The organism is Desulfosarcina sp. BuS5, assembly GCF_028752835.1.
Classification (GTDB): Bacteria; Desulfobacterota; Desulfobacteria; order Desulfobacterales; family BuS5; genus BuS5.
Genome location: NZ_CP087952.1, coordinates 346,029 through 807,401, shown reverse-complemented (window position 1 = coordinate 807,401; position 461,373 = coordinate 346,029). Strand labels below are relative to the sequence as shown.

Annotated in this window: 437 protein-coding genes, 7 tRNA genes, 3 pseudogenes and 1 riboswitch (1 of these 448 cut by a window edge); of the genes and pseudogenes, 191 read left to right on the top strand and 256 right to left on the bottom strand. The window is 42.0% G+C overall.

Annotated elements, in window-relative coordinates; translation table 11 throughout:
- The 4 genes from BuS5_RS03860 to BuS5_RS03845 form a co-directional block, all read right to left on the bottom strand.
- On the bottom strand, positions 1-358 hold the 5' portion of the coding sequence (locus BuS5_RS03860; RefSeq protein ID WP_027354814.1) for a HEPN domain-containing protein. It extends 29 nt beyond the left edge of the window; 358 of the gene's 387 nt are visible here — the first part of the coding sequence; it begins with the start codon at positions 356-358; its stop codon lies beyond the left edge, outside the window.
- 170 nt (positions 359-528) lie between these two features.
- The gene (locus BuS5_RS03855; protein WP_027354815.1) at positions 529-876 is read right to left on the bottom strand and encodes a type II toxin-antitoxin system PemK/MazF family toxin; all 348 of its coding nucleotides are present in this window, start codon (positions 874-876) and stop codon (positions 529-531) included.
- Entirely contained in the window at positions 873-1,085 is a 213-nt protein-coding gene (locus tag BuS5_RS03850) for a DUF2281 domain-containing protein (RefSeq protein ID WP_027354816.1), read from the bottom strand. The genes BuS5_RS03855 and BuS5_RS03850 overlap by 4 nt, the downstream gene beginning before the upstream one ends.
- Before the next feature lie 132 nt (positions 1,086-1,217).
- Positions 1,218-1,604: a hypothetical protein gene (locus BuS5_RS03845; protein ID WP_027354817.1), complete on the bottom strand. Its 387-nt coding sequence runs from the start codon at positions 1,602-1,604 to the stop codon at positions 1,218-1,220.
- 135 nt (positions 1,605-1,739) lie between these two features.
- On the opposite strand from BuS5_RS03845, the gene BuS5_RS03840 reads away from it, so the two are divergent.
- Complete coding sequence (locus BuS5_RS03840) at positions 1,740-2,660, top strand: tyrosine-type recombinase/integrase (protein WP_027354818.1); 921 nt, start codon at positions 1,740-1,742, stop codon at positions 2,658-2,660.
- On the top strand, positions 2,657-3,589 hold the full coding sequence (locus tag BuS5_RS03835) for a tyrosine-type recombinase/integrase (RefSeq protein ID WP_027354819.1): 933 nt from the start codon (positions 2,657-2,659) through the stop codon (positions 3,587-3,589). Before BuS5_RS03840 ends, BuS5_RS03835 begins: the two co-directional genes overlap by 4 nt.
- A gap of 297 nt (positions 3,590-3,886) precedes the next feature.
- On the opposite strand, the gene BuS5_RS03830 is transcribed toward BuS5_RS03835, so the two are convergent.
- A protein-coding gene (locus BuS5_RS03830; protein ID WP_443112702.1) for an IS3 family transposase occupies positions 3,887-5,034 on the bottom strand; the annotation gives its coding sequence in 2 pieces (ribosomal slippage) (positions 3,887-4,747 and positions 4,750-5,034; 1,146 coding nt in all).
- Positions 5,035-5,126: 92 nt separating this feature from the next.
- Between BuS5_RS03830 and BuS5_RS03825 the strand changes: the two genes are divergently transcribed.
- Positions 5,127-5,483 (top strand): site-specific integrase, encoded by a 357-nt coding sequence (locus tag BuS5_RS03825; protein WP_274428000.1) that lies wholly within the window; start codon positions 5,127-5,129, stop codon positions 5,481-5,483.
- 46 nt (positions 5,484-5,529) lie between these two features.
- Here BuS5_RS03825 and istB read toward each other — a convergent pair whose 3' ends face one another.
- The 4 genes from istB to BuS5_RS03805 are packed head-to-tail and all read right to left on the bottom strand — an operon-like array spanning position 5,530 to position 8,617.
- Positions 5,530-6,279 carry an IS21-like element helper ATPase IstB gene (gene istB / locus BuS5_RS03820; protein ID WP_274427640.1) on the bottom strand — a complete coding sequence of 250 codons (750 nt, stop codon included), beginning with the start codon at positions 6,277-6,279 and terminating at the stop codon, positions 5,530-5,532.
- Positions 6,260-7,753, bottom strand: a complete 1,494-nt coding sequence (istA, locus tag BuS5_RS03815; protein WP_274427639.1) for an IS21 family transposase — start codon at positions 7,751-7,753, stop codon at positions 6,260-6,262. The genes istB and istA overlap by 20 nt, the downstream gene beginning before the upstream one ends.
- Positions 7,750-8,010 carry a hypothetical protein gene (locus tag BuS5_RS03810; RefSeq protein ID WP_274427638.1) on the bottom strand — a complete coding sequence of 87 codons (261 nt, stop codon included), beginning with the start codon at positions 8,008-8,010 and terminating at the stop codon, positions 7,750-7,752. Before BuS5_RS03810 ends, istA begins: the two co-directional genes overlap by 4 nt.
- Positions 8,011-8,047: 37 nt before the next feature.
- Complete coding sequence (locus BuS5_RS03805) at positions 8,048-8,617, bottom strand: hypothetical protein (protein ID WP_274427637.1); 570 nt, start codon at positions 8,615-8,617, stop codon at positions 8,048-8,050.
- 109 nt (positions 8,618-8,726) lie between these two features.
- Here BuS5_RS03805 and BuS5_RS03800 point away from each other — a divergent pair, with 109 nt between their 5' ends.
- Complete coding sequence (locus tag BuS5_RS03800) at positions 8,727-9,419, top strand: tyrosine-type recombinase/integrase (RefSeq protein WP_027355104.1); 693 nt, start codon at positions 8,727-8,729, stop codon at positions 9,417-9,419.
- A gap of 99 nt (positions 9,420-9,518) precedes the next feature.
- The gene (locus BuS5_RS03795) at positions 9,519-10,328 is read left to right on the top strand and encodes a DNA-primase RepB domain-containing protein (protein WP_027355105.1); all 810 of its coding nucleotides are present in this window, start codon (positions 9,519-9,521) and stop codon (positions 10,326-10,328) included.
- A gap of 188 nt (positions 10,329-10,516) precedes the next feature.
- Here BuS5_RS03795 and BuS5_RS03790 read toward each other — a convergent pair whose 3' ends face one another.
- The 10 genes from BuS5_RS03790 to BuS5_RS03750 all read right to left on the bottom strand — a co-directional run bounded on the left by BuS5_RS03790 (position 10,517) and on the right by BuS5_RS03750 (position 21,371).
- Positions 10,517-10,834: an SH3 domain-containing protein gene (locus tag BuS5_RS03790; RefSeq protein WP_027355106.1), complete on the bottom strand. Its 318-nt coding sequence runs from the start codon at positions 10,832-10,834 to the stop codon at positions 10,517-10,519.
- 43 nt (positions 10,835-10,877) lie between these two features.
- On the bottom strand, positions 10,878-11,114 hold the full coding sequence (locus tag BuS5_RS20340; RefSeq protein WP_027355107.1) for an LITAF-like zinc ribbon domain-containing protein: 237 nt from the start codon (positions 11,112-11,114) through the stop codon (positions 10,878-10,880).
- Between the two features lie 861 nt (positions 11,115-11,975).
- Positions 11,976-12,320, bottom strand: coding sequence for a hypothetical protein (locus tag BuS5_RS03785; RefSeq protein ID WP_274427903.1), 345 nt, complete (start codon positions 12,318-12,320; stop codon positions 11,976-11,978).
- 81 nt (positions 12,321-12,401) lie between these two features.
- A complete protein-coding gene (locus BuS5_RS03780; RefSeq protein ID WP_051375231.1) occupies positions 12,402-13,463 on the bottom strand; it encodes an MmcB family DNA repair protein in 1,062 nt (353 codons plus the stop codon).
- Positions 13,464-13,576: 113 nt separating this feature from the next.
- Positions 13,577-14,389, bottom strand: coding sequence for an AbiJ-NTD4 domain-containing protein (locus BuS5_RS03775; protein WP_027355132.1), 813 nt, complete (start codon positions 14,387-14,389; stop codon positions 13,577-13,579).
- 426 nt (positions 14,390-14,815) lie between these two features.
- Positions 14,816-16,189, bottom strand: coding sequence for a group II intron reverse transcriptase/maturase (gene ltrA, locus BuS5_RS03770; protein ID WP_036019348.1), 1,374 nt, complete (start codon positions 16,187-16,189; stop codon positions 14,816-14,818).
- Positions 16,190-16,941: 752 nt separating this feature from the next.
- Positions 16,942-17,358, bottom strand: coding sequence for a type II toxin-antitoxin system VapC family toxin (locus tag BuS5_RS03765; RefSeq protein WP_027353415.1), 417 nt, complete (start codon positions 17,356-17,358; stop codon positions 16,942-16,944).
- A 2-nt stretch (positions 17,359-17,360) separates the two neighbouring features.
- Entirely contained in the window at positions 17,361-17,687 is a 327-nt protein-coding gene (locus tag BuS5_RS03760; protein WP_027353414.1) for a hypothetical protein, read from the bottom strand.
- 875 nt (positions 17,688-18,562) lie between these two features.
- A complete protein-coding gene (locus BuS5_RS03755) occupies positions 18,563-19,249 on the bottom strand; it encodes a Crp/Fnr family transcriptional regulator (protein ID WP_027353413.1) in 687 nt (228 codons plus the stop codon).
- Positions 19,250-19,352: 103 nt separating this feature from the next.
- Positions 19,353-21,371, bottom strand: a complete 2,019-nt coding sequence (locus BuS5_RS03750; protein WP_027353412.1) for an AsmA family protein — start codon at positions 21,369-21,371, stop codon at positions 19,353-19,355.
- Positions 21,372-21,703: 332 nt separating this feature from the next.
- Between BuS5_RS03750 and BuS5_RS03745 the strand changes: the two genes are divergently transcribed.
- The 8 genes from BuS5_RS03745 (at position 21,704) to BuS5_RS03710 (ending at position 32,221) form a co-directional block, all read left to right on the top strand.
- A complete protein-coding gene (locus BuS5_RS03745; RefSeq protein ID WP_027353411.1) occupies positions 21,704-22,573 on the top strand; it encodes a radical SAM protein in 870 nt (289 codons plus the stop codon).
- Between the two features lie 283 nt (positions 22,574-22,856).
- Positions 22,857-24,869 carry a transketolase gene (gene tkt, locus BuS5_RS03740; RefSeq protein ID WP_035264748.1) on the top strand — a complete coding sequence of 671 codons (2,013 nt, stop codon included), beginning with the start codon at positions 22,857-22,859 and terminating at the stop codon, positions 24,867-24,869.
- Between the two features lie 282 nt (positions 24,870-25,151).
- A complete protein-coding gene (locus BuS5_RS03735; protein WP_027353409.1) occupies positions 25,152-25,895 on the top strand; it encodes a GntR family transcriptional regulator in 744 nt (247 codons plus the stop codon).
- Between the two features lie 315 nt (positions 25,896-26,210).
- Entirely contained in the window at positions 26,211-28,265 is a 2,055-nt protein-coding gene (locus tag BuS5_RS03730) for a (Fe-S)-binding protein (protein WP_027353408.1), read from the top strand.
- 93 nt (positions 28,266-28,358) lie between these two features.
- A complete protein-coding gene (locus BuS5_RS03725) occupies positions 28,359-29,150 on the top strand; it encodes an electron transfer flavoprotein subunit beta/FixA family protein (RefSeq protein WP_027353407.1) in 792 nt (263 codons plus the stop codon).
- On the top strand, positions 29,150-30,118 hold the full coding sequence (locus BuS5_RS03720) for an electron transfer flavoprotein subunit alpha/FixB family protein (protein ID WP_027353406.1): 969 nt from the start codon (positions 29,150-29,152) through the stop codon (positions 30,116-30,118). The genes BuS5_RS03725 and BuS5_RS03720 overlap by 1 nt, the downstream gene beginning before the upstream one ends.
- A 192-nt stretch (positions 30,119-30,310) precedes the next feature.
- On the top strand, positions 30,311-31,447 hold the full coding sequence (locus tag BuS5_RS03715; RefSeq protein ID WP_051374651.1) for a DUF362 domain-containing protein: 1,137 nt from the start codon (positions 30,311-30,313) through the stop codon (positions 31,445-31,447).
- A 108-nt stretch (positions 31,448-31,555) separates the two neighbouring features.
- Positions 31,556-32,221: an MgtC/SapB family protein gene (locus tag BuS5_RS03710; protein WP_051374650.1), complete on the top strand. Its 666-nt coding sequence runs from the start codon at positions 31,556-31,558 to the stop codon at positions 32,219-32,221.
- 187 nt (positions 32,222-32,408) lie between these two features.
- On the opposite strand, the gene BuS5_RS03705 is transcribed toward BuS5_RS03710, so the two are convergent.
- A complete protein-coding gene (locus BuS5_RS03705; RefSeq protein ID WP_027353404.1) occupies positions 32,409-32,756 on the bottom strand; it encodes a PilZ domain-containing protein in 348 nt (115 codons plus the stop codon).
- 162 nt (positions 32,757-32,918) lie between these two features.
- On the opposite strand from BuS5_RS03705, the gene BuS5_RS03700 reads away from it, so the two are divergent.
- The 4 genes from BuS5_RS03700 to BuS5_RS03685 all read left to right on the top strand — a co-directional run bounded on the left by BuS5_RS03700 (position 32,919) and on the right by BuS5_RS03685 (position 36,110).
- A tRNA-Ser gene (locus BuS5_RS03700) sits at positions 32,919-33,005 on the top strand.
- Between the two features lie 34 nt (positions 33,006-33,039).
- Positions 33,040-33,132 (top strand) — tRNA-Ser (locus BuS5_RS03695).
- Between the two features lie 52 nt (positions 33,133-33,184).
- On the top strand, positions 33,185-33,424 hold the full coding sequence (locus BuS5_RS03690; RefSeq protein WP_027353403.1) for a hypothetical protein: 240 nt from the start codon (positions 33,185-33,187) through the stop codon (positions 33,422-33,424).
- Between the two features lie 256 nt (positions 33,425-33,680).
- Positions 33,681-36,110, top strand: a complete 2,430-nt coding sequence (locus tag BuS5_RS03685) for a GspE/PulE family protein (RefSeq protein WP_084445739.1) — start codon at positions 33,681-33,683, stop codon at positions 36,108-36,110.
- Here the strand turns inward: BuS5_RS03685 and BuS5_RS03680 are convergent.
- From BuS5_RS03680 to BuS5_RS03655, 6 genes are all read right to left on the bottom strand, one after another.
- Positions 36,033-37,931, bottom strand: coding sequence for a M48 family metallopeptidase (locus BuS5_RS03680; protein WP_051374648.1), 1,899 nt, complete (start codon positions 37,929-37,931; stop codon positions 36,033-36,035). The genes BuS5_RS03685 and BuS5_RS03680 overlap by 78 nt on opposite strands.
- Complete coding sequence (gene queC, locus BuS5_RS03675; protein WP_198012205.1) at positions 37,921-38,718, bottom strand: 7-cyano-7-deazaguanine synthase QueC; 798 nt, start codon at positions 38,716-38,718, stop codon at positions 37,921-37,923. Before queC ends, BuS5_RS03680 begins: the two co-directional genes overlap by 11 nt.
- A 121-nt stretch (positions 38,719-38,839) precedes the next feature.
- Positions 38,840-39,559, bottom strand: coding sequence for a retropepsin-like aspartic protease (locus BuS5_RS03670; RefSeq protein WP_051374647.1), 720 nt, complete (start codon positions 39,557-39,559; stop codon positions 38,840-38,842).
- Between the two features lie 16 nt (positions 39,560-39,575).
- On the bottom strand, positions 39,576-40,778 hold the full coding sequence (locus BuS5_RS03665) for an MFS transporter (protein ID WP_027353400.1): 1,203 nt from the start codon (positions 40,776-40,778) through the stop codon (positions 39,576-39,578).
- 279 nt (positions 40,779-41,057) lie between these two features.
- Complete coding sequence (nadB, locus tag BuS5_RS03660; protein WP_027353399.1) at positions 41,058-42,698, bottom strand: L-aspartate oxidase; 1,641 nt, start codon at positions 42,696-42,698, stop codon at positions 41,058-41,060.
- An 18-nt stretch (positions 42,699-42,716) separates the two neighbouring features.
- Positions 42,717-45,428 carry a UPF0182 family protein gene (locus BuS5_RS03655; RefSeq protein WP_051374646.1) on the bottom strand — a complete coding sequence of 904 codons (2,712 nt, stop codon included), beginning with the start codon at positions 45,426-45,428 and terminating at the stop codon, positions 42,717-42,719.
- Positions 45,429-45,626: 198 nt separating this feature from the next.
- Here BuS5_RS03655 and BuS5_RS03650 point away from each other — a divergent pair, with 198 nt between their 5' ends.
- Positions 45,627-46,034 (top strand): VOC family protein, encoded by a 408-nt coding sequence (locus BuS5_RS03650; protein WP_051374645.1) that lies wholly within the window; start codon positions 45,627-45,629, stop codon positions 46,032-46,034.
- A gap of 4 nt (positions 46,035-46,038) precedes the next feature.
- Here the strand turns inward: BuS5_RS03650 and BuS5_RS03645 are convergent, their stop codons facing one another.
- The gene (locus tag BuS5_RS03645) at positions 46,039-46,539 is read right to left on the bottom strand and encodes a cupin domain-containing protein (RefSeq protein WP_035264744.1); all 501 of its coding nucleotides are present in this window, start codon (positions 46,537-46,539) and stop codon (positions 46,039-46,041) included.
- 30 nt (positions 46,540-46,569) lie between these two features.
- Between BuS5_RS03645 and BuS5_RS03640 the strand changes: the two genes are divergently transcribed.
- The gene (locus tag BuS5_RS03640; RefSeq protein ID WP_084445733.1) at positions 46,570-47,028 is read left to right on the top strand and encodes a DnaJ domain-containing protein; all 459 of its coding nucleotides are present in this window, start codon (positions 46,570-46,572) and stop codon (positions 47,026-47,028) included.
- Between the two features lie 11 nt (positions 47,029-47,039).
- Here the strand turns inward: BuS5_RS03640 and BuS5_RS03635 are convergent, their stop codons facing one another.
- The 31 genes and pseudogenes from BuS5_RS03635 to BuS5_RS03495 form a co-directional block, all read right to left on the bottom strand.
- Positions 47,040-47,303, bottom strand: a complete 264-nt coding sequence (locus BuS5_RS03635) for a DUF2442 domain-containing protein (protein WP_198012204.1) — start codon at positions 47,301-47,303, stop codon at positions 47,040-47,042.
- Positions 47,251-47,433: a DUF4160 domain-containing protein gene (locus BuS5_RS20335; RefSeq protein ID WP_369707406.1), complete on the bottom strand. Its 183-nt coding sequence runs from the start codon at positions 47,431-47,433 to the stop codon at positions 47,251-47,253. The genes BuS5_RS03635 and BuS5_RS20335 overlap by 53 nt, the downstream gene beginning before the upstream one ends.
- An 89-nt stretch (positions 47,434-47,522) precedes the next feature.
- Positions 47,523-48,980 (bottom strand): cysteine--tRNA ligase, encoded by a 1,458-nt coding sequence (cysS, locus tag BuS5_RS03630; protein WP_027353394.1) that lies wholly within the window; start codon positions 48,978-48,980, stop codon positions 47,523-47,525.
- Positions 48,981-48,992: 12 nt separating this feature from the next.
- Positions 48,993-49,460 (bottom strand): 2-C-methyl-D-erythritol 2,4-cyclodiphosphate synthase, encoded by a 468-nt coding sequence (ispF, locus tag BuS5_RS03625; protein ID WP_027353393.1) that lies wholly within the window; start codon positions 49,458-49,460, stop codon positions 48,993-48,995.
- Positions 49,461-49,622: 162 nt separating this feature from the next.
- Positions 49,623-49,724 (bottom strand): DUF433 domain-containing protein, encoded by a 102-nt coding sequence (locus tag BuS5_RS20330; protein WP_084445730.1) that lies wholly within the window; start codon positions 49,722-49,724, stop codon positions 49,623-49,625.
- Between the two features lie 233 nt (positions 49,725-49,957).
- A complete protein-coding gene (locus BuS5_RS03620) occupies positions 49,958-50,212 on the bottom strand; it encodes a hypothetical protein (protein ID WP_035264740.1) in 255 nt (84 codons plus the stop codon).
- 342 nt (positions 50,213-50,554) lie between these two features.
- Positions 50,555-50,716: pseudogene (locus tag BuS5_RS03615) on the bottom strand (2-C-methyl-D-erythritol 2,4-cyclodiphosphate synthase); the annotation flags it as partial.
- An 18-nt stretch (positions 50,717-50,734) separates the two neighbouring features.
- Entirely contained in the window at positions 50,735-50,956 is a 222-nt protein-coding gene (locus BuS5_RS03610; protein WP_027353392.1) for a pilus assembly protein HicB, read from the bottom strand.
- Positions 50,953-51,156: a type II toxin-antitoxin system HicA family toxin gene (locus tag BuS5_RS03605; protein ID WP_027353391.1), complete on the bottom strand. Its 204-nt coding sequence runs from the start codon at positions 51,154-51,156 to the stop codon at positions 50,953-50,955. Before BuS5_RS03605 ends, BuS5_RS03610 begins: the two co-directional genes overlap by 4 nt.
- 14 nt (positions 51,157-51,170) lie before the next feature.
- Positions 51,171-51,923, bottom strand: coding sequence for a hypothetical protein (locus tag BuS5_RS03600; protein ID WP_027353390.1), 753 nt, complete (start codon positions 51,921-51,923; stop codon positions 51,171-51,173).
- Complete coding sequence (locus tag BuS5_RS03595; RefSeq protein WP_157487340.1) at positions 51,868-53,232, bottom strand: hypothetical protein; 1,365 nt, start codon at positions 53,230-53,232, stop codon at positions 51,868-51,870. The genes BuS5_RS03600 and BuS5_RS03595 overlap by 56 nt, the downstream gene beginning before the upstream one ends.
- Before the next feature lie 17 nt (positions 53,233-53,249).
- Positions 53,250-53,765: a PulJ/GspJ family protein gene (locus BuS5_RS03590; protein WP_198012203.1), complete on the bottom strand. Its 516-nt coding sequence runs from the start codon at positions 53,763-53,765 to the stop codon at positions 53,250-53,252.
- 433 nt (positions 53,766-54,198) lie between these two features.
- Positions 54,199-54,399 (bottom strand): addiction module protein, encoded by a 201-nt coding sequence (locus BuS5_RS03585; RefSeq protein WP_027353387.1) that lies wholly within the window; start codon positions 54,397-54,399, stop codon positions 54,199-54,201.
- Positions 54,400-54,483: 84 nt separating this feature from the next.
- Positions 54,484-54,747 carry a DUF2442 domain-containing protein gene (locus BuS5_RS03580; RefSeq protein WP_027353386.1) on the bottom strand — a complete coding sequence of 88 codons (264 nt, stop codon included), beginning with the start codon at positions 54,745-54,747 and terminating at the stop codon, positions 54,484-54,486.
- Positions 54,744-55,049 carry a DUF4160 domain-containing protein gene (locus BuS5_RS03575; RefSeq protein ID WP_027353385.1) on the bottom strand — a complete coding sequence of 102 codons (306 nt, stop codon included), beginning with the start codon at positions 55,047-55,049 and terminating at the stop codon, positions 54,744-54,746. Before BuS5_RS03575 ends, BuS5_RS03580 begins: the two co-directional genes overlap by 4 nt.
- A gap of 18 nt (positions 55,050-55,067) precedes the next feature.
- Entirely contained in the window at positions 55,068-55,514 is a 447-nt protein-coding gene (locus BuS5_RS03570) for a hypothetical protein (RefSeq protein WP_027353384.1), read from the bottom strand.
- Positions 55,511-56,029, bottom strand: a complete 519-nt coding sequence (locus BuS5_RS03565) for a pilus assembly FimT family protein (protein WP_027353383.1) — start codon at positions 56,027-56,029, stop codon at positions 55,511-55,513. Before BuS5_RS03565 ends, BuS5_RS03570 begins: the two co-directional genes overlap by 4 nt.
- Before the next feature lie 5 nt (positions 56,030-56,034).
- Entirely contained in the window at positions 56,035-56,370 is a 336-nt protein-coding gene (locus BuS5_RS03560) for a HepT-like ribonuclease domain-containing protein (protein WP_027353382.1), read from the bottom strand.
- Complete coding sequence (locus BuS5_RS03555) at positions 56,367-56,645, bottom strand: nucleotidyltransferase family protein (RefSeq protein WP_035264737.1); 279 nt, start codon at positions 56,643-56,645, stop codon at positions 56,367-56,369. The genes BuS5_RS03560 and BuS5_RS03555 overlap by 4 nt, the downstream gene beginning before the upstream one ends.
- 222 nt (positions 56,646-56,867) lie before the next feature.
- The gene (locus tag BuS5_RS03550) at positions 56,868-57,317 is read right to left on the bottom strand and encodes a prepilin-type N-terminal cleavage/methylation domain-containing protein (RefSeq protein ID WP_084445744.1); all 450 of its coding nucleotides are present in this window, start codon (positions 57,315-57,317) and stop codon (positions 56,868-56,870) included.
- Positions 57,318-57,668: 351 nt separating this feature from the next.
- Positions 57,669-57,968: a HigA family addiction module antitoxin gene (locus BuS5_RS03545; RefSeq protein ID WP_027353380.1), complete on the bottom strand. Its 300-nt coding sequence runs from the start codon at positions 57,966-57,968 to the stop codon at positions 57,669-57,671.
- An 8-nt stretch (positions 57,969-57,976) separates the two neighbouring features.
- Positions 57,977-58,195 (bottom strand): type II toxin-antitoxin system RelE/ParE family toxin, encoded by a 219-nt coding sequence (locus BuS5_RS03540; protein ID WP_232223022.1) that lies wholly within the window; start codon positions 58,193-58,195, stop codon positions 57,977-57,979.
- A 256-nt stretch (positions 58,196-58,451) separates the two neighbouring features.
- On the bottom strand, positions 58,452-59,786 hold the full coding sequence (locus BuS5_RS03535; RefSeq protein WP_027353379.1) for a sigma-54 interaction domain-containing protein: 1,335 nt from the start codon (positions 59,784-59,786) through the stop codon (positions 58,452-58,454).
- A gap of 19 nt (positions 59,787-59,805) precedes the next feature.
- Positions 59,806-61,026, bottom strand: a complete 1,221-nt coding sequence (locus BuS5_RS03530; protein WP_027353378.1) for a type II secretion system F family protein — start codon at positions 61,024-61,026, stop codon at positions 59,806-59,808.
- Between the two features lie 145 nt (positions 61,027-61,171).
- Positions 61,172-62,881, bottom strand: a complete 1,710-nt coding sequence (locus BuS5_RS03525; protein WP_027353377.1) for a GspE/PulE family protein — start codon at positions 62,879-62,881, stop codon at positions 61,172-61,174.
- Positions 62,878-64,626, bottom strand: coding sequence for an AAA family ATPase (locus tag BuS5_RS03520; RefSeq protein ID WP_051374642.1), 1,749 nt, complete (start codon positions 64,624-64,626; stop codon positions 62,878-62,880). Before BuS5_RS03520 ends, BuS5_RS03525 begins: the two co-directional genes overlap by 4 nt.
- A 1-nt stretch (position 64,627) precedes the next feature.
- Positions 64,628-66,280, bottom strand: coding sequence for a type IV pilus secretin PilQ (gene pilQ, locus BuS5_RS03515; protein ID WP_027353376.1), 1,653 nt, complete (start codon positions 66,278-66,280; stop codon positions 64,628-64,630).
- A gap of 7 nt (positions 66,281-66,287) precedes the next feature.
- A complete protein-coding gene (locus tag BuS5_RS03510) occupies positions 66,288-66,791 on the bottom strand; it encodes a hypothetical protein (protein WP_027353375.1) in 504 nt (167 codons plus the stop codon).
- The gene (locus BuS5_RS03505; protein WP_027353374.1) at positions 66,788-67,336 is read right to left on the bottom strand and encodes a hypothetical protein; all 549 of its coding nucleotides are present in this window, start codon (positions 67,334-67,336) and stop codon (positions 66,788-66,790) included. The genes BuS5_RS03510 and BuS5_RS03505 overlap by 4 nt, the downstream gene beginning before the upstream one ends.
- 1 nt (position 67,337) lies before the next feature.
- Positions 67,338-67,637: a hypothetical protein gene (locus BuS5_RS03500; RefSeq protein WP_027353373.1), complete on the bottom strand. Its 300-nt coding sequence runs from the start codon at positions 67,635-67,637 to the stop codon at positions 67,338-67,340.
- Positions 67,638-67,692: 55 nt separating this feature from the next.
- The gene (locus BuS5_RS03495; protein ID WP_027353372.1) at positions 67,693-69,264 is read right to left on the bottom strand and encodes a hypothetical protein; all 1,572 of its coding nucleotides are present in this window, start codon (positions 69,262-69,264) and stop codon (positions 67,693-67,695) included.
- Between the two features lie 231 nt (positions 69,265-69,495).
- Here BuS5_RS03495 and hisH point away from each other — a divergent pair, with 231 nt between their 5' ends.
- Both hisH and hisF read left to right on the top strand, forming a co-directional pair.
- The gene (gene hisH / locus BuS5_RS03490) at positions 69,496-70,125 is read left to right on the top strand and encodes an imidazole glycerol phosphate synthase subunit HisH (protein ID WP_027353371.1); all 630 of its coding nucleotides are present in this window, start codon (positions 69,496-69,498) and stop codon (positions 70,123-70,125) included.
- A gap of 9 nt (positions 70,126-70,134) precedes the next feature.
- Positions 70,135-70,911 carry an imidazole glycerol phosphate synthase subunit HisF gene (gene hisF, locus BuS5_RS03485; protein ID WP_027353370.1) on the top strand — a complete coding sequence of 259 codons (777 nt, stop codon included), beginning with the start codon at positions 70,135-70,137 and terminating at the stop codon, positions 70,909-70,911.
- Positions 70,912-71,107: 196 nt separating this feature from the next.
- Here hisF and BuS5_RS20325 read toward each other — a convergent pair whose 3' ends face one another.
- Together BuS5_RS20325 and BuS5_RS03480 are read right to left on the bottom strand one after the other, a co-directional pair.
- Positions 71,108-71,266, bottom strand: coding sequence for a ParE family toxin-like protein (locus BuS5_RS20325; protein ID WP_443112708.1), 159 nt, complete (start codon positions 71,264-71,266; stop codon positions 71,108-71,110).
- A gap of 38 nt (positions 71,267-71,304) precedes the next feature.
- Positions 71,305-71,442, bottom strand: a complete 138-nt coding sequence (locus BuS5_RS03480; RefSeq protein WP_157487339.1) for a hypothetical protein — start codon at positions 71,440-71,442, stop codon at positions 71,305-71,307.
- 155 nt (positions 71,443-71,597) lie between these two features.
- On the opposite strand from BuS5_RS03480, the gene BuS5_RS03475 reads away from it, so the two are divergent.
- A complete protein-coding gene (locus tag BuS5_RS03475; RefSeq protein WP_036019371.1) occupies positions 71,598-72,752 on the top strand; it encodes an IS4 family transposase in 1,155 nt (384 codons plus the stop codon).
- A gap of 97 nt (positions 72,753-72,849) precedes the next feature.
- Here the strand turns inward: BuS5_RS03475 and BuS5_RS03470 are convergent, their stop codons facing one another.
- The 10 genes from BuS5_RS03470 to BuS5_RS03425 form a co-directional block, all read right to left on the bottom strand.
- Entirely contained in the window at positions 72,850-74,055 is a 1,206-nt protein-coding gene (locus BuS5_RS03470) for a DUF362 domain-containing protein (RefSeq protein WP_027354137.1), read from the bottom strand.
- Complete coding sequence (gene aroC / locus BuS5_RS03465; RefSeq protein WP_027354136.1) at positions 74,045-75,109, bottom strand: chorismate synthase; 1,065 nt, start codon at positions 75,107-75,109, stop codon at positions 74,045-74,047. The genes BuS5_RS03470 and aroC overlap by 11 nt, the downstream gene beginning before the upstream one ends.
- Positions 75,110-75,133: 24 nt before the next feature.
- Entirely contained in the window at positions 75,134-75,649 is a 516-nt protein-coding gene (locus BuS5_RS03460) for a shikimate kinase (RefSeq protein WP_027354135.1), read from the bottom strand.
- Complete coding sequence (gene aroA, locus BuS5_RS03455) at positions 75,646-76,908, bottom strand: 3-phosphoshikimate 1-carboxyvinyltransferase (RefSeq protein ID WP_027354134.1); 1,263 nt, start codon at positions 76,906-76,908, stop codon at positions 75,646-75,648. Before aroA ends, BuS5_RS03460 begins: the two co-directional genes overlap by 4 nt.
- 4 nt (positions 76,909-76,912) lie before the next feature.
- Positions 76,913-77,734 carry a shikimate dehydrogenase gene (locus tag BuS5_RS03450; protein WP_027354133.1) on the bottom strand — a complete coding sequence of 274 codons (822 nt, stop codon included), beginning with the start codon at positions 77,732-77,734 and terminating at the stop codon, positions 76,913-76,915.
- A gap of 5 nt (positions 77,735-77,739) precedes the next feature.
- Positions 77,740-78,846 (bottom strand): prephenate dehydratase, encoded by a 1,107-nt coding sequence (pheA, locus tag BuS5_RS03445; protein ID WP_051374829.1) that lies wholly within the window; start codon positions 78,844-78,846, stop codon positions 77,740-77,742.
- Positions 78,847-78,852: 6 nt separating this feature from the next.
- A complete protein-coding gene (locus BuS5_RS03440) occupies positions 78,853-79,845 on the bottom strand; it encodes a 3-dehydroquinate synthase II (RefSeq protein WP_027354131.1) in 993 nt (330 codons plus the stop codon).
- Between the two features lie 260 nt (positions 79,846-80,105).
- Positions 80,106-80,903, bottom strand: a complete 798-nt coding sequence (locus BuS5_RS03435; protein WP_027354130.1) for a 2-amino-3,7-dideoxy-D-threo-hept-6-ulosonate synthase — start codon at positions 80,901-80,903, stop codon at positions 80,106-80,108.
- 293 nt (positions 80,904-81,196) lie between these two features.
- On the bottom strand, positions 81,197-82,453 hold the full coding sequence (gene manA, locus BuS5_RS03430; RefSeq protein WP_051374827.1) for a mannose-6-phosphate isomerase, class I: 1,257 nt from the start codon (positions 82,451-82,453) through the stop codon (positions 81,197-81,199).
- Positions 82,454-82,474: 21 nt separating this feature from the next.
- On the bottom strand, positions 82,475-83,773 hold the full coding sequence (locus BuS5_RS03425; RefSeq protein ID WP_027354129.1) for a CBS domain-containing protein: 1,299 nt from the start codon (positions 83,771-83,773) through the stop codon (positions 82,475-82,477).
- Between the two features lie 88 nt (positions 83,774-83,861).
- Here BuS5_RS03425 and BuS5_RS03420 point away from each other — a divergent pair, with 88 nt between their 5' ends.
- From BuS5_RS03420 to BuS5_RS03405, 4 genes are all read left to right on the top strand, one after another.
- The gene (locus BuS5_RS03420) at positions 83,862-84,506 is read left to right on the top strand and encodes a 7-carboxy-7-deazaguanine synthase QueE (protein ID WP_027354128.1); all 645 of its coding nucleotides are present in this window, start codon (positions 83,862-83,864) and stop codon (positions 84,504-84,506) included.
- 142 nt (positions 84,507-84,648) lie between these two features.
- On the top strand, positions 84,649-84,786 hold the full coding sequence (locus BuS5_RS03415) for a hypothetical protein (RefSeq protein WP_232223068.1): 138 nt from the start codon (positions 84,649-84,651) through the stop codon (positions 84,784-84,786).
- Positions 84,787-84,862: 76 nt separating this feature from the next.
- Positions 84,863-86,041, top strand: coding sequence for an FprA family A-type flavoprotein (locus BuS5_RS03410; protein ID WP_027354127.1), 1,179 nt, complete (start codon positions 84,863-84,865; stop codon positions 86,039-86,041).
- A gap of 131 nt (positions 86,042-86,172) precedes the next feature.
- A complete protein-coding gene (locus BuS5_RS03405) occupies positions 86,173-87,195 on the top strand; it encodes a hypothetical protein (protein ID WP_027354126.1) in 1,023 nt (340 codons plus the stop codon).
- A 78-nt stretch (positions 87,196-87,273) separates the two neighbouring features.
- Here BuS5_RS03405 and BuS5_RS03400 read toward each other — a convergent pair whose 3' ends face one another.
- Positions 87,274-87,852, bottom strand: a complete 579-nt coding sequence (locus BuS5_RS03400) for a hypothetical protein (protein WP_027354125.1) — start codon at positions 87,850-87,852, stop codon at positions 87,274-87,276.
- Positions 87,849-88,430, bottom strand: coding sequence for a DUF2092 domain-containing protein (locus BuS5_RS03395; protein ID WP_084446021.1), 582 nt, complete (start codon positions 88,428-88,430; stop codon positions 87,849-87,851). The genes BuS5_RS03400 and BuS5_RS03395 overlap by 4 nt, the downstream gene beginning before the upstream one ends.
- 656 nt (positions 88,431-89,086) lie before the next feature.
- On the opposite strand from BuS5_RS03395, the gene BuS5_RS03390 reads away from it, so the two are divergent.
- Genes BuS5_RS03390 through BuS5_RS03380 form a run of 3 tightly spaced genes read left to right on the top strand, consistent with a single transcriptional unit; the run spans position 89,087 to position 91,541 of the window.
- Positions 89,087-89,437, top strand: a complete 351-nt coding sequence (locus BuS5_RS03390; protein WP_027354124.1) for a helix-turn-helix domain-containing protein — start codon at positions 89,087-89,089, stop codon at positions 89,435-89,437.
- Positions 89,434-90,738 (top strand): type II toxin-antitoxin system HipA family toxin, encoded by a 1,305-nt coding sequence (locus BuS5_RS03385; RefSeq protein ID WP_027354123.1) that lies wholly within the window; start codon positions 89,434-89,436, stop codon positions 90,736-90,738. Before BuS5_RS03390 ends, BuS5_RS03385 begins: the two co-directional genes overlap by 4 nt.
- Positions 90,693-91,541 (top strand): TIGR02757 family protein, encoded by an 849-nt coding sequence (locus tag BuS5_RS03380; RefSeq protein WP_157487404.1) that lies wholly within the window; start codon positions 90,693-90,695, stop codon positions 91,539-91,541. Before BuS5_RS03385 ends, BuS5_RS03380 begins: the two co-directional genes overlap by 46 nt.
- Here the strand turns inward: BuS5_RS03380 and BuS5_RS03375 are convergent.
- From BuS5_RS03375 to BuS5_RS03335, 9 genes are all read right to left on the bottom strand, one after another.
- The gene (locus BuS5_RS03375; protein WP_051374822.1) at positions 91,482-91,817 is read right to left on the bottom strand and encodes an S-adenosylmethionine decarboxylase family protein; all 336 of its coding nucleotides are present in this window, start codon (positions 91,815-91,817) and stop codon (positions 91,482-91,484) included. The genes BuS5_RS03380 and BuS5_RS03375 overlap by 60 nt on opposite strands.
- A 57-nt stretch (positions 91,818-91,874) precedes the next feature.
- Positions 91,875-92,552: a PspA/IM30 family protein gene (locus BuS5_RS03370; RefSeq protein ID WP_027354121.1), complete on the bottom strand. Its 678-nt coding sequence runs from the start codon at positions 92,550-92,552 to the stop codon at positions 91,875-91,877.
- Positions 92,553-92,567: 15 nt separating this feature from the next.
- Complete coding sequence (locus BuS5_RS03365) at positions 92,568-92,978, bottom strand: hypothetical protein (protein WP_027354120.1); 411 nt, start codon at positions 92,976-92,978, stop codon at positions 92,568-92,570.
- 65 nt (positions 92,979-93,043) lie between these two features.
- On the bottom strand, positions 93,044-93,850 hold the full coding sequence (locus BuS5_RS03360; RefSeq protein WP_027354119.1) for a hypothetical protein: 807 nt from the start codon (positions 93,848-93,850) through the stop codon (positions 93,044-93,046).
- A gap of 134 nt (positions 93,851-93,984) precedes the next feature.
- Positions 93,985-94,860, bottom strand: a complete 876-nt coding sequence (locus tag BuS5_RS03355) for a DUF350 domain-containing protein (RefSeq protein ID WP_027354118.1) — start codon at positions 94,858-94,860, stop codon at positions 93,985-93,987.
- Between the two features lie 30 nt (positions 94,861-94,890).
- Positions 94,891-95,772: a hypothetical protein gene (locus BuS5_RS03350; RefSeq protein ID WP_027354117.1), complete on the bottom strand. Its 882-nt coding sequence runs from the start codon at positions 95,770-95,772 to the stop codon at positions 94,891-94,893.
- Positions 95,773-95,972: 200 nt separating this feature from the next.
- Complete coding sequence (locus BuS5_RS03345; protein ID WP_084446018.1) at positions 95,973-97,658, bottom strand: polyamine aminopropyltransferase; 1,686 nt, start codon at positions 97,656-97,658, stop codon at positions 95,973-95,975.
- A gap of 127 nt (positions 97,659-97,785) precedes the next feature.
- Positions 97,786-98,331 carry a rhomboid family intramembrane serine protease gene (locus BuS5_RS03340; protein ID WP_027354116.1) on the bottom strand — a complete coding sequence of 182 codons (546 nt, stop codon included), beginning with the start codon at positions 98,329-98,331 and terminating at the stop codon, positions 97,786-97,788.
- Positions 98,328-99,290, bottom strand: a complete 963-nt coding sequence (locus tag BuS5_RS03335; protein ID WP_035265554.1) for a 2-hydroxyacid dehydrogenase — start codon at positions 99,288-99,290, stop codon at positions 98,328-98,330. Before BuS5_RS03335 ends, BuS5_RS03340 begins: the two co-directional genes overlap by 4 nt.
- A gap of 232 nt (positions 99,291-99,522) precedes the next feature.
- On the opposite strand from BuS5_RS03335, the gene typA reads away from it, so the two are divergent.
- Positions 99,523-101,361, top strand: a complete 1,839-nt coding sequence (typA, locus tag BuS5_RS03330; protein WP_027354115.1) for a translational GTPase TypA — start codon at positions 99,523-99,525, stop codon at positions 101,359-101,361.
- Between the two features lie 57 nt (positions 101,362-101,418).
- Here typA and BuS5_RS03325 read toward each other — a convergent pair whose 3' ends face one another.
- Both BuS5_RS03325 and BuS5_RS03320 read right to left on the bottom strand, forming a co-directional pair.
- Entirely contained in the window at positions 101,419-102,078 is a 660-nt protein-coding gene (locus BuS5_RS03325; protein ID WP_274428165.1) for an IS1 family transposase, read from the bottom strand.
- 93 nt (positions 102,079-102,171) lie between these two features.
- A complete protein-coding gene (locus BuS5_RS03320; protein WP_274427997.1) occupies positions 102,172-102,453 on the bottom strand; it encodes a hypothetical protein in 282 nt (93 codons plus the stop codon).
- A gap of 492 nt (positions 102,454-102,945) precedes the next feature.
- On the opposite strand from BuS5_RS03320, the gene BuS5_RS03315 reads away from it, so the two are divergent.
- Together BuS5_RS03315 and BuS5_RS03310 are read left to right on the top strand one after the other, a co-directional pair.
- The gene (locus BuS5_RS03315) at positions 102,946-103,164 is read left to right on the top strand and encodes an addiction module protein (RefSeq protein WP_027353918.1); all 219 of its coding nucleotides are present in this window, start codon (positions 102,946-102,948) and stop codon (positions 103,162-103,164) included.
- On the top strand, positions 103,161-103,487 hold the full coding sequence (locus BuS5_RS03310) for a hypothetical protein (protein ID WP_232223051.1): 327 nt from the start codon (positions 103,161-103,163) through the stop codon (positions 103,485-103,487). Before BuS5_RS03315 ends, BuS5_RS03310 begins: the two co-directional genes overlap by 4 nt.
- Positions 103,488-103,545: 58 nt before the next feature.
- Here the strand turns inward: BuS5_RS03310 and BuS5_RS03305 are convergent, their stop codons facing one another.
- The 5 genes from BuS5_RS03305 to BuS5_RS03285 form a co-directional block, all read right to left on the bottom strand.
- Positions 103,546-103,974, bottom strand: coding sequence for a hypothetical protein (locus tag BuS5_RS03305; RefSeq protein WP_051374771.1), 429 nt, complete (start codon positions 103,972-103,974; stop codon positions 103,546-103,548).
- Positions 103,975-104,074: 100 nt separating this feature from the next.
- Positions 104,075-104,539: a hypothetical protein gene (locus BuS5_RS03300; RefSeq protein ID WP_027353917.1), complete on the bottom strand. Its 465-nt coding sequence runs from the start codon at positions 104,537-104,539 to the stop codon at positions 104,075-104,077.
- A gap of 184 nt (positions 104,540-104,723) precedes the next feature.
- Positions 104,724-104,942: a hypothetical protein gene (locus BuS5_RS03295; protein WP_027353916.1), complete on the bottom strand. Its 219-nt coding sequence runs from the start codon at positions 104,940-104,942 to the stop codon at positions 104,724-104,726.
- Between the two features lie 56 nt (positions 104,943-104,998).
- A complete protein-coding gene (locus tag BuS5_RS03290) occupies positions 104,999-105,871 on the bottom strand; it encodes a Druantia anti-phage system protein DruA (protein WP_027353915.1) in 873 nt (290 codons plus the stop codon).
- 62 nt (positions 105,872-105,933) lie between these two features.
- On the bottom strand, positions 105,934-106,119 hold the full coding sequence (locus BuS5_RS03285) for a transposase (RefSeq protein WP_027353914.1): 186 nt from the start codon (positions 106,117-106,119) through the stop codon (positions 105,934-105,936).
- Positions 106,120-106,498: 379 nt separating this feature from the next.
- Here BuS5_RS03285 and BuS5_RS03280 point away from each other — a divergent pair, with 379 nt between their 5' ends.
- The 18 genes from BuS5_RS03280 (at position 106,499) to BuS5_RS03200 (ending at position 130,012) form a co-directional block, all read left to right on the top strand.
- Entirely contained in the window at positions 106,499-107,608 is a 1,110-nt protein-coding gene (locus BuS5_RS03280) for a cobalt-precorrin 5A hydrolase (protein ID WP_027353913.1), read from the top strand.
- 35 nt (positions 107,609-107,643) lie between these two features.
- Entirely contained in the window at positions 107,644-108,393 is a 750-nt protein-coding gene (cobJ, locus tag BuS5_RS03275; protein WP_274427996.1) for a precorrin-3B C(17)-methyltransferase, read from the top strand.
- A 1-nt stretch (position 108,394) separates the two neighbouring features.
- The gene (locus BuS5_RS03270) at positions 108,395-108,925 is read left to right on the top strand and encodes a cob(I)yrinic acid a,c-diamide adenosyltransferase (RefSeq protein WP_027353911.1); all 531 of its coding nucleotides are present in this window, start codon (positions 108,395-108,397) and stop codon (positions 108,923-108,925) included.
- Positions 108,915-110,417, top strand: coding sequence for a cobyric acid synthase (locus BuS5_RS03265; RefSeq protein WP_027353910.1), 1,503 nt, complete (start codon positions 108,915-108,917; stop codon positions 110,415-110,417). Before BuS5_RS03270 ends, BuS5_RS03265 begins: the two co-directional genes overlap by 11 nt.
- Positions 110,414-110,947 (top strand): bifunctional adenosylcobinamide kinase/adenosylcobinamide-phosphate guanylyltransferase, encoded by a 534-nt coding sequence (cobU, locus tag BuS5_RS03260; protein ID WP_035265374.1) that lies wholly within the window; start codon positions 110,414-110,416, stop codon positions 110,945-110,947. The genes BuS5_RS03265 and cobU overlap by 4 nt, the downstream gene beginning before the upstream one ends.
- A gap of 175 nt (positions 110,948-111,122) precedes the next feature.
- Entirely contained in the window at positions 111,123-112,046 is a 924-nt protein-coding gene (locus BuS5_RS03255; RefSeq protein WP_051374769.1) for a hypothetical protein, read from the top strand.
- Between the two features lie 17 nt (positions 112,047-112,063).
- Complete coding sequence (gene cobS / locus BuS5_RS03250) at positions 112,064-112,804, top strand: adenosylcobinamide-GDP ribazoletransferase (protein WP_232223048.1); 741 nt, start codon at positions 112,064-112,066, stop codon at positions 112,802-112,804.
- Positions 112,805-112,819: 15 nt separating this feature from the next.
- Complete coding sequence (locus tag BuS5_RS03245; RefSeq protein ID WP_027353907.1) at positions 112,820-113,902, top strand: pyridoxal phosphate-dependent aminotransferase; 1,083 nt, start codon at positions 112,820-112,822, stop codon at positions 113,900-113,902.
- 25 nt (positions 113,903-113,927) lie between these two features.
- Positions 113,928-114,845 (top strand): adenosylcobinamide-phosphate synthase CbiB, encoded by a 918-nt coding sequence (gene cbiB / locus BuS5_RS03240; RefSeq protein WP_035265386.1) that lies wholly within the window; start codon positions 113,928-113,930, stop codon positions 114,843-114,845.
- A 19-nt stretch (positions 114,846-114,864) separates the two neighbouring features.
- Entirely contained in the window at positions 114,865-115,656 is a 792-nt protein-coding gene (cbiR, locus tag BuS5_RS03235; protein WP_027353905.1) for a cobamide remodeling phosphodiesterase CbiR, read from the top strand.
- Positions 115,657-115,709: 53 nt separating this feature from the next.
- Positions 115,710-116,975 (top strand): TIGR03790 family protein, encoded by a 1,266-nt coding sequence (locus BuS5_RS03230; RefSeq protein WP_084445924.1) that lies wholly within the window; start codon positions 115,710-115,712, stop codon positions 116,973-116,975.
- Between the two features lie 288 nt (positions 116,976-117,263).
- A complete protein-coding gene (locus BuS5_RS03225) occupies positions 117,264-119,540 on the top strand; it encodes a tetratricopeptide repeat protein (protein WP_027353904.1) in 2,277 nt (758 codons plus the stop codon).
- A 5-nt stretch (positions 119,541-119,545) separates the two neighbouring features.
- Positions 119,546-120,679, top strand: a complete 1,134-nt coding sequence (locus BuS5_RS03220) for a hypothetical protein (protein ID WP_027353903.1) — start codon at positions 119,546-119,548, stop codon at positions 120,677-120,679.
- An 8-nt stretch (positions 120,680-120,687) separates the two neighbouring features.
- Positions 120,688-122,094, top strand: a complete 1,407-nt coding sequence (locus BuS5_RS03215) for an AAA family ATPase (RefSeq protein ID WP_027353902.1) — start codon at positions 120,688-120,690, stop codon at positions 122,092-122,094.
- Positions 122,095-122,214: 120 nt separating this feature from the next.
- The gene (gene thpR / locus BuS5_RS03210; RefSeq protein ID WP_084445922.1) at positions 122,215-122,817 is read left to right on the top strand and encodes an RNA 2',3'-cyclic phosphodiesterase; all 603 of its coding nucleotides are present in this window, start codon (positions 122,215-122,217) and stop codon (positions 122,815-122,817) included.
- 535 nt (positions 122,818-123,352) lie between these two features.
- The gene (locus tag BuS5_RS20320) at positions 123,353-123,427 is read left to right on the top strand and encodes a hypothetical protein (RefSeq protein ID WP_369707410.1); all 75 of its coding nucleotides are present in this window, start codon (positions 123,353-123,355) and stop codon (positions 123,425-123,427) included.
- 174 nt (positions 123,428-123,601) lie between these two features.
- Positions 123,602-125,317: a sensor histidine kinase gene (locus BuS5_RS03205; protein ID WP_051374767.1), complete on the top strand. Its 1,716-nt coding sequence runs from the start codon at positions 123,602-123,604 to the stop codon at positions 125,315-125,317.
- A gap of 264 nt (positions 125,318-125,581) precedes the next feature.
- On the top strand, positions 125,582-130,012 hold the full coding sequence (locus tag BuS5_RS03200; RefSeq protein WP_035265372.1) for a protein kinase domain-containing protein: 4,431 nt from the start codon (positions 125,582-125,584) through the stop codon (positions 130,010-130,012).
- A gap of 405 nt (positions 130,013-130,417) precedes the next feature.
- Here BuS5_RS03200 and BuS5_RS03195 read toward each other — a convergent pair whose 3' ends face one another.
- The 4 genes from BuS5_RS03195 to tilS all read right to left on the bottom strand — a co-directional run bounded on the left by BuS5_RS03195 (position 130,418) and on the right by tilS (position 136,781).
- On the bottom strand, positions 130,418-132,127 hold the full coding sequence (locus BuS5_RS03195) for a DUF6909 family protein (RefSeq protein WP_027353900.1): 1,710 nt from the start codon (positions 132,125-132,127) through the stop codon (positions 130,418-130,420).
- Positions 132,128-132,431: 304 nt separating this feature from the next.
- On the bottom strand, positions 132,432-133,247 hold the full coding sequence (gene folP, locus BuS5_RS03190) for a dihydropteroate synthase (RefSeq protein WP_198012243.1): 816 nt from the start codon (positions 133,245-133,247) through the stop codon (positions 132,432-132,434).
- Positions 133,248-133,312: 65 nt separating this feature from the next.
- Positions 133,313-135,154 (bottom strand): ATP-dependent zinc metalloprotease FtsH, encoded by a 1,842-nt coding sequence (gene ftsH / locus BuS5_RS03185; RefSeq protein WP_084445920.1) that lies wholly within the window; start codon positions 135,152-135,154, stop codon positions 133,313-133,315.
- 139 nt (positions 135,155-135,293) lie between these two features.
- Entirely contained in the window at positions 135,294-136,781 is a 1,488-nt protein-coding gene (gene tilS / locus BuS5_RS03180; protein ID WP_027353899.1) for a tRNA lysidine(34) synthetase TilS, read from the bottom strand.
- A 237-nt stretch (positions 136,782-137,018) separates the two neighbouring features.
- Between tilS and BuS5_RS03175 the strand changes: the two genes are divergently transcribed.
- From BuS5_RS03175 to BuS5_RS20210, 7 genes are all read left to right on the top strand, one after another.
- Positions 137,019-137,291: a hypothetical protein gene (locus BuS5_RS03175; protein WP_274427995.1), complete on the top strand. Its 273-nt coding sequence runs from the start codon at positions 137,019-137,021 to the stop codon at positions 137,289-137,291.
- A 15-nt stretch (positions 137,292-137,306) separates the two neighbouring features.
- Entirely contained in the window at positions 137,307-138,044 is a 738-nt protein-coding gene (locus BuS5_RS03170; protein ID WP_338000285.1) for an IS1 family transposase, read from the top strand.
- Positions 138,045-138,810: 766 nt separating this feature from the next.
- On the top strand, positions 138,811-139,620 hold the full coding sequence (locus BuS5_RS03165; RefSeq protein WP_027354882.1) for an MmgE/PrpD family protein: 810 nt from the start codon (positions 138,811-138,813) through the stop codon (positions 139,618-139,620).
- Between the two features lie 12 nt (positions 139,621-139,632).
- A complete protein-coding gene (locus tag BuS5_RS03160; protein ID WP_255342836.1) occupies positions 139,633-140,139 on the top strand; it encodes an MmgE/PrpD family protein in 507 nt (168 codons plus the stop codon).
- 348 nt (positions 140,140-140,487) lie between these two features.
- Positions 140,488-142,857: an SNF2-related protein gene (locus tag BuS5_RS03155; RefSeq protein WP_027354880.1), complete on the top strand. Its 2,370-nt coding sequence runs from the start codon at positions 140,488-140,490 to the stop codon at positions 142,855-142,857.
- A complete protein-coding gene (locus BuS5_RS03150) occupies positions 142,847-143,890 on the top strand; it encodes a hypothetical protein (RefSeq protein ID WP_157487467.1) in 1,044 nt (347 codons plus the stop codon). The genes BuS5_RS03155 and BuS5_RS03150 overlap by 11 nt, the downstream gene beginning before the upstream one ends.
- A gap of 224 nt (positions 143,891-144,114) precedes the next feature.
- A complete protein-coding gene (locus tag BuS5_RS20210; protein ID WP_051375134.1) occupies positions 144,115-145,659 on the top strand; it encodes a methyl-accepting chemotaxis protein in 1,545 nt (514 codons plus the stop codon).
- 51 nt (positions 145,660-145,710) lie between these two features.
- Here BuS5_RS20210 and BuS5_RS03140 read toward each other — a convergent pair whose 3' ends face one another.
- The gene (locus BuS5_RS03140; RefSeq protein ID WP_157487466.1) at positions 145,711-145,872 is read right to left on the bottom strand and encodes a hypothetical protein; all 162 of its coding nucleotides are present in this window, start codon (positions 145,870-145,872) and stop codon (positions 145,711-145,713) included.
- Positions 145,873-146,396: 524 nt separating this feature from the next.
- On the opposite strand from BuS5_RS03140, the gene BuS5_RS03135 reads away from it, so the two are divergent.
- Positions 146,397-146,618, top strand: coding sequence for a hypothetical protein (locus BuS5_RS03135; protein WP_274427994.1), 222 nt, complete (start codon positions 146,397-146,399; stop codon positions 146,616-146,618).
- A 361-nt stretch (positions 146,619-146,979) separates the two neighbouring features.
- Here BuS5_RS03135 and BuS5_RS03130 read toward each other — a convergent pair whose 3' ends face one another.
- A complete protein-coding gene (locus tag BuS5_RS03130; protein ID WP_274427993.1) occupies positions 146,980-148,014 on the bottom strand; it encodes an IS1 family transposase in 1,035 nt (344 codons plus the stop codon).
- Between the two features lie 183 nt (positions 148,015-148,197).
- Between BuS5_RS03130 and BuS5_RS03125 the strand changes: the two genes are divergently transcribed.
- A complete protein-coding gene (locus BuS5_RS03125) occupies positions 148,198-149,808 on the top strand; it encodes a DUF2868 domain-containing protein (protein WP_027354751.1) in 1,611 nt (536 codons plus the stop codon).
- Positions 149,798-151,249: a GTPase/DUF3482 domain-containing protein gene (locus BuS5_RS03120; RefSeq protein ID WP_035266137.1), complete on the top strand. Its 1,452-nt coding sequence runs from the start codon at positions 149,798-149,800 to the stop codon at positions 151,247-151,249. The genes BuS5_RS03125 and BuS5_RS03120 overlap by 11 nt, the downstream gene beginning before the upstream one ends.
- An 83-nt stretch (positions 151,250-151,332) precedes the next feature.
- Here the strand turns inward: BuS5_RS03120 and BuS5_RS20205 are convergent, their stop codons facing one another.
- Entirely contained in the window at positions 151,333-151,590 is a 258-nt protein-coding gene (locus BuS5_RS20205; protein ID WP_338000281.1) for a hypothetical protein, read from the bottom strand.
- Between the two features lie 85 nt (positions 151,591-151,675).
- Here BuS5_RS20205 and BuS5_RS03110 point away from each other — a divergent pair, with 85 nt between their 5' ends.
- From BuS5_RS03110 to BuS5_RS03090, 5 genes are all read left to right on the top strand, one after another.
- Positions 151,676-154,171, top strand: a complete 2,496-nt coding sequence (locus tag BuS5_RS03110) for a TIGR03960 family B12-binding radical SAM protein (protein ID WP_035266139.1) — start codon at positions 151,676-151,678, stop codon at positions 154,169-154,171.
- A 215-nt stretch (positions 154,172-154,386) separates the two neighbouring features.
- On the top strand, positions 154,387-154,749 hold the full coding sequence (locus tag BuS5_RS03105) for a hypothetical protein (RefSeq protein WP_027354753.1): 363 nt from the start codon (positions 154,387-154,389) through the stop codon (positions 154,747-154,749).
- Positions 154,750-154,854: 105 nt separating this feature from the next.
- Positions 154,855-155,214, top strand: coding sequence for a twin-arginine translocase TatA/TatE family subunit (locus tag BuS5_RS03100; protein WP_051375078.1), 360 nt, complete (start codon positions 154,855-154,857; stop codon positions 155,212-155,214).
- Positions 155,211-155,936: a twin-arginine translocase subunit TatC gene (tatC, locus tag BuS5_RS03095; protein ID WP_035266146.1), complete on the top strand. Its 726-nt coding sequence runs from the start codon at positions 155,211-155,213 to the stop codon at positions 155,934-155,936. The genes BuS5_RS03100 and tatC overlap by 4 nt, the downstream gene beginning before the upstream one ends.
- Before the next feature lie 294 nt (positions 155,937-156,230).
- Entirely contained in the window at positions 156,231-158,057 is a 1,827-nt protein-coding gene (locus BuS5_RS03090) for a DUF342 domain-containing protein (protein ID WP_027354754.1), read from the top strand.
- On the opposite strand, the gene BuS5_RS03085 is transcribed toward BuS5_RS03090, so the two are convergent.
- Together BuS5_RS03085 and BuS5_RS03080 are read right to left on the bottom strand one after the other, a co-directional pair.
- Positions 158,046-159,314: a response regulator gene (locus BuS5_RS03085; RefSeq protein ID WP_198012308.1), complete on the bottom strand. Its 1,269-nt coding sequence runs from the start codon at positions 159,312-159,314 to the stop codon at positions 158,046-158,048. The genes BuS5_RS03090 and BuS5_RS03085 overlap by 12 nt on opposite strands.
- Positions 159,311-159,694, bottom strand: coding sequence for a RidA family protein (locus BuS5_RS03080; protein ID WP_027354756.1), 384 nt, complete (start codon positions 159,692-159,694; stop codon positions 159,311-159,313). Before BuS5_RS03080 ends, BuS5_RS03085 begins: the two co-directional genes overlap by 4 nt.
- 223 nt (positions 159,695-159,917) lie before the next feature.
- Here BuS5_RS03080 and BuS5_RS03075 point away from each other — a divergent pair, with 223 nt between their 5' ends.
- Positions 159,918-161,072 (top strand): IS4 family transposase, encoded by a 1,155-nt coding sequence (locus BuS5_RS03075; protein ID WP_036019371.1) that lies wholly within the window; start codon positions 159,918-159,920, stop codon positions 161,070-161,072.
- 565 nt (positions 161,073-161,637) lie between these two features.
- Here the strand turns inward: BuS5_RS03075 and BuS5_RS03070 are convergent.
- From BuS5_RS03070 to BuS5_RS03060, 3 genes are all read right to left on the bottom strand, one after another.
- The gene (locus tag BuS5_RS03070) at positions 161,638-163,119 is read right to left on the bottom strand and encodes a B12-binding domain-containing radical SAM protein (protein WP_051374957.1); all 1,482 of its coding nucleotides are present in this window, start codon (positions 163,117-163,119) and stop codon (positions 161,638-161,640) included.
- A 159-nt stretch (positions 163,120-163,278) separates the two neighbouring features.
- Complete coding sequence (locus BuS5_RS03065; RefSeq protein ID WP_027354446.1) at positions 163,279-164,604, bottom strand: B12-binding domain-containing radical SAM protein; 1,326 nt, start codon at positions 164,602-164,604, stop codon at positions 163,279-163,281.
- Between the two features lie 3 nt (positions 164,605-164,607).
- Positions 164,608-166,164: a DUF2284 domain-containing protein gene (locus tag BuS5_RS03060; protein ID WP_027354447.1), complete on the bottom strand. Its 1,557-nt coding sequence runs from the start codon at positions 166,162-166,164 to the stop codon at positions 164,608-164,610.
- An 88-nt stretch (positions 166,165-166,252) separates the two neighbouring features.
- Between BuS5_RS03060 and BuS5_RS03055 the strand changes: the two genes are divergently transcribed.
- Positions 166,253-166,326, top strand: a tRNA-Gln gene (locus BuS5_RS03055).
- A gap of 96 nt (positions 166,327-166,422) precedes the next feature.
- On the opposite strand, the gene BuS5_RS03050 is transcribed toward BuS5_RS03055, so the two are convergent.
- The gene (locus tag BuS5_RS03050; protein ID WP_027354448.1) at positions 166,423-167,619 is read right to left on the bottom strand and encodes a THUMP domain-containing class I SAM-dependent RNA methyltransferase; all 1,197 of its coding nucleotides are present in this window, start codon (positions 167,617-167,619) and stop codon (positions 166,423-166,425) included.
- A gap of 502 nt (positions 167,620-168,121) precedes the next feature.
- On the opposite strand from BuS5_RS03050, the gene BuS5_RS03045 reads away from it, so the two are divergent.
- From BuS5_RS03045 to BuS5_RS03000, 10 genes are all read left to right on the top strand, one after another.
- Positions 168,122-168,385, top strand: a complete 264-nt coding sequence (locus BuS5_RS03045; protein ID WP_051374959.1) for a hypothetical protein — start codon at positions 168,122-168,124, stop codon at positions 168,383-168,385.
- A gap of 160 nt (positions 168,386-168,545) precedes the next feature.
- Entirely contained in the window at positions 168,546-171,239 is a 2,694-nt protein-coding gene (polA, locus tag BuS5_RS03040; protein WP_027354450.1) for a DNA polymerase I, read from the top strand.
- Position 171,240: 1 nt separating this feature from the next.
- Complete coding sequence (locus BuS5_RS03035) at positions 171,241-172,158, top strand: ChaN family lipoprotein (RefSeq protein WP_027354451.1); 918 nt, start codon at positions 171,241-171,243, stop codon at positions 172,156-172,158.
- Between the two features lie 291 nt (positions 172,159-172,449).
- Entirely contained in the window at positions 172,450-172,971 is a 522-nt protein-coding gene (locus BuS5_RS03030; RefSeq protein WP_027354452.1) for a GspH/FimT family pseudopilin, read from the top strand.
- Between the two features lie 17 nt (positions 172,972-172,988).
- The gene (locus tag BuS5_RS03025; protein ID WP_027354453.1) at positions 172,989-173,840 is read left to right on the top strand and encodes a PilW family protein; all 852 of its coding nucleotides are present in this window, start codon (positions 172,989-172,991) and stop codon (positions 173,838-173,840) included.
- Positions 173,837-174,313 carry a type IV pilus modification PilV family protein gene (locus tag BuS5_RS03020; protein WP_051374962.1) on the top strand — a complete coding sequence of 159 codons (477 nt, stop codon included), beginning with the start codon at positions 173,837-173,839 and terminating at the stop codon, positions 174,311-174,313. The genes BuS5_RS03025 and BuS5_RS03020 overlap by 4 nt, the downstream gene beginning before the upstream one ends.
- 42 nt (positions 174,314-174,355) lie before the next feature.
- A complete protein-coding gene (locus BuS5_RS03015) occupies positions 174,356-174,928 on the top strand; it encodes a pilus assembly PilX family protein (RefSeq protein WP_027354454.1) in 573 nt (190 codons plus the stop codon).
- A gap of 19 nt (positions 174,929-174,947) precedes the next feature.
- Positions 174,948-175,271 carry a hypothetical protein gene (locus tag BuS5_RS03010; protein ID WP_027354455.1) on the top strand — a complete coding sequence of 108 codons (324 nt, stop codon included), beginning with the start codon at positions 174,948-174,950 and terminating at the stop codon, positions 175,269-175,271.
- A gap of 168 nt (positions 175,272-175,439) precedes the next feature.
- Positions 175,440-180,917, top strand: a complete 5,478-nt coding sequence (locus tag BuS5_RS03005; RefSeq protein WP_051374965.1) for a PilC/PilY family type IV pilus protein — start codon at positions 175,440-175,442, stop codon at positions 180,915-180,917.
- A gap of 865 nt (positions 180,918-181,782) precedes the next feature.
- Entirely contained in the window at positions 181,783-181,989 is a 207-nt protein-coding gene (locus BuS5_RS03000; protein WP_274427992.1) for a DUF6722 family protein, read from the top strand.
- A 363-nt stretch (positions 181,990-182,352) separates the two neighbouring features.
- On the opposite strand, the gene BuS5_RS02995 is transcribed toward BuS5_RS03000, so the two are convergent.
- Together BuS5_RS02995 and BuS5_RS02990 are read right to left on the bottom strand one after the other, a co-directional pair.
- On the bottom strand, positions 182,353-182,646 hold the full coding sequence (locus BuS5_RS02995) for a type II toxin-antitoxin system RelE/ParE family toxin (RefSeq protein ID WP_027355004.1): 294 nt from the start codon (positions 182,644-182,646) through the stop codon (positions 182,353-182,355).
- Complete coding sequence (locus tag BuS5_RS02990; RefSeq protein ID WP_027355005.1) at positions 182,627-182,839, bottom strand: addiction module protein; 213 nt, start codon at positions 182,837-182,839, stop codon at positions 182,627-182,629. The genes BuS5_RS02995 and BuS5_RS02990 overlap by 20 nt, the downstream gene beginning before the upstream one ends.
- A gap of 784 nt (positions 182,840-183,623) precedes the next feature.
- On the opposite strand from BuS5_RS02990, the gene BuS5_RS02985 reads away from it, so the two are divergent.
- The 3 genes from BuS5_RS02985 (at position 183,624) to BuS5_RS02975 (ending at position 184,954) form a co-directional block, all read left to right on the top strand.
- The gene (locus tag BuS5_RS02985) at positions 183,624-183,860 is read left to right on the top strand and encodes a DUF4258 domain-containing protein (RefSeq protein WP_198012330.1); all 237 of its coding nucleotides are present in this window, start codon (positions 183,624-183,626) and stop codon (positions 183,858-183,860) included.
- Positions 183,861-183,961: 101 nt separating this feature from the next.
- Positions 183,962-184,183: a type II toxin-antitoxin system MqsA family antitoxin gene (locus BuS5_RS02980; protein WP_027355006.1), complete on the top strand. Its 222-nt coding sequence runs from the start codon at positions 183,962-183,964 to the stop codon at positions 184,181-184,183.
- A gap of 501 nt (positions 184,184-184,684) precedes the next feature.
- Positions 184,685-184,954 (top strand): type II toxin-antitoxin system HicB family antitoxin, encoded by a 270-nt coding sequence (locus tag BuS5_RS02975; protein ID WP_198012331.1) that lies wholly within the window; start codon positions 184,685-184,687, stop codon positions 184,952-184,954.
- A 400-nt stretch (positions 184,955-185,354) separates the two neighbouring features.
- Here BuS5_RS02975 and BuS5_RS02970 read toward each other — a convergent pair whose 3' ends face one another.
- The 3 genes from BuS5_RS02970 to BuS5_RS02960 form a co-directional block, all read right to left on the bottom strand.
- Positions 185,355-186,710: an ATP-binding protein gene (locus tag BuS5_RS02970; RefSeq protein ID WP_027355008.1), complete on the bottom strand. Its 1,356-nt coding sequence runs from the start codon at positions 186,708-186,710 to the stop codon at positions 185,355-185,357.
- Positions 186,711-186,961: 251 nt separating this feature from the next.
- Complete coding sequence (locus BuS5_RS02965; protein WP_274427764.1) at positions 186,962-187,270, bottom strand: group II intron maturase-specific domain-containing protein; 309 nt, start codon at positions 187,268-187,270, stop codon at positions 186,962-186,964.
- 38 nt (positions 187,271-187,308) lie between these two features.
- Positions 187,309-188,334: a reverse transcriptase domain-containing protein gene (locus BuS5_RS02960; RefSeq protein ID WP_274427991.1), complete on the bottom strand. Its 1,026-nt coding sequence runs from the start codon at positions 188,332-188,334 to the stop codon at positions 187,309-187,311.
- Positions 188,335-189,529: 1,195 nt separating this feature from the next.
- Between BuS5_RS02960 and BuS5_RS02955 the strand changes: the two genes are divergently transcribed.
- Positions 189,530-189,739 carry a type II toxin-antitoxin system HicB family antitoxin gene (locus BuS5_RS02955; protein ID WP_027355340.1) on the top strand — a complete coding sequence of 70 codons (210 nt, stop codon included), beginning with the start codon at positions 189,530-189,532 and terminating at the stop codon, positions 189,737-189,739.
- A 687-nt stretch (positions 189,740-190,426) separates the two neighbouring features.
- Here the strand turns inward: BuS5_RS02955 and BuS5_RS02950 are convergent.
- A complete protein-coding gene (locus tag BuS5_RS02950) occupies positions 190,427-190,702 on the bottom strand; it encodes a type II toxin-antitoxin system Phd/YefM family antitoxin (RefSeq protein ID WP_198012366.1) in 276 nt (91 codons plus the stop codon).
- Between the two features lie 41 nt (positions 190,703-190,743).
- Here BuS5_RS02950 and BuS5_RS02945 point away from each other — a divergent pair, with 41 nt between their 5' ends.
- Together BuS5_RS02945 and BuS5_RS02940 are read left to right on the top strand one after the other, a co-directional pair.
- Positions 190,744-191,550, top strand: coding sequence for a fumarylacetoacetate hydrolase family protein (locus tag BuS5_RS02945; protein ID WP_027355338.1), 807 nt, complete (start codon positions 190,744-190,746; stop codon positions 191,548-191,550).
- 371 nt (positions 191,551-191,921) lie between these two features.
- Positions 191,922-193,238 (top strand): ATP-binding protein, encoded by a 1,317-nt coding sequence (locus BuS5_RS02940; protein ID WP_027355337.1) that lies wholly within the window; start codon positions 191,922-191,924, stop codon positions 193,236-193,238.
- A gap of 48 nt (positions 193,239-193,286) precedes the next feature.
- On the opposite strand, the gene BuS5_RS02935 is transcribed toward BuS5_RS02940, so the two are convergent.
- From BuS5_RS02935 to BuS5_RS02880, 12 genes are all read right to left on the bottom strand, one after another.
- Positions 193,287-194,804, bottom strand: coding sequence for a sensor histidine kinase (locus tag BuS5_RS02935; RefSeq protein WP_051375339.1), 1,518 nt, complete (start codon positions 194,802-194,804; stop codon positions 193,287-193,289).
- Between the two features lie 138 nt (positions 194,805-194,942).
- Positions 194,943-197,432 (bottom strand): PEP/pyruvate-binding domain-containing protein, encoded by a 2,490-nt coding sequence (locus BuS5_RS02930; protein WP_035267007.1) that lies wholly within the window; start codon positions 197,430-197,432, stop codon positions 194,943-194,945.
- 33 nt (positions 197,433-197,465) lie between these two features.
- The gene (locus BuS5_RS02925) at positions 197,466-197,846 is read right to left on the bottom strand and encodes a response regulator (protein WP_027355334.1); all 381 of its coding nucleotides are present in this window, start codon (positions 197,844-197,846) and stop codon (positions 197,466-197,468) included.
- Positions 197,847-197,876: 30 nt separating this feature from the next.
- Complete coding sequence (locus BuS5_RS02920) at positions 197,877-198,890, bottom strand: hypothetical protein (RefSeq protein ID WP_027355333.1); 1,014 nt, start codon at positions 198,888-198,890, stop codon at positions 197,877-197,879.
- Between the two features lie 155 nt (positions 198,891-199,045).
- Positions 199,046-200,134 (bottom strand): sulfite exporter TauE/SafE family protein, encoded by a 1,089-nt coding sequence (locus BuS5_RS02915; protein ID WP_027355332.1) that lies wholly within the window; start codon positions 200,132-200,134, stop codon positions 199,046-199,048.
- Between the two features lie 96 nt (positions 200,135-200,230).
- Positions 200,231-201,751, bottom strand: a complete 1,521-nt coding sequence (locus BuS5_RS02910) for a cytidylate kinase-like family protein (RefSeq protein ID WP_027355331.1) — start codon at positions 201,749-201,751, stop codon at positions 200,231-200,233.
- Between the two features lie 4 nt (positions 201,752-201,755).
- Positions 201,756-202,211, bottom strand: a complete 456-nt coding sequence (locus tag BuS5_RS02905; RefSeq protein ID WP_274427990.1) for a hypothetical protein — start codon at positions 202,209-202,211, stop codon at positions 201,756-201,758.
- Between the two features lie 246 nt (positions 202,212-202,457).
- Positions 202,458-203,825, bottom strand: coding sequence for a sigma-54-dependent transcriptional regulator (locus BuS5_RS02900; protein WP_035267004.1), 1,368 nt, complete (start codon positions 203,823-203,825; stop codon positions 202,458-202,460).
- A gap of 77 nt (positions 203,826-203,902) precedes the next feature.
- Entirely contained in the window at positions 203,903-204,988 is a 1,086-nt protein-coding gene (gene ahbD / locus BuS5_RS02895) for a heme b synthase (protein WP_027355328.1), read from the bottom strand.
- Positions 204,978-205,958, bottom strand: a complete 981-nt coding sequence (hemB, locus tag BuS5_RS02890) for a porphobilinogen synthase (protein ID WP_027355327.1) — start codon at positions 205,956-205,958, stop codon at positions 204,978-204,980. The genes ahbD and hemB overlap by 11 nt, the downstream gene beginning before the upstream one ends.
- A gap of 134 nt (positions 205,959-206,092) precedes the next feature.
- Positions 206,093-207,271: a 12,18-didecarboxysiroheme deacetylase gene (gene ahbC / locus BuS5_RS02885; protein WP_027355326.1), complete on the bottom strand. Its 1,179-nt coding sequence runs from the start codon at positions 207,269-207,271 to the stop codon at positions 206,093-206,095.
- A 31-nt stretch (positions 207,272-207,302) separates the two neighbouring features.
- Entirely contained in the window at positions 207,303-209,114 is a 1,812-nt protein-coding gene (locus BuS5_RS02880) for an AAA family ATPase (RefSeq protein WP_051375336.1), read from the bottom strand.
- A gap of 109 nt (positions 209,115-209,223) precedes the next feature.
- Here BuS5_RS02880 and BuS5_RS02875 point away from each other — a divergent pair, with 109 nt between their 5' ends.
- The 12 genes and pseudogenes from BuS5_RS02875 (at position 209,224) to BuS5_RS02820 (ending at position 222,228) form a co-directional block, all read left to right on the top strand.
- Positions 209,224-210,447, top strand: coding sequence for a peptidase U32 family protein (locus tag BuS5_RS02875; RefSeq protein ID WP_035267001.1), 1,224 nt, complete (start codon positions 209,224-209,226; stop codon positions 210,445-210,447).
- Positions 210,444-212,693 carry a Tex family protein gene (locus tag BuS5_RS02870; protein WP_027355324.1) on the top strand — a complete coding sequence of 750 codons (2,250 nt, stop codon included), beginning with the start codon at positions 210,444-210,446 and terminating at the stop codon, positions 212,691-212,693. The genes BuS5_RS02875 and BuS5_RS02870 overlap by 4 nt, the downstream gene beginning before the upstream one ends.
- A gap of 92 nt (positions 212,694-212,785) precedes the next feature.
- Positions 212,786-214,339, top strand: coding sequence for a type I restriction-modification system subunit M (locus BuS5_RS02865; RefSeq protein ID WP_027355323.1), 1,554 nt, complete (start codon positions 212,786-212,788; stop codon positions 214,337-214,339).
- 24 nt (positions 214,340-214,363) lie between these two features.
- A pseudogene (locus tag BuS5_RS02860) lies at positions 214,364-215,035 on the top strand (KilA-N domain-containing protein); the annotation flags it as partial.
- Positions 215,036-215,140: 105 nt separating this feature from the next.
- Positions 215,141-216,085 carry an ORF6N domain-containing protein gene (locus tag BuS5_RS02855; RefSeq protein ID WP_027355322.1) on the top strand — a complete coding sequence of 315 codons (945 nt, stop codon included), beginning with the start codon at positions 215,141-215,143 and terminating at the stop codon, positions 216,083-216,085.
- A complete protein-coding gene (locus tag BuS5_RS02850) occupies positions 216,078-216,686 on the top strand; it encodes a restriction endonuclease subunit S (RefSeq protein ID WP_198012365.1) in 609 nt (202 codons plus the stop codon). The genes BuS5_RS02855 and BuS5_RS02850 overlap by 8 nt, the downstream gene beginning before the upstream one ends.
- Positions 216,647-217,186 (top strand): restriction endonuclease subunit S, encoded by a 540-nt coding sequence (locus BuS5_RS02845; RefSeq protein WP_198012364.1) that lies wholly within the window; start codon positions 216,647-216,649, stop codon positions 217,184-217,186. The genes BuS5_RS02850 and BuS5_RS02845 overlap by 40 nt, the downstream gene beginning before the upstream one ends.
- Before the next feature lie 135 nt (positions 217,187-217,321).
- Positions 217,322-218,329 (top strand): virulence RhuM family protein, encoded by a 1,008-nt coding sequence (locus BuS5_RS02840; protein WP_027355321.1) that lies wholly within the window; start codon positions 217,322-217,324, stop codon positions 218,327-218,329.
- Between the two features lie 68 nt (positions 218,330-218,397).
- On the top strand, positions 218,398-221,016 hold the full coding sequence (locus tag BuS5_RS02835) for a type I restriction endonuclease subunit R (protein ID WP_198012363.1): 2,619 nt from the start codon (positions 218,398-218,400) through the stop codon (positions 221,014-221,016).
- A gap of 61 nt (positions 221,017-221,077) precedes the next feature.
- Complete coding sequence (locus BuS5_RS02830) at positions 221,078-221,548, top strand: DUF4395 domain-containing protein (RefSeq protein ID WP_084446352.1); 471 nt, start codon at positions 221,078-221,080, stop codon at positions 221,546-221,548.
- A 93-nt stretch (positions 221,549-221,641) separates the two neighbouring features.
- Positions 221,642-221,995, top strand: a complete 354-nt coding sequence (locus tag BuS5_RS02825) for a hypothetical protein (RefSeq protein ID WP_027355318.1) — start codon at positions 221,642-221,644, stop codon at positions 221,993-221,995.
- A 62-nt stretch (positions 221,996-222,057) separates the two neighbouring features.
- Positions 222,058-222,228: a hypothetical protein gene (locus BuS5_RS02820; protein ID WP_027355317.1), complete on the top strand. Its 171-nt coding sequence runs from the start codon at positions 222,058-222,060 to the stop codon at positions 222,226-222,228.
- A 62-nt stretch (positions 222,229-222,290) separates the two neighbouring features.
- Here BuS5_RS02820 and BuS5_RS02815 read toward each other — a convergent pair whose 3' ends face one another.
- From BuS5_RS02815 to BuS5_RS02795, 5 genes are all read right to left on the bottom strand, one after another.
- Positions 222,291-223,532: a hypothetical protein gene (locus BuS5_RS02815; protein ID WP_035266997.1), complete on the bottom strand. Its 1,242-nt coding sequence runs from the start codon at positions 223,530-223,532 to the stop codon at positions 222,291-222,293.
- A complete protein-coding gene (locus tag BuS5_RS02810) occupies positions 223,510-224,652 on the bottom strand; it encodes an SPFH domain-containing protein (RefSeq protein ID WP_027355315.1) in 1,143 nt (380 codons plus the stop codon). Before BuS5_RS02810 ends, BuS5_RS02815 begins: the two co-directional genes overlap by 23 nt.
- Position 224,653: 1 nt before the next feature.
- Complete coding sequence (locus tag BuS5_RS02805; RefSeq protein WP_027355314.1) at positions 224,654-224,965, bottom strand: HD-GYP domain-containing protein; 312 nt, start codon at positions 224,963-224,965, stop codon at positions 224,654-224,656.
- A gap of 4 nt (positions 224,966-224,969) precedes the next feature.
- Entirely contained in the window at positions 224,970-225,437 is a 468-nt protein-coding gene (locus BuS5_RS02800) for a GAF domain-containing protein (protein WP_027355313.1), read from the bottom strand.
- A gap of 297 nt (positions 225,438-225,734) precedes the next feature.
- Positions 225,735-226,409 carry a nitroreductase gene (locus BuS5_RS02795; RefSeq protein ID WP_027355312.1) on the bottom strand — a complete coding sequence of 225 codons (675 nt, stop codon included), beginning with the start codon at positions 226,407-226,409 and terminating at the stop codon, positions 225,735-225,737.
- Positions 226,410-226,841: 432 nt separating this feature from the next.
- Between BuS5_RS02795 and BuS5_RS02790 the strand changes: the two genes are divergently transcribed.
- The 10 genes from BuS5_RS02790 to mnmA all read left to right on the top strand — a co-directional run bounded on the left by BuS5_RS02790 (position 226,842) and on the right by mnmA (position 236,529).
- Complete coding sequence (locus BuS5_RS02790) at positions 226,842-228,086, top strand: OmpA family protein (RefSeq protein WP_274427989.1); 1,245 nt, start codon at positions 226,842-226,844, stop codon at positions 228,084-228,086.
- Between the two features lie 429 nt (positions 228,087-228,515).
- Positions 228,516-229,391, top strand: a complete 876-nt coding sequence (locus BuS5_RS02785; protein ID WP_198012360.1) for an aldo/keto reductase — start codon at positions 228,516-228,518, stop codon at positions 229,389-229,391.
- A 148-nt stretch (positions 229,392-229,539) separates the two neighbouring features.
- Positions 229,540-230,697 (top strand): MFS transporter, encoded by a 1,158-nt coding sequence (locus BuS5_RS02780; protein ID WP_027355309.1) that lies wholly within the window; start codon positions 229,540-229,542, stop codon positions 230,695-230,697.
- Between the two features lie 29 nt (positions 230,698-230,726).
- Positions 230,727-231,884 (top strand): DNA-methyltransferase, encoded by a 1,158-nt coding sequence (locus BuS5_RS02775; RefSeq protein ID WP_035266993.1) that lies wholly within the window; start codon positions 230,727-230,729, stop codon positions 231,882-231,884.
- Positions 231,885-231,946: 62 nt separating this feature from the next.
- Complete coding sequence (locus BuS5_RS02770; RefSeq protein WP_027355307.1) at positions 231,947-232,582, top strand: OmpA family protein; 636 nt, start codon at positions 231,947-231,949, stop codon at positions 232,580-232,582.
- 100 nt (positions 232,583-232,682) lie between these two features.
- Entirely contained in the window at positions 232,683-233,054 is a 372-nt protein-coding gene (locus tag BuS5_RS02765) for an MORN repeat-containing protein (protein ID WP_051375333.1), read from the top strand.
- Between the two features lie 213 nt (positions 233,055-233,267).
- The gene (locus tag BuS5_RS02760) at positions 233,268-233,687 is read left to right on the top strand and encodes a hypothetical protein (protein WP_027355306.1); all 420 of its coding nucleotides are present in this window, start codon (positions 233,268-233,270) and stop codon (positions 233,685-233,687) included.
- Between the two features lie 225 nt (positions 233,688-233,912).
- Positions 233,913-234,749 (top strand): ABC transporter ATP-binding protein, encoded by an 837-nt coding sequence (locus BuS5_RS02750; protein WP_027355305.1) that lies wholly within the window; start codon positions 233,913-233,915, stop codon positions 234,747-234,749.
- Positions 234,746-235,483 (top strand): ABC transporter permease, encoded by a 738-nt coding sequence (locus BuS5_RS02745; protein ID WP_027355304.1) that lies wholly within the window; start codon positions 234,746-234,748, stop codon positions 235,481-235,483. The genes BuS5_RS02750 and BuS5_RS02745 overlap by 4 nt, the downstream gene beginning before the upstream one ends.
- A gap of 5 nt (positions 235,484-235,488) precedes the next feature.
- On the top strand, positions 235,489-236,529 hold the full coding sequence (gene mnmA / locus BuS5_RS02740) for a tRNA 2-thiouridine(34) synthase MnmA (RefSeq protein WP_027355303.1): 1,041 nt from the start codon (positions 235,489-235,491) through the stop codon (positions 236,527-236,529).
- 2 nt (positions 236,530-236,531) lie between these two features.
- Here mnmA and BuS5_RS02735 read toward each other — a convergent pair whose 3' ends face one another.
- The gene (locus BuS5_RS02735; RefSeq protein WP_027355302.1) at positions 236,532-237,701 is read right to left on the bottom strand and encodes a 6-phosphofructokinase; all 1,170 of its coding nucleotides are present in this window, start codon (positions 237,699-237,701) and stop codon (positions 236,532-236,534) included.
- Positions 237,702-237,962: 261 nt separating this feature from the next.
- Between BuS5_RS02735 and BuS5_RS02730 the strand changes: the two genes are divergently transcribed.
- From BuS5_RS02730 to BuS5_RS02715, 4 genes are all read left to right on the top strand, one after another.
- Complete coding sequence (locus BuS5_RS02730; protein ID WP_027355301.1) at positions 237,963-239,006, top strand: ABC transporter permease subunit; 1,044 nt, start codon at positions 237,963-237,965, stop codon at positions 239,004-239,006.
- Positions 239,007-239,053: 47 nt separating this feature from the next.
- A complete protein-coding gene (locus tag BuS5_RS02725) occupies positions 239,054-240,667 on the top strand; it encodes an ABC transporter permease subunit (protein ID WP_051375331.1) in 1,614 nt (537 codons plus the stop codon).
- A gap of 3 nt (positions 240,668-240,670) precedes the next feature.
- Complete coding sequence (locus tag BuS5_RS02720; protein ID WP_027355300.1) at positions 240,671-241,633, top strand: ABC transporter ATP-binding protein; 963 nt, start codon at positions 240,671-240,673, stop codon at positions 241,631-241,633.
- A 140-nt stretch (positions 241,634-241,773) separates the two neighbouring features.
- Positions 241,774-242,745, top strand: a complete 972-nt coding sequence (locus BuS5_RS02715) for an ABC transporter ATP-binding protein (protein ID WP_035266989.1) — start codon at positions 241,774-241,776, stop codon at positions 242,743-242,745.
- A 39-nt stretch (positions 242,746-242,784) separates the two neighbouring features.
- Here BuS5_RS02715 and BuS5_RS02710 read toward each other — a convergent pair whose 3' ends face one another.
- The 3 genes from BuS5_RS02710 to BuS5_RS02700 all read right to left on the bottom strand — a co-directional run bounded on the left by BuS5_RS02710 (position 242,785) and on the right by BuS5_RS02700 (position 248,209).
- Positions 242,785-244,359: a hypothetical protein gene (locus tag BuS5_RS02710; RefSeq protein WP_198012359.1), complete on the bottom strand. Its 1,575-nt coding sequence runs from the start codon at positions 244,357-244,359 to the stop codon at positions 242,785-242,787.
- Between the two features lie 144 nt (positions 244,360-244,503).
- Positions 244,504-245,526 carry an HD domain-containing phosphohydrolase gene (locus BuS5_RS02705; protein WP_051375329.1) on the bottom strand — a complete coding sequence of 341 codons (1,023 nt, stop codon included), beginning with the start codon at positions 245,524-245,526 and terminating at the stop codon, positions 244,504-244,506.
- The gene (locus BuS5_RS02700; RefSeq protein ID WP_051375327.1) at positions 245,516-248,209 is read right to left on the bottom strand and encodes a response regulator; all 2,694 of its coding nucleotides are present in this window, start codon (positions 248,207-248,209) and stop codon (positions 245,516-245,518) included. The genes BuS5_RS02705 and BuS5_RS02700 overlap by 11 nt, the downstream gene beginning before the upstream one ends.
- 306 nt (positions 248,210-248,515) lie before the next feature.
- On the opposite strand from BuS5_RS02700, the gene BuS5_RS02695 reads away from it, so the two are divergent.
- Positions 248,516-250,504 carry a ribonuclease catalytic domain-containing protein gene (locus BuS5_RS02695; RefSeq protein WP_027355297.1) on the top strand — a complete coding sequence of 663 codons (1,989 nt, stop codon included), beginning with the start codon at positions 248,516-248,518 and terminating at the stop codon, positions 250,502-250,504.
- Positions 250,505-250,752: 248 nt separating this feature from the next.
- Positions 250,753-251,076, top strand: a complete 324-nt coding sequence (locus BuS5_RS02690) for a transposase (RefSeq protein ID WP_274427988.1) — start codon at positions 250,753-250,755, stop codon at positions 251,074-251,076.
- 195 nt (positions 251,077-251,271) lie between these two features.
- On the opposite strand, the gene BuS5_RS02685 is transcribed toward BuS5_RS02690, so the two are convergent.
- The 3 genes from BuS5_RS02685 to BuS5_RS02675 form a co-directional block, all read right to left on the bottom strand.
- Positions 251,272-252,555, bottom strand: a complete 1,284-nt coding sequence (locus BuS5_RS02685; RefSeq protein ID WP_027355296.1) for a nitrogenase component 1 — start codon at positions 252,553-252,555, stop codon at positions 251,272-251,274.
- Positions 252,533-254,749 (bottom strand): nitrogenase component 1, encoded by a 2,217-nt coding sequence (locus tag BuS5_RS02680; protein WP_027355295.1) that lies wholly within the window; start codon positions 254,747-254,749, stop codon positions 252,533-252,535. The genes BuS5_RS02685 and BuS5_RS02680 overlap by 23 nt, the downstream gene beginning before the upstream one ends.
- Positions 254,750-254,912: 163 nt before the next feature.
- A complete protein-coding gene (locus BuS5_RS02675; RefSeq protein WP_051375325.1) occupies positions 254,913-255,497 on the bottom strand; it encodes a rhodanese-like domain-containing protein in 585 nt (194 codons plus the stop codon).
- 347 nt (positions 255,498-255,844) lie between these two features.
- Between BuS5_RS02675 and BuS5_RS02670 the strand changes: the two genes are divergently transcribed.
- From BuS5_RS02670 to BuS5_RS02660, 3 genes are all read left to right on the top strand, one after another.
- Positions 255,845-256,825, top strand: a complete 981-nt coding sequence (locus BuS5_RS02670; RefSeq protein ID WP_198012358.1) for an NfeD family protein — start codon at positions 255,845-255,847, stop codon at positions 256,823-256,825.
- A gap of 45 nt (positions 256,826-256,870) precedes the next feature.
- A complete protein-coding gene (locus BuS5_RS02665; RefSeq protein WP_274427987.1) occupies positions 256,871-257,122 on the top strand; it encodes an NfeD family protein in 252 nt (83 codons plus the stop codon).
- A gap of 61 nt (positions 257,123-257,183) precedes the next feature.
- Positions 257,184-257,945, top strand: a complete 762-nt coding sequence (locus BuS5_RS02660) for a slipin family protein (RefSeq protein WP_027355294.1) — start codon at positions 257,184-257,186, stop codon at positions 257,943-257,945.
- Between the two features lie 47 nt (positions 257,946-257,992).
- Here the strand turns inward: BuS5_RS02660 and BuS5_RS02655 are convergent, their stop codons facing one another.
- From BuS5_RS02655 to BuS5_RS02635, 5 genes are all read right to left on the bottom strand, one after another.
- On the bottom strand, positions 257,993-258,259 hold the full coding sequence (locus BuS5_RS02655) for a hypothetical protein (protein ID WP_027355293.1): 267 nt from the start codon (positions 258,257-258,259) through the stop codon (positions 257,993-257,995).
- The gene (locus BuS5_RS02650; RefSeq protein ID WP_027355292.1) at positions 258,228-258,509 is read right to left on the bottom strand and encodes a BrnT family toxin; all 282 of its coding nucleotides are present in this window, start codon (positions 258,507-258,509) and stop codon (positions 258,228-258,230) included. Before BuS5_RS02650 ends, BuS5_RS02655 begins: the two co-directional genes overlap by 32 nt.
- A 152-nt stretch (positions 258,510-258,661) precedes the next feature.
- Complete coding sequence (locus tag BuS5_RS02645) at positions 258,662-258,919, bottom strand: type II toxin-antitoxin system RelE family toxin (RefSeq protein WP_027355291.1); 258 nt, start codon at positions 258,917-258,919, stop codon at positions 258,662-258,664.
- Positions 258,906-259,139 carry a hypothetical protein gene (locus BuS5_RS02640; protein ID WP_027355290.1) on the bottom strand — a complete coding sequence of 78 codons (234 nt, stop codon included), beginning with the start codon at positions 259,137-259,139 and terminating at the stop codon, positions 258,906-258,908. The genes BuS5_RS02645 and BuS5_RS02640 overlap by 14 nt, the downstream gene beginning before the upstream one ends.
- Positions 259,140-259,569: 430 nt before the next feature.
- On the bottom strand, positions 259,570-259,959 hold the full coding sequence (locus tag BuS5_RS02635; RefSeq protein ID WP_274427986.1) for a hypothetical protein: 390 nt from the start codon (positions 259,957-259,959) through the stop codon (positions 259,570-259,572).
- 468 nt (positions 259,960-260,427) lie between these two features.
- Here BuS5_RS02635 and BuS5_RS02630 point away from each other — a divergent pair, with 468 nt between their 5' ends.
- The gene (locus tag BuS5_RS02630; RefSeq protein ID WP_027355288.1) at positions 260,428-261,021 is read left to right on the top strand and encodes a cob(I)yrinic acid a,c-diamide adenosyltransferase; all 594 of its coding nucleotides are present in this window, start codon (positions 260,428-260,430) and stop codon (positions 261,019-261,021) included.
- Between the two features lie 76 nt (positions 261,022-261,097).
- On the opposite strand, the gene BuS5_RS02625 is transcribed toward BuS5_RS02630, so the two are convergent.
- The 13 genes from BuS5_RS02625 to BuS5_RS02565 form a co-directional block, all read right to left on the bottom strand.
- Positions 261,098-261,184, bottom strand: a tRNA-Leu gene (locus BuS5_RS02625).
- Positions 261,185-261,218: 34 nt separating this feature from the next.
- Positions 261,219-261,881 (bottom strand): L-threonylcarbamoyladenylate synthase, encoded by a 663-nt coding sequence (locus tag BuS5_RS02620; protein WP_051375322.1) that lies wholly within the window; start codon positions 261,879-261,881, stop codon positions 261,219-261,221.
- Positions 261,882-261,932: 51 nt separating this feature from the next.
- Positions 261,933-263,702: a phosphoribosylamine--glycine ligase gene (purD, locus tag BuS5_RS02615; protein WP_027355287.1), complete on the bottom strand. Its 1,770-nt coding sequence runs from the start codon at positions 263,700-263,702 to the stop codon at positions 261,933-261,935.
- Entirely contained in the window at positions 263,699-264,664 is a 966-nt protein-coding gene (locus BuS5_RS02610; protein ID WP_027355286.1) for a D-alanine--D-alanine ligase family protein, read from the bottom strand. Before BuS5_RS02610 ends, purD begins: the two co-directional genes overlap by 4 nt.
- 84 nt (positions 264,665-264,748) lie before the next feature.
- Positions 264,749-265,228, bottom strand: coding sequence for a hypothetical protein (locus BuS5_RS02605; protein ID WP_027355285.1), 480 nt, complete (start codon positions 265,226-265,228; stop codon positions 264,749-264,751).
- 31 nt (positions 265,229-265,259) lie between these two features.
- A complete protein-coding gene (locus BuS5_RS02600) occupies positions 265,260-265,634 on the bottom strand; it encodes a J-domain-containing protein (protein WP_027355284.1) in 375 nt (124 codons plus the stop codon).
- Between the two features lie 72 nt (positions 265,635-265,706).
- Positions 265,707-265,780, bottom strand: a tRNA-Met gene (locus tag BuS5_RS02595).
- Positions 265,781-265,867: 87 nt separating this feature from the next.
- On the bottom strand, positions 265,868-268,306 hold the full coding sequence (locus BuS5_RS02590; RefSeq protein WP_027355283.1) for a zinc-ribbon domain-containing protein: 2,439 nt from the start codon (positions 268,304-268,306) through the stop codon (positions 265,868-265,870).
- Positions 268,303-268,839: a hypoxanthine phosphoribosyltransferase gene (gene hpt, locus BuS5_RS02585; RefSeq protein WP_035266984.1), complete on the bottom strand. Its 537-nt coding sequence runs from the start codon at positions 268,837-268,839 to the stop codon at positions 268,303-268,305. The genes BuS5_RS02590 and hpt overlap by 4 nt, the downstream gene beginning before the upstream one ends.
- 13 nt (positions 268,840-268,852) lie before the next feature.
- Positions 268,853-269,755 (bottom strand): DnaJ C-terminal domain-containing protein, encoded by a 903-nt coding sequence (locus BuS5_RS02580; RefSeq protein ID WP_027355281.1) that lies wholly within the window; start codon positions 269,753-269,755, stop codon positions 268,853-268,855.
- A gap of 234 nt (positions 269,756-269,989) precedes the next feature.
- Positions 269,990-270,781, bottom strand: a complete 792-nt coding sequence (locus BuS5_RS02575; protein ID WP_027355280.1) for an ABC transporter permease — start codon at positions 270,779-270,781, stop codon at positions 269,990-269,992.
- A 269-nt stretch (positions 270,782-271,050) separates the two neighbouring features.
- Positions 271,051-272,103 (bottom strand): hypothetical protein, encoded by a 1,053-nt coding sequence (locus tag BuS5_RS02570; protein WP_027355279.1) that lies wholly within the window; start codon positions 272,101-272,103, stop codon positions 271,051-271,053.
- A gap of 14 nt (positions 272,104-272,117) precedes the next feature.
- A complete protein-coding gene (locus BuS5_RS02565; RefSeq protein WP_198012356.1) occupies positions 272,118-273,770 on the bottom strand; it encodes an adenylate/guanylate cyclase domain-containing protein in 1,653 nt (550 codons plus the stop codon).
- A 207-nt stretch (positions 273,771-273,977) separates the two neighbouring features.
- Here BuS5_RS02565 and BuS5_RS02560 point away from each other — a divergent pair, with 207 nt between their 5' ends.
- Positions 273,978-275,390, top strand: coding sequence for a transposase (locus tag BuS5_RS02560; protein WP_274427660.1), 1,413 nt, complete (start codon positions 273,978-273,980; stop codon positions 275,388-275,390).
- A 716-nt stretch (positions 275,391-276,106) separates the two neighbouring features.
- Here the strand turns inward: BuS5_RS02560 and coaE are convergent.
- The 6 genes from coaE to BuS5_RS02530 all read right to left on the bottom strand — a co-directional run bounded on the left by coaE (position 276,107) and on the right by BuS5_RS02530 (position 281,780).
- Complete coding sequence (gene coaE / locus BuS5_RS02555; RefSeq protein ID WP_027353233.1) at positions 276,107-277,528, bottom strand: dephospho-CoA kinase; 1,422 nt, start codon at positions 277,526-277,528, stop codon at positions 276,107-276,109.
- Between the two features lie 5 nt (positions 277,529-277,533).
- On the bottom strand, positions 277,534-278,049 hold the full coding sequence (locus BuS5_RS02550; protein WP_035264565.1) for a 3D domain-containing protein: 516 nt from the start codon (positions 278,047-278,049) through the stop codon (positions 277,534-277,536).
- Between the two features lie 200 nt (positions 278,050-278,249).
- Positions 278,250-279,236, bottom strand: coding sequence for a (Fe-S)-binding protein (locus BuS5_RS02545; protein WP_051374617.1), 987 nt, complete (start codon positions 279,234-279,236; stop codon positions 278,250-278,252).
- A 1-nt stretch (position 279,237) separates the two neighbouring features.
- Positions 279,238-279,591, bottom strand: coding sequence for a (Fe-S)-binding protein (locus tag BuS5_RS02540; RefSeq protein ID WP_051374616.1), 354 nt, complete (start codon positions 279,589-279,591; stop codon positions 279,238-279,240).
- Positions 279,582-280,997: an FAD-binding oxidoreductase gene (locus BuS5_RS02535; RefSeq protein ID WP_027353231.1), complete on the bottom strand. Its 1,416-nt coding sequence runs from the start codon at positions 280,995-280,997 to the stop codon at positions 279,582-279,584. The genes BuS5_RS02540 and BuS5_RS02535 overlap by 10 nt, the downstream gene beginning before the upstream one ends.
- A gap of 627 nt (positions 280,998-281,624) precedes the next feature.
- Positions 281,625-281,780 carry a hypothetical protein gene (locus tag BuS5_RS02530; RefSeq protein WP_157487331.1) on the bottom strand — a complete coding sequence of 52 codons (156 nt, stop codon included), beginning with the start codon at positions 281,778-281,780 and terminating at the stop codon, positions 281,625-281,627.
- Positions 281,781-282,355: 575 nt separating this feature from the next.
- On the opposite strand from BuS5_RS02530, the gene BuS5_RS02525 reads away from it, so the two are divergent.
- From BuS5_RS02525 to BuS5_RS02515, 3 genes are all read left to right on the top strand, one after another.
- Positions 282,356-283,579, top strand: coding sequence for an HDOD domain-containing protein (locus BuS5_RS02525; protein ID WP_027353230.1), 1,224 nt, complete (start codon positions 282,356-282,358; stop codon positions 283,577-283,579).
- A 7-nt stretch (positions 283,580-283,586) separates the two neighbouring features.
- Entirely contained in the window at positions 283,587-285,833 is a 2,247-nt protein-coding gene (locus tag BuS5_RS02520; RefSeq protein ID WP_051374615.1) for a response regulator, read from the top strand.
- A 249-nt stretch (positions 285,834-286,082) separates the two neighbouring features.
- Complete coding sequence (locus BuS5_RS02515) at positions 286,083-286,286, top strand: hypothetical protein (RefSeq protein ID WP_027353229.1); 204 nt, start codon at positions 286,083-286,085, stop codon at positions 286,284-286,286.
- A gap of 95 nt (positions 286,287-286,381) precedes the next feature.
- Here BuS5_RS02515 and BuS5_RS02510 read toward each other — a convergent pair whose 3' ends face one another.
- Entirely contained in the window at positions 286,382-287,182 is an 801-nt protein-coding gene (locus BuS5_RS02510) for a hypothetical protein (protein WP_027353228.1), read from the bottom strand.
- Between the two features lie 21 nt (positions 287,183-287,203).
- A complete protein-coding gene (gene guaA / locus BuS5_RS02505) occupies positions 287,204-288,733 on the bottom strand; it encodes a glutamine-hydrolyzing GMP synthase (protein ID WP_027353227.1) in 1,530 nt (509 codons plus the stop codon).
- Between the two features lie 390 nt (positions 288,734-289,123).
- On the opposite strand from guaA, the gene BuS5_RS02500 reads away from it, so the two are divergent.
- From BuS5_RS02500 to BuS5_RS02465, 9 genes are all read left to right on the top strand, one after another.
- Positions 289,124-289,510, top strand: coding sequence for a hypothetical protein (locus BuS5_RS02500; protein WP_027353226.1), 387 nt, complete (start codon positions 289,124-289,126; stop codon positions 289,508-289,510).
- Positions 289,503-290,066, top strand: a complete 564-nt coding sequence (gene efp, locus BuS5_RS02495) for an elongation factor P (RefSeq protein WP_027353225.1) — start codon at positions 289,503-289,505, stop codon at positions 290,064-290,066. The genes BuS5_RS02500 and efp overlap by 8 nt, the downstream gene beginning before the upstream one ends.
- A 31-nt stretch (positions 290,067-290,097) precedes the next feature.
- The gene (locus tag BuS5_RS02490) at positions 290,098-290,397 is read left to right on the top strand and encodes a phasin family protein (protein ID WP_027353224.1); all 300 of its coding nucleotides are present in this window, start codon (positions 290,098-290,100) and stop codon (positions 290,395-290,397) included.
- Positions 290,394-291,581 carry a bifunctional glutamate N-acetyltransferase/amino-acid acetyltransferase ArgJ gene (gene argJ / locus BuS5_RS02485; RefSeq protein ID WP_035264562.1) on the top strand — a complete coding sequence of 396 codons (1,188 nt, stop codon included), beginning with the start codon at positions 290,394-290,396 and terminating at the stop codon, positions 291,579-291,581. Before BuS5_RS02490 ends, argJ begins: the two co-directional genes overlap by 4 nt.
- Positions 291,550-292,269: a pseudouridine synthase gene (locus BuS5_RS02480; RefSeq protein ID WP_232223020.1), complete on the top strand. Its 720-nt coding sequence runs from the start codon at positions 291,550-291,552 to the stop codon at positions 292,267-292,269. The genes argJ and BuS5_RS02480 overlap by 32 nt, the downstream gene beginning before the upstream one ends.
- Positions 292,270-292,305: 36 nt before the next feature.
- Positions 292,306-292,446 (top strand): DUF4160 domain-containing protein, encoded by a 141-nt coding sequence (locus BuS5_RS20315; protein WP_084445662.1) that lies wholly within the window; start codon positions 292,306-292,308, stop codon positions 292,444-292,446.
- A gap of 84 nt (positions 292,447-292,530) precedes the next feature.
- Entirely contained in the window at positions 292,531-293,418 is an 888-nt protein-coding gene (locus BuS5_RS02475; protein WP_198012192.1) for a B12-binding domain-containing radical SAM protein, read from the top strand.
- A 157-nt stretch (positions 293,419-293,575) separates the two neighbouring features.
- The gene (locus BuS5_RS02470) at positions 293,576-294,886 is read left to right on the top strand and encodes a nucleotide sugar dehydrogenase (protein WP_027353220.1); all 1,311 of its coding nucleotides are present in this window, start codon (positions 293,576-293,578) and stop codon (positions 294,884-294,886) included.
- Positions 294,887-295,270: 384 nt separating this feature from the next.
- Positions 295,271-295,555, top strand: a riboswitch (cobalamin riboswitch).
- Positions 295,556-295,793: 238 nt separating this feature from the next.
- The gene (locus BuS5_RS02465; RefSeq protein WP_051374614.1) at positions 295,794-297,113 is read left to right on the top strand and encodes an LbtU family siderophore porin; all 1,320 of its coding nucleotides are present in this window, start codon (positions 295,794-295,796) and stop codon (positions 297,111-297,113) included.
- Positions 297,114-297,187: 74 nt separating this feature from the next.
- On the opposite strand, the gene BuS5_RS02460 is transcribed toward BuS5_RS02465, so the two are convergent.
- Positions 297,188-297,739, bottom strand: coding sequence for an NUDIX domain-containing protein (locus tag BuS5_RS02460; RefSeq protein WP_035264558.1), 552 nt, complete (start codon positions 297,737-297,739; stop codon positions 297,188-297,190).
- A gap of 180 nt (positions 297,740-297,919) precedes the next feature.
- Between BuS5_RS02460 and BuS5_RS02455 the strand changes: the two genes are divergently transcribed.
- The 3 genes from BuS5_RS02455 (at position 297,920) to BuS5_RS02445 (ending at position 301,006) form a co-directional block, all read left to right on the top strand.
- Positions 297,920-298,177, top strand: coding sequence for a hypothetical protein (locus BuS5_RS02455; protein WP_051374613.1), 258 nt, complete (start codon positions 297,920-297,922; stop codon positions 298,175-298,177).
- A 280-nt stretch (positions 298,178-298,457) separates the two neighbouring features.
- The gene (locus BuS5_RS02450; RefSeq protein ID WP_157487329.1) at positions 298,458-299,654 is read left to right on the top strand and encodes a hypothetical protein; all 1,197 of its coding nucleotides are present in this window, start codon (positions 298,458-298,460) and stop codon (positions 299,652-299,654) included.
- The gene (locus BuS5_RS02445; RefSeq protein WP_027353218.1) at positions 299,651-301,006 is read left to right on the top strand and encodes a cation:proton antiporter; all 1,356 of its coding nucleotides are present in this window, start codon (positions 299,651-299,653) and stop codon (positions 301,004-301,006) included. Before BuS5_RS02450 ends, BuS5_RS02445 begins: the two co-directional genes overlap by 4 nt.
- A gap of 9 nt (positions 301,007-301,015) precedes the next feature.
- Here BuS5_RS02445 and BuS5_RS02440 read toward each other — a convergent pair whose 3' ends face one another.
- The 10 genes from BuS5_RS02440 to BuS5_RS02395 form a co-directional block, all read right to left on the bottom strand.
- Positions 301,016-301,444 (bottom strand): hypothetical protein, encoded by a 429-nt coding sequence (locus BuS5_RS02440; protein WP_157487328.1) that lies wholly within the window; start codon positions 301,442-301,444, stop codon positions 301,016-301,018.
- 36 nt (positions 301,445-301,480) lie between these two features.
- The gene (locus BuS5_RS02435; protein ID WP_027353216.1) at positions 301,481-302,302 is read right to left on the bottom strand and encodes a DnaJ domain-containing protein; all 822 of its coding nucleotides are present in this window, start codon (positions 302,300-302,302) and stop codon (positions 301,481-301,483) included.
- Positions 302,303-302,397: 95 nt separating this feature from the next.
- Positions 302,398-303,426, bottom strand: a complete 1,029-nt coding sequence (locus BuS5_RS02430) for a lipid A deacylase LpxR family protein (RefSeq protein WP_035264553.1) — start codon at positions 303,424-303,426, stop codon at positions 302,398-302,400.
- A gap of 172 nt (positions 303,427-303,598) precedes the next feature.
- A complete protein-coding gene (locus tag BuS5_RS02425) occupies positions 303,599-304,744 on the bottom strand; it encodes a DUF6781 family protein (RefSeq protein ID WP_027353214.1) in 1,146 nt (381 codons plus the stop codon).
- 68 nt (positions 304,745-304,812) lie between these two features.
- Positions 304,813-309,261 (bottom strand): acyl-CoA dehydratase activase, encoded by a 4,449-nt coding sequence (locus BuS5_RS02420; protein WP_027353213.1) that lies wholly within the window; start codon positions 309,259-309,261, stop codon positions 304,813-304,815.
- Positions 309,262-309,762: a hypothetical protein gene (locus BuS5_RS02415; protein ID WP_035264580.1), complete on the bottom strand. Its 501-nt coding sequence runs from the start codon at positions 309,760-309,762 to the stop codon at positions 309,262-309,264. It abuts the gene before it with no gap.
- 17 nt (positions 309,763-309,779) lie between these two features.
- Positions 309,780-310,400, bottom strand: a complete 621-nt coding sequence (locus BuS5_RS02410) for a nucleotidyl transferase AbiEii/AbiGii toxin family protein (protein ID WP_274427983.1) — start codon at positions 310,398-310,400, stop codon at positions 309,780-309,782.
- Positions 310,401-310,437: 37 nt separating this feature from the next.
- Complete coding sequence (locus tag BuS5_RS02405) at positions 310,438-310,764, bottom strand: hypothetical protein (RefSeq protein ID WP_027353211.1); 327 nt, start codon at positions 310,762-310,764, stop codon at positions 310,438-310,440.
- Positions 310,764-311,309 (bottom strand): putative ABC transporter permease, encoded by a 546-nt coding sequence (locus BuS5_RS02400; protein WP_051374611.1) that lies wholly within the window; start codon positions 311,307-311,309, stop codon positions 310,764-310,766. Before BuS5_RS02400 ends, BuS5_RS02405 begins: the two co-directional genes overlap by 1 nt.
- A gap of 147 nt (positions 311,310-311,456) precedes the next feature.
- Positions 311,457-312,053: a TetR/AcrR family transcriptional regulator gene (locus tag BuS5_RS02395; protein WP_027353210.1), complete on the bottom strand. Its 597-nt coding sequence runs from the start codon at positions 312,051-312,053 to the stop codon at positions 311,457-311,459.
- A 652-nt stretch (positions 312,054-312,705) separates the two neighbouring features.
- Here BuS5_RS02395 and BuS5_RS02390 point away from each other — a divergent pair.
- A complete protein-coding gene (locus tag BuS5_RS02390) occupies positions 312,706-314,130 on the top strand; it encodes an OmpP1/FadL family transporter (RefSeq protein ID WP_027353209.1) in 1,425 nt (474 codons plus the stop codon).
- Positions 314,131-314,465: 335 nt separating this feature from the next.
- On the opposite strand, the gene BuS5_RS02385 is transcribed toward BuS5_RS02390, so the two are convergent.
- From BuS5_RS02385 to BuS5_RS02375, 3 genes are all read right to left on the bottom strand, one after another.
- A complete protein-coding gene (locus tag BuS5_RS02385; RefSeq protein WP_027353208.1) occupies positions 314,466-314,780 on the bottom strand; it encodes a hypothetical protein in 315 nt (104 codons plus the stop codon).
- Positions 314,780-315,031, bottom strand: a complete 252-nt coding sequence (locus BuS5_RS02380) for a hypothetical protein (protein ID WP_027353207.1) — start codon at positions 315,029-315,031, stop codon at positions 314,780-314,782. The genes BuS5_RS02385 and BuS5_RS02380 overlap by 1 nt, the downstream gene beginning before the upstream one ends.
- A 162-nt stretch (positions 315,032-315,193) precedes the next feature.
- On the bottom strand, positions 315,194-315,937 hold the full coding sequence (locus tag BuS5_RS02375) for a HesA/MoeB/ThiF family protein (protein ID WP_084445665.1): 744 nt from the start codon (positions 315,935-315,937) through the stop codon (positions 315,194-315,196).
- Between the two features lie 335 nt (positions 315,938-316,272).
- Between BuS5_RS02375 and BuS5_RS02370 the strand changes: the two genes are divergently transcribed.
- Both BuS5_RS02370 and BuS5_RS02365 read left to right on the top strand, forming a co-directional pair.
- Positions 316,273-316,665: a type II toxin-antitoxin system VapC family toxin gene (locus tag BuS5_RS02370; protein WP_027353206.1), complete on the top strand. Its 393-nt coding sequence runs from the start codon at positions 316,273-316,275 to the stop codon at positions 316,663-316,665.
- Position 316,666: 1 nt separating this feature from the next.
- A complete protein-coding gene (locus BuS5_RS02365) occupies positions 316,667-316,885 on the top strand; it encodes a type II toxin-antitoxin system Phd/YefM family antitoxin (RefSeq protein ID WP_027353205.1) in 219 nt (72 codons plus the stop codon).
- Positions 316,886-316,993: 108 nt separating this feature from the next.
- Here BuS5_RS02365 and BuS5_RS02360 read toward each other — a convergent pair whose 3' ends face one another.
- The 9 genes from BuS5_RS02360 to BuS5_RS02320 form a co-directional block, all read right to left on the bottom strand.
- Positions 316,994-318,208 (bottom strand): MFS transporter, encoded by a 1,215-nt coding sequence (locus BuS5_RS02360; RefSeq protein WP_027353204.1) that lies wholly within the window; start codon positions 318,206-318,208, stop codon positions 316,994-316,996.
- 11 nt (positions 318,209-318,219) lie between these two features.
- Complete coding sequence (locus BuS5_RS02355) at positions 318,220-319,122, bottom strand: PLP-dependent cysteine synthase family protein (protein ID WP_198012191.1); 903 nt, start codon at positions 319,120-319,122, stop codon at positions 318,220-318,222.
- Positions 319,123-319,411: 289 nt separating this feature from the next.
- Positions 319,412-320,179 (bottom strand): hypothetical protein, encoded by a 768-nt coding sequence (locus BuS5_RS02350; protein WP_157487327.1) that lies wholly within the window; start codon positions 320,177-320,179, stop codon positions 319,412-319,414.
- Positions 320,180-320,190: 11 nt separating this feature from the next.
- Positions 320,191-322,014, bottom strand: a complete 1,824-nt coding sequence (locus tag BuS5_RS02345; RefSeq protein WP_027353201.1) for a BatD family protein — start codon at positions 322,012-322,014, stop codon at positions 320,191-320,193.
- Positions 322,015-323,901 (bottom strand): VWA domain-containing protein, encoded by a 1,887-nt coding sequence (locus BuS5_RS02340; protein WP_051374610.1) that lies wholly within the window; start codon positions 323,899-323,901, stop codon positions 322,015-322,017.
- Positions 323,898-324,890 carry a vWA domain-containing protein gene (locus BuS5_RS02335; protein ID WP_027353200.1) on the bottom strand — a complete coding sequence of 331 codons (993 nt, stop codon included), beginning with the start codon at positions 324,888-324,890 and terminating at the stop codon, positions 323,898-323,900. Before BuS5_RS02335 ends, BuS5_RS02340 begins: the two co-directional genes overlap by 4 nt.
- Positions 324,891-325,796: a hypothetical protein gene (locus BuS5_RS02330; RefSeq protein ID WP_027353199.1), complete on the bottom strand. Its 906-nt coding sequence runs from the start codon at positions 325,794-325,796 to the stop codon at positions 324,891-324,893. It lies immediately after the preceding gene.
- 1 nt (position 325,797) lies between these two features.
- Entirely contained in the window at positions 325,798-326,673 is an 876-nt protein-coding gene (locus BuS5_RS02325; RefSeq protein ID WP_027353198.1) for a DUF58 domain-containing protein, read from the bottom strand.
- A gap of 6 nt (positions 326,674-326,679) precedes the next feature.
- Positions 326,680-327,660: an AAA family ATPase gene (locus tag BuS5_RS02320; RefSeq protein WP_035264545.1), complete on the bottom strand. Its 981-nt coding sequence runs from the start codon at positions 327,658-327,660 to the stop codon at positions 326,680-326,682.
- A gap of 227 nt (positions 327,661-327,887) precedes the next feature.
- On the opposite strand from BuS5_RS02320, the gene BuS5_RS02315 reads away from it, so the two are divergent.
- The 5 genes from BuS5_RS02315 to BuS5_RS02295 all read left to right on the top strand — a co-directional run bounded on the left by BuS5_RS02315 (position 327,888) and on the right by BuS5_RS02295 (position 331,971).
- Positions 327,888-328,964, top strand: coding sequence for a cytochrome c3 family protein (locus BuS5_RS02315; protein WP_027353196.1), 1,077 nt, complete (start codon positions 327,888-327,890; stop codon positions 328,962-328,964).
- A 32-nt stretch (positions 328,965-328,996) separates the two neighbouring features.
- Entirely contained in the window at positions 328,997-330,190 is a 1,194-nt protein-coding gene (locus BuS5_RS02310; protein WP_027353195.1) for an ArsA family ATPase, read from the top strand.
- Positions 330,183-330,413: a hypothetical protein gene (locus BuS5_RS02305; protein WP_027353194.1), complete on the top strand. Its 231-nt coding sequence runs from the start codon at positions 330,183-330,185 to the stop codon at positions 330,411-330,413. The genes BuS5_RS02310 and BuS5_RS02305 overlap by 8 nt, the downstream gene beginning before the upstream one ends.
- An 80-nt stretch (positions 330,414-330,493) precedes the next feature.
- Entirely contained in the window at positions 330,494-331,261 is a 768-nt protein-coding gene (locus BuS5_RS02300) for an amidohydrolase family protein (protein WP_035264542.1), read from the top strand.
- A 416-nt stretch (positions 331,262-331,677) separates the two neighbouring features.
- Complete coding sequence (locus BuS5_RS02295) at positions 331,678-331,971, top strand: MTH1187 family thiamine-binding protein (protein ID WP_027353193.1); 294 nt, start codon at positions 331,678-331,680, stop codon at positions 331,969-331,971.
- A 126-nt stretch (positions 331,972-332,097) separates the two neighbouring features.
- On the opposite strand, the gene BuS5_RS02290 is transcribed toward BuS5_RS02295, so the two are convergent.
- Positions 332,098-333,414, bottom strand: coding sequence for an ATP-binding protein (locus tag BuS5_RS02290; RefSeq protein ID WP_051374608.1), 1,317 nt, complete (start codon positions 333,412-333,414; stop codon positions 332,098-332,100).
- Positions 333,415-333,972: 558 nt separating this feature from the next.
- Between BuS5_RS02290 and BuS5_RS02285 the strand changes: the two genes are divergently transcribed.
- The 12 genes from BuS5_RS02285 (at position 333,973) to pyrF (ending at position 345,186) form a co-directional block, all read left to right on the top strand.
- Positions 333,973-334,551: a restriction endonuclease subunit S gene (locus BuS5_RS02285; RefSeq protein ID WP_027353192.1), complete on the top strand. Its 579-nt coding sequence runs from the start codon at positions 333,973-333,975 to the stop codon at positions 334,549-334,551.
- A gap of 3 nt (positions 334,552-334,554) precedes the next feature.
- Complete coding sequence (locus BuS5_RS02280; protein ID WP_027353191.1) at positions 334,555-336,120, top strand: type I restriction-modification system subunit M; 1,566 nt, start codon at positions 334,555-334,557, stop codon at positions 336,118-336,120.
- Positions 336,117-336,260, top strand: a complete 144-nt coding sequence (locus BuS5_RS02275; protein ID WP_157487326.1) for a hypothetical protein — start codon at positions 336,117-336,119, stop codon at positions 336,258-336,260. The genes BuS5_RS02280 and BuS5_RS02275 overlap by 4 nt, the downstream gene beginning before the upstream one ends.
- Before the next feature lie 113 nt (positions 336,261-336,373).
- On the top strand, positions 336,374-337,123 hold the full coding sequence (locus BuS5_RS02270; protein ID WP_035264540.1) for a Fic family protein: 750 nt from the start codon (positions 336,374-336,376) through the stop codon (positions 337,121-337,123).
- Positions 337,124-337,729: 606 nt separating this feature from the next.
- A complete protein-coding gene (locus BuS5_RS02265) occupies positions 337,730-339,142 on the top strand; it encodes a transposase (protein WP_274427660.1) in 1,413 nt (470 codons plus the stop codon).
- Between the two features lie 72 nt (positions 339,143-339,214).
- On the top strand, positions 339,215-339,883 hold the full coding sequence (locus BuS5_RS02260) for a hypothetical protein (protein WP_274427979.1): 669 nt from the start codon (positions 339,215-339,217) through the stop codon (positions 339,881-339,883).
- Positions 339,840-340,265, top strand: a complete 426-nt coding sequence (locus tag BuS5_RS02255) for a hypothetical protein (protein ID WP_274427978.1) — start codon at positions 339,840-339,842, stop codon at positions 340,263-340,265. Before BuS5_RS02260 ends, BuS5_RS02255 begins: the two co-directional genes overlap by 44 nt.
- A gap of 349 nt (positions 340,266-340,614) precedes the next feature.
- Positions 340,615-341,349, top strand: coding sequence for a 3-oxoacyl-ACP reductase FabG (gene fabG / locus BuS5_RS02250; protein ID WP_027352584.1), 735 nt, complete (start codon positions 340,615-340,617; stop codon positions 341,347-341,349).
- A gap of 2 nt (positions 341,350-341,351) precedes the next feature.
- The gene (locus BuS5_RS02245) at positions 341,352-342,875 is read left to right on the top strand and encodes a phytoene desaturase family protein (RefSeq protein WP_035263982.1); all 1,524 of its coding nucleotides are present in this window, start codon (positions 341,352-341,354) and stop codon (positions 342,873-342,875) included.
- Positions 342,872-344,113 (top strand): beta-ketoacyl-[acyl-carrier-protein] synthase family protein, encoded by a 1,242-nt coding sequence (locus BuS5_RS02240; protein ID WP_232222989.1) that lies wholly within the window; start codon positions 342,872-342,874, stop codon positions 344,111-344,113. Before BuS5_RS02245 ends, BuS5_RS02240 begins: the two co-directional genes overlap by 4 nt.
- Positions 344,103-344,351, top strand: coding sequence for an acyl carrier protein (locus BuS5_RS02235; RefSeq protein WP_027352587.1), 249 nt, complete (start codon positions 344,103-344,105; stop codon positions 344,349-344,351). Before BuS5_RS02240 ends, BuS5_RS02235 begins: the two co-directional genes overlap by 11 nt.
- 127 nt (positions 344,352-344,478) lie before the next feature.
- On the top strand, positions 344,479-345,186 hold the full coding sequence (gene pyrF / locus BuS5_RS02230; protein ID WP_027352588.1) for an orotidine-5'-phosphate decarboxylase: 708 nt from the start codon (positions 344,479-344,481) through the stop codon (positions 345,184-345,186).
- Positions 345,187-345,274: 88 nt separating this feature from the next.
- Here pyrF and BuS5_RS02225 read toward each other — a convergent pair whose 3' ends face one another.
- The 21 genes from BuS5_RS02225 to BuS5_RS02125 form a co-directional block, all read right to left on the bottom strand.
- The gene (locus BuS5_RS02225) at positions 345,275-346,720 is read right to left on the bottom strand and encodes a B12-binding domain-containing radical SAM protein (RefSeq protein WP_027352589.1); all 1,446 of its coding nucleotides are present in this window, start codon (positions 346,718-346,720) and stop codon (positions 345,275-345,277) included.
- A complete protein-coding gene (locus tag BuS5_RS02220) occupies positions 346,701-347,159 on the bottom strand; it encodes a hypothetical protein (protein WP_027352590.1) in 459 nt (152 codons plus the stop codon). The genes BuS5_RS02225 and BuS5_RS02220 overlap by 20 nt, the downstream gene beginning before the upstream one ends.
- Complete coding sequence (locus BuS5_RS02215; RefSeq protein WP_027352591.1) at positions 347,159-349,924, bottom strand: site-specific DNA-methyltransferase; 2,766 nt, start codon at positions 349,922-349,924, stop codon at positions 347,159-347,161. Before BuS5_RS02215 ends, BuS5_RS02220 begins: the two co-directional genes overlap by 1 nt.
- A 210-nt stretch (positions 349,925-350,134) precedes the next feature.
- On the bottom strand, positions 350,135-351,607 hold the full coding sequence (locus tag BuS5_RS02210; RefSeq protein WP_051374499.1) for an ATP-binding protein: 1,473 nt from the start codon (positions 351,605-351,607) through the stop codon (positions 350,135-350,137).
- A 5-nt stretch (positions 351,608-351,612) separates the two neighbouring features.
- Positions 351,613-354,672 (bottom strand): BPTD_3080 family restriction endonuclease, encoded by a 3,060-nt coding sequence (locus BuS5_RS02205; protein WP_027352592.1) that lies wholly within the window; start codon positions 354,670-354,672, stop codon positions 351,613-351,615.
- 119 nt (positions 354,673-354,791) lie between these two features.
- On the bottom strand, positions 354,792-356,234 hold the full coding sequence (locus BuS5_RS02200; RefSeq protein WP_027352593.1) for a class I adenylate-forming enzyme family protein: 1,443 nt from the start codon (positions 356,232-356,234) through the stop codon (positions 354,792-354,794).
- Positions 356,235-356,479: 245 nt separating this feature from the next.
- Positions 356,480-357,676, bottom strand: coding sequence for an FAD-dependent oxidoreductase (locus tag BuS5_RS02195; RefSeq protein ID WP_027352594.1), 1,197 nt, complete (start codon positions 357,674-357,676; stop codon positions 356,480-356,482).
- Entirely contained in the window at positions 357,677-358,960 is a 1,284-nt protein-coding gene (locus BuS5_RS02190; RefSeq protein ID WP_157487281.1) for a hypothetical protein, read from the bottom strand.
- A 60-nt stretch (positions 358,961-359,020) separates the two neighbouring features.
- A complete protein-coding gene (locus tag BuS5_RS02185; protein ID WP_027352596.1) occupies positions 359,021-359,269 on the bottom strand; it encodes an acyl carrier protein in 249 nt (82 codons plus the stop codon).
- A 20-nt stretch (positions 359,270-359,289) separates the two neighbouring features.
- Positions 359,290-360,369, bottom strand: a complete 1,080-nt coding sequence (locus BuS5_RS02180) for a beta-ketoacyl synthase N-terminal-like domain-containing protein (RefSeq protein ID WP_027352597.1) — start codon at positions 360,367-360,369, stop codon at positions 359,290-359,292.
- Positions 360,370-360,372: 3 nt separating this feature from the next.
- Positions 360,373-361,536 carry a beta-ketoacyl-[acyl-carrier-protein] synthase family protein gene (locus BuS5_RS02175; RefSeq protein WP_027352598.1) on the bottom strand — a complete coding sequence of 388 codons (1,164 nt, stop codon included), beginning with the start codon at positions 361,534-361,536 and terminating at the stop codon, positions 360,373-360,375.
- Entirely contained in the window at positions 361,533-361,814 is a 282-nt protein-coding gene (locus tag BuS5_RS02170; RefSeq protein WP_198012154.1) for a phosphopantetheine-binding protein, read from the bottom strand. Before BuS5_RS02170 ends, BuS5_RS02175 begins: the two co-directional genes overlap by 4 nt.
- A complete protein-coding gene (locus tag BuS5_RS02165; RefSeq protein WP_274427976.1) occupies positions 361,792-362,517 on the bottom strand; it encodes a lysophospholipid acyltransferase family protein in 726 nt (241 codons plus the stop codon). Before BuS5_RS02165 ends, BuS5_RS02170 begins: the two co-directional genes overlap by 23 nt.
- 181 nt (positions 362,518-362,698) lie before the next feature.
- A complete protein-coding gene (locus BuS5_RS02160; protein ID WP_027352601.1) occupies positions 362,699-363,880 on the bottom strand; it encodes a DUF2062 domain-containing protein in 1,182 nt (393 codons plus the stop codon).
- Between the two features lie 5 nt (positions 363,881-363,885).
- The gene (locus BuS5_RS02155) at positions 363,886-365,241 is read right to left on the bottom strand and encodes a lipid biosynthesis B12-binding/radical SAM protein (protein WP_027352602.1); all 1,356 of its coding nucleotides are present in this window, start codon (positions 365,239-365,241) and stop codon (positions 363,886-363,888) included.
- The gene (locus BuS5_RS02150) at positions 365,238-366,494 is read right to left on the bottom strand and encodes a B12-binding domain-containing radical SAM protein (RefSeq protein ID WP_027352603.1); all 1,257 of its coding nucleotides are present in this window, start codon (positions 366,492-366,494) and stop codon (positions 365,238-365,240) included. The genes BuS5_RS02155 and BuS5_RS02150 overlap by 4 nt, the downstream gene beginning before the upstream one ends.
- Positions 366,491-367,132 carry a hypothetical protein gene (locus BuS5_RS02145; protein ID WP_027352604.1) on the bottom strand — a complete coding sequence of 214 codons (642 nt, stop codon included), beginning with the start codon at positions 367,130-367,132 and terminating at the stop codon, positions 366,491-366,493. Before BuS5_RS02145 ends, BuS5_RS02150 begins: the two co-directional genes overlap by 4 nt.
- Positions 367,129-368,271 carry a beta-ketoacyl-[acyl-carrier-protein] synthase family protein gene (locus BuS5_RS02140; RefSeq protein WP_051374500.1) on the bottom strand — a complete coding sequence of 381 codons (1,143 nt, stop codon included), beginning with the start codon at positions 368,269-368,271 and terminating at the stop codon, positions 367,129-367,131. The genes BuS5_RS02145 and BuS5_RS02140 overlap by 4 nt, the downstream gene beginning before the upstream one ends.
- Positions 368,259-368,744: an acyl-CoA thioesterase gene (locus BuS5_RS02135; RefSeq protein WP_198012155.1), complete on the bottom strand. Its 486-nt coding sequence runs from the start codon at positions 368,742-368,744 to the stop codon at positions 368,259-368,261. Before BuS5_RS02135 ends, BuS5_RS02140 begins: the two co-directional genes overlap by 13 nt.
- Entirely contained in the window at positions 368,731-369,120 is a 390-nt protein-coding gene (locus BuS5_RS02130; protein ID WP_027352606.1) for a hypothetical protein, read from the bottom strand. The genes BuS5_RS02135 and BuS5_RS02130 overlap by 14 nt, the downstream gene beginning before the upstream one ends.
- 516 nt (positions 369,121-369,636) lie before the next feature.
- Positions 369,637-369,822, bottom strand: coding sequence for a hypothetical protein (locus BuS5_RS02125; RefSeq protein WP_157487282.1), 186 nt, complete (start codon positions 369,820-369,822; stop codon positions 369,637-369,639).
- Between the two features lie 832 nt (positions 369,823-370,654).
- Here BuS5_RS02125 and BuS5_RS02120 point away from each other — a divergent pair.
- Both BuS5_RS02120 and BuS5_RS02115 read left to right on the top strand, forming a co-directional pair.
- Positions 370,655-371,758 carry a helix-turn-helix domain-containing protein gene (locus BuS5_RS02120; protein ID WP_027352609.1) on the top strand — a complete coding sequence of 368 codons (1,104 nt, stop codon included), beginning with the start codon at positions 370,655-370,657 and terminating at the stop codon, positions 371,756-371,758.
- A 558-nt stretch (positions 371,759-372,316) separates the two neighbouring features.
- Positions 372,317-373,519 carry an ATP-binding protein gene (locus BuS5_RS02115; protein WP_027352612.1) on the top strand — a complete coding sequence of 401 codons (1,203 nt, stop codon included), beginning with the start codon at positions 372,317-372,319 and terminating at the stop codon, positions 373,517-373,519.
- Here BuS5_RS02115 and BuS5_RS02110 read toward each other — a convergent pair.
- The 8 genes from BuS5_RS02110 to BuS5_RS02075 form a co-directional block, all read right to left on the bottom strand.
- Positions 373,494-374,189 (bottom strand): DUF3261 domain-containing protein, encoded by a 696-nt coding sequence (locus BuS5_RS02110; RefSeq protein ID WP_157487284.1) that lies wholly within the window; start codon positions 374,187-374,189, stop codon positions 373,494-373,496. The two genes, BuS5_RS02115 and BuS5_RS02110, sit on opposite strands and share 26 nt — an antisense overlap.
- A 145-nt stretch (positions 374,190-374,334) precedes the next feature.
- The gene (locus BuS5_RS02105) at positions 374,335-376,737 is read right to left on the bottom strand and encodes an MMPL family transporter (protein WP_027352614.1); all 2,403 of its coding nucleotides are present in this window, start codon (positions 376,735-376,737) and stop codon (positions 374,335-374,337) included.
- The gene (locus BuS5_RS02100; protein ID WP_027352615.1) at positions 376,727-377,395 is read right to left on the bottom strand and encodes a LolA family protein; all 669 of its coding nucleotides are present in this window, start codon (positions 377,393-377,395) and stop codon (positions 376,727-376,729) included. Before BuS5_RS02100 ends, BuS5_RS02105 begins: the two co-directional genes overlap by 11 nt.
- A 19-nt stretch (positions 377,396-377,414) precedes the next feature.
- Complete coding sequence (locus BuS5_RS02095) at positions 377,415-378,884, bottom strand: radical SAM/SPASM domain-containing protein (RefSeq protein ID WP_084445491.1); 1,470 nt, start codon at positions 378,882-378,884, stop codon at positions 377,415-377,417.
- A 9-nt stretch (positions 378,885-378,893) separates the two neighbouring features.
- Positions 378,894-380,186, bottom strand: coding sequence for a phenylacetate--CoA ligase family protein (locus BuS5_RS02090; RefSeq protein ID WP_051374501.1), 1,293 nt, complete (start codon positions 380,184-380,186; stop codon positions 378,894-378,896).
- Entirely contained in the window at positions 380,186-380,800 is a 615-nt protein-coding gene (locus BuS5_RS02085; RefSeq protein WP_027352617.1) for a lysophospholipid acyltransferase family protein, read from the bottom strand. The genes BuS5_RS02090 and BuS5_RS02085 overlap by 1 nt, the downstream gene beginning before the upstream one ends.
- A 307-nt stretch (positions 380,801-381,107) precedes the next feature.
- Positions 381,108-381,184: transfer RNA gene (locus tag BuS5_RS02080), tRNA-Pro, on the bottom strand.
- Positions 381,185-381,291: 107 nt separating this feature from the next.
- Positions 381,292-381,552 carry a hypothetical protein gene (locus tag BuS5_RS02075; protein WP_027352618.1) on the bottom strand — a complete coding sequence of 87 codons (261 nt, stop codon included), beginning with the start codon at positions 381,550-381,552 and terminating at the stop codon, positions 381,292-381,294.
- Between the two features lie 28 nt (positions 381,553-381,580).
- On the opposite strand from BuS5_RS02075, the gene BuS5_RS02070 reads away from it, so the two are divergent.
- The 6 genes from BuS5_RS02070 to nifS all read left to right on the top strand — a co-directional run bounded on the left by BuS5_RS02070 (position 381,581) and on the right by nifS (position 387,203).
- Positions 381,581-381,862 carry a BrnT family toxin gene (locus tag BuS5_RS02070; RefSeq protein ID WP_027352619.1) on the top strand — a complete coding sequence of 94 codons (282 nt, stop codon included), beginning with the start codon at positions 381,581-381,583 and terminating at the stop codon, positions 381,860-381,862.
- Positions 381,855-382,163 carry a CopG family antitoxin gene (locus BuS5_RS02065; RefSeq protein ID WP_027352620.1) on the top strand — a complete coding sequence of 103 codons (309 nt, stop codon included), beginning with the start codon at positions 381,855-381,857 and terminating at the stop codon, positions 382,161-382,163. The genes BuS5_RS02070 and BuS5_RS02065 overlap by 8 nt, the downstream gene beginning before the upstream one ends.
- Before the next feature lie 284 nt (positions 382,164-382,447).
- The gene (locus BuS5_RS02060; protein ID WP_027352621.1) at positions 382,448-383,092 is read left to right on the top strand and encodes a hypothetical protein; all 645 of its coding nucleotides are present in this window, start codon (positions 382,448-382,450) and stop codon (positions 383,090-383,092) included.
- Between the two features lie 78 nt (positions 383,093-383,170).
- Positions 383,171-384,610: a B12-binding domain-containing radical SAM protein gene (locus BuS5_RS02055; RefSeq protein ID WP_027352622.1), complete on the top strand. Its 1,440-nt coding sequence runs from the start codon at positions 383,171-383,173 to the stop codon at positions 384,608-384,610.
- Positions 384,611-385,207: 597 nt separating this feature from the next.
- Positions 385,208-386,056, top strand: coding sequence for a Fe-S cluster assembly protein NifU (gene nifU, locus BuS5_RS02050; protein WP_027352623.1), 849 nt, complete (start codon positions 385,208-385,210; stop codon positions 386,054-386,056).
- The gene (gene nifS, locus BuS5_RS02045; RefSeq protein ID WP_304412898.1) at positions 386,034-387,203 is read left to right on the top strand and encodes a cysteine desulfurase NifS; all 1,170 of its coding nucleotides are present in this window, start codon (positions 386,034-386,036) and stop codon (positions 387,201-387,203) included. The genes nifU and nifS overlap by 23 nt, the downstream gene beginning before the upstream one ends.
- 4 nt (positions 387,204-387,207) lie before the next feature.
- Here nifS and BuS5_RS02040 read toward each other — a convergent pair whose 3' ends face one another.
- From BuS5_RS02040 to BuS5_RS02005, 8 genes are all read right to left on the bottom strand, one after another.
- Positions 387,208-388,107 (bottom strand): metal ABC transporter permease, encoded by a 900-nt coding sequence (locus tag BuS5_RS02040; RefSeq protein WP_304412899.1) that lies wholly within the window; start codon positions 388,105-388,107, stop codon positions 387,208-387,210.
- Entirely contained in the window at positions 388,067-388,825 is a 759-nt protein-coding gene (locus tag BuS5_RS02035; protein ID WP_027352626.1) for a metal ABC transporter ATP-binding protein, read from the bottom strand. Before BuS5_RS02035 ends, BuS5_RS02040 begins: the two co-directional genes overlap by 41 nt.
- Before the next feature lie 63 nt (positions 388,826-388,888).
- Positions 388,889-389,044: a hypothetical protein gene (locus BuS5_RS02030; RefSeq protein WP_198012156.1), complete on the bottom strand. Its 156-nt coding sequence runs from the start codon at positions 389,042-389,044 to the stop codon at positions 388,889-388,891.
- A gap of 142 nt (positions 389,045-389,186) precedes the next feature.
- Entirely contained in the window at positions 389,187-389,849 is a 663-nt protein-coding gene (locus BuS5_RS02025) for a zinc-ribbon domain-containing protein (protein WP_027352627.1), read from the bottom strand.
- Between the two features lie 27 nt (positions 389,850-389,876).
- Positions 389,877-391,046, bottom strand: a complete 1,170-nt coding sequence (locus tag BuS5_RS02020) for a type IV pilus twitching motility protein PilT (RefSeq protein WP_027352628.1) — start codon at positions 391,044-391,046, stop codon at positions 389,877-389,879.
- 180 nt (positions 391,047-391,226) lie between these two features.
- Positions 391,227-392,309, bottom strand: a complete 1,083-nt coding sequence (locus BuS5_RS02015) for a type IV pilus twitching motility protein PilT (RefSeq protein WP_027352629.1) — start codon at positions 392,307-392,309, stop codon at positions 391,227-391,229.
- A 152-nt stretch (positions 392,310-392,461) separates the two neighbouring features.
- A complete protein-coding gene (locus tag BuS5_RS02010; RefSeq protein ID WP_027352630.1) occupies positions 392,462-392,971 on the bottom strand; it encodes a DivIVA domain-containing protein in 510 nt (169 codons plus the stop codon).
- Between the two features lie 17 nt (positions 392,972-392,988).
- Positions 392,989-393,294 (bottom strand): YggT family protein, encoded by a 306-nt coding sequence (locus BuS5_RS02005; RefSeq protein WP_027352631.1) that lies wholly within the window; start codon positions 393,292-393,294, stop codon positions 392,989-392,991.
- Between the two features lie 794 nt (positions 393,295-394,088).
- On the opposite strand from BuS5_RS02005, the gene BuS5_RS02000 reads away from it, so the two are divergent.
- On the top strand, positions 394,089-395,051 hold the full coding sequence (locus BuS5_RS02000) for a sulfite exporter TauE/SafE family protein (protein WP_027352632.1): 963 nt from the start codon (positions 394,089-394,091) through the stop codon (positions 395,049-395,051).
- Positions 395,052-395,110: 59 nt separating this feature from the next.
- On the opposite strand, the gene BuS5_RS01995 is transcribed toward BuS5_RS02000, so the two are convergent.
- The 12 genes and pseudogenes from BuS5_RS01995 to BuS5_RS01940 all read right to left on the bottom strand — a co-directional run bounded on the left by BuS5_RS01995 (position 395,111) and on the right by BuS5_RS01940 (position 406,441).
- Positions 395,111-395,461, bottom strand: coding sequence for a hypothetical protein (locus tag BuS5_RS01995; protein WP_051374502.1), 351 nt, complete (start codon positions 395,459-395,461; stop codon positions 395,111-395,113).
- Positions 395,462-395,601: 140 nt separating this feature from the next.
- Complete coding sequence (locus tag BuS5_RS01990; RefSeq protein ID WP_027352635.1) at positions 395,602-395,799, bottom strand: hypothetical protein; 198 nt, start codon at positions 395,797-395,799, stop codon at positions 395,602-395,604.
- Between the two features lie 33 nt (positions 395,800-395,832).
- On the bottom strand, positions 395,833-396,228 hold the full coding sequence (locus BuS5_RS01985; RefSeq protein ID WP_198012157.1) for a hypothetical protein: 396 nt from the start codon (positions 396,226-396,228) through the stop codon (positions 395,833-395,835).
- 94 nt (positions 396,229-396,322) lie between these two features.
- Positions 396,323-397,528: pseudogene (locus BuS5_RS01980) on the bottom strand (alginate export family protein).
- Positions 397,529-397,696: 168 nt separating this feature from the next.
- Positions 397,697-397,999 (bottom strand): DUF1805 domain-containing protein, encoded by a 303-nt coding sequence (locus BuS5_RS01975; protein ID WP_198012158.1) that lies wholly within the window; start codon positions 397,997-397,999, stop codon positions 397,697-397,699.
- Between the two features lie 96 nt (positions 398,000-398,095).
- Positions 398,096-401,233, bottom strand: a complete 3,138-nt coding sequence (locus BuS5_RS01970; RefSeq protein WP_027352640.1) for an efflux RND transporter permease subunit — start codon at positions 401,231-401,233, stop codon at positions 398,096-398,098.
- Positions 401,230-402,417 carry an efflux RND transporter periplasmic adaptor subunit gene (locus BuS5_RS01965; protein ID WP_027352641.1) on the bottom strand — a complete coding sequence of 396 codons (1,188 nt, stop codon included), beginning with the start codon at positions 402,415-402,417 and terminating at the stop codon, positions 401,230-401,232. The genes BuS5_RS01970 and BuS5_RS01965 overlap by 4 nt, the downstream gene beginning before the upstream one ends.
- Positions 402,414-403,826: a TolC family protein gene (locus tag BuS5_RS01960; protein ID WP_027352642.1), complete on the bottom strand. Its 1,413-nt coding sequence runs from the start codon at positions 403,824-403,826 to the stop codon at positions 402,414-402,416. The genes BuS5_RS01965 and BuS5_RS01960 overlap by 4 nt, the downstream gene beginning before the upstream one ends.
- A gap of 119 nt (positions 403,827-403,945) precedes the next feature.
- Positions 403,946-404,755, bottom strand: a complete 810-nt coding sequence (locus tag BuS5_RS01955) for a sulfite exporter TauE/SafE family protein (protein WP_027352643.1) — start codon at positions 404,753-404,755, stop codon at positions 403,946-403,948.
- 12 nt (positions 404,756-404,767) lie between these two features.
- A complete protein-coding gene (locus BuS5_RS01950; protein ID WP_027352644.1) occupies positions 404,768-405,370 on the bottom strand; it encodes an FmdE family protein in 603 nt (200 codons plus the stop codon).
- A gap of 233 nt (positions 405,371-405,603) precedes the next feature.
- Positions 405,604-405,777 carry a hypothetical protein gene (locus BuS5_RS01945; RefSeq protein WP_157487286.1) on the bottom strand — a complete coding sequence of 58 codons (174 nt, stop codon included), beginning with the start codon at positions 405,775-405,777 and terminating at the stop codon, positions 405,604-405,606.
- Positions 405,778-405,835: 58 nt separating this feature from the next.
- Entirely contained in the window at positions 405,836-406,441 is a 606-nt protein-coding gene (locus tag BuS5_RS01940) for an FmdE family protein (protein WP_035263986.1), read from the bottom strand.
- A gap of 72 nt (positions 406,442-406,513) precedes the next feature.
- On the opposite strand from BuS5_RS01940, the gene BuS5_RS01935 reads away from it, so the two are divergent.
- On the top strand, positions 406,514-406,762 hold the full coding sequence (locus BuS5_RS01935; RefSeq protein WP_274427969.1) for a hypothetical protein: 249 nt from the start codon (positions 406,514-406,516) through the stop codon (positions 406,760-406,762).
- Positions 406,763-406,775: 13 nt separating this feature from the next.
- Here BuS5_RS01935 and BuS5_RS01930 read toward each other — a convergent pair whose 3' ends face one another.
- The 3 genes from BuS5_RS01930 to BuS5_RS01920 form a co-directional block, all read right to left on the bottom strand.
- Positions 406,776-407,129 (bottom strand): arsenic resistance protein, encoded by a 354-nt coding sequence (locus tag BuS5_RS01930; RefSeq protein ID WP_027352647.1) that lies wholly within the window; start codon positions 407,127-407,129, stop codon positions 406,776-406,778.
- A 29-nt stretch (positions 407,130-407,158) separates the two neighbouring features.
- The gene (locus BuS5_RS01925; RefSeq protein WP_027352648.1) at positions 407,159-407,686 is read right to left on the bottom strand and encodes a transposase; all 528 of its coding nucleotides are present in this window, start codon (positions 407,684-407,686) and stop codon (positions 407,159-407,161) included.
- Positions 407,687-407,946: 260 nt separating this feature from the next.
- Positions 407,947-408,291, bottom strand: a complete 345-nt coding sequence (locus tag BuS5_RS01920; protein ID WP_027352650.1) for an ArsR/SmtB family transcription factor — start codon at positions 408,289-408,291, stop codon at positions 407,947-407,949.
- 219 nt (positions 408,292-408,510) lie between these two features.
- Between BuS5_RS01920 and BuS5_RS01915 the strand changes: the two genes are divergently transcribed.
- A complete protein-coding gene (locus BuS5_RS01915) occupies positions 408,511-408,789 on the top strand; it encodes a TMEM165/GDT1 family protein (RefSeq protein ID WP_027352651.1) in 279 nt (92 codons plus the stop codon).
- 87 nt (positions 408,790-408,876) lie between these two features.
- Here the strand turns inward: BuS5_RS01915 and BuS5_RS01910 are convergent, their stop codons facing one another.
- Together BuS5_RS01910 and BuS5_RS01905 are read right to left on the bottom strand one after the other, a co-directional pair.
- A complete protein-coding gene (locus BuS5_RS01910) occupies positions 408,877-409,116 on the bottom strand; it encodes a type II toxin-antitoxin system prevent-host-death family antitoxin (protein ID WP_027352652.1) in 240 nt (79 codons plus the stop codon).
- 5 nt (positions 409,117-409,121) lie between these two features.
- Positions 409,122-409,511 (bottom strand): type II toxin-antitoxin system VapC family toxin, encoded by a 390-nt coding sequence (locus BuS5_RS01905; RefSeq protein WP_027352653.1) that lies wholly within the window; start codon positions 409,509-409,511, stop codon positions 409,122-409,124.
- 255 nt (positions 409,512-409,766) lie between these two features.
- Here BuS5_RS01905 and glnE point away from each other — a divergent pair, with 255 nt between their 5' ends.
- Positions 409,767-412,637 carry a bifunctional [glutamate--ammonia ligase]-adenylyl-L-tyrosine phosphorylase/[glutamate--ammonia-ligase] adenylyltransferase gene (gene glnE, locus BuS5_RS01900; RefSeq protein WP_027352654.1) on the top strand — a complete coding sequence of 957 codons (2,871 nt, stop codon included), beginning with the start codon at positions 409,767-409,769 and terminating at the stop codon, positions 412,635-412,637.
- Positions 412,638-412,681: 44 nt separating this feature from the next.
- On the opposite strand, the gene BuS5_RS01895 is transcribed toward glnE, so the two are convergent.
- Both BuS5_RS01895 and BuS5_RS01890 read right to left on the bottom strand, forming a co-directional pair.
- Positions 412,682-412,933, bottom strand: coding sequence for a transposase (locus BuS5_RS01895; RefSeq protein ID WP_084445515.1), 252 nt, complete (start codon positions 412,931-412,933; stop codon positions 412,682-412,684).
- Between the two features lie 19 nt (positions 412,934-412,952).
- Positions 412,953-413,987, bottom strand: coding sequence for an IS1 family transposase (locus tag BuS5_RS01890; RefSeq protein ID WP_274427967.1), 1,035 nt, complete (start codon positions 413,985-413,987; stop codon positions 412,953-412,955).
- Between the two features lie 214 nt (positions 413,988-414,201).
- Here BuS5_RS01890 and BuS5_RS01885 point away from each other — a divergent pair, with 214 nt between their 5' ends.
- Positions 414,202-414,447, top strand: coding sequence for a DUF2442 domain-containing protein (locus BuS5_RS01885; protein ID WP_027354878.1), 246 nt, complete (start codon positions 414,202-414,204; stop codon positions 414,445-414,447).
- A 941-nt stretch (positions 414,448-415,388) separates the two neighbouring features.
- Here the strand turns inward: BuS5_RS01885 and BuS5_RS01880 are convergent.
- The 3 genes from BuS5_RS01880 to BuS5_RS01870 form a co-directional block, all read right to left on the bottom strand.
- A complete protein-coding gene (locus tag BuS5_RS01880) occupies positions 415,389-416,459 on the bottom strand; it encodes a hypothetical protein (RefSeq protein WP_027354877.1) in 1,071 nt (356 codons plus the stop codon).
- A 579-nt stretch (positions 416,460-417,038) separates the two neighbouring features.
- Positions 417,039-418,766 (bottom strand): TIGR03960 family B12-binding radical SAM protein, encoded by a 1,728-nt coding sequence (locus BuS5_RS01875; protein ID WP_035266347.1) that lies wholly within the window; start codon positions 418,764-418,766, stop codon positions 417,039-417,041.
- A gap of 123 nt (positions 418,767-418,889) precedes the next feature.
- Positions 418,890-419,129, bottom strand: coding sequence for a hypothetical protein (locus tag BuS5_RS01870; protein WP_051375131.1), 240 nt, complete (start codon positions 419,127-419,129; stop codon positions 418,890-418,892).
- A 272-nt stretch (positions 419,130-419,401) separates the two neighbouring features.
- Between BuS5_RS01870 and BuS5_RS01865 the strand changes: the two genes are divergently transcribed.
- Both BuS5_RS01865 and BuS5_RS01860 read left to right on the top strand, forming a co-directional pair.
- Positions 419,402-422,203 (top strand): hybrid sensor histidine kinase/response regulator, encoded by a 2,802-nt coding sequence (locus tag BuS5_RS01865; RefSeq protein ID WP_051375129.1) that lies wholly within the window; start codon positions 419,402-419,404, stop codon positions 422,201-422,203.
- A gap of 89 nt (positions 422,204-422,292) precedes the next feature.
- Positions 422,293-422,460 carry a hypothetical protein gene (locus BuS5_RS01860; RefSeq protein ID WP_157487465.1) on the top strand — a complete coding sequence of 56 codons (168 nt, stop codon included), beginning with the start codon at positions 422,293-422,295 and terminating at the stop codon, positions 422,458-422,460.
- A gap of 29 nt (positions 422,461-422,489) precedes the next feature.
- Here the strand turns inward: BuS5_RS01860 and BuS5_RS01855 are convergent, their stop codons facing one another.
- The gene (locus BuS5_RS01855; protein ID WP_274427965.1) at positions 422,490-424,841 is read right to left on the bottom strand and encodes a transposase; all 2,352 of its coding nucleotides are present in this window, start codon (positions 424,839-424,841) and stop codon (positions 422,490-422,492) included.
- A 574-nt stretch (positions 424,842-425,415) separates the two neighbouring features.
- Here BuS5_RS01855 and BuS5_RS01850 point away from each other — a divergent pair.
- The 10 genes from BuS5_RS01850 (at position 425,416) to pabB (ending at position 435,992) form a co-directional block, all read left to right on the top strand.
- Positions 425,416-425,847 (top strand): PIN domain-containing protein, encoded by a 432-nt coding sequence (locus BuS5_RS01850; protein WP_027353800.1) that lies wholly within the window; start codon positions 425,416-425,418, stop codon positions 425,845-425,847.
- Between the two features lie 27 nt (positions 425,848-425,874).
- Positions 425,875-427,092, top strand: a complete 1,218-nt coding sequence (locus BuS5_RS01845) for a response regulator (protein ID WP_035265289.1) — start codon at positions 425,875-425,877, stop codon at positions 427,090-427,092.
- A gap of 36 nt (positions 427,093-427,128) precedes the next feature.
- Positions 427,129-428,514, top strand: coding sequence for an HD domain-containing phosphohydrolase (locus BuS5_RS01840; protein ID WP_027353799.1), 1,386 nt, complete (start codon positions 427,129-427,131; stop codon positions 428,512-428,514).
- A gap of 24 nt (positions 428,515-428,538) precedes the next feature.
- Positions 428,539-429,399, top strand: coding sequence for an HDOD domain-containing protein (locus BuS5_RS01835; RefSeq protein ID WP_027353798.1), 861 nt, complete (start codon positions 428,539-428,541; stop codon positions 429,397-429,399).
- A 2-nt stretch (positions 429,400-429,401) separates the two neighbouring features.
- Complete coding sequence (locus BuS5_RS01830; RefSeq protein ID WP_051374751.1) at positions 429,402-430,229, top strand: response regulator; 828 nt, start codon at positions 429,402-429,404, stop codon at positions 430,227-430,229.
- Positions 430,230-430,415: 186 nt separating this feature from the next.
- Positions 430,416-431,576: a hybrid sensor histidine kinase/response regulator gene (locus BuS5_RS01825; RefSeq protein ID WP_027353797.1), complete on the top strand. Its 1,161-nt coding sequence runs from the start codon at positions 430,416-430,418 to the stop codon at positions 431,574-431,576.
- A gap of 23 nt (positions 431,577-431,599) precedes the next feature.
- Positions 431,600-432,346, top strand: coding sequence for a response regulator (locus tag BuS5_RS01820; RefSeq protein WP_198012239.1), 747 nt, complete (start codon positions 431,600-431,602; stop codon positions 432,344-432,346).
- A 59-nt stretch (positions 432,347-432,405) separates the two neighbouring features.
- Positions 432,406-432,642, top strand: a complete 237-nt coding sequence (locus BuS5_RS01815) for a hypothetical protein (RefSeq protein WP_027353795.1) — start codon at positions 432,406-432,408, stop codon at positions 432,640-432,642.
- Between the two features lie 207 nt (positions 432,643-432,849).
- Positions 432,850-433,440 (top strand): anthranilate synthase component II, encoded by a 591-nt coding sequence (locus BuS5_RS01810; RefSeq protein ID WP_035265286.1) that lies wholly within the window; start codon positions 432,850-432,852, stop codon positions 433,438-433,440.
- Positions 433,441-433,712: 272 nt separating this feature from the next.
- Positions 433,713-435,992 carry an aminodeoxychorismate synthase component I gene (gene pabB, locus BuS5_RS01805; RefSeq protein ID WP_051374749.1) on the top strand — a complete coding sequence of 760 codons (2,280 nt, stop codon included), beginning with the start codon at positions 433,713-433,715 and terminating at the stop codon, positions 435,990-435,992.
- A 19-nt stretch (positions 435,993-436,011) separates the two neighbouring features.
- On the opposite strand, the gene BuS5_RS01800 is transcribed toward pabB, so the two are convergent.
- Positions 436,012-436,461, bottom strand: a complete 450-nt coding sequence (locus tag BuS5_RS01800) for an Hsp20/alpha crystallin family protein (RefSeq protein ID WP_051374748.1) — start codon at positions 436,459-436,461, stop codon at positions 436,012-436,014.
- A gap of 247 nt (positions 436,462-436,708) precedes the next feature.
- Here BuS5_RS01800 and BuS5_RS01795 point away from each other — a divergent pair, with 247 nt between their 5' ends.
- The 3 genes from BuS5_RS01795 to larE all read left to right on the top strand — a co-directional run bounded on the left by BuS5_RS01795 (position 436,709) and on the right by larE (position 439,032).
- Complete coding sequence (locus tag BuS5_RS01795; RefSeq protein WP_232223039.1) at positions 436,709-437,236, top strand: hypothetical protein; 528 nt, start codon at positions 436,709-436,711, stop codon at positions 437,234-437,236.
- Positions 437,237-437,313: 77 nt separating this feature from the next.
- Positions 437,314-438,180 carry a DMT family transporter gene (locus tag BuS5_RS01790; RefSeq protein ID WP_027353791.1) on the top strand — a complete coding sequence of 289 codons (867 nt, stop codon included), beginning with the start codon at positions 437,314-437,316 and terminating at the stop codon, positions 438,178-438,180.
- Positions 438,181-439,032: an ATP-dependent sacrificial sulfur transferase LarE gene (gene larE, locus BuS5_RS01785; RefSeq protein WP_051374747.1), complete on the top strand. Its 852-nt coding sequence runs from the start codon at positions 438,181-438,183 to the stop codon at positions 439,030-439,032.
- Positions 439,033-439,046: 14 nt separating this feature from the next.
- Here the strand turns inward: larE and BuS5_RS01780 are convergent.
- A tRNA-Pro gene (locus tag BuS5_RS01780) sits at positions 439,047-439,123 on the bottom strand.
- A gap of 117 nt (positions 439,124-439,240) precedes the next feature.
- On the opposite strand from BuS5_RS01780, the gene BuS5_RS01775 reads away from it, so the two are divergent.
- From BuS5_RS01775 to BuS5_RS01755, 5 genes are all read left to right on the top strand, one after another.
- Complete coding sequence (locus tag BuS5_RS01775) at positions 439,241-439,525, top strand: ATP-binding protein (RefSeq protein ID WP_027353789.1); 285 nt, start codon at positions 439,241-439,243, stop codon at positions 439,523-439,525.
- A gap of 60 nt (positions 439,526-439,585) precedes the next feature.
- Complete coding sequence (locus tag BuS5_RS01770) at positions 439,586-439,762, top strand: hypothetical protein (protein WP_157487374.1); 177 nt, start codon at positions 439,586-439,588, stop codon at positions 439,760-439,762.
- A gap of 80 nt (positions 439,763-439,842) precedes the next feature.
- Positions 439,843-440,271 carry a secondary thiamine-phosphate synthase enzyme YjbQ gene (locus BuS5_RS01765; RefSeq protein WP_051374746.1) on the top strand — a complete coding sequence of 143 codons (429 nt, stop codon included), beginning with the start codon at positions 439,843-439,845 and terminating at the stop codon, positions 440,269-440,271.
- Position 440,272: 1 nt separating this feature from the next.
- Positions 440,273-440,731 (top strand): cereblon family protein, encoded by a 459-nt coding sequence (locus tag BuS5_RS01760; protein ID WP_051374745.1) that lies wholly within the window; start codon positions 440,273-440,275, stop codon positions 440,729-440,731.
- A 186-nt stretch (positions 440,732-440,917) separates the two neighbouring features.
- Positions 440,918-441,259 (top strand): Mth938-like domain-containing protein, encoded by a 342-nt coding sequence (locus BuS5_RS01755; protein ID WP_027353786.1) that lies wholly within the window; start codon positions 440,918-440,920, stop codon positions 441,257-441,259.
- Between the two features lie 12 nt (positions 441,260-441,271).
- On the opposite strand, the gene mltG is transcribed toward BuS5_RS01755, so the two are convergent.
- The gene (gene mltG, locus BuS5_RS01750; protein ID WP_051374744.1) at positions 441,272-442,309 is read right to left on the bottom strand and encodes an endolytic transglycosylase MltG; all 1,038 of its coding nucleotides are present in this window, start codon (positions 442,307-442,309) and stop codon (positions 441,272-441,274) included.
- 502 nt (positions 442,310-442,811) lie between these two features.
- Here mltG and BuS5_RS01745 point away from each other — a divergent pair.
- The gene (locus BuS5_RS01745; protein WP_027353784.1) at positions 442,812-443,969 is read left to right on the top strand and encodes a radical SAM protein; all 1,158 of its coding nucleotides are present in this window, start codon (positions 442,812-442,814) and stop codon (positions 443,967-443,969) included.
- Here BuS5_RS01745 and BuS5_RS01740 read toward each other — a convergent pair.
- Together BuS5_RS01740 and BuS5_RS01735 are read right to left on the bottom strand one after the other, a co-directional pair.
- The gene (locus BuS5_RS01740; protein WP_051374743.1) at positions 443,962-444,669 is read right to left on the bottom strand and encodes a lytic transglycosylase domain-containing protein; all 708 of its coding nucleotides are present in this window, start codon (positions 444,667-444,669) and stop codon (positions 443,962-443,964) included. The two genes, BuS5_RS01745 and BuS5_RS01740, sit on opposite strands and share 8 nt — an antisense overlap.
- A 20-nt stretch (positions 444,670-444,689) precedes the next feature.
- Positions 444,690-444,866, bottom strand: a complete 177-nt coding sequence (locus tag BuS5_RS01735) for a hypothetical protein (RefSeq protein WP_157487373.1) — start codon at positions 444,864-444,866, stop codon at positions 444,690-444,692.
- Between the two features lie 269 nt (positions 444,867-445,135).
- Here BuS5_RS01735 and BuS5_RS01730 point away from each other — a divergent pair, with 269 nt between their 5' ends.
- Positions 445,136-445,993 (top strand): amidohydrolase family protein, encoded by an 858-nt coding sequence (locus tag BuS5_RS01730; RefSeq protein ID WP_027353783.1) that lies wholly within the window; start codon positions 445,136-445,138, stop codon positions 445,991-445,993.
- Here the strand turns inward: BuS5_RS01730 and BuS5_RS01725 are convergent.
- Both BuS5_RS01725 and uxx1 read right to left on the bottom strand, forming a co-directional pair.
- Positions 445,983-446,633 (bottom strand): TIGR00730 family Rossman fold protein, encoded by a 651-nt coding sequence (locus BuS5_RS01725; RefSeq protein ID WP_027353782.1) that lies wholly within the window; start codon positions 446,631-446,633, stop codon positions 445,983-445,985. The two genes, BuS5_RS01730 and BuS5_RS01725, sit on opposite strands and share 11 nt — an antisense overlap.
- 53 nt (positions 446,634-446,686) lie before the next feature.
- Positions 446,687-446,905: a UXX-star selenoprotein family 1 gene (gene uxx1 / locus BuS5_RS01720; RefSeq protein ID WP_274427960.1), complete on the bottom strand. Its 219-nt coding sequence runs from the start codon at positions 446,903-446,905 to the stop codon at positions 446,687-446,689.
- A 304-nt stretch (positions 446,906-447,209) separates the two neighbouring features.
- Here uxx1 and BuS5_RS01715 point away from each other — a divergent pair, with 304 nt between their 5' ends.
- From BuS5_RS01715 to BuS5_RS01705, 3 genes are all read left to right on the top strand, one after another.
- Positions 447,210-448,379, top strand: coding sequence for an MFS transporter (locus BuS5_RS01715; RefSeq protein ID WP_027353781.1), 1,170 nt, complete (start codon positions 447,210-447,212; stop codon positions 448,377-448,379).
- A 130-nt stretch (positions 448,380-448,509) separates the two neighbouring features.
- Positions 448,510-450,162 (top strand): pyridoxal-dependent aspartate 1-decarboxylase PanP, encoded by a 1,653-nt coding sequence (gene panP / locus BuS5_RS01710; protein WP_035265280.1) that lies wholly within the window; start codon positions 448,510-448,512, stop codon positions 450,160-450,162.
- A 44-nt stretch (positions 450,163-450,206) separates the two neighbouring features.
- Positions 450,207-451,082, top strand: coding sequence for an MBL fold metallo-hydrolase (locus BuS5_RS01705; protein WP_051374742.1), 876 nt, complete (start codon positions 450,207-450,209; stop codon positions 451,080-451,082).
- Positions 451,083-451,141: 59 nt separating this feature from the next.
- Here the strand turns inward: BuS5_RS01705 and BuS5_RS01700 are convergent, their stop codons facing one another.
- The 8 genes from BuS5_RS01700 to BuS5_RS01665 form a co-directional block, all read right to left on the bottom strand.
- Complete coding sequence (locus BuS5_RS01700) at positions 451,142-452,911, bottom strand: extracellular solute-binding protein (RefSeq protein ID WP_051374741.1); 1,770 nt, start codon at positions 452,909-452,911, stop codon at positions 451,142-451,144.
- 1 nt (position 452,912) lies between these two features.
- Positions 452,913-453,740 (bottom strand): dihydrodipicolinate reductase, encoded by an 828-nt coding sequence (gene dapB / locus BuS5_RS01695; protein WP_027353779.1) that lies wholly within the window; start codon positions 453,738-453,740, stop codon positions 452,913-452,915.
- 34 nt (positions 453,741-453,774) lie between these two features.
- Positions 453,775-454,257 (bottom strand): hypothetical protein, encoded by a 483-nt coding sequence (locus BuS5_RS01690; protein WP_027353778.1) that lies wholly within the window; start codon positions 454,255-454,257, stop codon positions 453,775-453,777.
- Complete coding sequence (locus tag BuS5_RS01685; RefSeq protein WP_035265276.1) at positions 454,247-454,612, bottom strand: nucleotidyltransferase family protein; 366 nt, start codon at positions 454,610-454,612, stop codon at positions 454,247-454,249. Before BuS5_RS01685 ends, BuS5_RS01690 begins: the two co-directional genes overlap by 11 nt.
- Positions 454,613-454,673: 61 nt before the next feature.
- Positions 454,674-456,380, bottom strand: coding sequence for a sugar phosphate nucleotidyltransferase (locus BuS5_RS01680; RefSeq protein WP_027353776.1), 1,707 nt, complete (start codon positions 456,378-456,380; stop codon positions 454,674-454,676).
- A gap of 622 nt (positions 456,381-457,002) precedes the next feature.
- A complete protein-coding gene (locus BuS5_RS01675; RefSeq protein ID WP_027353775.1) occupies positions 457,003-458,097 on the bottom strand; it encodes an MBL fold metallo-hydrolase in 1,095 nt (364 codons plus the stop codon).
- A 5-nt stretch (positions 458,098-458,102) separates the two neighbouring features.
- The gene (locus tag BuS5_RS01670) at positions 458,103-458,756 is read right to left on the bottom strand and encodes a hypothetical protein (RefSeq protein ID WP_027353774.1); all 654 of its coding nucleotides are present in this window, start codon (positions 458,754-458,756) and stop codon (positions 458,103-458,105) included.
- Between the two features lie 11 nt (positions 458,757-458,767).
- Positions 458,768-459,412 carry a hypothetical protein gene (locus BuS5_RS01665; protein ID WP_027353773.1) on the bottom strand — a complete coding sequence of 215 codons (645 nt, stop codon included), beginning with the start codon at positions 459,410-459,412 and terminating at the stop codon, positions 458,768-458,770.
- A 194-nt stretch (positions 459,413-459,606) separates the two neighbouring features.
- Between BuS5_RS01665 and BuS5_RS01660 the strand changes: the two genes are divergently transcribed.
- Both BuS5_RS01660 and BuS5_RS01655 read left to right on the top strand, forming a co-directional pair.
- Positions 459,607-460,726 (top strand): IS3 family transposase gene (locus BuS5_RS01660; protein ID WP_245266731.1). Its coding sequence is split into 2 segments (ribosomal slippage): positions 459,607-459,879 and positions 459,881-460,726, totalling 1,119 coding nucleotides; the frame shifts between segments, so codons are not numbered across the junction.
- A 234-nt stretch (positions 460,727-460,960) separates the two neighbouring features.
- A complete protein-coding gene (locus BuS5_RS01655) occupies positions 460,961-461,158 on the top strand; it encodes a hypothetical protein (RefSeq protein WP_274427654.1) in 198 nt (65 codons plus the stop codon).
- The last annotated feature ends 215 nt before the right edge of the window (positions 461,159-461,373 follow it).

Sequence of the window (461,373 nt, the reverse complement as noted above, 5' to 3'; positions counted from 1 at the left end):
CCTCTTTAATTTTTTGCAGTTCCTTTGCAGTGAACTGCAAAGTACATTTTTTCCTGAATTCTTTTTTGTAGTCAGGATATCTGGATTCAAGGTTAAATGCTGTAATCCTTATTAGAGTACGCTTCTGCTCTTCAGTTATTTTTATATGAGCTTCTTTGGCTAATCTCAATAAATTGTGAGAGCGAGGCACCTGTTGATTGGTATTTTTGACAAGTACCGCTTTTATGATTTTCTCAACAGCAAGATGTCCAAAGAAAAGCGCATAAGAATAATCTTTTTTTTCAAAAAGATGTTTTGCAACATGGAGAGATTCTTCTGCTTCGGATGCCCAATAATCAATAATTTTTTTTTGATTCATTGAATACTTCCTTATGTTGATTGTTGGTGAGCATCGTAATCATTCTCGCTGCCGAACGTACGCATCACCTGCGCCCAAAGCCAATGAGGATTTGGCAAGAGCAATTTTTTACACAGACTGCGCAAAAGTAAAAAACGGCTTGGCTTTGGGTGTCAGAGTGAATGCGATTGTTATACGCCCGATATCCATCTTGCAAGATTTCGTCTCACTCTACTGAGCCGATCATGAGATATCTGCCCTAATTTCCCCAAAAGTATATCTTTCTCAACAACGGCAAGTCTGCTGACACGGATTACACTTGGCACTTTTAAGCCGGACAGTATAAAATCTGAATCCTTTGTAGTGATAATCTCATCTAATTCCTGTATCTTTTGATGAAGTTTGGAGGATATCATACAAATGAGCCAATCATTATATCGGCCAGGCATTTTACGCAATACAAGCGCAGGACGAAGCTTTCCTGCTTGCTGATCAGTTTGGGGAAATTTAAAAAGAGTAATTTGTCCTTCAGAAATCATGAGAAAAATTCCTTGAGATCATTCAGCGAGTAATGTGATTGCTCATTTTCCATGCCACGCATTGCTGATGAAAGCGATAAGGTTGACCACTCAATATTTTCTTGCCTTTCTGTTTTTAATTTTAAATATTCGATAAAATCTAAAACTTCTATTTGTTTTAATTCCGGCAATTCTTTGACATTGTTAATAATTTTATTTGCCAAACTCATAGCATGCCCTCCTTGTCAAAATATGGGATAGAGCTAATCTGTTTCTAACCTATAACGGCGCAAATAACCGGACTGCCAAAAGCTGCGCCGTTTCGCTCTGCACCTTTTGGCGGTCCGAGTTAATTTGCCTTGTTATGCATTTTCTCTTGCTTGCCTAAATTCATCCACTGTAGGAGGAATGATTTTATACCAAAAGAAATTGAAAACATCTTCTCTTCTTTGATGATAATCCTCCCATTTTTCGGCTGAAAAACCTTCACCTGGCACACCGGATTGATTGACTACAATTAAAGTTAAAGGCGGTAATTCATTTTGCTTGCAATAGAACATAATACAGCCAAGTATTACGCCCATTGGTCTGTTATCTGAGTACCCCATTAGTAACCGCAATTCATCATATTGTACGATTTGTCGATTTTCGGCTTTTCCAATTAAATATTGCCATGCCTGTAATGCCCGTACAGCAGATTTTTCGCCTGACTTCGCATCTTCAACTACATCATCGAACAACTGATACATACTTCATTCTCCTTTATTGTATAATGTATGTTTCGCGCAGTTAGGTTATAATCCTCTTAAATAGCTTGATTTTTCATCTTTGATTTTACATATCAATTCATGATGAAAAATACAATAAAAGAGGAGGATTAAATTATGTGTGAACAGCTCTGTCCTGAAGACCTGCTTAAGAATGATATCGATTCCCTTGTTAAGCATTGTCTCAAGGTGGAACAAGATCGAAAGTTATCTGTAAATTCCATCAAAGAACTTAAACGATATCTGATGGAGTTCGGCAAGTACTGTAAAGTTAACGGTATTAGCTCTCCAACTCAGTTACATCTTGACTTTCTTAGAAAATATTCTGAATATCGTTGTATAAATGCCGGCCCAAATCTTAAAAAGGCTGTGGTCTGGTCCCTGCGCAAATTCGGCAAGTTTCTAAATCTTATCCAGGTTGTCAGTGATGACCCTGCTAAAAATTTACGCCATCCCAAATTTCATCCCCGTTCCAGGCTGCCGGAATATCTTAGTGAAACCGAGCTTCGGAAGCTGCTTGAATACGCTGCAAAGAACATAAAAAAGCGTGACTTTACCATCATCAGCCTTATGGCCACTACAGGACTTCGCCCCAAAGAAATAACCAGTATCAAACGATGTGATATACATTCGAATAATCATTACATTAATGTTCAGGTTAAAGGTGGATGGCTAAAAAAGACACACATCAGTTTTTCCATGTCTGCTCTGCTGTCCAATTATCTTGCTGCGCGGAAAGATGAGTCAGAGTTTTTATTTGTGAATACAAGGGGAAAACCCATTTCCGTGGCCTGGCTGCAGCATTTTGTGAAGAATATTGGTCAAGATGCCGATCTTTCAATACCCATTACCAGTAACTGTTTGCGCCATACATTTGCCACTCATGCGGCAGACAGGCACGGTAAGGTCACCACAAAAGCCTTAATGGGACATCAGCGATTGTCCACCACGGAGATATATACCCACCTGAGCCCGCGTCATTTCAAAACCGTTACCAGCTGCCATCCCCTGGGACAAATTGAAAGGAGCAACCCATGAACAATATCATTAACGAATATATTGGATATCTTGAAAATCTGTGTGGCTTTGCAAAAGGAACTCTCAAGCAACATCTGCGCATATGTAAACTATGGACAGAATTTTTAACCTCAACCAGGGATAAAAAGCTATTTACAGCACAACCGATTGATTTACTTTGTTATATTGAATTACGCCAAAAAAGCGCCAAGGTAAAAAATACCACAATATCCAAAGAACTCTGCGTACTCAGGACTTTATATGCCTATTTGCAAGACTTTAAAAAAATTGAGTTAAACCCGGCAGCTTCACTTCCTGAGCTTATCTGTGAACCTCCGGCAGAAAAGAAGTATTTGACGGTAAATGAGTGTTTTAAATTATTAGAATCGATTAAAACCGACACTCTTATTGGATTACGAGATCATACGATCATAGCATTGTTATGGTCAACCGGTCTTCGCAGCAGCGAGTTGTGCGCCCTTGACCGGAACGATATCGATCTCAGGGAAGGTTCACTGATTGTAAGAAAAGGCAAAGGCGGCAAGCAGCGCCAGGTGTTTTTCAATAACAAAATGTTAGAAATGCTCACACACTATTGGGTAATGTTCCCAGGCGATACAGATACCCCGCTTTTCCATGCCTTTTCCAAAAATGGAAGCAATAAAAAAAAGCATGCCAGGTTAAGCCAGGCTCGTATGGCCGATATTGTTAGAGAAAGAAGCAAGACAGCAGGAATAACCAAAAAAGTCAGCCCTTTGACGTTCCGGCATACATTTGCAACCCATATGTATGAAGCAGGTGTTAACATGAAAGATATCAAAGAGATGCTGGGCCATGATGATGAGACAGAAACGACGGTTTATGTACATATCAGCATTGATATTGCCAGACAATTCTTGAAAAATCATATTGCAAATCCGGCAAGATACAAAGATGGAGGCCGTAAATGAGCGCATATATCGCGGTATCCGACTTTGATCATTACATGGAAGAATAAAGTGGACCCCAAGTCAAGGACAGATTTTATGTTTTGTTAAGGTGTGCCATTATTGATATCAACAAAAAAATAAACAAAAAAATGAAATATGTTTATATGCGCCATAAAAATGTTCATAAGTAATTTAACTTGTTGATTTAATAGATAATAATATCAGCTTAAAATGTTCATAACTTGTTGATAAAATGTTGATAACTTTTCCATATATCGTTAACGTACTGTTAAAATTCAATATTAATATGTTCATAACTTATGCCGCACGCTGAATGGCTAATTCACCAAAATATATCTCTGCGGGAGTGTTTCTATTCAGCGATTGATGAGGCCGTTCAAAATTATAAAATTCAAAATATTGCTTCAATGCATTTATTAGATCTTTGACATTCGAATATTCCTTGATGTATATTTCTTCATATTTTACAGAACGCCATAAACGCTCTATGAAGATATTATCCATACAACGCCCCTTGCCATCCATGCTAATCCGGATTTGATGCTGTTTTAACACGCCGGTAAAGTCATTGCCGGTGTATTGGGAACCCTGATCGGTATTGAAAATATCCGGTTTGCCAAAACGTCGGATGGCGCTCTGCAATGCGTTTACGCAGAAAACGTCATCCATCGTTGTTGACACTTCCCAGGAAAGTACATAGCGGCTGTGCCAGTCCATAACAGCCGTCAGATAAACAAAACCGCCAGGCATACGAATATAGGTAATATCCGAACACCAGACCTGATCCGGTTTCGTTATTTTCATTCCCTTCAGCAGGTAGGGGTATATTTTGTGCTCTTTGCGAGGAGCACTCGTATCAGGTTTAGGCGCTATGGACTGGATTCCCATTATGCGCATCAGGCGCTGTATCCGTTTACGATTGATTTTGTAACCGCAGCGCCCTAAATAATCACGTATCTTTCGGCTTCCGTAAAAGGGGTGGCGCGTATATTCTTCATCAATCAGACGCATCAATTCCAGATTTTCATTACTTTCTTTAACAGGATAATTATTTTGCCGATAATAACCGGAACGGTGCAGCCCCAATAATTTACATTGACGAGCAATGCTTAAGCGGGAATGACCAGGCTCTATACAGCTTCGCTTTTCAGACAGGCTCATCTTCTGTATCCAATTGTTTTTTTTAGCCAGTCCACTTCAACTTGAAGCTTTCCGATCTGTTGGTATAGACGATCTTTTTCAGCCTCATAGGCCTTTGCATCACGACCCCTGTTTTGCGAAAAAATTTCTGTTGATTCAGTAATCAATTTTTTCTTCCACTGGCCGATTTGATTGCTATGGACTCCATATTCAGTTGCCAGTTCATTTATTGTCTTCTGGCCTTTTATGGCATCCAGCGCAACCCGAGCCTTAAAGTCTTTGGTATAATTCTTTCTCTTTTTCATTTGCTTCCTCCTGTTTGTTTAGAATTACACCTTAACATATTGTCGCATTTTTGGGGTCCACTATAGAATATCACGTACTGCGTGTTGATGTTTTGAACCATCAACCTTCGGGTGTTGAAGCTAATAAACGTGATCTCAATTTATTTTCAAATTATCTCCATTCTCAAAACATTGAAATGATTACAGGGGAGGAGACGTTAAAATTTATAGGATGGTTACGGGTTGAACGGGATAATAATGCCGGTTCCATCAATCGTAAAGAATCCTCCATCAGAAGCTATGTTAAATATCTGCGTTTTACCCAGGTAAAAGGCGCTGATATTTTTCCCATTGAAAGCCTGCCACGGGCAAGGGAACCCTACACCGGACCCGTGGAAGCCCTGACACCGGATGAAGTTGTTAGCGGCGGTGTAAAAATGTACCCAAAGCGCCGTTTTAAAAATGTATAGAAAAAAATGCGGTTCACCGGCTTTTTCCCCGGTGAACCGCAAGCGTTTATTCTTTTACCACATCCTTCATCCTGTAACTTTTTCCTTCCACCACCACTGCTGCTTCGATGTGGTGCAGCAGCCGGTCCAGCAGGGCAGAAGTAAGCATGTTGTCGTTGTTAAATATTTGCGGCCAATCTTTAAAAACGCGATTGGTGGTTATAATAATGGCACCTTGTTCATAGCGCTGGCTTATAACCTGGAAGAGCAGGTCAGCGCCGATTTTGTCAATGGGCAGGTAGCCTAATTCATCCAGTATCAAGAGAGCCGGTTTGAGATATTTTTTTAACTCCTGTTTTAAGCGGTCGGCCTGCTGGGCGGAATAAAGGTTATTGATGGTTTCGATTGCGGAGATAAAAAGTACGGTATGCCCTTTCAGGCAGGCCTGATAGCCCAGAGCCGTGGCTAAATGGGTTTTCCCCAGGCCGACACCGCCGATGAACACCACATTGCTTTTATCCTCGATAAATTTCAGATGAAAGAGGTTCTGCACCTGTGCCCGGTTGATTGTTTTTGGCCAGGACCAGTTAAACTGATCCAGGGTTTTAATAACCGAAAACCGGGCTGATCGGATACGGCGCTGGATGGTGCGATCTCTTCGCATATCCGCTTCTCCCCGGACCAATTCGGCCAGGTAATGCAGATGTGTCCATTGCTTTTGTGCAGCGGTTTGAGCACAGGTGGCATGGTTTTCTCGGATATATGGCAGTTTCAGGTAAGAAAGCTGTTTTGTGATATCAGTTTCCCTTGTTGTCATCTTCATCCTCCATAATTGAATAATCGTAAATACCCAGGTTAGGCTGGGCTATTGTAAGATCCAAAAGATCGCTGCGGCGGGTCACATGCAGCGCCCCTGATTCCCGGGCAGGGCGGGTACGGTGTTCAAGCAGGTTGGCGATATATTCACAAGAAAAGGCCTGGAAGATAAAAGCGTCGTCAATGGCACGTTGAACTTGTTCGAGCGGATATATCTCGCTTAAGGCCACGATCTGACGGATATGGTGGAGCGTATTGAGCCGCCGCTCGTTAAGTTGTTGGTAATAGGCCTCGGCCTTGTCGGACAAAACTAAAAACCGCATTAAGAGTTTTTGATCCCGCGCTTTTCTACGCTGAGCCAGCAGTTCTTTGGGGTGGTCCGGGAGCTCAAAGTCCTGACGACGGTCATAACTCCTGACATGACGGGCAACAAGATTACCCTCATGATAAATACATATCCGGTCGGGATACTGCCTTACAGTAACACCTACACCTGATAGTTGAGCCGGGACGCTGTAACGGTTGGTATCCACAGTCACCCTGAACTGCCGGGACGCCCTAACCTGATTGATGACAGCCACATCATAGGCTTCCACCGGCAACGGCTGCAGACTGGCTTTTTCTTGTTCAAACAGATCAACCGGCTTTTTCCCTGTCTCGCGATGAACACGGACATTGGCCACGGTCTCCAGCCAATGTTCGGCGATTGGTTTCATTACCTTGAAATCCGGGATATCCAGGCCGGATAAAAGGTTCTTTTTGACATACCCAACCCCGCTTTCCACCCGGCCTTTTTCATTGCCTTTGCGTATACCGCAGGGAACAATCGTAAAACCGTAATGGTTGGCAAAATCAAGATACCGGGGATTAAATATCGGTGCCTGGCCGATGGCGCGTTTCAATACTGCCGATTTTAAATTATCCACCATGACTTTTTGGGGTACTCCTCCGAAAAAACAAAAGGCATGCTGCTGGCAGGCTAAAAAATGCTCCATGGTTTGCGAGACGGTAAATTCCACATAAATCATCCTGCTGTTGCACAATACCATCACAAAAAAGCTCAATCGCCGGGTAGTGGAACCGACTGGGACGGAACCATAAGAACCCCAATCCACCTGTGCGCATTCACCGGGCGCAAAGTATAGTTTCAGGTAGGCTTTTGTTTTTTTGGGCCGCACCCGGCTGACATAATCCTTTACGATGGTATAGCCGCCGTCAAAGCCCTCTTCTCTGAGGTGTTGATAAATCTGGACGGCGGTATAAGGATGCTTGTTCAGCATACGCACAATCTCTTTTTTAAAAGGATCCAGCTTGCTGGCCCGTTTTCCGAGCTTACGCTGCTGATAGCATTTCTGGTTGGCCCATCTGGCTACCGTCCTATGATCCAGGGACAAGCATTCGGCAATCTGACTGTAGTTGAGACCGTCTTTTTCCAGATGGTTGCGGATACGCACATAAGTTTCATAGTCAATCATGGGCTGCCCTCCCTTGCTTGTTTGAAAATATCGCTCAAACGCATTACACCCTGTGAAGATCGTTTCTTAACGGTTGCCGACTCCATAGAGAGCACCTGATATATAGGACTCCGCCAGGCCAGCAGATCGCTGCGAATCAGTTCTGAACGGGCTTTTTCCAAAAGTCCGGCGTCCATTTTCAACTTTTCGGCAATCGATTTATCGCTGTAATAGCTGAGTCCCCGGCGATCGCCGACGCAAACCAAAAACAGATACAAGGCCGCGGCCGCGTGGCTGCATTTATTTATATAACAATCACTGACCAGGCGGTGATCTATCCAACTGAAGCTTTTGGGTACCTGACGTACCCGTTGTGATAAAATCGGTGTTTTGACAATCATGATTTCCTCCTTTGGTTTGGGGTGAATTCTTTAAAATATCCGCCCCCAATTGTTGCAAACCACGGAGGGTATTTACAATGTCATCTTGTAACGCATTTCCGGTAATATTGGCTATTAAGCCAAGCAAAACAGCAGGTTGCATTATTAAGGCATCTTGTAACGCAAAGCCTGTGTTTTGAGGATTATCGTCTTTGTTTTCAGATGGTTGAGCCGTTAAGGAATCTTGTAACGCATCCCGTTTTTTTGCTGATCGCCGCCAGTACCCCGGATTTCTTTTTCGCCACTCCTGAACCCGCTGGACATTCTCCGGCCCGCTAAAATAATTTTGATTCTCAGGTTTACTCAGCCATTTCTTCTGACTTGCAACCTTACTGGCTTTTCGACACGCAGGATTAAAACAGTGCTTCTGCCGACTTCTATTGCGAGCATCGGGTATGAACAACTTGCCGCAATGACAACATTTAGTTTGTTTTATGGATTTCATTCACAAAGCACCCCCTTACGGTGACAATATGAATAATTTTGAAATTCAGAAATGGGAAATATGAAAAAAATACAAGGAAGAAGATGGAAGAATAGTTTGAAAATAATGAATGGATTGGAAGAAAATCACACGAAAGAAAAATACATTTTTAAACCGCCAGTTTTATGGCATTTTTAAGTTACCGCTGACAGAAGTTATTAAGCTATTGAATACCATTGATCATAACAGTGTTTTGGGTTTTAGGGATTTAACTCTCTACACAATGCTTTACAGCCTGGGGCTTCGCATTGGTGAAGCTTTGAGCATAGATATTGAGGATATCGATTTTGACAATGACGTAGTCTGTATCCATGGAAAAGGCCGCAAGGAAAGGAAACTGCCGCTTACCGGAAATCTTCTTGATATAATAAACAAATGGTTGGTTTGCCGCACCCAGCTTAACAATGCTGATACACTCCAGGCTCTGTTCGTTTCCAAAAAAGGAAACAGGCTTTCCTCCAGAACTGCTCAGGATAATTTGAAAAAAATTGTTGCGAAAGCCGGCCCTTTCTCAATTGACAAGGTGACACCCCATAGTTTGAGACATGCATTTGCGACTCATGCCATTGAAGGAAAACAAGATATTTTTGTGCTAAAAGCAATCATGGGACATGCTTCTACAAAAAGCACTGAAATTTACCTTCATCCATCCATGAAACTTTTAAAAAAAGCGGTGAACGAACATATTGCCTCTGAAATCCTGAATGACCTTATTAATAGTAATATCTTTGCATTAAGGATTCATCAAGCCCGGGATTCCTGAAGTTTAAAAGATGCATATGGTCAATTTTATTGAATTATCTCTGTTGTCTTGACGAGAGACCTGGATACGAATGTCGTAAGCCAAACCATAGGAGTACGCATGCAATCAATTTTTCAAAAATTGAATCGCTATTTTTGTGTAAAATGGCAATTAGCAGTCCTGGATTTGAATTCAGGACGATGGATTATATCTTCCTCCAACAAAAATATTCCATATCTGAAAGCTGAAAACGCCAATGGCAGGCATATTTTGTTACAGCCGGCTTTATCAATTTCTCCTTATTATATGATGGTTGATGATCTTTCAATCACAACAATACATCTTCATCATAAATATAGTGACGGCGCCTGGAAACCAGGAAGGATGGCAGTTGAAACCTCACCGGAAAATTATCAGGTATGGATACATTCAAATAGATCTTTGCCACTTGATGAAAAGAGGCACTGGCTTAAAAAACTTTGCAATGATCCTGGTGCAGATCCCAATAATCGATGGGGAAGGTGTCCCGGGTTCCGGAATAGAAAAGAAAAACACAGGGATTCTAAAAACGGCTATCCAATGGCTAAGCTTATCTGGATTGATTGGAAATATCAGGCAGATATTCCTCAATACAAATCATGCCACACTGCCAGGACAAATAGAATAGTTCCCCTTTCCCCTCAACTCCTGAAGGGGGAAGTGTGTCTTAATAAATTTATTTCTCGCTCCGATTATGAAAAAGGTGATGAATCCAAAACTGATTTTTCGTATGCCCTTGCGCTTGCAAGGAGAAACTATCCACAAAGTAATATCCGAAACCGTTTATTGACAGAAAGAACAAATTGGAAAAGCCACAATGGCATTCATAAAAAAGATGCTTACATTACACGAACAATTGAGAAAGCAATAGCTATTGTCCAAAATTCTTAGATAAAGTCCAATTTTTTTTAAAAAATTGCCTGTAACCCAATGTTACCTAACCTATTCTTTAACTGCGGGGTTCGTCCCGCATAACCGGCTGGCAATGGAGCGCAGCGGAATTGCCAGTCCGAGTTGATGCGGTTGTTATGTGATAAAGATCATATCAAGAAGTTGCCAAGGTTTTCATCGGTAAAATTTTACCATCTCCCTGGAACAACGGTTGTCACGTTACTCCTCTGAATGTAGCATTCCGTGCAGTCAATATATTTTCCAGTTTGGGGGTCTCTGACTGGCGCAAAAATGATCTTCGCCCAACCGTTACCAACATCTTCAACTGTTACCGCAGCTTTCTTCAAAATAATGCCAATAATTTTTGCGTCTTTACTTGGTTCTTTGACAACCCAGCACGTTTCGCTCTTTACCCACCCACTAATTTCTGAGCAAAATACAGAATTTGCAAAAAGACTGATGAACATTAAGAACGCAATTGGAAACAGGGCCTTATTATATTTCATGATCAACCTCCTTGGTAGTTTTACACATAAGATTTGGAGTCTATTATTTTGGTATTGGATTTACGTATTTGCACTTTGGACAAATCTGATCGGCTGGCTTTAGCAACAACCATAGAAACATGATACCGGCCACGATAAACAGCGGCCAGAACAAGAAAGAAATAGAGAATAGGACCAAAAAGACGAGCCAAAGACCACATCCTGAGCCCTTAATTTGAGCCTTTCCTTCGTATTGACAATTTGGGCACTTAATCTGTTTCCGCCACAGTGCAAACGCCATTTATTCCTCCCTTGCACATAACGCCGGCTGTTGAGCCGCGAGAATCGCAGGCACTGAATGAAAAAGGCGGTTTTTTTTCATTCAGTGTCGAGAATCGCAGTCGGCTCGAACGCCCTTGATAGGTGGAGCGTGAGCGGAACCTGTCAAGGACGTTCGAGGAACTCGACAGCCGGCGATAAGTTGACCGTGTGCGTAGCGTAGCGGAGCTCACGGTCAACTTATCGGTTGCGTTCAGCCGCTTGGCGGGTTCGGCGCGAGCACATCCGCCTGCAAACCGACCCCAATGCGGGTGAGGAAACTCGAAAAGCGCGCCGATTAGCCAAGTCGGCTGCAACGCGTTGTTAGCGCGGCCCTTTACTTTTGCCCAACGAACCCGCTCCCAAGGCGCATTCCCCTCCACGTTCTCTCGACCTGTCGACAAATCCGCTTCCCGCTTCAACTGATTGCTTCACCAACATACTTTCGCTCACGAAACAAGCAAAAGTTATCCGCTCCTCGCTCGCGTTTCACCTTCGCCCCGCCGACGGTCTGATTCGCGTGTGTTCCTTCGACTGCCCCGAAGGATAGCTTTTGCGCTTTCACCATGCGAGCACGCTAACTCCCCATTCCAACTCACCACTTCTACCATCAGTAGCTTTCGCCGAGCGTCGATTACCACCTCTCCCCGCCTGAGACTAGCAAAAGGCATCCGTAGTCCGCGAAGGATGTCTTTTGCGGCTCTCACGAAACCCCTCCCGAACCACTGCAAGTTTCCCTCTCTCCCAGGCAGGGACGAAGCATACCTCCTAAACTGTCAAACGGCTTCGTTTGTCGCACTCACTGATCGCTACAGACTCCGCCACGTCCAATTGATTGACGCTCCTACATCTGCTGGATCTGCCCAAGGTCCTGCTCTAACCAATCCAGAGCTTCCTGATCCATTGTGCCTTCGTCCACGAACGACTTGGCTCTGGCAATCGCTTCCTCCATAAAAAACACGGATTCATCCTTGCGTCCCATCTTCTGATAGGTGAGCGCCAGACCGTGATACCCATTATGGTGTTTAGGCTGCGACATCACCAACTCTTTGAACTTCAGCTCGGCTGCTTCTAGCTTTGCGTTCCTCAGCAACGTCATTCCTTTGTTGTACCACTCAAAATCCTGGTTCTCGTATGGCTTGATGTACGCTATCTCTTTTCTAATTTGTTCCAGGTAGTCTGCGCCCATTTGCTCTCCTCGATTGTCTACTCCTCACAGGTATACTCCCGATTACTTTGGCCGCGCTAACGCCATGGTCAGCCGCCGAGTTTACGAGGTCGGCTGGACCAAATTGTTGGCCTGCGGCTCTTTTGATACTTCTCTTGATGTCTCTTCCAAAGCCTGTTGAATTAGATCATGATATTCAGAAACAATATGGTAATTGTCCTTTGTCTCACCGTGTGTGCCCCCACTTTCAAATTCGACTACCTGTCGGAGATGAGGATTTGATTTCTTGGTCAGGAACTGAGAAATATTGCTTAGGTAGCGACCACTTTGACCGATGTCGTTTCCGACTCCAGCTTCATACAGGCCTTGCTTTACTTCATCTCGATTGTAGATTCTATCCTCCTGGCTGATTATTTCCAGGAAGGCTCGAAAACGGGGGGTAAGTTCGCTATCCCTAGTAAGTGATTCAACGATCCGATTCTTTAATTCGTCTGGCTCCAAATTTGATTTTTCTAAAGAAAACGAACTCTTTCCAGATTGCTTCAGCTCTTTTTGTTTGCTTTCCTTCTTTTGAATGTAATCCTTTGCTTCAGGGAGTGGAATAATTATTTCGGGATTAATGAAAAGTTCTCCCTTCTGATCAAAATAGGGCGTCAACCGTATACATTCGATATCTATTTCTGATTCACGAAGCCACAATACGGCAGAAATAACCTCGGAATGAAATTCCTTGGCAACCAAAATTATCCTTTGGCGTTGGTTTAGATCTTCAGGCTCACAGTTGATAAATCCTTCGATTTTGACCTGAGCGTCATCACCATCTGTACCGAGATATTCAGCAAAATGCTTATAGATTTCGTCATGAGAAAAACTTGAGCAGTAAGAGGCATATTTGATCGCCTGCCACTCTACATCCGAACCGGAATTATCCCGTTTTAATTCAATTATGACCAATGCCCCTTCTTTATCCACCGCAAGTAAGTCAAGACGACGGCCAGATGGCAAAATTAACTCCTTTGATATTATCATGAGGGGCTCGCCAAGTATTTCCGGTGTTCCTGCAATCCACTCTTGGATATCAAAACGTTCTCTAAGATTGAGTTCACTGTATGTTGTAGCTGGAATCTCAATAAGTTTTTTATTCTTAATATCTACTCTATACATTTTAACACTCCCTTAGCAGAATTATGGCTATCTTTGCAGGCTAACGACTGAACTCACTGGTTTTTACGGAGCGTAGCGGAGTAAAAATCCAGTGCAGTGACTTGTTATGCATTTTATACGATAGTTGTTTTTAAATAATTTATAAATGTTGAGCATGATACTAGGAAAAACTTTGCATCAGAAACCGAAATATCTGGTTCGTCTAACATGGCATGTCTTATTCCATCTTCATCCCTAGTATATCCATAAATTGAAGAGAATCCTTTTTTAAGAGCAGGATGCAGATGTCCTTTTTTTTCGAGAATAGTTAACGCTTCCCCCAAAGTCGCTTTTGAATTTCCAGTTATCACACGAGACATACTTTCGACGGCAGATATTGACTCTTTGATTGAATTTCTATAGTCAGGATTTTCTCTTCTAGCCAAGTGTTCCATTGCTTTCTTAAGATGTGCATGAACACCGTTAAAGGGGCCTTCTGTTAAAGCCTTTTGTACCGCTTCAATTTCCACTTCATCAGTGACAGGAACAAATGCAGATTCAATAAAACGATAACCTGATAATTCTCGCTCAAGTATATTGTTTATTGCTTTGATTAATCTGGCGTTGCGCTCAGCTAATAATACATACTCTAAAAAATCATAAACTTCATACCAAGGGCATTCAAAATAGTAACTCCTAATAGCTTCTAATATTCTATGTGCTCTTTCAGGTCGTGAATCCATTGGTTTCTTGAAATAGTGAAACCATAGCCGACGGCTAAATTCTTCAATATCACCTGATCCATACTGTCTATACAAGAAATTGTTCTTACTCCATATAAAAACATCTAGGACATTCCACAAAGAATTACGTAATTCATCGTTCATTCCCTGCACTTGAAGAGCTGTTTCAACTGGCTTGATTTCTATTCTCTCACTGAACTTCATAAGTTACCTTTTTATGCATAACGCCGGCTGTTGAGCCGCGAGAATCGCAGGCACTGAATGAAAAAGGCGGTTTTTTTTCATTCAGTGTCGAGAATCGCAGTCGGCTCGAACGCCCTTGATAGGTGGAGCGTGAGCGGAACCTGTCAAGGACGTTCGAGGAACTCGACAGCCGGCGATAAGTTGACCGTGTGCGTAGCGTAGCGGAGCTCACGGTCAACTTATCGACAAAGCTCACTTGCCGCTGTGGAGCGCTAGCGGAACAGCGGTCAAGTTCCAGGTAGGAGCATCGGTTACCCGACGCCCCCCCTACAGACCCGTACGTGAAGATTTCCCTCATACGGTTCCTCGGTTCAAATCCTTTTTACCGGATTATCAACCAAACAGGCGACACCCCGTTTGGCGTATAACTTTGCAGCCCTTACGGCATCAAATATTATGGACTATTCTGGGTAATGGCAGTGGGTATGTTGTGCGCAAGTCCTCGAACATTACTTCGCCCTTGTGACTTCTTCGGCTTAACCATCGACGCCATGCTTTCTCAGTATATTCAAACACAACTTCCAGCACTTTGTAGTTACTTATTACTCCAAAGTACTGGTAAAAACCTCGCAGTTTACTGCAAAGAATCTCATACTGCTCGGCCATTGGCTTATGACGGTTATCCTTGCACCATATCCATATTCTCTTCATAAAACGGCTTGAACGCTTTCTTGCCGTCTTTTTCTTTATTACCATGTACCCTTTTAATGATTTTGACCAGTAAAATGTAAACCCTAAAAAATCAAACGTCCCGTTTCCCTTTCCGCTAATGCGTTTGGAAAATCGAATCAGTTTTGTCTTTTCCGGGTGAAGTGACAGCTCGAACTGTTCGAACCGCCTGGGTAATACATCCATGACACGCAATGCGTCTTTTTCATACTCGAACCCGAGGATGAAATCATCCGCCCAGCGTATGATGGAGCATCTCCCTTTCATCCGGGGGATCACTTCTTTCACGTACCAGTCATCTAAAACATAATGAAGAAAGATATTACTGAGCACAGGGGAAATTACTCCTCCCTGTGGAGTGCCCGTTTCAGAGTACGTCAGGTTGCCTTCCTCCATTACGCCTGCATTCAACCACTTCCCTATCAGGCGAATCATTCCGCCGTCACTTACTCTCCGACGTATCATGTCTTTAAGTAACTCGTGATTAATATTGTCAAATAGTCCTGTAATATCTGCGCTTACTATCCAGCTGATATTCTGCTTCAAGCATTGCTCACGTAAATCTTTGATTGCCATGTGTTGGCTCCGACCTTTTCTGAATGCATGGGAAAAATTGTAAAAATTCCTGTCAAATATGACATTCAATATGGCTGCTGCTGCTTTCTGGACAATTTTATCCTCAAGTACAGGTATGCCAATTGGACGCTTTTTCCCTCCTTCCTTGTCTATCCAGATACGCTTTACAGGAGACGCAACGTACTGTCCTCTCCGCAGTCGTTCATACAGATTATAGAGGTTTTGATCAAGATTTTCGGCATACTCCTTTGCCGTAACCTTGTCCACTCCTGCAGATTTGCTTTTCCGAATTTTACGAAAGGATTGTTTCAGTAAATCAAAGTCTATCCGATGGACTACTGATGTAAATACCAGTTCAGGATTACTTTGAGCAAGCAGCTCGATTTTGATAAGGGATGACCCACCTGTTAACACCGGTGGTTGTCCCCATTCTATCGGTCTGGAATTGCAAGCGACCGTTCTTGCAATTTCTCGGCTTTTTGTTGATATGGTTTGTGACATCTGTGTATCTCCCATAATTCCTGCCAAAAAAACGTTATACCCTGCTTCACCTTCCCTGCAGTGGGTCGCTTGGGCATCACTTCCCCACCTTTCCGATCAAGATAGTTCAATTCTTAATCATCGGTACTATGATCTGCTAAGACTTCCGAATGTTTATCTCAGGTTCGTTCGCTCTTCGCTATCCTCCCCTGATACCTTGTATCGCCCATCTTTTAATGTTTGTGTTTCTGCCAATGGCAGACTCGTTGCAAGGCGGGACATTCCTATGCAACGCCGGGATTTCGCTTGCGCTGGATTTCCTGTTACCGTTCTTTTTACCCAAGGAAACATCCGGGTCTCCCAAGTTCCCGAGCTACCCCTTTGAGTACATGCCCTGGTCTAAGACCCCGGTGGTGTCCTGAATACTTGCCTTAGCATATTCAGGACTGCTGCCTTCCGCTGTCTCCAAAGCGTCGGCTTTTTCCTGCAAGCAGGATTATCACAATGACCACAACCATACATTTTTCGGGGCTCAATACAGAGCCTGCAATCTTGCTCCGTCCAGCTCCAGACTCCCGTTACCGGGTTTACCTGTGGACTTCGCTACTGACCTGCTGGTTAGTCTTTAGTCAGGTGGGACTATCTTAACATCAATGCCAGAGCAAGCCCTGCAGAGATGAAGGAAACAAACCGTTTCCCGAGCACCCACTTGGTAACAATATCGAGTTTCAAAGACCTTGTGTCTTATCCCAACGATTCGGATTTATCTTGGCACGAGGAGCGCCTTGTTAGCCATTAAATAATTCAATTCCCTTTTTATAACATATATCAATGAAATCAGACTCATTAAAGGTAAGAATTGCATCTATTTTGACGGAATCATCTTCCAAGATATTTCTTATTATTATATCTACCAAACTAAATCTCTGCCCATGACTAAAAAAATAATTCAGAGAGACTTCTTTATAATCTTTATCTGATATATAATAAGTGGAATGAGATTTTATAATTCTATGGAACTTTTCAGTCCATGACTGACGTCGAGAGAATCTAGTATTTAAAGTCTCATATAGTGTTGGCCAAGGAATTAGTAATGTATGTGGAGCGATATATTCAAAATATAACAAAGCGTCTTCATGGTAACGGTCTCTATCATCAAATAGAGCAAACCAAAATCCTGTGTCTATTACTATTGATTTTGCCATATTTAATAGTCTTCATCACTTTCTGTTGATTTAGTTCCATAACCTGTCCATGGTGCAGATTTACGTTTCCCAAAAATAAATTTTCCTTTTAATTTTTTTTCAGAACTTTTGAATATTATATAAACTCTATCTCTTTTTGTGAGAGATATGTTATTTTTTATATCTTCTTTTATCTTTTCAATTAAATTTTCATCGTTATCAATTTCATAATTAAAAAAAGCTAAACTATCACCGCATTCTTTTGCCTCAAGATCATCTAGCCATGCATATAGTCCTTCATAATCTCCTTTTACTCCCAAATCATATGACAACCATATAGCTTTTTTCATAGTTTTCTCCCCGTATAGTTATTGTTTTTTTGGCTAACGCCGGCTGTTGAGCCGCGAGAATCGCAGGCACTGAATGAAAAAGGCGGTTTTTTTTCATTCAGTGTCGAGAATCGCAGTCGGCTCGAACGCCCTTGATAGGTGGAGCGTGAGCGGAACCTGTCAAGGACGTTCGAGGAACTCGACAGCCGGCGATAAGTTGACCGTGTGCGTAGCGTAGCGGAGCTCACGGTCAACTTATCAGAGCAATAAATGTAAAAAAATACATGCTATTTCCGCATATAGGTTGCACTTTTTTACGCATATTGCTATATTAAACAATAAAATCTGTATAAAATATATATTTAGTACTCATATTACATTTATTGACAAATTTTTACACTTATTGCGATATTAAAGTAAATATGATGCAGGATAAAACGCAGATTCCGTCCTGATCCAAAAGCAAAATCAATGGATCAGGTCAAAGAAGTTTTACGTTACCATCATTATGCCTATTGCACAGAGGTTACGTATTGTCAATGGATTGTGCGCTATATCATAGAGCGATTGCATCAAAATTTGGGCACCCTTCATATCACTTCAAAAGTACTTTACACTTTTTTTGAAAAAATAAACCTATCTGTGTCCCATTGTTCTTTCAAAAGTGTCAACGATAAATGAAGGGCGCCAAAATTTAGCATGATTTTTGATTCTAGATAAATCAATAAGTTACAAATGCTGCTTGCTGTCTTACGCAACTATTTGATTTTTAATGGTCTAAAATTTTGATGCAATAGCCCTGGTCGGGGCGTAGGGCTATTGCCTAAAAATATCAATTAAATCTACAGCGGATTTGGACACAAATTCTGTGAAGTTATCTTTGAGCGAACCCTCATTCATAATAACTTTCCGTATTCAGCCAGCTCTTCAAGCCCGGGATTGTTTAATATTTTTATTTCCCTTCCATTAACCTCAATCAGGCCATCCTTGCTCATCCTGGACAGAATGCGCGACATGGTTTCCGGTATTGTTCCCAGCAGGCTGGAGAGTTGACCCTTGGAAACAGGCAGAGTCAAGATGTCAGGTATGTCCTGTTCTTCGGATAAAGAAATAAAATATGCGGCCAAACGTCCTGGAACTTCTTTAAGGGACAGGTTTTCTATCAAAAGTGTGAACTGACGGAGTCTTCTTGAAAGAAGGGCAAGTATCTTTAGGGCCAGGGACGGATTTTTTGATAACAGACTTATAAAAGAATCCTTGGGAAAAAAGAGTATGTGACTTTTAATAAGAGCTTCAGCGACGGCAGGAAATTTCAGGCCGGAAAAAACCGAAACCTCGCCAAAGGGGTTGCCTGGTCCGTATATGTGAAGTATTTGCTCCTTACCGTCCATGGAGACTTTGTAGATTTTAACCTTGCCGGCAGCAACAATATAGAAACCGTTCCCCTCATCTCCTTCCATAAAAATAATCTTGCCTTTATCATAAAACTGATCTTCGGCGATACTTCTCATGGCTTTAAGCTGATCCTCGGATAGTCCGTTGAAAATAGGGGTCTTTGATATAATTTCCAGAATTTTTTCCATGATTAAAAAAATACCATTGAGTACCGCATAAGCCAAGGTGAGAGGATGCTTTTCGGGTGTGCTGTGAGGTATAAAAAAAGCAAAAAAAACGTGCCGCCAATTATTATTTAAATATTCCTTTTAAAATTTCTTTTGTAGTTTCCTCCATAGGTTTCAGTTCTTCATTTTTAAAAAATTTTTTAAATTCGGATGATTCAAAAAGTCGTTCTTCAAGCTCTTTATCAATAACCTTTTTAATATCAGGCCGAAATTTGGGAGATGAAAAATTTCCTGTAATGAGCACCGGTATGAGATATTTCGAACCCTTCCGATCTTTATTCGTGTCACCCTCTTTTTCAACTAAAAATGGTTCCAGCCGGAAATCCAACGACTCTGTCACAAGGTCGGCTCTGCCCATGGCTGTCAATCTAATGTCATGGGAAATAAATCCGGCGTCGGATATGTTAAGTACACCGTCAACTATTTTGAATGAAGAAAAAATTTGTCCGAATTTTGTGGTGGATTCCTCTTTGCCCTCCATGATTTTAGTAAATGCGGATTTGGTGTTTTTTACCATGCCAGTAATATCTATACCCTTAATGGCGACATTGGTAAGGTTTAGTTCGCCGGAACCGTTAAGACTCTTTTTGATTTCACTGGGGGCGTCGCCTCTTGTTTTCAGATTTAAGGTTGTATTCAGAGTACCTTCCAGGAAGTCCTGCCCCGAAGTATCCGCAAGCAGCCCTCCGGTGTTGAGATTTTTTACATCCAAAGCCAAACTGCTTTTTATGATATCATTCTTCACATCAACAAGCCCCACCGTAGTTACATCGCCCTGATATAGATTCAACGTGAGCGGGTTGATTTTAAAAATTCCGCTTTTCCCTGAAATTGACAGGTCAATATCCTTAATTTTTGCATTGCCGATCTTGATTTTACCAATTTTGATCCTACCTTTTATAATGAGTTTGCGCAGTGGAGTGTAATCAAGTTTTGAAGCAGGAAATGCAGCAGCCTTGATTTCCACCTGCCCGGCTTCTTTTTGCGTGGCTGTTTTTTTCTGTTCAGGCGGCAGATATCTATCCAGGTCTATTTGATCCATCTCCAAATTAAAATTCAGGTTGGGCTTGGAAAATTCTTTAGCATCGGCTGAAATTTTTAGTTTTGAATCATCTATTTCCAAAAGACACTTTGAAACTGAAACGCTATTCAGATCACCTTTCAGGTTTAGAGTTAAGGATGCAAGATTTAAAACTTCAGGATCGGAGGTCTCCACCGGAAAGTCAAACCCGAGATGCTTGCAAAGTTTGCGTGGTGAAAATGGTGCAACACTTAGTTTGATTTCGGCTTCTGGCGCTGCTGCAGGGTCGACTACGGAACCGGCAATTTTTATATCCATCTGGTTTGCTGCCATAACCGATATATCAAAAGGTATCTTTCCTTTAAAGATTTTTTTACCAAGAGGGCCCATGCTTCCTTTTAAAGATACAGTATGCCCGTCCAGATTTGCTGAACAATTGATGTTGATTTGATGGTCAAGGGAAAAATCATCTATGCGCAGGGTCAGATCGGATATTTCCCTTTTTGTAGTCGTGGTTTCGTCAATAAATATTATCGATCCTGCTGATATAGAAAACTCGTCCACATTTAAAGAATCTACGGATATTTTGAATTCTGATTTTTTCGCATTCAGTTCGGGAACGAGATCGGGATCTGAAGGAGCGCCTTTTCGGCTCTCCCCTATTCCTTCCCAGTTTGAAAGTTCTTTTTTTTGAATCAGTATAACCTGGGGGCCATTTACTATGAATCGGGTAACCCTGATATCCTTAAATAGAGACAGTATTAATTTCAAAATATCCACTCGGGCTTCAAAGGATTCAATAACAACAAAATCTTTTTTTTCGAATCCCTGGGGATTGCCAAGGTGTAGATCGGAAAATGATATGCCTGCCACAGGAAACAGGGAAAAACCAAGATCCCCATTAATTGTGAAAGATCTTCCCGTTGTTTCGGCAACTTTTTTTTCAATAACCGGTTTGTAATGCTGGATATCAATAAAATGCGGAACAACAAGAAGAACGGCAATGATCAAAACTATAGTAGAGAGGCAGACAATGAAACACCATTTAATAAATCTTTTCATGATTCGTCTCCTGACCCGGATAAACCGTAAAAGTTACACGCGTCTGAAGTTTACAGTATTGCCGGGCGTTATTTTTAAAATATCTATAGATTGTCAGATAATAAATTTCACAAGGCCAGAGGGAGGAAGGCGTATTGTAATACTCCGACGACCGATAACGCAGTGAAATTATTTATGTGACAATCTATAAAGAGGATAAATCACCTTTATCCGTATATTAAATCCTTGTAAATCTTTTTTTTTGTAACCGCCAGGGAAGCGGCTTCTGTAAAAATTGTTGCAAAAAATATTCTTTCTATAATAAATAAGGCAAACAATAAAGGAGAAAAAAAATGCACTATGAAGGTAATATGATAAGGCCGCCGAGTGAGGCCAACAGCATCCTGTTGCAGGTTACGGTCGGGTGCTCCCATAATAAATGTAGATTCTGCGGAGCTTATAAAGGAGAAAGATTTCGCATAAAACCGGATGCAATTATCATGGAGGATATTGCATTTGCGGCCGAGTACTGCCAACGTCAGCGCAGGGTTTTTTTATGCGACGGAGACGCCTTGATCATACCTCAAAAGAGGTTGCTGCCTATTTTAAAAGCGATAGAGAATCAATTGCCCTGGGTGACCCGCGTTGGGGTATATGCCAATACCAAGAGCATAAAAATGAAAACCCCGGATGAGCTGAAGGAGCTTAAAGAGCATGGCCTCGCCATAGCTTATATGGGCCTTGAAACCGGCGATGATGTAACATTAAAAAAAATTCGTAAGGGCGCAAACTCGGATACCATGATCAAGATGGGTAAAAAGGTACGGGAAGCAGGTATTAAACTATCCATAACCGTGCTTCTGGGGATTGCCGGCCCTGAAAGATCCACTATTCATGCAAAAGAGACCGGCCGGGTTTTATCTGAAATCGATCCCGAATATGTGGGCGCTCTCTCTCTTATGCTTTATCCGGATGCAGATCTTTACAATGAATATAAGTCCGGTGAATTTGTTCTTTTAGAACCGGACAAAATGCTTGAAGAACTGAAAATAATGATAAAGAATACCAATATGACCAGGGGGCTTTTTCATGCCAATCATGCCTCCAATTACCTGCCTATCAGGGCAATAATGCCCAAAGACAAGGAACCTACCCTGCAATTAATTGATGAAGCCCTTGGCGGCCGGGTAGCGCTCAGGCCGGAATGGATGCGAGCGCTTTAACAGCCTTTCAATTAATTTGTAATTAGTGCTTGAACGAAAACAATATTAATCAAAATAAAACAAAGTGTTATTGTTTGTTTATTTAAATGAAGTTTTAGGTGTTAGATGTTAGCTTTTAGGTGTTAAAGGGAAAATAGAACATGTTAGAGCCAATACCTAACGCCTAAAAGCTAATCGCTTTAAATCTTCGTTTAAAAAACAAGCTGGCAATAGTTATTTTATCAACAGGATAACAGTTTTCGTTCAGGCACTGCTAATTATTTTTTATAAGGAGATTTTAACCATGAACAACGGCTTGAGCAATAGCCAGAAAGAAACAGATCAATTATGTATTAATACAATCCGCACATTATCCATGGATGCCGTCCAGAAAGCCAATTCCGGACATCCCGGAGCGCCACTGGGGCTTGCGGCGGCTGCATATGTTTTATGGACGCGTGTATTGAAACATAATCCAAAAAATTCGGCCTGGCTGGATCGGGACCGTTTTGTCCTTTCAGGCGGGCATGCCTCCATGCTTCTTTACAGCCTGCTTCATCTTAGCGGATACGGCCTGAGTATTGATGATATAAAAAATTTCAGGCAATGGGGGAGCAAAACACCAGGGCATCCTGAATACGGGCATACACCGGGTGTCGAGACCACCACCGGCCCGCTCGGACAGGGCTTTGCCAACGGCGTGGGCATGGCTATGGCGGAACGTCACCTGGCCGCCCGCTTTAACGTTTCGGAACACGCGATAGTGGATCACTTTACCTATATAATGTGTGGAGACGGCGATATGATGGAGGGGGTTACAAGTGAAGCAGCCTCCATGGCCGGACATCTCGGCCTCTCCAGACTGATCTGTCTTTACGATGACAACGGAATTTCCATTGAAGGTAAGACCTCCATAACATTTACCGAAAACGTCGCTTTGAGATTTCAAGCCTATGGGTGGCAGGTTTTGCAAGTCGATGACGGAAATGATACGGAAAAAATTTATGAAGCAATTATGGCGGCCCGGGCGGAAACTGAAAGACCGTCTATTGTTATCCTTAAAACACATATAGCATACGGCAGCCCTAATAAACAGGATACTGCTGATGCTCATGGCGCTCCCCTGGGAGTAGATGAGATCAAACTCACCAAAAAAAATCTTGGCTGGCCGGAAGATGCCTTTTTCCTGGTACCCGATGAAGTCTCCGGGAGATTTATGGAATGTTCAAAAAAAGGTGAAAAGGCCGAGTCTGAATGGCTGGGGATGTTTGAATCATATTCAAGTCAAAATCCTGATCTTGCAAAACAATGGGTTGATGCCGTCACCGGATTTCTAAAACCAGGATGGGATGCCGATCTGCCTGAATTTACTACCTCAGACGATCCGATTGCCACTCGCGCGGCATCTGGAAAAATTTTGAACGCGATATCGGAAAAGCTTCCAACCCTCATTGGTGGATCATCGGATCTGGCGCCTTCCAACAAAACCTTTATAGATTCCTCACCGGAATTCCAGAAAGGGAGTTATGCCGGCAGGAATATCCGTTTCGGCGTAAGGGAACACGCCATGGGAGCCATAATGTCAGGCATGTTTTTGCATCACGGCGTTCGTCCCTATGGCGGGACTTTCCTCGTTTTTGCTGATTATATGCGCGCGGCAATACGGGTTGCGGCACTGATGAAGCTGCCCTTAATTTACGTCTTCACCCATGACAGCATCGCCGTGGGTGAAGACGGGCCGACTCATCAACCGGTGGAACAGCTTGCCTCCCTGCGGGCTATCCCCGGCCTGACGGTTATAAGACCAGCCGATGCGGAAGAGACCAAAAATGCCTGGCGGCAGGCTTTAACGACCTCGGGAGGCCCTGTCGCTCTTATTCTAAGCCGCCAGAAATTGCCTGTTCTGGATAAATCGGAATCAAAAGGCGCGCTTTCAAACGGAGCGTATATTCTTTCAGATTCAAAAAAGACGCCTGATGTTATTTTGATTGCATCCGGATCAGAGGTACACCTGGCAATTGAGGCAAAAAGCATTTTACAGCAAAAAGGGATCGCGACCAGGGTTGTAAGCATGCCGAGCTGGGAGCTTTTTGAAAAAACCTCCCTTAGCTATAAAAACAATGTTATTTTACCCGGAGTTCCCTTACGCATTGCCATAGAGGCCGGACTCCCCATGGGATGGGAGCGTTATACAGGCGACAAGGGCGCTATAATTGGTATAAATAAATTCGGTGCGTCCGCTCCGGGCGGCACTGTTATGGAAGAATACGGTTTTACAACCGGAAATATCATAAGCAAGGTAACTGAATTGATATAGATTGTCACAGTAGGGGCACGATGCATCGTGCCCCTACCCTATAGGTAAGCCTTCCTAATATTTTTTCATCTATCTCTGTAAAATCAATTATCTGATTTATTTTTGATACAAAGAATCATTTGCATAGAAAAAATATAAAATATCCTTGACACTATATAGGTATATAGTTTAAAAAATTAGTTTATTAAGATTCTATAATAATTATGATATAATATTATTATAAATACATCTTATTTTATCACACACACACGAAGGTCTTGATTACACAATCAATATTATATTATGAAGCTAAGCAGAGACCATATCCCACTCTATTTTCAACTGCAGCAAATTTTAAGGAAAAGTATTTTATCAGGGAAAATTTCTCCTGAAGATCCATTGCCGACGGAGAATGAACTCTGCAATCAATACGGTGTAAGTAGAACAACGGTCAGACAGGCTTTCACCGCGCTGTTAAATGAAGGTCTTATATCCAGGATACCCGGCAAGGGTACTTTTATAATTGAACGTGATCCCAATCGGAAAGTCGTCCATTATTTTCATACCACAGGCGGGTTGGTTGAATCATCAAATTTTGCCAAACTTAAAAAAACGATTCATTACAGGGGGCTGGTAACACCCTCTATAAAAATCTCCAAACTTCTGAATCTGGAACAGGACAAAAAGATTTTCTGTTTGCGCGGCACCAGATATCAAGGCGATCAGCCCATATGTTTTTTTATTACCAGCATTTCATCCGAGCATGCCCATTATTTCAGAGGCAGGCGGCTTACTAACGAGATCATGCTGACGGTACTGGAAAGGGAGCTCGGCCAGAGCATCCAGAAAGTTCGCCAGACTTTCAGAGCCGTAAAGGCGGATGAACGGGTTGCCCGGCATCTTGCAATCAAGAAGGATGAACCGGTTCTTGAACTGGAACAGATATATTTCGTATCCCCTGAAATACCCATTGAAGTGGGTATAAACTATTTCCATGCAGACCAATACCAATATGCAATGGAATTGAAACATAAACTGGATATTTGATATATAGTGCCTCATTATTATCAAATTTTTTATCCGGAGCTTCAGCTTTCATAAATTTCGATCTCTTCCGTGCTTTTTCTTATTCCTGAAATATTATTTCCCTGTGGTAAATAATTTAATAAATTTTACCAAATTGTTGAGAATTAAACCAAAAATCTTGACACTTTGATAAAAAATTTGTTAGGTAAATCATATTAAAATTAATATATGAGTATGATCTTTTGCACCAAATCAACATTGATTCAGGTTTAAACACAAAACTTTTATAACTGATCCTTTACTTTTAACATCATTAATGGAGAGAGAATTTAAAAAATGACAGAATTAATAGGGCCCTCACAATTTTGGCTTTTTGGCTTTTTTCCTACTTTTATCTTATCCTTTCTGATTCCGGTCACAGGTGTCGCGGCCTTTGCATATATAATTGCAAAAAGGCTTGCCCCTCTCATTCTGGCTGCCCCGGACAAACGCAGTGATAACCTGCCCATGCGGGCATATAATATTTTGAAGATCTGGCTGGCCCAGTATAGGCATCCGAGATATATGCTGGCCGGTGTACTGCATATGATTATATTTTTCGGCTTCCTGATCTTGTCGGTCCGCTCGACATCCCTGGTTATTATCGGAATGTACAAGGATTTTGTTCTTCCTGGCTTTTCCGGAGTCGTCGGTGATATTTATAATATATTAAAGGATATAGCCGCCACGGCAGTCTTTCTTGCGTGTGCGGTCGCCGCTGTGCGAAGGGGTTATTTCAAACCTGCAAGGTATGCTGTTCCTGAAAAATACGGCCACGATCATACATCTGAAGCGGTTTTTGTTTTAGGACTGATCATGACCCTGATGATTTCCGAAAGCCTGTTTGAGGCTACCGAGGTTGCCCACGGCCACGTAGCCTTCCTGCTTCCTTTTACGCTTGTATGGTGTTTTAGCCTTGTGCTTAACAATGCTTCAAACGGCATTCTCCAAGCATTGCATATCATAGCCTATTATATTCACGACCTTACGTTTTTCTTTTTTCTTTGCTTTTTACCGATGGGCAAGCATTTTCATGTTATTACATCTTTCTTTAATGTCTTGTTCATGCGGATTAAAAAAGGCAACATTAAACCGGTAAAATATGGTGTGCCGGATGATAAACTTGATGACCTTGAGTCCTTTGGAGTAAAGAAACTGGAGGATTTTACCTGGAAGCACCTGCTTGATTTTTATACATGTGCGGATTGCGGCAGATGTTCCGACCAATGCCCGGCGAATGCGGTTAAACGTCCCTTGTCACCCAGATTTATTTCTATTAAAGGGCGTGATAAAATTTTTAAAAATTATCCCCTGCGTGGAAAATTTTTACCAAGCGAGTCCCTGATCGGTGATATTTATGAAGAAGATGAAATCTGGTCATGCACCACATGCGGGGCATGTGAGCAGGAGTGCCCGCTGGGGATAGAGTATATAGACAAGATCGTTGATTTGAGACGCGGCATGGTGGACGAAGGCATGGTGCCCCAATCTTTGCAAAAACCGCTCAGCGCTATTGAGAAACGCGGAAACCCATGGGGCAAAATGGAAAAGAAACGCGCTGACTGGAGCAAGGATAAAGAGTTCGCAGAGGTCTGCCCAGTCAAGGTTCTCGAAAAGGGAGCTACGGCCGAGACACTATATTTTGTAGATAGTATTACTTCCTACGACGACAGGATGCAGGATATTGCGAGGTCTACTTCAAAGATTCTTAATTATGCCGGGATCGATTTCGGAATTCTTGGAAAGGCTGAAAAGGACAGCGGTAATGAGATCAGAAGGTTCGGTGAAGAGATGTTGTTTCAGGATATGAAAGGCAAAAATACCGATGCGATTTTAAATTCCGGGGCCAACCTGATTGTAACTGCCGATCCCCATGCTCTTAATGTATTAAAAAATGATTATACGGGACTTCCCCCGGTGGAGCATATCAGTCAGACAATAGTCAGAAAAATAAAATCCGGCGAAATTCGCTTAAACAGCGCCCAGGATAATGAAAAAATTTACACCTATCACGACCCTTGTTATCTGGGCAGGCACAACGATATTTATGAAGATCCCAGGGATGCCATAGATGCCATACCCGGAATAAAAAGGATCGATATGCTAAAAAGCCGTGACCGTTCCTTCTGCTGCGGCGGCGGGGGTCTTATGCTCTTTTACGAGCCTGAGGAAGAGCAGAGAATGGGAGTTTTAAGGGTGGAGATGGCTAAAGAAGCTGGTGCGAATGTTATCGTCACGGCCTGTCCTTTTTGCCTGGTAAATATAGAAGATGCCATAAAAGTAGCCGGACTGGAAGGGGCTATGGAAGTCCTGGATCTGGCTGAACTAATAGAGCAGCATCTTGTTGGTTAGGGCGCGGGCGGCTTTGCCTGAGGGGGCGGCCTGCGGTCTTGAGGAGCGCTTCGCTTGAGATTTTGTGAAAAATATTTTAAATTGGAGGTAACAATGGAAATTTTGGTATGCGTCAAGAGAGTCCCTGATACCGCTGAAAACGAGATAGAGGTTAACAGCGACGGAACTGATATTGATCGGGATGATCTTGTTTACTCAGTAAACGAATGGGATAATTATGCGGTTGAAGAGGCGATTCAGATCCGTGATAATGTGGGCGGCAATGTTACTGTTGTTTCGGTCGGTGATGAAGAATCAGAAGAAGTTATCAGACGAGAAATGGCAATGGGTGCCGACCAGGGCGTTCTCCTGTCTGATGATGCTTTTAATGATTCGGATGGAAAAGGTATAGCTTCCATTTTAAAGGCCGAAATCGAAAAGGGTAAATTTGATTTGATCATGACAGGAGCCCAGGCCGATGACGGGGCCGGCCAGGTTGGTGGAATGCTGGCTGCAATGCTGGATCTTCCCTATGCTTCCCTGGTAAATACTATAGAGATTACAGATGATAAAAAGATTAAAGTCGGCAGGGAAGTAGAAGGCGGCAATATAGAGATGAACGAAATTGAACTTCCTTGTGTGCTCTCTATTCAAACCGGTATCAATGAACCGCGCTATGTGGGAATCAGGGGCATCAGAAAGGTTGCTTCGGTAGAGATCCCGGTTCATGGCACCTCGGATTTAGGCCTTGCATCCGATGCTGTGGGTGAAGCAGGCGCCAATGTAAAAAAGGTCGATTATTTTATACCTGATACTGGAGAAGGCGCTGAAATTCTCGAAGGCAGCACCGAAGAAATCATTGACAAACTGGTTGAATACTTAAAAGCCAAAGGAGGTATTAAATAATGGCTCAGATTTACGCATATATAGTACACAAAGGCGGAGTTGCCGATGATACTGCTCTTGAGCTTATTACGGCAGCCAAAAAGATTGATCCCGATGCATCTGTATCGGCAATTGTGACTGGATCCGGCGCTGATCTTGAGGCAGTATGTAAAGATGTTGCCACTACATATAATGAGGTCATTAAAATAGATAATGCCGCCATTACATATCCCAATGCGGAAATAATCAGGGGTATCTTGGTTAATATCCTACCCGGTGATGCAGTTCTTTTGTTGCCCCATGATACTTTTGGAATGGATCTGGGGCCTGGACTTTCAATTAAACTTGAGTCGGCATTTGTTGCCGATGTAGTCGATTTTGAAGGACTTGACGGATCTAATCTGAAAATTGTTCGCCAGGAATTCAGCGGCCAGGTCAGCACGCATATGCTTTGTGATATAGGCTCCGGCGCTGTTGTAAATATTCGTCCCGGCGCATTTGCTCCCGATGAAAGCAAGTCTGCATCCGGAGAAATTGTAGATAAATCATCCGAAGCGGGTGATCTTGCGGCCCGCCGAACCTTTCTCGAGACTGTTGTGGCTGAGGTAGGGGATGTTGATATTACCAAGTCTGAAGTTCTTGTTTCGATAGGAAGGGGCATTGAGGATGAAGATAATATTGAGATCGCCAACGATCTGGCGGAAGCGCTAGGCGCTGATGTTTCATGCTCACGGCCGATCGTAGATTCCAAATGGCTTGAAAAATCACGTCAGGTGGGAACGTCAGGCCAGACGGTTAAACCCAAGGTATATCTTGCCTGCGGTATAAGCGGTTCTTTTCAGCATCTGGGCGGCATCAAAGGATCGCCATTTATGGTTGCCGTCAACAAAAATATCAAAGCCCCTATTTTTCAGGTTGCAGATGTAGGCATTGTTGAAGATATGCTGGAATTTCTGCCGGAATTAACTGAAAAAATAAATGATATGTAGGCACTCTGCTAATTGAATTTTATTAAAAAAGACCGGTTCCTTTCCCAAGGCCGGTTTTTTTTAATAAAACGTTGTTTTTAAGCGAGCCCCACACCAAAGTTTCCAAACTTCCCTCCATATAAACCTGACCATTTCTTGATCGGTTTTTCCCCATAAATTTGATATTTGTTAAACTATGCTAAAAGGCTGAACATGATAAATGTAATTTTCAGAAACGCCTCCTATGATTATGGGGCATTAAAGACTCTTGTATCTGATATTATAGATGGGTTGGGGGGAGATTTTATACAAAAAGGAGCACGGGTATTGATAAAACCAAACCTCCTTTTACCGGCCGGGCCGGACAAAGCTATTTTAACCCACCCCATGGTTGTAAAAGCCGTAGCTGAATATGTGCTTGACAAAGGAGGGCATGTCCAGATTTCAGACAGTCCGGCGGTGGGATCATTCAGCAAAGTTCTTAAAGAGGGAACATATGAAAAAATCTTTGAAGGTATTGATGTTGTTTTTAAGGAGTTCAAAGAATCTGTCAAGGTGGATATCGGAGACCCTTTTGGCAGAATCGATATTGCCAAAGATGCCGTGGAGGCCGACCTGGTCATTAATATTGCAAAGCTCAAAACACATGCCCAAATGCTTTTGACTCTTGGGGTAAAAAATCTTTTTGGATGTATTATAGGTTTTAATAAGCCTGGATGGCATTTCAGGGCAGGTGTTGACCGGGAGGTCTTTGCGAAACTACTGGTACAGATTCACGAAGCCGTTAAACCTTCGCTTACTATTCTTGACGGGATTCTCGCCATGGAAGGAGATGGCCCCGGCAAGAGTGGAACTCCACGGCATACAGGTGTGATCGCCGGGAGCAGAAGTGCTTTGGCTGTGGATCTGGCGGTATGCAGTATGCTGGGGCTAAAAAGTGATATGCTTCCAACCAATAGGGCCGCCCAAAGACTCGGACTTATCGACCAAGAAATCTATATTAGCGGCGATTTTCAGATTGTTAATGATTTCAGGTTTCCGGAACTTGGTGATCTTACATTCGGGCCTCGATTCCTGCATGGATTTACAAGAAAATATCTGTCCCAAAGGCCTATTGTAAATAAAAGCATCTGCCGGTTATGCGGGGAATGCCGGGATTATTGTCCGGCCAGGGCAATTACTCTCAACAAGAAAAAGATTATTTTTGACTATAACAGCTGCATAAGGTGTTATTGCTGTATCGAAGTCTGTCCACATGGCGCGCTGCGCGCAAAAGAGGCACGGTTGGGCAAGATATTTCGCTGGATTATGGAGCGGCCTTCGGCCTTTGGGAACGGCCTTCGGCCTTGAGGAGCGCTTTGCTTTAGGGACGGCCTGCGGCCTTTAAGGGCGCTGCGCTTGAGGAGTGAATATGGGATCTTTTAATTTGCACGCGAGATTATACGGTTTTCCCTGGAGTTGCTTTTAGCTGCTTTTTTGGGCGGTGTTATAGGTTTTGAGCGTGAAATGCACAGGCAGGGCGCCGGTTTCAGAACAAATATTCTGATTTGCATGAGCGCATGTCTTATGATGCAGCTATCCATGAACATGGAGGTTCTTTTCAGGCATCTTGACCAGCAATCCGTTGCCCGGCTGGACCCCGCACGTATCGCTTCATATGCCATAGCAAGCATGGGTTTTCTGGGCGCTGGAGCAATTATGAAATCGGGAGTCTCTGTTAGAGGTTTGACAACGGCAGCTGGTTTGTGGCTTCTGACTGGAGTGGGGCTTGCTGTCGGCTCCGGTTTTTATGCGCCTGCGGTAATAACAATATTTATTGCCATTATTGTTCTTTATGGACTTAGGAGATTTAAATCGAGTATTTTAAAGGAGGTTTATACGCACATCACCCTGCAGGTCAATACGCGGATTTGCGATTTCAGTCACATTGAAAAACTTCTCGATGAATATGAAAACCTGTCTGTCGAATTTGTAAATTTTCGCAGAGATATTTTAAATAACATCACTTTGTACGATATAAAACTGGTCTCCAAAGGGGTTGATCGGCGGCGGGAGATAGCCAGGGAGTTGAGACAGATAGATGGTGTGAACGAAATATCCTGGACAGATGTCTCTTTATTATAGATTTTCAGATATACCGGGAGTTTGTGGTTCATCACGGGTTAGTGTGGTAATCCATGATGAACAGCTATTAGCACTTAGCTTTTAGCTGTTATTAACGCTAAAAGCTAATACCTGATGGCATAAGTTTAATTAGTATATGCTCAAGAAATAGAATCTCCACAATAATCCGCTATGATCCGAGTTTGTTTTATTCTTTTTTGAGTATTTCAAGCCCCACCAGACTGTGACCCTGAAATCGGCCTTGAGCATGTTTTGTTATATGTTTGACCTTTGTAATAATTTTATCGGTTTTATCCGGTGTTTCGACCGAGTAATACTTCATATCCAACAAATTACCAACTTTGATATTCTGCAGGACCGGTGAACCTTCCTTTACCATTATACAGAGACCATTTTGCGATATATCTCTCAATTTAAATTGGTAAAAATATGCCAGCCCCTTAATAGAAAATTCAACGCTATAATATAAATCGGTTATTTTTCTCTGTTCCCCCCTTCTTTCGTCTTTTTTATTCCCCATTTTTTGGTTATTCATATCAATATCTTAAAATATTTATAAATTTCTTTTTTTCAAACTTTTTTACTCCATTGTCAAGAAGATATTTTTATATAATCTGTAATCTATAAAAAAATACGATCAGCCGGCAGGTTTAATATTGACCACAGGTTTATCCGGTGGTAAAAGAAAAATTCTAACGGAGGGATGGCCGAGTGGTTTAAGGCGGCGGTCTTGAAAACCGTTGAGCTAATGGCTCCGTGGGTTCAAATCCTACTCCCTCCGCCACTCACAATTAAACCCTTAAAGGTCACATAATTGCGGAGAGATGGCCGAGCTGGCTGAAGGCGCTCGCCTGCTAAGCGAGTGTGGGGGTTATACCTCACCGAGGGTTCGAATCCCTCTCTCTCCGCCAATTCAATCCATTGGGGCCTTAATGGTCTCGGCATTCTTTTAAGTATATGCTTATGTCTGATAATAAAACGATTATTCAAATAGTATGGGGTATTCTCCTGTTTGCAGCGGGATTGGGCGTCTTTTTTGCAATACCTCAAAAAATGGCTGATATAGAAAAATCGGGTTTTTTTTCATCAAACCTGTTTTTTATCAGGTTTTCTTTTTACCTTATCGGTATCCTGCTGCTGGGCGGGGGTATTAAAAAAATTTTCACAAATTGCCGCGATCTGCATAAAAAAAATTCTGAATAATTATATTAACATTATTCATATTACTTCAAAAGTACTTCACACTTTTTTAAAAACCAAACTCATCTGCTATAGCCCATCTGTGTTTATCTGTGTACATCGCTGTTCCATTGTTGTTTCAAAAGTGTCAACGACAAATGAAGGATGCCCAAAATTCACTATTTTTATATAAATTATATTCCATATTTTTTGTTTTAGGCACGAAGTTTGCTTTATTTGTGGGTTGTTAATTAATCGATACTTTTTTTGAAAATAGCCTATGAAAACAGACGCACTATACACCAGCACTTCAAAGCAATCTGCGAAAACCGATGCTCTTTATACAACTGCTTCGGGTAATACCAACAAAACCGATACTCCCCATACTTCAGCCTCAGATCAGGCAGAGAAGACCGATGCTCTTTATACGGACAGGGCAGGCGGAGAACAGATAAATTCGGAGGCTGAATTCGGCAAGAAATTTCAAAATGTATGCACCAGAATCTATTCTGCGACAAATGTTGATCATGTGTTTGCCGAATTGACAAACGAGATTACTGCGCTCTTTAACTCCGAGCGGTTAACTCTATTTGTGGTTGACGGGATAAAGCGTGAACTAGTCTCCAAATTTAAATCAGGTAATGAAGTTAATGAAATAAGAATACCCCTATCTGCCGGCACAATTGCGGGATATTCGGCACATAAACAGAAACTTATTAATATTAAAAATGCATACGATAAAAAAGAGCTGTCCGCCATTGACCTCGAATTAAAGTTTGACCCTATATGGGATATCAAGACCGGTTTTACGACCCGCCAGGTAATGGTGGCTCCTATTATATATAGAACATTCATGCTTGGGGCACTTCAACTTATAAATAAAAAAACAGGTGGTGACTATGACAGGTCTGATGAGGAGCATATTAAGGAACTTGCAAAGACTATCGGAATTGCTCTGTATAATCGGAAAAGGGTTATAAAAGGGAATATTAATAAATTCAATCATCTCCTTGAAAATTATATTATTACCCAGAAAGAGCTGAAAAAGGCTATGGTGGATGCAAAAAAGGAGAATGCATCTATTGAATTTTTCCTGATTAAAAAATTAAAGGTTTCCAAAAATGATATCGGCAAATCCCTCAGCCGGTATTATAATATTCCATTCGTTGAATATAACAATAATACAGCTATTCCCGGAGAGCTGCTGAAGGGATTAAAAATACCCTTTATACGAACCAATGCATGGGTTCCCTTACGTTCTGAAAATGACAAGCTTATTATCCTGGTTGATAATCCCCATGATCTGCAAAAAATCGATGTTATAAAATCTCTTTTTCCCGGCAAAAAGATAGAATTCAAAGTGGCCATTAAAGAGGATATCCTGGATTTTATCAAACTCTTTACCCAGGATGAAAAGGAATTGGCCGGAATTGAATCTATTATTTCGCAGCTCCGGGATGAAGACGATGATATAGATGAAGAAACTGCCCTGGTTACAGAAGATGACAATGCTGTTGTCCAGCTTGTTAACAAAATAATTCTTGATGCTTATGCCCGAGGCGCATCTGATATTCATATTGAACCATATCCCGGCAAAAAAAATACGGAAGTGCGCATCAGGGTCGACGGCAGTTGCACACTTTATCAGACTATACCGTACAGTTATAAAAACGCAGTGATCTCCCGCATTAAAATTATGTCGAATCTTGATATTGCGGAACGTCGCAAACCCCAGGACGGAAAAATCAAGTTTAAAAAATACGGCGGTCTTGATGTTGAGCTCAGGGTGGCGACTGTTCCCACCCAGGGCGGAGTTGAGGACATCGTAATGCGTATTCTTGCTGCAGGTGACCCCATTCCTCTGTCCGAAATGGGGTTTTCCAAGAAAAATTATGAAAATTTTCTTAGTGTTATTGTACAGCCATATGGCATCATATTTGTTTGCGGTCCAACCGGTTCAGGAAAGACAACGACCCTCCATTCGGCGCTGGGATATATCAACAAGACCGAGACAAAAATCTGGACTGCTGAGGATCCGGTTGAAATAACACAGACCGGATTAAGGCAGGTCCAGGTCCAGCCTAAGATAGGGTTTGATTTTGCTTCGGCCATGAGGTCATTTTTACGGGCCGACCCTGATGTTATAATGGTTGGCGAAATGCGTGACAAGGAGACCACTCAAATAGGGATAGAAGCCTCTTTGACAGGCCACCTGGTATTGTCAACCCTCCATACCAACAGCGCACCGGAGAGTGTAACAAGGCTCCTGGACATGGGGATGGATCCTTTTAATTTTGCCGATGCTATTTTGTGTATACTGGCACAGCGTCTTGTGCGGACACTATGCAAAGACTGCAAGGAGGAATATCACCCTTCCAGAAAAGAATATGATGAACTGCTAAGGGAATACGGTGGTGAAGAAATTTTCATGGAAAAAGTAAATATCCCCTATACAGAGGATCTGACTCTTTACAAACCTAAAGGATGTGATGCCTGTCATGAAACAGGATACCGGGGCCGGATGGGAATCCATGAGCTCCTGATGGGCACGGATGAACAGAAAAAGTTGATACAGGAAAGCTCAAGAATGGAAATACTCCGAGAACAGGCAATCAAAGACGGTATGACAACTCTAAAACAGGATGGGATCGAAAAAATTTTTAGCGGCAAATGCGATCTGATGCAGGTCAGAAAGGTCTGCATTAAGTAGTGCCTGTTTAAATTTTTCCAACTGTTTTTTGTAATAGGCTTTGTCTTTGTCTGTTTTTACAAGTTTCAAGGCCTCCCGACCTGTTTTTACGGCCTCGGCATACATACCTGACATATAGTAGCTCTCTGCAAGGGTATCGAGGATATGGGGTGATTTTTTTAAGAGCGCCGCCCTTTGCGCCAGCCTTATACTCCTTGCAGGATCAGATAGCATCCTGTCATCGCATGTTGCCAGTATCCAGGCAAGGTTGTTCAGGATCTCAGGATTATCCGGATCGAGCGACAGCGATTTTTCATAAAAAGCAACAGCCTTCGAATATTCCATATGCTCATAAAACAAATCTCCCATAATTTTGTAAAAATTCGGGTTGTCCGGATTGTTCTTTATTTCCCGCTTTATTATTTTTTCAATAAAATGTTTCTCAAAAACCTGGCCTACCCAACCGAAGTTTAACTGGTAGCCGATTCCCCCGATGAAAAGCATTGCAACAACATAGGCGGTAATGCTTTTTTTTATGTTTCTGTCATGCCTTTGAATCCAGCTCCGGTCGGTTTCGCATTTTTCAAGAAAATTTATTCTTTTTGTAATGCTGAAGTGGTGCCAGCATGGTTTATCCGGGGATTGCCCGCTGGATAAGGCTATTTTTTTAAATGTGGAAATAAGAGGGGCGGCATTGTTAAAAAGAGTATATACATATGTGTCGGCCTGACGTTCAAAGTTGCGCATGAAATAGCCGAAAAGGTATCTGAAGTATATTACAAAAATAAAAACCATAATAAAACTGAAGATTATTGAAGATCTGGTTCCCTGGTCGGAACCATAGCTGCCGATAAGATTGAAGATAAACTCCGAATAGAGTGCTGACATGATTATCAAATCCATGACTACGTATGCAATCAGCATGTATCCGGCAAAAAATAGAAGATAAAATATAAGATGCTTTTTTTTTACATGACCGATCTCATGGCTAATTACCATGTCCAGTTCGTCAGGTTCAAGCATTCTTAAAAGCGCATCTGTAACTAAAATATAACGAAATCTTTTAGTAATACCCATAACACCGGCCGTAATCATTCTTCCGCCGAATATGGGCCAGTAGAGAATATCAGTAAATTCAATACCCGCTTTTTTGCACAGCCTTTCAATTCTGGTTCTGAAATAACCCGGTTCCAAAGGTCGGCATCCCCATATTTTAGGGATTAATGCAGGCCCCGTGTAAGCAACTGCAAATAGAAACATGAGAAAAAAGATAGACTCCCCGGCTGTTGTGGAGAGTATTCGTCCTGGAGCGTCAAAGGGAAGCAGGTTTATAATATCCAGAATTGCAGATAACAACAGCCACGGCAAAATTACCGGGGCTGCGAACGAAATATTGGAAAATATATACGAACGCCGTGTTATTCCGGCCAGGTACTTTTTTTGATAAAATTCGTACGAAGCCGACCATACAATTATAAGATACAGCATAAAGAGCATGATAAAGATCAGCGCCGTAATTGTAGGAAGACTTGTAAATATCTGTATATCAAAAAAAAAGGCGGGGAGTTGCAAGCCGTATATTTCAAATGTAAATAGCAGGATTGCCATGACGGAATGCCTGGTTACAAGAGCGTTAAATCTGTAATCGCTGTCGGCAAACCTTATTACTGATATTTTTTTTTTGAGCCTAACAAATTCGTACCATGTAAAACATGCAAATATGATCGAAAGAAATAGAAACAGGAAGAGTCTTTCAAAATATGAGAATAAAGGCGTTTCCGTAGGCTGGTAGGTAGTGTAGATGAGTAATGCTATGATGAAATATATGAAATTACTGAACATTTTTTTCACCACCCCGGGTTGGGGGCGCTGCGCTTGAGGGGCGGCCTTCGGCCTTGAGGAGCGCTTCGCTTGAGGAAGAGCAGGATTCGTATATGGTCGGGTCTTCGATTCCTGCTTCCCGGAAGCCCCTTTCCCTCAGCTTGCAACTCTCACAGAGGCCGCATGCTTTTCCATAAATTGAGGGATCATAACATGAGTGGGTGAGAGAATAATCGATTCCGAGTGCAATCCCTTTTTTAATAATTTCCGCTTTAGTCAAATTTATAAGAGGAGTTACTATTTTAATTTTTGTGGTACCTTCCACACCTGTTCTTGTAGCCAGGTTGGCCATTTTTTCATAAGCTTTTATATATTCGGGTCTGCAATCCGGATAACCGCTGTAATCAAGCGCATTAACGCCGATAAATATATTTGACGCGCCTAGGACTTCGGCCCAGGCCAGAGCGTAAGAAAGAAATATTGTATTTCTGGCAGGAACGTATGTTACGGGGATTTCATTGTCATATCCAGGCTTTTTATCTATTTTGGGCACATCAATATTATCTGTCAGGGCCGAACCGCCTATTTTATCAAGTTCGATATTCAACACCAGATGTTTTGACGCGCCTATTATATTCGCCAATCTTTTTGCGGCATTAAGTTCATGTTTATGGCGCTGTCCATAGTTGAAGCTTAAACTGTAGATGGCATACCCTTGATTTTTTACAAGATACATCACGGTTGTGGAATCAAGCCCTCCGCTTGAAAGTATAACCGCTTTTCGCTTTTCCTGCAGATTTATTTTCATGAACATATCCTTTTACAACTATAGATTTTCAGATAAGGGGACGAACAAGGGGCAGCCTCTTTGATGTTCAGGGCCATTGAAAAAGCGCATGGCCTTTCGAGGTATATATAAGAAGTAATTCTTACTGCTTTGGTCTCCATTTAATAGTCTTTTTATTAAAATCTATGGTGTAATCGAGGCCGCGCAAAAAATTCATACCGAGCAGGCCGCCGTGATTCACACTGGGCCCATTGCGATCAATTATTCCTGCATAAACATCCGACTTTTTTACAGGACCAACTTTTATATAATTCAATTTAACCAGGGCAGCATTCAAAAGATTTCCTCCCGCCCCCTGCAGGACAATTTTCCGGGAATTCCCGAAAGAAAGCTTCTCGGCAAGCTCACTATGCAGGGCGGTTATCGAGGCACCTGTATCAAGCAGTAGGCGGGCTTTAATTTCCCTGCCGCCGTATCCTAATACAACAGGCACAATGACCTGATTGCCGATTATCGTAACCCCGGTTTCCAGGCTCTTTAAATATTTTTCCCTGGCGGCCAGCTCTTCCTCTTTTTTTAATGCCTCTTCTTCTCTTACAAGAAATTCTTCCTTTTCCCGGGTCAGTCTGGCATCCCTTTCCAATATTTTCAACCGCTCCTCCTCGGACAAGTTTTCAAATCTATCCTGATAAACAGTTGAATTTTCAAAATATTCATGAGGTATTTTACTCTCGTCATCAACAAAACAGGTGCGTCCGTTTTTATCCAAATATTTAAAAATCTTCCCGTATAATTGTTGCGGAATAAAAAGAGTTGCAAATGCAAATATTAAAACAATCTGAACTATATTAGTCTTATACATAAATTTTTCTGTATTATTAATCCCTGGTTCTTATAGGTATAAACAGGCACAAAATAAAAGCTAATAAACAAAAAACAGCGATGGAGAACCAGGCCGTTAAATAGCCAAAATAATCCGTCAGACTTCCGAAAGCTATCGGGCTTATAAACATGCCCGACCATCCAATTGTGGATGCCAGACCCACAGCCGAAGCAGTCTTTTCTCTGTCGCTGATCTCGGAAACCGTCACAAGTCCGATACTGGTCCAACCGACACTTGATATCCCTGTCAATATTACAACAATCATCAGCAGCCAGTCCGGCCATTCCCTGGTCCAGCAAGTCAATACCGTAATACTGGCAAAGGAAAACGCGGGAATCATAAGCAAAACCGGCTTTCTCCTTCCATTAAACATGCGGTCACTGAGCATGCCCCACAATATTCGTCCGGAGGCCGCTCCTATCATCAGTATTGCCAAAAAAGAACCTGACATAATCAATGAATAACCAAGTTTTTCATTAAGATAAAGTATCAGGAAGGTAATAACGACTCCCTGGGCCAAGGCGAGCATGGCCATGTAAACAGATAAGAGGAGTAAGGGGATATTATTAAAAAGAACTCCGAATTCGAGTTTTTTGGAGACTCTGCCTGATTCGGTACCATCTCCGGCAGGATCCCGGTAAAAAAATATGGCAAAACCCATAACGACTATAATCATAAGACTTATAATACGTATAGCAGAAAACGGTCCCATTCTCTCGGAAAGATAAACAAGAAATATTCCCGCCGCGGCTCCGCCTGCTGTTACGGCCGCCTGCCTGATTCCGAAGGCAGTCCCCCTGGTCCTTTGGTCAAACCATATAAAGAGCCCTTTTGAGGCAACAGGGTTGCCTATTCCGTATCCGAGTCCCGATAGAGCCGCAACAACCAGAAATAAATAATAATAATGAATAAAACTTAAGAAAAACAAAGGTATCCCGGTAAGGCCGAGCCAAAGAATGACCCCTACTCTTACCCCATAGCGATCTATCGCAACTCCTGCCGGGAAAGCGATCATGGCAGATGTAAAATAGAAACTGGAACTTATTAAACCGATTTGAGTCGCATTGAGGGCCATCACCTTCTTTAGAAAGGGCGCCAGGGACCCCCACCCGAAGCCGGCAATGGAAAGTATAAATTGTGATATGACAAAGATCGATAAAATTACCCAGCGATAACCTGCTTCTTTTTCGGAAGTCATTGTATAATCATTATAATTATCTGCATAATTGATGCCAAACTATTCACAAGCTACAAATCGTCACCTACCCGCATTCGTTTTCCAAAAGGCGGCACAATATTCCGTTTTACCTTTTCTATGTATTAAATTGCTGCATGCCGTTTAAATGATTGCACAATTTCGAACCCTCTTTCTGCCCCTATATCATTTTTTAGCGGATATGGATGGGGCGGATATGGAATCCGCCCCTACGGTGATAATTTCAATGATTCCATAAGCATGGCTTGGGCACCTAAATTGTTACCCCACCAGGGGTCTTCTAAGCACCGTATCTTTGAGCCACCTTTGATCGTCTTTTTCAGGATATTGCAAAGTATAATGAAGTCCCCGGCTCTCTTTCCGGTGCATGGCGCATTTGATTATAAGTTCCGCCACTGTGGCTATATTTCTCAGCTCAATAAGATCGGGCGCCACCTTAAAATCCCAGTAATAAGCAAGGATCTCTTTCTGAATATTTTCAATGCGTCGCCGCGCCCTGTCAAGTCTTTTATTTGACCTTACTATACCGACATAGTTCCACATAAATCTGCGTATCTCATCCCAGTTGTGCGAGACCATAATACATTCATCACTATGGATTGTTCCGGTTTCATCCCACTGGGGCGGTTCGGGCGTGGAAGTAAAATCTTTTGTTTTAATTTCATGCAGAGCCTGTTTAGCTGCTTTATCCGCATAAACCAGGGCTTCGCTCAAAGAGTTGCTGGCCAGCCTGTTTGCGCCGTGCAGTCCTGTGCAGGCGGTTTCGCCGACAGCATAAAGCCTTTTTATATCGGTTCGGCCGAACATATCGGTCACAACACCACCGCACATATAATGTGCCGCAGGCACAACCGGTATCGGTTCACTGCTCATATCTATGCCGAAGGTCAAGCATTTCCTATATAAATTCGGAAAGCGCTCTTTCACAAACCCGGAGTCCTTATGTGAAATATCTAGAAAAACCGAATCGCTGCCGCTCTGCTTCAATTCCGTGTCGATCGCGCGTGCCACAACATCCCGGCAGGCCAGATCCTTAAGAGGGTCATACTTCTCCATAAACGGCCTTCCGGCGGAATCTATCAGAACGGCGCCTTCACCGCGCACCGCTTCTGAAATCAGAAAATTTTTTGCATCCGGATGAAAAAGACAGGTGGGATGAAATTGCACAAATTCAAGATTCGCCACTGTGGCCCCTGCCCTGTATCCCATTGCAATGCCGTCGCCGGTTGCGACATCCGGATTGCTGGTATAAAGATAGACCTTGCCGGCTCCCCCGGTGGCCAACAGGGTTATGGACGCGCTGAATGTTATGACCTGGCCGGACTCCCGGTCGAGCACATAAGCGCCGCAACAAAAGTCTTCATGGGTTGTGGTTATAAGTCCTCTTTTCATCCTGGTCGAACAGGTTATAAGATCTATTGCAATATGGTTCTCATAAAGTGTTATATTTTTATGATTCCGGGCATGATCAACAAGTACGTTTTCAACTTCCCGGCCGGTCATATCCTGGGCATGCACGATCCGTTTTTCCGAATGCCCCCCTTCCCGTCCAAGATCGAGGTCACAGGAGGCGTTATCATCAGAATTATTTCCGCTGATGTTAAATCTGACCCCAAGGTCTATCAGTTCACGAATTCTCGAAGGACCGTTTTTTACTACCATCTCAACCACTTCCACAGAGCATAGTCCGTCTCCGGATGCAAGGGTATCCTGGATATGCAGATCGAAAGAATCCATATCCCCAAAAACCGAAGCTATTCCACCCTGGGCGCGCTGGGTGTTGCTGTCCTCCACATCTTTTTTTGTTACCAGTGCCACACTCCCGAATTCCGCCACTTTCAATGCAAATGAGAGGCCGGCTACACCACTTCCGATTATCAAAAAATCCGTCTTTATTTTCATAACAATTTAATCACTTTTTTATATTGAATGTTGTTCTACATCAGAATCGCCGCTATTGCCGTCCCTATCTTCCGGCGTGGATTCAGGCTTTTTTTTTTCAGGCTCTTTCTCAGGTTTTACAGGGAGTATCTTATAACGGTTCCTCATTCTCTCAAGCATGGCCTTCATCCTGATATCAATATCTTTAATACCCGCCTCCAATGTGCTCTCCATTGCGACGATATTCTCCCGGGATACAATAAGCCGCTTAAGCTCGGGAATTTTTGTTCCGGCAGTTGATATAAGGTAAAGGGGCTGAATATATAAAATTGAGTTTCCCGCAGGTAGTATAATCATACGGCCGAGTTTAACTTCAGATCCTCCCTGTCCCCATAATGTCAGTTTTTGAGATATCAACGCGTTTTGGGCTATAAGCGCTTCTACTTGAGAAGGTCCGCTGATCTGCTTTCCTTTCGGGAAGTTATACATATAGATTTTTCCGTAATTATCTCCGTCACAGCCGGCAACGGCCAGCGCCCGAAGGTTAGCCCTTCCCGCCGGACTCATAGGGCTGACAAGCATAAACTCCTGCTTCTCCGAACCAGGGAAAAAAGTTGTGAGATAATAAGGTTTCATTGGAGAAGAATTAATCTTTGAAAACTCCCACGTATCTTCCTGCATATAAAATATATCCGGCTCCTGTTGATGATACCGGGCATATACATTCATCTGCATTTCAAAAAGGTATTTTGGATATCGCAGATGTCCCCTGATTTCCGGTGGCATCTCATCCAGTTTTTTGAATAAACCGGGATATGCCCGGTCATACGCTTTAACAACAGGGTCGTGGTCGTCCGCGATATAGTATTTAACGCTGCCGTTATAGGCATCCACAACGATCTTGACGGAATTCCTGATATAATTAAACCGGCTGTCAGAACCTTCCGCGTCCCTGAATGGTGAGTCCAGGCAGCCGACAACAGGATATTTATCTGAAGTCGTATAAGCATCCTGCACCCAAAAAAGCCCGCTTTCGGCAACAACTATATAGGGATCATCGTCAAGCAGCAAATAAGGGGTTATGGTTCTGATACGGTCTTTGATATTCCGCCTAAAAAGGATTCTGCTCTTTTTGTTTATACTGGTCGTAAAAAATATTTTTGAGTCCTTGTAATATATGGAAAAAAATATTTTATGCATAAGGGATGAAAGAGAAACACCCCCTGTGCCCTCATAATTTTGAAAGGCAGCATCTTCTTCTGATTTTATCCCCTCCCTGATATCATTGGGAGCAATACAATAGCCGTAAGGTTCCCGGCCGTAATATATATCCGCCCGGCCTGTTTTGAGACCGTAGTCGGATTCATTGTTCAAACCATGCAGGAACCAGGTCATCGGCTCATCTCCGCCCTGGGCCGCAGGCGTCATAACTGCTCCCAGCCCATGGGTATATAAAAGATGGCTGTTTTCCCAGTTCCGGGCGGCCATGGGAAGCCCGGAAGTATTCAATTCCCTTGCAGCCAGGTAAACCTGCTGATAGCGTCCGGCAACCTTATATCGGTCCACAGCCACGCCGGAAAATGAATAATACGGCCTTAAGCCTTGAAGCTGGGCATAAACATCGCCAAGCACGCTTCGATCCCATACCGGTATATTCCTGATACTCTCTTCTATTTTATTGTCGTTCAAAATATCGGGAGCCGCCGGCAGATCATATTGCAATTTTTTTATATCATTAAGATTAAAAGCAGCCAGCGTGGCCCGGATATTATTATCAATAAAGGCTCTCTCACACTTTAAGGGATTCGATTTAACAATATATTTGCTGATCATATTTGGTAAAAAAGATGTTTTGCTTATCCATAATACCGCAGCAAAGCATAATCCGGAGATCAAAAGTGGTTTTAAGCCCTTCCGCCTGTGGACATATATTATCAGCAATACGGCGGACAGGACGAAGAGAGCGATCCAGGCCCAGATAAGAGGCAGATAATACCGCATCTCAATAAATCCGGGCCCGAAAAAAACAGGCATGTGGCTGCTGTTGTATAAAAGGGAATAACGTTCGAGAAAAAATCCCCAGGTAACAATCAAAACAACCAGCCCGGCCAGGATTGTAAGATGTATTCTGGAACCCCGCGGCAGCCGATTATTATCTTTGGAAAGGATCTGCTTTTCGAGCCAGTATAAAATGAAGATACCTGCAAAAAGGAGAATAAATGCCAACAGCAGCCTGTTCTGAATAAGCATATAAACAGGATATCCAAAAAAATAATAGCTTATATCTTTCCCGTAAACCGGATCATTGACCCCGGAGCCTGAACCAAAAATAAACAGAAGCGCCGACTCCCATTTTTCATACAAAGGTATGGCTATGAAAATAGCCAGTATAAAAGAAATAAGAGCATATATTTTAAGCGAACCGCTCTGAAACAACCTGATGAGATTAAGCTTTTTCTGTCTGCCGGCAAGCTCGGTCTCCTCTGCGGAAGAGATTGTAGTCCCAAGATAGCGCGAGGCTGTCCAGAAATTCAGGAAAAAAATCAGGAAAAAGGCCAAGGTCGCGCCGGAAAATACAAGATAACGGTAATATAAACGAAGCAAATAGTATCCTTTAAGCTTCAAGGATCCAAACCATAACAAATCTACCATAAAATCCAGGAAGATAAGATTGAAGAGAACATATAAAATTCCACAGACTGCAATCCCTCCGCATAGAAACAAAAGCAGGCGCTTCCGGTTTTTTTTCATAATTTTTCGCCCTTGGGTTGATTAAGTGTTTTAGATCTCACCCCAAATTAATATGATGCCGCACTCCATTTGTCAATGATTGAACTTAAACGACATTGAGCATTTTTCAAAGTCTTTTAAACTTTCTTGCAAAAAAACTTATACAATATTATCATATTTTTTAAATTATCGTAGTATCGTAAAAAAGGGTTTTAAATTATGTTCAATTTTCATCATATTTCATTAAGCGTGACAGACCTTGATAAATCCATGGAATTTTATTCAGGATTCGGTTTCAAAAAAATTTTGCAATGGGAAGCGGATGACAATGCATTAAGCATAGCGCACCTGAAACTGAAGGAAAGTATCCTGGAGCTTTTTTGTTTTGCGGACCCACGTCCGGCCCCTGAATCGATGAAAAAACTTGAAACCGACCTGCCTGTGATCGGCATTCGGCATTTCGGAATTCAAGTCGATTCTTTAAGAGAGGCCAAAAATTTTATTATAAAAAATGGGTATGCAGAAGAAATAGAGATAAATAAGGGAAAAACAGGGATAGACTATTTTTTTATAAAAGACCCGGACGGAATTTTTGTGGAGCTTGTCCAGGATGAGCGAGGGCTGTAGATTTTCACCGGGTAAGCTGAACAATAAGCTGCTCATATTCCGGATACTCTTCGACAAGCTCTGCACGCCGGCCGAGTTCGAAATCTCTGAAATTAAAGCCCGGCGCTACAGTGCAGCCTGAAAGCGTAAAAGAATTTTTATCATTCACATGCGCGGCAAACCATACTCCGGCAGAAATGAGAACCTGCGGCTGCTCACCATTTTCATAATCCAGACCCAATACAACTTTACGGTATCCTCCGTCTTGAGCAAGCATCTCTATTGTAAGTGAGACGCCGGCGTAATGATGCCAGATCTCGTCGGATCGGAGTCTGTGGAATGCCGAAAATTCATTGCCCGGCAGCAAAAAATATATGGCTGTAGAAACAGGACGCGGCCCGTCATAGCCGCTCTTGAGACAGCAAACACCTATCTCATCTTTTGCAGCATAGGTCTCCCTGAAGTAACCACCTTCAGGATGTTTGCGTAAACAAAGATTTTTTATCCAGTATCCGGCGTTTTTCACAACCCTGAAACAAAGCCCTGTTCAACGAATATGAAAATAATATTAACTATCCTGGCGCTATTATACATAATCTGCCCATACGATTTAATGCCCGATTTTATTGCCGGATGGGGATGGCTCGATGATCTGGTAATATTCTGGCTTATGTGGCGCAAGTTTTATTCGAGCAAAAAAAAACCCTCACGCTTCGGCTATTCCGGGCAGCAAAACCGCCAAGCCTATAACCAGGCATATAACCAGAACGATAATAAGTCATATAATAAAGAACAAAAACAGGAATCCTCATCCTCCACAGAAATAAAAAATCCGTATAATGTGCTGGATGTCAGCAGAAATGCGTCCCAGGAAGAGATAAAAAAAGCTTACAGAAAACTGGCCAACCAGTATCATCCGGATAAAGTCGCGCACCTGGGCGACGAATTCAAAAAACTTGCCGAAGAACGTTTTAAGGAAATCCAGGAAGCCTATCAGAGCTTGAAAATTAAATAATGCCTTATACTCTATACTGATTTTAAGGGAAACCGTTCCGGATGTTCTATTGATTCTATGCCCAAATCCACATCTAAATCCGGCCAATGGAAATGATCCGGAGATAGCTCTTTTACATTGAATATTTTTCCAACAGGGGCATCCTTGAACCATGGAAAGTCATCATAAGACATAAAAAGCTCTTTGTCTCCGGCAAGCAGCCATATCCCATGATTCGAAATATTAGTTACTTCCACTTCCGAAGTGTTTGCTCCAGGCGATTGTAAGCTCATCATAGTGTGCCTCTATAATTTTTTCTATTTTTTTGATTTTTAAACGTGACAATTGAAAATTCTTCGCCAATTCAATTTCCGGCTTCAACCAAAACTTTGCCTCTCCATCTCCACAATAAACATGGACGTGCATGCGAGGTTCTTCACGGGAAAAGAAAAAAAACCGGAAACTTTTTTCATAAAATATGGTTGGACTCATTGCCTCCCCTTATTATAAAATATTCACCCAATTTTCCACACAGTTCCTTCAGTACTGTCCTCAATAATAATATTCATATCCAGCAGCTCCTGCCTGATCTGATCAGCCCGGGCCCAGTCCTTGTTTGTGCGGGCCGCGCTCCTTTCCAGAACCATTTTATCGATTAAATCAGGATCAATGGCGCCTTTCTCAATCCCGGTGGATTTTTTTCCTGCAAAATAAACGTCCGGCGGCTCAGTCAAAATTCCAAGGATGCCGCCTGTCCTTAAAATATCTCCATATCCTGTTTTTATTATCTGCATGGTTTTTGAAGAAATATCATTATTGTTGAGCATCCGGTTTATTTTTTTGACGGAATCAAATATAATGCCGATAGCTTGCGCTGAATTAAAATCATCGTCCATGGCTTCGATAAAGCGGGCCCAGATATCTCCTTTCCCCGATTCTCCTGCAACAGCCTCTTTTTCACGCTCTTTTTCACGGCCTGGTCCCGTTTGCTTCTCTATACGTTCCAGCAGGGCATAAATTTTGTCCAGACCCGATTCAGCATCTTTAAGAGACTGATCCGTGAAATCGACCGGGCTGCGATAATGGTTGGAGAGTAAAAAAAGCCTGACAGCTTCAGGATGATACTCTTTGATAACATCCTTGATCATCAAAAAATTTCCAAGGGACTTTGACATCTTTTCCTGATTTATATTTACAAACCCGTTATGAACCCAGAACCTGACAAAAGGCTTACCGGAAGCAGATTCCGACTGCGCGATCTCATTTTCGTGATGGGGAAAAATAAGATCCTTGCCACCGCCGTGAATATCCAGGGTCTCGCCAAGATACTCGCTGCTCATGGCCGAGCATTCAATGTGCCAGCCCGGCCTTCCCTTCCCCCAGGGGCTTTCCCAGCACGGTTCACCGGGTTTGGCGGATTTCCATAGCGCGAAATCGAAGGGATTCTTTTTTCTTTGATCAACTTCAATTCTGGCACCGGCCATCATATCCTCCAATTTTCGTCCTGAAAGCCGGCCATACGCGTCAAAGGACTTCACGGAAAAATAGACATCGCCGTCAACCTGGTAGGCAATCCCTTTAGATATAAGCTTTTCTATCAAAGTGACTATCTGATCAATATTTTCCGTGGCTTTAGGCTCTATTGTCGCCCGCTCGACATTAAGGGCGTCCATATCATCGTAAAATTCCTGAATATATTTCCCTGCCAATTCCGACGAGCTAATCCCGAGTTCATTAGCCCGGTTGATTATTTTGTCGTCAACATCGGTAAAATTCCTGACATAGGTCACCTCAAAACCGAGTGCTTTTAAATAGCGAAAAATTACGTCAAAGACGACCACAGACCTGGCATGGCCGATATGACATGAGTCATAAACAGTCGGACCGCATACATACATGCCTACCCGGCCTTCAGTCAGGGGCTTGAAAATTTCCTTTTTTCCGCTTAGAGTATTGTAAATCTTGAGAGTCATATTTTTTTCCTGTTATTCAATCAGGGCCACACACATAGCTCCAATACCTTCGCCTCTGCCTGTGAAACCAAGGCCTTCGCCGGTGGTAGCCTTTATGTTTATATTTTCAGGTTTAATTCCGGCTGCTTTGGCAATATTCTTTCTCATTTCCTCCCTGTAAGGGGAAATTTTGGGAGCCTCAGCTAATATAACAGTATCCAGATTAACCACTGCAAAGCCCTTATCGGCTATCATGGAACAGGTTTTGCGCAGCAGCTTCAGGCTGGAAATATTCTTATATTGTATGTCCGTATCCGGAAAATGCAAGCCGATATCTCCCAGGCCCGCGGCTCCCAGCAAGGCGTCACAAACCGCGTGCAGGAGAACATCCGCGTCCGAGTGTCCGAGCAGCCCCTTTTCAAACGGGATTGTCACCCCCCCCAAAATGAGCTTGCGGCCTTTGACGAGCCTGTGAATATCATATCCGTTTCCTATGCGCATGGTTAATTTATTTTTCCCTTTGGCAGCTCCCTCACAACCTGTTTGTCTCAATCAATTTCAGAAGCTGTAATTACATCATGACCTGATTCCATTAAAAAACGGACTGTTATGGCGTAAACATCTTAATCTGCAAGGAATTTCATGCTGCTTCAGTCTCAATTTTTATATCTTCCGATCAAGAATATTTTGGACAGTAATTCGAGTACTAGTAATACAAGGTTTGCCAAAATGGATTTTTGGATTTACTGAAATTCTTTTTTTCATATTTTTTCCCTTTTCATAGGCATAACGTACTGCTCACTTGTCGCAAACGCTATCCGAAAAACTATCAAAAAAGTGATAAGCTGCCGCAAACCTACAAATATTCTGAATCGGCACGGCTTCTGCGATCAAGGTAGCAGATTGTTGGGCGCTTATAATTCAAATTCACTCCTTGAAATGCCGGATTGCCGGATAATGGATTGTAGTATTACAATATGAAATTCGGCATGGTACGGTTATGCCTGTTGAGCATTTTTTGAATTCTGCATTATGAATATTTTTGCAATAGACGGTTCTAAAGAAACTGGTGAAAAAAAACCGGACGGGTAAAGATAATCTTCACCTTCTTCGTCAATAACACGGATTTCGTTGTGCCTCTCAGCGTTCTCATCCGGTAAACATTGGTACACCTTCCATTGCTCCAAAGATGCTTCGTTTCCTTTATTGTTAATGCAGATGACGAGTCTCTTTCCTTTAAATTGATTTATCATGATTATTCTTCCATGTAATATTTTACCTTGATATTTTTTTTACCAATACCATGAGCTTCAAACCAATGGATTTCAGTTAGTTTCACAGAACCATCCGAAAGTCGTACGTTAGCAATTCCTTTCATTTTTTCCAGTTACCAGATCCATAAAATTTCTCAAGCCTCTTCCGTATTTTTACCGATGTACCTTTTGCTATTACTTCTTTATTTCGAATTTTGCTTAATATTTCTCTGACCTGAAAAGACATTGCTCAAAATCATTCCCAATCTTTATTCGATTTTAAATTTCTAAATGATTTTAAATTTCTAAATATAGGGGCATAATTGGACAGCCGATATCTCACAGCCCCGCGGCTCCCAGCAAGGCGTCACAGACCGCGTGCAGCAGAACATCCGCATCCGAGTATCCGAGCAGTCCCTTTTCAAACGGGATTGTCACCCCGCCTAGAATGAGCTTGCGGCCCTTTACGAGCCTGTGAACATCGTATCCGTTTCCTATGCGCATGGTCCCCGGCCATTTACCTTATGCTACGTCTCGCATCGGTCTGACTTGCGGGAAGGGAAGGGAACTTTTTTTAGACTCCAGATGGCGAATAACATCCTCAACTACTTCACATAAGTCACTATATACCTGTTGTGGGTCATCACCGTGAATCCCTGTTATAAGATCGGGACACTTGCCTATGTAAACCTGATCTTCTTCACTCCACTCCACCCATTTATGGTATTTGTCGCTCGTCTTCATTTTTTTACCTCTTCAATTGCTTGCCGTACTTGTTTTTCCTGATACTGCTTGGAATCTCCACCTGATTTTCCGCTGATGGTTACAGCGCCCGGGTAAAGGGCGTGCGCATATTTTCGATGAGATCCCTTACCTGTGCCTTTGATTTCATAGAACCCTGCCTCAACAAGCTCTTGTATCAATTCTCTTATTTTCTTTGGCATAGTTTTGCTATACTCTACTCCTGCACCGGCGGCGGAATTATCGGATCGGCTTGAATTACCGCCTGCATGGCAAAATCATCAAAATAAATCGAGGTTGAATTGATGCCGAAGGTATGCAGGCCTATTTCCGGTTTGGCAAACTTTGTGGCTGAGGTGGTGAGGCTGCCAGATCTGATCATGGTGTTTGAATCCAGTTGTTCTTCTCCTGGTAGATTCAGATTGTCATTAGCATCCCAAGCCACCAAGGTAAAATAATCAACTGCAGCTGACCATTCCTCCGTATTATCCGGAGGCCAGAAAATTGTGCCGCGGGAGGTTGCCATCTGCTGATCATCCAAAGGATCAGAACTTGGACTCCCTACGTTCTCCGCCGTTCCGTAATATGCCCGGATGTAATTATCTCTTTTGCTGTATGCATCGATCTCCTTGGTCTTCACGGTTGCGGTTATTACTGGCCTATTAACATCAATGATTTCATCAGAAGTGAATGTCCCGATTACATTATTCAGCAGAATTATCCCGGCAGCATTATTGCTTGCCCAGCTACCAGCATCATCATCATTAAGTATCGGAGAACCAACAACCCTGCCCTTTGCGCCGCTTGTCTGGCCTTTTACAATATCGCCATCTATCACAGGGACCCCCCCACCGTCAGTAAACTTTATTGACGCAGCTTCAATAATTCGCACAAGAATAGTGGCATTATCAGGGTCAAAAAGAAACCGCGTCGAAGCTTTTATATGCCAGCCATTTTCGTTCTTCGCCAATCTTTTGCCATAAAACAATGGCTGGTTGATTATTTGTTACTGGAGTTCCATCTGCCTCGTGAGGAACAAACCCATCTGGAATTGCATCAGAATCTCCGCTCTTTAAAAACGAAATACCAAAGCTCTCGGATTCTCCAATCAATTCCTCCAGCCGAAACGAAATTCCTGCCATATATGTACCCGGCACCCCGGTATCGAATCCGATCTTGACCTGGGCGTCATAACTCAAATAAGTTCCGGCATGCTTACTGGAAGATTCAAGGTCTATTTTAGTTTCTGTTTTCGTATCGAACCATTCAAAAACAGCCAGGCTGCCCGAATCGGATCCTCCCACCATGCCTGTGCCGGTTACCTTTAATGCGCTATAACCCTCTGGAACGTCATGACTGCCCAATACTGAAGTCCACCGCGATAAGCCGTCATCAAATTTTTCAGGAAATTCGACTTTTTCACCCTGCCATTTAATGGGAAGCGGGACAGAGTAAACAACCTTTCTGGCAGACTGGTAGTCCCCTGCTCCGAATATGCCTGTTGATTCTATTTTGGTAAATTTTTGTAAAACTATTTTTTCATGTGCACCAAAAGTCAAAGGTTCCATTTCATTGCTTCTGGGATCCCTGATACCTGTTAACCTGTAGCCTGTAAGATCAAACTCCTTGTATGAATATATATGACCGTTAATTTCAATTAAACCATTACGAAGGGGAAATTCCCCGGCGGTATCATCCCTGAGATCGATCGATCCATCCAAAGCCACGGTCTGAGTCTGAGCGTTATTCGTCTCTGCAACATAAAAAACATCAGTACCAACAGGAAAATGGGGTAGTAATGAAGTTATAGTAAAATTAATATTGGGATCTGATATTCCGAATGCAGAACTATAAAAATAATATCCTGAACCTATTTTAAGGTAACCCCGGGTCGGGGAGAATCCCGGGGGAAGCCCTCCGGGCGCCTTTGTATTAAGAATGTTTGTGCCAGAGGGGTCTTCGGTAACTTTTAAATAATAAGGATAAACATCAAGGTCAAAACTTCCTTCATTATCATTCAAGGTAAAAGTCCGGCCGTGAAGGGATTCCAGCATACTGTCCCTGGCGTTTTCACTTTCCGTGCCGGAAGAAAGACCTTGTATGTATCTAAAGCCGGATTCCGCCAGGTAATATGCCCTGGCTGTGCTGTTGGCCATTACCTGGTTCATGGTCGCGGTGCTGGTGAGGGAGAGGATGGCGGTGCCGAGAGCCGCAAAAAGAACCATGGCGGCAATAATGCCGATCAGGATACTCCCTTTTTGATTAGTTTTTGAAATCACGAATTTCAAAGCTCCCATCACCAATAACCCACATTTCTGGGGTGAACGAACGTGGAAAAAGTCAGGCTCCCGCCAATGACATCATTCCGTATCATATCGATCTGTATACTAATATCAGTTAAAGAGTCAATATCGTCAGTACCCTGATTCCAGATTTCATCACCCTTGTAAAAAGTCAGGGTAAATCCGTTTGCTTCAATTCCGTCAATGAGTATATCACCGTTTGCAAGCGTACTGCCGCCTGCCGCGATGCGTATCCTGCTGCCGTCGAGCCCTATTATGTATTCTCCGTCGCCGCTCTCAAAGGAAACAGAGCTGCCGGAGCAGGCCGTTATATTATAAAGTTCCTGAAACTCCCTGGTAATGCGGGCCAGCGCCATCTGCGCTTTCTGGGCGGAATGCGCGTTCTGCCGGGCAAAGACATAGCCTTTTGTGCCGGTGACAATCCCCAGGCCTGCAACCGCAACGATGATGCTGAAAATCACAAGTACAAGAATTATTTCAAGAAGTGTAAAGCCGGATTCTTTTTTCATTACATTTAACATAAATCATGTTCAGCAAAAATGTTGTTTTTTTGTCTGGTGTGTGATGTTTTGGCGGGCGATGCCCCCCTGCCTGCCCGCTTTATCGTCAACTATCCAAAGGTGAAGACCTATCAGCTTCTCCCTTTTAATATTCTTTTAATCCAGGCAGGATCACGGCGTATGGGCAAAACGGCGACAACCTGGGCAATCTTGTTCTCTATCTAGTAGTAGATAGCATAAGGAAATCGTTTAGAAAGCATCCTGTGGAGCCCAAACTTTTTGCGGTGAATGCCGGCATGTATGTAAAGTGATTCGATATCGCTGATTAAACTATCCCAAAAATAATCTCCAACCCCCGTTTCTCTTCGTTCATAAAATACCTTTCCGCCTTGCAGGTCGTCAGCAACTTCTCTTAAGGTAATGACACTTTTTACATTCATATTCAGCGATTCTTTTTCAGTTCTTCCAGGGATATGAATTCAGCTTCACCACTTTCCATTTTTCTTTTTCTTTCCTCAAGGATATTCCCATGCCATTCGGGGGATACGATTTTGGATTCCTCTTCCAACAGGGAGTTCCAAAGCGCCTCCATAACCTGAAGCCGTTCAACTGTGCTCATTTTTTTGATTTCCATTCTATTCATTTTAGGGCTCCTTATTTTTCAAACCTCTTCGGCAGGCTGATTTTTTTCTCATTCCCAGGCTCCAGCGGGGGAATGCATACCATATTATGGCCTAATTGTATTCTCATATAAATCAGCTATTGGAAAACAAAGATCATAGTCATTCCATTCTAAATCGCCATCATCCAGTTCATACTCCTTGAATTTTTTTTCGTCTAAATATTTTCTTATCAACGGATTTAAGGAGTTTGAAAGGAATGGGTAAAAATCTATAGATTGTTCCGATTTATCATTAAAAGCTAATTTTATCTTATAACCGCCAAGGTAGCTTGCTTTTTCAATTTTAATTATTTGATTCTCCTTAATCATTTGATTCTCCTCTCGATATTTTCGCAAATCACCTCTTTATGCAAGACGAAATAATCAATCCATTTTTGAACAATTTTTTCAGAATAAATATCAACAAATATCTTGAAATTTTTCAAAATATTTGCATGCAAAAGTTTACGTCCTCTTACGGGTTTTATTATAATGTCGATTACTTTTCCGTTTTCAATAATAAGTTCAGCCTTTGATTCCCTTCCTTGATGCTTTCCATGAATGTGAACGGGTTCATGTTCGTTACTATAAAATAAAATCACAATACCGAGATACACATAAATCTTTGGCATATCCGCTGTTCCTCCATTTTATGTATCGGTTTTTTTGGAAAAAAGGGCGGTTAAGGACTGGCTGCCTTTTGTTATTGTAACTTTCAGGAGGTTGCTGTCATCTACAACTACTTCATTCCCATCTGTAAATATAATATAACAATTGGTGTTAACAGTGTAATCGCCGTAATATGGAACATTCTCCTTTGTATTGCCGGCTGCAATATTACTTTGAAAAGTATCTAATGAAAATCCCTCGGGATCCGTTTTAATCAGTTCATCATAATCGGCGGTCATTTGTTCCATAATTCCGGTCAGTTCACAGCCTTGCTGAACCAGGACGACTTCCTCTCCGCTGCGGGTAACGCTTGTGCCGGTAAACTGAAAGAGCAGGGTTCCGAACAGGGCCGAGAGTATGATCAGCAAAATTATTTCGATCATGGTAAAACCGGCGCTGGTTTTTAAAATATTATCCGGACGGATCATGGAATAAAGCCTGTGTTTTTGGTGATGATTATATTTCTGCTGTCTGAACCTGAAACTGAATTAACTGTCAAGGGTGGGTAGGTATCCCACTCTGTTTGACCTGCCTCATCGGTGCAGGGCTTGCCCCAGGAATTGAAAGAGACCGTAAAAGCCCCCATAGAGATCCCTTTTTCGGCCAAGTTTACATCAACACCATCTTCGCCTGCCGGAAGAACCTTATTATTAATATTTCCATCGCGGTAAAGCCATAAATCAGTCCCGTCGCAACTGATACCCCAGACGGTTTCCGTATTCATCGATCTGACCTGGGCATAGCGCAGATAGACTTTTATCGCTTCGGTCTGGGCTTCCAGGTTTGAATCACTGAAATAAAAACGGCTTACAGCAACAGCGCTGATTGTGCTGAGGACAACTATAACCGCCAGTAATTCAACCAGGGTAAAGCCGGAATTATCGAACCGGCAAAAATGGTATAAGCGGTTCTGACTGCACGTGTATCTTTTACAAAAACGCATATATTTTATTTATCAGATTCCAGGAGCGTCCTGACCGCTTCCTTCAAAATCGGCAGGTCATCTACAACCGTCAGCCATACTTCTGAAAGATCTATACCGTCATACTGATGAATCAGAACATCTCGTAATCCTGCAAACTGCCTCCAGGGTATTTCCGAAACAGTTTGCCGTGTATCTTCGGAAAGACGTTTTACGGCTTCGCCGATAATTTCAAAATTACGAATCACCGCATCCTGTATTTTCGGATCATTTGAAAACGATAATTCGCCGTCTTCAGTATATTGTTCTATTTTCTCAATGCATTCTTTTATATGAATGAGATAAAGTCGTTGATCTTTCATAAGGGAACAGCTTCTTTCATAATTCTTTCACGAACATACCAGTGAACACTTTTTTCTGTAACAACATCCACTTTCCTGCCGAGCAAATCTTCCAAATCCTGCATCAACGCAATGCGTCTCAGCAGGCTTCCCTCCATATTTACCAGAAAATCCGCATCGCTTTCGGAATTGTTTTCGCCTCGTGCGAATGAGCCGAAAATACGTATGTTTTTTGCTCCGTATTTATCTGCCAACTGTACGATTTTATCCCGTTTCTGCCTTATCAAATCTGCCATGGCACTGATTTCCCCGCTGCTTTGGTGTATTAAGTTTTAAGTTATTAAGTTATTAAGTTTTAAGTGGCATATTTCTTAAAACTTAAAACTTAAAATATTATCCCCTTCCGTGTTTGTCAAATGAAACATCACGGCGGCCGGCGTAGAAACTAAAAAGGCGGCCTGTAATTTATACAGCGCCGCCTCATGTCAAATCCCAATTCAGCTAAAATATTATTAAAATCAAGATCCAGATGATCCCCACTCAATACCGGTAATTGTTTTTACTACAATTAGATCTGTCAAGTCGCCAACAGTCGGGGCATTAGTAACTGTAATAACAAGATCATCCGTACTCTTCTCCCATTTTATATCAAAATCACCAATGTTTTCCCCTGTCCCGGGGGTTGCACCCAAATAATCTTCTGTTTCGGTATCAGTTAAGTCGGCTATAGTGGCAGGTGCTTTTTTTTCTTTCAATATGTATTTACCAAAGGCATGGTTAAATCTGGCCGCTCCTTCGGCCAGCGCGCCGTTAATTACAGCCTGTTTTGCATCTTCCTGCATGTCAAAGAACTTGGGCACAGCCACAGCGGCCATAATGCCCAGGATGATAATAACAGCGATGATTTCAATCAGGGTGAAACCTTCCTCGTTATTAACACAGCTTCTCTTGTTCGTAAAAATTTTCATATTCACCTTCCCTGAAATAAATTCAGAATTCACTATTATTTGTTCAATGTTTCCGGCAGCCAAATCAGCACACAATCAATGCCGATAACCTGACAATGTGCAGTTTTAATGCCAATAGCCGTTCGCTTAGCATACCGCATGGAAGGAATCCGGTCTAAGGCCTTTATCAGACAGCAAAAAACTTAATAAATTATTTTTTCCCTTAAATCTTAATGCGTTATAATCGTTATTCAGATCCTGCAAAATTTGCAGGTTTTACTGCAAATTTTGCAGGTTTATTGATGGGGCGGACTGCGTTTTCAGGTTTGCCGGTCAGACCTTGCAATGTCCATGCTCTACCTGTGCCGGCTGTCAAACGGCTTGCGCAAAAATTTTTACTTCCTTCTCAAGCCGGCCTGCGAGTACCATTTTAGCCATTTCAGTCTCATAATGAGTCTGGATTCCTGTCCAGAATTCAACCGACATTCCAAAATAGCGGGCAAGGCGAAGCGCCGTATCCGCGCTGATTCCCCTTTTGCCGCGAACAATTTTGTTGATACGCATAGCCGCGACACCTATATCTTTTGCAAGGCGATATTGACTAATTCCCATAGGTTTTAAAAATTCCTCAAGCAGGATTTCACCAGGATGAACCGGTGGAAAATCTCTCATACTATACCTCAATGATAATCTGTTATTTCAACATGATATACGCCATCAGCACGCCATTTAAAACAAATACGCCACTGATCATTAATTCGAATACTGTGCCGCCCCTTCCTTGTTCCCCTTAATGCTTCCAGCCGGTTGGCAGGAGGAACCCGAAGGTCGTTAATGCCTCCGGCATTATGAAGCATAACCAGCTTACACTCAGCAAGCCTCTGAATATCATTAGGCAATTTGCTGGAAAACGACCGTTAAATATTTTTTTAGTTTCTTTGCACTTGAATGCCTTTATCATCAATATTAATAATATACCAAAGGGATAATATCGTCAAGGGTTGCTATTGTTTTAATAACACCTTGCATTATTATTGTTGCGGCATAATTTGTTTTCGCAAGTTGAATAATTATAATATTGCAGACTTTATAACTTCCCCGGTTTTTCAAATCATAGCCCATCATTTAATCATACAAATCACAGTTCAGACATTCTCACCCGGCATCGGACTTGAATGAATTAACATCAATGCCGTACTTTTTAATCCGGTGCCACAAACTTCGCTCTTTAATGCCAAGCATTTTGGCGGCCCTGATCTGCACACCTCCGGTCCGGTTAAGGGCCGCGATAATAATCCCTTTTTCATATTCCTGAATACGCTGATCAATATTACAGCTTGAATTATCTGATTCATCTCCGGCAAAAATTGAACCAGCCTCTTGCGGGTATTTTGCAATAAGTGACAAGAGCTGCACCGGTTCAATCGTATCCTTTGCAGTAATTGATGCGGATTCAATTATATTTTGAAGTTCCCTGACATTCCCGGGCCAGTGATAAGCGGAAAGGATGTTCATGCTTTCAGGGGCTATATCGACCCCCTTTCCCAGCTTTTTAATAAAATGATCGGCTATGGCCGGGATATCCTCTTTTCTTTCACGCAAGGGAGGAATAATGATTGAAAAAACATTGAGCCGGTAGAAAAGATCCCGGCGGAATCTGTTTTGTTTTACCATCTCTTCCAGGTTCCGGTTTGTGGCGGCGATGATCCGCACATCCACCCTGATCTGCTGTGAGCCTCCCACCCGTTCTATATACCGGTTCTCCAGAACTCGCAGCAGCTTGGCCTGGGTATCGAGGGGCATGTCCCCGATTTCATCCAGGAATATTGTCCCCTTGTCGGCAAGTTCAAAGCGGCCGGTTTTCCTGGCTCCTGCATCTGTAAAGGAGCCCTTTTCATGTCCGAAAAGTTCACTCTCAAGCAGGCCGGCAGGTATGGCCGCGCAATTAATCGTAACAAAGGGTTTATCTTTGCGGCGGCTGTGCTTGTAAATACTAGTGGCGACCAGTTCCTTGCCGGTGCCGGTTTCTCCCAGGATAAGAACCGTTGAATCGGTCGGGGCTACTTTTATAATCCGGTTCAATACACCCCTTATCCCCCGGCTGCTGCCCGTTATCAGGGGGAAAAGCTTCCGCGCCTCCACCCTTGAAAGGAGTTCCGTGACCTGATCAAAAACAGAGGTGAAGCGTCCCATATCATCCTTGAGGGATTCTTTTATGCCCGTATTTTTTTGCACTACCCCAAGGTTTTCGGCTTTTTGAACAAAACGTTCCAGTGGACCTATTATAATTTTTGCTATCAAAAAACTGATGCAGCCGGTAAAAACAAGCATAACCATGCCCCAGAAAGCCGCCGGCCAGAAAGGGTTCAAGCCTTTTCGCAGATAATAGGCCGTGATTTCATAGGTGATAATCACGGCAAAAGTCACAGCGCCCATTGAGATAAGCGGTATTATAACATACAGGCTGATGTTAAATCTAAAATTTTTCATTGCCTACGCATACCTGCTCCTACCTCACCATTTTGGCCATATCCCACATCGGCAGGAATACTGACAAGGCAAAAAAACCTACGACAATAGCCAGTCCGATGGTCAGGATCGGACCGATTGCTTCAGACAATCTTTTAATATTATACTCAAGCTCTGCATCATAATGATCCGAAATTTCTCCCAGCATTTCATCAAGATTGCCGGTTTCCTCCCCTATGGAGACCATATTTGTAACCATGGGCGTAAAATATTTGGCCGCCCTTAGCGGCTCTGCGATACCTCTTCCTTCTTCAAGACGATCCGATATCAGGTCAAATTCTCTTGCAATTGCCCTGTTGTTTACGGTGCCTGCAAGAATCTTGAGGGAGTTCAAAGCACTCACCCCGCTTGACTGAAGTATGGCAAATATGCTGGCAAAGCGTGACATGACGGACTTGACGAACATAGGACCCAGCAGGGGTATCTTCATCATTAAGGCATCCAGCGCATACCGGCCGCGTTTCGTTCTTAGATAACAGAACATGGATATCACCACTGCGACTATAAGCCCGGCGACTATATACCAGTATCCGGTAATAAACTGGTACATAAGTATGCAGATCCTGGTGGGAGCAGGTATATCAACACCTGATTTAACAAAAACATTAACAAACTTCGGAATAACCAGGGTCAACAGAATAAAAAAAGCCGAAAATAGAAAAAAGAGAACAATCACCGGATACGTAAGCGCTGCCTTGATATCTGTTTTAAGCTTGTTTTCATGTTCTATAATATAAATCAGCCGTTCAAGGACTTCCGGCAGCTTGCCGCTGGCTTCACCGGCACGCACCATGCTGCAGTATAAATTGGAAAATGTTTCCGGATGCTTTTTAAAAGCATTAAAAAGGCTTTCACCCCTGGTAATATCCTGGGGCATTAACCCTGCTATTTTTTTCAGCTTTTTATTCTCGGTCTGGTTTTCGAGAACATGAAGCAGCTTTAAGGTGGGCACTCCGGCTTTGGTCATGGTTTTGAACTGTTTTGTAAAAACAATCAGATCCTGAGCCCTGGCGGAGACCATTTTATTCTTAAGTAATGCCAGGGCCGGTGGTAACAGACTGTCCTCCTGTTCAGAGATCTTCAAAGGTATAAATCCCCGCCCGGCAAGAATATTGCCAACCGCGTCCGGGGAATCGGCTTCAATTACACCGGCTGCCCGACCACCTGTTTCGTTTATGGCTTTGTATGAATATTTCGGCATTAGGAAACCTTTATAAATTTATAGATTTTCAGATAATTACCAGATTTCAATTTTGGCACAAGGCCAAGGGTGGTAGAGACGCAAAATTTTGCGTCTCTACTTCAACGACCGATAACGCAGTGAAATGAATTATCTGGAAATCTATCTATATCATCACGGCGGATGCCGCTTCTTCAAGTGTTGTGATACCCTGGGCGACCTTCCTTACCGCATCTTCCCGAAGGGTTGAGAGACTTCCGGACTGACTGGCAGCGCGGGTTATCTCCAGGGCTGACTTGTGTTTCAGTATCATATCCTGAATCATATCGTCGATAATAAGAACCTCGAATATTCCCGTCCGGCCGCTGTAACCTTTATCCATACAATTCATGCAGCCGCTTCCGCGCACAAAATCAGCGCCTTCTACTTTATCAAGCCCCCAGTACTTTAAAGCCTCTTCCGGAGGCCGGAAGGGCTTTTTGCAGTAAGGACATACTTTCCTTATCAAGCGCTGGGCAACAGATACAAGGATTACCGAAGATACCAGGAAAGGCTCTATGCCCATATCTATAAATCTTGTGATGGCGCCGGCGGCATCATTGGTATGAACCGTGCTCAAGACCCGGTGACCGGTCAGAGCCGACTGAACTGCGAGTGTCGCGGTCTCTCCGTCGCGAATCTCGCCGACCATTATAACATCCGGATCCTGGCGCAGTATAGACCGCAACCCGCCGGCAAAGGTCATCCCGGCTTTTCGATTAAGCTGGATCTGCCTTATTTTTTTAAGCCTGTATTCAACAGGATCTTCCAGGGTAATTATATTAATATCCGGTGTATTTATCTTCTTGAGAATGGAATAGAGCGTGGTGCTCTTGCCGCTGCCGGTGGGACCGGTGCTCAGAATCATTCCATGAGGCTTTACGATCATACTCTCTATCTTTTTACGGTCACCTTTCGACATTCCCAGGCTGTCCAGGGTATGTATGGCAGCGCTGGTATCAAGCAGCCGAAGGACAATGTTTTCACCATAAATAGTCGGCACGGTCGAAGCCCTGAAATTTATCTCCTTGTTGTCCATCTTGACCGTAAATCGTCCGTCTTGGGGAATCCTGGATAATGCAATATCCATATTGGCAAGAATTTTAAGCCTGGATATTACGGGCAAAATCATGGATTTGGGCGGAGCCGGCACTTCATGCAGCTTTCCGTCCACCCGGAACCGGACCTGCACATAATCCTTTTCAGGACTTATATGAATATCACTGGCGCTTTCCCGGACAGCCTGGGACAAAACCGAATTTACAAGCCGAACTACCGGAGCCTCTTCAGCCATATCCTGCAGAGATCCGACTTCAACATCATCGCCGTAAACAGCCTCATCCTGTCTTTTGCCGGCATCAACCTCAATACCATTCATGCTGTCCAGCACACCGCCGATACCGGAATATGTGCCGTAGAGCACATTGATCAGATGAACAAGCTCCTGATTGGTGCAGATAATGGCTTCTATCTCTGTATTGGTATGCACCTCGATTGCATCCAGGGCCGCAATATCCATAGGATCAGTCATGGCCACGGTAAGCAGAAAACTGCTGCTGCAAAGCGGAACAGCCTGGTATTTATGAGCTATTTCCACGGGGATTATCCTTGCCAGAGCCATATCTACAGGATAATCATCAGGATGATATTTTTTGATATTAAGCTGGGTTGAAATAAGCTCCACGATCTGGGTGCTGCTTACTATCCCTTCCCTTACAAGGAACTGACCCAGCTTTATATTGTTCCTTTTATGATCCGGCATTGCCTGCCGGAGCTGCTCCTCGCTTAAAAGGCCGCCCTCTACAAGCATTTCTCCAAGTTTTTTATTAGCTATCAATTTACCGGGCCTCCAGTCCTGACTTGCAAACCTGACTCCCAAACAGGATCGGCAAAAAAAACCGTGTCATCATTCTGCAGTAAAATGACTTCCCCGTCCGGATATGCAGTCGGATCCAGGGACCTGAAACGTTTTAAAGCGGATGCTTCCGTGATAAAAATATCTTTCAGAAATATTGTATATTTAAGACCGGCATGTTTATTCCAATATGGAATTAAATGTGCCGGAGGAGCGTCTTCAGGGTATAACCTGAGGTATTCAAGTGCGTCTGCAAGAAATTTTTTTTCTTCAAGCTTGACAAACCATGCCCTGGGGGGAAATGTTTTGTTTTCAACGGGTGTTGCCGGAAGAGTAATCTTTTGTCCCACCTCAACATGATCCTGATTTTTAATTTCAGGATTTATTAAAAGCACTGCTTTTAAATATTGAGGAGTGCATAAACCGTAAACCTTTTCCAGCAACCGCCACAGGGTCTCATTCTCCTTTAAGCGTACCGAACCCAGAATAATCGGTTTGGGCATAATCGGTTTGGGCACAAGCGGCATAGGCGTATAATTTTCCACCGGACTATGATTATTGACAACTGCCTGGTCTTGTTTTTTCGGCTCTTCCTGCTTTTTGGGTCCCGGCGGGTTGTTTAAAGGTGTTACAGCCTGCTCTGTATCAATAACAGCTTCCGGCCCGCGCTCGGCATCATTTATATTAACCGGATCAATATTCTCAGGCACTTTCGTGCTCTCCATTGTTTCCGCCGCATCAAAGCTGAAATCCGGCTCCTGCAGAGAAGCCTCTATGCTTTGATCATTCAGAGAAATAAAGGGATTCAAGATTTCCGGCCGGAATTCATATATAAAAAGAGCGCTCACAAGACAGACAAGCAGCAGCGCCGCAAGCGCCGGAAATCTTTTTCTATAGAGCGAAGGGAGCGAACGCTTTACGCAGGAACGTACCAGGCGCAGCCCGGCCGTGGTTTTATTCTGGATAATCATGGCCAAAAGGCTGGTATGACATAATGTTACAATTTTGCGCGGGTACCCTCCGGTAAACCTGTATATCGCCCATAAAGCGGAGTGACTGAACGGGTTAAAAACGCGCCCGGCAGCTTCCGCCGATTTTTCCAGACGATACTCGATCATAGCCTTTGTGCCTGAAAAATTCATCGGTTTCAGGATATGATAAAGATTTATTCTGTCCGCAAAATTCTTATAGTTTTCAAGTCGCTTTTCTATTTCTCTTTGAGCAAAAATAACTATCTGCAGCAACTTGTGCTGATTGGTTTCAAAATTGAGGAACTCACGCAGAATTTCAAGGCAGGGAAGGGGAATTTTCTGGCCCTCATCAATAATCAGAACGATAATTTTTTTCTCGTCAACGCCTCTCCGAAAAATATTCTGCTTGATAATCTCTTTTATCTGCCTTTCCCCGGCATTTTTGTCAGGCTGTTCCTCATTGAATATCTCTGCAACTGTAACAAGAAATTCCAGGGGACTGCCGAAATCGGGATCCAGGATAAGGTGCGTATCTATTTTATCATCAGATGCAAAATTTCGAATAAGCTGCCGGCAGAGGGTGGTTTTGCCGGCGCCCACGTCGCCCACAACAAAATTAAGGCCCCGGCGCAGGCGCACGGAAAGTTCAATCTTCTGCAGGCAGTCCAGATGCTGCCTGGACCGGTAGAAAAAATCGGGATCAGGTGAATTGGAAAAAGGTTCTTTTTCAAGATTAAGGATCCGAAAATAATCCATATTACGATTTTTCTTTAAGAATATACGGCGTTATGAAAATAAGCAGCTCTTCCTTTACATTCTCTTTGCTGATACCCTTGAAAAAATAACCAAGAAACGGAATATTTTTCAAAAAAGGAACCCCGGATTCACCATCGGCAACATTCTCCTTGCTCAAGCCTCCGATTACGGTTGTCTGTCCGTCAAAAAGAACCACACTGGTCTCGGCGCTCTTGGTGATTATAACAGGATTACCCATAACCGTATCTGAAAAATCGACCTCATCCTTGTTTGTAAGGATCTTCATCTTCAATGTCTTGCCGTCGATAATATAGGGCGTAACCTCAAGCCTGATAACAGCTTTTTTCCACTCTATCTGTACATCTTCATCTTCAACGGTCTGATAGGGAATATCCTTGCCGCTCTCTATAATTGCTTTCTGGTTATCAAGGGTTGTAATAGACGGGCTGGAGAGGATGTTGAGCTTGACCTCCTTTTCGAGCGCCGAAAGCTGCGCGGTAATAATATTGTTGCCGATACTTTCCGAGATAACGCCGAGTGTCAGGCCCTTGCCGTCGCTCAAAGCGGCCGGGAAATTAGCAGCCATTCCCGCAGTCGGATCTATGCCTTCGCTCAATTTTGCGCCTGTTATTCCGGTACTGTTGGCTCCTGGTGTTATCCATGTGTCGCCACCATTATAAAGGCCGCCCCACTGGATTCCCAGTTCCAGGGCGGTATTGCTGTTGGCTTCAACAATATGGGCCTGTATCAGGACCTGAAGGGTAGGTTTGTCAAGCTCAAGCACCATGGCCCGCATTCTCTCCAGATCACTCTTGCCGGCCTGGATCACAAGGGAATTGGTATGGAGATCCACCAGGATAGCGCCTCTCAGCCCGGAAGTCGACGATTTGGTCCGGGACATCCCGGTCAGCAGGGAATCAGCGCTTTTGCCTTCTTCCGCGGCCCCTGGGCCGGCATGGCTGCTTTGGAAAAATTCTTCCAGATTATCCCGCAGGTTCTCCGTATCGGCATATTTAACATGATAAACCCAGGTCTGGAGAGGTTCCGCCATTTTTGCCCTTGACCGTAATCTTTCCATCTCGATTTCATGCTCTTTGCGGCCGGCCACCAGATTCTGCTCCGCGTCCATAAGCTCCAGGGCACGATTAATATCGTCGGTTGTAACAATCCGGATTATGTCGCCTTCCCATTCATACGCCAGACCGTTTGTATCCAGAAGCCCCATAAAAACCTGGTCCCAGGGAGTATTTTTGATGCTGACATATGACCTTCCGGTAACCGCTTCACTTATTATGATATTCTGATTAACCGCCCGGGCAAGGGTTTTAAGCAGAACCGAAATTTCCACATCATGCATTTCAAGGGTTACCTTTTCTGCCGGAAGAGGCTTTTTAGGAACTAAACCGGCTAAATCACTGCTTGCAGCGAGTCCTTCCCGGTCCGGATGTTCTATCAGGATCCCCTTGTTTTCTTCCGTGTCTTCTGAAGGCATGGGTGAATAGCCTTCGGATTTGTCTGCTACAGCCTTCCATTTGTCAAAAAACAGATCGTTTTTTTCTTTGCCGGTTCCTGCGCATCCTGAAAAAAGAGCCGAACATATAAAAAAAACAGCCAAACCCGATAATATCTTTTTAAAAATATAATATTTTTTCATATCAGACTCAATTCCCTTTGTTAGTTGCCATCAGAGGAAGGATAAGGTCTTTTTGGCCTTTTACAGAAACTACCACCTTATGCTTAAAAATTTTTTTCAGGCAATATTTTCCACTGGCCAGTGTATCTCCTTCTTCATACTCCCGGCCGCCGATAATCGCCAGTTTTCCATGTCCGGTTTCTACAAAACCGTAATATGCCAGATTGTCCACCGGGGTTGAAGACTCTGTTTTATCAAATTTCGTTACTTTCTTGATCTCATCTTTAATCTTCATAAAGGGGTTGCCGGTCCAATCTTTACCGGCCTGGGCAATGGTGTAAAGCTCCCGGACATTAAGTTCATTTTTTAATACTTTTGATACCAAATCATTAACTAGTTTTTTGGAAGCGCCAAGGTCCGTTTTCGAAACATCCGTCACCGTACTTGAAGTAGATGCTGTAAAAAAATTATAGCAGCCATACAGTACAGCGATTACAGCAAAAAAAATGACTATTTTTTCCCTTTTTTTCATACTGCGCCATCCTTTTCCCCTGAAACCCTGATTTTAAATCCAAGAAAAAGATCTCCGCCGTCCCCGAATTCTTCAATGTGCAATTCTTCCAGATAATTTGCATACCGCATCTCGCCGATTCCCACCAGAAAATTGCGAAAATCCTTAAATTTCCCAGTAACGGAAACATCTATTATTTCATATCCCGTATCGTCGATTAATGATCCCACATCGTGGATAATACTTTTCACCTTAAGATTATTCCCGGCTGCAATTTCTTGAATTAACAGGGTAATATCTTCAGAATCATATTGAACCGGCTTTTCGCTCTCTTTTGCAAAAACTCCCCCGGGAACTTTCTGCTTTATGATCTTTAACAGGTCGCAATAAACCGGATATAATATTTTCTGCTCTTCAATCCGGCTTTTAACGCGATCAATTTCCTTATCCGTTCGGGATATGGAAATATGAAGCGGCCATATAAGAAAAAGTATAAATAATGCTATGCCCCCTGAGCATATCAGCAGATTTATAATAAAGCGCGGATCAAATTTCAGGTTTGCCATATTATCTCCGAGTACAGAGCAATTCCAGGCTTACCGAAAAACGGAGAACCTCTTTGCCCTGATATGTCTCAACCAGATTCTTTTTTATAACCGGCTTGTCAAAAAGAAGCGATTCTTTCAATTTTACAAGATAACTTCCCAGCAGGGTCTCAAATGTCATACGGTCACCAAAAATCAGCCCTTCCATGTCAAGGGTATTCTTATCGGCAACGCTGCTGCCACCGAGTTTGGACTCGATGCTTAATAACCGGATATTATCCGTGGTCAGGTCCGTCAGTTCGCTTATAACCGCCAGTCCCAAATGCCTTCTGCTTATATTATCCAGTTCCGACCGGGCTGTTGTGGCCCTGTCAGCATCAGCGCCTAGCGCTTCCGCCAGATCGTTGGCGATGTTCCGACCGGGCTGTTGTGGCCCTGTCAGCCATTTTCAGCAGCAGATCCCGGTCAACATTAGGGATGTAGCTTTCGATCTCCCGGTTTAACCCGGACAACAAACTCCGTTTATGCGACAAGATATGATTCTGACTTAAATATATTCCAACGCAGACTGTCATTAAAAAGATAAGAAAGGCAAATAACGAAAAATTGACCTGCTTTGCCAGCGCGGTTTTTTCCTTATCCCTGTATGTAAACAGGAAGTTAGGGGTAATTTTGTTATCGGAAAGCGCTATCCCTGCAGCAGGCACCATGGCTCCGCTCTTTAATGATGTCAAGCCTTTGTCGGCACGCAGCATTTTTTCCGGGAACGGGTTAAATATTTCAATGTTTATATCAAGCTGGGAACCTATATATTCCGCAATACGGCTGTTATCGTTAATCAGACCGGATATCAACACTTTCCTTACCTTTTTGTTTCCAAAGTTCAAATAGTAATGTTTTAGTGTCCGCTCCAACTGTTTAACCAGTCTCTCCAGCGCCGGCAGAATAGCCCGGAATATATCCCCCTTGTTTAAGCCGGTCGTTTTCGAGTCGACTCCCGGCGATCTGCTCCCTTGTATAAAATCGGATAAAATTCTACCCGCCTGATCTTTTTCTATGTACGCCGCATCTCCGGGCTTGGCATCCTTATTAGAGGTCAACGCAGACTGATGATCCGCCCTGGATTCGAGCATATCCCTGAGAGCCTCCTGCATGCTATGTATGCCGGCCTTGATAACACGGGACAATGCAAGATTACGGTTTGAATATATACTGATATGAGAGCATTCCAGGTCTATATAAATAGTGCATATACCGTCCTCTTCACCGTTCTCCAGCCATCCTGCGCGAAACATGTTCTGAATGGCAAAAGGGAGGCTTGAAATCCCCGTCAATGGATATCCGGCTTCAAAAAACAAAAACTGCAGTTCATCCACTACCTTTTTGGGTAAGGAACAAGCAGTGATCTCAATCTTTTTGACGCCATCGTCGGTTATATTCCCCATAACCTCGAAATCGAAGAGATCCTTGCTGTCGTTCAACGGAACATTTTTTTTATAAGACCAGTAAACAGCATTGAAGATCTGTTTTTTGGGCACCCTGGGTATAAGCAAACTTCGAGTTTCTAAATAGGCAGACGATACAACAGCCCAAATATGCACTTGTTTCAGGGGGCCGCAATAATTCGTCAATAGTGAATTGATAAAAGCTGAAAGCCGGCGGCGGTCACCGGTAATTCCCAGTTCAAGAGCCACCTCGGCATAATCGAGCAGTTTGGGAGTTTCTTCAGAAGCCCGGTCGACCTTCACCAGCAGCAGATTCTCACCACTGAAATAAAGACCTATGTTAATAATCTGCTTTGAGGAACGAGGTTTGGATAAAAAAGGTCTTATAGCCCTGGATGTTTTTGAGGGAACAACCCTGGGCGCCGGTTCAGGTTCCCCGGTATTTTCATTGCGAATCAGTGCAAGAAGTTTCTCTGTAGAGGAAATTTCATTATCTTTTACCAAGGCCGATCTCCATTGGTTATATGTATAAATATATCATATTTAGATAAAAAAAGTTATAGTTGTCAAGTAAAGTTTATACAAAGATATTTGAAATTTTAGTACATAAGACAGAGCCTTTGGGTATACGTTCCCACAAAGTCTTTCTTGACTTATCATACTGTTAAAAATATATAAAGCGGTAAAAACGAATCCTTATTATATAAATCAAAAACCATAGCTGATTTAAAATAAATGATTGCTATAATAGATTATAATGCCGGTAACCTGACAAGTGTTGCTCATGCCGTGACCCATTTGGGGTTTAAGTGTAAGGTCACAAACGATATCCGCTTGATTTCCGAGGCTGAAAAGATAATTTTCCCAGGAGTAGGCGCGGCCGGATCCGCAATGGAGAGCTTAAGACGGCTGGGACTTGATCAGGCCGTAAAAAAGGCTTTTTCAGACGGAAAACCTGTTTTCGGTATCTGTCTCGGTACCCAGATTATAATGCAATCCAGCCAGGAAAATAATACCGAATGTATCGGGATAATGGCGGGATCAGTCAAGCCGTTTCCGGAAAACATGACTTCTGAAGACGGACTTAAGCTTAAAATCCCCCACATGGGCTGGAACCGGATTCATCCTATAAAGGATCACCCTCTTTTAGCAGGCCTGGAAGATGATGATGAGTTCTACTTTGTACATAGTTTCTACCCGGCCCCTGCACATCAGCAACATGTTGTGGCGAAGACCGATCATGGGATCAGCTTTCCCTCGATTATCGGATTTGACAATATATTCGCTACCCAGTTTCACCCTGAAAAGAGTGGCAAACCGGGTCTAAAAATTTTAAACAACTTTTGCCGAAGCAAATTATATTAAAAGCAAATCATGTTAAGCAAACGCATAATACCCTGCCTCGATGTCCGGGAAGGAAAAACAACCAAAGGAATCAAGTTCCAGAACAATGTGGATATCGGCGATCCGGTGGATATGGCCCGGTTCTATTATGAAGAGGGGGCGGATGAAATCGTATTTTACGATATTACCGCTTCCCACGAAAAAAGGGATATCATGCTCGATGTTGTCAAAAGGGTGGCGGAAACCATATTTATACCCTTTTCGGTTGGCGGCGGTATCCGCAGCGTGGATGATATGAGAAATGTGCTGCTGGCCGGAGCCGAGAAGATAAGCGTAAACTCGGCCGCAGTTAAAAATCCAGAGATTATCTCCCAGGGAGCAAATGCCTTCGGCAGCCAGTGCGTAGTGCTGGGCATGGATGTCAAGTATGTCGGACAAAAGGAAAATATATCTTCCGGCTATGAAATAGTTATCAACGGCGGCAGGAAATATATGGGTATCGATGCGCTTGAGTGGGCTATCAGGGCGCAGGAAGCAGGCGCCGGTGAGATATGCCTTAATTCAATCGACGCGGATGGCATGCGGGAAGGTTATGAACTGAAACTTACAGCCTTAATTTCCGAAAACGTCAATATTCCGGTTATAGCCTCCGGCGGGGCCGGCATACCCGAACATCTGGCAGATGTGCTGACCAAAGGAAAAGCCGATGCCGCGCTTATTGCGTCCATGGTCCACTACAGACATTACTCCATTAATGAGATCAAATCGTATCTTGATTCAAACGGAATACGGGTGAGGAAGACTTAAAACAAAAATTGGACACAGATTTTCACAAATGAACACAAATAAATAAAGGAAGATTTAAAATAAATTTGTTTAATTTTAAATTCATAATTTCATCATTCATTATGCGTTTTTTATCTGGCTCAACAGTTTATCATAATCAGAGTGTGATCCTGTCCAGAACCAAATAACTATTTCTCCTCTTAATACACTTACTGCTCTATAATACACTTACTGCTCTATAATCCTTTGTGATACGGACAGAATATATGGGTAACCTTGAATGAACCCTTTTAAAATGAAGACTTGGATACCATGGGTCTCGTTTAAATTGTGTATATGCTTGTTTCCCCTTTTTCTTTATTTCATCCGGCAACACATGATAGTATTTCCAAAATTTGTCTGTAGTTTTTGATTTCACAGTTTATTTATATCCAAATTTTTTGTTTTGCCTTTTTCATGCTCCATCAAAGCTTCCTGTGCCAGATGCTCTAATATGTCTTCTGATTCGGCAAATAGTTTGTCCCATTCTTTATCGGCTTTGATTTCATCCAATAGCCATCTTCCAATCAGTAGTGTCCGGTTAGGTTTTTGCATGTTATATGGGATAAAAAAATTAGAAAAATGTTCATTTTTTACTTGACAAACCAAATAAAAATTTTTTATCGTTTTGTTATAAAATATAATTATAACAAGGAGTTAAGACAAAAATGGACATATTCAATATCCCAAAAAAGAATTTTAATCCCCAATCTCATGCTCGATTTCTCAAACCTTTGCAAAAGATTTTTCCTGACACGCCACAGCTTAAATCCCGAGGTCACAGGCCATTGAAAATGACTTTTGAAGATCAGCTTCACGCACTGATATTTTTCCATCTACAAGAACATGAATCAGCTCGTGATCTTATTCAACACCTTAAAGAAGACGATTTTGCCAAAGAATGTGTCGCTCCAGATGGAGGGATCAGTCGTAGCAGTTTTTCCGAAATTATCAATTCTCGAGGGCTTGAACAGCTTGAATATGTTTTTCAAGCTCTTTGCAGCCAGGCACAAAATGCTTTACCATCAAATTATTCAGATCTCGGTGAACTCGTTTCCATTGATGGATCTTTAATTGATGCAGTTCTGTCCATGTACTGGGCTGATTACAGAAAAGGCGCTAAAAAAGCAAAAGGCCATTTCGGCTTTGATGTCAATCGCAAGATTCCTATAAAAATTCATCTGACAAATGGAAATGGCGCTGAACGCCCCTTTGTCAGGTCTATCCTTACAAAAGGCCAAACAGGAATCATGGATCGGGGGTATCAATCACATAAGGATTTTGATCTTCTTCAGGATGAAAAAAAACATTTTGTTTGCCGCATCAAAGCGAAAACAACAAGAACTATTATCAAAGAGCAGCCTGTTGATCCCGACAGCTATATTTTTTATGATGCTGTGGTTCTTCTTGGCACTCCTGGGGTAAACCAGACCAGAAAGCCGGTTCGACTGGTTGGTTATAAAATTGCCGGTGTCAAATATTTTGTGGCAACTGATCGTTATGATCTTACAGCCGAGCAGGTTGCAACCGTTTATAAGCTTAGATGGGATATCGAAACTTTTTTCAAATGGTGGAAGAAACATTTAAAAGTGTACCACTTGATTGCTCACAGTAGATATGGCCTGATGGTTCAAATCCTTGCGGGGTTAATAACCTACCTGCTTATGGCCATATACTGCCATGAACAGTTTAATGAACCTGTATCAATAAAGAGGATTCGTCAGCTTAGAAATACCATCCAGAACGAATTACGTACTGACGAAAAAAACGTATGGTCTAATAATCTGATTATCAAAGAGCAAATGCTATATGCAAAAACTTAACCGGACACTACTGTCTTCCAATAACATTTTGTTCAATTTCTGGAAGTTTTGATATCTCATAAAAGGCATTTTCTAATAGCTTTGTCATTTTTACACCTCATTTTTTTGCGCATAACGGCGACGGATGATCCGTGATCCCAAATTTAAGTACATTCATAATCTCACTCCCCACCGGAGGACAGCCCTGGACAAATATGCCCTTCTCTTTATGGGCAGCGGTACAGTTTCCGATACAGAGGGTTCCTGCCGGAACCTCTTTATTCCCCTTCCCTATTGCTATGGTCAGCTCCTCAATATCAGGAAAATAATCGAAAATTTTTTCTTTCTGCTGCTTCAGAAAAAGCAGGAGTGTGGACTGGCAGGCGCTGCACGAATTTTCATCCAGAACAGTGATGTTTGGGAATTCAAATTCAAGCTTCTCGGGGGGAGGTATAAACGGGGATATATATTTGCGCCAGTCCTGCGGATAAACTGCTATTTTTTCAATATCTATGATACCATAACCACGTTCCGCTCCGATTCGCAGATGCGGCACATTCTCCGCCCTGGTTCCCATTATCCTGCATGACACCGCGTCGGCCGCAAAAGGATCAAATCCGGCCACAACAACCCCCAGGGGTTTAGGGGAGCCGGAGCCGGGCCCCATTCCCTCCATCCCGGTGGTGCCGTCGATTATTGAAAAATCGGGGCGTAGTACTCCGGACATATCGGAGATGGCAACATTGATAGATTTTTCTTCACTCCCTTTTACCTGCGGCAGCATATGAAATTTTACCTTGCTCCGTCTCCAGAGACACCCTTTCATATTCTTTACTGCCAGGGTAACTCCGGTGTGCATGTGCATCTTCATGACCGGCATGGAAACGACAATATCGTATTCCAGAACTTCGGGACATACTTTCAGGGAATCTATGACCCGGCCTCCATGAACCGCCACTTTAACAAAAGGGCGTGCGTCAAGATCTATCAGCCGGATGCTACGTTCCTGCGCAATCCTTTCAATCCCGGATACGTCAAAAGCTTCTTTTATCGCAACGCCTGTTATCGGGCTTTCACCTATAGCCACTGTTGCACCGGCTTCTGTAAATGCATCGGCTGCCCCTGCAACTACCAAGGCCTCCGTTGTTATTCCCGCGCCGCTTGCAGCGACCCGCCCTATATTCGGTTTAAGGAGAACCTGTTTTCCTTTAAGAGGCGCAAGATCAAAACGGGATAAGACCGCCAGTGTATTTTCGTAAGGCCCGTTTCCCCCGCAAACGTGAACTTCAGGATTTTGATGATCACAACTAAAGTCACCCTCCATTATTCATAATCGCCTTTTGCCGCAGATAATGATCTGCCAGAACCAGGTAAACCATAGACTCGCATACCACGTTTATTCTCGGTATAGCGGATATATCGTGCCGTCCTTTTATAGAAATAGTATTTATTTTTTTTTTAATATCAATTGTGCGCTGATCCAGGCTTATGGACGGAATCGGCTTTACGGCAATACGAATTATTATATCATCACCATTTGATATTCCGGCCAGTATTCCGCCCGCGTTATTAGTATCAAAACCATCCGGAAGGATCGGATCATTATTTTCAGAACCTAACTTACGGGCAGCTTCAAAGCCCGAACCTATCTCCACACCTTTAACGGCCCCGATGCTCATCAGCCCCTTGGCCAATTCAGCATCAAGCTTGTCAAAAACAGGTTCGCCCAGGCCCGCCGGGACTCCCCGGGCTACAATCTCAACTATTCCACCCAGGGAATCACCGTCTTTTTTAACCTGCTTTACACGATTCTCCATTTTCAGGGCAGCTTCAGGATCCGGGCATAAAAACATATTCTCGGCTACTGTATCCAAATCCCGTTTTTCCGCTTTGACACCGCCAAGTTTTACCGTATAAGCAGAAACATTGATATTCACAGTTTCCAGCAGTGCCCTGGCAACTGCTCCGGAAGCCACACGGGCGACTGTCTCACGGGCAGAAGATCTTCCCCCGCCCCTCCAGTCGCGAATCCCGTATTTAGCCTGATATGTTATATCACCATGTCCCGGTCTGAAAAGTTGTGCATAGGGCGCATAGGCGTTTGACCTGGCATCCTTATTTCTGACCATGATCAACAAAGGCGTGCCGGTTGTCAACCCCTCAAAAAGACCGGACATTATAACAGCCTGGTCAGGCTCTTTTCGGGATGTGCTGGTCGAAGAACCGCCCGGTCTTCTCCGATCAAGCATCTTTTGTATGATATGTTCACTCAAGGGTATCCCGGGAGGGCAGCCGTCAACAACTACGCCAACTCCTTTTCCGTGTGATTCGCCCCAGGTGGTTATTCTGAATATTGTTCCAAAACTGTTTCCCGGCATTTATAACCTTTATAGGCTGAGGGGCTAAGGCTTCAGCTCATTAACAATTATTTCACATATCTCTTCGATTTGTTTCCCATCCGTGTCAACGGAAAAATCCATGGCATCTTCATAAAGAGGATTTCTCTCAGAGAGGGTATCTTCTATTTCCTCCAGCAATCCCCTGTTTGTGAGCGAAGGACGTGAATCTTCAGTTTTTTCATCCTGAACGATTCTTTTTTTTATAGTTTCAGCTCCGGCCTTTAACCATACGCAAGTCCCGCTCGCTTTCATTAAGGAGACATTCTTTTTGTCAAGGATGACTCCTCCTCCTGTAGCGACAACCTGGTCGCCCATCTTGCAGATTCTGGCCAGTATGCGGCCCTCTTTTTCCCGAAACGGCTGCCAGCCTTCTTTTGCCACCATTTCACTTATGGTCACGCCATATTCTTCAACCAGCAATAGATCCGCATCTACAAAAGGCAATTTCAGCTTGTCTGCCAGGGCTTTGCCGACCGAAGTTTTACCGGTGCACCGATATCCTATCAAAAAAATAGTCATCGTTTATACATATCTCCGAAAACATTCCAGAATTCCGGGAAAGATTTTTGAACACACTTTTCGTCTTTAATAAAAACGCCTGGAATATTTAAACCCGCCACCGCAAAACTCATTGCGATTCTATGATCATTATATGTATCTATTTCAGCACCGCACGGAACTCCGCCTTGAATAATCAAGCCCGAATCAGTTGCAACGGCATCTATACCCATCTTCTTCAATTCGTTGGCAACGGATCCGAGTCTGTCACTCTCTTTTGCTTTTAAATGTGCCACATTGGTTATGCGTGTTACGCCCTTTGCAAAAGCAGCTACAACCGCCAAAGTAGGTACAATATCAGGCATATCCGACATATCCGCTTCCACAGCAGCAAGAGCTCCGCCTGTAACCGTTATGCCGTCATCTTCATAAACGACTTTGCAGCCCATCGATTCCAGCACCCTTGCAAAACGGACATCTCCCTGTCTGGAAAATTTATTAATCCCTTTCACTTTTATACTCGCTCCGGTTACAGCCGCCGCAGCCCAGAAATAACTCGCCTGCGAAGAGTCAGGTTCAACCATATAATCACCTGATATGTATTTCCGGCCACCCTCGATCTTAAACCTTTTATAACCGTCCCGCTCAACATTTATGCCAAGCAAAGACATTACATCAACGGTCATATCAAGATAAGGCCTGGATACCGGGCCTTCGCTGACAGTAATATCGAGTCCTTTTTGGGTATAAGGGGCTATCAAAAGCAGCGAAGAAAGAAACTGGCTGCTGATGCCGCAGTTTATCGAGAGTTTCCCTCCTTTTATGATGCCTCCTTCAACTTCAACCGGAGGACAGCCGTTTTTTGACATAGAGTACGCATTTACGCCGATGCTGTTTAAAGCATCGAGGAGATCCTGAATCGGTCGTTCACTCATCCGCTCTGTGCCTGTAAGCCTGTAAATTCCCTTTCCCAGAGCGGCAACCGAAGTCAACAGCCGCATGGATGTGCCGGAATTTGCGAGATATACAGATTCCCCGCATGTACCAATTGCACCACCTGTTCCATGCACCAGCAGTTGGCCGCCTTCTGAATATACCGTAACTCCCATTTGCCGCAGGGCGTTGCTGGTAAGAATGGTATCTTCACTTTGCAGGGAGTTGGTTATTTTACAGATTCCGTCTGACAGGGCCGCAGCTATCAACATCCTGTGGGTGTAACTCTTTGAACCTGGCACTGTTACGCTGCAATCCCGGATCTTCCCGGATCTTATCTCAATCATACTGTTAAGCATTCTCCCCCAGGGCTGCGACAACTATCCCCCGCATTAACTCAACCGGCGACTTCAGACCTGTCCACATCTCAAACTGCGCAACGCCCTGATAAACAAACATGGATACCCCGTCAACAGTATTGCATCCGATTGCTTCAGCCTCTTTTAAAAGTCGTGTCTTAAGCGGGTTGTAAACAATATCCATTACGGTCATACCACTTCCCAGATATTCACCCTCAACTACCATGTCATTTATATTCGGAGTCATGCCCAGGGGAGTGGCATTAATCAGTATATCACAGTCAAGATGTTTGAAATGCTCAAGCGGATAATAATTTACGCCCAGATCATTTGCCAGATTTTTACCTTCATCCTCCAGGATATTAATAATGGTCAGACTTCCACCCTCAGCCAGGATGCCGAAACCTATGGCGCGTGCTGCTCCGCCGGCTCCGGCCAGCACCACCTGTTTATCCTTTATTTCCGTTTTCTCAAGCAAAGCGCGGGTGGCTCCCAGGCAGTCCGTATTATATCCAAGAAGCTTTCCGTCTTTGTTGACTATAGTATTAACAGCGCCGATCTTTACAGCCGTCTCATCAATATGGTCGAGAAATTCCATTACAGCAATTTTATGAGGAATCGTTACGCTGGCGCCTTTAATGCCGAGTCCTTTAAAACCGGCCATTGCGGAAGCAACATCTTTTACATTAAAGGCCAGATATGCCCCGTTATATCCAGCATCCTGAAATGCGGCATTATGCATTACAGGGCTCAAGCTGTGGGCGATGGGATCTCCTATAACACAATAGGTGGAGGTTGTTGCACTAATCTTCATTTGTTTTACTCCCTGGCCTTTGGATATGAGCCTAAACATTTCAAATACTGGCAAAATTCCTGCATGCTGTTGAAAGTATCATTGACCTTTGGATCCTCCAGATGGCCTTCTATATCGACAAAGAAAAAATAGTTCCAGTTTTCATGTTTAGTAGGACGCGACTCAAGTTTAACCATATTGATACCTGCTTTTGCAATCGGCTCCAGCGCCATGTGCAGTGCCCCTGGGGCATGAATAGTAGCAAACATTATTGATGTTTTGTCTTTCCCGGTTCTATGGGTTTCATCGTTTCCTATAACAAGAAATCTCGTTACATTATGCGCAAAATCCTGAATCCCGGACTCAGCCACAAGCAGTTTATATATTTGCGCCGCCGCGCTGCTTGCAATCGCTGCGGTTCTCTCCTCTTCCGAAGCTTTCTGGGCGGCCCGGGCCGTGCTGCTGCATTCCTCAAGGGGTATACCCGGCAGATATCTTCTCAGCCATTTGCGGCATTGCCCGAAAGCCTGGGGATGGGAATATATTTTTTCAATCTTATTCAAATCACCCGTTAAAGATAATAGATCATGGGATATGGGCTGATATATCTCTGCGCATACTTTTAAATCCGATTCAAAGAAGAGATCCAGGGTATGATTAACAGCCCCCTCAATGGAATTTTCCGCCGGCACAACGCCATATGCAGATGCACCCTTTTCAACTTCCGTAAAAACATCCCGTATGCTGGTTTGGGGTAGAAAAGAAGGGGGACGGCCAAAATGACTCATGGCCGCAATATGTGTAAAAGTAGCTTCAGGGCCGAGATATGAGACCTTTTGCGGCCTCTGGATCTCGCGGGATTCCGAAATGATATCCTGAAAAATCTGTATAATCGTATCATTTCTCACAGGGCCTTTGTTCAAAGAAATCAGCCTGTCCATTATTTCTATTTCCCGTTGGTTGTCCAATACCTTGCCGCCTTTATCATGTTTAACGCGGCCGATCTCCCTTGCATGAAGCAGCCTCTGATTGATCAGATCGAGTATTTTCGAGTCTATCTCATCTATGGCCTTTCTTGCTTCCAGGATACGGGAATCCTGGAAGTTCCTGGTATTCTCTTCCGGTAATGCCATAATATACTATTTTTCCGTTATTGTTTCATCAATTTTATGGCCGAAATGCCGTCCCCCGGCCTCCACCGCCACCATAACTCTGTCTCCCGGTTTAAGACTGACAACCGACACGGGATTGCCGTCAGGAGCGGTAAGCCGAATTGTCTCCGCATTCTGAAGAATGGTTGTAATATCCGTGCCGGCCACAACCGCCTTGACAAGCATCAGCGGTCGTTTTTCAATTTTCAGGCGTCCTACAATGCCTATTGTTGTACGGCCTTGAAAATCAGTAACAAGAATCTGATCACCGGCGGCCAGCTCTGAAAGATATCTTGTTTTGCCGCCGGGCACTCTTGTGTATGCATGAACCGGCCCTGCATTTACCCTGAAAGGTCTTGGTGCAACATATGGGTTGGATATGCTCTCCGAATGCACAAGAAAAAGAGCGCTGCTACTGTTGCCGACAAGCATTCCTTCACCTATTGACATAGATGTACATGTATCCACACATACCCGGTCACCCATTCCCAAGGGAATAATATCGCTTATCTCGGCCTCTTGCAAGGAGGTTTTCTCTTCATCGGAGCAGAGCACGGACAGCGCCTTTTTTAACTCTAAAACGTCCGATGTATGAAAAAGAATCTGTTTTACCCCTTTTTCGAGTATTCCGAAAGCCGTCTCAGCATCCCTGAGATTCTCAACCTCTGCAATCACATCGGCCCCTTTCGCAATCAGATTCTCAAGTGGAATAACTGTCCAGTCGGTACATTTTAAAATAACCTTTTTGTCCTGGCTCAGTTTTACAATCTCATCCTCATCTTCACCGCTTTTAATTGTAAAAATGACTACATCTTTTCCTGTTTTCAGATCACCGTCTTCCGATATGGTCTGAATTCTTCCAAGTTGTTTTACTTTTTCGGAAAATCCTTTCGGCACCATGATACCATCGGCCCCGCCTTCAAGAGCTGTGGTAACTATCTTCTTGTCCCACGGATCAACTTTTACCCATATTGTACGCATTTTATTATCCTTTAAAGTATAGACTGTCACATAAATAATTTCACTGCGTTATCGGTCGTCGGAGTATTTCAATACGCCTTCCTCCCTCTGGCCTTGTGAAATGAATTATGTGACAGCCTATAGATTGTCACATAAATAATTTCACTGCGTTATCGGTCGTCGGAGTAGAGACGCAAAATTTTGCGTCTCTACCACCTCCGGCCTTATGCCAAATTTTAAAATCAGGTAATTATCTGAAAATTTATATATCATACCTATCTTTATCCAAGTATTCCAAGAGCTTCATCAACGGTTCCGTTCTCATTTACAATCAAGGATATGGCACGCACCATTCGTGTTGAATCCCTATGCTGAAAAACATTACGGCCTATTGATACACCCGATCCCCCGGCATCTATCGAGCCTTTAACCATCTCCAGTATTGCCTGGTCGGAATCCATCTTTTCGCCCCCGGCTATTACCACCGGCACCGAACAGCCCGAAACTACTTCACGAAATGATTCAGGACTTCCGGTGTATGAAACCTTGACAATATCAGCGCCCATCTCGTCACCGATACGTGCCGCGTGCTTTACAAATTTCACATCATATTCATCCTTGATCTTCTCTCCCCTGGGATAAATCATGGCAAGAAGCGGCATCCCCCATGTCCGAGCTTCATAACTTACCAGGCCGAAATCCTTCAACATATCCTTTTCATTATCATCACCTATGTTCACATGTATGGAGACTGCATCTGCCCCAAGTTTTACAGCCTCTTCCACAGAGCATACCAGTGACTTGGAATTCGGGAAAGGAGACAGGCTTGTTGATCCGGAAAGATGTATTATCAATCCTATATCATTACCCTCTCTGCGATGTCCTGCCTTAACGAGACCTTTATGTTCAACAATAGCGTTAGCCCCGCCTTCCGCCACTTTCCGGACTGCGTTTCTCATATCTATCACACCCGGTATGGGACCTACGGAAAGACCGTGATCCATCGGAACAATGACGGTTCTGCCGGTATTCCGATTTAAAATCCGCTCCATCCTGATTTGTTTTCCTAGAAATGTCATACATCCCCCTAACACAATCTATTAATAGAATATATCAAAACTTTCTCAAAACCTGTAAAACCGTAATTCCTATACTCTGGAAGGTTATAAACAAAAAAGGCCGTGAAGTAAACTCCACAGCCTTTCTAAAAAAGCTGCGGCATAAAAATTCTGCCCACAGCTTTGTTTCCTATAGATTTTGGTTCTTTTTCAAAGCAAGCCAGGCAGACTCGAAATAAAAAAATAAAAATAAAAAAACCTGGCAAAAAACTTACACATCAAAATAACCATCCTGAAAAATTATAAAATATTTTTTATATTGATTTTTTTTTTATGTCAATATTTTTTTTTACTTTTGCAAAAAAATCTCCCACACACGCAGCCTTGTAAAAAACAGCATCACCCGAAATAGAATATTTTTCAACAGCAGCAGGGATCAACACGGAATTCCCTTGAGAGAGTATCAGTTCTTTTTCTATGCCCGCTTCGAGTAAGGTCGCTTCACCTTTTATGCAAAGTATAATCTCCGCGCTCCGGTCTGCTGCGCTTCTATATTTTTCTCCTTCTTTCAAGGTTATCACGGAAAGTACAAACTCTTCAGCCCCTGAAACATAAGTACTCTCATTGTTCGACCTTAAGACAGGCTCAAGAATATCCGGATCCCTCTCCTGGAAGTTCAAAGTATTTAACAGCTCAGGCAGATCGATATGCTTGGAGGTAAGACCGCCCCTTAATACATTGTCCGAATTTGCCATAAGTTCTATACCCAGCCCTTCAAGATAGGCATGCAGTTCACCTGCCGGAAGAAACATAGCCTGACCGGGCTTAAGGCATACAAGATTGAGAAATACCGGGGAGAGCACACCAATATCTTCCGGATATTCATCCCGCAGTTTGATTATCCATCTATATACATCATTATTCTCTGCAAGATTACGCGCATTGGAAACAGCCTCATCTATTATTTTGGCGCAGCGGCTCTCTTCAATGCTCATAAGACTGTTAAAAAACTTTTTAAGACCGGCCGAATCGGGTTCTTTCCTGATATAACCGATTTCCATGCTTAACCCGGAACCGCAAACCCTTTCCATAAAATATATGGTATCTTTTATTCTCCTGAATCCATTCAGAGCCCAAAAGGGCGTAAGGGCGCATATTATTTCCGGCTTATGATTCTCATCCTTATAGTTTCTGTCAGGGGCATCCAGTGGAATCCCGCGCAGGTTTTCTTTTAAAAAGCCTTTTTTGGCCTGTAAAATATCCGGATGGGCCTGTATGGACAAAGGTCTTGCCGCCGCAAGCACTTTAAAAAGATAAGGAAACCGATTATTAAATTTTTTTGCGATCTCCTTACCAAGAATTCCTTCGGGATCTCTCTCGATCAATCTATCCAGGCCGATCCATTTCCCCCCGATCATTACACGGGAAGGAGCCTTGGGGTGAGCCCCCATCCAAAGCTCAGCCTGGGGTTTTTCAGAAGGTTCCGCGCTGCCCATAAGCCGTGCAATATGAGTATGGGAACCCCATCCATATTCCTGGATGGTATTTTTCAGCAATCCGGCACTTTTCATTTATGCATCCTTTTTGAGCCCTTAGTCCGGCAGGAGATCATAAAAATATAACATAACATCAGACCTTGTAATAATACCGATGATCTGCCCATTCTCCATAACAGGCAGCCGCCCTATGTCATGTTTCACCATCAACTTTGCTGCTTTCATAATACTTTTGCCGGGCTCCACTGCAATAACATTAGTACTCATAAAAGCCCTGATCGGCGCATCCAGCTGTGAATCTTTCCTGAGTTTCTTAAAATCACGGCGCGACAATATCCCAACCAGTTTATCTTCATGAACAACAGGAATCCCGGTATACTCCTTTTCTCTGAGCGCATCCTCAGCCTTTCGCATGCTTTCATCGGAAGATAAAGTAAAAACCGGAAACGACATAAGATCGCTTATATGTACAGAAGACCGCTGATCACCCTCTATCAGGTCTGTAATCATTTCCTCGACAGCATCGGGTTTTAATGTTCTGACAACGGCCGAACCGGCTCCTTTATGTCCGCCGCCGCCAATACTCTGCATAATGCGGCCGATATTAATGCCGTCAATATTGCTGCGGCCTATTACAATGCACATGCCTCTCTCCCGGTTAAGAAAGATACCGAAAGCAGCATCGACATTCAATAACTCCCTGCACATCCGGACAACAACGGCCAGCCCCTCCACATGACCGCTTACATCAACTTTGTTAAAACATATGCTATAGCCATTAACCTTGATTCTCTTTGCAGATCTTATCATCTCAAACAGAATTTCTTTCTGCCTCACGCCGTATGCCGGGCTTAAAAACGAAGAGACAACATTCAAATCCGCCCCGCTCTCAAGGAAATACGCGGCGGCATAAACATCTTCCACCCTGGTGGAATGAAAGGTAAGATTACCTGTATCTTCATACAGGCCGGCCATGAAAAGAGTTGCATGAATGGGAGAAAAAATTTTTTTTTCTTTTTTAAGACTGCGCGCCATCAACGTAATGTTGGCGCCCATCTCCTCATGGCATTTCCAGCCTGGAATAATATTACCGGCCGCCTGATGATGATCCCACAAAATAATTTCAAGACCATCCTTATCGACAAGCGCCTCCATGCCCTCCAGACGGCTCCAGTCATTAATATCCACGACAACAAGGCTGTCCACCTTCTCCAAATCAATTTCTTTGGAAGTGTATATCCTGAAAAGGTCCTTATGAATGGATATAAATCTTTTTACATTCGGGTTTACATTTTTAGGGAGCACCGGAATTGCATCAGGATAGATAATAGTTGCCGCAATCAGAGAAGCAAGTGCATCAAAATCAGTATTTTTGTGTGTAGTCACTATACGCATATTTCAGTTTACTAAAAAAAAGTCTGCTGATATAAAAAATAATTAACTTTTATATTTTATCAACCATGAATTCTTACAAAAACAGATTATGGCCCTTTTAGTCAATGAAATTTTTTTCAGCATCCAGGGGGAATCTTTATTCAGCGGCCTGGCAACTGTTTTTGTACGGCTTAGCGGCTGCAATTTAAAATGTCCATACTGTGATACAAAATACGCATGGCAGGAAGGCAAAACAATCGACACGGATGAGATAGTTAAACGTGTCTCATCTTATAAATGCGGCCTTGTGGAAATAACCGGCGGAGAGCCGCTGCTGCAGGATGAAACCCCCAGGTTAATATATATCCTCCTGGAAAAAGGTTATAAAGTATTGTTGGAGACAAACGGAAGCATCGATATCAAGATTGTGGATGACCGGTGTATAAAAATTGTCGACATAAAATGCCCTGCCAGCGGTGAATCAGACAAAAATAACATGATAAATCTGAAAAGACTTACATGCAACGACCAGGTAAAATTTGTAATAACAGATCGCCATGATTATGATTATGCAAAAAAAATTATCAAATTAATCAAAACCGATTTTCCAAAAGGAAATATTCTGTTCTCACCTGTTACCGGTTTACTCCCGCTCGAAAGACTCGCCGGCTGGATGCTGCAGGACAATCTGCAGGTCAGGCTTCACATACAACTGCACAAATTCATCTGGCCGGGCAGGGAACGGGGGGTATAGGAGTAAAAGGAGGGAAGCCGGTGAAAAGATCGGATCAACAGGATGCAAAGCCTGTCACAACAAATAAGGAGGTAAAAGGGGAAATTTTAAGCAGGCATCCCATATTGAACAGGTTCTGTTTCAAATGTACATGAAACACCGGATGAGAACCTATCAGGGTGTTTTTCATGCGAATCCTGATTATACCTACTGGTATGGATGGGCAATGATGACCAAGGATTTAACAGAGATCAAAGACCTTGCTCAAATAATGCGGGCAACTCACAAGGCTGGGAAATAAAAAGCCGGGGGCATTTACAATGTAGGGGCGATCCTTGTGGTCGCCCTGATTCAGGCGAATATAAGGAGGCACTGCCATGAAAGCAAGAAAAATAAAAGACCGTATTTACTGGATGGGTTCTGTGGATTGGGACAGGCGTCTATTTGACGCTCTTGTACCTCTTCCGGACGGAACAAGCTATAACGCGTATCTCATTGAGGGGAGTGAAAAGACCGTTCTGATAGATACAGTTGATTTGCCCATGGCTGATGAACTTATGGCACAGCTTGAGGGCGTCTCACGAATCGATTACGTCATCTCGCAGCACGCGGAGCAGGACCACTCCGGGACAATCCCGCAGGTTCTTGAACAATTTCCTGATGCAAAATTAATATCAACCCCCAAAGCAAAGGGCTTACTCATAGACCTTCTGCAAATACCCGAAGACGTTTTCATAACCGTCAAGGACGGTGAAACTTTATCTCTCGGTGACAAGACCTTGAAATTTATTTACGCCCCCTGGGTTCATTGGCCTGAGACCATGGTAACCTATCTTGAAGAAGACAAGATTCTATTTAGTTGTGATTTTTTCGGGTCGCATATCGCAACAACCGATCTTTATGTTACTGATGAAGGGCGCGTTTATGAGGCAGCAAAACGCTATTATGCCGAAATTATGATGCCTTTCCGGAGCATAATTAAAAAAAATCTGGAGAAACTCGCGCCTTACGATGTAGAAATGATAGCCCCCAGCCATGGGCAGTTATATCCCCGTCCATCATTTATTATTGATGCCTACCGTGACTGGATCACAGGTTCTCTTAGGAATACAGTGGTTCTCCCTTACATATCCATGCACGAAAGCACAAAGAAGATGGTCGATTATCTTGTTTCAGCCCTTGTGGAGAGGGGCGTCAGGGTAGAGCAGTTCAACCTGGGCGTAACCGATATAGGCAAACTCGCCATGGCCCTGGTTGACGCGGCAACAATTGTTATCGGAACTCCCACAATTTTAGCAGGGCCCCACCCTTACGCAGCGTCCGGAGCCTTTCTGGCAAATGCACTGCGGCCAAAGACAAAGTTTCTTTCCATTATAGGTTCATATGGTTGGGGAGGCAAGACCGTAGAAACACTGGCGGGAATGATTCCCAATCTCAAGGTAGAGGTCATAGACCCGGTCCTTTGCAAGGGAGTGCCTTCAGAGGATGTTTTTAAGGCGTTGGATGACCTCGCTGCCACTATTGCGGAAAAGCATAAAGAGCACAACTTTACTTAGGGTTCGATCAAATAGACCGGCTGTGAAGGACTGCCATGGCTTTAACTTTGCTTTCTTATACGATTTTGATTATCAGGCAGTCAATCGAATTTTGGGTCTGGACGAGATAAAGTTGGAGAATACGGGGAAAAATGTCAATTCCAGGTAATCTTTTAACAACCGCCATGGCGGTAATGCCGCATACGGATGCGGAACATGCGCTTAAAACGGCTTTATCCATGGATGTCCCGTTTTGGCCACAGTTGCCGAACCTTTGCTATTATGAAGATATGTACGTTCAGGCAGCCGAGCACTTTCCGGGTATCCTGCTTGATGTGAATAATCGTACCCTGAAGTTTTCGATGGACAAATTCATTATGGAACTGGAAGAAACCATGGCCCATTTTGATGATCCTTCCTGGTTTGATATCAGCGAAAGCTACTCCAGCGTATATCATCGGTTTTTAGCCATGGATTTGTCGGACAGACCTGCCATCCGGGGACAGCTTGAAGGACCGATCAGTTTTGGTTTCAATATCCTGGATCAGGATGAACGTCCTATCCTTTTTGAGGACACAGTACGTTCGTTTATGCTCGAATTTATGGCTAAAAGAATCAATGTCCAACTCAACAGACTGAAAGCCCTTAATCAAAATGCATTTATGTTTGTCGATGAACCCGGCCTTCAGTATCTTTTTTCCGCCATGTCAGGCTATAATGATATCAAAGCCAAAAAAGAACTCGACATTTTTTTTTCAATGGTTGAGCGACCGCGCGGCATCCATCTTTGCGGTAACCCGGACTGGGATTTTCTATTGGGCCTGGATCTTGATATCCTTTCTCTTGATATTTACACAAACGCGGAAGTATTCTCATCGTATGCCCCATCGATTAAGCGTTTCCTGAATAGCGGTGGTGTTATTGTATGGGGAATTATTCCCACAGGTTTTGAATCCTTTGAAAAAGAGAACATAAATTTATTGGCGGCTCAATTGGAAAATGTATGGCACATTTTGGCAAAAAAAGGGATTGATATTCACCATATGTTGAAACAAAGTATGCTTTCGCCCGCCACCTGCTGTCTTGTTAATCCGGACAAAGAAAAAACCGTGGAAAAAGCTTTTTCCAGTGTGCAACAACTTTCAGGAATGCTTCGTGAGAAATATGGCATTTAGTGCCTTACACTTTGAACCTTGTCAAAAAAACAAGAAAAGTTTGGGTGCATTACGCGTTTTCTCGTTCCCTGTCGTCCATCAATGACCTGCCGGCGCCGGTACAACAGTATACGTTACCTTGCTGCCGGAATAGCCCCTTTTATACCAGGTAGAGTTGCAATTATAATATGAAACCCCATTAACGGTTATTACCGTTGACGTACATGGCAGGGTCGTGATGTAAGTTACCGTTGTACCCCCGTAATACCCGTAACCCCCCCCGTGATAATAATATCCATCCCAGTTATCTTCAGCAAAGTCCTGCCTGTCTTCTTGACGCTCTCTTCTTGCGTTCTGAATATCTTCCCGGCGTTGATCCCGCCATTCCTGACGATCGTCCAGATTGTTTCGCAGACTATCCTTTTCCAGATAGCCCTGCCCAGTACTCGCTCCCTTTCGCTTTTGTTTCCTATCACGGGAAACCGGGCGGGTTTTCTGAATGGATCGACCTGAGAATCCTCCACCACGGGCTATACCGCCACGTGAAAAGGATTTTCCACCGCCGCGCCTTCCGCCGCCGCCTCTGCGACCACGGGCATCAACCTCACCAACAAAAAAAACAACAATAAGTAAGGCAATACCGAAAACAACGGCATTTGATTTCAGATTCAGGATCATCGTACACCTCCATGGGTTTTGTTCGTTATGTCCGATTCAGTTACCGGAAGGAAAGTGGGTATTTTTTCGGCACCTTTTGGTGGTGTGAAGATAAAAGTATCATCAGAAATCTTTGGTGCCGAATTCCAATCCGAAAAATCACCCCGGAACTGAGGCTGTTTCGGTGCTTTTTTGTATGTTATTACGATACGTTTGGGTAACATATCTTTGGCAATCCAGACCTGGTAGTCTATGTCTTTCGTTTGGCCAACAATATGATCGGTAGGCGCTGTACCCAGAATATCGTGTTCTTCATAATCAATGTTAGTGCTCAATTTCTGAATTTCTGACGGGAAGGTTGAGAGAAGCATCCGAGCCAGAGGCACACGTATACCCATTTTGGCAACAGAGTAGCGAATTGCCGCATCCACGTCGCCGGGATAATCAGTTTGTGAATAAACGTTCTCGGATGCATTAAACAGCGTAATCGTTTTGCCGTCGAATATCAGCAGACTTTTATCGCCGTCGCTTTGCAGAGCTTCAACCCGCAGATGGTTCGGTCGCTTGATCGTTATCTTACGTATCTCGCTGAACTCAATTTTTTATCCTGACTTCTGTACAGTATCATAGCTCATGTGAAGAGTTACACTGAATTGGTTTGTCTCCCCCAGTTTTTTTGCCATATCAAAAAGCTGTGATTCCGTGTCAGCCGCAAAGGCACTCCCTGCAACCAGGCAGAGTACAATCACACAGATAGATAGATAAATACCGTTTTTTATAATTCATTCAGTTTATCTCCCAAAATATGTGCAAATTAATAAGGTGGATGTATCGCTATTCAGCGTGGATTAAAAAAGTTACAATAAACATTATTTACGCTCACCATAAAAAAATATAATTTGTTGTTAATGAATTAGAATCATATGGTGGACCCAGATGTCAAAGCACAGTGTATCCTAATTTTAAGCGTCAATTTAGGATTGACAGACCTTGGCTATAGCGCTCATGTTTTTTACAACCTAAAATTGACCCACCTCATAAAAATAATATTTGTAGTTGGTCAATAGGCATCATGCACTTCTATCTTCGTGGTCGGGTATTAACCAAGTTACCTTTATCGTCATTAATTACGAATTATAGGTAATTATATCATTATATAGTCATGTGTGACGATTAAATAAAAAAAAGCTTGCATATCGTTAAGAATGGCGATATATATACTACATGTTAGCATAATTCGATATGGGTGACGACTATGTTTAACTTTAAAACAATGACGGATGATGCTGTTCTTGAAGAGCTTGGCAGGCGGCTTGAACGTCGACGGATTGATCTTAAGCTAACACAAGCGAAATTAGCCGAGCAGGCCGGTGTGTCCAAGAGAACGCTTGAACGGATGGAAGCCGGGGCTGTGACGCAAACGCGGAACCTCATTCGTATCCTTCGGATGCTCGATCTCCTGCAGGGTTTCGAGCAACTGATTCCTGTGACCGGCCCAAGCCCCATGGACCTGCTTAAATTTAAAGGAAAGGAGCGAAAGCGCGCCTCGTCAAGCAGCGCCGTGAAACAGTCCCCTAAAACCTGGTCCTGGGGTGATGACTCATGAGTCAGGTTGCCGAAGTTAAACTCTGGGAGCGTACAATAGGAGCGCTATCTCTTGAAGAAGGTAAGGAGGTGGCCGATTTTGAGTATGATCCGGCTTTTGCCGGCAGCGGGATTGAGATAGCGCCTCTGACAATGCCCCTTGCTAATAGAGTTTATTCCTTTCCTGAATTATCCAGAATGACTTTTCGCGGACTCCCGGGATTGATAGCTGATTCGTTGCCGGACAGATTCGGCCATGCTCTCATTGATGTCTGGCTGGCCACTCGCGGACAACCACCGGAATCGTTTAATGCCGTTGAACGTCTCTGCTATATTGGCAGAAGGGGAATGGGTGCCCTGGAGTTTGAGCCCGCCATAGGACCGAAAGCCCGCAAGTCCACCCGCGTTCAAGTCGATAAACTCGTTGAGCTCGCATCGGAAATTCTGACACATCGCAAAAATCTGAAGGTATCCTTTGCCGGCAAAAAAAAGGAACGGGCCCTAAGAGAAATTCTGAAAGTCGGTACCTCGGCAGGCGGCGCAAGGGCAAAGGCTGTAATTGCCTGGAATCCATTAACCAATGAAGTGCGATCCGGTCAGATCCCGGCGGGTGAAGGTTTTGAGTATTGGTTGCTTAAATTTGATGGTGTTAAGGGCAACAAGGATAAAGAAATCGAGGACCCAAAAGGGTATGGGGTAATTGAATATACCTATTACAAGATGGCAACCGATGCCGGAATAACCATGAGTGAATGCCGGCTATTCGAAGAGAACAACAGGCGGCATTTCATGACCAGGCGCTTTGATCGACTCGACAACGGGGAAAAGTTACATATGCAGTCTCTATGTGCGCTGGCGCATTACGATTTCAATATGGCCGGGGCCTATGCCTACGAGCAGGCGCTGCTCGTCATCAGGCAACTGGGTCTGCCTATGAGTGCGATTGAGGAACAGTTTCGCAGGATGGCCTTCAACATCATTTCGCGGAACCAGGACGATCATGTGAAAAATATAGCCTTCCTGATGGATAAATCAGGAAAATGGTCGCTTTCTCCGGCCTTTGACATCACTTACAGCTTTAATCCTTCCGGCAAATGGACAGTTAGCCACCAGATGACGATGAACGGCAAGCGCGATAACTTTAGAATGGAAGACTTCAAAGCATGCGCCATGGTTGCCTCGATGAAGCGGGGACGCGCCGAGACGATTGTTAACGAGGTGCTTAAAACAGTATCGCGCTGGAGAGATTATGCAGATGAAGCCGGAGTTTCCCCTTTATGGCGAGACGGGATTCAACAGACACTTCGCCTGAAAATATTATGACCCGAACCCTGTTAATAAATAAGCCACAGCTTGAGCATCTCTATGAGCTCTATAACTCCCGTAAATGGGTCCATCCCGACCCCCTTGAATTCCTTTATAATTACCCTGATTCAAGAGATGTTGAGGTTGTCGGCCTTATAGCATCGGCCCTGGCCTATGGCAGGGTGGCCCAGATTCTGAAAAGCGTTTCAGTTGTTCTTGAAAAAATGGGATCGTCCCCGTATGATTTCCTGCTGTCGCTCACGCCCTCATCCCTGATGCGTATTTATTCGGGTTTTAAGCACCGTTTTACTACAGGCGATGATCTTGTCCGGATGCTTATCGGCGCACGATCTGTGATTAAGCAGTACGGTTCTCTTTATAACTGTTTTTTTTCCGGTTTCAGCGATCAGGATGATACCATTTTCAATGGGCTTTCTTTTCTGGTAAAGGAACTTGTAAAAAAGTATGATGGACAAAAAAACAGCCTTTTGGCTTTACCCGGGAAGGGCAGCGCATGCAAGAGATGGAATCTTTACCTTCGGTGGATGGTAAGAAATGACCGGGTGGACCCCGGGGAATGGGCCGGGATAAGCCCCTCCAGGCTCATTATCCCCTTGGATACCCACATGCATCGAATATGTCTTTTAATGGGATTGACAAAACGTAAAAATGCGGACATGCGAACTGCCCTGGAGATAACCGGGGCATTCAGGAAAATCGAACCTAAAGACCCGGTCCGCTATGATTTTGCCCTTACACGTTTAGGAATTAGAGACGATGCCGACCTTGACGCCTTCCTGACACAAGCTTCTCACTATTAGAGATTTTTTAAGCATATTCATAAAAATATCGTATTTTTTTTTATTACAACTGCTTAACTGAATATAGGCTTGTTTTTTTTCAGGAAAGGTATGAATCGCAAAATGGCTGTCGCTGAGAAGCCAAATTGCTGTATAACCATGCGGAATAAAAGTATGATCAATAAAATTGAGTATAGTAAAGCCACTCTTTTTCAAAAGCACATCAAATATCTCTTGAAGCGCTTTTGAATCTGAAGAATTAAGCCATGATGAAAATTCAAAAATCTCCGGTTTCATAATTTTTTATATTGCGATCAAAACAGCAAAAGCTGTCTTGATCGTATAGTTATAATTTTATTGCAACTTTGCTTTCAATGCCGCAAGCTTATCCTGTACCGATTGCCCGGCAACACCATCTCCGAGATCTTGAAACTCTTTTTCCAGGGAGTCGCCGGTAGCTTCATCTGCAATCTCTTCCGCCGCTGCCGCTTCATAGGAAACTCGTTCTGCCTTGGCTTTCATTCGGTCAATTAAATCAGTTGTTTTGTTTGTCCCAATCTTCGCTTTTGCTTCGTATATCTCTTTCTTGGCTTGAGCTGCTTTACTCTGGGCTATGATAATATCTTTATTCCTTTTTAGATCTGCCAGCTCATCCTCCATTTGCCGGATACTGCTTTTAAGCTTCTCAATTTCAGACCGTTGCATTTCCCACTGTGGTTTCAGGGACCCGGCTTTTTGCTCATGCTCTTCACTACGGACCAGGGCTTTGGTAGCAAGATCCTCTCTTCCGGCTTGTAAAGCTGCCGATGCTTTTTGCTCCCAGATATTTTTATTTTCCTGCTCCCGATCAAGGAGAGCTTTAGTTTGTCTTTCAGTCGCTATAACCCCTTGAACGCTTTTTTTAACATCACCAATACGTTTTTGCTGATCACGAATTGCCTGCTCAAGCATAACTTCCGGTTTTTCCAGTCCGTCAATTGTTTTATTTATACTAGCCTGACCTATTTTAAATATTCTTCGAAAAATACTCATTAGTCAACTCCTTCTTTATTTTATAAATTCAGACAATAGTCCTTCTACCTTATCAACAGCTATCTCAAACGCATCAAATACGGATAAAAGTTCATTGCGGTCTATATTACTGAATTCACGGCTCTCAACCAGAACCAAACGAGGATCTAATCCTTCCGTTGTATCGATACCAATACTCACAGGTAGAATTTCAGTATTTAAATCAAGCAGTTTAAAATAACAACTTTCAGAACCCAAATCTTTTATCCCGCCAAGATCAATTGAAAAATAGATAGTATTATCTTGCCTGTTTAAATAAACAGACTGCTCATGAGACCGGTTTACCTTGAGAATATTCTCTGATACTTTTTCAACAAAAAAATCATTATCATTAAGAAAATCTTCCAGGGTGGAATAACGAAGATCACGAATAAGAATATTTTGCATTGGATTAATCTCCTTTTATAATTGATACTTGGTTTACATTGTAAGGAACGTGAATGAAATAATGTTTAAATAAAAAGAATTAATGCCCACAGTGGACTTATATACATTGGTTGGCAATAATATTCGTACACTTCAGTTTCTATATTTGCGACACCATAGCCATCATCAAAATCATCATTTTCCTGTTTTTCCTGTTTTTCCTGATGCAATTCCTGTTCCTGTTTATGCAGAGCAAGATTTATTTCAGCCCCCTGGATAATCACATCTTCTAAAACCATATTACCATCGACAAGGTCTCCATATTCATCTTCATAAGCAAGATCGGAGGCGTTCAAGGCTGTATTGCATACCTCCAGGATATCATCCCAGATTGACCCGAGCAGGAGATCAAACTGCCAGCCCTCCCCCCTGTTGCCGAACTGTCCCTCGTGCAGGAAACTCATAAAGACAATTTCAACAGGATTCAATTTTTTGTAAAGCGCAACTGCAACACGCAGATCCTCCCAACGTTCATCGTTTATATATTTATTCCATTGCTGCGCATCAGTAATATTAAAATATTCTTCAAATGCAAAAACACCCTCTTCAAGGTCAACAGCACAATAAATATCAAATATTTTTAAAAATTCGGAATATCGTTGCATAAAGCGTCTGAGAATCTCCTTACCTTTATCCGTCGGAGCATAAAACTCCTGGTTTTCAACGGAAAGGTAGCGTTTCATCATCATATATTCCAAAACAGGTTCGAGATCAATATCCTTCTCTTCAAGATAAAGCGGTATTATGACCTTTTCGTTTACCATAACGTTAAGTAAATAAGCCGCCGCAAACTGTTTTTTTTGTTCTTCCGATACTGTAAATGAATTTGCCATATACAATGTCTTCCTCACGCATAGACTCTAAAATAATGCTTTTGGGAAGGCCAGGGGGCGTAGGGGTTCAAAATCTTGAACCCTTACCCCGACGACCAATAACGCAGTGAAATTATTTATGTGACAATCTATATCTATGCAAAACTTGCATTAATCAGTAATGCAAGCATAATCGCCGAGCCGCCTTCGATCAGAGCTACTCCCCAGTTTCTGTCAAGACAGATTTCATCATCAAGCCTGTGCCTGGGAAGAATAATCTTATCGACAATAAAACGTGAGATGATAATCAAAACCATACCATTGACAAACCATACAAAGAATGCAGGAATCGAATTTGTTATCATAATTGAATGGGACATTAAAATTCCGATAGCCACCAGTGTTGCACCAAAACTGACACCGGCAGCTATGTTATCTTTTTCTATTTGATCATGAAGATCATATACAGTAATTTTTTGATAAATTATACTGAAAACAAGAAACCCCAATTGCCCAACTATAAAGAATATGACCGTTCCACATAAATCAGAAAAAAACCCTTCGGATTCTCCGGCAATAATTGCCTTTAAAATAAAAGCAGTCCCGATATAACTTCCAAACTGGACCACACCCATGCCGATATTTTTGTCGTCAATAATCTCTTTACGGTTGCTGAATTTACTTAAAATCAATTTATCATTAATATATCGGGAGAGGTTAAGCAAAAGAATTCCGATTAAACTCCATAATATTATTAAACCAAGATCAATCACAAGGCTTGATGCCTCAGGCCCCTGCAAGATCTCTAAAACAATAATCCCCTGGGCCATTAAATAGCCCACATAAGAAACAGCAAGGGCTTTATTGTCCCTGCCGGTCAGTTCATTATCAATGCTGTAACTGGTAAATAAGTCATTAATCAGTTTTCCAAACCATAATACAATAAAAACAACAAAAAAATATGCCAGCCCTTCAAAGTGGATGCAATTAAGCGCATCTGCAATGGATAGATATTCTGAAATAAAGTCCATTGTTCTTCTCCTTAACGTAAAAATATAAATTTATTTCCCGCGGCCGCCATAGCTCCTTCCGGAAGAGAAACCTCTGGCAGAGTATGAGCTACGCGTCGTACTTCCTCCAAATAAGGATGTGTTTGTGCGGCCAAATCCGCCCGAGCCGACTTTCCTGGCAACATTTCTGGCCCGGAATTGCTTTTGGGTTCTGGTTGGTTGCGACAGGCCTTTTTTGATGCCTTGATTTGCAGATTTGCCCCGGTTGGGATTCGACAAGCTGCTTTTACTTTCGGCGGAGTTTGCAGATAAAGGGGTAACCGTACTGTTGCGCGTTATATTTCTTGTTCGTGCTCTATAAGTATTTCGTTCCACCGGTCGGTGATAACCATAATACGATGGGTAGTAGCCATGGTGCCAGGGAGAAAAGTAAAAAGGATGGGGACTCATCAGATAACTCCAGAGTAGGAAGGTGGAGATCGGATGATAAGAGTGATAATAGTGATTCTGTCCGTAGACCTGTTGGTTGCCTCTGGTAACTATGTCGGCATTTTCACCGCTTTTTTTAATTTCAATTTCAGCGATTTCCTGCTCTTCGCCATTGTCGAGCTTTACGGTAAATGAAAATCCATGTGCATCTTTTTTGTTGCCATACTCCGTTACATTAATAAAATCGACTTCATCATTTTCGTCAAGATCAAGGTTATTTATACCGCCGGGTTGATTCAATTTATTTTCAATATCTTCAGCGCTTTCCCCATTTTTAACTAATTCCGTCAACGCCTTGAGATCAAGCCCCTCTTTTGCCTGGGAATCAACTGTTAGATTGATATTATCATTGGCCGCATCCCTTTGGGAAGAGCCGGAATCGATTCCTTTCATAGCCCAGATAAAGACAAAAACAACAAGGATTGGAATAAAATATTTTTTCATTTTTCGGCATCCTTTATTTTTAGTTTACATTTACTTTGCATAAAAAATTGGATTTCACCGCGGAGAACGCAGAGTTCGCTGAGATATTACATTAAAAAATAAGCAGTTTCTCTGCGGTGAAAAGACCGGTTCTAACATGGGAAAAAGTGTTAACTACTTTTACATCTCAGTGAAAGACGCCCATTTTTCTATCCTTTCCGTTACTCATTTTCTTTTAATTCTTGAATGTAGTATTTGTAAATAACATTATTTAACATGGTATTTATTTTTATATCTGCATTATTAAAATGAATATTTTTTCCAAAAGACAAACTTGCTTTGATTAATTGCGGTGTAAGGTATTGCGTTTCAACAAAAAGCGAGTCAATCGACTGAAGCGCATGCTTAAGCCGGTTTTCCGACATAAAATCTTTTTTACAACCAAGCCACCATCCCCATTCCCCAAAAGAAGGAACATTTTCATGGATAGGAACTGTTGAAAATTTTGCGCTTTTGATGGTTTTACCAATACAGATGAATGCCTTTTGAGTAAAAAAGGGTGATGAAGATTGCTGTACAAAAATACCATTTCGGGACAATTTATTATATATTTTTTCGTAAAAACCTTTTGAGTATAATTTTGAAAGTTCTAAAGAGTTCGGATCAGGGAAATCTATAATTATAACATCAAAAAGCCCAGGCGCCTGTTCAATAAATTTGGCCGCATCCATATTGATAATAGATATTTCAGGCCCTGGAGTAAACTCCTGCAACAAGGGGCGGGCACGATTTTGTATGGGAACCTCTTTTTTTTTACCTGATTTAATCGCCCTGTTTTTTATAACACTGACTTTAGCATGCTGCAAACTTCCTTGATTTAAAGAAGCAAGATAGGGATTGTTTATTGCAATATCCGTCATTTCAGGATCAATATCAACCAAGGTAATAGATCTAACCTCTTTATATTTTAAAATTTCCCGTACCGCAAGCCCGTCACCACCGCCAAGGACAAGAATCCGTTTTCGTTTTTGTGCTGCGTGCATGGCCGGATGAACAAGAAATTCATGATAGATATATTCATCATTGCTATGGAATTGCAAATGTCCGTTAATATAGCAGGCAATATCTCCTGAGAAATGCTGTGTTAAAACAATATGTTGATAGACTGTCGTTTTGCTATACACTATCGGGTCAAGAAAAAGCCTCTGCTCTGCGCAGGCTGTCCAGGCCGGTGCATTACAAAAACCATACCCTAATGCCACGACACTTACTATTGCAGAGCCGGCCAGGATAAATTTTTTTGAAGCATTTTTTACAAAATAGAGCAGCGCAATACCTGCAACTATATTGTTAATAATGCCTATAATGAATCCTGTTTGAATTATAGTAAAAAATCGGGTCAGAACAAAAATCCAGGATAGGGCGCCGAGGAATGCTCCAATATAATCCATCCTCAGAATACCACCGATATTCAACCTTAGCTGTGGGGTATAACGCTCATTAATGCGCGCCAGAACAGGTATTTCCAGGCCGATCAGTATTCCCGTAACAGTTGACAGTCCATATTGGGCCAGCGCAAAATAATCCCGGCCGGCCCCAAAAACAAATAAAAGAAATATTGGTCCGAATCCTCCGATTAAACTGAGAATAATCTCAAAAAAAATAAAGCTGTCAAAAATATGTTTATCCTTGATGTACTTTTGGATATCGGAACCGATCCCCATGCAGAACATCATTAATCCAATAATAACGGCCCACTGTTGAACCGAGTTTCCCAGGAGATCGGAAGCAATTTTACTAAACGTATATTCATAGGCAATTCCACAACCGCCCATGAGGAAGGTAATGATATAAATTGCTGCCCGTCCGAATGACAGATCTGATTTCACCATCGAATTTATGTTCATTTCTTCTTTCTATCAGTCGTTTTTACTCGTCTTTTTTAATATCGGCTTTAAGATAATGATTTTGGGAAGGCCAGAGGGAGGAAGGCGTATTGTAATACTCCGACGACCGATAACGCACCCAAAATTTTTATCTTAAAGTCGATAGACGCGCGCAGGCTACACCGGCAAGAAGTCCGCAAAGGTGCCCTTCCCATGATACAAAAGGTCTGCCCGGAAAGACGCCCTGGAGAAGCCCTCCATACAAAAATAAAACAACAAGTGATATAAAAATGGAGCTGAATTGTCTCTCATACCAGCCGGCAGTTGCCAGAAATCCGAAATACCCGAAAATCAGCCCGCTGGCTCCAATATGATACGCCGGCCGGCCAACCAACCAGACCCCTGCTCCACCGACAAGCATGACAAAGAGCGAAAGTTCCAGGAAGCCATCTAATCCACGTAAACTTACCAGGCTGCCAAGAATTACAAAAGGTATGGTGTTAAGCAGAAGGTGATAGATATTCTGGTGAATAAAGGGAGAAAAAATAATTCCGCGCAAACCGATTACTGTTCTGGGAAGAATTCCATATATGCCGAATTTATTTCCTGTTGCAATATCAATAAGTTCTATAATCCAAAGCAATGCAACGAGGCTCGCTATCATTGAAACACGTTTTTTAATGTTGATGTTCATATTTTGCCATGGTTATTCTTGTTATTCAAAGGTTCAAGTCCTTTTGCGATTCTTCTTATGTTTTCAGCAACCCCTTTAACAATCCCCTGCATGGATACATCTGTTGAACCTGATATATGAGGAGTTGCAAGCACGTTAAAGTTAAATATGGGATCATCAGGATCAGGAGGTTCTTCCCAGAAAACATCCAGACCTGCTCCCCCAATCTTACCGCTTGCAAGTGCTTCCTCAAGCGCGCCGCGATCGACCAGGCCGCCCCGGGATAAATTAATCAGGAAAGAACCAGGTTTCATATTATGAAATGTTGTTTGGTTAATAATATTTTTATTCTCTTGGGTCAGAGGCAAACAAAGGATCAAAAAGTCAGATCGGCGAGCCAGTCGGTTAAGATCATCGGGCCCGCCGGCCCACTCAAGCCCAAAATCCTTTTGAGCCTGGAGTGGGTTATTTCGTTTGATTCCAATCAAATGAACGTCAAAGGCTTTCAGCCTTTTAATCAAGGCTTGCCCTATTCCGCCAAGTCCTACCAGACCCGCGGTTTTGCCGCACAGTGATTTTCCCCGGGGTTCTCCCATCTTGCCCGCCAACATGCTTTGGGCCATATTTTTGAAATTCCTTGAAAGGCCGATCATCATATATATTCCGATTTCAGCTACGGAGTCAGCGTTCCCGGAATTGGCGGTGGGAACATTGGCAACCCAGATATTATTTTTGATGGCTGCCTCCACGTCAACACCTTCAAGCCCTGATCCGCATTGTTGTATCAGGCGTAGTCGGTCACTTGCAGTTATCATTTGTTCGGTGACAGAACACATAGTTGGTATCAAAACATCATAACCCTTTAAATTATCAGCCCTGAATCGACCGGTTGCCTCAAAAGTGTGCCCGGGAAGTTCAGACCGTATCAGCCCCAAAAAGCCTCCCCACGCATTTTCAGGAGCAGCAAACAGAATTTTCATTTTTTTATAATCTCCTTTAAGTTTTTACGACCAGCCCAAACAGCGAATCTTCCAGGACATTCATGAAAGCCTTGCTTCTGGTGGACGCTTCACTGATGTGATCCATAGTTTTACACCAAAAACATGAAAAACCATTCAAAGCTTGAAATTAGAAATTACATGATTATTTTAACTGGTTAATCATTAATACAATAAATCTTTAAAAGAATACAGTGAAATGGAAAAGCATACATTGAAAAAAGAAACAAGTAACCAAAAAATTAGAAACATTGCGATCATAGCTCATGTTGATCATGGCAAGACAACCCTGGTGGATCACATGTTCAGGCAGAGCGGAATCTTCAGGCCTGGGCTGGAAGTCGATGAAAGGATCATGGACACCATGGATCTGGAGAAGGAAAGAGGGATCACGATCGCAGCAAAAAACTGTTCCGTGCAATGGAAAGGTGTCAAAATTAACATAATCGACACCCCCGGACATGCTGATTTCAGCGGTGAGGTAGAACGAGCGCTTACTATGGCTGACGGCGCCATTCTTCTTGTCGATGCATCCGAAGGGCCGCTGCCCCAGACACGTTTCGTGTTAAAAAAAACCCTTGAAAAAAGGCTCAAAGTCATAGTTGTGATAAACAAAATCGACAGAAAGGATGCGCGTCCGGATGAGATTCTTGATGAAATATATGACCTTTTCATAGATCTTGATGCAGACGATGAACAACTCAATTTTCCCTATCTTTATGCTGTCGGGCGTGAAGGCATTGCAAAAAAAAACCTGACCGAAGAAACCGATAACCTTAATTTTCTCTTTAATACCATCATTGATGAAATACCTCCTCCCCGATTTAATATAGAAGAACCATTCCAGATGCTCGTCTCTGATCTCGGGTATTCGGACTATCTCGGCAAGCTTGCCATCGGACGCATTTTGAACGGAAATGCCGAATTCAAGGAGACAATGGTCTGCATAAACGATAAAAATGAACAGATTCCATTCAAAATATCGGAGCTTCAGATATATGAAGGTATGAAGCTCAAGGAAGCCGAGACCGTAGAATCCGGTGATATTGTCGTTCTTTCGGGGATGGCGGATGTCAAGATAGGTGACACCATCTGCACGCAAGAGTTTCCAAAACCGATTAATAGAATAACCGTGGACGAGCCGACCATCTCCATGGAATTTACGATAAACACATCTCCATTGAACGGAAAAGATGGTAAAATCATACAATCCGGGAAAATACGTGAAAGGCTTATCAAGGAGACCCTGCAAAACGTTGCCGTAAGATTCGAACCGACAGAGGACAGGGATCGTTTTATCGTTAAAGGCAGGGGAGAGTTCCAGATGGCCATCCTGATCGAAACTATGAGACGGGAAGGCTTCGAGTTGAGCGTGGGAAGGCCCAAGGTGATTTACAAACATGAAAACGGGAATACCATGGAACCAATCGAGAAATTATACGTGGATTGCGCTGAAGATTTCTTGGGCGTTGTCACCGAAAAGCTTTCCCTGCGAAAGGGACGGATGACAAACCTCGTGAATAACGGGAAAGGTAGAGTGAGGGGTGAATTTTCTATTCCTTCCCGTTCATTGATCGGTTACAGGGATGAATTTCTTACGGATACCAGGGGAACCGGGATCATGAACACCATTTTGTCAGGATACGAGCAGTTTCGAGGCGAATTCCCCATAAGATCCACAGGATCGATTGTTTCTGACAGGCAGGGTAAATCAGTTGCATATGCTCTTTTTCACCTCGAACCAAGAGGACGTCTTTTTATCGTCCCCGGTGAACCTGTTTATGAAGGAATGATAATAGGAGAGCATAATAAAAGCGGTGACATAAACGTGAATCCGTGCAAGGAAAAAAAGCTTACGAATATGCGCGCTTCAGGAAAAGATGAGAGCATTGCATGCTCGCCAGTGCAGCCCATTACACTCGAAAGGGCCATAAATTTTATAAAAGATGATGAAATGGTGGAAGTTGTTCCGAATTCCATAAGGCTGCATAAGAAAACATTTTCATCGCAAAAAAGACATCTGCAGAGATCATTGCAAAACAAGAACAAATAACAGAATAAATTGAATTACCGGTAGTCCCTACAAAACAATGCAGGTTCGAAAAATCAGCTACTTACAAGGTATTGGGACTGTAATAAGATATCTCCAGTTTAGTGGAGAATTCGTAAGTCCCATCTGCATCGCCGGTGTATTATGGTTATACTTTTTTATAAATTTCTCGTTTTCATTGTTAATTCGTATTCGTAAGCTCTTATGAAATTGTATGTAATTATAGTTGAATAAGTTAATCCACATTACATTACTAAAATTCAGCTTGTTCTTGCAATACCCCAGGGTTTTTCTCTGAAGATAGGAGATATGTTGCCTTAGGGTAAGGTTCAGTCTCTCAATAAATGAGGTGTTTTGGCTTTTTCCGGGGAAATCTTTTACAGTACCTTTCACAAAATATTTTTTAACTGTTACAAGCCTACGCTTTATGCGGCGCTTAACAATTTGCAGGTAAGCATAAGGAATCTCAGACATAATGTTTTCGAGCGCATTTTTGTAAGCCGCTAATTTATCTGTAGCGACCTTTAATATATTATCTTTTCCCCATTTGCCCAACTTTTTAGCGCCCTTTACTAAACGGTTTGCAGTGTAAGTTGTTCTTGAACCCAACTCGAAACCGATCCAGAATTTTGTTGTTGATTCAAGAGCGATAAAAACCCATAATTGTTGACTTTTATTTTTAAGGTAAGACCATAGTTCATCCATCTGGAGAAATACAATGGTAAGTCCGATAGTAAAACAAAAAAATAGGTGAAATTGCTGGCTTTTTTGTCCAATAGCTTTTTGCCGTTGTTCAATTGTCCTTCGATCTTTTTAAAGTACATCGGCAATTGCATCAGTGCCAAGGCCGTAAGAGTTTAGCTTTGCCGTTTGCTCATATTCTTTAAAACTGCCATGCTTTCCAAAAAGATCGGAATATCCTGTTTCTGAGAATCTATGTTTGCCACCATTGCAGTAAAACATTTGTCTTGGCTCAAAATCGGATTTTGTTATGTAAACTCCATCCTTGGTGATTTTGTTCTCGGTTGATTGATAACATTTGCAGCTTTTCCTGGGACAAAAAAGTGTTAGGGCTGTATTTGCTGTATTTTGCATGGTTGCGATCCTTTGAATAGAGTTTTAACCGTGCTCTACAAAATATATTGCTTTTAGTCTATAGCAATCTTAATTTTTAGTAAAAATCTTTTTTATTCATGTTTTCAGAGACACTTTTTAATCACCTGCATTGTTTTGTAGGGACTACCTAAATTTGAGACTGTTAAAAAGGTGGTTGAGGCCATTGGTTGCAAGCTGGCTATTATCTAAGTATAAGAGATAATTAAAGTTTATAGTATCTAAAAATAATACGGCTTTTCCAACCAAGGCATGGAGCGGGACTGGGAAAAGCGGGCGACTTTTTCGCTTTTGCAAAGGTTTCCTAAAAGTCATCTTTTTGATTGTTTCCAAGGCTATAGCAAGCTTTTCCCAGCCCCTCATGCCAGTCGTTGGCGGTATCGAAAAATCCTTTACAACTTATGGGATAAGACACCATAATTTACGATGATTGTATCAAATCGTATATAGCCAAAACATAATTGGAGAATTATCATGCCCTTTAGCATTCCATTGAAACAAATGAGCGTCGAGGACAAGCTACAGGCGATCGAAGAAATTTGGGCCGACCTTGCCAGTACACCGGAGAATATCCCCTCCCCATCCTGGCACGCCGATGTATTACTCGCCCGAGAAAAACGCATCTCCGAAGGGGCATCACACTTTCTGGATATAGCCGAAGCTAAGAAAGCTGTGAGGGAACAACTCAAATGAGGGTTCAAGTCCTTGATGAGGCAACTGCTGACTTGGCAGACGGGTTTCGTTTCTATGAACGACAGGCTGACGGTCTTGGCGACTATTTCCTTGATTCACTGTGGTCTGATATTCAATCATTGCAACTTTCTGGGGGGGCATTCATACGTTCCAGAACGGATATCATCGCCTCATTTCTAAACGGTTTCCTTATGCAGTGTACTACCGAATTGAGGATGGTGTTGTGCGCGTCCGAGCCGTACTCGACTGCCGCCGGGATCCAAAGTGGATATCGGAACGGCTTGATTAATAAAGAACAATATTCAGCGCCTTTTCATCAATGAACTTTTATAACACCGCCAACAAATCGCTGCACTGGATTTTCACTGGGTGCATTCCCGATTAGTTGCATAAACAAAGTGTTCGTATATTTTTAAAAATGTTCTTTATCATAATATTCCATCTTCCAGAAAGAAGTTGGCTTCTTAGAAACAACATTGACTCGGCATTCTCCAATTTCCAGAAGGATCCCGGAGACTTCAATCTGAGATTTATAACTCGTCTAATTGCACTTTCAACACAGCCACTGCCAGCAGGGAGCTTCAAGCGATTAAAATTGGCATACTGCATTCTACTACTGTTTTTCATAAAATAGTTGTTGAACTTTTTAAGGGCCTCTTTGCGGTTTTTTGGATAGCTTATATATTTCCCGATATCTTTTTTCAGTTCTTTAAGCTTTCCTTCCCACAAGAGAGTCTTCCATAATTCGGTGATTCGGAATTTTGCTTTGGCAGAAATTTTTTTTGGTAATTTGTCGATAATTTTATTCAAATTCTGTTTTGCATGGGTATAGTCGACGACTTCATGGTGAATGGAAACACCGAGCTTTTTAGCCAGTTGACCTGTGCGTTTCCAATAACTGCGTGCTCCGTCACAACAAAAAAACGACTCGATCGACTTTTGAGATATTCAACTCACACAAATATGTTTCAAGCAGTTCAAAGGCTGCATCGACATCTTCCATTGTTGCATCATAAAAAGGTAAACATTCTTTAGCAATGGTACCGTCTGGATTAACGGTCTGGATTACAATTTGTATAGGTTCTTTCCATTCGGTGTGGTATCCCTGCCGTTTCTGATGATCTGGCCGACGTCCGCGTTTGGTTCTTCGTTCTCGGATACGACCGCCATCAATGCAGACCAAAACAGTTTTTCCATCGATACAATCGCTGTCGGAGATGGATACCCATCCCCGCATGGGCATAGTATCTTTCGCCAAGTTCATGGTGATGCTGTGGATGGTCTTTACGTTGAGATTGATTCCATGAAATTGCAGCATCTTTTGTACAACATCAAAAGATGGGCAAAGCAGTGTTGCCTGGGACACAGATGACATAAGCAGCGTTGAACACCTGCTGATAAAACCAAGATAATCAAGTCAGAAGTGCTGTCCGGTCCCGTTTTTTCGCTTTTTGGATTTAGGTCCCGGCCGACGCTTTGATTTGGCTTTAGCAAAATAAGGGGATTGAATCTTAATAGGTTTCCCCGTCAATAGCCGTATGCTGGTGGGACGATACCCATTAAAACGAAGTCCCATGCGGCCATATCTTTAGTTCGGGTAAAAGTTCAGGATCACAAAGGACATTTTCGATGATCGAGGCCAAATACGCTTCCATATGCGCAAAAAGACCATCCCGTAGCTGCTTGCAAAGCGTATTGATATTTAAATGTTTTTGAAAATCCGCCGTAGTTTCGGATAATAAAATTTGAATTGCGTTCAGAGTAGATGTAAGTTCCATGGTCAGCCCCCGAATACAGGTTAAAAATTTACCTGTCGTCTTGATGGCTGGCACTCTCAAGCTTGTCCACATAGCTGTTGTCTGTAATCGGCGGTTAATGGATACACATAGATGTCTTTGATCGATACCTGAAGTTTATGATTTCTGTCTTGCCGGCTTCTCCCTTTGGTCTGACCGATTCTCTTCCAGTTCGCGGCACGGTAACAGGTTCCGGCAAAACGGGAACGGTCAATAAAAGTCTCCACCAGGCAAAGGTCATGACCGTATTTTGTGATCCAGTCCTGGCGCAGTCGCCGGAGGCTAGCTCCGAGAATATGACTGGCTAAATGCGGAATCCGTACCCAGGGAAAAATTAAAAATCGGGTGTTATTTGTCATCAAGCGCAGATTCTGGCGACGGGTAGTGCTGTCCCACCCGATAAATCGATCACGTGGGGCAATTTTCCATGCTGCGGAACCAAATAGCAAGCAGGCAACCGGACGCTTTTTATGGTCAAAAGCAATATACTTCATGTGCTCTCCGACATGCCCTTTGCATCCGAGATAGTGGTATTTATCCATAAGGCAATAAAAAAGAGCATTGACAGATCCACGACCTTGTATTGTCACCAATTGAATAGGTCGGACTGTGTGCAGATCGGTTTCAATAGGATCACAACTGTGGGAGACATCGGGAATCCGTCGTTGACGATTACCGCTGTGGTGAGCAACGGGCAACGTAACAAATTCCTTTAGCTCAAGTTTGCGCAGCATGCTGCGACATGCCATATCTTTGAGCAGACCTGTTTCCGTTCGCCATTCCCAAAGTTTACACAATTCTTTGGATAGTCGTGTTCTGTGCCAGTTGGGATGATCGGCAATCAATAGACGTATAGCTTCAATATCAGATGGCAAAAGCTGACGTCCCTGAATAGTTAAGATTCTGCTCATGTAAATCACATATACACGCTCATGAATCAGGAGTCCAGCTATTTTTTCATCAGTGCAATATTTCATTTTACCATTTTTATGTATTCAATTGTTGTGTGCCGTTTAAATGATTGCATAATTTCGGGTATGGATGATGGGGCGGATATGGAATCCGCCCCTACGGTGGTGATTGCAATGATTCCGTGAATATGGTTTGGCATAATGACAAATTCATGCATTGTGGCATGCCTGACTTGGGTTGCGGGCATAGCCCGCCTTGGTATTTTTTACTATTAAAGGAGACGCTCATGCAAATAGGCATCCAATCTGGTGTAACCATTCAGTCTAAAAGTATCATTGAAAGGATACTAAACAGTCATATCAGTCTTCCTTAATGCTTACCACCATTTGGCTGTTATCCGGTTTCCAGATACTTCTAAAAATCCAGATCAATACACCTTAATAAACAAAACGTTTATAGTCAGTGAGCGGGTTGATGATATGCCATTTCGTCCTCGTTCTTAAGGTTACTCCTGAATTTCCTTGAAAATACTCATAACCTCGGGTACGCTGATTTCAACAGCCTCCCCGTATTGGAATTAATAAAGAAATATTTTTTGAATAATAACATCCCTCTTGTCTAAGAATATGAGATCTGCTGTTTGCGGTATATACAAAAAAAAATTTGCGGTATGGAGCCTAACAATTCAAAGTGCACGCTTAGCCTCCAGGATTACGGCAGAAATAGCCGATACGGACTTGTATATCTCTTCAAAACTTAAACCCCAAATAAATACAAGCAATTGTTCCGTTTTATCTTTCACTGTTTTATCCAGAACCCTGGCCGAGGTTTTTCATCAATACAAGGGGCATATCTTTATTATGTCCACAGGTATTGTGATAAGGATTATAGCGCCTTTAATCCGGCATAAAACAAAAGATCCGGCTGTTGTGGTTGTTGATGAAAAAGGACTGCATGCAATAAGCTTACTTTCCGGACATATCGGCGGTGCCAATGAACTTACTTTAAAAATTGCAGGGATCACAGGCGCAGATCCGGTTATTACAACTGCAACGGATATAAATAAGATACCGGCCATTGACCTGCTTGCCTGTAAAAAAGGGTTGGTCATAGAAAATCCTGAAGCAATCAAAAATGTAAGTATGGCGTTGCTGAGTGGAAAAAAAATTATACTCCATGATCCGTATCAATATTTAACAGGGACTCTTTCTGCATCAAACATGATTATGAATAGTGTTGATTATAACCTTGATGATGATACAATAGGCAAAAATCGAATTCCGGTTAAGACTGCGGGTGTTTTTATAGATGATATCAAGGCTGATATTCCAGCTCATTTTTTAATTTTAAGGCCGGTTACCTTGTCAATCGGGATGGGATGTAATAGAAATACAAGCAGGCAGGAGCTTAAGACTTTTTTAACGGAGGTTCTTGATCTGTTCGATCTGTCCCCACGGAGCGTTTTGAATTTGGCGTCGATTGATATCAAATCGGATGAAAAGGGTCTGCTTGAGCTTGCCGCAGATCTTAATCTGCCAATAAAATTTTATAGCAAAAAAAAGCTTGAGCAGGTAAAAGAGATAAAAAATCCGTCATTAATGGTAAAAAAACATATCGGAGTTACCAGCGTATGCGAAGCAGCAGCGATTCTATCGGCAGAGAACGGGAAATTGATAGTTCCCAAACAGATAAAAGGAAATGTAACAATTGCCATAGCGCGAATGCCCTCTACATAGTTGGAATAGGTCCCGGCAATTCGGATTACCTTTCAGTGCGTGCACATGAAGTGCTGGAAATAGTCGATACGGTGGCAGGGTATTCAACATATATTGATCTTGTACGGCCGCTGATAAAGGGTAAAAAAATTATCAGCACTGCCATGACAAAAGAGGTAGAACGGGTCGAAGCCGCCATCAATACGGCTTTAAACGGGCAATCATGCGCAATAGTTTCAAGCGGAGACTCAGGGATTTATGCCATGGCAGGCCTGGCCCTTGAAATGTGCCAAAAAAAACAAATCAGAATCAGGAAAACTTCTTTTGAAAGCGTATCAGAACCGGACGGGAACGAGCTCTATATAGAGGTTATCCCGGGAATACCGGCCTTATGTTCAGGGGCCGCCCTTCTTGGAGCGCCTTTAACCCATGATTTTGCAGCTATCAGTCTTAGTGATCTTTTGACGCCCTGGGATATTATTGAAAATCGCCTTGAAGCGGCAGCAAAAGCAGACTTTGTTGTGGTATTGTATAATCCTAAAAGTAAAAAAAGAGACTGGCAGATTAAAAAAGCCAGGGAAATACTGCTTAAATACAGGGATAAATCAACACCTGTGGGGGTTGCAACAAGCGCAATGCGAAAAGATCAACGTATTGGGATTACAACCCTTGAGCATCTTGATACAGTACCGATAAACATGCTGACGACCGTATTTATCGGAAACAGTACTTCAACTGTTTATATGGATTTCATGATTACCCCAAGAGGGTATTCAAAAAAATATAAAATAAAGGCAGAGGGGTAATATGGCTCCAAAAGGATTTAAAGGCTACTTGCAGATTTATACCGGCAACGGCAAGGGAAAAACCACTGCATCCCTGGGGCTTTCCATCAGGGCGGCAGGCGCTGGAATGAAAGTATTTATCGGGCAGTTTATGAAGATGGGGGATTACAGTGAAATCAAGGCCCTGGAGAGATTTTCAGATCTAATTACAATTGAACAGTATGGCATAAAAGGTTTTGTTAAAGGAAAACCTTCCCCTGAAGATATTGCAGCATCAAAAAAAGGGCTTGAAAAAATAAAGAGCATTGTCGCCTCCGGTGCCTATGATCTTGTCATTCTTGAGGAAGGTAATGTGGCCGTAATGTGCGGTCTCTTTGATGTGCAGGAGCTGATTGATATTATTGATGCAAAACCGGATAACATGGAACTTGTCATAACGGGTCGGGGCGCAGACCCCGGGGTAATTGAAAGAGCGGATCTGGTTACGGAAATGAAAGAGATTAAACATTATTATCAAAAAGGGGTAAATGCCAGGGTTGGAATTGAAAAATAAAGCCTTAAAAAGCGGGAAATGTTTAGCTGTTTTCGGCACCGGCTCGGATGTGGGAAAAAGTATTGTCACAACTGCTCTTTGCAGGTTTTTTGTAAAACAGGAAATCAGCACCGCACCTTTCAAGGCCCAAAATATGTCGAATAATTCCGGCGTAACGCCTGATGGACTGGAAATGGGACGAGCCCAGATTGTACAAGCCGAGGCCGCCGGAATAGCTCCCCATGTCTACATGAACCCTATCCTCTTAAAGCCTACAAGTGATACCGGTGCCCAGGTTGTGGTGCTCGGCAATGTCCTTGAAGACAGTTCAGCCATGGAATATCATTCAAAAAAAAATGAGTTTTTTTCACAAGCCTGTTCTGCCCTTGACAGCTTGCGTGAAAAATATGAACTTGTTGTGATCGAAGGCGCCGGCTCATGTGCTGAAGTTAATTTGATGCCGAATGACATTGTTAATCTGCGAATGGCTGAATATGCAGGAGCTCCTGTTATTTTAGTGGCCGATATTCACAAGGGCGGCGTGTTTGCCCAGATAGTAGGCACCCTGGAATGCCTCGCAGAAACACAGCGTGAAATGATAGCAGGTTTTATAATCAACAGGTTCAGGGGGGATAAATCTCTATTTTCAGATGGCATAAGCTGGATAGAAAAAAAAACAGGGAAAAAAGTATTCGGGGTGCTGCCCTGGTATGATCATATCCGCATTGAAGCTGAAGATTCGGTAGTCATAGAGAACGTAAAAAAGGTTGCAATTAAAGGCCGCAGCCAAAAAGGGATAGCGGTTATACGCTTGCCGCATATTTCCAATTTTACTGATTTTGATCCACTTTTATCTCTAAACGGAGTTGAACTTTTTTTTATAGAAGCATTGCAGGAATTATCCTCATTTAAGGCCGTCATACTGCCAGGCTCAAAGAATACACAATTTGATCTTAAGTGGCTGCATTCAACCGGATGGGCAAAAGAGATTAAAAATTACGCGGATCAAGGCGGCCATATCCTGGGGATTTGCGGCGGATATCAGATGATGGGCAGACATGTTCACGACCCGGACGGTATTGAAGGAAAACCGGGGACAACAGGCGGACTGTCGCTATTACCTGTGGAGACTTTTCTCAAAGCGCCCAAGACTACAACATTATCCTGTTTTTCATGGAAAGGAATTCCTGGAACCGGATATGAAATACATATGGGAAAAACAAATAGGCTTGAAGGTGACCCTCTATTCAGCGTTTCAAAACAGAACGGCATAACATGCAGCAGGGAAGACGGCTGTTCTTTAGATGCTTCAAGAATACTTGGGACTTATATGCACGGGCTCTTTGACAGTCCCGGCATAACTGAATTATGGCTTGAAAGTATCGGCCTTGATAATGTAAAAACAGCTCAGGCACACGGGCTGACGGTGAGAGACAAAGAATACGACCTGTTGGCTGCCTATTTTGAAAAACATATTGATATTAAAGCTATTAAAGAGTTATTAAAATTATGACCCTTCCCGAGAAAAAAAATATTTTGGTAATAGGTGGATGCAGAAGCGGCAAAAGCAGCCAGGCGCTAAAACTTGCAGATCAATTTTCTGACAACATTAGGATTTTTATTGCAACATGTGTTCCTTATGATGATGAGATGGAGGAGAGGGTGGCTCGTCACCAGGAAGAAAGGGACAATACCTGGACAACAGTCGAAGAACCGCTGAACCTGCACAAAGCTATAACAGAACATGGAGAAACTTCGGATATTATCCTTGTGGACTGCATTACGCTTTGGATAACCAACCTTCTTTTAAAGACCAGCCGGATCGATTACATTCTGGAAAATGTACAAAAGCTTATGGATGCTGTTAAAAAAGCGAAATGTTCCGTTATAATGGTCTCTAATGAAGTAGGAACAGGAATCGTGCCGGAGAACGGACTCGCGCGGATGTTCAGAGATGCCGCCGGATTCGCCAATCAGCATATCGCCGCTGCTGCGGATCAGGTTATATGGATGGTAGCGGGTATTCCTGTTAAAATTAAATAGTGTCCATCCATAAATGGTCTTTTTGCCCAATATCTGCGTTATGCGCAAAAAATAATCCTCGGAATATCAAATATATGCCTGCGGTTATTTTTTGCGCAGGCCTTGATCTTGAACAAAAATCCTCATTTATGGGCGGACACTAAATGAGAAAAAAATTAAGGTTTTGGTGAAGAATATGAAAAAAATAATATTGCAACAAATTATCATATTTTTATTTATAACAGTTTTGCAAACCGGACTATCTGATAACGCTATGGCCGGGAACACAAAAGGAAGTTCCGTAATATCCGATAGATCGATAACAGGTTTTATGCACCCCGAATCGGTGGCTTTTGATCCAAAAGATAAGGTTTTATATGTCAGTCAGTTCGGTTCGGTTCTTAATCCGACTTTAAGGGACGGAAAAGGAAAAATCAGCAAAGTCTCTCTGAAAGGTAAAATAATAGAAGATAATATATTCTCTGTTTCCGGTTATACTCTTAATAAACCAAAGGGAATATGGATTAAAAACGGCAAACTTTGGGTTGCTGATATTGATCTGGTCTGGATTTTTGATTTAAAAACCCTCCTGGGCCGGAAAATTGATCTGCCGGGAGCTATTTTTGCCAACGACCCCACGGTTATTGACAATAACTTATTCATCAGTGACAGCTCCGGGAAAAAGATTTATCTGATCCAACCTGCAGACTTCCTAAATCATAAGATTGAACCAAAGGTTTCACTTTTTGCAAGGGATCTTTTTTTCGAACCCAACGGCCTCTGTCCCGGTCAGGATGGTTCCCTGTTTGCAGTCGGTTTTGACATGAACGGTTCAGATCAGGGTTTATATTCATTTGATCATGAGGGAAAACCCGATATACATATTAAAGATCTTGGAATGCTCGATGGCCTTGTGCAGCTTAAGACCGGCTGTTTTCTGATAACTGACTGGAAATCGAAAACTCTTTTAAAATATTCCCAGGTTTCAGGAATTAAAAACATAGCAGGCGGTTTTGAAGGACCTGCCGATTTTTGTATAGTAGATAAAGGCGATAAACTGCTTATTGCAGTGCCAGATCTGGTTAAAAGTGAAATCCGTCTTATACGAATTGCAAAATAAGGAATGTGGACGAAAAATTGAAACTGAAAATTTTAAATGTCATGAATCGCTTATTAGCAGCTATTCAATTTATAACAATTCTGCCATTGGGAAAACCCGGGATATATGACCCAAGGGGGATGGTTGCTTTTTTCCCCATTGTCGGCATTATTATAGGGACAATAGTTTCTATCTCTGACCAAATCTTTTTGCTCATCTGGCCCGCCCCTGTTGTAGCGGTTTTAGATGTTGTCTTGCTCGTGATTTTGACCGGCGCTTTTCATATTGATGGCCTTGGCGATGCTGCAGATGGATTGCTTGGGCACAGGTCAAACGAAAAAGTACTTTCAATTATGAAAGACAGCAGGATCGGCGTGATGGGACTTATTGCAATCCTATGTGCTTTATCGATTAAATATTGCGGTATCATGTGCCTCGATTATAAAAGGTCTCTTTTGCTTATATTGATTCCGGCCTATTCAAGGGGAAGCACGTTATTTGGGATAAAGTTTTTAAACTATGGCAGGAAATCAGACGGCACAGGTTATGATCTTTTTGATGAGCCATTAAGCCTTACCGATTTCAGCGGGCTGCTTGTACCGATAGCGCTTTCTTTTTTTCTTGGATGGAGGGGATTGTGGCTTAATGCTCTTTTTATAGGTTTAACCATTTTTATTTTGATCTATTACAAAAAACGATTGGGCTGCATTACAGGTGATATGCTTGGGGCTATGACAGAGACCATAGAAGCTATGCTTTTCCTGCTGGTCTCAATATAATCAAGAGGGGATAGAATGCTTACAGGGCACGGCGGAAACATATTGAAAACAGCGAATATGCTGGGATGCAAACCATCCGATATAATAGACATGAGCAGCAATGTAAATCCTATTGGCCCCATGCCGGGTCTGCTGGCATTTATCAAAGAAAAGGTCGATTCCATATGCTGCCTGCCTGAAGTGGATGCAGCTAAAGCCAGGATTGCTTTTGCGGAAAGAAATGAAATTTTAGATAAACTGGTAATAGCGGGTAATGGTACTACAGAGTTTATTTATTCAATTCCAAGAGTTTTGAAAATAAAAAAAGCGCTTATATTCGGCCCTACATATGCAGATTATGCTGATGCCTGTATAATGAATAATATACCGCATCAATATTTAACGGCAGGGGAAACGGATGATTTTAAGCATGATATAAACTCAATAAATGATTCTGTTAATGATTTTGATGCGGTTTTTATCTGCAACCCGAATAATCCGACAGGTAATCTTGTACCGGCTGTGGAACTTGAAAAAATATGCCGGTACAACCATGATAAATTATTTATTATTGATGAATCATATTTGCAGTTTGTAAACTCTGCAAGCAATGAGAGCATGGTAAATAGAGGCATCGATAATATAATTGTTTTGAATTCCATGTCCAAAATTTTCAGAATACCCGGTTTGAGAATAGGATTTATGATTTCAAGCGCCGGTATTATTGAAAAATTTCGATTGGCCGCCATGCCCTGGACAATGAATGTACTTGCCCAGGCGGCAGTTATCTATCTTATGGAGCAAAAAGATGAGGTTGATCTTTTTATTGATCAAACCAGGGCTTTTATTCATATAGAAAAAGAAAAATTTTTAAAAAGATTTAAAGCGCTTGATAAAATTAAACTCTTTCCCGGCCAGGCTACCTTTATCCTTGCAAAATTATACGGCGGACTCAGTGCGGATTTCATATGTAAACATCTGCTGCAGGAGAGGGTACTTATAAGAAATTGCGCCAACTTTGTCGGTTTATCAGATCAATTTATCCGGTTTTCTCTGCAAGCAGGTGATGTAAATGATAATTTCGCGGAAAAACTTACAGCAATAATCAAAAAATTATAACAACATGGAGCAATTCTTTTCTTTTTTGATACTTCCGACGGCCTTTGCGCTCGATCTTGTAATAGGTGATCCGCACAACTTTCCACATCCTGTACGGTTAATGGGCAAAGCAATAACATTTGCAGAACCCCGCTTCAGATCGCTCAATTTAAAATTATCCTGGTCCGGTGCGCTGTTTGCTGTAGCACTGATTATTTTGACATGGGCCATCATCTTTCTCCTGGTTGCAACAGCAGGGTTAATAGATTCCGGCTTAAAAGTCGTTGTTGAGATTATTATTATATATTACTCAATTTCCTCCAAATCACTTAACGATGCAGCTATGGACGTCTATGCATCTTTAAAGCAGAATCGATTGAATGAAGCGAAACGCAAAGTCTCTTATATCGTTGGCAGAGATGTTGCGCCGTTAACGGAGCAAGGCGTGGCAAGGGCCACCGTGGAAACTGTTGCTGAAAATTTTGCAGATGGCGTGGTTTCACCGCTTTTTTTTGCTGCCCTTGGAGGCGCTCCCCTTGCCATGGCATATAAAATGGTCAACACATTGGATTCCATGGTAGGTTATAAGAATGAAAGATATCTTGAATTCGGAAAGCCTGCCGCACGGATTGATGATGTCGCCAATTTTTTGCCGGCGCGTATTTCTGTTCTATTTATATCATTATCTGCTCAAATACTTGCAGGCAGAGGATCACAGGCATTTAAATCGGCGCTCAAGGACGGCAGGAAACATTCAAGCCCTAATGCAGGGTTTTCCGAGGCCGCCTTTGCAGGTACATTATGCGTCAGGCTTGGCGGTCCAAATGAATATTTTGGAAAAATTGTCAACAAACCGTATATCGGCCAAAAGTTTAATGGCGTTGGCATTGATCATATACCAAAAGCTTCTGATCTTATGCTGGTCGCCTCCCTGATTGGTCTGCTTCTAATTAGTATCATATGAAAATATTTCCGGATAAAAAATGTACAAACCGATAGAAAAGTCTTACAAAAAAAGATATCCATTTAAACTCTGTACAACCTCCTATATATATCCTGATAATATTATCTCCAATGTGAAAATGCTGGCTCCATATCTGGATGAAATCGAGCTGATCTTGTTTGAAAGTTCGCCGGAGAGCCTTCCTGGCCTACGGGAGATTAAAACTTTACGTTCATTGGCGGATGGTTTTGATATTACTTTTAATGTTCATCTGCCCCTTGATATCTTCCTCGGCAGTTATAATAAAGCAAAACGGATAAAAGCAGTGGAAACCATCGAAATGGTCATGGGCCTCACATCTATATTACACCCTTCCACACATACACTTCACTTTGAATACGATAATACTTGTCAGGATGATAAGAGTTTACCAACATGGCAGGATTTTATCAGGACCGGCATGGAGATGTTAATAACAAGGGGAATAAAGTGCGAAAGCCTGTCCATAGAAACCCTTATCTATCCGTTTGAATGGGTTGAAAATATAATAAGAGATTTTAATCTTAAGGTCTGTCTCGATCTGGGACACCTTATATTGCAGAAAAAAAATATTGAAGAGGTTTTTAACAAATATTTCCAACTGGTACCGATCCTGCATGTTCACGGAGTTGAAAACAATAGAGATCATATCTCACTTGACAGATTATCTCAAAAGGAATCCGATAAGGTTATAAATATTCTAAAACGCTTTTCAGGAGTAGTCTCTCTGGAAGTCTTTTCATTTAAACATTTAATAGATTCTTTGCAATTCATAGAAAGAACATTAGAATAATTTAAAAATGGGGGTTGGTCATAACATCGGCCATCAGATGTCAAAGCTGAGCTATGGTGAAATTTGAAAATTTCTGGCATTATCGTTACGTCATTTTTGTGTTTTTGGCAGTCTGCTTTACATCATCTCCGTCTTTTGCTCTTTCACCTGGGGAGATTCTTCTCCTTGCTGATAAGAATAACCCTAAGAGCATTGAACTTGCCAAATATTATATGGAAAAAAGAAAAATTCCCGGGGCTAATTTGTTAAAATTAGATATCACCGAAAAAGAGACCTGCAGCCGGATGGCCTATGAAATGAAAGTAGCTGCGCCGGTTAGAACTTTTTTAAAAAATAATAATGTAACAGGGCGGATTCGTTGTATTCTGCTAATGTATGGTCTCCCTTTAAGGGTTGCAGCTCCACCGTTGAGTAAAAAAGAAAAAATTGAAATAGACGAATTCGACGATAAAAAGTTGAATATTGAGAAAGAACTAAAAATACTGAAAGCAGAGGACAAGAAAAAAACAAAAAAGCTGCAAAAGGCGCTGAAGAGATCAAAGGGAAAAAAGAAGCAGCGTGGTGTAATGGACAAAACGGCTTCTCTTGATTCTGAAATTACGCTTGTGCTGAACAAAGAGTATAAGCTCTCCGGGTGGCTTCCCAATCCTTATTATATCGGCTTTAAAGACAAGGCGTTGGCATTTAAAAAAAAAGATATATTGATGGTAAGCAGGCTGGATGGTCCGTCTTATAATATTGTTAAAAGGATAATTGATGACAGCATAAAAGCTGAGCAAACCGGATTACAAGGGACGGCATATTTTGACGCAAGGTGGGAAGAAAAAAAAAATAAAATACTCTCAGCGTATGAAATATACGACAAATCCATACATCAAGCCGCGAAACTCGTAAAAAAGAGAGGCATCCTGCCCGTTGTCATTGATAGCACGAAAGAACTTTTCAAGAAGGATGATTGTCCTGATGCTGCTCTGTATTGCGGCTGGTACAGCCTTGCTTCTTATATTGACTCTTTTTCATGGGCGCCGGGTTCTGTGGGATATCACATTGCAAGCAGCGAGTGCGTAACATTGAAAAAAAAAGAGAGCCGGGTCTGGTGTAAAATGATGCTTGAAAAAGGGATCGCCGCAACCATAGGCCCTGTTGGCGAGCCGTATGTGCAGGCATTTCCGGTGCCGGAAATATTCTTCGGATTTCTTGTAGACGGATATTTGAACCTGGCCGAAGTCTATATTATCAGCGTTCCTTGTTTGTCCTGGAAAATGGTGCTGATTGGTGATCCATTGTACCGACCTTTTAAGGGAACTTACAGAAAATAATCTACGCATTCTGTTTGCCCTTTTGTCCGTCTTCTATAGATTGTCACATAAATAATTTCACTGCGTTATCGGTCGTTGGAGTATTACAATACGCCTTCCTCCCTCTGGCCTTGTAAAATTTATTATCTGACAATCTATACGTTGCGGTAACAGTTGTATAGTTCACTATGCAACTGTTACCACGCCTTGAAGACGAACAAAAAATTTGCACGATATGCGTAGATTATTTCCTTCCAGTTCCCTTATGAAAATCAGACGATAATAAAATAAAGAACCTGGAGATTTCAAATGACTATTATAAAATCTTTTCTGCTCGTTATTCTTGCCTTTGTCGCAATATGCGGCTGCTCATCCGACGAAGAAAAAAAAACCTCATATCTTGAAAGCGGGAAAACGTATTTTGAAAAAGGCGAATATAAGAGCGCGGAAATTCAATTTAAAAATGCATTACAGATTGACCCGGAATATGTTGAAGTTTATCAACATCTTGGGAAAACGTGTCTGAAACTGGGGAACCCGGGAGGCGCGTTCAAGGCTTATTCCATGGCGGTCAAGCTCGATCCTGATGACACGGAAGCACAGTTGAAACTCGCTACTTTACTGATGCTGGGGAAACGATTAAAGGAATCAAGAAAAAAAGTTGATGCTGTGCTTGCAAAGGAACCAAATAATATTGACGCCTTGTTTCTGCTGGCCGGCCTGTTTGAACTTGAGCAAAATATAGAAAAATCCGAATCTGTTTTAAAGAATATAATAAAAATCGACGGCAAACAGATACGGGCATATATGGGCCTGAGCAATCTGCTGCTGCGTAAAGGAAAATTAGCAGAAGCCGAGGATGCCCTGAAGCAGGTGGTGAAAATTGATAAAAAAGCCGTTAAGCCGCACCTTGCCTTATTCAGTTTTTATTTAAGAAAAAAAGAATTTGATCTTGCGGAGACTGAACTCAAAAATTCAATAAAAATGAACCCTGAAAATTCAGATCTTCATATCATACTGGGAAATTTTTATTTCAGTCAAAAAAAGAATAAAAAGGCTGAGGCAGAAATGCTTGAAGCAATTAAAGTCGATCCTGGGAATATTAAACCACTTATGGCTTCAGCATCATTTTATTATACTTCGGGCAATAAAGATAAAGCCTTGGCAATGTACAAGAAAGCACATGAGCTCCAGCCTGAGAATGTCGGAATAATGGATAATATCGCCAGATTCTATTTTAAAAACAGGGAGATTGCCGCTGCTGAAGAACAGATTAAAGAGATTTTGAAAAAAAGGCCGAAATATTTTCCCACCAGAATGCTTAATAGCGAAGTTATGTTATTTAAAAAGGATTTTACCGGGGCCACAGTTCTGCTGGACCAGATCATAGACGAAGAACCTCAAGCTGCCATGGCGTATTACTTTAAAGGTGTCGCTCATCTTGGTAAAAAAGAGCCTAATATGGCTAAATCTGCCCTGGTCAAAGCCGTTGAGCTTCAACCAGGTAATATAAAGGCCCGGATACTCCTTTCTGAAATATATCTGCGCGAACGATCCCTGGAGCTTGCCCAAAAGGAGGCTGAAGAAATACTCGCGGTTTTGCCCAATAACTACAGGGCCAGATTGATTCTAGGTAATGTCTTTATGGCAGGGAAACAATTTAAGAAAGCGAAATCAAATTATGAATGGTTGATAAAAGCAGCTCCCGAAAACCCGGCCGGATATTTCAGGCTTGGTCTTATTTATCGGATGAGTAATGATTATGATGCTGCCATGGTAAATTTTAACAAAGCTTTGGAAATAAATCCCAGGCTCATGGATGTTTTTTCCAATGTGGTCATGCTTTATGCTGCCAAAAATGATTATGGAAACGGTATTAAAAAATGTGACGAGCAGATTAAAAAGGTGGGGGATATACCACCTGTCAATTCTATGATACATCATTTGCAGGGAGGACTATTTCTTGCAAAAAAAGATTATAATAGCGCTGAGGCGGCTTTTAAAACAGCCATACAAGAGGATCCTGATTTTATCCGCCCGTATTATTCACTGGCAAAATTATATCTTGCTGAAAAAAATGAAGATAAAGCTATTGAACAGATAGAGACCATTTTAAGCAAAAATCCTGATCAGACAGCGCCGCACATGCTTCTGGGAATTATTTACGATACACAGAAAAAGTTCGATATTTCAGAAAAACATTACAGGGCGGCATTAAAGGTCGACCCTGATTTTGCCCCGGCAGCCAACAACCTTGCATATCTGCTTGTTGAACATAATAAAGATCTCAATGAGGCCCTTAAATTCGCACAAAAGGCTAAGGAAAAGCTCCCCCTTGATCCTGGTGTAATGGATACACTTGGCTGGATTTATTACAATAAAGGATTATATGACAGCGCTATAAGCGAATTTAGCGACAGCTTGGAAAAACTTTCAGGAAATGCAATCATACATTATCATCTGGGGCTGGCGTATAATAAACAAGGTAAAAAAGATTTAGCCAAAAAAGAACTCGAAACGGCCCTCCGACTTAGTAATAGTTTCCCGGAGGCAGATCAGGCGCGAACAATATTGTCCGGGTTATAAATATAATGAAACATCCTTCATTTAAAATTTTAATGCTCTGCATAATTCTGCCGCCGGTGTTGTATATTTTCACTCTGCAGTTAATGGAGAATCAACTTCAAAAACGGTATACAGATGAAATAGAAGATATTTATATAGGCGACACCAAGCCTTTGTTTAATGGACGAATCAGTCTTAAAGGGGCTATTAAAAAAAATATCGATCAATATCTACTTAACCAGATCCTGCCGAGGTGGGGCGCCGATCTAAGGGTGGTTGTTACCACGAACCATGAAACAATGTTATACCCTGATTTTTCCGGGGAAGATGATGATTCAATGCTGGTGCAGGATCCGATGCGGCTTGCCACGGAAAACTACAACCTGTTAAATGAGGGCCTGAAGATAATTGTTGAACTGGAGATTCAACATAATACCTTGATTTCCAATACAATTATTATATTTTACATTTTAATATCCGTCATGGTGTTTTATTATTATTATAATGCCGGGATAAAAAGAATAAAGGAGAAGGATAGGGAAAAAAATCGTAAAATAGGGCGACTTATAAAGAATCAAGAAAAATATACATCCCGGATAGAGAGAATAAACGTAGAGAGACAAAAATTATCAAAGGAATTAAACATAATAAAAAAGGAACTTGATAATGAAAAGATAAAAGCGGACAAAATAGAGACTAATATGATAGAGGAAATAGTGGCCCTTGAAAAAGAAATAGAAGGAAGTCTCTTTTTCCAGCATGAACAGCAGAATGAGATAGAATTGCTAAAAGAAAATCTTGAACGACTGGAAAAAAGTAAATACAGGCTTAAGGCTGCAAAAAACATACGCAAGCGCTTCAATGCATTATATAAAAATATCAAAATTAACAACAAAGCCATTGATGGATTTCTTGGTTTGCCTGAAGATATGAAAATAAAAAGCGAAGAGATTATTCATCAGTTAAACGAAAACTCCTCGGTTATATCTATAAAAAGAAAGGTCTTTACCAAAAAAAGCAAAAAAACAGTCTTTGAGGTGATTTTTGCATACAGCGGCCGCCTATATTTTTCCAAAACAAAGGATAATAAAATTGATCTGCTTACAATAGGCACCAAGAATACACAAAATAAGGACTTGGAATTTCTTGATAATTTTTAGGAAAAAATATGTATCTTGAGCATTATAATTTAAAAGAGAAACCTTTTCAGATAAGCACAGATCCAAAATTCCTATGGCTTGGTGATAAGCATAAGGAAGCCATGGCTATATTAAAATATGGAATAATAGACAACCGGGGGTTTTTGCTACTTACAGGTGACGTAGGTACAGGCAAAACTACCCTGATCAATAGCCTGGTCAATGGTTTGGGAAAAAATACAATAGTAGCGGTGCTTCCCGATCCCGGGTTGGAACATCTTGATTTTTATAATTTTGTTGCACATGCTTTTAAGATAACAGCAAAATTCAAGACAAAAGGTGAATTCCTTATAAAATTTGGTGATTTTCTAAATCAGGCTTATGATAATGACAAAAGGGTATTGTTGATTGTTGATGAAGCCCAGCGTGTTACCAATAAAATGCTCGAAGAGATTCGACTCCTTTCCAATATAGAAAAGCAGCATACTAAACTGATCAATATTTTTTTTGTAGGTCAGAATGAATTTAATGAACTTCTAATAGAGCCGGGCAACAGAGCTTTAAGGCAAAGGATTACGATAAATTATAATATTGAGCCATTAAGTGAAGAAGAAACCGGAAAATATATTAATTTTCGCCTAAAAGTAGCGGGAAATCCAAACAGCATTTTTAATCCTGGCGCCATACGCGAAATCATTGCTTTTTCATCCGGGTATCCGCGCCTTATAAACATCATCTGTGATCATGCCCTATTGTCCGGATATGTCAAAGGTACGAAACAAATCAATGCCAAAATAATACAGGAATGTATTAAAGAATTGCAAATAACATCGTCTGAACCGAAAACCGCAACCAAAAAGATTCAACATATAAAAGAGACCCGGGCATCGACTGCCGAGCATACCGACCGGAAACCTGCAACAAGGAAATCCGATTATATTATTATTACCCTGTTAATTCTTTTATTCATATTTCTTTATGTAATGATAAATAAAGATCAGGATATTGTTATATCCGGAAAGCGACATGTAATCCTTAAGGAGGTTGTGGAGAATGACGAGGTTCCTCTTGTTGTAGAGGACTTGAGGGAAAAAAAACCTGAGGAAAAATTTATAATACATTTTGGCACCAATTCAAATGAGTTTTCGGAAGAGGCAATAAAACGTATTTATTCAATATCTGAAATCGTTAATAAGCATCCTGAAGCTGAAGTCATTATTACAGGACATACAGATTCCCTTGGTGACAAAAGTTACAACAAAACCCTATCATTGTTTAGAGCTAATATGGTGAAGAGTTTTATGCTTGGTAAAGGTGTAAATCCATTGCAGCTTAGAACGATAGGAAAAGGTTCAGAGGAACCGATGGCCACTAATGAGACTTCTGCCGGAAGAAGCGCCAACCGCCGGGTAGAGGTAGAGATTTTAAAAAAATAATTATAGATTGTCACATAAATAATTTCACTGCGTTATCGGTCGTCGGAATATTAGAATATGCCTTCCTCCCTCTGGCCTTGTGAAATTTATTATCTGACAATCTATGTTTTACTGTGAATTATGAGTAAACTCAACAAGATCCGTGCCTTTATATGTTTTAAGCTTCCTAAGCGGCTAATTTCATCCATTTGCAGGATACAAGAATCTGTTAAACAATATGAGTTGAAAATAAGGTGGGTGAGGCCTGAGAATATTCATCTTACAATAAAATTTCTAGGGGATATCAGTTGGTCAGACATAGATGATATCGGAATGGCTATAAAAGAGACGGCTGCAGACTTTGCGCCATTGCTTTTATCCGCCCAGGGATTAGGCGTCTTCCCAAATCTTAAACGGCCGCGTGTTATATGGATCGGACTCTCCGGCCAGGTTGAAGAATTCATCGGTTTGCAAAGAATGCTCGATAAAAAGCTGCGGCTTATCGGCTTTCCAAAGGAAAAGAGGCCGTTTAAAGGGCATCTTACAATAGGCCGCGTAAAATGGCGATTAGATGCCCGTCAACTTTCTGATATTATTAATCGATTTAACAAATTTGAAACAAAACAATTTTTTGGTGACAGGATTTTTCTGATGCAGAGCGAATTAAAACCGTCAGGCCCGATTTATACAAAGTTGATGAGCGAATCCTTAGTGGGGGACAGTTCTTCATGCGGAAATCTTTAGAATCATCTCCCTTAATGCGTGTACCCTATTTAAGCAATTTATGTCTACAGCTTTTTTAATCGCCCTTAGCGATCCTTCCCCTTTTTTCCCTACTTTTCCCAAATGCGTACGTTGCAAAACTAAACTTTGCGTCTCTTAACAGCGACAAGCCCTACCTATTTTCGCTTCCTGATTTTGGGGCAAACGCATATGAGTCCAAGATAACCGATAATAGTTAATTATTCTTACCCATTATTTGTTACCACAAGCATATGCGTTTGTTTATAGATTTTATTTTTAATTAAAACAGTGCGTTATTGGTTGTGATAGTTAGGGGGGGGGATAAATATCCTAAATATCTTGCTCCAACTAAAGCCATAATTAGAATTGCTGGGAATGCGGTTACCCTGGTTGACAGTTATAAAAAAGTTGTATAAAATTAAAAACGAGTGCTTGAACTGAGCCCGGAAGAACTTTACGTCGAGCGGCAGGAAAAAGCGTTGCCGATCCTTGAATCGTTTAGGGTGATACTGAAAATGCCATCAGGCCATTTGTCGTGGGTCGCAAAAACTGGCTGTTTTCCGGTCAAGTTAAATGCTTAGTGCGGTTTATTGAGCGCTTACGCTCCTAAAAGCTAAATTGAGCGATTAACCAAATTATTTAAACTCGCCATTGACCATTTTTGAAACCATGTAAATACAGTTGCTTATAAATAGTGGGTTCCGCATATCTTTCACTCCCACCGATATTCCTTGCCTGTCATGGGATAAATTATATTCAAAGTATTAGCTAAAAGAGCATCTATATGGTTAAATTAAAATCATACTCTATTCTTAATGGCAGGCTGATAAAAAATTTATCAATAACTAAGAAACTTGCGATAATTGTTTTTACTTTTTTTCTGGCTGTATTGGCAATTGCAAGCATTATTGCAACCTGGCTTCTGTCTGGAGCCAGGGTTTATGTCAGCGGAGAAGGGATCTACTCCAAAGCTCAGAAAGATGCTGTTTGTAATTTATATATGTACGCCTGTTCTCATAACGAAGATAAATTTGAAAAATTTATGGAATGCATGAAGGTGCCTTTAGCCCATCAGAAGGCGCGTTTGGAATTGGAAGAAGATAATGCTGATTTAACAGTTGCCTCCCAGGCATTCGTCGAAGGTGGAAACCATCCGGAAGATGCAAGAACCATGTCGTATATCTTCAAATACCTAAGACATGTCAGCTACGTTGACAGAGCAATCAGCTTATGGGCTGATGCCGATCGTTATAACATTGAATTGAAAAGTTTGGGCGAACAATTACATAAAAGCATTTCCAATAATCAAACAAATAAAAATCTTCAGTCGATACTTGATGAGATATATATCCTGAACTCTGAATTGAAAACCACCTTAAATGAATTTTCAGCGGCATGTGGAGAAGCAGCCAGATTATCCAGAAAACTTTTAGTGTACCTCATTATTCTGACAGCTGTCATTTCAATTACAGCCGTCGTTCTGATATCATTATTAATTTCAAATGATATCAAAAGAAAGATATTTTTACTAAAAGAAGGCGCAGATAGAATCTTAAAAAGTGATTATCAGACGAAGATTGATGTATCATCGACTGATGAATTAGGTACGCTTGCTGTAAGCTTTAATGAAATGTCGGACATGCTGCTTCAAACAACATCAAGCCTTGAAGAAAACAATAAGCGATTTATAACTATGCAAAAAGAGATGAAAAAAGCTCGAGACAAGGCGCTTGAATCATCCCGTCTCAAAACCGAGTTTCTTTCCAATATGAGCCATGAAATCCGCACTCCAATGAATGCGATAACAGGTTTTACTGATATCCTCCTTTATACCAATCTGGATGAAGAGCAGATCAATTATGCAAAAAAGATAAAAGTAAGCGGACAAGCCTTGCTTTCCCTGATCAACGATATTCTTGATTTCTCCAAGATAGAAGCCGGAGAGCTGGACATTGAAATGATTACATTTGATATCAAACTTTTAGTTCATGAGGTTTGTAATCTGATTCGGTCAAAGTACAAATCAAAACCGATAAAAATTATGACTCAAATTTCTGAAAGAATTTCGTTTTTAGTAACAGGAGATCCGCAAAGGTATCGTCAAGTACTTAACAATTTGATGGATAATGCCTTTAAATTTACAGAGTCAGGAGAAATTGAACTTGCCATTGATATTGAAGATGAAAAGGATGATTTGATAAAAATTCATGCCACGATTAGAGATACAGGTATAGGTATTCCAAGAGATAAACTGGAGACGATTTTTACGCCTTTTCAACAGGCTGATGGCTCAACTACAAGAAAGTACGGAGGTATCGGTCTTGGTCTTTCGATCGGCAAGCGGATATCAAACCATATGGATGGTGATGTTTGGGCCGAAAGCCCCGCCTTTTATGAATCGAACTCCTCTGCTTCATTAATTCAGGAGGCGGCATCTATAGCAGGAGGTCCTGGAAGTATCTTTCACTTTACTGCATGGCTTGAAAAGCAGAGATCGTGATTTAATTTATGACTTAATTTATGACTCATCAGTTTTCGTCGATACTACAACTATACATAATTTCTGAAACTTTATGAATGAACCGGCTGATAGACCAGCTTATATAGATTGTCAGATAATAACCCGATTTTAAAATTTGGCACAAGGCCAGAGGGAGGAAGGCGTATTATAATACTCCGACAACCGATAACGCAGTGAAATTATTTATGTGACGGTCTATAGAAAGGTCTTCTGTCAACTTTCATACACTTGGAGAAAAAACTAATGAACGGCATCCATACTATTTTAAATTATAATATTTTAAGAAAAATGGGTCAAAGTTTGCACTCCGAAGTCTTTTTGGCCAACAAGAGCATCCAATCCGAACATCTTTTAGTATTAAAACGTATCAAACAAAACCTGATAAGATCCAAAAAGGATCTTCACGATCATCTAAAACAGCAGATCGAACACCTTCAGCAGCTTCGGCTCCCCAAAACAATAAATCCTGATCTGTATGTACCTGATGAAAGCAGACTTTTTCTGGTTTGTGAATACTTTGACGGCCAAAATCTTTTTGACTGGAGAAAAGAGAGAGATAAAGTCGAGTTAAACGATTTTTTCAGCATTTCATGTTCCATCGTAAAAATTTTAGAGGGTATTCACAAGGCAGGTCACTTTCATTGCGGAATAAAGCCTAATAACATCCTTATCAATCCAGGCACCCTCGATATCCGGCTGATCGACCTTGTCAGGGTGATTCATTTTAAGGATATCAGTCATTTTATTTATGATGACAGCTTCAGAAATAATACGCTGTGCTATGTTTCTCCGGAACAGACAGGACGAATCAAACAGAGTGTAGATCATTTAACGGACTTTTATTCACTTGGAATTGTCTTTTACGAGCTTTTAAGTGGAGAGTCCCCCTTTGCATCAGATGATCCCCTGGAAATCATTCATTCCCACCTGGCTGAAGATCCGCCTCTTTTGCATCAAGTTAATCCAAAGATTCCCGAAATCATCAGCAATATAGTCGCAAAGCTCATACGAAAGGAACCTGAAAAACGTTATCAGACCGCCCATGGGCTGCTTCTCGATCTCTTGCGCTGCCAGGATGAATACCTGAAAACAGGAAAAATCAGACCCTTTACCATGGGTCTTAAAGATTATATCAACCGCATAAATATTCCATGCATCATGATTGGAAGGGATGAGGAAAAATCAATGCTGCTGAAAGAACATGCCAGGTCAATTTCCGGTTCTTTCCGCTGTGTTATGATTTCAGGACTTCCGGGCATCGGCAAGACCCGGCTGATTCAGGAACTCCAACTGCCGATCGTTGCCTCCAAGAGCTATTTTACCCTGGGAAAATTCGATCAGTTCCAGAAAGATGTTCCATACAGTACATTGATCCAGGCATTTTCATATCTTATAGTAACCTTTCTTACCGAAGATTCGAGCAGGATAATGCACAGGTGTAAAGACATAACCAAGGCTCTGGGACCGAACGGTAAACTGATTGCAGATCTGATTCCGGAACTTGAGCTGATTACAGGCTCTTTTCCCAAGGTCTCCCCCCTGCCGCCTGCCGAAGCCCGCAGCCGGTTTAACCGTACAATAGAAAGATTCATATCCTGTCTTGCCGACTATGATCATCCCCTTACGCTTTTTATAGATGACCTCCAGTGGTGTGATACCGCTTCCTTTGATATTATTAAAAATATTTTTAATAATTACAAAGATTACCCCTATCTTTTTCTCTTGGGGGCTTATCGACATAATGAAGTTAGCGAGACTCATCCATTGAGCCGAATACTTAAAAAAGTCAGAAAAACAGGTACATCCCTGCTTGAACTTCGCTTGCATGAATTGAATTTAAATTATTCAAATGAAATGGTTGCCCATATCATCAATACTTCTTCTCTGCGGACAGATGCATTGACAAAGATTGTATTTTCAATTTCAGAGGGAAACCCCCTTTATTTGAATGAAAGCCTTTCCTGGCTGCACAGGAAAAGACTGATCAATCTCGGAGAAGACGGCGTATGGCAATGGGATATTGAACAGATCAAGAAGCATGAGATTCCGGATACAATTGTGGCGTTATTTACAGACAAGATAAGAAGGCTGCCGATAAAAACCGTCAAACTGCTTCAGATTGCAGCCTGTCTCGGAGCAAGCTTCAAGGCCCTTGACTTGAGCCTGATAACCGGCAAAGATCTGGATATTCTTTATCAGGATTTATCTGCCGCATTTGAGCAGCGTGTATTGATAAAAGGGACTTCACACCTTAGTTTCTTCCATGATAGAATTCAGGAAGCCGTTGATAAAACCCTTGATGCTGAAAAGCTGCGCGATCTTCATTCACATATCGCCGAATCTTACATAAAAGCTGTTCCAAAAGGAACCGAACTGAAAAAAGTTGATAATCTTTTTTCCATTGTTGAACATCTGAATAAGGGAAGGAAACAGAAACCTGAAAGGGCAATTCGTTATCGAGACGCAAAGCTTAATTATCATGCAGGGGAAAAGGCTGTCGACGCTCTTGCCCTTGAAGCGGCCAATCGTTTCTTTAAAGAGTGCCAAATGCTTTTACCCGAAAATTCCTGGGACACGAATTATGAATTTACCTTTAAAGTATATAAGAGCCTTGCAAGAAGTGAATTGACCCGGGGAAATCAGGAAAAATCAGAAGTTTTGCTTAATCTGCTCCTCGAAAAATCGATTACAGATCTCGACAGGGTAGAGTGTTTATATGAGCAGACAGCCGGCTTTTCTTCACTGGGCTATTTTGAAAATGCTATTGAGACTGCAAACCGAGGCCTTGCCTTTTTTGACAAAGCGATTCCCAAAGATGATGTCCTGATTTTATCAAAGTGTGAAGAACTAATCAAAAAGATCCATAAGGAAAATCCGGATGTATGGAAGACAATTCTTGAAATGGAGCCCACAGATGATAGAGCAATTCGGATTGAACTCGCCATATATAGTGAACTTATTCCCGATTATTACCTTTCCGGAATGGTTTCTCAGCTTTTTCTTTCAGGTATTCAATCCACTCAAAACTGCCTTGCCGGAGGAATGGATGAATCGGTGATATATTCGTTCTGTATTATGGGGCTTTATCTTCAACAGCGAGACAAGTTTGAAATGTCGTTCAGGTATGAAGACCTGGCCGTTGCATTATCTGAAAGATATCCAAATACATTCGGCGCTACTAGGGGAATAAACGGAATCCTTTGGTGCAATGTTCACAATCGAAGCCGTCCGGAAGATATTGTCGAACTATGCCTGGAGAATATACAAAGAGGAAAGACCTGCGGAGATCTTTACAACGGAGGCCTTTCTTACGCCCCGCTGATATGGAATTTGATTACCAAGGGAGAGAATTTAAGCAAAACAAAAGAATATGTTTATGAATGTATAGAGTTCACCAATAAATATAACCTTTCTTTGTCGTCAGGACTTGCGGAAGCGGTTCTGGCTGGATGGTGTGATGAGATAAACCCAGGCAGAACAGTGACCTCTATCAAGGATATGGATGGTAAAATAAAGCAATGGATTCAGGATAAGCACGTTGTTTCAATCGGTTGTTACTATACTTTAAAAGGCATTAGCCTCTATTATCTGGGTAAGTATGACGGTGCCGTTCTCGTTTTTGAAAAGGCCGGATCATATCTAAGAGGTCTAACCGACAACATACTTAACAGGCTTTGGTTTGTTTTTTATTTTTTAACGATACTAAGATGTGAGAAGAGAAAAGTTTCAACCACTGAAGTGGAAAAGCTGAAGAAAGAATTGGATCTGTGTATGGGAAAAGTTGAAACGTGGTCAAAACAGGGACCGATTCTCAGACCTTATCTTGCGTTAATGAGCGCTGAGAATGTCCGTTTTACCGAGAGTACTGTCAATAACTTTAAAGAAGCGAGAAATCTTTACTTCGATGCCGCAGATACCGCCCACGAGCATGGTTACATACTCCTCGAAGGTCACATTCATGAATGTTTAGGCGAATTGCTGGCGGCTAGAGGCCAAAGGCAGGCACGGTTTCATATTCAAGAGGCGGCCTTGCTTTACGGCAGGTGCAATGCAGAGCAGAAACTGATCCTCATCAATAACAACTACCCCCAATATCTTATTTCAGAGCAGTGGACGCAAGCTTTGCCGATTCAAGAACTTGATACTTCATATCTTATGAAGGCATCTCTTGCTATCTCGCAAGAACTCGATTTGAGCAAGCTCTTAATAATAATAATGAAATCGGTTATGGAAAGGCAGGGGGCTTCAAGCGGTTATCTTTTCATGGAAACTAAAGGAAAACTCTTTTTGAGAGCTGAAGGGATTAAGGGAAATATCCTCGATGTTGCATTAAAAAATGAACCTTTCCCCCATACCAGGGGATTGAGCCATGCCATCGTCCGTTATGTTCATCGCACAAAAAAAACCGTGATCCTTGAAAATGCTATGGCTGGAGGATCTTTTGCCTTTGACGAAGATGTTCAGAAATTGAAAATCCGTTCAGTCTTGTGCTTGCCGATAATGAAACAGCGAGAGATGAAGGGAATTCTTTACTTGCAAAACAATATGATCAGCTCAATGTTTACAAAAGACCAGGTTGAGTTCACCAGTCTTTTAACTTCCCAAGCAGCAGTTTCTATGGAAAATGCCATACTGGTTGAGGAGTTGAAGAAGGTTGAAAGGCCGTCGCTGTAAAAAAATATTTCGTCCCCGTTCCTTATCTATTACGAGTTTGCCTAAACCCGATTCTTACTCCTCTGCCACGACATCAAATCGCAGTCCACTGACACCTTCGCCTGAAGATATAATTTCAAAGATTTGTGAATATTATAATGTATCGTTCAAAGAATTGCTGGTGACCCGGCGTGTTTTTTTCACTAAACCTCGCAATATTGCTATAAACAAGGCATCTGCATTTAAATGTTTTCGTTTTTTGATTTTAGATGGAATTTTAAATTTTTTAGATAAACGCGCTTTCTTTACTTCGCTATTTTAGGGCATTCTGGCCCCAATCGGGAATTGTTGTAACTGGATTACATTTTTGGACAAGAGGTTGTTGCGTTAGCACGGTAGGATTGGATGAAGAAACAATAAAAAAAATTATTTATCTGGAGATTTATCTTTAACATTTAATATTTTTTCCAGTATAACCTTTGTTATCATGTATGTGGGCCGAATTCCTTCGTCTCCCATGCTGCCCGAAGCAAGTGTTTCTCCGCTGGAGAGAGGATTATCCGATGCATAATATGCATATCGTGTCTTTATTTTTTTTGATACATGCCCTCTGATGATGGCCGCATTTATTGCTCGCTGATAATGGCCGCCCTCCATCTCCAGGCCCACCGCTTTCCAGCTTGCTGTTTGAAACTTTTCCAGAACATCCCTGTTTTGAAGAGACGTCCCGAGAACAGTGACAACAGGGCCGGTATAAACATTTACTGAATCATCAAAATCTTTTTTTTCTAAATCATTGTTGATGAGATAATTATGCGGAATTCCTTCAAGGACATGGGCAGTTGCAAGAATTATGTCCCCCTTTTTTCCCGGCAGAATACCTGCTTTGCCCATAATTGAAATAGATTGTACATCCTCAATTTGTGTTGACCTGCTTTCAAAACCGGAATTGAGAAGTTCATCCATAACTTCAAATGCCTGGGTCCCGAACGCATAATCCATTACCAGGATAACAGGCTTGTTCTTTTTCAAAACGGCTTTATTAACGCTTAATTCAGGATGTAACTTTAAAGATTCCAACCTGGAAGCATCTATTATCTGGCAATCTATATGCGCCCCGGAAGAATCGGGCAGCTCCAACAGACCATGCTTTACGGCATAGCTTATGATTTTTTCTTCTTTCCCCCTGATCTGATTAATAAAGCTGTAAAGATCCCCAATGTTTTTCCCAGCGATATTTTTTTCCATTGCGGAGTATGCATATAACAAATTAACAATACTATGCATGTTTGCGCTTATAATATGTAATGGCCGATTCTCAAACCCCAGTTCTGATAATTTATCTTTTATCTCTTGAGCCCAGGCCCGGCTATGTTTATGATGCCCCATCATATCCCGGAAAGATGGAGTAAAATATATTAATAGTTCATTATCCCTGGACAACTTCCCGCTTTCCACACGTTTTCCCAACTGGTAGATTATTTGGAACAGACCCGCATTACTCTTTTTCTCTTCCTTGCTTTTTTCAAGATACTCGTATGTTTTTCTTGTCTCATGATATGTTCGTCCCAGGATTATACTTAAATTCCAGATTGCCTTGTCCAGCCGTTTTCCCTTTAATACTGAGCCGCTTGTTACATTTTTCTCAAGTTCCCGCCATTCAACGGTTATATCACCTGATAGATCTTTGGTCTGATTATATATCTTATTTGCCTCAATGTTGAGAAACGTCAAATGTGTAAGGAGATCATACATCTCACTGCTCAATCCTCTTGTAATAACAAAGCAGATCTCATTGCTGCTTATGCGATACGCGATTCTTCTCCTTTTGGGAGGCTCTATTTTTTCAAATGAAGTCTGCTCGAAATCATCCTGGGCGGTTAATATAATCCGTGAACATTCTTCAATGCCCCTGGGCAATCTTTCCAGTACATATTGCAGACCTCTAATCTCTATGCTTCTCGGGTCATTAATTGTGCCGTATATCTCAGGACTGATCCATTTTAATGCATCTTCGAGTGTTTGCCCCGACTTCCCCGAAGGCTTATAATATCCTCTCAATGCAAGAGCATCCGCAATAGTTTTAAAAGATCTTATTGCAAGCCGCCCCTTTTGTGCTTTTGTTAATTCTTCCAAAACGGATTCCCCCTAATTGGTTGGCCCTGAAAATCTATCGGCATGGGCACGATGCATCGTACCCCTACAACTCTTACGGTAAACATTTCAGGCTTTACTCCGGTTAAAGTTGTTTGAACAGGTATTTTTATAGATGCATGTTTAACATATTCACCCGGTTTCAAATCTTTCAAATCAACGAAGATTTTAATATCTTTATCAGGATCGATTTAATCAAGAATAGAGGATATATAAAATAGATACAACCGCAGGTATGAAATAAATATACCTTGAATAGCGACGTCCAAAGGTAGATAGATATCTCTTAACTATCATGACGGTTTTGATTAATTGCGTCTATAATTTTCAATGTGTTACGCGTGCCGGCCACATCATGAACCCTGACAATATGCGCTCCGTTTAAAGCCGCTGCCGCAACAGCAGCCTGGGTGCCTGATTCAATTAGCGACAAATCGTGTTCTGAATCTTCCTTTAACTCATCTTTAAGTAAATTTTTTAAAAAAGATTTCCGCGAAGGCCCGATTAAAATCGGCACATCAAGAGTATCAAAGTCGGATAGATTTTTTATAATAAGCAGATTATGTTTCAGGGTTTTCCCAAAGCCGATTCCAGGATCGATTATTATTCTTGACCGCAAGATTCCTCTTTTGACGGCTGAATCTATTGAATGTTGAAAAAAATCTTTTATCTCCCCTGTCAGATCATCATAAAACGGAGAAATCTGCATGGTTTGGGGCGATCCCTGCATATGCATCATGATAACCGGCACAGAATATTCAGCGGCAACACCTGCCATATTATGATCTAGACGCATCCCACTGATATCGTTTATAATCGAAGCGCCGGCTTCTATCGCCTGTTTTGCAACACTCGCTTTGGTTGTATCTATGGAAACAGGAACCTTGATGCTTCCTGCAAGTTTTTCTATTACAGGAATAACACGCCCAATCTCATCTTCCATGGATACCGGATCGGAAAACGGCCGAGTCGATTCACCACCTATATCTATTATATCCGCTCCATCTTCGACCAATCGCGCAGCATGGGCCACGGCATCATCGCAAGCTAAAAAAGTTCCTCCATCTGAAAAAGAATCGGGGGTAACATTTAAAATACCCATTATACGGGTTTTATCCCCGAGTTTCAGAGTATGCTTGCCCCAGGAAATGATATATTTTTGCCTGCTCAATTCGTGCTGTCTGCTCCCTGATCGTTGTCCTTAACGGTCTGCTCAAATTCAGGTTTCATGGAAATTATCAGACTGTCAAGCTCTGCGCCCATAACAGTCTCCTTTTCAAGAAGAAGTTCCGCCAGCTTGTGAAGGATATCCAGATTTTCATTCAACACCTTCTGCGCTGTTTTGTAAGCCTTTTTTATCAGACTGTTGATCTCTTCGTCGATTTTTTTGGCGGTCTCCTCGGAATAATCCCTGTGCTGGGATATTTCCCGCCCCAAAAAAATCTGTTCCTCATCCTTTGCGTATGACAAAGGGCCGAGGGTTTCACTCATGCCCCAGGAACGTATCATTCTCTGAGCAATATCTGTTGCCTGTTTGATATCATTCGAAGCGCCTGTGCTTAAACGATTAAATACTATCTCCTCGGCCACCCGGCCTCCGAATGCTACGGAAAGTTCATTCTCGAGCTGATCTTTAAACTTGAAATCACGCTCCTCAGGCAAAAACCATGTTACACCGGCAGCGCGTCCCCTGGGAATAATGGTTATCTTATTAACCTTATCAGTATCAGGCAGGAATCTGGCGACAAGGGCATGCCCGCCTTCATGGTATGCTGTAATCTTTCGGTCTTCCTCCTTAACTACCTTCGATTTACGCTCAAGCCCCATGTAGACTTTGTCTTTGGCATCCTCCAGATCAGACATGCCGATCTTCTCTTTATCTCTTTTAGCCGCAAGAAGAGCAGCTTCATTAACCAGATTTTCAAGATCAGCGCCTGAAAAACCGGGGGTTCCCTTTGCAAGAACAACCTTATCCACATCAGAGTCGATCGGTGTCTTTTTCATATGCACTTTAAGTATCTCTTCCCGGCCTTTTATGTCCGGAAGGGGAACGACTACCTGGCGGTCGAATCGTCCGGGCCGTAAAAGAGCAGGATCGAGCACATCCGGCCGGTTTGTTGCGGAAATAAGGATGACGCCTTCATTAGATTCAAATCCGTCCATCTCCACCAGGAGCTGGTTTAAGGTTTGCTCCCTTTCATCATGACCCCCGCCGAGGCCGGCGCCGCGATGTCTTCCCACAGCATCAATCTCATCAATAAAAATTATGCATGGCGCATTTTTTTTCCCCTGTATAAAAAGATCTCTGACCCTGGACGCTCCGACTCCCACAAACATCTCAACAAAATCCGAACCACTGATGCTGAAAAATGGGACATCAGCCTCTCCCGCAATAGCCCTTGCCAGAAGTGTCTTCCCCGTGCCCGGCGATCCCATCAAAAGCACACCCTTTGGTATTCGTCCTCCCAGACGCGTAAATTTTTTCGGCTCTTTTAAAAAATTAATTATCTCTTGAAGCTCTTCCTTGGCCTCATCAATACCTGCTACATTTTCAAAAGTAACTTTATCAAGCTGATCCGACAGGAGTCGCGCTCTGCTCTTTCCGAAGGACATGGCTTTTCCCCCGCCTCCCTGCATCTGGCGCATAAAAAAAATCCATACGCCTATAAGAACAAGCATAGGAAACCAGGAAATAAAAATTGACATGTACCAGGGCGACTCGACCGGAGGTTTTACGTTAATCGCCACCCCCTTTGTCCTCAATATTTTTATCAGATCTCCGTCCTGTGGAGCAAAAACCTTAAAGCGCGCTCCGTTAGTATCTGTAATATACAGCTCCTGCCCCTGGATAGTGACCCCCCTTACCCGCTCGGAATCAACCATTGAAAGAAAGTCGGTATAATTTATATTTGTCTCTGACACCCGCTGCTGGTTAAAAAGGTTATACAGCATGATCATCATTAATGTTATGACGATCCACAAGGCCAGGTTTTTATAAAAAGCATTCAACTAAAAGTACCTCCCGGAAAGAGTGTTAATAAAAATAGTTATTTTAATCATTATTGATGATTTAGCAAGCAAAAGGTGACCTATCGAGCCCTTAGCAGCAATTTAATGGCACATGAAAGGGATTGAGCCTCCCGGCAACCTATCGGAGAAGTTCAACACTGAGCACTTTCTCTGTTGAATCTTTAATTTTTACAGATTCATCAATCTGATGTCCAACAAGCCAGATTATTTTGTTAAAACTGAGCAGGACAGGTGTGCTTACACGATTTTTTCTGGTTACCTTTTTATTTATAAAATATTTTTTTACCTTCTGGGCGCCTTTCATACCCAAAGGATGAAAACGATCACCCGGTTTTAAATTTCTCACCGTCAATGGAAAGCTTAAACCGTCCATATCAAAAAAAGCTGTTTTATCTCCATGGTTGCATAAAACTGTAAAGCTAATATTATCTATAACAGAAAATTTCATATAAATATTTAATCTATCCAAAAACAGTAAAACAGGGGATTCATGTTCAGGTTGCGGGATAATATATTCAAAGGCCGGCAGTTCATTAACATAAAATTCAGGCCTTGATTCCCGCAGCGGTTTTTTTTCTTTTGAAATAAATAGAATATCATAATCTCTCCGGATTCTTATTCTTTCCGGCAAATCTATATTCCATGAGGAAGACCCGTCTTTAAGAAGATTTATTATAGAATCAATATGCGATAAGGTTATACGTTTAAGATCTCCTTTTATTATTTTAATGATCTTTCTTACAATCCTCCTGAGCGCCGCAACATCTATGTCTTCTATTTCAGGTATTGAAATTTCCAGCTCATTATCCTTTATGGGGATGCTGTTTTTTTCAAGTATGGAATCAATTAAATTATCTATCCATATCTCTTCAGTTCTGACGATTGTTGAAAGCCTGTTAAGCGCTTCAATTATCCTGGGATTATACGAATCTTTTAATTCCGGAATTAAATTACAACGTATCCGGTTCCTGATCATGCTGGTGTCATAATTAGATTGATCCGTAACATATTCCAAATCCTCTTCTTTTAAAAAAAATAAGATTTCCTCCCTTGTTAACCTTATAAGGGGGCGTATGATAATTTTTCCACTTGCCAAACTTTCTCTTACGGGCGGTATTCCTGATATACCTTGATGACCCGCTCCGCGTAAAATATTCATAAGAACAAGTTCGGCATTGTCATCGGCGTGATGACCAAGCGCTATTTTGGTGAAGCCGTGATTTTCAGCTGTTTTGTAGAAAAAAGAATACCTCACACGCCTGGCTGCATCTTCCAGGGAGAGACGGTTATCGGCCTGATATTCTCGGACATCTTTTTTGCTAATATAAAAAGGAAGATCAAGTCTACGTGCCATAGACTCAACAAAGATAGCATCCTTGTCGGATTCTTTGCCCCTTAAAGAGTGGTTGAGGTGTGCTATTCCCAATCTTAATGAAAAGATACAGGACAATTCAAGCATAACGTGGAGAAGAGCCACAGAATCAGGGCCGCCTGAAACAGTTACCAGCACAGAATCCCCAAGTTGCAGCATATTATAATCTGATACAGTTTTTTCAATAGAATTTAAAAAGTTAATTCCATTGTATTTATTTTTTTTTGATGACATATCAGCGGCTATCTATGCAAGCACACCTCTTGCAAGTTTTGTCCTCTATCCTTATAATATAATATTAATTACCTGACAATCTATATCCGGTAGTCCCTACAAAACAATGCAGGTGATTAAAAAGTGTCTCTGAAAACATGAATAAAAAAGATTTTTACTAAAAATTAAGATTGCTATAGACTAAAAGCAATATATTTTGTAGAGCACGGTTAAAACTCTATTCAAAGGATCGCAACCATGCAAAATACAGCCCTAACACTTTTTTGTCCCGGGAAAAGCTGCAAATGTTATCAATCAACCGAGAACAAAATCACCAAGGATGGAGTTTACATAACAAAATCCGATTTTGAGCCAAGACAAATGTTTTACTGCAATGGTGGCAAACATAGATTCTCAGAAACAGGATATTCCGATCTTTTTGGAAAGCATGGCAGTTTTAAAGAATATGAGCAAACGGCAAAGCTAAACTCTTACGGCCTTGGCACTAATGCAATTGCCGATGTACTTTAAAAAGATCGAAGGACAATTGAACAACGGCAAAAAGTTATTGGACAAAAAAGCCAGCAATTTCACCTATTTTTTTGTTTTACTATCGGACTTACCATTGTATTTCTCCAGATGGATGAACTATGGTCTTACCTTAAAAATAAAAGTCAACAATTATGGGTTTTTATCGCTCTTGAATCCACAACAAAATTCTGGATCGGTTTCGAGTTGGGTTCAAGAACAACTTACACTGCAAACCGTTTAGTAAAGGGCATTAAAAAGTTGGGCAAATGGGGAAAAGATAATATATTAAAGGTCGCTACAGATAAATTAGCGGCTTACAAAAATGCGCTCGAAAACATTATGTCTGAAATTCCTTATGCTTACCTGCAAATTGTTAAGCGCCGAATAAAGCGTCGGCTTGTAACAGTTAAAAAATATTTTGTAAAAGGTACTGTAAAAGATTTCCCCGGAAAAAGCCAAAACACCTCATTTATTGAGAGACTGAACCTTACCCTAAGGCAACATATCTCCTATCTTCAGAGAAAAACCCTGGGGTATTGCAAGAACAAGCTGAATTTTAGTAATGTAATGTGGATTAACTTATTCAACTATAATTACATACAATTTCATAAGAGCTTACGAATACGAATTAACAATGAAAACGAGAAATTTATAAAAAAGTATAACCATAATACACCGGCAATGCAGATGGGACTTACGAATTCTCCACTAAACTGGAGATATCTCATTACAGTCCCAATACCTTGTAAGTAGCTGATTTTTCGAACCTGCATTGTTTTGTAGGGACTACCTAAAGCTATTATCAATGCCAATCGTATCAAAAAATGGATGCTGTTTACCATTATTTATCCATAATTAAAGCAGGGTGTTTTATCAACCTTTTGTTTCTGCTTTTTTTTAAGGCTTTGAGAAGTTATTTCGTCCTCGTTTCTAAATATGTATCAGGAATATGTTTTTGGCAACAGGCAAAATTATGCAATCTCTAAAACTCCGATATAAGGATTTAAGCAAAGATAATAGTATAAAATACTAATTATATCAATATGTTAATTAAGTAAACTTGATAGCCACGCAGTCATACAAACACCTCTATTTATGCAATTACGCGCCTGTACGCGCTTTAAAACCCCTCGTAACGTAGGCGTTGAAAGCTACCTCTTTATTTAAAAATCCTTATATCGGAGTTTTAGTGCAATCTTGACAGCGTTGTTTTTTTGACATAATAAATGAAAGGTTCGTTTTGTATAGATATTTATTTAAATGAATTTTATAGGTTTATCTATAGAAATTAGGTAACCGTTAACGGTTGAAAAATACAGCAGGTTTCGGTGGATTCGCTTCGCTTAATCCACCCTACAAACTTACGTTGCTCTTGAACCGTAGGGTGGATTAAGGAGCGTAAGCGACGAATCCACCAAAGTAGCTGTCCCGCCTTACGTTGATGGCCTGAGATTCAATTTATAAACAGGAAATTATGCCGCTTGTAACCGTGAACGGTTACGAAATTAGGAGAAAAGAGATGAATATTGGTAAGAAGATTGCAGAATATGTAGCTGGAACAGAATTTGACCAGTTGCCTGACGATGTGTTGGAAATGGGGAAACTCTGTTTTCTTGACTGGTTAGGAGTTGCTATTGCAGGGTCAAAGAGTGAATTCGGAGACGTTTCAAAAAAATATTTATCCAATTTTGACACAAAAGATCAGTCTACCGTAATTGGAGTCGGTGAAAAGGCTAATCTTCAAAATGCTTCCCTTATGAATGGCATGCTGTCCCATGCCTTGGATTTTGATGATTATCACATGGCTACCTTAATACATACAACATCCCCAAGTTTGCCCGCGATTATGGCTATTGCTGAATACCGGCAATCAAATGGAAAAGATCTTTTAAAGGCAATTATTCTTGCTATTGATATAAGCTTACGACTTGCCAAAGGAGTGGGGCGTGTTCATTATGACAAAGGCTGGCATATCACCTCTACCATAGGACGATTCGGGGCAGTTGCCGGGGTTGCAAGTCTTTTGAATCTTGACCCGGCTACAATCGTTAATGCTCTTGGAATAGCCGGCACTTCCGGTGGAGGTCTGCGAAATGTGTTTGGAACTATGTCAAAAGCTTTCCATGTTGGTAAAGCAGCCTCCGATGGGCTGACAGCCTGTTTATTTGCCCAGGAAGGCGTTGACAGTTCTTCTGATATTTTTGATGGTCAGCATGGTTTTTTTGATCTGTTTGCTGAGAAGCCTGATCATGAAGTTATTGTAAAGGATTTGGGAGAAAAATTTTATCTTTCGGAAGTCTGTTTTAAAACATATCCTGCTCCGTTATGAGTCCATTCAACTATAGATCTCATGGTTGAGATCCAGAAAAAAGATAATCCTTTCATTTCTGATGTGGATAAAGTTGAAATTCAAATTGATAATTTACCCCTTGATGCGGCAGGTCGAGTAAAACCGGAAACTCTGCATGAGGCTAGATTCAGTATTTATTTCCTGGCAGCATTATCCCTTGCCGAGGGAAAAGTGACAACAGAAAATCTTACGGAAGAAAAGCTCTCCAGTCCTGAAATAGAAGCTTTAAGAAAAAAAATAACGACCCATGGATTTTTTAATATATGTTTAAGTTCCCATGTCAAAGTACACATGAAAGATGGTACAATATATGAAGGGCAGACTTCAGCTCCCAAAGGCTCTTCTGATAATCCTTTAACAGCCGGGGAACTTAAAGATAAATTCATGATTACATCCGGTCTTTCCCCTGGCAGAGCCAAAAAGGTAATTGAAAGAGTTATGGAATTGGAAAATGTAGAATCTGCTGCCGAAATTTTATCTTTAATACGCCAGGAATAGGGGGGGGTAACCCTGCTCTTGATGATCATTGCTCACCGAAAAAAACGCAATTTATAGACCGTCACATCAAACCCCCTCCGGCCTTGTGCCAAATTTTAAAATCGGGTAATTATCTGACGGTCTATATAACCTTCCGAGGTATATATTTCATCCAGTCGATAAAACTTTCAAAGCCTATCCCAAACTGCAACAAACCTGCGTTATATTTTTATCCGATCTTTTCTTCATGCTATTCAAAAATAAACAGCATACCTGACCCCGTTTTTTAATCTTTTATTTCATCCTGATTTATTATATTAATCGAAGAAAAGATCACATTACCATTAATTAAAATACTTATTTGCTGATATGGCTACAAAAAAAGCGGAAAAAAGAAAAGCAAAACGGAAGGCGAAACAGAAAAACCGCCGGCTAACCAAAGAAAAAGTCAGAGTTTCATCCAGCAGGAGCATGAAATCTGAATTTTATGCCGAGGAAGCAAGGTTTTACTGGAACTCGGGTGATTATGAAAGGGCGTTTGCTAACATACAAAAGGCTTTGAAAACTGATCCTCAAAACAAAACATATCTTCAAAGACTTGTTGATGTCGGGCGAAAACTTGACAGGAATGATGTAGTCCTGAGCGGGTACACCCGGTTGTACAACATTGGGCAGCTTGATGACGAGGATGCTTCTTTTTTTGTGCGCACTCTTATAGACACCCGCGATTATCACAATGCCCTGCAAATTTCAGAAATCTATCTTGCAAAACTTCCTGAAATTAAAATTGCAAATAAACGTAAGATAAAATCTTATCTGATCGATTGCCAACGCTTCTGCCAGGCATGCCTGGAAAATGAAAAACATATGGCAGAGAAGCAAGAGATCTCTAAATCGCCTGTATCAAAAAAAGATCAAAAACAGGCCGACGCTGAAAAGAGAATCCCTGCCTCTGACCCTGATCCTGATCCTGTCTCTGACAAGGTACCGAAAAAACAGGTTCTGCCGAAGATACCTGTATCAATAAATCTTGATACCCAATCTTTTCAGGCTGCTTTTTCTTCGGCCTCAGCGGCGGCGCCTGAGGTGCTGGAACTGGCCATGGAAGGTTACAGGATCCGTTTCCGGGATTCCTTTGAGAATCTAATCTGCCTGTCACAGCTAAGCAATGTCAGATCTTTCTGGTACCAGGAGGAGACTGCCCGCAAGGTGTTAAAAAGTTTCCGGGGCCGCGCCATGCTTTCCGATGAGGTGGGGCTTGGTAAAACCATAGAAGCCTCAATTATTCTAAAAGAATATATTGAAAGAGGAATGGTGAAAAATGCGTTGATTCTTACTCCGACACCCCTTGTCAGCCAGTGGAAGGAAGAGCTTGCCGCCAAATTCAATCTTGATTTTGTTTCCACAGATGACCAGGATTTGAAAAATAAAAACGGATTCTGGCAGTCTGATTTTGTTCTGGCATCCATTAACCAGGCCAAGTCAAAAAAGAACTTCAGCCAGGTGACGGAACAGGAATATGACATGGTAATTGTGGATGAGGCCCACCATCTTAAAAATAAAAACACCCTGAACTGGAAGCTTGTAAATTCGCTTAAAAAACGGTTTCTCCTGCTGCTTACGGCCACACCGGTGGAGAATAATCTCATGGAGCTGTACAATCTCATAACCCTGCTCAAACCGGGCCTTCTTAAAACAGCATCGGATTTTAGAAAGGAATTCGTAACAAAGGGAAATCCCACCAGTCCCCAGAACAGAAACAGGCTTAAAGGCCTCCTCGACCGGGTTATGATAAGGAATACAAGATCCCTGGCCAGGATAGATATTCCCCCCAGGTTTGCTTATACGGTCCGGGTGGAACCCGGGGCAAGTGAGAAAAAGCTCTATACAATGGTGACTGACCTGGTCAGTCATATCAACCAGACCGGAAGAAGCGGGAGCAGACTTCTGCTGAAAAACCTCCTGGCAGAAGCGGGTTCATCTCCCAAGGCTCTTGATTTAACGCTTTATCGCATTATCCGGGACGGCAAATATTCATTAGAAGATTTTCATGATAAAATTGAGCCGATCCACAACCTTTGCCGATCCATAACAGGGGAAACAGGCAAGAACAAAGCGCTTCTTAAACTGATAAAAAAAGCAAAAGGCAAAAAAATTATCTTTGTCAAATATGTAGGCTCAATGGAGCAGATTTCGGAATTTTTAGCTTGGCATAATATTCCCCACGCGCTCTTCCACGGCAGCATGGACAACAAAAAAAAGGATGAAGCCATCAGGCTTTTTAAAGAGGAAAAGGATATTCTGGTTTCAACAGAAATCGGCGGAGAAGGAAGAAACCTGCAGTTCTGCCACCAGATGGTCAATTATGATCTCCCCTGGAACCCCATGAAAATTGAACAGAGGATCGGCAGGATTCACAGGATAGGGCAGGAGAAGGAAGTCATGATATATAATTTTTGTGCCCTTGGAAGCGTTGAAGATTATATCCTGGAAATTCTGGACCGGAAAATCAATATGTTTGAGATGGTCATCGGTGAAATAGATATGATCCTGGGCCGGGTGCGCGGAGAAAAGGATTTTGAAGATATGGTCTATGACATATGGGTCAATTCAGGTTCTGAAAAGGAACGGGACAAAGAATTCGGCAACTTTGGCGCCAGGATTAAACGTTCAAAAATCCAGTATACTAAAACCAGGGAACTTGATGACCAGCTTTTTGGTGAAAATTATGAGCTTTGATACTGACAACCAGTTAAAATTATTTGTCGAACAATTTATTAAATCCCATGGCGGGGAGGCCGTAAATAATCAGGACGGCCTGGAGGCGCTCCTGCCTGAGAAGCTTGCGGCAGAGCTTTCCGAGCCTGAATACCTGAATCTGCAATTTGGAGCGGATTCAAAAGGAGATCACAAGATCAGTTACGGTTCTCCCTTACTTGACAAAATTGTCAATTCAGCCTGCCGGGAACTTCCAATCTCTGTTTGTCGTCTGAACTTCCAGTATCTGAAAACCCAGGGATTTAACAGGCTGATAAAAGAACTGTTTGCCTTCAGCAATGCCGTTGGGCATGTCGATTGTACTGCCCGGGTAATGACAGAATATATCTTGCTACAATGCAAGTATCTTGCCCAGAGCGATGAGCAGAAAGAGGGCCTGCTCGCATTTGTCTTCAACCTGGAAACAGGATCAGAAGTTCCGGCAATGGCTTGGGTTCTGGATGATGTCGAAAAAAAATTTAAGCTGAATAAGAACAAAATTAATTTTTCAGAAGAAAAAATTAAAACATTGCTCAACTCCGTACAAAGAAATGCCGGCCCGGCCCTGGCCCCGGAACTGGAACCTTTCCAGGCCAGCATGAACCGAAGATACAGGCGTGATGTTACAAACCTGGATGAGTATTATGCCGCCCTGCAGCAGGAAATGGAAGAGAGCCTGAAGCGGCCCGGGCTTTCAGAGCAGTTAATTACAGATCGAAAAGAGAAGATAGCCCTGATTCCGGATGAGCTTGCCAAAAAAAAAGATGACCTTTTTAAGAAGTACAGCATCAGGGTCTCCCTGGAACTTTGCGGCGCCATGTTGATAAGAACACCCGCCGTAAAAGTTCTTTACCAGGCTTCAATCGGCAGAAGCATAACCAACATCTCCATGTTTTATAATCCAGCCACCAAATCCATGGATCCCCTTGTATGCCGGAAATGCAAAAAGAGCACATTCAATCCTTACTTTTCAGATGATTTGCAGATATTCTGCCCGGACTGTATCGGTAGCTGAATAATTTTTGTGAGCGAAGGAAGTGATATGAAGGATGTCAACAACTCCCCGTATGAAAAAGTTAATTTATTTTTGGGCAAATCCTAAAGTTACAGTTTGGAAGCGCCGATACTATCTGTAAATGTTCTGCTGTATCGGATCAGTAAAAATAATTTGTATTCATTTACTGTCAACCGTAAATGAATACATATAACAAATCATCACTCAATTAATGGGGAGGAAAAATGGGCAACATAGTCAAAAATTTAACACTGAAGGCAAAATTTATGTGCGCCGGATTAATGCTTCTGTTGACAGCAATTATTTCCATCTGGGGAATGATGGAGATCGACAAGGCAAATCACCTTCAAAAAATTGAAAGAGATCACATTGAGTATTCCACGCTTCTTTATTTCAGAGCACAGGAATATGTATCCCTCATGGAAGAGGGTTCAAAGGGTGCCTTGGTCAGGGCGGAAGATCTGCTCAACCGGGAAGCTGATGCGCCACAAAGTATGGGAGTACGGCAATTATTGGAAAATACGCTGAAACAGCCGGTTGCCGTCTTTGATGATACAAATTTTTTAGAGGAGGCTCTGTTTACCTGGTTCGGATTTGGCGGGGCCTTCGATGCATCGGCAAAGGATATCAAGGACTGCGGAGTAGTTAAAAATGTAATAGACAGTTTCAGGAACAATTCTATAGGGCTTGAGCAGTTTAAACGGGAATTTACTGAAGCTGTGCGCCAGATTACCGTTAATAGCTGTAAATTTGCCCCTATTGTATACGGTGCAGGAATCTTCACCAAGAAATTGATGATTACCCTTGCAATAGTGTTCCTTGCACTTACAGGACTGTGTATGTTTTATATCGCCCGGATGATAATAATCCCGGCAACAGAAGCCAAGGCTTTTGCAGAACATATTGCAAATGGAGATCTGAGCGGAAGAATTCAAGTTGATCAGGCTGATGAAATCGGGCAACTAATGGACTCCATGAATGCTATATGCGAAAAAATGGGAGAGAACATCGGCCAGGTGATAGAAGTCTCTCAACAGGTTGCCGAAGGCGCATCAGAACAGGCGGCTGCTGTGGAAGAGACATCCGCAGCGCTTGAGGAGATATCCTCTATGAGCAAGCAGAATGCCGACAACGCAGGCCAGGCCGACAAATTGACGAATAACGTTGTCCTGGTGGTTACAGAGGCCGCCGGCTCCATGGACCAGCTTACCAAATCCATGGATGCTATTTCAAGGGCAAGCGATGAGACCCAGAATATCGTCAAGACAATTGATGAGATTGCTTTTCAGACCAACCTGCTGGCATTAAACGCTGCGGTCGAAGCAGCAAGGGCAGGAGAAGCAGGGGCCGGGTTTGCCGTGGTGGCGGAGGAGGTGAGAAACCTTGCCCTGAGGTCTGCTGAGGCAGCCAAAGGGACGAGTGCGCTTATTGATGAAACCGCCAAAAAGGTCAGCAATGGAGCTTCTCTGGCTTTGAGTACCAATGAGCAGTTTTCCAAGGTGAAGGAACATGCCCAAAAAGTTGGGGCATTAGTGAATGAGATAACAGTAGCATCAAACGAACAGGCCGAGGGTATTTCCCAAACAAGTAAGGGTATGTCTGAAATGGACCAGGTAGTTCAACAGAATGCCGCGCGAGCCGAAGAGCTGGCCGCAACCGCTGGGATATTCAAGGTCGCTGATAGTACAGCAGCTAATGCAGGCGGCTATAAAGAAAATATGGCGACAAATTTATCCAATAATTCCTATATGTCTGCAAACCCGGTGTGACGGGGGGATAGATTGTAACATAAATAATTTCAATGGGTTATCTGTTTATCCTTACCCATTTGCATACATTCCCAGGCTCTGCCTGGGAATGTATGCATCAAGCCATTGAGGAACCGGAATATAGTTTTGATTACAACAAAGATCACTCCAAAACTCTTCCATGACCTGTAGCTTCTCCTTGATCGTCATTTGTTCAAGTGGAAGCGTTGGCATATTATCTATTAAAGACTGCCTTTCAAAAGCGGCGCGACCCTGCCCAGTCCCTCTCAAGCGTCTGGTTCGTCGATCTGATTCGCTTGTAAATACAGTTGATTGGAATATTCAAGAAGAACTTCTTGTCCGGCGACATCTGGCAATTGATGTTTAACTCGACAGCAGCAATTCTAATTTTGGAAGGTTGTGGCACATCATATTGTAGCAACGCTATGCTTCATAATCTATATATAGATAAAAATATACCATAATTAGAATTGCTGAGAAGTAACTAAAACTCCGATATAAGGATCGAAAAAAATTGCATTTTTTTAAAAAAAATTCAACATATTGATTTTGCACCGCGTTTTTTAATTTGCCATACAATGCTGTTCTCAGGCGCTCAGGAGGGCGTGAGTGCACAATCATATACAAACCAGGGAGGGGTATGCGTCAAATAAAAAATCGTCCATAACTACTTGGAATTATTGAGGGTTTGACGACCCCCATTTGACATGCCCTCCGATTTGTGTTTAATATTTTGCATGGCTTCGAGGGAACAATTACAAGACACACTCTGTAAACGACTTTTTTGGCACACCGCAGAGCGGAATGACGGCAAGGTTGCAGACTACCTTTTTCATCGCCACGAAATGGACGTGGTCTATGCCATGGATGAGGCTACCTTGTTTGATTCCTTCTTCAATTATCTGCAGGGCATTGAAGTATTTCCTTTTCTGAAACACCTTGATCCAAAAAATCAATAAAAAAAAATGTCCCTTTTGCGCAGATACTTCTTGTTTACTTAATGAAAGTCGTCGGATCCATTAAAAAAATGGATCAAATAACCGATTTATTGCTCACTGATGAACTCCTTATGAGCATGTGCGGCTTCAATGCATATCAGGTAAAAAATGGCAGCTGTAAGCGGGGCGAAAAACTTCGCAAGACTTATGTGCCTGCATTCAGAGGTGCTTTATGTGTCGATACGGTTGCCAAACACATTGTCAGGATTTCCCCCAGAAAAATTGAAAATTTTTTCAATCGCTGCATTCAACAATTGGCCAAACAGGGACTTTTCCCGAAAATCGGTAGTCCCTACAAAACAATGCAGGTTCGAAAAATCAGCTACTTACAAGGTATTGGGACTGTAATGAGATATCTCCAGTTTAGTGGAGAATTCGTAAGTCCCATCTGCATTGCTGGTGTATTATGGTTATACTTTTTTATAAATTTCTCGTTTTCATTGTTAATTCGTATTCGTAAGCTCTTATGAAATTGTATGTAATTATAGTTGAATAAGTTAATCCACATTACATTACTAAAATTCAGCTTGTTCTTGCAATACCCCAGGGTTTTTCTCTGAAGATAGGAGATATGTTGCCTCAGGGTAAGGTTCAGTCTCTCAATAAATGAGGTGTTTTGGCTTTTTCCGGGGAAATCTTTTACAGTACCTTTCACAAAATATTTTTTAACTGTTACAAGCCTACGCTTTATGCGGCGCTTAACAATTTGCAGGTAAGCATAAGGAATCTCAGACATAATGTTTTCGAGCGCATTTTTGTAAGCCGCTAATTTATCTGTAGCGACCTTTAATATATTATCTTTTCCCCATTTGCCCAACTTTTTAACGCCCTTTACTAAACGGTTTGCAGTGTAAGTTGTTCTTGAACCCAACTCGAAACCGATCCAGAATTTTGTTGTTGATTCAAGAGCGATAAAAACCCATAATTGTTGACTTTTATTTTTAAGGTAAGACCATAGTTCATCCATTTGGAGAAATACAATGGTAAGTCCGATAGTAAAACAAAGAAATAGGTGAAATTGCTGGCCTTTTTGTCCAATAGCTTTTTGCCGTTGTTCAATTGTCCTTCGATCTTTTTGAAGTACATCGGCAATTGCATCAGTGCCAAGGCCGTAAGAGTTTAGCTTTGCCGTTTGCTCATATTCTTTAAAACTGCCATGCTTTCCAAAAAGATCGGAATATCCTGTTTCTGAGAATCTATGTTTGCCACCATTGCAGTAAAACATTTGTCTTGGCTCAAAATCGGATTTTGTTATGTAAACTCCATCCTTGGTGATTTTGTTCTCGGTTGATTGATAACATTTGCAGCTTTTCCTGGGACAAAAAAATGTTAGGGCTGTATTTGCTGTATTTTGCATGGTTGCGATCCTTAAGGCAAATACAGCCGACGCCCAAAACCGACGCGATAATTTACGGCATTGTTCGTAAAAGTCAATTATTTCTTTGACATATTCGCACCTCCAGGGTAAAAATTTACCAGGAAAACCTGTTTGGGAACCCTGAGAGAGAAGGACCTTAACCGCTGAGACAGGCAAGGTGAGATGACGAAAGCAGCAGACGATACCGGCCGGGGAAAAGGAAGCGCCCGATGGCGTATCCAGGATCTTATGGATCTGGAGTATTTTTTTTTCAGCGACTCCAACACTGAAGCGGATGACGACGGCTCCTCCTCTGCCCCGACGGCGCGCGACATTTACCTAACCCGGCTCGAGCATCTAAACGACGGCCGCCCGGAGTCCCGGCGTCTCCTGATTAAAAACTGGCTCGCTGTTCGGCGCGAGAGCGAAGGCGGACCTACGCCCGGAGCAATCTATAAGGAAATTAATCGCATTTGCCTGGTTGTTGCGGCGCTGCTGGGGATCCTATCCGGCATCGGTCTGGCCATGTCGCTGCTAGATTATTCGGGCACGCAACCCCTGAACGTATCGGTGTATCTGGGTGTTGGGGTCTTTACCCAAATCCTGCTTATCTTCCTGCTGGCGGCGGTTTTCAGTTTCAGGGCGGCAAGCCGCTCCCTGGTCCGAAACTCCATTCTGGCACGGCTTCTGAGCCGGATGCTGGCCGGAGCCTTCGTAAAGGCCCGGCAACGGGCACTTAAAAAAAATGACGGGCGAAAGCGCGAGGCCCTTGCTGCGGCAACAGGACTTCTTCGAGGGTGGAAGCAGATCTACGGAAGCCTTTTTTTCTGGCCTGTTTTTATTGTCGTGCAGGTGTTTGCCCTTTGCTTCAACACGGGGCTATTGAGCGCGACCCTGATAAAACTGACCGGTACCGACGTGGCCTTTGGCTGGCAGTCCACCTTCCAGGTAGGTTCCCATGCGGTTTTCCAGGTAGCCCGAACCATTGCCCTACCCTGGCGCGAACTTCTGCCCTCGGCATTGGCCTATCCCAGTCTGGAGCAGATCGAGGGAAGCCGGATGATTCTCAAAGAAGGGATTTATCACCTGGCTACCCGGGATCTGGTCTCCTGGTGGCCATTTCTTTGCCTTTCGGTGTTCTGCTATGGGCTGCTTCCCCGGCTGATATTGCTGACATCGGGCGCCTTCGTCCAGAGGCGGCTTCTGGCCAAGCTACGTTTCGACCACGGGGACTGCGACGGCCTTGTGCGCAGAATGACCACCCCGGTGGTGAGTACCGCCGGAACGTCTCAACCGGCTTCGGACCCCAAGGGGCCGCTTTTGGACGAAGCGGAAGCGACTCCCTGTACGACGGTCCCGGGCGATGCCGGCGGCAATTACGCAGCCCTGGTGCCCGAAGACATCTTCGATGTCTGCGAGGGGCTGGAAGATGTTGCGGCCCGGGAACTGGGGATGCAGGTAACGGACCTGAAAAAAATCGGCGCGGGCTTTGAGCAGGATCAGGCGGTTCTCGATTCGCTGAAAGCAAAGCGGGAAGATGCAGTACCCGGCGGCGTACTGGTGCTTCAGGAGGCCTGGCAGCCGCCCATTCGGGAGACGCTTCAGTTTCTGATTCAACTCCGACAACGACTGGGGAATACGGGCAGGGTCGTGGTGGGGCTTATTGGAAAGCCCGATTCCGAAACTATTTTTACCACGGTCCGGGATAGTGACTGGCGAATCTGGAAACGCAAGATCAAAGCCCTTGGCGATCCCTACCTACGCGTGGAAAGGCTGCTGCCCCATGATCAATGAATCGACTCCGGAATTTGCTGTTGCCGGGCATCCCAACGAAGGCAAATCCTCGGTGGTTTCCACCCTGGCCGAGGACGACTCCGTGCGCATCAGCCCCATACCGGGCGAGACCCTTTTCTGCCGGCGCTTTCCGGTGGTTATCGATGGCAAGGAAATCATCGGCTTTGTGGATACCCCGGGGTTTCAGAACCCGCTTTCGACCCTGGAGTGGATGCGACACTATTCGGGCCCGGACGAGGCCATTGCGGCCGCCTTCCGCCGGACCCATCTGGAAGATCCCAATTTCAGGGACGACTGCGAACTCTTTGCCCCCATTGCCGAAGGTGCCGGGATTATTTACGTGGTGGACGGCGCCCGGCCGGTTAGAAATGTGGACCGGGCCGAGATGGAAGTCCTTCGCCTCACGGGCCGGCCCCGCATGGCGGTCATCAACTGCAAGGAAAAAGAAATCCGTTACCTGGACCAGTGGAAAAACGAATTTCGCAAACACTTTAACGCCGTTCGGGTTTTTAACGCCCACAAAGCCACCTATGCCGAGCGCATCGATCTTCTCGAGACCCTGAAGCGCATTGACCAGGACTGGCAGCCGACCCTGGAGACCGTCATCGAGGCGTTCAAACAGGACTGGTATCGGCGAAATGTTCAGAGCGCCGACATCCTCTGCCGCATGCTCGCAGACGCCCTGACCCACCGTCTCAGCCGTAATATCAACGAAAAGACCGACGAGGAAACAATAAAAAGCCAGCTCCAGGAAACCTACAATCAGGCCATTGCCCGCATTGAAAAAACTTCGCACCAGGAAATCCGGCGTCTTTTCAAGCACAACATCTTCAACATCGACCTGCCGGACTATTCGATCCTGCGCACGGATCTTTTCAGCGATAGAACCTGGCAGGTTCTGGGGCTGACCCCGAAACAGCTAATCACGGCCGCGGGTCTGAGCGGCGTTGCCATGGGTGCAGCGCTGGATCTGACGGCCCACGGCCTTACCTTTGGTATCTTTTCGGCCATCGGCGGGCTGGCCGGCGCAGGCTGGGCGGCTCTGGGCGGGGGCCGGAAACTGGCCCGGACCCAGGTGGTGGGCATCCACCTCGGCGGCCGGCAGATTCAGGTGGGACCCGTTGAAAACATTCAGCTGCTCTACATTCTGCTGGACCGCGCCTTCATCTTCTATTCCCACATCATCAACTGGGCCCATGGTCGGCGGGACTATACCGTTGATTCCGGCACATCCGGAAAAACCAAGGCCGGGGTTACTGCGGAATGGAGCGAGGCAACCCGGCAGGTCTGCGGGCGGTTTTTCAAGGACGTGCGCAACAACGATGATATCAAGGCCGAAAAGGCCCGGCACCAGATGACGTCCGTGCTACTGGGCGCGTTTGAAACGATTTCCCGCAGCGACCGGCGTGACGATCCGGGGATGCGCTGGAGGAAAACCTAAAACAGGAAATTTCCTAATTGAGCGTCGAATGACCTATGACAAGTGTCAGTTTGCGAAACACAATTTTTTTCAGTAGTGTCCGGTTAGGTTTTTGCAAAACTTGTTAAAAAAGGTAAAACATGAGAGACTCTTATATTAAAACCGATTATAGAGAAAAACGAGGCCGCACCAGGAACAAGGTTTGCCATTGCTGCCGGCAACAAGCTCCCTTCTGCTGGACCTGCCGATGCGGTTTCGCCATTTGCCAGGTATGTATGTATGAAAATGAGTGGGGTATGACCTGTAATGGAATAACCTGGCAGTGCCCCGATTGCGGCGCCCAAAACGGATACGGCAATCAATAAAGGAATTAATAACACTTCAAACAGAATAAATTCTGTTTTTTTTATCTTGCCATTTGAATTAGTTATAAAAAAATAAAATAAAATGAAAAATCTTGACGATATACTCCCACTTGTGGAGCAGCCCAGCAGGTACCTGGGTACGGAAACAAATATAATTAAAAAAAATCATCATGGTCTCAAACTCAGGATAGCGCTGGCCTTTCCTGATCTGTATGAAATCGGAACATCACACTTCGGCCTGCAGATTTTGTATAATATATTAAACAGCCATGAATCTATTGTTGCTGAAAGGGTATTTGCTCCGGCGATAGATTTAGGCGGATATCTCAGATCGTTCAACATACCACTGATGACCCTCGAATCGCGCCGGCCGCTCAAGAGTTTTGACATAATAGGTTTCAGCCTTTTGTACGAACTTAACTATACCAACATTCTCTATATGCTGGATCTGGCAGGGATACCATTTTTCGCCAAAGAAAGGGACCTATCCTTTCCCCTGCTCATTGCCGGCGGTCCATGCTCCTGCAACCCCGAACCGGTTGCGGACCTATTCGATGCTATAGTGGTGGGTGACGGAGAAGAGGTCATAATGCAGATGTCCCAGGCATGGATGGAATGGAAAGAAGGCGGACTGGATGATAAGGATTCCATCCTGCAAGCCTGGTCTGAAATCAATGGTGTTTATATTCCGTCTATAAAAAATAAAGCAGTTCAAAGAGCTATAATAAGCAGCCTGGATGATGCTCCTTTTCCGGATACTCCGATTGTGCCTTATGGCCGGCCCGTGCATGACCGCTTACGCCTTGAAGTTGCCAGGGGATGCACCAGGGGATGCAGATTCTGCCAGGCCGGCATGATTTACAGGCCTGTGCGGGAACGATCTCCTGAAAACCTTATTGCTCTGTCGGATGCATCCCTGAAAGCAACCGGATATGAGGATATATCCCTTTTATCTTTAAGCACAGGCGACTACGGCTGCATTATTCCCCTGATGGAATCCCTGATGACCAGATATAAAAATCAAAAGATCGCCGTATCCTTGCCGTCTCTCCGCGCCGACACACTTACGCCTGAATTAATGCAGCTTGTCAAAACCGTGAGAAAAACCGGCTTTACCATCGCACCTGAAGCAGGGAGCCAAAGACTAAGGGATGTCATCAATAAAAACATTACCCAGGATGATGTTATTAAAACAGTCCTGGACGCATTCGGGTTGGGATGGAGCAGTATAAAACTTTATTTTATGACAGGCCTCCCTACGGAAACCGATGATGACCTCAAGGCGATCGTAGCTTTGGCTAATGAAATCAGCTTATTAACCAAAAGCTCCGGTAAAAGAAAAAAAAGAGTCAGAATAAATGTTTCCGTATCGACTTTTATCCCGAAATCTCATACCCCTTTTCAATGGGAGCCCCAGATATCCCTGGAAAAATCCAGATATAACATAAGCTGGTTAAAGGATAATCTAAAAGCCGGGGGAATAAATTTTAAATGGCAAAACCCTGAAGTCAGCCTGCTTGAAGGTCTATGGTCAAGGGGAGACCGGAGCCTGTCGGAGCTGCTGGTCGCGGCATATAAAAATGGCTGTATCTTCGATGGGTGGAGCGATAAATTCAATTTCAATTTATGGGAAAAAGCATTATCCGATACAGGCAAGGATATCGAGTATTATACATCCCGCAAAAGAGATATGGACGAACCCCTGCCCTGGGATCATATTAACACAGGGATATCAACTGAATTTTTAAAAGATGAACTACAAAAAGCCATGTCCTGCAGGAGTACGGATGACTGCCGCTTAAAAGAATGCAACAATTGCGGGGTATGCGATTTTATCAATATAAAACCGAAAGTTTATACTTCACAGCCGCATGCTCTCACCGACAATCCTGCGGATAAGGGATTGCTCGGTACAAATAGCGACAAAACATTTCATAAAAAGATAATGTTATCTTATTCAAAACTTGGGCCAGCAAAATATTTTGGACATCTTGAGCTTGCCAACATATTTATGCGGGCCATACAGCGCGCCGGTATTATTGTAAAATTTTCCGAAGGTTTTCATCCAAAGCCCAAAATTTCATTTGCTGATCCGCTCCCTATAGGTATGGAGAGCGAGGGCGAATCAGTCTATCTGATGGTGCCTGGTAATATCAAGCCGATGGATGTTATGAATAATTTAAACCGCCAACTGCCCGAAGGTCTTCTTGTTCATAACTGTGTTCTGGCTTCTTCCAGGCCTGACCGGGAAGAAAATAACCATACAACATATATGATCTCTCTACAATCCGGCTCTTTTGATAAAAAAAAATCGGATTATTTTTTTAATCTACCCGAATTAATTATTACTAAAAAAAACCGCAAGGGAAGAGAAAAAAAAATAGACCTGAAAGAATCGGTTTCTGCAATCGAAATACTGGAGTCATCAAGATTAAAAATGGCGCTGAAAACCGGGGCAGGGAAAACCGTTAGACCACTTGAAGTTATAAAGAATATATTCAGCATACCGGATCAGGAAATCAAGCTTGCCTCGGTAACCAAACTCAGAAAAAGGCCAATGCAGGATGATCCTCAATAAATATAGATTTTCATATAAATAATTTCACTCTATTATCGGTCAAAACATTCGGCCGAGTAGGGGCGGATTCCATATCCGCCGAAATGATACGGGGGCAGAAATGGATTCTGCCCCTACTATGCCAAGTTTTTTTGTTGATAGATTGAACAAATTATGAAAAATTTATCCTTTAAAAAAGAAAAATTTTACAATCAACGAATGTCGGAGCAGAGCAGATGAATCGTTTTTTACATGATAATTTATACGCAAGTTTCAGGCAGGCGGCTGATGTGTGGCTTGAAAAATGGAATATGCTGCAAGGTGGATGTCTGCATTTAAGCGAGGGGTTAAGTGAGCTTCCAGCAGAGACACGTGAAGAATGGGAGAAGATGGCTTTATCGTGTATCACTACTTGTCATTGCGGCAAGTGCAATGCCGATGCGATCGGCCGGATACATAAGCTTATTGTCAAGAGAGTTCTGGAAGATATTCAAGAAGTAAGGGAAGGATCTGAAATCCGCTGGCAGATCATACCGGCAAAACGGCGTAAAATCAGGAAAAAAAGGCCTGAAATATACCAAAACTGGTTAGGTCTATAGTAGGGGTTTAAAATCTTAAACCCTATGTTCAAAATCTTGAACCCCTACCCGACGACCGATAACGCAGTGGAATTATTTATGTGACGATCTATAGGAGAAAAAAATATGTTTGGCATAAGTATGCCGGAATTGATCCTGATTCTGGCTATCGCGCTTATTGTTGTCGGGCCTGAAAAGCTTCCTGAAATTGCAACAAAAATAGGACGTATAATCAATGAGTTTAAAAAGACGGCGTCTGACTTTAAGGATTCATTTGATGTGGATGATGAAGTCAGCGTTGTAAAAAAAACTTTTGATGATGTTAGCAATGATATCAAGGAAATAGTTGATGTTAAATCTTCCGGCACAAAAGGCTCTGGCGATGATCATACTCAAAAAATGGATGACCCGTCCAAAGGAATGATAACTGGAAAAGGGAATGAAGCAGAATCGCCGTACAAAAAAGAAGGATCTACAGAGCAGTGAATGAAGAATATAAAATCCCTTTTACCGCCCACCTGGAGGAGCTAAGAACGCGCCTTATAACCTGTTCCATTGCTATTGGCGCGGGGTTTGCGGTTGCTTATTTTTTTAAGGAAAAAATTTTTCAGATTTTGACGCGGCCTTTAATGAGGATCATGCAGTCTGGTGATAAGCTAATATTTACAGGCCTGCCCGAGGCGTTTTTCACATATTTGAAGGTGGCATTGCTGGCCGGTATAATTCTGGCTGCTCCTGTGCTCCTCTATCAGTTCTGGTTATTTGTTGCTCCGGGCCTTTATCAAAAGGAACGTAAGCTCCTTATTCCCATTGTTTTTCTCTCGACACTTTTTTTTGTGGGCGGCGCTTTTTTCGGATACTTTATTGTTTTCCCTTTTGGTTTTAAATTTTTTTTGGGGTTTGCGTCCGAGTCTATCCGTCCCCTGCCGTCAATGAAAGAGTATCTAACCTTTGCCTCAAAACTGCTGCTTGCCTTTGGGGTCGTTTTTGAGCTTCCTATTGTTATTACTTTTCTGGCCCGGCTTGGTATTGTTTCTGTGGAATTTTTAAAGAAAAACAGGAAATATGCTATGCTGATATTCTTTGCAGGCGCGGCAATCTTAACACCTCCTGATGTTATCACTCAACTCATGATGGCCTTTCCGTTAATGGTATTATATGAAGTCAGTATAATCGGTGCTAAAATATTCGGCAAAAAAAAAGAGTAACGGTTAAGGGACTATCGCTTTTGCAAAAATCTATAGATTGTCACATAAATAATTTCACTGCGTTATCGGTCGTCGGAGTATTACAATACGCCCTCCTCCCTCTGGCCTTATGAAATCAATTATCTAACAATCTATATACCAAATAATATAAAAAGATGAACTGACCCAAAACCGAATACAATGCCGGTACCGTACCAAATTCAAATCGGTAAAAAGCGGTGCGACATATGAATTTTAATACCGGATTTGTATTTGGAATTAAAGTTTTTCATGTAATTACCAATATTATTAGGTATGGATATAGCAGAACTTCTTGATCACAGATTGGGCATGATAGCGGTTAAAAAGGGACTGGTCGGCAATGAAGAATTTTATCGTGCCATAAAAGAACAAAAAAGAATATTTTCCGAAACAAAAATCTTTACCCCTGTCGTTGATATACTGGTTAATCAAGGGGTTATACCAAAATGCCGGAAGGATGATTTTTTATTGCTCTCAAGCTCCCAATCCCAGGATTCACAAACAGGCGCTGACCTATATGATGAGGGCAAGTTGGCCAATGCTTCCATGCCTGAATCTGAGGAAAAAAATTCTGTTCTGGAATTAACAATTTCGGATGATAAGCTGGCAGCAGTTGTTTCCTTTAATGGAGAGGCTGAAACAAGTATTACGGCAGATGATATAAAAACTCTTTTGGAAAAGAAAGGTGTCATTTACGGGATATTGGATGATGATTCTATAAACAGGCATATTGAAAACGCGCAGGAACAAAATTTTACATTAAAAGTTGCATCCGGCACTATGCCTGGATCCGGAACGTCTGAGCAAATAAAATATTTTTTTGACAGGGATCCTTTGCGGGTCGGCACACTGACAGATGAGGGCACCATGGATTGGAAGAATCGGGGCAAAATTGCCCAAGTTGATTCGGGTGCGCTTTTGGCTGAAATTATACCCGGGAAAGAGGGTGCCCCCGGCATCAATATATATAAAAAGGCCATACCCCCTTTGAAATATAATAAGGCAATTATTTCATGCGGAAAGGGGGTCGAAAAAACGGAAGACGGCCGAAAGTTCTATTCCACTGAAAAGGGACAGCCCGTGATTTCCGGCGACGGGATGCTGGAAGTATCCCCTGTTCTGAAGATAGCAGGGGATGTCGGGATTAAAACCGGGCATATCGATTTTGATGGTCATGTCGAAGTAGACGGCGTGGTGCTTAAAGGTTATCAGGTAAAAGCAAAAAGCCTGCGCGCAGAGGGAATTTTTGATGCTGACATCTCGGTCTTAAACGATATTGTTGTTTATGAAGGAATCTTTGGTGCCAGGATCAGAAATGATGGGAGCATAAAGGCCGGACATATTCGTAAGTCGAATATAGTGGCGCTTGGAAATATGAATGTGGAAACAGAGATAGCGGAATCCATAATTGAAACAAGCGGCCGGTGTATAGTCGAGGAAAGTGTCTTTGCATCTGAAATTTCAGCTAAAAAAGGCATTAAAGCTGGTAATATTGGTTCAGAATCAGCCGCCCCGAGCCAACTTACCGTGGGGATCGATTTTAGAGCCAAAAGGGATGTAGTTGCTCTAAAAAAAAAAATCACGGATGAAAAACAGAAGATTGATGAGATTACCCCAGGGCTTTTGACATTTAAGGAAAAATCAGATCTGTTAAATACCAAACTGGGAGATATTGCCCAGATTCAGGATAGATATATTATTGAGCGTAGAGGCCTGCTCGACTCGCCTGAAGGCGATGCCGGCAGGATAGCTGTATTGGAAAAAAAAATTCGCGAAATTGATAAAATCGTGGCCGGATTGATGGATGAGGATGAACATGAGCTGCAGAAAATTAATGAAACAGAACTCGTAATAAAGAGCTGCAAAGATAAAATTGATGAATTTCAGGACAAGATTCACGAAATAAACAAAAAATCAGAATTGGACAAAGGCATAGCGATTTTAAAAGCATCCGGCAAAATATATCCAGGCACAGCAGTCAATGGCAGGCACTCTTCCATCAAGGTTGAAGAGATGCTTCAAGGCGCTACAATCAGCGAAAGAAAAGGAACGAACTCAAAGGAACGGAATCTATGGCATATGAAAATATCAAACAGATAATTTTCCATATGTTACAAAAATCCGGTCATCTAAAACATTAAAATCTTTTAACTTTTGTATTGAACCTATTGATGCTGCATTTAATACCACACCATTGGAAAGTAAGTGCCTTCCGTCTTTTAAACATAACTCTTTTGCAAGCTTCATCCCTTCTTTTAAATCTTTAATAGCTACCCATTCCCGGCCTTCTCCGGTTCCTGTTTTTCCTGTAATTTTTATCAGCTTTTCAACAACATCGGCGTCATATTTACTGTTGCTTCCAATTTCCAGGGCTTTTTTTGCAATCTGTTTATTTAAAGTGTCAGGATCATTGGAATCACAACTTTCCGTGATTTCCCGGCCAAAATTATCCGCTGCCCTTTTTTTGATTTCTTCGATACCAGCAGGCCAGGTGTGAATGATTTTGCAGTAATCTGAAACCGCCGCAACAATTCGTGCTCCTATCGGTATTTGAAATTCTTTTAAGCCGTTCGGGAAACCGCTGCCATCAAAATTTTCATGATGGCTCAGGATTATCCCACTTACCCCGGAAAGCCTTTTTACGGCCTCAAAACTTAATGATGCTATGAGGGGGTGCTGTGTGTATAAGCCCAGTTCCGTCTTATCCATCTCTATTTCATCTTTTAACAGCATAAGTTCAGGAAGACCGAGCAGGCCGATATCATGAAACAGGCCGGCGATTTCAATCTGATCAGCCAGCTCTTTTTCAAGGCCTAAAGCTTCGGCTGTCTCCCTGGACAGCCTGCCCGCATGCTTCATATATTCCCCCAGCACAGGGTTTAGCATCTCAATAAGAGATGATAAAAGCCGAATAATATCCATATAGCTTTCTTCAAGCTCTTTATGTTTTTTCAGTATTTCATTTTTTTCTTCAAGAACTTTCTGTTCCAGTTTGATTATACGCAAACCGGAACGTACTCTTGCTCTTATTTCTTCCGGATGATATGGTTTGGAGATGTAGTCATCGACGCCGGCCTTAAACCCCTTGAGCGTATCCGGCAACTGATCCCTGGTAGTCTGAAGAATAATATACACATAATGGGATAATTTTTCAGCCCTGATTTTATTGCATAAAGTTATCCCATCCATTTCAGGCATCATCCAGTCCGAGATAACCATTTTGAATCTTTGTTCCTTAAAAAGCTCCCAGGCTTTTTGTCCGTTTTCTGCAAGTACGACCCTGTGGCCATCCTTTGTCAGGGTTTTATTAAGAAGTTCAGCAATTACAGGATTGTCTTCCGCTACTAATATTTTCATGCTTTTTTTATCTCTGCCATACATTCTATCTCTACCAAAGCGCCCAGTGGTAAACCGGCTGCCTGCACGGTAGCTCTGGCCGGTTTATGATCGCCGAATTCCATGCCGTAAATTTCATTCACGGTTGAGAAATCATCCATGTTAACAAGAAAGATGGTAGTCTTGACAACATCCGCCGGCGAAAGTCCTGATGCCAGCAGGACCGCCTTCAAGTTATTCAAGACCTGTTTTGTTTGCGAGTTTATGTCATTCCCGGAAAGTCGCCCCGTAGATGGGTCTATTCCGATTTGGCCGGAACAAAAAAGTAAACCGCCTGTTTTCACGGCTTGAGAATAGGGTCCGATAGCCGCCGGAGCCTTGTCTGTTGATATCAAATCCATAGTATCTCTCCTTAGGGTTCGCGCAAAAATAAATTCAGAGTGACAAAAAACGTCATAATAATGACACAAAATGTCATATTTTTCAGTAGTGTCCGGTTAGGTTTTTGCATGTTATATGGGATAAAAAAATTAGAAAAATGTTCATTTTTTACTTGACAAACCAAATAAAAATTTTTTATCGTTTTGTTATAAAATATAATTATAACAAGGAGTTAAGACAAAAATGGACATATTCAATATCCCAAAAAAGAATTTTAATCCCCAATCTCATGCTCGATTTCTCAAACCTTTGCAAAAGATTTTTCCTGACACGCCACAGCTTAAATCCCGAGGTCACAGGCCATTGAAAATGACTTTTGAAGATCAGCTTCACGCACTGATATTTTTCCATCTACAAGAACATGAATCAGCTCGTGATCTTATTCAACACCTTAAAGAAGACGATTTTGCCAAAGAATGTGTCGCTCCAGATGGAGGGATCAGTCGTAGCAGTTTTTCCGAAATTATCAATTCTCGAGGGCTTGAACAGCTTGAATATGTTTTTCAAGCTCTTTGCAGCCAGGCACAAAATGCTTTACCATCAAATTATTCAGATCTCGGTGAACTCGTTTCCATTGATGGATCTTTAATTGATGCAGTTCTGTCCATGTACTGGGCTGATTACAGAAAAGGCGCTAAAAAAGCAAAAGGCCATTTCGGCTTTGATGTCAATCGCAAGATTCCTATAAAAATTCATCTGACAAATGGAAATGGCGCTGAACGCCCCTTTGTCAGGTCTATCCTTACAAAAGGCCAAACAGGAATCATGGATCGGGGGTATCAATCACATAAGGATTTTGATCTTCTTCAGGATGAAAAAAAACATTTTGTTTGCCGCATCAAAGCGAAAACAACAAGAACTATTATCAAAGAGCAGCCTGTTGATCCCGACAGCTATATTTTTTATGATGCTGTGGTTCTTCTTGGCACTCCTGGGGTAAACCAGACCAGAAAGCCGGTTCGACTGGTTGGTTATAAAATTGCCGGTGTCAAATATTTTGTGGCAACTGATCGTTATGATCTTACAGCCGAGCAGGTTGCAACCGTTTATAAGCTTAGATGGGATATCGAAACTTTTTTCAAATGGTGGAAGAAACATTTAAAAGTGTACCACTTGATTGCTCACAGTAGATATGGCCTGATGGTTCAAATCCTTGCGGGGTTAATAACCTACCTGCTTATGGCCATATACTGCCATGAACAGTTTAATGAACCTGTATCAATAAAGAGGATTCGTCAGCTTAGAAATACCATCCAGAACGAATTACGTACTGACGAAAAAAACGTATGGTCTAATAATCTGATTATCAAAGAGCAAATGCTATATGCAAAAACTTAACCGGACACTACTGCATATTTTTGGATATTATAAAAAATATTTTTTTTGGACAACAGTTAATCGGTCACAACTATTTGAAATTTTATATTTTTAAATATTTTTATTTTTTTTAAAAATCTTTGCATGCTTTTTGCTTATTTAAAAAATAAAGCACGGTAAATGCTTCAATGATGCGCGTGCATCTTGTTCACCGGTCATCTTCAAACTTTAAAAAAAAAGTATAATTAACACAAGATGTGTATCGGAGAGCAATAACGGTATTATTTGAAATCGGGCTTTTTAATTTTCACTTCCCTTAAATTCCTTGTACCCTTCAAGGTGAGAGCAGCGCTTAAGCAATTAAGCGCTGCTTTTTTTTTGAAGCGGTCCTTTATTTATTTATTCGTAACCGTTCACGATTGCCGGTTCACGGCTGACATTTTTGTCAGAGTTTACGTTCCCATGGTTGAGTTGTTGTTGAAATTGTGGTGTTACCATTGATTCCCACATAACCAGTGTTGCCGGCGTTACCGTTCTATTTTCAACCGTAAACCGTGAACGGTTACAATTATTTTATACAGGTATTCTATACAAGCATAACTTTAATCTCTTTTTTCAGATCGGATGTCACGTTTGGAATAGGAGGCAGACTTTTTAAATTTTTAGCATCCTTAAGCATTTCTCCAAATAGATCCACAATAAAATCATTAAGTTCACGTTTTTTCGTTTCATTATGCCTGCCCCAGTAAACAGGTGATGTTTTTTTCGATATTCCTTTAAGGGTATATCGGCATATATCTATAATAACATCTCTCAACCATTCAACCCTTTTGCTGCGGTAAATTATATTACCCTCAAAACCGATAGCCCCTTGTTTTACAAGCCGCCCTTTATTTTCAAAAAATTGATACCCCGGGGTCCCCATTAATACAATCTGATAATGGGATAAAAGGTTTAAGGTTCTGTCAAGTCTATCCAGAAGAATGTTGCTCTTCAAAAATACAAAATTCCTTTCAATATCTTCAATCGTGCTATCCGGTACAAACATAAGAAATCCCACTTCAGGTTCCAGTCCTGAAGCACGACAAAGTTCTATAGCATTTTCGGAAATTTCCCTTGAACTATGCTTGCCCAGGCCATCTAAAATATCGGCGGAACCGCTTTCTATACCCATTAGGAGGCTGTTTAATCCTGATGACACCATGCAAATCATAATCGAGCTATCAAAATCATTCGGCCGGGTCTCAATTCCATAAGTGATACCCAATTTCCCGATATGTTCCGCAAGTTCAAAAACCCGCTGCCTGCCCTTTGTTCCCGGACCTATAAAATTGGGATCGATAAAATAAAAATCCCTGCTCCCCTTATCATACAAAGAATAGATTTCATTAATGATGTTTTCAGGGGTCCGCCCCCTCCACAAAGGGCCGTTGTTATAAAATGAGGGCACCGGGCAGAAACTGCAATAATTATAACATCCCCTGCTGGCCAGAATGCTGATAGTCTCACCGGGCTCAACATTTCTTGCAGGAAAGGGAAATGAATCCGGATTTTTTTCAGGCCTCCTGGGGCCGTTAAATATAATCCCCTTGCCTGTTCTATATGCCAGACCGGAAATATCCTTCCATGATTTTCCGTACCGCAGCCGGTCAGCCAGCTCTATCAGGATATTTTCAGGTTCTCCGGCAGCTATGGAATCAACAGCTTGTGAATGCATCAGGATTACATTCCATGCCAATGTAGGGAAAAAACCGAACAGATTTATATGCCCCACATAACCTTCAGCGCGCAGATCCGCGAGAAAATTAAAAAATTGATCCGTATGTTCCCAGGAATAGACGGCATTAATAAAAAGCAGGTCCGGTGAAAGCCTGATAATTTCCTCTTTTGTCTTCAGGAAACACCATCCACTTTTCTGAGCATCAGTAATTTGGACACCATGGCCTGCTTTTATCAAACCTGATGCAACATAACCTGCCAGCAGACATGACCAGAGAGGGGCGTTGGCGATATCATTAAATCTGGTTTCCGATAATGTTCTGGGATGTTCAAGAATAAGTATTGTCATAGTTTATTACTTTATTTGGTTTATCACGGATTAGTCTGGTAATCCATGATGAACAGCTATTAGCATTTAGCCTTTAGCTGTTAGCTGCTAAACGCTAATACCTGATGACATAAGTTTAATTAGTATGTCCTCAATAAATAGAATCACCACAATAATCCGCTATGATCCCTTTATTTCAAGTCTGGAAAAAATACCGGCCGAGTGGCACAATGCTTCCAGTTCATGAAGCAGATACGACCTTTCCGGAGGATTAAAATAAACAGGATATAGCAGGTCAATATCAGCAGCAAGCATTCCGCTTCTGATAATCTTTTCGGTTAAAGGGGCTCCGGGATATAATCTTACATTATTAAAAATCACCGCTCCCAGGTTCGCCATATGCCCGTGGATATCGAGGAGCCTGTCAAGCATTTCGACCGACTCATCGGCATGCTCATCAGTTTCTCCAGGAAGATTTATTAAAAAATGGCACATGGTCAGGATACCATTTTTTGCCGTTATTTTTGCAGCCCTGATAATATCATCCTTGGTCATCTTCTTGTTTAATATTTTCAGGCCATGATCCGTCAAAGCATCACCCGAAAAATATATGGCCGTCAGTCCGGCTTCAACTGCAAGATCAACTATCCTTTCTGTGATATTCTCTTCCCGAAAAAAGCCTGTCCATCCGACTTGCAGTTTCCTGTTAATTATCTCCATACAGATCGCTTCAAAATGGTCGGAAGGCCGGTTTACAACGGGATCGGTAAAATGGAATAGATTTGCTGAATATTCTTTGTTTAAATACTCCATTTCATCTACGATTTTTTTTGGAGATCTCAGCCGGGTCTTTTTTCCCCCGAGAGATGGATAAACACAATAGCCGCATTGTAAATCACAACCTCTTTTACCCTCGATGCCTATGGCCGCCACATATTGATTCGCTTTTAGATAATAATTAATATCAAAAGCTTTGGTATCCATATCCGGCAGGCAATCCATGGATATAAGCGGACCGGCAGGATTATATCCAATAAGGTTCCGGTCCCTCCAAATCACTCCCGGAATTTTTTTAAAATTAGACGGATCTGATATTAATTTCGGAAATGAAGATTCACCTTCACCTACTATTCCCAGATCTATTTCAGGGATAGCATCCATTAATCTCTTCCCGAATAATGAAAAAGCCGGCCCGCCGGCCAACAACCAGGCTTTAGACACAAGCCTATGTACCATTTTTGCAGAGGTTTTTAAAGAAGAGAGATAAGATGCCTGATGACCGGCCAAGGGATCTATGTTTCTGAATGAAAGAGAGACAATATCCGGCTGGACATTTAAAAGAACCTCTTTTAATTCCGGCCATGGATCAGGATAGATATTCATATCAAGAGCCCATTTTGCATGCTCTTTCGGAATTAAGGACGAAAGTCTGGAAAGACCAAGGGGATATACTTTTTCCCCGGCACCCATATGAGAACTCGGGACTTGAACAAGTAAAATACGCATTTTTTACTCCAAAAGCAAGAGGCCGATATATTTTACATACTGGTTTTTGTTTGCAACAGGCTTAAGACTTATACCGGCATTTTTTGCTGTTGAATAAACATCTATCCCTGATCCTTCCATGGAAGGACGAGCTTTTTCAGGATATTTGCAGATACCGTCTTCAGGGCATTTGCTGCAAACCGGGCAATGTCCTGCTCCGAATACAAGCGCCTTATGGTATCCGGCCAGAAAAGCTTTTTTTTCCATCAGGAGCAGCCTTTTATGAAACTCCCTGCCAGGGGGAGAGCCTTCAAGAAGAAGCGAGCATTTGTATGATTTCAGTAAATCCTGTGTTTCTTTACTCTTCATGCCATATGGCGGGCACTGAAGGTTTTTTCCGTAAAGAGCGCAGCCGAACCGGCATTTTTTTCTAACCCAGTCCCCTGTTACTATTTTTTCAACAGGAAGAAGAACAGCTTTAGTAAAACCGGCTCTTACAGCTTTATATATCCACTCTTCATAGCCGGTCTCCAAATTAAAGCCGATATCCTTTCGGCTTGCAATAACAACCGAAGAATCCGTGCCAAGATCCTGAATAGCTACACGGCTTATCCCGGATTTTTTCAGCCATTCCGATATCATGGAAGCATCATGGCAAGCTCCGTTATATGTATTCAGCATCATGCTAAGGTCATACAGCACGCCTTTATGAGGAGAACGCCCCGCCCTGTCCGGAAAATAATCGTGTATAACAAGCAGGCCATCCGGCAGCAGCAGATCAACCGCCTTTAACAGCAGATCATGAGCGTCATCACTGTCATAAGCATGTAAAAAATTATTCATAAGTATCATTCCGAATTTTTGTCCGGAATCAAACCTGTAATTACGGAAGTCCCCCTCAATTGTTTTGATTCGCTCCCACGAAGATTCATCAGGATATATCCTTTTTGCGGCCTGGATGACTTCAGGGATCTCAAAGAGCAAAGCTTCTCCGCGTTGCCTGGTTTTTATAACAGCCCGGCTCACAGCGCCTGCTCCCCCGCCTATGTCGAGAATAGGCGTCTCCCACCCGATTTCTTCCAGCAGTTCAATGATTTCCAAGGCTTTCTGCTTTGCAAGGATATCCATTGCCCGGACATATTTGAAGGTCTTTTTTTCATAATTATCATCCTGCGCGGCAACATGGGGCGCCTGCCTGCTTTTTAATGCAACCTGATCAACAATAGCCTCCCACCTGGGCTTCATATAAGAGCGATATAAAAAAAAATCACCCATATATCCGCTCTTCCCCGGCACCAGGTAGATTCCCGCAGACTGGCTGTTGCAAAATTTGCCGTCCCGATAATAAACAAGGTTGAGACTTTCCAAGACGTTAAGAAGACGCTTCAGCCTTTTTTTTCTGCACCCGGCAGCTTCAGCAAGAGATTCTATGGTTGCGGCCCCTTGATCCAGAAACATGAAAAGCTTCAGTTCTATAGATGCAAACAAAACTTCAGAATACCAGTATGCTGTGGAAAGATCCTCTAAATACTGGAAATCCAAATGTGCCGGATCGGCTTTTTGAAAAAACAGATTACTCATAATGCGTAATTTTTAGTTTATAATTGCATACGTCGAAGTTTTTTATCTTGACTCTAAACCTTTTTTATATAATAAACAGAAAAAATTTTGGGAGATCGTCCAGCGGCAGGACTACGGACTCTGACTCCGTCAACCCAGGTTCGAATCCTGGTCTCCCAGCCAATAAAATTGCCGATAAAAATATGAAAGGGCTGCTTTTTGTAGAAAAAGCAGCCCTTTTTTTGTGGCCGCTCTCAATTATCATTTTCTCCGGATTCCTTAACTCACCTTTCCGGTAAGTAAAATCATATCGAGACCACCGTGGCAAAATTGATGAGATGAACTGTTGGATAAAACATTATCAGTAACGGAATTCCTTGGAACAACAAGCGCATATTTCCATCCCGCATAACTTGTTAAAAGTTTATTGATAATATTTCCAAGCAATTTTATACTTTCATTTTTATTGCCCAGACGCAGACCATAGGGAGGATTTATCGCGACAGTACCGGCATGCTTAAAGATGTGGGAAGGTGAAAACCTGAAAAAATCTTTATTCTCAACTCTCACTATGGAGGATAATTTATGTAATTTTAAAGTATCATCCAACCTGCGGCAATGGCGGTCATCTATATCTGAAGCAAAAACGCAGAATTCGTTTAAAAGCAAAATTTTTTTTTCTGCTTCACGTTTTATATAAGCCCACTGTTCAGTTTTAAAACATGGCCACCCCATAAAAGCGAACTCCCTGAACCAGCCGGCCGGGATATTTGACGACAACATCGCCCCTTCAATCGAAAAAGTTCCGGAACCACACAAAGGATCAATCAAAGGTTTTCCGGCCTCATATCCTGCAAGCATCAAAGCCGCGGATGCTATTGTTTCACGAATCGGCGCCCTGGTTTTATATTTCTTAACTCCCCTTTTATGGAGAAGTTCTCCGCTGCTGTCCAGGGATATAATAACATTATCATCTTGAATTCTGACAAAAAGATGCTGTTGTAAATAATCAATGTTCCCGGCTTGACAGCCAGGCACATTATTAAACCTGTTTGTTATGCCTTTTCTGAAGCATTCCGCAACCGCTGTTTTATGATACAGCCTGGAGTGTATCGAAGTGACACTTATTTCAGGCTGACTATTATTTCCGTTTGTGTATGGGATAAAAAGTTCCCAGGGAAAGTTTGTAAGTTTTTTTTCCAGTATCCTGAAATTGGTTGCTTTCAGCTTCCCTATGCGCATGATGATCCTGTTGGCGGTGCGGAGAAACAGGTTTGCCTTGTAACAATCCTGCAAACGACCTTTAAACTCAACCCCACCATTCACCATGTTTATCTCTTTAATAGAGCCATGAATATTAAATAACTCCTTAAAGCAGACACTTTTAAACCCGGGAGTTGTTGCGGCAAAAAAAAGATGTTCTCTTGCAGCAACGTGTCTTTTTATCCTTTTTTCAAGAGGTGATTGTCGGTCCATTTTTTTATTAACAGGAAATCATCCAATTTTTAAATTCCAGTTCCAAAAAGTATAATCGATAAATATAATACAAATCGGGATACAAACGCAAGCGCCGATTCTGAGAAGTAGAGACGCAAAATTTTGCGTCTCTACCACTTCCTGTTTAGCCTGGTCTTTTCGGCTTGAGAAATGACGAATAGAATGATAAGTTTATATCCAGGGATGAAAAAATTGCGAACTGTAAGGGTAGCAGTTAGCATTAAAAATGCATTTATTAGCCACAGACGCACACAAACATTTTGAGCTGTCGATATGCGATAGTCCGATCAAAAGGTCGTTCCTAATATATTCATTGATTAGTCCACCAAAAAATATGGTGTTTTGTCCGTGTCTGTTTGTGCGGGTCGAGCGAGCATGGTGAGCGGGTGGCTAATTATTTTTATGCATAGGGTCCTGAAATCATTATAACCGCACAGGTTGAAATATTGCCGATGGGAATTTTTTATATGAAAAATAGCGAATGGAATCCGTCATAACCATAATTAATAACGAGCTTAAACAAATAGCCCGCCGTGTAAACTGGTTTGAGCCTCCGGGAAAAAAGATTCATGATGTCGATCGCTTTCTTGTGTACTTTATGCAATATTGTCTGGATATTGATATTCCGGTTATGCGCCGATATTTTACCGACCTGCAGTTCCGGCATGCTTTTAATAATCGACCGCCTGGCATTCTTGACAAGCGCTCTGCCGCTTATTGGAATTTAATTCTGCCTGATATATAGATGTTTACATAAATAATTTCACTGCGTTATCGGTCGTCGTGGTGGGGGTTCAAGATTTTGAACCCCTACCACCTCTGGCCTTGTGAAATTGTTTATCTGAAAATCTATAGAATAAGCGATAAAAAACATACATTATGAATATTAAACGGATATATATTTTATGAATAGCGACAAAACCATTTACCTGATAGACGGAAGTGCGTATATCTATCGCGCATATCATGCGGTAAGGGGGCTTTCCAATTCCAGGGGTTTGCCTACTAATGCAACTTTTGGTTTTACCAGGATGCTGATAAAACTGATAAAAGAGCGTACGCCGGAATATATTGTTATTTTTTTTGATGTCAAGGGGCCTACCTTCAGGCATAAAATCTATGAGGATTACAAGGCCAATCGGCCTCCAATGCCGGAAGACCTGGTTTTGCAGATTCCCTATATCAAAGATATCACAAGGGGCTTTAATATTCCGGTTATGGAACTGGAAGGGTTCGAGGCGGATGATCTTATCGGAACCGCCGCCCAAAAAGCCGAGAATAAGGGCTTTAAGGTAGTAATGGTGACAGGGGACAAAGACTTTGTCCAGCTTGTTACAGACAGGTCGATCATCTGGGATCCGATGAAGGAGAAAACAACGGATGCGGATACGGTGCGAAAAGAGTCCGGTCTTGAACCGTTGCAGATGATAGATGTAATGGGCCTTTCCGGGGATAAGGCGGACAATATCCCGGGTGTTCCGGGCATTGGACCCAAGACGGCTATTTCACTTATAAAAAATTTCGACAGTATGGAGGGATTATACGAACAGGTCGATACAATCACCAAAAAAAAACAGCATGAAAAACTTGTTAAATTTAAGGATCAAGCTTTTTTAAGCAAAGATCTTGTGACTATCGACCGAAACGTGCCTTTAAAATTTGTGCCCGAAGATTATAAATACAGATCTCCCTATAATGAAATCCTGGCTGAACTCTTTAAGGAACTCGAGTTCAGGAGATTGCAGCAGGACTTTCCCAAAAAAACCGATCTTTCCAATAAGAATTACCATGCAGTCTATACTGAAGATGAGCTCTTCCGTTTGAGAGAGCAACTGGAAGCGTCGGATATTTTCGCCCTGGATACGGAGACAACCTCAAAGGATGCCATGCATGCCGATCTTGTGGGGTTGTCATTTTCGATAAAACCGGATGAGGCTTATTATATACCATGCGGTCATAAGTACCCGGGCGCTCCGGAACAGCTCGACAAGGCATATGTTTTGGGGCAGTTGAAACAACTCCTGGAGAATCCCGAAATAAAAAAAATCGGTCAGAACATAAAATATGACTGGATTGTTCTTGCCCGTCATGGGGTCAATCTGGCAGGTGTGGTTTTCGATACCATGCTGGCATCCTATCTTCTTAATCCCTCAAAAAGAGCGCACAGTCTTGATCAGATAGCTCTCGATTTTCTTGATCACAAAACTATCTCCTATACGGATGTTATAAAAAACGTAAAAGATGCCAAAGATGGGGGTAAAAACGGATTTGCATCTGTTCCCCTGGAACAGGGAGTTCCATACGCCTGTGAAGACGCAGATATCACTCTTATGGCCTGTGAGGTGCTAGAAAAAGAGATTGAGCAGGCCGGCCTTAATAAACTTATGGACGAAGTGGAGATGCCCCTTGTTTCTGTTTTAAAAGATATGGAGATGCAGGGAATATGTATTGACACAGAGAGGCTGAAAAGCCTTTCAACCTTATTTACGGAACGGCTTACATTCCTGGAGCAGGATATCTTTTCGGCGGCCGGGGAAGAATTCAATATCAACTCCTCACAGCAGCTCGGCAGCATATTATTTGAAAAACTGAATCTGCCTGTTCAAAAAAAGACCAAAAAAAAAACCGCATATTCCACCGATGTGGATGTGCTGACAAAGCTGGCGCCAATGCATGAACTGCCTGAGCTTGTTTTAAAGTACAGAACCCTGGCAAAGCTCAAATCTACATATACGGATTCCCTGCTCGCCCTGATCAACCCTGAAACCGGCCGAGTACATACATCTTTCAACCAGACCGTCACCGCCACAGGCCGCCTTAGCAGTTCCAGACCGAATCTTCAGAATATCCCTGTTCGCGGAGATGAAGGCGTGGAAATACGGAAAGCATTTATTCCCAGGCCGGGGTGGATGCTTGTTGCTGCCGATTATTCCCAGATAGAATTAAGAATACTGGCGCATTACTCTGATGATAATATCCTGATAAAGGCTTTCCTGGATGAGGAAGATATTCACACCCGCACTGCTGCCGAGATATTCCAGGTTTTTCCTTCTTTTATTACGCCGGATTTGCGTCGGCAGGCCAAAACAATCAATTTTGGTATTGTTTACGGTATGAGCCCTTATGGTCTTTCCAAAGAACTGAATATAAGCCGCAAGATGGCAAAACAGTATATTGATAGTTATTTTGCAAGGTATAAAGGCGTTAAACGCTTTATAAACGAAACCATTGAAGCGGCGGGCAGAACAAAAACAACATCCACCCTCCTGGGCCGGGTCCGCCTGCTGCCGGATATTGACAGCCCGAAAAAGACACTGCGGGAGTATGCTGAACGTACCGCCATCAATACACCCATCCAGGGAACCGCCGCCGACTTGATCAAGATTGCCATGATAAATGTAAATCAGGCATTTAAAGATAAAGGCCTGAAAGCGGCCATGCTTTTGTCGGTGCATGATGAAATCCTTTTTGAAACCCCTCCGGAGGAATTGGACGCGTCCGAAGAACTTGTCAAGGAAATTATGGAGCATGTTATGGACCTTAAGGTGCCCTTGAAAGTAAATCTGGACGCAGGCAAAAACTGGGCCGAGGCGCATTAATATGAAAAACATTGAAAATCATCATGCGGCGCTCTGTTCTATGCTGCTATCTCTTTTTTTGTTGATCTGCCTGCCGGGCTGCGGAGCAAGAATGAAAAGACTGACAATCACGGATTTACCGGGAACTTTTAAAGCCGGTGAAATAATTTCAGCAAAAACAGGTGAAACTCTATCTTTTGAAGAGCTTATGTCGGATTTAAACAGGGTGCGGATAATCTATATAGGTGAAAGGCATAACGACCCTGTGCATCACACTGTTCAACTTAAGCTGATCAAGGCTCTGTATAAAAAGCATCATAATATAGCCGTAGGCATGGAGGCTTTTGATCGTTCGTACCGGAAGATACTTGATCAATGGACTGCGGGTGGCATGGACGAACAATCTTTTATCGAAAAAACCCACTGGTATGCAAACTGGAGGTTCGATTTTAAACTCTATTCCGGTATTCTTCAGTTTTTAAAGGAAAAACATATAAAACTTGTTGGTATTAATATCCCCTTTCATATTCCTCCAAAGATAGCTGTCGGCGGAATAGAGAATCTATCTGATTTTGAAAAAAAATATCTTCCAAAAAAAATTGATACTTCAAACACAGCCCACAGGGAATATGTGAAAAAAATTTTCAGTCATCACCACATAAAGGGGATAGAAAATTTTGAGAATTTTTATGCGGCACAGTGCGTATGGGAAGATGCTATGGCCGAAACTGTGGCCGGCAGCCTGGAGGATGATATAATGGTTGTAATAGTGGGGAATGGACATATAAAGGAGAAATTCGGAGTGCCGAACAGGGCTTTTGAGCGTACCCGATTGAAGCATATCCAGGCGCCCTTCAGGACTATTTTTTTGGCGCCTGCGGGCAGCAAGGTAAAATTGACATTCGCTGATTATATCTGGGTAACAGGTAAGAAGAAATAAAAAGGGAGTATAGTTTAGAAAAAAAAGCCGGAAAACATTTAAATTATTTTATACCGCTATTAAATCTTTTAATAGTAAACTCTGAAAAATCTTTTATATTCTCCAATATTACCTTCAGATTTCATTGCCTTCCTGAAATATTTTCTATCATCTCTCCATAGCTTAAATCTTGTCGTTTCAACAAGTTAAATCATATCATATATTCATTCCCCTTTTCTACAATCTTGTGTTGCGCATCACCCGCCAAACCTGGCACATATCTTGTATGGATAGTGCCAGGAGGATAACAAAATGCGCAAAATTTTACAAAAAAATTCAGGTTTTACACTCATAGAGCTGATGATTGCTATCGGCATAATCAGCATACTTACTGCAATTGCCGTTCCGGCTGTTATAAACTGGCTGCCTAATTACAGGTTAAAGGCTGCTGCAAGGGATTTGTATTCGAATATGCAGAAGGCGAAGCTGGAAGCGGTTAAACGGAATTCCAACGCAACCATTACCTTTAACCTTCCTATAGGAGGGACTAATTATGACTGCGTGAACTATATCGACAGTGATAATGATTTAGAATATGACGCTGGGGAACAGATCCTGCTCAGATTAAATTTTGCCGATTATAAAAGTGTAAATCTAACAGGCAACACCTTTGCTAACAATGATAATGGCAGACCAAGCGTTGCCTTTAATTCCAGGGGTTTGCCAATTAATAATGCTGGCGGATTTGGAGCCGGAACTTTAACTTTAACAAATACAAACGGCAGAATATATACAGTAACCGTAAGTTCAGCAGGCAGCATAAAGATTAATTAAAATCTAAGGTACGGAAAATGAAAAAAAATAACTTGTTTAGTTGCAACGGCTTTACATTAATCGAACTATTGATTGCCATGGCCATAACCGGAATTGTTTCAGCGGCAATTTTTACAGCATTTCAGTCTCAGCAGAAAAGTTATATTATTCAGGATGATGTGACTGTTATGCAGCAAAATCTGAGGGCCGGAATGGATATGATGGTGCGGGAAATCAGGATGGCCGGGTATAACCCGCAAAACATCGGGGGGCTGGGGATATTAAATGTATGTCCCAGGGATATAAACAATAATATTGATATAACCATGACCGGTAATGGCGCTATACAGATTTCGACTGATTTTGATGATAATGGAGTCTTGGGTGGTAATGAGACTATTTCTTTTTCTATTTGCGATTCTCCTATTTTAACGCCCGATGGTAATCCGGATCTGGCCAGAAATAGTGGAGGAGGGCGACAAATGTTAGCTGAAAATATTGAAGCCCTCGGCTTTGCTTATGCTTATGACACTGATAGTGATGGTAACTTGGATACATCTCCTAATGGTAATGTTATCTGGGCGGTAGATTCAGATGGCGATAATGATCTTGATATTAATCTGGATACAGATGACGACGGCGATATCGATGCCGCTGATGGTCCCGGTGCTGGTAATAACGGAATTGTTAACGGCACTGCCATTGCTGATGTGGCGGTTAATGATATCCGGGCAGTTCGTATCTGGATGCTGGCCAGAGCTGATCGTAGAGATAATAAATACTTCAATACTCGTACTTATGTTGTTGGACATAAGGTGATAACTCCAAATGATAATTTCCGGCGTAGGCTTTTAACCACAACCGTAAAATGCAGGAACCTGGGACTATGAATAAAAAAATCAAAAAAAATCAAAGCGGTTTTACTCTGATAGAAGTATTAATAGGCATGACAGTATTCGCAATAGGGATACTTGGTGTTGCCGCCATGCAGCTTTCAGCTATTAAAGGAAATTCGTATTCCAGTCATTTGAGCGAAGCAAGCACGATTTCACAAGATAAAATAGAAGAGTTAATTTTGCTTAATTATGATGATCATGTTTTATTTGATGATGATGGTGATGATGATGATTATAATGATGGTAACGGAACAGGCGGCTTAGATCATACAAATGAACATGGTGGAACTCCCGATGAAACGAATCAATCCAAAGGTGTAACCGGTGTTCAATATACTACTTCTTGCAATATTGCCGTTAATCAGCCCATTCAAAACACCAAAACAATTAGGATAATTACCACCTGGACTGAAAAAGGGGCAACAAGAACAGTAACAATGGATTATATCAAATTTGATGAAATTTAATAAATCTACAAGAGATATTCATACAAAAACTGGAGATGGATTATGAAACAACTTAAACTATCTGTTTGTAATCAAAATGGATCGGTTTTATTAATTTCGGTTGTAATATTAATGCTGCTGACTCTACTTGGTATTTTTGCAACTACAACTTCCACCATTGAAATACAGATCGCAGGCAATGATAAATGGCACAAGATGGCTTTTTATAATGCTGACGGCGGAGTTGAAGCATCAAAAGAATTAATTGAGCAAAATATTGAACTAAGGGGGTTTCCATCTGTTACTCCACTACCATATGTCTTGGGAGGTGTTGGAATTTATTCGGTAGATTTTTTTATGAATCCAGATATTGATGCTAATATGCCATCAGATACTAACCGAAATGTGTCAATTCCTGCTAAGCCATCTTCGAGTGTTCCCCATACAAATATCCTGATTGGCGGTAATACTTCTTTATCTACCGGCAGTGCTTTGCAAATGATCGCCGGATATGAAGGTAAGGGCAAGGGAGCAGCAGGGGGAGGCGGACAGGTTGTGTATGATATTCGTTCCCGGCGCGAGGGTATAAACAATGCCAGAGCAACAATCATGGGGCGCTGGCGGCATGTTATGTAACTTTTTTTGGAGATTTAAAATGAAAAATAAATTACAAAATTTGTTAACCGGGGTATTATTTTTTCTCTGCCTTCTAAGTATTGCAAATTTTGCTCATGCGCGGACTGTATGGGTAAAGGGTGAAGTAACCCAAGGAGTCTGGCAGTCAACATATCGATATGTCATGGTGGATAATAAAAAATATACCTTTATGCCGGAAGCTGTATTGCACAAACGTTGCTATGATCATTCTGCAGAATCCTGGTATGAGGAAGAATGTTCTTTTAACAATGTGCTGACGGGACAAAAAACCATGATCCGGGTGCAGGGCCGCAGAATATACGAAATGATAATATTTGATTAGGATTCGCTCAACAATAAGTTGGCAATTTCAAGTGTTGAGGCGCCCGTCTGACAAGGCGCGAAAACGCAAGAATATCAGGATATTCCGAGCTTTCGCAACGCAGTCAGGCGGGATGCATCGGCGCTTAAAATGCCAAGTTATTTTTGTGCGAGTCCTTAGGAGGTCGGGATGATCAAAAACATAATAAATAAAAGTATAATAGCGGGAATAAGTTTAGCTATTCTTGGCTCAATCGCCATAACGAAGACATGCTATGCAACAAACAAAGATGATTACACTCTTTTGCCCCCCTTTGTTTCCGCAGGAGCTCCTCCCCTGGTAATGCTTGTTATGGGCCGTAATCACAAACTTTACTATGAAGCCTATAATGATGCATCCGATTTAAACGGCGATGGGGTGCTTGATGTGGGATACAAACCTGATATCGATTATTATGGATATTTTGACAGCTTTAAATACTATGAATATAATTCAACAAATGGCCGCTTCAATCCTGTCGGCACAACCGATGATAAAAAGTGCCCTTCTTCAGGAAATTATTGGAGCGGTGATTTTCTCAATTACCTTACCATGTCCAGAATGGATTGCCTTCGCAAGGTACTGTATGGAGGATATCGCTCTACGGATACTACATCCGAAACAGTCCTGCAGCGGGTATATGTCCCGCAGGATGCCCATTCCTGGGGCAAGGAATATGAAAGCATTGAACATGACAGCTATGATATCAGGGATTATACTCCTTTTGAGTTGCCTGATCCAGGGACAAGACACCTTTTCGCATCAACAACTCTATCAGACAACGGCGGTCCTCTGCTCAGGGTTGCACTAAACAACCCACACAGAATATGGGAATGGGTAGCCAAGGAAAGACCTGTTTGTGATGATTCAATTGTTTCAAGCAGTGGTAATTATAACAGTTATCCTGCCAGTCATAATGACTATGAAAATCTGGTACTTGCTTATGCCAACCCCAGCCATCTACAAGGAAGCCAGTCCGTAGACAATATTGATGGAAGTGGAAATCCATTTGGGTCTGATGACTACTATCTTACTATTTTTTCCGGTAATATTAATATAGCCACAGGTGGCGCTTATGAATTTGCCGTGGATGGTGATGATGCCGTGGAGGTTATTATTGACGGCATAGTAGTGGCTGGATGGTATGACGGCCATGGCAGATGCAACTGTCATACCTATCATGGCACTATTGACCTTGGCGCAGGTACACATGAAATAGAATTCAGGCACCAGGAAAGAACGGGTGGTGATAATTATTATCTCCGGTGGGCTGGTCCAGACAGCACAGATAATAATTGGGAAATAGTTCCAGGCAGTGCTTTTAATGACCTTACCCAGACGGTTTACGATGTTCAGAGTGGCGGATCGGCTATTACTGATTATATAGTCCGAGTTAAAGTTTGCGACTCTTCAATGCCGGAACCTAACAGTAAAATATATCCTGACGGCTGTATAAAACCGATTGGGCTTCTCCAGAGACACGGTGAATCAGAAAGAATGTATTTTGGCTTATTGACAGGCTCTTATGCAAAAAATACGTCCGGAGGTGTATTAAGAAAAAAAATCGGCACCATTACAGATGAAATTAATTCCACCACCGGTCAATTCACAGGAACAAACGGAATAATCAACACAATTAACAAATTTCGTATTGTTGGATATTCCTATAATAGTAATGGTGGGGATTCCTATAACTGCAACTGCGGCTGGATAACCACGCATCCTCTTGAAGAGGGCCAATGCCGGATGTGGGGAAACCCGGTAGCCGAGATGATGTATGAGGGATTAAGATATTTTGCAGGAACAGGAAATCCTACATCTAATTTTACATACAGCGGGACAACAGATGATTCTAATCTTGGACTTCCTTTGCCTGACTGGGATGATCCCTATACTTCAAACGAACATTGTGCAAAACCATTTATGCTTGTAATAAGCGATATAAATCCAACCTATGATTCTGACCAGCTTCCCGGAGTTAATTCTAATTTTGGCAATGGAATTGCTACTAATGGTTTAACCGGAATGGATGTAAGCAATTTGGCAGACACCATTTCAAATGAAGAAAATATATCAGGAGATTATTATATCGGACAATCAGGAAGTAACTACGATGGCGCACCCACAGTAAAAAACGTAACAGGGTTTGGCAGCATTCGCGGCCTGGCTCCGGAAGAACCTACAAAGGAGGGAAGTTATTATTCCGCCGGCGTAGCCTATTATGGGCGAAAAACGGATATCAACACTATTGAGGAAGATCAAAAAGTTATAACTTACGCGGTCGGCCTGGCTTCACCCCTGCCAAGGATAACAATACCGGTCGGGGGGCAGACTGTAACCCTTGTTCCATTTGGTAAATCGGTGGGTGGTTATTCAATTGATGGAACTGAAGGGCAATTTCAGCCGACCAATACAATTGTTGATTTTTTTGTGGATACTATTACGCCCACTTACGGAAAATTCAGAATTAATTATGAAGATGTTGAGCAAGGGGCAGACCACGACATGGATGCTATTGTTGAATATGAATATACAGTCAATGCTGATAATACAATCACCATTACATTGACATCAACCTATGCCTCCGGTTCAATAATTCAACATTTGGGCTATGTTATTTCCGGCACAACAGCAGACGGCGCTTATCTGGAGGTAAGGGATTATGATACGGGCTCAGGAAATGATCCTGATTATTTTCTTGATACACCTCCAGGCCAGGGACCGGGAGAAACCTGGGATGATGATGAAGCTCTTCCAATAACTACATCAAGAACCTTTACTCCCGGAACCGACACTGCCGCAACACTTCTTAAGAATCCCTTATGGTATGCAGCCAAATGGGGCGGGTTTGAAGAAGGAGAAGACGGAAATAATATCCCTGATAAACAGGAAGAATGGGATAAGGATATGGATGGTGTGCCGGATACCTATTTTTATGTAACAAATCCCTTGCGGCTGGAAGAACAGCTTAACAAATCTTTTGCCGACATCCTGCGCCGGGCCGCATCAGGAACCGCTGCTTCAGTTATCTCCAGCACACGTTCAGGAGAGGGAGCGATCTATCAATCACTATTTTATCCGGAATATAAAGGCCCGCTGGGAAATACAGTAAACTGGGTGGGTGATGTGCATGCACTATTTGTGGATGCCTACGGTAATATGCGTGAAGACACAAATCAAAACGGACAACTTGACATGGCAAAAGATGCTGACAAAGACGGCACCATAGAAGTCGGCACCTGTTCAGATCCGTTGGAAGAGGGAGATCTTGTAATTAAATTTGATGGATCGAATGTTTACAAACATGCCGATATAGACGGGAATGGCAGGCTGGAGCAATTAGAAAAATACACAGATTCCAACGGCAATGACATGTATGATGAAGGTGAAGAATATATAGATACAAACGGAAATGGCATGTATGATGATGAAAAAATTCCTCTTTGCGTGGGAACAATCGGGGACATAAAATATTTATGGTCAGCAAACAACTGGCTTGGCGATATATCGGATGCTGATATTACCAAACAAAGGTCGACATATATAAGCAATACAAAACAAAGATATATATTTACCTTTGTAGACAGTAATAAAGATAAAATCCCTGATTCAGGTGAAGTTATTGATTTTATTGATACAGAAAGCTCTATATATCCCTATCTTCATCTTTATCCTTCTGTTTTTGGCGCAACCTTGCCTGACTATCTTCCTGCTGATGCTACAGCCAAAGAAGCATTTATTAATATTCAATCTAAAAGAATCATAAACTATATAAGAGGACAAGACCAGGGAGAAGAAGCCAGTATGTCTATTCCAGCCTTCAGGAGCAGGCAGATAGACTATAATGAAGACGGTACAGTAGATACATGGCGGCTGGGGGACATTATCTATTCCTCTCCGACAGTAGTGGCGGCGCCTGCTGAGGATTTTGATCTGCTTTATGGAGATACAAGCTATACGGAATTTTATCGTAAATACAAAAACCGCCGGCACGTTAATTATGTAGGCGCTAATGACGGTATGCTTCATGCCTTTAACGGAGGTTTTTTTGATTCATCCATTAATCCATCCACTAAGTTACCCATTAATAAGTTTTGGAAAGGTTATTCCGAGTCCGACGGAACATTTAATGATACCGGCCCCGATCTGGGAGCCGAACTTTGGGCATATGCTCCCTATAACCTTTTACCGCACCTGTACTGGCTTACCGAAAGCGACTACAATGCCGATTACCATGTGGCTTATGTAGATTTAAAACCAAAAATATTTGATGCCAAAATATTTACTGCTGACGATGATCATCCTGATGGCTGGGGAACAGTTCTTGTTTGCGGGATGCGTTTCGGAGGGGGGCAGATCCAGGCCGATACAGATAGAGATAATACTAACAAATATGATGATAATGGCACTCCACAAGATGAACCGGTGATGAGGTCGGCATTTATAATTATGGATATTACGAATCCTGAAAAGAAACCGGAACTTTTGGGAGAAATTTCTTTTGATGGTCTTGGTTTTACAACATGCTATCCAACAGTAATATGTATGAAGGATAAAACCGACAACGACCAGAACGACTGGTATCTTGTTTTGGGCTCAGGACCAATCGGAAGCGGAGCAAACGGGCCGGATACAGCATCTTTGCAGGAAGCAAGCAGCCAGCAAAAAGCTGCAATATATATAGTTGATTTGAATGAACTTGTTCAAAATAAAACCATATCATCAGACAATCCATTTGTAGAACTGGATGATAACTCATTTGTATCAGATCCTGTATCTGTAGATTATAACGTAGATTCTAACGTAGATTCTAACGTAGATCCTAACCTTGCTTACAAAGCAGATGTGGTATATTTTGGCACGGTATCAGGAGACTCAGCTATTGGATGGGGAGGTAAGTTAAGAAGAATCATCATAGATAATAAAATTGCAAGTGCTGACTGGATTGGAGACAGCATCTTGATTGATGCCGGCAAACCTATAACCGCAGCGCCTTCTGTCGGCAAGGATGAAGTTGGCAATCGCTGGGTCTTTTTCGGAACCGGAAGATTTTTTAATCGGTCTTCCGACGTTACAGGTGGGCACGCAAATGATCAGCAAACCTATTACGGCATTAAAGATCCACCAGATAAAGATCCACCAGACCTCTTGGATGTCAGCTCAGTAAGGGTATTCGACAATAGCACCACAATGCAAGACACCGACAATGATATATTTGTAACGAAAGATGGCTGGCTTTTAAATTTTCCGGAAACCGGAGAGAGAAACTTTGGTCAGGCTGCTTTGCTGGGCGACATTCTTTTGTTTACTACCTACAAACCGGATGATGATGCATGCAGCTACGAAGGCTCCAGTAAACTTTATGGAGTATACTTCAAGACCGGAACCGCTTATTATGAATCTGTTTTAGGCCTTGGCACGGATGTAGACAATGATGGCAACCATGAAATTATAAGAATGAAAGACCTTGGCAAGGGGCTTGTAATTACACCAAATATCCATACCGGCAGAGAAAAGGGCTCAAAAGCTTTTATTCAATCAAGTACAGGAGCTATAATTGATATTGAAGTAAATAATCCAGGAACAACAAAAAGCGGGACCGTTTCTTGGGCAGAAAAGTGTGATTAAATTAATAAATTATCATGACTGTGGGAATTGCTGAAAAATAGCGGTATGCATTCCCACGCTGGAGCGTGGGAACGAGAAAAAAATCAGGGGGAATGGGATGCTTCCTTTGTCCCGTTAGGGACATTTAAAAATAGGCCGGCAATTTATTACCGGTAAAGTCACACAAATTAATATAGCAATCCTTCCTCAGCATGCCCTGAAAGGGCTAAGGAACGGGGACGAAATAACTTTCACAAGTAGGACACAGCCTGATAATATTGAGTACGGAAGTTATAGCGATGCCGGCGGCGTGTGAATTCTTCCAAAGCAACTATATTTCAGGCATCTGCTCAGTTATTTTGTCAGCGCATTCTTGACTGCCAATACCACGGTTTTCTATGCATATGAGCGATAGCCCAAACAATAATTTTTTCCTTGTCTAATGTATACAAGATTTTATAAGGAAATTTGGGGAGATATGCTTTGTAAATATTTTCTGCTTCTATTAAAAACCAATCCGGATTTTGCTTAATCTTTTTGAGTTGATTAGCCACAGATTTCTTATTAGAAACTTTACTGAAAATATTCTACCCTTTATAAATAAAACTCATCTGTTGACATTTCGACTTGTAGAGACGATGCATGCATCGTTTCTACCCCGGTGGCAATAAACCCGATGGAACGTCCAAAAATCGCAAAGGCGTAAGGGATTCCTCTGGCAGGGTAGTTTATTTTCAGGAAAATTCCTTACAGCTCGCCCTCTTTCTCACGAGCTTTTGTTCCTTGCGATTGATGACCATGATTGCGGTTCTGAATTTATTCTCCCAGTGTGCCATTATATTTTTAACTTGACGAGAAAAAGTGAAACATGTAGTTTTTAAAAATAATGCCGCTTATTAAAACAGAAAAACAAAAGGATAATCTTGCTAAATTCTCCTACGATATAGCAAAGATTATACTTGCAGTCACAGTAGTCGGCCCCATAGCAAAACCAGAAACCTTCCATTTTGCCTTATTTACAGGCGGGTTTATGGTGACCGTAATTTTTTTTGTATGTGGGTACATGCTTGACGCCAACGAGGTGAGATTATGACATATTATGGTATTGCCCTTATCATTTTAGGTATTATTGGTTTAGCAGGGATTATCTATATTCAACTTGACAAGAAGCGCTTACATAAAAAAAAATAAGAAAATGTTAGACCCTGCTCCAATTTTCAGGAAAGTTTGGGTAAACGGAGAGGACGTTGGTGCAGAGCATGCCTGGCTAAAGTCACACAAATTAATATAGCAATCCTTCCTCAGCATGCCCTGAAAGGGCTAAGGAACGGGGACGAAATAACTTTCACAAGTAGGACACAGCCTGATAATATTGAGTACGGAAGTTATAGCGATGCCGGCGGCGTGTGAATTCTTCCAAAGCAACTATATTTCAGGCATCTGCTCAGTTATTTTGTCAGCGCATTCTTGACTGCCAATACCACGGTTTTCTATGCATATGAGCGATAGCCCAAACAATAATTTTTTCCTTGTCTAATGTATACAAGATTTTATAAGGAAATTTGGGGAGATATGCTTTGTAAATATTTTCTGCTTCTATTAAAAACCAATCCGGATTTTGCTTAATCTTTTTGAGTTGATTAGCCACAGATTTCTTAAATCGTTTCCCTAATCCTTTTGATTGGAGTTCATACCATTCGATTGCTTCGTCAAATTCTTGTGCAGCTAATTCATGGATCTTGACCTTCATTATATAATCCTTCAAAATCGAATAATTTTGCCCTGCCTTCATTAACGGCATTTATACGATTTTTAACTTCAGTAATCCATGTTTGACGAATTCCATCTTCCTCGTAATCAATGCTGGAAAGAATTAACTCTGCAAGCGCCACCCTTTCGTTAGGCGGCATCTCTAATGCCTTTTCTAAAAGTGTATTGTCCATATTACACCTCCCTTTTCGTATATTTATTTATGCTTCATTCATCAGTTGGGCCAGCCTTCCAGGGTAATTTCGCAACTCGGCCATCTCTTTTTTTTCTGTTTATAAACGTAATTTCTATTTTAAACCGGGTCATCTTAATTTTCACTATTCATAAAATTGATAATGTTACATTCCAGTTAAATAAAATCAAGAACATTGTGGATTCTGGAACGGAGGGGACGTTGGTGCAGAACATGCCTGGCTGATGCAATTTTATGAATCTAGCAATATGCCAAGGTTAGCCGGATTAGATGCCCTTGGTGAATTGGGGCACATCTTGAATAGTGAATAACTATCAATAAAGCCAAATTTATCATTTGCCTTGTTCCCATGCCGGAGCATGGGAACAAGAAAGCAAGAACCGTTAAAAGTGTAAACTACTTTTGAGCATTTATGAAGGATGCCCTCCTTTTTTGTAATTTTAAATCGAAGTTTAAACCAGACCCAAATTTATGTGCCTGCTTCAGAAACTTATTTTATCCTCTTTCCAGACATATATAAATAATATGAAAAGATTTCAACTATTTCCTATAACCGCAGAGGACGGGGGGAGAGGGAAGATTTATATCTTTGCTTGTTGGTTTGGCAACTATATGATAGCGATTAATATTATTGTCATTGCTCAATTATTTATAACATGAATAATATCAAAAACTGTACAATAACTTATTGTTGGACGATTGATAAAACGCTATTCGTTTACAGCGCATTATGCATATGTGTAAGTAGTTGAGGAGATTTAATAATGCAAAATCAGGCACTTCCTGATTACCCTTTAAAATTCATACAGAAATGTGTTAGCCAGGGGAAAATACTTTGGACGTATCATGTGAATATGCGTTTAAAACATCGCTTCATTGCCCGGCAGGCTATTGTGGATTCTTCTGATTGCTATGAAATCATTGAGCATTATCCGAAAGATAAATATTTTCCGAGCTATCTTGTCCGTTCAAAATATCAAAACAATGTAATACATATATGATTTGCTATTGATCTGGAAAGTAATAATATAAGAATAATAACGGCCTACCGTCCAAATTCTACGGAATGGGAGGCCGGGTTCAGAATAAGGAGGCGCCTATCATGAAATGCCATGTATGTGGTTCAAAATTAAAGCATTTAGTCACAGACCTTCCATTCAAAGCTAGCGATACAACCATTGCTATTCTGAAGGATCTACCTGTAATACAGTGTGAGAATTGCGGTGAGTATTTGCTGGATGATCCGGTAATGATCCGTGTTGAAGAAATTCTTAAAAAGGTAAACGCCGTTGCGGAATTAGAGATCATACGGTATGCTGCATAAAAAGGGGTGAATCAGGGTCACATCTTGAATAGTGAATAAGTATTAATAAAGCCAAAATCATCCTTTCCCTGGTTTTCATGCTCCGGCGAAGCTATATAATAGTATGCATTTACACGCTGGAGCATGTGACCTAAAAAGCGAGAACCGTTCAAAGTGTAAACTATTTTTTGTAGCTTAATAAAGGATGCCCTCCGTTTTTGTAATTTTAAATCGAAGTTCAAACCAGACCCAAATTTATATGCCTGCTTCAGAAACTTGTTTTATCCTCTTTCCAAACATATATAAATAATATGAAAAGATTTCAACTATTTCCTATAACCGCAGAGGACGGGGGGAAAGGGAAGATTTATATTTTTACTTGTTGGTTTGGCAGCTATATGATAGCGATAATAATATTATTATCATTGCTCAACTATTTATGACATGAATGATATCAAAAAACTGCGCAATAACTTGTTATGCCAAAATGAATCTTATACCATAATAGATAGGAGCAAAAAGATGTCACAGTATATTCTTACTGGATACGTTGAAAATGCGTTAGCAGGCGCAGAATATGATAAACTAGAAGATGGGACATTTTCGGGACGTATTCCATCTTGTAAAGGAGTATTAGCCTTTGGAAAAACATTGCGTGCCTGCGAAGATGAATTGCGCTCGACATTAGAAGATTGGTTGCTTGTCGGACTGAAATTAGGTCATCCTATTCCTGTTATATCCGAATATGATTTGAATAAGGAACCTACTTATGAAGCAATGGCATCCATGTAAACGTCGAATTCTCATTAAACGTTTACGTAAACTTGGATTTCATGGGCCATTATCGGGAAGCCGTCATCAATTTATGGTTTTTGGATACCATCGTCTGAGTATACCATCAAATACAGAGTATTCACTGCCACAATTACGGATGGTATTAAATGAGGTGGAATTAATCTTAGAGCGTTCTATTACTGCTAATGAATGGAATAGCTTGGCATAACAAATGAACGAAATTAGGGTCACATCTTGAATAGTGAATAAGTATTAATAAAGCCAAAATCATCATTTCCCTGGTTTTCATGCTCCGGCGAAGCTATATAATAGTATGCATTTACACGCCGGAGCATGAGAACGAGAAAGCAAGAATCGTTAAAAGTGCAAACTACTTTTAAGCATTTATGAAGGATGCCTAATTGTGAATGGGAAAAGATGTTATAAATCGGTTAATTGCTTCATCAAGTCTTGATAAAAGATAATACGGAATCGAATAAAGGTAAAATATTTTCCCGGAAGGAAGCTCTATTTGATCAATCCTGTTTATTCCGGAATATATCCGGACTGCATAAGGATGATTACTTTTTTCCATGAATAAATTTAATGACTTCAGTTTACCGACCTTTCCACTTTTAACTTCAATCGGGATAACGAATTCTTTAAAAGGATAGAGAAAGTCTATTTCAGCGTTACCCTTTTCCCGTATCCAGAAATTGAGAGATGGAGCACGACAGGTTTGTGAAATAATTTCCTGTGCTGCAACCTGTTCCGATATTTTCCCCTGATATACATTGTCGAGCAATTTTTTTTTGTTGAAAAACTCCTTAAATCCAATTCTGTAGTTAGTCAAACCGACATCAAGAAAAAATAATTTAGGAGCTTTTCGCATTTTTTCAATAATTGGAATCTGTTTTGATGTTGATGGCCTTGAGCGATAAACAATCAGCGCACGCTCAAGAACATCAAAAGCTTCTTTAATTTCTCTTGATCTATATGAAGATTCGCCGAATTTTTCATATGTAATCCGTTCACCGGCATAGAGTGGAGCTCTGTCAATCGTGTGTGTTAAATATTTTGCTTTAGCAATATTGGAATATTTTTCAACATCTTCAAGGTATCCCATAAAAATTGAATCATATATATTCCTTAACGCTGAATATGATCCTGTTTTCATGTAAACAGCAAGGACTTCCGGCATTCCTCCAACAAAAGCATACTCATTAAACTGTTCAAGCAGTAAATCGTGAAAAGGGGTTTCGGCTATTAAATCCATATTCAATAATTTTTCAGCAAGTGGTGGATTTTTAGCTTCTATATATTCCATAAAATTTACAGGATATAAAAAAAGATTCCTTACCCTGCCAACGGGAAATGAAAAACCCTCACGTTTCGAAAAAACCTCAAGAAGTGAACCGGCAGCAATAACGCCTAATTCTTTTAGATCTTCATGAAAATATCTGAGCGCTTTTACAGCTTCGGCGGAATGTTGAATTTCATCAATAAATAAAAGTGTATTTTCAATTTTTACGTTATACCCTTTATAAAGCAGGATTCGTTCAAAAAGTTCCTGGCCGGTATTAAAATTTGTAAAAAGCTCACGTTCTTTTGGTCTTTCCAGGTTGATATCAATAAAATGTTCAAAATTTGAAGCAAATTGATTAACGATAAATGTTTTTCCAACTTGTCTTGCTCCCCGTATTATGACAGGTTTTCTGTTCTCCAGCTTTTTCCAAAGTAATAATTCCGATTCGATCTTTCGCTTGATTATCATGGCAGACCCTTTATGATATTTTTTATCCCCTGCATTATTACATAAAATGTTACTATTCTATGATAAATAATTACATAAAACGATTAATTGGTCAAGCTCCAGGTAGGAGCATCGGTTACCCGACGCCCCCCCTACAGACCCGTACGTGAAGATTTCCCTCATACGGTTCCTCGGTTCAAATCCTTTTTACCGGATTATCAACCAAACAGGCGACACCCCGTTTGGCGTATAACTTTGCAGCCCTTACGGCATCAAATATTATGGACTATTCTGGGTAATGGCAGTGGGTATGTTGTGCGCAAGTCCTCGAACATTACTTCGCCCTTGTGACTTCTTCGGCTTAACCATCGACGCCATGCTTTCTCAGTATATTCAAACACAACTTCCAGCACTTTGTAGTTACTTATTACTCCAAAGTACTGGTAAAAACCTCGCAGTTTACTGCAAAGAATCTCATACTGCTCGGCCATTGGCTTATGACGGTTATCCTTGCACCATATCCATATTCTCTTCATAAAACGGCTTGAACGCTTTCTTGCCGTCTTTTTCTTTATTACCATGTACCCTTTTAATGATTTTGACCAGTAAAATGTAAACCCTAAAAATCAAACGTCCCGTTTCCCTTTCCGCTAATGCGTTTGGAAAATCGAATCAGTTTTGTCTTTTCCGGGTGAAGTGACAGCTCGAACTGTTCGAACCGCCTGGGTAATACATCCATGACACGCAATGCGTCTTTTTCATACTCGAACCCGAGGATGAAATCATCCGCCCAGCGTATGATGGAGCATCTCCCTTTCATCCGGGGGATCACTTCTTTCACGTACCAGTCATCTAAAACATAATGAAGAAAGATATTACTGAGCACAGGGGAAATTACTCCTCCCTGTGGAGTGCCCGTTTCAGAGTACGTCAGGTTGCCTTCCTCCATTACGCCTGCATTCAACCACTTCCCTATCAGGCGAATCATTCCGCCGTCACTTACTCTCCGACGTATCATGTCTTTAAGTAACTCGTGATTAATATTGTCAAATAGTCCTGTAATATCTGCGCTTACTATCCAGCTGATATTCTGCTTCAAGCATTGCTCACGTAAATCTTTGATTGCCATGTGTTGGCTCCGACCTTTTCTGAATGCATGGGAAAAATTGTAAAAATTCCTGTCAAATATGACATTCAATATGGCTGCTGCTGCTTTCTGGACAATTTTATCCTCAAGTACAGGTATGCCAATTGGACGCTTTTTCCCTCCTTCCTTGTCTATCCAGATACGCTTTACAGGAGACGCAACGTACTGTCCTCTCCGCAGTCGTTCATACAGATTATAGAGGTTTTGATCAAGATTTTCGGCATACTCCTTTGCCGTAACCTTGTCCACTCCTGCAGATTTGCTTTTCCGAATTTTACGAAAGGATTGTTTCAGTAAATCAAAGTCTATCCGATGGACTACTGATGTAAATACCAGTTCAGGATTACTTTGAGCAAGCAGCTCGATTTTGATAAGGGATGACCCACCTGTTAACACCGGTGGTTGTCCCCATTCTATCGGTCTGGAATTGCAAGCGACCGTTCTTGCAATTTCTCGGCTTTTTGTTGATATGGTTTGTGACATCTGTGTATCTCCCATAATTCCTGCCAAAAAAACGTTATACCCTGCTTCACCTTCCCTGCAGTGGGTCGCTTGGGCATCACTTCCCCACCTTTCCGATCAAGATAGTTCAATTCTTAATCATCGGTACTATGATCTGCTAAGACTTCCGAATGTTTATCTCAGGTTCGTTCGCTCTTCGCTATCCTCCCCTGATACCTTGTATCGCCCATCTTTTAATGTTTGTGTTTCTGCCAATGGCAGACTCGTTGCAAGGCGGGACATTCCTATGCAACGCCGGGATTTCGCTTGCGCTGGATTTCCTGTTACCGTTCTTTTTACCCAAGGAAACATCCGGGTCTCCCAAGTTCCCGAGCTACCCCTTTGAGTACATGCCCTGGTCTAAGACCCCGGTGGTGTCCTGAATACTTGCCTTAGCATATTCAGGACTGCTGCCTTCCGCTGTCTCCAAAGCGTCGGCTTTTTCCTGCAAGCAGGATTATCACAATGACCACAACCATACATTTTTCGGGGCTCAATACAGAGCCTGCAATCTTGCTCCGTCCAGCTCCAGACTCCCGTTACCGGGTTTACCTGTGGACTTCGCTACTGACCTGCTGGTTAGTCTTTAGTCAGGTGGGACTATCTTAACATCAATGCCAGAGCAAGCCCTGCAGAGATGAAGGAAACAAACCGTTTCCCGAGCACCCACTTGGTAACAATATCGAGTTTCAAAGACCTTGTGTCTTATCCCAACGATTCGGATTTATCTTGGCACGAGGGGGGGGGGGGAGTATGGGAGGTCTTTCAAAAACAAAATGACTTGATACCCTATTGCTTAAAAAGTTGATTTTTAATTAATTTTTGATATGCTATTTTAAAAAATGGAGCCTTTATACTCATCTGTACTATTATTAAAACACTATTGGTTATAAAATCACATAAGTAAATAAAAGTCTTTCAAATCAGAATATGATATGGGCACATATGATAAACTTTTGATAAAAACTCCTTCGGAGTACATCAGATGCCAACATTTCATTTCCCAAATTATGCATCTTGCTGAAAGCACTCGGATTTAATGAACGAATACGGGGTGACCACCATATATTTTTTATGAATGATGTTAAAGAAATATTGAATTTGCAACCTATTGGTTCAAAAGCTAAAGCGTATCAGGTAAAACAGATTCGAAACATTATAATAAAATACAAATTAAATCCGGGAGTAGAGTATGAATAAATACGAAATAATTATTTTTTGGAGTGACGAAGACAAATCTTATATTGCCGATGTTCCCGAATTGCCCGGATGCATGGCAGATGGCAAAACGTACCAGGAAGCTATTTCAAATGCTGAAATTATTATAAATGAATGGATAGAAACTGCAAAAGAGCTGGATCGTGAAATTCCACTTGCAAAAGGTCGATTAATTTTTGCATAATAAGGAACGAGGGCGAGGACGCCTATGATTTTATGCTTTTTTTTATTTATTAATTTAAAGGCTACCAAAGAAAACGAACTGGGTATTGTGTAATAAGCGTATCAGGGGTAAGGATTGTTAAAGAATGTTCAATTGCCTGACATACAAGCATACGGTCAAAAGGATCTTTGTGGGGAGTAGGTAGGTAGTTTACATAGGTGCAAAGTATCATTTTCCGATAAATCTAAACGGGTGATCAAGTGTCTTTTTCGCTCTTTGGGAATAAATTTATCAGGTGAAAGAGGAAGAGGAAGAGGAAGAGGAAGAGACAATTTGCCCAAACGATATTTAACATTGATTTCCCACGCAGAAACAGCACTTAGATAGTGACTGAACGAAAAGCTAAAATTGTTATATTTTCAGTAGGTTAAGTGTGTTTTTTAAATTGAAGTTTTTGAGCCGTTAGCTTTTAAAATCAAACAGATAGTTCCTTGAGCCAATAGCTAACGGCTAAATGCTAACAGCTTTTCGAAAATCTTCGTTTCTTGAATAATGTTTAACTACCCGAAATAGTATCTGTTTTTAATTTTAGTTCAAGCACTAGATAGACTTCATTTTTCGGGTCGGTAAAAGTGTCAATTGCCTTAGGAGACAGATCCTTACTACCTTTAGTCAACCAGAGAAAAGAGCAGGTGTCGAGTAAAAATTTCACGAGTCTTCGCCGTTAAAAACAGCAACAATATCATCCGGGAGAGGGTCAAAAAAAGCGTCGCTTATTTTAAAGTCAGGATATTCTTCGCCAGCAAGACCAATTGGCCGTTTTTTATTTGGGAGCGCCGCAATCGGTTTTATTTCAGCAATAGGCACATTCCGTTTACAGACTATTACTGTTTCTCCATTGCTGACTTTTGCAAGGAAGCTTGGGAAATGGGTTTTTATTTCATTTATATTTAAGCTTATCATGGTTCTATTGTAAGTCATCATGTTGATCATATCAATAGAATAAGGAGGGGCGGGCTTTTTTTATGCATATAACTCGTTTTATAGATCAACAAAACCGAATTCAATACGGACATAAATATTCGAAAGGTACGGCGGTTCTACTTGAAGGAAAATTGTTTGACGGCCTTAAGGATACAGGCAAAAAAGTAGCTGTCAAGAAGGTCCTGGCTCCTTTGGAACCTGTCGCAATTCTCTGCATAGGACTCAATTTTCACCAGCACGCGGCTGAAACCGGGTTGGAAATTCCCAGGTACCCGGTATTATTTATGAAAAATCCGGCATCCATTAACCACCCGGATGATCCTGTTGTAATCCCGAAGTCATGTTTGGATCCTCCGGAAGTCGATTATGAGGCTGAACTTGCCGTAGTAATCGGAAAAACGGCCAGGAATGTATCCGCCGGGCAGGCACTGGATTATGTTTTAGGCTATACCATAGCCAATGATATATCTGCCCGAAGATGGCAAAAAAAAGCCGGCAGCCGGCAGTGGACCAAGGGCAAAAGTTTCGACACATTCTGCCCTTTGGGTCCGGCAATTATAACGGCGGATGAGATTCCCGACCCGCAGAATCTGGAAATAAAATGTATTTTAAACGGCCAAGTCATGCAGGAGGCCATAACTTCGGACATGATATTTCCGGTAAACCGGATTATAGAATATCTTTCTGAAGACACAACCCTTCTGCCTGGCACTGTTATTTTAACCGGCACCCCGGGAGGAGTGGGCTTTGTAAGAAAACCCCCGGTCTACCTGAAACCCGGGGATGAAGTTGAAGTAGCCATTGCAGGGATCGGACGGCTTGTTAATCCGGTTACGGCTCCAGGTTAAGGCAATTATTTTAGGGCATTTTGCCTCCAATCGGGAATTACTTTAAAAATGAGTAACCGTTCACGGTTACAAGCGGCATAATTTCCTGTTTATAAATTGAATCTCAGGCCATCAACGTAAGGCGGGACAGCTACTTTGGTGGATTCGTCGCTTACGCTCCTTAATCCACCCTACGGTTCAAGAGCAACGTAAGTTTGTAAGGTGGATTAAGCGAAGCGAATCCACCGAAACCCGCTGTATTTTTCAACCGTTAACTGTGAACCTATAACCGTGAACGGTTACAAAAATGATTTGTGCGGCAACGAGGTATTCTTCAAAAAGGAGATAGAAAATGATTGTATTATCTTTAAAAAAGAGATAATGTAATTGTTATGAAAAATATAATTTCACAGCTTATTGATGATTTCCATGAGCGGAAATTGCCTGAACCGGTCAACAGGAATAAGGAGTTTCCTGAAATAAAGGGCAAGGCGGATGTCGTTATAGGTATGAGGCGCTCGGGTAAAACCTGGTTTTGTTATCAAAAAATAAATAAACTGATTGCCTCGGGAACAAAAAAAGAGGAAGTGCTCTATCTTAACTTTGAAGACGATCGACTGCTTGATTTTAACGTACATAATTTTCAGGAAATTCTTGATATCTATTTCGGGAAATATCCTGAACATCGCAATACCCGGTGTAATTTTTTCTTTGATGAGATACAGCGAATAGACCAATGGGAACTCTTCATAAGGCGCCTGCTTGATACGGAAAATATTCAAATTTTTATTACAGGCTCATCATCAAAACTGCTTGGTTCTGAAATAGCCACCAGTTTACGGGGTCGTTCTCTCCCGATAGAAATATTCCCGTTCAGTTTCGAAGAATTTTTAAAATTCCACGGGCTTTTTTCAACCAGGCCAAAAACGTTTGGCGCGAACACTGTATCTGTATTGCGCAAGGCTGTAAAAGAATATCTTGAAGTTGGAGGGTTCCCGGAAGTACAAAAAATAGATCGTAATCTTCGAGTTGAAGTATTACAGGGTTATATTGATTCCGTACTGTTAAAAGACATCATTGAACGCCATAAGGTCAGTAATGTCCATGTACTTAAACATCTTGTCCGTCATATTATGAATTCTTCCGGCGGGCGGTTTAGTGTAAACAAATTCTACAATACCATGAAAAGCATGTCGATCAAATGCACCAAAAACAGCTTGTATGAATACCTTGATCATTTGACGGACGCTTTTTTGTTTTACAAGGTTCCTGTTCATGGTCGCTCTGAAAAAGCAAGGCTGATTAATCCGGCTAAAATATACACAATTGATACAGGGCTTTTTAATGCCATGACCTTTCGCCATTCATATGATTATGGCCCACTACTGGAAAATATGGTTTATATGCATCTGCGCCGCGGGGGTTATGAAGTGGAATATGTCAATACAAAGAATGGGCATGAAGCCGATTTCTTTGCAAGGCATAGAATTTCAGGCGAGTCGCAGTTGATTCAGGTGTGCTGGGATATGTCGGATAAAAAAACCTTTGAACGAGAACTTAAGGGATTGAAAAGCGCAATGAATGAACTTTCATTCTCCACAGGCACGCTAATAACATGGGATGACGAAAATATCATAGAGAATAAAATAAAAGTAATTCCTATCTGGAAATGGCTTTGTGGGGATGGTTCCCAAACATGTGATGCTTAAAAGAATTATGGTTAGTCACTGATTAGTGTGGTAATCCATGATGAACAGCTACAGGCTGAACTGTTTTGACATTATTTCCGAAGGGGACTCGGTGACAGGAAGCGACACGGTAAAGGTAGTTCCTGCGTCGGAACTGCTTTCTAAATGAATATACCCGCCCAGTTTCCTGATTATTCCTTTTGACACGGATAGCCCCAGCCCGGTTCCCTTGCCCTGTCCCTTTGTTGTAAAAAAAGGCTCAAATATCCGGGATTGAGCATGTTCCGGAATTCCGGATCCGTTATCTTTTACCTCAGCTACTACAAAATTTGGAATTTTATTTTTATGGATCGAAATACGAACAATACCACCGGGGAAAAGTGCATCTACTGCATTAAGTATCAAGTTTACAAATACCTGTTTAAGCATTTGCTCATCCCCATGTATATTGGGAAGGTTTTTGTCAAAATCAAGTTCTAATTTAACCTTGGCAAGTTTAACCTGGTTGGCGACAAGCCGAACCGAATCATTTATGATTCCTTCTATTTCCAATGGTTTAATATTGGTTTCACTTTCCCTGGCAAAATCGAGTAGCCCCTTGACTATTATTCGTGATCTTTCGGCTTCATTAATTATATCTTCGATCATTTCGATTTTTTCATTATCCGGCAGTATCTCAAAATCCTCCTTAAGTACTTCAGCCGTCAGCATGGTATTATTCAGTGGATTATTGAGTTCATGCGCCACCCCGGCAACCAGGGTCCCGATGGCTCTTAGCTTATGAGATTCCAGGATAATGTTATGTCGGTTATCAAGTTCCTTTGTCATTCGGTTAAAGGCATCTGCAAGCCTGGAAAACTCATCTCTATGTTTACTATTCGACACGATGGGTGAGAAGTCGCCCTCCCCTATCTTTTTAGTGTAATCTACGACGCGCTTGAGATTTATCATCAACTGTCGAGTAAATAAAATTACAAAAACAACAACCAAAACCAGCAAAATCGATATAAATAAAAAAGGAACTCTCTTGGCCAGCAAAAACATATGAGCAACAGCACTACGTTCTTTTTTAACAAACTCCTCTGCAAATGATACCATTTGTCCGCCATACTGCCGGAGCATCGGTACAGTTAATTCCCTGCTTTTGATATCTTTGGTATTTTTAAGATTGACCAGTTGGTTCCAATAGCTCGACATCTGTTCGGATTTTATCTGAAAATTTTTTTCCCCCATAATTTTTTTAATCATTTTTTTGTTTTTGCTCAAAACTTTTTTCGCTCTATCCAAATGTTCGAAAGCGTTATCAAGATCAGTCCCGTAAAGAAGATAGTTTTTTTCAAAACGTCGGGCCTGTTGGATTTCAGCCAGATAATTATCAGTTATTACAAGAAATTCTATCTTATTCTCGATTGTTGAAAGTATCCAGAAAAACCAAAGAGTGATGGCCACACATAAAATAAAAAAAAGGGAAAAAGAAATAGCTATTTTGTTCCTGATACTGAGTGAAAAATGTTGTTTTGATTGCAAATTTTTATCATCTTTAGTATTATCCGGCTCTTTACCCAGGGCTGGCTGTTGTAGATCCATCCGGAATCCTTTCTTTCTCATGATATAGATTGTCAGATAATAAATTTCACAAGGCCAGAGGGAGGAAGGCGTATTGTAATACTCCAACGACCGATAACGCAGTGAAATTATTTATGTGACAATCTATAGGTAATGCTTTTATGCAAATATCCCGTATTCTCCTTTAAGAAAATAATTTACATAAAGCTTCACATCAGAATCTTTTTTAAATACAGCATCAAGCTGGCTGGCGCAGATCATAAGCCTGCCAAGGATTTCCAGGGCATTTTCGGAATCCTGCCGAGGATAGCTCCTCAGCCAGGCTGTGACAAGATCTCCCTGCCGATTAACTCTAAATCCTGACTGGCGCAGCACTAATTCCAAAAAATGAGCGCGTTTCACTCTGTTTTCATCACTAGCGCCACCGCCCCGGAACCTGAAATGGACATAATTATTTTCCGTGCCGGGCCCGACCATTGCGTCGACCATTGCGTAATGATACGCAAACCTTGCGTTCAAATTCATATAATCTTTTGCAATAATTACGTAATTTGTATCTGAAGCGCGTCTTGGCCCCTTGTTCCCTCCAAGCACGGACTCCTTGAATTCTGACGGTATACCTGGCAGCGATTTTTTCCAGTGCTCAGGCCAAAAAATTTTTTTATCTGATATACCTCGCCACAATGCTTTGAATGGTACACTCGCCACATCCTTGGGCTCTACAGTTTTTGTGTTTACCGGCGCTGATTTGTCAAGATCGATTAATTGAAATTTTATCGGCAAACTTGTTTTAAGCTTCCTGCTCTTTTTTTCCCGCCCCCGTTTTTGCATATCCCCAAACCCAAACATTGATCGCACAGACATTTCATGCATGAACCTTAAAGTATCGTGGACCGATTTACATGACTTTGCCTTAAAAGATGAAGCATCCGGATCCACAAGGTTAAGCCTGAGAACAAAATCGTAAAGCGGACCGGACTTTTCATGACGGTTTTCAGCCGCTATCCGGGCCATGACTCTTTCTCTTATGCCGCTCCAGCGAACTCCGCTGTAGATTTTTCTTTTGGTTGCGTTGACGCTTATAATATTTTTCCTGAACAGTATTTTTGCATTTGGTCCAAGCCTGAAAATAGCCGGCACCGCAAATTCCCTGATCAGGGTCGCAAGATGACCCACCGGATTTCCTTGCATAACAAGCAAGGCTGCAATTTTAGGCAGCACAGACGCAAATTCCGTTCCGGGTTTCTCCACGATAACAATCGCTCCTTCCGGCACAGCGGAAATGTCAAATTCAGGCCCTAAAAACTTTACAGGCCCTTCAGCCCGGCCTGGAAATATTGTAATCCCTCCCTCAAATATCGGCAGGACATTTTTTCCGTTTGCAAGTTTGGCGGCGGCTTCTTTAACCGGATGAAACAAATTCATCCTGCGCGCTTGTAACAGATATAGTTTCCCATCTTTGGTCAGCGCCCATTCTATATCCAGATCATGGTCAAATTTTTTTGCGGCCTGAAAAGCTATACCGGCAAGCTCAAGCAACTTCCCGGTTGTAATATAATTTACAGAAGTATCCGCCCCGGCGTCCCCAGATGCCGGGATTGTTTTTAAAAGTTTCGGATGAGGCGCTTTTGAAATAAAAAATGTATCAGCCGATTCTTCTCCTTTTACCATCCTGTCCGCAAGGCCCGGCACAGCATTGATAACCATGGTGTTTGAATCAGGATCTTTTATATCCGACGTGTATATAACTCCTGCGGCAACAGGATCCACCATCGGCATAAAAAGAACGGCCATAGGCGTGTCTATCTCGTGCAAACCGCTGTGAAGCCTGTATCTAACCGCCCGATCTGTAAATCTGCCGGCCAAAACGTGCAGATAAGCTTTGACAAGTTTTTCCGTCTTAACCCGGAGTTTACTGTCAAACTGACCTGCAAATGAATGTACCCCATCTTCACAAACCGCTGATGACCGTACTGCCCATAATCCATCGTGAAAGGGTTCCTTAATAAGATCAGCAAATTTTTTTATTGCTTTTTCAATTTCTTCAGGAACCTGCGCTGCTATTATCCACCGGCGGATGGTTTGAGTTCTTAATTTAAATTGATCCGTATCGGCAGTTACATCGAGATTGCTTAGAAGAATACGTATTCGCTCCTGCAAATTGTTTTTCTCGAGTATCATATTATATGCAAGTGTAGTAACGACAAATCCCCCAGGAACCGAATCTCCTAAATACTGCCTCAAAAACCATACATTGTCTGCCTTGCCGCCGACCAAATTCGGATCATGTCTTTCCCGGCTACCGATCCTGAGCGCAAGCGGCTGAATTCCTGAAGACACACCTTTTTCTTTAAAAAGTTTGTCTGTTTCATTTCGGAGCCGAAAAATTGTTTCATACAAGTCGAAATAACGGTTCCCGGTAAGCAAGTTAAGCTCTTGAGCCATAAGCAGTGTTTCGGTAAGAAGTCTTCTGACAGGACGTTTTATTCTTATATCATAGTGGCGTATATGGCTTAAATCAGCTTCAAGATCACTTAAAATCTGGATAGCACCGCCGTTTTTATTTAATAATGCACGCAGGGTTTCATAGCGAAACCTGAAGTTATAGTCCATTTCATAATTCACGATGCTTTCAGGATTAAAATTCATTATTATGCTCCATAATTAAACAGGGACAAAAAATTATGATCTCAGTTCTTTTGAGGCACGCTTTATTATTGCCCGTAAATCAGCGGGCTTGAAAGGTTTTGCAATAAAATCAAAAGCGCCTTTTGAAAGTGCTTCCCGGGCAACCTCAACAGTAGCATAGCCGGTGATTATTATTACTTTGGTGGAGCTTGATTTTGAAAGAACCCGTTCAAGGATTTCTATACCGTCGATTTTTTCCATTCTAATGTCGGTTACAACAATATCAAATGGTTTCTCATCAAAACAGGCAAGGGCGCTCTCACCATCCTCAAATGTTTCAACGATGTCACCTGACTTTTCCAAAGCAGACTTAAGGCGTTTACCAACTATACTCTCATCATCAATGACCATTATTTTAAGCTTTTGTTCTTCCATATATGTCCCCCCTTTGCTGATAAATGATAATTAAACCTGGCTTACATTTTTATGAAATAGATTGCGGCCTATTAAAATAAGGTTGTCTTCAATTGTTTCAGATGCGGCATCAAGGCTCCAGGCAAATTGGCCGTAATTTGTATTTTCCGTATGAAATCCTGATGGAAGAATATTTCCTATATTTATAGACTGATCTGCAAAAATAAAGATAAAATTTGATTTTTCATAATCGCTTGCTGTTGCTTCCAGTCGAAATCGAAAATCTGACTTTAAAGTATTCAGACTTAGCCGATATTCGCTTGCTGCGGCAATCCAGGTTACGTTTTTTTTTCCATTTTCGAAATCTGGTAATGAATCGCCATGATGTACATCCATAAGGAAATATTTAAGCGGAATACAGTTAATATCATCAAGTGAACGAGGGGAACGCAAATTTGACGGAGCAACCGCATCTTTCCATAGCTCAACCAAATAAATATTACCGCCCGGCTCTTTTGATAAAGCACCTTCAAAAATAGACTCTCTTTTCAAAATATCCCTTGCTTCAGGACATTTTAAAACACAAACATAAGTTTGTATCATGAAATCCATTACGGTTGAACCGGGATCAGATGACTCGCCGTTCAGCCACTTGAGCACTTCTGCAAGCAACTTATACTCAGGATCCATTGAAGTTAACGAGCCGGAATCCTCATTGTTTTTAAAATCTTTTTTTTCAGAATATCCATCCACGCGAAGCAACTTCCAGGCCTTGAGCTTGTGTTTATCGTATTGCGTGTATAATTTTTCACCACTTTCCGGGGCAAGCACACAGGCATCATAAATCATCATCCCCAACCTTTCCAATACATTCTCAATCAGCGATGTTACATAGTGACGATCGAGGATATATTCTCCAAGAATCTTCCCATGCCCGTCCTCAAAAAAATCCAGCAGAGCACTCGCATTCTCAAGAAGCTTTCTGAAGCGGATCGTTTCTATGCAAAAATCTATGATACCCGAATTTTTATGCTTAATGATTTTCAATTTTTCTAAAATACTCATTGCCATTTCCCCTTAAGCAAAGATATTCTGTAACCGTTCACAGTTTACATCCGGTTCCAAGGCTCTGCCTTGTAACCTGTTTTGTAACAAGAGCAAATATCTCTTTTGTTTTTATATTTTAATCAACCGTGAACGGTTACGATGTTGCAAGTCGTTCAAGCACTTGCCGGAACTTCCATGGCCAGGCTGGCCTCCAGTTTGCGCCTCTGGAAATAAGCTTTAAAAACAAACACAATGATTAAAAGCGCTCCCGTTGATCCACTGACAAACAACAGGCCCTTGCTGATCATATTAAAATAGATGTTATAGGAAGGATCCATTCCGATATAACCAAGTTTTTGAAGATAAACCGGAATAGCAACAATCCTGCTTATAACGCATAACAGAATGATAACTGATGTTACAAGCCGGATTATCACCTCCTTTACCACCTTTGTACCGTACGCGCCGATATAAATTCCCAAAAGTGATCCGCCATATAAAAGCAGTGTGCATCTGATATCAACCATACCTTCAAAAGCATAATTCAAGGCTCCCCAAGCGCCCATATACATTGCCAGGTAAAGTTCGCTGCCGGTTGCCACTGCAGCCGGTACGCCAAAAACGTAAATCATAGCCGGTACGCCTATGAAACCACCGACACCAATTGTCCCGGCCAGATAACCGGTGGCAAGACCGCAGACTAGAATAACCCACAAGGAAACCGTAACATCGGCAACAGGAAAATAAATCAGGGGATGAAGTCTTAATTTTCCTAAAAAGTCAGTTATTTTTGTCGAAGGCCCGGCCTCATCTTTTGACTTTGATTTAACAATATCCCCCAGCATGGATAGCGCCACAAACAAAAGTATAACCGCAAAAATTATACTGATATAAAGATCTGCGGCAGCGCTGCTTCCAGCGCCATGCCCTTCGACATTAAATAAACTCTTCATCACTATAACGGCAAGCCTGATACCCACAAAAGCTGTAAAAAGCATAAACAGAGAAAGCTTTTTATCTACATTTCCCATTTCACCATGCTTTTTCGAACCGACCATGGCTTTGCCGAACTTATGGGTAATATTGCTTGCAACCGCAACCGGACCCATTATACCCAGGTTCATCATACCGGGGGTCATAAAAAACGCTCCGCCTGATCCGATAAAACCGCTTAATATCCCGCCGATGAAGCCTAATAGAACAATTTGTAAAGCAATCGACCACGTCATATGAACATAAAGTTCTCCTAAAATTCCTGGCATTTATCACCTCGTTTTTTTATTTTTAATTTTAGACGTCTGTTACATTTCTTGAAAATTTTATTTTTTTGACTGATCTGAAATAATCTATAAATATTGCTATTCGATTTTTAAGAGTTTGAGCAGATTACTGTAAAAACCGCCAATAATATATGCCACAAAAGGAATAGCAACTGTAACCCCAAGGGCGGCAGCCAGTTTTACGGAAAATCCCCCTCCGAAATGCCCTTTGGACGCAAAAGTAAGCATCGGTTCCTGGAAGCTGAACATAACTATATAAAGCAATGCAGACAGCGCTCCCAGTACCATCATGTTTAAACACTGCCTGGGACCGAACAGATACTTGGCCTTAAGATCCTCAGTCCCTATAACCGGAACCCGAAATTTATCTTTAAGCTTGCTCAACAGATCACGTTTTAGACGCTGCTTGGCAGCGCCTTTGGATGAAAATATATCTCCAACTGCAACAAGGCTGTAATTTTCTGTTTGGGGAAGCCCTTTCAACAAACCGTCAATCCCTCCGTAAATAGTCCGTGAACCACCGGCATGTCCCGACTGAATCAGCTTGTCAACTGTCTCGTAAATCCCGAATCTTTCATCCCGCTGAAAATCCTGTTCGTCTGAATCTGCTAAAATCCCGCCGGATTCGCTGCCGGTGCCGATAATACTGACTTGCGGCGATGCGGAGGACTCATCCGCAGACTCTTCATCATCGCCTGCAATTCTGACAAGTTCTATTGCAGCGTTCCATTTACTGGAAATTTCTATAAGATTTGTGAAGTAAGCGTCATTGGGATCAAATTTTTCTCCCAAGCAGAGTATATTTGTAGTGGCAACTGTACAGACAAAGGATCTTATGCCTTTCATGGGTTTAAGCACATCAGGAATTGCCTTTGCCTCTTTGGACTGTCTGGGCATATATGTTACTGATACATTGCCTTTGTCGGCATGAATCCCCACATTTATATCCCGAGTCCGGTCATCGGATCCAATAGCGAGTCTACATTTCGAAGCAATCAGCAAATCCTGAAGCGTCTGTTGTGAAGCCGGGGTTGCCTGAAATTCAGGCATTTGCGCTAAATTAACAAGCGCGCAGGCAGCGCTTTCCGCTGATAAATGGGTGGCATTTATCGTAATATCGTATCGTGAGGAATCATCCCACGCAGCGTTGTACAAGGTTTGAGTCCATTTCCTTATGTCCGCATCAACTTGTTCAATATATTTTTTAGCCTTTTCACGCTCAAGACGCAATCGCTGCATCACCTGATTTATCCTGTACTCCGGCTCTGCAATAGCGCGAATACGCAGAACATTTAAAAGTCCGGGTAAAATAAGATGCCCGGTTCTGCCATGATAGATAATATTCTCGTTTAAAGCTTTTTCACAGAGATACGCAGTTGCAAATGCCTTGGACATATCTACAACATTTGACATCTCATCGGTCAGCGGACGATTTTTCAGAATCATCATTTCAAGTTTGCCAACCGGAATACCGAATTCCGTGGCTTTATCGGTTATTGTTTCCCGGCTAACAGCAGTATATCCTGTCTTCCCGGAAAGCTTTTCAACCACCTCGTTGCTGTATCCGTAGCTTCCTCTAGATATACAAATTATTTGCATTTCTTTAGAGCTCCTTTTGTTTATGTTTTGTTTTAGATTTATCCTTGGCCGTTGGTCTGACAACAGGGCATCGGATATTTACCTTGATTTTTGCGAACCAGTTTTTCCCCTTTTTTATATTACGTTCGGCAGCAAATTCCTCTCCGCCGCCCCATACTGTTACTGCAAAGGAGGGATTATCTGCAAGATGCTTCAAAAATTCAGAGGCCTTGTCACCATATCTGATTTTAGCCTGAACATTAACTTTTTCAGCTCTTATTGCGTTGAGAATTTTTTTTACAATTCCCTGTTCTCTGTTGAGGCCTTCAGGGTCACACTCAGCATTCGCTGCCAGCATCAATACTGAGATTGAGCAATCAATCCTTTTCGCCAGATTAATTGCATAATAAACGCTTTCCGAGTGAAATGCGCCATCCTCTAAAACAAGAAGAATCCACTTATCTGATATCATTTTGTTCAAAAGTACTGTAAGATAAAAATATTATCCACCCACCATTCTTTTTGAATTAAAGATGCAAATTGAATGCCGGAAGAATAAACTAATAAATATGCTTTAAATTAAGGGGGTTAGAAAAATAAATGGCAAGACAGTCTTGTTGCATAACGCAACAAAAATTTGCTGTAGAATAGATAACTATACGATATGTATTTTTAAATAGAAAGGATACACTTTGCAACACATTCCGTTACATTTTGCAACTACTCGTTAATCATCAAACTCAAACCGTTTTAGCTTTCGGTAAAGCGAAACACGATTTATCCCAAGTATTTTTGCCGCTTCGCTCTTTTTATTATCAACGCGATCAAGCACCCATCGGATATATTCCTTTTCCAGTTCCGCAAGAGTTTTAAGCACTTCATCCTGGCCATGAAATGTAAAAAAATCGTAATCCGCCAGATCCCTCGGCAAATTCTCAATATTAATTATCCGGTCATTGGCCATTGATACGGCATGTTCCACAATATTTTCAAGTTCACGAATATTGCCCGGGTACTCATAGCTGGTTAATAACCCGAGCGCTTCATCTGAAAACCCGGGTATATCCTTTCCGGTTCTGGCGGAATAAAGTCTTAAAAAATGTGAGGCTAAAAGAGGTATATCTTTTCTACGTTCGCTAAGATTCGGCATAAGTATGGAGATAACATTCAAACGAAAATATAGATCCTGGCGAAAATACCCCTTTGAACATAATTTTTTTAAATCCTTATTGGTTGCCGCAATTATTCTGATATTAATTGGTATGGGTTTTATACCGCCAACCCTTATAACCTCTCTTTCCTGTATTACCCTCAAAAGTTTAACCTGCATGCTGCTCGACATGTCGCCCACTTCATCCAAAAAAACTGTCCCTTCATCTGCACTTTCAAATAAGCCCGGCCGGCTTTTATTTGCGCCGGTAAAAGCCTCTTTTTCATGGCCAAAAAGTTCATTAGACAGGAGATCATCTGTAAAAGATGCACAGTTAAAGGCCAGGAATTTTCCCTGGCTTTTGGGACTCGATTCATGAATCGCCCGCGCCACCAGCTCCTTGCCGGTTCCGGACTCTCCGGTGATTAAGATATTTGAGTCAGAATCCTTAATTCTCCAAATCAGCCTTTTGATATCAGTAATTTTTGGACTGGTTCCAAGGATAGAAGGGAAATCATTAACATCTCCGACCTCAAGGTCTTGAATTTTTTCTGTCAGTTGAATTTTTTCTACCGCACGTTTGACAATATTACGAAGCTCGTCAGGCCTGACAGGCTTTTGAAGATAATGGAACGCACCCATCTTTGTCGCTTCAATCGCAGAGTCCACAGAACCATGGCCGGTAAGAATAATGACCTCTGTTTCAGGACAGCGCTCCTTTGCTGCCGAGAGAACGTCCAAGCCACTGATAATATCAATCAACAGATCGGTTAAGACTATATCAAACCGTCTTGTATGAATAAGTCCAATAGCTTTTTCTCCCTTGACGGTACCTACAACCTCATACCCTTCTGAACGTAATATGCGCGTAAATGCTTTCAGTGCAATATCTTCATCATCGACAATCAGAACAGATATTCTTTTACCTGATATTTTAGCTTTCATTATTTTCGCAGCCCTTCAAATTGCCTCGTGGGAAAAAAGAGGAACTGACCGAATACATTGTAAAAATAAGATTTTTATCAGCAGGCAGCCGGAATATAGTTGCAGAGAGGTTCTTCAGCCAGAAAATCACCGGTAGCTTCATAAGCCCTGGCCCGGCATCCGCCACAGACTTTTTTATATTCGCACTTCCCGCATTTACCTTTGAGATTGTCAAAATCACGCAAGGATAAAAAAATCGGGGAGCTGTTCCAGATAGAAGCAAATGATGTTCTGGTTACATCCCCGCAATCAAGATCGAGGAATCCACAGGGCTGTACAATGCCGGTATGGGAAATAAAGCAAAAACCTGTGCCGCCCAGGCATCCCCTGGTTACTGCATCGAGCCCGTCTGTTTTAAAGGTTATTTTCCTGCCTTCTTCTTTGGCTCTTTGTCGTAAAATACGATAATAGTGGGGTGCGCAGGTGGCTTTGAGTTGCAGGGAAGTTTTCTTTTTTTGATCATAAAACCAGTGCAGGGTACGTTCATATTCTTCAGATGATATCTCCTGGTCGGCAATATATTTACCGCGCCCGGTTGGAACCAGGAGAAAGATATGATGAGCCACCGCGCCTAATTCCACTGCCAGATCCTGGATAGCAGGAATTTGAGCAAGATTTTTCTGTGTTATAGTTGTATTTATCTGAAATTCCAGGCCAACCTCTTTGGCAAATTTTATACCGTTAAGAGCACCTGCAAAAGCTCCTTCGACTCCCCTGAAACTGTCATGGCTCTTTTTATCGGCTCCATCCAGGCTGATGCTGATTCTTTTAATGCCCGATTCGATCATTTTTTTTGCAAAAGCCCCGGTTATCAAGGTACCGTTGGGGGCCATCACCATACGGAGTCCTTTTTTGGTACCATACGATGCTATTTCAAAAATGTCAGACCTTAACAATGGTTCGCCGCCTGTAAGTATTACTATCGGGCTGCCCACATCGGCTATCTGATCTATAAGACGAAGCGCTGTTTCAGTATCAAGTTCGCCGCTATAAGGGCCCTGGGTGGCGGATGCGCGGCAGTGTATGCATGAAAGGTTGCAATTACGTGTAATCTCCCACGCAACAAGACGAAGATTTGCGCCGCTTTGATTTTCGGGATGACCGGTTTTATGCTTATGCTGCATTTTTTAATGCTTCCGCAGCCTCGATGGCAAAATATGTTAATATCATATCAGCTCCTGCGCGTTTAATTGAAATTAAAGTTTCCATCATTACTTTTGGGCCGTCAATCCAGCCTTTTTGATCGGCCGCTTTTATCATGGCATACTCGCCGCTTACATTATATGCCGCCACTGGAAGATCAATGGAGTCTCTTGTACGGCGGATAATATCAAGATAAGGAAGAGCCGGTTTTATCATTATGATGTCTGCGCCTTCGCTAATATCCAGTTCTACCTCACGAAGTGCCTCAAGGCCATTGCACGGGTCCATTTGATAGGTTCTTCTATCACCGAATTTCGGCGCTGAATCTGCTGCCTCCCGAAACGGCCCGTAATAAGCGGAACAATATTTGGCGGAATATGACATTATGGGTATATTGCTGAATTCGTTCTCATCCAGCCGCTCTCTTATTTCAGCAATACGACCGTCCATCATATCCGATGGCGCTACCATATCCGCGCCGGCCTGTACATGGGACAAAACGGTTGCGGCAAGCAAGTCAATTGTGGAATCATTATCAACAATATCGCCTTTTACTATGCCGCAATGCCCGTGATCCGTATACTGGCACAAGCATACATCTGTTATCACGACAAGCCCGGGAATGCTGTTTTTGAGTGTTTTGACTGCTTTTTGAACAATACCATCATCTGCATAAGCTTCCGTTCCAAGGGAATCTTTTTGATCAGGTATGCCGAATATCATCACAGCCGGTATTCCAAGGCTATATGCATATTCTGCCGTTTTGACAAGGTTTTCTATGGATAGCTGGTACTGCCCTGGCATGGACGGTATGGAATTTTTGACATTTTTGCCGGAAATAGCAAAAAGGGGCATAATCAGATCATTAACCGAAAGGAGTGTTTCACGTATCATCCTGCGGAATCCGTTATTTTGCCTCAAGCGTCGGGGTCTGTATTCAGGGAAAAGCATATTTATCCTCACATTAAAAATACATTTATTAGCCACAGACGCACACAGACATGCGGATTAGTCCACCTGCAAATATAGTGTTTTGTCCGTGTCTGTTTGTGTGGGTCGAGCGAGCATAGCGAGCGGGTGGCTAATTATTTTATTTCATCATCTGTCAGATAACATGCCGGATCAGGCGCCCATAAATCTCCCGTAACAGCCTCTGCCCGGACTCTGAAATTACCGGCACAGATATCAAGCCATTTGCAGGTTGCACATCTTCCGGTGACATATTTTTTTTTATCTTTCAGTCTCTTCATAAGGGGCTCTGAAAGATCGGTCCATATTTTGGAAAAAGGCCTGTTTCCGACATTACCGAAGCTGTAATGACGCCAGAACTGATCCGGATAAACCTCGCCGTCCCAGCTTATACATCCTATGCCCCGGCCGGAGCTGTTGCCCTCATTCATCTTGAGGAGTTCAAGCACTCCCTTTGCTCTATCCGGATCCTCTTTAAGTAATTTCATATACAAATAAGGGCCGTCAGCATGATTATCAACAGTTAAAACTTCTTTGGGTTTTCCTTTATCATGCAGTTCTTTGGTGCGTTTTATGATTAAATCGACAATCTCTCTTGTCTCTGTATGAGTTGAATCCTCTTTAACAAGTTCAGACCCCCTCCCGGCATAAACAAGATGATAGAAACAAACCCTGGGTATATCCATCTCTTCCAAAAGATCAAAGATTTGCGGAATTTCACCCGCATTAAATTTATTAATAGTAAAACGCAGGCCTACTTTGATACCGGCCGCCTTACAATTTTCAATCCCTTTAATAGCTGAATTAAAGGCTCCCTTTACGCCCCGGAAGCGATCGTTTATCTCTTCCATTCCGTCGATGCTTATGCCGACATATGATAAACCTATTTCCTTTAATGTTTGAGCGGTCTTTTTTGTTATCAATGTGCCGTTAGTCGAAATTACAGCGCGCATTCCTTTTTTAATGGCATATGCTGCAAGTTCAGGCAGATCCTTGCGGGTCAAAGGTTCTCCGCCTGAAAACAGAATAACTGGGACACCGAATTCGGCAAGGTCATCAATTATTGCAAATCCTTCCCGGGTGGAAAGTTCGTTTTCAAAATCCTTGTCTTTGGCGTGGGCATAACAGTGGACACACTTTAAATTACACTTCCTGGTGATGTTCCATACCACCACCGGCTTTTTATCATGTGAAAACTGTAACAGGTGAGAAGGGAGTTTAGAAGAATGACGCCCATAGCGAAGCGCATCAGAAGGTTCCACTGTTCCACAGTAAAGCTTTGAAATTCCAATCATAATTGTATTCTCGCAAAGGCTGGGAAGCCCTTTAATCAATCGCCGGCAAAGTGCGCCCGCTTAATTCTTTTTTTAATTCTTTTTTAATTAGATTGCTGATATAGTCATCCGGGACGACCAAGGCATCTTTTGTAATAAAAAATCTGTTTCTTCCGGTTTTTTCCCTGATCAATTTTAAGCCATGCTCAAAATTTTGAGTCAACTCCTTGCAAAAATCTTCCAGTTTAACTGAATAGACTACCCTTTGTTCAATTATATAATCAACGGCATCATCTTCAAAAATAATATTGATATCATGCATGTTAAAAAAGTATAGTTCTATCTTTTTGACTTCATCATAATATGACTTTATTTTTTTTAAAACAATGCCGATATCCATTATATTTCTCGAATAATATTCAGCGGCAATATCAATCTGCGGAGCCGTAAGGGCGACATTATACTTGTTGGAGAATGTTTTTTTTCTTGATACCAGGTATTTTTTTATAAACTCTTTCTCATTAACCACCAGTTGTTTATAGACCCTCTCCTGATCACTCGCCTGATCGCTTTCTATAGGAGATAAAATCTTTTCCATATAGGCCCCAGGAGAATCAATAACTGAAGTTGTAGCCGAAAATATTTTAATATCGGTCGATGGGAGTCTTTTTTCAAACAACAGCAATGCCCTTTCCATTGCGCTTACCAGGCCTCTTGCCCCGGTGTTTTCTTCAAAAGCTCGACGTGCCAAAACTCTAAGAAAATCATCATCAAATTTTATATCTATGCCATAAGCTGAAAAATCGAGTCTTTTACCAAGTATAATCGGGTTACTTGGATTTTTCAGGATTTCATAAAGATCATTTCCAGATAATCTTTCAAAAACAGCTATCACCGGAAGTCTGCCGATAAATTCCGATTCAAATCCGAATTCTATCAGGTCTTCGGACTTAACATGCTTCAATTTTTCAGTATCTTTTTCAGCGTTTTTAAGCTGCGCGCCAAAACCGATATTCTGTTTGGTCATGCGCCTTGTTATAATTTCCGGGATTTCAGAAAAAGCGCCGCTCATGATAAAGAGTATGTTTTTTGTGTTAACTGTCCTTTTTTCCCGTTTACCGGTTTTACGATACCTTTCAATTTCCTGGATCATGGAAATCGGATCATGCTGAACCTTCAAATCCACATCCGTCTCTTCCATCGGCTTGAGAAGGGCGCGCTGAACGCCTGTACGGGAAATATCAGCCCCTACAAGGTTACGGCTCGAGGCTATTTTATCAATCTCATCGATATATACTATACCATACTGTGCTATACCGATATCATTATCAGCGTCCCTTACAAGATCCCTGACAAGATCTTCTACATCACCTCCGACATATCCTGTTTCACTGAATTTGGTTGCATCTCCCTTTGCAAAAGGAACGCCTATTTTTTTTGCAATAAGCTTGATCATGTAAGTCTTGCCGACACCTGTGGGCCCTATCATAAGAACATTGTTCTTTATGCTCCCGACCATGTCATCCATCTCAACAGTCGCTTCACCCAAACGCTTTATCCTGTTAAAATGAGTGCATATTTTTGTAGCCAGAACCGCTTTGGCATCATCCTGTTTTACTATATACTGATCAAGATAAAAAATAAGCTCTTCAGGTGTTAAGTCAAAATCTATAATCTTTTTAGGTTTTTTTTTAGACTTTTCCGCCTGCACTTCCCTGGGCAGGACTACAGGCGATACTACCTTTACTGTGCCGCCAAACTTTTTTGCCAGAAAATCACCTATTTCTTTCTCAACCTGTTTGGGATCGGGAATCCCTTCATTCAGGATTTTATTTTTTTCTTTTTTTTTATTTTTTTCTTCCATACTTTACACTATAATCATATCCTTAGTTTTTTTCAAGCTTGATTATGTTTGGAGGGCTGAGTGATTGCGGGCCTATCGCAAAACAAGGTAATATAATAAAATATCTATTATGCATACACAAAACAAAATAGAACTTCTTGCTCCGGCAGGAAATTTTGAAAAACTGGAAATTGCAATTGCATATGGAGCAAGTGCGGTCTATCTTGCAGGAAAGGATTTCAGCCTTAGAAATTTTTCCGGTAACTTTTCCCATGATGAGCTGGATCGAGCTGTTAAGCTTGCACATGCTAATGGAGTAAAAGTCTATATTGCATGCAACATTTATTCCAGAAATTCCGAACAAAACGCAATTGCCGGACATCTTAAAAAACTTGGCGCAATCGGACCGGATGCTCTTATTATTGCCGATCCCGGCATCTTTATGGAAGCTCGTAATTTGGTTCCCGAAATACCGGTGCACCTCAGTACCCAGGCAAACACGACAAACTATAAATCGGTTCTTTTCTGGGAACAGCTTGGAATTAAAAGAATAAATGCGGCAAGGGAACTTTCCCTGGAAGAGATCAATGAAATAGCTTTGCAAAGCGCATCGGAAATTGAAGCATTTGTCCACGGCGCCATGTGCATATCATACTCGGGGCGATGCATGCTGAGCAGTTTTATGGCTCTCAGAGACAGCAACCGCGGGCTCTGTTCCCACCCCTGCAGATGGAAATACTCTGTTGTGGAAGAGCTTAGGCCAGGCAAATATATGCCTGTTGCCGAAGATGATCGCGGCACTTATATTTTTAATTCAAGCGATCTTTGCATGATCGAACATATACCTGAAATGATTAAGGCCGGGATTACATCTTTAAAAATTGAAGGCAGGATGAAAGGGATCAATTATCTTGCTTCAACTGTAAAAGTTTATAGAGAGGCAATAGATCGTTATTATGACAATCCTGATAATTATAAAATGGATGATGAATGGATTAAAGAACTCAGCCATATCAATAACAGGGGATATTGCACAGGGTTTTATTTTAATGACCCTGACCAGATCCTCCCCAATTACGAGCGTCCTCAAAAACCGGAACATAGTTTTATTGCCAAGGTAATAAACGGCGGCTTGGATAATTACGTGTCTATTGAAGTGCGGAATAAAATATTCAAAGGTGATAAAATAAGCATACTTTGTAAAAAAGGGCCGGCAATCAGCGATCAAATCGAGGATATTATTGACAAGGACGGAAAAATCCAAGAATTTGCTCAGCCCGGCAGCATTGTAAAGATTCTGCTTAATGGGCAATATTCTAAAAACAATCTTATTAGAAGAAAAGAATCCGTATGAATAAATATATATCAAAAATTGCATCTGAACTTGAATTAAAGGACAAACAGGTCGAAGCCGTTATAAAGCTGCTTGAACAGGACGCAACCATACCTTTTATTGCGCGCTATAGAAAGGAAGCTACCGACTCCCTTGATGAAATAGAAATAACTGCAATCCGTGACAGGCTTGGCAAACTGAAAGAATTGGACGCGCGCAGGGAGTCTGTTCTTAAATCCCTGGAGCAGCATGGACATTTAACTGATGAACTTGAACAAGAAGTCATGGCGGCTGAAGATATAAGCACCCTTGAAGATATATATTTACCCTATAAACCCAAACGCCGCACCAAGGCTTCCATTGCCAGAGAGAAGGGACTGGAACCGCTGGCCGGAATTATATTCGCCCAAACAGGGACAAATCCGTTCCAGGAGGCTCAAAAATTCGTTGATCCTGAAAAAGGTGTCGATGATGTGGAAGCTGCGCTGACCGGCGCGAGGAATATCATAGCCGAGATTGTCAGTGAAAATCAGGATGCCCGCTCTCTTCTTCGCAGCCTGTTTGCATCCAAAGGAATTGTTCAATCTTCGGTAGCATCCGGTAAAGAATCGGAAGGAAAAAAATACAGGGATTATTTTGAATGGGAAGAGCCTGTTTCGACGGTTCCGTCACACAGACTGCTTGCCATGCGGAGAGGCGAAAAAGAGGATATCCTTAACCTGACAATTGCTCCAAAGCAGGAAGATGCATTAAACATCCTTGAAGAGCTTTTTATACAAGGGAGCGGTGACGACTCCGAACAGGTCAAGCTGGCAATTAATGATTGTTATAAAAGGCTGCTATCCAGATCAATGGAAACGGAAATCAGGGTGGCATCAAAAGAAAAAGCAGATGCCGAGGCTATAAACATTTTTACTGATAATCTTAAGGAATTGCTGCTCGCCCCACCTTTGGCCTCCAAGCGGGTCATGGGGATAGACCCCGGGTTCAGAACCGGATGCAAGATAGTCTGCCTTGACAATCAGGGCAAACTGTTATGCCATGATACCATATTCCCGAATATGAACCAAAAAAAAGATTCTGAAGCAGCGGATCAAGTCAAAAAGCTGTGCAAGCGCTTTAGCATAGGCGCTATAGCTATAGGGAACGGTACCGCAGGAAGGGAGACCGAGGCTTTTCTTAAAAAAATAGGACTTCCTGAAAATATTCGGATTATAATGGTAAATGAAAGCGGAGCTTCCATTTATTCCGCCTCGGAGGTTGCACGGGAAGAATTTCCGGATCTTGACCTTACAGTGCGCGGAGCTGTTTCAATCGGCCGTCGACTGATGGATCCCCTGGCCGAACTTGTCAAAATTGACCCAAAATCGATCGGTGTCGGTCAATATCAACATGATGTTGACCAATCAGATTTAAAAGGATCCCTGGATGATGTTGTAATAAGCTGTGTTAACAAAGTCGGGGCAGATACAAACAGAGCCGGAGTTAAGCTTCTTTCATATATTTCCGGTCTCGGGCCAGGGCTTGCAAAAAATATAGTGGCATACAGGGATGAAAACGGTCCCTTTGAATCAAAAAAAGATTTAAAAAAAGTTTCCAGACTGGGACCAAAGGCTTTTGAACAGTCAGCCGGATTCCTAAGGGTCTATAATGGGGAAAATCCGCTGGATACAAGCGCCGTGCATCCTGAATCTTATCATGTGGTTGAAAAAATGGCCAAAGATATTGGATGCAGCGTAAAAGATCTGATGGCCAAACCGGAGCTCAGAAAAAAAATCGATCTCTTAAAATATGTTAGTGATGATGTTGGGCTGCCGACCCTGAACGACATAATGGATGAACTTGCCAAACCGGGACGTGATCCCAGGGAAGAGTTCGAAGCTTTTACATTTGAGGAGGGAATAGCAAAAATAGAGGATCTTGAAGCCGGCATGAAGATTCCCGGAATAGTGACCAATGTTACGGCATTCGGCGCTTTTGTGGATGTGGGCGTTCATCAGGACGGCCTTGTTCATATAAGCGAGCTCGCTGATGGATTTGTAAAAAATCCATCAGATATAGTCAAGGTGCAACAGAAAGTAAACGTATCCGTCCTGGAAGTAGATCGTGAGAGAAAAAGGATCTCATTGTCGCTGAAAACATTCCCTGGCAAAAAAAGAGCGCCCCAAAAAGACAACCCTGAAAAATTATTTCCGGCAAAACCAAAAAAACAGAAAAATGAAAAGAAACCATTTAACAATCCTTTTGCCGAGTTTTTTAAAAGCTAAACAAGCAGGCGTATATATTCAGCTTGCTTGTGTGCGCTTCGATTGGGCAAAGCCGTCGCGGTTTTTGGTCGGATTAAAAACTGGAAAATTACATGGCAAAAGCCAAAAAGAAGAACAACACCAAAGAACCGATTGAGAAACAGCTCTGGGAAACAGCCGATAAACTCAGGAAAAATATTGATGCCGCGGAATACAAGCACATTATTTTGGGATTGATATTTCTGAAATATATTTCTGATGCTTTTGAAGAGTTATTTGACAAGCTGAAAAAAGGCGAAGGCGAATATGCCGGCGCAGATCCGGAAGACAAGGACGAATACAAGGCGGAGAATGTCTTTTTTGTGCCGGAAATTGCCCGCTGGTCTTATCTGCAATCCAAAGCCAGATTGCCGGAAATCGGTAAAGTGGTTGATAGTGCTATGGATGCCATTGAAAAGGACAATCCTTCGCTTCGGGATGTATTGCCGAAAGTCTATGCCAGAGGCAACCTCGACCCCACCAATCTTGGCGGTCTGATTGACCTTGTGGGAAATATTGCCCTGGGCGATGCAACAACTCGAAGCGCCGATGTGCTGGGGCATGTGTTTGAATATTTCCTTGGTGAATTCGCTCTGGCAGAAGGCAAAAAGGGTGGTCAGTTCTATACCCCGCGAAGCGTTGTTGAATTGCTGGTGGAAATGCTGGAGCCATACAAAGGTAGAGTGCTTGACCCCTGTTGCGGTTCGGGTGGCATGTTTGTGCAGTCGGAAAAGTTTGTGGCCGACCATCAGGGCAGGGTGAATGATATTTCCATTTACGGACAGGAGAGCAACCAGACCACCTGGCGGCTGGCAAAGATGAATCTGGCGATTCGCGGCATCGACAGTTCCCAGGTGAAATGGAATAATGAAGGCTCTTTCTTGAATGACAACCACAAGGATTTAAAAGCCGATTATGTGATTGCCAATCCACCCTTTAATGACAGTGACTGGAGCGGTGATCTTTTTCGCAAAGACGGCAGATGGAAATACGGCGCTCCGCCGACAGGAAACGCAAACTATGCCTGGATACAACACTTCCTGTATCACTTAAGTCCCAGCGGACAGGCCGGTTTTGTTCTGGCAAAAGGCGCTTTGACCTCCAAGACCTCCGGTGAAGGAGACATCCGCAAAGAACTGATTGAAGCCCGCCTGGTGGATTGTATTGTCAATCTGCCTGCCAAGCTGTTTTTAAATACTCAGATACCCGCCTCTTTGTGGTTCTTGAGCCGCAATAAAGCCAACGGCAAGTTCCGCAACCGCATCGATGAAATCCTCTTTATTGACGCCCGCAACATGGGGCATTTGATCAACCGCAGAACACGGGAATTTTCCGCAGAGGATATTGCCGAGATCGCAGGAACCTATCATAACTGGCGAAATCCTGACGGAAATTATGAAGATGTCAAAGGGTTTTGTAATTCCGCCTCCATTGAAAGGGTTAAAGAGCTGGATTATGTCTTAACACCGGGACGGTATGTGGGCATGGCCATTGAAGATGATGATTTTGATTTTAATGAGCGGTTCAGCAAGCTGAAAGCGGAGTTTGAGGTGCAATTGACAGAGGAAGCGAGGCTGAACAAACTTATCCTGGAAAATCTTGGAAAAATTGAGGTAAAAAATGGCTAAAATTGAAGTCAAAGGAACAGAAATACAGTGGAATACCTTAGTATTTGGGAAAAGATTCACAATCCGAATTTTAATTATGGCGAATTCGACCTAATTAAAAATCAGGCAGGATTAAACAGTTACAAAATAAGTGTTAAAGAGTGGGTTGCCAAAACCCATGCCATTGGCTTGAAAGCCAAAGCCGGCAGATACGGCGGAACATATGCGCATAAGGATATTGCCTTTGAATTCGGTATGTGGATCAGTGCTGAATTTAAAATATACCTCATTAAAGAATTTCAACGCCTTAAAGATCAGGAAAAAAAGCAGCTTGGCTGGGATATCCGCCGGAACCTGACCAAAATCAATTACCGGATTCATACCAATGCCATCAGGGAAAACCTTGTTCCCCCGGAACTGAGCAAATCCCAGATCAACCACATTTACGCTACGGAAGCCGATATTTTGAATATGGCCCTGTTCGGTATAACCGCCGCCTTATGGCGGGAGGCGAACCCAGGTAAAAAGGGAAATATCCGGGATTATGCAAACGTCTCACAACTGGTCTGCCTTGCGAACCTGGAGAACCTGAACGCCCTGTTTATCAATGAAGGATTATCCCAGGAAATCAGACTTGAACGGCTGAATCAAATTGCTATTCAGCAGATGAGGATATTGACAGTTGATTCTGGGATGAAAAGGCTGGAGGGGCAATGAATAACTGGAAATTGATAATTATAAAGTGGGGTTTGAGGGGCAGTTGAAGGAAAAAGCGAGGCTGAATGCTTTGATTGCTGAGAATTTGAAGAAGGTGAAGATGGCATGAGCGGAAGTGAATTAATTAAAAATGAAGAAATTCAGAACAGGATTTATACCATCCGCGATCTTCAAGTAATGCTGGATGAAGACTTGGCATTGCTTTATGGGGTTGAAACTAAAGTTTTTAATCAGGCAGTTAAGCGGAACAGCGAGCGATTTCCTGAAGAATTTATGTTTCAAATCAATAATGATGAATTAAGTCATTTGAAGTCGCAGATTGGGTTTTCAAAAAAAGATTCTTTAAGGTCACAAAATGTGACCTTAAAGAGTGCCAGAGGAAAACATCGGAAATATCTGCCGTATGCATTCACCGAACAGGGCGTTGCCATGCTTTCAGCTATTTTAAGAAGTGAAACAGCCATCAAAGTAAGTATTCAGATAATAAGTGCTTTTGTCGCAATGCGTAAATTTATTACGACAAATGCTCAGATTTTTCACAGGCTTGATTCAGTGGAACAAAAACAGCTTGAGCACAAAGCTGAAACAGATGAAAAATTTGACCGGATATTTAACTCCCTAGAATCAAAAGAAATCACGCCGAAGCAAGGCATCTTTTTTGATGGACAGATTTTTGATGCCTATCAATTTGTTTCCGACCTTATCAGAACAGCACGGAATATAATATTAATTGTTGATAATTTCATTGATGATACCGTTTTGACCCATCTCACAAAAAGAAATAAAGGTGTAAAAGTTACGATTCTCACAAAAACAATATCAAAACAACTGGCATTGGATGTAAAAAAGTTCAACAAGCAGTATCCGGCCATAGAAATAAAAAAGTTCAAGAACTCTCATGACCGGTTTATAATCATTGACAATACCACAGTCTACCATTTCGGCGCTTCCCTGAAAGACTTGGGAAAGAAATGGTTTGCGTTCTCGAAGATGGATATCGGAGCGGTTGAGATGCTTACGAGATTAAAGGAGATGAAGGTCAATGATTGAGTGGAGGGAATACATTCTTGAGGATGTAATCGATAAATTCATTGATTACAGAGGGAAAACACCAAAGAAAACAAAGTGCGGAATTCCTTTAATTACTGCAAAAATCGTCAAAGATGGTCGAATTTTAGAACCTAACGAATTTATAGCTGTTGAAGACTATGATTCTTGGATGACAAGAGGTCTACCTGAAATAGACGATATTGTATTGACAACTGAGGCACCGCTTGGTGAAATTGCATTGATTAAGGATAAGAATGTTGCTTTGGCACAAAGGGTAATTACACTTAGGGGTGATAAAAAATTTGTTTATAATCCTTTCCTTAAATATCACTTTCAAAGTAGCAATGGTCAATATGAGTTACAATCAAGGGCATCAGGAACCACTGTTTTTGGCATTAAAGCAACAGTATTGAAAAAAGTTCCTGTAATTCTCCCCCCACTCCCCGAACAGCGCGCCATAGCCTCAGTCCTTTCCAGTCTCGACGACAAAATAGACCTGCTCCACCGCGCCAGAACCAGACCCTCGAAGCCATGGCGGAAACGCTTTTCAGGCAGTGGTTTGTGGAGGAGGCGCAGGATGGGTGGGATGAAGGATGTTTAGGTGATGTTATTGAGCTTGTTTACGGAAAAAGGTTAAAAAAAGAAATAAGAACCGGTGCAGGTTATCCGGTAATTGGATCAAGCGGCGTTGTCGGTTATCATTCAGACTTTTTGGTTGAAGGCCCTGGGATTGTTATTGGTAGAAAAGGTACGCTTGGCAAAGTTATTTACCTGTGGGATAACTTTTTTCCAATTGACACAACCTATTATATTAAATCAAAAGCTGAATCCGCTGGTTTGTTGTATGAATACTTCTTACTAAAGACACTCAATTTTGAAGAAATGAATTCAGACTCAGCAGTTCCCGGCTTAAATCGAGATATTGCGTTATCTACAGAAATTAAAATTGCACCTTTAGGGAAATTGCAAAAGTTCAATCAGTTTACTTCAACATTTATTGATAAATTGAGGGAAAATACAAAACAACTCCGCACCCTCGAAAAATTGCGGGATACGCTGTTGCCAAAGTTGATGAGTGGTGAAGTCCGGGTAAAATTTTGATTGAAAAATCAACCAAACCCTTAGGGGCACGATGCATCGTGCCCCTACCAATACATTTACGCCTCTTCTATTATCCCCGGACATGTCTGCGCACAACACACAGGCAGGCGGCGAAACACCAACAAGGAAAATACAATGAAAAACAATCTCCCTGATAAGCAGTCAAATTTCCTTCTCTACACCGGAAACGATGGGAAGGTGAATGTTGAAGTCTTTCTAAAAGACGAAACGGTTTGGCTGACACAAAAGGCTATCGGCGAGCTTTTTGGTAAAGAAAGGAGCGTCATCACCAAGCATCTGAAAAATATTTTTACCAGCGGTGAATTAGAAGAAAAAAGCAATGTGCAAAAAATGCACTTTAGTCATTCGGATAAACACATCAAATTTTACAACCTCGATGCCATCATCTCAGTTGGCTATCGCGTCAACTCATACCAGGCCACGCAGTTCCGCATATGGGCTACCAGAACCCTGAAAGAATTCATCATCAAAGGCTTTGTTCTGGATGATGAACGGCTCAAACAGGGCAAACAGGTTTTCGGCAGGGATTATTTCGAAGAACTCCTTGAACGTATCCGGGAAATCCGTGCAAGTGAGAGACGATTTTACCAAAAGATCACCGACATCTACGCGCTTGCCGCCGATTATGACAAAAACGCGCCGGTAACAAAGGATTTTTTCGCAACTGTTCAGAACAAACTCCACTGGGCGATCACCGGAAAAACAGCAGCCGAAATTGTTTACGATTCGGCAGATGCAACAAAACTCTACATGGGGTTGACCAACTGGAAACAGGCGCCTGACGGCAAGATTTTGAAATCCGATGTCTCCATCGCAAAAAATTACCTGAACAAAGCCCACATCAAGAAACTGAATCAAATCATCTCCGCCTATCTTGATCTGGCGGAAAATCGGGCACAACGGCAGATTTTGATGAAAATGCAGGACTGGATTCAATTTCTCCATAGTTTTCTGGAACTATCCAGCTACCCGATACTACAGGATAAGGGCAAAGTCAGCGCATTGGAAGCAAAACTAAAAGCCGGGCAGGAATACGAAGAATATCGTGTAACACAGGATAGAGACTTCATCTCCGACTTTGACAAAGAGATACAGCGTATCAAGGGGGAAGACTATCTATAAAGAGAAAGAACTCGACGAAGCGGCAACTGCCGAGGAATTCTCGGTAGTTCAAATTGATGGGAATGAGCATGACTAAAATCACCGAATCCGAAATAGAACAATTTGCCATCGAATTCCTTGAAAAGCAGGGCTACGGGTATATCTATGCCCCAGACGTGGTAGGGGCACGATACATCGTGCCCCTACAAGCATCGTGCCCCTACAAGAATGTGCTGCTCATGGAGCGACTGCAATCAGCCGTCGGCAGGATTAACCCGTCTATTCCGGCAGATATCCGCGAAGACGCTATCAAGCAGATACAAAGGCTAAACTCACCGGAACTCATTGCCAACAATGAAGCATTTCACCGGATGCTTACAGAGGGAATAAAGGTCGGCTATCAGAAGAACGGCTATAACCGGGGTGATCTTGTATGGCTTATTGATTTTATGAATCCGGAAAATAACGATTTTCTGGTTGCCAACCAATTTACCGTCATTGAAAACAATATCAACAAACGCCCGGATGTAATTCTTTTTGTGAATGGTCTGCCTTTGGTGGTTATCGAACTAAAAAATCCGGCTGATGAAAACGCAACAATAAGATCGGCATTCAAACAACTGCAAACATATAAACAGGCAATCCCCGGCCTGTTTACCTATAACGGTTTTATGATTATTTCCGATGGTCTGGAAGCAAAAGCCGGTTCCATCTCCGCGGGATTAACCCGTTTTATGGCCTGGAAAACTTCGGACGGCAAGGAAGTAGGGGCACGTTGCAACGTGCCCCTACCCATCGGCCAATTGGAAACCCTTATCAAGGGCATGCTGAATAAAAAAACCCTGCTGGATCTGATACGTCATTTCATTGTCTTTGAGAAATCAAAAAAAGAGGACAGAAAAACTGGGATCATCACTATCCAGACAGAGAAGAAACTGGCTGCCTATCATCAATATTATGCTGTAAACAGGGCTGTTGAATCTACGTTAAGAGCCGCTGAATATTTGCCTGTGCAGAAGATTGAGGAATCCCCTGCAAGTTATGGCCTGCCGGGTGTAAAAAAACAGCCTTCAGGAAATCGAAAAGGCGGTGTGGTATGGCACACCCAGGGAAGCGGCAAATCGCTTTCCATGTTTTTTTATACGGGAAAGATTGTTTTGGTAATGGACAACCCCACGGTTCTGGTCATTACCGACAGAAACGATCTGGATGACCAATTGTTTGATACCTTTGCCGCCTCAAAGCAATTACTCAGACAGGAACCTGTGCAGGCGGAAAACAGAGACCACTTGAAGGAACTGCTCAAAGTCGCATCGGGCGGCGTGGTCTTTACCACCATCCAGAAATTCCAACCAGATGAGGGCAATGTTTATGAAACCTTATCTGCAAGAAGAAATATCATTGTCATTGCCGATGAAGCCCACCGGACCCAGTATGGTTTTAAAGCCAAGACCATCGATGCCAAAGATGAAAACGGCAATGTTGTCGGTAAAAAAATTGTGTACGGTTTTGCCAAGTATCTGCGGGATGCGCTGCCCAATGCCACGTATCTTGGATTTACCGGAACACCCATTGAAAGCCATAATCTGATGCAGGCCATTGCGCGGGTGAATCGTGTCTATAAGGATAAACCCGGCGGGCTTGTGGTGGATTACCTTGGTATTGCATCAGACCTCAAAAAAGCATTGTCGTTTTATTCGGATAGCGGGGGTAAAGGCGACCCTGCAATCGCACAGGAAAAAGCGGTTCAAATGATGCTGGAGAAACTGGAAGTGGTTTCCCAGATATTTCACGGATTTGCCTATGAAGAATACTTCGAAGCCGACACAGGGGGAAAGCTTTCTCTGATACTCGCTGCGGAGGAACATATTCTGGGCCTGAAAAATGGAAAAAAACGATACATAAATGAAGTAACCGCCCTGTCCCGGGCTTTTTCCATTGCCATCCCCCACGAACAGGCCATGGATGTTAAAGATGAGGTCTCGTTTTTTCAGGCGGTAAAATCCCGTTTGGCCAAATTTGACAGCACCGGTTTTGGTAAAACAGACGAAGAGGTTGAAACAGCGATTAGACAGGTTATTGACAAAGCATTGGTAACCGAGAGGGTTGTAGATATTTTCGATGCCGCCGGAATCAACAAACCTGATATTTCAATACTTTCAGAAGAATTCCTTTTGGAAGTCAAAAACATGGAGCATAAGAACATTGCTCTGGAAGTTTTGAAAAAACTGCTGAATGACGAAATAAAAACCAGAACCAAAAAGAACCTGATACAAAGCAAATCCCTCATGGAAATGCTGGAAAATTCCATTAAGAAATATCACAAAAAGATTTTAACAGCAGCAGAAGTCATTGAAGAATTAATTGAATTGAGCAAAGAAATTCAGAAAATGGACAAAGAGCCTCAGGAAATGGGGCTGTCTGATTTTGAATATGCTTTTTATACGGCCATTGCCAATAACGACAGTGCTCGTGAGTTAATGGAAAAAGACAAATTAAGAGAACTGGCTGTTGTGTTGTTTGAAAAAGTAAAGGCCAATGCTTCCATCGACTGGACAATTAAGGAAAGCGTTAAGGCAAAATTAAAAATCATTGTAAAAAGAACATTACGGCAGTATGGCTATCCACCGGATATGCAGAAACTGGCAACAGAAACAGTTTTAAAACAAGCTGAATTAATAGCGGAAGAGATTACGCGTGGAAAATAACCTTTTTTGCCCTGTTGGCATTTGTTCTGAGTTATTTTTGTGCGAGCCCTAAGTGTTATCAATGAAAGGAATCTTTATTATGCAAAAAATGTGTCCCATATCGTTCAAACAAGTAAATGAAAGAGCTGTGCAAATAAATGCAGCTTTAGCTGTTTTTTCTATTATATTTTTTTTCTTAACACCTTATAAATGGATTATTTTGGTTTTAGCTATTGATTTTTTTATACGTGGCTTTCTTAATCCGTCATATAGCTTTTATAGTGCCATCAGCAAAACGATTCTTCGTATTTTCAAAATAAAATCTTTAATGGTTAATGCCGGCCCTAAAATTTTTGCTGCGAAAATCGGATTTATATTTTGTTGTATGACAGCTATATTTTATTTATTTAATTTTCAGAAAATAAGCTTGATTATTGGTTCAATTTTTGTGTTTTTTGCTGCTCTTGAGGCAATTTTCAGATTCTGCATGGCTTGCAGGATATATCCGTTTATATATAAATTTAAAGATAACCAATTTATAAAAAAGGTTTAAAAAAGTGCACTTTGTAACTTTTCAATGTATAAAACGTATAAAACAACGATACACATTCATTATTAACATTATTAATTAAGGAACTTGAGACTAATGACTGAAAAAAAAGAAAACCAACAAATCAATCTTAAAGTTGACGAAAAAAATCTTTACAGAGAAGAAGGATACACAGACATGAAGGTTGCCTCAATAAGAAAACTTGTGCCGGTTTATCCGGATGGAACTAAAGATGAAAGCAGGATTTCTATCTTTATCGGCGCTACCCAGTTAATGTCCCCAGAAGGCCCCTTGCCTGTTCAGACCATTTTGTCTGCAAATAATTTACAAGAAGCTATAGCCGTTTTTCCTGAGAGTATGCAAAAGGCAATGGAGGAGTTGATGCAGCAGATGCGAAAAATGCAGGCAGAGGAAAAAACAAAAAATGATTCACGCATTATCGTACCTTAATCGTAGGTGCAGACCTGCGCATCTGTACACATCTTTCCAATAGCACAAATACGGAGTTTTAAATGAGTTCCATTGATGAGCTGATACTAAAAACCACAAAGGAAATAGTAGTAAAATTTATTGAATTAGGAAGGCTTTCTCCTTCAAATTTCCATTCTGCCTTCAAAGAAATGTATCAAACTATCGCAGAGACTGTAAAAGATGCAAGCGAGGCTTCGAGTACCAAAGAATAAGAATAAGAATAAGAATAAGAATAAAATAATGGACGATTATGGAAGATATGAAAAGCCATGATTCATAAATTGCCTGCGTGGGAAAGCATGTTTTTGTTGATGCAAATTTTGTATTTACGCTGCATATATTCGTGGTGCTGTTTATCAAATGGGATATAAACCAGCAGAAAACTTTTGGGTTTTATTTTTATTTTACTTAGTTCGGATATTTTGCTTCTTGGTTTGATAAAACTGCCCAAAATTATTTTAAGGCCCTCAATGGCTTCCTTAACCGGCAGGGTTACCGGATATATGTTTGAATCCGGCAGGCTGTTTTGCAAATTGTCCTGGGGCTGCAATAGAGTCAAATCACGCTGAATGCGCAGGAAAATTTTTGGTCTGACCTTAAAGCCGAGCGTCCAGAAAAAAAATTCCTTCTCCTCCCAGTCTTTTTGTATAACTTTGGGTATGTTGGCAATTCTTGCGAGATCTGCATAAGAGGAAAGATCAAGGCCGCTGATTTCAGCCTTGACCCTGTAAAACGGAAAGTAGGTTATATTATCACCTTGTCCGGGGATATGTACAAATTTAAGCGGTTTCAGCTCTTTTCGGCCGGGCTGCCAGATGGAATTGCAATTTCTGCATGTAAGCACCAGCGAACCACGATCCCCTTCCATATCCCAGCCACAGTGCGGGCAAAGCGTTGGAACAAATCGCATGCTCCATGCCGGAGATCCTCCTGGTAACGTTTCAATATCAAAATTATCGGGCACCTGGTTTGAAATGGGTTTATTTAAAACAGCGTCGTATAAACGCTTGTCTAAATAAAAAGGAGCATAGATCAAACTCAGGGATTCACCAATATGGGCTGTATGAAAGCAATTGCCTGTTATGTTATTAGGCGAACGTTTGTCTATTATTTCCATCACTTCATTGATGGACAGCTGAGGCTTCAAAAAATTACCCTTTGTATCCGGTGCAACAAACCGCATCTTCAGGGTTTGAGTTCTCAATCCGGCGGAAACTGGAAAAAAAGTTGATTTAACTGCCTGATAGCTGATGTCTAACAACCGGTGGGTAATGCCATTTGTAGAAGCCGCAAAAAAAAATCCTTTAAAACGCCAGTATGGGAAAAATATAAGTTCCTTGTCCCCGGGAGCCTTGTTAGGCAGCATGAAACGGAAATAATCCTTTTGCATAAGATATGACTTGACACGGCAGTACTCACAACGGATCAGGCGGTCCGTTTCATTAAGCGTGGCAGGAGCCCCGCATTGGGGGCATTGATATTCAATCAGTATATTAATATTCTTCTCCACACTCATCGCAAAAAGTGGCGCCCGGCAGATTTTCTTTGCCGCACTTTGTGCAGATTACAGCTTTTGGTTTTTCATCTGCAGGATGCCCGCATCTTGAACAGAATTTGGCGCCTGGAGTTAAATTTTTTCCACAGTTTTCACATTTTTTAAATATGACCTGTTGATGTCCGCATAATGGACAGAATTTAGCATTCACAGGGATCTTGTTATGGCACTCTGAACATAAGGACTCAAGCCGGCCGGTTGATTTTTCTTGAGCAGGATCCATGTAAGCAGGATTCATGCCGGCCGTAAAATACTGGGCAAACATGGCAGGCATCATAAGCCCCAGTCCGGTGCCCATGCCTGCGCCGGTATCCGCTTCCGAGGCTTTTTCCATGGCCATGGCCGCCTTCATCTGCATTAGTTTGTTCATGTCCTGAAAAACACCCATGCGGCTCTTATCATCAATAGCCTTTTGAACCTCAGGGGGTGGAGTGACTGAAGTAATATAGAGTTGAGTTAATCCAAGCCCGAAACGGCTGAAATCCTTTTGAAGACGCTCGGCAAGCCCTTTGGAAAGTTCATCGTATCTGGCCGGCAGGTTAAAAATTGAATCTATGGTTTCGCCCATATAATCATTAAACCTGGAAACAATAACCCTGTTAAGATATTCTTCAATTTCAACGGTTGTAAACATTCCCTGGGTACCGACCAGGCTGTTGATAAAAAGGACTGGCTGGATTATCTGCACGTCAAATACCCCAAAAGCTCTTAATCTTATCAGCCCCAGGCTGGAATCCTTGAATGCCACCGGATCCCTGGTGCCCCATTTTAGATTTGTGAATATTTTCAGATTAACAAAATAGACCTCGGCCCTTAAAGGTGAACTCAACCCCCATGGCAGGGCCGCAATTTTTGTAAGAATCGGTATATTGCCTGTTTGCAGGGTATGTCTTCCCGGCCCGAAGGCCTCTACTGCTTTGCCTTTGTAAAAGAATACACCGGCCTGACTCTCCCTTATGGTCAACTGCGCTCCGTACTTTATATCTCCGGAGCCTGTTGCCGGAAGGCGATGAACCAACTCATTGCCGGTTTCATCAAACCACTCAAGATTTTCTAGGAAAACAAGATTGTTAGCGCTCATATTATTCTACCTCCATATCAACTTGTTCTTTTTTCATCTCTTTAATTGCATATTCATAATAAACGCGGCTCTTAATAAAAAGATCGTAGATATCCGGATCTATATGGCGCTTTTTTTTCATTATATCCATAATTTTAATCGCCTCGGAAAGTTTCATAGATTTCTTGTAAGGCCTGTCTCCCGCAGTGAGGGCTTCAAAAATATCTGCAATAGCCATAATTTTGGACTGTACCGGTAATTGTGCGGAAGTAAGCCCTCTTGGATAACCGGAACCATCCGGCTTTTCATGATGCGCGCCTGCATATTCAGGCACATTTTCAAGATTCCTTGGGAATCAGCATCGACTTTGATATGTAACCCGTTGCCGCATCATAATCCCTGGGACCTGTAAAATCGAATCCGTTTGCCTTGTATACATCCTGGATATTAATTGTTTTTCCTGTAATCGCCACATATGAAGAGACATTGGAATAGTTCGGTCTTTCTACCTTATAAAGTGGAACATCAGGCATGGCCTTTTCAAAATTTTCAATGCCCTTCATTCTTCTCTTCAGGGTTTCGTTCTGCAATATCTGAAAACTGAGCCTTTTTTTATCCTTGCTCAAAATGTACAATGTACCGGCATCTGCATTGGACATTGCCCTTGCTGCATCAACAATCATCTCAAGTAATTTGTTAAGATCTTTTTCCATGGAAAGTGCCAGACCGATTTTGGCCTGTTTTTTTATATGCTTGATCTGATTTTCCGCATAAAGCTTGACCTCCTTGACCACGGTTCTGAGCAACTTGTTAAGGATATGATCCTTTGCCAGATTATTCAGATCAAAAATCCCGTTTATTTTGTCATTGCCATCTGAGTTATTCAGTCAGGAATCCATTTTCATTAGAGCCAATTTCAAAACGCCCCCTTTTGCCCGATCTCTGCGTAAGGCAAAAAATTTAATACTCGAAATACTTAATGTATTCCTGTGGTTAATTTTTTTGACTTTCTTGACCTCGAACAAAATTGAACATTTTGAAACCGGCTCATTATTTTAGAAAAATAATACCAACAATAAGAAGCAAGAAACATACCAGAAAAATCAGGCAAAACCGCACCAATTAGCTATGCTATCTATAGACTCCCTCTCACTCTCCACACTGTTTGCCGGAAAATTCCAATCAGGAAAACCTATGGCAATAGAAACTACAAGAAACCGCGATTTGGGAATATCGGCCCATTTTCTCACCACATCAGGATACATGACACCCTGGTTCTCTATGCAAGTACCCAGGTTGAAATGCAAGGCGGCAAGACAGATGCTTTGCATGACAGCGCCCATATCAAGAACCGGGGCAGCTTCCGAAAGGGATCTGTCCAAAGAAAGAAGTATGGCGGCCGGCGCATCAAAATAGCGGAATCCCCTTTCCATCCATTCCGTCCTCTGCTTTTTATTCTTTCTATCTATACCCATCAGCTTAAAAAGCTGAATTGCCAGATTCACCTGCCGGTTACGATATATACCATCCCGCGGCCACTCCATCAGCTTAAGTTCCGGGTTTGGAGGTATGCCTGATTTTATTTTTCGGATATGTCCTTTTTTGATATTTTCCATGACATCACCCGAAATAACGGTAAACTCCCATGGCTGGGTATTCAGCGCTGACGGAGCCCTCCCGGCAATTTCAAGTATCTCTCTTATTACCTCTTTAGGAACAGGATCGGGTTTAAATTTTCTTATGCTCTTTCTTTGTTTTATAGCTTCTATAATCTCCACAACTCTCTCCTTTGAAACAGAATCAATCTGAACAAATGATATTAATTTTATCTATATCTATTATAAAAGGCACGACTAAAACATTTTTAAAGCTAACCGATTAAAATAAAAAAGCAAAGAAATTAATATTAATGTTTGCTTTTAAGATCATCTTTTGCAGCTCTAAGCTTCATTTTAAGCTGGATTTATATAAAAATGATGAACCTTTAATGATACATAGAGGTTATCGATATAAAATTAAAGCAGACTTGATGTTAACCTTTCCGTTATACGCGCTGCGCCATGCGCACATTTTATCCGGAAATAAAGCTTGACATCGTATTAATAGTAATAATACGTATGAAAAAAATATTGCGTAATATTTTCCAAACAGGCCGGCCATGCAATTTCATTCATAAATGATCGTTTAATGTAACAAAAAAAGGAGGTTCCATGAAAACAAATTTTTTTTTAGCAGGTTTATTAATTCTATTAATTGGTCTTGCAAACACTGCAAACGCCGAGAACAAGGCAGGCGCCTTTACCGTCTCACCCATGCTCGGAGGGTACATTTTTGAGGATAATCAGGACATAGAGGAAAAGGCTGCATACGGTCTGGGACTGGGTTATAATATAGATCAAAACTGGGGTCTGGAGGGAATGTTCAATTACATAGATACTGATTCCGAAAAAGACGCCGGTGATGTGGATGCATATATTTACCGGATCGATACTCTTTATCATTTCACGCCTGACAAAAAACTTGTTCCTTACATAGCCACAGGTATCGGCGGCATAACACTCGACCCCTCCCGGGAGAGTAATGATACCGATTTTTTGGTTAACTACGGTGGCGGTATTAAATATTTTGTCAATGACTTTACAGCATTACGCGCAGATGTGCGCCACATTATCTCATTTAATGATACATATAATAATCTGGCCTATACCTTCGGCCTCACCTTTCTATTAGGTGGTGAAAAAAAAGCCCTGGCAGCTGAATATAAAGACAGCGATGGTGATGGTGTTTATGATCATATGGATCAATGCCCGAACACACCCCAGGGTGTTGCTGTCGATGATTCAGGTTGTCCATTGGACAGCGACGGTGATGGGGTTTATGATCATATGGATCAATGCCCGAACACACCCCAGGGTGTTGCTGTCGATGATTCAGGTTGTCCATTGGACAGTGACGGTGATGGGGTTTATGATGATCTTGACAAATGTCCGAATACCCCCAAAGAAGCGACTGTTGATGCTGCAGGCTGCCCCCTGGACAGTGACGGCGATGGTATTTATGATTATCTTGATCAATGCCCGAATACGCCCAAAGGAGCCACCGTCGATGAGACTGGATGCTGGGCCTTCGGAGGAGAAATATTTTTTGATTTCGATAAATCGGAGCTTAAACCCGCTGCCTGTCCTTTGCTGAAGGAATCTGTCAACATACTGGAAAAAAATCCGGAGATGAAAGTTGAGATCCAGGGGCATACGGACAGCGAAGGCGATGAGGTCTACAACCAAACGCTTTCAGAAAAACGCGCTATGGCGGTCAAGGCATATTTGGTAAAACAGGGGATCAATTCAAACCGGCTTGAGACAAAAGGATACGGTTCATCAAACCCCATAACATCCAATGATACAAAAGAAGGCCGTCGCAAGAACCGACGGGTCACATTCGCACTGATACATTAAAAATAAATATATAGACCATCACATAAATAATTTCACTGCGTTATAGGTCGTCGGAGTAGTGGTTCAAGATTTTGAACCACTACCACCTCTATCCTTGTGAAATGAATTATCTGACACTCTACCAGGTGCAGGAAAACTAATAAAAAATTATGTAACCGTTAACAGTGAACGGTTACATAATCACAACAAACTCCGCACCGAATTCCTTTCAATTTTTCCGCATTCTTTAACAGCCCTTCTTTTATGGCGCTCTTTTTCCCTTCCAATGCTTATATTTTGTTTAATGAAAAATCTCTTTTAAACAACGCGAAAGTATGGCATAAATAGTAGTTTAACTACTTGATACGATAGGATTCAACTAAGTATTGCAGCAATATAAATTTTATATATTTATTCACTTTCTATACATATTGCTTTAAAGAGGGGAAAATGATCGAAAAAAGAAGCATTGGAGTATCTGGTCTGCTTGTACGTCCCATTGGCCTGGGGTGTATGCCTCTTTCTCTAAAGGGACGTTTTCCTGATGGCTATGGCGTCAGTGTTTTGTGCGCGGCGCTGGATGCCGGAATGGATTTCCTGGACACTGCAGACGTTTATTGCATTGATCATACCGACGTTGGTCATAACGAGCGTTTGATTGCCAAGGCCCTGGGTGAGTGGAAGGGGGATTCTACATCAATCGTCGTAGCTACCAAAGGCGGCCTTGAGCGTCCGGGCGGCGCCTGGATTGTTAATGCCGGACCGGATCACCTGGAGACGGCCTGCGAGGCAAGTTTAAAAGCCCTGGAGCTTGAAACCATAGCACTCTACTATCTTCATGCACCAGATCCAGAAGTTCCACTCGCCGAAAGTGTAGGCGCCTTGGCCAAACTTCGCGAAAAAGGCAAAATTCAGCATATCGGGCTTTCAAATGTCAGCGTGACAGATATCAGGCTGGCAAGTTCCATAGTACCAATAGTCAGTGTTCAGAACCGTTGTAATCCTTTTGATCGTGAGGCTTGGCAGCAGGGAGTTATTTCCCATTGCGAACAAAACGGGATTGCTTTTATCGCCTATAGCCCAGTAGGAGGCGGAACCGGAAAAGTGAGATCGAAGCAACATCCGGCATTATGCCGGGTTGGGCAGCGTTATGATGTCACACCATTTCAGATTGCGCTGGCCTGGTTGTTGCGCAAATCTTCCAATCTTATTGCGATTCCCGGAGCTAGCAGGATGAAAAGTGCCGTGGACAGTGCCGCCGCCATGAATATCATCCTGAGCGACAATGATATGGCGGAGCTGGATCATGCTTTCCCTTCGACCTGACAGGATCAACCCCTTGCTTGCCATACTTTCAATAGGAAATACCAAATTCAAGGGAAGGTTGCAGAAAGTTTTATCTTGATGCAACCGCCTTTTCCCAGCCACTCATGCCTGCCGCGTCAACAATAAGTACAAGGAGCCCAGTTGCTGAATGAAAATAGATAATTTTTTATGCGTGCAGTTCCTTGCTTTTTGCCTGGTTGCGGCGGCATTTACTACTGTATATATCCCTCAACCGGTTCTGCCTGTTATCCAAGAGGAATTTAACGTTAACGAAGCCTTTGCTTCCCTGACTGTATCACTTGTAATTCTTGGCATTGCTCTTTCAAATCTTCCATTCGGCAGGATCGCGGACAGTTATCCCATCAAGCCGATTATTCTGCTGGGCGGTACAATCGTAACTATATGCGGTCTGTTTTGTGCGGTAACCTCCAGCTTGACAATTATGATAGTCACCAGGTTTATCCAGGGGCTCTTCCTTCCGTCATTGACCACCTGTTTAGCCGTGTATCTTGCCCGGAACATGCCTGCTGAAAGGCTCAACGTTGTTATGGGGCTGTATGTTTCAGCCACCGTAACGGGCGGTATGTTCGGACGTCTCCTGGGCGGATGGATATATCCGCAGCAATGCTGGCGATCTGCCTTTATCAGCGCATCTGTTTTTCTTTTTTTTTCCACCATTGCCGTTGCCGCCCTGCTTCCCCGGGAGAAAAAAAGTGTTGTTAAAGAAAATTTCGGTGAAGGTTTTATCAGCCTGATTTGCAGGTTGGATCTATTGAGGATATACTTTGTTGTTTTTGGATCATATTTTGTTTTTTCATCCATCTTTAATTATATGCCGTTCTATCTGGCAGGGCCTTCCTTTGAAATGTCAACAGAGTTTATCGCGCTTATTTATATCACTTATATTACCGGGATTATCATAAGTCCCCTTGCCGGTAAACTGAGCAACAGAATCGGCAACGGCAACACCATGATGATAGGCACGATAATTTTTGGCTTATCCATAAGTATTACACTTATTGAATCAATAACGGTGATTGTGATCAGTCTTATAGGCGCTTGCGCTGGTTTTTTTTCCATTCATGCCGCCGCCGCAGGTTTGTTAAACTGCAAGATCGACTCAAGCAGAGGAAGAGCCAATTCTCTTTATGTGCTTTTTTATTATATTGGAGGAAGTGTCGGCATAACCCTGAACGGATATGCATATCTTTTTTTTGAATGGACCGGTGTGGTTATGCTTGGCCTGCTGATGCTTTTAATGCCTCTGATTACAGGTATTATAGAGAACAGGCGGCTTAAATCCTAATTAAACGAAGACTATGGGATATAAATAGTATGTCAATAAAAACAGAACATAACATAATATATGAAAATGCGGCAAATATGGAACAGATTACTGATGAAAGTGTTGCTTTAATTGTAACATCGCCGCCTTATCCCATGATACAAATGTGGGATGAAATCTTTTCAAGTCAGAATAAAAACATAGCTAACGCTTTGTCAGATGGCGAAGGGACGCTCTCATTTGAGCTTATGCATAAGGAGCTTGACAAGGTATGGAATGAAATATACCGTGTCTTAAAAAATGGGGGATTTGCATGTATTAATATCGGGGATGCAACCAGAACCATAGGCGGCAATTTTTGTCTTTACCCGAATCATTCAAGAATTTTACAATATCTGCAGCAATCAGGCTTCAGTATCTTGCCGGATATTCTATGGAGAAAACAGACTAATGCTCCCAATAAATTTATGGGTTCCGGCATGCTTCCTGCAGGAGCTTATGTTACTTTAGAACATGAATATATTTTAATAGCCAGAAAGAATGGCAAGAGATCGTTTACAAGTGCCGAAGAGAAGAGGAACCGGCATAATAGCGCTCTCTTTTGGGAGGAACGAAATGTATGGTTTTCCGACGTCTGGATGGATATAAAAGGAACAACCCAGAAACTGCATGACAAAAAGACCAGATCAAGGAGCGCTGCCTTTCCATTTGAGTTGGCCCACAGATTAATTAACATGTATTCAGTAAAGAATGATATAGTCCTCGATCCCTTTATGGGAACCGGCACCACAATGGCTGCGGCCATGGCATCCTGCAGGAACAGTATCGGATTTGAGTTTGATTTAAATTTATGTAATACAATAGAGTCCATAAAAAAAAATATAGTCGATTTTTCCAATAATTGCATTGAGGACCGTTTACAGCGTCATTTAGCTTTTGCCGAGGAGAGGATAAAGGCAAAAGGACCATTGAAACATACAAATGATAATTATGGATTTCCCGTTGTAACATCCCAGGAAAGGAAGTTATTGTTGAACCGACTGACCGGAATTAAAAGCACAGAAATTGGCAGGTTTGAGGTTTCCTATGCATCAGGGGCTTCCCATGAATTTCAGGAAGAGAAGGTTTTCGGCCATGAAAATAAAAAAGATGAAACGATAAAATATAACAAAAGTAAGGAAAAACAACAATATTTCAATTTTAATTAGTTTTTTTTTTATAAAAAACGAACGACGGCTTAAAACAAAAAGTTCACAAAATAGGAGGGGAAATGAAAAGACTAATTTCGTTAACTCTGGTCATATCGTTGCTTGGATTCCTGCTTTCATGCGCAGGAACATCGCGCAGTAAGAAGGGTTTGGGAGCAGGAGCCTTGATAGGTGGTATCAGTGGCGCTCTCCTGGGGCAGGCTATCGGTAAAGATACTGAAGCAACATTGATCGGAGCGGGAATTGGAACTATCGTAGGCGGAGCTGCCGGGCATCAGATAGGTGCGTATATGGACAGGCAGGAAGGGGAACTCAGATCAGCCATAGCCACTACGGAAGCAGCCAGCATCACTAGAACGCAAGATGTGCTTGTTGCCACTTTCAGATCAGAAGTTCTCTTTGATTTTGACTCATTCACTCTTAAACCAGGCGCTAACGCTGAACTTGGAAGAGTCGCCGATGTACTGATCAGATATCCACAAACCTCTATAAGAGTCGAAGGGCATACCGATTCCAAGGGTTCGGAACAATACAACCAAATATTGTCTGAAAAAAGGGCCGTGTCTGTTAAAAACGCGCTTGTCCAGAGGGGGGTTAGCGCAAGAAGAGTACAGACCATAGGTTTTGGCGAGTCTCAGCCGGTTTCATCAAGCAATGCAATGAACAGAAGGGTCAACATAGTAATAATACCAACTTGATTTTGAAATAACCACAGACTATTTTTAATTTAAAATTAAAAATTCTATTATCTATCCTATTATCTTTAGGCCGGATAGCCCGGTTACGGAGGTTGACAAAATGAGAGTATTATTAACATTATTGGTTGTTATCTTTTTTTTCCCTTATTTTACATTTGCCGGATGCATAAAGGGTGACTGCAGCAATGGTAAGGGAACATATATTTATCCTGACGGCAGTAAATATGTCGGGCAATTTAAATCCGGCAAGATGTATGGCCACGGGGCTTTAACATCCCGGGATGGCGCAAAATATGTGGGTGAATTTCAAGACAATAAGTTGAACGGACGTGGGACACTGGTTCGGCCTAACGGTATCAAGTATGTTGGTAAGTTTAAAAACAGCAAAATCCACGGGCAGGGAGTCATGACTTCGCCGGATGGGAAAAAACTGATTGGTGAATTCAGAAACGGTGAATTTGTAAAAAAGTAAAACAGGGGGAACAGGTTCGATTCTAAATCGGGTCAATACCATTGTTTTTTTACGGTCAATCTCTCCATAGGCGTTTGCCTCTTTTGCAGCGCCTATGGTTGTGGTAAAATATAATCATATTGAGACTTTCCTGAATGACACGATTGCTTAATTGATACTCCAAAATGATATCAGGTCATGTTAAAAGCACTATAATTTCAGGAGATATTAACTGTGATATTTTATGACGGGACATATCGACTTCAAAGAAAAAAAAGAAGGAAAACAATCATATCTGGCAGATATGCTCCAGCATGGCGAGTAAGAATAATTGATTTCACCTTGAGCCTTCCTGGAGTAAGGCATATAAAACCGACAGCCGTAGTTGCAACAAGCCTTTCTAATGAGTGCTTTAAAACAAATTGCGCGGAGAGTATCGGTAAAAGAATATGCAGGGATTTTAACCTTAAAGTTTCAAATATCCTGTGGTTTGAAAACTTTGAAGATGATCCTGCAACAGTATATACGGCTACCTTTAAACCCAGACCAAGCCCCGGTTTTGATCTTTTTTATGATATAAAGTGGCGTTTTGCATCACCCAATGAAATAAAAGCTATTGGACGATATATTCCTGAAATATATGCTTTAAGTTAATAATAGGTACCATTGCCTCCCCGGATAAACTGCATTTTACTGATGCCCTTCCCAAAACCAGGAGCGGGAAGATCATGCGAAGGATTCTTAGAAAAATCGCTGAAGGACAAATTGACCAGCTTGGGGATACATCCACCCTGGCAGAACCCGAAGTGGTTGATAAACTGATCACCGGAAGACAGTAGTTTTGTAAATAACCATAAGGGTTCATGCCAAAAGTTTAAAATGATAATACTGGAAAATTTGAACAAACATTACAAATCCGTTCATGCCCTAAAGGATGTCAATCTTCACGTAAACTCAGGGGAGCTTTTCGCCTGCCTGGGGCCTAACGGCGCAGGAAAAACCACTGCCATCAGAATTATGACAGGACTTACAAGGCTTTCGTCAGGCAAGGCTTTTCTCAATCGATTTAACGTGGAGAAGAATCCGATTGCCGCAAAAAAAGAGTGCGGACTGGTTCCTCAAGCTATAAACCTTGATCAGGAGCTCACTGTTTTCGAAAATCTCGATATTCACTGCCGACTCTACAGAATGCCTGTTAAAAAAAGGAGAATAAAAATAGATGAGCTCCTTGATTATATGGATATTCTTGATAGAAAAAAGACTCTGATCAAGCATCTTTCCGGAGGCATGAAAAGAAGAGTAATGATAGCAAGGGCTCTTACTCATTCTCCTCAAATACTATTCCTTGATGAACCTACTGTGGGACTGGATGCCAATATCCGCAGACGTATATGGGCCATAATCAAGAGGATCCAGCAAGATGGGACCACAATCTTTCTGACCACACATTATATTGAAGAGGCTGAGTTTCTGGCGCAGAGGGTCGCATTTTTAAATGAAGGGGAGATAGTAGCCCTGGATACTCCGGAAAATTTTATGGCGAAAATGGGAGTCTGGGCGATAGACAGGCTTGAAGAGAGCAACATGGAAACAACATATTTCAAAACTAGGCAAGAGGCAAAAAGCTTTATAGTTGAACAGGAAAAAAGTTTCACCTTACGGCGTGTGCATCTTGAGGATGTCTTCCTCGCATTAACTGGAAAGAAGGTCAAATGATTCAAGGTTGTATGGCAATCTACTACAGAGAAATTATGATAATGAAACGGCGGCTTCCCAAAATGATTGCCACCATGTCCGTATCACCTCTCCTCTATCTAATAGCTTTCGGATATGCAATGGGTAATAATGTTAGAGTGGACGGGCACACTTATCTGGAATTTCTTCTTCCCGGCCTGGTTGCCATGAGCAGTATGACGCAGGCTTTTGCCATTGCCAGCGAGATAAATATCGCCCGTTTTTACTGGCATATATTTGAAGAGTTCCAGGCCGCCCCGATAAGCAATATTTCTTATGTCTGCGGGGAAATTCTTGCCGGAATGACAAGAGCATTCATGTCCATTATTATTATTCTCATATTGGGATACTTTTTCGGAGTGTCACTTTCATGCAACCTCCTTTTCTGGCTCGCAATCATTCTAAATAGTTTTATTTTCGCTTCTCTGGCCGTAGGCATGGCCATGCTGGTAAAATCACATGCGGATCAGGCAATGTTTTCCAGTTTTGTTATTACTCCCATGGCCTTTCTAGGGGGGACCCTCTTCCCTGTAGATAGGCTTCCTTTATGGGCACAAAAAATTCTTTTCCTGCTGCCTCTGACACACGCATCAAAAGCAATCCGTACGGCGTCCTTTGGGAACATCCCTGATTATTCATCCTATATTATTCTTTTTTTAACAGGCGTCCTGTTTATTATCGCCTCATTTATGTGTGTTAACCGGGCCAGAGACTAGGGAAAATGAAAAAATTAACGGCTGTTTCCTTAAGCGGTGGAGTCGATTCCCTGGTGGCCGCATATCTGTTGAAAAACGAGGGGCATGATTTAATCGGTCTGCATTTTACAATAGGGTACGGGACCAACCAGACAACAATTAATATCAACAGGATTGCAAAACAACTTGACATTCCCATTAAAATCATAGACTGCGCCGCAGAATTCAAATCAAAAGTTGTTGATTATTTTACAAAAACATACCTGTCAGGCAAAACCCCTAATCCTTGCATGGTTTGCAATCGGTTGATAAAATTTGGTTTAATACTATCCTGTGCACGCAAAATGGGGGCATCTATGCTTGCCACAGGCCATTACGCAAGAATAACTGAAGATACCCAAGGAAGATTCCATCTTCTAAAAGGCGTAGATAAAATCAAGGATCAATCCTACTTTCTTGCTCGTCTGACCCAGGAACAGCTCTCGGCCGCTATGTTTCCCCTTGGTAAGTTTACAAAATCAGAAGTAAAAAATATAGCAAAAAAACAAGGCTTAAAAGCGATTACACAAAATGAAAGCCAGGATATATGTTTCATTAAGGGAAAGACTTACGGACAATTCCTGACAGCTCAGAGCTGTTATGAACCCACGCCCGGACTTATAGAGGATGTCTCCGGCAACACCATAGGAGAACATAACGGCCTCCATTTTTTTACAATAGGTCAGAGACGCGGCATTAACTGCCCGGCATCCGAGCCATATTATGTGGTGGGGATTGATCCGGGCCAGAATCGTCTGATTGTCGGTTTTAAGGAAGAACTCTTATCTCCTGGTTTAAAAACAGTAAAAATAAACTGGATTATACATCCACCGGACAATAAGATTTCAGTCAGCACACGCATCCGGGGACGTCAAGATCCTGAACCATCCAAACTCTATCCCATCGACAATGAGACCGCACTCATCAGATTTGCAAAACCGCAATCAGCTGTAACTCCGGGGCAGGGGGCCGTCTTTTACAAGGGGAGCGAAGTCCTTGGCAGCGGATGGATAGAAAAATTTAGGTAAAACTAATACAAAAACATCGGCTTACCGGCAACATGCCGCACCTTTGGCCTGTATTCATCGATTTCATAGAATTCCCTTATATCGGCCCTTTTTTGACCTGTAGAAATGATGCTTAGGGGAATATTCGTATATATGCCATGATTGAGTGCCACTAGACGACCGAAGACACCATCGATGAAGAGATCTATGGCCATATTGGCAAAATTAACGGCCACCATCAAGTCCAGGGAATCAGGAGCGCCACTTCTCATAAGATAGGAGAGTCTTTGATTTAGTATATCCGCTCCCGTGAGTTCTTTGAGTAAGGCCCCGGTCTCCTCGCCGATCCCTCCCAATCTTTTATGGCCATAGGCGTCCGCTTCTCCTGAGAGAAACACCTCTTCTCCTATCATCTTTGCCCCTTCGGAAATAGTGAGCATGGCATAATTCCCGGGGTTGGTCCTTTTATCATGCATGATTAATTCTGCCAGTCTCTTGGGATCAAAGGGAACCTCGGAAATAATGGCGCGATCCACACCTGACAGGTACGCCGCTATCAAGGATGTCTCACCGGAATACCTGCCGAACATCTCAACCACGGCAATCCTTTCATGGGAACCGGTGGGAGTCCTGAGTGCATTTATGAGTGTGACACTCCTGGTAATAGCCGTTGAAAAGCCTATGCAGTAGTCTGTGCCAACAACATCATTATCCATTGTCTTGGGGATGGCGATTACCGGGAACCCTTCATTGTACAGCCTTTCTGCAAAACTGAGGGTGTCATCCCCCCCTATTGGAATGATGGCGTCAATCTCCATGTGCTCCAGGTTTTTCAAGATTTGTGGTGTGAAGTCCCTGGTCCCTTTTTTAAACTCTTCCCTTAAAAAATAAGGGAGATTTTTTTCTTTGACAGCCATGGGGTTTGTTCGCGAAGTATGCAGAAATGTCCCCCCTGAACGGTCTATGGCCCTGACATCCGATATTTTTAAATTTTGCATACACTTGGAATGTGTGTCGGGGTCATCAGGATTATATTCCAAAATACCGGCCCATCCTCGTTTGATACCGATTACATTGATCCCCTCATTATGTGCCCTGTAGACCACCGTCTTGATGCACGCATTAAGTCCGGGTACATCACCTCCACCTGTGAGGATGGCTATTCGGGGTTTTCGATTACCATTTTTTTCCATTTTTAAGCCCGCCTTTTATATGGCAAAATATAAACATGACAAAAATGCGCCGATCCTGCCTGTCCTATAAAATGATTTGTATACGCCCGGCATGAGCGTGAGCTTATGGGGTTAAAATCCCCTGCAAGTATTCCTATGTTACGTGAAAACTTAGCCGAAGGCAAGGAGATTACCGCGAGGTAGTGGAGGTAACTTGCATATATGGCATGAGTGATGTATTAAATTATTTTTAAGCATACAACCTGTCAACGGATTAATGACATGGAAAAATTCGATTATTTTATAAAAAGATTTTTTTTAGTGATTCCCACTTTTATAGGCATCACGTTTTTATGCTTCGGGTTGACACAATTTATTCCCGGCGGCCCTGTGGAACAGGCTGTTATGAGAATTAAAGGGATCGGAAGCGCGGAATCCGCGGGAGGTTCCGGAGAAACCGGATCCATTTCCAAAAAACAGCGCAAGGCTATAGAAAAACATTTCGGCTTTGATCAGCCTTTTGCAAAGCGTTACTGGAAATGGCTTGTGACTGAAAGGCTTGGGATGAAGATGGAATCGTATAAATTCCCCAACAAGACTGCCTGGCAGCTTATCAAAGAACGCTTTAAGGTATCCCTTGTATTCGGCGTTACAGGTTTTATCCTTTCCTACCTTGTATGTATTCCACTGGGGATTTTGAAAGCCCTGAAACATAACAAGATGTTCGATCTGGCTTCCAGCATTATCGTTTTTGCCGGGTATGCTGTTCCTGCGTTTGCATTCGGAATGGTTTTAAAGATGTTTTTTTGCGGCACTGTGGAAGGTTTATGGGATTTTTTTCCTGTTACAGGATTCCATTCGGAATATTTCACGGATCTTTCGTTTTATGAAAAAGCGAAAGATATTTGCATGCACATGTTTCTTCCGGTGCTATGCTATATGATCGGCAACTTTGCCGTTCTTACGCTGCTTATGAAAAATTCACTGCTCGATCAAATCGGCAAGGATTATATCCGCACCGTTCTTGCAAAGGGCGGTAGTTACAGCAGGGCGGTATGGGGCCATGCCCTGCGTAATTCCCTGATCCCTATAGCCACAGGATTCGGTTCCATTCTTTCCATAATGTTTGCAGGATCGGTTATTATTGAACAGGTTTTTGAGATTCCCGGAATGGGAAGACTGAGCCTTGAATCGATTGTAGGCCGTGATTATCCTGTATTTATGGGCATTTTAGCATTAACATCTATTTTGGGACTGCTTGGCAATATCATATCTGATTTTGCATATGTTATTATTGATCCGAGAATTAATTTTCAAAAACAATAAGCGGCACTCTCTTTAGATTTTCGAGGTATAGTTTTAGAAAACATAATATGCTGGAAAAAATTTTCAAGAATCCATTAACGTTGAAGAGGCTGCAGCGCTTCAGGGAAGTCAGGCTCGCTTATATCGCTTTATGGATTCTTGTTATTTTGTATTTGGTAAGCCTTTGCTCGGAATTGCTGTGCAATAATGTTCCAATATATATCAGATTTAACGGAAATTCGTTTTTTCCCGTATCCAAATTTTACTCTGAGGATATTTTCAAACAAAACGGCAATCAAACCAGACCGGATTATAAAAAAATCAATAATAGCAGAATTTTTACAGATAATTCGGATAATTTTATGGTATTTCCGCCGATTCCTTTTGGTCCCTTTGAAAGTATAGAACCCGCTTCAATCGAAATCGAGAACAATGTATGCCTGGAGATTGAGCCCCTGCCATTGATAGGCAGCGTTAATATAAGAAAAGATTATTCAATTGCCGGATCAACCTCTTTTCATCCCTTTATCGGTAAGGAGAAAAATAAGGCTAAGGGACTCGTTCTGACTGATTATTTCGACCTTCCTGCGGAACTATACAGCGCAGTGATAAAACGTTTTGACAATATTAAATCACCACGCGTTATATTTAAAGCTTATAATAAATCCGGCAAAAAAATTGAGATATCTCTTTCAAATTTTTCCACAAGAAAAAAATCTCCTAAAACCGTCAGGTTGACGTTCCGGGAAAAAGAAGAACCCGGCGCAACATACAAACTTATTTTTAAAAAAAATCATGGATCTGATCTGATTAAGATTGAAAGTTTGAATCGGGCATCAGGGATATGGGATGAAATTTTAAATACAGAGAAAGAAAGCCTGTTATATTTTGTGGAAAAACGATTTTCAAAGCCTGTCGATTCTTATAAATTGCTTATAAACGGTAAGCATTATGTTGCAAATTTTATAAAAAACGATGTGAGATTCCCTTTCCACCCTGTGCCCCAGCATCTTTTGGGAATCGACGGAGCCGGACGTGATGTTCTTGCAAGAATTCTTTACGGGCTCAGAACTTCAATGACTTTTGGCCTTATGCTTGTTGCCTGCTCAATGGCTTTGGGCATCCTTACCGGCGCGATACAGGGGTATTATGGCGGCTTTGTTGATATTGGCTGCCAGAGGCTGATTGAGATATGGAGCGCATTGCCGTTTCTTTATATTATGATTCTTATGGGGTCTGTTTACGGCCGGAGTTTTTCTCTTTTGCTGGTCTGCTATGGACTGTTTAACTGGATCGGGATTTCGTATTATATCAGGGCTGAATTCCTGCGGTTACGGCAGCAGCCTTTTGTTGAAGCCGCAAAATGTTTGGGTGTACCTTCAGGCAGGATAATATTCAAACATATCCTTCCGAATGCAATGGCGCCGGTTATAACATTTTTTCCCTTTTCGCTGGTAGGGGCCATAGGCTCCCTGGCCGCGCTGGATTACCTCGGTTTTGGGCTGCCGCCTCCAACCCCAAGCTGGGGTGAACTTCTGTTTCAGGCACAGCAATACAGGTGGGCATGGTGGCTTATTCTTTACCCTTCCCTGGCTTTATTCATTGTTATGCTGTGCGGCGTCTTTGTTGGTGAAGGGATAAGAAATGCATTCGATCCCAAACGCTATACAAAGCTGGAATAAAAGATGGTTGAAAAAATACTGAACATAAATGATCTTACCGTAACATTTGAAACAGACGAAGGTGTTTTCAATGCTGTTGACCAGGTCTCTTTAAATATAGGCAGAGGCGAAATTGTCGGGCTGGTTGGTGAGTCAGGCTGCGGAAAAACCGTTACGGCGCTAAGCATAACCCGACTTATCCCTTCGCCTCCCGGAAGGATTGCAAATGGAAAAATTTTGTTTAATGATAAAGATCTCCTTCAACTTGGCATAAAAGAGATGAGGAGGATCCGCGGCCGGGAAATAAGCATGATATTCCAGGAACCCTCAGCCGCTTTGTCGCCCTTGCATCGCATTGGCCATCAAATGGTGGAGACCATAAGGATGCATCGGAAAATCAGCAAAAAAGAGGCCTGGAAATTGTCGGAACAATGGCTGGGGAAGGTCGGCATTTCTGATGCCAAAGAGAGAATGTTTGCCTTGCCCCATCAGCTTTCGGGGGGGATGCAGCAGAGGGTAATGATATCAATGGCGCTGATGACTGAGCCGAATCTTCTCATAGCGGATGAACCGACAACAGCCCTTGATGTAACAATCCAGATGCAAATATTTGAACTTATTCGCGCAATGAAAAGCAAAAATGTTTCTATACTGATCATTACCCATGATATGGGTGTAATCTGGGAAATGTGCGACAGGGTAGTTGTAATGTATGCTTCGGAAATAGTTGAAGAGGGTCTACGGAATGATATCTTTTCATCGCCTGCTCATCCATACACAAAAGGACTGTTGAATTCCATCCCGAAACTGGGCTGCTCTGAAAAAAGGTTAAAGGCTGTTGGGGGTTATGTGCCATCCCCATATAATTACCCCAAAGGATGTCATTTTGCCGATAGATGTGAATTCGCCTTTAAAAGATGCAGAGAGGAAAAACCGGCTCTTAAGGATATCGGTAATAACAGAAAAGCCGCATGTTTTCTATTATGATAAATATAATGTAGAGAGCACGAGGGCACAAAATTTTGTGCCCCTACCACCGCAAGGCAATGCATGGTGGGAGGTTGTTGTAGTGGCACAGAATCTTGTGCCCTACGAACAAGCGAAATATAGATTTTCAGATAAATATTATGACCCCAAAACCAATACTCACAGTTTCAAATCTTAAAACATGGTTTCCGATCAAGAGAGGAATTATCGCAAAAACAGTTGGATATGTAAGGGCTGTTGACGATGTTTCCTTCCATATAAACAAAGGTGAGACTTTGGGGCTGGTGGGGGAATCAGGCTGCGGAAAAACAACACTGGGAAGAACACTGGTCGGCCTGGAAAAAGCGCACAAGGGAGAGATTGTTTTTCAGGGAAAAAATATCCTTGCGTTGAAGAAAAATGAATATAGAAATTTGCGTAAAAATATGCAGATTATTTTTCAGGACCCGCTCTCGTCTCTGAACCCCAGGATGAACATCCTCGATATTGTCACCGAAGGTCTGATCGAATTTAAAATGGTAACCGGTTCAATCAAAGAGCATGCAATCAGGCTTATGAATGAAGTGGGACTGGATGGGGACGCAATACATCGCTATCCCCACGAATTTTCCGGGGGGCAGCGGCAGAGAATAAACATTGCAAGAGCAGTATCTCTGAAGCCCTCGTTCATAGTCTGTGACGAGCCGATAAGCGCCCTTGATGTATCAGTGCAGGCACAGATAATAAACCTTTTTATTGATCTGCAGGAGGAATATGAGCTGTCTTATCTTTTCATATCGCATGATTTAAGTGTGGTGAGCAATATTGCGGACAGGGTGGCGGTTATGTATCTTGGCAAGTTGATGGAATGTGGTATCACTGATGATATAATTAACCGGCCGATGCATCCCTACACCAAGGCTTTGATCAGCGCTGTGCCGGTACCGGATCCCGATAAAAAAAGAGAGCATGTAAAAAAAATCATATTAAAGGGGGAGACGCCTTCACCGGCCGCGCCTCCCCCGGGCTGCAGATTTCATACACGCTGTCCTGAAGTTATGAGTATTTGCAGAGAAAAAAAACCTCGGAAATCAGGCTCTGAAAGACACCAGGTATGGTGTCATCTATTCTGAAAAACAGCCCCTACCCTCTCCGTTGCCTCCTATAGATGTTCAGATACTGCTTCCTCCCTCTTCCTCTTCACCCGCACCCTCTTCTTCAGCACCTGCTATTGCTTCCTTGTCCTCCGCAATAGCCGCCTGCTGCTCAATCAAAGACATTTTTTGCGACACAGATTCCATTTTCAGCCTAAGCTGTTCAGCCTGATCTTCTGATAGGTTGAACCCGGCTGCTTCCTTATAATAACTCATTGCAGAGTTGAGGGATGAAAGGCTTTCTTTTTCGGCTGCAATATCCGCCTTGTAAACCAGAATCATAAAATCGATCATGTTTAAACGGTTTTGAGCTGTTTCGCGGAGTTCAGCCGTTACTCCGTAATTCAGCGCATTGTCAAGATTATGCTTAATCCCGTCAAAATCCGGAAAAGGCTGCACTTCCAGCAGACTGTCCGCCTGTTCAATATAAAAATTGAAGATCAGGGGATATACATCTTCTTTGCTGTAAACCTTCCTGGCAGGTTCCTGGAGTTCAACACCTTGCAGGGCAAAATATTTTTTCTGTCCCATGGGAGCAAAAGATCCCCGCCATATTTCAATTCCACCTTCAGCAGGTTTTAAATAAAAATTACTCATATTGGAAAAACTTGCGCCAATCAACATCAGAAGAATAATTGCGAGCCCTGCGCCGGCTGCTATGATATTTCTTTTCATTTCCACCGCTTTTTTTGCAGCAGCTTTCTCAGCCGCCGCCTTCTCAGCGGCTGCTCTTTCCAGCGCAGCTTGTTTTTCAGCTTCAGCCTTCCTTTCAGCCTCAGCTTTCTCTTTTGCTGCTTTCTCGGCAGCGGCTTTTTCCGCGGCCGCTTTCTTTTCAGCCTCAGCCTTCTCAGCAGCCGCTTTTTCTTCAGCAGCCTTCCTTTCTGCTTCGGCTTTCTCTTTAGCCGCCTTTTCCTCAGCTGCTTTCCTTTCGGCTTCGACCTTTTCCATGGCTGCTTTCTCTTCGGCAGCCTTTTTTTCAGCCTCAGCTTTCTCTTTAGCTGCTTTCTCGGCAGCGGCTTTTTCCGCGGCCGCTTTCTTTTCAGCCTCAGCCTTCTCAGCAGCCGCTTTTTCTTCAGCAGCCTTCCTTTCTGCTTCGGCTTTCTCTTTAGCCGCCTTTTCCTCAGCTGCTTTCCTTTCGGCTTCGACCTTTTCCATGGCTGCTTTCTCTTCGGCAGCCTTTTTTTCAGCCTCAGCTTTCTCTTTAGCCGCTTTCTCGGCAGCGGCTTTTTCCGCGGCTGCTTTTAATTCTTTTATCTGTTTGCGCATGGTTTCAGGATCGAATTTCCTGAAAAGTATCTCTTTTATACGCTCCGTATCATCAGGTGATCCAGCAATAAAAGGAGGCGCGACATAAGCCTTCAATGCGTCTTTATCTATTTCAACTTTAAAAAATTCTTCAGGCTTCCATGTATCAAATTTTTTAAATATCAAATCTTTTAAAGTAATCTTTTTCTTTGTTTTTTTTGCGCCCTTTTTGACTGCTGTTTTTTTAGCCGCTGCCTTGGTTACCACTTTTTTTGTGGTAGTATTTTTAGCAGATGTTTTCTTGGTCTTTTTTTTTGTAGTAGATTTTGTTAAACTTTTTTTCCCCATAAAAGCTCCTTCAAGAGTAAAAATACTATTTTTTTATTTCATTTTTTATCCTACCAAAGGATTTTTGTAAATCTTTTTTGGTAAACACTCAAATATTTAGGTTAAAGGCTAAAGTATGGTTTTCCTTCCTCCCAACCTCCCGGCCTATGTATAATTAAATTTTTCCTTAATAAAAAGTTCCCGGCAGGCGTCAACAGCATCAGCATCATACCACACATTTTTATATTTCAAAATTTCCTCCAGCGCAACATCCATGCCTCTTGCGGGTCGGTATGGCCTGAAAGAGCTTGATGCCTCCGTCACATCCGCCACCGTCAATACCTTTGCTTCCGGCAGGATCTCATCACCGCTAAGTCCCTGGGGATACCCTGAACCATCGAGCCTTTCATGATGCTGCAGCACAACTTCGGCAAAGGGCAAAGGCGAAGGAATATTTTTAAGGATATTATAACCTACCCTGGGATGTATTCTGAGCATTTTATGTTCTATCTCCAAAAGCTCACCAGGCCTGTTTATTATTGATGTCGGTATACGGATCTTACCTATATCATGAAGATTCCCTGCAATATCGATAGTTCTTATCTGATCATCCGAAAAACCTGTTTTTTTGGCAATGGCGCATGCCAGCAAAGCGACCCGATGCTGGTGACCGGCAGTATAAGGATCTCTGATTTCAACTGTAAGCGCCATGGTTTTAATCGTTGCCTGCAGCATTTGATACAGCTCTTCTGTTTTTTCTGCAACCTTCTGTTCCAGGATAATATTCTGAGAGTTTAGTTCCTCTCGCATCATTTTAAGAGATAAATGGGCATTAACCCGTGCTTTTACCTCAGCAATATGGAATGGTTTGGTGATGTAATCAACGCCCCCGACTACAAAGCCCCGGGTTTTATCTTCTATTTCATTAAGCGCTGTTATAAAAATAACCGGTATATTTGCTGTTTTGGGAACTGCTTTAAGCCTGGAACAAACCTCATATCCACTCATCTCCGGCATCATTACATCCAGAAGGATAAGATCAGGCAGGTATTTATCCGTATACTCAAGCGCTTGTTGTCCGTTTTTGCTTACCCCGAGCCTGTAGTCGGCCTTTAATGTGTTGACCAGCAAGTCTATATTTGTCGTATTGTCATCTACAACTAATACTAATGATTTATCAGAAGGCACCTTTATCTCCGTTTTTGAATATTTTTTCGAGTATCTCTTTTGCTTCCTCGTAATCATAACCGGTTATATGCTTAACAAGTTGATCAAGAACAGAACCACCAAGGAATTCCTTAATTTTTTCAAGAGATGTTTCAATTTTATCAGGATCTGCCATGTCCAGAGCTTCGGCAAGATCATGGGCAGCCGCTTTAAGTTTAACCGGATCAGAATCTTTTATATCTATTATTGTTTTCGAGTCCGCATTATCAAGCAATAATTGCAGAGAATCCAGTACCCGGCCCAGGGTTGTCCTGACCCGGTTAATCAAAGTTTGAACAGAGTCGTCTATTCTCTTTTGTTTGACGAAATTTTCAAGTTCCCCTGCCCTTTCAGACAAATCTTCGGCTCCGATACTTGCGGAACTCCCCTTTAAAGTGTGCGCCAGGAGCTTTAATTCTTCCTGGTTCTTTGCAATAAAGGCATCATTAAATTTGTTGATTATATTCTGATTATTATGAAAAAAATCGATTAAAATACGTTTGAAGGTCTTTGGGTCTAATTGCATCCCGTTCAATATCTTTTTTAAATTTATCCCGGGAAGCTCTGTAGGAAAAATTTCATCAAAATTACTATCCTTTATCTCATCTGTTGTGGCCGGCGGCTCCGGTTCTGCGATATCCTCCACTTCCCTTTTGGCCGCGCCCTCTTTCTTCATCACTCCACACAAAACCCGAAAAAGTTTTTCCTGGTCGATCGGCTTGGAAACATAATCGGTCATGCCTGCTTTTAAGCATTGTTCCTCATCTCCTTTCATGGCATGCGCAGTCATCGCAATGATCGAAAGATCGGTATATGCAGGATCTTTACGGATATTTCGAGTCGTTTCATAGCCATCCATTACCGGCATCTGTATGTCCATCAGGACTGCATCGAATTTTGATCTCTTAATAAGATCCAATGCTATTTTTCCGTTGTCGGCAATCTCAACGATAATTCCTGCTCCTTCCAGCACCGCCCTGGCTATTTCCTGATTTGTGGAATTATCCTCAACCAATAGAACCCTTTTGCCCTTAAGACGTTTCTTATAAATAGATGTCCTTGTAACCAATAACTTCTTCCGCCTTTTTTGTTTTAAACTTGCGGCGCCCAAAGCATACATAATCTCATTGAAAAGATCGGACTGATTGATCGGTTTCGTAAGAAACCCGCTGATCCCGATTTTTTCGGCGTACATTATTTTTTCTTCATGGCCAACAGGAGCCATAAGAATTGTAGGAATCGTCAATTCAAAATCTGTTTTGATTATTTTTATTGCTTCGATCCCGTCGAGTTCAGGCATCAACAGATCCATCAGCAGCAAATTGAACGGACATTTTCCGGACGGAAACTTCGCAAGCATTTTCAACGCTCCAACGGCTGAGGAGACCGTCTCTACCAAGAAGCCGAAAGATTCCAACATATTTTGCATGATAATAGCACTATCGACGGTATCATCTACAACCAGGACATTCAGCCCCTGAACCGCCGGAGGTAAAACCAGTTCAAGCTTGGATTCTTGCGATTGTTTCTCTAAAGATACCGTAAAGTGAAAAATACTCCCCTTACCCTGTTGGCTTTCGACCCATATTTTGCCGCCCATCATTTCAACCAGCATTTTACATATGCTTAATCCCAACCCGGTGCCCCCGTACTTTCTTGTTGTTGTTCCATCCTCCTGGGAAAAAGACTCAAAAAGTTTGTCGATATATTCCGGTGCGATACCCGCACCAGTATCTTTGATAAAAAATTTCAAAATTACTCTTTCGGCTTTTTCTTCTAAAAGAGTTACCCCGGTTGTGACATTGCCGTCTTTCCCCGTAAACTTAATGGCATTGCCGATGAGATTTATGATTATCTGCTCCAGACGTATGAAATCACCTATCAGGGCATTCGGCGTTTTAAGACCAATATCGAGCAGTAGCTCAATTCTTTTTTCAGCAGCCTGGTTGACAAACATGTCCATTACCCTGGAGAGGATATCATCTAATTTGAAGGGATACGCTTCAAGCTGAAATTTGCCTGCTTCTATTTTTGAAACGTCAAGAATATCGTTAATAATTCCAAGCAGGGAGTAGGCTGAATCATGTATGATATCAAGAAAATGTTTGAGTTTGGGAGATACATCCTCATGCAAAGCAAGATCAGCGGCTGTTATTACGCCGTTCATCGGTGTTCGGATTTCATGACTCATATTAGCAAGAAATTCGCTCTTGGTTTTGGTGGCGCTTTCAGCAGCATCCCTGGCCTTTTTCAATTCATTCTCAACCCGCTTCAGGGGCGTAATATCGCGTCCTTCGGCAATCAGGAGGATAACCTTGCCCTTTGCGTTTGTAATGGGATTGAGAGAATAGTCAATAGACTGCATATTATTATCCCTTAGCTGAATCATGGTTTCGAAACGGACCGTATTACCGTTCGAAGCTTGCTTTACAGTCTCCTTAATCAGCTTTCTCGAATCGGATGAATAATTAAACCAGGGCGATCTCCATAAGATCTTGCCTACGAATTCAGACTCATCGGTGCCGCTTGCGCCAACACTCGCCTTGTTTGCCGCTATAATTGTTCCGTCAGTACTCACGATGGCCATATACTGGAACATATTATCAAAGATATCCCTAAAATTTAATCCTTTTAACAAGCCCAGTTTTTTTTCTATATTTGACATCGTTTCTTGTTCTCCGATAATTTTTTCCTCGTTACCAGGATCGTGTGCGTGGGAACGGGATCAAAAACAGATAGCTTTCGACGCTCTCGTTATTTTAAAATACAGGCAAAATGTTTTTTTATCAAGCTTTCTGTTTAAAACAATATTTATAACATTAAAATCGTTTAGCACCTATATCTAATTAATTCTATAGTAAAATCTAACCATATACAACGCTGGATGGCGCGGTCTATGCGTAAATCTGCTTCCCGCTGAATAAAAAGGAGCAGTTTGACTTTCACCATGCTGATTGTTATATAATTAATTATGGAACCAAATGATATTGTAGAATATATAGACCGACAGAAGATACTCTGCGCGGTTGTCATGGAGGTAAAGGGCAACCGGCTCAGGCTACTGACAGAGACCAACCGTGAAGTTAATCTTTCCACAAACCGCTTGCTGCATAAATCTAAAAAAAGTCTTAATCTCTCTTCAGGAAGGGATAATCTGATCAACGCTCTGCGTGAAATATCAGCATATAGGAAAAAACTGGCGCATGATATAGACATAAAAGAGGTATGGGAAATACTTAACACAGAGCAGGAATGGATAGATGTTGAAACAATGACGGCTTTCTGTTTTTCAGGAACCACTGATGGTGACCATGAATCATCGGTTGTCAGGGCATTTTTTTATAACAGGCTCTATTTTAAATTTGATCATGATCGGTTTTTCCCGCACTCTGAGGAGCAGGTAGAGCGAAATCTTGAGCACCTCAAAGAGGAAGAACGAAGAAGGCTTATCATAGAAAAAGGGAGTGAATGGGTAAAACGGGTATCCGGTTCGGAAAAAAATAATTATCACCCGGAAGAAATGAATGATGACGCCCGGGAAATTATTGATATAATTAAATCGGTTGTTATTTTTGAAAAGGAGAGCAAAGACTATTCTCTATGTAAAGATATTTTTAAAAAAGCAAACATTAATTTAGCTGAAAGCTTCAGGCTTCTTGTAAAAGCCGGCGCACTCAATGAAAACGAAAATATCGATCTTTACAAATCAGGTGTTTCGGTAACTTTTTCAAACAAAGTTGCAGCGCATTCCTCTAATCTTTCCCTTCCATTATCTTATAATAACGGGCGCAAAGACCTTACCGACCTTCCGGTTATAACCATCGACGGCAGGGCTACCATGGACTTTGATGATGCCTTGAGCATAGAGAAGCTTGATGACCATTATCGTCTGGGCATTCATATTATAGATATCGGGTATTTCATAAAAAAAGGCGACGCGGTTGATCAGGAAGCCCTTGCACGGGGAAGCTCCATTTATATGCCGGATCAGATAATCCCCATGCTGCCGGCATGTCTGGCCGAAAATCTTTGCAGCCTAAAGGAGGGGGGAATACGTCCGGCTATAAGCATTATGGTCAATTTAAGCAGGTTTTATGAAATTATAGATTATGAAATTATCCATAGTATTATCAGGGTCGAACATCAGCTCACATATTATAACGCAAACCTGATGATAAATGAAAACAGGGATATAACCATTCTTTATGAGATCGCAAAAAAATTTCGTCAGTTCAGAATAAAGAACGGAGCCGTTCAGATTTCTCTACCTAACATCAACGTCTGGATAGATGAGACCGGTGAAATTAATGTATGCCGAATTAACCGGGAAAGCCCGGCCAGGATGCTGGTTGCTGAAATAATGATAATGGCTAACTGGATTATGTCCGGATTCTTGTCTAAAAACTCAATGCCGGCAATTTTCAGATCCCAGCCAGGGCCGAAAGAACGTCTTTACCAGTGGGATGATGGTACGCTTTTCCAAAACTGTATGCAACGCAGGCTGCTGAATCGTTTTGTTCTGGACAGTAAACCGGGGCATCATTCCGGACTTGGATTGAGCTCTTATGTAACAGCCACATCACCGATCAGGAAATATTTTGATCTTGCAACACAGCGGCAGATACGTGCCGTTCTCGGTCTGGAGGAACCATATTCCCAAGAAGAGATGGATACAACGATTAACATGCTTGCCGAACCAATGCATAGTGCGATCATGGTTCAACGGAATCGCGTGCGGTACTGGCTGCTGAAATATCTTGAAAACAGAATCGGTCAAAAAGAAGATGCCATTATATTATATAAACGCAGGGATCATTATCAAATACTGATTCCGGAGTATATGCTGGAATGTAATTTGTCACGATCCGGGATGGAAAACTTAAAGCCGGAGGCCCTTGTTAAAGTCACAATCCAGAATGTCGATGCGCGGAAAGATATTCTTACAGTGTTTCTGGGTTGATAAGGATTAACGGGAAATTCGGGGGACACCATACCTATTTATTGTTGGCTATAAATTGCAATTATCCTCTGAAAGGCTGTGGCAAGAATAGTGGCACCGGGGATGCCACATCATATCACTCAAAGAGGGAACAGACGGCTACAAACCTTTTTTCTGATAAGGACTATATTGCCTATATCTATTTGATGAAGGAATGGTGCGATGCCCGTGGAGTAGAAATATGGTCCTACTGCCTGATGCTATAGCTGATGCCTAATAACGTCCATTTAATTGCTGTCCCTGAAACCAAAGAATCGTTAATGCTTGCAATTGGAGAGGCTCATAGGCGGTATTCGCGAATGATCAATTTTCGTGAAGGCTGGAAGGGACATTTGTGGCAAGGGAGATTTGCTTCTTATGTTTTGGATGAAGTTCATTTGTTGGCATCTGCCCATTATATTGAAATGAATCCAGTCAGGGCAAAGCTTGTAAAAGATCCAACGCATTGGACATGGAGCAGTGCTTTCGCTCATACTAATGGTGGCGAAGATAAGCTTTGCGAAAACACAATCCTTAATTCAATTGGTAAATAAGAATTGGGCTCAATTTTTGTCGGAAAGTATTGCAGCAAAAATGCGGAGTCGATTGCAAAAACATGAGAGAACCGGTCGGCCAACCGGCCGAATATCCAATTTATTGAAAAATTGGAAAAATCGTTGGGTGTGAAGCTAAAACTTAAAAAACCGGGGCGAAAACCGAAGAAATAGGTATGGTGTCCCCTGAATTCGCTATAGTTCATTGATAATTTTTTCCAGAAGGTACAAGGCGCCCCGGGCTCCCAGCAGACTTTTTTGAATAAAGTCTATATAACCGTTTCCGGGAAGCGAGATGTCGATTCCGATTACCGGCAGTCCGCGTAACCTCAAACGGGAAATAAAAAATTCACTGCCGAACGCCACATCCGGCGCCGCTTTGGCAGCATCCATATTCCAGGCCTCCATGCAGTCTATATCTAAAAGAAATTTTTGCAGCCCGGCCGCGTAATCATTATCCGAATCACCTGTAGCTACTGAAACCGGAACCATTCCCAGCCAGGAATAGAGCCACTTTGTAAGAGGAAGCGCCATCGAAGGATCTGTGTTAACAGCAAATGTCGCGCCTTTGGGCAGGCCTGTCAAGGAATTAAAACGACTTAATATTTCACAGCTCTGTTTACGGGCTGCAGCGATCACTCTCAAAGCCGGAGAAGAATCCGCACCTGTCACGCGGCAAACTTTTCTGATCCATGCTTCGGTTGCATCAAAACCGAGGGGGGCTCCATTTTCAGGGATGATAGACTCCTGTCCGAAACGCTCTTTTAAAAATCTTGTAATCTGATCTGCAAATTCACCGTGAACCACCAGATTGTATTCCGCCGAGCCGAGGTTTTGCAGTTCCTCAACTCTGCTTCCGGCGCATAATGCTGTAACAACCTTGATTCCGCATAATTTTAAAAGATAGCATAGTTCATCAAGATTTCCCTGCCAGTGCCGATGAAAAATCGACAAACCAACCAGATTAACGCTTTTTTGCTCAACGCCGGCAGGTTGCGGATTGAGCAATTCAAGAGCCTGAATCACCGCCCTCTGAAAACCGGTTGCAAAACTATCTGAAAACCCGGCGCTTTCAATGGCAATACAGGGAACCGGCAGTCCTGCCCGGGCAATAAAACGTTCAAGGTCGTCTCCTATCAGCGCAGCCCCGGGAGAATTTACCACTGCAACCAAAGAATGACCTTTTTGAGCCACAACCGGCAGAATCTTTTCCAGTTTGTCAGTCGCGCCGAACACATAATCATGATCATCAAGATATGTCGCCGGCACCCTGGGCTGTCCAAAATAGAATTCTTCGGAATAATAAAGCGGATCTAAAGAATCGACTCTCGGCAACTGACAGTCTGCCACTGCGCCGTGATAAAACTTACAGCCGGTGGGGCCGTTAAGAAGAACAGCCGCATCCTTAATCCCCTCAATGGCCATAATTGCGCCTGTAAAGCCGTCAGGTATAATTTCAGGCAAATTTTTCAGATTCATATTTCCAGCCCTCTTTAACAGGTGACTTCAGCAAGGCAGCCCATCGCCCGGCAAAGGCCAGGCCTCCGTAGAACCCCACATCCGGGCATAACGGTATAGTGTCGGCATGCAGCGCCAACGGCAGATCCTGGGGAGTATAATTACAGAGCAGCAGATTAGGCTTCAGACGACGCAGGTCATCATCCCTTTTTTGAGGAGGATAATTTGTCTCGACCTCAAACCTGCCCGGATAGCGCGTACGAAAAAGGTTATCCTGAGAGTAATTAAGTATACAGACTTTTACAACCTCCATTCCCATATCAAAAGCAGTCTCCAGGATCCAGTCCGTATCATGAATGTAGGTAATTATCATAATACGCTTTCCCTCCAGGGCTTTTCTGAAAGGTTCCATCCTTTCCCGGTACTCTTTCCTGAAAAGACCGATAACTCTTTCGGCTTCAGTCTCCTTTTCGAAAAAAACCGCTATTTCATTCAGCCAGCGTTCACTCTCATAAAAACCCACCGGAAAAGCATTTTGTGCAAAGGAGATCTGAAAGCGCTCTTGTAGAAAATTAATCAGCACCCGGCCGAAATGATCATTAAAGGCAGGCAGATTTAACCGGCCTTTTAAAAAACCCCGTAATGCTTCAATAGATGTCCGGCGCACGAACCTGCAGTTTACACTTATCCCGAGTTCATTAAGCAGGTTTGAAATCACGGCAAAGTTTGTTTCCGCATTGTTGGCTATATTTTTTTCAGCGATAATATTAACAAGATCATATTCCGGCTTGCAGCAGGGATCGATGAACGAACCAGCCCCTTCCATGCAGGCATTAAGCACCCCCTGCATATAGTCCCCCCGGATATTTCCGTCCGTAGTAACAGGAATTACCGGTATTTCAGGATGTTCGGCCGATATAATCCGGATGGCAGACTCAGCATCATCGCCGATAACACCGGCAGGACAAGTCGTAAGCACAAATACCGCCTGGGGTTTGGCTGCAACGGCCTGCCGGAGTTTTTCCGTCAGATCGTCCATCCCTCCATATATTACTACGTTTTCATTCATATCGGAACTTAGCATGGAGGGGAACAACTGTTCAGGGATAATAACATTCTTTTGATATAATGCTCTCAAACCACCCGCCAGAATAGTCTGGCAGGCTATCTGCGAACAACTGCGGGGGCCATGGGCCACTGAGATGCTGCCGTTTATCTGTGTGGTGGTGCAGATGGCGCCTGTAAATGCGCATCCGTGCAGCGGTTCACGGCAGAGCATACTTTTAGAGAGAAATGTGGATGCAGGTAATCTGTTTTCCTGATCTGAAGCAGATGGAGCACCCGGCTTCTCTTTTTCCTTGCTTTTTATTCCAGAGACATGATGAACAATCTTTTTATCCTTATCGGGCTGCTCTCCTTTCAAAACAATACGTTCCAGAGCCTCCTCTTCAAGCGGAAGAGCAGGGAAGAGCTTGTTATCATCAAAAAACCCTCTGGCCATTGTTTGAAATAATTTAGTTTCCGAGGATTCAGGAAAAGCCTCAACAACGGTTTTGTCAAGTTCTTCCGCTTTACGAAAAAGACTGCTGCGCTGAATAGTATATTTTACAGGGAGCCGGGCAGCTTTGGAAAATCTGTATACTTTTTTTTGATCCTCTGCTTCGCCCCTGCTGTTTAAAATAAGTCCCGCAATTCTGTACGGTGATTCATCAAAATTTTGAACTCCGCGTAAAATATTGTTTGCAGCATAAATCGACATGAATTCTTCAGAAGTAACTATATAGACTATCTCTGCAAATCCTTTTCTAAGGGGAACGGCAAAACCGCCGCAAACCACATCTCCGAGAACATCGTACAGGATAACATCAAAATCTTCTGTTTTAAGCCCCAGCCTTTCAAAAAAAGCAAAGGTGCTTAATATTCCCCGGCCTGCGCAACCGACCCCGGGCTCGGGGCCGCCGGCCTCAGCGCATACAACACCTTTATATCCCGTGTGAAGAACTTCGGACAGACGCTGCATCACGGGGGGCACATCCCGCAGGTAATCGAGCGCAGTCATAACCCTCTTGCCGTTCAGCAGCAGCCGGGTTGAATCGTGTTTAGGGTCGCAGCCGATCTGCAACACACGTTTTCCTCTCTCAGCCAGCGCCGCTGCAAGATTGGCTGTTATTGTAGATTTTCCTATACCGCCCTTACCGTAAATTGCAATTCGCATAGCACATAATATTTCTGAATATATAAATTTTTATATGTAAAAATTTGATCAACCCCTTACCGTCCAATTTCTATGATGTCTGAATATATCCCCAATTTGATCGGAGGCCTTTTAACGTGCCGGTTTTCCGATTCAGTGTGGTGGAGTACTGATTCCCATGGTATCAGTAGGGATGAAATTCACGAATGCGGTATGGATCTTTCTCTTGACCTTTTTTAGGCCCTTCTTTGTATTTCCCGCTAAAATATTTATGATATTCAGTCACTTTGAATAGCCCCATAAACTGATTACAAAGAGGATACCCTGCTTTGATCCATCCCACGATGCCATCTTTATACCACCACAGATTGGTGTAACCATATTGAGCCAGCCTTTCCCCAACGTAAGCCCCGCGTTTGTGTGTTCTGCACCACAGGACAATTTTGGCGTCTTTATTTTTGATTTTTTTGGGAAAAGTGTACATATGACCTGCATGGATATGTTCCGTGCCGGGGATGTGAGCGGCATAAAATTCAGGGTGGGTTCTAAGATCAACCAGATAGGCATCTTCCTGCCCGGCCATGACCCTATCGTAAAGTTCTTTGAATTGTTGAACATTTAGCCGATGTTCTGCCGGGAAAACCGTACACGCATTTTCCCAGGCTTTTTTCTCATTTGCTTTAAGCGTATTTGCATTGTCAGCAATAGCAAAACCAGATGCACACACGGCAAATACTATAATAAGTCCTAAAACGAATACTTTTTTCATGCTGCTACCTCCTGAAAACTCTTTAAAATTTTAACGCCAGCAAACTTTTTCGAAAATTTTTCATCCTGCGCATAAAACACTACAAATATGAATAAAATATACAAGATACGGGAGACAGTCAAGTTTTACTCTTTAAATCTGGATATTTAATAGATAATCGGACCTGGTCCAGATTTGCAGATGGGCTCTCAAGCAGCGTGCTGACTGAAGCTGATCTGCAAAGAAATTGGCTACCAGCTTAAAGCGGGAGAATGCATAGGGTGGGCCCTGCCCACCATTCTACCAAAACGGTCAAATCTCTTTGGGGCCTCTGCCAGAGGCAGAGGTTTTATGATTTAATAATTTTTATGAAATATTTGCCATTTTTATTATTCATATCTGTCTTTCTTGCATTGAGTTCTGGTGACTGCCCGGCCGAACAGGATGAAATGTACCTTATCGTTGTTTCAGACGCTATTACCCCGGGGATATCGGATTTCCTTGTTAATGCATTGAAACAGGCATCACAAAACAATGCCGCCGGAATTATCATTCAACTGGATACACCCGGAGGCCTTGCCGAATCGATGCGAAAAATTGTAATTTCCATATTGGGGTGCAAGGTTCCGGTGATCGTCTATGTGGCACCAAGTGGCGACAGAGCCGCCTCAGCCGGGGTTATGATCACCATGTCTGCCGACATTGCCGCCATGGCCCCCGGGACAACTATCGGGGCCGCCCATCCGGTAAGTATCGGTAGCCGGCCGGCAGATAAAAAAATCACTGAAAAAATAATCAACGACATGGTTGCCCATGGGAAAACTATTGCGGAAAAAAGAGGAAAAAATGTCGATTGGGTGGAAAAGGCAATTCGGGACAGCATTTCTGCAACCGAGTCTGAAGCACTAAAGGCGGGTATCATTGACATCGTGGCAGAAGATCTCGACGATCTGATAAAGCAAATCAATGGCCGCAGTGTTAAAGACAAGGGAACGCTTCACCTTGATCATGTCAACATCATAAAAATCAAGGAAAGCATCCGAACCAAGATCTTAAAGGCTATCAGTAATCCCAATATTGCCTATATTCTGATGATGATCGGCCTGGCGGGTTTATATTTTGAACTGGCCAATCCAGGTGCAGTATTTCCGGGTGTTGTTGGATCAACTTCGCTGATATTGGCCTTCTTCGCCTTTCAGACTCTGCCGGTGAACTATGCCGGTATTCTTTTGATCATCCTGTCTCTTGTCTTTTTCATTCTGGAAATAAAGATCACAAGTTACGGCATGCTGAGCATCGCCGGAATCATCACACTCGTTCTGGGATCTTTAATACTGTATAAAAAGTGAAGTTCGGGTATGAGTATGTCCCGGCAGGTTTTATTACCGACCATCATGCTCATTTCAGGATTTTTTGTTTTTGTTGCCGGCCTGGTGTTTAAATCCCAGCGATCAAAGTCTAAAACCGGTGCAGAGGGACTGGTGGGCGAGACAGGGGTGGTGAAAAAAAAGATCTCTCCGGAAGGTAAGGTATTTGTACATGGAGAGCTCTGGAATGCCGTTTCCGATGTTCCTATTCATGTGGGAACCAAAGTACAGGTGATGAATGTGGAAAACCTTGTTATAAAAGTCAAACCGGCGGAATGATGATTTCCGCCCTTTTTTAAAACGTTTTAGCGCTGTCAAACAACAGTTTATTGGAGGAAGCATGTACTATCTTATCTTAGTGATTCCCATCATCCTTTTTCTTTGGGCGGCCATAAAAATTTTAAACGAATATGAACGGGGTGTGATATTCAGGCTGGGTCGAGTCATCAAGGCCAAAGGTCCCGGCCTCATCATCCTGATCCCGGTTGTGGACTGGATGGTAAGGGTGAGCATGCGCCTGGTTGCCATGGATGTGGATCCGCAGGATGTTATTACCAGAGACAATGTCTCCGTAAAGGTAAACGCTGTTATCTATTTCCGTGTCATTGAACCGATCAAAGCCGTCGTTGAAGTGGAGAATTACAGCTATGCCATGTCCCAGCTGGCCCAAACGACCTTAAGAAGCGTCTGCGGTCAGGCGGAACTGGATGAACTGCTGGCAAAGAGGGATAAAATCAATTCAGAGCTCCAGGAAATCCTCGACACCCACACCGATCCCTGGGGAATCAAGGTGGCCACCGTAGAAATCAAACACATCGACCTACCCCAGGAAATGCAGCGTTCAATGGCCAAGCAGGCGGAAGCGGAACGGGAACTGCGTGCCAAGGTGATCAATGCAGAGGGCGAATTCCAGGCAGCCGACAGGCTGACGAAAGCAGCACAGATCATTCAGGATTATCCCACGGCATTGCAGCTTCGCTACCTTCAAACCATGCGCGAAATGTCGGCCGAGAAGAATACCACCATCATCTTCCCTTTTCCAATAGATATGTTTAAGCCTTTTTTTGATTTAATAGACAAGAAGTCTGGTATGAATTCGTGAATTCCGAATTCCCCCCAGTCCCTCTCAAGCACCCGGTTCGCCCTTTTTTACGTCGGAGAGTATGCCCCTTTGTGTGGTGCGCTCTTCTTTTCGGACATTGTCAGCTTTGTCAACTTAATTACCAAACGAAGGGCCTCGTTTACAGCCTTATCATTTGGAAAAGTCTCCATTACATCACTGTCCAATAGAACCAAATTGGTACCTTCTTGGAAACGGTCTGCGTATTTGCCTTGTACACCATCCTTGAGCAATTCATGGAGATCGTATTCAGGACGAAGATCGTCACCTTTGTCGTCTTTGGATTTCTTCTTCATATGCCTCTCGCTCTGCACGGGTAAGTCGTCGTGCACTTATGATGCTGATTCTCTCTCTACGCTCAGTATGGGCTATCATCAGAAGCCTACCTGCAGTCGAGAATCCAAAGGTTATGAGCCGATCTTCCTCATCAGAATGATCAGGATCAAAAATAGGGTCCCTCAAGACAGTAGCAGCCTCTCGAAAAGCAATGCTGTGCTTCCTCAAGTTCATTGTTGCTTTGGCAGGGTCCCATTCGAATTGTACCATTTCTTAAGCCTCATTTCTTAAAGGGACGAACGTCTCACATCACCTGCACCCAAAGCTAATGAGGACTTGGTAAATACTACTTTTTATAAAGTGATACACAAATGAAAAAAGCGGCTCGGCTTTGGGTGTCAGAGTGTATGCGATTGTTCGCTTCAGCGATAAATATCTTTTCGATGACCAACTTTCACAACCCACACAGTAAGTTCATCATCCTGAATTGAATAGACAATTCGGTATCGTCCCTGCCGCAGACGATACCTTTCTTGTCCAGTCAATTTTTCGCTGCCTGGAGGTCGGGGATTTTTTTCAAGGGCTTTAATACGATTGAGGATTCTCTTCACATCCTTTTCCGGAATGATAGAAAAATCTTTCTCCACGGATTTCCTGAAAAACACCCTATATCCGGCCATCTTTTTTGAGCCTCTTGACCATTTCATCATAGCTGATCAAAGGCTCATCAGCTCTTTCATTAAAGAATAAAATATCCTCAGCATCTTCGGCAATGGCTTCTTTGACGGCTTCATTTACAATCGCAGATACTGATCGAGATGTTTCAACGGCTTTAAGGCGTAACGCTTTATACAACTCGGGGTCGAAGTAGATGGTGGAGCGTTTAGTTTGTGTTGCCATAATGTCACCTCCATATATTTTGGGACATTATAGCGGTATGACGTTTTTACGTCAAGACGTTTTTTTTAAAGGGGGGAGGTTGGGGACGCCTTTTATATTTACAGTTTTGAAATGATGGTTATTGGGGGAACCTGGTGGGCGCTGGTGAAATGTTAACATTTACGGTTCTCATTGGTCTGGGCGCACTGGTTCAGTTGAATAGGTAAAAAAGACACGGAGTTGCGCGTTATGCCTGTTAAAACAAGTCGTTACATCAATTATGTTAGTTTGCCATAAGCCGCTGTAACCTATTGATATAATTGAATCACCTATTCAACTGAACCAGTGCCCATTCTTGAGGCAAAAGGATATGATTTTGATATGGTTGTAAAGTGTGCAGGCGAGACTTTGGGAATGAAGGCGGAGGACGTATTGAGGTCAGGTAAACAACCTATATCGGTAAAAACACGTAGTTTGGTGAGTTATTGGGCAAATCGGGAGCTTGGCATGACCACAGTGCAAATAGCCGAAAGGTTAAATATTTGCCAATCAGCAGCAAGCAGATCGTCATTGCGCGGGGAGAAGATAGCAAAGGATAATCAGCTACAACTTCTTTAACAAATGGCATAAAATTATAATGTCCCGCTTTGCTGCCTATTCGATTTGCAGACGAACTCTCAAGCGGCGTGCTGACCGAAGCTGATCTGGATGAATTTGCAGTGAATTTTGGAAAATAGGGTGTATAGATTCTACAATTGGAGGGAATATCCGGCAGGGACAGATCTTTAAGACTGCAAACCCAGCCGTGAATCGCACTGGAAACGGTGCTATGATCGGGCAAAAAAATTGAACTGTCCTGAATTATTGTTGAATTATATGTGAATTGCATTTATATCTGGTAACAGTAAGAAAGGGTTGCCAACTTAAAGCGGAACAATTCGCAGGATGGGCAATGCCCATTTTACTATAGATTGTCAGATAATTACCAATTTTTAAATTTAGCACAAGGCCATAAGGAGGAAAGCGCATTGTAATACTCCGACGACCGATAACGCAGTGAAATTATTTATGTGACAATCTATATATGAGATTACAAGGTATCACGGCTTAAGGTGGTAGCCTAAAAAAAGCATAAATTTGAATAACTGGCAATGAAATAAAGAGGTAAAGATATGGAACAGGATAAAATTTATAAAGAAATATCGTCACCGTTCACGGTTATCGGTTCACAGTTAACGGTTGAAAAATATAGCAAAATTTGACTTTTAAACTAAAAATTAATTTTTCAATAAAAAACAGGGGCAAAAATATGAAAGTATATACAGGCGGTGGAGATAAGGGGAAGACAAGTCTTTTCAGCGGTGAGCGTGTGGCAAAAAGCCATGAACGCGTGGATGCCTATGGCGATATTGACGAGCTTAGCTCTTATCTGGGAGCATTGGCTGCATCAATACCTGATTCAGGACCTGATTCGGGACAAAAAATTATTGAAGAACTTTATCAGATCCAGTCGGATTTGCTTGGTGTGGGAGCTATACTTGCAACTACTCCGGGGTCATCTTCCTTTGGATCTCTAACAAAAATTGGTGAAGAGAAAAGCAAAGCCCTTGAAGAGGCTATGGATCGTATGGATGCCGAACTGCCGCCGCTCAAGACTTTTATTCTTCCCGGAGGGCACATGTCGTCCGCATGGGCGCATATCGCCAGAACTGTATGCCGAAGAGCGGAAAGGCGAATGATAGGGCTTTTCCAGGAATCTGATACTGCCGACAGAAACGCAACGGTTCCGGAACATGTTCAAAATGTGCTTGTTTACATTAATCGGCTGTCTGATTATCTATTTATAGTTGCACGATACTGTAACCATATAGTCGGCACTGAAGATGTTCCATGGAAAAAGTGAAAAGGAGTTGGTTTACCGGGAAAAAATTCATAAAAAAGGGGTATAATCAAAATGATTATATCCCTTTCTTGTTATTTGGTACCGGAGGTCGGAATCGAACCGACACGGAGTTGCCCCCGGAGGATTTTGAGTCCTCTGCGTCTACCAGTTTCACCACTCCGGCATTATTTTTTAATATACAATTACATAAACTGCTATCAATAAAATAGCCTTACTCCGTTGTCAATAATATTTAAAATTTTTTTCCCCGAGATTTCACCCTCCCGCAAAATTTGAGGCGGATCCAGGGTAACATCAATCACGCTTGAACCTGGACCGCCTTTTAGATGTCCTGCATCAAGTATCAGATCCACCTTGTTTATTATTGATATATCCATATCTTCAATATTTGAACAACCCGTTTTTCCTGAAATATTGGCGCTTGTGCCGGTTATCGGTCCATTTATTCCACCGACAAGTGCGCGCGAAACCTTGTGTACCGGTAAACGGACGCCTATTTTGCCGGAACCTGCGGTAAGATTTTCCGGCAGCACTTCTTTAGCCTTAAATACAATTGTTATATTACCCGGCCAAAATGCATCTATTATTAATTTTGCAGTCTTTGGAACGTGATCCACAAGCTTGTCTAAATCCTTCAAATCGTTGATCAGCACAAGAACAGGTTTATTTAATGGACGCCGCTTTATATCAAAGATCCGTTTAACTGCTTTAAAGTTAAAAGCATCCGCACCAATCCCATAAAGACCTTTTGTGGGAAATGCTATAATGCCCCCTTTCCTGATTATATTAACAGCTTCGGAGATTAACTTTGGATCAGGAGCGTACTGGTTGATTTTTTTTATATTATAAGCCGGTTTCAAAAGCTCCCCTTTTGTTCGATACCGGCGTCGGATTTAAGATTTTTGTTTTTATTAATAAAATTCAAGATTTTTTGCTTTTTTATCTACTTGAGCAGACATCTCCTTTTTAAATTTATCCAGCCGGTCAGCTATCTCCGGCTCTGAAACCGCAAGTATCTGTGCTGCAAAAATGCCGGCATTGCGCGCGCCCGGTTTCCCTATGGCCATAGTTGCAACTGGAACATCAGGAGGCATCTGGGCTGTAGAAAGAAGAGCATCAAAGCCCTGAAGACAGGAAGAATCTATGGGAACGCCGATAATGGGAAGACTGGTGTTTGCAGCCATAATTCCGGCAAGATGCGCTGCGTGGCCTGCCCCTGCAATAATAACCTTTATTCCCCGGCTGCTTGCGGATGAGGCATAATCCGAGGCCCTGGCCGGACTCCTGTGGGCTGAAGCAACGGTTATTTCAAATGGTATGCCGAATTTCTTTAAAACAGCGACAGCCTCCTCCATAACCCCCAGATCCGAATCACTCCCCATTACTATGCCGGCGACCGGAGTTTTGAGGAGCATCTTTAAGGCCTTTTGCCCTATATCCTTGCGATAGTGCACTTTATTCCATTTTATCTTTGAAACACCCATATAGGATTTGGAGATAGCTTTTTTTACAGTGTCGCCTAAAGCTGTGACTCCGAGCACGCGCCCACCTGTTGCAATAACTTTTTTTTCTTTAATTTCCGTTCCGGAATGGAAAACAAAGAGGTCTCTCATACGTTGGGCTTTATCGATCCCGGTGATATTTAAACCTTTTTTATAGGAACCCGGATACCCGCCTGACGCCATAATTACGCAAACTGAAGTTCTGGGATCGATCTCCATACTGCATGTGTCGAGCCTGCCGTCTATAACAGCCTCCATGATCGGCACAATATCGGATTTTATGCGCATTAACAGTGGCTGTGCTTCAGGATCACCTAGACGCACATTAAACTCCAGAACTTTAATCTGATCCCTGTCGATCATTAGACCGGCATATAAAAAGCCTTTGTATGGATTACCATCTAAAGCCATTGCACGGACAATGGGCTTCATGATCTCGTCCATAATTTTTCGGTGGAGATATCTGTCTATAATCGGGGCAGGAGAGTAAGCGCCCATGCCGCCTGTATTGGGACCTTTGTCATTATCAAAGACTGTTTTATGATCTTGGGATGATGGCAAAGCAAGCAGATTTTTACCGTCTGAAAAAGCAATAAAGGATGCCTCTTCACCCGTAAGATACTCTTCTATTACAACCTTTTTGCCTGCGGCGCCAAAGGCGTGTTCCTTCATTATCAGGTTTAAAGCCTTAACAGCCTCATTGATTGTGCCGCATAAGATAACCCCCTTGCCGGCAGCTAAACCATCCGCCTTGACTACTAAGGGCGCCCCTGCTTTTTGTATGTATGCCTCAGCTTTTTGAAAACTGGTAAAAGTTTGGCCTGCTGCTGTGGGTATTTTATATTTCTCCATCAACGACTTTGCAAAAGATTTGCTCGATTCCAGTCTTGCTGCCATTTTGGTGGGGCCGAAAATTTTTAACCCCTCTGCTTCAAAACGATCTACAATTCCTGAAGACAATGGAGCTTCAGGGCCTACTATAGTTAAATCAATTTTTTCTTTTTTTGCAAATGCAGCGATTTTATTTATATCTTCGGCTCCAATAGGGACAAGAGCAGCCATATCAGCAATTCCGGCATTACCGGGAGCACAGAATATTTTTTTTACTTTCGGGCTTTGTGCTATTTTCCATACAAGCGCATGTTCTCTACCTCCGCTGCCTATTACAAGAATTTTCATATAATCTCCTTATCTCTTCGTTGCTTTTTTTTATGATCCTCTATACCCAGTTCAATGAGCAGATCGAGTAATTTGTCAAAAGATAATCCCGCTTTTCCAGCAGCAAGCGGAAAAAGGCTTGTGGAAGTCATACCGGGGATAGTGTTGGTCTCAAGAAGATAAATATCTTTTTCCCGCAAGATCATATCTGTTCTGCTATATCCGCTGCAAAAAAGCGCATTGTGTGCTGCTTTTGCATATGATTGAGCCTTTTCAGCCAAAGCAGCATCTATTCGTGCAGGACATATCTCACGGGTAGCACCTTTTAAATATTTTGCCGTATGATCAAAAAAATCAAACTGCTTGTCAGGAATTATTTCTATAACAGGCAGCGCATCAAGAGTTGTGCTGCCGATAATGCCGACTGTCAGCTCAATTCCCTCGATATTAGATTCCAGCAGAACCATGTCATCATGCTCAAGGGCACTGTCAACTGCGTTTTGCAGGGAGTTCTTTTTATGAACCTTGCTCATTCCTAAACTTGAACCGCCGGCAACAGGTTTAACTATAATAGGCAACCCCAGCCGTGCTGCACAGTCATCAGGATCGATTGCAACGCTGCTGTCAATGACAATATAGGGCGGCACAGGTATGCCGGAACTTTCATAACGTTGTTTTGCAACAAGCTTATTCATGGCCATAGCGCTTCCAAGGACGCCTGAGCACTGATAAGGAATATCGAGAAGATCCAGCAACCCCTGAATAGTCCCGTCTTCACCCATAGAGCCGTGCATCGCTATAAAAGCCGCGTCTATTCCCGGCGCATCCGCTACGAGCCGGTTAAGATCGGTTTTAGGGTCATATTTTGTGACTCTGTATTTTTCCCTGTTAAAAGCCGCATAGACCTGGTCACCGCTTTTAATTGATATTTCACGTTCTGAAGATACTCCTCCGGAGAGCAGAGCGATATTAAGCTTTTTCATAAAAAAATGATGGGTATAAAACGGATTGATTATTTATGTGAAAATCTATAGCGGAACATAAAAAAGGCATTCTATGGACAGGCGCTATTTAAAAAATCGTTGTTTTGCAATATTATACTCTTCCAGCGTAATCAGGTTGTTTTCCAATAGTTGCGCAAGATCGCAAAGTTCGTTTATAAAAATGTCAGAGTGGTCTTCCAGTCGATCGACTTGATCATAGCTGTTGCCTATCCTCGGTATATCATAAGGTTTACCCAGCTTTAGTGATGCAAATCCTCCGAGAAGACTTATCTCTATAGCTCTGCCGCTAAAAAGAGGGGAGTTGACCATCTCGCTAAAAGTTTTTCCCTGTTCTTTCATTCGCTTGTAAAAATAATAGCCTGAAGATAGAATAATGGCTGAAGCGCCAAGAAAAATCCACATCATGTAGTTAACGATACCGGCGAAAAAAATCACCAAAAAGCCTAAAATGGCTATCAGAAAAACATGAAGAATTAGAATAAAATATGCCATTAAAACGCTTTTAAAAATGTTTGTTTCTTTATATTTTTTTTTAGACATCATTATATTTTACCTTGCATAGAAAACACGACAGTCAGTCTCCAAACCGTTCCATAATACCGGTTGCATACTGCTGCGGCACTTCAGTTGTAACAGATCTGTTAAATGTTACATTGAGTTTCATTATAAGATAATTCAATTTTTTTAAAGTACGGTATTTTTCAGCCGCATCTTCAATACCGGCCAGCAGGTCTTCGGTTTGTTGAATCTTCTTTTTTAATTCTATTTCCGGTGGTAGGCAGTCAGCGTTTTTTAATATTTTGTAGGCTAGATGGAGATCATTGGGAATGGAAGGTTCCTTTTTCGATTCTGAAATAGGCTTTCCGGAGCCGGGAAGGTTTTTAAACAGCCCTTTTTTTTGGGCTTTCCGTATACGCTCTTCAACTATCTTTTCAAAACCGGTTATCATTATATTTTCACTAATATTAAAAAAAAAGCCCCTCTTTTTAGATCAGAAGGGCTCAAATATATTTAAAAAAAGTGGCGATGCAGGGAATTGAACCCCGGACACTGCGGATATGAGCCGCATGCTCTGACCATCTGAGCTACATCGCCTTTAGAATATTTTAAAATTTATGACGCTACCTAGCAGTTTAAGTGCTTTTCGTCAAGTTAAAAATTTATTTCAGTAAACATTAACGTTTATGGAACAGATCCTTCGGCTTCAACATTAAACATATTCATGTTCTCAGGCAAGTCGGAAAAAACTACCATAAAAGGAATCGTTGCGCCTTGCTTTAAATTAACATTCGATTTGCGGTCGCCATTACGGTTCATCAGCCGTTTCCCGATGGTATTTAAATCAAGATTTTCAATATCAATATCAGAGAGCATATTCCCGCAGTAGACTATCCCGGTTTTAGAAAGAACCCCGCCTTTTGAGAACAGGTTTGCTTTTACCCTGATAAAACTTCGTGGATGATCGTAATCATTTCTGACCTTGCCTTTTATTACAAAAATCTCTCCAGCCTTGGTGTTACTAAAATATTTACCGGTAATTGTGTTTTCAATAGGGGTAATTTTCAGTGCGCCGGTAGTATCTTTTTTTTCATCCTTAAACATGTCTCTTATATAAGGCAGATCAGCGACTTTTTTTACTGTTGAATTAATTCCGGATTTGAAAAAATCGCTTGCATAAGGTATTTTTATTCCCCTGCTCTCCATCAGGGTATAAGCGCCATAAGTACCCCCTGAAAATAAAACCAAAATCAATAATACAAGAGCAGGTTTGTTGACTCTTTTTTTCCGGGCAGCATCTGTTCCAGCGGCTGCTTCAGCTTCAACAGCCTGATCCGACGTGGATTTGGTATCTGCTGTAACGGCTTCAGCTTTATCATGTTCGGCAGAATCTTCTTCATCATGAGCATATTTTTTATATAAATCCGCTTTGTCGCTTTCATCGAGATCAAATTCCAGTTTTATGGTTTCGGACATCTTATCGCCACCGCCTGATGGTGTTTCATCAAGGGCCGTCCCAGCATCCGGCTCGTCGACTTCCATAGTCACATCAAATTTTTCTTCAGATTTTCGATCTTCAACATTCTGTTTTTCATCATCATATTCATATAGTTCAAGATCTATTTCTCCGGTTGCTTCTTCTGATTCCATGTCCTGGTTCGGCGTATCATCCATATCAAGCATGTTTTCGATCTCTTCCAGATTCAGAGACAGGGTGGCATCAATAGACTCCCCATTTTCCGCTATATCTTCTACATCGGAATCCATCCCGAGATCTATTTCGACCTCTTCACCTTCATCTGCTGCATCCGATTCCTCAGCACCGCCAAGCATCTGCTCCAAATCTTCTAAATCGAGGGAATCAACCTCATCTGCATCAGTACAGGTTTCAGAAGAATTTTCTTCTTCAACATTCATGTCCAATTTCAGATCAATATCTTCTATCTCCTCATCGTCCCCTTCGTCAAGATCCATTCCACTTTCCAGATCAAGCATATTTTCTATATCCGACAAATCAATTTCATCGTGATCTGCTATCTCTTCTTTGCTACTATCATAACCATCTTGTTCTTCATGAAACTCCAAGTCAAGCTCAATATTATCCGAAACTTCTTCTGTTTTACCCGGGGCCGTTACATCAGATTCAAGCTCGAGATTTAAAACCGGTTCATCCGGTTCTTTCATTTCTTCAGGCATCTCTTCAGATTCAAGGGCAAGGTTTGATTCAATCCCTGCCTCCTCCTTGGCATCTTCTGCAAAAGCATCCGGCATATCTATTTCATCTTTATCCGGTTCATCCGTCAAAGTATCTTCGATATCCAGGTCAAGTTCCAGCTCAATATCTCCAGGAATTTCATCAGGCTCTTCCCTGTTTTCTTCATCCAGGCCAAGATCCATGTCTAAAGATAGTTTGTCCTGCTCCTTCGCAGTTTTACCCTGGGCCGTTTCACCAGATTCAAGCTCGAGATTTAAAACCGGTTCATCCGGTTCTTTCATTTCTTCAGGCATCTCTTCAGATTCAAGGGCAAGGTTTGATTCAATCTCTGCCTCCTCCTTGGCATCTTCTGCAAAAGCATCCGGCATATCTATTTCATCTTTATCCGGTTCATCCGTCAAAGTATCTTCGATATCCAGGTCAAGTTCCAGCTCAATATCTCCAGGAATTTCATCAGGCTCTTCCATATTAAAGTCGAGATCAAGAGAGAGCTCTTCGGCTTTTTCTTCGGGTTCCGTTGCAATGCCGGTCTCCCCTTCCCCAAATATTTCAGAGCCAGCCGCAACATCAGCCGTTGAAGATTCAATAGTCATTGGAAAATCTTCATTCTGGAGATCAGACTCGATTCCCGTGTCGGAAACTGCTGTGCCTTCATCAGTCTCATTGAATCGTTCTTCATGGTAAGATGATTGCAGATTCTCGTTTGATTCGTCATCTGCTGAATGATTTTTATCGGTTTCAGAATCAGAAGAATAATTTTCATCCGTATCCGGCATCCTGGCAGACGCAGAAGGATATGCCAGAAAAATATCTTTACATATAGAACATCTTACTTTAGAGCCACCCTCCTTAATAAGATTTGCATCAAGATTGAAACTGGTATTGCATTCTTTACAGGTGATAATCATGAGATACTCCGCTGGTTAAAATTCAATTTATAAATATCAGGTAATTCCCTGAACTTTTCTGCAAAATCCAGGCCATAACCAACAAAAAAGCCATTTTTCACGACATGGCATTTAAAATCTATATTGATATTAACTTTTCGGCGTTCATGCTTATCTATTAATGTGCAAATTTTAATACTTTTAGGATGAAATGATTGTAAATAATTAATTATGAAAGATATGGTTAAACCTGTATCAATTATATCTTCAACAATCAGTATATCTCTGTCTTTTATTTCGATATCATGATGTTTCGTTAAACGGATTTCTTCGGATGATGAAACGCTGGAGCCATAGCTGGAAACAGCGATAAAATCAATTTTAACAGGAATAGAGAGATGCCGTACAAGGTCGGATAAAAAAACAAATGAACCTTTTAAAACACCTATCAATACAGGTTCTTTGTCATAATATTCTAACGAAATCCTTTGAGCAGCAGATGACACCATTTTAAGGATTTCATCCTGTTTAAGGGCGGGAATTAATTCCGGCATGTTTTTTAGTATATTACAACCCTGCTTCCGCAAGTTTTTTTACCAACTTTCTTTGTTCTCCTGAGAGTTGTTTCGGAGTTTTTACGTGCAAATGAACATAAAGGTCGCCTTTACCATTACCCTGCATATGGGGAAGGCCATGACCTCTAAGGCGCATTTTTGTTTTATGATCAGTTCCCGGAGGGATTTTAATGTTTAATTGTTTATTAACAATTGTTGGTACAGCTATGCTCGTGCCAAGCAGAGCTTCACTTAACTTAATGTCCCGGTTAACATAAAGATCGTATTCATCAACATCAAAAACAGGATCATTCATAACATTTGACTGTATATAAAGATCTCCGGGAGGTCCGCCATACGGACTCTGTTCGCCTTTGCCCGCGAGCCGGATTTTTTTCCCGGTGATCATGCCCTTGGGTACTTTTATCGATATTTTTTCAGAGCGCCCCTGGTGCTGGATAGCAACTGTTTTTCTTGTTCCTTCCGCAACTTCCTGAAGCGTTAAATGCAATTCATAAACCAGATCAGATCCTTTAATTTGAGCTTGGCGCTGATGTTTTGGACAGGAACCAAAGGGAGAATTGCCACCGAATGAAAATCTAACCCCGCCATTTCGTCCGCCAAAGCCGAATTCATTAAAAATATTAGAAAAATCGAATCCCCTAAATATGTCTTCCTGTGAATAACGCTGATGAAAACCAGATGTGCCGAATTCATCATATTGACTGCGTTTTTCTTTATCACTTAAGACTGCATACGCTTCGCTGATCTCTTTAAATTTCTCTTCGGCTTTTTTATCCCCTTTAGTATGATCAGGATGATACTTCATTGCCAGCTTTCTGTAAGCCTTTTTAATATCATCGTCAGAATCTTTTTTGCTAACACCTAATATTTTATAATAATCCGTTTCGGGCATTTTTATATTTTCTCCAAAAATTTCTTTTTTTCAAATTTATTTTAGTACTAAAGTAAGATTCATGGAAGAAAGTGTCAAGTTCGATGGGGCATTATAGATTATCCAAGAATCTATAGATGTTCACATAAATAATTTCACTGCGTTATCAGTCGTCGGAGTATTACAATACGCCTTCCTCCCTCTGGCCTTGTGAAATTAATTATCTGAAAATCTATATAACAGGCGCCCTTAAATTTATTTTAGCCTGTCCAGGCATAGCCTCTGACGTTCATCAAACAGGCGGCGCGATCCCATCCAGACTGCCGATATAGTCCCCAGACCGGTGCCCCCTGCAACAAGAAACATGATCAGGATCTGATATTTAACTGCTTCCAGGGGAGGACTACCGGCCAGAATCTGACCGGTCATCATGCCTGGGAGACTAACCAGTCCCGCGACTGTCATTGCGTTAATTATGGGAATCAAACCGCCCCGGATACTATCCCTTCTTATATTGCCGATGGCGTTGGTACAAGTCTGTCCAAGCATAAGGCGCGCTTCGATTACCATTTGCTGATCCCAAACTGCCTGCGTCAAACGATCAAGCCCTACAGCTATGCCGGTCATGGTATTACCTAAAATCATACCCAGCAGAGGGATTGCATACTGCGGCTCATACCAGGGATCATTCTCTATAATAATGGTTAGCGCAAACAGAGTTATAGTAAATGAAGATATGCACATCGAGATGGTTCCTACGCCCATGCTCCACCATCCGGCAAATTTTCTTTTTTGCCTGCCCATAACCTCCAGGCTGGCAGCAATTAGCATGATACTTGCGATTAGAATTAATAACCAGGGATGTGAATGTGCAAAAAGGGCTTTTAAAACCAGCCCAACGAGCAGAAGTTGTACTGTTGTGCGTATTCCTGCCACAATAATCTGCAGGGTCATACCGAGTTTCAATTGAATCGACAGGAACGCAAGAACAATTAAAAGGAGCGCTGCTAGTGACAAATCAAAAGTAGATAAGGATATGACATTCATTTTTTATCAACCAAAAAGGTATAAAACTAAACAATATTCAAAAAGTCAAAAAATTGACGATGAAGGGTGGGTGGCTCTGGTTCAGCTATAAATTTTCAGATAATCACCCGATTTTAAAATTTGGCACAAGAACAGGGGAAAACCAGAAGGTATGGGCACGTTGCATCGTACCACTACAAAGGTTTTGACCGATAACGCAGTGAAATTATTTATGTGGAAATATATAAGGGCTCTCTCAAAAATAAATTCGCAGAATTTTCATTCATAGCTTACTTAACCTTCTTTAACTTTTCAAGAATGTTATGAGCTTTTTCAATACTTTTTTGCGCTTCCCTGTGTTCAGGATTTAATTCTAAAGCTTTATCCCATTGGATAATTGCATCTTGTAATTTTTCATCAACAAATAGCCTAACACCCTTTTTGTAGTAAAAATCGGCCCTTTGTATTAATTTTTTTTTCAGCGCGGATATTTTTGTATTAACGTCCTTATAACCCGGTTCTACATTACGAAACATCTTTAATGCCACGGTATATTTGTTTTTCAATTGCAATGAGTTCCCCTTGCTAAAATATGAGGCATTCCTAAGGGTCAAAGCTTCCCTGTTTCCAGGGTCATCTTCCAGTATCCTGGATGCTATAAGAATCGTATTATCATAATCTTTATTATTAAAGCAGGTTTTGGCTTTCAGCAGATTCGCTCTCACCTTTATAAGCCTATCATCTTCGTTTTCCTGGGGTTCAGTTACCCTGCTATCATAAATTATTTTTTTTGTTTCCGGGACAGATTCAACTATAAAATATTTTTTTTTATTATCAACGTTTTCCTGGAGAGCGGGAGAGACGCCTTCTTGCTGTTTCTTAACTTTTCCCATTGATGCAGGCAATCCTTCAGTTATTTTATTACCCTGAATTTCCGCATAGTTTTTCCCAGATTGGATACACATTAGGTACCGTAGAGCCTCTTTATGGTCAAGGTCATACCTGACTGTTATCAAAAATTCATCAAACGCCTGGTCAGGCATATTATTAGCATAGAAATCAATTCCTTTCCTGAAATGCTCCTCCGCCTCTCTTTCTATTCTTTCCTTTAAATTGGATATATAAAAATCAGTCTTTCCGTTATCTACCGCCAGGATATCCGCAATTTTCCAGTAATATAACGCTATTCTGAATTCATCTTTTTTTTCAAGCTCCATGGCTTGTGTTCTGTATTTTTCATATAATGATATTTTTGCATTTTCAGGCGCCTCCTGAAATACGGCGCATCCGTAACACAAAAAAATCATTGAAATATATGTATAATTAAAAAAAAATTTAATCATATCAAATATCCTGATCAGATAAGATCAGGCTGCTGTTGCCTGTCAACTATACTACGCACCCTAAACGTCTCAACCTTCCCGGCTACGCCCTTTATTCCCTGGGGCGGCAGCGCTTCAACTTCAACCAGTTTTTCGACATTTTCCAAGACCTTTCTGCTGATTACAATTTCCCCTGATTTTGCAAGCCCATTTAGGCGTGAAGCTATATTAACAGAATCCCCTATGACAGTATATTCCATCTTAACCTGTGTGCCGATATTTCCTGAAATCACAACCCCGGAATCGATACCGATTCCCACAGAAGTTAGGAGCTTGTTATCTTTGACATTTCCAGTTTTAATAAGTTCCTTTTGTATCAGGACCGCAGCCTGGATTCCCCTTTCAATATGCCTTCTATTGTGGATTGGCACACCAAAAACAGCTAAAACGGCATCTCCAATAAACTTGTCAATATAGCCACCATAATCTATAACGATATTCGTTACAATCTCAAAATATTCATTCAGTTCTTCCACTATCTCTTCCGGATCTTTCGTGGCAGAATAGGAGGTAAATCCTCTGACATCCAGGAAAAGAATTGTCGCTTCATTTTTACGTCCTTTAAGCCATGAATCTTCAGGATTTGCCATAATCATGTTCAGTACTTCAAAGCCGACATATTTACCAAAAGACTCCTGCATAAAGGATTTTCTTAAAAGATCCTCGCTCATTTTATTAAAAGCAATTGCAAGGTTACCGAGCTCATCATTCCGTTTCATCTTAATTTTATAGTTGTAATTGCCTTTTCCGATCTCCTGGGTGGCAACAACAAGTTTAGTTATGGGTCCTGCAAACCTGAATCCAAAAAAAACAGCTATGACAGTACTTAACAAGACCACAATAATGGTCATAATGATAATTGATACTCTCTCACTAATTATCTCATGCTCAATAAAGTCAATCGACACGCCCACATGGACAGCTCCGAGTCTTTTGTCATTAAATACAATCGGCTTGCTTAAATGCATTACACGCTTACCGGATATAAGCTTGCTGGTAAAATAAACAATACCATCTTCTTGTGTAACCTCCTCCACGTTGTCGAATTTTTTGAAATCAGTGCCGATCTTGTTGAAATTTGAATGCGCCTTTATTACCCGATTATGGTCAAGGATCGCCGCATAAATCAACCCTTCTATATTGGAAGCACCGTTAATTACAGTATTAAGTTGCAGGATATTATTTTCAAGCAGAGGGATTCTTGCATTATATGCATAATTATTGAGGCTTACCTTGCCTATCTTTAAAGTCTGCTGATAAAGTATCTCTCTCTGCTTTCCAAGCACCACATAACTTATAGCAAAAACAGTAATAACAATTATTATCATTGTAGCAACCGACAGCTTTAGCCAGATCGGTATGCTCGGGGCCGGGAGTTTTTCTATAAAAGAACCGCGTCTTTTTTTTATAAGCTGCTGAATATTGTCCGAAAGGGACGTTACCGATATGTTGTAATACTCATTGATTATATCTATCAGATTTTCTTCAGTCGCGTAACCAAGTCCTACAATTATTTCACCGAGTTTTACAGCCTTGCCCAATTCAACCAGTTTAACTTTCTGTTCATTAAGAGCATTATCAAGCTGATCTTTCGAGATAATATTTTTTTTAATCAAAAGCTGTCCCATAATGATATCATAGTCCTTCGAGGACTTCCTAAAGAGATGGACAGTTTTTGATAAAAATGTATTTATATAATCTTTGATAAACGGCATATTTAATATTTGCGGTGCTTATACTCGATGATCAAGTTTTTATGATTAGCTAAATTTAAAGTTTGATAGTATAATCACGACCATTAAAAATATTAACAACTTTGAAAGAGCCCATTCATAATGCTATTAACTGAATCTGCACCATTTATCAAACAGTACATTGAAGATCTCAACAATAGCCTGGAGCAATACCAACCTAGTGCGGGATTAACATTTACCCAGAAAGCATGGCTAAGCTTTTGTCTTACCGGTATATTAATGGTAAATGCTGTATGTTGGGCAAAATTTGAACGGGCGAGTCTGGGCAATTATAAATTAGCAGCTCTATCTTGGATGTTTCGTAAGGGTAAGATTTCATGGGACAATTTACTTGTTGGAAGCGTCAGGCGTATTTTGAAAAAATATGGTATCACAAATGGTGTAATTGTTTTTGATGAGTCTGATCGTGCCCGTTCTAAGAATACAAAGCGAATATACAAGGCTCATAAGCAAAAACACAAAGCAAGCGGAGGTTATGTTAATGGGCAAACAGTTGTTTTGCTTCTTTTGGTCACAGACTCTATAACCGTACCTATTGGTTTTAAGTTTTACATGCCTGATCCAGTTGTTAGTGCCTGGAAAAAAGAAGAAGAGAGATTGAAAAAAAAGGGACTCCCGAAGAATAAGCGTCCTGTCAAACCAGCATTTAACCCTGAGTACCCGAAAAAAATTCAATTAGCCCTGCTCTTACTTGAAAATTTTAAAGAATATTATCCTAAAATTACTGTTAAATGTGTATTGGCTGACGCTTTATACGGTTCAAAAGAATTTATGAATGGAGCCTCTAATATTTTGGGAGGAGTGCAAGTTATCAGCCAATTAAAGTCAAATCAAAATATACGGTACAAAGGTAAAAAAAAGACAATTACGGATTATTTCAACATGATTAACAAAGGTGTAAATTGCACCATTCGTGTGCGAGGCGGTGAAAAAGTCAATGCAACAGTGAGCAGTGCCCGCCTTAAGGTTGATGCACACGATGGCAATGTGCTTTTTGTGATAGCTCTTAAATATGAAGGGGAAGATGAATACCGTTACTTAGCTGCCACTGATGTGAGTTGGCGCACAGTTGACATTATTCAAGCATATTCTTTGAGATGGCTTGTAGAGGTTTTTTTTGAAGACTGGAAGCTTTATGAAGGATGGGGACAAGAGGCCAAACAATATGACGAAGAAGGATCAAGCCGAGGCCTGATCTTGAGTCTGTTGCTAGACCATTGCCTCCTCCTTCACCCTGAGCAAAAGGCCTGCATAGAGAACAAAACTCCCGTGTTTACCGTGGGAAGTCTACAAAAAAGAGCTCAAATGGATGTTTTGATGGAATGTGTCAAATTTTTGCTGCAACAACAAGATCCCGGTGAAAAGCTTAAAGAAATGGGGCAAGTTATCAAAAAAGTTTTCCGACTTATGCCATCGGGAAAACATATGAGCGGAAGAACCATAGGTAGATTGGAGCCAACACCCTCTCTATCACGTAAATATTGTCCTTGCTAAGTGCTTTTGGCAAGTTCGTCATCAAAAACTTGAACATCGAGTTATACATATAGCCTTGTGCCAAATTTTAAAATCAGGTAATTATCTGAAAATATACCTTGGATGGTTATAAATTGCATTTTTTTTTCGGTGAGCAACGAGAATCAAGAGCAAATCGGGAAGTCTCGTAACAGCATATGCTATTGCGAGCCTGAGCAACGCAGCTATTGTTGTTCAGGGCCATTGAAAAAGCGCAATTTATGCCCTTTCGAGGTAGATATAGGAATCAAATACAGTTTACAGGAGTAACATAACGAAGATTAAAGCAAAAAATATACCAAATAATTCAGGAAAAATCTTGCTTAGGGTTCGCGCGAAAATAAGTTCGCAATTTTAAGTGTTGAGGCGCCTGGCTGGCAAGGCGCGCAAGGCGTAGGAATATCAAGATATTCCTACGCTTTCGTAACGCAGTCAGGCAGGATGCATCGACGCTTAAAATGTAAAGTTATTTTTGCGCGAGCCCTTAGGGTTCGCGCGAAAATAAGTTCGCAGAATTAAGGTGTGAAGTACTTTTGAAAGGATATGAAAGATGCCGATTTTCAGACAATATAGATTGTTACATAAATAATTTTACTGCGATATCGGTCGTCGGGGTAGGGGTTCAAGATTTTGCCCCCCTACTCCATCTGGCCTTGTGCCTAATTTTAAAATAAGGTAATTATCTGACAATCTATATTTCATGTGCGCTCCTGTTCTTGTTGGATATCTTTTAGCGCGTTCCAGATTTCCTTTACCTGCGCTTCGGTCTCTTCCAGTGAATTTGCATTATTAATCTTGAAATCTGCAAAACGAACCTTTTCATCTATAGGTAATTGAGATTTCAGTATATTGGCCGCCTCTGCGGCGCTGATACCGTCTCTTTGCGCCAAACGTTCGATCTGCATTTCCTTGGGAATATGGACAACAAGGATCTTGTCAAAGATATACATAAGGTTAACCTCGATCAGAAGCGGAACTACAACCTGTATTACCGGATCCGGGGTAGCTGATGCTATTTGGTTGACCTGTTCAATAAATTCGTCATAAATCTCCGGATGGGTAAAGCTCTCCAGCTTCTTTCTCTTTTCAAGATCTACGAATACAATATCCGACAATTTCTTCCGATCCAGGGTTTCATTATCCTGTAGAACCTGTTTACCGAAGTATTCGACTATCTTTTTCCAGGCAGGTTTCCCGGGCTCAACCACTTGCCTTGCTATCAGATCAAAATCGACTATCGGAGCGCCGAGTTCCTCCAGCATTTTTGCAACAGTAGTCTTTCCGCCGGCGATGCCGCCGGTAACGCCTAGTAGAAGCCGGTTGTCATTGCCCCTCAGTTTTTTCATTAAATCTTCCAGGTTTTGATATGAGGGCGGCAACATGGCCATAATATCACTTTCAACGCCTGCAAAACTAATCGGATAGCGGATTCCCCGGCGATAGAGATTCTCCATGCCGAATAAGGCCTTTTCCATCATTCCGGCCGGAATAGCCATCACCAGCTCATCATCCTGGGCATGCCCGTAACGCCGCTCCCCGTAACATGGAATTGTCATGGAGGGCTTGCCTGTCAAATAACATCTTGCAATGACATCGGAGCATGAGGATTCGCCTACGCAAAAAAATTGCATGACCTCATAATTTTCGAACTGCAAAGAATTTATTAAAAGCATCACTTGAGCCGGATTACAGTAAATAAGGACAATATCAGGTTCAAAGTGCTTATAAACAAGTGGTGCCATGGAAACGGCTTCATATTTCCCACGCGGCAGCCTCGGTATGGATGCTTCACATTTCCTACCGTCTTCTTTGGTTTTAAGCCATACCATACTCCTGAAGGTACCGTCCTTGTATATATCCGGGATATCAGTCAAACCAAGCATGGCCGGACATGAAGGATATAAAAAATCATCCGGATCAGCGCCCACTGTCCAGTCAAAGCTTCTTACGAGGCTGACCAACTGACACAGGGTCACTTTATTGCCCGGTTTTCTCATAAACGGAATTTTTTCAAGTTCCTCCTTTTTTTTCAACATTTTAAAGGCTACTGGAAAATGCTTCAGCCTCATTAACAGTTCCATTCTTCGGACCAGCTTTTCCCAGTCCACCTGTTTTACCATATAAACTATTCCTTTCGCACGTCAATCCTCTTTCTGCCCCAGTTCAGAGCCTGTTGATGTGATTTAAAATAGAGATCAAGGCGTTTTCTCCCTTTAATTGCAGAACCCCGATCTTCTACCCGGCCATATCCGTATCCCGGAATATAAAACCTGGTACCAAAAGGATAAAACCTGGTGTCTGCCGCAATGGTGCCGTCCCGGGGAAATAGAAGCCATGGAAAGAATATAATACGAAAAGGGATCATCCAGGGATGTGTGAGGCTGTTCACGGAAAATAGTCCCGGAGCCGGCTCGTGGGGTTTTGTTCCGCCGGCGGTAAGCCCTGAATAGGGCTTACCCTTATTCCTTCCGGCGCTTATATATCGATTCCAGAAATTAAGTTTTAAATATTTCCAACTGCCCCTCTCCCATCCACAGCACTTGCCGCACCCGCAATAGCCCGTAATTTCCATCTGACGTATAATCTTGGGATGGGCACATCCGGCAATTAAAACGAACAATATAATTATTAAATATTTCATCAGGGAAGTTACTGAAAAGAAAAGCCGCAAAAATCAAAACTCGAACAGTTAATATTTAAGATGCCCCCCTGCAAAAAAGGGCTATTCTCGGGCAATCTGATAAAAAGGGAAAAAGCCTGGGGAAGGCGCAGGAGCAGTATGTCGATCAAAGGGTTTTGGCCCGACATACTGCTGTGAAATTATTTAGATGGAAATCTATCTTAAAAAGCCATATCCAAAATTTCACCTACATCAGAGACCTTAATCCCCAGTTCCTGCTCATAACGAGCTAAATTAAGGAGACAAATTGGACATGTTAACGCTATATGTGTTGATATCTCAGCCAACTTCTCTATCCGATTACGGGACACCCTACTTGCTAAATCAAGGAAGGCATATTCTATAGGTCCTCCACAGCACAATGTGTCCAATTTAGTATGTTCAGGTTCCAATAACTGAACTCCTATGGCTTTTAACAACCTTCTTTGAGGTTCAATTATAGACAAATCCCTTGCCATGACACAAGAATCGTGCATGACGAATTTCTCTTCAATCTTCCCTTTCCGGTTTTTTTCTATCTCTGTAACTTGTTCATCTAAAACCTCCAGGTAATGCCTTACCCTAAGGTCATACCCACTGATATATTGGGGATAAACATTTTTCAACATAAGAGTAGTATGGGGGTCGACACAGATCACTTCTTTTACACCATGTTCTTTAAGCAGTCGATATACTTTATCTATATGTTCTGCAAGGGTCTCATCCAAACCGAGGTCATATAACATAACACCGCTATAAGGTTCATCCTCATATAAATAAGCCGGGTGCAGGCCTATTGCTGATAAGGCTTTGACAATGCCCCGGAGCGATCTTACCCCCTTGCTTAACAGCTCTTCCTCTTTTCGAGCTCCCCATGTTAATGCCTTTTCCCCGGCCAATTTGCTCCCGCGCCTTACAATATCACCAAGAATTTTCTTGGAAAGAAATTTCTCGGTCTGGGATAGCAGGCTTACAGCCTTAGTAATATAGGGCAGCATCTGGTACATTCTCCCAGTAAGCAGTACCGTCTCGCCTGTTCTGGGAAGATTAAGACCCTCTGCCCAATCTGCCCAATATACCTTTTTTATACCAAGAGGGTCACCTGTCCTTTGAATGTTATCTATCAACGACGACAATAACTGTGAAATTAATACCTTAATCTTTTCCACATCATTTCCCCTTTTGTCTTGCCAATTCGTTAGCCAGTAAAGACCTTCCGATTCTTATTAATTCCGAAACCTCAAGATTTTGTCCCTTATTTTTACATACAATGGTACAACGACCGCATTGGAGACAAGAATAAATGGGGTATACTACCGCATCATCCAATTTAACAGTATTATCAAGAAGAAGCCTCAACAATTGTACTCTGCCGTATCCCGACATAACTTCGCTATTCTCTGATTGTTGATAGACTTCACATGCATCAAGGCAGAAACGACATCGTCTACACTTAGAGAGTTCCTCAAGTAGTTCATTTTTGCTTTTTATTTCTAGCCTTTCTCTTTTTTCTACTATGCCCATCCTTCCAAATTCCCCTTATTTAGTATCCCCTCAGGATCGAAAAGGTTCTTTAACTTGACCAGAATTTCATAATATTGTTCACCATATTTCTTCCTGATAAATGAATTCACCCTGCTAGCTGTGAGTCCTACCTCTCCACCGCATCCAAAATATTTTATATTTATTTCTTCCGTCTTTGTCCTCCATTCCAGGCCTATTGCCTTCCGATCTTCGATAGGGATATCTTTTTTGGGCCAAAAAACACGTGCATGAATAGTTGGTGCTCCAATATGACCGTAGGAATAAAATTCCGGGTTTTCGTAACTCTGCAAGCCCTTCGCGAGTGCCTCCACTTCATGAAAGGCTTCCTTTAGCTTATCCGCCCTCGTGGATATTTCACTCCACCATGTCAGCCCCCCACGAAAAAGGTAATTAGCAAATTCAGCCCTCGCAGTCCATAATTTTGTCCACTCTTCGTTGTCAGTAACCAACTTGATTTCCGTAGGCTTACCAAACTTCAGAAATTCTAAAAACTCCTTTGACAATTCTTCACTTCCGGCCTTACTCACGTTAGCGATACGTATCATTGAAACAGGGCCGGCCGGTTCGGGAAGACCTACTGCCTGGAAGCCTATTTTAGCCGACTTTTCGTCCAAAAATTCATAGAAGACAGGAGCCGGAATGCATCGTTTATACATTTCCATAACCGTATCCAGTATGCCATCAACATGGTCATAATAAACCACAATATTCTGAAACGCGGCTAAAGGAACTAATCTCATTCTGATCTTGGTTTTTATATCCAAAAGCCCCTCTGAGCCAATAAACAACCTGGTAAGCTCAACCCCTGCAGGCCTTCGCGGCGATTCTGATCCTGTTTGCAGGATCTCCCCTGTAGGTAATACTACTTCCAGTCCCAATACAAAATCGCCGGGTTTGCCAATGGCGGCATCCACCATGTGACCACTCGTGTTTACGGAGACGGCCCCTCCAATACTTGCTATTAGCTGACTTCCTAAATTTATGGGAAGCATAGCGTTATATTTTGCCAATTCCTTTTCTACTTCGGCAAGATGAGCGCCGGGACCGACTTCAAAAAAACCTCTTTCCGGAAACACCTCCATCTTATTCATCCGTCTTGTATCTAATAATATACAATTTATCTTTGGCCGCGCCAGACCGGCAAAGGAACTGCCGGAACCATGTGTATGCACGTTAATTTTTTTTTCATTAGCATATTTCAATATCTGTGAAACTTCTTCCGTTTTAGAAGGCCGGACTACAACATACGGGATGTTATGTTCCTCCAAATCAAAGTTTTGTGGATCTTGGGCAAACACTATCCTGCTGGCCAAGTCACTAATCGCATGCTCTTTACCAACAATACTGACCATATCCTTAGTCAGTTTATCTATCTTGACCGTCATAATGTACCTCTTTCCTTATCACGTTTATTTTATAACACCATAATAAACAGTGTTATAAATTGTTCACCAAAGCTGCTGTAATCTATAGCCTTATTACCCATTCCACTACGCTTGCCGCATAATTCTTACTCTCAAATGGATGGCATGCTAATCCCGGAGAGGGAAAACAACGGAATTCACCTCAACCCTATCCAAAGCCGGAATGGTGAACATTCCAGGGAAGGTTACTGTTGTACCTAACCCTGTTGTACTTAAAATAGACCCAAAAAAAGGACCCTGAAAAAAAACTAGGTGCTGAACACAAACTACAGGCACAGAATCAAAATAATCTTTGGGGCAGGGAATAAATAACATCTATTTTATAAATCTGTGTTCAACACCCAATGGCTTTAAATTTTTATAGTCGGAATTCCTATGTGCAAATTAATAATTTAAGGGATGCTTCCCTATGATGTGATAGCTGAATTAGTTATTTGTGAATTATAATTACAGCATAATTGCCTTGGTTGAGTTACCGCCATGCATTCTGTTGTAACAATCCAGCAAGCAACATACAAAAATGCAAAGATAGTTCCCACACATATCTTATATCTATCACCGTTTATGGAACCATCCCTAATTTTACTACTAGACTAACTCGGCGTCCCAACCCTTTGCCTTAAGCATGGCAACCTTTTGTTCAGCGGCATCCTTACTAGGCATATTTATGGTAAACCATCTGTCCGCCTTGCCTTTGAGCACTTCGTGTTTGTCATCCTTTTGGAATTTGTAACGTACTTTCATTTCCATTCTCCTTTTTTTGTTTTGTTGTTTTTAAACCTAAGGGGGTTGAAAAAAATAATTACCCAAATTGCTAAGTGTTAACTTATTTAGTAACTATTCAACATATTTATAAAAGAATCATGTCAATTTTACGTACTTAAATTGTAGCGCTACAGGGTTTTGCTAAAATTAAAAATGTTTTATAACCATACCTCCTAATTCTTTGGATAATTATAGTAATCCCGCTCCCCAACACTCAGATATAACATAATAACAATATAAAATTATTGTCAAGGATAAAATGTAATAATTAAAATTTTATTTACGAAATATCCATTTCGCAGCATTTAGTTATGCCGGGCTAAGAATAGTAGGGGCACGATGCATCGTGCCCATAGTCAAACTATAGGTTGTCAAATAATTACCCGATTTTAAAATGTGGCACAAGGCCAGGGTGAGGAAGGCGTAAAAATATATAAATTTCCACATAATCACTAAAGTTTTTGGGGGGAAATGCTGATAATAAAAAACAAGCCTTATAAAATTACAGTTATTTTTAAATAATATTAGATAATTATATAAAATTCGGAGCTATAATGCAGAGAGTAGCCTTGGAACAATTAAAGGAAGGGATGGTCCTGTTTGAGGAGGCCAGAGATATCAAGGGAAGACTTCTTTTAGGTGAAGGATCCGAAATTAAATCCAGCCATATCAGCATTTTTAAAAAATGGGGAATAACAGAAGTGACTATTTCCGGTGAAGCCGATGACAAGGAAGATGATAAAACCGGCATAGATTTGGAGCTGTTTGAGAGAACCGCAAAAAACGTAAAAAATATTTTTCAGCACGCCGGCCTGAGCCATCCATTCATGAAGGAGTTATTCAGGCTTTCCGTATCACACAGGTTCCATGCCAATGATTTTGAGCCTCTCCATAGGATCAATATTCCCGAAGCTGACGAGCAAAATAATGTTATAAAGGTAAATCTGAGAAACGAATTATCAAAAAAAAGTATTAAACTTCCGGAAATCTCCACCATAATTTCCGATCTGAATGAGGTTATCAATGATCCCCAAAGCTCGGCTGAAGATGTTGGAACAGTGGTTAACAAAAGCCCCAGCCTGTCCGCGAGGCTTTTAAAGATTGTCAACTCATCCTTTTATGGTTTCAGATCCAAGATAGATAGCATATCCAGGGCAGTTGCTGTGATCGGCACAAGAGAAATCGCCAGTCTTGCAATCGGCCTCAGCGCTATCGCCGTTTTTAAAGGTATTCCAAAAGAAATAGCAGATATGCGTCTATTCCTGAAACATAGCCTGGCATGCGGTCTGCTGGCCAGGATTATAGCAGCTCATAATAATATCCCGCAAACAGAGCAGCTTTTTGTGGCCGGTTTGCTCCATGACATCGGCAGGGTGGTCATATATAAGGATTTTCCGGACCAGGCAGCAATTCTTTTCCGGCTGTGCGCAGGCGGGAATGAGCTTCTTTTCCAGGAAGAAAAAAACCGGCTGGGATGCAAACATACCGATGTCGGCAAAATTTTGCTTACAAAATGGAACCTTCCTGAAACACTGGTGCAAAGCGTATTTTACCATCATAGTCCTTCCAAGGCTCGCGAACCTGCCTGGCCGTCCATTGTCCATTTGTCGGATATAATTGTAAACGCTTTGGGATTTGGCAGCAGCGGTGAAAGGTTTGTCCCGCAGCTTGACGAGAAGGCTTTGGAGAATATAAGCTTTCCACCCGCTATTCTCGCAATGATAGTTAAACAGGCAACCCATCAGTTTACTTCTTTTGTGTCTTTCTTGAAGGAATGAGAGTAATATGAATGATAACATGGAAACAAAAAAGCTTTATTCCCGCTTTGAGTATTTGGAAAAGAGCCTTCGTTTTATCAACAACTCCCTTGAAATGGTGCTGACATTGGGAGATTTTCAGGAAAATATTAATAAAAAGGATGACCCTGCCCGGATTTTAAAAGATACTGAAGAACGGGTTAACAAGCTGATCAAGTTTGAGGCGTGCGCTTTATATCTTATAGATGAGGAGAGCGCGGATTTTATATTAAAGCAGTGCGGGCAAAGCCGGTTTAAAGAGTATATCGAAGATGAAGTGAAATTTATGACCGACAAAGGCTTTTTTGCATGGGCCCTGCGGGAAAAAAAAGGGATTTTTATTTTATCCAAAGATCAGGCCAGAAAATTTTTACTGCATCCGATAGCCACCTATTCCGGGATAAGAGGCATGTTCGTCGGCTTGATGCCGGATAACAAACTTGAAATACCGGATGGCTCCACAAGTCTTTTGTCTTTGATTTTGCTTAACGCTGCCAATGCACTGGAGAGCATTGAATTTCACAATTTAATGCATCAGCAAAATTTTATTTTAGAGAAAAAGGTTGAAAAAAGGACTATAGAGCTGCAGCAGGCGGTCGAGCGCTCCAAAGAGCTGGCGCTTGCTGCCAATCTGGCTGAAAAGGCCAAGAGCCGGTTTCTGGCCAATATGAGCCATGAAATCCGTACCCCGATGAATGGGGTTATCGGTTTTGCAGACATGCTTCTGGACACTGAACTTAACGAAGAGCAGAATGATTTTGTAATGACTATCAAAAGAAGCGGTGATGCACTCCTCCTGTTGATTAACGACATACTCGATTTTTCCAAAATCGAAGCCGATGAAATCGATTTTGAAGAGCTGGACTTTGACCTTGAGCTTCTTGCTTACGATGTTTGTGAACTAATCCGCCCGAAAATAGAATCAAAACCGATTGAAATTTTGTGCCGGATTGATGAAAACCTGCCGGCGAAAGTCAATGGAGACCCGTTGCGGATAAGACAGGTTTTGACAAATCTAATGGGCAATGCGCCCAAGTTTACCGAAGCAGGTGAGATAGAACTCTCCATTGATGTTGAAAAAGAAGAAAATGACAGGATCATGGTCCATGCAAAAATAAGAGACACAGGCATTGGTATTGAAAATGACAAATTAGATTCCATTTTTGAGCCTTTTCAGCAGGCAGATGGTTCAACCACAAGAAAATACGGCGGCACCGGCCTTGGCCTTTCGATATGCAAAAAAATGTCGAATCTGATGCAGGGAGACGCCTGGGTTGAAAGTGAAGTTAACAAGGGAAGCATATTTCACTTCACCGCATGGCTGAAACAAGCAGAAAACAAAAAAGATAAAAAACCCGCAAGATTCACGCCGGTGGTTCTGTCCGGCAAGAATGTTCTTATTGTTGATGACAACCTGACCCATCTGGATATCCTGACCCATCTCCTTAAGAACGCCGGAATGAATGTTACAGCGCTGAATAAAAGTGAAGATACCCTTCCCGCCCTGCAAAAAACGATAAATAACGGCGGCAAGTTCGACCTGTGCATTCTGGATATCCTGATGCCTGGGTTAAACGGATATGATCTTGCAAAGCAAATAAGAATTTCCGGTTTTAAAGATCTTCCTGTCATCGCTCTCTCTTCCGTATCCGGGCGGGATACCGAAAGATTTGAAGAAGCAGGCTTTGACGGCTTTTTTGCCAAACCGGTCCGCAGGGAAAAACTGTATCGGATGATGGAAAGGATATTAGGAGCCGGCAAAGATCAACGCGGAAAGGGGCTGATCCTGGAGCCAAAAATTTCAACCCGGTATTCGATCAGGGAAGAAATGAAACATTCTACCAGTATTCTTCTGGCTGAAGACAACCCCGTCAACCAGAAGCTGACCAAGATGATGCTGACCAAAGCCGGATATAAGGTAGCGGTCGCTAACAACGGCAAGGAGGCCCTTGAAAAATATACAGTCGCACCTGACAAGTTTGATCTTATCTTTATGGATATCCAGATGCCGGAAATGGATGGATTTGAAGCTACTCAAAAAATCAGGGAATGGGAAGATAGCAGCTCAAGCGCTCAACAGATTAAAAGCATACCTATAGTAGCCATGACTGCCAACGCCATGAAGGGCGACAGGGAGATGTGTCTTGAAGCAGGCATGGACGACTATGTAACAAAGCCGATTAAAAGGGAGATCGTCTTTGCTGCCATAGAAAATCATATCCTTAAAAACCAATAGCCTTATGGACGGACACTATGTAATATTTAACACAAACTATGTAGTTTGCCACACAAACACCTTATATGGTTTATTACATAATTTGTATTGCGCTGTTATCGGTTTTCAGTGTTAACTATGTGAAATATAAATATTAATTTTTTAATTAAAAGTGTGGCATGACAATTGCTTTAAGCTTTAAGTGAAATCAGTTTCGAGGGATTATATACGTCAGTAGAAAACAAGCTTTCAGCAAAAGGAGATTAAGCCATGTTAATTAAAACCGATATATTCGAACTGGAAATTTTTCAAAATTCAAATGTATATTTAGGGTCTAAAAAATCAGGTCAAATCTTCACAAACTGGGCTGATTTAGATGATAGCGTAAAGGTCGATTTAGTGGATATCAGCCGGCAGGTTGAAACCCTGATGCTTCAGACTGAAAAACTTTTATACACTCCGGGTTGTGCATAGTTTATCTTATTTGATTTGCCCAACATCATTCATACATAGAAAATTCCAATGCGTCAGGATGTCCGTTTTGTGGCCAAAACGATGGTCAAGGCCTGCTATTTAATATCTTCCTCCACAATACTCTTTGTGGAAGAAGTTTCTGCAGGCGGCGGTTTCTTATTACCTGCAGAAGCTATTTTTTTTCTAATTTCCGAGAAATTTTCTTCCATATTTGCAGCAATCTGATTTATTTTCAGTCTGAAATAATTCCTGTCATTTTCAAGTGCTTTATCAAGCATTTCTTTGTTTATAACTTCAGATGCAATACCTGAGAATTCAGCTTTTGTTTTTTTTAATGCTGTCTTTGTATTATTTATCATTTCGTTCAGTTCGGAGAGCTTTGCATCTACCTTTCTCTCTGTGGTTTTAATTGCCGTTGAAATTTTCTCCAGATCTTTACGGATCGGATTGATAGACTTTCTAACCTTATCCAATCCCCGAGTCAGTTCTTTTGTTTCGACTTTTGTGGCTTCAAGATGTTTAATCTCTGTCTCTTTTTTTTTGATAGCCGCCTGCATCGAGGATATCTTCTGTTCAAGGGATAAAATTTTTTTAGAAAGCACGCCTTCGAGCTCAACATTTTTTGCAGAAATAGAGGCAAACCTTGTTTTCAAAGCCTTGGAGAGAATTTCAACCTCATTAACCCCTGTTTTTTGTATCTGGATCGATTTTTTTTCTATCTCCCGGTAAGCAAAAAAGAGGAAACCGGCGACCAGGCAAAGCACAAACAATGTGGATAGCATGATCTTGAGATTAACTTTTTTTATTTCTTTTACTTTTGGCTCTTCCTGCAAAACAGAATCAGGACTCTCATCGTCTATACGAATAATAAAATCTGAAGAATCTCTATCGTCCATGATTACCAAACCTCGTTGTTATCACTCCCATTCAATAGTACTCGGCGGTTTTGAGCTAATATCGTACACCACCCGGTTAACTCCCGACACTTCATTGATTATTCTGTTGGAAATTGTTCCCAGAAGTTTATGCGGCAGTTTTGCCCAATCCGCCGTCATTGCATCATCGCTTGTAACTGCACGGATTGCCGTAATATTCTCATATGTACGCTTGTCTCCCATTACCCCCACGCTCTTAATGGGCAAAAGCACCGCAAAAGATTGCCACAATTTTTTATAATACCCGGATTTCTTGATTTCTTCCATAATTATCTCGTCAACATTTCTTAAAATATCCAGCCTTTTTTTGGTAATATAACCGATTATCCTTACACCAAGGCCAGGACCAGGGAATGGCTGGCGCCATATTAATTCGTCCGGAAGACCTATCTCCCCGCCTAATAATCGCACCTCGTCTTTAAAAAGATGTTTTAATGGCTCGATTAGTTTTAATTTCATTTTTTCAGGAAGCCCCCCCACATTATGATGTGATTTTATCACTGCCGTCGGGCCTCCGAATGCAGATTGTGATTCAATAATATCCGGGTACAGAGTCCCTTGGGCCAGGAATTCAGCTCCCTTGATTTTTTTCGCTTCAGATTCAAATATACCAATAAATATTTTTCCTATAATTTTTCTCTTTTGCTCAGGATCTGTCACCTTGTCCAGGGCATCCAGAAATTTTTTCTCTGCATTTACAAAATGTATATTAAGGTCAAGATGCTGCTCAAGGGTTATTTTAAGTTTTTCAGCTTCATTTTTGCGCAACAAACCGTTATCTACAAAGATACAGGTGAGCTGTTTTCCTATGGCCTTATGGATCAGCATGGCTGTAACAGATGAATCAACACCACCGCTTAACCCAAGGATAACTTTTTTTTTTTTTACTCTCTTTCGTATTTCTTCAATAGAATCCCCGGCAAATTTTTTCATAGTCCATGTTCGTTGGCAGCCACATGCATCAAAAAGAAAATTTTTAAGCATTAGTTTTCCTTTGGATGTATGCTGCACCTCAGGATGAAACTGAAAGCCATAAAATTTCTTGCTGCTGTTAACTATTGCAGCGGCCTTTGTATTTTCCGTAGAGGCTGCTATTGCAAAGCCTGCCGGCGCTTTTTCCATGGAATCACCATGACTCATCCAGCAATCCGTCTTTTTTTCAATACCTTTAAAAATCCCCAAATCCTTCTTGATATTGAGCTCTGCAAAACCATATTCACGTTTTTCCGCTTGCCGGACCGATCCTCCAAGCGAATCAACCATGTACTGCATGCCATAACAGATTCCGAGAACAGGAATGTTCATTTCAAAGACCCTGTGATCGATCACGGGGCTGCCCTGGTCGTAAATACTTGAAGGCCCACCCGACAAAATTATTCCCTCAGGGTGAAGTTCTTTTATATAGTCAAAATCTATACCGGGAGGTTCTATCCGGCAATAGACACGGCATTCTCGTACACGACGAGCTATTAACTGGTTATATTGTGATCCAAAATCAATGATAAGAATCATATTTACCTTTGTTTTATTGTAACCGTTTAGGGGCTGTATTGCCGTATCAAATGTCAATTACATGTAAACCTTTGAGCTGTAAGCGTTTGCAGGGTGCTGCAGATGCAAGGCGGCGGGCACGCAGACGTACTAATGTACTTCAAATGCCCGCCAACACAGCAGGTGCGGTGCCCTGTGAACGCTTACGTTTTATTGAATGAAGCAAAAGACATAAGGGAACTTACAGGAAATAATCTATGCAACTGTTACCACGCCTTGAAGACGAACAAAAATTCTGCACGATATGCGTAGATTATTCCCTTCCAGTTCCCTAAACGATTTGCGAACAAAGGCTGAATATGTTAAACAAAAAAGAAAATGTCAACTCAATTTTAAGGTATCAGGTTTTCGTTGCCCTATGAATCTGTGAGCGACTATTTTTTAACAGACACTTTACCCATTAATAATAAGGAAAATATTTCGGATCGGCAACCTGTGGAGAATTTTATCGGAATAACAGGCAATCCATGCGATTGGGATATGGCCGCAGAGCTTGTTGAAAGAAGCGGTATACCTGTAATTCTTGCCGGCGGCATTTCGCCTGAGAATGTTTTTGACGGCATCAGGCATATTCGCCCATTCGGAATTGACAGTTGTACAAATACCAATGCAGTTGATGAAAACGGCTGTGCCATACGGTTTAAAAAGGAGATCAAGCGTGTAAGCAGTCTTGTGGAAAATGTAAAAAGAGCAGAAAAAGCTATAAAAAAAGGAGAGGAAAGGTTATTTTATGTATGAAAGCAGTGATCTGAGAAAGGGACTTAAATTTGAGATAGACGGACAGCCGTATGCAGTTATTCAATTCGCATTCGTAAAGCCGGGCAAAGGGAGAGCGCTGTATAAATGCAAGCTTAAAAACATGGTTACAGGTGCTCAGTTTGACAGAACTTTCAGATCCGGCGATAAGTTCAATGAAGCCGACCTTGAAGAGTACGATATGGAATATCTTTATGCAGATAGAGATAGTTACTGCTTTATGAACAGCTCCACTTATGAACAACATTTTCTTAACAAGGAGCAAGTCGGTGATGCTGTGAATCTTTTAAAAGAAAACACGGCATGCACTGTACTCATGTTTGAAGGGCAGGCGATCGGACTGACGCTACCGAATTTTATCACGCTGAAAATAATTAAATCCGACCCCTGGGCCAAGGGTGATACTGCCTCCGGAAGCACAAAACCTGCGACTCTTGAAACAGGTTTTGTTATCCAGGTTCCGCCCTTTGTAGAGGAAGGTGAGTTAGTCCGTATTGACACAAGAACCTCTCACTATGTGGAACGAGTTAAGGAATAATGTTTATAACATATGAATCAGGAGGAACGCCGTGATAGATTTAATGAAAAAAACTTTGCTGACGGGTATAGGTTTTGCGTGCATGACCAGGGAAAAGATAGAACAGTTTGCAAAAACACTGGCTGAACAGAGTGACGTTTCCGAGAAAGAAGGGGAAAAAATGGTTGATGAACTGCTGCAAAAACACGATGAGGCAAAAGAGGGCCTTGATAAACGTGTCAAAGGTATCGTAAGCAGCATTATGGAGAAAATGAATCTTGCCACCAAGGCTGATATATCGAGGCTCGAGAAGCTGATTAAAGAATCGGAGACAAAAGCAGGGGAAAAATGACTGAAGCAATTATTTGCCCCGGATTCAAGGCAGCCGGTGTGACAGCGAGTATTAAAAAAAACGGGGAAAAGGATCTTGGCCTGATTGTTTCCGAAACCGACGCAAGCGCTGCGGCAGTCTTCACCCGTAACATTATTAAGGCCGCGCCTGTTATTATCGATGAGGAACGGATCAGGAAAGGGAGATGCCGCGCTATAATCGTCAACAGCGGTAATGCCAATTGCTGCACAGGTATAAAAGGGATGGACGATGCTTTAGTAATGACAAGGGTAACCGCCTCGGAGCTGGGAATATCCGAGGAATTTGTACTGGCGGCATCAACAGGTGTTATAGGTGAACAGTTTCCCATTGAAAAGATTACAGCCGCTGTTCCGGGAATGATAGCCACGCTCTCTTCTGACGGTTTTACAAATTTTGCCCAGTCTATTATGACCACCGATACATACCCCAAGATCGTTTCACAAAAAGGGAATCTTGACGGCAAAATTTATACTGTTACAGGAATAGCAAAAGGCTCCGGTATGATATGCCCTGACATGGCGACCATGCTCGCTTTTATCTGTACGGATGCTGAAATTGCACCTGACATCCTTAAAGAGATCCTTGTTACCGCAACAGAACGCTCATTTAACCGGATCACAATAGACGGCGATACCAGCACAAATGATACTGTAATCATTATGGCAAACGGATGTTCCGGAGCGGTTGTTAAAAATGATGCTCAAAAAAGGACCTTTCAGAATATCCTTGACGATACGATGATCAGTCTTGCAAAAATGATTGTAAAGGACGGTGAAGGAGCCACCAAGCTGGTTGAAATAATTGTAAAAGGCGCCGGCTCGCATGAGGATGCCCGTATTGTAGCAGATACTGTTGCCGATTCCAGCCTTGTAAAGACGGCGCTGTTCGGAGAGGATGCCAACTGGGGACGGATAATCGCCGCGGCAGGAAGATCAAAAGTGCCTGTGGAACCGGATCAGATTGATATATTTTTTGATGATGTTCTGATGGTTAAAAACAGCACAGGATGCGGAGGCGCGGCCGAATCCGCTGCAACTGCTGTTTTAAAAAAACCCGAATTCAGCATCACCCTCGACCTTAACATAGGGACAGGGTATACCTCTGTATTTACATGCGATTTTTCTATTGACTATGTCAAAATCAACGCAGATTACAGAAGCTGAGTCAATCATGCGGCTGCAAAAATATATGTCCCAAGCAGGATTCTGCTCAAGAAGGGAAGCTGAAAAATATATCACGGAAGGGCTGGTCAAGATAAACGGCTCTGTTGCGGAAGTGCTGGGCACAAAAGTGGATACCGGGATCGACAGGGTGGAAGTTAACGGCAACCTGTTGAAAATAATTAATAAAACGGTTTATGTTGCGCTTAATAAACCGAAAGGCTACGTTACGAGCTGCAATCAGGATGGCGACAATATAGTCCTTGATCTTGTGGATATTGCAGAAAGAATCGTTCCTGTGGGCAGGCTGGATAAAGATTCCACCGGTCTGTTGGTCCTGACTAATGATGGAACCTTTCACCACAGGCTGCTGCATCCTTCATTTGATCATGAAAAGGAATACGAAGTTACCCTATCAAAGCCCCTTCCGGATAAATGTTTCAGGAGTATGGAAAAAGGGCTGCCAATGATGGGAAGCAGAACAAGACCTGCAAAAATAAAAAGGCTTTCTCCCAAGCGCTTCAGGATTATTATAAAAGAAGGGAAGAACAGACAGATACGCCGCATGGTACGCAAGGTCGGAGGTAATTTAACAAGCTTAAAAAGAATCAGGATTTCAAATATTAAGCTCGGAAATCTCCCACTGGGCAAATGGCGTTATTTGACAGATGCTGAAAAAAATATATTTTAAAGAAAGGCCAATTGTAAATCATATTTGGGAAGTATAATGCCATCAATTTCCATGTTTTATGGAATTATCATTTACATGTATTTTATGGATAACAAGCGACATAACGTTCCACATATTCACGCCAAATACCAAGAGCATGAAGCAGTTGTTTCTATCCCTGATGGCGATGTTTCATGAAGGTAAAAGCATGGGATGGTACCATTGCATGGCCTCATGAACAAGATATCTGCCCTGACACCTTATATATAGATTCAGTGAAAAATGCGTGAACATATGCGTTACGAAGGCCCCATATATCGACCTCCCAGTGAGGCGGATTCGCTTTTAATACAGGCTACGGTAGGATGCCCGCATAACAAATGTACCTTCTGCATGGTATATAAAAACGGGATCAGATTCAAGATACGCGAAGTATCGGAAATAAAAGAAGATCTGCTACAGGCACGTGATATTTATGGCGAATATGTAAAAACCCTGTTTTTCCCGGCAGGAAACACCATAGCCATGAAAACAGATGATCTTTGTGAAATTTGCCGATTTGCAAGGGAGACTTTCCCACATTTGCATAGAATTACAGTATACGGCTCATCTCAATTCATACATAAAAAAGGTCCCGAAGGACTCAAACTTCTTGCTGAAGCAGGTCTTTCCAGAATCCATGTGGGACTCGAATCCGGCGACGATGTAATTCTTAAAAAAATAAAAAAGGGCACCAACAGTAAAGAGCAAATTGAGGCCGGGCAATCGGTTATGTCTGCCGGCATAGATCTCAGTCTCTACGTTATTCTTGGTATAGGAGGCAGGGAGCGGACAGTACCGCATGCAGAAGAGACTGCCAAAGTCTTAAATGAAATATCCCCGGATTTCATAAGACTGCGCACTTTTGTGCCTAAAATTAACACGCCATTGCTGGAAGATGTAAATATGGGCGTATTTCAAATGCTTGGTCCCCATGAGGTGCTGGAAGAGACTGCAATGCTGGTCAAAAATTTATCAGCATCATCCTGCCTGCTCAGTGATCATTACACAAATTATATCAACATAAAAGGAAAATTGCCCGACGAAAAATATAAACTGCTTGAAGAGATTGAAAAAGCAATGAAAATGGATGCGTCTGCATTCAGATCTTTTTTTGTAGGCAATCAGTAATCTATAGACCGTCAGATAATTACCCGATCTTAAAATTTGGCACAAGGCCAGAGGGGTAGGGGTTCAAAATCTTGAACCCCTACTCCGACGACCGATAACGCAGTGAAATTATTTATGTGACGGTCTATATTAAGTTAAAATCCGACGAGGAAAAAGTATGCTAACATTTGAATCACTAAAGGCGCGCAAGGATAAAATTGTTGTTATGGGCCTCGGTTATGTGGGACTTCCGCTGGCAGTACACCTGTCGAAGCATTTTGATGTTTTAGGCTATGATTTTAAGCTTGAAAGGATAGAGGAACTTAGAACTGGTTTTGATCGAACAATGGAGATCTCCAAAAAGGACCTGCAGAATGCCGTCATAAATTTTACAGATGATCCTCAAAAAATATCGGAATGCCGTTTGATTATTGTTGCTGTGCCGACGCCAATAGATGAATACCGGATACCTGATTTAAAACCTTTGCGCGGGGCCTCTGCAACAGCGGGGAAGTATATGCAAAAAGGATCATCGGTAGTCTTTGAATCGACAGTCTATCCCGGGGCGACAGAAGATGTCTGCGTTCCTATTCTTGAGCAGGAATCAGGCTTAAGGTTCGGTACTGATTTCACGGCCGGTTATTCCCCGGAACGGATTAACCCCGGTGATAAAATACATACAATCGACAAGATTCTGAAAATTGTATCAGGCTCTGATAAAGATACTGCCATGTTACTTTCCCGGGTTTACGGAGCTATTGTAACGGCTGGAATCCATTTGGCTTCTTCGATAAAAGTAGCTGAAGCGGCAAAGGTTATAGAGAATACCCAGAGAGATCTGAATATAGCGCTTATGAACGAACTCGCCCTGATTTTTGATAAACTCAAAATAGATACTTCGGAAGTTTTGAAGGCGGCCGGGACAAAATGGAACTTTTTACCCTTTAAACCCGGCCTTGTTGGCGGTCATTGCATTGGAGTGGATCCATATTATCTAACCTTTAAGGCCGAAGCCATCGGCTATCACCCAGAGATAATACTGGCAGGCCGCAGAATAAATGACGGCATGGGGAAATATATTGCCGAACGCGCAGTCAAAATGCTTATAAAAGCCGGGAAACAGGTCAACAGTGCAAAGATAGCGGTTCTTGGTATAACATTTAAGGAGGATGTGCCTGATTTAAGAAATACAAAAATAGTCGATATAATAAATGAACTTGTTGATTACGGCATAGAGGTGCTTGTTCATGATCCCTTGGCAGACCCGGATGAGGCGGCTTCATTTTATGGGATCGATCTGCAACCGATGGAGGCGCTTTCAGGTGTAGATGCAGTAATAGTCGCAGTTATTCATAAAAAATACATAGAACTTGGCATTTCCGGGATTGCGGAGTTATGTACAAATTCAAAACCGATTCTGCTTGATATTAAAGGCGCCTTCAGCCGTGATGAAGCGGAAAAACAGAATATCAAGTATTGGAGATTATGAAATTCTGAATTAAAAAAGTATAAAATTAATACAGACACGAGAAACAATAATGAATTGACATCCTCGACATAATTAAATATATAATAATTAACTAGTGGGCAGAAGCTTGCTGCAAGATATAAATATTTTCAATAATTAATTCAAACCACGAAGGTTTATGTATCATAAAGATACAATTTCTTCGTGGTTTTTTTTTGCTTGACAGGGAATGGCGGAATCCGCGGATATGAAGATATTTTACTCCAGCAATTCTAATTATGGCATATTTTTATCTATATATAGATTATGAAGCATGGCGTTGCTACAATATGATGTGCCACAACCTTCCAAAATTAGAATTGCTGATTTTACTCTTGCATCATATATAATCTTTATGCTAGTATTATAAAATAATAATGATCAGGTGCTGTTCAAGCCTAACAGGGAACCTCGTTAAAATCGAGGACGGGCCCGCCGCTGTAATCGGGGACGAAGACCGCGAAAAACCACTGTTGTAGTTTAATGGGAAGGTGCGGTTGTTAGATATAGATTTCCACATAAATAATTTCACTGCGTTATCGGTCGTCGGAGTATTATAATACGCCTTCCTCCCTCTGGCCTTGTGAAATGAATTATCTGAAGATCTATAGATCCGAGAGTCAGAAGACCTGCCTGATCATAGATGATATATTTCGTGAAGCAATTAATAATATCAAATCAAAATTCTGAGGATAAAAAAGGGAAATCCCCGGGTCGTTATGCGATTCGGGGATTTTTTTTCTTGACTTATGTTTTGGTTAATTGATATTTATCGGTCTACCAAACAATATATAAAAATATGAAGGGAGGTGAGTTTATAGTTTTTAGTTAGGCTTACCTAAAAAAATTTTGTTAGTCTATTACAATATCTTTAACGAAAGGATGTTCAATGAAAAAGAAAAACTGGTTTATAATGGGAGCTGCTTTAATTTGCTCTATTTTTTTCATCAATTTTAATGTCTTTGCCATGAGTTCTGAAACAGAGATGCTGTTAAAGCTCCTAGAAAAAAAAGGGATTGTAACGACTGAAGAAGCTGCTGACTTAAAGCAGGCTGTTGAGGCAAGTGTAGAACAGGAGCGAGTGACGCCCGGCAAAGAGCATGTCGGCAAAATGAACGTGGCCGACCGTCTTTCAAATCTCGAGAAACAAGTCTCAAAAACAGCAGTTGTGAATGATTTCCTTGAAAGAGTCGATATCCACGGGCTTATAGAAGTCGAAGGTTATACGGCAAGCAGGGGCAGCGGCCTCTACGGTAACCGCGATTCCAGCGATATCACCCTTGCCACCGTGGAACTGGAGATTGACGCCCGGATAAATGAATGGGTCAACGGTCATTTACTGTTTCTGTATGAGGATGATGATACAGAAGACTTTACAGTGGATGAAGCGATAATAACCATTGGTAATACCGAAAAATTCCCGCTTTATCTGTCAGCAGGTAAAATGTATGTGCCCTTCGGTAATTTTGAATCAAACATGATTCAGGATCCACTGACACTGGAACTTGGTGAAACCAGGGAAAGCGCGGCGCAGATCGGCTTTGAATTCGAAGGTTTTTACGGGTCGGTATATACCTTTAATGGTGATGTAAGCGAAGGCTCCAACAATAGCAATAAGGTCGACAACTACGGCGCCAATATCGGATTTGCATTTGAGCAGGATCAGTTTAGCTTTGATATAGGCTGTGATTATATCAACGATATCACCGACTCTGATGTTTTGACAGATGTTTTGGATGATGTATCAGATAATTTGGTAGGAGGGGGGCGTGATGAAATCGATGATTATGTTTCCGGCCTTGCAGCGCACCTTGTAATGAATGTGGGTCCGTTCCAGTTTATAGGTGAATATGTTGGAGCTATTGACGATTATAATGCTGGTGAAATGAACACAAGAGGGAAAAAAGCAAACCCTGAATCATGGAATTTTGAAGCAGCTTTTACGCAGGAAATTTTAGGCAGGGAAACGACCTTCGCTTTAGCCTATCAGGGAACAAACGATTGCGTGTTTGTTGATTATACTCCAGGGTCGTTCGACGATTATCTTGCTTTGCCCGAAGACCGTTATATGGGCGTAATCGGAATTAGTATCCTGGAAAACACCATGCTTAAGCTTGAATATATGCACGATGAAGATTACAGCGAAAGCGACGGCGGCACAAATGCACAGAATGATACCGTATCAGCCCAGGTTGCCGTTGAATTCTAATCTGATGCAGCGCTGATAGGGGTAGTTAATTATTTTCAAAAGGCTGAAGGGGGCAATCTCTTTCAGCCTTTATTCTATTGTAACGCTGTAGAGACAAGGCATGCCTTGTCTCTACTTGACATCAAAAGACCCGTAATAGTCTTGCCGTCCGTTATCTCACCATTATAAATCATATCAATCGCATCTGAAAACTTGACTTCATAGACTTCCAGGACTTCATTATCGTCCAGGTTCTGCTCTGCCTGTTTCAGATCATAGGCCGCAAAAATGAGAATTCTTTCGTCTGAATATCCCGGCACAGGCGTTATTGCGCCGATTTGTTCCATTTTGCCTGCTGCATACCCGGTCTCCTCGGTCAATTCTCTATAAGCGCACTCAATCGGATCTTCATCCTGCTCCAGCGTGCCGGCCGGGATTTCCCAAATATATTCACCTATTGCATGCCTGTATTGCTTCAGCAATATAAGAGTATCTTTATCCAAAAACGGAATTATAGCGGCCGCTCCAGGGTGCCGTATGATATCCATTTTGGTGGATTTTCCATTTTCAAGGGTAATCTCTTCATTGACAAGATCAAACACTTTGCCTTTGTAAACAGATGTAATTTTATTTACTTTTGGACTCACCTTAATCTCCCGATCCTGAATTCACAATTCCTAAATTATTTCTATTATGATATGTAAAACAAATCAACCAAAACCAATCCTAAAACTCAGATATAAGGAATAGCAAACTCGATGCCCTGCAGATCAATTCCGTAGAGAACCTTCCCTTAGAGGAATCAGCGGTCGAGCGCCAGCGGGTTAATGGATGAAAGTAAAGCTAAAGCCTTAGGGATTCGGGAATATGTTATGAAACCCATTATCAGAAATAAGATTGCCAGGACAATAAGAAAGATGATGGATGAACGAAAGGAAGGTCTCGAGACAATCATTGAACTCAAACAAAACTTTCCGGATTCGAAGATTATTGCCATTTCAGGAGGTGGACGAATTGGTCCGGAGAAATATCTAAGCATGGCCAAGAAATTAGGCGCAGGGTACACCTTCTCCAAACCTGTTTAACGAGAAGAGCTTTTAGCGGCGGTTCGGGAACTTATAGGGTAACCTATTGGTACTTTCATTATAAAATGAATTATATTATAATCTATAGAATCGGTATTTTTACCGCAGAGGACGCAGAAAGCGCAGAGGAATTGTTTAAATTTATGTAATATTATCCCAGCGATCTCTGCGGTAAAATCCAGTGTTTGTACAAAGTAAATGTAAGCTGAAAAAAGAAGGCTGTCCAAAATATAATAATAAAAACAAATCTGATTTATCAGGTCTGCTACAGGATATAAAATTGAAAATTATCTTTGCTTCTCTCCTGATTATTTTTCTTGCTTTCAGCGGATATCACCTTTCATTTAAAAACTTCAAACCCCCCCTTTTTATGCGTGTATTTTACCTCTCCGGCACGGAGTTTCTATTTCTTGGGTTTCTCCTCGGCCCCAGGTTGCTAAATATTATAGACAATGAAACCGTAAAGGCCCTTGAACCATTTACAACATTCCTGCTTGGATGGATCGGATTCCTTTTTGGCCTGCAGCTTGAAATCAGAAAAATAAAACGGTATCCCTTTGAATTTTTAATCGGTTCCATTTTAGAGGGGTTTATTGCTTTTATTATTGTTTTTGCCGGAAGTTATTTAATTTTAACGAATATCGACTTTTTGGCAGGCAAATTATCACTTCCGGCGATACTGGTATTGTCTGCTGTTGCATCATGCACCGCTCCCACCGGTTTAGCCCTTAGCACAACACGGTCGATCAGAAAACATGATAATACTGTGAAACTTTTGCAATATATTTCAAGTATCGACGGCTTGATCGCGATACTCGTTTTTGGACTGGCTTTTTTTCCCCGCACCCCTGTTTTTTTCGAAGCCGGCCTATTTCATCACATCGGCATGAATGCTCTGTTGTATATGGGCGCCTGCCTGGGGTGTATTATCCTCTTTGCTATTTTGCTTTCAATCCGCAGGGAGGGTCCGGAACTGATCCTTCTTGCTATCGGCATGGTGGTATTTACAGGCGGAACCGCAATGATTCTAAATTTTTCACCTCTTATAATAAATTTTCTGGTGGGATTCAGCCTTGTTAATCTGACGAAAAATGAGAACCGGCTTTTTGCAGTTTTTATCGGTATTGAAAAGCCTGTTTATCTTATTTTATTGATTTTTCTTGGGGTGAGTTGGCATTTTGAGACCATATGGATTCTGTTTCCGGCCGCTGCTTACTGCATGCTTCGTTTTTTTGGCAAAATATTGGGAGGATATGTTGTCACGCGCATTGGTTCAGAGATGAAAAAATACCCGTCCCTTTTGGGAATCGGTCTACTATGCCCGGGAGGTCTTCCTTTGGCTATACTTCTCGATTTTCAAAAAGGATTTTCCGGCCCTAATATATCCCTGGTTACCTGCATGGTTCTAATTTCAGTAATATATAATGATATTTTAAGCCCAAACCTGTTAGAGCGGCTGCTTGGAAAAGACAAATGACCAGACCTGATCCATTACAGAAAAGTTTGATGGCAAATTTCCTGTTCCTTATTTTTTTAACCTTATTCGCAGCAGGGATTAACTACCTGAATAAGGAAGGGAAATTTGGACAAACAGGTTATGAAAGTTTTGCTCTCGGATTTGTTATGCTTGCGGCCTATTCCTCCGCTCAGCTCTTCAAAACGGTCGGGCTTCCTCTTATCAGCGGTTATATATTTTCAGGTATAATTGCCGGACCTTATATAACAGGTTTTTTGGATTTTGAAATGGTGCGCAAATTCAGTTTAATCGATGATATTGCCCTTAGCTTTATTGCAATGACGGCCGGAGGGGCTCTAAAAATCGAGTCTCTTAAGAAACGTGGGATAGCAATTTCCCTTAATACCATTCTTCTTTCCATCCTGGTCTTCTGTTTTGTATATAATTTCATTATTTTTACCGGCCATTATTTTCAATTTATTCGAAATCTCACCCACCCCCAGATAATTGCCTTTGCTCTCCTTTTGGGCGTTATCGCCATTGCCCGTTCACCGTCATCCGCCATAGCGATTATAAATGAATGCCGGGCATCCGGTCCTTTTACGGATACGATCCTGGGGGTAACAATTGTTATGGATGTTTTTATAATTATTTTTTTTACAATTGCAATGACCGCGGTTCAGGTGGTTCTGGCAGAATCGGGCGCTATCGATTACCAAGCGTTTTATATATTATTTTGTGCCATAGCAGTTTCTTTTTTCATTGGCGGCTTGCTGGGAAAGTTCATATCATTTTACATCAGATCTGCCGGTCATGATCTTACACTTATCCTGCTTTTCATCTCTTTTACTGTAACCAAAACCTGCGTGGCGGTAAATCCCTTAATGGAAACGCATTTCAATGTCGTTTTCCACCTGGAGCCATTGCTGATATGTATGAGCGCTGGATTTACAGTCCAGAATTTCAGCCGGGAAGGCAATCTCTTTCTTGGCAGTCTGGACAGGGTTTCCCTGCCGATTTACCTCCTGTTTTTTACCCTGGCCGGAGCCGCCCTGGATATTGAAGCGCTTCGTATGTGCTGGCCCCTTGCATTATGTATTGCATTTGTCAGGGTCTTAGGTATCTTTACGGCAACATGGCTGGCAGGCTCCTTAAACAAAGATCCTGTAAAACATAAGAGGAATGCCTGGATGGCATATATCACCCAGGCGGGGGTCGCCATTGGGCTGGCCCAGCTTGCCGCCCGCCAGTCCCGGGAAATCGGAGTTTACCTGTCAACCATTGTCCTGGCTGTCATTACGATCAACCAGGTAATCGGCCCCATAACTTTCAAAATAGCACTCAGACTGACAGGTGAGGCGGGAAAAGAATAATCAGAGCTGTCACTTCTTTTTTGGCCCTTGCTTTTTGTCGGAAGCGGTTTTTAAGGGGCGTCCGAGTTTTTTTTCCAGGTGCCGATGCCTTCCGGAAGGATCAAGATCCTGCCCGAGCCTCTTGAACCGCACAAGAGGAACAACAAAGTAAATACCCTGGGAGGGTATCCCTGTGTCGCTGCACAATGTTTCGAGATAATCGACAGCCTTGTCTAAAATTTTTATATTTTCTATACCGGTAAAAAGAGTTTTGTTATGAAGTGCCCCGCCGCTTGTAAGGGTTCTGAATCCGGCAAAAATGGGGATATGATGGCTGATCAGTTGCAGGGAATCCGTACTCTCAACCACGGTTGCTCCTGTAATGCCCATATCAAGCCATCCGGCTAAAAGATCATCCAGAATCTCTTCATTATTGATCACGACAATTAACAAATACACGTATCACACATTCAATGGCATGCCATTTCACCTTTCCTAATTTTTTAAGCGGGCGATAAATTTATTAATTTTTTCAAGCATCGCTTTCTTGATTTTTACCTTAAGATATAAATCTCCGCAACGCCCGCCGCCTTTGCCGTCCGCTCCCATTCCCGCCAGCCGGATCTGTTGCCCCTTATGCACGCCGGGTGGTATCTGGATAATCAGTTTTTTAGCTTTCTGTTTCAAGTAGTAAGCATGCGAACCACCCTGCCGCGCTTTTTGCGCGGAAATAGAAATAACATCCCGGATGTCGGAACCATCCTCGGGTAATTCCATGCCGCTTATTTTATTAAACACATAGCGTGATAATTTGCCTACATTGCCGGACAACCGTGCCTGGCGTCGGTATGAAACAGACCTGCGGCAACCTCTTTTGCGGCCTGGAGCGCCGAAAAAAACACCCCCCCGGGCATAAAACCCGGGCCGCTTGAACTCAAAACGGTGAAACCGGTTCCCATAATGTTCGCTGAAGATATCCTCAAAACCCCTTAAACCGAATGATTTAGACAGTTCCTCAAAAATCTGATTTATATCGGAACCGTTGAAAATATCCTGATCGGTATATGACTGGCGGAACCGGGAATAGCTATTCGTCCCGAACTGCTGCTGCATAGTATCGTATTCATCGCGTTTCCTGTTATCTGAAAGCACGGCATAGGCTTCGTTAATAAGCTTCATTTTGCTTACCGCTTCCGGACTGTCCTGGTTGCGATCGGGATGGTATTTTAAAGCCAGCTTGCGATAAGATTCTTTTATTTCATTCGCTTTTGCGGTTTTTGAAACATCCAGAATTTTGTAGTAATCTTTATTTTCCATAATATTTTAATTATCGGCATTAATCCGTTCAGGATTTACCAAGATAAATCTCCTTGTGTTTAAAGTATCCTCACACCCTTCAGCCTTGAGTTTAATCAATATGTAAAAGAAAATGTAATGGAGGCAAAAGCCTGGGCGCTGTCCTGACGGTTAAATTCTTTTGTTCGTAATATCTGCGCGAATGAAAGCTTATAGCGATGGTAAATCATCCCTATACCGGCTCCTATTTCGCCTACAAAATATTTTTTGTCAACGCTGTGGCTGTCGGTAAAGGTGTTTCCATCCAGAAAAATATTATGAAGCATAAGGTATCCGTTTACCATGGTAAACATGTAAAGGCTGAAATTATTGTCGCATGAAATGCGTGGGTCTCCGGCATTGACCGGGGCATTGGAGTCCCCGGAAGGACGTATCAGGGAGGTGCCGAAATCGGAAGGAATATTTAAGCCCCAGCGAACTTCCATCCCTGTGTCGGCAAAGGTATAAACATTACCAATTGCCCCGCCCGCATGAGTGATTGCATCAATATCAATACCACTGTAGTTTGCGCGCATGATGCGAGTCTTGTGATCATATATCAGAGCCAGGCCGGGTTCATTTTTAAGCTGATGATCCCAGCCTTCGGGCTGTTGAGAACCCCGAACCCGGTGCACAAATTTTTGGGTCTGTTCGGCAAATGATTCGGGACCGACTATACCCACCTGTATTTCCAGTGAATCCAGGTGCGAGTAGTTTTTACTGTGAAATGCCGCTCCAAAATATGTCCAGCCTGCATAAGGGCGGTCATTTTTAATCAGCTCTTTGTTTTCAATGTGCTCCGGAGTATAAATGTTCTGCCCCAGAGATAAAGTAACATTCCGCTGCAGCCCCGGTTTATTGATAAAAGGAATCTTACACACATACGGCAGGCTCCATTCCGGAAGCCGGCCGCTTTCCGTATATCCTGTCAGATCGTTTGAAACCCAGGATAATTTTGTGCCGTTAGTGTAACCTTTGTCTGTATTGCCGAAAAGATCATTTTCAAAGTACAAACTGAATGTTTTACTCTTTTTTACATCATTGGGACATTCCGCACTAAAAAGAGATGTTGGAAACAGAAGTATAAGCAATAAGAAATATTTCATAAATTTTGTTCCAGTAGCTATTAGCGGTTAGCCGTTAGCATTGAAAAGTGGTGGAAATTAGAGATTTTATAAAAATTAATCAACAGGTCAATGAGGTAAAGAGAATGTTAAACAGTTTTATCCAAAAGCTCACTGCTAATGGCAAAAAGCTAACCGCACAGGTCGCAATTTTTTACTCCTCCTCTTTACTTTTCTTTAATGCATCCTTGGCGCCTTTCCACAATCCTGAAGCGGCTCCCCTGGCCACATTAAGAGACCTCCTGCCAAGAATTTTGGCTTCTTCCGCCATCACATGGGCGGCCTTGCCGGCGGCATCGGCAGTGGCCTTTGCGGCATCCAGGCCGGTCTTTTTTAATTTTTCGGCTGCTTTTTCAGCGGCATGACTGGTTTTCTCTTTCAATACAGAGGCTGATGAAGCGCTTCTATCTGCAAGTTGATTCAATATTCGCTTTGCGGTTTCACCCGAGCGTATTGCGACCTTGCGGCTGGTTTCCAGAAAAAGTTCCTCGATAACTTCAAACTCTTCCTTTGTTTTAGCCAAATCTTTTTGTACAAAAGCCTTTGCCTTTTCTCCAACCATTTCCACTGCCGAGGCAAGTCCTTCACGGGTGCCTTCGAAAGCTCCGGAAGCAACTTCTTTAACTTCCTTGCCGCTTTCTTCGGCCGCCTCCACTGCCCCGGATATGATCCTGGCGGTTATTTTTTTGATTCTTTCCGCACTTAAGTTCCCTTCTTTTACGGCTTTTTCAGTAATATCAGCGGTTATGCGGGTAACGGTTTTTTGCAGATCCTTACCGGAATCGAGGGCCTGCTTGACCGCTTCTTTAACGGTTTCCTTGGTCAGCCCCAGGAGATCGGTGCTCTCAAGTTTAATATCCGTCACCGCAGATTCCACCCGTTCACCGATATCGTCTTTTAATTCTGCCCCGGCCTCTTTGGCTCCGGCCAGTCCCTCTCTTAAACTTTGGGCCAGCCTGTTTTTTTCTTCCTGCAGTTTAACCTCAAGCTTTTCAATTTCGTTGATGGCGGATTCAACCGCCTGATCTCCACGGCTGCGTGCTCCTTCCACGGCTCCTTCCACGGCTTTTTCCACATTCTCCTGAACATCGGCGCCGATATCTTTTAATCCTTCCACGGCCGCCGCTACAGCATCTTTAACAACCGGACGAAGTTTTTCCGCGCTGCCTTTCAATTCCGCACCGGCTGCCGAGACCGCCGACTTTACAATTTCTCGCACCTTGTCACCAGCGATTTTGCCTGCTTCTTTGGTTTTTTTCAATTCTTCAATAATGCGGTCTTTGATTTGATTCTCACTCATGATCTTACCTCCTTTTATAAATTAGTAGAATTCCTTCAATTCATAATTCATAATTCATAATTCTCAATTTACTTCCCGTTGTCCCTGTGAATAAAATTTTCCGCTTTTTTCCATAATCCCAGTCCGGATACCCATGATTTCCATTTTTCCAGATCAGGGGAAAGGTAATTATTAAAAATAAACGCTTCCACTGGCCAGATGCGGGGAATAAAACTATGCCGGATCATGGAAGGCCTGTCAAAATCAGCCAGACCGCAAGCGCTCTCTTCCTTTGCCGCAATGAGCATAAAATGAAGCCTGTTTAAAATATTAACTTCGCTGGAACCGGCATCCATATCAAGGGAAAGAAGATTAAAATAAGGGTACATCTGTTTAAGCTTTTTCTCCATCCCGCTGCCGGTGATGTGATTGGAGATGCACCCGAAAGGCTGCAAACAGACTATATTCCCGATCCCGTTTTCCAGCATCCCGATCATTTCAGCGGTCAAAAGCCATCCTTCGCCGAACTGGTTGGCCAGGCTGACCACCTGCTCCGTGGTTTCGGCCAGCTTCTTTAAGTTAAAGGGTTTTCTGTAAAACCGGAAATCCTGCATTACCCGCTCTATCCGAAAAAGGTGATAACCTGTGTAAATATCAAGGATCCTGGTTTTGATAAGATCCACCAGCGACTGTTTAAAAAAAGTCTTTTGGTTATAGGTTTCATTTATTATTCTTTGAGCGAAAAAATTATGCAGAGACGGCAGCACAACTTCCACCCCCTGCTGTGAAAGCCATTCAATTATATTTCCATTGGAAAAAAAATTGTATTTAACAAAAATTTCTCCGACCACACCGATTTTAGGGGCTGATTCTCCGCAAATCTCAATATCATTAAAACTGCTGACTGCCCTTTTTAATAAATTCAACAGGTAATTATAATCAGCATTTTCAATACCGTAATTCATTTCAGCAAGATATTTTGCATGCAGCCTCTTTGCGTCTCCGGGATTCTTTTCCCTTGCCGCAGTTGAGATACACATATGAGCAACAGGGTCGGCAAAAATTATGCCCAGGCCCAAATGTTTAAAAAGATCTTTTCTGTCAATCTGAAATCCCGATTGGGGTTCAAGACCGTCTCCTGATAATGTAACCACCGGAATTTGATCCAGACCGTCTGCGGCCAGACATTTTCTGATCAGGCCGACATAAGAAGACGCCCGGCATTGGCCGCCGGTCTGGGTCATTATAACGGAAGTGCCGGCAGGGTCGTATCTGCCGGTTTTAAAGGCTTTGATAATATCGCCGGCCACCATCACGGCCGGATAGCACATATCATTATTAATATGCTTCAGTCCGAATTCCACAGAGGCCTTATCCTGGGGCGGAAGCACCTCCACCTTTAATCCGAAGGGCCGGAATGCAGGGGGAATAAGGGGAGAATAAAAAGGTGAAAAATATGGGGCAATCAGGGTCTTCTTTTTGTCTTGAGGTGTGAAAACAGGATATATTTTCGGCGCTTTTTTTTGAATACTGTTGCCGGCTGACCGGTTTTCCCTGACAGCTTCAAGCATGGATCTCAGCCTGATTTTAACAGCGCCGAGGTTTGCGATTTCATCCATTTTGATCATTGTATAGATTTTGCCGGAATTTACGATGATATCCCTTATCTCGTCGGAAGTAATAGCGTCCGGTCCGCAGCCAAAGGAGGTTATCTGAACTATCTCGGTATTTTGATTTTGGGCGACCCATTCGGCCGCCGCAAAAAGCCGGTTGGCATAAGCCCACTGGGTCAGCACCCTGATATCCGCCAGGTCGGTTTTATTATCTTCAGGAATAGAGTCTTCCGTGATTACATGAACCCCCATTCCTGCCAGAAGATTGGGTATCCCGTGATTGATCAGCGGATCTATATGATAAGGCCTCCCGGCCAGCACGACTACCAGCTCACCTTTTTGTTCCGCACCGGCCATAAGTATTCCGGCTTTTTGCTTAAGTTCCGCTCTGAATTTACCCTGGGCTGCCAGTCCTTTTTCAACACCTTTCGAGACTGTTCCGGCACTGATGCCGAACTGTTTTAAAAAAAGGTGCAACTGTTTTTTCAGCAGGCGTTTATCCTTGAAACTGACGGCCGGATTATCAAGCGGAATCTTGTATTTTCCTTCCGGGTCGATGGCGCTCTTTAAAACATCCGGATAACCTGTCACAACCGGGCAGTTATAACTGTCCAAAGCCTCCGTATATTCCATGTTTTCATAAACAACATTGGGATAAAATATTCGGTCAACTCCCCTGTCTATTAAATCAAAAATATGCCCATGAGCCAGTTTGGCCGGAAAACAAATGTTTTCAGACATGACCGTGGAGAGCCCTTTTTCAAAAAGTTTAAAATTAGACGGAGAGGAAAGCTCCACCTTAAAGCCGCAGGAAACCAGCAACTCGCACCAAAATGGAAAATTTTCATATATATTCAAACATCCGGGGATGCCGAAGGTCAAAATGGGCTTGCTTGACGGCTCGGTATTTCGCTGAAACAAAAGCTTTATTTTTTCGGATGCCAGATTTATTCCGGCATTTTTTGCTCCGGCTCCGTTGCTGAAATGACGCTCACACCGATTGCCGGTATAAAAACGATTCCCGTTTGTAAAAAGAAACTGCGCCACAGCGCATCTGTTTTCACATCCCTTGCATTCAATCTCTTTTTTTGTAAACTCAATTTTTAAATCAGGTTCTGCAACTCCATTAAACAGGGTTGATTGATCCGGCCGCAAACTATGATTTGCGGCTGCTGTAAGAGCCGCTCCGAATGCTCCCATGAGCTCCGGTATATCAGGTCGGATAACCTTTTTCTGAAGAAGAAGTTCAAAGGCTCTCAGTACCGCATGATTTTTGAATGTTCCGCCCTGGGCAATAATCCGGTTACCCAGAACTACAGTATCTTTTAATTTTAAAACCTTATAAAGTGAATTTTTTATTACCGAATAAGCCAGTCCGGCTGAAATGTCTGAAATCGAAGCGCCTTCACGGAGGGCCTGTTTTACTTTGGAATTCATAAAAACAGTGCACCTGGTGCCCAGATCAAAAGGGGTGTTCCGCTCACATGCTATTTTTGCAAAATCAGCCACTTCATACCCCATGAAACGGGCAAAGGTTTCAATAAATGATCCGCAGCCGGATGAGCAGGCCTCATTGACCTGAATATTGGATACCGCCCCGTTATTGATATAGATAGCTTTCATGTCCTGGCCGCCTATATCCAGGATAAAAGAGATATCCTTGTCAAAATATTTGGCAGCCCGGTAATGGGCCATGGTTTCAACAACCCCGTCATTTAATCCAAAGGCTGCCATAATCAGGTCTTCACCGTAGCCGGTAGCGGCCGCCCTGATAATCTGCGGTTGAAATCCGGCTTCAATGAATTTTTCCCTGAATTCCGATAACCCTGATTTTACCGCCTCAATAGGGTTCCCGTGATTGGAACCGTAATGGCTCAAGACTATTCTCCCCTCTTGATTCACCAAAACAAGCTTTGTGGTGGTCGAGCCTGAATCTACACCTAAAAAAAGATTTTCACCTCTTTCTTCTGACAGAACAGATCGAGGCACCCGATCTTTTGTATGCTTTTCAAGCCAGGTATCATATTCTGCCCGGCTTTCAAATAAAGGAGCGAGCCGGGCTGATTTATTCTTGTTAGCCTGATTATTTTTTTTTGCCGGCAAGGCAATAATATCGCGCAGCATGACCGTGTGCCGCTCCATACATTGTGTAATGGCAGCTCCAATGGCAGGGATTAATTCCGGATGATCCGGCACGATTAAATCGTTTTTATTTTCAAAAGAAAGTATATTTAAAAAAGCCTTCCTAAGGGCCGGATAAAAGGTGAGCGGCCCTCCGCCGATCAAAACCTTGCTTCTGATCTCACGCCCCCGGGTAAGAGAGCTGATGACCTGCAGCGCAACAGAATGAAATACCGAGGCGGCTATATCCTCTTTTGACACATCCTGGCTTAAAAGGGCCTGGATATCGGTTTTGGCAAAGACCCCGCAGCGTGATGCAATCGGGTAGATCGATTCTGATTTTTCGGCCAGGCTGTTAAATTCTGAAACAGGAATATTCAGTAGTACGGCCATCTGATCAATAAAAGCTCCGGTTCCGCCGGCGCAGCTTCCGTTCATCCTGATATTTGGTCTTAAATTATCATCAAAAAAAATTATTTTGGCATCTTCACCGCCAATCTCTATGAAAGTTCTGACTTCAGGGTATTTTTCCCTGATCAGGCGCGCGGAAGCCACGACTTCCTGTACAAAGGGAAGCCCTAATGTTTCAGCGGCCCCCATTCCGGCTGAACCTGTCACTGCAGGATCAAGTTCCGGATTCCCGATTTCCTGTAAGGCTTCCTTGAAAATCTCCAGGGCGGTTCCCACCGTCCTGGCCTGGTGACGGCGGTAACGGCTGAAAATCAAATCACCCTTTTTATTTAATATTACGACCTTGGCTGTAGTAGAACCTATATCAACCCCGACAGGGTAAACGCTTTTCATCTATATATCCTGAATATCGATTTCACCAATATATTTTTTGAACAAAATACTGTATTTTTCCGGTTTGCGGCAAACAATATAATCTTTGGCGCTGCAATAAGTATCCACCATGGCAACAAGAAAAGATTCCGGATAGATGGGCGGAATCACAGTAAAAGGCCACATATGTTTTTTTATAATATCCTCTTCTATTTTTGATAAAGATATTATTTTGCGGGCATTTTTCAGGGCAATATTATGATGCCTCAAACCATGCAGGCGTGGTCCTTCGTGCAGCCAGTCATAAAAAAAAAGGTCATGGAGCAAGGCGCCCCTGATGATTGCCCGGCTATCCATCGAAATTTTTTGAGAGAACCTTTTACAAATCAAAAAACTTGTCCAGGCGACCTCTTGAACATGTTCAAGCCTTGTTTTACCCCTGTGGTGATTGTAGCGGGACAAGGCCTGAACCGTGGGGTTCTCGAGCAAGGGAGCGGCAGTCTGTAAAAATTCAGTTTCCATCAAAACCTCTTTATTGTTCAATATATGGGTTGAACTATGGAATTTTTTCCACCGTCAATTATATCCTTTGCAATTATTTCACAAAGATTTTTAACCTTTTTATATTCCGGCTCTTTTATCCATTTGATCCTGGTTAATCTTCGCGTATCAAATTTATAAATCAACCGGGAAACTTCAATTTCATTCACCCATGTATCTTTCTGTCGGGCATAGTTTATTATCGTTTCCCATGTAAAAACATATTTCATCGAAAGAAAAATTAAATCAGCAATATCTTTGGGTTCGTCACGGGAAAGAGCACATATTTTATTGCTCAATATATTTTCCCACGAATCAATTCTATGAAAAAAATTAGCAGATTGTATTTCCCCTGTATGAAAGAATACATCATTCACAAATTCAATTTTTAAAGAATATTCTTCATTATGTATAAAAATCTGTGCAAAATCTTCACTTAACAATGCTATTTCAATCTCGGAGAAATAATGCTGTAATTGCGAAATGATTTTATTTGATAATTGTTTAAAATTGTTTTCCCTGTTTACAAAAAGGTCCAAATCGTCGGAATACCTGTGTTTAAGGTAATACCTTCCGAGCGCAGTACCTCCTGTTAAATAAAATATATCATCAACCTGCATAATAAGTTTGAGAACCAAATCCTGGAAAGGATATAAATTACTGGTATAATAATTTTTTGACATAATTATATTGAATAGATAAGGATTTTGGAAAGAGGGTTTTGAGAACATCTTCAGATAAAGCCTCTTTCAGCAATTCTGGTGACAGAATTTTTTTAATTTCATACCATCTTCGGGATTTTAAAGCCTTGCTTAGCAAATTTTTCCGAGTTAAACCATTACATTCCCCTAATTCAATAATTGTAATAATATTCTCTTCGGAAACTTGATAATCCCAGTATAAATTTTTAAAAAAATTTATTGTATCTTTATTAATTTTCATTGATATTAAAGGAGTAGCTGTCTGCAAAAATTCATTTTCCATCAAAAACCTCTTTTATCAGTTTTTTCCCTGCCCAATAAAAGACTATTCCATACCACAAAAAGGAAATCAGTCAATATCAATGAGGTTACAATTATCATAAAAATAAATTTAATTTCAGATCCCATATAATTATTCATGGTCTGAAATAAAGGGAAAAGCAAATATTCAAACCCAAACGCAAGCAAGACCCAGTAAAAAGAAAATTTAAGGCAGATATGGCCCCGGAACTGGAAACGTTCTTTTGAATAATCCCATAACCGGGCCTGAAAAAACTTCTCTGCCATTAATGCTGCAACAAGCTCAATGCCTGTTGTAGCGACAAAATAAACCAACATTTTAACCAAAAAAGAATACTCTTGAATGCAGGAAATTACACCGATGAGCGACAGTGCGCCGGTGCCGTATAGAATCAAATAAGGCCCCTTTAACAGCCCTGGATTGATAAATTTCCTGTTTGCAAGGGAGCGGTACAAAACCTCCAGCACCCAGCCGATAGAGGAAAAAAAGGAAAAAGAAAATAAAATATTTAAAAGACTCAGCTTCATCAGCACCTGTTTTTAGCCCTAAGGGCTCGCACAAAAATAACTTTACATTTTAAGCGTCGATGCATCCTGCCTGACTGCGTTACGAACACTTAGAAATATCCTGATATTCCTAAGTGTTCGCGCCTTGTCAGCCAGGCGCCTCAACACTTAAAATTGCGAACTTATTTTTGTGCGAACCCTAAGTCCGGAAAATATTATTCTTATTAATTCATCCAGATAATTGTCAATTTTTTCGGTGTTTTCCTGAAACAGTCCTTCTTGATCAAAACCCCTAAAAGCGTGGCAGATCGCCCTGGCAGCCAGGAGGGCATCATTCAGGTGAAACAGACCGTTTTCCATCCCTTCATTTAATATGGAACTGATCAATTGGACTTCCCGCTCAAAAAGATCGTTGCGGATTATCCTGGCCTCAGGCGGTTTTTTTTCAAAACCTTCCCATTCCAGATTCATAATGTTCAGAACTTGGCTCATATATAGAAACCTGGCTTTTACATAAGCGGCAAGTTTTTTTTCGGTCAGCCTCTCCCGGATCACAGATCTGGATATCTTGCCAATGAGTTCATCAACCTCTTTCTTCAAAACTTCAAGGTAAACACGATCTTTACTGCCGAAATAATTATAAATTGTGGCCTTGGCCACCCTGGCAAGCCGCGCTATTTCATCTATGCTTGTCTTATTAAGTCCGTACCTTGCGAACATCCTTCCGGCTGTTTCAAGAATAGACTCTGATTTTTCTTTTTTCATTATTTTATTTATCAGCCTTAGGCTTTTATACTAAAATTGTTTTTTAGTATAAAATAATAATAAAATTATCCATGTCAAGAGTATAATTTCAAACTTTCACGGCAACGCCCAAAGTCTCATCAAGAGAGAACGAAGGTAATTAGGTTTTAAGTGTTAAGTTGGCATCCTTCATTTACCGGTTTACACTTTTTAAATGTAGGGGTTCAAAATTTTGAACCCCTGCTGGAGCAGGGAAGCGCGCAACGTTAAAACTGTGAACTACTTTTTGAGCTTGCTGAAGGATACCCTGTGTGGTAATTTTTTTTTAAAAATTTCATATCTTGCAAAAAAAAACCGATCTCTTATATCAAATATCAAAATAAAAATTTTTATTACTTGAATCTATGGCAGAATTATTATATGTCATATTGTCATTTTGTCATGGCTTTATTTGATATCTTATCGAAAAAAATTATGGTGTTTGATTTTCCTTTATCAAACATAATTTTATTTGTTTATAGCTTTTTGAAATAAATCAAATTTGTTATATCGCTTTCATGATTAAACAATCAGTTGTGGAAGTTCTTTCGTCCACATCCCTTATTTTAACGTTGTTTTAAAGATCCATAATTTTTATCCGGCGATTTGGCTTCGCCATGAAAGGAGAGCTTTTATGCGTTATAAGAGGTTGTTTTTATTGGTGTTATTTTCAACAGTTTTATTTGCTTCCCCTCAATGTTGGGCCGGTGTCAATGACACTTTTGGCATAGGCGCTAAAGCCACCGCACTTGGCGGCGCTTTTACCGCCTATGCAGATGATCTGTCGGCTATTCATTACAACCCGGCAGGTCTGTCTCAACTGGAAGGTACCCATCTAACAGTGGGACTTCATGTGGCTGATATTGATTACGAACAGAAAGTATCCCAGAAAGATTTTACCTATGGCACAGATCCTGAGGGGGGGACTACCGACCAGAATAATTCTGATCTTCTTTATATTCCCCAGCTCGGCATAAGCCACACACCGCAAGATTCAAGATGGACATTTGCCTATGGTGTATATGCCCCTTTTGGCCTCCATGGATGGTGGAACAGCAGTAAAGCCAATAACCGGTATGACACCATTGAAACTTATAACGACAGGATTATATATGCTTCTCCTACAATTGCCTATAAAATTCGGAACAACTTGTCTGTGGGCTTTTCAGTGGGGATGGGCGTCACAGATGAAGGATGTACCATCAATCTCAGGGTCCCCCAGGTAACTGCTGCGACCGGAGGTGCTTTTAATGGTTACACTACTTCAGCCGGAAAAATAAAATTTGAGCTTGAGGACCAAACATCTTTGTCAGCCAACATCGGCCTTATGTGGCAGGCCCTTGACTGGATGGCGGTCGGTTTAACCTATCGCAGTGAATCCCATTCCAAAATGACAGGACATACCACATATTCCTATAGTCCAGAAGGAAAAACAATTATTGATTCTCTTTATGGACCTGGTGCTACTCCGGATCAGGAAACATGCCGCACCAGACTTTCTTTTACCCATCCTCAATCAGTAAGCCTTGGTTTTAAATTTGATTTTACCAAAAAATGGCGGGTTATGCTTGATTGTGACTGGACAGACTGGTCAGTAAGAAGAAATGAAAAGTTTAATTATGATTGTGAGCCGATATTTTTGCGGGTTACACATGATTTTCTTAATTCCGGCAAGCCAAAAGATGCTTTGGTTGTAGAACGTCACTGGAAAGATACTTATGAATTTCGTATCGGCACGGAGTATGAAGCCTTGGACTGGCTAACCCTTCGTTTTGGCTATCATTACCGGCCCACCGCGGTTCCTGAAAAATACTGGGATAATACCTGGCCATTGATTGACTATCATGTTTTCAGCTTTGGATCAGGAATGAAAATCAGCAAGAAAATGAGCCTGGACTTTGCCTATAGTTTAGTATGGGGCAATGACCATGATATTGAAAATAATGAGAGTAAAAATTTAACACAAGATACTTCCGTATATTCACCGTATTATGGAGACGAGGTTAATGTCAGAACCGAAATACATAATTTCATGCTGACATTCAACTATAGATTTTAGATTAGTAGACCACTGACCATAACTGATTGATAGGGTTTCATTTGAAACAACAATGGGACACAGATGCACACAGATCAACACAGATAGGTTTATTTTTTTACAAAAAATGATCAGATAATAAATTTTCAAAGTATAGAGGAGAAAAACCTTTGGTCAACGTACTGGCAGTACGTTGACCAAAGGTAAAATTGTTTATTAGGCAGCGCATATTACTTACGGGACGTTCCTTGATATATTGATATAAAAAAACGTTAGGACGTTAAAATGAGAGGTGGAATAAACATTTCATGGAAAAAAGATGAATTTTTCAGGAGGAGCCATTGTGAGCAGGTTTCTTACTGATAAGCTGAATCATGATCAGGATGTAACGACAACAGTCGCAACCATGAGCTGTCACGATATGCTATTCCCCGAAATCCCTTGCCGATTCGGAAACTGTAAAGCTTGTTACCTTCTGGACCTTTTTGTGATAAAATAACTTCCCATTTTAGGCCATAATCTGAATATACTTGTTGCCATGTCATGTTTGCCAGTTTCCGCAAAGTATTGAGGGTGCTGTGCTGATCGCCTTTTGATAGATTGAAAAGCAGTCGTTGAAAGACAGGATTATTCAAATCCAAACGTATGTGTTGATCAGTTTTTCGGCCCATTATTTGATCCTGGCTTCTAATTCCTCAAAGTTTGTATCCTTGGGTGGATTTTTCTCTGCCCAGTCAATTGCTTCGTTGAGTTCGGCCTGGACGTCCGACCTGTGAAGCCACCTTTCATTATCGGGAATGAAGCGACCCAGTTTGACAATCCAAACGCCTGTGTCGATTTCATCCAGCATTACGGTTTGCCCTGCGAATTTTTTACCTAAGGAAATCTGTCCGCTGCTGCCGACTGTTTTTATATTGTTCATAATTTCTCCTAAAATTAATATTATATTTTAAGGTAGCACGAATACATGATAAGTCAAGCAGGAACAACAACGGGGGAAAAGCAAGGAATCACATCTTGAATATTATTCGAGCCTTGATTCAGCTCTATTAATTTCTAACACTTTAGCAACACATAGGCGCATCTATCCTTGATCTGCGTGGTTCGCCGCGCAACAGTCACATTCAGGATCAGGGCGTATCTTTATTTCCCTGAATTGCATGCTGTAGCCGTCAAAGGTCAAGAGTCGGTCAGCCAAAAGATCTCCGGCACCGGTTATATATTTTACGGCCTCCATGGCCTGCAGAGTTCCTATGACTCCAGCAGTTGCGCCCAGAACCGGGACAACCGATGGGGGGGGAGCAGAGGGGAAGATACATTTCAGGCAGGCTGTTTTGCCGGGAATTATGGTTGTCAAGGCGCCTTCAAGGCCATGAATCCCCCCATAAATATAAGGGATTTCCATTTCCAGGGCCGCTTCGTTCAAAAGATATCTTGCAGAAAAATTATCCATTGCATCCATAATAAGGCAACAACCTTCCGCAAGGTTTAGTACATTTCCGGGAGTAATTGTTTCGACAAGGCCCTCGATACGGATCCGCGGATTCAATTTTGCAAGTACGGCGGCGGCGGTTGTGGCTTTTTTACGCCCCTGATCTTCGGTTTTATAAAGAATCTGACGGTTCAGGTTGCTCAGGCTAACTTCATCAAGATCCACGACTCTTAAAAAACCGACTCCTGCCGCGGCAAGATAAATAGATATTGGCGATCCCAGTCCCCCGGCGCCGGCGATAAGCACTCTTGCCTTTTTCAACTTCTCCTGGCCTGCAGCACCTATCTCATCGAGCAAAATCTGCCTGCCGTAACGTTCCTGCTCTTTGCTTGTCATAACCATTAGTTTCTCCCAGTCTATTCATTAATTGTATAGCATAACAGGACAAAAAACGAGGTAAAATTATAGCGCCAAATTACACATTATTCAAGGAATACCAGCTTCCTCTGCCATGGATTTGAAATAAGAAACGGTGCCACGGTCCAACCGCATGGTTACCGGTTGCTTTGGATATTTGATGCAGGTTTTTTTACGTCCTTTTATTTTGGAAAAATCGTAATGGTATCTCATCATCTATAACTCCAATACTCATTTTCTTCATCTCCATTGAACACTTGACAAACAAATTCACTGTTGTACAATTGTCAGCAATACATATTCTGGGGGTAAAAATGGATATTGTAATTGATACATCTGCATTGATTGCAGTTATTGTTGGCGAACCCGGCCGTAATAAAATTGTTGAATTTACTACCGGGAATACACTCATTGGGCCTGGCTCTATTTCATGGGAAATCGGCAATGCCTTCTCGGCTATGTTTAAACAAAACAGATTGACACTTGATGAAGCCCAAAAGGGCCTTGTAATTTTTAATAGTATCCCTCTCCGGTATATAAAACCAGATTTTGTGAATGCCTTAAAAATATCCAAACAAGCCAACATCTATGCATACGATGCCTATTTACTGGATTGTGCCATTAGACACAAAGTACCGCTATTGACTTTGGATCGAAAGCTAAAGAAAGCTGCTCTGAATCTCAACGTCGAAACCATGGAGGTCTAAAATGCAAGTTTATACATATTCAGAAGCCCGCCAAAAGCTCGCCATAGTTCTTGAACAGGCTGAAAATACTGGAAAGGTACTAATTCGACGGAAAGACGGGCGAACTTTTGCGTTGGTTCCAGAAAAGATCGCTTCTTCACCTTTAGATGTTCCTTCAATTAAAGCGCGTATTACGACTAAAGAAATAGTAGATATCGTTCGAGAAGGAAGAGAAAGGTAGAACAAATCAGTTTTTGTGCCAAGATAAATCTGATTATTTTGATTCACTACTTAAGGAACGAGGACAAGATAACTTGCAATCTGCTTCCATAAGGGGAGGCTTTTCAACTCATTCATTAATTGTATAGCATAACAGGACAGAAAGCGATGATGTAATCGTAATAAAAAGCCAGGCAAATTGATAACCGGCTTCCGCCAGTGCGCCAAACACAACCGGACCAAGAACCATTCCCACCCATGCAATTGTAATCCCAAGACCTGTGGCGCGTCCTGCAAGCGCCGGACCGCAGGCTTCCACCATAAGAACAACCGCGATGCCTTGAAAACCAAGGTATGAAAACCCGAAAAGCGCCACAACAGGAACAAAAAGAGAAGACGGCAGATTCGAGCCATACAGGAAAACCGCCAGAGCGCTTACTGCCGCCAGTAAACATATTATTTTCATTACCGGAAGCCTTTTGCTGTGAAACAACCTGTCGCTCACAATTCCCCAAAAAACCCTTGCGCAGCCTCCGCATATCATTGTTATTGTAAGAAAAGAACCTGCCAGGATCGCGGTTAAACCCAAATGCTCTTTCAGGTATAAAACCAGAAAAGAGGCTATGCTGCTCTGCCCAAGGCAAAGGAGAGCCATTATCAGACACAAGATTATTAAATTCCGGTTTTTTAAAAGATCTAATATAGTCATTTTTGGTATAGTCATTTTTGGGGTTGCTTTTTTTGAAACTGCAGGCTTGATAACGTCCACAGGGGCCTCTTTGTAAAACAGGTATCCGGCAATCCCGATTAAAACAGAGAGCAAGCCGACCACCAGTACGGCAAGATCCCAGTTTTTTAACCTGGCCAGATAAATCAATAAAATACCTGCAATGGCTCCACCGGCTGTAACGCCCATCTGACGTATGCCAAAAGCAGTGGCCCTGTTTTTTACGTCAAACCATAATGTAAGACCTTTTGAAGCTATGGGATTGATCATGCCGTAACTTGCGCCCGTAAATACGACCAGAATCAGCAGCCAGATATAACTTTCCATAAAACCGGCCAGGATCATGGCCGTGCCCATCAGCAGCATAGATACAAACAGATTTATTTTTACGCCCCAGCGATCAACAGAAACACCTGCCGGTATGCTGCATACTACGGACATCAGGTAAAGAACGGATGTTATAGAACCGAATTGCACATTACTCAAAGAGAGTGATTTTTTAATAAAGGGCCCCAGGGGTCCCCATGCATAAGCGCCGAGCGAAAGCGCAACCTGGGAAAAAAACAGGATACTGAGTATAATCCATGCGTACCTGCCATTACCTGCGTCCTCAACCATATTACCTCCTTTTAATCTGTTGCACCAAATACGCCGGTACTCAAATATTTCTCACCCCTGTCAGGAAAAATCGTAACAATTGTTCCTGATTTTATTTTTTCAGCTACGATTTTAGCTGCCAGCATTGCGGCGCCGCTGCTCATTCCAACAAAAATTGCCTCTTTCCTGGCAATAAGCCTCATCATATCAAAGGCATCTTCGGTTTCAATCATGATGATATAGTCCAGCTTCTTCCTGTCATAGATTGCAGGTACGATTGCCTCTTCAAGATTTTTCAGTCCCTGGATATAGTGACCCTTAACAGGCTCTGCGCTTACTATTTTAATTCCAGGATTATATTTTTTCAGAGCTTCGCTGACCCCCATTAATGTTCCGGAGGTGCCTAAAGAAGATACAAAATAATCGATTTCTCCCCCGGTTTGCTCCCAAATCTCCTGTGCGGTGGTCTCGTAATGGGCCAGCTTATTATATTTGTTTGTAAACTGATGGGTACAAAAATATCTTTCAGGATATTTTTGCAGCAATTCTTCCACCTTCAATATGGCCCCGTCGGTTCCTTTTGCAGCAGCGGTCAAAATTACTTTTGCTCCAAAAGCCTGGATCATCTGACGTCTCTCCACTGAAACAGCTTCACTCAGTACAATTTTAACATCATAACCTTTGGCATTACCTATCATTGCAAGGGCTATCCCGGTATTGCCGGAGGTCGCCTCAATGATGGTTTTCCCTTTGGTCAGGGTTCCTTCGGCCTCCGCCTGTTCTATCATCTTGATCCCAATCCGGTCCTTTATGCTGCCGCCGGGATTGATGCCTTCAATTTTTGCATAAATATTAACGTTCGGATTGGGATTAAGATTATTTATGCGTACCATCGGCGTATTGCCGATGGTATCCAGAATGCTGTTATAAATCATGTTAACCTAAGTCTCTTTAGTGCTTGAACGAAAACTAAAAACAGATACCATTTCGGATAGTTAAACATTATTAGAGATTATTAAAAAAACGAAAATTTTCGAAAAGCTGTTAGCATTTAGCCGTTAGCTATTGGCTCAAGGAACTATCTGTTTAATTTTAAAAGCTAACAGCTAAATGCTAACAGCTAATGGCTAATGGCTAATGGCTAATGGCTCAAAAACCCCGATTTGAAAAATACCCTTAACCTACCGGAAATATGACAATTTTAGCTTTTCGTTCAGGCGCTGTTTAATTGGTTGCCGGCATTATGTCTTCAATTGCAGATGAAACCAGCCAGCCCCGCTTCCCGTCCGAAAGACGTATGAGTGAAAAGCCTGATTCGTTTCTTTCATGATACGCCATAGCGCCTTCATGTACCTTGAAAAGCAAGGTGTCATCCTGATCGGGCCCTGCCATGACATTAACTTCCTTTTTAAGTATAACTGCCCTGTCATCAAAAGTTGTTTCTTTTAACATTATGGCGAAAGAAATACCAGAAACAATCCAGAATATTAAAAAAATATTAACAAGATAAAAAGTCCATTCCGCTTTAAAAAAAATACGTACAGACAAAAATAAAAAGAGAAAGAAATTGACTGTACAAAATATCATGGCAAGTTCGGTCCGGGAGAAAAAGTTAACTCCAAAAATATCGCTGATTATATTATCCTTCCGGGATATCTTATCTTCAGTCATACTCTGCAGATACTCTATATTATATTTCAAATCCGCGTCCCGCGGCATAAAGAACCGCGCTCTCTCGTAATTAAGAACCGCCTTCCCCTTTTCCCCTAAACGAAAATAACAATTACCTATATTATAAAATAACTCTCCGAAGGATTCAGAATAAAAAAGTAATCCTGATTTATAATTTTTTGATATTGATTCGTATGTCTTAACGGCAGCCTCAAACTCACCGTTAAAGTACAAACTGTTTGCTTTGAAAAAAAGATTGTCATAGCCGGAATCGACAGCATAGGCCGGATTCAATAAAAAAAGGAATAAAAATGCTATCATGCAAAAAAATCTCATTGCGCCTCCCTGTCCAGGGATTTAATAATCCGTATCAATTCATCCCGAATTGAATCCGTATTATCTGTTTTTTCGCCCGTAAAAATTACTGATTCGATATACGCAATACTCTTCCTGAACATGGAAGCCGTATTGGAGGATACCCCTCTCTCGATCAAAAAGTCATGGGCTTCATCAGATGTCAGCAACCCGCCTTTTAACAGGAACCTGGTATTCATATAATCGATGGCGGCTGCATGAATTTTTTCCATGGGTATATCTTTGCCCCGAACTCTTTTCATAAACTCTTTTCTTGCATTCTTTGATCTTATAATTAATCTGTTTTTGTTATTATTTTTGAAAAATTTTCTGCCGGCAAATAGCAGCAGACAGATAAAAGGAGGCGCCAACATAAGAAAGATAAATATCTGATTAAAAAATTCCTGCTGTTTCAATCCTTTAATCGGATCGACCGCAGTATGCACAGGGAAAATATCCTTCCCTATAAGCACTATCTCCTGTTTATCCTTCTTTTTTATTCCCACGCCGCCGGCGGCAGCATCATCCGCAGTTGATGGATTGATCACCCGCCCTCTTTCACCGGGAACCTTAACAGACGTTAACATAAAAGACTCTGTCACGAGTTCCCGGTAACGCTCTTGCCCAGGATCAAAAAACGACAGCCCTACAACAGGTATTCTATATGCGCCGCCCTTTTCCGGAACAATGGCCCATTTCATAATCTTTTCACCCAAAATTGAAGAATCATTCTTGTTAATATTCAACCGCGGTTTGTCCTGGTATACTTTAAGCCCAGCTATATCGGGAAGCTTCAAATCAGGTATCTGCCTTACATTACCTGTGCCTTTGACGGTTATGGTTAATGTGGCGGATTCGTTTGTCTTAACCTCGCAGGGATCCAGCTTTGCCTTTATTTCAAACCTGCCGACCAGACCGCTGAAATTATCCGGCCTGTTCATATCAGGAAGCTTTTCAACATCGAGTTGAATCTCATTGGATGAAAGATAGACCGGTTTTCCACTCGACATACTGAAAAAAGGATCCTGGAAAAAAGGATCCTGAAAAAAATTCCCGCGCTGGCTTCTTTCATAGCAGGTCATCCTCATGACAGCCGCCGGGATTCTGTATTCTCCTTCCTTCTTTGGTATTAATATATATTTCAGCTCGATGACTTCATATTGTCTGGAATTTATTATTGTGCGGTATTTTTTAGGTTCTGCAATGGATTCAAAAACAAGATTTTCAACCTCGGGCATTTCAATGGATATATCGGAAACCTGCTCACTTCTGAACAGCTTTAAGGTATAGAGGACAGTCTGGTTGACATAGAGTTTGCTTTTTGAAATCAGGGCTTTCAAAAACAGGGAGCGGTTTTCATTTTTTAATTTATTATCGCTTGATTTATTATCTCGTGTTTTTGAAACTATCAGCTTGACATTGTTGCTTGCATAGACATTCTTTTTTATCCTGACCCGGGCCGGGCCGATAACAAAACTGCCCAGCTTTAACGGGGTAAGATAAAATGTATATTCAACGCCGGAGCTCATGCGGCCGTTTACTATTTCCAGCCTGGTCGAAGTACCGCCATTGACCACATCAAAGGAAGAGAGCCCATCAATATCCGGAAAGTTACTTTTTCGATTTCCCGTAACTTTTACTTTCATCTCAACCGTGTCAGTCAATAAAGCTGATGACCGGTCGAGGGTAAGCTCGACGGAGATATCTGCATAAACATTTAAAGAAAATGTTAAAACCGGAATGATAGCCAGAATGATAGAAAGACAGAATATTTTTTTTATAAAATGCATATATACAATCATCTACCAATCCTTGCCGGATGAAGGAAGACGATCCTTTCCGCGAAACCTGAAACGATTAATTTCCGAAGGATTTTCGTCAATATTATCGAGAAAGGCTTCAGCCTCATTCCTGTTCATATCGCCGGCTTGATATTCCCCTGAGGTACCGGCACCCTGACTTTCATTACCACCGTTCCCCAGATGATCGGGCTTTTTCCCCTGCTCCGGCTCCTCTTTATTCCTGTCATGATCATTTTGGCCATCCGGACCGTTATCCTGGTTTTTATTCTCCGCCTTCTTTTTTTCGTTACTCTTCCCGCCTTGATTTTTTTTGTTCTGATCTTCAGGGTTGTTCGCATCATTATTACCCTGTTTTTTATTGTCCTGTTCTTTATTTTGATCCTTTGAATCCTCTTTTTTCTTGTCATCTTTGTTATTCTGATCCTGGCCTTTATCCTGTTTTTCTTTCTGCTTTTGCTCCTGCTGCTTCTTTTCTTCCGCCATCTTTAAAGCAAGCTCGTAATTATATCTTGAATCCTCATCTCCCGGATTTAACTTGATCGCCTGTTTGAAAGCATCGGCAGCAGCCTGCATATCACCCTGCTTAAAAAGGGAAGCGCCGAGATTATATGCCGCCCTAAACGAAATTTTCTTGTCATCAGTTCTTTTTAAGGCGCTCCGAAATGCAGCGGAAGCGCCTTCGTAATTCGAATTCTGGAAAGATGCGCAGCCCCGATTGTACCTGTTGCGAACATCTTCAGGGTGATTCATATCTTTTTTGATAAAAGCCTTTTCCGCTTCCTGGTAATGCCCCTGCTGATAGAGTTCTTCAGGGTTCTCATTCGCAACCCCGCGATTTTCCGAACAAAAAATAAGAGCGGCAACAATCAGGAAGAATCCTGTGCAGCGTCTTTTAAGGCCGATAACTCCCTCGATAATAAGAAAAATAATGGAAAGCCAGGTGAATATATAAAACCTCTCTTCAAAAACCTTGATTTTACCGCTTTCAAGATCTTTTGCCTCTGTCTTTTTTTTTATCCCTTCAAAATAGAGCCTGTCCAGGTCAAGATCTCCGGTTACGGACCTGACGTACCGTCCATCTGCAACTTCCGATATTTTTCTTAAATCTTTTTCATTGAGTTTAGACATGATAAGGTTGCCGTCTTTATCCTTTTTAAATCCACCTGTTTCATCCGGTATTGGAGCGCCTGAAGGATCTCCAATGCCATAGACAAATATTTTCACGCCTTTCTCCATTGCTTTGGCAGCCTGTTGCAGCCCCCGCCCCTCGTTATCTTCTCCGTCGGTTATTAGTACAATCACTTTGTCCGTTGCAAATTTAAAGTTAAAGGCATTCAAGGCTGTTTTAATCCCATTACCAATATCAGTCCCCGGAACAGGCAAAGTATCCAGGGTGACACTGGCTAAAAACATGGAGAGAGCATCATAATCGAGTGTTAAAGGAGACTGGACAAAAGCATCCCCTGCAAAGAGAACCAGCCCTACCCTGTCGCCCTCTACTATCTTTAAAAAATCGGTTATCTCTCGCTTGGCCCTTTCAAGCCTGTCCGGTTTAACATCCTGAGCCTGCATACTGGAAGATACATCAAGCAAAAAAATGATATCAACGCCTTTACGCTGCACGTCCTGATAATGAGATCCCCATCTGGGTCCGGCGCATGCCAGAATTAGAAAAATAACAGCAAATACAAAGAAGAGTCCTTTAAAAAACAGTATCCCTTTTTTTACATTCCCGGCCAAACCCGGCCAAATCAGATCCGGCAAAAGATTCGCATCTGCAAAGAGCCCGAGCGCAACCTTTTTTTTGCGGTTTTTAAATACAATCAGAAATATTATTACCGGAATAATAAACAAAAGATAAAATGCCCAGGCAGATTCAAACTTCACGGCACACTCCTTATAATCAAACTTTTTGTGAGAAGCTCCAAGATAAGGATCAATAAAGCCGGAAACAAAAAATACTTGTATAATTCTTCAAAATTAAAAAATTGTTTTACCTTTATTTCCGTTTTCTCCAACTTGTCTATTATATTATAAATTTCTTGTAATTTTTTGCTGTCTGATGCACGAAAATACCTGCCGCCGCCAACCGCTGCGATTTTTTTCAATGTATCTTCATCCAGATCCAGCTTTACTTTTTGAACACGTTTTCCAAATATCGTATCAACAACAAACGGCGCCGGCCCGAACCCTCCCACACCGATTGTATATATCTTGGCGCCTGTTGCGGCAGCCGCTTCAGCCGCCTGCATTGGATCTATTTCGCCGGCATTGTTTCGACCATCCGTCAGGAGAATCAAAACTCTGGATTCAGCCTTAATATTTTTCAACCTTTTGGCTCCCAGTGCAGTTGCCAGACCGATGGCGGTGCTGTCTCCGGCCATACCTATCTTCATGCCGGCAACCAGGTTAAGCAGGAGGCCCTTGTCCATGGTCAAAGGGCATTGCGTAAAGGCTTTCTCTCCGAAAACAATCAACCCTATCCTGTCCTGCTCCCTTTTGCTTATAAAATCATGCACAACATGTTTTACTGCATCAAGCCTGTTCACTCGTTTTTTTTTTATAAAAAAATCAAGAGCCCGCATAGAGCCGGAAGTATCAATAGCGAGTATTATATCGACACCGGATGTATTAACTTCTGAAGAGAGATTATACTTCTGTGGTCTTGCAGCAGCAATAACAAGGAGAACCAGGGCGATTATCCTTAAAATCAGCGGTATTTTGACCAGCATAAACGACCCTTTTCCAACCAGGCTGCATAAATCCGAAGCCCGGGAAAAGGTTATGGCAGAGGGTTTTTTCCTGTATGCCAAAAAAGCGCCTCCTGCAATCAAAACCAGCAGAAACAAGAGATAGGGGTATGCGAACCGGTACAATTATATTTCCTCCGGTTTTGTTTTATTGATGTATGCCCGCGATAATCCGACCTGTTCTTCCAGGCTCGAAGCGCTTATAAAATTATCCGCAAATTTTACCAGATCCATTTTTTTTAAAACACCCAGCAGTTTAATATCATCCTTTTCTTTTACTACATTGGCTATCTCATCCACCGTCATCTCAAGCGCATTGAAGCCCCTGATCCCTTTTACATATTCACGTAAAATTTCGGACAAAATAAAACAGAAGCTCCTTCTTTCGTATCTATCCGGAATTCCGGATAATACAAGGCTGTCGATTCTATTTAAGGCTTTAATATGGGGAGGTAAAACCGGAGCTGCCGGGCCGGATTTTTTGTTTCTGCGATATTTAATAAAATAATAATAAGCAGCAATGGCAGCAAGAATAATGCATATGGCTGAAAAAACAATTAACAGAACCTTCTTTAGCCCATACCCACTGGATATTATTCCCTTTACCGGCCTCAGAAGATTCTCTGTAGGTTTAACGATTATTTTCGGTTTCACAAATAGAACAACGGGATTGCTTTTCAGCGCTTTTTGCCCGCCTTTTTTATTATATAAGTAAATTTCAAGAGCAGTGAGATGAAGATCGTCCATGCGGTCCACAAAAATGTCTATATCGATTCCGTCTGTCATAGTTCTTTTTTTAACTATATCAAAGCCATTTAAACCGGCAATTTCGGGGTTCTCGGGAAGTTTAAATCCAGGCGGGATCTTAAATTTTAAGCGGAGAGTTACAATATCTCCAGGAACAGCTTTTCCTTGTATAAATTCCGCGCGCACGCCATAATCATCATCTGCAATTATTCCGGCTGGAAACGAATAATCTGCAACCAGAATAAAAAGGATGACTATAATAATAATAAAATAATTGTTTTTCATCTCATCTTCTGCGCCCTCTCTCCAGAAAATATCTCATGAGAGGCTTAATCGCAGATTTATTTGTGTTAAGTTCGATAAGAGATACTCCACAGCTGGAACATATCCTGTGAATCTCGCGTTCCTTTTTTTGACTTTCCTCTGTCCATAAACGTCTTACCCGCCGATTGGACGTATTAACGTGACATATCTCTCCGGATTCGGGATCAGTAAAAGTTACCGGCCCTATGTCGGGCAGACTCTTTTCAGCGTCATCCTCTACACGTATCATTGTAAGATCGTGCTTTCTGGAAGTAATCCTTAAAGCCTTTTCATAACCGGAATCGATAAAATCGGAGAGCAGAAATACTATGCTGTTCCTTTTGACAGTCCGATTCAGATATGTAAGCGCTGATTCTATATCAGTCCCCGGGGCATACTCCCCTGGGGTAAAGATTTCCTTTATCAGCCGCCATACATGGGCGCTTCCTTTTTTGGGGGGAATGAATTTATCCACCGATGAAGTAAAAAATAGAGCGCCCACCTTGTCATTGGTTTTTATGGCAAGGAAAGCAAGGGTGCCTGCGACTTCGGCTATCAGGTCTCTTTTAAATCGCTTCTTTGTCGCAAACATGTTGGATGAGGAGAGATCGATTAAAAGTATTACAGTGAGCTCCCGCTCTTCATGAAACATTTTTACAAAAGGCCGGCCGAACCTGGCGGAAACATTCCAGTCGATGGTACGTATATCATCTCCGGGCATATATTCCCTGACTTCAGCAAATTCCATGCCCCTTCCTTTAAAGGCACTGGTATACTGTCCTGCAAACATTTCGTTAGCCAGGTGGCGGGTCCTGAAATGAAACTTTTGAATCGTTTTTATAAGATCTTTTGACAGCATAGTTGATCAGGGCACTTCCAGACGGTCTAGAATCTGAACAATAATATCATCTGTGGACAGGCCCTCTGCTTCGGCCTCATAACTGAGTATAATCCTGTGTCTCAGCACATCAAGAGCAATACTTTTAACATCCTGGGGCGTAACATATCCACGGCCTGCAAGAAAAGCATGGGCTCTTGCGGCCAGGCCAAGATAAATAGATGCCCGGGGGGACCCTCCGTATGCAACCAAATGACGCAAGTCGAGTCCGAAATCAGACGGTTTCCTGGTGGTATTGACTATACGCACAATATAATCCATCAACTTCTCTTCCATATGAATACTGCCCACAAGTTTTTTAGCGGAAGCAATAACGGAAAAATCGACTTTTTCAACCGATATCTCATCAATACCGCTGTAAACCCGTTTCATTATCTCTTTTTCCTCGGATTCTCCAGGATAATCTATCTTGATTTTAAGCATAAAGCGGTCGACCTGGGCCTCAGGAAGAGGATAGGTGCCCTCCTGCTCGATGGGATTCTGGGTGGCAAGCACGAGAAACGGCAGAGGCAGCATAAAAGTTTCGTCTCCCACTGTCACCTGTTTTTCCTGCATCGCCTCCAGCAGCGCGCTCTGCACCTTGGCCGGCGCTCGATTTATCTCGTCCGCCAGAATTATATTATGAAAAATCGGGCCTTTCTTGACTTCAAAATCGGATGTATCAGGCCTGAAAATCTGTGTGCCGGTTATATCGGCCGGCAGAAGATCCGGCGTAAACTGGATTCTCTGAAAACTTAAGTCGATAATAGCAGCCAGCCTCTTTACGGCGGTTGTCTTTGCTAGGCCGGGCAGCCCCTCGATAAGGAGATGGCCGTCACAGAGTATACCGATAAGAAGCCTGTCTATCAGACCCTGCTGGCCCACAATAACCTTTTCCAGTTCAGCCGTAATGCTCCTTACTGCTACACTCTCCCGCTCCACTCTTTCAGTCAACTCTTGTATTTCCATAATTCTCACTATTCAATATTAAAAAATATTGTAACCGTTCACGGTTACAAAATATCATAAAATAAAAATTTTTATTTTCCCACAGGCTTCGAACATCCAAAACAGGAAATCCCCGTTATTGTCAAGCTTTTCTTTACATGATGCATTTTTACGATTATACATTGACTTATTGCAGGCAGATTGCCTATACTTTAAATTATTAAATAATTATAATAAGGAGGAAAATTATGCAAAAAAAAATTGTTCTACCTTTATTTATCATGATTATTTTTCTGGCGCTAAATAATGGAGCTGTTCATGCGGGACAAGATAGTTGTTTCTTTTCAAAGAGCCTTCACAAAACCGGCGAAGGTATGCGCTACTGGTATGAAGCTGAGGATGGCTTTATGGCCCTGACCGGCATGCCTTATAACGAGCTTGGTTGTAAACAATGTCACGCCAAAGGCTGCACTGACTGCCACCTTGAAAAAACGGAAAAAGGGCCCGCTTTCTCGCTGGCAACAGCCCGAAAAAATGAAACCTGTTTTAAATGCCACGCTCGAGAGAAGGCTATAAGCAAAATGGACAAAAGTCGAAACACTCAGGATGTCCATATGGAGGCCGGCCTGACCTGCGCCGATTGTCACACCCCAAGGGAAACCCACGGAGATGGAAATTTTTACAAAACCATGCGGGATCCCAATGCCAAGGATGCCGCCTGCACCAACTGCCATACAAAAGACTCGGAAGATTATCCTGCCATACCAGCCACCAAATCCCACAGAATACATAAGGGGAAGCTTGAGTGCAATGCCTGTCATGTTCAAAACACCATGACTTGTTATAATTGTCATTTTGGCGAATTTGCAAGAACTAAAAGCAAACCTAAAAGTTTTACCGGAAAAATAAAAGATTTTTTACTTTTGGTTAAATATAAAGGAAAAATTACCAGCGGCAGTTTGCAGACTTTAGTTTCAGCCGATGATAAGGCTTTTATCGTTTATGCTCCTTATTTAACGCATTCAATCATGAGCGACGGCAGAAAATGCGAAGAATGCCACAAAACGGAAGCTGTTAATATACTATCCTCCGGCGAAAAATTTGCCATGGCGACCGTTAAGGACGGAAAAACCGATTTCTACAAAGGAGTAGTTCCTTTAGTTCCTGATCTACTGGAATGGCCGTTTTTCAAAAAAGAAGACGACAAATGGGTAACTTTTAAGCCCGAGCAAAAACCTCTTGTCCAGATGGGACTTTATGCTGAACCATTCACCAGGGAAGAGTTGAAAAAGCTTAAAAGAAAGCATACTTACTACAAAAAGTAATTTTTTTTAACAAGAAGAGTCGGGAGTTTAAGGTGCGAATCATCTTTTTCGCTGGAAAAGGCGGGACAGGAAAAACAAGCGTCGCATCTGCTACGGGAATCAAATCTGCTGAAGCCGGTCGCAGGACTGTGATAATGTCTTTAGATGTTGCGCACAGTCTTTCCGATATTTTTGATCTGGATAGGAAACTTATAGATCAAAACAAGGGAAAACCTGTAAAACTCGGCGAAAATCTGTGGATACAGGAATTGGATATCCAGGAAGAGATTGAAAAAAACTGGGGCGTTATCCATTCATATCTTTCGACTCTTTTAAATACTGCCGGTTTAGATGACATTCTGGCTGAAGAACTCGCCATTTTACCGGGGATGGAAGAGGTCAGCCTGCTTCTTTACATCAACAACTATGTTCGTGAAAAAACTTTTGATGTAATCATACTCGATTGTGCGCCCACTGGTGAATCCCTGAGATTTATCAGTATTCCGACCACATTAGAGTGGTATATGAAAAAAATATTCAAAATAGAGCGAGCCGTCACAAAGTATATACGCCCTGTGGCAAAGAAAATTTATGATGTCCCCTTGCCGGGTGATGACTATTTTGCTGCTGTTGAGAAGCTGTTTGATCGCTTAAAAGGAGTTGATGCAATCCTTGTTGATCCGAAAATCACGACAGTTCGCCTGGTTAGCAATCCTGAAAAAATCGTTTTAAAAGAGACCCAGCGGGCTTTTATGTATTTTTGCCTTTATAATATGAATATAGACGGTATTGTTATGAACCGGATCTTGCCTGATGAAGTAAATGATGTTTATTTTAAAAACTGGATCTGCAACCAGAAACAATATGTCAATCAAGCAAAAGATTACTTTAGCCCGATTCCTATATTTCCGGTTAATCTATTCAAGAGCGAAGTGCTGGGGTATAATGATCTCAAAGCATTGGCTGATCAGATATACGGAAACAAAAATCCTTTGGATAGATTTTTTGAAGGTAAACCGTATAATCTGACAAAACAAAACGGGGAATACCTGTTGACAATGAATCTGCCGTTTCTTGAAAAAAAGGATATTGAAATAAGCAAGCTTTCAGACGAATTGATTATCCGGGTAACCGGTTTTAAAAGGCACATACTGCTGCCAAGACATGTGGCGGCTGCACAATCGGTTAATGCAACATTTGAAGACCGGCAATTATGTATTCATTTTAAAGGAGAGGATCATGGATAAAGAAAAGAATAAAAAAGAGATGGAACTTTGTCCGATCGGTAAATTTTATTTCGATTTTGGGAAAGCTTTCGGTAAAAAATCAAAATTTTATGAGCATATGACGCGATCCCGGGTTGAATTTTTCAAGGGAATAAGATCACTGGTAGATGCTAAAATTGAGGTTCTTGAAAAAAAAGCATCTGCCGGAGACAAAAAAGAAATGACCAGGATCAAGGTTGAATAAGTACCCGGTAAAAAATAACCTGGTTGAATTTGCGCCCGGATTTGCTTATACAGATACGGACAGGATAATCGATTAAAAAAATGTTACCATATATCACAGACGCACACGCTCATTGCGGAATACAAGATATATCGACTACGCAAGCATTCGATGATTATCTATCCCTTGTACGGGGGAGTAAAATAAAACAAGTCGCAATGTTTTCCCCGGTTATGGAAATTTATGATCGTTATGATTATAATTTCCAGGATGACTCTGACTGGCAGCAAAGAAGAAAAAAATCTAATCAGCATTTACTTGAGATCGGAAATAAAGATTTAAGGGTAATTCCATATTTCTTCATATGGAATGATTTTGCCGTTGATCAGCTTACGGATAAGCATAAAGGCATCAAGTGGCACAGGCATTCTGATGAACCGGTTTATCATTATGACGACCCGCTATGCGAAAAGGCCGTCAATGAAATCAGGCGCAGAAACATGCCGGTGGTTTTTGAAGAGGAGTTAAGCAACACAATTAAATTTATCAAGGAAATAGCTTCCGGTATCAGGATAATAATACCGCACCTGGGCATATTAAACGGGGGATATAACAGCTTGTTGAATAAAGGAATCTGGGACATACCGAATGTCTATACCGATACGGCTCTGGCCTCAACGTATGAGATCAAGGATTATATAAACAGGTATGGCTGCCAACGGATTATGTTCGGCTCTGATTTTCCGTTTGGAGATCCCCTGTATGAGCTCTCAAAAATAGAAAGGCTAAACATACCTCCTGAAAAAAAAGATATGATTTTAGGCCTGAATCTAAAAAATCTCCTTATTCCCTCATCCGGCAAATCATAATACGGATGATGAACTTCTCTTGTAACTGGATCAAGCGGTTAAGGTGTCACATCTTGCATAGTGAATAAATATGATTGTATTTAACCCGCAGATCAGAATCTTTTTGCATTTTGGTTCCCATGGAACTTAAAATTATGAAGTTCCTGAAGACAAGTTAAAAAACCATTCCGGCATTGTCATTGCGGGCGAAGCAACTTCAAAACATGTTGATAATCCAAGATTGTCAGCTCCCGTCACGTTTCGCTTGCGGCTAAAGGCGGCTCTCTCACCTGCTCCTCGCAAAGACCAAAATTGAACAAAAATGGGGGTTGTGCAAAGCTCTCAATATCATTTTATTCGAATTTATATTCCAAATTCTCCTTGGATCGGCCATACAACATGACTTTTAAAAAATAATATTTTTTAGGGTGATAAGCATGAGTGTTCTCATCGATTTTTCTATATTTCCCACGGATAAAGGGGAAAGTGTTAGCCCATATGTGGCCAAAGCTGTAAACATTATAAAAAAAAGCGGGCTTGATTATAAGCTCGGTCCCATGAGCACAAGTATTGAAGGCGGGCTGGAAGAAATTATGACCGTTATTAACAGCTGTTTTGAAGAACTAAAAAAAGACTGTGACAGGATATACATGACAATGAAGGCAGATTACAGAAAAGATTCTTTCTGCAGAATAGAAAAAAAAGTAAAATCTGTGGAAGACAAATTATAAACAAAAAATATCCGGGCGGCTGTTAATTTTATCTTGATAATGTTATTAGCGGCAAAGGTTAAGTAGGGTTAAGGGTTCCAGAAACTGCCCATTGGTGTAGGGTTGGCAAACTGGAGACCACGCCGATCATATCTTTGCAGCGAGATAGAGCGGATAGTTCTGAATAACCTGGTTCCTGATCCTGCTCAGCGGTTTTCCGGATATCTTGACGGCCCTTTTCGGTGAATACTTCAAGATATACTGCCGCAGACTTTTTGCATGTGTTCGGGTCCCGGATTTAACCTCTACCGGTACAAGGAGATCGTCAATAACCCTTATGAACTCAATTTCAGAAGTCCCCTCCGTCCATGAGTACAGCCTTGAAACACCTGAAGCAGCAAATTCCTGGGCAACGAAATTCTCTGCGAGATACCCTTTTGCAATGCCGTAATCTTGTGAGTGGATGAGACCAACCGGTAGATCCAGCATACACCCGAGAAGACCGATATCAAACAAAAACAGCTTGAACATATTTTCTCTGCAAAATGATTCCAGGGGTATCTCAGCCCTTTTACATACCTTAACTTTTAGAATTAGCCCGGACTTTTCCAGCCAGGCAATGGGACCCTGCAGTTCCGCATAACCTTTTTTCCTGGTGATTACCCCTTTAAATCTGTATTTTTTGACTGACCCGTCAATATTTGCAGAAAGCTGCACAGGTACATTTTCGAATACAGACACAATATGTATTGAATTGATCTTGCCCGAATGCTTCGCAAAGTCGTTATTATAGCTCTCAACCAGCTTTTCCTGAACATTCCTTGCCCTTTTCATGGCTTCAAAAAGATCATCCCTGTAAGTCAAATAGGTTAAAACAACCTGCGGCATTCCGCCTGTGACATAATATTCCCGCAACCGATTCCACAGTCTCTGATGGGCTATTTCAGAGAAAGAATCAACCCTGTCTGAATCCCGGTACAACTCCAATGAGACTTCATCATTCAACGCCATGAGAAACTCTTCAAAATTCAACGGGTATAGTTTCAGGAAATCGACCTTACCCACAGGGAAAGATCCTGAAGACAACTTAACACCGATCAGTGAACCTGCGCAGCAAAGCGCAAGTTGAGGCATCATTTCGCAAAAATATTTTAAGGATGTCAGGGCTGCGTGGCATTCCTGGATTTCATCAAAAATGACAAGGTCTTTGGCAATATCAATCCTTTTGCCGGAATAGATGGATAACTCAGTTAGTATTCTTTCCGGGTTCAAATCAGCTTCAAATGCCGTTGACAGCTTTTTATCCTTCTCAAAATTGAAGGTATGGCAATCGGAAAACTCGTTTTCCCCGAAGGCTTGAAGAATATAGCTCTTCCCAACCTGACGCGTTCCTTTCAGAATGAGGGGAGAGCGTGCGGCAGCATCTTTCCATTCAAGTAGCTTTGCATAGATTGTTCGCTTCATAAGAGAATTATATGGAGATATTTATTTTTGTCAACGAGTTTTTCGCGAATTACAGACATATTCATACCACTTTTTCGTATATTTCCAATTTTTTTGTACCATGTCGCAATACTATTTGGCCGGCTCGCAGTTCGATTGTCGGGCAGATCCCTTCACTAAATTCAACTCAATTGGCTAAATCCTGTTGCAACATGCGCCTTGTCACTTCCGGACAAATTTCTTCCAGCTTTGGCATAAATCCTTTTATCTGATGCAGGACGCCGGTAGCGTCTATACGGGCTTTTTTTACCAACAGCACAAAAACAACAACGAAGGCATGAGAAACTTATAATCGGTTTATCCCGATGCTTTCGACTTGGCCCTATTTTCATACATTGGATTCTTTGCAAACCAACAATCCAACGGACATCCCCAACTTGCCCTAATGGCACGCCTTTAGGTTTCGAAAAGGATATATCTTACAGAAATAACATTTTTGCATTTTAACTATTGACAAACAGTTCTACAATTCGTACATTGTGCAGAAATAACATTACAGCATAATATTAAGATGTGTTTATGAAATTAAAAATAAAGCAATTAGCGACAGTGCAGATGGGGTATTCATTTCGGTCTCGTCTCGAAGCTTCAAGGGGTGGAGAGGTCGCTGTTATCCAAATGAAGGATTTACTTCAGGATAATACTGTAGGTTGCAAGAAGCTGGTCAAGATTGAGATGGATAGAGTTAAAGAACATCACCTGGTTCAAAAAGGTGATCTGGTGTTCAGGTCGAGAGGTCAGATGTCAACCGCTGCTATTCTTCTTGAAGATCCAGGCAGGGCTGTTGTTGCAGCGCCTCTGCTCAGGATCAGAATTGCAAAGCCTGATAAAATCCTGCCGGAATACCTGAACTGGTATATCAGCCAAAGGAATGCCCAAATATTTCTGTTAAGCAGAGCCAAGGTGACGGTGCAGAAAATGATCGGCAAGCAGGCTGTCGAGGATATGGAGGTCTACTTGCCAACCTTGAAAAAACAACAACACATCGTGGACATGGCAAAGTTATCTGCACGGGAACGGACTATTCTGAGTACGCTGTCAGAAAAACGGGATCAATACATTTCAACAGTACTAATGCAATTTGCAAAAGGGGAATAAAACATGAGCAGCCAAATTGATCAAAAAGACATCAACAACGCTGCATGGGCTGCATGCGATACCTTCCGGGGAGTGGTAGATCCTGCTCAATACAAGGACTACATCCTTGTGATGTTGTTCTTAAAATACATTTCGGATGTATGGCAGGATCACTATGAAGCCTATCAAAAACAGTATGGTGATGATGATGTTAGAATTCGCCGAAAACTGGAACGTGAACGTTTTATTCTCCCTGCAATCAAATTAACTGAAAAAAATGAGAAGACAGGACAGAAAACTGTGCTGGACGAGTTCCCCGCCACCTATTACAGCTTTTACGAACGTAGAGCCGCAGCCAATATCGGGGAACTTATCAATATTGTTCTCGTCCACATTGAAGAATCTAACAAAAGCAAGCTTGAAGGCGTTTTCCGTAATATTGATTTCAACAGCGAAGCAAATCTTGGAAAAACCAAAGACAGAAACAGACGACTGAAACAACTTCTTGAAGATTTTCACAAGCCGCAGTTAGACATGAGACCAAGCCGGGTTTCAGGGGATGTTATTGGCAACACCTATATTTATCTGATTGAACGTTTTGCTTCCGACTCCGGGAAAAAGGCCGGAGAGTTTTTTACCCCGCTCAAAGTAACCGAACTTGTAGCTAAACTTGCCGGGCCAAAGCCGGGTGACCGCATCTGTGACCCTGCCTGCGGATCAGGAGGTCTTTTGATTCAGGCGGCCAGAGAGGTTGGTGACCGGAATTTTGCCCTTTTCGGACAGGAATCAAACGGCAGTACATGGGCATTATGCCGTATGAACATGTTTCTGCACAGCTTTGACAGCGCCCGTGTCGAATGGTGCGACACTCTCAACAGTCCTCTTCTAATTGAAAATGACCGTTTGATGAAATTCAACTGCATAGTCGCCAATCCACCATTCTCGCTTGATAAATGGGGAGCGGAAAATGCTGAAAGCGATCAGTACAACCGGTTCTGGCGCGGAATTCCTCCAAAAAGTAAAGGCGACTGGGCATTTATCAGCCATATGGTGGAGACTGCTCTGGAAAAACAGGGGCGTGTTGCCGTTGTCGTTCCTCATGGGGTTCTTTTCCGGGGAGCTGCTGAAGGCCGGATTCGTCAAAAAATGATTGAGGAAAATCTTCTCGATGCAGTTATCGGACTTCCGGGGAATCTGTTCCCGACTACCAATATACCGGTTGCTATTCTGGTCTTTGATCGAAGCCGTGAAAAAGGCGGGTCAAATGAAACATGCAAGGATGTTCTATTTGTAGATGCCGGCCGGGAATATGTGTCCAGTAAAAACCATAACACCCTCTCGGAAGAACATCTAACTAAAATCATGGGGACCTGCAAGTCACGTGAAGAAGTGGAGAAGTATGCCCATGTAGCCGTATTCGAGGAAATCAAGGAAAACGACTTTAACCTTAATATCCCCCGTTATGTTGATACGTTTGAAGAAGAAGAGATCGATATCGATGCCGTTCAGTTAGAGATAGACGAACTGGAAAAAGAGCTGAAGAAAGTTCGGGTAAAAATAGCTGAAAAACTCAAGGAGATCCAGCGATGAACGGAAAAAATATAGAAAAAAAATACTATCAGACTTTTGACAGTATAAAGGAAACCGGGCTCGATGGAGAAGAGTTCTGGATGGCGCGCCAGTTCTCCAGGATCTTGGTATATCGCCTGCAATTATTGCAGGTCGAATAAGATGGGAAGAATCAAATTATACAAAGTTTACTGAACTTATAGGACAGGGTGAAGTTAGAAAAATACTACTATAATTAAAATGATATAAACTTTCTAAAAACAGGAGAGGATATATGAGTAGCAGAATAAAACACCTGCTCACCCGAATAGACGCACTAAAACAAAAACTTGATGCCTCCCGCCCTTTGCTTAACGAGACGATACTTCAAGCCATAGATATCGAATATACTTATAATAGTAACCGTATTGAAGGTAATACCCTGACTTTACGGGAAACGGATCTTGTCATTAATAAGGGGCTGACCATCGGCGGAAAGTCAATGCGTGAACATCTTGAAGCGGTCAACCACTACGAGGCTGTTGCTTTCATAAAAGAGCTTGTAACGACAGGCGACATCTTAAATGAAAAGATAATCAAAGATATTCACTCTCTTGTTTTGCGAGGTATTGATAGAGAAAATGCAGGAAAATATCGCGGTGTTCCCGTGTCAATTTCAGGAAGCCGGCATGAACCTCCTCAGCCCTGGCAGGTTCCGAAACTGATGGAGGATCTGAATTTCTGGATTCAAGAAGAAGCTAAAAATTTACATCCGGTTATCTTTGCTGCTGAAATCCATGAGCGAATTGCAACTATCCATCCTTTTATAGATGGAAACGGCAGAACAGCCAGGCTTTTGATGAATCTGGTTCTTTTGCAAAACGGCTACACCATTGCCAGTATCTCCGGAGACACAGAAAGCCGACTGGCTTATTACAATGCCCTGGAAAAATGCAATTTGAATCAAGACAAAACAGATTTTGTGGCACTCATCACAGGATATGTTTATGACAGCATGGGAAAACTCGTAAGGAAATTGGGATAAAACAATGACCCATTTTGAAACCAACGAAAAGCAGCTTTCACAGCAGCAATTCTAATTATGGCTTTAGTTGGAGCAAGATATTTGGGATATTTATCCCCCCTAACCATCACAACCAATAACGCATTGTTTTAATTAAAAATAAAATCTATAGACAAACACATATGCTTGTGGTAACAAATAATGGGTAAGAACAATTAACTATTATCGGTTATCTTGGACTCATATGCGTTTGCCCCAAAATCAGGAAGCGAAAATAATCGCATCAACGCAACTGCCGTATATCTCTTTTGAGATGATGGCGCGGCAGTTTCGTATTGAGAGCCACAATTTTCCTGATAAGCGCACCGGTAGCAACATACAATACAGCATTGAAGATATAGCCCTTAGCGGCTTTTCGGTATTCTTTACGCAATCTCCTTCTTTTCTTGCCTTTCAAAAATTTATGCAGAAAAATAAGGGTGTCAACAATGCTCAATCTTTGTTTGGAATACAAAATATTCCATCTGATACTCGATGATCAAGTTTTTATGATTAGCTAAATTTAAAGTTTGATAGTATAATCACGACCATTAAAAATATTAACAACTTTGAAAGAGCCCATTCATAATGCTATTAACTGAATCTGCACCATTTATCAAACAGTACATTGAAGATCTCAACAATAGCCTGGAGCAATACCAACCTAGTGCGGGATTAACATTTACCCAGAAAGCATGGCTAAGCTTTTGTCTTACCGGTATATTAATGGTAAATGCTGTATGTTGGGCAAAATTTGAACGGGCGAGTCTGGGCAATTATAAATTAGCAGCTCTATCTTGGATGTTTCGTAAGGGTAAGATTTCATGGGACAATTTACTTGTTGGAAGCGTCAGGCGTATTTTGAAAAAATATGGTATCACAAATGGTGTAATTGTTTTTGATGAGTCTGATCGTGCCCGTTCTAAGAATACAAAGCGAATATACAAGGCTCATAAGCAAAAACACAAAGCAAGCGGAGGTTATGTTAATGGGCAAACAGTTGTTTTGCTTCTTTTGGTCACAGACTCTATAACCGTACCTATTGGTTTTAAGTTTTACATGCCTGATCCAGTTGTTAGTGCCTGGAAAAAAGAAGAAGAGAGATTGAAAAAAAAGGGACTCCCGAAGAATAAGCGTCCTGTCAAACCAGCATTTAACCCTGAGTACCCGAAAAAAATTCAATTAGCCCTGCTCTTACTTGAAAATTTTAAAGAATATTATCCTAAAATTACTGTTAAATGTGTATTGGCTGACGCTTTATACGGTTCAAAAGAATTTATGAATGGAGCCTCTAATATTTTGGGAGGAGTGCAAGTTATCAGCCAATTAAAGTCAAATCAAAATATACGGTACAAAGGTAAAAAAAAGACAATTACGGATTATTTCAACATGATTAACAAAGGTGTAAATTGCACCATTCGTGTGCGAGGCGGTGAAAAAGTCAATGCAACAGTGAGCAGTGCCCGCCTTAAGGTTGATGCACACGATGGCAATGTGCTTTTTGTGATAGCTCTTAAATATGAAGGGGAAGATGAATACCGTTACTTAGCTGCCACTGATGTGAGTTGGCGCACAGTTGACATTATTCAAGCATATTCTTTGAGATGGCTTGTAGAGGTTTTTTTTGAAGACTGGAAGCTTTATGAAGGATGGGGACAAGAGGCCAAACAATATGACGAAGAAGGATCAAGCCGAGGCCTGATCTTGAGTCTGTTGCTAGACCATTGCCTCCTCCTTCACCCTGAGCAAAAGGCCTGCATAGAGAACAAAACTCCCGTGTTTACCGTGGGAAGTCTACAAAAAAGAGCTCAAATGGATGTTTTGATGGAATGTGTCAAATTTTTGCTGCAACAACAAGATCCCGGTGAAAAGCTTAAAGAAATGGGGCAAGTTATCAAAAAAGTTTTCCGACTTATGCCATCGGGAAAACATATGAGCGGAAGAACCATAGGTAGATTGGAGCCAACACCCTCTCTATCACGTAAATATTGTCCTTGCTAAGTGCTTTTGGCAAGTTCGTCATCAAAAACTTGAACATCGAGTGATAATCATATAAGAGATATGCTGGATTGGGTGCCGCCGGAAAAAGTATTTCCGGCCTTCAATTTTATTATTGAAGCATTAGGAGCTGCCAACTACCTTGATGATTTTCGCTCATACAACAACAATTTACTGTGTGCATTGGATGGTACCCAATATTTTTGTTCCAAAACGATTCACTGTGACAACTGCAGCACCAAAGAGCATAAAAACGGTTCCTCAACCTATTCCCACACGGCCATCACACCGGTGCTTCTCAAACCGGGTTGCAACAAGGTAATCTCCTTACCACCTGAGTTTATTACCCCGCAGGACGGACATAAAAAACAAGACTGTGAAAATGCGGCAGCTAAACGCTGGTTAAACCAATTTGTTCCGCTTTATAAGGCATTTGGTATCACCATCTTAGGCGATGATTTATATTGTAAGCAATCGCTATGCAAATTGATTTTGCAGAACGGGCTTGATTTCATTCTTGTTTGCAAACCCGATTCTCATAAAACCCTTTACCAATGGGTTGAAGAACTTGATGGCCTGCAAGCTGTTGAAACGGTAGTGAAAAAAAGGTGGACAGGCAAAACCCATCATATCGATACCTATCGTTTTGTAAATCAAGTCCCTTTGCGTGATGGTAAAGATGCTCAGATGGTCAATTGGTGTGAACTTACAACAACGCTGCCCGATGGTACTATTTATATATAAGAACGCTTTTGCAACCAATTTCAAAATCTCAAAGAACAATGTAAAGCAAATTGTAGCAGATGGTCGGGCTCGCTGGAAAATTGAAAACGAAAACAATAACATACTAAAAAACAGAAGATATCATCTTGCACACAACTTTGGTCATGGAAAGAAGTATTTATCTCAACTTATGATGACACTGAATCTTTTGGCCTTCTTGTTTCATACCGTTCTTGAAATGATGGATAAAAAATATGAACTTATTCGTCGCAACCTTCCAACACGGAAAACCTTTTTCGATGACATACGCGCGTTGACTCGCTATCTTTACTTCGAAAACTGGGATGCGATGTTAATTTTTATGCTCCATGGCCTCGAACTGAAGGTTCCGGATACAAGTTAATGGTTACTGTAATTCGTAAGTTCGGTTAAAACAAGATGATTTCAGAGCATCAATGGCCTGGTATATGCAAAAAAATGCGGCAAATATGCTGCGTATCGGCCAAAGGTCAAAAAAGTAGTTCTCGGTAAACCAGAAACTTACCATACCCACAAAAAATCTTCTTCTCTTTCTTAAACCCGTTGAAAAATAAATTTTTAATAATACTGCCGATGGCCGTTATTTCTAAAATTAGAATTGCTGTAAAAAATTTTAACCGCTTGATTTTTCATGTAGTTAAGGTATAAATATAGATTTTGAATTATTATTTCACTGTTAGCATTTGATAAAATACTTCAATTTCAAGGTGTTAATGAAAACTAAAAACAAAAAAACCGCATTGGTGACAGGCGGAAGCCGTGGTATAGGAAGAGCGATAGTTTTACGCCTTGCGGAATCCGGCTTTAACATCCGGCTGGCCTACAAAAGCAATCACGATGCCGCTCAAAAGGTCAAAACAGAAGTCGAAAAAATAGGCGCGGAATGCGAAGTTATCTGTTTTGACATATCAGACTATCAGGCAACCAAATCAGCGCTGGCCGCAAAAGTGGATGCCGATCCACCCCAAGTGGTTGTATATAATGCCGGTATAGCCAGGGACAATCTATTTGTATGGATGACCAGAGATGAATGGGACTCGGTTCTCTCTACCAACCTGGACGGGTTTTATAATGTCATGCATACCGTAATGTTCCCCATGCTCAGAGAAAAACAGGGACGCATTGTGATTATATCTTCGATTTCAGGTCAGACCGGCCAGGCCGGGCAGGTGAACTATTCTGCTTCAAAGGCGGGATTAATCGGAGCTGCCAAAGCCTTGGCAAGAGAGGTGGGAAAAAGAAATATTCTTGTTAATGTTGTTGCTCCCGGTATCATAGCAACAGATATGACCTCCAAACTTCCGAAGGATCAAATCCTGCCCCTGATACCCTTGAACCGCTTTGGTAATCCTGGGGATGTTGCGTCTGTAGTCGATTTCCTGTGCAAAGAAGAAAATATGTATATACATGGTCAGGTTATCGGCGTAAATGGCGGTATGGCCGGTTGAACATGAAAAAATATGACAACATAGTAGTCGGAAGCGGTATCAGCGGAATGACCCTTGCGCTTCTGCTGGCTATGAACCGGTACTCTGTTCTTCTTCTTGAAAAAAATCCCCGTATAGGCGGATCAATGGCCAGATTTTACAGAAATGGTATCCCTTTTGATACAGGTTTCCATTTTACCGGTGGCCTTAATAAATCGGGTGATAAAAACGGACTTCTCCAGGATATGCTGGCTGTTCTGGGAATCAGTAATGAAATTGTACCGGTTTTTATCACCGGGGAACAAAATAACAGATTCCTCTTTGAGTCGGAACAGGCGGCCTACGGCATACCGACCGGTTATCGGGAAATTATCGAAAAAATAAAGGGGTATTTTCCTGAAGAGGAATCCGGAATTGACCGTTATTTTGAAATGGTCAGGAATGTGTGTTTAAAAACCTCTGCAATGAATCTTAGACGGATTTCTCTTGCACAGGGTTTTCTTCCTGAAGATTATGTAAGCCTCGACAATGTATTATGCAGGTTAACGGATAATCCGTTATTAAAGGGGCTTCTTTCCGCATACAGCATGTGTTACGGAGTCAAGCCCTCCGAGTTTTCCTTTGCAGATCACAGCAGGGTCAGTTACAGTCTCTATGAATCCGTTGCAAGAGTAAAAGATGGTGGTGACGCATTTATAGGGGCATTCAGGAAGCGATTCTCGGAATTTGACATTGATATCAGGTGCGGCGAATATATTGTTAAATGCGGCGATATAAAGAATAAGCATGCGGGCCGGTTTATTTTAAATACAGGAGAAGAAATCTCAAGCGATTGCTGCATCTTTACAATTCATCCCCAAGAGATATTAAAAACACTTCCGAAACAAAATTTGAGTAAAGCTTTTACAAACAGGGTTAATTCCTTTGAAGCGTCGGCAGGTTTTTTTTCAGTGTACGGTGTTTTAGAGGATAACGACACGGCAAATCAGCGCCCTGACAATTTTGCCCCGTCAATTCTATCTCTTTTTCCTGAAACAGATGCAAACAGGATGATAGATCCTGCATATACCGGCGATCCTGCTCTGGTTATCATGAAAAGTCTGGAGACAGCCCATGGTAAATCCTGCAGACTGCTGAATGCTTTTGAAGTGTCATTTCCGGAGCATGTAAGCGCCTGGAAAAATTCAAAACCCGGCAACAGGCCTTCCGGTTACCGGGAGTATAAGAATAAAAGAACAGAGAGTATCAAAGAGCGTATCCTGAAAGTTTATCCTGAATTCAGGAGCTCGTACAGGGTAATTGATGCATCGTCAATCCTGACATGCCGTGATTATTTAAATTCACCGCACGGATCGGCATACGGGATAAAACAAAAAACAGGCCAGATAAATCTTCTCGGTAGAATAGCATTCAGAAACATCTATGCCGCCGGTCAGAATTCCGTCTTGCCGGGGATTATGGGGGCCATGATGTCTTCATTTATCGTAGTCCGAAGTATTACAGGCAAAGAATCTTTTCACAGTTTTATAAACAAGAGGCTCAGTTGATAAACAGGGTTGTCATTTCAGGTTTGGGGGCAGTTTCACCCCTTGGGCATGACGTTCCTTCCTTTATAAAAGGGATCAGGGCCGGCAAAAGCGCTGTCCGGCAAATGGCTGGCTGGGATAAGTATATTGGTTTGCGCAGCAGGGTCGGAGCCGCTTCTGTTTTAACCGGCGAAAAAAAAATCCCCCGTAAAAGCAGAAGATCCATGAGCAGAATGAGTATTTTTGCGGTCCAGGCGGCTCAGGAAGCTTTGGCGGATGCGGGCCTTGATACCGTAATATGCTCAACCGGCAGGGTCGCATGTATTATCGGTTCCACCATGGGCGGAGCTGAGAGTCTAAATGAAACATTCGAAATAATGCTGCCCGATAAAGACCTGTCCCGGCTTACAGCCATGAAATTCTTCCAGTGTGTTTCACATACGGCGGCCATGAATGTGGCTCAATATTTGGGTGTTACAGGTTGTGTTATGGCTACCTCCGCTGCCTGCGCTTCATCATTGCAGGCCATCGGCACAGGATACGACCTTATCAGGCTCGGGCGGCAGGATATGGCGCTGTGCGGCGGGGCCGAAGAACTTCATCCCACGGTTACAGGATCTTTTGACATACTCTTTGCAACATCGATTAGCTATAATGACGCTCCCCAGTCGACTCCCAGACCCTTTGATGAAAAGCGGGACGGCCTTGTTTGCGGAGACGGGAGCGGAATTGTGATTTTGGAAGAATATGAACATGCCGAAAAGCGGGGAGCGAAAATATACGGGGAAATAATCGGATATCATACATGCGGAAACGGGTCCCATGTCAGCCAGTCGGACAGGATATCTATGCAGGCATGTCTGACGGAAGCGCTGGCAGATGCCGGAATATCCCCTGGAGATATTGATTATATAAACGCCCACGCAACAGCTACTTTACATGGAGACAAAGAGGAGGCTGCAGCCATAAGGGAAATTTTTGGCAGATCCGTTCCTGTGAGCAGCCTTAAGGGTTATATCGGCCATACCCTCGGCGCCTCCGGAGCGCTTGAGTTGATAGCATCCATCTCCATGATGGAAGAAGGGGTTATCTATCCGACCCTTAATCTGGAAACCGTAAGCCCTGAATGTCAGGGGATCTGTCACGTAATGGAGCCATTTAAAAAAGATATTCGCATTTTGGCAAAAAATTGTTTTGCCTTTGGCGGTATTAACGCTGTCCTGGTATTAAGAAACGGAAAATATTCAAATGACCAATAACAATATAATCAATTTAACCAACCAGGTTTTTGAAGAATCGTTTGAAATAGAACCGGATCGATTAAAGCCGGAAATGAATATTTTTGAGGATTTGGGACTCGATAGTCTCGATATTGTAGATCTTGTGGTTGCATTGCAGCAAAAATTCGGAGTCAATATTCGCGATGATGAAAGGGTCAGACAGATTCGTACATTAGGAGATATTTATCAGTTCATTGATTCATTAAAAACGGATTAAGCAAAACAATCTGTTCGAAAACGCAAGAAATATTGACTTGTCTCATTGGACTTAGTAAAAAATATAGACTTTGGTATTCGATTTTTTAAACCCGCTCACTTTTTATAAACAAAATATTACAAATACCGTGAAAAATATCCCCTTAAATGAACGTATAATTTTTGCCCTGGACTTTTCAGACCCCAAAGAAGCTTTACAATGGGTTGCAAAACTGGATCGCAAAATTAAATTTTTTAAAGTCGGCCTGCAGCTTTTTCTGGCAGGCTGGTGGCCGGTTATTGATCAGATCGCTGATCGCGGCAATAAAGTTATGGTCGATTTAAAATTTTTTGATATTCCGGAAACCGTAAAGCTTGCTGTGCGGCAACTGAAAGACCGGGGGGCCGCTTTTGCAACTATCCATGGCAATAAGCCGATAATTGAAGCTGCGGTAAAAGAAAAAAACGACCTTAAAATTTTGGCTGTTACGGTTCTTACAAGTTTTGATGAATCTGATATGCGTGAAATGGGGTTTACAAAAAGTGTTGAAGATTTAGTATTAATTCGTTCTAGAAAAGCATTACAATCAGGTTGTGACGGCATTGTTTCATCTCCCCTGGAGGCCGTTGCCCTCCGAAATGAATTCGGGTCAAAATTCCTCATTGTAACTCCCGGCATCAGACCGGGGCTGAACCGTGATGTTGAAAAAAACGATCAAAAACGAACAGCAACAGCAAAACAGGCTATTATTAACGGTGCCGATCATGTTGTTATTGGCCGGCCCATAAGCACATCTTCCGATCCGGTTTATACCATTCAAACAATCCAGGAAGAAATAGCCGAAGGATTAAAGTAGGGGTTTGCTTCACCTTTCCGTGCTCGCTTTTGAGCAAATTTACCTCATCCTGCAGTTTATAGCAGGTTTGTGTTTGAATATCACCGATTCATCTAAAACGTTTATTGCTTTTTGCAAATTTTAAAAAATCACCAAGATTAAGGATAAAGCGCTTCCAACTATCCGGAGAACGCCAGAGCATGGAGAAATAATTAAAAAGTGTTGCAGGACGCGTATAATATGTTTTGTAAAATTTTATAAAATGTTCTTCCAGCTTTTGCTTTGTAATCCCTTTGGGGATGAATTGAAAATTCATGCAATCCATTTGTTCCCAGTCTTCATCAAATTTTCCCAGTTCGTTTATATTTTCGTAAATCGGGGAGCCGGGAAAGGGAGTAAATTTGGCCAGATTAATGTCGTCAATGGGAAGTGAAAATACATAATCCATGCTTTTTTTAATGCTTGCTTCTGTTTCGCCGGGCAAGCCGATCATTAAAAGCCCTTTAACACGTATCCCGGCCTTTTTGATTAAATATATTTTTTGGGCCAGAAGATCGAGATCCGGATTCTGTCTGTGCCGGGCAAGCAGATCCGGATCGCCTGTTTCGATACCAAGGCTGATCATCCAGCAGCCCGCGGCTTTCATTTGCAAAAGAAGCTCAAAATCAATATGTTCGGCCCTGACAACGCAGTTGAAAGTTATTCCCAGGGGACGGTCAATCAACATTTGGGTAAACTCCGCCACTCTTTTACGATTAAAAGTAAACTGATCATCGTAAAAAGCCAGGTGCCGAATCCTAAATCGTTCTTTTAAATATTTCAAATGTTCATATAAATATATGGCCGAATTATACCGAAAACTTCGCTGAAACACAGATCTGTCGCAATAGCTGCATTGATACGGGCAGCCGCGGCTGGAAATGCAGCTTGTGCCGGGATTTTCGGGGTAGTTGAAAATCGGCATTTTGTATGCCTGGGGATATCCTTGAAGTTTTTCATAAGCTGGAAACGGAAGCGTATCAAGATCAAGCATATCCTTCCTGTAACCGGTAAAAGATATTTTTCCCTTATCTTCACGCAGCACAATCCCTTTTATTGATCCTGCCCCATCATGCCCTCTTTCAACCAGATCTGCCAGGGTTTGTTCGCCTTCGCCAACTATGGCAAAGTCGACATCCGGAAAGTGATATAAAACTTTTTTTTTCAGGGCTGAAACATGCGCTCCGCCGAAAACAGTTTTTATATCCGGCTGGATACTTTTTACAGCTCTTGCAATGCGAATGCCGTCCAGGAAATTGGAAGTGGTGCAACTAAAAGCAATATAGGCCGGCTTATTGGACAGGAGATAATCACGGATAAGAGTATCTGCGTTTGGCCTGGCATAGCAATCGACAATTGTAGTTTTTATTCCGCGACGTTCAAGAAATGCTGCAATACTGATCAGCCCGATCGGCGGCATTATGCCGGCTATTCTGGAGATATCGTGTGCTGCCGCCTCGGCTCTATAACCGAGTGGATAAACGAGCAGAATCTTGTTATTGTTTAAAGCCATCATATTCAAAGTAGGTCAGGAGATCATCATCAGATATATTTTCAAATAAAAGAGGTTTAGGTTCTTTGGGATATTTTTTATCAACATATCTGGGAATGGTGATTTCTTTGACTGTTTCTCTGATTTCAACAAATTGGGCAGCGCCGGTTTTAGGATGTGTTTCCAGTTTTCGTCTTTCCGCCCATTGATAGGCATCATCATGATGTCCTGCGTAACAAAGCATTAAATTGTCCCGGGTTTTATGGACGATTAAACGAATATCACGGTTGACCCGCACAGACCAGAAATTGAGATCCTTGGCCCTTTCAATATTGTGAAACTGCATGCCTGGATTGGCCTGATTCAATTGCAAATCAAAAGCAGTAGTTTTGACGGCCTTTTGTTCATCATTGCTTAATTTTGCAAGATTGTCGGTGAATGTATCGGCTATTCGGAAGTTCATCAGTTCACCTTGAACACTTTCATCACCTCATCACCCAGATGATTGATCACCTTCACAGCAATACGGCCGGATTTTGGTTTGTTAAACGGGCGGGATGTGTCGCTGTTAAGAGTCTCCCAGGCTTCCTGGTTGATTTCGGCTTTGAGGGTGGTTTTTAATGCCTTGTACGGATCGTTTGCGCCGAGGAAATAGGCATGGCGGACAAAGAAGCTTTCCTCGTTGTAGTCGGTATCAATGAACCAGCAGGCAATGCCCTCGGCCCCGTCACTGCGGACTTCGCCGGTGTTGGGATGAAATACATCTACGCCGTTAATTTTTACCTGAATCTGATCGTCTTCAGCATTCAGAATGTCAATGTCAGGTTCACCGAAAATTACAAACAGGTTTCCTTTGCCGGTATTTTTTAAATCATCAGCCATGTGCAGGTCGGCATTCATCCTGGCCTTAAGCACGGGTATGCGGCCAAGTTTGTCAAATTCCGATGAGTGCGCGTCGTAATTAAATGCGCAGGCAATCAGCACATCAAAATCCCCATCACCGGCTTCACGGGCGGCAGAAACCAGGTCCGGCCGTGTTACTGTGCCAAACTCAGGGCCGATGAAAATGGCGGCGCGTTTTTCAGCCTTGGTTTCAGTATAACCTTCAATATATTTGCCTTCCGCGCAAACATAGTACCCAGGCCAGGGAGTAATGGATGATAAATTGATTTTGTCTTCCTTGTGGGCCTGCTGCACGCCTGCGGTTTTAAGGTTTTCCAGAATCATTCCCGCAAAATCCTGCTTCTCTCCATAGCCCTCTTGGGATTCTGCAACAGTGTCAATCAATTCATCGTTTTCATCCACGGTCAGCACACGGTGGGGAGACAGGCTTTCAACGGTGAAAGGGCCTGCCACTCGAACCTTTTTTTTGTCTTCATAGGGTTTGTCGTAGAGATATTCAAAATCCGCTTTTGCCGCGATGGATGCATCAATTTCCTTTTGCCGGGCAATGCGGTGTCTCCACCATTCGTTATGGAATTTTTTGACTTTGTTTGACCATTTGTCGTCTGCTTCACGGGGGATTTCCCATTCTTCCCAATTTTTGCCGAGCGACTTATTGACTTTCTCTCTCAATGGCTCCAAAATTTTCAGGAATTTTTCCCAGACTACATCAATTTCTGTATTGTTAGCTATTGATTTAAGCATGATGTGTGGAACACGTTCGTAAACAAATCCTTGACGGATATTGCCTTGGGTCGGTGCTTCTGACGGAGCGGTTCGGGAGACTTCAGCTTCCTTGAGTTGCCCATCACGGCTGTCAGACAAAAGATAATAGGGATAACGAGCGCCCATGATGCGGGCGCGGGCAAGCGCAAGTGCAACACGTGAAGTGTCAATGGTGATCCAGCGACGGCCCCATTGCTCGGCAACGTAAGCTGTGGTACCCGAGCCGCATGTAGGGTCGAGAACGAGGTCACCTGGGTCTGTCGCCATCATTAGGCACCGCTGAATTACCTTCCCAGATGTTTGAACGACATATAATTTTGATTCGGCATATCCTGAAATCACAGTATCATCCCAAGAATTATTGAACGTTACTACCGGAAAATCATCAGCGAAGCGTCGATATCGAAGACGCTTGCCGATTCCTACAAGTCGACTTGCTTTTGCCAATCTTGGCAAACCTTCTTGCGAAGCCTTCCAATGAGTGTTTGGTGGAAGTTTGTATGTTTTCCCAAGATATAAGAAAGGATATGTCCCAGCTTCACTTGCACCTTGCGAACTCATATCACCAGGCATGAAGCGAGGATCCCCGGTCACTGTATGCTCTCGGATTTCGTCTTTTCCTGAATATTGAGTGTCAAACAATTGGTCGCTTTTTTTCGTAAAAAGCTGCCTATATTTAAGATGATCAATTTTTTTTGCGTACCACAACACATAGTCGTAGATATTCTCAAGATAACGAGACCCTGTGCCTGAAGTCTTTTTAAAAGCGATAGTAGATGCCAAATTCTCATCCCCAAACACCTCATCCATCAAAGCCCGTACCCGATGCACATTCTCATCTCCAATTTGAACAAAGATCGACCCCGACTCCGTCAACAAATCCCGAGCCACAGTCAACCGATCCCGCAAATAAGTCAAATACGAATGAATCCCATCCCGCCATGTATCCCGAAATGCCTTCACCTGTTCCGGTTCCCGGGTAATATGGTCAACCTTGCCATCCTTCACATCCCTACTCGTCGTTGACCACTGGAAATTGGAATTGAATTTAATCCCATAAGGCGGATCAAGATAAATGCATTGCACTTTTCCACGAAGCCCCTCGCGTTCGGCCAGAGACGCCATGACCTGCAAACTGTCGCCAAGTATCATTCGATTGGACCAGTTTGCATCGTGCTGGTAGAATTCGGTTTTTGCGCCTTCGCTGGGCAGACCGTTAAAATCGGAAAAAAGATCCATCTGTTGAGCTATACCCGACTTTTCCTGCGCCTCGGTCTGTTTGATCAAATCGTCAATCAAGACCTTTGGATGAACCTTTTCCTGGATGTACAAAGGCGGGGCATGCACTACCAGGTCAGACCAGTCCTGTTCATCCTTGCCGCGCCAGACAAGCTGGGGGTCCAGATCGCGGTTGCGGCGTTCGTATGCGATTTGAATAGGCGTTTCTTCGTCTTTTCGCATTACAGACTGATATTCAGCCGTAGGGATGTTCTTGCGGATTGCTTCAGCGTGTGTAATGGTTTCAACGGTTTTGCTGATTTTTTTCTTTTTGCGCGGCATAATTCAATCCAGTGTTGATGGTTCGTATTCTGTTCGTCTGGCTTATGTCCAGTTTAAAGTACTGGCCTTTTGCATAATGAAGGCAATTTTTAGCATAGAGCATTCATCCATGACCCAATGAGGCGTTTGATGCGTTTGTGAGGCCTTTCTTTGAATGACATGAGATGTCCCCATTGTCCCCATTTTGTCCCTTTTCCAGTATGATGAAATTCATGTCCCATTTGTCCCCATTTTGTCCCTTTTCTTCGAAATGACATAGTGGACGCCTGGTCCACGACTGCCTACTTGCTCAATGATCCCTTTTTTCTTCAAACCGTTTAGATCTCTCGTAGCAGTCTTCTTAATGGAATTTGCCACCTGTTGATATTCTGCGTTGGAGATTTTTCCATGTGTCTTTAAGTAGACCACGGCCTTTCTCTGCCTGTCGTTCAAATTATATACAGACAGCACCTCTTCCGTCAGCCAGTCCCGCCACAGTGTGTTAACGAAAGATCCCTGGCGCTGCTCAAAATCCGGTTCAGGAAGACCTGCTGCACTGCACTGCTCAATCATCATTTGGATGCCGGAACCGGCCTTTTCAATATATCGCGCTAAATAAAGAGATTCCGCAATCAGCGGATTGCCGGGCAAAGAAGGGTGGTCAACCCGCAGACTCTCCAGCGTTAAAGTACCGGGCAAAACACCGGGGTTCCAAACTTCCAGCCGGTCGACAAAGAGACGTATCTCCACGGAGGCATTACTATGGTAATCACGATGGGCAATGGCATTAACAATGGCCTCACCCACGGCATCGGGTGGAAGTTCATAAGTGGCCGGTGCGGTGATGCTGTCCGCGCGGGTGCCGACGGCCCTGTTGATCTTTGCAAGAACGAAATCGCGGGCTTGATCTACTTGTTCAAAAAGATCCCCTGTGTATATCTGCTGGGATGCAAACGGCCGTCGATACATAGTGCCGTGGCAATGAATGCACTTGGTTTCGGCAGGGCGGTGGAATCGCTGGGGATTGACTCCGAAAAGCAGTGTCGCGGCGTTGGTTGGTTTCCCATTTTCCAACAGATTTAGATGGGTGAGAAGCGCTTTTGTGCTTGTCCTGGGTTTAAGGGGAAATCCGCGTTCCCGGCGGGCGGTCTCTATAAACCAGTCGATGCGTTTGCGGGAAATCTGCTTGAGGGTCGCTCCGTCACAAGCCGAGGTGTCGAACGGCGGAATGCGCAGCGCCCCCATTCCGTCAAGATAATCAATAAGACTGGCATAAATTTCTGCGGTCAGGGCACTGACGTCTTCGACGCGGCGGCGAATCAGCCCATCACCGGCCTTTCGAATCAGTTGCTTCATTTTGGGTGCACGTTTTTTTTCGTCCCTGCCCCAAACGTAAATCAAACGGGTTTTTTGGTGTTCAGTAGCATGGTAGTACTCGTGTTCAGTGGGGGAAACGCCGTCATTGTCTTCGTATCCGTATTCGTAGCCGAAGATACCCACATAAATATCACATTGTTCAACCGCTTCAAGGTAGACCTGATCCGCAGAGCGATCCTTGGCCGGCAGTTCTTCAAAGAGAAAAACATCGGATATAAAACGACGCAAAACAGCGTCGCCAAGAAGAAAGACCTTGAGATCCCGGCGAATATCCTGGAATTCCTTTTGAACGCTGCTAATGAATATTTTCAGACGAATGGCCGGCATCCTAATTAAACCTTTCCCGTTATTAATACCTGTTCAATCATTTTATTAAATTCCGCTTCAACTTTTGCTTTAAAGTCAGATTCGATCCGGTAAACTTCGGTAAATTCAGCAAATGCCCAGCGCCCATAATGTCCGTGGTTATTTACGCCAGGAACCCAGTAGGTCTCCATAGTAGATTTTTTTTCTTTGGCATCCTCGCGGCGATATCCCTTGATTTCAACAATCAGGTTCATAGGCTTGTCCCGGCCGTCATCAATCAGGACAATGAAATCAGGCAGGTACGTCCGCATTTCAGATCCATAGCGGTATGGGACTTCCAGCCCAAGGTTATGGTTCTTGACATATGCCTTTACTTTTGGATGAGATTCCGCTACTCGGCAGAATTCGGCCTCCCAGTCGCTGTCAATAATCACCCAGTTGATATGACATCGCCGGGCATCTGTTTGCCAGCGGCTCTTTTTGGAGGTATTGAAGTTTGCGTGCATGGTGGAGCCGGTGGGATTATACGGATCAAGCACTGCTTTGACAGGTCGTTCCCCGATCAGGGAACGGGTAATGGCGGCAGTAATCCGTTCACAGGCCATGTCAGCCAGTTCCTGGTACATCAACTGGGCCGGATACGTGCCGCCTTTACAGAGCAGACAATTGTCAAGCCACTGCCTTGTGATTCTCTTGAGCTGACCAAACAAATGCAGCTCGGGATCTTTGTCAGGATCTCGCCATTTTGTGTATAGTAAACGTTTGGTAACGTGAAACAGCAGGGTTAATCGCCGCATGTCTTTTAGATGCTTCAGGCTGAGATCCACACCCTCACCGATTATGCCCTGATTTTTGGTAATAGACGGACCAACGATACCCGGTGTCAACTCCAGAACAGAGTCTTCATTAAACTCAGCCGTCAGACGTTCTTTTGGCAATTCAACGCGATAACCCTGGACACGGGGAAATTTTATTTCAAGAGCGTCGCGTTCAGGTCGAACCGCTTTGACATGGATGGTTTCTCCTGGCGGCTGAGGCGGCGCTATCACCGGTTTGGCTGTGAAATCAAACGGGATTCCCAGTATATCGGCATACTCAACATTGAAGAGACCTTCTTCGTTAAGGTCATAAGATTGACGGCGCAGAGCGCGGCCAATAACCTGTTCACACAAAAGCTGTGTTCCAAACGCACGCACGCCAAGAATATGGGTGACAGTATTGGCATCCCATCCCTCGGTGAGCATGGAGACTGACACCACGCATCGGATCGATTCACCCAGTCGTCCCTGCTTGCCGACAGTGTTCATGACCTCCCTGAGCAGATCATGATCCGTAATATTTTCAGCCTGACAACGGTCACCGGTGCGCTCGATAATTTCCCGGCGGAAACGATCAATTTCGTCGGCTGCCATGTTCCGAAAATTTTTATCCAGCGCATCGCCGGATTCCAGTTGCCGGCTGTCAATAAGCAAGGTGTTTGGACGCCCCAACTGATTGCCATGTTCATCAAAATTTCTAAACAGCTCCAAACGGCCATTTACTAACTGACTTGTACCATCTTCATTCTCCCTGTAAAAACCGGAAATATAATCATAAACCAGTTTGGATGTGGAGGTGTTGTTGCAGACAATGATAAAGCAGGGCGGCACATGAATGCCGTTTTCTTCCCATAGATCATATGTTTTTTTGTAATGCCCGTAAAGGGCTTCCAGCGCGGTCTGCAGTTCAACCGGCAGGCTGAGAGGATCAAGAACTTTTGACTTGTCTCTACCTTTTTTTGGCATTTTTTTACCAATATGCTGCCAGAGATTTCGGAATTTTGGCATCTCTTCTCCGGGTATGTTGTCGGCTACCGGTACTCTCGGCAGTTTGACGATTCCGCATTCAATGGCATCCATCAATGAAAAATCACTCATGGTCCATGGAAACAGGGTGCCTTCGACATAACCGGAGCCGCTTAAAAAAAATGGTGTTGCCGATAAATCAATAACACGCGAAATGCCGAGTTTTCGATTAACAGTCTCAAGACCGGAAATCCAGAGACGTGCGGCTTCATTATTTTTTTGGGCTTCTTTTTTATCATCACCTTTCAAAGTACTTACATCATTTTCGCCTGGTTTCTCTCGATAACAATGGTGCCCCTCATCATTGAACACCATGATATTTTTTATTCCCATGAGGTCGGGCATCACCCGCTGAATCATCTGGCCTTCTGTTTCTAATGTATTTAAAGCTTCGCCCCGGCCCTGAAGCAGGGAACGACCTCCCCTGGAAAGTTCCATTCGTTCACGCTGTTTAAACGCATGATAATTGGTAATTACAATTTTTGCCCGTTTCAGATCAGAAAGCATATCGTTTGGCACCAATTCACGGCTTGCATAGTAGCTGTCCGGATCATTGGGAAAAAGTACGCGAAGCCGATCGCGGATAGTTATGCCCGGAGTGACAATCAGGAAACCTCGTGTAAATTTTTTACTGGTGGGGCGACGCACGGCATTGATGGTCTGCCAGGCAATCAGCATTGCCATAACGGTAGTTTTACCTGTGCCTGTAGCCATTTTCAGAGCCAGGCGCATAAGTTCCGGGTTTGCGTCGTTGTTTGCGTTTACAAGATGTTTAAGAAAGCCTTTTTCGCTTTTACCGGATTTTGGGGCGACCTCGGTAAGCCAGATGGCCGTCTCGATTGCTTCCACCTGACAAAAGAATGGGCGGATATCATTGAACTTATGGTGACGCCAGTGCTGAATCAGGCGGGCCGTTTCGGGACTAACTTTCCAGTCATTTGGATTCTTTAAAGTTCGCCATTTATCCACATCACGACGAAGGGCATTGATGATCGGCGTTGGGTCGTATTGTTGCTCTTTAGTTGAAAGCCCCTTGCCCTCGTCGAAAACAAATTCCTGTTGTTGGGGCGCATCTTTGTTTTTGCGTTTTTTCGGCTTTGGAATCGGAGTGATGAACTTTGCGCTGCGACGGTTTTTAATAATTCGCTGTGTCGGCTGGCCTTCATTATCAAGCTCCCAGTGCAGTGCCGGATATTCATATGGGGAGTTGAGGATGGGTTGTTCAAAGAATCGATTATCCATTATAAATCAAACCTTTCAAACATTTTTTTATGCAACTCCAATACATTTTGTATGTAGATCAATAAATTAAATTTTATATCTTTAAAGCGGCAAGAAATCCACCATTCCTTTATAGATCATCACCGTTTGAGTTTGCCGCTGGCTGTCCTGTCTAATTCTTTTACAAGTATAAATTCTTTGGGCACTTTATATGAAGCAAGGCGCTGATAGCAAAATTTTCTGAGTTTGTTTAAATCAAAATCGTCTGTTGTCCCGTTTTTCAGCACTATCCTGGCACATGGCAGTTCTCCGTAAATATTGTGCGGATTGGCGTAAACCAGGGAGTCTTGCACCTCATGGTACTGATTAATTACATATTCCACCTCATATGGAAATATCTTCATGCCGGTAAAATTTATGATGTTTTTTTTACGCCCCGCAATAAAAAGGAAACCGTCATTATCCAGTCTGCCAAGGTCGCCGGTCGCAAACCATCCGTCCGGTGCAACCTGGTTTCTGCTCCTCCATGGTGAAAAATAGGCATCAAACATCCCTTTGCCCTTTATATATATTTCACCGATTCCCTCTTGATTCGGATTTGCAATTCTGACCCTGTAATCAGGAAGAATTTTTCCTGCAGATTCACGTTTGGCAGGGTTTTTTGAATTATTAATAAACGGAAGCCCGACCTCAATCAAACCGTAGGCCTGGGAGAGTTCCAATCCGAATTTCCTGTGAAAATCGGCGGCTGTGGATACAGATAAATGTGTGGCGGTTGATACTGCCAGACGGTAGCAACTGAATGTTGCAGGCGGGAACATATCTGATTTTATCATCATTCGGTAATGAAAGGGTGATGCATAGATAAATGTGCCCCTATTGTTTTTCAGTCCTTGCTGCAGTGAATCGGGAAACGAGCCTGAACAGATTATAATGGTTGCGCCTTGCCTTAAAAAAAGCAAAATTGTGACCACAAAATGAAAACTCATGGAAAGCATCCAGATCACCACATCATCGGAAGTTATATCCAGAGCATTATTAGCAGCATCCGTTCTTTGAACTATGGTTTCATGGGAAAGGAGAACCCCCTTGCTCTCACCTGTAGTTCCTGATGTAAATCTTATAAACGCAGGATTAAGATTGTGATACTCTCCGGGCAAGCTGTTGTCTGCCCTGCGTTTATAAATCCAAAGTTCTTTTGTCACAACAATATCGGCAAAAACAATCTTGCTGTCATTACTATAGGATTCAGTAGAATATTCAGATCTGTCAAAGATAAAAAAGTTTACGTCTATCCGGTCAATAAGCTCATCCGTTTCGGCATGTGAACAAGAATCCGGAACCGGAACTATCACCGCATAAACGGAGAGTACTGCCAAACAGGTAATGATATAATCTATAGAGTCTTCACATAATAATCCGACCCGATCTCCCTGCCCTAGACCGTTTCTTTTTAACTCGTCGGCTGCTTTATTAATCTTAACCAACAGTTCTTTATAGGAAAGCTTATCATCGTTCTGTATAACTGCGATTTTATCCTGAAAAGCCGAAGTTTCCTTTCTGATTAATTCAACAATATTCATTTTTTATGCTCCGCAGATAATCTTTGCAAATAGTCCGCATTGGTACAACAAATTTTATTTCCCGAAAAACAACCTTTATCGATTCCCGCAATGGATGACAGACCTTGTTTAGCTGGAGGGGTTTTGATGCTTTGATCAATAAAATAGAGATAAACTTTTTCTATAGATTTTCAGATAATTAATTGCACAAGGCCAGAGGGAGGAAGGCGTATTATAATACTCCGACGACCGATAACGCAGTGAAATTATTTATGTGGAAATCTATATCCTGATGCGGCGACTTGGCCGGCCTGCTCACCCATCGACATACAGGTGCCCATAACCCGGGTGGAGCCTAATGCTTCACCGGTTACTGATATACATCGTCCGGCGCATAAAAAATTTTTTATCATTTTATCCTTGAGACATCCGAAAGGAATTGTATAGTAATCACCAGGTAACAGATATTGATAGCGTGGGCCCCTGTTTTGGTACCAAAACTCTATCGGCCATGAACTTTTGACTATGCCGTCAGAAAACTTTTTACCCTTTAACACATCCTCTCCGGTCAATAAATATTCGCCGCTTAAACGGATCCCCTCCCGGTCAACTACGGCTGAAGATTTTTCCATGATGTAAGAATCCCGAAAAGCAGGGATCTTTTTTCTAAGAACAGAATGTACCAGCCGGGCATCCGCTTGTGCCTGTAACACTCTATTCGCTTCTGAACCGGGAGGAATGGCGAGCCGGCAAAAACCTTCATCCCCATCATCCTCTGCAATAAAAGTGGTAAACTTCAGGTGAAAAGGAATCTTTTGTGCTCTTACCGCCCGGGCCAGATAGTACGGCACCTTAATACTTGCCATATCATCCGGAGGGTAAAGGCCCTTGAGCTTAAATGTAAATCCTGCCAATTGACGTTTATCCGGCGTCGCCGATCTGTATTTCAAGCCTGCTAATTTAATTATTACACCATCACCCGAACAATCTATGACAAATCCGGCCTTGATATCAATTTGGTCCATTAAATCACATGCGGTTACGGAAACAATTCTGTCATGCCCTGATTGCACGGAAACAGCCCTGGTATTATACAAAAGGACCAGGCGGTCAGTGTTTTCACTCAATGCCCTGAAAACAGAAACAAGATCTCCTGTTGAAAACGGGAGGACATACACCCTTCCCATTTTATAAATATTTGTCCCTGGAGCAAGTCTTTTTAATCCCGCCGTGATTTCACGCGCAATACCCCTGTTCAGGGTCTTCCCCGGCATTGTTACGCCGTTTAAATAGAGCCCGCAAATAAAACTATGCAAACCGGTAACAGCCGTGCCGCCCGGGAAATCATTTTTTTCAATCAGAATAGTTTCAGCGCCTGACCTGGCAGAGGTGACGGCGGCGCATAAACCGGCAACACCACCCCCCACAACCAGCACTTCACATTCTATTTGTTTGCGGGACATTTAGGCTCCAAGCACGGATTTCAAGACGCCTGTAATCAAGTTTGCCTCATTATCGGACAATAGATCCTGCTTATAGGATAAAACAGCGTTGAGTTTTCCTTTAAATTTTTGAAAAAATATTCCAATACCGGGCGGGACAGGAACCCTGGGCATATGGGTAAGGTTTAATACCTCCCGGCCCATAAATTCATTTGACTTGAATGCGGATTCTCCAACATAAGAAAAACTGAAAGACGAAATGACTCCCTTGAAAGGCAGGAGTATCAGGCGGCTCAATAGAGCAGGGGGCGCAATTCGTAAAAGCATTCCGGCTTCTATAAAATTGTTCAGCACGCCGTTCCGGACCTGGTCATATATCTGAGACTTGATGGAGTTTAAAATAAAATTCAGGTCATCTGATTTGTCCGCCTTAATTTTGAGCATAAAAAAAGAAACATGGTTAAAAAATACTTGTTTTTTAATCTTTTCAGGTGAACGCATATCTATTCCGACCGGCACAAGATAATCACTGCCCACTATTCCCCTTGCTTTAAAAGCAGAATGCAGTGCATTAACAGAGGATGCCAGCAGAAAAGGCATCAGCATCAGGTATCCGGCCTCATTATTCGATTTTTCAATAATTCTATCGCTCTTGTCCTTGCTGAAAAAAAGCAACTTAAATTTAAAATCAGGATATTTTAAAGGCGGCCCAACAGGTAAAACAAGCGGAGGCGCATTTTCAGCTATCCGTAATAATAAGCGGTTGACCTTTTGCCCTGCCTTGAATTTTCTAACCCACCCGGAAAGATGAGGAGGTTCCGTAACAGAAACATCCGTTGACAGTTCAAAATTGCTGTCCCATTCATCCTGCAGCAAACCTAAAAATGCCTCGGCTCCCCTCCCGTCCAGCAAGCGGTGGTCGAATGTCATAGCTAAAAAACTTTTTTTTCCCGCTTTTATGAGATTAAACGCAAGATGTTCCTTTTCGCTGTTAAATGGGGCATTAACAGATCGTTCCAGCAAGCGGATTATCCAGCCGTTTTTTGCGTCTGTTCCGATTTGATCAGTATTAAACGGTATCCTGACAGTATTTTTTTCTGATGGTATTTTCCAGTATGGGGCAAGGTTAAAAGCCCGCGCCGGATGCCCTGACAGGAGTGGATACTTTTGGATCAACTTCTTAAGTGCGCTTTTAAGTTGATTTTCATCCAATTCACCTGCAAGCTCAAAGACAAGCTGTGATATGTTTCCAACGCCGGTGGCCTGTTTGGTCATATAGTCAAACACATGGACAAGCCAGTCCATACCGGTCAAATATCGCCTGTCTGTGATATTTTTTAATAATACTGAAAGAAGCATATAAATTTATAAGGGCGGGTTGCTCATTTTGCTTATGGTAAATGAAAGGGAACGGACAGTCTGAAAATCTTTTTTGGTCAAACCTGATTCCATTAATTGTATCTTAAATGTTTTTTCAATAAAAACAAGAAGTTCAACAAAGCTCAAGGAATCAACTCCGAGTTCATGCAGGGGTGTTTCAGGCAATATTGCAGCAGGATCTCTGGATAAAATTACCGCAAGTTCATTGACAAGGGTTTCTTCGATATGTTTCATTTTCCTCCATAAGGGCTCGCTCAAGCTCCGGCCCGCCGCAGGCTGACAGCGGAAGTTTCTCCACTGCAATTATTTTTTATACATCTGATATAATCAATATCCGCAGGTTCGGTTTTTAAACACAGGTTTACGGAGTGGGGATTATCCTGAACCGGGCACCTGTATTTAACCCGGTTTTTCAGCATCAAAGCGCCGGCTGCGCAATTAAAAGCGCTGCCTGCCATCATGCTGCCGGAAACAGGTGCATATCCTGTAATTATTGCACCGGATGAGGCAAATTGCAAGTATCCAGTCTCATCGCCTCCCATTCCGTCGGCATCAAGAATATACATATCGGGTCTCTTTTCGTCAATTAAGTTGTTTCCCGTTGTTACAGATGAAATTTTACAATACTTTCCCGGCCTATCTTGTTTAGAGACAAGGAAAAAAACGGATCCTTCTCCTGGAACAGCCGGCGCAACAGGAGAAAACCGGAAAGGCCTGATCTTGCCGTCCCCTGCAATTTCAAGCTTTTCCGCACATATATATTTCATCACATCGCTGCATTCGTCCACACTTCCAACCAGAACATTATCACATCTTTGCTGCTCAATCCAGAGTCCGGCCAGAATCAGGGCCTGGTGAAAGGAGGATTTAAATTGGGTCAGTGTTAAAGTAGGCCCGTGAATGTTCAAGACTGATGCGATATAGGATGCAGCGGCATTATGAACTGAATTGGAAAAAAGAGTCGGGGATACTCCTCCGTCGCCATAATCTATAATATCATTAAGAAAACGAAACGTTGTTGCATGGGGACCGAATGCCGTTGAAAGAATTATTCCTGTAGATTCGATCTTGTCGGCGCCAAGGCCGCTGTCAATAACAGCATCACAGGCCGCAAGAACCGCCATTTTGCTGAATTTATCGGCCCTGCGAATTCTTTTTAACAGTTTTTTATCGACGAGATATTCCTTATTAACTGTGTATACAGGCAAAGACTTATCAGGAAGCAGGGAGTATGGTTGCTGAAGCGGAGGGACCCAGCCCTCGATCAATGCCGCCTCAAAGTTGTTGATACCACGTCCTCTTGTAAAAACCGTACCTATTCCGGTAATATTCATTCGTTATTCCAGGCTGATAATCAGCGCAGTATTGGCGCCTCCGAAGGCCAGTGATGTAGAAAGCGCAAAAGTACCCTTTACGGGAGTAATCTTTGTGACCGGGCTGATGGATATTTGATCATCAACAGATTTGAAACCCGGGCCGGCCGGAATCCAGCCCTCTTTCAGGCCTATTGCGGTAAATGCGGCTTCAAGACCTCCGGCTGCTCCAAGAGTATGCCCGGTAAAACCTTTGGTGGAATAAAATTTAATTTCAGACCCGAACATTTTTAACAGCATTGCGCCTTCAACCTTGTCGTTTTCTCTTGTGCCTGTGCCGTGTGCATTGACAAAGGATATATCATCCGGGCTTATACTGGCCTCATCCAGCGCGGCTTTAATTGCAGATTCCAGTCCTGCGCCTTCAGGATGCGGCGCTGTGAGATGGTAGGCATCGCCTGCAGAGCCGTATCCGGACAGAAATAATAATGGTTCAATGCCTCTGTTCCGTGCAGAAGCTTCCGGCTCCAGAACCAGAATCCCGGCGCCTTCTCCCAGGTTTAATCCGTTTCTTTCCCTGTCAAATGGTCTGCATGCCGAACCGGACAAAATGCCAAGCGAACCAAAGCCGCAAAACGGAACCCGGTTAAGTTCGTCCGCGCCTCCTGCAATAGCTATATCACAAAGCCCGCTTTTCAGCCAGGCAGCAGCAACACCGATTGCATCAGCGCCTGATGAGCATGCATTTACCACTGTCATTTGAGGTCCGTCAACTTGTAATGTACAGGCAATACTTTCGGCAAGGTTGCCATTTAAATAACGATCCACCGGTTCTGCAGGGCCGGCGCCGCTGCTGCGGTATTTACGATAAAAATCTATATCATTCAACTGGCCGGCCACAGTGGTGCCAAGGCAAACCCCCACACGGTACGGAGAGAGCTTATCCGAGAGGCCTGCTTCGGCCACAGCCTCTCCGGCAGCAGTCTGGGCAAGCCGGATGGTGCGCATACCATCTTGTTGCTTCGTTATGTATAGATTTTTTACTTCAAAAACAGGATACGATAAATCCGTCGAAAAGCCGGAGACCGGGCCGGGATTGCCGATGCCGGATTTGAATGTTGCAAGTGTCTCTTTGACACCTCTGCCAGCGGCGGAAATGATACCGGTTCCGGTTATTGCAATCTTCATTGGTTAATGTTTTCATAAACATAATTTGCAAGGGTCTCGATTGAATAAAATATTTTTTGACCCTGCTCCATATCCTGTATTTCAAGGCCGAAGTTCCTCTGGAGAATTACCACTATTTCCACTGCGTCCAGGGAATCAAGACCAAGCCCGTCACCAAAAAGAATTTCATCGTCTTTTATTTCTTCCGGGTTAATATCATCAAGCGCCAGGTTTTCCACAAGAAGTTTTTTTAACTCTTCACGAATCTCCGGCAAACTATTGCCCTGCTGCTCTCCCATCAACTATCTCCTTTTTCCAAACATCATGAAATAAAAAACATTGGTAAGGATGTTTTGATACAAATGCTTCAATAAGTTCTGCAAAACTCATTACCCAGTATCTTAATTGTTCTTTTTTGTTTCTTCTGCCCTTATATTCAGGGCGTAATATATTGCTAACATCCACTAAATAGCTCGTATAGTCGACTTTAGCTGCGAATAAAACAACTATCGGGCATCCCTGTGCCGCAGCCATGCTGAAAGCGCTGTATGGAAAGAATGCTGTTTCTCCGAGAAATGGAATATCCAATGTGTTTACGCCGTAACTCCTGTCGCCCATGATCGAAACAATATGTCCATTTTTCAAGGCATTCATTATTTCGATAACACCTCCCATATATTGATCAGGCGATATTATCTCTATCGCTCCCTTTTCTATTCCCACCTGAAGCGTTTCAATAACAGCCGGGTTATCCTCCCTGCGCATAAGGAGATATACTTTTTTCCCGATTTTGTTTAATGCAGTCAGAGCTATCTGCCAGTTGCCTACGTGTGATGTAAGTAAAATAAACCCCCGGTCGGAATTGTCCGCTATATTAATCAGACATTCATATCCGTTTAACCGCATATTAAAATCGACTTGTCCGGAAACAGCCGCATATCTGTCAATAAGCTGTTTTCCCTGATTGATTAAGAGTATGTATATGTGAAAACAGGATTTCAAAAAACCTGCTCCCGGAAATCTTTTGTGAATATAAGCCCGAGCGGCTGAAACAGCCGTCCTGTCAAAAAGAAAATAATAAAGACATACAAAATATAGTAAACCGTATGCCCCTTTTAATCCGAAAACAGACAATGAAACCCTGAAAAACCAGAAACCGAGCCTGTTCCCTCTTCTTTTATTTTTAAAACTTGTTTTCATATGAAACAGGAATTTTTATCAGCTTGCGGGCGGTAAAAAAAACAATTATGCCGACTATGGCAGATAAAAGAGGCGCTACGACCAGTGATCCAAGAAGCCATTCAAACAGCCTGGCATGAAGTTCCTCCAGCATTATTTTGAATGAAAAATGAGTTAACCATTCACCATGCCTCATATAATAGCCTAGTTCAACACAAACCATCGGGATAAAAGGAGGCATACAAATATTCTGAATGGAAACGGCCATGACTTTATTTAAATTAAGGCAGGCAGCAACATAAAGAATCACCAGGGTATGAACAAATAAAAGGGGCAATGTAGCTAAAAAAGTTCCCACAGCCGCGGCCGTAGCCAAGCCTTCAGGGGATGCGTTTTCTTTTAGTAACCCTTTAATCAGTTGTGCAGGATGAAGAAAAAGCCATAAATAATCATGTTTAATATTTTTTTTAACAAGTTTTTTATGCGGAAATGGTATGAGCCTTCTTCCTGTTAATCGCGCATGCATGCATGATATACGAAAATTGTCTATAAACGGTTTAAAGTTTGAAACACGGAGTTCAGGCTTGGGATACGAGACATCAATCTGAACAGTTTCGAGTCGGAGTCCTTTCCATACTGCCCTGGCCAGGACTTCTGTTTCAAAATCATAATATGAGCCATGTAAAGGAATTTGTGAAATATATTCAACCGGATATGCACGGAATCCACTTTGGCAGTCATCTATATAAACACCAGTTTCTATCTGCAGCCACATGTTTGCAAATTTTCTTCCAAACCTGCTTGCCCCCGGGATATTTTTGTTGCCACTAAAGCGCCTGCATCCTACAACAATAGTGTCGTCAGATAATTTTGACAAAAAATTTTGAATGTCAGCAGGATAATGCTGTCCGTCTCCATCAATGGTGATCATGAATCGGCCGCCTTTTGTCTTTATAAATTTCAGGGCGGTTTTGATTGCGCAGCCTTTTCCCCTGTTTTTTTCATGAGTTAGAACAATAATATCTGTTCCTGAAAAAAGTTTTTTTACATCTGTATCTTTGCTTCCGTCATCCACGACAATTACATGACGCACCAGTTTACGGCAGCCTTGCGCGACTTGTTTGACTGTATCCCTGTTATTAAATACCGGGATTACGCACCAAATATGTTCAGGTTCAAAAGTCATATTTCTTATTTTTTTCTGCGTTTTCTTTTATCTGAAAGCAGCATATCCCACATGGAACCGGAATATCCTATTTTATGCAGAAATTGCAGGCTGCTGTCTAATGCATCAGGAGGAAAGACACAGTTCCTTGTATCGGAAAACCCGGCGGTTAATGTTTTTTCAAGCCATTTTTTATCCAGTCCCGGAGCAATATAATATACAGGTTCCAAAAGGTTGCATGTTTTTGAAATAATTCCTTCTTTTTGTGCTATCCCTGCAAGAGGAGTGTCAGGAAGAATTCTTATTCCCATAAACATGAATGAAACGGTTTTTTGCATGCTTTTAATATTTTCCATGCCCTGCAATACGGTTTCTTTTGTTTCACCCGGGGAGCCGAACATATAGAAGTGCGCGGTTGCAATTCCGTGTTCAGTAAACCGGTCATTAAAATCGATAATATCTTTAAATATAAACGATTTGCCCAGTTTTTTCAATGTGGTATCCGTGGAAGCATCGGCGCCGATTTCAGCGGCCGTCAGTCCGGTCTGCTTCATCATTATAATATATTGGTCATTAATATGTTCCGGCGTAAAAAATGCTGTCCATGGAACATGAACGTCTCTTTTTTTCATCTCCCTGATCAAGTCGATATAGTGCCCCTGGTCGTCATTGAAAACCGAATCTATAAAAAAAATATAGTTGGCTCCATGCTTTTCCACCAGGTTCTTGATATCATTAACTACATCCTCGGGATGACGGCATCGAATAGTCGAGCCCTCTAAAAGCGGATATGAACAGTAAATGCATTTGTGTCGGCAGCCCCTTTTGGTTTGGACAGGGGTAACATTCCCGCTTTTTTTATAAAATTCCATCAGACAGGGGGTATAATCTGCCGAAGGTATCCGGCTGCCGCTGAGTGTCAGGGGCGATTTCAGGCATTTTTGTTCAGGATATATTCCTTGTTGAGCATCAGATACCAGCTTTACCATGGAGGACTCACCTTCGCCCACAATCCCGTAATCAGCCCCTACCTCACTAAGAATAACTTCCGGCATTATGGAAAAACCTGAGCCGCCCAGAACTATTTTGGCATCTGTATGCGATTTTATTTTTTGAACGATTTTTTTAACTACATCTATATATCTCTCTTCATTTAAAAGGTTTACATTATCTATATTCCGGATTGAAACGCCTATGATTCCAGGGTTAATTTTTTTTATTTTTTCGCCCAGCGCATCGAGCGACATTTTTTTTTCAAGAAAATCAAACAGATATACCTCGTTGCCTGCATCCTGCAGGGCCTGGGAAACCATGCTCAACCCCAGCGGGTATACAGGATAAGGGGTGCCGGCAATATTGGAAGAAATGAGCAAAACTTTCATGGCTGTTTCTTCCATGAACGGTTTGCGCTGAGGCGTATATTGTTATAGGTTCCGTCCTTTTTTTCCTTTTCTATGACTTTAAGGTAAAGTTTGGCCATCTTGATTTCTTTGCAGCAATCAGCGTAAAAAGTATCCCAGGCATATTGGTACATCCTCTCCAGGGCATCCACCGACATTTTTGCAGGTTTAAAAACAACCTCGCCGGCCGTATAGCGGGACCAGTCATTATGGATAATCCTGTTTTCTTTTTCCAGTTGGGTTCTGATTCTTGTATGCGGAAAAGGGGTAAGAATTGTAAACTCCGCCAGATCGAGGTCAATTTCAAGCAGGAAATCGACGAGGCGTTTAATGTAATCCTCGTCATGATCGTCCAGCCCCAGCAGGATAGTCCCTTCAACTCCTATGCCGCGCTCCTTGATCCGCTTGATTTTATTACGAATATGGTCAGATGTGTCTACTATAGCCTGATACATGTACCAGCAGCCCGCCTCTGCCGCCAGGTCGAGGATCTCATCATCATCCTTTATGGGATGTGATATCCATTTTTTTTTCAAAGGAGCAATGGCTTTAAAGAGTTCCTTTTCCCAGTCATCGTCCTGCGCCAGGGAATTATCGACTATAAAAAGACGGTTATTATCTATGCCGGCGAATTCTTCTACAACTTTTTCCATAGGCCGGGGCCTGAATTTGCGTCCTCCCAAAAAAGGAGTGCAACATGGAAAGCAGTTAAAACGGCAGCCACGGGAGGCATGCACCAGATCGACCATCTGAACGCCCCGGAAATTATACAGATCACGCTTCAGAATACTGCGCCTGGCAGGTCCGATCAGGACGGTATCCGGAAAATCGGATTTAAAGTCATATATTTTTTTAAGCCGTCCTTTGCGTAAGTCATCGACAACCCTGCTGAAATGTCCCTCGGCCTCGCCGATAAAAACCGCATCTGCGTGAGCCATGGTTTCCTGAACATGCAGCATGGTTGCGATTCCGCCGAATATAACCTTTTTTCCCATACCCCGGTATTGATCGGCAATTTTCCAGGCGCGTGGAATCTGGCAGGTGAGCATTACCGACAAGGCGATTAAATCAGCGTCATTATCAAATTTCAGTTCTTCCACATTTTCGTCACAAAAGGATATTTCAATATCATCACTCAGAGCCGCTGCAAAAACAACCGGGCCGTGAGGAGGAAGATTAAATTCAGGCTGATTCTTTAATTTCGGCCATTTGGGGTATATTAGCTTAAGTTTCACGATATTCCTTTTGCGATAAAAGCTATCTCCGCTGTAAGAGACTGATCTTCTATCATTAGTCCTTTTTTATGATGAACCGAACTGTCCGGTTCCAGCAGCATGCAGATTACTCTATGGTCGTCCGCTGATACAGCCAGCATTGATGGGGCCTCATGCCTGGAAATCATGTCGCCGGCGTATTCTATCAGCGACCTCATCCTGTTCCTCCCGAATTTTATATACAAAAGGGGTCCCCGGCATCCAAAATGGATTGCGGCTTCCGCCAGCGGTGTTGAGGGGAGAGTATAGATAAACAGATTACCCCGGCCAAGGCTGCGGCCGTTGTCAACATAATCTTTGAAATAAGCAAGGTTCGACTGAAGACATCCGGCCTCGCCTGTTCCGATAATACCGGTCTCTTTTTTTTCAGATGCGGAATATCTGATCCCCGCATCATTAAAAGCCAGGGCAGCAGCGGCACAGACCATTTTGGAACTTTTGTCAAAGCGTCCAAAATTTTTGACGGAATATGCAAATAATTCCTGGCCGGCAAAATCAGATGCCAATGATTTAAGATCGGAATAATCCCGTGCGGACTGTTGTATAATCCGTCCGTATCTATTTTTCGTGATCCAGCCTATGCCGGTTATGTTGATCATTTTTTCACACTGGGCCGTAATACAATCGCGCCGTTAACTCCGCCAAATCCTGAATTGGTTGAAAGTGTAACAGGTTTTTTAAAATTTATAGGTTCCGAAAAAACCCATCCATCCGCTTGCTGATCTGCATCAAGCAGATTAACAGTGGGAGGCGCAGTCATTTCCTGCAAAGATTTCAATGCAATAATTATTTCCACTAAACCGGCCGCTCCCATGGTATGCCCGGTACCACCTTTTATCGAATATACCGGGACGGGCTGTTTAGTGAAAATTTTTTTAAAGGCTTGCATCTCCATGGCATCATTATAAATGGTGCCTGTTCCGTGTGCAGAGATAACACCAACGTCATCTATGGTGACGGATGCGGATTGCAGGGCATGATGAATAGCTGCGGCAAGTCCGCGGCCGTCTTTAGCCGGTCCGGTCATATGATTCGCATCACTGGTCAGCCCCCATCCGGCAATTTTCCCGAGAACAGGCCTTTTTTCCCTTAAAGCCCTTTCCGGGCTCATCATCAGAATAAAACCAGCGGCTTCGCCCAGGGTCAATCCCTTTCGATTTTTATCAAAAGGCCGGGCTGTATTTTCGTCCAAAGCCATGATAGCGGAAAATCCTGAAAAAACAAATTCACTGACGCTGTCACAAGCAACAACCAGAACCGAATCGTATCTGCCCGAATTTATCAAAGCTGCGCCGTGTGCAACGGCTGTATTGGATGATGTGCATGCAGCGGAGACAAGCAAGCCGGGATATTTGACACCTGTCAGTTTGACGATTTTTTCAAGCAGGAACCCGGGATCGCTTTGCTTGTATTCACCTTTGCCGGTGATTATATGACCTTCCAAATAACCTATCTCGCCGGTTGTTGTGGCCAAAATGGGAAATGAGTCTTCAGGAATAAGCGCTCTTTTATCTTTAAACATCGGCGCAAGCATTTTCATAATTATAGATTCGCCGGAGCCGCAGGAAAGACCGGGTATGATACCGGCCCTATTTGTTTTAAAATGCCGTGTATCAAAACGCGTTATTTCACCAATGGCGCTTTCGCCGGCCATTAAACGTTTCCAACAAAAATTTACTCCCTGTCCGTAAGAAGTGACCATGTCGCAAGCCACCACTACGGATTTTATTGAAGGCATTTTAATTCTCCCGATAACCACCGGCGCTTGCACCTTTCCAGAAGTTCAGGGGGATATAGGCAAAATTCATTGGTGCTGCTATGGATAAACATCTGAATTGAATAACCTGTTGTTGTAATGATCTCGTCTTTTTTTACAATCATAAATTCCGTATTGAGCTTTGCTCCTTCACACCAGATCAGAGATGCCTTAACAACAAATTCATCTTCCAGCCTGAGCGATTGGTGATAATCAATATGAAGCTGAACTATGGGCGCCCCTATATTTGCGTCAAAATAATCCTTATATGAAAGACCGCAGGCCCGTCCCAAGGCGGCTGCAGCCTCTTCAAAATAGACCGGGTAACGGCCATGCCAGACAATCCCCAGGGCATCGACCTCACTGAACTGAACCAGTTTTTTCACTTGTATGGATAGCGGCTTCGGCGCGCCCGGAATCGGCTTGAAATATCCATTTTTTTTACGGCGCTGCAAAATCATCTCCGTTTTTTTCTATTGTAAGTTCAAGTTTGGAAATTTTTTCTCCTCTGCAGGTTACCAGTGCCTTGACAATACAAATGCCGTCAAGATTCCTGTCATTTTTCCTGCATTCAATTAAAAGCTCGTCTCCGCATGCAACCGGAGCAAAAAATTTGGCCGTCACGATCTGGCTGATAGATAATTTTTGGTTATAATATCTTTGCAGCATAGCTTTTACAGCCATGATTTTGCAAATCCCCGGCAGGATCGGTTTATCCGGAAAATGCCCCTGGAAGCCGATGAAATCGGCCGGAAAAATAAATTTTGCACAAATTTTACCATCCTCGGATATTTTAAAGTCCGACATGCAGGCGGATACTTGTTTATACATATTTATTAAAACACTTCCTTTAAACGTATAACGCTTTTTTCAGCGTCGGCTGCGCTGAAAGTTGATACTGTTTGGTGATTTGTAATCTTTTAAGAATACATTGAATGGACAAAAAGATAAATAAGAAAAAGATGAAAATATTAAAAGACTATTGCCGGGATGAGAAATACAATAAAAAGGGGGATTCAATTATGTATTAACAGCTCTATCTTGAAAACCTGCTTAAAAAAACAATTTTCTAACTTTTGCATAGCCAACCTGACGGGATAAAATTCTATAATTGTTACTATAGAAACAAATTCGGCCTGCAAGGGCAAGGGCAAGGGCAAAAACAGTTTCAGTTATCACACCGTCTTCTATAATCATGCCGAATTCGACAACAGCTACAACAGGGCGCCTGTTTCCCCGTTGCGTTACATGATGCGGGATTCCCGGCGCCACTGCTTTTGCTATTCATTCCATAATTTTATAACAACCAAATACCCTGATTTTTGTCAATAATTAAGCAAGGTGTCCTCAGAATTCAAAAATTAGCTCCAATGTTGTATGCTGTTTAAATGATAGCACAATTTCGGGTATGGCTGGTGTAGAGGCAGAATCCATTTCTGCCCCTGTATCATTTTTGGCGGATATGGATGGGGCGGATATGGAATCCGCCCCTACGGTGGTGATTTCAATGATTCCGTGAATATGGTTTGGCATAATGATAAATTCATGCAATTGAATATTGTGGAAACCATTCGGTATTTCGTTCCAAATCCGATGGACCATCATTCAATATCATTTGTAACTATTCAGCGTAAGTAAATAAGCTCAATATATTGGTGAAATTAAGTAAATTTGGGGACATAACCCAATTCTCCGCAGGAAATCGGGATTGTGTCCCCTGAATTTACGGGTCGGCTAAATAGTTACTATCATTTTACTGTTTTCAATATCATCTGATAATTTTAATCGGTTTTGGGTGCAAATGGTGATAAAATACAATCCCGGTTGGGAATAATCATATCCTTTCAACCGAATGGATCGGCGGTGGTGAATGTCCGGATTGTATTTTGCCGTTTTGATTTGCCTTTGTTTTCCATTGCGACACGCTCTGACTTGGGTTGCGGGCAAAGACCGCCTTGGTCTTTTGATGTTACATAGTGTCCATCCATAAATAGGATAGTTTGTTCGAGATCAAGGCGCTCTAAAATTTTAACCACAGGAATACATTGAGTATTTCGAGGATTAAGATTTTAGAGCAACGCAGATATCGGACGAAATAGCCATTTATGGATGGACACTACATAATTTTCCAGGAATGTTCGCATAGTTGTTAAAAAATAATGCTCAAAATCCAAGGTCAGAAAGCCGGATTTAACGTGCATTAACAAACTGATAGTGCTTCCATATTTGTATGTGCTTGTTCCTGCCATTATACTTTACACATATTGATATTGACTATATTTTATGTATAAAAAAGTAAAATAAACTTGACTTTATAGATTGGTTGTAATATGGATTAATAAAATTAAAAAATAAAGGAGTTGTCATGGAATGGGCAGGGGAGAAGATTAAATATTTGATAAAGAAAAATAATTTTTCCATAGTCAAATTAGCCAAAAAAACAGGTGTTTCCAGGCAGACAGTAAATGACTGGATCAATGGCCAGGTTCCCAGGGGCAATCATTTAATTAATCTTTGCAAACTTTTCAAAGTAAATCCCGATTTCTTCTTTTCCAAAGATTTTGACAATTCAATATCTGTTCCCGTCCATCGCACAAGAAGAACTGCCAAGGTTACACCGGCAATGCAGAAAGATGCACTTGAACTGGCCGGAATCTATGAAGTTCTTTTTAAAAATGATGCCAATTCAAGCGTTGTTCCTGTTGTAAGAGTTCATAATCGAACTGATGAAGCTGCAAAAAAAATTGCAGGAGAGTTACGAAAAAGAGCAGGAATCAGTCAGGATATTCCTCCCGATTATGAACAAACTTTTTCTCTTTTGGAACAACTTGGAATTAAAGTAATATTTCGGTGTTTTCCTGAAAAAATTAAAGCCTATGCTTTTTATACAAAGATTCATGGGCATAGAGTTGTATTTGTTAATAACAGCACAAATATTATTGATCTGATTTTTCCGGTTTTACATGAAGCCGTACACGCAATACGCGACGAAATCCAGATAAATAACGCTTTTGATGCTGAAGAGGAAAATTTTTGTGACAATGTAGCAAACTATATTCAATTCCCTGAGAAATATGTGCATATGGTATATGATGTCATCAATGGCTTACCTGCAGGAGTTCAGGTAAACAAGCTGAAAACTTTTGGAAAAACTTACAGGCATGCTTTATTTGGAATTCTAAAACAGATTAAAACTATTGATCCTGATTTTAATCTCAAAATTGGAGGCGCTGACTCAAATTTTAAAAAAAGGTTTCACACAATTGGTGATATTTTGTTTGCAGGCGATGACCCCAGAGATTATGTCACAAAAATTTCAAAGTTGAGTCCTCTTTTTATAAGTATCATTCTCAACCAGATTGACAGTATTACAAATAGAAAATTGGGAGAAATGCTTGGAATTGAAAGTGTGCTGGACATAAAAGCAGTTAAGGATGAATTGATCAGGATGAAAAAAGCGGCTTCCTGATATGTATATTCTCTGTGATACTTGCAGTGTCTTGATGCTGATAAGGGTAGCCCCGGATATGTTTTGTGATGATCGTTATGGGTGTGTAACCATTCAGGAGGTATCCCAGGAATTATTTCGTACTCAAAAATTTAAAAGCAGGTATCCCTGGAGGGCATCCTATAAAAGCAAAATAAAACCATTAGGGGCGTCAAGGGTTAAGCAAGGAGATTATGAGCTGCATTTACAAACAATAAAAGCCACATAAATTCTGATTTCTTCACTCATGATCAACGACAATTATTATTTCCTCTCAACGGCAATAAAAATAACCTGCCCCGTTAAAGGGACAGGCTCCAATATAGAACCGTGTCAGAGAACCTCGATTTTCCCCAAAATAAGAGCCACTGACACAGGTTTACCGCCTGCCACCTCTCCTTACCCTGCCAAGGCCATCAGGCAGGCGGTATGGCCGAAACTGAAAGTTAAGGCCAGAAACGGAATTCCCATTGACTCGCAGCTTTTTTCTTGTTACTTTTCGATATACAGAAACCTTTTTGCTAAATAGAGAAAAGTATCATGTACGGAAGAAACTTATATATAGATAAAATTAGACCATTTATTGATAAGCCTGTTATTAAAATTATTACAGGAATGAGACGGGTTGGAAAAAGCTGTTTGATAAAACTGATTATTGAAATGCTTAAACAAAATCCAGAGCATAAAAATGCCATCCTTTATATCAATAAAGAGTCTCTTGATTTTGAATTTATTTCCGATTACAGAGATCTTAACCAGTATGTAATCAAGTGTTTCAAAGGTATTAAAGGGAAAAAATATCTTTTTGTAGATGAAATACAGGAAATAGCTGAATGGGAAAAAGCAATAACCTCATTGTTTTCACAAGGTAATATCGATATCTATGTTACAGGTTCAAATGCTCATCTTCTCTCTTCTGAAATAGCAACACTTATCTCCGGACGATTTATCGAGTTTCCTGTTTATACGTTGAGCTTTGAAGAATTCCTTTTATTCAGAAATGATAAAAAAGAAGATATTGAAACTGAATTTTTAAAGTATCTGAAATTTGGAGGTTTTCCTGCTATTCATCATTTTAATTTTCATGAAGAAGTTATTTATCAATATATTAATTCATTATACAGCACCATACTTTTAAAAGATGTTATCAAAAGAAACAGTATTCGGAACGTATATCTTCTTGAAAAAATTACCCAGTATGTTTTTGATAATGTGGGTAATATTTTCTCAGCAAAAAAGATATCCGACTTTATCAAATCGCAAAAAATGAAAGTGGGGATAGAAACTGTTCAGAATTATATTTCGTATCTTTTGTCTACATTTGCGATACATAAAACATCCCGTTATGACATAAAAGGGAAACGCCTGCTGGAACTACATGAAAAATATTACCTCGGTGATTTAAGCCTGAGGCATGCCATGCTGGGATATAAAGAGACCGATATTTCGGGAATGCTTGAAAATCTTGTCTTCCTTGAACTTAAAAGAAGAGGATTTAATATCCATATTGGAAAATATGGTAACAAAGAGATCGATTTTATTGCTGAAAAAAAAAATAAAAAACTATATATTCAGGTTGCCTATTTACTGGCATCACCAGAAACCATTGAAAGAGAATTTTCAGTTCTTAAGCGAATTAAGGATAATTATCCTAAATATGTGATAAGCATGGATAAGGTTTTTGGTAATGATTTCGCTGGGATCCGGAGAATAAATTTTATTGATTTCCTTTTGCACGTATAACCAGTTTATATCGATAAATATAATTCTTTAAAATAATTCCCGCGGGATGCAGTTTACCCTTTTTTGAGATATATTCAAAGTAAAAAACAGACCAGATTTTACGCCCCTTTTTTATAAATCTTTTCTCTATCAACAGGTTCCCTGTACCCCCAAACAGATATTCCATTGTCCCGCCGTTGACAGGTTGAAAAAAAATAATTTTTTTATTTTTTTTAACAACTTCGGCATTTTTATCCGGAATCCGATCAAAATATATGCTCCTGATATCATTTGCCACCATTTTGGCAAAATCACCTTTTTGTGTAAATTCTTTCATTGCAAATCTGCAGTCAACACCCTGTTCATCGCCTGCCAGTTCAAACAGTTTGACACCCATCGGGTTAATACAGGCCAGGGTGAATTCTTTTTTCCGGGTATCAATCCCGGTCACGCCGATGGCCGCAAACGAATGCATTTTATATTTAAAAACTGTGGAACTGATCAATTGAAAACTTTGCGGGAGCGATGCCTCAAAGCTGTCCCGAACCGATTCCGGATCAACAGCTTCCACAGGAACAAGGACTGCTTTTTTAAATGGTATTTTATTTGCGCATCCGCTCAATAGCAGTATTAAGCCTGCAATCAATATCAACCTGAGGACTCGCTCAAAAATAACTTCACATTTTGGCATCTCATATTCAGGCTGCCTTTGCACGCTCCTCATTCCGCAAAGTCCTCGAAATAGCTCGCTATTCCTGCGGCTTTGCTCAATATGAGCGTCCAAATCCAACCTAAATCTGAGCGCCAATTCTGTAAATTTATTTTTGAGCGAGTCCTTAACATGAGAATGAGGGCTCCTTTTTTGTTGTCCATAGCCTGAACATGGCCGGAATCACAAGGATAGAGGCCGTAAATCCGGCCAGGATACCGGTAACCAGGGTAATACCGATTGAAAAGAGCATTGGATGTTTTGCAAACACAAGTACTCCGGCGCCTATCAACGTTGTTACCGCTGAAAGCGTAACAGCAGTATAAGTGCCGGTTCTTAATTTATGATAACAGGTATAGACCATGAAAATACCGTAATCAATTGAGAGACCCACCACAACCATGCCGGCGATTACAGAGGGCGCATTCATCGGCATTTTTATTAACGGCAGCGCTCCGCAGATTGTCATAATGCTGCTTAATACCGGTATCAGCGATAGCAGCGCAAGTTTGATATTCCTTAAGAGTAGAACTGCCAGCAGGGGTATCATAACACCGGCAATAATTGCGAGATAAATAATTTCCGAGGCAATCGACCGGGAAATAATATTTGCAAACTGATTGCGGGAGACAATAAAGGTGTCCGGGAATTCATCACACACTTCTGAAAGGAGCCTGACATATTTTTCCTCATCCGGGAAAAAAGAGAGGATTTCAAACCCGTCTTTTTTATTTTTAACAAATCTATCTTTTAAAACGGAAAAAAATTCCGGTCGATCCGGAATGTTTTTTATAATCGTACCTGCCGTAATATTATCAAAAAAATTTAAAAAAGCATCTTCCCTGAAATTATATGGTTCACCATATCGGGCAATCAGTTTTTTGAGTTTTGAGGCACGGTTTTCCTTCCAGAATCTGTTCCATCGCAAAAGGTTTTCTTGCCTTGTTTTGGCAGACTGCCAAATGGAAGCAAAACTGGTGAAATTATTTTGCCCGATTTTTTCCGTGGCGATTTTATAAATACGTTCGTTTTTTTCAAGAGCGGCCTCAATAGTTTGGCCGGAAACAACAAAAACAGCCGGCTGCCGCGCACCGCCCCACACCTGATGAAAATTCTGCTCTGCCTGGAGCACTTCCGCCGCGCTTCCGTCGAATTGCTTTATGTCATTGGAAAAAATTAACCCCCGGCATGAAATCAATAAAAATATCATAAACCCGGCCCAGAAGCAGACAATCAGCGGGTCTGCAACCGGTTTTTTAAAAAATCGATTTTTATTTAAACTTGTTTTTTGGGACTTGCAGGATTTTTTTCCAAGGAAGTGTGGCAACAGGAAAAGAGCATATAAAAGACATATCAGGATGCTTATAATCGAAAACAGGGCGAGTTGCCTGTATCCTGCAACATCAGAAAAAAAGAAAGCCGCAAAAACACCCATGGTGGTCAGAGCGCCTGTTACTATCGGTTTAAAGACCTTTTTTACCGAATCAGGCCGGCCGTCTCCCGTGCGAACCGCCATATAAACGTGGATTCCATAATCAACGGCAATACCGGCAATCACGCCGCCCATTCCGATAATAAAGTATGAAAGCTTATCCAGGATCAGACAGGTAATATTGATCGCCGCGAGAACGGAGACCAATGGGATAACAAAAAGGAGAACAGCTTTTATGTCGCTGAAAAAAAAGAAAAATAATAATAAGAATACAATGGTGGAGATCGAAAGCGTTAAAAAGATGTCTTTTTTAATTACAGTCTCATTGCTGATGGTATGCATATGTCCGGCAATTATATCCGCCGTAACATAATCGGGAAGGTCATTCAGACGGGTCTTGATATAGTTTATGAGTTTTTTTGATCCAAAACCGTCGGTTAATACAACCGGTGTTTTTAAAATAACCATGGCATGGGTCCCGTCGGAACTGATAAAATGGCCGTTTTTGATGTTTATCTTATAACCGAATGAATTTGTCAGTTTTTCCAGCGAATGCAGGTATTTGTAGTTTATACCGAGGGGGTCGGAGCTGATAAATTCAGACATAAAAGATCCGGCCGGGCCGAGAAGACTGCGGTAGTTGTTGAAAAGCGCCGTTTTTACGCCCTGTGGAGAAATTTGCCGGTCAATTTTATTGAGGGCTTGTTGATTTGTAAGCTGCGGGACATACTTTAAAAAATCAAGCATGTCACCCATTATATTGTATTCTGCAATACCGGTTACCACATCTGTTACAAGAGGCGTATTTAATGAAGCGCAAAACGTGTCGACTGCTGCAATAAGATCAATCGTTGTAAATTGTGATGACTTCAGCTGAAAAGAGATGATGACCTTGTCGGAGATATCCGATTCCCGCAGAAAACGCATGCTTTTGCAGATTTCGTCATTCGCGGGCAGCATCAGTTCCACGTTGTTGTCAAACCGAATATAAACAAGGCCGGCGGCGGAGGCTATGGTCAGCAGCAGGGCGATTATTCCCACCAATTTTTTATGAGTTGCCGCTGAGTCGAAAATACCGCCAAAAAGCTTACTTAGCACGTGGTTTAACCTCCCACGCGGCATCGTCGATAGTTTCGTTTAAAAATGTATTGACAAATGTCAGTTTTGTGCGGTCGCCTGTTTTTTCGTTGATTTCTATTTTTTTAATATAACGTTCATCATCCCGGAAGGTTACCGTGACGCTGCTGATGGCGTTATAGGCATAAGTTCCATTTTTGGGAATAAAGCGGAGCGATACCGGCGCCCGGCTGAGAAGCATGATCCGGTATTCATTGGTCATGGAACCGTATGTACCTGAAAACCATTTATTCATCTGTTCAAAGACTGTTTGCAAGGCAGAATTTTTTTTAATAGAAATTTTTTGGGTTTTGTTTGTTTCTTCATCCCACTGAGCAATAGTATCACCTTTAATGACTACCTTGTATCTTAGCGGTTCAGTAACATACCAGGCTAAAAGATCCGGTTTTTTTAAGTAAACAAATCCTTTAATGACAAGCCTGTTTTTAAACAGGGCCAGATCCTTTTCCTGGACAAAGCCGGATGAGATACTATTGATCTCCGACATATTATGCTCAAGCCTTGTCAGCACCCCGCCGATTTCATCACAGACATTTTCAGGCTCTTTAGCAAAACAGGCGCCGTAACCGGCAAAAACTACAAGATAGAATATTATAAGAAGGTATGCTTTTTTTTTCATTAACAAAAACCACGTAGAGTCAGATTTTTTGCCAGATTTTTATCTCACCGTCGGCAATCACTTCATCTTCCCGGGTAATAATACCTTTTATGATGCCGAAATCACCATAGCGCGCCTGTTTGAATATTGAAATGTTCAGCCTGTCTCCAACTTTTGATTGTCCTGAGATTGTCAGCTTTTTAGCACCGAGCAGAAGACCTTCATGGGAGCAAGAAGTCATACCGGCATGCATGAAACCGTTAAACGCTGCTATACTCTGGGCCATCATTTCCAGGTAGACAGTTTCATCGATAACTCCATCCTGTCCGATAAAGGGCATATCCTCTGCGATTGTTACGGAAACCTCGGCAGTACGTTCTCCAATCATGAGGATATTATCGACCACCCTCATGGGTGGTTTTTGCGGAATAAGACCATTAATCGGGCATGGCAGACTCACAATCTCATCTCTCTTATCTATATTTTTCCAGCAGAGAGGGTCGGATGCAAGATAATCCCCGGTCATTTGAAAGGCAGCTCCCCGACATCCGTAGCATGTGTCGGCCTTTTCGCATGCGCCGCACGGACCCTTGATTGTTTGTTTATAATTTTTCAGGTTTTGCAGTACTTCACTATCTTTGATGATATCGGCCAGTCTTTTTTTTCTGATGCTGCCCACCGGAATGTTAATCCCGACACAGGGCATAACATCGCCCCTGGAAGTAACAAGGCAGGAAAATTGATGCCGCATACATCTGTTTCCCATCAGGGGCGGTTGCGGGTCCCAGACATATCCATACTCTTTCCGGTCTATTTCCGAAACCAGGTAAAATACATCTTTTAATTTTTCAGGGCGGACATTCAGCCACTCATTTGTCAGAGCATTTTCCTGGGGTGTTATGATCTCAAAGTAGGGGGCAATATCACGATCCCGCAGCCAGCGCCAAAGTTCCGGGATTTCATCGAGATTTTGCCGGCAGATGATTGTACTGACAGCCAGGAAGGTCTGTTCTGATGGATATCCGGCCTGACGGAGATTGCTTAAGGCTTTATGGATAACCTTAAATGAACCATTTTTGCCGGTTAGCAAATCCTGAAGCTTTTCATCAAAGGTATTCATTTTTAATACAACCCTGACCCGGTTTTTGTATAATTCTTTCGCAAAACCTTCAGTAATCATCGATCCGTTGGTAAACATCTCAACCTCCAGAGCATGATCCCTGATAAACCGGATAATTGTCAGAATATTCGGATGAATCGCGGGCTCTCCGCCCAGCAGAATAATTTTTTCGGCGCCCAAACCCCTGGCCTGCAGAATAACGTCCTTGATCTCATCCAGTGATAATTCGTTTTCAGGGGCTGCCTTGTCCGGCACATAACAATAAGGACATCGAAAATTGCATTTAAGAGTCACTTCTATTTCCATAGAGAGGAGCCGGCCGCTTTTGACGGCTTTTTCAATATCCTCCATTTTGAATTCAAAATTGTGGATCTGGCTGGAACAACTCATTGAATATTCTTATCTCCTGTCAATAAAACGGATGTGTTTCCTTGATCCAGGGCGGTTGATATGCTTTTCAACATTTTTTTTATCGGTAATAACTATATCAGGTTTTACACGCAGCTTTGCCCGAAGTTTTGTTGCTATTTTTTGCGCGGTATAAATTTTATCATTTACCGCTGTATGAATTACAACCTCATCCGAAAGTAAATTTTTAGAGGTAACTACTATATAATAATCTTCTATTTCATCAATTTCGTTCAGAGCTGAATAGATTGATTGAGGATAAAGGGTGGTCCCCTTTAATTTAATCATCTGTTTTTTTCGGCCGAGAATCGGACCCAGTCGGGGCGTAAATCGGCCGCATTGGCACGGCTCATCTATCAAAAAACTGATGTCACCTGTTTTATAACGAACCAGCGGCATCCCCTCCACCGAGAGTGGCGTAATAACAACCTCTCCGGCTGTGCCGGATGGCACCGGATTGCCGAGTTCATCTACTATCTCTGCAATCGCCAGGTCAGGATGCAGGTGCCCTCCTTCTTGTTGCTCACATTCACAAAAAGTAGTGACGGTTTCAGTAGAAGCATAAGTGGAAAAGAGATTTGCATTCCAGATATTTGTTAAGTCTTTTCCTGTTTTTAATAGTTTCAGATCCATATCCCGGACAGGTTCACCTATGCAAACAAGGCCGGTAATCCCGGTTTTTCGAGGATCAGCTCCTGTATTTGCAATATACATACCTAATTTTATCAAAAAGGACGGAACCCCCACAATAATAGTCGGCCGCATCAGCTTGATAATTTCAACCTGACTCTCCAGGCTGTTCTGGCCGTTTCTCACTGCTGCTGCGCCGATGCTTCGTACCCCCAGGAAATAGGCGAGTCCCGCAATAAAGCATCTGTCCAGAGTACAGGTTAAAAGTACTCTATCCTTATCAGTTATACCGCACCCTGCCAAAGATTTTTCTTCATTATACGCCAGCCGGTCAAGATCCGCACCTGTGTACATCATTTTCAAAGGAAGACCGGTTGTCCCGGAGGTCATAACTATATCAACTATTTTATCACAGGCAACAGCCAGAAAATCTTCATTGCACCGGCTGATATCCGATTTTACCGTAAAAGGAAGCTCATGTAACCTGTTTAAGGAAAAATTGTCAAAATCAAATTTTTTAAATTTTTTTCTGTAATGTGGAGAATGCTTTTTACAGTAAACAAGATGCCGCCGCAAAATCTTTTCCTGCAGTTTTTTTATAACACCAGATGAAGAGAATCCTATGTCATGATATCCGAATAATTCATCAGTCATTATTTCTCTACACTGATCATCTCTCCGGCAAGAATATTCCGGACGAGATTTTTAAATTTAAAAGGTGTTAAATCTTTGTAATCTTCCCATTTTAAAGCTTTTAGCTTACGAATACGGATTCTGCCCGGCCTTAGCAAAAGGGAGCCTTTTAATGGTATCATTTCGTTCCCTGTAATGCAAACAGGAACTATAGGGCATCTGGTTTGAAGGGCTATGCGGAACATGGCCCCGTGAAACTGGCCCATATTTTTACCGCCGGACCTGGTACCTTCAGGAAAGGCAGCAATGGAAACCCCCTGATCCAAGAGCGTTGAAACCCTGGATGAGAATTCTTCAAAGGCCATCTCGTTAACGCTCAGGTACCCGGACCATTTAGCAAATATTCCCAAAATCGGTATACGAAACGGCCACTTGTTAACCACCTGCACCAATTCAAACGGAAGCAGGGACATTAGAAAAGGGTCCGAGGTTGACCTGTGATTACAAATATAAATACACGGAACAATACTTTTATCCTGATCAAGATCTTCGTATATTATGCGTACAAACGGGAATGGCAACACTTTGATTACAATGATTCCGTACCATTTTATCGCCCGGCGGAACCGTTCCATTGTGCTGCGGTGGGATAAAAACAAGGCCTGTATTGCAACTATTATGACAAAAAACGGAATGCAGATAAAGGTACACAAGAGGAATAATATGTAAAATTGAGTGTTTAACAGGAGAAGCGTTATAGAATTTGTCATAACCGGATATAGGCTTTATCGGTTGACGGAGTATGAAAATACGCCTTTTTCATTCTCTGATGCTCAAAATCATTATCTTAAAACCTATAGATTTTCACATAATTAATTCCACAGTTTCACATATTTTTTAAAACCGTATTTTTATACAAACAGCCATAAAAATCTATAAATTTGGTCGGGACGACTGGATTTGAACCAGCGACCCCAGCGTCCCGAACGCTGTGCTCTACCAGGCTGAGCCACGTCCCGACTAAAAGCTTTTTTTATGCTTAATCATACAGGTTGTCAACCAAAATCAACAGCCTACAGCAATTCTAATTTTGGAAGTAACTGCCATAGGCAGCATTATTAAAAATTTATTTTTCAACGGGTTTAAGAAAGATAAAATTTTTTTTGTGGGTATGGTAAGTTTCTGGTTTGCGCTGAGAACTACTTTTTGGACCTTTGGCCGATACGCAGCGTATTTGCCAAAATTTTTGCATATACCGAGCCATCCCTAAAGATTCAGGGTCATCATAAGTTGAGATAAATACTTCTTTCCATGACCAAAGTTGTGTGCAAAATGATATCATCTGTTTTTTTAGTTTCAGCCCCCAATCCATAATTTTCGTTGACATTAGGCACACATTCTATTAGGTTTAATTTATGGACTATTATAGATGGAATAAAGAAAAAAATGAACAGCTTAAAATAGAACGTGGTGTGAGTTTTGAGCAAATAACCATGCATATTGAGCGAGGTGATGTGCTTGATATTGTAGCTCATCCCAATCAAGAAAAATATCCTAACCAACAATTACTTTTGGTTGAAATTAATGATTATGCTTATCTTGTTCCATTTGTGGAAAATGAAAATGGTAAGTTTCTAAAAACAATAATTCCAAGTCGTAAAGCCACTCGTGTTTATTTAGGAGGCAAGAATGGATAAAATTAAACTCGATAAAGACGAACAAGAGATTCTCGAATCCTTTGAGCGAGGTGAGTGGAAGTCGGTGCAAAATGTTAAAGAAGAAATAGTGAAGCATCAGCAGTATGCACACAAAACCTTAAAAAAGGATAAAAGAGTTAATATCAGAATGTCGTCAAAAATTCTGGAGGAAATCCAAGCTCTTGCTGTAGAAAAAGGGATTCCATATCAAACACTTATGTATAGCGTTTTGTACCGTTATGTTTCCGGCTATCTTATAGAAAAACCAAGGCCGAACAAATCATTTGAGCCTGACACCTAATATCCCGCGGTTTTGTAAGTTATTGCTTTTAACTTATATCTTTCGGTATTGATCGTTTCTGATTCTTACTCGGCGCAGCTCAATTCAGCGATTTTTGTTTCATGCAATGTTGGTGCAGATAATACCGGCATTTAAGGGTATGCTTAACAAATTGATCCAGGGTATTGAGATAAACATTGGCGAAAAACTGACTGTTCAGGTTGCCGATGGGTCCACTTTAGTTTGACGAAAATGGCAAAAAAATCAAATCGATCAGCCCCATTCTTGATGGATCATGCGATAGTTTGGATAATTTTTTTGAACTGCTCAAGGAATACCTCTCATGGATAAACCTCGAGGAGGCCTCGGAAATTATTTTTTGCGCTGATGGCGGAAAAGGTATTTGGCCAAGAATTGATACGCTTATCAGCGAACTGGATCTGAGTAACGCAAAGCGGATTTTGGACTATACACACGCAAAACAGAATATCAACATTGTAAAAAAGATTATATCTGATGCCTTGAAATTAACAGAGAGGGAAAAGCAAAAGCTCTCCACACAGGTTCGAGAACTGCTATGGAATGGCGATATAAAAGGGATTGTCGATCTTATTAGGGAAAAATTGCCCAAAAAAAGAAACGCTCCAAAGGCTGCCTTGAAGAAATTGAATGACTATTTTGGTGATCATTCTAAATTTCAATATAAAACATTCCGTGATAACGACTTGCCCACCGGCAGCGGTACTGTCGAAAGTGTCATTCGCCGGGTCATCAATCTCCGCATCAAGGGAACGGGACTGTTTCGGAAGCGGGAAAATGCTGAGAATGTAATCTTACTACGTTCATTAGTCCTGACAGGTAAGCTGAAAAATGCCTGTCGTAACGGATTGGGAATAGAGAGAAATATGTTTGATAACAACACGATCAAAGACTTGCCGCTGGCTGCTTAATCGGCGTCATTTTTTTGTATTGCACCCTTCTAACATTTATTTTAATTTCGGGTTTTTAAAAAAAGGTGATATTACTTAATGAATCTTAAAATTTTATTAGTCAGACCATATCCTTATATGCCGACGTCCAAATGGCTGCAGACAATGCTGCTCCTTGAGCCCTACGCTCAGGAGTTGATTGCCGGTGCGGTGCAGGAGCCTCATGATGTGAAAATTTGCGATCTGGCGGTACATAAAAAGCCTGTTGCTGCATTTAAAAAGGCACTTCAGGAATATCAGCCTGATTTTATAGGTTTTGGAGGTTTTTCCGGTCAGTTTCGTACTAATAAAGAACTTGCGGCAATTGCCAAAAAAATTCTGCCGGAAGCAGTAGTCTGTATCGGGGGAATACATTCATCAAGTATTCCTCTTGACTGCAAGTATCCTGAGCTTTTTGATTTGGTTGTACGTGGAGATGGAGTTTCCGCAATCAAGGTAATCATTGCGGCTATGGAAAGGGGAGAAAAGCTGCCCGAATCTCAGTGGATTCTGCAGCCTGCTTCGGAAAATTTCGATGAACTTGCCAAAAAACCACCACCCGCACTTCATCCGGATGGCATAAACACGAAACCTCGTCGTGATTTGATAGATGTATCTAAATATTATTGTCTTTGCTATGGAGAACCGGGCAGGAAAACAAAAACGCTCTTCCCGGAAATTGCCTGTGTCAGAACCAGCGTGGGATGTCCAAATCGCTGCAGTTTTTGTGTCGTGCACTTTCTGGCAAGCGGCAAGTATTTGCAGAGAAAAGTCGAGGATGTCGTCGACGAAATCGAGTCTTTGCCTCAGGAATATATTTATTTTGTTGATGACGAGACTTTTATTAACACAAAAAGAATGTCTAAAATAGCGGAAATGCTTATCGCAAGGGGGATAAAGAAAAAATATCTATCGTGGGCAAGAAGTGATACCATATGTAATCATCCCGAACTTTTTAAACTCTGGAAAAAAGCCGGACTTGAGTTCGTTTATATCGGCTTTGAATCGCTTAAAGAGGAAACTCTAAATGCCTACAATAAAAATGCCACACCTTCACAAAACAGAGAGGCAAGAGAGATACTTAGAGATTTGAATCTTAACATTCATGCAGCGCTTATGATCAATCCCGATTTTGAAGAAGAAGACTTTATCACTGTTCAGAAAACGATAAAGGAAATGGCTCCTGCGGAATTCGCATTTACAATTTTTTCACCACCACCCGGAACAAATGACTTCCATGATTCTCAGGACAATTTCATCTGTGAAGACCCCTGTCTCTATTATGACTGTCTGCATACGATCCTTCCGACGAAACTACCGTTAAGACGTTTTTATCGCTATTTTGCAATTCTGTATGCAATGGGCGCCGCATATGTACCTTCAAGGATAAACAAAGTTAAAGTGCCATTCAGGGATTTGTACAAATTTATTTGGAAAGGTATTAAATTTGGTTGGCACTTAAAGCGGCTTTATCGCGATTACGATAAAAAATATTGGTAAAAACAGCCAAAATCAGCCCCAAAAAATATGGGTCTTTATCCCTGTTGTTTTCTTTTCAACTTAATACTTGATGGTCTATTCAAAAGTCATTACTCCGGTGAAAACCGGAGTCCAGATGGTTTGCAATTATTTGAAAAGACTGGATTCCGGCTTTCGCCGGGGTGATTATTTTGCAAAAGGTTGTATGTCATGATTCTTAAATATGTCGGCCATGCTATAAAAATTATCTGTGTTGATTTTATTCTTTAATGATTATATATAATCAAACTCGGCAGTTAGTATTAGAGAATTAAATAAATTATATAATTAATGCCTGAACGGAAACCCTATTAATCAAAATAAAACAAGGCGTTATTGTTTGTTTATTTAAATGAAGTTTTAGGTGTTAAAAGAAAAATAGAACATTTTTAGAGCTAATACCTAACGCCTTAAAGCTAATCGCTTTAGATCTTCGTTTAGAAAAAAAGCTGGAAATAGTTATTTTATCAAAATGATAGATAGTTTTCGTTCAGGCACTAATTATACTAAAAATAACAGTCGGGCGGAATTGTTCAAAGTTCATATTGTGATATCGGAAGTTTGTAAAAGGAGTGAAGCATGTGGGAATATACTGATAAAGTAAAAGATCATTTTCTGAATCCCCGTAATGTAGGTGTTATTGAAGATGCTGACGGGATAGGTGAAGTAGGCTCACTCTCCTGCGGGGATGCCTTGAAACTCACCTTTAAGGTAGGTGAAAATGAAAAAATTATAGATGCAAAATTTCAAACATTCGGATGCGCCAGTGCCATAGCATCTTCTTCGGCTTTGACTGAAATAATCAGAGGCCTTACCGTAGATGATGCTGCGAAGGTTACCAATGACTACATTGCAAAGTATCTTGGTGATTTGCCAAAAGAAAAAATGCATTGCTCCGTAATGGGGCGTGATGCGCTTGAAAAAGCGATTGCGCATTACCGGGGTATTCCATACCAGAAGCCCGAAGGGGAAATCGTTTGCGAATGCTTTGGGGTTACGGACCTTGAAATTAATCGGGCAATTACCGAGAACAGCTTAACATCAGTTGAAGATGTAACTGATTTTGTAAAGGCCGGGGGAGGATGCGGAAACTGCGTGGAGAAGATTCAAGAAATAATCGATACTATGCAGGGTAAGGAGCGATCTGAAAAGAAAAAGCCGCAAAAAATGACGAATATACAAAAAATTAAGCTGATAGAAGAGATACTCGAGCAGGAGATCAAGCCTGTACTTAAAAAAGACGGTGGAAATATTGAGCTGATAGATCTGGATGAAAATACAATATATGTAAAACTTCGCGGAGCCTGTGCGAATTGCATGACATCCCAGGTTACAATTAAAAATTTTATTGAAAACAAAATCAAAGAACTTGTATCTCCGGAACTTAATGTTAAAGAGGTTAAACGTGAAACAACTCATATATGTTGATAACAATGCAACAACAAAGGTCGATGGAGAGGTGCTGGACGCAATGCTTCCTTACTTTTCCGATTATTATGGAAATCCTTCCAGCATGCACTCATTCGGTGGAGAAACGGGTTATAAAATAGCAGAGGCAAGGGCAAATGTAGCGGCGCTGATAAATGCTTCACCGGATGAAATTATCTTTACCAGTTGCGGAACCGAGAGTGATAATACAGCCATTAAGGCAGCATTACGTACCCATCCTGGGAAAAAACACATAATTACGACCAGGGTTGAGCATCCGGCGATTAAAAGTCTTTGCGAGGATCTATCGAGGAACGGGCATCGTATCACTTATGTTCCTGTTGATAACGAGGGATTGCTTGATATCGATTATCTCTATGATCATATAACCGACGATACTGCTATTGTCAGTGTAATGTGGGCGAATAATGAAACCGGAGTTATATTTCCCATAGAGGAGATAGCCGGGGAGTTGTCTGAAAGAGGCATAGTCTTTCATACAGACGCGGTGCAGGCTGCAGGAAAAATCCCCATAGATGTTCAAAAAATTCAGATAGATATGCTTTCCATGTCAGGCCATAAAATTCATGCTCCGAAAGGGATAGGAGTTATTTATATTAGAAAAGGGACAAGGTTTTCTCCTTTTTTGATTGGCGGGCACCAGGAAACCGGCAGGCGCGGGGGCACTGAGAATGTAGCAACAATAATCGGGATGGGCAAGGCATGCGAACTGGCTATGGAGAATTTTGAAAATGAAAAAATAAAAATCAAGAGATTACGGGACATGCTTGAGTCTGAAATCCTAAAGACCGTACCGTCTTCCATGATAAACGGAAACAGGGAAAACCGCCTGCCGACCACTACCAACATCAGTTTTGAATTTGTTGAAGGTGAGGCCATACTGTTGATGTTGAATGAGCATGGTATATGCGCTTCTTCCGGTTCGGCCTGCACAACAGGTTCCCTTGAACCGTCTCATGTATTACGCGCAATGGGAGTCCCGTATACTGCGGCTCATGGTTCAATCCGCTTCAGTCTCAGCAAATATAATACTGAAAAAGAAATAAAATACATTATCGAAAAGGTACCACCTATTATCAAACGTCTTAGAGAGTTATCCCCGTTCTGGAATGAATCAATCAAATAAGTCCTCACTTAAAAATCAATCTGTACAGCCATTTCCTCTTTATTCGTGTGGCTGATAAAACAATCAGGTATGTAAGCCCTGCAATAACAATTATTGCAGGGCCGCTTGAAAGTTTGAAATGATAACTGATTGCAAGACCTGACCATGTAAACGTTGCGCATAAAATTATCGCCAGAGCCATCATCTGCCAGAGTCTTTTCGCAAAAAGGCCGGCAATCGCAGGCGGTATGGTCAGCAGTGCTATAACCATAACAATACCAACCATTCTGACAAGAAGAACAACGGTTAAGGCCGTGAGACAGAGTAGAAGTATATACAGCGCGTCTGCATTTATTCCCCGCAAACGCGCAAACTCACCATCAAAACATACAGCAAGCAGCTTGTTGAAAAACAGGATCAAAATTGCAATCACTAAAATATCGAGACAAATCACCAGCCAAAGATCATATTTTGAAATCAGCAGTATATCTCCAAAAAGATAGCTTGTTATATCAAAATATCCCGGTGTCATATCTATAAACAAAAGCCCTGTAGCCATGCCCACAGCCCATAACGCGCCTATGGCAGTATCTTCCCGTTCCTGGGCGTAGAGACTTACCAGCCCTATGATGACAGCCGCAAGAAGAGCTGATGCCACAGCTCCGTACACAGGATCAAACCAGAAAAACCCCAGCTTTACCTGAATATAAAGACCGGCTCCGATACCTCCGAATACACAATGGGAGATTGCGCCTGCAAGATAGCTGATTTTGCGGGTTACAACGTATGTTCCTATAATACCGAAAGGTAAACTGGCGAGTATACCCACATATAAGGCAAGACGCAAAAATTCATTATCAGGATCAAGCAGGGCATTCCAAAATTCAAGCATGGTAATGACCTTTTTCGCTACACCTGTGGTCATGGCGAATCATACGAAAATCACCACCATAAATTTCTTTGATAAGCATGCCGTTTAAACTGCTTGTGGGATGTATTACAACCTGTCGATTAACACATATGACGCTTTTTACAACCTGTGAAACAAAACCGATATCATGTGTTACAAGGAGTATCGTCATGTGCCGGTTCAATCTTTTCAGGATTTCAATAAGAGCCTCTTCCATCTGCGGATCTATATTCGCGGTAGGTTCATCAAGAAGCAAAAGTTCGGGATCGCAGCATAAAGCCCTGGCTATTAAAACCCGTTGTCTCTGCCCACCCGACAGCTCGCTGAACCTTCGGCCGGCATAATCTGCAAGTTTAACTTCCGCAAGTGAAGATTGGGCCTTTTTAATGTCATTCTTTGAGTGCCAACCAAACCAGCTCCGCCCCAGGCAACCCATCAAGACTACATCCATAACATTAATAGGAAACTGAAAATCGAGATGCGCATACTGGGGCATATATCCCACCCGCATCAAAGATTGGTCAGGTATATCGCCAAAAATCAGGATTTCGCCTTTATCAGGTTTGAGGAGCCCAAGGAGTAGTTTTAACAGGGTTGTTTTTCCCCCTCCGTTGGGGCCGACTATTGTGGAGAAATCACCATGTTCGATTTCGAGATTAACATTTTCCAGTATAGGCTCTCCATTATAAGAAAAGGAAACATCTTTTAATATAATATCTGTTTTACCGGTCACATGTTTCTCCTGCAACAGTTAAGGAATTTTACATATAGTCAGAAACAGTTTTTATAAACCAGGTTAATCAAATTGCATTTTCTTTTCTATCTTCTCGATTTGCTTTTTTATAAGACGCCGCTCATCTTTAGACAAATCTGTATTATTCAGACGTTTTTTCAGTCCGAGCAGCATCATCTCTTCTCTATAATCTTTACAAGTATAACATCCTGTTGTCATTATATTTTTAAGCGAACCCGAAGTATACAGTGGTATTCATATAATTACCCGATTTTAAAATTTGGCACAGGGGAAGAGGAAGGAAAGGGGTACTATAATACTCCTATGGCCGATAACGCAGTGAAATTATCTATATGAACATCTATATTTTTCCAGCTAACTTTAGAGTCTCATTATAAGTTCGAAAAAAAAATTCGTTATCAGCTATGACTTTCCCTATTATTTTATCTATATTATTAATATCTTCTATATGAATAATACAGTTTACGCTTTTTTGCAATGCCATAATATTATCCATTGTGCGGAATCTGCTGCTTAGAAGAATCAGACAGGTATTACGCCGGTCTGCCATGCTGCGTCTCTCAAGAAATGTGAGCACCGTATTTGCATCAGGGTTGGATGTGTCGAAACGTTCATTGGTGATTACCAGATCATATGAATGGTACCTCAGCCTGGTTAATGCATCCCTTGAATTCTCAGCCTCGGTAATATGGTATTCCATAAGGTTAAGCACTTTGCTTATTTTTTTTTTTATGACCGGGTCTTCTTCGCAAATCAGAGCTGTGTTACCTTCCTCCTCAACAAAATCAAAAGTTTTTTCATCCGACTCGTAATCGCATTCATCTGCCTTGTAAAAATCAAGCCCCTCATCCACGGAGCCCTTAATATTTTTTTCTTCTGCCTCTCCTGAAACGTAAATTGTTTCTTTACATTTGGGACACGGGAATGATGCGGTCTTGCCCGCAGGAATTTTTTCATCTGCTATTCTAAATTTACCCTGACATTTTTTACATATAATATTCATACTAAAATAGAATACCTCCCAAACCGATCATTGTTTATATTCATTATACTGATAATCTATTGCAAGCTCTTTAATATCAGAAGTCGCTTCACCCCTTGAACTCTTTAAGGAATCGATACTACGTCCCATGACAGCCTTGTGTGAAGCATAGGCCATGGCGGTTTCCTCCTGAATAATGCCGTGTCCGAAAAGCTCGGCAATATGATCATCGAATGTAGTCATACCGAAAGGTTTGCCGGCCTGCATGATTTCATAAAATGTTTTACCTTCTGATTCACCGTTTAGTATGGAATCTCTAACTCTTACATTAGTGCCAAGAATTTCGAATGCTGCAATCCGCCCCCCTCCTATTTTAGGAATCAGCCGCTGGCATACTATCCATCGTATTGTATCGGCCAGCCGTATTCGAATCTGTTTCTCCTCTTCATTGTTGAACATCCCTAATATACGGTTTATTGTTTGACCCGCATCAACAGTATGCAATGTAGTTAAAACAAGATGGCCTGTTTCAGCGGCGCTTAAACCTATTTCCACAGTCTCCCTGTCACGCATTTCACCGACCAGTATAACCTTGGGGGCTTGTCTTAAAGCAGCTCGCAAGCCACTGGCGAATGAATCAAAATCAAGCCCGAGTTCTCTTTGGTTAAATGTAGATTTTTTTTGAGGATGTTGATATTCAACAGGATCTTCAAGAGTTACAACGTGAACCGACTTATGTTCATTTATTTCATCAAGCATTGTTGCCAGGGATGTGGATTTCCCAGAGCCCGTGGCTCCGGTAACAAAGACTATACCGTTCTTTTCCTGGGCAATCTTGTAAAAAACCTTGGGAAGATTCATCTCGTTAATATTGGGTACTTTTGCTTCAAGACGCCGTAATACTATGGAATATTTTCCTGATTGTGAAAAAATGTTTACCCTGAAGCGGGCTTTGCCGGGCAGACTGTAAGACAGATCGCAGGACCCTTTGGAAATAAGCGCGTTAGTAAGGCGGCGGTCATTGTTGATAAGATTCAAAGCGATAATTTCTGTCTGAAAGGGGGTTAGCCTCTCAAAAGGAGGTTGTAAGTGGATCGGAACCAATTCTCCCGAGCTTTCAACCTGAAGAGGTTTGCCCACCGTAAAGTTAAGATCCGACACATTTTCGTAGGCATCGAGCATCTTAGTTAGAATATGATCAATTTCACGTTTTTTCATATGACAATCTTCCTATGGATCGGAGATTAAATAAATTGGACAAAGATTATGAAGGATTTTGATTCATCTGCAAGGCGCATTAAAGGTTGAATACTCGAAGTATTCGGCCTTTAATGCAACACAGCAGATGGGCCAAAAGACAAATAATATTGTTCAAGTTATTTAATTTGCGATCCTATATTATGCTTCTGTAAAATCATTAGGCGGATGCTTGAGCAGCGGCCGGAAGCGCGCCTTATCATTAGCTTTGGAATATGCTTCATCAGCAGCGATCCATCTTTTATTATAAAGTTCCATAATTGCATCATCCAGGAGCTGCATCCCGTATTTTTTTCCTGTCTGGATTGTTGACGCAAGTTGGTGGGTTTTTGACTCCCGGATAAGGTTTCTGGCAGCCGGAGTAGCTATAAGTATTTCAAGAGCAGCGCATCTGGCCTTTTTATCGATCCTTTTAAAAAGAACCTGCGCGATAACAGCTCGTAAGCCGTCAGAGAGGGTTGAACGTATCTGGGCCTGTTCACTGGAAGGGAAAACCTCAATAATACGGTCTACGGTTTTGGCGGCGCTGGTTGTATGGAGTGTACCGAAAACAAGATGCCCTGTAGACGCTGCTTCAATTGCCAGGGATATGGTTTCCAGATCCCTCATTTCGCCGACCAGTATAATATCCGGATCCTCACGCAGCGCGCCCCGTAGCGCTGCGCTGAAGGATTTGGTGTGGAGTTCAACTTCACGGTGATTTACAATACAATTTTTACTTTTATGAACAAATTCAATAGGATCTTCAATTGTGATGATATGATCTTTGCGATTACTATTGGCTTCATCAATAATCGCTGCAAGGGTAGTCGATTTTCCGCTGCCGGTGGGGCCAGTTACTACAACAAGTCCCCTTGGCAAAGATGACAGCTTTGAAATTACAGCAGGAAGCCCTAGCTGCGTAGTTGTCAGGATTGTACTGGGAATTTCCCTGAAAACCGCTGCGACTCCATATTTTTGCATAAAAAAATTAGCGCGATATCTGGCAACGCCTGGTATTTCATATCCAAAGTCTATATCTCCAGTCTCTTCAAATACCTTTATCTTTTCTTCCGGAGCAATCTCATATAACATGCTCCTAAGGTTATCACTGTCCAGAGTCTTATATTTTATTCTTTCTATATCACCAAGGATTCTAAGAGCCGGCTGCTGACCGGAGACTAAATGTAAATCAGAAGCACCCTGCTCATGCATCAACTTGAAAAAGGCATCTATTTGGGCCATAAACCACTCCTATAAATTTATGAAAACTAAAGTTCAAGAATTTTGCTATTTTAGTCAAAGCAATTTACATGCCACAAAAAAAGGGCAGAGATGATTTAATCTCTACCCTTTTCAAAATAGCCACTATTAAATTTACAGATGTTCAGAATTGGCTAAAACTGATCAGTATGCTTAAGCAGTTTAACCTTGGAATCGACGTCATCCAATATTTTTGTCTCTTCTTTCCCCATATCAAGTAGCTTGGTATGGGTTTCAATTATGGAGCGTATCTGAACTTCAATTTGCATTCTCTGCCTTTTCAATTCAGTAATATCTTCATGGAGCTGTGAAAGCCTGTTATGAGCCCTGTTAAGTATTTTTTCGGCTTTTACCTCTGCGTCTGCAATAATAATTTCTGCTGATTTATTAGCATTATCCTTTATCTGTTCAAGCACTTCCTGGGAATTAAGAATGGCGCGTTTAAAAGTGTCTTCCCGTTCTTTGTATCCTTGATTTTCAAGTTTAAGCCTGTGGATTTTATCATTAAGATTTTCTATTTGATGCTGCATTACTTCAAAGGTGTCAGCCATCTCTTCAAGAAAAGAATCGACTGCATGGATGTCAAACCCTCTGAATTTTACTTTAAACTGTTGTTGCTGTATATCGATCGGTGTGGTTTTCAATTTTAATTGCCACTCCTCTATTTAGATAAAAAACTAAAAGCTATCCCCTGAAGACTCCCCACAACAAATTTTTGAAGAAAGATAATTGCCAGAAAAACAATAATAGGAGAAAGATCTATCCCGCTGAAATTAACAGGCAGTTTTGTACGGATTTTATAGAGAACAGGTTCTGTAATGTTGTGTATAAACCGTACAATAGGATTATACGGATCTGGATTAACCCAGGAAAGCACTGCCCGGGCAATGATAATCCACATATAGATGTTAAGAATATAGTAAAGAACAAGCGCAACTGCATTAAAGAGATTACCGATTATAAACATAATGAATTAAACCTTAAGTATTTTCCAAAAGCTCCCCATCGGGCAATTCAAAAAAATTTGAAACTGAACCTGCGATTGGAGTTGAGCAGTGATTTCATGAATTTATTTTTGAGCGAGTCCTTAAACATATAAATAATTATGCAATAATTATATTTTTTTCTATAAGTCAAGGTATTTTTAGCTTATAGTAAATTTGTTCAAAGCTGTAAAAGCTGGTTTTTCATACAACTCCTTTGACCTTTAAAGTTTAACATGTTGATATTTAAGAATATTTTTTAGCAGTTATGCGCAATCGATATGCAATACCTCGGCAAAACAATTGAATAATACTCAAGCCCGATCACCCTCGTTGAGGTTGAGGTGTCGGCTACCTGCTGTTGAAACAACCGAATTACGGGCGCTGGTTTTGCGTGAAGCTTCCCTTTCCATAAAAAGCCTGGATTACATAAAAAAAGTGTAACCGTTAACGGTTTACGGTTGAAAATAGAACGGTAACGCCGGCAACACCGGTTATGTGGGAATCAATGGTAACAGTGGCAACACCGTAGAGACAAGGCATGCCTTGTCTCTAGGGCCCGGCCACCATTACCACAATTTCAACAACAACTCAACCATGGGAACGGAAACTCTGATAAAAATGTCAGGCATAAACCGGCAACCGTGAACGATTACAAAAAAAGGTTTTGTAAAGAATCTCTGAATAATTTACAGTCAAATAAATACCTTGATATATTTATACGCAATTTAGATTTATCGTGTTTGTTCTATCAAAACCATTTTTAAAGGAGAACATTATGAATTTTCAGACGGCCGGAGTCGAAGTCGCTCCTTGGATTCCGCCCCTGGTGGCTTTCGTGATTTCTTTCTTCACCTCCATGGGAGGCGTCTCAGGCGCTTTCCTTCTATTGCCATTCCAGATGTCCTTCCTCGGGTACACCAACCCATCGGTCAGCGCCACCAATCAACTGTTCAATGTCGTGGCTATCCCCAGCGGGGTGTATCGCTATTGCAAAGAAGGTCGGATGGTGTGGCCTCTTACCTGGATCGTGGTGGCAGGCACGCTTCCGGGGGTTTTTATCGGCGCTGTCGTGCGCGTCGCATACCTCCCAAATCCAAGACATTTTAAGCTATTTGCAGCTGGAGTTTTGCTTTACATCGGTCTTAAGCTGTTGCGAGATCTGCTGAAAAAAAATTCGTACAACTCCAACAAAACCAACAGCGAAAGGCGGTTTCAGAAGGTGGTGCGCCGTCACCGTTCGAAGGCGGCTGGCCGAAGTATATCCCAAAACAGTCTTCGGCCGGTGGTCAAGGTGACCCATTTTAATTTGAAACGTTTGGGATACACCTTCTATGATGAAACGTTTGACGTTTCATTCTGGGGAATTTTCACACTTAGCTTCTTTGTAGGTATAGTAGGCGGTATTTACGGCATTGGCGGCGGTGCCATAATAGCCCCGTTTTTTGTGACCTTCTTCGGGTTGCCGGTTTATACCGTAGCCGGAGCCGCACTTATGGGAACCTTTGTCACCTCAGTGGCCGGGGTGACTTTCTACCAGGCTATCGCAAAGTTTTACCCAAACATGTCGGTAGCTCCGGATTGGTTTTTGGGGATTTTGTTTGGTTTGGGCGGGGCAGCGGGTATGTACTTTGGGGCGCGTTGTCAAAAATTTGTTCCGGCCAAGGCTATCAAATGGATGCTGGCCGTAATAATTGTTTTTACAGCATTGAAATACGTCTCTGCCTTTTTGGGATTTTAGATAAAACGCCGTACTATAAATCAGGGTAATTTCAAAAATGGTACCATTACCGTCGATGATCAGTCTGTGTTTATCTCAAGCGGATGCTCACGGGCCATCTCCCTGTGCCTGACACGGCCGTGCGTCCAGGAAAGCGACCCGGGAAACCGGCCCGGGCGAAAATGGACATTATAAAAATGCCAGATAAATATAGCCAAAACAGCGAGCAGGGCCTCGTGGGCATGGGCCTCTTTAAACGCATTAAATGCGTCCGGAGTTATAGCGGGCAACAGTATCCCGGCCACATGCGGGAACCACATCACGAGGCCGGTCCCCACCAGGATGACACAACCCCAGAACACGGCCCAGTAATCAAATTTTTCAAAGTAGGTAAACCGACCGAAAGCAGGCTGACTGTCCCGCAGGCCCACAAACCACAGCAGGTTATGACCCAGGTTACGAAAATTCTTAAAAAGAGGCGGTCATTCCCGCAACTCCGGAGTAGCGGCGCGCTTGCCCGTCAAAACCCATGATCTTGTATTGCGGCTCATACGTCGATTTTCCGCTCGCGTCAAAAGGCCTTTGCATGACAGGTCTGAAAAAGAAATCGTTCGTCCAGCAGGTTGATGGGCGGGCAAATCCCCATAGCGTCCTGTTTTGCTTCTTCATACTTCTGATTGATTTCCTGCGCTGAAGGGATTTGTGCGTTTGCAAAAGTTGTCATCCAAAATACAGACAAGCAAACCATGATCGCTTGTAGATATGCCATATACCTTCCCTCCTATTGCTGTTTATACCCCATTTACGAATGCCGCGTGTATCGCATTGCAATGCTTTTGAAGCGGTCATTAATGGGTCTGGCAAACATTTTCCAATTTCGCATTTGAACCAACGCCGCCATGAAGGCTCCGACAACCCCGGCGCCAGCAGCCCCGACCGGACATCCCGCCTGCCCGCAGAATGGACATACGGAGGAAACGCTGTAAAGGCCGGTAAATGCAAACCAACAGCCGAAAAATTTGAACAGGTGCCCTAACGGGCCGATCCGCGTGTCCTTTATTTTATTGCCCGGCATATTTTCTTCTTTTTCCGTGCAGCATGCCCCACAGGCAATGGAATCACAGGTATGTTCGAAAGAACAATGACCACCTCCGGATTTTTCCGGATTGATGGATAGTCTGTTTTCTGGTAAGTCCATATACTACCCCCCTTGTCGCATTTATTTTGTTTTCAGGCACGCTTCATTCAGACTATATGCCGTTTGGCACAGTCATAGGTATTTTCCTTATTCCTTAAAAAGAAATTGTGGTCTGCAGGAAGAACCACTGGGTGTCAGGGGCCGGACCGGTATTGCGGATAAATTCCCCGGGAATAAAAAAACAATACCCACTCATGAGGTCGAACCATGAATCATACTTATAGTGAAAAGACAAATCGACTTCATGACCCAATTCCCTTCCTGATCCACCGCTCGAATCCCGGCGTTGGGGTCCACTTGGGAAATACCATGCGTCTTTTTTTTTATCCAGCGTAAAATAATGATACTCACTGCGAAAAGAAAGATTTTTGGCTGGAGATAAAATCAGATCCAACCTGTATTCCCGGACGTTACTCCAGAAAAAAAGATTCATCCATCCATACAAGACGGTATCCGCCCCGCTGAATACCCCGTCAAATGTTCCTTTTACCCCGTCGTGGGGATCATCATCACCGGATCCATTGATAAACTAGGCCATAAGGTGGGGACGCCAGGGCAAATCAAGGGTATAGCCCAGCCTTGTTGCAAGTCCGTAAGCCCTGATTTTATCCTGCCCCCATTGTCCGAACTAACGCACAAAAGTCGCGCCATAATCCCATGGACCGCGGGCACCATCGATTCTAAATCCAACGCTATGCGCTGTCAGGTTCCCTTCCCCTTTTTCACCCTGGGTATCCCGGTGATCATCCTTTTTGAGCACGTAAAAAATATCAAGGTCGAAAGGGAGGTTTTTGATCATCGTATAATTCGCATATGCAGTGGGTCCGGATGAATGCTTGTCGGGCCACCTGTCCGTGTCCCTGATAATGTATCTTCCCACAAGAAAGTGGCTGTCTATGCAAGAATTATGGAATCTCAACCTGGCGGCATCCCAGATATAGCGACCGGTATTTCCCCAACTTCCCGGGCCGAAGATACGATGATCGGCAAATGCGATCTGTTGTCTGCCCAGCTTGATTTCAATATCCCTCCATGGTTCATAATCCACATACGCCTGACGGATATCCATATCATCGTGATACGGATTGTTTACCTTGAAATCAGCATCATCGAAGGAACTTCCGAAGATACGCGCATCCTGCAACTGGAAAAAGGTTTTGAGCTTTTGTGCTAATTTGAGATTAAAATCCAGGCGCAGGCGGGAAAGCAGGAAATTTTCATTTTTTTCTATCCCATATTTTTTGAGGTCATATCCATCGTAAAATTCACCCCTTATCCGGAAGGTGCCGCCGATTGACATATGAGCCTGTCCTATCCTGAGATCCTTCCAAAGCATGTCATCTTTGCTGAACGATCCCAATGCCCCGGCGGAACAGGGCTGAAGGGGAAAAAACAGGACAATGAATGTACAGACAAACTGTTTCATGATGTTAGGGTAAACGTTACATTATCATTTGAAGTGCCTCTTTTATACCCATCCCTTTTTAACGCCCAAATTTTTTGCCTGACTGGTCATATCGACCACCTTGGCATCCACGGCTTCCTCAATGGATTTGACTCCTACAAACTGAATGACAGAAATACCACTCTTTTCCATGGTTTTCAGGTTGAAATGCCCGCACACGGCAAAGCCTTTGGCTGCTTTAATCATAAATGCAACCGGCCGATTATTATCCCGCATTATCTTGATGCCAGTGGCTATGCCTTTTGTCAGATGGATATCCTTGAGTTCAATTACCTTTGATATGTCCGTACCTTTATCCTGTGCCATAACCGGGCAAGGGCGGATGACCCCAATTAGGAACGATGTAAACAATACAAAAACCAATAAAAAAAATCTTTTAAACATTTTAACTCCTTTCGTATGCTATTTGGCTACGGCATCCTCCCCCATCACAAACCGATACGCCTGTTTTACACCAATGGCCAACGAGTCCATGCTTGAATATACGACCGGGATCACGATCATGGTCAAAAAGGTTCCTACTAAAAGGCCGGATGCAGCCACGATCCCGAGGGGGCTCATCCGCTCAAGGCCTACTGCCATCTCGAATATCAGAGGCGTTAAGCCGATAATTGTCGATGATGTCGTCATCAGTATGGGCCTGATCCGGAGCTGCACCGATTGAAGGATCGCGTCCTTTTTCGGCACGCCCCGCTTCCTTGCCTCCAGGATAAAATCAAGGAGCAAAATACTGTTGTTTACAATGGTCCCGCCCAGGAGGATCAAGCCCATGGTGGCGGGTTTGCACATGGGTTTGTCAAACAAAAGCAGGCCCCACATTGCCCCGGCAACGGCCAGGGGAATGGCAGCCATGATGGTTATCGGATGACCGAAAGATTTGAACATGGCAAGCAAAAGAAAATAAAGGAGCACGATGCCGATGATCAACGCACGACCCATTTCCTTCTGGCCGTTTTTCATGTCAAGAGATGTTCCCGACGTCTTTATGGCATACCCTTGGGGCGCCTTGATTTTGGAAAGGCGCATATGCGCCATTTTTGCGACCTGGGCGATGGTGTATATGGAGTTTCCGCCGGTGACATCAATGGTGTTTTCCAGCCCTTCACGGGTGAGAAACGGCTGGTCGTGACTTTCCGTCACATCTGCCACGGCCCGCAACGGGATCGGCCCGAATTTCGTGGACACATAGGCCTCATTGATTTTGTTCGGGTTGTCGATGTCCGCATCGGAATACCGCACGTTAATCGGGATATCCAGGTATCCGGTAAGACGCATTTGCGTTGCGGCAATTCCCTTGATCGAGGCCTTCAGCTCCAGGGTGGCATCGGCCGGGGTAATATGATACAGGCGGGCAAGGGCCGGATCAAACCGGATATCTCGTTCTACCTTGTCCTCATACCAGCTCCGCCGGACATCGACCAGGCCGGGAAGGCCTTTTAAAGCCGCCATGCATTTGTAGGCCAGCCGACTGATGACTTTCGTATCCGGACCACTGATAATAATATCAAGGGGAGCCTTGGTGGTGGACAGTGGGGTAGCGCCGTATTCGCTGACCCGGAAACTTCGAACGCCCGGGATCTTTCGCAGTCCCGCCCGCCACTTGTCCTCGATCTGCCAGATGGTCTCCGGCCGGTGTTTTCTATCCACCAGGTGAACCGTGATCTTGGCGGACTGGCTCGTTGCCCCGCCCCCGCCGAAACTGATCTGTCCGGGTTCTGATCCCACAACGGATGATACCATCTCCACCCCCGGTTGCTCATAGATCATTTTTTCAACCCGCCTCAACACGGACTCCACCTGCTCCGGGGTGTCGGCGCCCGGCGTATCAAAATTGATCAGGGCAATGCCGGTGTCCATGAGCGGCATCAGTTCACCGCCGTTCAAGGGTTTTACCAGGCGCATTGTTATCATAAAAAAACCAAAGGCCAGGATCAGGGTAATAAACCGTTTGTTAAGCGCCCGGCTGAGGATCTTGATGTAAAATTGTGACAGCCTGGTAACCCCTTTGTCGGTGTATCCGAAAAACCGTTCAATGGAATTTCGTTTTGTATGGGAATTTCCCAAAAATTTAGACGCCATGAGCGGAATCATCGTCAATGCCACCAGCAGAGACGCCACCAGGGTGGATGAAATCATCATATTTAAAGGACGCATCACCTGCTGGGTGTAACCGCTGGTGAACATGACCGGTATCAACACAATGACAGTGGTAAACATGCCGGCAGTTATGGCCAGGGACACTTCCCCCGCCCCTTCCTGCGCCGCCCGCACTGCATCCGGCTCTTTCATCGCGCGAAAGTGGCGGTAGATATTTTCAAGAATAACCACGGATGAATCCACCACCATGCCCACGGAGATTATCAGACCGGAAAGCGTTACCATGTTCAGTGTATAGGGGCTGAACCAGAGGACCACCAATGAGATAAAAAATGCCAGAGGGATACTTACAGATACCACTATGGCCGCCCGCGTATCAGCGAGAAAAACAAAGATAATCAGGACTGTCATTACAAGCGCCTGGACCAGGCTGGTGCGCATACCGTGAACATTGATGTCAATAATAGGCTGCTGGTCGTCCGTGATGGAAAAATTGATATCAGGATACTCGGCTTCAAGCCTTGGCAGCAATGCCTTAAAGCTCTTGATGGCCGCAACCGTGGGTCCGTTTTTAGGGCGAAGAACATTAATCGCTATACCAGCCTTGCCGTTTCCATGATAGATGCTCCGTTGTTCGTGCTCACCCAGGCTCACCGATGCCACATCCGAGATACGCAGATAGCCGTTTCCATTGTGCCTGATCGGGAAGGCTGAGATGTCTGACAGGTTCTCAAATTCGCCGGTGGTCCGCACCAGATATTCATTTTTTCCGGAATAGATGGTGCCCGCAGGACTGGAGATATTCTGCCTGGTCAAGGCCCCGATCACTTCATTGATTGATATTTTGTTCGCAACCAAACGGTCACGGGAAATCCGCACCTCGACTTCAGGCTGGTGTGCGCCGAAGACATCCACATCCGCAATACCGGGGAGCCTCAGGATTTCATCCTCGATCTGATTTTCCGCCAGGAGTCGTATCTCGAACAGCGTTTTTTTACTCTGTGCCTTTGGGGTCAATGCCACTGTCACCAGAGGCCTGGTCGCATCGGTAATCCTGTAAATGCGAGGTTCAAGAATATCTGCGGGAAGCTCCGGCCGAATCCTGCTGATTACGTTCTGTACATCAATAACCGCATCACCGATGGCTTTATCATAATAAAACTCTGCGTTAACAGACGATACCTCGTCTCTTGATGTGCTGACGATCCTTTTCAGGCCGCTGATGGTGTTGATCTCTTTTTCGATGATTTTCGTAATCTTGTCGGATACGTCCCTGGCCGCGGCGCCGGGTTCCACGGTGATCACCACCACCTGAGGCGGAACCGTGTTTGGAAACAGGTCGGTCGGCGTACGGGAAAAAGCAAATACCCCAAGGGCTGCAACGGCCAGCGTCAAGGCCAGGATCGTATAGGGGTTTTTCAGGGAAAATCGGGTCAGGTTCATTTTGTCACCTCCACCGGCATCCCTTGTGCAAGTCGCGCCCATCCCAGAAAGGTGTTGAGGACCACCTGTTCCCCGGCCTTGACACCTTTGATTGCCGTCAGTTTGCCGCCATCCCCCAATATCTCAACCGAACGGATTGCGACATGCTCGTCCTGAATCACATAGACATACGGTTGTTCATTTTGATTGGCGACAAGACAGGCCGGCGGCACGAGGGTGACGTCTTTGATATGCATAAGTTGCACGGTTAGCGGCACATAGGCCCCGCTGGTCAACAGGGCCTTGTCCGGTCCGTCAATGTAGACTTCGGCCCGTGCCATCCTGGATGCGGCAAGCGCCGGAAAAAGATGAGATAGCGTTGCATGAAGCACTTTTCCATTGATCTGAAAGGTCACCGGCAATCCCTCACGAATTCGGTCCAAGTCCTGCTGGGGGACATCAAATGCCGGCATCATACGGTTTGTATCCTCCACCGTAATTAGTGTCCTTCCGGGGGAGGCCAAGTCACCCGGATCAACCAGACGCCGGGTGACGACACCGTCAAGGGGGGAAGGTATAATATAATAGGCGAGCTGGGCCGTCAGTTGGGATTTTTTCTGTACCAGTGACCGAATTGTTTGGTAAAGGGCATCCGTCATCCGGCGGGCAGAATCCCGTCGGCCTTTGATTTCATCCGCCTTATTCACCGTTCCCTCGGCCTGGGCCTCGGGAATGGCCCCGTCTTTTGCAAGGGCGCTATCCCGCATTGCCTCACGGCCCCAATAGGCCGCTGATTTATCCAGGGCCTCAACAGTGGCTTTATTGGACGCAAGGTTCGCCTTTGCCTGTTTGACCTGGGCGGACACGGCATCGATACCGGAATGAATATCCTTTGCATCCAGTACAATGAGGATATCACCGCGTCTTACCCGGTCTCCTTCATAAACATTGACCGATACAATCGATGCCGAAGCCCGGGACGATATGTCCGCCTTTTGAAACGGCTCGACTACTGCAAGATAGGTCAGATTAATGTCAAGATCACCGTTTTTTGCGGACGCCACATGCACAATTGCGGGGGACAAACCGTATCTTGGAGCCTTGGCCAGCTTGCTTTGTTTTTTCTTTATCAGGCCCGCACCGATGCCGATAAGTACAATAACCACGATGAGAATAATAATTATCCGGGATTTCCTGCTTTTCATTTTATCACTCCTGTCGCCAGTCGCAATTGAGCAAGGGCCGTGTTGTAATCGACCAGGGCCTTATAATAATTGGTTTGGGAGTCGAGCATGGACGACTGGGCGTCCAGCACATCCGTGATGGACCCCTTGCCGTAGTTATACTTTTTCCTCTCGATCCTAAGGGATTCCTTTGCCTGATCAATGGCCTTTTCCGTAGTATGGATTCTTTTGATATCCGTATCAATATTCAGGACGGCGGTTTGAACATCCAGTCGAATACCGAGTTCAAGGGCGCGGAGTTTTTCCCCGGCCGCATAAAGGGCGGCCCGCTCTTCCCGAACCCGGGCGGAGATCAACCCGCTTTCAAAGATCGGGATATTCACGAAAACACCGATTCTTCCCATATCATCGGAGGCATTCGTACCCGGTGGATAAACGGACGGGTCATCCGACCATCGTTCCCCGTAAGAGCCTTGAAGGGATATGGAGGGCCAGTGTCCGGCCCGAGCCGCATCAACTTTTTTTGCCGTTGCTTCCAGGGCCGCCCGAGCCGCCATGTAATCCGTTCTCAGTTTAAAAGCCATGTTGATATTTCTATCCATGTCCACCGGCCCGGAAGGTCCCTTGTTGAGGTCCCCTGTAATGGTCAGCGCTCCTCTCGTGTCCGATGCCCCCATCAGGTTGGTCAGGACTCTTTTTTGAATGGACAGCATATTTTCCGCCAAGGTCAGCCTCTGAACGATATCTGCGATCCTGACCTTTATCCGCAACCGATCCACCCTGGACGCTTTTTTGTTTGCAATCAGGTTGTTGACCTGTTTGAGATGTTCGTCCAGGGCCTTTTTAGAAAATTTTAACGCGCCGACGATCTCCCTTTGCGCCAGGATCGTATAGAAGGTGCTCGACACATTGAATACCAGTTCCTCGCGGGTCCGGGAGAGACGATGAACCGCGGCCTGCTCAAGCAGTTTTGCGGCACTTATTCCATTAATCAGCCGTCCGCCGGTAAACAGCGGCTGGGTCAAAACCATCTCCGCCGAATAGATATCGTCCCCGAATACGCCCGGTTCCCCGTTATAGTGTGCCGGCATGAGGCGCTGGTCATCCATATCATGCGTGTAGCCGCCCGTAGCGTCAATTTTGGGGAGGGCGCGGGCAAACGCCTGTGCGTGCCGGGCTGAAGCCGCATCGGTTTCATGCCGGGCCTCGGCCACGCTGGGATTGTTTTCAAGAGCTATGCCAATGGCATCTGAGAGGGTAATCGATTTATTTTCCGTATCGATTTTTGATCGAGAAACAGCCCTGGATTCCGTCTGAACCTGCGTCCTCGTCACATCGGGATAGGGATTGGTCGGATTGATCAACGCGCATCCTGCAAAACTTATCAATGAGGGGATGACGAAGATTATCGTTAACATGATACGTTTCATCAAGCTACGCTCCTGTGGGTATGGTAAACATATTTTGTATCATACTCTGTCAGTGCGGAGTGGGAACAAAAAAAATTCAGTGTTCTTTGTGGCTTTGTGTGGGATAGGTTTTTCAGGAGCTACTTAAACGCCATATAGCCCATCCAGCATGCAATAAAAACCAGCAGATAACCAAAATATTTTTTATGACTCTTTTTATCGATTTTCACACCCAGCCTTGCCCCGATCTGGGAGCCTGCAAGGACCGCTGCACCGAGAGTCAAGGCCAGTTTCGGATCAAAATGCCCGACCAGGGCATGACCGAAAAGGCCTGTGAGTGCGGTAATCCCGATCATCAGGCTGGATGAACCGACTGCAATCTTCATGGGCACGCCGCCCAGGAGCACAAGGGCAGGCACCTTTATAAGGCCGCCGCCCACGCCGAGCATGCCGGCCACAAAACCTGCTACAATCATCAGCGGGATAAGGGCCAAAAGGTTCAACGAGTATGATTCACTTCCGAAATTACGTTCCAGACAGTACCAGCGGTCGCTTCTGCCTGCCGTCTTTATTTGCCTGTCTCTAATGGGCCTGATCATGAAATAGGCGCCAATAAGAATAATGCAGGCAAAGGCAAGCTTGGAAAATGCGGCGGGAAAACAGGGCGAAAGGTATCCGCCTAAAAATGCCCCCAAGTTTGTCGGGGGCTCCACAATAAGGGCGAGCGACCAGTCTACAAACCCGGCCTTCTGAAAGACGAGCAGGGCGGAAATTGTGGCCACGATGATTAACACCTGGCTTGTGGCGGCACACCTGTAGAGGGGCAGACCGAAGGCCAGAAGCATGGGGACATAAACTGCGCCGCCCCCCTGGCCGAATATCATAAAGATGACCGACACAATAAAAAAAATGCCACATAACAAGGCGACCTGTTCAAATCCTAATGCCAAAATAGTTCCTCCTTATTCTTCGTAACCCGAGCAGGGAATGCAGGCCATAGACCCATCGCCCTTGATACGCAGTTTGTTGACAAAGGTCACTTCCCCGCATGTATCGCACCTTTTGGTCTCAAACACGCCTTTCCCTTTTTTGACATCCACAGAGTGAACATTGCCGATATCCAGAAACTCGGCCGCATCCAAATCGATGATCCGGTTGATTAGAGGGTCGGCGATTTCCGGTTGAATCTCTTGTGGTGGCACCCCAGCCTTTCTTTGCTGCACAAAGGGAGAGGCAAGGGCCTTTTCAAAAAAGTCCGGTTTGAGAGAAACCCGAACGGCCAGTCCCGTCTTTAGGTCAATGAGTGTAAAGGCCATCTTGTTGTAATAGCGTTTTTTGATATTTGATTTGCCGTAGGTGCAGCCGGTCGCCACCATAATGCCGTCTAAGAAGCAGCCTGCAGCATGGCCCTTGCCGGTCTCTGATTCTACAAACAACTCTTTGTCCTTTGCATGCTCCACGCCAAGAACCTTCATGGCAGCAAGCCCTGCTTTGAGCCCCATGGGCATGGCCGGGCAGTCCTCAGCGCCTTTAACCCCCTCTGCTACCTGAGTGGCAAAGACCATGCGGGTGGGCTGACCGCATTCGCTGCAGTTGCTTCTTGGGCAGTCTCTTCAGTATCTTTATGATCTGAGGCTTGGGGGCGCTTTCATAGTTTGGTGTGATCTCCGCGCGCTTGTCCCAGGTTTCGTTGATTTCCCGTTTAAGTCATTCAAGTATCCGGTCGGCCTCATTTTCATCTTTGAGGGCATTGACGGCAATGCTATCCGATTGAACGGTAATTAACCGGCCGTTGTTTTTAAACAGTACCGCCGGGGGGGTCTTTCAGGTATTCGGAGCCGTCCAGTGCGGCATTGAGATACGGAATAACCGCGCCGATATCCTGATCCAGGCGGGCGGTGCAGTGAACGGATTCAAATCCGGGATTGCACTTGGGCCTTGATATTTCTTTTGTGTAGCTTTTGAGAAGCATGGCTGTTTCCTTTCATAGTTTATACCTCATACGACACATACCCACGGCCAACCCGGGCCTACCGCTCGTAACCCGAACACGGGATGCACATCTTTTTCTCCCCTACTAGGCGAAGATATGCCTTGGCCACAAGCTCACCGCAATCATCACATGGCACAAGGCCCATGATTTCCCCAAAATCATCTCCCCATTCATAGGACTCCACCCGGCCCACAGAAAGCACATCGGATTCAGGCGCTTCCCATATGATATCGGCCATCGCCCAAGCTTCCTCTTCGGGAATCTGTGTGGGAGGCACGCCCTGCCCACGTTTTTTCATAAACGCTGATTCCGCGATCAGCTTATGCCTTCCAGGTTTATATGACACGCGAACGGCCTTTTCACTTTTTTTGTCAATCAGAGTAATCGCCAGCTTGCCCCACCCGGTCTTCTCAATATTGGCCTTGCCGAGTGTACAGCCTGTGGCGTACTGGACGCCGTCAGCAAAGCATTGTGCCCCGTGGTTGTCCCCGATCTCGATGATACAGTGCAATTCACCTGACGTGCCGGTGCGCCGAACTCCCAGTTTCCTTAAGGCTGCCTGACCCGCGCGAACACCGGCTGCGCTTGCCCAGCAGATATGGCCATGAAATTCGAATGCCTTTTTCAGTAATTTTTTGTCCATTGAATGCCTCCTTCTGGTATTGAAAATAGAGTATTATATTTTACGAATGTTGTTACTCATAAAGATCGCATTATGATTCACGCGTCACATGACACACGCCCCGTGGGCGTCGCCCTGGTAAACGGAAAGTGTTTTTTCTTGAACCACAGGGATACATTCACCAGGCTGATCAGGACCGGCACTTCCACCAGCGGGCCGATAACCGCGGCGAATGCCACGCCTGAGTTGATTCCGAAAACGGCCACGGCCACGGCCACGGCAATGGCCAGTTCAAAATTGTTGGACGCTGCGGTAAAACTCAGGGTTGTGGACTGTTCATAGGTTGCGCCCGCCTTCATGGACAGGTAAAAGGATACGAAAAACATGACGACAAAAAAGAAATGGCGAGCAGGAACATCAGGATGGGCCCGATCACCCAGTTTTGAATCAAGGAAAGTGCAAGCACTTTAAAATCACGAAATACATAACCCAACTGCTCATATTTCACCTTGGCAAGGGGTGGGTACATCATCAGGATTAATCCGATGGCAATGGGGATATTGGTGGTGCCGACCTGAAAATGGTCGATCACGCCCCGGATATCGAAGAATATATAACCACCGCCCACGCCGATAAACATGGCCAGAAATATCCAGAGGGTTAAAAAGCGATCCAGAAAGGATAGCCGTTTGCTTATTGCCGCTGCCATAGATTATCTCCTGTCGGAAATAATGATTTTTAACTCACAAAAAACGGATTCATAATAAAATAGAGTCCAAGGGTACGGATAACCGCCCCTGCGCCCTTCCGGAACCAGTTTCCGGCCCCCTGCCACCTGCTGCTTTCCAGCACGTTTCTTACGGTAGCAGCGGAACTTCCAGCCACCACAATGGGAAGACAATGGCCAATGGCGAAATAATCATCACAATAAACGATAACACGAGCGGGTTCAAAACCAGGTGCTCTTTTGGCAGCAATCGATTTCTCTGAAAAACGTCTGCCATACTTGAATTTGAACAATATGTGCAAATTAAACATAACAACAGAAAAGATAATATGAGCACGGATTGCATTAAACTTGGCACAATGGAAATCTTCAAAAATCCAATATTGATACAGCTCTTTAATAGCATTGTTTTCGATGGTCCACCGCCGACTGTATGCTTCATATAGGGACAAAGCATTTTTCCATGGAAGTGAAGTAAAATAGGCATACTCCGGCTGATTCGATTTCCGTTTCTTTTTGAATTTACGATCTTTTATCACAATTGCCTGAAAATTGCCTTTTATAGGTCAGCCAGGATGAAACGGAGGAAAGCCTGACGTAAACCAGCCACCATAAATAAAATCCAGCCAGTCCGATTGGTAAATACAGATATGGCATTAAATTTGCTTTTACCGAAAAAAAATAATTTCCCTGGAATTCTTTTCCCATAATATTACTCCGGTTGCTTTTTTAAATTTTGAAAATCTGCTGGTATCAATCAAACAAATCGCTATTTAGCAATATATATAAGGTAAAAAAATTATTTCCCACATATATCTTCACGCCGAATAAAAGGAAGTTTTTGAACCAACTCTGAAACCTCCGGTTCATCTTCCAGCCAGTGCCTGAGATTTCCCAATATGGAAGCGGCATAAGGATTTCTGGCGCCGTCTGTGAGAAAATAGTTAACCCATTTCCCATTTTTAGACGAAGCCACGATGCCCGCGTCTTCCAGCATTTTTAAATGCTTTGAGACGGTTGGTTGAGCCAGTTGCAATGCCTCCCGCATCTCGCAGACGCACATCTTCTTATGCTGCAGCATCTTTATAATCTTTACCCGATTAGAATCGGACAGCGTTTTCATAACCTTAACAAAAATTTTCATATGGACTACCTGATGTATGCTTTTTTAGCAATATAATACCCTGCCTTCTCGACGTCAAGTGAATTTTATTGAATCTTGAAACAAAGAGAAACAATTTTTCCCAGAACCTGTTTACAGGAAGGTTAAGGGGATGGTATTATAATTAAATTTTTATTAAGGTTGCGACAGATAAAAATATTTCGTTGGGAATTTATGAAGGTTCATATGGAGAGTTAAGGGATGAATACCAAGGTGATGATTACAACTTTCGTGATGATATTTCTGGCTGAATTGGGCGACAAAACTCAACTGGCCACCTTTGCCTTTGCAGCTGAAAACAAAACACGGTTAGCTGTATTTCTTGGCGCGGCGGGTGCGCTTGTATTGACCTCCTTGCTGGCCGTTGTCTTCGGTTCATACATAAGCAGACTAATTCCGGCACATTATATTAAAATAGGGGCTGGAGCTTTATTCGTTCTGATGGGTTTATGGATGCTGTTATCTTCAGGCTACAAATAAATGGCAAAATGTGAATTTATTTTTGTGCAAATCAGTGCCGGGTAAAAACAAAACGCTGTTTAAAGCAAAACCGCTCTCCCCTGCCCGTCAATCTTGAACATCTGGTTCGGGAAATCGTTCTCTTGATTTTTTAACTGCATCAAGAATGTCGTTTGTGGTGGCTTTGGTTTTAATACCTGTAACATCAAATGGTGATTTTGAACTTTTTCTAAAAATTATTGAAAAAGTTTCCCCGCCTCTCCTTTTTATAACAACTTCTTCAGTTCGGGCGATATTAAGTATATTGGCAAGACGCTGTCTCGCTTCAGAATAAGTATATACTTTCATGATATTTACTCCAAAATTTTAATCCCCATTTCCCTGGCAATCCGTTTCATGCCACGGTCGAGGGTAAGTAATGGACTCCGAAGGTTATCAGCACATTCCAAAAAATAGGCATCATAGGCGTATATGTTAAATCCTGTGGCTATTTTTAATGCAGATTTTATGTTGATACTCCGTAAATCAACAGGTATATGTTGCACGATTTCCCACGACGAGGCCACCTCATCTACCCGTAAAGAGCCTTTTTTCAACATTGCCGTTAATGCGTTGCCAATCTCAAAAGGCAAAACTTCTGGAGAAACTAAATCACAGCTTACAGTAAGTCGTATAATTAAATCTTTTTCCGGTTCATTTAGCGCAACAGCAAGAAACGTATTTGTATCTGCAATGATTTTCATGGGTACAATTGTACGTGTTTACGGTGTATTTGTCAAGCCGAACGATTGCTATGAGGGGGCTGGGAAAAATTAAATGCAGGCTAATTTTAGTCTTCCCCTTTCTGTCGTTTTTCACTAAAATAATTTCACTGCGTTATCGGTCGTCGGAGTAGGGGTTCAGGATTTTGAACCACTACTCCCTATGGCCTTGTGCCAAATTTTAAAATCAGGTAATTATCTGAAAATTTATATATAACAGGACAAAAGAAAAACAATATGGAACTGAATTTGCAGGAATACAGCATTGAAGATTTAGATCACAGGTTTAAGGAATTAACAGAATCGGCTGATTCATTAAATATTGCATTGCCGGATGATCATATTTTTCTCGAGGAGTTGAAAAAGGTTATTGCTTTCAGCAGGTTTGTTCAAAAAAATTTGCTCAGATTCCCTGATTTACTTAATGATTTGTTCAGCAGCGGTGACCTTTACAGGGAATATTCAAAAGATGAATATTTCCTGAGGCTGAAGGAGGATGTTCGGAATGCGGATGATGAAGAAGAACTCGGAATAATCCTGCGCAAACGCCGAACCAGGGAAATGATCAGAATAGCCTGGCGGGATCTTAGCGGAAGGGCTGATCTGTTTAAAACCATGTCTGACCTCACATTTTTTGCAGATGCATGTATTGATCTGACTTTTTCCAGGCTCTATAAGCTGCAATGCGGCAAATATGGAATCCCGGCATCTTTTGATGGTTCGCCCCAGGATATTGTGGTGCTGGGGATGGGCAAACTGGGAGGCCGCGAACTTAATTTTTCGTCAGATATAGATTTGATTTTTGCTTATCCTGAAAACGGGGAGACTCTCCAAGGTTCACGTTCCATAAGCAATGAGGAATTTTTTACAAAGTTATGCCGCAGCTTCCTTAAAATTTTTGGCGGAACAACACCTGAAGGAATTGTTTTCAGGGTCGACATGCGGCTGAGACCTTTTGGCGAAAATGGTCCTCTGATTATGAGTTTCAGCGCCATGGAGGAGTATTACCAGAGGCAGGGGCGTGAATGGGAGCGCTATGCGTTAATCAAAGCAAGGGTTGTGGCTGGTGATTTCAGTACCGGTAAGGAGCTGCTGGAAAGATTATACCCTTTTATCTATCGCAGGTATCTCGATTATGGAGTATATGACGCCCTCAGGGAGATGAAATATAAAATTTCCCGCGAAATCGAGCGAAAGGGCTTGCATAAGAATATAAAGCTTGGATCTGGTGGAATACGCGAAATAGAATTCTTCGGGCAGATATTTCAACTCATCAGGGGCGGTGTGGAGCCTATTTTGCGTGAGCGGTCTATTCTGAAAATTCTTTTGATTCTGTTTTCTGAAGGCTGCATCCCTCAAAAAGTATATGACGAACTGACCGGGGCTTATATTTTTTTAAGGAACATAGAGCATCGTATCCAGGAGTTCGATGACCGGCAGAGCCACAATCTCCCTTCTGATGATATGGGCAGGATACGCCTTGCTTTGTCAATGGGTTATAAAAATTGGGAATCCTGTTTAGTTATTATTGAAAAACATTTGAATAATGTTCACTCTCATTTTAATGAATTGCTGGTCTTTGAGGATGATGAAAACCGGAACAGCAGCCTCGACATGGAACTTGACGATGTCTGGCAGGGACTTGACGATAAGGCTCTTGCGGAACAGATCCTCGGCGACCGGGGTTTTAATGATCCGGAGTCAATATATACCCTTTTGGATTATCTGCGTAATGATGCCGGCACCTGCGCCCTGAGCCTGGAAGGACGTGAGCGGCTGGACAGGCTGATGCCGATTGTTCTAAAAAAAGCAGGGCTTTCAAAACAGCCTGAAATTACATTCAAACGGATTGTCGATCTGATAAAAACAATTGAACGGCGCACCTGCTATATAGCCCTTTTGCTGGAAAAACCGGATGTGCTGACCCATCTCATTAAACTTTCCCAAGAGAGTCCCTGGATTATTTCTTTTCTGACACGCCATCCCGTACTTCTTGATGAACTTATCGATACCCGCACACTCTATGTGCCACCCGAAAAGAATGAACTTGAAAAACTTATTATGCGGCATTTTGAGAGAATTCCGAATAATGATCTTGAATTGCAAATGGAAGAACTTGCCGTTTTCAAGCAGGTGAATACACTCCGTGTCGCGGCAGCCGATATATCCGGAGCCTTTCCGCTTATGAAAGTCAGCGATTATCTATCATATATCGCTGAAACCGTACTGGAAAAGGTTTTGAATCTTTCATGGAGTTACATGATAGATAAACACGGAATCCCCAAATCCATTCTGGACGGCTCTATATGTGAAACCGGTTTTGCTATTATAGCCTATGGTAAACTGGGAGGCCTTGAGTTGGGCTATGGATCCGATCTTGACCTGATATTTCTTCATGCCGGAACAAAAGCGGAAACAGAGGGCGTTGACATCCGGCCTTTAGACAGTGCTCATTTTTATGCCAAGCTCGGGCAGCGTATTCTTCATTTTTTAACTATCCATACCCCTGCCGGAAAATTATATGAAATTGACATGCGACTCCGTCCAAGCGGCAGCGCCGGTATTCTTGTAAGCAATGTGGATTCTTTCAGGAATTACCAGATTGAAAATGCCTGGACTTGGGAGCACCAAGCGCTTGTACGTTCCAGGGCAATTTGCGGCGATAATATGATCAAGACTTGTTTTGAACAAATAAGGCGCGAGATTCTTTCCATCCCCCGCAACAAGTCAACCTTGCAGGAAGATATCAGATCAATGAGGAGCCGGATGCGCAAAGAACACGGAAAACCTGATCCTGAATATTTCAACATAAAGCAGGGCATCGGAGGCATGGTCGATATTGAATTTCTGGTTCAGTATTTGGTGCTTTTAAATGCGCACAGGCATATTGAACTGGTAAAATGGTCTGATAACATCCGCCAGCTTGATTCTCTCGCTGAAACGAAAATTCTGAAAAAAGGGAAAGCTGATTTTCTTAAAAAAACATATATTACATACAGGACGGAAGTTCACAGGCTCAATCTTCAGGAAAAACCGGCCAATGTGCCGGAAGATAAGTTTAAAAAGCTTGCCGGGCAAGTTAAAAAGATATGGGATGAGTATTTATAGTTTTCCCTGTAACTGAGCAACAGCCCTTAGAGACTGTTTAAAAATTATTTGTAACGTCTAAGCATCTTTCCAATTGATGCAATATAGACCATAGTTTCAGCGGAACAACTTTGTCTTTCATAGTCAATCATAAGCCTTCTGTCCCACTGGAACCACCCAAATGTTCTTTCGACGATCCATCTTTTGGGTACAACTTGAAAACCTTTAGTTTTAAGAGTAGGGGCGATTTCTAACTTGCAAAGGAAAGTACACCATAGATATGAGGCAAGCTCTCCTCGGTAGTCCCTACAAAACAATGCAGGTTCGAAAAATCAGCTACTTACAAGGTATTGGGACTGTAATGAGATATCTCCAGTTTAGTGGAGAATTCGTAAGTCCCATCTGCATTGCCGGTGTATTATGGTTATACTTTTTTATAAATTTCTCGTTTTCATTGTTAATTCGTATTCGTAAGCTCTTATGAAATTGTATGTAATTATAGTTGAATAAGTTGATCCACATTACATTACTAAAATTCAACTTGTTCTTGCAATACCCCAGAGTTTTTCTCTGAAGATAGGAGATATGTTGCCTCAGGGTAAGGTTCAGTCTCTTAATAAATGAGGTGTTTTGGCTTTTTCCGGGGAAATCTTTTACAGTACCTTTTACAAAATATTTTTTAACTGTTACAAGCCGACGCTTTATTCGGCGCTTAACAATTTGCAGGTAAGCATAAGGAATTTCAGACATAATGTTTTCGAGCGTATTTTTGTAAGCCGCTAATTTATCTGCAGCGACCTTTAATATATTATCTTTTCCCCATTTGCCCAACTTTTTAACGCCCTTTACTAAACGGTTTGCAGTGTAAGTTGTTCTTGAACCCAACTCGAAACCGATCCAGAATTTTGTTGTTGATTCAAGAGCGATAAAAACCCATAATTGTTGACTTTTATTTTTAAGGTAAGACCATAGTTCATCCATCTGGAGAAATACAATGGTAAGTCCGATAGTAAAACAAAGAAATAGGTGAAATTGCTGGCCTTTTTGTCCAATAGCTTTTTGCCGTTGTTCAATTGTCCTTCGATCTTTTTGAAGTACATCGGCAATTGCATCAGTGCCAAGGCCGTAAGAGTTTAGCTTTGCCGTTTGCTCATATTCTTTAAAACTGCCATGCTTTCCAAAAAGATCGGAATATCCTGTTTCTGAGAATCTATGTTTGCCACCATTGCAGTAAAACATTTGTCTTGGCTCAAAATCGGATTTTGTTATGTAAACTCCATCCTTGGTGATTTTGTTCTCGGTTGATTGATAACATTTGCAGCTTTTCCCGGGACAAAAAAGTGTTAGGGCTGTATTTGCTGTATTTTGCATGGTTGCGATCCTTTGAATAGAGTTTTAACCGTACTCTACAAAATATATTGCTTTTAGTCTATAGCAATTTTAATTTTTAGTAAAAATCTTTTTTATTCATGTTTTCAGAGACACTTTTTAATCACCTGCATTGTTTTGTAGGGACTACCGGAAATTGGCTGTTGCGGGTGAACCAGTTTTTAAAATTAATCCATTACGATGAAAGGTGATTGGTATGGAGACTATAATAAAAGCCGTCCCACTTGATAATTACCAAATTGATATCCTCACAAGTAGTGGCATTTCGGGCATCTTTGACGTAAAGCCTTATTTAAACGGCAGTGCTTTCAAAGAACTTAAAAACAAATCTTATTTTTATCTCGTTCGCCCTGCCCATCATGGTATCATGTGGCCAAAAAAACAGGATTTTAGTTCTGATACCATCATATGGGACATACAAAATGCCCAACCAGGTGCTTGAGATGGACTGGGCAAAGCCGTGCCGCTTTTGAAAGGCAGCATTTGACCGGTAGTTTTTACCATTATCATAGTTTTTCGGTTATCGTTGCCCAGCCACTCAGCTTTACGTTCCAGGCGGCTGCGCCGCCTGGAATCGCGGTGCTGACTTCGTCCAGCTCCTTGTTCCGGCGCTTGCGCCGGAACAAGGACAGTTCAAATAAATAATTTTGGTAAACACAAAAAAGTAAACCAATAACTCAACTTTCTGAAGAGTGAAGTCATCTCTATTCCCCCTCTAATAGGGGCGTTTGATTGTTATTAAGGCCGAAATATACAATTGCTTCTCCCATTATCAGATCAAGAATGGGGTTTATAATCCTCTCGGATAAATTATGAACTTTTCAGCGTCTTTCAATGAGGCTTAAAAGTAGTTAACACTTTTCCTCATATTAGACCGGTATTTTCACTGCAGAGTACGCAGAAAGCGCAGAGGAACTGCTTAATTTTTAATGTAATATCTCAGCGAACTCTGCGTTCTCTGCGGTGAAATCCAGTTTTTATACAAAGTAAATGTAAACTAATTCTGAAGGATGCCTGTTTTGACATCCTTCATATCACTTCAAAAGTACTTTACACTTTTTTTAAAAAAACAAACCTATCTGTGTTGATCGGTATGCATCTGTGTCCCATTGTTATTTTAAAAGTGTCAACGGTAGTCCCTACAAAACAATGCAGGAAGTAGGTGTTCGTCCAAATAAGCGTTACAGTATTTTGTAAATTTTCATCAAAAATACCCGTTACACTATTTGCATCTTATCATGCTGGAAATGATGAAATGGATGGATGGTATTTTATTGAAAAATGAAATTTGAAAAAATAATGCGAAAAAATGGGGGTGTGTCAATTTATCTGAGTACAATTGTATCAGTTTAGGTGAGCGCTATAGGGGAAAACCCTTCTTTTTTAAATAGATCCCTCATCCAGCAATTTTTTGAATGTCGGCGTGTCATTCTGATACATTTTGATAGCCTCCATATAACCGAGGCTTTCCACGACTTTGATGCCTTTTTTTAAATATCGGTATTTATCGAATCCATTCTTTGATTGCAGATCCTCTTCAAGCAAAGAATAAGAAAAATTTGTAAAATACTTTTCAAGAAAGCATGGGAGTAATTTTGCAACTATTCCTCCGACCACGGCTTCTTCTATGGCAAGCCAACCATCTGCAATAGGCTTGATACCATTAATGGTTGTAACAGAATTCCGCAGTATATCGGCCTTTATCATATTTTCCGTATATTCCCGCAATAGTATATGCAAAGTTTCTTCAACAGGTGTCATCAAGGCTGTATAAGGATTCTTGGCGCTATTCTGCCATATGGTATAATTATTCCTCACAAATTCAAGTGAACCGTCATCATGCAAATATATATCTGTTATATAAGAACCGACCTCACCAATTAATATTTTACCATTTAATTTTATCTTTACTTTATTATTCTGCGGGCTGAAAAAAATGCAAGTTACATTATATTCCCTGGCAAGATTATGTACAAGAAAGGCTGTTACCCCATTATGATCAGACAAATCCGGTAGTTCATTATTGAGCGTTGAAAGACTGGTATATGGATTTTGCATGCTTGTTTTTTCAAAAATAAAGGAGAGTACGTCAATGCAATATCTTTCATACAATTCTGCAAATTTATAACGTGTTTCAGGGACAAAAAGCAGCCGGTGCTCTAGATCTTTGAGTTCCCAACTTATTGAAGAACTTTGCAAGTCTGCCTTGATTTTAGTTACAAGAGTCTGATGTTCTTTAAAATACTCAAAAGTTGCTTTAAAACAGCCATTCTCCAGCTCTGGTACAAAAGCGTTAAAAACATATAAAGGTTTCTCTCTGTCTTCTAATCGTATAAGCTCTATCAGGTGGGAATAATCTTTTTTAGATCCAAATACCTGGGAACCCGGGCATAAGATGAAAAAAACTAATAAAAAAAGTAATATTTTTTTCGATAAATATCTTACTGAAATCATTATAAAGGCCTCTCTGATAAAAGCAAAAATCGTTCAGCTGGAGTTAAAAAAAAGCGTAAACTATTTTTATTTTCAAATCATTGGTTGATCAATATGATGAAATAATCATGCTAAATTTTGTACTTTTTGACACACATATGTTTTATTAAACGCATAAAATATATGATTTGTAAAATTTTTTTTCTCTATAAAATCAAGCAGATATAAAAATAAAAACTTAACAACCTATAACAAAGCAAATGTTATGCCACTCATTGCTTGTGTTCATAGATCAGCATGCTTTAATTGGCACAAAGTTTATTAAAAAACAGTGAACTGCAAGGTTTTAACCGTGAACGGTTAAAAAAACATCAACTGTTTGAAACTTGCGTGGAGGTACAGCAAAATAGATGAAATAAAAGGATCATATTTGTACAGGCAGGATGCAATGATGACTGATGGTAAAAGGAAGTTTGTGAACCAGTATCTTGCAAACCTTAGGGCTATCTCAAAACTAAATGCGCGGAATTGGTTTTCAGATTTAGGTCGGCCTTGTACGATCCGATTGAGCAAAGCCGCAGAAATAGAGGGCTATAGATTTCACATCAATACCGGGCAAACACCGCAAAGGCTGCATGATCCCACCCTGCAGGGGGGCGATGTTCTATTTTTTTCGGCCAGATTGTATTCATTACGGAGAAAAGATTTTTTAATTCCGTGATCAATAAAATCCCACGGAAAAAGTTCCTTATTATGCCGCTCACGGTAAACGAAAAAATCCGGATTAAACTGAGATTCTTTCAATGTTTTTGGCCAGTTTCCCCTGTTTTCTACAACCTTCAATAAAATTTCAGCCATCCTGCGGTCGCCCCTGGAAATAATGGCCTGGATATATGCCCGACGGGGACTCTCCACATTTATGCGAAGATTTGCCGTTTTTTTTAATTCGGCCCTTATAATGTTGATCTTTTTTTTTATTATACGCTCCTCATCCATTGCCGCCCATTGAAAAGGTGTGAACGGCTTGGGAACAAAAGGGTTGATGCTCAATGTTATGCGGCCGATACGTCCCCTGATCCGGCTTGATTTCAGGAATACATCTTTGATCTTTTTGCAAAGCTTGGCAATTTCTTCGATATCTTCAAATGTTTCGTGGGGAAGACCTATCATGAAATAAAGCTTGAGATTCGGTATTCCTTTCGCCACCAGCCTTTCGGCAGTTTTGAGGATATCTTCTTCGGTAATGCCCTTGTTGATCACATCCCGCATGCGCTGGGATCCGGCATCGGGCGCTATGGTGGCCGTTTTTACCCGGCTTTGTTTGAGAACCGATAAAAAGTCTTCGGTCAACGCATCGGCCCTGAGTGAGCTGAAGGATATCCTGATATTATCATTTTTGAATTCAGAGCACAGCGCTCCTATTTCCGGCAGATCGGATACGGCCGCTCCCACAAAGCCTATCCGGTCGGTAAGTTCAAGACCCTCTTTAATAGATTTTTGCAAGGCCGACACGGTTCGGTAACGCGGAGGCCGGTATATGTACCCGGCGCTGCAGAACCGGCAGCCATGAGTGCACCCCCGGCCGGTTTCGATTAAAAATGTTTTTTTAAAGGAAGTATGCGGGGTTAAGACAGCGCTGCATGTGGAAACAGAAGAAAGATCCTGCAAAAAAACTTTTTTTACCTTAGACGGCGCCTCACACAGCGGCTCAAACAATTTAAACGTTCCGTCATTATTATAAAACGGGCGATACAATGCCGGCACATAAACCCCGGGCAGGTTTTTGGCAATATCAAGCAGGAAGCTTGTTTTCCCCTCATTCGACCTCAGGATCAACCTGTCAAAAAAGTCACAAAAATCGGGCAAAAGAACCTCCGCCTCACCCAGCAAAAAACAGTCGATAAACAGCGCAACCGGTTCCGGATTTAGAAAACATGCGACTCCCCCGGCAATGATCAGGGGATGATCCGGCCTTCTCTTCTTTGCCAGCATTGGAAGCCCGGCAATATTCAGGAAAGATAAAATATTAAGAAAATCGCTTTCAAATGAAACCGAAAAAGCAATTATATCAAAATCAGTAACCGGCCTTTGAGATTCTATTGTAACAATCCGGCTGCCTGCGCTTTTGCCGTTATCAGGCAGAAAAGCTCTTTCGCAAACAACATGCTCGATATTATTTAATAAACGATAAACAGTTTGAAAGCCCAGATTAGACATCCCGACCCGGTATTGGTTCGGGTAAACAAGGGCAATCCTGGTCCGCCCTCTCCAGTCTTTTCTTACGGCGCCTGTTTCAGATTCGGCATATTTTTTGCTTATTTTTGTCAATTGATTGTCAGGGCCGGTTTAAATCGTTTAAAATAAATATAAAGGTTAGCTGGTTTTCCGCTGCTTATCTAAAACACCTTTGAATTCAGATATATCCATGATTTTTAAATGACAAACTTTCGATTAGTTTTCATTCAGCCAATCTTCCATAGTATCTGCTGACATATCCTTTTGATTCCAGATATTATCAGCTTCATTTATTGCTTTTTCAGCAAAATGATTAGCCAAAATCGTTTTTAATTCCATTAAATCATCATACTCCAAATTTGTAGAATACAATTTTATAAGTTCCAGTTGAACATTGCTTAGAGCTCGTGATTTAATACCTGTACTATTTTTTTCTTTAGACTTAACTAAAGGCATGATTAAACCTCTCTGCAAGAGTCAGTTATCAGTCCACAGTTTTCTAAAAAAGACAAAATTAACCAATCAGTACGTCCACTTATGCTGTCTTTTTTTCATGTTTCTAAAATATCAGACATCCTTACCTCAGGTCAAGAAAAACGCTTACCTGCCTGAAGACTGCCATTTTTTTAAGTTTTTCCAGCAAATGCCGATGATCTTTCTTAGAATACAAAATAGCCCTTGCAGCCACTTTTTATCATAAGAAATGAGGAGAGGAGAGCCCTTTACCCATGAACAGTTTACAAGCAAACTCACTAAACAAACTGCCGGATATTGAGCCTGGAGAAATCCGGGATGCCTTTGTCGATTTTATGGATTATGCTTTTGAAGGATACCTCTTGTTTGACAAAAATTTGAAGCTCAAACTATTCAACAAGGCCACACAAGCTATCTTAGGCCTTTCAAAAAAGGATGTCGGCAAGCATATAACCGAAATAGCTCCTTACCTTACAAATACAAACAGGCTGGCAAAATATAAAGAAATTATAATAACAGGCGAATCCTTTGCGTTTACTAACATATCCATAGAACCCCATAACAAGATTCGCAATATAAAAGCATTCAAGACTGGAGACGATCTGGGAATCATAATCAATGACATCACTGAACTCAAGCAGATTGAGTATGATTTGATAAAACAGAATGTTGACATTCATAGATATGTGGATAACCTCATCACTATGAATGCGAAGATAGATACCGGAGGCGTTTTTATCATGATAAATAAAAAGGCTGCGGAAGCCGCCGGTTTCAAACGTTCCGATATAATCGGGACAAAGGCCTGGAACGGGGGATGGTTTAATTATGACCGGGAGATCCAAAAAAGGGTTAAAAAAAATATCGCCAAAGCCGCCCTGGGGGAGAGGGTCTTTTATGAAGAGCGCCTGAATACCAAAGCTGGTTTGATAGATAGCGAGATCCGTTTGTCACCTGTAACCAGTAAGGCTGGAGTAGTCTCTTACATTATTATTGAATGTCATGATATCTCAAGATTGAAGATGGCTGAAAAAAAACTTCTTGCCGCCAAAGAGGCAGCGGAAGAGGCCAACATAGCAAAATCGGATTTTTTGGCCACTATGAGCCACGAGATTCGTACGCCCATGAACGGCATCCTCGGTTTTGCAGATATTCTGCTGGGAGATGAGTTGAATTCGGATCAGAGAGATGCTGTTGAAACCATCAAAAAAAGCGGTGAAAATCTTCTACTGCTTATAAACAACATTCTCGACCTTTCCAGGATCGAGAACAACAAGATAGAGCTTGAATCGATCCCGTTTAATCTTGAAGACTTGATTTGCGAGGTTGGTGAACTTACAAAAACAAAGCTGGGTGAAAAACCTGTCGAAATTAATTGCTTTATCGATGACATCCCGGCCGGCCTTATAGGAGATCCCACCAAATTACGCCAGATAATAACAAACCTGGCCGGTAATGCCGTAAAATTTACAGAAAAAGGGGAAGTATTGTTGTCTGTTTCTGTTGCAAAAGAGACTGATAAAAATATTTTGCTTGATTTTTCAGTCAGGGATTCGGGCATCGGAATACCGCCTGATAAACTCGAAACTGTTTTCGAAACCTTCCGGCAGGTAGATTCAAGCACCACCAGGAAGTACGGAGGAAGCGGCCTGGGGCTGGCCATTTCCAGGAAACTGGCAGCGCTGATGGGCGGCGAAATGTGGGTTACAAGTCCTGCCTTCAGTAAAAAGGAAAAGAAAACTTACGGTTACGGAGACGGCTCTATTTTTCATTTTGCAACCCGATTTAAAAAGGATCTTTCAGGAAAAACTCAAAAAATGCAGGTGGATATATCCGGGCTCGAAGGAAAAAGAGTCTTGATCGCGGAGAATAATCAAGCAGCATTGCAAATATTAAAGAATATTATAAAAAAAGCAAAGATGATCCCTGTTTTGGCCAAAACCGGAGCAGAAGCACTGAAAGTTATTAATAACCACCCGCCGGAAGTCGCCATTATTGATTTAACCCTGAAAGATATGGCCGGTACGGAACTTGCGGCAAAAATAGACCAAATAACCGGAGAAAAGACAAAGCTGATAGCGCTGACGCCTGACCATATCCCAGGTTCTAAAAGCAGCAAATCAAAATTTGCAGGCCTGCTGTCCAAACCTGTCAGGCACAGGGTCATGATCAACATGCTCAGGTCGCTTTTCGGGTTGCTGGAAGAGGATACCGGGAAAAGCAGGAGCATCCCGATAAAAAAGGAGATCATGGCTCATGCTGTAAAAATACTCTATGCCGAAGATAATCCTGTTAACCAGAAAGTGGGAGAAAAGATGTTCAAGCGAATGGGATATCAAATTAAAATTGCTTCCGATGGTTTACAGGCACTGGAACTTGTCACCGGGAGAGACGCTTATGACATTATATTCATGGATATGCAGATGCCGAATATGGACGGCCTGCAGGCAACCCGGGAAATCAGAAAATGGGAAAAAACCCTGAAAAAAGATATCTCAAATCAACATACGCGGATTCCGATTATAGCGTTAACCGCCAATGCCATGAAGGGCGACCGTGAAAAATGTATCCAGGCAGGCATGGACGATTATATGTCAAAGCCCTTTAAAACGGAAGATATACAGAAGATGGTCCATAAATGGTCGGTAAAAGAAAAATCTTTTCCGTCGGCGGTCAAAAGCAAACGAATCATAGTTGTTGAAGACGAAGAAAAAATACGTAAATCAATAATGCGCCTTATAAAAAGAAAGATGCCGGGCGCTATAGTAATGTGTGCCGGGGACGGTATTGATGCCACCGCAAAACTGGGGAGCTTTGCGCCTGATCTTATCCTGACCGACATCATGATGCCAAAAATGGATGGTATTGAATTTGTAAAATATATCCGCTCGCATGCAAGATATGACAAAACCGGAATCATTGTAATTACCGGCTTAAATGAAAATGCAGATAAAGTTGAATCCGTAAAAAACGAGGGAGTCGACAATCTGCTCTTTAAGCCCCTGGCTAATAAATTAATCATCGAAGAAATACAAAAAGTATTTGCCCGGCGATAGAGAGTTGAAGGGTGAATAGTCTTCTTTTTTCTTGACAAAACACTGTCCTGGTGTACACTATTTGCGTGTGAATAAATTAAGGAGGCGATATGTTGAAAAATATTACCTTTAGTGCAGACCCTAACCTGATTTATAGTGCCCGCGAAAAAGCTCAGCGTGAGCATACAACTTTAAATGCTCAATTTCGCCTGTGGCTTAGGCGTTACGTCACAACCGACATTAAATCCGCCGCTTATGAAAATTCAGACGAAATCTGAGCTGTATGGTGGACATTTTGCCGACGACTTTATTGGACACTTTTTAAAAAATCGTACTGATTTTTAGCGCGCAGAAAAACACTACGATTATTCCACCACAAGGTTTTATTTTTACCTTTTTCTTTTAAGGATAAAAGCATTTTTGAGACATGATCTTCAATAGTCCCTTTTTTTTGCCAGTCCAAAAGAGTCAATATTAAGTTGCCGGAATGATCCTGCTCAATTTTACAGTTTCTTTTTTCAAATAGAAGCGTACGCATTTTTTGGAGGGTACATTTATTGCCATCAACTTTATTATAATACTGCCCCCCTAATTCTTTTAAAAAATACTCATAAGCAAGCCTGGCTACCATAACACAATAAAATTCAAATTCAACTTTTACTGGATCAAGACCAAAAATCTCATCTATAAAATAACTGGAAACAAGATCCTTGATCCCATTTTCAATAACCCAACGAAAACGATATTTACGGAGAATGTCTTTTGAATGAAGTTGCAGGTTGGTAGAACTAAAACACCGTATGTTTTCAGTTTTTTTTTCTCGATCTCTAAGAATAACAATTTTCATTTCAAGCCCTGTTTTGGGTAATTTGACTTGTATTGCCTTGAATTCGTCATCCTTGTTAAAGGGTTCCCATTCTTCATCGCTGTCTGTAGCAGGTTTGATTAATTTAAGAATTTGTTTATTTTTTTTTAGACAAATAAAAATATCACCATTTTTAAAAACAACCTTCTTATAATAATGGAAGTCTTTTTCTTTGGTATATTCTGAATCAATATAAAGTTCTTGTACGGCTAAGGGGTCTAAAATTGGAAGAATATTTTGTTCGCAAAATTGATGGATTATTCGAGGAGCTCTGGTGCCGCCTTGAAAATAAGCTATATTAATGATGACATTGGTTGCAAGATCCCAAGCAACATGGGGACGAAAACTTGGTACCATGTTACCGGCTTTATCTGGACCTTTACCAATTTGTTTTTCAACGGAATGATCTCCATAAAATTCTTTAAGATGAAAATCAAAGCCGATTTGTAGTCCCTCGATGAGCTCTAATTCTTTCGCTCGTGCTACTAAATCGCATCTAAGTTTGTGGATTTGGTCAAATGTAAAGGCAATAGTATCTTCGTAATATTTGGAAGTCGAACCATACATACCAATTCCACTTGCTAATGCTACGGATCGATCACGATTATTATTTAAATGGCTTATACGGCGGTATCCTGCAAGGATTCTGAAAATATTCAATAAAGCCAAGTTTGTAATTTCTTTTCCTCTTAACTTAATTGGTCCGTAAGTATTAAAAGCTTGGATAACGCCCAGATCATTTACAAATGGCGCTAATAAAAACGGACCTGGATCACAAATTTGAAAAGGACGAATTTTCATTTTATTGCAAATCAATTCAAAATGACGATTTATTCTTCTTGTATTAAAAATAGTGTACTCAGATTGAAGGTGATACGCACTTTTGAAAGGCTGAAATGGTTTATCCTCAACGTAACTTACTTTATCTAAATATTCATCCAGAGCAACAGGTTCACGATTTTTATCGTCCAAGCCCCAGCGTTTAATGACGCGAAGTACGGCAAACCGGGAAATCTTAAGTTTATGTGTTTTAATAATAAGTTCCGGAGACCATTTTGGATGTTTAAGCTTTTCCAAAATAATAGCTAATTGCAGCTCAGAAGAAAGACTTTGCTTTCCCTGTGAGTGAGCGGGGATAAGTGCCCAGAGCCCGTAAAGTTTATACTCTGCAATTAAACGATAATAGGTTGGCATAGAAACTCCAAAGCGGAAGCAAACCTCTTTTGAGGTAGACTTATGATTGGAAAAGAGTTCTCTGAGTAGTTCCAACCGTTTATGACAGGGATCTTGATCTATCAGAAAAGTAGCTTTTCGTTTTTTTGGATTATGATTCCTATCTGGCGTTTTTAAAAAAGTAGCCCATACATCGAGTGTCCTTTGTATTCTTCCCCAGAAGTTAAAATCGTCTTTCATATCAGAGATACCATAGCCATGGGACTGAAGGATTTTTGAAATTAATTTTGTTGAAGATAGACCTTTGGTAATCGGCACAGATTGAGTAATGCGATGAATTGAAGTATAGGAGAGAAACGGACGCCCTTTTTTTAGCAATAATGCGAGTTGTTCTAAATCCGGATACTGTTGACAACTGTCTGAAAAAGTAAAAAGGCCAGGTAATCCATAATCAGTAAATTTTTTTTCAATTTCATAAAAAAAAGAACGTGAAATATTAAATTTTTGACAAGCTGATTTAATGGCTACGCCATGTTCCCAAACACTCCGGAGACAATCATAGTGATTGAAAAAAATTTCATTTTCATAAAAGTAAGGTGTCTGGGATTGGAGTTTTGCCATAGATTGCAAAACGCGCGAATGCAGTGATTGAAAATATTTTATGGAATTTTTTGATAGTATCATAACCAAGATTACTATCATGCTATAAGCACAAAATCAAGTATTTTTTACTCACGCTAAACGCACAAAATTGATATTCCAGGCATAAGTGTGCTTTCCGGAAAAAATTGTGTAATTTTAAATAGATATGTGCTTCTGTTGATAGCTTGGAGCCTGCTGAATGAACTGAAGCCTATAAAATATTTTGAAAAGACAACCTGACTTACAGACCTAAAAAAACATATCGAATAAAATTATGGTAGTATTTACAAAGGGATAGGGAGTTAAATGCAAGAATAACGATTGAGGAGGCATAGATGTTTTAAAACAAGCGATTGTGTGTTTAGCCTGAGGCTGTTTCAAGCTAAATGCACAAATTGCGGAATTAAAAATACAGTTTTTTCAATGGATTATAAAATTTGACTTTTAAAATAACAAAATATTTGTCCGCTCAACAGCTCAGATTTCGTCTGAAATTTAATGAATTCTTTAGATTATGCTAACCCGGGGAAACATTTTACAAGAGATGAAATGAATGAACGTTAAATTTTTTTTGGATACAAATATTATCGTGTACTCGTTTGACCCAAACGCTCCCAATAAACGGGATGCAGCTCGGCAGTTTATTCGCAGCGCACTTATGCAACAAAATGGCTGTATCAGTTATCAGGTTATCCAGGAATTTTTTAACATTGCTACCCGTAAATTTGTAACGCCATTATCTCCACAAGATTGTAAAATATATTTGAATGATGTCCTTTCACCACTATGTGAAATTTTTCCAAGTGTTGAGTTTTATTCTCAAGCATTGCAAATCGCAGATCGATGGAAATACTCCTTATATGATTCGTTAATAATTACTGCTGCATTACAAGCAAATTGCACTATTCTATATAGTGAGGATTTGCAGCATGGACATGTGATAAACTATTTAACCATTACTAACCCTTTTCTTGAGAAGTCCTGATGGAAAACGGGCACTGAGGAACGTGGAATGAAAATACTGATTGTGGAAGACAACCCTGTAACACTTGCTTTATTGCAAAAAATAGTTGAACAGTCGGGGTATGAAGCGGTTTTGGCTGATAATGGCCAAAAGGCCTGGGAAAAAATCCAAAAAACAGCGCCGGCCATGATCATAACAGACTGGCTGATGCCTGGAATGAACGGCCTTGAACTCTGTAAAAAGGTAAGAACCTTTGAGTTGGCCGATTATGTGTATATCATACTCTTAACCGCCAGGGACGGCGCCGGGGATGCAGTTGAGGGACTTAAAGCCGGAGCGGACGACTATATCAGGAAGCCGTTTGACCATGCGGAATTAAAAGCCAGAATCAGGGTGGGAGAGCGGATAATTCAGTTGAAGGACGAACAGAACAAGGCAAATGCCCAACTGCTCCAGTCTGAAAAAATGGCTTCCATCGGTCAGCTTGCGGCCGGTGTGGCCCATGAAATCAATAATCCGACCGGGTTTGTAAGCAGCAATCTTAAAACTATGGATGATTACACGGGCGATATTTGCGAACTCATCAATAAATACAAAAACATACAAAAAGCAATGGAAGAATCCTGGCCGGATGGTACGATGCCTGCGGCATTATCTGCTCAGCTTAAAGAGATCTCAGATTATAAAGAAGAGATAGATCTGGATTATATTCTCGAGGATATTCAAGACCTGATCGGAGATTGCAGGGAGGGAACCGGGCGGATTAAGAAGATCGTAATAGCTTTAAAAGATTTTGCACACCCCGGCAAAGACAAATTGCAGAAAACGGATATCAACAAGGGGATTGAACAGACTCTGAACGTGGTTAATAATGAGATCAAGTATATTGCCACAGTAAATAAAGAATTCGGCGACCTTCCCATTGTAGAATGTTATCCACAGCAGATTAACCAGGTCTTTATGAATATCCTGGTAAATGCCGCCCAGGCAATGGAGGAACGAGGTGTTATCAATATATCCACCAAAGCTGAAAACGGTTTTGTAGAGATAAAAATAAGCGATACCGGAACCGGGATTTCGGAAGAGAATCTTTCAAAGATATTCGATCCCTTTTTTACCACCAAGGAAGTGGGCAAAGGAACGGGCTTGGGCATGAATATTGCGTATAACATAATCGAAAAACATAACGGCGCTATTGATGTTCAGAGCACAGTAGGCAAGGGAACGATCTTTACAATTAAACTTCCGATAATTTTTAACTCATAACTCTTCAGCCTTTAACCTTTAACCTGTTTTGGGAAAATGTCTGTAAAAAAACAACATACCATCCTGCTTATTGATGATGAAACAGCTATTACAAAAGCATTAAGCCGGCTGTTTCGCAAGGGGGGCTACAAGATCCTGACTGCTGCAAGTGGTCAGGAGGGTCTTGATATTCTGCATACCTTAAAAGATGGGGCGGAAGATCCGGTTTCACTTATTATTTCAGATCAGAGAATGCCCGGGATGAACGGGGCTGAGTTTCTGGCAAAATCGAAAGAGATCTTTCCTGATGCCATCAGGTTTCTGCTTACCGGGTATTCCGACATGGATGCAATCGTTGACGCGGTTAATAAGGGCGAAATCCACAGATACCTGACCAAGCCCTGGAATGATGATGATATTATCCTCCAGGTCAGGCAGGCCGTGAAACAGCTTGAGCTTCAAGCAGAAAACCGCAGGCTCACGGAGCTTACCAATGAACAGAACCTGGAACTGAAAGATTTAAACAGGAATCTGGACAATAAGGTCAAGCAGAGAACCAGGGAGATTATAAACAAGGGCAGGGATCTCCTGGAAATTAATAAAAAGCTTGAAAAGAGCTTTATGGATACTATCCGGCTCCTGTCATCCTTAATCGGAACCTTAAATCCTGATTTAGGCAAATATATGGGGCATGTTGCCAGGCTTTCAAGAAAAGTGGGGGTTGAATTAGGTTTTTCCAAAAAACCGCTGGACCGGATAGAAATGGCCGGCATGATTCACGATATAGGCCTGCTTGGGCTTCCTGAAAAAATTCTGGCAAAAGATGAAGCGCAGATGACGGGAAACGAGTTCCGCCTGTACAGCCAGCACCCGGTGATAGCCTTTATGTGCCTTGAACCGGTGGATAGTCTTGGAGAAATAGGTGAGATTATACTTTGCCATCATGAAAATCTTGATGGCTCCGGATTCCCCAGTGGCATCAAAGGGGATGCAATTTCACTGGAAACGCGAATAATTGGGACAGTAGCAGATTATTGCAAGATAACCGATATGTGGCCGCGGGATACAAAAATAATTATGGCAAAGACCCTGCAGTACGATTATGTTTATAAAGAGGTTGTTCTTGAAGAACCGGATATAATGCTGAAAAAAATTGCAAAAAGGATCATCCATCACGGGATAAAACATAAATACGATGAAAAAGTAGTAACCGGCTTATTCAGGGTACTATCCGCGCAGGAAGCAGGGGGGAACAAGCGGAAACATTTAAAACTGAATTATTATGATTTAAAGGAAGGTATGGTGCTGGAAGAGGATTTGCGCATAAAGGACGGCCGGCTATTAATGTCAATGGGCACTATTTTGAAACAGGCTGCAATCGATTCTATTAAAAAAGTCGGAGAACATAAGCTGATTGGCGGCACAATTCATGTATCAATATGACAGAGATAGGTTAGAGTAACCAATATGGACAGAAAAACGATTCTTAAAAAACTCGATCGCATTGAAGATCTGCCGACCCTGCCGGTAATTGCGATGGAAGTCAACAAAATGCTCCGTGATTATAATACATCAATTAAAGAGTTAAGCGCGTTAATTAAAAACGATCAGGCCATGACTCCCAGGATCCTGAAGCTTGTTAATTCATCCTTTTACGGTTTTAAATCAAAAATCGCCAACATAGACCGTGCAATAATACTGCTCGGTTTTAATACAATCAGCAATGCGATTGTTTCTGTTGCTATCATCGACGCGCTTTCGATCAAAGGTTCTTCAGACGATTTTGATATAAAAAATTTTTGGGAGCATTCCGTTGCAGTCGCGATAACAAGCAGACATCTGGCGGAAAAGAGCCGCTTATGTTTACCTGAAGAGGCCTTTACCGGCGGGCTGCTGCACGATATAGGCAAGATTATCCTTTCGCACTATTTTCCTAGCCTTTTTAAAAAGGTTATTCTTTCTGCGGATGAGAATAACATCACCTTTTATGAAGCCGAAAAAAAAGAAATCCCGGTTACCCACGCGCAGATCGGGGCTATTATGGCACACAAATGGAAGCTGCCGGACGGCCTGGCCGATACGATAAAATACCATCATGCCGTAAAAGCCGGCGCGAACGATATAAATCTCTTGATGATTGTGCATGTAGCTGATTTTATATCAAATTACTTTATCCACAGCCAGGATGCGAAGATTGATTCTGCTTTAATCAATCCTGAAGCGGCCCTGGCACTGAAACCCCAATTAAAGACCTTGGAGGATTGGCTTCCTGGAGTTAGGGAAGGGATAGCCTCGGCCTGCCAGTTTTTTTTAGAGAAAGACATGTAAAGATGCATGATAAAAAGCATACAATATTATGTGTTGATGATGAAAAGAATATCCTGAATTCCTTGAAACGCCTGCTCAGGAAGGAGGCTTATCACCTGGTGACAGCCTCAGGGGGCGAAGAAGGCCTGCATAAACTTGCAGCAGAAGAGATCAGCCTGGTTGTCTCGGACCACAGAATGCCGGGGATGAGCGGCACTGAATTCCTGCAAAAAGTAAAAAATCAATATCCCGATATAATCCGTATTATATTAACAGGATATACAGAAGTAGATTCCATTACGGAATCTATAAATCGCGGGCATATTTATAAATTCCTTTTAAAACCCTGGAATGATCAAAACCTGATCCTGGAAATAAGACAGGCCCTGGATCAGTACGACCTTGTCAAAGCCAATAAAAAACTTCATGATGAAGTTATACAAAAGAATGCGGAATTGAAAAGAATCAACGAGAATCTTGAAATGCTTGTCCGGGAACGTACCAGGGATCTCGAAGTCCAGAACCATGCCCTGGAGCTTTCACGCACCATCCTCGAAGATTTGACACTTCCGGTAATTGGAATAAGCGACGAAGGTATGATAGCGCTCCTTAACAGGTCTGCGAGATCCTTTAACGGCCGATTAAAGGGCCTGTCGATCGGCAGCAATATAGAATGTTTTTTTCCTGATGATTTAATGGAAATGATTAAAAAAGCCCTGCCGTCTGAAACATACAAGGGAATAAAAGGGTACGGATCATCTGATAATAAATATGACATAGATTTTATTCCCCTTTCAGGTTTATTCAAGGGCAAAGGGATCATAATGATATTCAGGGATATCTGCCTGTAACCGTAGGGGCACCCCTTGTAGGTGCCCAAAATGAGGTCGCCCAAAGAACAAAAGGGCAACCACAAGGGATTGCCCCTACGGGTTTCTCGTTCCCACGCTCCAGCGTGGGAACGCGTACCTAAATTTGAAGGATGCCAAATTTAAAATCAAAAATATATCTTAACCCATCTTCGGGCGCTAATTATAATGACAAATAAAACCGGAACAGTCCTGTTTGTGGATGATGAGGAAAAAATTCTTAAAGCATTAAAAAGACTTTTCAGGTCTGAACCATGCCGAACTTTTTTTGCATCCGGAGGGCCGGCAGCGCTTGATATATTAAATGCAGAAAATGTCTCTGTTGTGATTACGGATCTATCAATGCCCGGGATGGACGGTTTTACCCTGCTGGATCGGGTCAAAGCCGAATACCCGGATATAATCCGTATTGTAATGTCGGGTCATTCTGATACGGATACCATATTAAACGCGATAAACCAGGGCAATCTTTACAGGTATATCGTCAAGCCCTTTAATGAGGCGGAATTAAAAATTACAACAAAACAAGCTGTTGAACTTTTCAATCTCCAGCAGGATAAAAGAAATCTTATGCAAAGGCTTGAAGAGCATAACAATCTGCTGGAAGAGAGAGTTGAAAAAAGAACAAATCAGTTGCTGGCCATAGAAAAAAAAGCGGAGATAGGCAAATATGCATCCCAAATAGTTCACAATATGAATAATCCTTTAATGGCCGTATTCGGCTCTATCGGCATTGTTGAGCTGATGATGAAAAACGCAAATCCCGATATGGATAAATTGCAAAAGTTTCTCGGCATTATGAAGAAGAATGCCTGCGATTTAAAAAAAATAATAAGGTCAATCCTTGATCACGCAAGGGAGGGCGGACCTTCCCGGACTGAACCAGTAAACATCAACGAAATTATAGCAAGAGCGTTGGAATTTTTTGAACTCGATTCCATTTTTAAATACAAAATAGAAAAAAATATTTCCCTGACCGAGAATCTGCCTTTTATGAAGGGAGATTCTATTCAGATCAAGCAGATCATGGACAATCTTATTAAAAATGCAATCGATGCGATGGAGCATTCGGACAAAAAATGTCTCGGCATAAAAACCGGTATGGAAAACGGAGATATTATAATTAAAATTTCCGATACAGGCGAAGGGATTGCGGAGGAGGATTTAGAAAAAATATTTTCTCCTGATTATACCACAAAACCGGTCGGAAAAGGGACAGGTTTAGGCCTGGCCAGTGTTAAAGCAATGATTAATGCTTATTCAGGCAAAATCAAGGTGAAATCAGAAAAGGGGAAAGGCACTCTCTTTACAGTGCAACTTCCCGTATGACATCAACATTCCAGGGGGCCGCAATGGCAAAAACAAAAATAACTTTTCATATCTTGATCGATGACCGGAAATGCATGGAACAGGTAAGCAGTGCGCTGCAAAGCCTTGATTATGACATTTTAATCAATTCCGGGGCAGAAAAGCTGCCCGAACTGAATTTGGGACTAAATTTGAAACTGAACAAAGACGACTTTAATATAATAATCCTTAATCCCGGTCTTTCCTCCTGGGAATGGCTTGACCGGCTGATAAAAATTGATAAACGATTTCCTGATCTTCCCGTTATTCTTTATGCTTCTGAAATAACAGACCGCCTTTACCAGGTGGCGGATAATTCCACAATCTTTCTGGCTCATGACAAGGAAAGTCTTACACAGAGAGTAAAGGATATCATCATCTCTTTTAAAATATCAAAAACACAAATTCTTTTTGTTGATGATGAAGAAAAAATTATAAAAACCTATCTCAGGATGCTGCGCAAGCTGCCCTGGACTTTGTTCATAGCCTCAAACGGAATCAACGCATTGGAAATTCTTGAAAAGGAACGTATAGATCTCGTTGTTACAGATATCAAAATGCCGAACATGCACGGATTGGAATTAGTGGCAAAAATCAGGGAACAAGACCATAACCTGCCTGTTATCATATGTTCCGCTTACAAGGGGATGAAAGCAGATCAGGATTTGGTGTATTATAATGTATCAGCTTTTATGGATAAACCTGTTGATCAGGATGCACTTTTAAATAAGATTAAAGAATTGATTGCATGATGGTTGTGCAGGGAGATATTATTCAGCAGATTCTAATAATACAAAAAAAAAGGAGGGATATGAGTAAAATAAGAATGACAGGAGAAATCAGAACCGATTATGACTGTGAAGCTGCAGGGCTGCCGGCTGAAAGGTGGGGGGAAGCGGTATTTAAAATAGGCGATGAAGAGCTTGTTTTGGAGGTAAGTGTGGAAGAATCCGTTATAGTGGCAATTATGGCTGGCGAAGAAGCAGTATGGAAAGGGACCCTCGAAGGTTTGAAAAAATTACTTAAAGGTGAGATTACAGGCCGGTAATTTTGTTAATGCTCGCAATTAAATCGATCCGGAAACTTCCCGGATTTTATTCCTGGGGACTTTCTCAAAAAAAATTTGACTATTTCAAATCTTTTCTTGTATAGTTTTTATACAAATTAGATATTCTTATTTTTGAGTTATGAAACAGGCAAAAGCCACCCAGACTCTACCGGGTGGCTTTTTTTTATTTGAAGGAGTGCTACTGATATGAGCAAACTGCTGGTAATCGATAATTATGACTCCTTTACATATAACCTGGTGCAGATGTTCAGACGCTATAATCTTGAGATTGATGTATATAGAAGTGACAAAATATCTGTTACGCAGGCAGGTTCGATTAATCCTGATTACATTTTAATCAGCCCAGGTCCAAGAGATCCCGCACATGCCGGGGTCTCCATAAATTTAGTCAAGGCATTTTACAAAAAAATCCCCATCCTCGGTGTTTGCCTGGGGATGCAGTGTATTAATGAAGCCTTTGGCGGCAGTACTGTACGCGCACCTGTCCCGATGCATGGCAAAACAAGCCTGATACCGCATAATCATAGTGCTTTATTTAAGGGTCTGGTTTCACCCTTCAAAGTTGCGCGTTATCATTCGCTGATGGTAAATATCAATAATAGTGAACTTGTCGTTTCATCGCGCAGTAAAGATGGTGTTGCTATGGGCTTTAGCCATAAAGTTTATCCGGTTCATGGACTTCAGTTTCATCCTGAGAGTTTTCTAACGGAAAACGGATTTCAGATTATTGAAAACTTTTTGAAACTCGGCCCTTGCACGGATGTAACATCTAAATAAGGAACGGGAAATCAAATGACAAGATACACGCCACTGATAATAAAATATAAAATGTCTGAAACTCGCATGTTAGTGAGCCTAAAGAAAAAAACAGGGGCCTATCTTTTAATTCCGGCTGCTTAAAAGCCAACTCATATCCTTTAAACATTAGTTGTCTTATATGCTGTTTTTTCTTAAGGCTCACTAACACGCTCAAACAATCAGACCTTTTATATTTTATCATCAGTGAGCTCCAGAAGTTATTGAAAAGTTACGCACGGATTGTTATTAGCATGGATAAAATAAAAAAAATTATTGGCCGACTTACCGATATTTATACCGAACATATAAGCCTGGATGAAGATTTTATCTCTTTTGCAGCGCGGTTTGCGCATAAACCAGGTACGGTGATATTAATGAGCGGAGGTGATCTTGACTCTGCACGGTACCACATAATTGCCGCAAAGCCCTGGCTGAGTTTTAAATGTTTTCGAGACGCAATAAGTATCAGCATAAATGGGCAGATATTTAATTTTACAGGACACCCTTTTGATATTCTAAGAGAAATTGTCAATCATTACAGTTTGCAAGTCAGTCAGCTTGATCTTGCCGGTCTACCTGAACCGGTTTACGCCGGCCTTTTTGGTTATCTCTCCTATGATCTTAAAGATATTCTTGAGGAACTTCCACGCACTTCCAATGATGATATACAGCTCCCGCATTCAGTTTTTTTTGCGCATTCAATTATAATAGTACAGGATAAAACAACCAGTACCATCACCCTCTGTATTCCGGTACTACAAAATAAAGGGAGCTCAAGTTTGTATGCAACCCTTGACAGCTTCAGAAAAACTATTATTGCGGACCCATTAATAAAAAAAAGTTTTTCAGGCGATGCAGCCGGGTTTAAGTCAAATTTCAACAAGCCGGAATATATTGCTGCAATCGAGAAAATCAGGGAGTATATTGCAGCCGGCCATGTGTATCAGGTAAATATGTCACAGCGTTTTGAAATGGGCTTTACCGGTGATCCCTATTCCCTTTTTAAAACGCTATACAGGAATAACCCGGCTCCATTTTTCAGTTTCATTAATGCCGGCGATCATCAAATAGTTTCCACCTCGCCGGAAAGATTTCTTAAGCTAAGGGGAGACATTGTCGAAACAAGACCCATCAAGGGGACAAGACCCAGGGGTAAAACTAAAAAGGAAGATCATGAATTAAAAAATGACCTGCAAAAAAGCACAAAGGATGACGCCGAACTCTCCATGATAGTCGACCTTTTGCGCAATGACATCGGCAAAGTCTGTGCTGCCGGGTCAGTAAAAGTGAAACAGCATAAAATGCTTGAAGCATACAGTAATGTTTATCATCTTGTTTCCATTGTTGAGGGGAGGCTCGACACAGGCAGGGATGCGATAGATCTAATTGCAGCCACATTCCCCGGTGGGTCAATTACAGGCTGTCCCAAGATCAGGGCCATGGAGATTATTGATGAACTGGAGCCGCACAGGCGTCACATATATACCGGTTCCATAGGTTATATCGGTTTTTCAGGCTCCATGGATTTATCAATAGCAATCCGCACGGCAACCGTATATAAAGATAAAATCTTTTTCTCTGCCGGAGGGGGGATTGTATTCGATTCCGATCCCCTGGATGAATTCAATGAAACCATTCATAAGGGACGGACGTTGATGGAGGTTTTCAGGGACAAAGTAAAACAGGCTGAGCCTGAAGACTATCTCTGGATCAACGGGAAACTTAAACCTGTTAAGGAGGCATGCGTATCTGCAACTGACCAGGGGCTCTTATTCGGATTCGGATTTTTTGAAACCATCAGGGCGGATAAAGGGGAAGCGCTTTACCTTGATGAGCATATGGCAAGATTTAACAATACCTGGGAGAATCTTTTTGAAAGCAGACCGCCTGATCTCACATGGTCTTCGATTATTAATGCGGTTATAGCAAAAAACAGGTTAACCGATAAAACTGGGGCCATCAAGATTCTTGCCACCCGGGGAGACAGGGAAACGCCCCCATTTAATCACACACTTATGGTAATGGCCAGGCCTTATACCCACAGGCTTGCGGGAAAAAAATCGCCGGGAATTAAATTATTAACATATCCCGAAGCCCGTCAGTCTCCACTTGCTTCTCACAAAACGCTTAATTATTTGTATTATCTCCTGGCCGGCAGATGGGCAGTGAAAATGGGAGCAGACGAAGCCCTGATATTAAATCCGGACGGAACAGTTTCTGAAACAAACACAGCTAATATAATGCTGATTTCGGGAAAAAAAGTATTAATCCCTTTTTCCGAACATGTTTTGCCGGGTATAATGCAAAAAGCGCTTTGCGACGTTCTGCTTGAATGGGGATACAAGGTTGAGAAAAGAGTTTTAAAGCCTGAAGATCTTTTGGCAGGGAAAGAAGTTATTATATCCAACTCCCTGATAGGGGCGGTTCCTGTTTTAAGCATCGACAATCAAAATATGCCCGGGCCGACGGATTTATGTGAACGCATCAACAGGGTATATAAAAAGGGCGGCTCTATTGAGCCGCCCCTGTGATAAGGGATTGGAATAAAGATTAATTAATAGTAATCTGGTTCGGTTTCTGCTCTTCAGGTTTCGGTATTTCAATCTTGAGTACGCCTTCCTTATAATCCGCACTAATTTTATCAGCAGCAACTGAAGCAGGCAGGGTGAAAGATCTCATAAATGAGCCGCGCACCCGCTCTCTTTTATAGTAATTCTCCTCCTTGACTTCATTATCATCGACTCTTTCACCTTTAAGGGTCAGCACTCTGTCTTTATAATCTATGCTGATATTTTTTTTATCGACACCCGGAAGATCAGCCTTTATTACTATACTTTCATCATTATCAATAATGTCAACTACGGGATTCCAGCTATGGCCTGTAAGTTCATCGTTTACAGCACCGCTGCCCTTGAAGAAAGTGTCATTAAACATCCGATTAATACGATCCTGCAGGACAGGCAAATCACCCAAACGGTTCCATCTGGTAAGTTCCATCATAATTACCTCCTTTTGTTAGATATATATAATATTTTTATTAAACATCATTTTTTCTTGCTTTTAAAATAAACATTATTTATTATGCGTCAATATTAATTTTTATTTTTTTTATTTCATTATTATAATTCATTATTCATTTTTAGTAATATTAAAAAGTCGCGCGATGACCATAAAAAATAATAAACGACCCAATCAAATTATTTCATTACCAGGTCCCTTCATCTCAGACCTGAGGGGCAGGCAATCGGTGAGAGCCACATTTAAACTGACGGCCAGGGCTATCAGTGTTTTAAACACAGTTTCAATTCACCTTGGCATAAAGCAAAAATCTCTGTTTGATCATCTTATGGAAGACCGTCAGACATTACATGCGATTGCCAAAAAACTTGAACTGCGGCATTTTAATGCTATGCAACGTATTCAGAAAACATTTGTTTTGAGCAGGAGAACACTTGCCTCATTATGTGACGCGGCTGAAGATTCAGGAGCGCCGCGGGATGCGCTTGTAGAATATTCAATTTGCAGACTTGAATCCGTTCTTTCAGATGAACTGAAAAAACAGAAAATAAGAAAACAGATTCAAAGCAGACTGGCAGAACAAATAAATAATATGAAAAAAATACTTAAAGATTCACAGAAAATGCTGGGAAATGGCGACCCGCTTTGCAGAAATCTTGAAAATATGACAGACGCCTGCATAAGCGCATATAATGATTTAGGGTTATTTGTTGACAAAGGAAAAATAATAGAAGAATTTGATTATCCTTCTTCTTAATATCAAGACTTGACATCAAGACTTAACCCTTTCAGGGTGGGTGGCAAAAAACCGGGGATGCTCCCTATGAATATATAATGATCTGGATAAGCTTAATATTATGTTCGGGATTTTTCTTTTCACTTAATCACATAGTAAGAAAAAAAATACTGAAAAATGCCGACGTAACCGATATGATGATATTAACAGGCAGCTTCGGTTTTTTTTGCCTGATTCCATTTGTTGGAGAAGTCGATTTCGGAATCTCATCAGCCAATATAATCCTTATTTCGATAAATGCCGTTTTTGCGTTCACTGGATCATACCTGCTTAATATAGCATATAAACACTGTGAAATATCAACTGTTTCACCGCTGCTTAATTTCAACCCGCTTTTAGTTATTTTGTTGTCATACTTTCAGCTAGGGGAGGTACTAAACAGTCAACAGTTTGCCGGAGTTATGTTGATTTTATCAGGCGGTTATATAGTTACTCTCAAAGAAATAAGAAATTTTTTCAATCCCTTTACCGCCCTGCCGGCTAAATATTTTCTTATCGTGCTGGCAACCCTGGTTTTATGGAGTTTCTGCCCGGTAATAAACAGGGTGGTATTATTTGAAACAGATGCCATGACGCATATATTTTTCTTTGCAATGTTTATCTTCATTATACAATTGGTTTTAATAATTGCCATGAACAGATACAAGCGTGTGGCATCATTGGCAAAAAAGCAGTGGTTCCTTATTATTATAGCTGGAGGCTTCTGGATTATCAGTGACTTTCTGCATCTTAAAGCACTCGCGGTTCCGGCTGCCGTTGTTTCACTGGCAATACCGGCCAAACGATTGTCAAACCTTTTAACGGTCGTGCTCGGGGGAACAGTATTTAAGGAAAAGAGCCTGGTTGTTAAATCAATGGCCTGCATATTCATGATTGCCGGTCTGTACGTTATTGGTATAAATTAAATGACTTGCAGCAAAACAGACGAAGCGCCAAACTTGCCTGAAATACTTCGGGAAAAGTATGATCGCCTCAGGCAGATCATCACCAGGGCAGGAGATGCCGCAATCGGATTTTCAGGTGGGGTAGATAGTACTTTTTTATTAAAAGTATGCGCAGAAATTCTTGGGGAACTTGGAGAAAGGCTCCTGGCAATAACCATTAAATCAGAGGTGATTCCTGCAAACGAGGTTAATTCCGCCCATGATATTACCGAAACTATGGGTGTCAGACATATCATCTTGAAAGAAAATGTGCTTGAGCTGCCGGGATTTGTTCAAAATCATCCTGACAGATGCTATATATGTAAAAAAGCAATCTTCTCACAAATCAAAAAGAGAGCGGAACTTTACGGAATCCGCAATTGTTTTGATGGCGGCAATATTGACGATGCTGCGGATTTCAGACCCGGACGAGTCGCCCTTAACGAAATAGGTATCCGCAGTCCCCTGGCAGAAGCCGGATTTCTTAAAAGCGATATTCGAGTTGTATCCGAAGCCCTTAAACTGCCCACATGGGATAAACCGGCTTTAGCCTGCCTGGCAAGCCGATTCCCATATTATACCGAAATAACAAAGGATGCCTTAAAACAAGTGGAAAATGCCGAAGCATTTCTCGAAAAACTAGGAATGTATATTTTCAGGGTAAGGCATCATGGTATATTAGCAAGAATAGAACTGGGAGAAAGAGAAAAAAAAATATTGCTGAAATTTGATCTTTGCACAAAAATCGTTAAGCATCTTAAAAACCTGGGATATAAATATGTATCTCTCGACCTGGAAGGGTATCGCACCGGCAGTATGAATGAAGTTCTTTAAGGCTTTACTAAAAATGGTCGGGGCGAGAGGATTTGAACCTCCGACTTCCTGCTCCCAAAGCAGGCGCGCTGCCAGGCTGCGCCACGCCCCGTTTCTTTTTCGTAAAGTCTATAACATGCTTTTTGAGTCCATTCAAGCGTATAAAAATAATAATTTATATTATACGGCCTAATGGAACTTAACATGGAGGGCTTCCATAGAAACTGCCGTGGAGGCGTTAAAGAAAGGAGTATATGACTATATAAAAATAACAACAAAACTCGAACCGGAGTTATTAAATATTCATTGTGCGTTAATCCATATCAGCAAAGTGCTGATGAACCTTGTGCTCAATGCCGTAGAGGCAATTGAATGCAATGGAGATATCACAATAACTACCCGGAACAAATATATAGACCACCCCTTGATGGGATATGATGAGATAAATCCTGGAGAATATGTTCTGTTAACAGTTACCGACAACGGTATAGGTCTTTCACCAAAGGATCTGTGAAGAATCTTTCAGCCTTTTTATACAAAAAAAGTTATGGGCGGAAGCGGGACAGGACTTGGTATGGCGGTTGTATGGAATATTGTTAAAGATCTTGATGGAGGAATAGATGCAATAACCAGCGCAAAAAGGACTGCTTTTCAAATTTATTTCCATATTACCAGGGATAAAATAACGGAAACCAATCGCGGGAATAGCATAGCTCTGGAAGAGATAACCGGTAATGGAGAACCCTGGTGATCTATGATGACGACAACCGTAGAAAATACCATGCGGTATTATGAACAAGTTTGGTTAGTAACTCTAAGGAGCTATAGAAATTGAGCATAACTATTTTTACCGACAGAATTTCCATTACCACTAAAACCGGCCTGGATATTGTGAACATAACATTCAGGCTCACAGATTCTCTAAAACAGTCAAAGATAATTAACGGATCACTTAATGCCACGGTGATCGGATCCACCAGTTCTGTTACAACAATCGAATTTGAACCTGGTGTGGTCAATGATCTGAAAAAAGCGATTACAAGGTTTGCGCCTCCGGATATTGAATATGATCATGAAAAAGCATGGTATGACGGGAACGGGCATAGTCATGTGCAGGCGGCACTGCTCGGCCCGTCAATTGCTTTACCGGTTCGTGACGGACGTTTGACCCTGGGAACATGGCAACAGGCTGTCATTATAAATCATGATAACAGGGCAAGAGAAAGAGTGGTGGATATAACAATAATCGGTACTGCTTGAAATGTCGTTTTTTTTTTATATGATTGACGGATTCCACCCAACGGACTTCTATTGTCCTGATATTTTCAAGTATGATCAGGAAGATAAGAATCCGGAAGCGATCAGGGATTTAAACTGGATAGAGGAAGAAGAAGAAAAACCACGCAATGAAAAAGCGCTACTTTGCAGGCAATGCTTATTGACAATAACAAACAGGTCGGAACTTATTGAAGTGGCGGGGGCTTATGAGCATACTTTCGCGAATCCCCAGGGCGTTGTATTTCAAATAGGATGTTTCGGGTCGGCGAAAGGATGCGGGCATGTCGGACCTGCAACAGAAGAGTGGAGCTGGTTTAAAGGTTTCCGCTGGCAAGTTGTTCTATGCGGCATGTGCCTTACACACCTTGGATGGTATTATACATCAAAATCTATGAATAGTTTCCATGGGCTTATATTAGATCGCTTAATCGACTCATCTTAATCGACTATAGATTTTCAGATAATTACTCGATTTTAAAATTTGGCCCAAGGCCAGAGGGAGTAGGGGTTCAAAATCTTGAACCCCTACTCCGACGACCGATAACGCAGTGAAATTATTTATGAAAACATCTATATATAGACTTTCCCTTTTGCACAAGCTACTCATAAGGAAAGCGGCTTTTCAATTATGATAGAACAATATTCTTTCGGAAAAATAGCAATAAAAGGAAGAGTTTACACAAATGATATTAAAATTATTTGTGGAAGAGTAGTGCCTGACTGGTGGAGAAAAAACGGACATAGGGTGGACATTGATGACATAGCCGATATACTAAAAAAAAATACTGATATTCTTGTGCTGGGAAAAGGGAAACCAGGCCTCATGAAATCTACCGATTCATTACGTAAGTTTCTTCAAAAAAAAGAGATTGAACTGATAGAAGTGAGTACTTCCAAAGCTGTCGATACATTTAACAAACTATTAAAAGAGGGGAAAAGAGTATCGGCAGGATTCCATTTAACATGCTGACAGACTAAAAACCTACCTTTTTTTTATTTGATACCTATAAACCGCCTTGTTATGCTCTCTTAGATTGGTAGAAAATTTGTGAGTTTTATCTTTTTTGGAAACAAAATATAGAAAATCGGTCTCAGCCGGGTACAGGGCTGCTTCCAGAGCTTTCAGCCCCGGGTTTGAAATCGGCCCTGGAGGAAGTCCCCTTATAAGGTATGTGTTATAAGGAGATGGTTTTTTAAGATCTTTTTTTGTAATATTACCGTTAAACCCATCTATACCGTAAATAACGGTAGGATCACTTTCAAGGCGCATATTTTTCTTTAATCTATTATGGAAAACCGACGAGATGATCGGACGTTCCTCCGACGCACCGGTTTCTCTTTCAATAATCGATGCCAGGGTAACAATCTGGTGGATTGAAAAACCGAGTTTTTCCGCCTGTTTTGCAAATTCATCCGTAAAGATGGTCTGGAACCGGTTGACCATTGTTGATATTATTGTTTTAGGAGTCGTATTTTTGGGAAAATAGTATGTATCCGGAAAGAGGTATCCTTCAAAAGTATTGGCGTTAATCTTCATTTGCGCAGCCAAGGAAGAATTTTTTGCGGCTTTTAAAAAGCTCTTTTCGTCTTCTATTCCTGCTTGAGATACTGCAGTGGCAATCTGTTCGATATTATAGCCTTCAGGAATGGTCAGTTTGTTTAAACGCACCCTGCCCTTTGTTATTATCGTAAGGATTTCAGAGGGTGTCATGGATGGTGAAAGGAGATATTCACCGAATTTTATTCTTTTATCATATCCTCTTATAACGGCCAGCAGTTTAAATCTGTACGAATAAGCAACAATCCCTGAGTTGCACAGTTCTTTAAAAACATCAGAAAAATTATGCCCCGGCATAATATTGACCAACTTTGTCGAATTATCGGAACCAAAGGGTCGGCCCGCATATAAATAAAGATCCAGAAACATTGCGGATACTACGGCTGCAAAGATCAATGTTATGAGTAAAAGTATCTTTAAAAAGCTATGCCTGTTTTGTTTTTCATTATGATGTTTTTTCAACAGTGGCCGCCTGGATTGTATTAATCAGAAATTTACAAACTGAATAACTGTTTGATATTGTGGATCATAGCGGATTATTGTGGAGATTCTATTTATTGAGCATATAATTAAACTTATGCCATCAGGTATTAGCTTTTAGCCGTTAATACCTAACAGCTAAAAGCTAAGCGCTAATAGCTGTTCATCATGGATTACCACACTAATCCGTGATGAACTGATATTGTTAACTTTGGTGGATTCGTCGCTACGCTCCTTAATCCACCCTACAATTTTATATAAAAGTTGGTAGTTTGTAGTGTGGATTAAGCGAAGCGAATCCACCAAAAAAAATTGATTGTTAATCAATTTTTTACCTATCAGATAATTATAATGAGGTAAAATGAGTTTGTAAATTTCTGATTAATAAATTGATAAAATATCTTTATCTGTTGTATAAAGCCATATGGTATCAATTTTTTAACAGAATATAACTTAATTTAATATAATAACAGAAAATTGTATAATGAATAAAAAAAATAAAACATATCAAGGGTTTGAACAGGGGCCGATAAGGCCGCCGAGTGAGGCTTACAGCCTTCTGATACGCGTGACCAGGAATTGCCCGTGGAACCGCTGTACTTTCTGTGGGACATACGGCAATTCCAAGTTTTCCGTACGCCCGATGGAAGATGTTATTAAAGATATTGATTCTGTTTGCAGACATGTCGAAAAACTGAAGTCTATCGCAGATCTTACAGGCCGCATAAGTCAGGCGGATCTCAGAGTAGCTTTGAAGAATCTTGAACAAGGAGAGCAGGATGCATTTTATGCGGCGGTTAACTGGTATGCCTGCGGCATGGAGTCTGTATTTATCCAGGATGCCAACAGCCTTATAATTAAGCCCGCTAACCTTGTTGAGATACTGCTGAAGATAAAAAAATGTTTCCCATGGGTTGAAAGAATAACCTCATACGCGCGATCACACACAATTTCACGCATCAAGGATAATGATCTTAAGTCGATAAGAATGGCCGGTTTGAACAGAATTCATATCGGCCTTGAATCCGGCTCCGATCCGGTTCTTAGTATGGTAAAAAAAGGTGTTAACAAGGAAACACACATAAAAGCCGGCCTAAAAGTAAAAAAAGCCGGAATGGAACTTTCGGAGTATGTAATGCCGGGCCTTGGAGGAAGAAAATATTCTCAAATTCATGCTATTGAAACAGCCGACGCTGTAAACAGGATAAATCCGGATTTCATCCGTTTGAGGCCGCTTGCAATCCCTCACAATATAGAGCTGTATAATGATTATAAATCAGGCCGCTTTGAAAAAGCTGATGATATAATGGTGGCGGAAGAGATCCTTCTTTTTATAGAAAACTTGAACGGGATTACCAGTGTTCTGAAAAGCGACCATATACTGAACCTTTTTGATGATCTGGAAGGCAAATTCCCTGATGATAAGGATAGACTGCTGGAGATACTGCGTACCTTTCTTGATATGGATCAACAGCGGCGGTGCTATTATATGGTCGGCAGAAGGATGGGTATTTTTAACAGGTTGTCCGATATGGAGAGCCCGCATAATATGGCTCGGGTGGAACAGATTTGTAAAGAAAATTCAATTACGCCCGACAATGTAAATAAAATTATCGATGAAGCGATGAAAAGGTTTATATAAACTGTTTTTTATAAATATCGTAATACTTGAAAACTTTGGTTATATAAAATTTTGTAGCTTTGAACGGCGGAACACCATTATACTGCCTTACGTTTCTGCTTCCGGCATTATAGGCGGCAAGCGCAAGCTCTACACTCCCGTCGAACTGCTTAAGTAGTTGTTTGAAATATCTAACTCCACCGTTTATATTATGTTCCGGATTAAAACTATCAACGACACCAAGCCGCTTGGCAGTTCTTGGCATTAACTGCATAAGACCCCGTGCACCTTTTTTGGAAAGCGCTTTGGGGTTATGTCCCGATTCGGCCATGATTATCGCTTTAATCAGTGCGGGTTCAACCTGATATAATTCCGCAGCCTGGACTATCAGCATATCGAATGGACCGGCATATTTTTTATCATGTGAGTCATATCCGGGCTTTGCTTGATTATCTGTGTAACCGGTTTTTAAATCTGCTGTTTTAGGCACTTCTGTAATAGTATGATTACTGCTGACAGCTATTTCATCTTCATTGGTTGTAATATGAGCCACTGCTATAATGCTGGATAGAGCAATTTTGGAATCCATGGAACCTGCCACAGCAGAATTTGTACTATTATATGTTTTTTCGGGAAAGACAAGAATGCCGGCAATAATAAAAATCGAAACCCAGCAATTCATGACTAAAATAAGTCTGTTTACAATAAACCTTTTATTCATTATGTAATCCTATATATGTGTTAATTCTTTCTTTTTTTCTTTGTTCCTGCTATAAAAATCAAGCTTAAACCTATGGTGAGCATTAACATTGGTTCTGATACAGAAACATATTTATTAATATAGGAAAACCCGCATGCGAGTCCCATAATACCTGGAACCGTTAAAAATATATATAAAAAAATTAAAAACTTTTTCATTTTAGCACCTCCCTGTTTTATATTATTAAGTGTTCTCAATGGTGCTACAAACTCCCTTATCTGTTTAGAATAGCAAAGGATATGCCACCATTATGACATTAAACTATTTTACTATAATTTCAAGTAGTTATATTAAAAGTACGATACGACTCAAGCTGACTATCAAGAAATAAACTACATAATACTGCATAATAATGCATAATAATATATAATAGTTTACCTATTATAAGAAATAGTTTTCCATTTATATAATCATCAAGGAGATGATAATGAAAATAGATTTTCACACGCACATTTTTCCCGGTAAGATTCGTGACAACAGGGAAAAATACTTCCATGGCGAACCTGAATTCACTCTTTTATATGATTCGCCAAAGTCCAAAATTTCCGGGGCGGCAGAAATTGTTGAAACAATGAATGAACAGGGAGTCGATTTCTCGGTGACATTCGGGTTCCCGTGGAAGAATCCGGAAGTATATAAAATGCATAATGATTATATTATGGAAGCTGTTGAACGATACCCGGGCAGGCTTGCCGGTTTCGGCTGCTTTGATGTTATGGATGATGGGGCGGGCCAAGAAGCGGAACGATGTATTGAGGGGGGCCTTGCGGGAATCGGCGAACTTGCATTTTATGGTTCAGGAATAGATCGGGAATCTATTGAACGGCTGGAACCGGTTATGGAAATCTGTTTAAAAAAAAATCTGCCGGTTTTAATTCATACAAATGAGCCTGTGGGCCATAAATATCCGGGAAAAACTTCTAATACCCTAAAGCAGATATACAGCATGGTGAGGAGATATCCTGAAAACATAATCGTACTGGCGCACTGGGGCGGGGGGATATTTTTCTTTAGTACTCTTAAAAAAGAGGTTAAGGAAAGTTTGAAAAATGTATATTTTGACACAGCCGCCTCTCCCTTTCTTTATGATACCGATATATACAAGTATGCAAAAAAGCTTGCGGGGATAGACAAGATACTGTTCGGAAGCGATTTTCCGCTTATTAAACCTGCAAGATACTTCAAGGAGCTTGATAATACCGGACTTTCCAAAAATGATATCGACAAAATCTGCGGTCTTAATGCGGAAAGGCTTCTGAAACAGGCCGTACAGCCTAAATTATAATGATTTTCCGCACTGCTTTGACGATTTCTTCAGGTTCATCCATGACCTGAATAATTTCCAGATCTGCCGGTGATATCCTTTTTTCATCCTTTAACCTGGCCTTAATCCACTCCAGCAGGCCTGACCAATAATCAGAGCCCACCAGGATTACGGGCAAAGGTCGTATGCGGCGGGTTTGAATAAGGGTGACAGCCTCAAAAAGCTCATCCAGAGTACCAAACCCGCCCGGCAAAATAATATATGCCGTGGCATATTTAACAAACATCACCTTGCGTATAAAAAAATAGTTGAAATCTATTTTTCTGTTGGAATATACATTTGGTTCCTGCTCATAGGGAAGGATTATATTCATCCCTATGGAAACCCCTCCTGCTTCAGAGGCTCCTTTGTTGGCCGCCTCCATGATCCCTCCTCCGCCGCCGGTTATTACTGCAAAATCATTTTGAACGAAAAGCGCTGCGATCTTTTCGGCCATTTTATAAAAAGGATTATCAGGGGCTGTTCTTGCCGATCCGAAGATACTGACCGCCGGCCCAAGATCATGCAGAGCTTCAACCCCCTCGACAAACTCCCCCATAATCCTGAACAGACGCCAGGCCTCGCCGGCTTTAAAATCATCAATCAGATATTGTTTTTCCATGAATTCATATTGAGACTTTTAGGATCAGCATACATCTGATCTTATCATACGCCTCATGACCTTCCGTTAAAGCCTATTGAGACCTTATCTCCTTCAACGATAATCGGCACTTTACGCATTCCATTGGAATATTTCATCATACTGCTTAGTTTATCAGGATCGGAGAGCACATCAATATATTCCAAATCCTTATTTTTTTTTGCATAAGCTTCACGAGCCGCTATGGTGAAAGGTCAACCGTTCTTGCCGAAGATTAAAACTTTATCAGACATAACAAATTCCTCCAAATTTTGATTGCGAATTAATAAAACCGATTAGATATCAATATTCCATAGGTAATTTTTTTTCAATAATAAAAATTGCGATTTATTATACGATACCATAGATTACATTATGTACTATAGATTGTCAGATAATAACCTGATTTTAAAATTTGGCACAAGGCCAGAGGGAGTAGGGGTTCAAAATCTTGAACCCCTACTCCGACGACCGATAACGCATTGAAATTATTTATGTGACAATCTATATCAAAATATATAATTCAGAAAAAACAGTTCACGTATATGTTTAATATTCATGGTTCAAGATAAAAAAAATATATCAAACATAATTATAGGTTCACAATATTTTTTGTATTTTGGTGTGATGGGTATATCTTTACCCTATTTTAATCTTTATTGTTACCATATCAATTTAAGCGGCTTTGAAATCGGAATTTTGTCAGCCGTAAGATCCATGACAATGATACTGTTTCCCATAATTTGGGGAATAGTTGCCGACCGTTTTAGCGCAAGAAGGCATATTTACATCTTGTTCAATTTTTTAAGCGCCGGGATATGGGCATTCTACCTGTATACGGATAATTTCCATATAATGCTTTTAATTACGCTCTGTTACGGTGTTTTCTTTACCCCTCTCATATCTTTCCTGGAAGCCTTTACTATGGATATACTGGCCGGGGAAAAAAAAAGTTACGGCAAGATAAGAGTATGGGGCACAATAAGTTTTATTATAGTAACAACTATTCTGGGTGTGCTGATAGATTATTTTCCAATAAAAATTATAATTCTTCTCATTTTGGCCGGCTCACTGATTCAAGCTTTGATCTCAACCAAAATACCCAAAACTGCAACACAAAGAAATTTATCAGGGTCTATATTTAAAAAAAATGTAAACAGACGAATCATACTTTTTTTATTTTGTGGTTTTTTGATGCTGATGAGCCACGGCGCTTATTATGGTTTTTTTTCCATACATCTTGAGCACCTCGGATACGGCAATACTTTTATTGGAATAACCTGGGCTCTGGCTTCAATTTCAGAGATGCTGGTTATGATAAATTCCGGCAAGATTTTCAAAAGTTTTACCCTGGAAAAAGTTCTTGTATTCTCTTTTCTTGCAGCAGCATTAAGATGGTTTATCCTCTATTGCGCCGAGTCGCCCGGTCTCATTCTTTTTTCACAGATTTTTCATGCCATAACTTATGGCACATTTCATATGGCGAGTATTCTGTACATTGATCTCTTAACCGACGATTTCAACAAAACTTTCGGGCAGGCAGTCAATAATGCCGTTTCATACGGTCTGGGAATGATGGTTGGATTTTTTTTGAGCGGCTATTTGTACGAAAGCGCCGGCTCGTCATTCCTTTTTCTAATGAGCAGCATTATGGCTTTGAGCGGAGGAATTGTGCTATGGTGTTTCGGTTTTTTAACCGAAAAGCCTGTAAAGGGTTATTTATCATAAAATCCGATTCCCGATCCCATTAATAAGTTGCTCTTTACAGGTTGTTGTTATAATTATCCCTTCATAATTTTTCTGATAACCATACCTTTTGAAAGCTTACTTGGTATAAGCGTTATATTAACATATTATTATGCATAATAAAAAAACAGGCCCAAACAAAGAAAAAAAAAAATTAGTAGCAGACTGGTCGTCTCTTATAAGGGTATTCCTAAGGCCGGAAAATGAAACTTCCAGAAATACTTTAGTAAAATATATGCGGCCTATTCTTTTCGGATTACATGATTTTTTAAATCAACATGTGGGAGTCACCCGCAAGTTCAGCCTGAAGGATATGGCAAATTATTTTACAAGTTCCATACTGAGCGAACAACCCGAAAAAAAACTGGATGATGTTATAACGGATCTTATTGAAAATATTGCACCACATGCAGTCAACATAGCTTCTCCCTATTTTGTGGGCCATATGACGTCCGCCATACCATTTTTCATGGTACATCTTAAAACAATAGTTACCGCCCTTAACCAAAATGTGGTTAAACTTGAAACTTCAAAGGTTGTTTCGGTCCTTGAAAAACAGGTTATAGCAAAGATACACCGCCTGCTTTATCAAAAAGAGGATACTTTTTATGATGAAAATATCCAGAATGCCCATACAACGTTAGGCTGTTTTGTAGAGGACGGCACCCTGGCAAATCTTACCGCTATGTGGGTCGCCAGAGACAACCTGCTTCCCCCCACTAAAGAGGGGTTTGAAGGTGTTGAAAGTGAGGGCATCCTGGCTGTGTACAATGCTTACGGAATTGAAAGATGCGTTGTACTGGTCTCCAGACTGGGCCATCTTTCTCTCAGAAAAGCCGGAGGACTGCTGGGGATAGGCAACAAAAATGTTATTCCTGTAGATGTGGATGAACATAATAGAATAAAGCTCGATAGTCTGAATAATATCATTAAGGATATCAAGAAAGATGAAAAAAACACCAAAATACTGGCTATTGTAGGCATTGCAGGCACAACCGAAACCGGAACCATAGACCCCCTTAAAGAGCTTGGCAGTATCTGCGCTGAGAACAATATACATTATCACGTTGATGCCGCATGGGGAGGCCCGACAATTATGTCTAAAAAATACAGGCACCTGCTAAAAGGCATTGAACTTGCCGACTCCATAACAATAGACGGTCATAAACAATTATATATGCCGATGACATGCGGAATGGTATACTTTAAAGATCCGGCGCGCATGGACGCAGTCGCTTATCATTCAAACTACATAAACCGGCCTGGCTCTGTTGATCTGGGAATCAAATCGGTTGCCGGATCACGGGAAGCTAATTCCATAATACTAGACAGCGCGCTCAAGATAATGGGTACACAAGGTTACGCTCTTCTTATTGAACATAGCATAGAAACAGCGGTCAAATTTGCGCAAGAGATAAAAAACCGGCCTGACTTTCAGTTGATCACTGAACCTCAACTTAACATAATAACTTACAGAATATGCCCATTAAGTATACAGCAGCAACTTGATTACGCAGATCATGAGCAGCGGAAGGCCATTAACCAACGGCTTAATGAGATTACCCGGATAATTCAAATACTTCAAAGGGAGGCCGGCAATAGTTTTGTATCAAGGACGACTCTGCTCATCGGAAACAGCCATAAAGAAGAGATTGTTGTTTTCCGATGTGTGCTTATGAATCCTTTGACGGACATGACGATTCTGAGGAAAATCCTGGATGAACAGGAAAAAATTTATAGAATGATACTGCCTGAAGATAGATAGTAAGAATTGATTCCAAAAAATTTGTAAGGGGAACTGAAATTATAATGAAGACAAAATTGATTGAAATAAAACAGGATGATCCGGGCTTTAATTCATTTTTCGGGTCATGGCTCTGCAGTGATGATATCACCTTTATTGTCGATGTCGGTCCTGCCGGTTCGGCACAAAGACTTATAGATTCGTTACATTTCGAAAAAATAGAGAGGCTGGATTACATCTTTATTACACATATACATATAGATCATTGCGGCGCCCTGGCTGATATACTTGAGCAATTCCCAATGGCAAAGGCAGTCTGCCATGCCAAGGGTATAAAACATATTGTTGAACCTGAAAATCTTTGGAAGGGAAGCCTTAAAGTCCTCGGAGATATTGCCGAAATGTTTGGCCCTCCAGGACCGGTTGCAAGGGAGAAGTTAATCCCGCATACAGAAACAGATATAAAGAATCTTATGGTAATAGAAACACCCGGTCACGCAGCTCATCATCTGAGTTTCTGTTATAAAAATTTATTTTTTGCCGGTGAAGCAGGTGGTAATTATTTCCTAATAAACGGAGAGGAATACCTGCGCCCCGCCACACCGCCAAGGTTTTTTTTCGATATTTTCATAAAAAGTGTGGATAAGCTGCTGGCTTTGGATAATCAGCCTATCCATTATGCGCATTTTGGCAAAGCGGAAAGCTCTCACAGACTTTTAAACAGATTCAGGGAGCAGTTGTTTCTATGGAAAGATATTCTTACCGGAGAATTCCGAAAAGGCGGGGATGATTTTATAAACCGATCTATTGATGTACTGCTTGAAAAGGATTCCAACCTGGAAGTTTTTAGTAAAATGGCTGCCGGAACACAGAGACGGGAAAGAATTTTCCTGGGAAATGCGGTAAGGGGATTTGAGGAGTATTTAAGAAAAACTCTATAGTAATAACTTTATAAACTGAATAATTATTTGATATTATTAGCAAATAGAATAGGCTACCCCTATGGTTTGAACAGGTCATCAAAAACGATTGACCGCTCCTTTTGTGGCAATGGAGTCTCCTCTTCCATGGCATCCCGGAGATCGGCTTCCGAATCCTCATCAACCCACCAGTACCAGTATGCGCTTCTTTCATCTCCGTATTTTGAGAGTACAGTATCAGGGGTGCCGAAACGATTCCAATAAAGAAGACGGGTATAATTTATGTTCCATAATAGCACATATGGAAAATCCTCATAGACTAATTGATCTATTTTTCTGTATATTTTGTTTCTTTCTCCGATATTGAAATTTGACTTCTGTTCTTCTATCAGAAGATCTACTTTTTTATTCTTAAAACCTGTTATATTATTGCCGCCTTTCCTGTCCGCTTCCATTGATGACCACATCCCCTCGGGGTCTTTAAAAATTCCGGAACCCCAAACGGCCCATGTCATCTGGAAATTGAACCCATCCATGTCTTTTGCCCAGGCAGCCCAATCCTTTTTGTCTATAACTAACTCTATCCCTACATCTTTAAGGTCCTCGGCATAGATTGCAAGAAATTTCTCCGCAGAAGAACTCCTTGTTAAAAACTTGAATGAGAATTTTTTTTTATTTTTTTCAAGAAAGCCTGTCTCCGGATTAACAATCCATCCTGCTTTTTTCAGTAGTTCCCGTGCTTTTTCCTTATCCATTTTGATAAGCGGATTCGGGCAGGGTATATCTTTGGAATAAAGGTCTTCAAAATAAGATCTGTGTAAAAAATATTGATTATACATCAAAACACTGTTCATCTTTTTTCGGTCAAGCAACAGCGCCATGGCTTTGCGAACCCTGATATCATCAAAAGGCGGTTTCCTTAAATTCATGGCAAACCCCTGAAATCCTATGGGCTTATGGTTAAATATCTTCTGCTTTACAATCCGGTTTTTTAAAAATTTTTCACCTCCGGTTTCATTTATCCATATCCTGGAGGTATAAATAGGGAAAAGATCTATATTACCCTTTTTAAATGCTTCAAATGCATTTTCACGTTCCGCAAAAAATTTAAACTTAATCTGCTGAAAATTACCGGTTCCAAGTGAAGATTTGCTAGACCTGTTCCACCAGTCTTTGCGTCGCTCCATAGTTATGGAAACTCCTTCATCAATTTTTCCCAACATATAAGGGCCCGAAACAACAGGAAAAGCAAAATTAATTTTATTAAAATCCTTTTTTTTCAGAGCGTTCCGACACAGGATATGAAACCCTCCGACTACTCCAAGATTTTTCCAGTGAACATTTTCAGCAACAAACCTAATAGTATAATCGTCTATAACATCAGGCGGATGGAATCGTTCCATATCCACCTTATGAGGGCCTGTAAGATTTTTGGGGTCCATGATAATATCGTAAGTAAATTTGACATCAGAGGCTGTTACAGGGCTCCCGTCACTCCAGCGGGCTTTTTTGTTAATGGTAAAGGTAAATTCCTTTTTGTCATCCGATATTGACCAGGTTGATGCGAGGCCGGGTTCGTACTCCATGGTGACCGGATTCATGGAAAGCAGGGTTTCGAACATTGCTCCAAAAATTTCCGCAGACAAGACATTATTGTCAAGATAATAATTAAGGCTTTTAGGATACTGGCCTGCAAAAACAGAAATTTCTCCACCGGTCACCGCATCAGGGCCGGCAATCGGATTGGGTCGATCTTTCCATCCTTTTTCCGGAAAGCGCTGTTCCGCTGAAACAGATACTGTAACAGCAAGCAGCAATAAAAGCGCTGTGATTATTTTAATGCGTTTCATACTATTTCCTTAACACATCCATCATGCTGAATACCCGGCCATGTATGGACTCTTCAATTTTTTGATTTAGAAAAACCACAGCATCGAGCGTGCCTTGCACATAAACATCTCTGCCGTTAATATTATGGCCGAATTCAAATTTTACGGTTTTATCTTCTGATATAAGGGTATACTTATGATATCCATGCCCTCCCAGAAATTCCTCGGGCACGTCCCATACTTTTTTCTGGATCTCCGGATCACGCTCCTTGATTATATTCTTTTCAGAGCAGTTAACTCCCATATTCCTGAAACATTCAACAAGCGCTTTTGCTGTTCCGCTTGTGTCCGCCTTACCCTTCTGATGGCTCTCTTTTATTTCCAGCGAATAGCCTTTGAACAGACCTGGAAAAGCATCTGCGCACCATTCCATCATGGCCTGGAAACCCACAATCTGCTTGGCCATGTTTGGCGCAATTACAGCTGAAATAGATGCCTTAGCTACTGTGCCGGCCAACAGTTCTCTGTCACCTCCGGTTGTACCCATAACAAATGGGAGGCTATGCTTACAGTAAAATTCGGCATTGCCGTTCACAGCAGAAGGGTGGGTATAATCGATACTTATAAAAGCACCCTCTTTATCCTTAATGCCTATGATTGCCATAGCTCGTTCATCAGGGCGCAGCAACCTTACTGAAAAATCGTTTAGTTGATAATTATTCTCTGTAATTTCAGGGCCGGTCAAAGAATATGGAATCAGTTCAAATCGTTCATCCATCAGGGTATGTTTTGCCATAACAACCGCGACATTACCGGGTATTCCGTTAATCATGACTTTTATACGGTTCATAATCTGTTTCCTGATCTCCTTTAGATTTAGCGATTTAATCCAACAAATTATTTAAAAAACAATCGAATTCAGACAGGTCAGTCTTTACTTGAGTATGAACATCGTTGAATTTTTTTAATAAAAATTTCAATTTGTCCCAATCATAGTCCAATTCAAAATAATATCTTGAAAAATGTCGAAATTTTAACAATTCCAACAGGCCATGGTATACTGATTCGCAAATAACTTTCGGCCTGACATCCTCAATTTCCAATGTCATTTTTTTCAGCAAGGAACGATGCCACTGTTCTTTATCAAGATTATTTTCAAAAAATTTGGAAATACGGACAAAAAGAGTTTCTATACAAGTATAATAGTTTGTAAGAGCCTGTGTAACGATCATTGCTTCATCAAGACCGGATTTTTTTATTAATTTTTGCTGTTGAAAATCTACAATATAATTTTCTATACGAGCCAGTACTGAAAGTGACTTGTTAATTTCACTTCGCAAGTTTTGAATATTTATTTCAAGACTCATAAATAATTTTTCCCTTTAATAAAATTAATTCTGCAAATTCAGGTTCAATTTTTTCCAATTGAATGATATCCAATGGAAAGCGTGTCAATTTCATTGCATCCCCCAATAACGCAAAATATTTCGCTGCATCCGAAATCCCTTCTATGGCAATATCAATATCCGAATTTTCATCAAACTGTTCAGGAACTAATAATGAACCCCATTGCACAAGTTTTTTAGGGGAGTATTGATTGATGATCATTTGCACAATTGCATTAAAATCGCTTGTGGCTGCATCAAAACGCTTAAGCCGAGCCTGTTTTTTTGCTTTTTCCCGTTTATATAAATTTTCTTTTATTTTTTTTATATTCAACATAATGGGGCCGGTTTCAAAATATTCTATTTCGTCCGAGGTACAATCATGACTTTTATGCGGTTCATAATCCGTTCCCCAAGCTCCTGTCTTTTATAGTTGCAGCTAAAACAGGAAAAACATCTCCACCCAGCTTCTGCAGGTTACGTCTGAGTGTTGTAAGCGCGCCGGGAATATATTGCTCAAAAAACCTCTTGCCCTTAACGCGGCCAAGATACCCGAAGGCGCCCAGGATCTGTAAATTTCTTGTTATGGCGCAATGTTGATAGCATAAAATGAATTTTTCCCGATTCAGATTAATAAATGAGGATAATCTTGTTATGCAATATTCCACAAGTTCCGACTGAACAGAATCAGGCAGGTTCACATAAGGATCAATCAAAAGCGAAGCAAGGTCATATTGAATTGGCCCCCTGCGGCCGCCCTGAAAATCTATGAAATAAAAATCGCCTTTTTTTTCCATGATATTACGCGATTGAAAATCCCTGTGCATAAATCCGGTCACATCTGATTCAACTGCTTTTTTCGCAAGGCACATAAAATCATCCAAAAAATTTTCATACAAATGATTCAGACCTGAATATACATTTAAAAAAGCATCTACAAAATACCGACATTCCTTTTCAAGGATAAGTTCAATATTATAATCTGCTGACTGAAATGTCCATAAAGGATCAAACCCTTCTGCTCCTTTAAAAGACATTTTGATTAAAAGATCGATTACGGATTTATACCATAAAATAACATTTTCCGCATTTCCATCCTGATGAACAAGCAACTGAAGATTTCTGTCTCCCAGATCTTCCAGAAATACTATTCCTGAAAATGTATCATAAAGATATATTTCAGGAACAGGGATTCCTTTTTCATAAAGATGATGCCCGATTTTTACGAATGCTCCGACCTCTGATCTTGTGCCAAGCGTGTTTATGCCATGATCCGACATTACCAGGGAATGTGAGCCCGCAGAAAACCTGTACCATTTCCTGTCTGAACCGTCACCTTTAAGTTTTGTATGGTTTATATTTTTTGGGAGTGAAGAGTACCCTGTTTTTTTAAAAGCAGTTGCGGCCATATTCTCAATTACAGTTTTTCTATAACTATCCAGCGTGCCTATATCTCTCCAGTACAAGTTGTTTGCAACAAAAGCCTTAATTTTTTTGTTCTGCTGCCCCAATTTTATGTATACATCAATGATACTGGAGAATTTACCTGCGGGTATAAAATTCGTAATTTCGGGATCGAGAACATGGATGCCAGTAAACGCTAACAGCTTAAAGTTATCTTTTTCCTCTTCCCCATCGTTTTCCATATTGTTAAAACTTTTAATAAAACCATTCCTGTCAATTCTGAGTTTATTAAATTCATAATAATCATGCACCACAAGTGTAGCAAGGCTGTCGCCTTTCAAATGGAAATCATAAACTTCATTAAAATCAATATCCGTGATTATATCACTGTTAATAACCATAAAAGGGGCGCTGTCCCAGAAATCCTCAACATTCTTTATGGCGCCGCCGGTGCCTAAAATGGAGGATTCATGTCGAGTGTACACAGGAATAGAATAATCCTGTGATAATATGTAAGATTCAATCGTTTCATGCAGATGATGGGTATTAACTATTATCGCTTCGCACCCTGCTTTTTGCAGATTGCGGATGGTGATATCAAGCAGGGGGTTTTGAGAAATTGTAAACAGGGGTTTGGGTATATTTTCAGTAAAAGGGCGCAGGCGTGTACCGAAGCCGGCGGCCAGGATCATAGCTTTCATATTCAGTTCCAGACTTTTTCAAATCGTAACATTTTAATGAACAGTGGTAACTGCACCCGGATTCCCGCGTGCGAGCCCTTAGCGCTGATAATTATTGGGATCTTATCCTGCATCACAGTGCAAACATGTTGCCTTTCTGACATACAGCCCTGAAATGAGGAGGCAGCCGAAAGCTAATAAACGTTAAAATATTAAGGAATTGCCCCCCTCACCAAAATTCGATATAATCAGATTGTTTTCGATATGAAAATATTTGTTAATCACTTTCCGCAACATAATGTCCCCGTTTCACTAATAACAATTTTTATTGGTAACCGTTCACGGTTGTCGGTTTACGGCTGACATTTTTGTCAGAGTTTCCGTTTCCGTTCCCTTGGTTGAGTTGTTGTTGAAATTGTGGTGATGGCGGCCGGGCTGTAGAGACAAGGCATGCCTTGTCTCTACGGTGTTGCCACTGTTACCATTGATTCCCACATAACCGGTGTTGCCGGCGTTACCGTTCTATTTTCAACCGTAAACCGTGAACGGTTACCTTTTTTTAATAAAAATCAGTACCTGTTATTTACTGTTCAGAACACCAAATTTCTCGTATCAGTGTCATGGGGCAGACTATCTAAGAAAATTACACTTTCAAGCTATTAAGGGAAGTAGCCGATTGAAAAAGTTCTGTTTTCCAGTCTATTGGCTGGCTTTTTAAATCAGCTCGAAAACGGGCATGACCAAAAAAACTATTAGCTTGGTATATTGATTTGGTGGCACCTTTTACAAATTGTTCAACTATTTTGGGCTTCTTAACGCGTTTTACTCCTGGCGATGCTGTAATGTAACCTTCAGAAGTTTGGCTTTTAATTCTGTTGATATCCTCAAGGGTTGGCAGACTAACATTTCCTTTTGAAAATGGCGTCATTACCGCTAAAGGGTTTTTTATCAACATTTTTTGCCACACTTTCGGCAAATCGGCATTTTTAGAGCCGTGATGTGGGATTTTAAAAACCGAAGCTATACCTTCCGGACGCAGGTTTGAATCAACAATAGCCGCCCACCCATGTCTTTTGTCTGGGGAATTTTCAAGGTCAGAGCCAAGAAGCAGGCAAATACCTCCGACCTCAATCCAAATAACAACAGCGACATTGTTTGGTTGAGGCGCCACAACATCTCGCTTTGTTGTATTTTCTTGCGGGAAAAGTTCCTTTAGCTGAATTTTTGCTAAATGTATTGCAAAATCAGCAGGCGATAATGCTGTAATGCAACAGGAAGGCTTGCTTGGTCCATTTCTTTTCCAAAGGGCTTTTTCTGCGCTGGCATATTTCGGCGTTCTATGAGAAGTTTCCAACGACTTTAAAACAATATCGAATTCGTTTATGCCTTCATTCAAGCCTGGCCTTGCTCCATATGCCTTTATAAATGTTACAAATTCTTTTGTTAAAAGACCATCCGAGCATACGAATGTTGCATTTGAACAGGAGTTAACGGTTTTGCCGATCCCCCTAATGTGGTCATCATGCCAATGGGTAGCGATAACCAGTTTTACACCTGTATCTAACGGTACTCCAATGCTGGATAAATATTCAATAGCACATGGTTCTTTTGAGGAAGGGCTGATACACGAATCAATAATTATCCAATCATTAAAACCAATATGGACTAAAATACACTCTCCATATCCTGGACCAAATATTGATATTTCAACTTCTTCGTTAAGAGGCGGTGTCAACATCTGTATCAGGTAATACCAAGCGCTATTAGTGTTTTTTCGGCCTTTTTTTGAGCCTCGGATAGCTCTCCAAATCTCCAAACAGGAAGCCGCCGAAATCTGATAATTGAGGATCTGATGCGAGAACCTGATGGATTTGTTTGATATCCAATACTCCAGTAAAATACAGCTCCGATATCAATTAATTGTAAATCTTCGTATGATATTTCCGATAGTAGGATCTCTGCCTCCTCATCTGGTGAATTGCCATCTTGATCAACAAGTCTGCATAGGAAACAATCCTTATAGATTTTAAGAACAACACCTCGCCATTTTATAAACGCTGTAAACAGTGTAGCTCTTTGAGATTTAAACGGATACCAAACAATAGGAGACTCAGGTGTTTCCTTTTGAAGTAAATTGGACTTATCGTCAATATCTATATAGGTCGAATTGATTTTACTATTAACAGATGTCTTCTCTTGAGAAGCTATAAATCCGCATTCTTGAAAAATCTGTTGGCCGTATGAAGTAGCATCCGGTTTTGTAATGACTTCCCATTTCCGATCCATGTATAATGAAGAAACAATTTCCCCTTCCTCTTCAGAATCGTTAATATTGCTATTATCTGAAGCTATTCTAAGTCTTTCATGGTCATACTGTTCAAACCTTGCAAGTTGCATATTTTCTCCTTTTAACCAATGATTGTTTTGGCTATGTCTCCAACACCATAAATCGAATTTTTCCAATTGGTATTAAGGATTTCCATTAATTCTGAGCAGCCCATAGCATTTTTAGGGTCATCAACTTCATAATGATCGTTGGTGTTTATAAATATTCCCGGGGTGATTCGAGTTGATGGTTCGACCCGAACTCTCAAATATCCTTTAGGGCCATCTACCCTGATATCCTGCATTTCAACTCTTGTCAGCCCTGGAGCTCGCATTAATAACTTCCAAGGTTCTTTTGGGGCCAGCTTATCACCTATCTCATGCCAAAGCTTTTCGTTTTTTACCCGGTAATGCATAGCTCTATTAATTCCAAGAATGCCAGCCGGTGTATGAGACAATAAGCTAAATGTACCCAGCACAAAGTCAACTAACACTTCAAAATATGCTTCCTGTTCAGTTGACGCATTAAATCGATCTCTTGTAACTTCCAACCGTAGCCAATCCCCAATGCGAAATATTGAAATATCATTATGAATAATTTCTGTATCCGCTTCTTCAGCCTCAAGTTTTCTTATAAGTTCATTTGCTGCAAACCAGGCCGGCTGAAATATCTTTGGATTAAAGCTGCCAAGTATTACAATATTTATCCCGCTCAATTCTGCTTTCATAATAGCCTCATAAAACGGTTGACTTCTGATAATAATAAGAAATATTAACGCAACGTGACTATAAACTATTCAAAACCATTTAAAATTTCAAGTAATAATTAAATAATTTACAAATTATAATACTCCCCAAAAACTGGACAGTTGTTTAAGGTGTAAAATGAGTATATCCTGATCAACAAAAAGGAGGCTCATCAATGGGTAAAATTCGAAAAAATTACAGTGCATCATTCAAAGCTAAAGTAGCGCTTGAAACGGTTAAAAAGGAAAAGACGATTTCTCAACTATCTAGTGAATATGGAGTTCATTCAAATCAAATAAATCAATGGCGAAAGCGTCTATTAGAAGAATTGCCCGATATATTTTCAAAAAAGCGTCAAAAAAAAGAAAAAGACGCTGAAGAATTCCAGGCGGAGCTTTACCAGCAAATCGGCCAATTAAAGGTCGAATTGGACTGGCTAAAAAAAAAATCTAACCTTCTCAATTGATATAAAGCGTCAATACATTGAGCCGAATCATTCTTTGATACCGGTAATGCGCCAGTGTGATCTTTTGGGAATAAACAGATCAACCTATTACTATCAATCCTGCAAAGATGAGAGCTATAACCTGGCTCTCATGCGATTGATAGACGAAGAATATACCCGATATCCGTTCTACGGTGTTGAAAAAATGACGGCCGTATTAAAGCGACAAGGGCACACTGTTAATCCTAAACGAATAAGACGTTTGATGCGGCTTATGGGACTTGAAGCTATATATCCAAAACCAAATTTGAGCAAAGCATCAAAAGAGCATAAAATTTATCCATACTTGCTGCGAGGCGTTTCCATTGAGCAAGTTGACCAGGTGTGGTCAACGGATATTACCTATATCCGTTTGAATTCAGGTTTTATCTATCTTGTAGCAGTGATAGACTGGTTTAGTCGGTATGTCCTGAGCTACGAATTTTCAACCACATTGGATAAGGATTTTTGTATAAAAGCCTTACAGGGTGCCTTAAAAATTGCAAAACCTAAGATTTTTAACACGGATCAAGGCAGTCAGTTTACCAGTGATGCCTTTACCGGCGTTTTAAAAAAAGCCGATGTGAAGATCAGCATGGACGGCCGGGGCCGTGCTCTGGATAACATTTTCGTAGAGCGCCTTTGGCGTACCGTGAAATATGAACGTGTTTATCTTCACAATTATGAGACCGTCAGGGAGGCTATTCAAAACATTGGAGAATATTTTGGCTTTTACAATAATGAACGACTCCATCAATCTTTGGATTACCAGACCCCGGCAGAGATATATTTTAAAACTTTTCCAGGGTAATTTCAGAACCACTTTGTATAATTAATTAGAATACCATTAAGTCGTATTGATATTATAAAAAATGTTTCCTGCTGCAAACAAGATAAAAGCGTACTATCCAACACATAATCAGTTGGTAGTAGAGTTTATTTGAATATTGCATAACGCTAATCAAATATATAGCGTATTTTTAGGATGATTTTTTGAATAGCGTTACACTTAATTCAACATGCTATATGTTTTGGAGGTAAAAAAATGAGAGGAGGAAAACGTGCAGGGGCTGGTCGAAAAAAGAAACCAGACCATTTGAAACGAGAGCTTGTGACAATTAGATTACCACAGTGGATGATTTCACAGCTCAAGAGGAATGGTCAAATTGGTTATTTAATTGAGAGTCAATTGGCGAAAAAAGATTTTTTGAATTTGCCGGATGATTACGAAATTGATAGTTAAGATCGGACAAATTAAAGGAAGTAACAGGCAAGATTTATCAGCAATGGTGATCAATGTGAGGTTGTAAAAATAATATATTTTGGTGAATGCCCTATTCAACGTGCGGCATAAGTTATAAACATATTAATATTGAATTTTAACAGTATGTTAATGAGATACAAAAAAGTTATAAACATTTTATCAATAAGTTATGAACATTTTAGAATGGTATCATT

Bases quoted from the DNA above. Each gene is read 5' to 3' on its own strand.
- BuS5_RS03855 (WP_027354815.1), bottom strand. From the start codon at position 876: ATGATTTCTGAAGGACAAATTACTCTTTTTAAATTTCCCCAAACTGAT.
- BuS5_RS03850 (WP_027354816.1), bottom strand. From the start codon at position 1,085: ATGAGTTTGGCAAATAAAATTATTAACAATGTCAAAGAATTGCCGGAA.
- BuS5_RS03845 (WP_027354817.1), bottom strand. From the start codon at position 1,604: ATGTATCAGTTGTTCGATGATGTAGTTGAAGATGCGAAGTCAGGCGAA.
- BuS5_RS03840 (WP_027354818.1), top strand. From the start codon at position 1,740: ATGTGTGAACAGCTCTGTCCTGAAGACCTGCTTAAGAATGATATCGAT.
- BuS5_RS03835 (WP_027354819.1), top strand. From the start codon at position 2,657: ATGAACAATATCATTAACGAATATATTGGATATCTTGAAAATCTGTGT.
- istB (WP_274427640.1), bottom strand. From the start codon at position 6,279: ATGACAACAAGGGAAACTGATATCACAAAACAGCTTTCTTACCTGAAA.
- istA (WP_274427639.1), bottom strand. From the start codon at position 7,753: ATGATTGACTATGAAACTTATGTGCGTATCCGCAACCATCTGGAAAAA.
- BuS5_RS03805 (WP_274427637.1), bottom strand. From the start codon at position 8,617: ATGAAATCCATAAAACAAACTAAATGTTGTCATTGCGGCAAGTTGTTC.
- BuS5_RS03800 (WP_027355104.1), top strand. From the start codon at position 8,727: ATGGATTGGAAGAAAATCACACGAAAGAAAAATACATTTTTAAACCGC.
- BuS5_RS03795 (WP_027355105.1), top strand. From the start codon at position 9,519: ATGCAATCAATTTTTCAAAAATTGAATCGCTATTTTTGTGTAAAATGG.
- BuS5_RS03790 (WP_027355106.1), bottom strand. From the start codon at position 10,834: ATGAAATATAATAAGGCCCTGTTTCCAATTGCGTTCTTAATGTTCATC.
- BuS5_RS20340 (WP_027355107.1), bottom strand. From the start codon at position 11,114: ATGGCGTTTGCACTGTGGCGGAAACAGATTAAGTGCCCAAATTGTCAA.
- BuS5_RS03785 (WP_274427903.1), bottom strand. From the start codon at position 12,320: ATGGGCGCAGACTACCTGGAACAAATTAGAAAAGAGATAGCGTACATC.
- BuS5_RS03780 (WP_051375231.1), bottom strand. From the start codon at position 13,463: ATGTATAGAGTAGATATTAAGAATAAAAAACTTATTGAGATTCCAGCT.
- BuS5_RS03775 (WP_027355132.1), bottom strand. From the start codon at position 14,389: ATGAAGTTCAGTGAGAGAATAGAAATCAAGCCAGTTGAAACAGCTCTT.
- ltrA (WP_036019348.1), bottom strand. From the start codon at position 16,189: ATGGGAGATACACAGATGTCACAAACCATATCAACAAAAAGCCGAGAA.
- BuS5_RS03765 (WP_027353415.1), bottom strand. From the start codon at position 17,358: ATGGCAAAATCAATAGTAATAGACACAGGATTTTGGTTTGCTCTATTT.
- BuS5_RS03760 (WP_027353414.1), bottom strand. From the start codon at position 17,687: ATGAAAAAAGCTATATGGTTGTCATATGATTTGGGAGTAAAAGGAGAT.
- BuS5_RS03755 (WP_027353413.1), bottom strand. From the start codon at position 19,249: ATGGAAAAAATTCTGGAAATTATATCAAAGACCCCTATTTTCAACGGA.
- BuS5_RS03750 (WP_027353412.1), bottom strand. From the start codon at position 21,371: ATGAAAAGATTTATTAAATGGTGTTTCATTGTCTGCCTCTCTACTATA.
- BuS5_RS03745 (WP_027353411.1), top strand. From the start codon at position 21,704: ATGCACTATGAAGGTAATATGATAAGGCCGCCGAGTGAGGCCAACAGC.
- tkt (WP_035264748.1), top strand. From the start codon at position 22,857: ATGAACAACGGCTTGAGCAATAGCCAGAAAGAAACAGATCAATTATGT.
- BuS5_RS03735 (WP_027353409.1), top strand. From the start codon at position 25,152: ATGAAGCTAAGCAGAGACCATATCCCACTCTATTTTCAACTGCAGCAA.
- BuS5_RS03730 (WP_027353408.1), top strand. From the start codon at position 26,211: ATGACAGAATTAATAGGGCCCTCACAATTTTGGCTTTTTGGCTTTTTT.
- BuS5_RS03725 (WP_027353407.1), top strand. From the start codon at position 28,359: ATGGAAATTTTGGTATGCGTCAAGAGAGTCCCTGATACCGCTGAAAAC.
- BuS5_RS03720 (WP_027353406.1), top strand. From the start codon at position 29,150: ATGGCTCAGATTTACGCATATATAGTACACAAAGGCGGAGTTGCCGAT.
- BuS5_RS03715 (WP_051374651.1), top strand. From the start codon at position 30,311: ATGATAAATGTAATTTTCAGAAACGCCTCCTATGATTATGGGGCATTA.
- BuS5_RS03705 (WP_027353404.1), bottom strand. From the start codon at position 32,756: ATGAATAACCAAAAAATGGGGAATAAAAAAGACGAAAGAAGGGGGGAA.
- BuS5_RS03690 (WP_027353403.1), top strand. From the start codon at position 33,185: ATGTCTGATAATAAAACGATTATTCAAATAGTATGGGGTATTCTCCTG.
- BuS5_RS03685 (WP_084445739.1), top strand. From the start codon at position 33,681: ATGAAAACAGACGCACTATACACCAGCACTTCAAAGCAATCTGCGAAA.
- BuS5_RS03680 (WP_051374648.1), bottom strand. From the start codon at position 37,931: ATGTTCAGTAATTTCATATATTTCATCATAGCATTACTCATCTACACT.
- queC (WP_198012205.1), bottom strand. From the start codon at position 38,718: ATGAAAATAAATCTGCAGGAAAAGCGAAAAGCGGTTATACTTTCAAGC.
- BuS5_RS03670 (WP_051374647.1), bottom strand. From the start codon at position 39,559: ATGTATAAGACTAATATAGTTCAGATTGTTTTAATATTTGCATTTGCA.
- BuS5_RS03665 (WP_027353400.1), bottom strand. From the start codon at position 40,778: ATGACTTCCGAAAAAGAAGCAGGTTATCGCTGGGTAATTTTATCGATC.
- nadB (WP_027353399.1), bottom strand. From the start codon at position 42,698: ATGAAAATAAAGACGGATTTTTTGATAATCGGAAGTGGTGTAGCCGGC.
- BuS5_RS03655 (WP_051374646.1), bottom strand. From the start codon at position 45,428: ATGAAAAAAAACCGGAAGCGCCTGCTTTTGTTTCTATGCGGAGGGATT.
- BuS5_RS03650 (WP_051374645.1), top strand. From the start codon at position 45,627: ATGTTCAATTTTCATCATATTTCATTAAGCGTGACAGACCTTGATAAA.
- BuS5_RS03640 (WP_084445733.1), top strand. From the start codon at position 46,570: ATGAAAATAATATTAACTATCCTGGCGCTATTATACATAATCTGCCCA.
- BuS5_RS03635 (WP_198012204.1), bottom strand. From the start codon at position 47,303: ATGATGAGCTTACAATCGCCTGGAGCAAACACTTCGGAAGTGGAAGTA.
- BuS5_RS20335 (WP_369707406.1), bottom strand. From the start codon at position 47,433: ATGCACGTCCATGTTTATTGTGGAGATGGAGAGGCAAAGTTTTGGTTG.
- cysS (WP_027353394.1), bottom strand. From the start codon at position 48,980: ATGACTCTCAAGATTTACAATACTCTAAGCGGAAAAAAGGAAATTTTC.
- ispF (WP_027353393.1), bottom strand. From the start codon at position 49,460: ATGCGCATAGGAAACGGATATGATATTCACAGGCTCGTCAAAGGCCGC.
- BuS5_RS20330 (WP_084445730.1), bottom strand. From the start codon at position 49,724: ATGAAAAAAAGAATTTCAGTAAATCCAAAAATCCATTTTGGCAAACCT.
- BuS5_RS03620 (WP_035264740.1), bottom strand. From the start codon at position 50,212: ATGATAAATCAATTTAAAGGAAAGAGACTCGTCATCTGCATTAACAAT.
- BuS5_RS03610 (WP_027353392.1), bottom strand. From the start codon at position 50,956: ATGAAGACGAGCGACAAATACCATAAATGGGTGGAGTGGAGTGAAGAA.
- BuS5_RS03605 (WP_027353391.1), bottom strand. From the start codon at position 51,156: ATGCCAAAGAAAATAAGAGAATTGATACAAGAGCTTGTTGAGGCAGGG.
- BuS5_RS03590 (WP_198012203.1), bottom strand. From the start codon at position 53,765: ATGAAAAAAGAATCCGGCTTTACACTTCTTGAAATAATTCTTGTACTT.
- BuS5_RS03585 (WP_027353387.1), bottom strand. From the start codon at position 54,399: ATGAATAGAATGGAAATCAAAAAAATGAGCACAGTTGAACGGCTTCAG.
- BuS5_RS03580 (WP_027353386.1), bottom strand. From the start codon at position 54,747: ATGATTAAGGAGAATCAAATAATTAAAATTGAAAAAGCAAGCTACCTT.
- BuS5_RS03575 (WP_027353385.1), bottom strand. From the start codon at position 55,049: ATGCCAAAGATTTATGTGTATCTCGGTATTGTGATTTTATTTTATAGT.
- BuS5_RS03570 (WP_027353384.1), bottom strand. From the start codon at position 55,514: ATGATCCGTCCGGATAATATTTTAAAAACCAGCGCCGGTTTTACCATG.
- BuS5_RS03565 (WP_027353383.1), bottom strand. From the start codon at position 56,029: ATGCGTTTTTGTAAAAGATACACGTGCAGTCAGAACCGCTTATACCAT.
- BuS5_RS03560 (WP_027353382.1), bottom strand. From the start codon at position 56,370: ATGAAAGATCAACGACTTTATCTCATTCATATAAAAGAATGCATTGAG.
- BuS5_RS03555 (WP_035264737.1), bottom strand. From the start codon at position 56,645: ATGGCAGATTTGATAAGGCAGAAACGGGATAAAATCGTACAGTTGGCA.
- BuS5_RS03550 (WP_084445744.1), bottom strand. From the start codon at position 57,317: ATGAAAATTTTTACGAACAAGAGAAGCTGTGTTAATAACGAGGAAGGT.
- BuS5_RS03545 (WP_027353380.1), bottom strand. From the start codon at position 57,968: ATGAGAGATTTTCCACCGGTTCATCCTGGTGAAATCCTGCTTGAGGAA.
- BuS5_RS03535 (WP_027353379.1), bottom strand. From the start codon at position 59,786: ATGAAAAATTTTAGATTTAACATCAGCCTGTATGTTATAATACCGCTT.
- BuS5_RS03530 (WP_027353378.1), bottom strand. From the start codon at position 61,026: ATGCCGAAATATTCATACAAAGCCATAAACGAAACAGGTGGTCGGGCA.
- BuS5_RS03520 (WP_051374642.1), bottom strand. From the start codon at position 64,626: ATGGATTATTTTCGGATCCTTAATCTTGAAAAAGAACCTTTTTCCAAT.
- pilQ (WP_027353376.1), bottom strand. From the start codon at position 66,280: ATGAAAAAATATTATATTTTTAAAAAGATATTATCGGGTTTGGCTGTT.
- BuS5_RS03510 (WP_027353375.1), bottom strand. From the start codon at position 66,791: ATGAAAAAAAGGGAAAAAATAGTCATTTTTTTTGCTGTAATCGCTGTA.
- BuS5_RS03505 (WP_027353374.1), bottom strand. From the start codon at position 67,336: ATGGCAAACCTGAAATTTGATCCGCGCTTTATTATAAATCTGCTGATA.
- hisH (WP_027353371.1), top strand. From the start codon at position 69,496: ATGATTGCTATAATAGATTATAATGCCGGTAACCTGACAAGTGTTGCT.
- hisF (WP_027353370.1), top strand. From the start codon at position 70,135: ATGTTAAGCAAACGCATAATACCCTGCCTCGATGTCCGGGAAGGAAAA.
- BuS5_RS03475 (WP_036019371.1), top strand. From the start codon at position 71,598: ATGGACATATTCAATATCCCAAAAAAGAATTTTAATCCCCAATCTCAT.
- BuS5_RS03470 (WP_027354137.1), bottom strand. From the start codon at position 74,055: ATGGAGGGTGACTTTAGTTGTGATCATCAAAATCCTGAAGTTCACGTT.
- aroC (WP_027354136.1), bottom strand. From the start codon at position 75,109: ATGCCGGGAAACAGTTTTGGAACAATATTCAGAATAACCACCTGGGGC.
- BuS5_RS03460 (WP_027354135.1), bottom strand. From the start codon at position 75,649: ATGACTATTTTTTTGATAGGATATCGGTGCACCGGTAAAACTTCGGTC.
- aroA (WP_027354134.1), bottom strand. From the start codon at position 76,908: ATGATTGAGATAAGATCCGGGAAGATCCGGGATTGCAGCGTAACAGTG.
- BuS5_RS03450 (WP_027354133.1), bottom strand. From the start codon at position 77,734: ATGAAGATTAGTGCAACAACCTCCACCTATTGTGTTATAGGAGATCCC.
- pheA (WP_051374829.1), bottom strand. From the start codon at position 78,846: ATGGCATTACCGGAAGAGAATACCAGGAACTTCCAGGATTCCCGTATC.
- BuS5_RS03440 (WP_027354131.1), bottom strand. From the start codon at position 79,845: ATGCGTACAATATGGGTAAAAGTTGATCCGTGGGACAAGAAGATAGTT.
- BuS5_RS03435 (WP_027354130.1), bottom strand. From the start codon at position 80,903: ATGACATTTCTAGGAAAACAAATCAGGATGGAGCGGATTTTAAATCGG.
- manA (WP_051374827.1), bottom strand. From the start codon at position 82,453: ATGAAAAGTGCCGGATTGCTGAAAAATACCATCCAGGAATATGGATGG.
- BuS5_RS03425 (WP_027354129.1), bottom strand. From the start codon at position 83,773: ATGCGTATAGTGACTACACACAAAAATACTGATTTTGATGCACTTGCT.
- BuS5_RS03420 (WP_027354128.1), top strand. From the start codon at position 83,862: ATGGCCCTTTTAGTCAATGAAATTTTTTTCAGCATCCAGGGGGAATCT.
- BuS5_RS03415 (WP_232223068.1), top strand. From the start codon at position 84,649: ATGAGAACCTATCAGGGTGTTTTTCATGCGAATCCTGATTATACCTAC.
- BuS5_RS03410 (WP_027354127.1), top strand. From the start codon at position 84,863: ATGAAAGCAAGAAAAATAAAAGACCGTATTTACTGGATGGGTTCTGTG.
- BuS5_RS03405 (WP_027354126.1), top strand. From the start codon at position 86,173: ATGTCAATTCCAGGTAATCTTTTAACAACCGCCATGGCGGTAATGCCG.
- BuS5_RS03400 (WP_027354125.1), bottom strand. From the start codon at position 87,852: ATGATCCTGAATCTGAAATCAAATGCCGTTGTTTTCGGTATTGCCTTA.
- BuS5_RS03390 (WP_027354124.1), top strand. From the start codon at position 89,087: ATGTTTAACTTTAAAACAATGACGGATGATGCTGTTCTTGAAGAGCTT.
- BuS5_RS03385 (WP_027354123.1), top strand. From the start codon at position 89,434: ATGAGTCAGGTTGCCGAAGTTAAACTCTGGGAGCGTACAATAGGAGCG.
- BuS5_RS03380 (WP_157487404.1), top strand. From the start codon at position 90,693: ATGGCGAGACGGGATTCAACAGACACTTCGCCTGAAAATATTATGACC.
- BuS5_RS03375 (WP_051374822.1), bottom strand. From the start codon at position 91,817: ATGAAACCGGAGATTTTTGAATTTTCATCATGGCTTAATTCTTCAGAT.
- BuS5_RS03370 (WP_027354121.1), bottom strand. From the start codon at position 92,552: ATGAGTATTTTTCGAAGAATATTTAAAATAGGTCAGGCTAGTATAAAT.
- BuS5_RS03365 (WP_027354120.1), bottom strand. From the start codon at position 92,978: ATGCAAAATATTCTTATTCGTGATCTTCGTTATTCCACCCTGGAAGAT.
- BuS5_RS03360 (WP_027354119.1), bottom strand. From the start codon at position 93,850: ATGGCAAATTCATTTACAGTATCGGAAGAACAAAAAAAACAGTTTGCG.
- BuS5_RS03355 (WP_027354118.1), bottom strand. From the start codon at position 94,860: ATGGACTTTATTTCAGAATATCTATCCATTGCAGATGCGCTTAATTGC.
- BuS5_RS03350 (WP_027354117.1), bottom strand. From the start codon at position 95,772: ATGAAAAAATATTTTATTCCAATCCTTGTTGTTTTTGTCTTTATCTGG.
- BuS5_RS03345 (WP_084446018.1), bottom strand. From the start codon at position 97,658: ATGAACATAAATTCGATGGTGAAATCAGATCTGTCATTCGGACGGGCA.
- BuS5_RS03340 (WP_027354116.1), bottom strand. From the start codon at position 98,331: ATGAACATCAACATTAAAAAACGTGTTTCAATGATAGCGAGCCTCGTT.
- BuS5_RS03335 (WP_035265554.1), bottom strand. From the start codon at position 99,290: ATGAAAATTCTGTTTGCTGCTCCTGAAAATGCGTGGGGAGGCTTTTTG.
- BuS5_RS03320 (WP_274427997.1), bottom strand. From the start codon at position 102,453: ATGCAAAATACAGCAAATACAGCCCTAACACTTTTTTGTCCCAGGAAA.
- BuS5_RS03315 (WP_027353918.1), top strand. From the start codon at position 102,946: ATGCCCTTTAGCATTCCATTGAAACAAATGAGCGTCGAGGACAAGCTA.
- BuS5_RS03310 (WP_232223051.1), top strand. From the start codon at position 103,161: ATGAGGGTTCAAGTCCTTGATGAGGCAACTGCTGACTTGGCAGACGGG.
- BuS5_RS03300 (WP_027353917.1), bottom strand. From the start codon at position 104,539: ATGTCATCTGTGTCCCAGGCAACACTGCTTTGCCCATCTTTTGATGTT.
- BuS5_RS03295 (WP_027353916.1), bottom strand. From the start codon at position 104,942: ATGGAACTTACATCTACTCTGAACGCAATTCAAATTTTATTATCCGAA.
- BuS5_RS03290 (WP_027353915.1), bottom strand. From the start codon at position 105,871: ATGAGCAGAATCTTAACTATTCAGGGACGTCAGCTTTTGCCATCTGAT.
- BuS5_RS03285 (WP_027353914.1), bottom strand. From the start codon at position 106,119: ATGCCCGCAACCCAAGTCAGGCATGCCACAATGCATGAATTTGTCATT.
- BuS5_RS03280 (WP_027353913.1), top strand. From the start codon at position 106,499: ATGAGATCTGCTGTTTGCGGTATATACAAAAAAAAATTTGCGGTATGG.
- BuS5_RS03270 (WP_027353911.1), top strand. From the start codon at position 108,395: ATGGCTCCAAAAGGATTTAAAGGCTACTTGCAGATTTATACCGGCAAC.
- cobU (WP_035265374.1), top strand. From the start codon at position 110,414: ATGACCCTTCCCGAGAAAAAAAATATTTTGGTAATAGGTGGATGCAGA.
- BuS5_RS03255 (WP_051374769.1), top strand. From the start codon at position 111,123: ATGAAAAAAATAATATTGCAACAAATTATCATATTTTTATTTATAACA.
- BuS5_RS03245 (WP_027353907.1), top strand. From the start codon at position 112,820: ATGCTTACAGGGCACGGCGGAAACATATTGAAAACAGCGAATATGCTG.
- cbiR (WP_027353905.1), top strand. From the start codon at position 114,865: ATGTACAAACCGATAGAAAAGTCTTACAAAAAAAGATATCCATTTAAA.
- BuS5_RS03230 (WP_084445924.1), top strand. From the start codon at position 115,710: ATGGTGAAATTTGAAAATTTCTGGCATTATCGTTACGTCATTTTTGTG.
- BuS5_RS03225 (WP_027353904.1), top strand. From the start codon at position 117,264: ATGACTATTATAAAATCTTTTCTGCTCGTTATTCTTGCCTTTGTCGCA.
- BuS5_RS03220 (WP_027353903.1), top strand. From the start codon at position 119,546: ATGAAACATCCTTCATTTAAAATTTTAATGCTCTGCATAATTCTGCCG.
- BuS5_RS03215 (WP_027353902.1), top strand. From the start codon at position 120,688: ATGTATCTTGAGCATTATAATTTAAAAGAGAAACCTTTTCAGATAAGC.
- thpR (WP_084445922.1), top strand. From the start codon at position 122,215: ATGAGTAAACTCAACAAGATCCGTGCCTTTATATGTTTTAAGCTTCCT.
- BuS5_RS03205 (WP_051374767.1), top strand. From the start codon at position 123,602: ATGGTTAAATTAAAATCATACTCTATTCTTAATGGCAGGCTGATAAAA.
- BuS5_RS03200 (WP_035265372.1), top strand. From the start codon at position 125,582: ATGAACGGCATCCATACTATTTTAAATTATAATATTTTAAGAAAAATG.
- folP (WP_198012243.1), bottom strand. From the start codon at position 133,247: ATGGGTATTTTAAATGTTACCCCCGATTCTTTTTCAGATGGAGGAACT.
- tilS (WP_027353899.1), bottom strand. From the start codon at position 136,781: ATGTCATCAAAAAAAAATAAATACAATGGAATTAACTTTTTAAATTCT.
- BuS5_RS03175 (WP_274427995.1), top strand. From the start codon at position 137,019: ATGCAAAATACAGCCCTAACACTTTTTTGTCCCGGGAAAAGCTGCAAA.
- BuS5_RS03165 (WP_027354882.1), top strand. From the start codon at position 138,811: ATGAATATTGGTAAGAAGATTGCAGAATATGTAGCTGGAACAGAATTT.
- BuS5_RS03155 (WP_027354880.1), top strand. From the start codon at position 140,488: ATGGCTACAAAAAAAGCGGAAAAAAGAAAAGCAAAACGGAAGGCGAAA.
- BuS5_RS03150 (WP_157487467.1), top strand. From the start codon at position 142,847: ATGAGCTTTGATACTGACAACCAGTTAAAATTATTTGTCGAACAATTT.
- BuS5_RS20210 (WP_051375134.1), top strand. From the start codon at position 144,115: ATGGGCAACATAGTCAAAAATTTAACACTGAAGGCAAAATTTATGTGC.
- BuS5_RS03140 (WP_157487466.1), bottom strand. From the start codon at position 145,872: ATGCCAACGCTTCCACTTGAACAAATGACGATCAAGGAGAAGCTACAG.
- BuS5_RS03135 (WP_274427994.1), top strand. From the start codon at position 146,397: ATGGCTTCGAGGGAACAATTACAAGACACACTCTGTAAACGACTTTTT.
- BuS5_RS03130 (WP_274427993.1), bottom strand. From the start codon at position 148,014: ATGCAAAATACAGCAAATACAGCCCTAACATTTTTTTGTCCCAGGAAA.
- BuS5_RS03125 (WP_027354751.1), top strand. From the start codon at position 148,198: ATGACGAAAGCAGCAGACGATACCGGCCGGGGAAAAGGAAGCGCCCGA.
- BuS5_RS03120 (WP_035266137.1), top strand. From the start codon at position 149,798: ATGATCAATGAATCGACTCCGGAATTTGCTGTTGCCGGGCATCCCAAC.
- BuS5_RS03110 (WP_035266139.1), top strand. From the start codon at position 151,676: ATGAAAAATCTTGACGATATACTCCCACTTGTGGAGCAGCCCAGCAGG.
- BuS5_RS03105 (WP_027354753.1), top strand. From the start codon at position 154,387: ATGAATCGTTTTTTACATGATAATTTATACGCAAGTTTCAGGCAGGCG.
- BuS5_RS03100 (WP_051375078.1), top strand. From the start codon at position 154,855: ATGTTTGGCATAAGTATGCCGGAATTGATCCTGATTCTGGCTATCGCG.
- BuS5_RS03090 (WP_027354754.1), top strand. From the start codon at position 156,231: ATGGATATAGCAGAACTTCTTGATCACAGATTGGGCATGATAGCGGTT.
- BuS5_RS03085 (WP_198012308.1), bottom strand. From the start codon at position 159,314: ATGAAAATATTAGTAGCGGAAGACAATCCTGTAATTGCTGAACTTCTT.
- BuS5_RS03080 (WP_027354756.1), bottom strand. From the start codon at position 159,694: ATGGATTTGATATCAACAGACAAGGCTCCGGCGGCTATCGGACCCTAT.
- BuS5_RS03075 (WP_036019371.1), top strand. From the start codon at position 159,918: ATGGACATATTCAATATCCCAAAAAAGAATTTTAATCCCCAATCTCAT.
- BuS5_RS03070 (WP_051374957.1), bottom strand. From the start codon at position 163,119: ATGACAATACTTATTCTTGAACATCCCAGAACATTATCGGAAACCAGA.
- BuS5_RS03065 (WP_027354446.1), bottom strand. From the start codon at position 164,604: ATGCGTATTTTACTTGTTCAAGTCCCGAGTTCTCATATGGGTGCCGGG.
- BuS5_RS03060 (WP_027354447.1), bottom strand. From the start codon at position 166,164: ATGAGTAATCTGTTTTTTCAAAAAGCCGATCCGGCACATTTGGATTTC.
- BuS5_RS03050 (WP_027354448.1), bottom strand. From the start codon at position 167,619: ATGGACCGACAATCACCTCTTGAAAAAAGGATAAAAAGACACGTTGCT.
- BuS5_RS03045 (WP_051374959.1), top strand. From the start codon at position 168,122: ATGGAATCCGTCATAACCATAATTAATAACGAGCTTAAACAAATAGCC.
- polA (WP_027354450.1), top strand. From the start codon at position 168,546: ATGAATAGCGACAAAACCATTTACCTGATAGACGGAAGTGCGTATATC.
- BuS5_RS03035 (WP_027354451.1), top strand. From the start codon at position 171,241: ATGAAAAACATTGAAAATCATCATGCGGCGCTCTGTTCTATGCTGCTA.
- BuS5_RS03030 (WP_027354452.1), top strand. From the start codon at position 172,450: ATGCGCAAAATTTTACAAAAAAATTCAGGTTTTACACTCATAGAGCTG.
- BuS5_RS03025 (WP_027354453.1), top strand. From the start codon at position 172,989: ATGAAAAAAAATAACTTGTTTAGTTGCAACGGCTTTACATTAATCGAA.
- BuS5_RS03020 (WP_051374962.1), top strand. From the start codon at position 173,837: ATGAATAAAAAAATCAAAAAAAATCAAAGCGGTTTTACTCTGATAGAA.
- BuS5_RS03015 (WP_027354454.1), top strand. From the start codon at position 174,356: ATGAAACAACTTAAACTATCTGTTTGTAATCAAAATGGATCGGTTTTA.
- BuS5_RS03010 (WP_027354455.1), top strand. From the start codon at position 174,948: ATGAAAAATAAATTACAAAATTTGTTAACCGGGGTATTATTTTTTCTC.
- BuS5_RS03005 (WP_051374965.1), top strand. From the start codon at position 175,440: ATGATCAAAAACATAATAAATAAAAGTATAATAGCGGGAATAAGTTTA.
- BuS5_RS03000 (WP_274427992.1), top strand. From the start codon at position 181,783: ATGCCGCTTATTAAAACAGAAAAACAAAAGGATAATCTTGCTAAATTC.
- BuS5_RS02995 (WP_027355004.1), bottom strand. From the start codon at position 182,646: ATGAAGGTCAAGATCCATGAATTAGCTGCACAAGAATTTGACGAAGCA.
- BuS5_RS02990 (WP_027355005.1), bottom strand. From the start codon at position 182,839: ATGGACAATACACTTTTAGAAAAGGCATTAGAGATGCCGCCTAACGAA.
- BuS5_RS02985 (WP_198012330.1), top strand. From the start codon at position 183,624: ATGCAAAATCAGGCACTTCCTGATTACCCTTTAAAATTCATACAGAAA.
- BuS5_RS02980 (WP_027355006.1), top strand. From the start codon at position 183,962: ATGAAATGCCATGTATGTGGTTCAAAATTAAAGCATTTAGTCACAGAC.
- BuS5_RS02975 (WP_198012331.1), top strand. From the start codon at position 184,685: ATGTCACAGTATATTCTTACTGGATACGTTGAAAATGCGTTAGCAGGC.
- BuS5_RS02970 (WP_027355008.1), bottom strand. From the start codon at position 186,710: ATGATAATCAAGCGAAAGATCGAATCGGAATTATTACTTTGGAAAAAG.
- BuS5_RS02965 (WP_274427764.1), bottom strand. From the start codon at position 187,270: ATGGTAATAAAGAAAAAGACGGCAAGAAAGCGTTCAAGCCGTTTTATG.
- BuS5_RS02960 (WP_274427991.1), bottom strand. From the start codon at position 188,334: ATGGGAGATACACAGATGTCACAAACCATATCAACAAAAAGCCGAGAA.
- BuS5_RS02955 (WP_027355340.1), top strand. From the start codon at position 189,530: ATGAATAAATACGAAATAATTATTTTTTGGAGTGACGAAGACAAATCT.
- BuS5_RS02950 (WP_198012366.1), bottom strand. From the start codon at position 190,702: ATGATGACTTACAATAGAACCATGATAAGCTTAAATATAAATGAAATA.
- BuS5_RS02945 (WP_027355338.1), top strand. From the start codon at position 190,744: ATGCATATAACTCGTTTTATAGATCAACAAAACCGAATTCAATACGGA.
- BuS5_RS02940 (WP_027355337.1), top strand. From the start codon at position 191,922: ATGAAAAATATAATTTCACAGCTTATTGATGATTTCCATGAGCGGAAA.
- BuS5_RS02935 (WP_051375339.1), bottom strand. From the start codon at position 194,804: ATGGATCTACAACAGCCAGCCCTGGGTAAAGAGCCGGATAATACTAAA.
- BuS5_RS02930 (WP_035267007.1), bottom strand. From the start codon at position 197,432: ATGAATTTTAATCCTGAAAGCATCGTGAATTATGAAATGGACTATAAC.
- BuS5_RS02925 (WP_027355334.1), bottom strand. From the start codon at position 197,846: ATGGAAGAACAAAAGCTTAAAATAATGGTCATTGATGATGAGAGTATA.
- BuS5_RS02920 (WP_027355333.1), bottom strand. From the start codon at position 198,890: ATGAGTATTTTAGAAAAATTGAAAATCATTAAGCATAAAAATTCGGGT.
- BuS5_RS02915 (WP_027355332.1), bottom strand. From the start codon at position 200,134: ATGCCAGGAATTTTAGGAGAACTTTATGTTCATATGACGTGGTCGATT.
- BuS5_RS02910 (WP_027355331.1), bottom strand. From the start codon at position 201,751: ATGCAAATAATTTGTATATCTAGAGGAAGCTACGGATACAGCAACGAG.
- BuS5_RS02900 (WP_035267004.1), bottom strand. From the start codon at position 203,825: ATGAAAGCTAAAATATCAGGTAAAAGAATATCTGTTCTGATTGTCGAT.
- ahbD (WP_027355328.1), bottom strand. From the start codon at position 204,988: ATGCAGCATAAGCATAAAACCGGTCATCCCGAAAATCAAAGCGGCGCA.
- hemB (WP_027355327.1), bottom strand. From the start codon at position 205,958: ATGCTTTTCCCTGAATACAGACCCCGACGCTTGAGGCAAAATAACGGA.
- ahbC (WP_027355326.1), bottom strand. From the start codon at position 207,271: ATGATTGGAATTTCAAAGCTTTACTGTGGAACAGTGGAACCTTCTGAT.
- BuS5_RS02880 (WP_051375336.1), bottom strand. From the start codon at position 209,114: ATGGAAGAAAAAAATAAAAAAAAAGAAAAAAATAAAATCCTGAATGAA.
- BuS5_RS02875 (WP_035267001.1), top strand. From the start codon at position 209,224: ATGCATACACAAAACAAAATAGAACTTCTTGCTCCGGCAGGAAATTTT.
- BuS5_RS02870 (WP_027355324.1), top strand. From the start codon at position 210,444: ATGAATAAATATATATCAAAAATTGCATCTGAACTTGAATTAAAGGAC.
- BuS5_RS02865 (WP_027355323.1), top strand. From the start codon at position 212,786: ATGGCAAAAGCCAAAAAGAAGAACAACACCAAAGAACCGATTGAGAAA.
- BuS5_RS02855 (WP_027355322.1), top strand. From the start codon at position 215,141: ATGAGCGGAAGTGAATTAATTAAAAATGAAGAAATTCAGAACAGGATT.
- BuS5_RS02850 (WP_198012365.1), top strand. From the start codon at position 216,078: ATGATTGAGTGGAGGGAATACATTCTTGAGGATGTAATCGATAAATTC.
- BuS5_RS02840 (WP_027355321.1), top strand. From the start codon at position 217,322: ATGAAAAACAATCTCCCTGATAAGCAGTCAAATTTCCTTCTCTACACC.
- BuS5_RS02835 (WP_198012363.1), top strand. From the start codon at position 218,398: ATGACTAAAATCACCGAATCCGAAATAGAACAATTTGCCATCGAATTC.
- BuS5_RS02830 (WP_084446352.1), top strand. From the start codon at position 221,078: ATGAAAGGAATCTTTATTATGCAAAAAATGTGTCCCATATCGTTCAAA.
- BuS5_RS02825 (WP_027355318.1), top strand. From the start codon at position 221,642: ATGACTGAAAAAAAAGAAAACCAACAAATCAATCTTAAAGTTGACGAA.
- BuS5_RS02820 (WP_027355317.1), top strand. From the start codon at position 222,058: ATGAGTTCCATTGATGAGCTGATACTAAAAACCACAAAGGAAATAGTA.
- BuS5_RS02815 (WP_035266997.1), bottom strand. From the start codon at position 223,532: ATGAGTGTGGAGAAGAATATTAATATACTGATTGAATATCAATGCCCC.
- BuS5_RS02810 (WP_027355315.1), bottom strand. From the start codon at position 224,652: ATGAGCGCTAACAATCTTGTTTTCCTAGAAAATCTTGAGTGGTTTGAT.
- BuS5_RS02790 (WP_274427989.1), top strand. From the start codon at position 226,842: ATGAAAACAAATTTTTTTTTAGCAGGTTTATTAATTCTATTAATTGGT.
- BuS5_RS02785 (WP_198012360.1), top strand. From the start codon at position 228,516: ATGATCGAAAAAAGAAGCATTGGAGTATCTGGTCTGCTTGTACGTCCC.
- BuS5_RS02780 (WP_027355309.1), top strand. From the start codon at position 229,540: ATGAAAATAGATAATTTTTTATGCGTGCAGTTCCTTGCTTTTTGCCTG.
- BuS5_RS02775 (WP_035266993.1), top strand. From the start codon at position 230,727: ATGTCAATAAAAACAGAACATAACATAATATATGAAAATGCGGCAAAT.
- BuS5_RS02770 (WP_027355307.1), top strand. From the start codon at position 231,947: ATGAAAAGACTAATTTCGTTAACTCTGGTCATATCGTTGCTTGGATTC.
- BuS5_RS02765 (WP_051375333.1), top strand. From the start codon at position 232,683: ATGAGAGTATTATTAACATTATTGGTTGTTATCTTTTTTTTCCCTTAT.
- BuS5_RS02750 (WP_027355305.1), top strand. From the start codon at position 233,913: ATGATAATACTGGAAAATTTGAACAAACATTACAAATCCGTTCATGCC.
- BuS5_RS02745 (WP_027355304.1), top strand. From the start codon at position 234,746: ATGATTCAAGGTTGTATGGCAATCTACTACAGAGAAATTATGATAATG.
- mnmA (WP_027355303.1), top strand. From the start codon at position 235,489: ATGAAAAAATTAACGGCTGTTTCCTTAAGCGGTGGAGTCGATTCCCTG.
- BuS5_RS02735 (WP_027355302.1), bottom strand. From the start codon at position 237,701: ATGGAAAAAAATGGTAATCGAAAACCCCGAATAGCCATCCTCACAGGT.
- BuS5_RS02730 (WP_027355301.1), top strand. From the start codon at position 237,963: ATGGAAAAATTCGATTATTTTATAAAAAGATTTTTTTTAGTGATTCCC.
- BuS5_RS02725 (WP_051375331.1), top strand. From the start codon at position 239,054: ATGCTGGAAAAAATTTTCAAGAATCCATTAACGTTGAAGAGGCTGCAG.
- BuS5_RS02720 (WP_027355300.1), top strand. From the start codon at position 240,671: ATGGTTGAAAAAATACTGAACATAAATGATCTTACCGTAACATTTGAA.
- BuS5_RS02715 (WP_035266989.1), top strand. From the start codon at position 241,774: ATGACCCCAAAACCAATACTCACAGTTTCAAATCTTAAAACATGGTTT.
- BuS5_RS02710 (WP_198012359.1), bottom strand. From the start codon at position 244,359: ATGGGGAAAAAAAGTTTAACAAAATCTACTACAAAAAAAAAGACCAAG.
- BuS5_RS02700 (WP_051375327.1), bottom strand. From the start codon at position 248,209: ATGTCAAATATAGAAAAAAAACTGGGCTTGTTAAAAGGATTAAATTTT.
- BuS5_RS02695 (WP_027355297.1), top strand. From the start codon at position 248,516: ATGGAACCAAATGATATTGTAGAATATATAGACCGACAGAAGATACTC.
- BuS5_RS02690 (WP_274427988.1), top strand. From the start codon at position 250,753: ATGCCTAATAACGTCCATTTAATTGCTGTCCCTGAAACCAAAGAATCG.
- BuS5_RS02685 (WP_027355296.1), bottom strand. From the start codon at position 252,555: ATGAATCTGAAAAATTTGCCTGAAATTATACCTGACGGCTTTACAGGC.
- BuS5_RS02680 (WP_027355295.1), bottom strand. From the start codon at position 254,749: ATGCGAATTGCAATTTACGGTAAGGGCGGTATAGGAAAATCTACAATA.
- BuS5_RS02675 (WP_051375325.1), bottom strand. From the start codon at position 255,497: ATGAAAAAAGTATTCGTTTTAGGACTTATTATAGTATTTGCCGTGTGT.
- BuS5_RS02670 (WP_198012358.1), top strand. From the start codon at position 255,845: ATGAAATATTTGCCATTTTTATTATTCATATCTGTCTTTCTTGCATTG.
- BuS5_RS02665 (WP_274427987.1), top strand. From the start codon at position 256,871: ATGCTCATTTCAGGATTTTTTGTTTTTGTTGCCGGCCTGGTGTTTAAA.
- BuS5_RS02660 (WP_027355294.1), top strand. From the start codon at position 257,184: ATGTACTATCTTATCTTAGTGATTCCCATCATCCTTTTTCTTTGGGCG.
- BuS5_RS02655 (WP_027355293.1), bottom strand. From the start codon at position 258,259: ATGAAGAAGAAATCCAAAGACGACAAAGGTGACGATCTTCGTCCTGAA.
- BuS5_RS02650 (WP_027355292.1), bottom strand. From the start codon at position 258,509: ATGGTACAATTCGAATGGGACCCTGCCAAAGCAACAATGAACTTGAGG.
- BuS5_RS02645 (WP_027355291.1), bottom strand. From the start codon at position 258,919: ATGGCCGGATATAGGGTGTTTTTCAGGAAATCCGTGGAGAAAGATTTT.
- BuS5_RS02640 (WP_027355290.1), bottom strand. From the start codon at position 259,139: ATGGCAACACAAACTAAACGCTCCACCATCTACTTCGACCCCGAGTTG.
- BuS5_RS02630 (WP_027355288.1), top strand. From the start codon at position 260,428: ATGAAAGTATATACAGGCGGTGGAGATAAGGGGAAGACAAGTCTTTTC.
- purD (WP_027355287.1), bottom strand. From the start codon at position 263,702: ATGAAAATTCTTGTAATAGGCAGCGGAGGTAGAGAACATGCGCTTGTA.
- BuS5_RS02610 (WP_027355286.1), bottom strand. From the start codon at position 264,664: ATGAAAAAGCTTAATATCGCTCTGCTCTCCGGAGGAGTATCTTCAGAA.
- BuS5_RS02605 (WP_027355285.1), bottom strand. From the start codon at position 265,228: ATGATGTCTAAAAAAAAATATAAAGAAACAAACATTTTTAAAAGCGTT.
- BuS5_RS02600 (WP_027355284.1), bottom strand. From the start codon at position 265,634: ATGATAACCGGTTTTGAAAAGATAGTTGAAGAGCGTATACGGAAAGCC.
- BuS5_RS02590 (WP_027355283.1), bottom strand. From the start codon at position 268,306: ATGATTATCACCTGTAAAGAATGCAATACCAGTTTCAATCTTGATGCA.
- hpt (WP_035266984.1), bottom strand. From the start codon at position 268,839: ATGCCGGAATTAATTCCCGCCCTTAAACAGGATGAAATCCTTAAAATG.
- BuS5_RS02580 (WP_027355281.1), bottom strand. From the start codon at position 269,755: ATGCCCGAAACGGATTATTATAAAATATTAGGTGTTAGCAAAAAAGAT.
- BuS5_RS02575 (WP_027355280.1), bottom strand. From the start codon at position 270,781: ATGAATGTCATATCCTTATCTACTTTTGATTTGTCACTAGCAGCGCTC.
- BuS5_RS02570 (WP_027355279.1), bottom strand. From the start codon at position 272,103: ATGATTAAATTTTTTTTTAATTATACATATATTTCAATGATTTTTTTG.
- BuS5_RS02565 (WP_198012356.1), bottom strand. From the start codon at position 273,770: ATGGGACAGCTTTTGATTAAAAAAAATATTATCTCGAAAGATCAGCTT.
- BuS5_RS02560 (WP_274427660.1), top strand. From the start codon at position 273,978: ATGCTATTAACTGAATCTGCACCATTTATCAAACAGTACATTGAAGAT.
- coaE (WP_027353233.1), bottom strand. From the start codon at position 277,528: ATGGTAAAACAGGTGGACTGGGAAAAGCTGGTCCGAAGAATGGAACTG.
- BuS5_RS02550 (WP_035264565.1), bottom strand. From the start codon at position 278,049: ATGAAATATTTAATAATTATATTGTTCGTTTTAATTGCCGGATGTGCC.
- BuS5_RS02540 (WP_051374616.1), bottom strand. From the start codon at position 279,591: ATGGGCATAGTAGAAAAAAGAGAAAGGCTAGAAATAAAAAGCAAAAAT.
- BuS5_RS02535 (WP_027353231.1), bottom strand. From the start codon at position 280,997: ATGACGGTCAAGATAGATAAACTGACTAAGGATATGGTCAGTATTGTT.
- BuS5_RS02530 (WP_157487331.1), bottom strand. From the start codon at position 281,780: ATGAAAGTACGTTACAAATTCCAAAAGGATGACAAACACGAAGTGCTC.
- BuS5_RS02525 (WP_027353230.1), top strand. From the start codon at position 282,356: ATGCAGAGAGTAGCCTTGGAACAATTAAAGGAAGGGATGGTCCTGTTT.
- BuS5_RS02520 (WP_051374615.1), top strand. From the start codon at position 283,587: ATGAATGATAACATGGAAACAAAAAAGCTTTATTCCCGCTTTGAGTAT.
- BuS5_RS02515 (WP_027353229.1), top strand. From the start codon at position 286,083: ATGTTAATTAAAACCGATATATTCGAACTGGAAATTTTTCAAAATTCA.
- BuS5_RS02510 (WP_027353228.1), bottom strand. From the start codon at position 287,182: ATGGACGATAGAGATTCTTCAGATTTTATTATTCGTATAGACGATGAG.
- guaA (WP_027353227.1), bottom strand. From the start codon at position 288,733: ATGATTCTTATCATTGATTTTGGATCACAATATAACCAGTTAATAGCT.
- efp (WP_027353225.1), top strand. From the start codon at position 289,503: ATGTATGAAAGCAGTGATCTGAGAAAGGGACTTAAATTTGAGATAGAC.
- argJ (WP_035264562.1), top strand. From the start codon at position 290,394: ATGACTGAAGCAATTATTTGCCCCGGATTCAAGGCAGCCGGTGTGACA.
- BuS5_RS02480 (WP_232223020.1), top strand. From the start codon at position 291,550: ATGTCAAAATCAACGCAGATTACAGAAGCTGAGTCAATCATGCGGCTG.
- BuS5_RS20315 (WP_084445662.1), top strand. From the start codon at position 292,306: ATGCCATCAATTTCCATGTTTTATGGAATTATCATTTACATGTATTTT.
- BuS5_RS02475 (WP_198012192.1), top strand. From the start codon at position 292,531: ATGCGTGAACATATGCGTTACGAAGGCCCCATATATCGACCTCCCAGT.
- BuS5_RS02470 (WP_027353220.1), top strand. From the start codon at position 293,576: ATGCTAACATTTGAATCACTAAAGGCGCGCAAGGATAAAATTGTTGTT.
- BuS5_RS02465 (WP_051374614.1), top strand. From the start codon at position 295,794: ATGAAAAAGAAAAACTGGTTTATAATGGGAGCTGCTTTAATTTGCTCT.
- BuS5_RS02455 (WP_051374613.1), top strand. From the start codon at position 297,920: ATGGATGAAAGTAAAGCTAAAGCCTTAGGGATTCGGGAATATGTTATG.
- BuS5_RS02445 (WP_027353218.1), top strand. From the start codon at position 299,651: ATGACCAGACCTGATCCATTACAGAAAAGTTTGATGGCAAATTTCCTG.
- BuS5_RS02435 (WP_027353216.1), bottom strand. From the start codon at position 302,302: ATGGAAAATAAAGATTACTACAAAATTCTGGATGTTTCAAAAACCGCA.
- BuS5_RS02430 (WP_035264553.1), bottom strand. From the start codon at position 303,426: ATGAAATATTTCTTATTGCTTATACTTCTGTTTCCAACATCTCTTTTT.
- BuS5_RS02425 (WP_027353214.1), bottom strand. From the start codon at position 304,744: ATGAGTGAGAATCAAATCAAAGACCGCATTATTGAAGAATTGAAAAAA.
- BuS5_RS02420 (WP_027353213.1), bottom strand. From the start codon at position 309,261: ATGAAAAGCGTTTACCCTGTCGGGGTTGATATAGGTTCTACTACAGCC.
- BuS5_RS02415 (WP_035264580.1), bottom strand. From the start codon at position 309,762: ATGGAAACTGAATTTTTACAGACTGCCGCTCCCTTGCTCGAGAACCCC.
- BuS5_RS02410 (WP_274427983.1), bottom strand. From the start codon at position 310,400: ATGCAGGTTGATGATATATTTTATTTAACAGGAGGTACTGCGCTCGGA.
- BuS5_RS02405 (WP_027353211.1), bottom strand. From the start codon at position 310,764: ATGGAAAATGAATTTTTGCAGACAGCTACTCCTTTAATATCAATGAAA.
- BuS5_RS02400 (WP_051374611.1), bottom strand. From the start codon at position 311,309: ATGAAGCTGAGTCTTTTAAATATTTTATTTTCTTTTTCCTTTTTTTCC.
- BuS5_RS02395 (WP_027353210.1), bottom strand. From the start codon at position 312,053: ATGAAAAAAGAAAAATCAGAGTCTATTCTTGAAACAGCCGGAAGGATG.
- BuS5_RS02390 (WP_027353209.1), top strand. From the start codon at position 312,706: ATGCGTTATAAGAGGTTGTTTTTATTGGTGTTATTTTCAACAGTTTTA.
- BuS5_RS02385 (WP_027353208.1), bottom strand. From the start codon at position 314,780: ATGGGCCGAAAAACTGATCAACACATACGTTTGGATTTGAATAATCCT.
- BuS5_RS02380 (WP_027353207.1), bottom strand. From the start codon at position 315,031: ATGAACAATATAAAAACAGTCGGCAGCAGCGGACAGATTTCCTTAGGT.
- BuS5_RS02375 (WP_084445665.1), bottom strand. From the start codon at position 315,937: ATGACAAGCAAAGAGCAGGAACGTTACGGCAGGCAGATTTTGCTCGAT.
- BuS5_RS02370 (WP_027353206.1), top strand. From the start codon at position 316,273: ATGGATATTGTAATTGATACATCTGCATTGATTGCAGTTATTGTTGGC.
- BuS5_RS02365 (WP_027353205.1), top strand. From the start codon at position 316,667: ATGCAAGTTTATACATATTCAGAAGCCCGCCAAAAGCTCGCCATAGTT.
- BuS5_RS02360 (WP_027353204.1), bottom strand. From the start codon at position 318,208: ATGGTTGAGGACGCAGGTAATGGCAGGTACGCATGGATTATACTCAGT.
- BuS5_RS02355 (WP_198012191.1), bottom strand. From the start codon at position 319,122: ATGATTTATAACAGCATTCTGGATACCATCGGCAATACGCCGATGGTA.
- BuS5_RS02350 (WP_157487327.1), bottom strand. From the start codon at position 320,179: ATGATAGCATTTTTATTCCTTTTTTTATTGAATCCGGCCTATGCTGTC.
- BuS5_RS02345 (WP_027353201.1), bottom strand. From the start codon at position 322,014: ATGATTGTATATATGCATTTTATAAAAAAAATATTCTGTCTTTCTATC.
- BuS5_RS02330 (WP_027353199.1), bottom strand. From the start codon at position 325,796: ATGAAAAACAATTATTTTATTATTATTATAGTCATCCTTTTTATTCTG.
- BuS5_RS02325 (WP_027353198.1), bottom strand. From the start codon at position 326,673: ATGCTGTCAAAAGATCTTATAAAAACGATTCAAAAGTTTCATTTCAGG.
- BuS5_RS02320 (WP_035264545.1), bottom strand. From the start codon at position 327,660: ATGGAAATACAAGAGTTGACTGAAAGAGTGGAGCGGGAGAGTGTAGCA.
- BuS5_RS02315 (WP_027353196.1), top strand. From the start codon at position 327,888: ATGCAAAAAAAAATTGTTCTACCTTTATTTATCATGATTATTTTTCTG.
- BuS5_RS02305 (WP_027353194.1), top strand. From the start codon at position 330,183: ATGGATAAAGAAAAGAATAAAAAAGAGATGGAACTTTGTCCGATCGGT.
- BuS5_RS02300 (WP_035264542.1), top strand. From the start codon at position 330,494: ATGTTACCATATATCACAGACGCACACGCTCATTGCGGAATACAAGAT.
- BuS5_RS02295 (WP_027353193.1), top strand. From the start codon at position 331,678: ATGAGTGTTCTCATCGATTTTTCTATATTTCCCACGGATAAAGGGGAA.
- BuS5_RS02290 (WP_051374608.1), bottom strand. From the start codon at position 333,414: ATGAAGCGAACAATCTATGCAAAGCTACTTGAATGGAAAGATGCTGCC.
- BuS5_RS02285 (WP_027353192.1), top strand. From the start codon at position 333,973: ATGAAATTAAAAATAAAGCAATTAGCGACAGTGCAGATGGGGTATTCA.
- BuS5_RS02280 (WP_027353191.1), top strand. From the start codon at position 334,555: ATGAGCAGCCAAATTGATCAAAAAGACATCAACAACGCTGCATGGGCT.
- BuS5_RS02275 (WP_157487326.1), top strand. From the start codon at position 336,117: ATGAACGGAAAAAATATAGAAAAAAAATACTATCAGACTTTTGACAGT.
- BuS5_RS02270 (WP_035264540.1), top strand. From the start codon at position 336,374: ATGAGTAGCAGAATAAAACACCTGCTCACCCGAATAGACGCACTAAAA.
- BuS5_RS02265 (WP_274427660.1), top strand. From the start codon at position 337,730: ATGCTATTAACTGAATCTGCACCATTTATCAAACAGTACATTGAAGAT.
- fabG (WP_027352584.1), top strand. From the start codon at position 340,615: ATGAAAACTAAAAACAAAAAAACCGCATTGGTGACAGGCGGAAGCCGT.
- BuS5_RS02245 (WP_035263982.1), top strand. From the start codon at position 341,352: ATGAAAAAATATGACAACATAGTAGTCGGAAGCGGTATCAGCGGAATG.
- BuS5_RS02235 (WP_027352587.1), top strand. From the start codon at position 344,103: ATGACCAATAACAATATAATCAATTTAACCAACCAGGTTTTTGAAGAA.
- BuS5_RS02225 (WP_027352589.1), bottom strand. From the start codon at position 346,720: ATGATGGCTTTAAACAATAACAAGATTCTGCTCGTTTATCCACTCGGT.
- BuS5_RS02220 (WP_027352590.1), bottom strand. From the start codon at position 347,159: ATGAACTTCCGAATAGCCGATACATTCACCGACAATCTTGCAAAATTA.
- BuS5_RS02215 (WP_027352591.1), bottom strand. From the start codon at position 349,924: ATGCCGCGCAAAAAGAAAAAAATCAGCAAAACCGTTGAAACCATTACA.
- BuS5_RS02210 (WP_051374499.1), bottom strand. From the start codon at position 351,607: ATGCCGGCCATTCGTCTGAAAATATTCATTAGCAGCGTTCAAAAGGAA.
- BuS5_RS02205 (WP_027352592.1), bottom strand. From the start codon at position 354,672: ATGGATAATCGATTCTTTGAACAACCCATCCTCAACTCCCCATATGAA.
- BuS5_RS02200 (WP_027352593.1), bottom strand. From the start codon at position 356,234: ATGAATATTGTTGAATTAATCAGAAAGGAAACTTCGGCTTTTCAGGAT.
- BuS5_RS02195 (WP_027352594.1), bottom strand. From the start codon at position 357,676: ATGTCCCGCAAACAAATAGAATGTGAAGTGCTGGTTGTGGGGGGTGGT.
- BuS5_RS02190 (WP_157487281.1), bottom strand. From the start codon at position 358,960: ATGGACTGGCTTGTCCATGTGTTTGACTATATGACCAAACAGGCCACC.
- BuS5_RS02185 (WP_027352596.1), bottom strand. From the start codon at position 359,269: ATGAAACATATCGAAGAAACCCTTGTCAATGAACTTGCGGTAATTTTA.
- BuS5_RS02180 (WP_027352597.1), bottom strand. From the start codon at position 360,369: ATGAATATTACCGGAATAGGTACGGTTTTTACAAGAGGACGTGGTATC.
- BuS5_RS02175 (WP_027352598.1), bottom strand. From the start codon at position 361,536: ATGAAGATTGCAATAACCGGAACCGGTATCATTTCCGCCGCTGGCAGA.
- BuS5_RS02170 (WP_198012154.1), bottom strand. From the start codon at position 361,814: ATGGGAGAGCAGCAGGGCAATAGTTTGCCGGAGATTCGTGAAGAGTTA.
- BuS5_RS02160 (WP_027352601.1), bottom strand. From the start codon at position 363,880: ATGACTTTTGAACCTGAACATATTTGGTGCGTAATCCCGGTATTTAAT.
- BuS5_RS02155 (WP_027352602.1), bottom strand. From the start codon at position 365,241: ATGAAAGTTTTGCTCATTTCTTCCAATATTGCCGGCACCCCTTATCCT.
- BuS5_RS02145 (WP_027352604.1), bottom strand. From the start codon at position 367,132: ATGATCAACATAACCGGCATAGGCTGGATCACGAAAAATAGATACGGA.
- BuS5_RS02140 (WP_051374500.1), bottom strand. From the start codon at position 368,271: ATGCCTTCAATAAAATCCGTAGTGGTGGCTTGCGACATGGTCACTTCT.
- BuS5_RS02130 (WP_027352606.1), bottom strand. From the start codon at position 369,120: ATGTATAAACAAGTATCCGCCTGCATGTCGGACTTTAAAATATCCGAG.
- BuS5_RS02125 (WP_157487282.1), bottom strand. From the start codon at position 369,822: ATGCCAAACCATATTCACGGAATCATTGAAATCACCACCGTAGGGGCG.
- BuS5_RS02120 (WP_027352609.1), top strand. From the start codon at position 370,655: ATGGAATGGGCAGGGGAGAAGATTAAATATTTGATAAAGAAAAATAAT.
- BuS5_RS02115 (WP_027352612.1), top strand. From the start codon at position 372,317: ATGTACGGAAGAAACTTATATATAGATAAAATTAGACCATTTATTGAT.
- BuS5_RS02110 (WP_157487284.1), bottom strand. From the start codon at position 374,189: ATGCCAAAATGTGAAGTTATTTTTGAGCGAGTCCTCAGGTTGATATTG.
- BuS5_RS02100 (WP_027352615.1), bottom strand. From the start codon at position 377,395: ATGAAAAAAAAAGCATACCTTCTTATAATATTCTATCTTGTAGTTTTT.
- BuS5_RS02095 (WP_084445491.1), bottom strand. From the start codon at position 378,884: ATGAGTTGTTCCAGCCAGATCCACAATTTTGAATTCAAAATGGAGGAT.
- BuS5_RS02090 (WP_051374501.1), bottom strand. From the start codon at position 380,186: ATGACTGATGAATTATTCGGATATCATGACATAGGATTCTCTTCATCT.
- BuS5_RS02085 (WP_027352617.1), bottom strand. From the start codon at position 380,800: ATGGAACGGTTCCGCCGGGCGATAAAATGGTACGGAATCATTGTAATC.
- BuS5_RS02075 (WP_027352618.1), bottom strand. From the start codon at position 381,552: ATGTCAACGAAAATTATGGATTGGGGGCTGAAACTAAAAAAACAGATG.
- BuS5_RS02070 (WP_027352619.1), top strand. From the start codon at position 381,581: ATGGACTATTATAGATGGAATAAAGAAAAAAATGAACAGCTTAAAATA.
- BuS5_RS02065 (WP_027352620.1), top strand. From the start codon at position 381,855: ATGGATAAAATTAAACTCGATAAAGACGAACAAGAGATTCTCGAATCC.
- BuS5_RS02055 (WP_027352622.1), top strand. From the start codon at position 383,171: ATGAATCTTAAAATTTTATTAGTCAGACCATATCCTTATATGCCGACG.
- nifU (WP_027352623.1), top strand. From the start codon at position 385,208: ATGTGGGAATATACTGATAAAGTAAAAGATCATTTTCTGAATCCCCGT.
- BuS5_RS02040 (WP_304412899.1), bottom strand. From the start codon at position 388,107: ATGACCACAGGTGTAGCGAAAAAGGTCATTACCATGCTTGAATTTTGG.
- BuS5_RS02030 (WP_198012156.1), bottom strand. From the start codon at position 389,044: ATGACAACAGGATGTTATACTTGTAAAGATTATAGAGAAGAGATGATG.
- BuS5_RS02025 (WP_027352627.1), bottom strand. From the start codon at position 389,849: ATGAATATTATATGTAAAAAATGTCAGGGTAAATTTAGAATAGCAGAT.
- BuS5_RS02020 (WP_027352628.1), bottom strand. From the start codon at position 391,046: ATGAAAAAACGTGAAATTGATCATATTCTAACTAAGATGCTCGATGCC.
- BuS5_RS02015 (WP_027352629.1), bottom strand. From the start codon at position 392,309: ATGGCCCAAATAGATGCCTTTTTCAAGTTGATGCATGAGCAGGGTGCT.
- BuS5_RS02005 (WP_027352631.1), bottom strand. From the start codon at position 393,294: ATGTTTATAATCGGTAATCTCTTTAATGCAGTTGCGCTTGTTCTTTAC.
- BuS5_RS02000 (WP_027352632.1), top strand. From the start codon at position 394,089: ATGAATTTTCAGACGGCCGGAGTCGAAGTCGCTCCTTGGATTCCGCCC.
- BuS5_RS01990 (WP_027352635.1), bottom strand. From the start codon at position 395,799: ATGGCATATCTACAAGCGATCATGGTTTGCTTGTCTGTATTTTGGATG.
- BuS5_RS01985 (WP_198012157.1), bottom strand. From the start codon at position 396,228: ATGGACTTACCAGAAAACAGACTATCCATCAATCCGGAAAAATCCGGA.
- BuS5_RS01975 (WP_198012158.1), bottom strand. From the start codon at position 397,999: ATGGCACAGGATAAAGGTACGGACATATCAAAGGTAATTGAACTCAAG.
- BuS5_RS01970 (WP_027352640.1), bottom strand. From the start codon at position 401,233: ATGAACCTGACCCGATTTTCCCTGAAAAACCCCTATACGATCCTGGCC.
- BuS5_RS01965 (WP_027352641.1), bottom strand. From the start codon at position 402,417: ATGAAAAGCAGGAAATCCCGGATAATTATTATTCTCATCGTGGTTATT.
- BuS5_RS01960 (WP_027352642.1), bottom strand. From the start codon at position 403,826: ATGAAACGTATCATGTTAACGATAATCTTCGTCATCCCCTCATTGATA.
- BuS5_RS01950 (WP_027352644.1), bottom strand. From the start codon at position 405,370: ATGGTCTTTGCCACTCAGGTAGCAGAGGGGGTTAAAGGCGCTGAGGAC.
- BuS5_RS01945 (WP_157487286.1), bottom strand. From the start codon at position 405,777: ATGCTTCTCAAAAGCTACACAAAAGAAATATCAAGGCCCAAGTGCAAT.
- BuS5_RS01940 (WP_035263986.1), bottom strand. From the start codon at position 406,441: ATGGACAAAAAATTACTGAAAAAGGCATTCGAATTTCATGGCCATATC.
- BuS5_RS01935 (WP_274427969.1), top strand. From the start codon at position 406,514: ATGATTCACGCGTCACATGACACACGCCCCGTGGGCGTCGCCCTGGTA.
- BuS5_RS01930 (WP_027352647.1), bottom strand. From the start codon at position 407,129: ATGGCAGCGGCAATAAGCAAACGGCTATCCTTTCTGGATCGCTTTTTA.
- BuS5_RS01920 (WP_027352650.1), bottom strand. From the start codon at position 408,291: ATGAAAATTTTTGTTAAGGTTATGAAAACGCTGTCCGATTCTAATCGG.
- BuS5_RS01915 (WP_027352651.1), top strand. From the start codon at position 408,511: ATGAATACCAAGGTGATGATTACAACTTTCGTGATGATATTTCTGGCT.
- BuS5_RS01910 (WP_027352652.1), bottom strand. From the start codon at position 409,116: ATGAAAGTATATACTTATTCTGAAGCGAGACAGCGTCTTGCCAATATA.
- BuS5_RS01905 (WP_027352653.1), bottom strand. From the start codon at position 409,511: ATGAAAATCATTGCAGATACAAATACGTTTCTTGCTGTTGCGCTAAAT.
- glnE (WP_027352654.1), top strand. From the start codon at position 409,767: ATGGAACTGAATTTGCAGGAATACAGCATTGAAGATTTAGATCACAGG.
- BuS5_RS01890 (WP_274427967.1), bottom strand. From the start codon at position 413,987: ATGCAAAATACAGCAAATACAGCCCTAACACTTTTTTGTCCCGGGAAA.
- BuS5_RS01885 (WP_027354878.1), top strand. From the start codon at position 414,202: ATGGAGACTATAATAAAAGCCGTCCCACTTGATAATTACCAAATTGAT.
- BuS5_RS01880 (WP_027354877.1), bottom strand. From the start codon at position 416,459: ATGATTTCAGTAAGATATTTATCGAAAAAAATATTACTTTTTTTATTA.
- BuS5_RS01870 (WP_051375131.1), bottom strand. From the start codon at position 419,129: ATGCCTTTAGTTAAGTCTAAAGAAAAAAATAGTACAGGTATTAAATCA.
- BuS5_RS01865 (WP_051375129.1), top strand. From the start codon at position 419,402: ATGAACAGTTTACAAGCAAACTCACTAAACAAACTGCCGGATATTGAG.
- BuS5_RS01860 (WP_157487465.1), top strand. From the start codon at position 422,293: ATGTTGAAAAATATTACCTTTAGTGCAGACCCTAACCTGATTTATAGT.
- BuS5_RS01855 (WP_274427965.1), bottom strand. From the start codon at position 424,841: ATGGCAAAACTCCAATCCCAGACACCTTACTTTTATGAAAATGAAATT.
- BuS5_RS01850 (WP_027353800.1), top strand. From the start codon at position 425,416: ATGAACGTTAAATTTTTTTTGGATACAAATATTATCGTGTACTCGTTT.
- BuS5_RS01845 (WP_035265289.1), top strand. From the start codon at position 425,875: ATGAAAATACTGATTGTGGAAGACAACCCTGTAACACTTGCTTTATTG.
- BuS5_RS01840 (WP_027353799.1), top strand. From the start codon at position 427,129: ATGTCTGTAAAAAAACAACATACCATCCTGCTTATTGATGATGAAACA.
- BuS5_RS01835 (WP_027353798.1), top strand. From the start codon at position 428,539: ATGGACAGAAAAACGATTCTTAAAAAACTCGATCGCATTGAAGATCTG.
- BuS5_RS01830 (WP_051374751.1), top strand. From the start codon at position 429,402: ATGCATGATAAAAAGCATACAATATTATGTGTTGATGATGAAAAGAAT.
- BuS5_RS01825 (WP_027353797.1), top strand. From the start codon at position 430,416: ATGACAAATAAAACCGGAACAGTCCTGTTTGTGGATGATGAGGAAAAA.
- BuS5_RS01820 (WP_198012239.1), top strand. From the start codon at position 431,600: ATGGCAAAAACAAAAATAACTTTTCATATCTTGATCGATGACCGGAAA.
- BuS5_RS01815 (WP_027353795.1), top strand. From the start codon at position 432,406: ATGAGTAAAATAAGAATGACAGGAGAAATCAGAACCGATTATGACTGT.
- BuS5_RS01810 (WP_035265286.1), top strand. From the start codon at position 432,850: ATGAGCAAACTGCTGGTAATCGATAATTATGACTCCTTTACATATAAC.
- pabB (WP_051374749.1), top strand. From the start codon at position 433,713: ATGGATAAAATAAAAAAAATTATTGGCCGACTTACCGATATTTATACC.
- BuS5_RS01800 (WP_051374748.1), bottom strand. From the start codon at position 436,461: ATGATGGAACTTACCAGATGGAACCGTTTGGGTGATTTGCCTGTCCTG.
- BuS5_RS01790 (WP_027353791.1), top strand. From the start codon at position 437,314: ATGATCTGGATAAGCTTAATATTATGTTCGGGATTTTTCTTTTCACTT.
- larE (WP_051374747.1), top strand. From the start codon at position 438,181: ATGACTTGCAGCAAAACAGACGAAGCGCCAAACTTGCCTGAAATACTT.
- BuS5_RS01770 (WP_157487374.1), top strand. From the start codon at position 439,586: ATGGCGGTTGTATGGAATATTGTTAAAGATCTTGATGGAGGAATAGAT.
- BuS5_RS01760 (WP_051374745.1), top strand. From the start codon at position 440,273: ATGTCGTTTTTTTTTTATATGATTGACGGATTCCACCCAACGGACTTC.
- BuS5_RS01755 (WP_027353786.1), top strand. From the start codon at position 440,918: ATGATAGAACAATATTCTTTCGGAAAAATAGCAATAAAAGGAAGAGTT.
- BuS5_RS01745 (WP_027353784.1), top strand. From the start codon at position 442,812: ATGAATAAAAAAAATAAAACATATCAAGGGTTTGAACAGGGGCCGATA.
- BuS5_RS01740 (WP_051374743.1), bottom strand. From the start codon at position 444,669: ATGAATAAAAGGTTTATTGTAAACAGACTTATTTTAGTCATGAATTGC.
- BuS5_RS01735 (WP_157487373.1), bottom strand. From the start codon at position 444,866: ATGAAAAAGTTTTTAATTTTTTTATATATATTTTTAACGGTTCCAGGT.
- BuS5_RS01730 (WP_027353783.1), top strand. From the start codon at position 445,136: ATGAAAATAGATTTTCACACGCACATTTTTCCCGGTAAGATTCGTGAC.
- BuS5_RS01725 (WP_027353782.1), bottom strand. From the start codon at position 446,633: ATGGAAAAACAATATCTGATTGATGATTTTAAAGCCGGCGAGGCCTGG.
- BuS5_RS01715 (WP_027353781.1), top strand. From the start codon at position 447,210: ATGGTTCAAGATAAAAAAAATATATCAAACATAATTATAGGTTCACAA.
- panP (WP_035265280.1), top strand. From the start codon at position 448,510: ATGCATAATAAAAAAACAGGCCCAAACAAAGAAAAAAAAAAATTAGTA.
- BuS5_RS01705 (WP_051374742.1), top strand. From the start codon at position 450,207: ATGAAGACAAAATTGATTGAAATAAAACAGGATGATCCGGGCTTTAAT.
- BuS5_RS01700 (WP_051374741.1), bottom strand. From the start codon at position 452,911: ATGAAACGCATTAAAATAATCACAGCGCTTTTATTGCTGCTTGCTGTT.
- dapB (WP_027353779.1), bottom strand. From the start codon at position 453,740: ATGAACCGTATAAAAGTCATGATTAACGGAATACCCGGTAATGTCGCG.
- BuS5_RS01690 (WP_027353778.1), bottom strand. From the start codon at position 454,257: ATGAGTCTTGAAATAAATATTCAAAACTTGCGAAGTGAAATTAACAAG.
- BuS5_RS01685 (WP_035265276.1), bottom strand. From the start codon at position 454,612: ATGTTGAATATAAAAAAAATAAAAGAAAATTTATATAAACGGGAAAAA.
- BuS5_RS01680 (WP_027353776.1), bottom strand. From the start codon at position 456,380: ATGAAAGCTATGATCCTGGCCGCCGGCTTCGGTACACGCCTGCGCCCT.
- BuS5_RS01675 (WP_027353775.1), bottom strand. From the start codon at position 458,097: ATGTTGACACCGCCTCTTAACGAAGAAGTTGAAATATCAATATTTGGT.
- BuS5_RS01670 (WP_027353774.1), bottom strand. From the start codon at position 458,756: ATGCAACTTGCAAGGTTTGAACAGTATGACCATGAAAGACTTAGAATA.
- BuS5_RS01665 (WP_027353773.1), bottom strand. From the start codon at position 459,412: ATGAAAGCAGAATTGAGCGGGATAAATATTGTAATACTTGGCAGCTTT.
- BuS5_RS01655 (WP_274427654.1), top strand. From the start codon at position 460,961: ATGAGAGGAGGAAAACGTGCAGGGGCTGGTCGAAAAAAGAAACCAGAC.